310 protein-coding genes, 7 tRNA genes and 1 riboswitch are annotated in these 353,112 nt (G+C 72.1%); of the genes, 205 read left to right on the top strand and 112 right to left on the bottom strand.

Annotated elements, in window-relative coordinates:
* Positions 1 to 146: 146 nt before the first annotated feature.
* From ACFYO9_RS29080 to ACFYO9_RS29035, 10 genes are all read right to left on the bottom strand, one after another.
* Positions 147 to 1,169 (bottom strand): PAC2 family protein, encoded by a 1,023-nt coding sequence (locus ACFYO9_RS29080; RefSeq protein WP_358778840.1) that lies wholly within the window; start codon positions 1,167 to 1,169, stop codon positions 147 to 149.
* Between the two features lie 151 nt (positions 1,170 to 1,320).
* The gene (locus ACFYO9_RS29075) at positions 1,321 to 1,992 is read right to left on the bottom strand and encodes a FadR/GntR family transcriptional regulator (RefSeq protein WP_358778839.1); all 672 of its coding nucleotides are present in this window, start codon (positions 1,990 to 1,992) and stop codon (positions 1,321 to 1,323) included.
* A gap of 90 nt (positions 1,993 to 2,082) precedes the next feature.
* Positions 2,083 to 2,850, bottom strand: coding sequence for a ferredoxin reductase (locus ACFYO9_RS29070; RefSeq protein WP_358778838.1), 768 nt, complete (start codon positions 2,848 to 2,850; stop codon positions 2,083 to 2,085).
* Positions 2,843 to 3,472, bottom strand: a complete 630-nt coding sequence (locus tag ACFYO9_RS29065; protein ID WP_358778837.1) for a sulfite oxidase-like oxidoreductase — start codon at positions 3,470 to 3,472, stop codon at positions 2,843 to 2,845. Before ACFYO9_RS29065 ends, ACFYO9_RS29070 begins: the two co-directional genes overlap by 8 nt.
* Entirely contained in the window at positions 3,469 to 4,818 is a 1,350-nt protein-coding gene (locus ACFYO9_RS29060; protein WP_358778836.1) for an amidohydrolase, read from the bottom strand. The genes ACFYO9_RS29065 and ACFYO9_RS29060 overlap by 4 nt, the downstream gene beginning before the upstream one ends.
* A gap of 62 nt (positions 4,819 to 4,880) precedes the next feature.
* Positions 4,881 to 5,651 carry a purine-nucleoside phosphorylase gene (locus ACFYO9_RS29055; RefSeq protein ID WP_355810622.1) on the bottom strand — a complete coding sequence of 257 codons (771 nt, stop codon included), beginning with the start codon at positions 5,649 to 5,651 and terminating at the stop codon, positions 4,881 to 4,883.
* Between the two features lie 106 nt (positions 5,652 to 5,757).
* A complete protein-coding gene (locus ACFYO9_RS29050; RefSeq protein ID WP_355810263.1) occupies positions 5,758 to 7,368 on the bottom strand; it encodes a glycerol-3-phosphate dehydrogenase/oxidase in 1,611 nt (536 codons plus the stop codon).
* A gap of 5 nt (positions 7,369 to 7,373) precedes the next feature.
* On the bottom strand, positions 7,374 to 8,918 hold the full coding sequence (glpK, locus tag ACFYO9_RS29045; RefSeq protein ID WP_355810265.1) for a glycerol kinase GlpK: 1,545 nt from the start codon (positions 8,916 to 8,918) through the stop codon (positions 7,374 to 7,376).
* A 68-nt stretch (positions 8,919 to 8,986) separates the two neighbouring features.
* Positions 8,987 to 9,778 (bottom strand): MIP/aquaporin family protein, encoded by a 792-nt coding sequence (locus ACFYO9_RS29040; RefSeq protein ID WP_355810268.1) that lies wholly within the window; start codon positions 9,776 to 9,778, stop codon positions 8,987 to 8,989.
* A gap of 278 nt (positions 9,779 to 10,056) precedes the next feature.
* A complete protein-coding gene (locus ACFYO9_RS29035) occupies positions 10,057 to 10,821 on the bottom strand; it encodes an IclR family transcriptional regulator (protein ID WP_355810270.1) in 765 nt (254 codons plus the stop codon).
* 291 nt (positions 10,822 to 11,112) lie between these two features.
* Here ACFYO9_RS29035 and metH point away from each other — a divergent pair, with 291 nt between their 5' ends.
* From metH to ACFYO9_RS29015, 4 genes are all read left to right on the top strand, one after another.
* A complete protein-coding gene (metH, locus tag ACFYO9_RS29030) occupies positions 11,113 to 14,649 on the top strand; it encodes a methionine synthase (protein WP_358778835.1) in 3,537 nt (1,178 codons plus the stop codon).
* Between the two features lie 99 nt (positions 14,650 to 14,748).
* Complete coding sequence (locus tag ACFYO9_RS29025) at positions 14,749 to 15,444, top strand: HAD family phosphatase (protein WP_358778834.1); 696 nt, start codon at positions 14,749 to 14,751, stop codon at positions 15,442 to 15,444.
* A gap of 339 nt (positions 15,445 to 15,783) precedes the next feature.
* On the top strand, positions 15,784 to 17,391 hold the full coding sequence (locus ACFYO9_RS29020) for an ABC transporter substrate-binding protein (RefSeq protein WP_355810278.1): 1,608 nt from the start codon (positions 15,784 to 15,786) through the stop codon (positions 17,389 to 17,391).
* 69 nt (positions 17,392 to 17,460) lie between these two features.
* Positions 17,461 to 19,047 carry an ABC transporter substrate-binding protein gene (locus tag ACFYO9_RS29015; protein WP_358709700.1) on the top strand — a complete coding sequence of 529 codons (1,587 nt, stop codon included), beginning with the start codon at positions 17,461 to 17,463 and terminating at the stop codon, positions 19,045 to 19,047.
* 105 nt (positions 19,048 to 19,152) lie between these two features.
* Here the strand turns inward: ACFYO9_RS29015 and ACFYO9_RS29010 are convergent, their stop codons facing one another.
* Together ACFYO9_RS29010 and ACFYO9_RS29005 are read right to left on the bottom strand one after the other, a co-directional pair.
* Positions 19,153 to 19,824, bottom strand: coding sequence for a response regulator transcription factor (locus ACFYO9_RS29010; protein ID WP_030782872.1), 672 nt, complete (start codon positions 19,822 to 19,824; stop codon positions 19,153 to 19,155).
* Between the two features lie 15 nt (positions 19,825 to 19,839).
* A complete protein-coding gene (locus ACFYO9_RS29005) occupies positions 19,840 to 20,721 on the bottom strand; it encodes a RecB family exonuclease (protein WP_355810285.1) in 882 nt (293 codons plus the stop codon).
* Positions 20,722 to 20,850: 129 nt separating this feature from the next.
* Here ACFYO9_RS29005 and ACFYO9_RS29000 point away from each other — a divergent pair, with 129 nt between their 5' ends.
* From ACFYO9_RS29000 to ACFYO9_RS28990, 3 genes are all read left to right on the top strand, one after another.
* A complete protein-coding gene (locus tag ACFYO9_RS29000) occupies positions 20,851 to 22,695 on the top strand; it encodes a site-2 protease family protein (RefSeq protein WP_358778833.1) in 1,845 nt (614 codons plus the stop codon).
* Positions 22,696 to 22,756: 61 nt separating this feature from the next.
* A complete protein-coding gene (locus ACFYO9_RS28995; protein ID WP_355810290.1) occupies positions 22,757 to 23,659 on the top strand; it encodes a tRNA (adenine-N1)-methyltransferase in 903 nt (300 codons plus the stop codon).
* A gap of 216 nt (positions 23,660 to 23,875) precedes the next feature.
* Complete coding sequence (locus ACFYO9_RS28990; protein WP_358778832.1) at positions 23,876 to 24,466, top strand: hypothetical protein; 591 nt, start codon at positions 23,876 to 23,878, stop codon at positions 24,464 to 24,466.
* 19 nt (positions 24,467 to 24,485) lie between these two features.
* Here the strand turns inward: ACFYO9_RS28990 and ACFYO9_RS28985 are convergent, their stop codons facing one another.
* Positions 24,486 to 24,797 carry a ferredoxin gene (locus tag ACFYO9_RS28985; RefSeq protein WP_355810294.1) on the bottom strand — a complete coding sequence of 104 codons (312 nt, stop codon included), beginning with the start codon at positions 24,795 to 24,797 and terminating at the stop codon, positions 24,486 to 24,488.
* 254 nt (positions 24,798 to 25,051) lie between these two features.
* On the opposite strand from ACFYO9_RS28985, the gene arc reads away from it, so the two are divergent.
* The 6 genes from arc to prcA all read left to right on the top strand — a co-directional run bounded on the left by arc (position 25,052) and on the right by prcA (position 31,136).
* Positions 25,052 to 26,818, top strand: a complete 1,767-nt coding sequence (gene arc / locus ACFYO9_RS28980; RefSeq protein WP_358778831.1) for a proteasome ATPase — start codon at positions 25,052 to 25,054, stop codon at positions 26,816 to 26,818.
* 213 nt (positions 26,819 to 27,031) lie between these two features.
* Positions 27,032 to 28,543 (top strand): depupylase/deamidase Dop, encoded by a 1,512-nt coding sequence (gene dop, locus ACFYO9_RS28975; RefSeq protein WP_355810299.1) that lies wholly within the window; start codon positions 27,032 to 27,034, stop codon positions 28,541 to 28,543.
* Between the two features lie 124 nt (positions 28,544 to 28,667).
* Positions 28,668 to 28,886 carry a ubiquitin-like protein Pup gene (locus ACFYO9_RS28970; protein WP_150219625.1) on the top strand — a complete coding sequence of 73 codons (219 nt, stop codon included), beginning with the start codon at positions 28,668 to 28,670 and terminating at the stop codon, positions 28,884 to 28,886.
* 371 nt (positions 28,887 to 29,257) lie between these two features.
* On the top strand, positions 29,258 to 29,515 hold the full coding sequence (locus tag ACFYO9_RS28965; protein WP_388666677.1) for an endonuclease VII domain-containing protein: 258 nt from the start codon (positions 29,258 to 29,260) through the stop codon (positions 29,513 to 29,515).
* Complete coding sequence (gene prcB, locus ACFYO9_RS28960) at positions 29,467 to 30,312, top strand: proteasome subunit beta (protein WP_358778829.1); 846 nt, start codon at positions 29,467 to 29,469, stop codon at positions 30,310 to 30,312. The genes ACFYO9_RS28965 and prcB overlap by 49 nt, the downstream gene beginning before the upstream one ends.
* 53 nt (positions 30,313 to 30,365) lie before the next feature.
* Positions 30,366 to 31,136: a proteasome subunit alpha gene (gene prcA, locus ACFYO9_RS28955; protein ID WP_355810309.1), complete on the top strand. Its 771-nt coding sequence runs from the start codon at positions 30,366 to 30,368 to the stop codon at positions 31,134 to 31,136.
* A 94-nt stretch (positions 31,137 to 31,230) separates the two neighbouring features.
* Here the strand turns inward: prcA and ACFYO9_RS28950 are convergent, their stop codons facing one another.
* Positions 31,231 to 32,337 (bottom strand): LacI family DNA-binding transcriptional regulator, encoded by a 1,107-nt coding sequence (locus ACFYO9_RS28950; RefSeq protein ID WP_358778828.1) that lies wholly within the window; start codon positions 32,335 to 32,337, stop codon positions 31,231 to 31,233.
* Positions 32,338 to 32,409: 72 nt separating this feature from the next.
* On the opposite strand from ACFYO9_RS28950, the gene ACFYO9_RS28945 reads away from it, so the two are divergent.
* The 17 genes from ACFYO9_RS28945 (at position 32,410) to ACFYO9_RS28865 (ending at position 49,596) form a co-directional block, all read left to right on the top strand.
* Positions 32,410 to 33,669, top strand: a complete 1,260-nt coding sequence (locus ACFYO9_RS28945) for an MFS transporter (RefSeq protein ID WP_355810315.1) — start codon at positions 32,410 to 32,412, stop codon at positions 33,667 to 33,669.
* A 9-nt stretch (positions 33,670 to 33,678) separates the two neighbouring features.
* A complete protein-coding gene (gene pafA, locus ACFYO9_RS28940) occupies positions 33,679 to 35,040 on the top strand; it encodes a Pup--protein ligase (protein WP_355810318.1) in 1,362 nt (453 codons plus the stop codon).
* Between the two features lie 129 nt (positions 35,041 to 35,169).
* Positions 35,170 to 36,168: an FKBP-type peptidyl-prolyl cis-trans isomerase gene (locus tag ACFYO9_RS28935; protein WP_358778827.1), complete on the top strand. Its 999-nt coding sequence runs from the start codon at positions 35,170 to 35,172 to the stop codon at positions 36,166 to 36,168.
* A gap of 60 nt (positions 36,169 to 36,228) precedes the next feature.
* Positions 36,229 to 36,603 carry an FKBP-type peptidyl-prolyl cis-trans isomerase gene (locus ACFYO9_RS28930; protein WP_055567247.1) on the top strand — a complete coding sequence of 125 codons (375 nt, stop codon included), beginning with the start codon at positions 36,229 to 36,231 and terminating at the stop codon, positions 36,601 to 36,603.
* A 137-nt stretch (positions 36,604 to 36,740) separates the two neighbouring features.
* On the top strand, positions 36,741 to 37,742 hold the full coding sequence (locus tag ACFYO9_RS28925; RefSeq protein WP_358778826.1) for a WYL domain-containing protein: 1,002 nt from the start codon (positions 36,741 to 36,743) through the stop codon (positions 37,740 to 37,742).
* A 17-nt stretch (positions 37,743 to 37,759) separates the two neighbouring features.
* The gene (locus ACFYO9_RS28920) at positions 37,760 to 38,737 is read left to right on the top strand and encodes a WYL domain-containing protein (RefSeq protein ID WP_355810330.1); all 978 of its coding nucleotides are present in this window, start codon (positions 37,760 to 37,762) and stop codon (positions 38,735 to 38,737) included.
* A complete protein-coding gene (locus ACFYO9_RS28915; protein WP_355810333.1) occupies positions 38,734 to 39,009 on the top strand; it encodes a hypothetical protein in 276 nt (91 codons plus the stop codon). Before ACFYO9_RS28920 ends, ACFYO9_RS28915 begins: the two co-directional genes overlap by 4 nt.
* A gap of 9 nt (positions 39,010 to 39,018) precedes the next feature.
* A complete protein-coding gene (locus ACFYO9_RS28910; protein WP_355810336.1) occupies positions 39,019 to 39,216 on the top strand; it encodes a hypothetical protein in 198 nt (65 codons plus the stop codon).
* A 211-nt stretch (positions 39,217 to 39,427) separates the two neighbouring features.
* The gene (gene tatA, locus ACFYO9_RS28905; RefSeq protein WP_355810339.1) at positions 39,428 to 39,712 is read left to right on the top strand and encodes a Sec-independent protein translocase subunit TatA; all 285 of its coding nucleotides are present in this window, start codon (positions 39,428 to 39,430) and stop codon (positions 39,710 to 39,712) included.
* A gap of 92 nt (positions 39,713 to 39,804) precedes the next feature.
* Positions 39,805 to 40,698 carry a twin-arginine translocase subunit TatC gene (gene tatC / locus ACFYO9_RS28900; protein WP_358709788.1) on the top strand — a complete coding sequence of 298 codons (894 nt, stop codon included), beginning with the start codon at positions 39,805 to 39,807 and terminating at the stop codon, positions 40,696 to 40,698.
* 41 nt (positions 40,699 to 40,739) lie between these two features.
* Complete coding sequence (locus ACFYO9_RS28895) at positions 40,740 to 41,630, top strand: diacylglycerol kinase (RefSeq protein WP_358778825.1); 891 nt, start codon at positions 40,740 to 40,742, stop codon at positions 41,628 to 41,630.
* 98 nt (positions 41,631 to 41,728) lie between these two features.
* Positions 41,729 to 44,539: a DEAD/DEAH box helicase gene (locus tag ACFYO9_RS28890; protein WP_355810343.1), complete on the top strand. Its 2,811-nt coding sequence runs from the start codon at positions 41,729 to 41,731 to the stop codon at positions 44,537 to 44,539.
* Positions 44,540 to 44,930: 391 nt separating this feature from the next.
* A complete protein-coding gene (locus tag ACFYO9_RS28885; protein ID WP_355810346.1) occupies positions 44,931 to 46,589 on the top strand; it encodes an ATP-binding protein in 1,659 nt (552 codons plus the stop codon).
* A complete protein-coding gene (locus ACFYO9_RS28880; RefSeq protein ID WP_055556816.1) occupies positions 46,586 to 46,993 on the top strand; it encodes a roadblock/LC7 domain-containing protein in 408 nt (135 codons plus the stop codon). The genes ACFYO9_RS28885 and ACFYO9_RS28880 overlap by 4 nt, the downstream gene beginning before the upstream one ends.
* The gene (locus tag ACFYO9_RS28875; RefSeq protein WP_355810349.1) at positions 46,990 to 47,403 is read left to right on the top strand and encodes a DUF742 domain-containing protein; all 414 of its coding nucleotides are present in this window, start codon (positions 46,990 to 46,992) and stop codon (positions 47,401 to 47,403) included. Before ACFYO9_RS28880 ends, ACFYO9_RS28875 begins: the two co-directional genes overlap by 4 nt.
* Positions 47,384 to 47,998, top strand: coding sequence for an ATP/GTP-binding protein (locus ACFYO9_RS28870; RefSeq protein WP_355810352.1), 615 nt, complete (start codon positions 47,384 to 47,386; stop codon positions 47,996 to 47,998). The genes ACFYO9_RS28875 and ACFYO9_RS28870 overlap by 20 nt, the downstream gene beginning before the upstream one ends.
* A 122-nt stretch (positions 47,999 to 48,120) precedes the next feature.
* On the top strand, positions 48,121 to 49,596 hold the full coding sequence (locus ACFYO9_RS28865; RefSeq protein WP_358778824.1) for a cytochrome P450: 1,476 nt from the start codon (positions 48,121 to 48,123) through the stop codon (positions 49,594 to 49,596).
* A 95-nt stretch (positions 49,597 to 49,691) separates the two neighbouring features.
* Here the strand turns inward: ACFYO9_RS28865 and ACFYO9_RS28860 are convergent, their stop codons facing one another.
* Complete coding sequence (locus ACFYO9_RS28860; protein ID WP_358778823.1) at positions 49,692 to 50,669, bottom strand: pseudouridine synthase; 978 nt, start codon at positions 50,667 to 50,669, stop codon at positions 49,692 to 49,694.
* 86 nt (positions 50,670 to 50,755) lie between these two features.
* Between ACFYO9_RS28860 and ACFYO9_RS28855 the strand changes: the two genes are divergently transcribed.
* Complete coding sequence (locus ACFYO9_RS28855; RefSeq protein WP_358778822.1) at positions 50,756 to 51,337, top strand: GNAT family N-acetyltransferase; 582 nt, start codon at positions 50,756 to 50,758, stop codon at positions 51,335 to 51,337.
* Positions 51,338 to 52,464: 1,127 nt separating this feature from the next.
* Here the strand turns inward: ACFYO9_RS28855 and ACFYO9_RS28850 are convergent.
* Both ACFYO9_RS28850 and ACFYO9_RS28845 read right to left on the bottom strand, forming a co-directional pair.
* Positions 52,465 to 53,301 carry a siderophore-interacting protein gene (locus ACFYO9_RS28850; RefSeq protein WP_355810361.1) on the bottom strand — a complete coding sequence of 279 codons (837 nt, stop codon included), beginning with the start codon at positions 53,299 to 53,301 and terminating at the stop codon, positions 52,465 to 52,467.
* A gap of 52 nt (positions 53,302 to 53,353) precedes the next feature.
* Complete coding sequence (locus ACFYO9_RS28845) at positions 53,354 to 54,259, bottom strand: 5'-3' exonuclease (RefSeq protein ID WP_358779329.1); 906 nt, start codon at positions 54,257 to 54,259, stop codon at positions 53,354 to 53,356.
* A 319-nt stretch (positions 54,260 to 54,578) separates the two neighbouring features.
* On the opposite strand from ACFYO9_RS28845, the gene ACFYO9_RS28840 reads away from it, so the two are divergent.
* The 5 genes from ACFYO9_RS28840 to ACFYO9_RS28820 all read left to right on the top strand — a co-directional run bounded on the left by ACFYO9_RS28840 (position 54,579) and on the right by ACFYO9_RS28820 (position 61,079).
* Positions 54,579 to 55,700 carry a glycine betaine/L-proline ABC transporter ATP-binding protein gene (locus ACFYO9_RS28840; RefSeq protein WP_358779328.1) on the top strand — a complete coding sequence of 374 codons (1,122 nt, stop codon included), beginning with the start codon at positions 54,579 to 54,581 and terminating at the stop codon, positions 55,698 to 55,700.
* Positions 55,693 to 58,302, top strand: coding sequence for an ABC transporter permease/substrate binding protein (locus ACFYO9_RS28835; RefSeq protein WP_358709680.1), 2,610 nt, complete (start codon positions 55,693 to 55,695; stop codon positions 58,300 to 58,302). The genes ACFYO9_RS28840 and ACFYO9_RS28835 overlap by 8 nt, the downstream gene beginning before the upstream one ends.
* A gap of 236 nt (positions 58,303 to 58,538) precedes the next feature.
* Positions 58,539 to 59,528, top strand: coding sequence for a hypothetical protein (locus tag ACFYO9_RS28830; protein ID WP_358779327.1), 990 nt, complete (start codon positions 58,539 to 58,541; stop codon positions 59,526 to 59,528).
* Positions 59,529 to 59,689: 161 nt separating this feature from the next.
* Positions 59,690 to 60,265, top strand: a complete 576-nt coding sequence (locus ACFYO9_RS28825; protein WP_355810371.1) for a cupin domain-containing protein — start codon at positions 59,690 to 59,692, stop codon at positions 60,263 to 60,265.
* A gap of 1 nt (position 60,266) precedes the next feature.
* The gene (locus tag ACFYO9_RS28820; protein WP_358779326.1) at positions 60,267 to 61,079 is read left to right on the top strand and encodes a helical backbone metal receptor; all 813 of its coding nucleotides are present in this window, start codon (positions 60,267 to 60,269) and stop codon (positions 61,077 to 61,079) included.
* Here the strand turns inward: ACFYO9_RS28820 and ACFYO9_RS28815 are convergent.
* Positions 61,048 to 62,175 (bottom strand): TDT family transporter, encoded by a 1,128-nt coding sequence (locus tag ACFYO9_RS28815; RefSeq protein WP_358779325.1) that lies wholly within the window; start codon positions 62,173 to 62,175, stop codon positions 61,048 to 61,050. The two genes, ACFYO9_RS28820 and ACFYO9_RS28815, sit on opposite strands and share 32 nt — an antisense overlap.
* A 71-nt stretch (positions 62,176 to 62,246) precedes the next feature.
* Between ACFYO9_RS28815 and ACFYO9_RS28810 the strand changes: the two genes are divergently transcribed.
* Both ACFYO9_RS28810 and ACFYO9_RS28805 read left to right on the top strand, forming a co-directional pair.
* On the top strand, positions 62,247 to 63,239 hold the full coding sequence (locus tag ACFYO9_RS28810) for a LysR family transcriptional regulator (protein ID WP_358779324.1): 993 nt from the start codon (positions 62,247 to 62,249) through the stop codon (positions 63,237 to 63,239).
* Between the two features lie 86 nt (positions 63,240 to 63,325).
* Entirely contained in the window at positions 63,326 to 64,339 is a 1,014-nt protein-coding gene (locus ACFYO9_RS28805) for a phosphotransferase (RefSeq protein WP_358779323.1), read from the top strand.
* On the opposite strand, the gene ACFYO9_RS28800 is transcribed toward ACFYO9_RS28805, so the two are convergent.
* From ACFYO9_RS28800 to ACFYO9_RS28790, 3 genes are all read right to left on the bottom strand, one after another.
* The gene (locus ACFYO9_RS28800) at positions 64,308 to 65,009 is read right to left on the bottom strand and encodes a gamma-glutamyl-gamma-aminobutyrate hydrolase family protein (protein WP_358779322.1); all 702 of its coding nucleotides are present in this window, start codon (positions 65,007 to 65,009) and stop codon (positions 64,308 to 64,310) included. The two genes, ACFYO9_RS28805 and ACFYO9_RS28800, sit on opposite strands and share 32 nt — an antisense overlap.
* Before the next feature lie 77 nt (positions 65,010 to 65,086).
* Positions 65,087 to 66,547, bottom strand: coding sequence for an ethanolamine permease (gene eat / locus ACFYO9_RS28795; protein WP_358779321.1), 1,461 nt, complete (start codon positions 66,545 to 66,547; stop codon positions 65,087 to 65,089).
* 134 nt (positions 66,548 to 66,681) lie between these two features.
* Positions 66,682 to 67,440 carry an FCD domain-containing protein gene (locus ACFYO9_RS28790; protein ID WP_358779320.1) on the bottom strand — a complete coding sequence of 253 codons (759 nt, stop codon included), beginning with the start codon at positions 67,438 to 67,440 and terminating at the stop codon, positions 66,682 to 66,684.
* Positions 67,441 to 67,515: 75 nt separating this feature from the next.
* Here ACFYO9_RS28790 and ACFYO9_RS28785 point away from each other — a divergent pair, with 75 nt between their 5' ends.
* The 6 genes from ACFYO9_RS28785 to ACFYO9_RS28760 all read left to right on the top strand — a co-directional run bounded on the left by ACFYO9_RS28785 (position 67,516) and on the right by ACFYO9_RS28760 (position 74,778).
* Positions 67,516 to 68,886, top strand: a complete 1,371-nt coding sequence (locus ACFYO9_RS28785) for a glutamine synthetase family protein (protein ID WP_358779319.1) — start codon at positions 67,516 to 67,518, stop codon at positions 68,884 to 68,886.
* 8 nt (positions 68,887 to 68,894) lie between these two features.
* Complete coding sequence (locus ACFYO9_RS28780; protein ID WP_358779318.1) at positions 68,895 to 70,286, top strand: aldehyde dehydrogenase family protein; 1,392 nt, start codon at positions 68,895 to 68,897, stop codon at positions 70,284 to 70,286.
* Between the two features lie 5 nt (positions 70,287 to 70,291).
* A complete protein-coding gene (locus tag ACFYO9_RS28775) occupies positions 70,292 to 71,074 on the top strand; it encodes a 3-oxoacyl-ACP reductase (RefSeq protein ID WP_355810394.1) in 783 nt (260 codons plus the stop codon).
* An 87-nt stretch (positions 71,075 to 71,161) separates the two neighbouring features.
* Complete coding sequence (locus tag ACFYO9_RS28770; RefSeq protein WP_358778323.1) at positions 71,162 to 72,466, top strand: haloacid dehalogenase-like hydrolase; 1,305 nt, start codon at positions 71,162 to 71,164, stop codon at positions 72,464 to 72,466.
* Positions 72,467 to 72,488: 22 nt separating this feature from the next.
* Positions 72,489 to 73,796: a haloacid dehalogenase-like hydrolase gene (locus ACFYO9_RS28765; protein WP_358778324.1), complete on the top strand. Its 1,308-nt coding sequence runs from the start codon at positions 72,489 to 72,491 to the stop codon at positions 73,794 to 73,796.
* A 28-nt stretch (positions 73,797 to 73,824) separates the two neighbouring features.
* Entirely contained in the window at positions 73,825 to 74,778 is a 954-nt protein-coding gene (locus tag ACFYO9_RS28760; protein ID WP_358778325.1) for a DUF2510 domain-containing protein, read from the top strand.
* Between the two features lie 15 nt (positions 74,779 to 74,793).
* On the opposite strand, the gene ACFYO9_RS28755 is transcribed toward ACFYO9_RS28760, so the two are convergent.
* Positions 74,794 to 76,044 (bottom strand): amino acid deaminase/aldolase, encoded by a 1,251-nt coding sequence (locus ACFYO9_RS28755; protein WP_358778326.1) that lies wholly within the window; start codon positions 76,042 to 76,044, stop codon positions 74,794 to 74,796.
* 1,210 nt (positions 76,045 to 77,254) lie between these two features.
* On the opposite strand from ACFYO9_RS28755, the gene ACFYO9_RS28750 reads away from it, so the two are divergent.
* From ACFYO9_RS28750 to ACFYO9_RS28740, 3 genes are all read left to right on the top strand, one after another.
* Positions 77,255 to 78,109 (top strand): hypothetical protein, encoded by an 855-nt coding sequence (locus tag ACFYO9_RS28750; protein WP_358709664.1) that lies wholly within the window; start codon positions 77,255 to 77,257, stop codon positions 78,107 to 78,109.
* The gene (gene mycP, locus ACFYO9_RS28745; RefSeq protein ID WP_358778327.1) at positions 78,106 to 79,350 is read left to right on the top strand and encodes a type VII secretion-associated serine protease mycosin; all 1,245 of its coding nucleotides are present in this window, start codon (positions 78,106 to 78,108) and stop codon (positions 79,348 to 79,350) included. Before ACFYO9_RS28750 ends, mycP begins: the two co-directional genes overlap by 4 nt.
* 77 nt (positions 79,351 to 79,427) lie before the next feature.
* Positions 79,428 to 80,210 (top strand): SseB family protein, encoded by a 783-nt coding sequence (locus ACFYO9_RS28740; protein ID WP_358778370.1) that lies wholly within the window; start codon positions 79,428 to 79,430, stop codon positions 80,208 to 80,210.
* 59 nt (positions 80,211 to 80,269) lie between these two features.
* On the opposite strand, the gene ACFYO9_RS28735 is transcribed toward ACFYO9_RS28740, so the two are convergent.
* Complete coding sequence (locus ACFYO9_RS28735) at positions 80,270 to 80,656, bottom strand: DUF1844 domain-containing protein (protein ID WP_355810411.1); 387 nt, start codon at positions 80,654 to 80,656, stop codon at positions 80,270 to 80,272.
* Between the two features lie 392 nt (positions 80,657 to 81,048).
* Between ACFYO9_RS28735 and infC the strand changes: the two genes are divergently transcribed.
* The 10 genes from infC (at position 81,049) to ACFYO9_RS28685 (ending at position 92,215) form a co-directional block, all read left to right on the top strand.
* Positions 81,049 to 81,711 carry a translation initiation factor IF-3 gene (infC, locus tag ACFYO9_RS28730; protein WP_268775508.1) on the top strand — a complete coding sequence of 221 codons (663 nt, stop codon included), beginning with the start codon at positions 81,049 to 81,051 and terminating at the stop codon, positions 81,709 to 81,711.
* A gap of 106 nt (positions 81,712 to 81,817) precedes the next feature.
* Entirely contained in the window at positions 81,818 to 82,012 is a 195-nt protein-coding gene (gene rpmI, locus ACFYO9_RS28725) for a 50S ribosomal protein L35 (protein WP_007829094.1), read from the top strand.
* 94 nt (positions 82,013 to 82,106) lie between these two features.
* A complete protein-coding gene (rplT, locus tag ACFYO9_RS28720; protein ID WP_355810414.1) occupies positions 82,107 to 82,493 on the top strand; it encodes a 50S ribosomal protein L20 in 387 nt (128 codons plus the stop codon).
* Positions 82,494 to 82,652: 159 nt separating this feature from the next.
* The gene (locus ACFYO9_RS28715) at positions 82,653 to 83,480 is read left to right on the top strand and encodes an RNA methyltransferase (protein ID WP_355810417.1); all 828 of its coding nucleotides are present in this window, start codon (positions 82,653 to 82,655) and stop codon (positions 83,478 to 83,480) included.
* Positions 83,481 to 83,575: 95 nt separating this feature from the next.
* Entirely contained in the window at positions 83,576 to 84,718 is a 1,143-nt protein-coding gene (locus tag ACFYO9_RS28710) for an ATP-binding protein (RefSeq protein WP_358778328.1), read from the top strand.
* Positions 84,719 to 84,876: 158 nt separating this feature from the next.
* Positions 84,877 to 86,007 carry a phenylalanine--tRNA ligase subunit alpha gene (gene pheS, locus ACFYO9_RS28705; RefSeq protein WP_355810422.1) on the top strand — a complete coding sequence of 377 codons (1,131 nt, stop codon included), beginning with the start codon at positions 84,877 to 84,879 and terminating at the stop codon, positions 86,005 to 86,007.
* Entirely contained in the window at positions 86,007 to 88,553 is a 2,547-nt protein-coding gene (gene pheT, locus ACFYO9_RS28700) for a phenylalanine--tRNA ligase subunit beta (RefSeq protein WP_358778329.1), read from the top strand. The genes pheS and pheT overlap by 1 nt, the downstream gene beginning before the upstream one ends.
* A 267-nt stretch (positions 88,554 to 88,820) precedes the next feature.
* Positions 88,821 to 89,888: a PP2C family protein-serine/threonine phosphatase gene (locus ACFYO9_RS28695; protein ID WP_358778330.1), complete on the top strand. Its 1,068-nt coding sequence runs from the start codon at positions 88,821 to 88,823 to the stop codon at positions 89,886 to 89,888.
* Between the two features lie 315 nt (positions 89,889 to 90,203).
* Positions 90,204 to 91,553: a transcriptional regulator gene (locus ACFYO9_RS28690; protein ID WP_355810429.1), complete on the top strand. Its 1,350-nt coding sequence runs from the start codon at positions 90,204 to 90,206 to the stop codon at positions 91,551 to 91,553.
* A gap of 119 nt (positions 91,554 to 91,672) precedes the next feature.
* The gene (locus ACFYO9_RS28685) at positions 91,673 to 92,215 is read left to right on the top strand and encodes an NUDIX hydrolase (protein ID WP_355810432.1); all 543 of its coding nucleotides are present in this window, start codon (positions 91,673 to 91,675) and stop codon (positions 92,213 to 92,215) included.
* Here ACFYO9_RS28685 and ACFYO9_RS28680 read toward each other — a convergent pair whose 3' ends face one another.
* Both ACFYO9_RS28680 and ACFYO9_RS28675 read right to left on the bottom strand, forming a co-directional pair.
* Positions 92,216 to 92,473 (bottom strand): hypothetical protein, encoded by a 258-nt coding sequence (locus ACFYO9_RS28680; RefSeq protein ID WP_358778331.1) that lies wholly within the window; start codon positions 92,471 to 92,473, stop codon positions 92,216 to 92,218.
* A 227-nt stretch (positions 92,474 to 92,700) separates the two neighbouring features.
* Positions 92,701 to 93,561, bottom strand: a complete 861-nt coding sequence (locus tag ACFYO9_RS28675) for a 3-hydroxybutyryl-CoA dehydrogenase (protein WP_355810435.1) — start codon at positions 93,559 to 93,561, stop codon at positions 92,701 to 92,703.
* A 182-nt stretch (positions 93,562 to 93,743) separates the two neighbouring features.
* On the opposite strand from ACFYO9_RS28675, the gene ACFYO9_RS28670 reads away from it, so the two are divergent.
* Positions 93,744 to 94,979 carry a family 10 glycosylhydrolase gene (locus tag ACFYO9_RS28670; protein WP_358778332.1) on the top strand — a complete coding sequence of 412 codons (1,236 nt, stop codon included), beginning with the start codon at positions 93,744 to 93,746 and terminating at the stop codon, positions 94,977 to 94,979.
* 27 nt (positions 94,980 to 95,006) lie between these two features.
* Here the strand turns inward: ACFYO9_RS28670 and ACFYO9_RS28665 are convergent, their stop codons facing one another.
* Positions 95,007 to 95,201 (bottom strand): DUF1918 domain-containing protein, encoded by a 195-nt coding sequence (locus tag ACFYO9_RS28665; RefSeq protein ID WP_355810441.1) that lies wholly within the window; start codon positions 95,199 to 95,201, stop codon positions 95,007 to 95,009.
* A 94-nt stretch (positions 95,202 to 95,295) separates the two neighbouring features.
* Positions 95,296 to 96,252, bottom strand: coding sequence for a DMT family transporter (locus ACFYO9_RS28660; RefSeq protein ID WP_358709658.1), 957 nt, complete (start codon positions 96,250 to 96,252; stop codon positions 95,296 to 95,298).
* Here ACFYO9_RS28660 and ACFYO9_RS28655 point away from each other — a divergent pair.
* Entirely contained in the window at positions 96,251 to 97,693 is a 1,443-nt protein-coding gene (locus ACFYO9_RS28655; protein WP_358778333.1) for a PLP-dependent aminotransferase family protein, read from the top strand. The two genes, ACFYO9_RS28660 and ACFYO9_RS28655, sit on opposite strands and share 2 nt — an antisense overlap.
* 10 nt (positions 97,694 to 97,703) lie before the next feature.
* On the opposite strand, the gene ACFYO9_RS28650 is transcribed toward ACFYO9_RS28655, so the two are convergent.
* On the bottom strand, positions 97,704 to 98,147 hold the full coding sequence (locus tag ACFYO9_RS28650) for an SUKH-3 domain-containing protein (RefSeq protein WP_358778334.1): 444 nt from the start codon (positions 98,145 to 98,147) through the stop codon (positions 97,704 to 97,706).
* Positions 98,148 to 98,226: 79 nt separating this feature from the next.
* Between ACFYO9_RS28650 and ACFYO9_RS28645 the strand changes: the two genes are divergently transcribed.
* Positions 98,227 to 98,685 (top strand): GNAT family N-acetyltransferase, encoded by a 459-nt coding sequence (locus tag ACFYO9_RS28645; RefSeq protein ID WP_355810452.1) that lies wholly within the window; start codon positions 98,227 to 98,229, stop codon positions 98,683 to 98,685.
* On the opposite strand, the gene ACFYO9_RS28640 is transcribed toward ACFYO9_RS28645, so the two are convergent.
* Entirely contained in the window at positions 98,658 to 99,119 is a 462-nt protein-coding gene (locus ACFYO9_RS28640; RefSeq protein ID WP_358778335.1) for a DUF6314 family protein, read from the bottom strand. The two genes, ACFYO9_RS28645 and ACFYO9_RS28640, sit on opposite strands and share 28 nt — an antisense overlap.
* 212 nt (positions 99,120 to 99,331) lie before the next feature.
* Positions 99,332 to 100,345 (bottom strand): aldo/keto reductase, encoded by a 1,014-nt coding sequence (locus ACFYO9_RS28635; RefSeq protein WP_358778336.1) that lies wholly within the window; start codon positions 100,343 to 100,345, stop codon positions 99,332 to 99,334.
* A 274-nt stretch (positions 100,346 to 100,619) separates the two neighbouring features.
* Here ACFYO9_RS28635 and ACFYO9_RS28630 point away from each other — a divergent pair, with 274 nt between their 5' ends.
* The gene (locus ACFYO9_RS28630; RefSeq protein ID WP_358778337.1) at positions 100,620 to 101,897 is read left to right on the top strand and encodes a serine hydrolase domain-containing protein; all 1,278 of its coding nucleotides are present in this window, start codon (positions 100,620 to 100,622) and stop codon (positions 101,895 to 101,897) included.
* Between the two features lie 157 nt (positions 101,898 to 102,054).
* Here the strand turns inward: ACFYO9_RS28630 and ACFYO9_RS28625 are convergent, their stop codons facing one another.
* A complete protein-coding gene (locus ACFYO9_RS28625; protein ID WP_358778338.1) occupies positions 102,055 to 103,542 on the bottom strand; it encodes an MFS transporter in 1,488 nt (495 codons plus the stop codon).
* Between the two features lie 98 nt (positions 103,543 to 103,640).
* Positions 103,641 to 104,399, bottom strand: a complete 759-nt coding sequence (locus ACFYO9_RS28620) for a TetR/AcrR family transcriptional regulator (RefSeq protein WP_358778339.1) — start codon at positions 104,397 to 104,399, stop codon at positions 103,641 to 103,643.
* A 129-nt stretch (positions 104,400 to 104,528) separates the two neighbouring features.
* On the opposite strand from ACFYO9_RS28620, the gene ACFYO9_RS28615 reads away from it, so the two are divergent.
* Positions 104,529 to 106,748, top strand: coding sequence for an NADP-dependent isocitrate dehydrogenase (locus ACFYO9_RS28615; protein ID WP_355810468.1), 2,220 nt, complete (start codon positions 104,529 to 104,531; stop codon positions 106,746 to 106,748).
* A gap of 85 nt (positions 106,749 to 106,833) precedes the next feature.
* Here ACFYO9_RS28615 and ACFYO9_RS28610 read toward each other — a convergent pair whose 3' ends face one another.
* The gene (locus ACFYO9_RS28610; RefSeq protein WP_358778340.1) at positions 106,834 to 107,622 is read right to left on the bottom strand and encodes a LysR substrate-binding domain-containing protein; all 789 of its coding nucleotides are present in this window, start codon (positions 107,620 to 107,622) and stop codon (positions 106,834 to 106,836) included.
* A 57-nt stretch (positions 107,623 to 107,679) separates the two neighbouring features.
* On the opposite strand from ACFYO9_RS28610, the gene ACFYO9_RS28605 reads away from it, so the two are divergent.
* Positions 107,680 to 108,096, top strand: a complete 417-nt coding sequence (locus ACFYO9_RS28605; protein ID WP_358778341.1) for a DUF5997 family protein — start codon at positions 107,680 to 107,682, stop codon at positions 108,094 to 108,096.
* 16 nt (positions 108,097 to 108,112) lie between these two features.
* Here ACFYO9_RS28605 and ACFYO9_RS28600 read toward each other — a convergent pair whose 3' ends face one another.
* The 3 genes from ACFYO9_RS28600 to ACFYO9_RS28590 form a co-directional block, all read right to left on the bottom strand.
* The gene (locus tag ACFYO9_RS28600) at positions 108,113 to 109,309 is read right to left on the bottom strand and encodes an epoxide hydrolase family protein (RefSeq protein WP_358709647.1); all 1,197 of its coding nucleotides are present in this window, start codon (positions 109,307 to 109,309) and stop codon (positions 108,113 to 108,115) included.
* Positions 109,310 to 109,440: 131 nt separating this feature from the next.
* Positions 109,441 to 110,379 carry an RNA polymerase sigma-70 factor gene (locus ACFYO9_RS28595; protein WP_355810478.1) on the bottom strand — a complete coding sequence of 313 codons (939 nt, stop codon included), beginning with the start codon at positions 110,377 to 110,379 and terminating at the stop codon, positions 109,441 to 109,443.
* A gap of 52 nt (positions 110,380 to 110,431) precedes the next feature.
* Positions 110,432 to 110,905, bottom strand: coding sequence for a carboxymuconolactone decarboxylase family protein (locus tag ACFYO9_RS28590; RefSeq protein ID WP_355810480.1), 474 nt, complete (start codon positions 110,903 to 110,905; stop codon positions 110,432 to 110,434).
* A 183-nt stretch (positions 110,906 to 111,088) separates the two neighbouring features.
* On the opposite strand from ACFYO9_RS28590, the gene ACFYO9_RS28585 reads away from it, so the two are divergent.
* Together ACFYO9_RS28585 and rox are read left to right on the top strand one after the other, a co-directional pair.
* Complete coding sequence (locus ACFYO9_RS28585) at positions 111,089 to 112,714, top strand: hypothetical protein (protein ID WP_358778371.1); 1,626 nt, start codon at positions 111,089 to 111,091, stop codon at positions 112,712 to 112,714.
* Entirely contained in the window at positions 112,711 to 114,153 is a 1,443-nt protein-coding gene (gene rox, locus ACFYO9_RS28580; protein ID WP_358778342.1) for a rifampin monooxygenase, read from the top strand. The genes ACFYO9_RS28585 and rox overlap by 4 nt, the downstream gene beginning before the upstream one ends.
* Positions 114,154 to 114,212: 59 nt before the next feature.
* Here the strand turns inward: rox and ACFYO9_RS28575 are convergent, their stop codons facing one another.
* The gene (locus ACFYO9_RS28575) at positions 114,213 to 114,611 is read right to left on the bottom strand and encodes a hypothetical protein (protein ID WP_358709644.1); all 399 of its coding nucleotides are present in this window, start codon (positions 114,609 to 114,611) and stop codon (positions 114,213 to 114,215) included.
* Positions 114,612 to 114,770: 159 nt separating this feature from the next.
* Here ACFYO9_RS28575 and argC point away from each other — a divergent pair, with 159 nt between their 5' ends.
* The 5 genes from argC to ACFYO9_RS28550 are packed head-to-tail and all read left to right on the top strand — an operon-like array spanning position 114,771 to position 119,646.
* On the top strand, positions 114,771 to 115,799 hold the full coding sequence (argC, locus tag ACFYO9_RS28570) for an N-acetyl-gamma-glutamyl-phosphate reductase (protein WP_358778343.1): 1,029 nt from the start codon (positions 114,771 to 114,773) through the stop codon (positions 115,797 to 115,799).
* Positions 115,796 to 116,947 (top strand): bifunctional glutamate N-acetyltransferase/amino-acid acetyltransferase ArgJ, encoded by a 1,152-nt coding sequence (argJ, locus tag ACFYO9_RS28565; protein WP_358778344.1) that lies wholly within the window; start codon positions 115,796 to 115,798, stop codon positions 116,945 to 116,947. The genes argC and argJ overlap by 4 nt, the downstream gene beginning before the upstream one ends.
* The gene (argB, locus tag ACFYO9_RS28560; protein ID WP_358709642.1) at positions 116,944 to 117,891 is read left to right on the top strand and encodes an acetylglutamate kinase; all 948 of its coding nucleotides are present in this window, start codon (positions 116,944 to 116,946) and stop codon (positions 117,889 to 117,891) included. The genes argJ and argB overlap by 4 nt, the downstream gene beginning before the upstream one ends.
* Positions 117,888 to 119,093 carry an acetylornithine transaminase gene (locus ACFYO9_RS28555; protein WP_358778345.1) on the top strand — a complete coding sequence of 402 codons (1,206 nt, stop codon included), beginning with the start codon at positions 117,888 to 117,890 and terminating at the stop codon, positions 119,091 to 119,093. Before argB ends, ACFYO9_RS28555 begins: the two co-directional genes overlap by 4 nt.
* A gap of 7 nt (positions 119,094 to 119,100) precedes the next feature.
* The gene (locus ACFYO9_RS28550; RefSeq protein WP_355810501.1) at positions 119,101 to 119,646 is read left to right on the top strand and encodes an arginine repressor; all 546 of its coding nucleotides are present in this window, start codon (positions 119,101 to 119,103) and stop codon (positions 119,644 to 119,646) included.
* A 71-nt stretch (positions 119,647 to 119,717) separates the two neighbouring features.
* On the opposite strand, the gene ACFYO9_RS28545 is transcribed toward ACFYO9_RS28550, so the two are convergent.
* The gene (locus ACFYO9_RS28545) at positions 119,718 to 120,746 is read right to left on the bottom strand and encodes a bile acid:sodium symporter family protein (RefSeq protein ID WP_358778346.1); all 1,029 of its coding nucleotides are present in this window, start codon (positions 120,744 to 120,746) and stop codon (positions 119,718 to 119,720) included.
* A gap of 75 nt (positions 120,747 to 120,821) precedes the next feature.
* Positions 120,822 to 121,427 (bottom strand): pyridoxamine 5'-phosphate oxidase family protein, encoded by a 606-nt coding sequence (locus ACFYO9_RS28540; RefSeq protein ID WP_358778347.1) that lies wholly within the window; start codon positions 121,425 to 121,427, stop codon positions 120,822 to 120,824.
* 141 nt (positions 121,428 to 121,568) lie between these two features.
* On the opposite strand from ACFYO9_RS28540, the gene argH reads away from it, so the two are divergent.
* The 4 genes from argH to ACFYO9_RS28520 all read left to right on the top strand — a co-directional run bounded on the left by argH (position 121,569) and on the right by ACFYO9_RS28520 (position 126,223).
* Positions 121,569 to 122,999 carry an argininosuccinate lyase gene (gene argH, locus ACFYO9_RS28535; RefSeq protein WP_358778348.1) on the top strand — a complete coding sequence of 477 codons (1,431 nt, stop codon included), beginning with the start codon at positions 121,569 to 121,571 and terminating at the stop codon, positions 122,997 to 122,999.
* A 57-nt stretch (positions 123,000 to 123,056) separates the two neighbouring features.
* Positions 123,057 to 124,031, top strand: coding sequence for an aldo/keto reductase (locus tag ACFYO9_RS28530; protein WP_358778349.1), 975 nt, complete (start codon positions 123,057 to 123,059; stop codon positions 124,029 to 124,031).
* 102 nt (positions 124,032 to 124,133) lie between these two features.
* Positions 124,134 to 124,685 carry a TetR/AcrR family transcriptional regulator gene (locus ACFYO9_RS28525; protein WP_355810516.1) on the top strand — a complete coding sequence of 184 codons (552 nt, stop codon included), beginning with the start codon at positions 124,134 to 124,136 and terminating at the stop codon, positions 124,683 to 124,685.
* Positions 124,682 to 126,223 carry an MFS transporter gene (locus tag ACFYO9_RS28520; protein WP_355810519.1) on the top strand — a complete coding sequence of 514 codons (1,542 nt, stop codon included), beginning with the start codon at positions 124,682 to 124,684 and terminating at the stop codon, positions 126,221 to 126,223. The genes ACFYO9_RS28525 and ACFYO9_RS28520 overlap by 4 nt, the downstream gene beginning before the upstream one ends.
* Before the next feature lie 534 nt (positions 126,224 to 126,757).
* On the opposite strand, the gene ACFYO9_RS28515 is transcribed toward ACFYO9_RS28520, so the two are convergent.
* Complete coding sequence (locus ACFYO9_RS28515; RefSeq protein ID WP_362371937.1) at positions 126,758 to 127,495, bottom strand: lysophospholipid acyltransferase family protein; 738 nt, start codon at positions 127,493 to 127,495, stop codon at positions 126,758 to 126,760.
* A 359-nt stretch (positions 127,496 to 127,854) separates the two neighbouring features.
* Here ACFYO9_RS28515 and ACFYO9_RS28510 point away from each other — a divergent pair, with 359 nt between their 5' ends.
* The 3 genes from ACFYO9_RS28510 to ACFYO9_RS28500 all read left to right on the top strand — a co-directional run bounded on the left by ACFYO9_RS28510 (position 127,855) and on the right by ACFYO9_RS28500 (position 130,239).
* Entirely contained in the window at positions 127,855 to 129,045 is a 1,191-nt protein-coding gene (locus ACFYO9_RS28510) for a glycerophosphodiester phosphodiesterase (protein ID WP_358778351.1), read from the top strand.
* 128 nt (positions 129,046 to 129,173) lie between these two features.
* The gene (locus ACFYO9_RS28505) at positions 129,174 to 129,689 is read left to right on the top strand and encodes a sigma-70 family RNA polymerase sigma factor (RefSeq protein WP_358778352.1); all 516 of its coding nucleotides are present in this window, start codon (positions 129,174 to 129,176) and stop codon (positions 129,687 to 129,689) included.
* Between the two features lie 37 nt (positions 129,690 to 129,726).
* On the top strand, positions 129,727 to 130,239 hold the full coding sequence (locus ACFYO9_RS28500; protein WP_358778353.1) for a GNAT family N-acetyltransferase: 513 nt from the start codon (positions 129,727 to 129,729) through the stop codon (positions 130,237 to 130,239).
* 3 nt (positions 130,240 to 130,242) lie between these two features.
* Here the strand turns inward: ACFYO9_RS28500 and ACFYO9_RS28495 are convergent, their stop codons facing one another.
* Positions 130,243 to 130,689 carry a hypothetical protein gene (locus ACFYO9_RS28495; protein ID WP_355810634.1) on the bottom strand — a complete coding sequence of 149 codons (447 nt, stop codon included), beginning with the start codon at positions 130,687 to 130,689 and terminating at the stop codon, positions 130,243 to 130,245.
* A 7-nt stretch (positions 130,690 to 130,696) separates the two neighbouring features.
* Entirely contained in the window at positions 130,697 to 131,056 is a 360-nt protein-coding gene (locus ACFYO9_RS28490; protein ID WP_358778354.1) for a hypothetical protein, read from the bottom strand.
* A gap of 138 nt (positions 131,057 to 131,194) precedes the next feature.
* Between ACFYO9_RS28490 and ACFYO9_RS28485 the strand changes: the two genes are divergently transcribed.
* The 10 genes from ACFYO9_RS28485 (at position 131,195) to ACFYO9_RS28440 (ending at position 144,963) form a co-directional block, all read left to right on the top strand.
* Positions 131,195 to 131,842: an HAD family hydrolase gene (locus ACFYO9_RS28485; RefSeq protein WP_358778355.1), complete on the top strand. Its 648-nt coding sequence runs from the start codon at positions 131,195 to 131,197 to the stop codon at positions 131,840 to 131,842.
* 422 nt (positions 131,843 to 132,264) lie between these two features.
* A complete protein-coding gene (locus ACFYO9_RS28480) occupies positions 132,265 to 133,323 on the top strand; it encodes an ATP-binding cassette domain-containing protein (protein WP_358778356.1) in 1,059 nt (352 codons plus the stop codon).
* Positions 133,320 to 134,066 carry a methionine ABC transporter permease gene (locus ACFYO9_RS28475; protein ID WP_358709618.1) on the top strand — a complete coding sequence of 249 codons (747 nt, stop codon included), beginning with the start codon at positions 133,320 to 133,322 and terminating at the stop codon, positions 134,064 to 134,066. Before ACFYO9_RS28480 ends, ACFYO9_RS28475 begins: the two co-directional genes overlap by 4 nt.
* Before the next feature lie 76 nt (positions 134,067 to 134,142).
* A complete protein-coding gene (locus tag ACFYO9_RS28470; RefSeq protein ID WP_358778357.1) occupies positions 134,143 to 134,982 on the top strand; it encodes a MetQ/NlpA family ABC transporter substrate-binding protein in 840 nt (279 codons plus the stop codon).
* Between the two features lie 2 nt (positions 134,983 to 134,984).
* Positions 134,985 to 135,803, top strand: a complete 819-nt coding sequence (locus ACFYO9_RS28465; protein WP_358778358.1) for a MetQ/NlpA family ABC transporter substrate-binding protein — start codon at positions 134,985 to 134,987, stop codon at positions 135,801 to 135,803.
* A gap of 141 nt (positions 135,804 to 135,944) precedes the next feature.
* Positions 135,945 to 136,628: a GNAT family N-acetyltransferase gene (locus ACFYO9_RS28460; RefSeq protein WP_388666686.1), complete on the top strand. Its 684-nt coding sequence runs from the start codon at positions 135,945 to 135,947 to the stop codon at positions 136,626 to 136,628.
* Positions 136,629 to 136,787: 159 nt separating this feature from the next.
* A complete protein-coding gene (gene cbiE / locus ACFYO9_RS28455; protein ID WP_358778360.1) occupies positions 136,788 to 137,999 on the top strand; it encodes a precorrin-6y C5,15-methyltransferase (decarboxylating) subunit CbiE in 1,212 nt (403 codons plus the stop codon).
* 356 nt (positions 138,000 to 138,355) lie between these two features.
* Positions 138,356 to 142,663 carry a nicotinate-nucleotide--dimethylbenzimidazole phosphoribosyltransferase gene (gene cobT, locus ACFYO9_RS28450; RefSeq protein ID WP_358778361.1) on the top strand — a complete coding sequence of 1,436 codons (4,308 nt, stop codon included), beginning with the start codon at positions 138,356 to 138,358 and terminating at the stop codon, positions 142,661 to 142,663.
* Positions 142,664 to 142,824: 161 nt separating this feature from the next.
* Positions 142,825 to 144,057, top strand: coding sequence for a uroporphyrinogen-III C-methyltransferase (gene cobA, locus ACFYO9_RS28445; RefSeq protein WP_358778362.1), 1,233 nt, complete (start codon positions 142,825 to 142,827; stop codon positions 144,055 to 144,057).
* A gap of 87 nt (positions 144,058 to 144,144) precedes the next feature.
* Positions 144,145 to 144,963, top strand: a complete 819-nt coding sequence (locus ACFYO9_RS28440) for an RNA methyltransferase (protein WP_355810560.1) — start codon at positions 144,145 to 144,147, stop codon at positions 144,961 to 144,963.
* Between the two features lie 13 nt (positions 144,964 to 144,976).
* On the opposite strand, the gene ACFYO9_RS28435 is transcribed toward ACFYO9_RS28440, so the two are convergent.
* Complete coding sequence (locus ACFYO9_RS28435; protein WP_358778363.1) at positions 144,977 to 146,290, bottom strand: protein kinase; 1,314 nt, start codon at positions 146,288 to 146,290, stop codon at positions 144,977 to 144,979.
* A gap of 196 nt (positions 146,291 to 146,486) precedes the next feature.
* Here ACFYO9_RS28435 and ACFYO9_RS28430 point away from each other — a divergent pair, with 196 nt between their 5' ends.
* The 4 genes from ACFYO9_RS28430 to ACFYO9_RS28415 all read left to right on the top strand — a co-directional run bounded on the left by ACFYO9_RS28430 (position 146,487) and on the right by ACFYO9_RS28415 (position 149,208).
* Complete coding sequence (locus ACFYO9_RS28430) at positions 146,487 to 146,753, top strand: hypothetical protein (protein WP_358778364.1); 267 nt, start codon at positions 146,487 to 146,489, stop codon at positions 146,751 to 146,753.
* Positions 146,754 to 146,951: 198 nt separating this feature from the next.
* Positions 146,952 to 147,155, top strand: a complete 204-nt coding sequence (locus tag ACFYO9_RS28425) for a hypothetical protein (RefSeq protein ID WP_355810567.1) — start codon at positions 146,952 to 146,954, stop codon at positions 147,153 to 147,155.
* Positions 147,156 to 147,888: 733 nt separating this feature from the next.
* Positions 147,889 to 148,836 carry a phosphotransferase family protein gene (locus ACFYO9_RS28420; RefSeq protein ID WP_388666674.1) on the top strand — a complete coding sequence of 316 codons (948 nt, stop codon included), beginning with the start codon at positions 147,889 to 147,891 and terminating at the stop codon, positions 148,834 to 148,836.
* A 69-nt stretch (positions 148,837 to 148,905) separates the two neighbouring features.
* Positions 148,906 to 149,208, top strand: coding sequence for a zf-TFIIB domain-containing protein (locus ACFYO9_RS28415; protein ID WP_358778365.1), 303 nt, complete (start codon positions 148,906 to 148,908; stop codon positions 149,206 to 149,208).
* 55 nt (positions 149,209 to 149,263) lie between these two features.
* Here ACFYO9_RS28415 and ACFYO9_RS28410 read toward each other — a convergent pair.
* The 5 genes from ACFYO9_RS28410 to ACFYO9_RS28390 form a co-directional block, all read right to left on the bottom strand.
* Positions 149,264 to 149,338: transfer RNA gene (locus ACFYO9_RS28410), tRNA-Val, on the bottom strand.
* A 29-nt stretch (positions 149,339 to 149,367) separates the two neighbouring features.
* A tRNA-Val gene (locus ACFYO9_RS28405) sits at positions 149,368 to 149,439 on the bottom strand.
* Positions 149,440 to 149,478: 39 nt separating this feature from the next.
* A tRNA-Val gene (locus ACFYO9_RS28400) sits at positions 149,479 to 149,550 on the bottom strand.
* Between the two features lies 1 nt (position 149,551).
* Positions 149,552 to 149,625, bottom strand: a tRNA-Cys gene (locus tag ACFYO9_RS28395).
* Between the two features lie 39 nt (positions 149,626 to 149,664).
* A tRNA-Gly gene (locus ACFYO9_RS28390) sits at positions 149,665 to 149,737 on the bottom strand.
* A 144-nt stretch (positions 149,738 to 149,881) separates the two neighbouring features.
* On the opposite strand from ACFYO9_RS28390, the gene ACFYO9_RS28385 reads away from it, so the two are divergent.
* From ACFYO9_RS28385 to ACFYO9_RS28375, 3 genes are all read left to right on the top strand, one after another.
* Complete coding sequence (locus ACFYO9_RS28385) at positions 149,882 to 150,949, top strand: chorismate-binding protein (protein ID WP_358778366.1); 1,068 nt, start codon at positions 149,882 to 149,884, stop codon at positions 150,947 to 150,949.
* The gene (locus tag ACFYO9_RS28380; RefSeq protein WP_358778367.1) at positions 150,946 to 151,767 is read left to right on the top strand and encodes an aminodeoxychorismate lyase; all 822 of its coding nucleotides are present in this window, start codon (positions 150,946 to 150,948) and stop codon (positions 151,765 to 151,767) included. Before ACFYO9_RS28385 ends, ACFYO9_RS28380 begins: the two co-directional genes overlap by 4 nt.
* Before the next feature lie 66 nt (positions 151,768 to 151,833).
* The gene (locus ACFYO9_RS28375) at positions 151,834 to 152,655 is read left to right on the top strand and encodes a GNAT family N-acetyltransferase (protein ID WP_358778368.1); all 822 of its coding nucleotides are present in this window, start codon (positions 151,834 to 151,836) and stop codon (positions 152,653 to 152,655) included.
* A 15-nt stretch (positions 152,656 to 152,670) separates the two neighbouring features.
* On the opposite strand, the gene ACFYO9_RS28370 is transcribed toward ACFYO9_RS28375, so the two are convergent.
* Positions 152,671 to 153,192 carry a DsbA family protein gene (locus ACFYO9_RS28370; protein WP_358778369.1) on the bottom strand — a complete coding sequence of 174 codons (522 nt, stop codon included), beginning with the start codon at positions 153,190 to 153,192 and terminating at the stop codon, positions 152,671 to 152,673.
* A 225-nt stretch (positions 153,193 to 153,417) separates the two neighbouring features.
* On the opposite strand from ACFYO9_RS28370, the gene ACFYO9_RS28365 reads away from it, so the two are divergent.
* The gene (locus tag ACFYO9_RS28365) at positions 153,418 to 153,864 is read left to right on the top strand and encodes a hypothetical protein (RefSeq protein WP_355810583.1); all 447 of its coding nucleotides are present in this window, start codon (positions 153,418 to 153,420) and stop codon (positions 153,862 to 153,864) included.
* A 274-nt stretch (positions 153,865 to 154,138) separates the two neighbouring features.
* Positions 154,139 to 154,387: a hypothetical protein gene (locus ACFYO9_RS28360; protein WP_355810643.1), complete on the top strand. Its 249-nt coding sequence runs from the start codon at positions 154,139 to 154,141 to the stop codon at positions 154,385 to 154,387.
* A 101-nt stretch (positions 154,388 to 154,488) separates the two neighbouring features.
* Here ACFYO9_RS28360 and ACFYO9_RS28355 read toward each other — a convergent pair whose 3' ends face one another.
* The gene (locus tag ACFYO9_RS28355; RefSeq protein WP_355819094.1) at positions 154,489 to 155,046 is read right to left on the bottom strand and encodes a CGNR zinc finger domain-containing protein; all 558 of its coding nucleotides are present in this window, start codon (positions 155,044 to 155,046) and stop codon (positions 154,489 to 154,491) included.
* A gap of 248 nt (positions 155,047 to 155,294) precedes the next feature.
* Positions 155,295 to 155,708 carry an SsgA family sporulation/cell division regulator gene (locus tag ACFYO9_RS28350; protein ID WP_003959770.1) on the bottom strand — a complete coding sequence of 138 codons (414 nt, stop codon included), beginning with the start codon at positions 155,706 to 155,708 and terminating at the stop codon, positions 155,295 to 155,297.
* A gap of 191 nt (positions 155,709 to 155,899) precedes the next feature.
* Here ACFYO9_RS28350 and ACFYO9_RS28345 point away from each other — a divergent pair, with 191 nt between their 5' ends.
* The gene (locus ACFYO9_RS28345; protein WP_355819091.1) at positions 155,900 to 156,334 is read left to right on the top strand and encodes a TIGR02611 family protein; all 435 of its coding nucleotides are present in this window, start codon (positions 155,900 to 155,902) and stop codon (positions 156,332 to 156,334) included.
* A gap of 66 nt (positions 156,335 to 156,400) precedes the next feature.
* Positions 156,401 to 156,472 (top strand) — tRNA-Val (locus ACFYO9_RS28340).
* Between the two features lie 103 nt (positions 156,473 to 156,575).
* Here the strand turns inward: ACFYO9_RS28340 and ACFYO9_RS28335 are convergent.
* On the bottom strand, positions 156,576 to 159,266 hold the full coding sequence (locus tag ACFYO9_RS28335) for an SCO7613 C-terminal domain-containing membrane protein (RefSeq protein WP_358778763.1): 2,691 nt from the start codon (positions 159,264 to 159,266) through the stop codon (positions 156,576 to 156,578).
* A 108-nt stretch (positions 159,267 to 159,374) separates the two neighbouring features.
* Here ACFYO9_RS28335 and ACFYO9_RS28330 point away from each other — a divergent pair, with 108 nt between their 5' ends.
* Together ACFYO9_RS28330 and ACFYO9_RS28325 are read left to right on the top strand one after the other, a co-directional pair.
* On the top strand, positions 159,375 to 159,821 hold the full coding sequence (locus ACFYO9_RS28330; protein WP_355819085.1) for an SRPBCC family protein: 447 nt from the start codon (positions 159,375 to 159,377) through the stop codon (positions 159,819 to 159,821).
* Positions 159,822 to 159,860: 39 nt separating this feature from the next.
* Positions 159,861 to 159,932: transfer RNA gene (locus tag ACFYO9_RS28325), tRNA-Val, on the top strand.
* Between the two features lie 91 nt (positions 159,933 to 160,023).
* Here the strand turns inward: ACFYO9_RS28325 and ACFYO9_RS28320 are convergent.
* Entirely contained in the window at positions 160,024 to 160,749 is a 726-nt protein-coding gene (locus ACFYO9_RS28320; protein ID WP_355819082.1) for a 3'-5' exonuclease, read from the bottom strand.
* A gap of 168 nt (positions 160,750 to 160,917) precedes the next feature.
* Here ACFYO9_RS28320 and ACFYO9_RS28315 point away from each other — a divergent pair, with 168 nt between their 5' ends.
* The 6 genes from ACFYO9_RS28315 to ACFYO9_RS28290 all read left to right on the top strand — a co-directional run bounded on the left by ACFYO9_RS28315 (position 160,918) and on the right by ACFYO9_RS28290 (position 170,381).
* Positions 160,918 to 161,484: a DUF4365 domain-containing protein gene (locus tag ACFYO9_RS28315; RefSeq protein WP_355819079.1), complete on the top strand. Its 567-nt coding sequence runs from the start codon at positions 160,918 to 160,920 to the stop codon at positions 161,482 to 161,484.
* A complete protein-coding gene (locus ACFYO9_RS28310) occupies positions 161,481 to 162,710 on the top strand; it encodes a hypothetical protein (RefSeq protein ID WP_358778765.1) in 1,230 nt (409 codons plus the stop codon). The genes ACFYO9_RS28315 and ACFYO9_RS28310 overlap by 4 nt, the downstream gene beginning before the upstream one ends.
* A gap of 107 nt (positions 162,711 to 162,817) precedes the next feature.
* Positions 162,818 to 164,797: a threonine--tRNA ligase gene (gene thrS / locus ACFYO9_RS28305; RefSeq protein WP_355819076.1), complete on the top strand. Its 1,980-nt coding sequence runs from the start codon at positions 162,818 to 162,820 to the stop codon at positions 164,795 to 164,797.
* Between the two features lie 60 nt (positions 164,798 to 164,857).
* Complete coding sequence (locus ACFYO9_RS28300; protein ID WP_355819072.1) at positions 164,858 to 165,430, top strand: HIT domain-containing protein; 573 nt, start codon at positions 164,858 to 164,860, stop codon at positions 165,428 to 165,430.
* A gap of 101 nt (positions 165,431 to 165,531) precedes the next feature.
* On the top strand, positions 165,532 to 166,974 hold the full coding sequence (locus ACFYO9_RS28295) for a helix-turn-helix transcriptional regulator (RefSeq protein WP_358778762.1): 1,443 nt from the start codon (positions 165,532 to 165,534) through the stop codon (positions 166,972 to 166,974).
* Between the two features lie 218 nt (positions 166,975 to 167,192).
* Positions 167,193 to 170,381 (top strand): M20/M25/M40 family metallo-hydrolase, encoded by a 3,189-nt coding sequence (locus tag ACFYO9_RS28290; protein WP_358778761.1) that lies wholly within the window; start codon positions 167,193 to 167,195, stop codon positions 170,379 to 170,381.
* Between the two features lie 110 nt (positions 170,382 to 170,491).
* Here the strand turns inward: ACFYO9_RS28290 and ACFYO9_RS28285 are convergent, their stop codons facing one another.
* Positions 170,492 to 172,159 carry a hypothetical protein gene (locus ACFYO9_RS28285; protein ID WP_355819110.1) on the bottom strand — a complete coding sequence of 556 codons (1,668 nt, stop codon included), beginning with the start codon at positions 172,157 to 172,159 and terminating at the stop codon, positions 170,492 to 170,494.
* A gap of 181 nt (positions 172,160 to 172,340) precedes the next feature.
* Positions 172,341 to 174,548 (bottom strand): elongation factor G-like protein EF-G2, encoded by a 2,208-nt coding sequence (locus tag ACFYO9_RS28280; RefSeq protein ID WP_358778760.1) that lies wholly within the window; start codon positions 174,546 to 174,548, stop codon positions 172,341 to 172,343.
* Between the two features lie 259 nt (positions 174,549 to 174,807).
* Between ACFYO9_RS28280 and pgsA the strand changes: the two genes are divergently transcribed.
* From pgsA to ACFYO9_RS28205, 15 genes are all read left to right on the top strand, one after another.
* A complete protein-coding gene (gene pgsA, locus ACFYO9_RS28275; protein WP_358778759.1) occupies positions 174,808 to 175,479 on the top strand; it encodes a phosphatidylinositol phosphate synthase in 672 nt (223 codons plus the stop codon).
* On the top strand, positions 175,476 to 176,396 hold the full coding sequence (locus tag ACFYO9_RS28270) for a phosphatidylinositol mannoside acyltransferase (RefSeq protein WP_358778758.1): 921 nt from the start codon (positions 175,476 to 175,478) through the stop codon (positions 176,394 to 176,396). The genes pgsA and ACFYO9_RS28270 overlap by 4 nt, the downstream gene beginning before the upstream one ends.
* The gene (locus tag ACFYO9_RS28265) at positions 176,393 to 177,556 is read left to right on the top strand and encodes a glycosyltransferase family 4 protein (protein WP_355819054.1); all 1,164 of its coding nucleotides are present in this window, start codon (positions 176,393 to 176,395) and stop codon (positions 177,554 to 177,556) included. Before ACFYO9_RS28270 ends, ACFYO9_RS28265 begins: the two co-directional genes overlap by 4 nt.
* A 372-nt stretch (positions 177,557 to 177,928) precedes the next feature.
* A complete protein-coding gene (locus ACFYO9_RS28260) occupies positions 177,929 to 178,474 on the top strand; it encodes a hypothetical protein (protein ID WP_355819051.1) in 546 nt (181 codons plus the stop codon).
* Positions 178,475 to 178,628: 154 nt separating this feature from the next.
* The gene (gene pdxS / locus ACFYO9_RS28255) at positions 178,629 to 179,543 is read left to right on the top strand and encodes a pyridoxal 5'-phosphate synthase lyase subunit PdxS (protein ID WP_355819049.1); all 915 of its coding nucleotides are present in this window, start codon (positions 178,629 to 178,631) and stop codon (positions 179,541 to 179,543) included.
* Entirely contained in the window at positions 179,543 to 180,175 is a 633-nt protein-coding gene (gene pdxT, locus ACFYO9_RS28250) for a pyridoxal 5'-phosphate synthase glutaminase subunit PdxT (protein ID WP_358778757.1), read from the top strand. Before pdxS ends, pdxT begins: the two co-directional genes overlap by 1 nt.
* Before the next feature lie 80 nt (positions 180,176 to 180,255).
* A complete protein-coding gene (locus ACFYO9_RS28245; protein ID WP_358709597.1) occupies positions 180,256 to 181,008 on the top strand; it encodes a YebC/PmpR family DNA-binding transcriptional regulator in 753 nt (250 codons plus the stop codon).
* Between the two features lie 135 nt (positions 181,009 to 181,143).
* Positions 181,144 to 181,773 (top strand): crossover junction endodeoxyribonuclease RuvC, encoded by a 630-nt coding sequence (ruvC, locus tag ACFYO9_RS28240; RefSeq protein WP_358778756.1) that lies wholly within the window; start codon positions 181,144 to 181,146, stop codon positions 181,771 to 181,773.
* Complete coding sequence (gene ruvA / locus ACFYO9_RS28235) at positions 181,770 to 182,381, top strand: Holliday junction branch migration protein RuvA (protein ID WP_358778755.1); 612 nt, start codon at positions 181,770 to 181,772, stop codon at positions 182,379 to 182,381. Before ruvC ends, ruvA begins: the two co-directional genes overlap by 4 nt.
* Before the next feature lie 216 nt (positions 182,382 to 182,597).
* Positions 182,598 to 183,695 (top strand): Holliday junction branch migration DNA helicase RuvB, encoded by a 1,098-nt coding sequence (gene ruvB / locus ACFYO9_RS28230; protein WP_355819034.1) that lies wholly within the window; start codon positions 182,598 to 182,600, stop codon positions 183,693 to 183,695.
* A gap of 196 nt (positions 183,696 to 183,891) precedes the next feature.
* The gene (gene yajC, locus ACFYO9_RS28225; protein WP_355819031.1) at positions 183,892 to 184,353 is read left to right on the top strand and encodes a preprotein translocase subunit YajC; all 462 of its coding nucleotides are present in this window, start codon (positions 183,892 to 183,894) and stop codon (positions 184,351 to 184,353) included.
* 162 nt (positions 184,354 to 184,515) lie between these two features.
* Positions 184,516 to 186,282, top strand: coding sequence for a protein translocase subunit SecD (gene secD / locus ACFYO9_RS28220; RefSeq protein WP_358778754.1), 1,767 nt, complete (start codon positions 184,516 to 184,518; stop codon positions 186,280 to 186,282).
* Position 186,283: 1 nt separating this feature from the next.
* Entirely contained in the window at positions 186,284 to 187,408 is a 1,125-nt protein-coding gene (gene secF / locus ACFYO9_RS28215; protein WP_355819025.1) for a protein translocase subunit SecF, read from the top strand.
* Positions 187,405 to 187,953, top strand: coding sequence for an adenine phosphoribosyltransferase (locus ACFYO9_RS28210; RefSeq protein ID WP_358778753.1), 549 nt, complete (start codon positions 187,405 to 187,407; stop codon positions 187,951 to 187,953). Before secF ends, ACFYO9_RS28210 begins: the two co-directional genes overlap by 4 nt.
* Before the next feature lie 295 nt (positions 187,954 to 188,248).
* The gene (locus ACFYO9_RS28205; RefSeq protein WP_355819019.1) at positions 188,249 to 190,786 is read left to right on the top strand and encodes a bifunctional (p)ppGpp synthetase/guanosine-3',5'-bis(diphosphate) 3'-pyrophosphohydrolase; all 2,538 of its coding nucleotides are present in this window, start codon (positions 188,249 to 188,251) and stop codon (positions 190,784 to 190,786) included.
* A 90-nt stretch (positions 190,787 to 190,876) separates the two neighbouring features.
* Here ACFYO9_RS28205 and ACFYO9_RS28200 read toward each other — a convergent pair whose 3' ends face one another.
* Both ACFYO9_RS28200 and ACFYO9_RS28195 read right to left on the bottom strand, forming a co-directional pair.
* Complete coding sequence (locus ACFYO9_RS28200) at positions 190,877 to 192,109, bottom strand: DUF349 domain-containing protein (protein ID WP_358778752.1); 1,233 nt, start codon at positions 192,107 to 192,109, stop codon at positions 190,877 to 190,879.
* A 134-nt stretch (positions 192,110 to 192,243) separates the two neighbouring features.
* The gene (locus ACFYO9_RS28195) at positions 192,244 to 193,056 is read right to left on the bottom strand and encodes a peptidylprolyl isomerase (protein ID WP_355819014.1); all 813 of its coding nucleotides are present in this window, start codon (positions 193,054 to 193,056) and stop codon (positions 192,244 to 192,246) included.
* Between the two features lie 164 nt (positions 193,057 to 193,220).
* Here ACFYO9_RS28195 and ACFYO9_RS28190 point away from each other — a divergent pair, with 164 nt between their 5' ends.
* Both ACFYO9_RS28190 and hisS read left to right on the top strand, forming a co-directional pair.
* On the top strand, positions 193,221 to 193,934 hold the full coding sequence (locus tag ACFYO9_RS28190; RefSeq protein ID WP_358778751.1) for an MBL fold metallo-hydrolase: 714 nt from the start codon (positions 193,221 to 193,223) through the stop codon (positions 193,932 to 193,934).
* A 13-nt stretch (positions 193,935 to 193,947) separates the two neighbouring features.
* A complete protein-coding gene (gene hisS / locus ACFYO9_RS28185) occupies positions 193,948 to 195,213 on the top strand; it encodes a histidine--tRNA ligase (RefSeq protein WP_358778750.1) in 1,266 nt (421 codons plus the stop codon).
* Positions 195,214 to 195,309: 96 nt separating this feature from the next.
* Here the strand turns inward: hisS and ACFYO9_RS28180 are convergent, their stop codons facing one another.
* Positions 195,310 to 195,933, bottom strand: coding sequence for a response regulator transcription factor (locus tag ACFYO9_RS28180; protein WP_358778749.1), 624 nt, complete (start codon positions 195,931 to 195,933; stop codon positions 195,310 to 195,312).
* Entirely contained in the window at positions 195,930 to 197,186 is a 1,257-nt protein-coding gene (locus ACFYO9_RS28175) for a sensor histidine kinase (RefSeq protein WP_388666670.1), read from the bottom strand. Before ACFYO9_RS28175 ends, ACFYO9_RS28180 begins: the two co-directional genes overlap by 4 nt.
* 147 nt (positions 197,187 to 197,333) lie before the next feature.
* Between ACFYO9_RS28175 and ACFYO9_RS28170 the strand changes: the two genes are divergently transcribed.
* From ACFYO9_RS28170 to rpsD, 3 genes are all read left to right on the top strand, one after another.
* Positions 197,334 to 197,963, top strand: coding sequence for a vitamin K epoxide reductase family protein (locus tag ACFYO9_RS28170; RefSeq protein WP_358778748.1), 630 nt, complete (start codon positions 197,334 to 197,336; stop codon positions 197,961 to 197,963).
* Between the two features lie 81 nt (positions 197,964 to 198,044).
* The gene (locus tag ACFYO9_RS28165) at positions 198,045 to 199,406 is read left to right on the top strand and encodes a replication-associated recombination protein A (protein ID WP_358778747.1); all 1,362 of its coding nucleotides are present in this window, start codon (positions 198,045 to 198,047) and stop codon (positions 199,404 to 199,406) included.
* A 359-nt stretch (positions 199,407 to 199,765) separates the two neighbouring features.
* On the top strand, positions 199,766 to 200,380 hold the full coding sequence (gene rpsD, locus ACFYO9_RS28160) for a 30S ribosomal protein S4 (RefSeq protein ID WP_355818996.1): 615 nt from the start codon (positions 199,766 to 199,768) through the stop codon (positions 200,378 to 200,380).
* Here rpsD and ACFYO9_RS28155 read toward each other — a convergent pair.
* Positions 200,368 to 202,500, bottom strand: coding sequence for a regulator (locus tag ACFYO9_RS28155; protein WP_358778746.1), 2,133 nt, complete (start codon positions 202,498 to 202,500; stop codon positions 200,368 to 200,370). The two genes, rpsD and ACFYO9_RS28155, sit on opposite strands and share 13 nt — an antisense overlap.
* A 173-nt stretch (positions 202,501 to 202,673) precedes the next feature.
* Here ACFYO9_RS28155 and ACFYO9_RS28150 point away from each other — a divergent pair, with 173 nt between their 5' ends.
* The 14 genes from ACFYO9_RS28150 (at position 202,674) to nusB (ending at position 216,108) form a co-directional block, all read left to right on the top strand.
* Positions 202,674 to 203,132 carry a DUF948 domain-containing protein gene (locus ACFYO9_RS28150; protein ID WP_355818992.1) on the top strand — a complete coding sequence of 153 codons (459 nt, stop codon included), beginning with the start codon at positions 202,674 to 202,676 and terminating at the stop codon, positions 203,130 to 203,132.
* Positions 203,133 to 203,139: 7 nt separating this feature from the next.
* Complete coding sequence (locus tag ACFYO9_RS28145; RefSeq protein ID WP_358709583.1) at positions 203,140 to 203,472, top strand: DUF6167 family protein; 333 nt, start codon at positions 203,140 to 203,142, stop codon at positions 203,470 to 203,472.
* A complete protein-coding gene (gene alaS / locus ACFYO9_RS28140) occupies positions 203,472 to 206,141 on the top strand; it encodes an alanine--tRNA ligase (protein ID WP_355818987.1) in 2,670 nt (889 codons plus the stop codon). The genes ACFYO9_RS28145 and alaS overlap by 1 nt, the downstream gene beginning before the upstream one ends.
* Entirely contained in the window at positions 206,141 to 206,626 is a 486-nt protein-coding gene (ruvX, locus tag ACFYO9_RS28135; protein ID WP_355818985.1) for a Holliday junction resolvase RuvX, read from the top strand. Before alaS ends, ruvX begins: the two co-directional genes overlap by 1 nt.
* Positions 206,627 to 206,750: 124 nt before the next feature.
* The gene (gene mltG, locus ACFYO9_RS28130) at positions 206,751 to 208,496 is read left to right on the top strand and encodes an endolytic transglycosylase MltG (RefSeq protein WP_358778745.1); all 1,746 of its coding nucleotides are present in this window, start codon (positions 206,751 to 206,753) and stop codon (positions 208,494 to 208,496) included.
* Positions 208,493 to 209,323, top strand: a complete 831-nt coding sequence (locus ACFYO9_RS28125) for a shikimate dehydrogenase (protein ID WP_358778744.1) — start codon at positions 208,493 to 208,495, stop codon at positions 209,321 to 209,323. Before mltG ends, ACFYO9_RS28125 begins: the two co-directional genes overlap by 4 nt.
* 180 nt (positions 209,324 to 209,503) lie before the next feature.
* Positions 209,504 to 210,688, top strand: coding sequence for a chorismate synthase (gene aroC / locus ACFYO9_RS28120; RefSeq protein WP_355818977.1), 1,185 nt, complete (start codon positions 209,504 to 209,506; stop codon positions 210,686 to 210,688).
* A 44-nt stretch (positions 210,689 to 210,732) separates the two neighbouring features.
* Positions 210,733 to 211,215 (top strand): shikimate kinase, encoded by a 483-nt coding sequence (locus ACFYO9_RS28115; RefSeq protein WP_358778278.1) that lies wholly within the window; start codon positions 210,733 to 210,735, stop codon positions 211,213 to 211,215.
* Positions 211,212 to 212,309: a 3-dehydroquinate synthase gene (gene aroB, locus ACFYO9_RS28110; RefSeq protein ID WP_355818975.1), complete on the top strand. Its 1,098-nt coding sequence runs from the start codon at positions 211,212 to 211,214 to the stop codon at positions 212,307 to 212,309. Before ACFYO9_RS28115 ends, aroB begins: the two co-directional genes overlap by 4 nt.
* A 162-nt stretch (positions 212,310 to 212,471) precedes the next feature.
* Complete coding sequence (locus tag ACFYO9_RS28105; protein WP_358778274.1) at positions 212,472 to 213,422, top strand: Pro-rich N-terminal domain-containing protein; 951 nt, start codon at positions 212,472 to 212,474, stop codon at positions 213,420 to 213,422.
* A 301-nt stretch (positions 213,423 to 213,723) separates the two neighbouring features.
* Entirely contained in the window at positions 213,724 to 213,843 is a 120-nt protein-coding gene (locus tag ACFYO9_RS28100) for an excalibur calcium-binding domain-containing protein (protein WP_358778273.1), read from the top strand.
* 96 nt (positions 213,844 to 213,939) lie between these two features.
* Positions 213,940 to 215,046 carry an aminopeptidase P family protein gene (locus ACFYO9_RS28095; RefSeq protein WP_358778272.1) on the top strand — a complete coding sequence of 369 codons (1,107 nt, stop codon included), beginning with the start codon at positions 213,940 to 213,942 and terminating at the stop codon, positions 215,044 to 215,046.
* A gap of 58 nt (positions 215,047 to 215,104) precedes the next feature.
* Entirely contained in the window at positions 215,105 to 215,671 is a 567-nt protein-coding gene (efp, locus tag ACFYO9_RS28090; RefSeq protein WP_358778271.1) for an elongation factor P, read from the top strand.
* 2 nt (positions 215,672 to 215,673) lie between these two features.
* Positions 215,674 to 216,108 carry a transcription antitermination factor NusB gene (gene nusB / locus ACFYO9_RS28085; RefSeq protein ID WP_355818964.1) on the top strand — a complete coding sequence of 145 codons (435 nt, stop codon included), beginning with the start codon at positions 215,674 to 215,676 and terminating at the stop codon, positions 216,106 to 216,108.
* 200 nt (positions 216,109 to 216,308) lie between these two features.
* On the opposite strand, the gene bldD is transcribed toward nusB, so the two are convergent.
* Positions 216,309 to 216,809: a transcriptional regulator BldD gene (gene bldD / locus ACFYO9_RS28080; RefSeq protein ID WP_030787240.1), complete on the bottom strand. Its 501-nt coding sequence runs from the start codon at positions 216,807 to 216,809 to the stop codon at positions 216,309 to 216,311.
* A gap of 225 nt (positions 216,810 to 217,034) precedes the next feature.
* Between bldD and pyrR the strand changes: the two genes are divergently transcribed.
* The 13 genes from pyrR (at position 217,035) to metK (ending at position 231,582) form a co-directional block, all read left to right on the top strand.
* Entirely contained in the window at positions 217,035 to 217,607 is a 573-nt protein-coding gene (pyrR, locus tag ACFYO9_RS28075) for a bifunctional pyr operon transcriptional regulator/uracil phosphoribosyltransferase PyrR (RefSeq protein WP_355818962.1), read from the top strand.
* Between the two features lie 87 nt (positions 217,608 to 217,694).
* Complete coding sequence (locus ACFYO9_RS28070; RefSeq protein ID WP_355818959.1) at positions 217,695 to 218,681, top strand: aspartate carbamoyltransferase catalytic subunit; 987 nt, start codon at positions 217,695 to 217,697, stop codon at positions 218,679 to 218,681.
* A 2-nt stretch (positions 218,682 to 218,683) separates the two neighbouring features.
* Positions 218,684 to 219,970: a dihydroorotase gene (locus ACFYO9_RS28065; protein ID WP_358778270.1), complete on the top strand. Its 1,287-nt coding sequence runs from the start codon at positions 218,684 to 218,686 to the stop codon at positions 219,968 to 219,970.
* Positions 219,967 to 220,539, top strand: a complete 573-nt coding sequence (locus tag ACFYO9_RS28060; protein WP_358778269.1) for a hypothetical protein — start codon at positions 219,967 to 219,969, stop codon at positions 220,537 to 220,539. The genes ACFYO9_RS28065 and ACFYO9_RS28060 overlap by 4 nt, the downstream gene beginning before the upstream one ends.
* On the top strand, positions 220,536 to 221,708 hold the full coding sequence (gene carA, locus ACFYO9_RS28055; protein ID WP_355818950.1) for a glutamine-hydrolyzing carbamoyl-phosphate synthase small subunit: 1,173 nt from the start codon (positions 220,536 to 220,538) through the stop codon (positions 221,706 to 221,708). Before ACFYO9_RS28060 ends, carA begins: the two co-directional genes overlap by 4 nt.
* On the top strand, positions 221,701 to 225,009 hold the full coding sequence (carB, locus tag ACFYO9_RS28050) for a carbamoyl-phosphate synthase large subunit (protein WP_358713808.1): 3,309 nt from the start codon (positions 221,701 to 221,703) through the stop codon (positions 225,007 to 225,009). Before carA ends, carB begins: the two co-directional genes overlap by 8 nt.
* 75 nt (positions 225,010 to 225,084) lie before the next feature.
* Complete coding sequence (locus tag ACFYO9_RS28045) at positions 225,085 to 226,191, top strand: quinone-dependent dihydroorotate dehydrogenase (protein WP_355818944.1); 1,107 nt, start codon at positions 225,085 to 225,087, stop codon at positions 226,189 to 226,191.
* Positions 226,192 to 226,196: 5 nt separating this feature from the next.
* On the top strand, positions 226,197 to 227,042 hold the full coding sequence (gene pyrF / locus ACFYO9_RS28040; RefSeq protein WP_358778277.1) for an orotidine-5'-phosphate decarboxylase: 846 nt from the start codon (positions 226,197 to 226,199) through the stop codon (positions 227,040 to 227,042).
* Between the two features lie 300 nt (positions 227,043 to 227,342).
* Positions 227,343 to 227,669 (top strand): integration host factor, encoded by a 327-nt coding sequence (locus ACFYO9_RS28035; protein WP_055564204.1) that lies wholly within the window; start codon positions 227,343 to 227,345, stop codon positions 227,667 to 227,669.
* A gap of 64 nt (positions 227,670 to 227,733) precedes the next feature.
* Positions 227,734 to 228,327, top strand: a complete 594-nt coding sequence (gene gmk / locus ACFYO9_RS28030) for a guanylate kinase (RefSeq protein WP_355818942.1) — start codon at positions 227,734 to 227,736, stop codon at positions 228,325 to 228,327.
* A 59-nt stretch (positions 228,328 to 228,386) separates the two neighbouring features.
* Positions 228,387 to 228,659, top strand: a complete 273-nt coding sequence (gene rpoZ / locus ACFYO9_RS28025; protein WP_005319902.1) for a DNA-directed RNA polymerase subunit omega — start codon at positions 228,387 to 228,389, stop codon at positions 228,657 to 228,659.
* A gap of 57 nt (positions 228,660 to 228,716) precedes the next feature.
* A complete protein-coding gene (gene coaBC / locus ACFYO9_RS28020) occupies positions 228,717 to 229,973 on the top strand; it encodes a bifunctional phosphopantothenoylcysteine decarboxylase/phosphopantothenate--cysteine ligase CoaBC (protein WP_358778268.1) in 1,257 nt (418 codons plus the stop codon).
* 400 nt (positions 229,974 to 230,373) lie between these two features.
* On the top strand, positions 230,374 to 231,582 hold the full coding sequence (metK, locus tag ACFYO9_RS28015; RefSeq protein WP_355818937.1) for a methionine adenosyltransferase: 1,209 nt from the start codon (positions 230,374 to 230,376) through the stop codon (positions 231,580 to 231,582).
* Between the two features lie 79 nt (positions 231,583 to 231,661).
* On the opposite strand, the gene ACFYO9_RS28010 is transcribed toward metK, so the two are convergent.
* The 4 genes from ACFYO9_RS28010 to ACFYO9_RS27995 all read right to left on the bottom strand — a co-directional run bounded on the left by ACFYO9_RS28010 (position 231,662) and on the right by ACFYO9_RS27995 (position 236,876).
* Positions 231,662 to 232,759: a hypothetical protein gene (locus ACFYO9_RS28010; RefSeq protein WP_358778267.1), complete on the bottom strand. Its 1,098-nt coding sequence runs from the start codon at positions 232,757 to 232,759 to the stop codon at positions 231,662 to 231,664.
* Positions 232,760 to 232,789: 30 nt separating this feature from the next.
* On the bottom strand, positions 232,790 to 234,727 hold the full coding sequence (locus ACFYO9_RS28005) for a hypothetical protein (RefSeq protein WP_358778266.1): 1,938 nt from the start codon (positions 234,725 to 234,727) through the stop codon (positions 232,790 to 232,792).
* Positions 234,724 to 235,467, bottom strand: coding sequence for a toll/interleukin-1 receptor domain-containing protein (locus ACFYO9_RS28000; protein WP_358778265.1), 744 nt, complete (start codon positions 235,465 to 235,467; stop codon positions 234,724 to 234,726). Before ACFYO9_RS28000 ends, ACFYO9_RS28005 begins: the two co-directional genes overlap by 4 nt.
* Before the next feature lie 92 nt (positions 235,468 to 235,559).
* The gene (locus tag ACFYO9_RS27995; protein ID WP_358778264.1) at positions 235,560 to 236,876 is read right to left on the bottom strand and encodes a helix-turn-helix transcriptional regulator; all 1,317 of its coding nucleotides are present in this window, start codon (positions 236,874 to 236,876) and stop codon (positions 235,560 to 235,562) included.
* 263 nt (positions 236,877 to 237,139) lie between these two features.
* Here ACFYO9_RS27995 and ACFYO9_RS27990 point away from each other — a divergent pair, with 263 nt between their 5' ends.
* Positions 237,140 to 239,308, top strand: coding sequence for a primosomal protein N' (locus ACFYO9_RS27990; RefSeq protein WP_355818934.1), 2,169 nt, complete (start codon positions 237,140 to 237,142; stop codon positions 239,306 to 239,308).
* Between the two features lie 442 nt (positions 239,309 to 239,750).
* Here the strand turns inward: ACFYO9_RS27990 and ACFYO9_RS27985 are convergent, their stop codons facing one another.
* Positions 239,751 to 240,341 (bottom strand): hypothetical protein, encoded by a 591-nt coding sequence (locus tag ACFYO9_RS27985; protein WP_355818931.1) that lies wholly within the window; start codon positions 240,339 to 240,341, stop codon positions 239,751 to 239,753.
* 290 nt (positions 240,342 to 240,631) lie between these two features.
* Here ACFYO9_RS27985 and fmt point away from each other — a divergent pair, with 290 nt between their 5' ends.
* Together fmt and ACFYO9_RS27975 are read left to right on the top strand one after the other, a co-directional pair.
* Positions 240,632 to 241,576: a methionyl-tRNA formyltransferase gene (gene fmt, locus ACFYO9_RS27980; protein WP_355818928.1), complete on the top strand. Its 945-nt coding sequence runs from the start codon at positions 240,632 to 240,634 to the stop codon at positions 241,574 to 241,576.
* Positions 241,577 to 241,610: 34 nt separating this feature from the next.
* Entirely contained in the window at positions 241,611 to 243,095 is a 1,485-nt protein-coding gene (locus ACFYO9_RS27975) for a transcription antitermination factor NusB (protein ID WP_355818925.1), read from the top strand.
* Between the two features lie 37 nt (positions 243,096 to 243,132).
* Here ACFYO9_RS27975 and ACFYO9_RS27970 read toward each other — a convergent pair whose 3' ends face one another.
* Complete coding sequence (locus ACFYO9_RS27970; RefSeq protein WP_358778263.1) at positions 243,133 to 245,280, bottom strand: MMPL family transporter; 2,148 nt, start codon at positions 245,278 to 245,280, stop codon at positions 243,133 to 243,135.
* Between the two features lie 134 nt (positions 245,281 to 245,414).
* Here ACFYO9_RS27970 and rpe point away from each other — a divergent pair, with 134 nt between their 5' ends.
* The 7 genes from rpe (at position 245,415) to ACFYO9_RS27935 (ending at position 252,016) form a co-directional block, all read left to right on the top strand.
* Entirely contained in the window at positions 245,415 to 246,101 is a 687-nt protein-coding gene (gene rpe, locus ACFYO9_RS27965; RefSeq protein ID WP_355818920.1) for a ribulose-phosphate 3-epimerase, read from the top strand.
* 78 nt (positions 246,102 to 246,179) lie between these two features.
* Positions 246,180 to 247,232, top strand: coding sequence for a sugar-binding domain-containing protein (locus tag ACFYO9_RS27960; protein WP_355818917.1), 1,053 nt, complete (start codon positions 246,180 to 246,182; stop codon positions 247,230 to 247,232).
* A gap of 74 nt (positions 247,233 to 247,306) precedes the next feature.
* Entirely contained in the window at positions 247,307 to 247,699 is a 393-nt protein-coding gene (locus ACFYO9_RS27955; RefSeq protein ID WP_358778262.1) for a ribonuclease domain-containing protein, read from the top strand.
* Positions 247,699 to 248,082: a barstar family protein gene (locus ACFYO9_RS27950; RefSeq protein WP_358778261.1), complete on the top strand. Its 384-nt coding sequence runs from the start codon at positions 247,699 to 247,701 to the stop codon at positions 248,080 to 248,082. Before ACFYO9_RS27955 ends, ACFYO9_RS27950 begins: the two co-directional genes overlap by 1 nt.
* Before the next feature lie 237 nt (positions 248,083 to 248,319).
* Positions 248,320 to 249,762 (top strand): GuaB1 family IMP dehydrogenase-related protein, encoded by a 1,443-nt coding sequence (locus tag ACFYO9_RS27945; protein ID WP_358713828.1) that lies wholly within the window; start codon positions 248,320 to 248,322, stop codon positions 249,760 to 249,762.
* Between the two features lie 318 nt (positions 249,763 to 250,080).
* The gene (locus ACFYO9_RS27940; protein WP_355818906.1) at positions 250,081 to 251,550 is read left to right on the top strand and encodes an amino acid permease; all 1,470 of its coding nucleotides are present in this window, start codon (positions 250,081 to 250,083) and stop codon (positions 251,548 to 251,550) included.
* A 10-nt stretch (positions 251,551 to 251,560) separates the two neighbouring features.
* Positions 251,561 to 252,016 carry an Lrp/AsnC family transcriptional regulator gene (locus tag ACFYO9_RS27935; protein ID WP_355818903.1) on the top strand — a complete coding sequence of 152 codons (456 nt, stop codon included), beginning with the start codon at positions 251,561 to 251,563 and terminating at the stop codon, positions 252,014 to 252,016.
* A gap of 200 nt (positions 252,017 to 252,216) precedes the next feature.
* On the opposite strand, the gene ACFYO9_RS27930 is transcribed toward ACFYO9_RS27935, so the two are convergent.
* Positions 252,217 to 252,780, bottom strand: coding sequence for a Repetin (locus ACFYO9_RS27930; protein WP_388666683.1), 564 nt, complete (start codon positions 252,778 to 252,780; stop codon positions 252,217 to 252,219).
* 377 nt (positions 252,781 to 253,157) lie between these two features.
* Between ACFYO9_RS27930 and ACFYO9_RS27925 the strand changes: the two genes are divergently transcribed.
* Together ACFYO9_RS27925 and ACFYO9_RS27920 are read left to right on the top strand one after the other, a co-directional pair.
* Positions 253,158 to 253,955, top strand: coding sequence for a carbon-nitrogen hydrolase family protein (locus ACFYO9_RS27925; RefSeq protein WP_358778259.1), 798 nt, complete (start codon positions 253,158 to 253,160; stop codon positions 253,953 to 253,955).
* A 56-nt stretch (positions 253,956 to 254,011) separates the two neighbouring features.
* On the top strand, positions 254,012 to 255,721 hold the full coding sequence (locus tag ACFYO9_RS27920; protein ID WP_358778258.1) for an NAD(P)/FAD-dependent oxidoreductase: 1,710 nt from the start codon (positions 254,012 to 254,014) through the stop codon (positions 255,719 to 255,721).
* Positions 255,722 to 255,849: 128 nt separating this feature from the next.
* Here ACFYO9_RS27920 and ACFYO9_RS27915 read toward each other — a convergent pair whose 3' ends face one another.
* From ACFYO9_RS27915 to ACFYO9_RS27895, 5 genes are all read right to left on the bottom strand, one after another.
* Complete coding sequence (locus tag ACFYO9_RS27915) at positions 255,850 to 256,782, bottom strand: LLM class F420-dependent oxidoreductase (protein WP_358778257.1); 933 nt, start codon at positions 256,780 to 256,782, stop codon at positions 255,850 to 255,852.
* 168 nt (positions 256,783 to 256,950) lie between these two features.
* Entirely contained in the window at positions 256,951 to 257,655 is a 705-nt protein-coding gene (locus ACFYO9_RS27910; RefSeq protein WP_358778256.1) for a DUF5995 family protein, read from the bottom strand.
* Positions 257,656 to 257,690: 35 nt separating this feature from the next.
* Complete coding sequence (locus tag ACFYO9_RS27905) at positions 257,691 to 258,893, bottom strand: Cmx/CmrA family chloramphenicol efflux MFS transporter (protein ID WP_358778255.1); 1,203 nt, start codon at positions 258,891 to 258,893, stop codon at positions 257,691 to 257,693.
* A 220-nt stretch (positions 258,894 to 259,113) separates the two neighbouring features.
* Positions 259,114 to 260,508 carry a solute carrier family 23 protein gene (locus tag ACFYO9_RS27900; RefSeq protein WP_358713836.1) on the bottom strand — a complete coding sequence of 465 codons (1,395 nt, stop codon included), beginning with the start codon at positions 260,506 to 260,508 and terminating at the stop codon, positions 259,114 to 259,116.
* A 112-nt stretch (positions 260,509 to 260,620) separates the two neighbouring features.
* Positions 260,621 to 261,832 carry an MFS transporter gene (locus tag ACFYO9_RS27895; RefSeq protein WP_355818881.1) on the bottom strand — a complete coding sequence of 404 codons (1,212 nt, stop codon included), beginning with the start codon at positions 261,830 to 261,832 and terminating at the stop codon, positions 260,621 to 260,623.
* Between the two features lie 93 nt (positions 261,833 to 261,925).
* On the opposite strand from ACFYO9_RS27895, the gene ACFYO9_RS27890 reads away from it, so the two are divergent.
* A complete protein-coding gene (locus tag ACFYO9_RS27890) occupies positions 261,926 to 263,101 on the top strand; it encodes an ROK family transcriptional regulator (RefSeq protein ID WP_358778254.1) in 1,176 nt (391 codons plus the stop codon).
* Positions 263,102 to 263,298: 197 nt separating this feature from the next.
* Here the strand turns inward: ACFYO9_RS27890 and ACFYO9_RS27885 are convergent, their stop codons facing one another.
* From ACFYO9_RS27885 to ACFYO9_RS27875, 3 genes are read right to left on the bottom strand one after another with little or no spacing between them, the layout of a single operon-like run.
* On the bottom strand, positions 263,299 to 264,045 hold the full coding sequence (locus ACFYO9_RS27885) for an NAD(P)H-binding protein (RefSeq protein ID WP_355819373.1): 747 nt from the start codon (positions 264,043 to 264,045) through the stop codon (positions 263,299 to 263,301).
* On the bottom strand, positions 264,045 to 264,968 hold the full coding sequence (locus ACFYO9_RS27880; RefSeq protein WP_358778253.1) for an RNA polymerase sigma-70 factor: 924 nt from the start codon (positions 264,966 to 264,968) through the stop codon (positions 264,045 to 264,047). Before ACFYO9_RS27880 ends, ACFYO9_RS27885 begins: the two co-directional genes overlap by 1 nt.
* A 44-nt stretch (positions 264,969 to 265,012) precedes the next feature.
* On the bottom strand, positions 265,013 to 267,346 hold the full coding sequence (locus ACFYO9_RS27875; protein WP_358778252.1) for a chitinase C-terminal domain-containing protein: 2,334 nt from the start codon (positions 267,344 to 267,346) through the stop codon (positions 265,013 to 265,015).
* Between the two features lie 293 nt (positions 267,347 to 267,639).
* Positions 267,640 to 267,770: riboswitch (FMN riboswitch) on the top strand.
* A 211-nt stretch (positions 267,771 to 267,981) separates the two neighbouring features.
* Between ACFYO9_RS27875 and ribD the strand changes: the two genes are divergently transcribed.
* From ribD to ACFYO9_RS27825, 10 genes are all read left to right on the top strand, one after another.
* The gene (gene ribD / locus ACFYO9_RS27870) at positions 267,982 to 269,052 is read left to right on the top strand and encodes a bifunctional diaminohydroxyphosphoribosylaminopyrimidine deaminase/5-amino-6-(5-phosphoribosylamino)uracil reductase RibD (RefSeq protein ID WP_358778276.1); all 1,071 of its coding nucleotides are present in this window, start codon (positions 267,982 to 267,984) and stop codon (positions 269,050 to 269,052) included.
* A gap of 1 nt (position 269,053) precedes the next feature.
* Positions 269,054 to 269,674 carry a riboflavin synthase gene (locus ACFYO9_RS27865; RefSeq protein ID WP_355819382.1) on the top strand — a complete coding sequence of 207 codons (621 nt, stop codon included), beginning with the start codon at positions 269,054 to 269,056 and terminating at the stop codon, positions 269,672 to 269,674.
* Between the two features lie 56 nt (positions 269,675 to 269,730).
* Positions 269,731 to 270,318, top strand: coding sequence for a nicotinamide mononucleotide transporter family protein (locus tag ACFYO9_RS27860; protein ID WP_358778275.1), 588 nt, complete (start codon positions 269,731 to 269,733; stop codon positions 270,316 to 270,318).
* Complete coding sequence (locus tag ACFYO9_RS27855; RefSeq protein WP_358713329.1) at positions 270,315 to 271,604, top strand: bifunctional 3,4-dihydroxy-2-butanone-4-phosphate synthase/GTP cyclohydrolase II; 1,290 nt, start codon at positions 270,315 to 270,317, stop codon at positions 271,602 to 271,604. Before ACFYO9_RS27860 ends, ACFYO9_RS27855 begins: the two co-directional genes overlap by 4 nt.
* Positions 271,605 to 271,656: 52 nt before the next feature.
* Positions 271,657 to 272,142 carry a 6,7-dimethyl-8-ribityllumazine synthase gene (gene ribH / locus ACFYO9_RS27850; protein ID WP_355819387.1) on the top strand — a complete coding sequence of 162 codons (486 nt, stop codon included), beginning with the start codon at positions 271,657 to 271,659 and terminating at the stop codon, positions 272,140 to 272,142.
* A gap of 35 nt (positions 272,143 to 272,177) precedes the next feature.
* The gene (locus ACFYO9_RS27845; RefSeq protein ID WP_355819390.1) at positions 272,178 to 272,450 is read left to right on the top strand and encodes a phosphoribosyl-ATP diphosphatase; all 273 of its coding nucleotides are present in this window, start codon (positions 272,178 to 272,180) and stop codon (positions 272,448 to 272,450) included.
* Between the two features lie 51 nt (positions 272,451 to 272,501).
* The gene (gene hisG / locus ACFYO9_RS27840; protein ID WP_358778251.1) at positions 272,502 to 273,350 is read left to right on the top strand and encodes an ATP phosphoribosyltransferase; all 849 of its coding nucleotides are present in this window, start codon (positions 272,502 to 272,504) and stop codon (positions 273,348 to 273,350) included.
* 22 nt (positions 273,351 to 273,372) lie between these two features.
* Positions 273,373 to 273,822, top strand: coding sequence for a PH domain-containing protein (locus tag ACFYO9_RS27835; RefSeq protein ID WP_358778250.1), 450 nt, complete (start codon positions 273,373 to 273,375; stop codon positions 273,820 to 273,822).
* Positions 273,823 to 274,029: 207 nt separating this feature from the next.
* Complete coding sequence (locus ACFYO9_RS27830; RefSeq protein WP_358778249.1) at positions 274,030 to 275,376, top strand: hemolysin family protein; 1,347 nt, start codon at positions 274,030 to 274,032, stop codon at positions 275,374 to 275,376.
* A complete protein-coding gene (locus tag ACFYO9_RS27825) occupies positions 275,373 to 276,458 on the top strand; it encodes a hemolysin family protein (RefSeq protein ID WP_358778248.1) in 1,086 nt (361 codons plus the stop codon). Before ACFYO9_RS27830 ends, ACFYO9_RS27825 begins: the two co-directional genes overlap by 4 nt.
* Positions 276,459 to 276,498: 40 nt before the next feature.
* Here ACFYO9_RS27825 and ACFYO9_RS27820 read toward each other — a convergent pair whose 3' ends face one another.
* Both ACFYO9_RS27820 and ACFYO9_RS27815 read right to left on the bottom strand, forming a co-directional pair.
* A complete protein-coding gene (locus tag ACFYO9_RS27820) occupies positions 276,499 to 278,451 on the bottom strand; it encodes an AAA family ATPase (protein WP_355819404.1) in 1,953 nt (650 codons plus the stop codon).
* A 455-nt stretch (positions 278,452 to 278,906) separates the two neighbouring features.
* Entirely contained in the window at positions 278,907 to 279,560 is a 654-nt protein-coding gene (locus ACFYO9_RS27815; protein WP_358778247.1) for an AAA family ATPase, read from the bottom strand.
* Between the two features lie 319 nt (positions 279,561 to 279,879).
* Here ACFYO9_RS27815 and ACFYO9_RS27810 point away from each other — a divergent pair, with 319 nt between their 5' ends.
* A complete protein-coding gene (locus ACFYO9_RS27810; protein WP_358778246.1) occupies positions 279,880 to 281,253 on the top strand; it encodes a peptidase C39 family protein in 1,374 nt (457 codons plus the stop codon).
* Between the two features lie 48 nt (positions 281,254 to 281,301).
* Here the strand turns inward: ACFYO9_RS27810 and ACFYO9_RS27805 are convergent, their stop codons facing one another.
* Entirely contained in the window at positions 281,302 to 281,877 is a 576-nt protein-coding gene (locus ACFYO9_RS27805) for a hypothetical protein (protein ID WP_358778245.1), read from the bottom strand.
* Positions 281,878 to 282,106: 229 nt separating this feature from the next.
* Here ACFYO9_RS27805 and ACFYO9_RS27800 point away from each other — a divergent pair, with 229 nt between their 5' ends.
* Complete coding sequence (locus ACFYO9_RS27800; RefSeq protein ID WP_358778244.1) at positions 282,107 to 282,304, top strand: hypothetical protein; 198 nt, start codon at positions 282,107 to 282,109, stop codon at positions 282,302 to 282,304.
* Entirely contained in the window at positions 282,301 to 282,450 is a 150-nt protein-coding gene (locus tag ACFYO9_RS27795) for a hypothetical protein (protein WP_358778243.1), read from the top strand. The genes ACFYO9_RS27800 and ACFYO9_RS27795 overlap by 4 nt, the downstream gene beginning before the upstream one ends.
* 200 nt (positions 282,451 to 282,650) lie before the next feature.
* Here the strand turns inward: ACFYO9_RS27795 and ACFYO9_RS27790 are convergent, their stop codons facing one another.
* Entirely contained in the window at positions 282,651 to 282,842 is a 192-nt protein-coding gene (locus ACFYO9_RS27790; RefSeq protein WP_355819419.1) for a CsbD family protein, read from the bottom strand.
* A gap of 80 nt (positions 282,843 to 282,922) precedes the next feature.
* Positions 282,923 to 284,410: a M1 family metallopeptidase gene (locus ACFYO9_RS27785; RefSeq protein WP_358778242.1), complete on the bottom strand. Its 1,488-nt coding sequence runs from the start codon at positions 284,408 to 284,410 to the stop codon at positions 282,923 to 282,925.
* Positions 284,411 to 284,629: 219 nt separating this feature from the next.
* On the opposite strand from ACFYO9_RS27785, the gene ACFYO9_RS27780 reads away from it, so the two are divergent.
* Complete coding sequence (locus ACFYO9_RS27780) at positions 284,630 to 284,776, top strand: SCO1431 family membrane protein (RefSeq protein WP_358778241.1); 147 nt, start codon at positions 284,630 to 284,632, stop codon at positions 284,774 to 284,776.
* Here ACFYO9_RS27780 and ACFYO9_RS27775 read toward each other — a convergent pair.
* Genes ACFYO9_RS27775 through ACFYO9_RS27765 form a run of 3 tightly spaced genes read right to left on the bottom strand, consistent with a single transcriptional unit; the run spans position 284,754 to position 287,195 of the window.
* Positions 284,754 to 285,656 carry a hypothetical protein gene (locus tag ACFYO9_RS27775; protein WP_358778240.1) on the bottom strand — a complete coding sequence of 301 codons (903 nt, stop codon included), beginning with the start codon at positions 285,654 to 285,656 and terminating at the stop codon, positions 284,754 to 284,756. The genes ACFYO9_RS27780 and ACFYO9_RS27775 overlap by 23 nt on opposite strands.
* Positions 285,657 to 285,666: 10 nt before the next feature.
* Positions 285,667 to 286,647, bottom strand: a complete 981-nt coding sequence (locus tag ACFYO9_RS27770; RefSeq protein ID WP_355819431.1) for a DUF6114 domain-containing protein — start codon at positions 286,645 to 286,647, stop codon at positions 285,667 to 285,669.
* On the bottom strand, positions 286,638 to 287,195 hold the full coding sequence (locus ACFYO9_RS27765; RefSeq protein WP_355819434.1) for a DUF6230 family protein: 558 nt from the start codon (positions 287,193 to 287,195) through the stop codon (positions 286,638 to 286,640). Before ACFYO9_RS27765 ends, ACFYO9_RS27770 begins: the two co-directional genes overlap by 10 nt.
* A 199-nt stretch (positions 287,196 to 287,394) precedes the next feature.
* Between ACFYO9_RS27765 and ACFYO9_RS27760 the strand changes: the two genes are divergently transcribed.
* The gene (locus tag ACFYO9_RS27760) at positions 287,395 to 288,018 is read left to right on the top strand and encodes a TetR/AcrR family transcriptional regulator (protein WP_355819437.1); all 624 of its coding nucleotides are present in this window, start codon (positions 287,395 to 287,397) and stop codon (positions 288,016 to 288,018) included.
* A 64-nt stretch (positions 288,019 to 288,082) separates the two neighbouring features.
* Here ACFYO9_RS27760 and ACFYO9_RS27755 read toward each other — a convergent pair whose 3' ends face one another.
* Positions 288,083 to 289,327 carry a glycoside hydrolase family 18 protein gene (locus tag ACFYO9_RS27755; protein ID WP_358778239.1) on the bottom strand — a complete coding sequence of 415 codons (1,245 nt, stop codon included), beginning with the start codon at positions 289,325 to 289,327 and terminating at the stop codon, positions 288,083 to 288,085.
* Positions 289,328 to 289,675: 348 nt separating this feature from the next.
* On the opposite strand from ACFYO9_RS27755, the gene ACFYO9_RS27750 reads away from it, so the two are divergent.
* The gene (locus ACFYO9_RS27750) at positions 289,676 to 290,848 is read left to right on the top strand and encodes an acyl-CoA dehydrogenase family protein (protein WP_358713312.1); all 1,173 of its coding nucleotides are present in this window, start codon (positions 289,676 to 289,678) and stop codon (positions 290,846 to 290,848) included.
* Here ACFYO9_RS27750 and ACFYO9_RS27745 read toward each other — a convergent pair.
* Positions 290,811 to 291,029, bottom strand: coding sequence for a hypothetical protein (locus ACFYO9_RS27745; RefSeq protein WP_355819580.1), 219 nt, complete (start codon positions 291,027 to 291,029; stop codon positions 290,811 to 290,813). The genes ACFYO9_RS27750 and ACFYO9_RS27745 overlap by 38 nt on opposite strands.
* Before the next feature lie 495 nt (positions 291,030 to 291,524).
* On the opposite strand from ACFYO9_RS27745, the gene ACFYO9_RS27740 reads away from it, so the two are divergent.
* Positions 291,525 to 292,652 carry a hypothetical protein gene (locus ACFYO9_RS27740; RefSeq protein WP_358778238.1) on the top strand — a complete coding sequence of 376 codons (1,128 nt, stop codon included), beginning with the start codon at positions 291,525 to 291,527 and terminating at the stop codon, positions 292,650 to 292,652.
* Between the two features lie 29 nt (positions 292,653 to 292,681).
* Positions 292,682 to 293,782: a phosphotransferase family protein gene (locus ACFYO9_RS27735; protein WP_358778237.1), complete on the top strand. Its 1,101-nt coding sequence runs from the start codon at positions 292,682 to 292,684 to the stop codon at positions 293,780 to 293,782.
* A gap of 61 nt (positions 293,783 to 293,843) precedes the next feature.
* Here ACFYO9_RS27735 and ACFYO9_RS27730 read toward each other — a convergent pair whose 3' ends face one another.
* Positions 293,844 to 294,272: a hypothetical protein gene (locus ACFYO9_RS27730; RefSeq protein WP_358778236.1), complete on the bottom strand. Its 429-nt coding sequence runs from the start codon at positions 294,270 to 294,272 to the stop codon at positions 293,844 to 293,846.
* A 272-nt stretch (positions 294,273 to 294,544) separates the two neighbouring features.
* On the opposite strand from ACFYO9_RS27730, the gene ACFYO9_RS27725 reads away from it, so the two are divergent.
* The 4 genes from ACFYO9_RS27725 to fxsA all read left to right on the top strand — a co-directional run bounded on the left by ACFYO9_RS27725 (position 294,545) and on the right by fxsA (position 298,703).
* Entirely contained in the window at positions 294,545 to 294,985 is a 441-nt protein-coding gene (locus ACFYO9_RS27725; RefSeq protein WP_030789227.1) for an Lrp/AsnC family transcriptional regulator, read from the top strand.
* Between the two features lie 42 nt (positions 294,986 to 295,027).
* Positions 295,028 to 296,671 (top strand): amidohydrolase, encoded by a 1,644-nt coding sequence (locus ACFYO9_RS27720; protein ID WP_358778235.1) that lies wholly within the window; start codon positions 295,028 to 295,030, stop codon positions 296,669 to 296,671.
* A 527-nt stretch (positions 296,672 to 297,198) separates the two neighbouring features.
* Positions 297,199 to 298,014, top strand: coding sequence for a polyprenol monophosphomannose synthase (locus ACFYO9_RS27715; RefSeq protein ID WP_388666680.1), 816 nt, complete (start codon positions 297,199 to 297,201; stop codon positions 298,012 to 298,014).
* 122 nt (positions 298,015 to 298,136) lie between these two features.
* Positions 298,137 to 298,703: an FxsA family membrane protein gene (fxsA, locus tag ACFYO9_RS27710; protein ID WP_358778234.1), complete on the top strand. Its 567-nt coding sequence runs from the start codon at positions 298,137 to 298,139 to the stop codon at positions 298,701 to 298,703.
* Between the two features lie 155 nt (positions 298,704 to 298,858).
* Here the strand turns inward: fxsA and ACFYO9_RS27705 are convergent, their stop codons facing one another.
* From ACFYO9_RS27705 to ACFYO9_RS27690, 4 genes are all read right to left on the bottom strand, one after another.
* Complete coding sequence (locus ACFYO9_RS27705; protein WP_030360404.1) at positions 298,859 to 299,233, bottom strand: RNA polymerase-binding protein RbpA; 375 nt, start codon at positions 299,231 to 299,233, stop codon at positions 298,859 to 298,861.
* A gap of 256 nt (positions 299,234 to 299,489) precedes the next feature.
* Positions 299,490 to 300,842 (bottom strand): MFS transporter, encoded by a 1,353-nt coding sequence (locus tag ACFYO9_RS27700; protein WP_355819459.1) that lies wholly within the window; start codon positions 300,840 to 300,842, stop codon positions 299,490 to 299,492.
* Between the two features lie 45 nt (positions 300,843 to 300,887).
* Complete coding sequence (locus tag ACFYO9_RS27695; protein ID WP_358713299.1) at positions 300,888 to 301,655, bottom strand: glycerophosphodiester phosphodiesterase; 768 nt, start codon at positions 301,653 to 301,655, stop codon at positions 300,888 to 300,890.
* Positions 301,652 to 302,449, bottom strand: coding sequence for a YitT family protein (locus ACFYO9_RS27690; RefSeq protein WP_388666667.1), 798 nt, complete (start codon positions 302,447 to 302,449; stop codon positions 301,652 to 301,654). Before ACFYO9_RS27690 ends, ACFYO9_RS27695 begins: the two co-directional genes overlap by 4 nt.
* 30 nt (positions 302,450 to 302,479) lie before the next feature.
* Between ACFYO9_RS27690 and ACFYO9_RS27685 the strand changes: the two genes are divergently transcribed.
* On the top strand, positions 302,480 to 303,979 hold the full coding sequence (locus ACFYO9_RS27685; RefSeq protein ID WP_358778793.1) for a PLP-dependent aminotransferase family protein: 1,500 nt from the start codon (positions 302,480 to 302,482) through the stop codon (positions 303,977 to 303,979).
* Positions 303,980 to 304,011: 32 nt separating this feature from the next.
* Here ACFYO9_RS27685 and ACFYO9_RS27680 read toward each other — a convergent pair whose 3' ends face one another.
* A complete protein-coding gene (locus ACFYO9_RS27680) occupies positions 304,012 to 305,691 on the bottom strand; it encodes a hypothetical protein (RefSeq protein ID WP_358778792.1) in 1,680 nt (559 codons plus the stop codon).
* A 37-nt stretch (positions 305,692 to 305,728) separates the two neighbouring features.
* The gene (locus ACFYO9_RS27675) at positions 305,729 to 305,923 is read right to left on the bottom strand and encodes a hypothetical protein (RefSeq protein ID WP_160503705.1); all 195 of its coding nucleotides are present in this window, start codon (positions 305,921 to 305,923) and stop codon (positions 305,729 to 305,731) included.
* A gap of 275 nt (positions 305,924 to 306,198) precedes the next feature.
* Between ACFYO9_RS27675 and ACFYO9_RS27670 the strand changes: the two genes are divergently transcribed.
* Complete coding sequence (locus ACFYO9_RS27670) at positions 306,199 to 306,591, top strand: ankyrin repeat domain-containing protein (protein ID WP_355819472.1); 393 nt, start codon at positions 306,199 to 306,201, stop codon at positions 306,589 to 306,591.
* 301 nt (positions 306,592 to 306,892) lie between these two features.
* A complete protein-coding gene (locus ACFYO9_RS27665) occupies positions 306,893 to 308,308 on the top strand; it encodes a HEAT repeat domain-containing protein (protein ID WP_358778791.1) in 1,416 nt (471 codons plus the stop codon).
* Positions 308,309 to 308,343: 35 nt separating this feature from the next.
* Here ACFYO9_RS27665 and ACFYO9_RS27660 read toward each other — a convergent pair whose 3' ends face one another.
* Genes ACFYO9_RS27660 through ACFYO9_RS27640 form a run of 5 tightly spaced genes read right to left on the bottom strand, consistent with a single transcriptional unit; the run spans position 308,344 to position 312,816 of the window.
* Entirely contained in the window at positions 308,344 to 309,213 is an 870-nt protein-coding gene (locus ACFYO9_RS27660) for a biotin-dependent carboxyltransferase family protein (protein ID WP_358778790.1), read from the bottom strand.
* Positions 309,210 to 309,932 (bottom strand): allophanate hydrolase subunit 1, encoded by a 723-nt coding sequence (locus ACFYO9_RS27655; RefSeq protein WP_358778789.1) that lies wholly within the window; start codon positions 309,930 to 309,932, stop codon positions 309,210 to 309,212. The genes ACFYO9_RS27660 and ACFYO9_RS27655 overlap by 4 nt, the downstream gene beginning before the upstream one ends.
* Positions 309,929 to 310,693 carry a 5-oxoprolinase subunit PxpA gene (locus ACFYO9_RS27650; protein WP_358778788.1) on the bottom strand — a complete coding sequence of 255 codons (765 nt, stop codon included), beginning with the start codon at positions 310,691 to 310,693 and terminating at the stop codon, positions 309,929 to 309,931. The genes ACFYO9_RS27655 and ACFYO9_RS27650 overlap by 4 nt, the downstream gene beginning before the upstream one ends.
* 30 nt (positions 310,694 to 310,723) lie before the next feature.
* On the bottom strand, positions 310,724 to 311,509 hold the full coding sequence (locus ACFYO9_RS27645) for a putative hydro-lyase (protein ID WP_388666664.1): 786 nt from the start codon (positions 311,507 to 311,509) through the stop codon (positions 310,724 to 310,726).
* Positions 311,506 to 312,816 (bottom strand): MFS transporter, encoded by a 1,311-nt coding sequence (locus ACFYO9_RS27640; RefSeq protein ID WP_358778787.1) that lies wholly within the window; start codon positions 312,814 to 312,816, stop codon positions 311,506 to 311,508. The genes ACFYO9_RS27645 and ACFYO9_RS27640 overlap by 4 nt, the downstream gene beginning before the upstream one ends.
* Before the next feature lie 148 nt (positions 312,817 to 312,964).
* On the opposite strand from ACFYO9_RS27640, the gene ACFYO9_RS27635 reads away from it, so the two are divergent.
* From ACFYO9_RS27635 to ACFYO9_RS27620, 4 genes are all read left to right on the top strand, one after another.
* Positions 312,965 to 313,669 carry a GntR family transcriptional regulator gene (locus ACFYO9_RS27635; RefSeq protein ID WP_358778786.1) on the top strand — a complete coding sequence of 235 codons (705 nt, stop codon included), beginning with the start codon at positions 312,965 to 312,967 and terminating at the stop codon, positions 313,667 to 313,669.
* A gap of 58 nt (positions 313,670 to 313,727) precedes the next feature.
* Positions 313,728 to 315,254: a hypothetical protein gene (locus tag ACFYO9_RS27630; protein WP_358778785.1), complete on the top strand. Its 1,527-nt coding sequence runs from the start codon at positions 313,728 to 313,730 to the stop codon at positions 315,252 to 315,254.
* A 97-nt stretch (positions 315,255 to 315,351) separates the two neighbouring features.
* Complete coding sequence (locus tag ACFYO9_RS27625) at positions 315,352 to 316,245, top strand: hypothetical protein (RefSeq protein WP_355819495.1); 894 nt, start codon at positions 315,352 to 315,354, stop codon at positions 316,243 to 316,245.
* Between the two features lie 88 nt (positions 316,246 to 316,333).
* Positions 316,334 to 321,055: a hypothetical protein gene (locus tag ACFYO9_RS27620; protein ID WP_358778784.1), complete on the top strand. Its 4,722-nt coding sequence runs from the start codon at positions 316,334 to 316,336 to the stop codon at positions 321,053 to 321,055.
* On the opposite strand, the gene ACFYO9_RS27615 is transcribed toward ACFYO9_RS27620, so the two are convergent.
* The 5 genes from ACFYO9_RS27615 to ACFYO9_RS27595 all read right to left on the bottom strand — a co-directional run bounded on the left by ACFYO9_RS27615 (position 321,048) and on the right by ACFYO9_RS27595 (position 327,998).
* The gene (locus ACFYO9_RS27615) at positions 321,048 to 322,169 is read right to left on the bottom strand and encodes an aromatic ring-hydroxylating dioxygenase subunit alpha (RefSeq protein ID WP_358778783.1); all 1,122 of its coding nucleotides are present in this window, start codon (positions 322,167 to 322,169) and stop codon (positions 321,048 to 321,050) included. The two genes, ACFYO9_RS27620 and ACFYO9_RS27615, sit on opposite strands and share 8 nt — an antisense overlap.
* Before the next feature lie 34 nt (positions 322,170 to 322,203).
* The gene (solA, locus tag ACFYO9_RS27610; RefSeq protein ID WP_358778782.1) at positions 322,204 to 323,358 is read right to left on the bottom strand and encodes an N-methyl-L-tryptophan oxidase; all 1,155 of its coding nucleotides are present in this window, start codon (positions 323,356 to 323,358) and stop codon (positions 322,204 to 322,206) included.
* 18 nt (positions 323,359 to 323,376) lie between these two features.
* Positions 323,377 to 325,821, bottom strand: coding sequence for an FAD-dependent oxidoreductase (locus ACFYO9_RS27605; protein ID WP_358778781.1), 2,445 nt, complete (start codon positions 325,819 to 325,821; stop codon positions 323,377 to 323,379).
* A complete protein-coding gene (locus ACFYO9_RS27600; RefSeq protein WP_358778780.1) occupies positions 325,818 to 326,903 on the bottom strand; it encodes an S-(hydroxymethyl)mycothiol dehydrogenase in 1,086 nt (361 codons plus the stop codon). The genes ACFYO9_RS27605 and ACFYO9_RS27600 overlap by 4 nt, the downstream gene beginning before the upstream one ends.
* A gap of 264 nt (positions 326,904 to 327,167) precedes the next feature.
* Entirely contained in the window at positions 327,168 to 327,998 is an 831-nt protein-coding gene (locus ACFYO9_RS27595) for an IclR family transcriptional regulator (RefSeq protein ID WP_358713267.1), read from the bottom strand.
* A 189-nt stretch (positions 327,999 to 328,187) separates the two neighbouring features.
* Between ACFYO9_RS27595 and ACFYO9_RS27590 the strand changes: the two genes are divergently transcribed.
* Positions 328,188 to 328,565 carry a bifunctional 3-phenylpropionate/cinnamic acid dioxygenase ferredoxin subunit gene (locus ACFYO9_RS27590; RefSeq protein WP_358778779.1) on the top strand — a complete coding sequence of 126 codons (378 nt, stop codon included), beginning with the start codon at positions 328,188 to 328,190 and terminating at the stop codon, positions 328,563 to 328,565.
* A complete protein-coding gene (locus ACFYO9_RS27585; RefSeq protein WP_358778778.1) occupies positions 328,562 to 329,782 on the top strand; it encodes an FAD-dependent oxidoreductase in 1,221 nt (406 codons plus the stop codon). The genes ACFYO9_RS27590 and ACFYO9_RS27585 overlap by 4 nt, the downstream gene beginning before the upstream one ends.
* Before the next feature lie 20 nt (positions 329,783 to 329,802).
* Here the strand turns inward: ACFYO9_RS27585 and ACFYO9_RS27580 are convergent, their stop codons facing one another.
* Positions 329,803 to 330,261, bottom strand: a complete 459-nt coding sequence (locus ACFYO9_RS27580) for a hypothetical protein (RefSeq protein WP_358778777.1) — start codon at positions 330,259 to 330,261, stop codon at positions 329,803 to 329,805.
* 405 nt (positions 330,262 to 330,666) lie between these two features.
* Between ACFYO9_RS27580 and ACFYO9_RS27575 the strand changes: the two genes are divergently transcribed.
* The 5 genes from ACFYO9_RS27575 to ACFYO9_RS27555 are packed head-to-tail and all read left to right on the top strand — an operon-like array spanning position 330,667 to position 338,902.
* Complete coding sequence (locus tag ACFYO9_RS27575) at positions 330,667 to 333,657, top strand: nitrate- and nitrite sensing domain-containing protein (protein ID WP_358778776.1); 2,991 nt, start codon at positions 330,667 to 330,669, stop codon at positions 333,655 to 333,657.
* On the top strand, positions 333,654 to 334,094 hold the full coding sequence (locus ACFYO9_RS27570) for a roadblock/LC7 domain-containing protein (protein ID WP_355819527.1): 441 nt from the start codon (positions 333,654 to 333,656) through the stop codon (positions 334,092 to 334,094). Before ACFYO9_RS27575 ends, ACFYO9_RS27570 begins: the two co-directional genes overlap by 4 nt.
* A 9-nt stretch (positions 334,095 to 334,103) precedes the next feature.
* The gene (locus ACFYO9_RS27565; RefSeq protein WP_355819530.1) at positions 334,104 to 334,550 is read left to right on the top strand and encodes a DUF742 domain-containing protein; all 447 of its coding nucleotides are present in this window, start codon (positions 334,104 to 334,106) and stop codon (positions 334,548 to 334,550) included.
* A 25-nt stretch (positions 334,551 to 334,575) separates the two neighbouring features.
* Positions 334,576 to 338,316: a hydantoinase B/oxoprolinase family protein gene (locus ACFYO9_RS27560; RefSeq protein ID WP_358778775.1), complete on the top strand. Its 3,741-nt coding sequence runs from the start codon at positions 334,576 to 334,578 to the stop codon at positions 338,314 to 338,316.
* The gene (locus ACFYO9_RS27555) at positions 338,297 to 338,902 is read left to right on the top strand and encodes an ATP/GTP-binding protein (protein WP_358713257.1); all 606 of its coding nucleotides are present in this window, start codon (positions 338,297 to 338,299) and stop codon (positions 338,900 to 338,902) included. The genes ACFYO9_RS27560 and ACFYO9_RS27555 overlap by 20 nt, the downstream gene beginning before the upstream one ends.
* Positions 338,903 to 338,964: 62 nt before the next feature.
* Here the strand turns inward: ACFYO9_RS27555 and glpK (ACFYO9_RS27550) are convergent, their stop codons facing one another.
* The 5 genes from glpK (ACFYO9_RS27550) to ACFYO9_RS27530 form a co-directional block, all read right to left on the bottom strand.
* Entirely contained in the window at positions 338,965 to 340,485 is a 1,521-nt protein-coding gene (glpK, locus tag ACFYO9_RS27550; protein ID WP_358778774.1) for a glycerol kinase GlpK, read from the bottom strand.
* A gap of 22 nt (positions 340,486 to 340,507) precedes the next feature.
* Positions 340,508 to 341,263 (bottom strand): MIP/aquaporin family protein, encoded by a 756-nt coding sequence (locus ACFYO9_RS27545; protein WP_355819542.1) that lies wholly within the window; start codon positions 341,261 to 341,263, stop codon positions 340,508 to 340,510.
* A gap of 348 nt (positions 341,264 to 341,611) precedes the next feature.
* The gene (locus tag ACFYO9_RS27540) at positions 341,612 to 342,802 is read right to left on the bottom strand and encodes a lipid-transfer protein (RefSeq protein WP_358778773.1); all 1,191 of its coding nucleotides are present in this window, start codon (positions 342,800 to 342,802) and stop codon (positions 341,612 to 341,614) included.
* Entirely contained in the window at positions 342,799 to 343,224 is a 426-nt protein-coding gene (locus ACFYO9_RS27535; RefSeq protein WP_358778772.1) for a zinc ribbon domain-containing protein, read from the bottom strand. Before ACFYO9_RS27535 ends, ACFYO9_RS27540 begins: the two co-directional genes overlap by 4 nt.
* Positions 343,225 to 343,440: 216 nt before the next feature.
* On the bottom strand, positions 343,441 to 344,247 hold the full coding sequence (locus ACFYO9_RS27530; RefSeq protein ID WP_358778771.1) for a M15 family metallopeptidase: 807 nt from the start codon (positions 344,245 to 344,247) through the stop codon (positions 343,441 to 343,443).
* A 73-nt stretch (positions 344,248 to 344,320) separates the two neighbouring features.
* On the opposite strand from ACFYO9_RS27530, the gene ACFYO9_RS27525 reads away from it, so the two are divergent.
* Positions 344,321 to 344,851, top strand: coding sequence for an NUDIX domain-containing protein (locus ACFYO9_RS27525; RefSeq protein ID WP_358778770.1), 531 nt, complete (start codon positions 344,321 to 344,323; stop codon positions 344,849 to 344,851).
* A gap of 16 nt (positions 344,852 to 344,867) precedes the next feature.
* Here the strand turns inward: ACFYO9_RS27525 and ACFYO9_RS27520 are convergent, their stop codons facing one another.
* Positions 344,868 to 347,231 carry a glycoside hydrolase family 31 protein gene (locus tag ACFYO9_RS27520; RefSeq protein ID WP_358778769.1) on the bottom strand — a complete coding sequence of 788 codons (2,364 nt, stop codon included), beginning with the start codon at positions 347,229 to 347,231 and terminating at the stop codon, positions 344,868 to 344,870.
* A gap of 213 nt (positions 347,232 to 347,444) precedes the next feature.
* On the opposite strand from ACFYO9_RS27520, the gene ACFYO9_RS27515 reads away from it, so the two are divergent.
* Positions 347,445 to 349,430, top strand: coding sequence for an acetoacetate--CoA ligase (locus ACFYO9_RS27515; protein WP_358778768.1), 1,986 nt, complete (start codon positions 347,445 to 347,447; stop codon positions 349,428 to 349,430).
* A gap of 88 nt (positions 349,431 to 349,518) precedes the next feature.
* Positions 349,519 to 350,409, top strand: coding sequence for a hypothetical protein (locus ACFYO9_RS27510; RefSeq protein WP_358778767.1), 891 nt, complete (start codon positions 349,519 to 349,521; stop codon positions 350,407 to 350,409).
* 60 nt (positions 350,410 to 350,469) lie between these two features.
* On the opposite strand, the gene ptsP is transcribed toward ACFYO9_RS27510, so the two are convergent.
* Together ptsP and ACFYO9_RS27500 are read right to left on the bottom strand one after the other, a co-directional pair.
* On the bottom strand, positions 350,470 to 352,140 hold the full coding sequence (gene ptsP, locus ACFYO9_RS27505) for a phosphoenolpyruvate--protein phosphotransferase (RefSeq protein WP_355819566.1): 1,671 nt from the start codon (positions 352,138 to 352,140) through the stop codon (positions 350,470 to 350,472).
* A gap of 77 nt (positions 352,141 to 352,217) precedes the next feature.
* Positions 352,218 to 352,667 carry a PTS glucose transporter subunit IIA gene (locus tag ACFYO9_RS27500; protein WP_358778766.1) on the bottom strand — a complete coding sequence of 150 codons (450 nt, stop codon included), beginning with the start codon at positions 352,665 to 352,667 and terminating at the stop codon, positions 352,218 to 352,220.
* Positions 352,668 to 353,112 lie beyond the last annotated feature (445 nt).

Raw genomic sequence — 353,112 nt, 5'->3', positions numbered from 1 at the left:
GGTTTTTGGGTTTTGAACACCACCGGTACCAGGCGGGGGCCCACGGGGTACTGGGGGGGCCCCGGGGGCGGGGGCGGGGCCCCGCCCCCCCCCCCGGGGGGGGGGCGCCCCGGTCGGGGCCCGCCCCTCTTGTGCGATGCCTGGCCTCAGTCGTCCGAGGAATCCGCCGGACCGGACGGACCTGACGGACCTGACGGGCCGGAGTCGTCGCCGTCGTTCTCGCCCTCGGCGCCCTGCCCCGGCCGCTGTGTCGGCTTCGGCTTCGGGGGCCGGGTGCGTTCGCTGGGGGCGTCCCGCAGATACGCCGCCCCGTCACCGCCGCCGCCCCCGCCGTCGCGCCGCCGCAGATAGCGCTCGAACTCGCGGGCGATGGCCTCGCCCGACGCCTCCGGGAGCTCCGCGGTGTCCCGCGCCTCCTCAAGGGACTGCACGTACTCCGCGACCTCGCTGTCCTCGGCGGCCAGTTGGTCCACGCCCACCTGCCAGGCGCGCGCGTCCTCGGCCAGCTCGCCCAGCGGGATGCGCAGGTCGATGAGGTCTTCCAGGCGGTTGAGCAGCGCGAGCGTGGCCTTCGGGTTGGGCGGCTGCGACACGTAGTGCGGGACGGCGGCCCAGAGGCTGACGGCGGGGACGCCCGCGTGCGTGCACGCCTCCTGGAGGATGCCGACGATGCCCGTCGGACCCTCGTACTTCGTCTCCTCCAGGTCCATGGTGCGCGCCAGATCCGGGTCGGAGGTCACACCGCTGACCGGGACCGGGCGGGTGTGCGGGGTGTCGCCGAGCAGCGCACCCATGATCACCACCAGCTCGACGCCCAGCTCGTGCGCGAAGCCGAGGATCTCGTTGCAGAACGACCGCCAGCGCATCGACGGCTCGATGCCCCGCACCAGGACCAGGTCGCGCGGCTTGTCGCCGCCGACGCGGACCACCGAGAGCCGGGTCGTCGGCCAGGTGATCTTGCGCACCCCGCCGTCCAGCCAGACCGTCGGGCGGTTGACCTGGAAGTCGTAGTAGTCCTCGGCGTCGAGCGCCGCGAACACCTCGCCCTTCCACTCCTTGTCGAGATGCGCGACCGCGGCGGAAGCGGCGTCGCCGGCGTCGTTCCAGCCCTCGAACGCGGCCACCATGACCGGGTCGACCAGCTCGGGTACCCCCTCGAGCTCGATCACCCAGGCCTCCTTCCGACGTTCCCTTGCGTACGCCCCAACCTTACGGCGTCCACGGGGTCCGTCCGCAGCCCCCTTGCGTGGGGGAGTGCGTGATCACTGCCCACCTCCGGGGCCGGGAAACAGGGCCTTCACACACGGGAGCGAAGCGATCTCACAGCGTCGAACGCAGCCACTGCTCCACGCTCGCGATGTGCACCGTCGCCCACGACCTGGCCGCCTCGGCGTCCCGGTCCCGCAGGGCGGCGAGGATCGCCCGGTGCTCGTGCAGTGTGCGGCTGACGGCGTCCTCCTGGGTCAGGCCGCGCCAGACACGGGCCCGGGTGGTGGGGCCGGAGAGGCCGTCGAGCAGCGAGCACAGGACGGAGTTGCCGGACGACTGGACGATGCCCCGGTGGAACTCCAGGTCGCAGCCGACCAGCTCCTCCACGGACGGCGCCTCGCCCAGCGCGTCCAACTGCTCGCTCAGCGCGTCCAGTTCGGCGTCGGAGATATGGGCGCAGGCCATCGCCGTGGCGGCCGGTTCCAGGATGCGGCGCACCGCGAGGAACTCCAGGACCGTGTCGTCGCGGTGGAAGTCGACGACGAAACTCAGCGCCTCCAGGAGGAGTTGGGGGTCCAGACTGGTGACGTACGTGCCGTCGCCCTGGCGTACGTCGAGGATGCGGATCAGCGCCAGGGCGCGCACCGCCTCGCGCAGCGAGTTGCGCGAGAGGCCGAGGCCTGCGGCGAGTTCGCTCTCCTTGGGCAGCCGGTCGCCGGGGCGCAGGGCGCCCGAGACGATCATGCCCTTGATCTTCTCGATGGCCTCGTCGGTGACAGCCATGGGGACCTCGCCTCGCCAGTCAGAAGTGCCGAAAGTGTCGAAAAGACATCCGATGTGTCAGGCGATTATGGGCCCGCGGCGCGGCTCCGGTCAGCCGAAGCGCTCGATCCTGATCCGGTCCACCGGCTGGCCGCCGTCCACAAGGAGTCGCGAGGCGTGCTCCGCGAACCCGTTGGAACCGCAGATGTACGCCTCCCAGCCGCCCTCGGGCCGCCCGCTCGCGTCCAGCAGACCCGCCAAGTGGCCCGCGTTCAGGCGGCCTTCGGAGCGGGTGAGGACCACGGTGGTCTCGTCGCCGTACTCGTCCGCGTAGATCAGGTCCTGCGGCGTGCGCGCCGAGACGATCAGCCGCAGCGGGACGTGGAGCCCCGCGAGACGGCGGTGGCGGACCATCGACATCAGCGGCACCACGCCCGAGCCGGCCCCGAGCAGCAGCGCGGGACGGTCGCCGGGCCAGGCGAAGAACCCGGCCAGCGGACCGCGCACCTCGACTGTGTCGCCGACGCGCGCCACGGTGTGCAGATGCCCCGACACCTCGCCGTCCCGCACATGGTCGAGGGTCAGCTCGATCTCGCCGCCGCCGTCCGGCGCGGAGGCGATCGAGTAGTGCCGCTGGGCGACGTAACCGTCCTCGGCGGTGAGCCGCAGCATCAGGTGCTGACCCGGCACGTGACCCTCCCACTCGGGCACCTTCAGCCGGAACGTCGAGGCGCGCGGGGTCTCGCGCCGCACCCCGACGATGGCGGCCCGCTGCCACAGGGCCGCCGAGCGGCTGCTCACGTCGATGCGGCCGGGCACGGCGAACGCGGTCGGCGGCACGAACGGCGTCGCGCCGGGGGTGTACGAGGGGTCAGTCACCGCGGTAGCGCTCCTCGGCCCACGGGTCGCCCCGGTGGTGGTAGCCGTTCTGCTCCCAGAAGCCCGGCTCCTCGCGGTCGGTGAGGCGCAGCCCCGCGACCCACTTGGCGCTCTTCCAGAAGTACAGGTGGGGGACGATCAGCCGGGCCGGGCCGCCGTGTTCGGCGGGCAGCGGCGCGTCGCCGTACTCCCACACGATCCACGCCCTGCCGCCGGTCACATCGGTCAGCGGCAGGTTCGAGGTGTAGCCGGTGTGGGAGTACGCGATGACGTGGCTCGCCGCGGCGAGCGGGCGGGCCTCGACCAGGAACGAGTCCAGGCTCACCCCGCCGAACCGCACCCCGAACTTGGACCAGCTCGTCACGCAGTGGATGTCGCCCCGGTACTCGGCGGCGGGCAGCGCGTGCGCCTCGTCCCAGCTCCAGGTGCGCGGGGCCGCGACCAGGCCGTCGATCCGGAACGTCCAGTCGGCGGCGGCCAGTTGCGGCGTCACCTCGGCGGACAGGACGGGCCAGGTGTCGCCCGCGTCGTACTGCCCGGGCGGCAGCCGCGGGTCGCGGTCGGCGGCGCGGGAGCGGCCGGTGAAGCCGCGGGTCGGTTCGAAGTCGGTGCCCGGGGTCATACCGCGCTCGTCTCCTGCCGGGCGGCCGCGGTCAGCTCCCGCAGCACGGCGGGCTCGTCGAGGGTCAGCAGGGCGCGGTCGCGCATCAGGACGCGGCCGTCCACCACGGTGTCCCGGACATCGGCGGCCGACGCCGCGTACGCGAGCGTCGACCACGGGTCGTGGCGGGGCGCCAGGTGCGGCCGCGCCAGATCGAGGACGATCAGATCCGCGCGCTTGCCCGCCTCCAGGGACCCCAGCTGGTCGTCGAGGCCGAGAGCGCGCGCCGACTCGACGGTCGCCATCCGCACCGCCTGCTCGGCGCCGACCGCCGTCGGGTCGCCGCCCGCCTTGTGCACGAGCGCGGCCACCTTCACCGCGCCCAGCAGGTCCAGCGTGTTGGAGCTCACGGCGCCGTCCGTGCCGAGGCCCACCGTGACGCCCGCGTCGAGCAGCTCGGGCACCCGCGCGATGCCGCAGCCCAGCTTCAGGTTGGACACCGGGCAGTGCGCGACGCCCGTGCCCGTGCGGGCCAGCGTCGCGATCTCCGCGTCGGTGAGGTCGACGGCGTGCGCGAGCAGCGTGTCCGGACCGAGCACCCCCAGCGAGTCGAGCAGCTCCACCGGCCGCATGCCGTGCTGCTCGGTGACGACTGCCACCTCGCCCGCGTTCTCCGCGGCGTGCAGGTGGAGCAGCGCGCCGTGCTCACGCGCCAGCGCGGCGATCGCCGTCAGCTGCTCGGGCGCCAGGGTGTACGCGGAGTGCGCGAAGACGACCGGACGGGTGCCCGGCGCCGGCGTGCGGGCGGCCAGGTCGGCCGTGGCCCAGCCGAGCCGCTCCGCGTAGGGGCGCCCGTCCGGCGGGCCCGGCACGTCCATGAAGGTGGGGCCGGTGAGCAGCCGCCACCCCGCCTCGCGGGCCGCGGCCTCGGCCGCCTCGTGGAACCAGTACATGTCCAGCGCGGTCGTGACGCCGCCGCGCACGGACTCGGCGATCGCGCCGCGGATGCCCGCCGTCACCGTCTCGGGGGAGAGCAGCTCGGCCTCGCGCGGGATCACCCGGGCGAGGAAGCCCTGCAGCGTGACGTCGTCGGCGATGCCGCGCAGCAGCGTCATCGCGAGATGGGTGTGCGTGTTGATCAGACCGGGCAGGACGAGGCAGCCGCGCGCGTCGATCTCCTCGGCCGCCTCGTACGCCGTGCGCAGCCGCTCGGCGGGGCCCACCTCGACGACGCGGCCCTCGCGGACGGCGACCGCGCCGTCCGTCACGACGGTGCCCGCGGCGTCGACGGTCAGCACGTCGCCGCCGTGCACCAGCAGGTCGATGGAGCCGCCGCGGTCCTGGGCCGGCAGGTCGGTGGGGTGCATCGCTTCCGTTCTTTCGCGCGGGTCGTTCGGGTGGCGCGGGCCGTTCGTGCGGCGCGGGTCGTTCAGTGGGTGGTGGAGGCCAGCAGGCGCAGTGCGTCCAAGGTTATCCGGGCGCCGCGGTCGACCCCGGCGGCGACCACGTCGCGGTGCGGGTCGTAGGCACCCGTCCCGTGGGCGGCCTCCTCGTCGACCAGCTCGTCGGCGTTGGCGCCGTCCACGACGAGCGCGCCGCCCGCGGTCAGCCCGTGCGTGGCGGCGAAGACGAGCAGCGCCGAGAGCTCCATCTCGATCGCGGCGATCCCGGCCCGCGCGTACGCCTCCCCGGGCAGCGGCAGGAAGCCCGGCTGGAACGCGGCCCGCGTCCACACCACGCCCCGGTGGTGCGGGGCGCCGGCCGCCCGCGCCGCACGCTGCAGCGCGAGGACCGCCTCCGGCGCCGAGAACGCCGGGTACTCGGCGGGGATCAGCTGCTGGGTGACGCCGTCGTCACGCACCGCGGCGTCCGCGATGACGAGGTCGCCGTCGCGGATCCCCGGCCGGATCGCGCCCGCGGTGCCGAGCCGCAGGATGGTCGTGACGCCGGCCTCGGCGAGCTCCTGGAAGAGCAGCAGCGCGCCGGGGGCGCCGACGCCATGCGAGGCGACGACGACCTGCGTGCCCTGCCAGCCGCCCGTGAAGGTGCGGTACTCGCGGTGGTACGACACCTCCTTGGCGTCGGCGAGGAGGTCCGCGACGGCCACCGCCCGGCCCGGGTCGCCGACGACCACCGCGTGTGCGGGCAGGCCGGTGCGGGGGACACGGGTGACGGGCAGCGCGTCGGAGGGCGACGTCATGGGAGAGCTCACGCGGGTGATCGTACGCAGCGCCGGGCACGGGCGAGGGGCGGCCCCCGACGGGAGCCGCCCCTCAGAGCCCGTGTCACATCCCCGGCCGCCGGGGTCAGGCCTTCTTGCCCAGCAGGTCCTCTACCTTGCTCCGCACGTCGTCCGTGGCCAGGCCGCGGATCGTCAGCGTCGTACGGCGGCGCAGCACGTCGTCCGCCGTCTCGGCCCACTCGTTGTCACGGGCGTAGACGACCTGGGCCCAGATCTCCGGGGCGTCCGGGTGGACGCGCTCGGCCAGCTCCGGGTTCTCGTTCGCCAGGCGGGCGATGTCGAAGGAGAGCGAGCCGTAGTGCGTCGCCAGGTGCTTGGCGGTGTCGGCGGCCATCCGCGGGCCGGGCGCGGGGCCGTCGACCAGGAGGCGGTGGGCGACGGCACGCGGGTTGGCGATGCCGGGCAGCGGCAGCTTCTTCGGCAGCTCGGAGATCGGCTCGTAGTCGTCGCCGAGCGGGTGCCCCGGCAGCGCCTCCAGCTTCTTCATCACCGTACGGCCGATGTGACGGAACGTCGTCCACTTGCCGCCGGCCACCGACAGCATGCCGCCGGTGCCCTCGGTGACGACCGTCTCGCGCTTGGCCTTCGAGGTGTCGCCGGGGCCGCCGGGCAGCACCCGCAGACCCGCGAAGGAGTACGTGATCAGGTCCCGCGACAGCTGCTGGTCCCGGATGGAGAAGGCGGCCTCGTCCAGGATCTGGGCGGTGTCCTGCTCCGTGACGCGCACGTCCGCCGGGTCGCCCTCGAACTCCTCGTCCGTGGTGCCGAGCAGCAGCATGTCCTCCCAGGGGAGGGCGAAGGTGATGCGGTACTTGTCGATCGGGGTGGCCAGCGCGGCCTTCCAGGGGGCGGTGCGCTTGAGGACCAGGTGCGCGCCCTTGGAGAGGCGGATGGAGGGCGCCGCGTCGGGGTTCTCCATCTTGCGCAGGTGGTCGACCCAGGGGCCGGTCGCGTTCAGGACCAGACGGGCGTTGACGCCGAACTCGTCGCCGCTCATGCGGTCCTTGAGCTCCGCGCCGGTGACCCGGCCCTTGGTGAAGCGCAGGCCGGTGACCTCGGCGTGGTTGAGGACGGAGGCGCCCGCCTCGACGGCCGCGCGGACCGTCATCAGCGCCATGCGGGCGTCGTTCATCTGGTCGTCGCCGTAGACCGCGACGGCCTTCAGGTTGTCGGTGCGCAGCTCCGGCACGTCCTGCGCGGCCTTGGCCGGCGAGAGCAGGTGGCCGACGCCGTCACCGAAGGCGGAGAGCGCCGAGTAGGCGAAGACGCCCGCGCCCAGCTTCGCCGCGCCGTGCGGGCCGCCCTTGTACACCGGCAGGTAGAAGGTGAGCGGGTTCGCCAGGTGGGGGGCCACCTGACGGGAGACCGCACGGCGCTCGAAGTGGTTCTCCGCCACCAGCTTCACGGCGCCGGTCTGCAGGTAGCGCAGACCGCCGTGCAGCAGCTTGGAGGAGGCGGAGGAGGTGGCGCCGGCGAAGTCGCCGGCGTCCACCAGGGCCACCCGCAGGCCCGACTGCGCGGCATGCCAGGCGGTGGAGATGCCCAGGATTCCGCCGCCGATCACCAGGAGGTCGTACGTCGCCTTGGAAAGCTGCTCCCGGGTCTCGGCGCGGCTCTGGTGCGAACCGGCGGCCGGATGCGTCCCGAGGGCAGGGACGCTCTGCAGGGTGGTCATGTGTCTTACTCCTCGCCACTCTCGTCGAGCCAGCCCATGGACCGTTCCACGGCCTTGAGCCAGCTCTTGTACTCACGGTCGCGGGTGCCCGCGTCCATGTGGGGGGTCCATTCGGCGGCCCGGCGCCAGTTGGCGCGCAGCTCGTCGGTCGAGGACCAGAAGCCGACGGCGAGACCGGCGGCGTAGGCGGCGCCGAGGCAGGTGGTCTCGGCGACCATCGGACGCACCACGGGCGCGTCGAGGAAGTCCGAGATGGTCTGCATCAGCAGGTTGTTGGAGGTCATGCCGCCGTCGACCTTGAGGGCCGCGAGCTCGACGCCGGAGTCCTTCGTCATGGCGTCGGTGATCTCGCGGGTCTGCCAGGCCGTGGCCTCCAGGACGGCGCGCGCGATGTGCGCCTTGGTGACGTACCGGGTGAGACCGGCGATCACACCGCGGGCGTCGGAGCGCCAGTACGGGGCGAACAGGCCGGAGAAGGCCGGCACGAAGTAGGCGCCGCCGTTGTCCTCGACCGAGGACGCGAGCGTCTCGATCTCGGCGGCGGAGTTGATCAGGCCCATCTGGTCGCGCATCCACTGCACCAGCGAACCGGTGACGGCGATGGAGCCCTCCAGGGCGTAGACCGGCTTCTGGTCGCCGATCTGGTAGCCGACCGTGGTCAGCAGGCCCGAGTAGGAGTTGATGGCCTTGTCACCGGTGTTCAGGAGCATGAACGTGCCGGTGCCGTACGTGGACTTCGCCTCGCCCTCCGCGAAGCAGGTCTGGCCGAAGAGGGCCGCCTGCTGGTCGCCGAGCGCCGAGGCGACCGGGATGCCGCCGAGCACGTCGCCGAGCGTGCCGCCGGTGACCTCGCCGTAGACCTCGGCGGAGGAGCGGATCTCGGGGAGCATCGCCGTGGGCACGCCGATGGACTCGCAGATCTTCTCGTCCCACTGCATCTTGTGCAGGTTCATCAGCATGGTGCGCGAGGCGTTGGTGACGTCGGTGACGTGCTTGCCGCCGTTGACGCCGCCGGTCAGGTTCCAGATGACCCAGGAGTCCATGGTGCCGAAGAGGATGTCGCCGGCCTCGGCGCGCTCGCGCAGGCCCTCGACGTGGTCGAGCAGCCAGCGGGCCTTGGGGCCCGCGAAGTAGGAGGCCAGCGGCAGGCCGGTCTCGCGGCGGAAGCGGTCCTGGCCGACGTTGCGGCCGAGCTCCCGGCAGAGCGCGTCGGTGCGGGTGTCCTGCCAGACGATGGCGTTGTGCACCGGCTCACCGGTGTTCTTGTCCCACAGCAGCGTCGTCTCGCGCTGGTTGGTGATGCCGATGGCCTTGATGTCGTCGCGGGTGATGCCCGCCTTGGACACGGCGCCTGCGACGACCTCCTGGACGTTGGTCCAGATCTCGGCGGCGTCGTGCTCGACCCAGCCCGGCTTCGGGAAGATCTGCTCGTGCTCCTTCTGGTCGACGGAGACGATCCGGCCGTCCTTGTCGAAGACGATGCAGCGGCTCGAGGTGGTGCCCTGGTCGATGGCCGCGATGAAGGGGCCTGCGGTGTGTGCGTCGGTCACGGTGTGCTCCAGAAATTCTTGGGCTTGGTCTCAGGCGTCTGTGGCGGTCATCGGTCGCTGTCGCGGGTCTACTTGAACGCGACGTTGTAGAGACCGCCGGCGATGGCTCCGCCGATCAGTGGACCGACGATCGGCACCCAGGCGTACGACCAGTCCGAGCTGCCCTTGTTCGGCAGCGGGAGCACGGAGTGGATGATGCGCGGACCGAGGTCACGGACGGGGTTGATCGCGTAGCCCGTGGGGCCACCGAGGGAGAGGCCGATGCTCACCACGACGAGCGCGGTGATCAGGGCGCCGAGGGTGCCGAGGCCGTTGCCGCCGTCGTTCAGGCCCTGGGTCAGGATGGCGAGGACCAGGACGACCGTGGCGATGATCTCCGTGAGCACGTTCTGGACGTAGTTCCGGATCTCCGGACCCGTCGAGAAGACGCCGAGCACCGGACCGGCCGACGGCGCGGCCTTCTGGTCGACCATGCCCTCCTCGACCGGCTGCGCCGCGAGGATCTCGGGGTCGGTCAGATGGGCCCGGAACTGGCCCATGTAGGTGACCCACACCAGTACGGCGCCGATCATCGCGCCGAGCAGCTGCGAGGCCAGGTACAGCGGTACGTCGCTCCACTTGGTGCCGCCCTCGATGGCGAGACCGAGCGTGACCGCCGGGTTGAGGTGGGCGCCGGAGACGCCCCCCGCGAGATAGGCGCCGGTCAGGACCGCGAAGCCCCAACCGAAGGTGACCGCGAGCCAGCCGGCGTCCTTGGCCTTTGAGCGCTTGAGCGTGACGGCGGCGCACACGCCACCGCCGAGCAGGATGAGCACGGCGGTACCGATGGTCTCGCCGATGAAGATGTCGGAGCTGGACACCCGCGACTCCTTTGTCCTTCGTCCAGGGGAAGGCGAACCCCGGGTCCCTCCGGTGGTCCGCGACCTCAGGTGAGGTCGTTGCCGGCCCTTGGCCTTGTCACACTCTAGCGCGTAATGCCGGTAGGTGTTCGACAATGCCGACCGATGGACGCGAGTCTCACCCCGGGGTTACTGGCACGTCAAGGGTTCTGTTATTGAAAACACGATCGTTATTGATCGTTCCGCCTTATGGGTCCACGCCACCACGGAACGGGCCCGCCCGCAGGCGGGGGAGGGCGTCAGAAGCGCCCGGCGCCCAGGTCCCGCGAGACGGCGCGCGCGCAGTCCCGTACGGCGGCGATCAGCTCGGGCCGCAGCTCCCCGTCCCGGCAGACCCGCTCGACGGCGCCGGTGACGCCGACCGCGCCGACCGGCATGCGGCGCCGGTCGTGGATCGGGGCGGCGATGGAAGCGATGCCCTCCCAGGTCTCCTCCACGTCGGCCGCGTACCCGCGCGCGCGGGTCAGGTCGAGGAGGGACTCGAAGCCCTCGGAGTCGGTCACGGTGCGCGCCGTGAAGGAGTTGCGCTCGGCCTCGACGGCTTCGTTGTGCGCGACCGGGTCGTACGCGGACAGCACCTTGCCCAGCGCCGTGGAGTGCAGCGGCTGCATGGCCCCCACCTCCAGGACCTGGCGGCTGTCGTCCGGGCGGAAGACGTGGTGGACGATGAGCACGCCCTGCTGGTGCAGGACGCCGAGGTGGACGCTCTCGCCGCTGGAGCGGGCCAGGTCGTCGGTCCACACCAGGGCCCGGGCCCGCAGCTCGTGCACGTCCAGATAGCTGTTGCCGAGGCGCAGCAGCTCGGCGCCCAGCTGGTAGCGGCCCGACGCGGAGTCCTGCTCGACGAAGCCCTCCGCCTGCAGGGTGCGCAGGATGCCGTGCGCCGTACCCTTGGCGAGGTCGAGGGAGGAGGCGATCTCCGAGAGGCCGAGCCGTCGCTCGCCGCCCGCGAGCAGCCGCAGCATCGCCGCGGCCCGTTCGAGCGACTGGATGTTGCGTGCCATCGCAGCCCCGACCTCCGTCCCCTCGCTCCATGTCGCCGCACCAATGTCGGCGTTCGGCAATGCTGAACACTATCGGTCGTTGTCGACCTCTCGCTAATGCGTGGACGAGATGTGTTGACGGCGTTCCCCGTGGTTCCCCCGTGCCGGGCACGGGGACGAGCCGCGACGCCGCGCTAGTCCGCCTCGTGGACGCCTCCACCGCGGGACCTTGGTCCCGGCTACCCTGGCCGAGTGCGCCCTCCAACCAGAAGGCGCAAAGCCGACAGCCGTCGCACTCCAGGGAGCTCTTTCATGGCCTCGTCGCCAACCCCGTCGTCGCAGCCCACGCCCGCATCGTCCGAGAGCAGGACCCGGGTCGACGCCCTCCGCGAGGCCCTGGCCACCCGAGTGGTGGTGGCCGACGGCGCGATGGGCACCATGCTCCAGGCGCAGGACCCCACGATGGACGACTTCCAGCAGCTCGAGGGCTGCAACGAAGTCCTGAACGTCACCCGCCCCGACATCGTGCGCTCCGTCCACCAGGAGTATTTCGCCGTCGGCGTGGACTGCGTGGAGACCAACACCTTCGGCGCGAACTTCGCGGCCCTGAACGAGTACGACATCCCCGAGCGCAACTTCGAGCTCTCCGAGGCCGGCGCGCGCATCGCCCGCGAGGTCGCCGACGAGTTCACCCGGGACACCGGGCAGCAGCGCTGGGTGCTGGGTTCGATGGGCCCGGGCACCAAGCTGCCGACCCTCGGCCACGCCCCGTACGCCACCCTGCGCGACGCCTACCAGACGAACGCGGAAGGCATGATCGCCGGCGGCGCCGACGCGCTCCTCGTCGAGACCACCCAGGACCTCCTGCAGACCAAGGCCGCGATCCTCGGCGCCCGCCGCGCCCTGGACGCCACCGGCGCGAACCTCCCGGTGATCTGCTCGGTCACCGTGGAGACGACCGGCACCATGCTCCTTGGCTCCGAGATCGGCGCCGCGCTCACCGCCCTGGAGCCGCTGGGCATCGACATGATCGGCCTGAACTGCGCCACCGGCCCCGCCGAGATGAGCGAGCACCTGCGCTATCTCGCCCGCCACTCGCGCGTCCCGATCTCCTGCATGCCCAACGCCGGCCTGCCCGTCCTCGGCAAGGACGGCGCCCACTACCCGCTGACCGCCGCCGAGCTGGCCGACGCACAGGAGGGCTTCGTCCGCGACTACGGCCTGTCCCTGGTGGGCGGCTGCTGCGGTACGACCCCGGAACATCTGCGCCAGGTCGTCGAGCGGGTACGGGGCGTGGAGACCGCGGCCCGAGAGCCGCACCCCGAGCCGGGTGCCGCCTCCCTGTACCAGACGGTCCCGTTCCGCCAGGACACCGCGTACATGGCGATCGGCGAGCGCACGAACGCCAACGGCTCGAAGAAGTTCCGGGAGGCGATGCTGGAGGGCCGCTGGGACGACTGTGTGGAGATGGCGCGCGATCAGATCCGCGAGGGCGCGCACATGCTGGACCTGTGCGTGGACTACGTGGGCCGCGACGGCGTCGCCGACATGGCCGAGCTCGCCGGCCGCTTCGCCACCGCCTCCACCCTGCCGATCGTCCTCGACTCCACCGAACTGCCCGTCCTGCAGGCCGGGTTGGAGAAGTTGGGCGGCCGCGCGGTCATCAACTCCGTCAACTACGAGGACGGCGACGGGCCCGAGTCGCGCTTCACGAAGGTCACCGCGCTGGCCAAGGAGCACGGCGCCGCGCTGATCGCGCTGACCATCGACGAAGAGGGCCAGGCCCGCACCCCCGAGCACAAGGTCGCCATCGCCGAGCGCCTCATCGAAGACCTCACCGGCACCTGGGGCATCCACGAGTCGGACATCCTCATCGACACCCTGACCTTCACCATCTGCACCGGCCAGGAGGAGTCCCGCAAGGACGGCATCGCCACCATCGAGGCGATCCGGGAGCTGAAGAAGCGCCACCCGGCCGTGCAGACGACGCTGGGCCTGTCGAACATCTCCTTCGGCCTCAACCCGGCCGCCCGCGTCCTGCTCAACTCCGTCTTTCTGGACGAGTGCGTCAAGGCCGGACTCGACTCCGCGATCGTGCACGCCTCGAAGATCCTGCCGATCGCGCGGTTCGACGACGAGCAGGTCACCACCGCACTCGACCTGATCTACGACCGGCGGGCCGAGGGCTACGACCCGCTGCAGAAGCTCATGGAGCTCTTCGAGGGCGTCTCGACGAAGTCGATGAAGGCCGGCAAGGCCGAGGAACTCCTCGCGCTGCCGCTGGACGAGCGCCTGCAGCGCCGCATCATCGACGGCGAGAAGAACGGCCTGGAAGCCGACCTGGACGAGGCCCTCCAGGACACCCCGGCCCTCGACATCGTCAACAACACCCTCCTGGAGGGCATGAAGGTCGTCGGCGAGCTCTTCGGCTCCGGCCAGATGCAGCTGCCCTTCGTGCTCCAGTCCGCCGAGGTGATGAAGACCGCCGTGGCGCACCTGGAGCCGCACATGGAGAAGACCGACGACGAGGGCAAGGGCACCATCGTGCTGGCCACCGTCCGCGGCGACGTCCACGACATCGGCAAGAACCTCGTCGACATCATCCTGTCCAACAACGGCTACAACGTCGTCAACCTCGGCATCAAGCAGCCCGTCGCGGCGATCCTGGACGCCGCCGCGGAGCACAAGGCCGACGTGATCGGCATGTCGGGGCTCCTGGTGAAATCCACGGTGATCATGAAGGAGAACCTGGAGGAACTCAACCAGCGCAAGATGGCCGCCGACTTCCCCGTCATCCTCGGCGGCGCCGCCCTCACCCGCGCCTACGTCGAGCAGGACCTGCACGAGATCTACGAGGGCGAGGTCCGCTACGCCCGCGACGCCTTCGAGGGCCTGCGCCTGATGGACGCCCTCATCGCCGTCAAGCGGGGCGTGCCCGGGGCGACGCTGCCGGAGCTCAAGCAGCGCAGGGTGCCGAGCAAGGCCACCGCGGCCGTCCTCGAGGTCAATGAGGAGGAGCTGCCGGCCCGCTCCGACGTTTCGGTGGACAACCCGATTCCGGAGCCGCCGTTCTGGGGCACGCGGGTGGTCAAGGGCATCCAGCTCAAGGAGTACGCGTCCTGGCTGGACGAGGGCGCGCTGTTCAAGGGCCAGTGGGGCCTGAAGCAGGCGCGGACCGGCGACGGACCCTCGTACGAGGAGCTGGTGGAGAGCGAGGGCAGGCCGCGGCTGCGCGGCTGGCTGGACCGGCTGCAGACCGACAACCTGCTGGAAGCCGCGGTCGTGCACGGTTACTTTCCGTGTGTCTCCAAGGGTGACGACCTGATCATCCTGGGTGAGGACGGGGCCGAGCGCACCCGCTTCACCTTCCCGCGCCAGCGCCGCGGCCGGCGGCTGTGCCTGGCGGACTTCTTCCGCCCCGAGGAGTCCGGCGAGAGGGACGTGGTGGGCCTGCAGGTCGTCACCGTCGGCTCGAAGATCGGCGGGGCCACCGCCGAGCTCTTCGCCGCCGACTCCTACCGCGACTACCTCGAACTGCACGGCCTGTCCGTGCAGTTGGCCGAGGCCCTCGCCGAGTACTGGCACGCCCGGGTGCGCGCCGAGCTCGGCTTCGGGGGAGAGGACCCCGCGGACGTCGAGGACATGTTCGCGCTGAAGTACCGCGGCGCGCGCTTCTCGCTCGGCTACGGCGCCTGCCCCGACCTGGAGGACCGCGCGAAGATCGCGGAGCTGCTCGAGCCGGAGCGGATCGGCGTCCAGCTCTCCGAGGAGTTCCAGCTCCACCCCGAGCAGTCCACCGACGCGATCGTCATCCACCACCCCGAGGCGAAATATTTCAACGCGCGCTGATCCGGCGCAGTCGTACACTGGTCGGTCCAGTGCAGGCCGGTTGCCTTCCGTCACAAGGAGGCAGCCGGCCTTCTCGTCCCTCAAGGAAGGTGTGGTCGCATGACCAGTACGGTTCCCGCGCTCGGCACCCGAACGGCCGAAGGCTCGGCTCTGCAGGGTGTGCTGCTCGACATGGACGGAACCCTCGTGGACACCGAGGGCTTCTGGTGGGACGCCGAGGTCGCGGTGTTCGCCTCCCTCGGGCACGCGCTCGACGAGGCCTGGCGCGACGTCGTCGTCGGCGGCCCCATGACGCGCAGCGCGGGCTTCCTCATCGAGGCCACCGGCGCCGACATCACGGTTCCCGAGCTCACCGTGCTGCTCAACGACGGCTTCGAGGAGCGCATCGCCAGTTCCCTGCCGCTGATGCCGGGCGCCGCCCGGCTGCTCGCCGAACTCGGCGCGCACGGCGTGCCGATGGCCCTGGTCTCCGCCTCGCACCGCCGGATCATCGACCGCGTCCTCGGCTCGATCGGGGCCCACCACTTCGAACTCACCGTCGCCGGCGACGAGGTGGCCCGTACGAAGCCCCACCCCGACCCCTACCTCCTGGCCGCCCGGGGACTTGGAGCCGACCCCGCCCGGTGCGCCGTCATCGAGGACACCGCCACCGGTGTCGCCGCCGCCGAGGCCGCGGGCTGCCGCGTCGTGGCCGTACCGTCGGTCGCCCCCATCCCCGCCGCCGCGGGACGCACCGTCGTCGCCTCCCTCGAAGACGTCAACCTGCCTTTCCTGCAAGGGCTGATGACCCTCTGACAGTTCCCTCGGCGACCCCTTGAAAGGGTGTGACGTTTCCCACCCCCGAGGGGGTCGACAAGGGTGCCCGCTTGTGCCGCGCACTCCGGGTGGGGGTGGAGCGGCGTGCCGTTGTGTCCCGATTGGTGGGAGCGTGCACGAAACCTTCCGGTGTCGGGTTATCGGTGTGTCCACGCCCGGTTTCGCAGCGTGATGGAGAAGGCGCTCAGGCCCCCTCCGGCGCTCATCTGGTGCGGACTAATCTCGTCGCGAGAACATCGCCCCACCCCCCGTGCACCACCAACCCACACCCCGCGTTGCCGGATTCACGGGATTCAAGAGCTCTGGAGAACGTCGAGCATGAACCGCAAGACTTTGGTGCTGCCGGCTGTCATAGGTCTGCTCGCCCCCGCGCTCGCCGCGTGCGGTGGCTCGGACGGGTCGGACGGCGACAAGCCGATCGCCGTCGGCACCACGGACGCGTTCGCCATCTCCAAGGAGGTCCCGGCGCCCTTCGACCCGGCGTACGCCTACGACGCCGGGTCCTGGAACCTGCTGCGCCAGACCGTCCAGACGCTCATGGCGATGCCGCGCGGCGGCGGTGACCCGGAGCCCGAGGCCGCCGAGCGGTGCGGCTTCACCGACACCGGCAACGAGCGCTACGCCTGCACCCTCCGCAAGGGCCTGGAGTTCTCCGACGGCAAGCCGCTGACCGCAGCGGACGTGAAGTTCTCCATCGAGCGCGTCCGCGACATGAAGATCAAGAACGCGAGCGGTTCGGACGCCCTGGTGTCGAACGTCGACGAGATCGAGGTCCAGGGCGACCGCGACATCGTGTTCCACCTCAAGAAGCCGGACGCCACGTTCCCGTTCAAGCTGGCCACCCCCACCGCGGGCATCGTCAGCAAGGACCAGTACAGCAAGAACAAGCTGCGGGACGGCTTCGAGGTGTCCGGCTCCGGCCCGTACACCGCGAAGCAGGAAGTGAAGGACGACCGTCTGGTCAAGACGGTGTTCACCAAGAACCCCACTTACAAGGGCGGGTTCAAGGTGCAGAGCGACAAGGTCGAGCTGCGCAACTTCCCGGACGCCGAGGCCATGGGCAAGGCGCTCGAGGACGGCGACATCGACCTGATGACGCGCACCATGTCGCCCAAGCAGGTCAGGGAGCTCGACGCCGGTTCCAGCAAGAAGATCGACCTGGTCGACATGCAGGGCCTGGAGATCCGCTACCTCGCCTTCAACACCGACGCCCCGACGGCCAAGAACAAGGCCGTCCGCCAGGCCATGGCGCAGCTCGTCGACCGCGGCGCGCTGGCCTCCTCGGTGTACGGCTCGACGGCCGACCCGCTGTACTCCCTGGTGCCGTCCACCATCACCGGTCACGCCAACTCGTTCTTCAACAAGTACGGCAACCCGAGCACGGCCAAGGCCCGCGCCCTGCTCAACCACGCGAACGTCACCACCCCGGTGAAGATGACGCTGCACTACACCACGGACCACTACGGCCCGGGCACCAAGAAGGAGTTCGAGCTGCTGAAGAAGCAGCTGAACGCGTCCGGCCTCTTCGACGTGTCGGTCAAGGGCGTGCCGTGGAACACCTTCCGCGCCGCCGAGCGCGACGGCAAGTACGCGGCGTACGGCATGGGTTGGTTCCCCGACTTCCCCGACGCCGACAACTTCCTCGCGCCCTTCCTCGACAAGGACAACTTCCTCGGCTCGCCGTACGTGAACGACACGGTCAACGACCAGTTGATCCCGACGTCCCGTCGCGAGGCCGACCGGCTTGCCGCCTCCAAGAGCATCCGCAGGATCCAGGACATCGTCGCCGACGACGTGCCGGTGCTCCCGCTCTGGCAGGGCAAGCAGTACATCGCGGCGCGCGACGACATCACGGGCGTCGAGTGGGCGCTCAACTCCTCGTCCAACCTCCAGCTGTGGGAGCTCGGCCGCGGTGTGAGCGGCTGACCTCCGCGCACCGAGGGCACTCCGGCGTCCTCAAGTCCAGCGAACGACCTCAACACCAAAGGCACGTACGTGAAATGTCGTAACCAGTGGCTGGCCCTTCCCCTCACGGGAGGGCTGGCCGCCGCCCTGCTGACCGGCTGCGGCACGGAATCGGGCGGTGCGGGGGACACGGGCGACGCGGTCGTGATGGGGATGTCCGACGACGTCCTCGCCACGGACCCCGCGTCCGGCTACGACCCCGGCTCCTGGCTCCTGTTCAACAACGTCTTCCAGTCGCTCCTGAGCTTCCCCAAGGGCGCCACCGAGCCGGAGCCGGAGGCCGCCAGGCGGTGCGGGTTCACGGACACGGAGGCGAAGGTCTTCAAGTGTGAGCTGCGCGACGGACTGAAGTTCAGCAACGGCAACGCGCTGACCGCCAAGGACGTCAAGTTCTCCTTCGACCGCATGCGGCACATCAAGGACGACGCCGGTCCGGCGATCATGTTCCCGATGCTCGACCGGGTGGAGACGCCGAACACCAAGACGGTGGTCTTCAAGCTGAAGTACTCCGACGCGACCTTCCCCAGCAAGATCGCCTCGGGTGCCGGCTCCATCGTGGACCACCGCGAGTACGACATGAACGGGTTGCGCCAGGACGGCAAGGCGGTCGGCTCGGGACCGTACAAGCTGGACTCGTTCGACAAGGGGCAGGCGGTCTTCTCCGTCAACTCCGATTACCAGGGCACCGCCAAGGTCAAGAACGACGGCGTGGCCATCAAATTCTTCCACGGCGACCAGAAGGGCCTGAAGAAGGCGCTCCTGGGCGGCGAGATCGACCTGGCCTACCGAGGCCTCGCCGCCGCCGACATCGCGGACATCGAGCGGAACACCTCCAAGGAGGGCCAGGACGTCGACATCGTGGAGGGCACCAGCGCCGAGGTGCAGCACCTGGTCTTCAACATGAAGGACCCGGTCGCGGGCAAGCTCGGCGTGCGCAAGGCCATCGCGTACCTCCTGGACCGGGACGCCCTCGTCCAGGAGGTCTACAAGGACACCGCGACGCCCCTGTACTCGATCGTCCCGGCGGGCATCGGCGGCCACAACACGGCGTTCTTCGACACCTACGGCGCCCGTCCGCAGCGCGCGAAGGCCGCGTCCGCGCTGCGCGGCGCCGGCATCGACGGCAAGGCCAAGCTGACGCTCTGGTCGACGCCCTCGCGCTACGGCCCGGCCACGGACCAGGAGCTGAAGGCCATCGCCAAGCAGCTCAACGCCTCCGGCCTGTTCGACGCCGACGTGAAGTCCGTCGAGTTCGAGCAGTACGAGAAGGACATCGCGGCCGGCAAGTACGGGGTCTACGTCAAGGGCTGGGTGCCGGACTACCCGGACGCGGACAACTTCACCCAGCCGTTCTTCGGCAAGGGCAACGTCCTCGGCAACCACTTCGAGAACAGCACCATCACCGGGAAGATCATCCCGGGCACCGCCACCGAGAGCGACCGCACCAAGACCGACAAGCAGTACGGCGAGCTGCAGGACATCGTGGCCGACCAGCTGCCCGTCCTGCCGGTGTGGCAGGCCAAGCAGTACGCCGTCGTCCGCGACAGCGTCTACGGCCTGGAGTCGTGCCTCGACGCGTCGACGGTCTTCCGCTTCTGGGAGATCAGCAAGGGCTGACCGAGCGGCCGACCGGGCACCGAGCCCCGCCGACGTACGAGAAAGGTGGCCGTCCCCGCGGAGGGGGCGGCCACCTTCGTCGATCCGGGCCCGGCGGGCGGGCGGTCACTGCGCGCCGGGGCGCACCAACCCGCTCTCGTACGCGTACACCGCGGCCTGCACCCGGTCGCGCAGCCCGAGCTTGGTGAGCACATGGCCCACGTGCGTCTTCACGGTCGTCTCGCTGACGAAGAGGTCCGCGGCGATCTCGGCGTTCGACAGGCCGCGGGCGACCAGCTTCAGGACCTCGACCTCGCGGTCGGTCAGCGTGTGCAGGGTGTCCGGCACCGGCTCGTCGCCGGACGGCAGGTGCGCGGAGTACTTGTCGAGGAGGCGGCGGGTGATGCTCGGCGCGAGCATCGCCTCGCCGGCCGCGACCACCCGGATCGCCTGCACCAGCTCGTTGGCGGGGGCGTCCTTGAGGAGGAAGCCGCTGGCGCCGGCGCGCAACGCCTCCACCACGTACTCGTCGAGGTCGAAGGTGGTCAGTACCAGCACCTTCGCCGGACCGTCCCGGCCGGGGCCGGTGATCTGACGGGTCGCCTCCACCCCGTCCATCCGCGGCATGCGGATGTCCATCAGGACGACGTCGGGCTGCAGCGCCCGCACCTGGTCGAGAGCCTGCAGGCCGTCGCCGGCCTCGCCGACGACCGCGATGTCCTGCTCGGCCTCCAGAATCATCCGGAAGCCGGTGCGCAACAGCGGCTGGTCATCGACCAGTAGGACGCGGATGGCCACGGTGTCTCTCCTTAGCTAGCCCGGGCCCATTCTGCCCTGCTCACCCTCCGCCGACTCGGGCGCCCTCACAGGAAGCGGATACGGCGGGGGAGTCCCGCCGAATTCCGGGCATACCGCCCGATGGTCGCACCAGCCGCACAGTTTGGTCGGCCGCGGCCGCCAGTTCCCGGTCTCCGTCGCCAGCTCGATCGCCTCCCACAGCGCGAGCAGCTTGCGCTCGACCCGCTCCAGATCGGCGACCACCGGGTCGTACGTGATGACGTCGCCGCTGCCCAGATAGACGAGCTGGAGGCGACGCGGCACGACGCCCTTCAGTCGCCACACCACCAGGGCGTAGAACTTCATCTGGAACAGGGCGCCCTCCGCGTACTGCGGACGCGGGGCCTTGCCCGTCTTGTAGTCGACGATGCGGACCTCGCCCGAAGGGGCCACGTCCACACGGTCGATGATGCCGCGCAGCTTCAGGCCCGACTCCAGCTCGGCCTGGACGAAGAGCTCCCGCTCGGCGGGCTCGAGCCGCGTCGGGTCCTCCAGCGTGAACCAGCGCTCCACCAGCCGCTCCGCGTCGGACAGCCAGCTCGCCATCCGCTCGCCCTCCGGATCATCCGCGAAGAGCTCCGTCAGCTCGGGCTTGGACTCCCGCAGCCGGTCCCACTGCCCCGGGATGAGCGACTTGGCGCGCGGCGCGGTGCGCTCGCTCGCGGGCGCGTCGAAGAGCCGCTCCAGGACCGCGTGCACCAGCGTGCCCCGGGTCGCCGCCTCACTCGGCTTCTCGGGCAGCTTGTCGATCACCCGGAACCGGTAGAGCAGGGGGCACTGCATGAAATCGCCCGCGCGTGAGGGCGACAGGGACGCCGGGCGCACGGCCGCCACGACGCCGTCGGTGCTGGTTTCCATAGGGACAGACCCTACGACCCGCCACCGACAGCAGCCGCATACCATCGACGGCAGACCCTCTCGCCCTGCATGATCGTGCGGGTAACCACGCCATACCGGGGCGAGGGACGCTTCGATCGAGGGGACATCGTGGACGAAAGCGGCGGGAGCGGCAGGCCGCGGTCCGACGGCGCCGAGGGCCTGCGGCCGGACGGTGCGCACGGCTCCCCGGAGCCGGCACGTCCGGTCGACACGGCGGACGAACCGGCGCGCCGGGCCGAGGCGGACCGGGACCCCGAGCGACCGACGGACGCGGCGGGCGCCCCAGAGGCGCCGAGGCACCCGTCCGACGAACCGGCACGGCCACGGGACGACAACACGAACACCTCCACCGGCCCGGACGCGTCCGCGTCACCGGACACCTCGGCCGGCACGAGCACCTCCGCCGGCCCGGGCGCTCCCGAGTCCCCGGACGCCTCGGCCGGCACGGGCACCTCAGCTGGCCTGGACGCCCCAGGGTCCCCGGATGCCTCAGCTGGCCCGGACGCCTCCGTCGGCACGAGCACCTCCGCCGGCACGGGCGCTCCCGAGTCCCCGGGCACCTCCGCCGGCCCGCGCACCTCAACTGACCCGGACGCCCCCGCGGCCCCGGATGCCTCCACCAGCCCGGCCACCTCCCCGGCCCCGGACACCCCCGCGGCCGAGCCGCGGAGTGAACAGGGCCCCGGCGAGCAGACTCCCGGCGAGCAGCGCCCCGGCGAGTCGCGCCCCGTCCTCACCAAGGCGGGACCGCGGGAGCAGTCCGGTGGCAAGGGCAACCCCGCGCCGCCCGGCAACCGCAAGGGGCCCGGCGGCGGACTGCTCATGGGCAGGCCGTTCGGCGTGCCCGTCTACGTCGCGCCCAGCTGGTTCCTCGTCGCCGCCCTCATCACCTGGGTCTTCGGCGACCAGCTCGACCGCGTGCTGCCCGAACTCGGCGGCGCCCGCTACCTCGTCTCCCTCTTCTTCGCGGTGGCCTTCTACGCCTCCGTACTGGTCCACGAACTCGCCCACACCGTCGCGGCCCTCCGCTTCAAGCTGCCGGTGCGCCGCATCCAGCTGCAGTTCTTCGGCGGCGTCTCCGAGATCGAGAAGGAGTCCGAGACCCCCGGACGCGAGTTCGTCCTCGCCTTCGTCGGCCCGCTCCTCTCCCTCGTCCTCGCCGGGGTGTTCTACGCGGGGATGCAGGCCGTCGACCCGGGCACCGTGCCGGGCGTCCTGCTCGCGGGACTGATGATCTCCAACCTCATCGTCGCCGCCTTCAACCTCCTGCCCGGCCTGCCGCTGGACGGCGGCCGGATGCTCCGCGCCGTCGTCTGGAAGATCACCGGCAGGCCCATGAGCGGCACCGTGGCCGCCGCCTGGGTCGGCCGCGCCCTCGCCATCTCCGTCCTCATCGGGCTGCCGCTGCTCAACCAGTCCGGCGCCCTCGGCGGCGACGCCCAGGACATCGGCGGCATGGACACCGTCATGGACGCCCTGCTCGCCGCGATCCTCGCCGCGATCATCTGGACCGGCGCCGGCAACAGCCTCCGCATGGCCCGGCTGCGCGAACACCTGCCCGAGCTGCGCGCCCGCACCCTGACCCGCCGCGCCGTCCCCGTCGAGGGCGACACCCCGCTCTCCGAGGCGCTGCGCAGGGCCAACGACGCGGGCGCCCGAGCCCTCGTCGTCGTCGACGCCGACGGCGACCCGATGGCCGTGGTCCGCGAAGGGGCCATCGTCTCCGTGCCCCAGCACCGCCGCCCCTGGGTCGGCGTCGGCGGCCTCGCCCAGGACATCACCGAGGGCATGCGCGTCTCCGCCGAACTGGCGGGCGAGGAACTCCTCGACACCCTCCGCACCACCCCCGCCACCGAGTACCTCGTCGTCGAGGAGTCCGGCGAGATCTACGGAGTGCTGTCCGCCGCGGACGTGGAGCGCGCCTTCGTCAAGGCCATGGCCCGCCCCTCCTGACCGGGCCGGGACCGCCGACACCGTGGTCGGCGGCCCGCGCGGGGGCCGGTAGGCTGGTCACATGTCCGAACCGACCGGTGCCGCCCGCCGTCGCGGGCCCTTCAAGGTCGGGGACCAGGTCCAGCTCACCGACCCCAAGGGACGCCACTACACGTTCACGCTCGAGGCCGGGAAGAATTTCCACACCCACAAGGGTTCCTTCCCGCACGACGAGCTGATCGGCGCTCCCGAGGGCAGTGTTGTCCGTACCACGGGAAACGTCGCCTACCTGGCGCTGCGACCCCTGCTCCCCGACTACGTCCTGTCCATGCCCCGCGGCGCCGCCGTGGTCTACCCCAAGGACGCGGGGCAGATCCTGGCCTTCGCCGACATCTTCCCCGGCGCGCGCGTCGTGGAGGCGGGCGTCGGCTCCGGCTCGCTCAGCAGCTTCCTGCTGCGCGCCATCGGCGACCAGGGAATGCTGCACTCCTACGAGCGCCGCGAGGACTTCGCCGAGATCGCCCAGCAGAACGTGGAGCGCTACTTCGGCGGCCCGCACCCGGCCTGGCAGCTCACCGTCGGCGACCTCCAGGACAACCTCAGCGACACCGAGGTCGACCGCGTCATCCTGGACATGCTCGCCCCCTGGGAGTGCCTGGAGGGCGTCTCCAAGGCGCTCGTCCCCGGCGGCATCCTGTGCTGCTACGTGGCCACCACCACCCAGCTCGCCAGGACCGTCGAGTCCATCCGCGAGATCGGCGGCTTCAACGAGCCGACGGCCTGGGAGTCGATGATCCGCAACTGGCACATCGAGGGCCTGGCCGTGCGCCCGGACCACCGTATGATCGGCCACACCGGATTCCTGCTCACCGCCCGCCGCCTCGCGGACGGCGTGGAGCCCCCGATGCGCCGCCGCCGCCCCGCCAAGGGCGCGTACGGCGATGACTACTCCGGCCCGAACGCCGACGGCGGAACGCCGCGCTGACCCGCACGACGGGCACCGCCCAATGAGCAGGCGCCGCCGCCGAGTTCCCTGACCGACCAGGGAACTCGGCGGCGGCGCCGTTTCGTTGACGGGACGCCGGCCGCGTACCGCGCGCACCGCGAAAACCATCGGACCCCGGTGTTCCACCGCACTGTGACGTATGGCACGATGCTGGCCATCTCCCCACCGGCACGCCCTCACAGGAGACACTTCCTCGTGCAGCACCCCGCGGTCCCGGAACTGGCACACACCCTCACCCGCCCCATCCACTGGCTGGCCACCGCGGCCGCGCTCGCCGCCGTCGTCGCGGGCTCAGCCGTCCTCCAGCCCGACGCCGCGACCGCCGCCCAGACGGCCCTGAAGACACACACCAGAGCCGCCGCGGGCGGAGCGGCCCCGGCCCCCGCGCCCGATGCCGCCGCCGTCGACTTCCCGCTCGACTGCGGCCCCGTGGAGCCCGTGGTGAAGAAGAAGGCCACCGGCGACCTCGACGGCGACGGCAAGCCGGAGACCGTGGCCGTCGTGCACTGCCGGGCCGGCTCCGGCACCCCGCCCGACGGGATCTACGTGATCACCGGATCGGGCGGCGCGGGCAAACCGCGCGTGGTCGCCACCCTCCTCGACCCGAAGGACCGGCAGAACGTCAGCGCCTTCGCCGTGCGTGACGGCGCGGTCACCGCGACCCTGCTCGGCTACTCCTCGCCCGACGTGCCCCGCTGCTGCCCCGACGAGCAGCACAAGGCCAAGTGGCAGTGGAAGGACGGCGCGTTCGAGCGGCTGACCCCCGCCGGGGCCCGTAGCGTCTGATGCCCCGAGGGGCGCACGGTCATGCCGCGTCGGGACCGTAGACCTCGACCCTGTCCGAAACCCGACGTACGTGAATGCAGTCGCCCGGACACTCCTTGGCGGAGTCCACCACATCGGTGAGGAGCGGCAGCGGCACGGGCGTTGTGGCCCCCGGGGCCTGCAGCAGCTCGTCGTCGCCGCTCTTCACATAGGCCAGGCCGTCGATATCCAGCTCGAAGACCTCGGGCGCGTACTGCGCACAGATGCCGTCTCCGGTACAGAGGTCCTGGTCGATCCAGACCTCCAGATCGTGGCCCTCACTGCCGGTCTCGGCCTCGTGCCGCACGGTCATCTCTCCTGCCGGTCGCTGCGCCGGGAGGCCCGCTCCTGCAGCAAGTCGGGCCAGCCCTGACGGGTGTTGAACGGTTCGACGATACAACCGCCCGCTTTCCGATGTTGTTGGGTGGGTATTCCCCTGGCGTGAGGGAGAGCGCAAGGGTGAAGATCGGACACACCCCCATCGTCTTTGTGATCTAGGGGTTTCAATCGACACCCACCCAGGTAGGGTCTGGAAGCGTCCAGCTCCCCTTGGAGGAGGTGAGGACCGTGGCAGCCCACGACGACGACATCAACCGCGGCATCCGGCCGGGACGAGGGTCCGAGGACCCCGCCGGTCAGGTTGCCTATCTCGAGCAGGAAATCGCCGTCCTGCGACGCAAGCTCGCCGACTCTCCGCGTCATACGAGGATTCTCGAAGAGCGGATCGTCGAGCTGCAGACCAACCTGGCCGGCGTGTCCGCGCAGAACGAGCGGCTCGCCAACACGCTCCGTGAGGCCCGCGACCAGATCGTGGCCCTCAAGGAGGAAGTCGACCGGCTCGCGCAGCCGCCGGCCGGCTTCGGAGTCTTCCTCGTGGCGAACGAGGACGGCACGGCGGACATCTTCACCGGGGGCCGCAAGCTCCGGGTGAACGTCAGCCCGAGCGTGGAGCTCGAAGAGCTCAGGCGCGGCCAGGAAGTAATGCTCAACGAAGCGCTCAACGTGGTCGAGGCCATGGAGTACGAGAGCGTGGGGGACATCGTCACCCTCAAGGAGATCCTCGAGGACGGCGAGCGTGCCCTGGTGGTCGGGCACACCGACGAGGAACGGGTGGTGCGGCTCGCCGAGCCGCTGCTGGACGTCACCATCCGCCCCGGCGACGCCCTGTTGCTCGAACCCCGCTCCGGGTATGTCTACGAGGTCGTTCCCAAGAGCGAGGTCGAGGAGCTCGTCCTCGAAGAAGTCCCCGACATCAGCTACGAGAAGATCGGCGGTCTCGGCGGCCAGATCGAGATGATCCGGGACGCCGTCGAGCTTCCGTACCTCTACCCCGACCTCTTCAAGGAGCACGAACTGCGGCCGCCCAAGGGCGTGCTGCTGTACGGGCCCCCCGGCTGCGGCAAGACGCTGATCGCGAAGGCCGTCGCCAACTCGCTGGCCAAGAAGGTCGCCGAGGTCACCGGGCAGCCCGCGGGGAAGAGCTACTTCCTCAACATCAAGGGCCCCGAACTCCTCAACAAGTACGTGGGCGAGACCGAGCGTCACATCCGCCTGGTCTTCCAGCGTGCGCGGGAGAAGGCGAGCGAGGGCACCCCCGTCATCGTCTTCTTCGACGAGATGGAGTCCCTCTTCCGCACCCGCGGATCCGGTGTCAGCTCGGACGTGGAGAACACCATCGTCCCGCAGCTGCTCGCCGAGATCGACGGCGTGGAAGGCCTGGAGAACGTCATCGTGATCGGCGCCTCCAACCGCGAGGACATGATCGACCCGGCGATCCTGCGGCCCGGCCGGCTCGACGTGAAGATCAAGATCGAGCGTCCGGACGCCGAGGCGGCGAAGGACATCTTCGCCAAGTACCTCACCGAGCGGCTCCCGCTGCACTCGGACGACCTCGCCGAGCACAGCGCCGACCGGCACGCCACGGTGCACGGCATGATCCAGTCCGTCGTCGAGCAGATGTACGCGGAGTCCGAGGAGAACCGCTTCCTCGAGGTGACGTACGCCAACGGCGACAAGGAAGTCCTGTACTTCAAGGACTTCAATTCCGGCGCCATGATCGAGAACATCGTGGGCCGCGCCAAGAAGATGGCCATCAAGGCCTTCCTCGAAGCGAACCAGAAGGGCATTCGGGTCGCTCACCTCCTCCAGGCTTGCATCGACGAGTTCAAGGAGAACGAGGACCTGCCGAACACCACCAACCCGGACGACTGGGCCAGGATCTCCGGAAAGAAGGGCGAGCGGATCGTGTACATCCGCACCCTTGTCACCGGAAAGCAGGGCGCGGACACCGGACGCTCCATCGACACGGTGGCCAACACCGGTCAGTACCTGTAGAACACAGGGCGGCTGCGGGTGTCCTTCACGGGTACCCGCGGCCGTCTGCTTTTCAATGACAGCAATGATCTCCCCACCAGCGCAAAGGCGTTCTAGGCTCTTCGGTACCGCCGAGTCGCGCAGTGCGGGGACGGGCACCGCACACGCACCGGAGAACCAGCGGTACTTGAGCGCCGTTCCCGAACGGGAGCGCCGCCGGGCAAGGAGGGCCGCATGACCGTACGGCGAGTAATGGGCATCGAGACGGAGTACGGCATCTCCGTCCCCGGCCATCCCAACGCCAATGCCATGCTCACCTCGTCCCAGATCGTCAACGCCTATGCCGCGGCGATGCACCGGGCGCGACGCGCCCGCTGGGACTTCGAGGAGGAGAACCCGCTGCGGGACGCGCGGGGTTTCGACCTCGCCCGCGAGGCCGCCGACTCCAGCCAGCTGACCGACGAGGACATCGGCCTGGCCAACGTCATCCTCACCAACGGCGCACGCCTGTACGTCGACCACGCACACCCCGAGTACAGCTCGCCGGAGATCACCAACCCGCTGGACGCCGTCCTGTGGGACAAGGCCGGCGAACGCATCATGGCCGAGGCCGCCGACCGCGCGGCCCAGCTCCCCGGCGCCCAGCCGATCCACCTGTACAAGAACAACACCGACAACAAGGGCGCCTCGTACGGCACGCACGAGAACTACCTGATGAAGCGGGAGACCCCCTTCTCGGACATCGTGCGGCACCTGACGCCGTTCTTCGTCTCCCGCCAGGTCGTCACCGGCGCGGGACGCGTCGGCATCGGCCAGGACGGCCACGAGCACGGCTTCCAGCTCAGCCAGCGCGCGGACTACTTCGAGGTCGAGGTGGGCCTGGAGACGACCCTCAAGCGGCCCATCATCAACACCAGGGACGAGCCGCACTCCGACGCCGAGAAGTACCGCAGGCTGCACGTCATCATCGGCGACGCGAACCTCTCGGAGATCTCGACCTATCTGAAGCTGGGCACCACCTCGCTCGTCCTCGCGATGATCGAGGAGGGCTTCATCGCGGTGGACCTCGCCGTGGACCAGCCGGTGCGCACCCTGCACCAGGTCTCGCACGACCCGACCCTCAAGCACCTCGTCACGCTCCGCAGCGGCCGCTCACTCACCGCCGTACAGCTCCAGATGGAGTACTTCGAACTGGCCCGCAAGTTCGTCGAGGAGCGTTACGGCTCGGACGCGGACGCGCAGACCAAGGACGTGCTGGCCCGCTGGGAGGACGTCCTCGGCCGTCTGGAGAGCGATCCGATGAGCCTGTCCGGAGAGCTCGACTGGGTCGCCAAGCGGGAGCTCATGGAGGGCTACCGCCGCCGTGACAGCCTCGACTGGGACGCCGCGCGGCTCCACCTCGTCGACCTCCAGTACGCGGACGTACGGGCCGAGAAGGGCCTGTACAACCGTCTGGTGGCCCGGGGCAAGATGAAGCGGCTCCTCGACGAGTCGGACGTCGAGCGGGCCATCACCAAGCCCCCCGAGGACACGCGCGCGTACTTCCGCGGCCGCTGCCTGGAGCAGTACGCGGACGACGTGGCCGCCGCGTCCTGGGACTCGGTCATTTTCGACCTCCCCGGCCGTGACTCTCTGCAACGGGTCCCGACGCTGGAGCCCCTGCGCGGCACGCGCAACCACGTCAAGGAACTCCTGGACCGCTGCCGCACGGCAGAGGATCTGGTTCGGGTGCTCTCCGGCGGCTGAAAGGTCAACGCCCGGGGAATCACACAGGTGGGTCCCGCACGTTGCACCAACTGCGGGGCCGATGTCGGACCCGGAGCGTAGGGTCTGATCAAGAACGTCTAACCGAGCGAGCGGGGTGAGGTAGATGGCGACCAAGGACACCGGCGGCGGACAGCAGAAGGCGACGCGTCCCACCGAGGAGACCGAGGAGCAGACGCAGGACGCGCAGGCTTCGGAGGACCTCAAGGAGCGCCAGGAGAAGCTGAGCGACGACGTCGACTCGGTTCTGGACGAGATCGATGATGTGCTCGAGGAGAACGCCGAGGACTTCGTGCGCTCCTTCGTTCAGAAGGGTGGGGAGTGATTCTCCCTTCGAAACGAAGGTTGAGGATGTAGGGAGGGGTCTTGTCGGAGCCGCTTAAGCGGTGCGCGCGATGCCGGGAGTCCAAGCCGCACGAGGCGTTTGCGTCCAATCGGGCCTTGCGTGATGGCCTGCAGTGCTACTGCAGGCCGTGCGCCGCGGAGTATCACCAGGAGCGGCAGAAGGCCAAGGGCAAGAGTGTTCGGCCCAGGGTTGCGGCTCCGGCGGGCCACAAATACTGCCGCCGGTGTGGGGAGATCAAGCCGCACGCCGAGTGGGACCGAAACAAGACGGCCTCCGACGGCCTGTCCACTCGGTGTAAAGCGTGTCGGGCCATCGAGGGCTGTGCCGGCCATCTCAAGCGTCAGTACGGAATGACCGAAGCCGAACGTGACGAACTGATCGGGTCCCAGAAGGGGCTCTGTGTGATCTGTCTCGAGGCGCCTGCCGTACATGTGGATCATTGCCACGAGACAGGTAAGGTCCGAGGCGTACTGTGCTTCAACTGCAATTCGGGCATCGGCAAGTTGGGGGACGACCCCGACAAGACCCGCCGAGCCACCGCTTACCTGGAAGGAAACTCGTGGAAGCCAATCCTCGTAGCACCGGGCGTCTACCAGCTGCCTTCCTGACGCCCGGTTCGTCGTCCTTCATGGACTTCCTGTCCGAGCACCAGCCTGAGATTCTGCCCGGCAACCGTCAACTGCCGCCCACGCAGGGCGTGATCGAGGCGCCGCACGGCACGACCATCGTGGCCGTGACGTTCCCCGGTGGCGTGGTCCTCGCCGGCGACCGCCGGGCGACGATGGGCAACGTGATCGCCCAGCGCGACATCGAGAAGGTCTTCCCGGCCGACGAGTACTCGGCGGTGGGCATCGCGGGCACCGCGGGCCTGGCCGTGGAGATGGTGAAGCTCTTCCAGCTGGAGCTGGAGCACTTCGAGAAGGTGGAGGGCGCCACGCTCTCCCTGGAGGGCAAGGCGAACCGCCTCTCCACGATGATCCGCGGCAACCTCGGCATGGCCATGCAGGGCCTCGCGGTGGTGCCGCTCTTCGCGGGGTACGACGTGGACCGCGAGAAGGGCCGCATCTTCTCGTACGACGTCACGGGCGGCCGCTCCGAGGAGCACGGCTTCGCGGCGACCGGTTCCGGTTCGGTCTTCGCGCGCGGTGCGATGAAGAAGCTCTACCACGACGGTCTGACGGAGGAGCAGGCGACGACCCTCGTCATCCAGGCGCTCTACGACGCCGCCGACGACGACTCGGCGACCGGTGGCCCGGACATGGCCCGCCGGATCTTCCCCATCGTCACCGTCATCTCCGACGAGGGCTTCCGGCGGCTGACGGACGACGAGTCGTCGGCCATCGCGCGCGCGATCCTGGAGAAGCGGCTCGAGCAGCCGGACGGCCCGCGCGCCGCGCTGCTCTGATCGCTCCGCATTCGCCACTGACTGAAGTTTTTTGACAGAAAGGGACGGATCCGGTGTCGACGCCGTTCTATGTTTCACCCCAGCAGGCCATGGCGGACCGGGCGGAGTACGCCCGCAAGGGCATCGCCCGTGGTCGCAGCCTTGTCGTGATGCAGTATGCCGACGGCATCGTGTTCGTCGGCGAGAACCCGTCCCGTGCGCTGCACAAGTTCAGCGAGATCTACGACCGGATCGGCTTCGCGGCCGCCGGCAAGTACAACGAGTACGAGAACCTGCGCATCGGCGGCGTCCGCTACGCCGATCTGCGCGGATACACCTACGACCGGGACGACGTGACGGCCCGTGGCCTCGCCAACGTCTACGCGCAGACGCTCGGCACGATCTTCTCCAGCAACGCCGAGAAGCCGTACGAGGTCGAGCTGGTCGTCGCCGAGGTCGGCACCACGCCGGACGGCGACCAGATCTACCGCCTGCCGCACGACGGTTCGATCGTGGACGAGCACGGCTCGGTCGCGGTCGGCGGCAACGCCGAGCAGATCAGCAGCTATCTGGACCAGCGCCACCAGGACGGGATGACGCTGGCCGAGGCGCTCAAGCTCGCGGTGCAGGCGCTGTCCCGCGACACCAACGGCAGCGAGCGGGAGATCCCCGCCGAGCGGCTCGAGGTGGCGGTCCTGGACCGTACGCGGCCGCAGCAGCGCAAGTTCAAGCGGATCGTGGGGCGCCAGCTGTCCCGCCTCCTCGACGAGGGCGGCGCGACGGACGCGGCCTCGGACGAGGAGACCCCGCCCGCGGCGCCGACGTCCGGCGGCGACGTCGAGTAGTCCGGCGCGGCGGTGCGGTCCGCCACGCCAGTGAAGTGAGCGCCCCGTGTCCCGGCCCGACGGCCGGGACACGGGGCGCCGCCGTGTGCGGGGGTCAGTGGGCGTGGCCCGAGCGGGCGGGGCCGGTGGAGCCGCGGACGACCAGCTGGACGGGGAGCGGCGCGGCGTCCGGGGTGCGCCCGTCCAGGACGGCGACGAGGGACTCCATGCCGCGCTCACCGAAGCGTTCGGCGGGCAGCCGGACGGTGGTCAGCTCAGGCTCCACGGCGGTCGCCAGGGTCAGGTCGTCGAAGCCGGTGACCGAGACGTCCTCGGGGACGCGCAGGCCGAGCCTGCGCGCGGCCTTGCAGGCGCCGGCGGAGAGGAAGTCGTCGTCGCAGACGACCGCGGTGGGCCGGGGCCCCGGGCCGGAGAGGGCGGCCTCCGCGACGACGCGGGCGCCCTCGACGTTCAGCGGGGCGGTGACGCGTCGTACGGCGGTGTCCGTGCCGCGCAGCGTCCGGGCGAGCGCTTCGGCGCGCACGTCGAAGGTCCAGGAGTCCACCTCCGCGGCGAGGTGCAGGAAGTCGCGGTGGCCGAGGGCGAGCAGATGCTCCGTCACCTGGCGCATGCCGTCGGCGAGATCGAGGTTGACGGTGGCGGCGCCCAGGCTGCCCGCCGGGTCGCTGTCGAGCATCACCAGGGGCAGGTCGTCGCCGCGGATGGTGGCCAGCGCGTCGGAGGCCATGGAGGAGGCGAGCACGCCGTCCAGTGAGGCGCGGGCCGAGGCGAAGGGGTCGCGGGCCGGGCCGACGCCGTCGGGGGAGGGGTAGAGGACGACCCCGAAACCGTGCCGGGCGGCGATGCGGGCGACCCCGGTGTAGACGTGGGCGAAGAACTCGTTGGTGAGTTCGGGGACGACGAGGAGCGCCGTCCGTGTCCTGCCCAGGCGGAGGTTGCGGGCGGCCAGGTTGGGGCGGTAGCCGAGCTCCCGCGCGGCGGCGCGGACCCGTTCGGCGGTCGGCTCGGCGACCCGGCCGCGCCACTTGTCGCCGAGCACGAGGGAGACGGTGGCCTGGGAGACGCCGGCGGCGCGCGCGACGTCGCGGCTCGTGGGACGGGGCCCCAAGGATTCCTGCTGTGGCCCGGCCACGGTCACCTCCCGGTTCGGGTCCGGGGTGGCGGCACCGGACAACTCGGTGGACCCGCGGACAGCGCTCATGGTACGTATGACGCTCGACGTTATACGTAAAACCTCGGGCGTGACGGCGCCGCGGGGGAGGGGCAGGCGGGCGTGGCCACCGGATACGCGGAGATCCTCCGAGCGAAGTACGCGATGCGGCTCCTTGCCGGGACGCTGGTGGGCAGGCTCCCCAACGCCACGGCCGCGATCGCCATCGTGCTGTTCATCCGCGCCGAGGGCGGGACGTACAGCCTGGCCGGCGGCCTCGCCGCGGTGTACGGCGTCGCCAACGCCGTCGGGCAGCCGCTCCTCGGACGCCTCGTCGACCTGCACGGCCAGCCGCGCGTCCAGCTGCCCGCGGCCCTGCTGTCCGCCCTCGGCATGGCCGCCTTCGCCTTCACGGGCCCCGACCGGCTGGCCCTCGCCTATGTGGCGGTCGGCGCCGCCGGGCTCTTCACGCCACCCCTGGAGGGCGGTCTGCGGGCCCTGTGGCCCGGCGTCCTGGGCAAGGAGGAGCAGGTGCACACCGCGTACGCGATGGACGCCGTCGCCCAGGAAGTCATGTTCACCGTCGGCCCGTTGCTCGTCACGGGGTGCGTGGCCCTCTGGTCGGAGCAGGCGGCGCTGCTCGTGGTCAACGCCCTCGGTGTGCTGGGCGCCCTCTCCGTAGTGATGTCGCGGCCCTCGCGCGCGTGGCGCTCGGCGCCCCGGGAGGCGCACTGGCTCGGGGCCCTGCGCTCGCCGGGACTCCTCGCGCTCCTCGGCGCGTTCCTCTTCGTCGGCGTGGCGCTCGGCTCCATCACCGTCGCCGGGGTGTCGTACGCGGACGACCACGGCGGCGACGCGGTCTACGGCTGGCTGATGGCGGCCCTCGGTCTCGGCGCCCTGGTCGGCGGCGCGGTCTACGGGGCGCGGCAGTGGAGCGGTGTGCCGGAGCGGCGCCTCACGGTGCTCGTGGCGCTGCTCGCCGTCTGCTACCTGCCGTTGACGCTGACGCCCGGCGCGCTCGCCATGACGGGGCTCACCGCGCTCGCCGGCGTCTTCCTCGCCCCGGCGCTCGCGTGCGCCTTCATCATCGTCGACCGGCACGCCCCGCGCGGCACCGTCACGGAGGCCTTCTCCTGGCTCGTGACCACGTTCACGGTGGGCGCCTCGCTGGGGACGGCGGCGGCCGGTCCCGTCGTCGAGTGGGGCGGCACCGTGGGGGGTTTCGCGGTGCCCGGGGTCGCCGGCGTGTGCGCGTTGCTGGTTTTGCTGGCCACCGTCCGGGTACTGGTTGCGGTCGAGGATTCCGGGGTCGTTGCGGGTTCATCGGAAAATGATCGAAACGGTGCCGTCGAACCCGGTTTCAGTGCCGGGCATCAGGCGTAATGTTCAGTCATGGACCGCCGCATTTTCGGGCTGGAGAACGAGTACGGCGTCACGTGCACGTTCAGGGGACAGCGCCGCCTGTCGCCTGACGAGGTGGCGCGCTACCTCTTCCGCCGTGTCGTGTCATGGGGCCGCAGCAGCAACGTCTTTCTGCGGAACGGCGCCCGCCTCTATCTTGACGTGGGATCACATCCGGAATACGCGACACCCGAATGTGACAACGTGACCGAGCTGGTCACCCACGACAAAGCCGGCGAGCGCATTCTGGAAGGCCTGCTCGTCGACGCAGAACGCCGCCTGCACGAGGAGGGAATCGCGGGCGACGTCTATCTCTTCAAGAACAACACCGACTCGGCGGGAAACTCCTACGGTTGCCATGAGAACTATCTGGTGGCCCGTCATGGAGAGTTCTCCCGACTCGCGGACATTCTCATCCCGTTCCTCGTCACCCGTCAGCTGCTGTGCGGCGCGGGCAAGGTGCTGCAGACTCCGCGCGGCGCCGTGTACTGCGTCAGCCAGCGTGCCGAGCACATCTGGGAGGGCGTGTCCTCCGCGACCACGCGCTCCCGGCCGATCATCAACACCCGCGACGAACCGCACGCCGACGCCGAGCGCTACCGCAGGCTCCACGTCATCGTCGGCGACTCGAACATGTCCGAGACGACCATGCTCCTCAAGGTCGGCGCCACCGACCTCGTGCTGCGCATGATCGAGGCGGGCACCGTGATGCGTGACCTCACCCTGGAGAACCCGATCCGGGCCATCCGCGAGGTCAGCCACGACATCACGGGCCGCCGCAAGGTGCGCCTGGCCAGCGGCCGTGAGGCCTCGGCCCTGGAGGTGCAGCGCGAGTACTACGAGAAGGCCGTGGACTTCGTCGACCGCCGCGGCATCCGCACCGGCACCGTCGAACAGGTCCTCGAACTGTGGGGCCGCACGCTGGACGCGATCGAGACCGAGGACCTCGACCGCATCGGCACCGAGATCGACTGGGTCATGAAGTACAAGCTCATCGAGCGGTACCGCGCCAAGAACAACATGACCATGTCGCACCCCCGGGTCGCGCAGATAGACCTCGCCTACCACGACATCCACCGTCGGCGAGGGCTGTACTACCTCCTGGAGAAGAAGGGGCAAGCCGCCCGTATCTGCAACGACTTGAAGATCTTCGAGGGCAAGTCCGTGCCCCCGCAGACCACCCGGGCGCGGCTGCGCGGCGACTTCATCCGGCGGGCCCAGGAGCAGCGCCGTGACTTCACGGTCGACTGGGTCCACCTCAAGCTCAACGACCAGGCACAGCGCACCGTGTTGTGCAAGGACCCCTTCCGTTCGGTCGACGACCGGGTGGAGAAGCTCATCGCCGGCATGTGACCGAAGAGAAGCCGGTGGCGTTGTGGGAACGCAACGCGGGCGTCGCACGTTCCTCGTGCGGCGCCCTTCTCACGCCGTAGAGTTGCGCGCACGCCAACCCACAAGATCGACCGATACGAGGCCCCCACCGTGCGCCGACGCTCCCTCCTCCTTGCCGTCCCGGCCGGCCTGCTCACGCTGGCAGGCTGTGGTGACGACAAGGCCGACAAGGCCAAGTCCAAGCCCAGCGACAGCCCGACCAACTCCGCGTCGGCCCCGCCGACGGCGAAGATCGTGGACGGTCCGCTGCCCGAGATCACCAAGGGTACGAAGTTCGGCCAGAAGCCCACCGTCGCCAAGGGCAAGGGCAAGCCGTCCTCCGACCTCGCGGTCAAGACCCTCGTCGAGGGCAAGGGCAAGGAGGTCGTCAAGGGGGACTATCTGCAGGCCAATTACCTCGGCCAGATCTGGGCGACGGGCAAGGTCTTCGACAACTCCTACGACCGGGGCAACCCCACGGTCTTCCCGATCGGCGTCGGCCAGGTCATCCCCGGCTGGGACCAGGCCCTGGTCGGCAAGAAGCTCGACAGCCGCGTGGAGCTCGCCATCCCCCCGAAGATGGGGTACGGCGAGCAGGGCAACAAGCAGGCCGGCATCAAGGGCGACGACACCCTCGTCTTCGTCGTCGACCTCGTGGGCACCTTCACCGCGAAGAGCTCGGCGAAGGGCAAGGAGGTGGCGCAGTCCAACAAGGACCTGCCCAAGGTCGGCACCAACACCGACGGCAAGGCCCCCTCCATCGACGTCCCGAAGACGAAGGCGCCCAAGGAGCTCGTCGCGTCGTACATCCTGGAGGGTGACGGCGACGAGGTGAAGGAGACCGACAGCCTCCTGTGCCAGTACGAGGGCGTGCTCTGGGCGGACGGCAAGGAGTTCGACTCCTCGTACAAGCGCAAGCAGCTCGCGTCGTTCCAGCTGGCGCAGGTCGTCAAGGGCTGGGGGCAGGGGCTGACCGGCAAGAAGGTCGGCAGCCGCGTCCTCGTCGTCATCCCGCCGGAGCTGGGGTACGGCGACAAGCCCCCGCAGGGCAGCCCCATCAAGAAGGACTCCACGCTGGTCTTCTCCGTGGACATCCTCGCGAAGATGTGACCCCCGTGGGGATGTAAGACTGTCCGAGCTGACCTTTCGTATCAAAGCAGGAGCATTTTCGTGAGCATTGACAAGCCCGAGGTCGACTTCCCCGTCGGCGAGCCGCCGGCCGACCTTCAGATCAAGGACATCTGGGAGGGTGACGGGGCCGTCGCCAAGGCGGGCGACTTCGTCAAGGTCCACTACGTGGGCGTCGCCTTCAGCACGGGCGAGGAGTTCGACGCGAGCTGGAACCGCGGCAACCCGCTGGAGTTCCAGCTCGGTGCCGGCCAGGTCATCTCCGGCTGGGACCAGGGCGTGCAGGGCATGAAGGTCGGTGGCCGGCGCGAGCTGACCATCCCGGCCCACCTCGCCTACGGCGACCGCGGCGCCGGTGGCGGCCGCATCGCGCCGGGCGAGACGCTGATCTTCGTCTGCGACCTGGTCTCCGTCTGAGGACGTACCTGACCTGATCTGTCCGTCGAGGGCTCATGCTTGTCCGGCATGGGCCCTCGGCTTTTGCCCGTACACCCCGGGGCGGTACGGTCATCGGTCGGAAGCATTGTCTGTTGTAAGGCCGAGAAAGGGCGTCGATGGCCATTGCCAAGGCCGAGCGGCTGATGAATCTGGCGCTGTGTCTGCTCGGGACCCGGCGGCCGCTCAGCAAGCGTGAGCTGCGCGACTCGATCGAGGCTTACGTCGAGGCCTTTGGGCCGGGGAGAGGTGCGGCCGGAGGGCCGGGGGGTCGGGCGGCGGGGTCCGACGACTCCTTCAACCGCATGTTCGAGCGCGACAAGGACGATCTGCGCGAGCTCGGTCTGGTCATCGAGACCGTGGAGAACCTCGACGGCGACGTCGGCTACCTCGCCCGCCGCGACAGCAACCGGCTGCCGCCCATCACCATCGACGCCGAGGAGGCCGCGGCCCTCGGCCTGGCCGCCAAGGTCTGGCAGCAGGCCAGGCTCGCCGGGGCCGCGAGCGGCGCCCTGCAGAAGCTGCGCGCCGCCGGACTGCCCGAGGACGCCGACCCGTACGGCGCCCACAGCGCTCTTGAGCCGCGGATCCCCGCGCACGAGGCGTCCTTCGAGCCGCTGATGCTGGCCTGCCGCGACCGCCGCCCCATCGTCTTCGAGTACCGCAAGGCCACCGCGGCCCGCCCCGAGCAGCGCCATGTCGAGCCATGGGCCCTCGAATGCTGGCGCGGCCACTGGTACCTCGCGGGCTGGGACCGGGACCGGGGCGCCGAGCGCGTCTTCCGGCTCTCCCGGATCACCGGCAAGGTGCGCGCCCGCGCCGGGAAGTACACCGCCGACGTGCCGGACGTCGTCACGGTCCGTGAGACCGTCGCGGGCTGGGCCGGCGAGATCGCCGACCGCACCGCCCTGATCCGGCTGCGCACGGGCGCCGGCTACCCGCTGCGGGCCAAGGCCGTCGCGATGCGCGAACGCGGCGACGGATGGGACGAGTTGGAGATTCCGTACGGCCACGGGCTCGACGCCTGGCTGGTGGAGTTCGGGCCCGACGTGGTGGTCCTGGAGCCCGCGGAGCTGCGGGCCGACGTCATGGACCGGCTGCGCGCCGTGGCCAAGGGCTGAGGGGGAGCGAAAGAGCAATGGCCTCGAACGCCATCGACCAGACGCGGCGGATGCTGTCGCTGGTGACCTATCTGCGGGAGCGCCCCGGCGCCCACGTCGAGGACGTCGCCCGCGCCTTCGGCATCACCCCCGACGAGCTGATCTCCGACCTGGACATCCTGCCGATGTGCGGCACCAGCTTCCGCGGCGGCGACCTCCTGGACATCGACACCGACGGCGACCGCATCTGGTGGCACAACCCCGACGACGTGGCGGCGCCGCTGCGGCTCGCCGCCGACGAGGCGACCGCGCTGCTCGTGGCCGCCCGCGCCGTGTCCACGCTGCCCGGCCTGCGCGAGAGCGACCGGCTCGCGCTGCTGCGCGCCACCGCGAAGCTGGAGACCGCGGCCGGCGAGGCGGCGGGCGCCAGTTCCCGCCTCTCGGTCACCTTCGAGTCCGAGGGCGGCGTCTTCGCCGACGTCGACCGCGCCATCTCCGAGCGCCGGAGACTCTGGATCCGCTACTACTCGCCCGCGCGCGACGAGGTCACCGAGCGGGAGATCGACCCCGTCCGCCTGGTGAGCGTCGGCCACACCTATGTGGAGGCGTGGTGCCGGCGCTCCGAGGCGCGGCGCACCTTCCGGCTCGACCGGGTCGCCGAGATCAAGATCCTGGACGAGCCGTCCGCGCCGCCCGAGGTCGAGCTGCGCGACCTCTCGGAAGGCCTGGTGCAGCCCGCGGCCGAGGACCCCGAGGTCGTCGTCGAGGTCGGCCCCGGCGGCCGCTGGGTCGCCGAGTACTACCCCCACGACAGCGCCGACGAGCTGCCCGACGGCGGTCTGCGGATCACGCTGCGCACCCCCGACCCTGCCTCGCTGCGCCGGCTCGCGCTGCGGCTCGGCGGGGACGGGCGGATCGTCTCCCCGGTCCAGCTGGCCGACAGCGCGCGGCAGGCGGCGGCCGAGGCCCTGGAGGCGTACGAGAGGGACTTCGACCGTCAGGAGCAAGGGCGTTGACCACACCGACCACGGCCGGACTTCCGGGGGTGCCCGCGCAGACGCGGCGTACCCCGGTCCTCTTCACCGCGGCCTGCCCCGACTGCCGCGCCCGCTTCGAGCTCTCCGCGGGGGCGCTGCGGCTCGCGATCGGCGCCGGTCCCCGTACCACCTTCTACTCCTTCACCTGCCCCGAGTGCGGGGCGGCAGTGCGCAAGCCCGCGGGTGAGCGCATCGTCGAACTCCTCACCGGCGGCGGGGTGCGGACGCTGCGTCTGCACTCGACCGTCTAGGCTCGGCGCATGTTCTGGGCGATGCTCGCGATCGCGGCGGGCTTCTTGGGCCTCGCCGTCCTCGGCGTACTGGCGATCAAGGTCTTCGTGGAGGCGCAGCGGCTCGCGCGTCAAGTGACCGAGACCACACGGCAGATCAACAGCGCCGCGGAGGACCTGGAGCGGGCCGCGGCCGGTGTGGCCCGTGCCGGGCGAGGGGCTCTGTAGCGTCCGCGGCCTGTCAACTCCCCGATGGGGGCGGGTACGCTGCGAAATGCGGTCCGGGATCGAGGCGGGGGCCGTACTCGGAGTATGCGCGGGGATTGCCGAGCGTTTACCCCGGGGGGTTACGATCGCTGCACGCGCGGGAGATCGGATGAATGTCCGCTCTGCCGAGCGAACCAGACTCCTGACGCCTCGGTGAAGAAGGTATACAGCTATGGGTAGGCTCGGCCCCACCGAGATCATTCTCATCCTCGTCGTTATCGTCCTGCTGTTCGGAGCCAAGAAGCTGCCCGACATGGCGCGCTCCCTCGGCAAGTCGGCCCGCATCCTCAAGAGCGAGGCCAAGGCCATGAAGTCGGACAGCAAGGACGACGCCGCCGCCCCGGCCGACCCGCCGAGCGACCCGGCCGTCCAGAAGCGCACGATCCAGGCCGCCCCCGGCGACGTGACCAGCTCGCGCCCGGTCACCGAGCCGACCGACCACACGACGCAGCGCTGACCCAAGGCCGGCGCCGGCCGGCCTGCCGCACGAGATGAGGACGTGGGTTGCTCAAGTCTGCCCGCCAGAAGGAGAAGGACCCCGAGGGGCGGATGCCCCTCGCGGAGCACCTTCGCGAGCTCCGCAACCGGCTCGCCAAGGGGCTCCTCGCGATCACGATCGTTTCGATCGTGGCCGCGTTCTACAGCCAGCAGCTCATGGAGTTCCTGGCTGATCCCGTGCCGCGCTGCAAGCCCGGCATGGACGTGACCGGCGGTCACTGCGCGAAGGTGACGTTCAACGACCTCCTGTCGCCCTTCACCACCACGGTGAAGGTGAGCCTCATGGTCGGCATCATCGTCTCCAGCCCGGTCTGGCTGTACCAGCTGTGGGCCTTCGTCGCCCCCGGTCTGCACAAGCACGAGCGCAAGTACACGTACTGGTTCGTCGGGGCCGCGGTGCCGCTCTTCTTCGGGGGCGCCTGGCTGGCCTACACGATCCTCCCGGTCTCCATGCGCGTGCTGCTCGGCATCACGCCCGACGGGGCCGAGAACCTCCTTCCGATGGACACGATCCTCGACTTCACCGTCAGGATGGTCCTTGTCTTCGGCGCCTCGTTCGAGCTGCCCCTGCTCCTGGTCATGCTCAACATGACCGGCATGGTGACCGGCCGCAGGATGGCGACGTGGTGGCGCGGCGTGGTCATGGGTGTCTTCATCTTCGGCGCCGTCGCGACCCCGACCACCGACCCGGTCGGCATGATCGCCCTGGCGGGCCCGATCGTCGTCCTGTACTTCATGGCCGTCGGCTTCTCGCTCCTGAACGACAAGCGCCGCCGTCGCAACGACCCCGACGCCGAGCTCGACGACGACGAGGCCTCCGACCTCGACCTCACGCCCGACCCCGTCGACGGGGTCGAATCGGTGCGGCCGCCCAGGGCGCTGCCCGAGCAGGCGGGCACCGGACGGGGCGATCATCGGGTGAACGGTTTCGACGACGTCACGTGAGCTTGTAGGGTCCTCCCGCACACATCTTCGGGGGGACCCCAGTGACCAGCGAGATCACCCTCTTCGTCAATCCCACCGCGGGCCGCGGCCGGGGCGCCCACGCGGCGCAGCCGGCCGCTTCCGCGTTGCGGGCGCGCGGCTTCTCGGTGCGGACCGTCATCGGCGAGGACGCCCCTGACGCGCTGCGGCGGGCCCGTGCGGCCGTCGAGGGCGGCACGGGGGCCCTGATCGCCGTCGGCGGCGACGGCATGGCGAGCCTCGCGCTGCAGGCCGTGGCCGGGACCCGTACCCCGCTCGGCGTGATCGCGGTGGGCACCGGCAACGACTTCGCGCGCGCCCTCGGCCTGCCGGTGCGGGAGCCGGCCGCCGCGGGGGAGATCGTGGCGGAGGCGCTCAAGGGCGCGCGCACGCGCGACGTCGACCTGGGCAGGGTCGGCGACACCTGGTTCGGGACCGTGTTCGCGTCCGGCTTCGACTCCCGGGTCAACGACCGGGGCAACCGGATGCGCTGGCCCACCGGCCGTTTCAAGTACGACCTGGCGATGGTCGCGGAGCTGGCGGCGTTCCGGCCCATCCCGTACCGCATCACGCTGGACGGCGGCGACGTCCACGAGGTCGAGGCGACGCTGGTGGCGGTGGGCAACGGCACCTCGTACGGCGGCGGGATGCGGATCTGCGCCGGGGCCGACCTGGGCGACGGGCTCTTCGACGTCACCGTGGTGGGGGACTGCAGCCGTACGACACTGCTCAAGGTCTTCCCGCGGGTCTACAAGGGCACGCACCTCGACCATCCCAAGGTCACGGTGTACCGCGCCGCCGAGGTCGAGCTGGCCGCGCCCGGCATCACCGGGTACGCCGACGGGGAGCCGCTGGGCGCGCTGCCGCTGACCGCGCGGTGCGTGCCGGGGGCGGTGCGGGTGCTCGGACCCTGAGCGGGCGCCGCCGCGCGCGCCCGTGAGCTGCCGCGTTCCGCCTCCGTTCGGATAATGATCGTCCGTTGTCAGTGGTGGCCGGTAGTCTCGAAAGCACGATGACAGAGGACCTCTCACCGGCCGAGCGGTATGCGGCGGCGCGCCAGCGCGCTGCCGAGCAGGCCACCGCACTCGCGTCCTTCCGCGAGATGTACGAATTCGGCCTCGACCCCTTCCAGATCGAGGCCTGCCAGGCGCTGGAGGCGGGCAAGGGCGTGCTCGTCGCCGCCCCCACCGGCTCGGGCAAGACGATCGTCGGCGAGTTCGCCGTGCACCTCGCCCTGGAGCAGGGCAAGAAGTGCTTCTACACCACGCCCATCAAGGCGCTCTCCAACCAGAAGTACGCCGACCTCGCCAGGCGGTACGGCGCGGACAAGGTCGGCCTGCTCACCGGCGACAACAGCGTCAACAGCGAGGCTCCGGTGGTCGTCATGACCACCGAGGTGCTGCGGAACATGCTGTATGCGGGCTCCCAGTCGCTGCTGAACCTCGGCTATGTGGTCATGGACGAGGTGCACTACCTCTCCGACCGCTTCCGCGGCGCCGTCTGGGAGGAGGTGATCATCCACCTCCAGGAGTCGGTCACGCTGGTCTCCCTGTCGGCCACGGTGTCGAACGCCGAGGAGTTCGGCGACTGGCTCGACACCGTCCGCGGCGACACCGAGGTGATCGTCTCCGAGCACCGGCCCGTGCCGCTCTTCCAGCACGTGCTCGCCGGACGCCGGATGTACGACCTCTTCGAGGAGGGCGAGGGCCACAAGAAGGCGGTCAACCCCGACCTCACGCGCATGGCCCGGATGGAGGCCAGCCGCTCGTACAACCCGCGGGACCGCCGCAGGGGCAAGATGATCCGGGAGGCCGACCGCGAGCGGGAGCGCCGCCAGCGCTCGCGGATCTGGACGCCGGGCCGCCCCGAGGTCATCGAGCGGCTCGACGCCGAAGGGCTGCTGCCCGCCATCACGTTCATCTTCAGCCGCGCGGGCTGCGAGTCCGCCGTGCAGCAGTGTCTGTACGCGGGACTGCGGCTGAACGACGACCAGGCGCGCATGACGGTCCGCCAGATCGTCGAGGAGCGCACCGCGCTGATCCCGAACGAGGACCTCCACGTCCTCGGCTACTACGAGTGGCTCGAAGGCCTTGAGCGCGGCATCGCGGCGCACCACGCGGGCATGCTGCCCACCTTCAAGGAGGTCGTCGAGGAGCTGTTCGTGCGCGGCCTCGTCAAGGCCGTCTTCGCCACCGAGACCCTCGCCCTCGGCATCAACATGCCCGCGCGCAGCGTGGTGCTGGAGAAGCTCGTCAAGTGGAACGGCGAGCAGCACGCCGACATCACCCCGGGCGAGTACACCCAGCTCACCGGCCGCGCGGGGCGCCGCGGCATCGACATCGAGGGCCACGCGGTGGTGCTCTGGCAGCGCGCCATGAGCCCCGAGCACCTGGCCGGCCTCGCCGGTACGCGCACGTACCCGCTCCGCTCCAGCTTCAAGCCGTCGTACAACATGGCGGTGAACCTGGTCGACCAGTTCGGGCGGCACCGCTCGCGCGAGCTCCTGGAGACCTCCTTCGCGCAGTTCCAGGCCGACAAGTCGGTCGTCGGGATCTCCCGGCAGGTGCAGAAGAACGAGGAGGGCCTGGCCGGTTACCAGGCCTCCATGACCTGCCACCTGGGCGACTTCGAGGAGTACGCGCGGCTGCGCCGCGAGCTCAAGGACCGGGAGAACGAGCTGGCCAAGCAGGGCGCGGCCCAGCGCAGGGTCGCCGCAGCGGTCGCCCTGGAGAAGCTGAAGCCGGGCGACGTCATCCACGTCCCCACCGGGAAGTACGCGGGCCTGGCGCTCGTCCTCGACCCGGGGATCGCCGCCGGGCGGGCCGACGGCCACCGGGGCTTCGACCACGTGGAAGGCCCCCGCCCGCTCGTCCTCACCGCCGAGCGGCAGGTCAAGCGGCTCGCCTCGATGGACTTTCCGGTGCCCGTCGAGGCCGTGGAGCGGATGCGCATCCCGAAGTCGTTCAACGCCCGCTCGCCGCAGTCCCGCCGCGACCTGGCGTCCGCGCTGCGCACCAAGGCCGGGCACATCGTGCCCGACCGGCACCGCAAGGGGCGCGCGGAGGCCGCCGACGACCAGGAGATCGCCCGGCTGCGCGCGGAGCTGCGCGCGCACCCCTGTCACGGCTGTGACGAGCGCGAGGACCACGCGCGCTGGGCCGAGCGGTACCACCGCCTCAAGCGCGACACCTCACAGCTGGAGCGCCGGATCGAGGGGCGGACGAACACCATCGCCCGCACCTTCGACCGGATCGTCGCCCTCCTCACCGAGCTCGACTATCTGCGCGGCGACGAGGTCACCGAGCACGGCAAGCGGCTCGCCCGGCTCTACGGCGAGCTGGACCTGCTGGCCAGTGAATGCCTGCGCGCCCGCGTGTGGGAGGGGCTGAGCCCGGCCGAACTGGCCGCGTGCGTCTCGGCGTTGGTGTACGAGGCGCGCAGCAGCGATGACGCCATCGCGCCGAAGCTGCCGTCCGGGGCGGTGAAGGCGGCCCTGGGCGAGACGGTCCGCATCTGGGGCCGGCTCGACGCCCTGGAGGAAGACTTCAAGATCAACCAGGCGGAGGGGGTCGGGCAGCGCGAACCCGACCTGGGCTTCGCCTGGGCGGCGTACATGTGGGCCTCCGACAAGGGGCTCGACGAGGTGCTGCGCGAGGCGGAGATGCCGGCCGGTGACTTCGTGCGCTGGTGCAAGCAGGTCATCGACGTCCTGGGCCAGATCTCCGCGGCGGCCCCGCGGGAGAACAGCACGGTGGCGAAGAACGCCCGCAAGGCCGTGGACCAGTTGCTGCGCGGCGTGGTGGCGTACAGCTCGGTGGGTTGACACCCCAAGGCGCGGACACCGCCCCCGAGGACCGGAGAGCTTCCGGACCTCGGGGGCGGTGTCGTTGTCCCTGGAGCGGTGTCGATGCCCCAGGGAGCGGTGCCGTTCGAGGCGTTACTCCACGTGTTCGAATGATCGCGACGTGTGCAAAAGAGCAGAGTGTATGCCTCTCGGTGCGGCCTCTGCAGGGGGTTGGCGAATATGACACGGCGGTGATTTCGGCGGACTAAGCTCGCCCGGAGCGCGGCGAGTTGAACGTGTTGCGACAGATTCGCGCGCTTGTTCCCAAATCTTTCGATCGTTCGCTTTATCGTCCCGACAAGACCCTGCATAGGTACCTTCACCCCCCAAAGACGTCATTCCCCCCAAGACGAGTGTTCAGAGGGCATACATGGTGAGTGTTCAATCGCCTCCCGGTGGCCGAGAAGTCCCTTACGCGCGTGTGCTGTTGCTGCCCGCCCTGCTGATGGCCGCGGCCACCGGAGCCGCCGTCGCCTCGGTGACGGAATCGGCCCGCCCCGCCGTCGGCTGGTGCGGCGCCGTCGCGACCCTCATGGTCATCGCGGTCGGCGCCGAAGCCGTGCGGCGCGGCCGGACCATCCGGGGACAGCGCGCACAGTACGGACAGCGGCTGGCCTTCCTGGAGCGGCGCATCGCCTCCCACGACGACGAGACCGTACGCCTGGGCCGGGAGATCCTGCCCGAGGCGCTCTGGCGGCTGCGGCAGGGCGAATCGCCCGCCGACGTGGTCCGCAAGGTCGTGGACGCCGACGAGGCCTACCGTGAACTCCCCGACGCCCAGCGCGACTTGCTGCGCTCCGTCCTGGAGACCCTGGACCACGAGGAAGCGATGCGCGAGTCCGCGCAGCGCGCCTTCGTCAACATCGCCCGGCGCGTCCAGTCGATCGTCCACCAACAGGCCGCGGAACTGCGCGACATGGAGGAGTTCCACGGGCGCAACCCCGAGGTCTTCGACGACCTGCTGCGCATCGACCACGGCACCGCGCTGATCGGCCGCCTCGCCGACTCCATCGCGGTGCTCGGCGGCGCCCGCCCCGGCCGCCAGTGGCCCAAGCCCGTACCGCTGTTCAGCGTGTTGCGCGGTGCGATGTCCCGGATCCTCGACTACCCGCGCGTCGAACTGCACTCGATCGCCAACGTCGCGATCCACGGCACCTCCGTCGAGCCACTCATCCACGCCTGCGCCGAACTCCTCGACAACGCCACCCGCTACTCTCCGCCGCAGACCAAGGTGCACGTCACCGCCGTCGAGGTGCAGACCGGCATCGCCGTCGAGATCGAGGACGGCGGCGTCAGCCTCAGCGAGGAGGCCCGCGCCCGCGCCGAACGGATGCTGGAGCAGGCCCAGGCCGGCATCGACCTCAACGACCTCGGCGAGACGCCCCGCCTCGGCATGGCCGTGGTCGGCCGCCTCTCGCAGATGTACAACCTCCAGGTCTCCCTGCGGCAGTCCGCCTACGGCGGGGTCCGCGCGGTCCTCATCGTGCCCCGCGAGATGATCACCACGGGCCCGGCGCCCGGCCTCGCGCACGGCATCGGCGCCTCCGCCGTACCGCGCGTGGACAACGCCGGACGGACCATCGAGGAGCCCGCCCGCAACATCCGCCGCAAGAAGCCCCGCGTCGTCACCGCGGGCCCGCCGTTGCGCTCCCCGCTCACCGCGACCATGGAGGACGACGTCCCCGAGGTCACCGAATGGACCCCGAACGGGCTGCCGCAGCGCCGCAGCCGCGTCAAGATCTCGCTCAGCGAGCGGTACGCCCAGGAGGCCGAGGCCCAGCGGATCGCCGAGGCCCACGCCGCAGCGACCGCCCCGCCACCGGTCCCCGCACCCAAGCGCGAGGAGCCCGAACCGGGCCTGTGGATCGAGGCGTTCATGAAGGGCGTCAAGGGCGAGGACCCGGGTGACCCCGATCCGGTGCCGCCGCCCGGAACCGCCGCGGACGGGCCCACGACCGAGGGATCCTTCCCTCCGCAGGGAACCCACCGCAACCACCACGGCAGCGCCGACGAGAGGGACTGGCAGTGATCCAGCAACGCGCCAATTTCGACTGGATGCTGAAGGAGCTCGCCGACGGGGTGCCACAGACCCGGCAGATCGTGGTGCTCTCGGCCGACGGCCTCCGCATCGCGCGCTACGGCGGCGACCCGGACGCGGCCGACCGCATCGCCGCGGCCTGCGCGGGACTGCAGAGCCTGGCCGCCGCCGTGGCCACCGAGATCCCGCACAGCGACGGCGGCATGAAGATGGTCATCATCGAGATCAACGGCGGCTACTTCTACCTGATGGCCGCGGGTGCCGGCGCCTACCTCGCCGTACTCGCGGACGAGACCGTCGACGCGGGCCTCATCGGCACCCGCATGCGCGACCTGGTGGTACGCATCGGGGCCCATCTGACGAGCCCGCCCCGGCGTGACGGGCAGGCCGTATGACTCCTGTGCCGGACTCCGCCCGAGGTGCGGAGCAGGGCGACGGCCCGCCGCAGGCCGGCGCGCCTCCCCAACGGGAGCGCCGCAGCCCCGAGAACCCGGAGCGGCTGTACATCCTCACCGGCGAGGGCTCCGAGCGGGCGCCGCTCGACCTCGTCACCCTGGTCGTCGCGCAGGGCGAGGCCTCGCCCACGGCCCAGCCCGAGCACTCCGCGGTGCTGCGGCTGTGCACGACGCCGCTCTCCGTCGCCGAGCTGTCGGCGTACATGGCGCTGCCGTTCAGCGTGGTGACGGTCGTCCTGACGGAGTTGCTCGGATCCGAGCTCATCCAGGCGCGCGCCCCCATCGTCCGCTCCGCGCTCCCCGACCGATCCCTCCTCGAAGCGGTGATGCATGGACTTCAAAAGCTCTGACACGATCACCGGCCCCCGCAGCGAGGACGTCCTGCCGCACACGGCCACGGCCGCCGTGAAGGTCGTGATCGTGGGCGGGTTCGGGGTCGGCAAGACCACGATGGTCGGCTCGGTGAGCGAGATCCGCCCGCTGACGACCGAGGAGACCATGACCCAGGCGGGCATCGGGGTCGACGACAACTACGGCTCCGAGTCCAAGACCGCCACCACCGTGGCGATGGACTTCGGCCGGATCAGCATCTCCGACGAACTCGTCCTCTACCTCTTCGGCACCCCCGGCCAGGAACGCTTCTGGTTCCTGTGGAACGGCCTCTTCGAGGGCGCGCTCGGCGCGGTGGTCCTGATCGACACCCGCCGTCTGGAGGTCAGCTTCGACGTGATCGGCCGCCTGGAGGAGCGCGGTGTGCCGTTCGTCGTCGCCGTCAACGACTTTCCCGACGCGCCCCACCATCCGATCGAGACCCTGCGCCGGGCCCTCGACCTGGAACCCGCGGTGCCGATCATGGCCTGCGACGCGCGCCGCCGGGAGTCCAGCCGGGACGTCCTGATGACCCTGATGCGCTATCTGCACTCCCTGACGGTGACACGCGTCTGAGCGCGCCGCGTCCGCACCGCCATCTCCCGGGCCCGCGCGTCCCGGACCGCCGTGTCCCGGACCCCGTGCCGCCCGGCAACCAAGAAACCCGGAACCCCTCAGCGAATCCCGGAGCGACGACCGTGACGACCTCCTCTTCCTGGCCCGGAACCGACGGCCCCGCCGCCGCGCCGCCCGGCTGCCCCGCCCACGGCCTCGGCCCCGGCGGCCTGCGCCGCCTCTTCGGCCCCGAGGCGGACGCCGACCTCGCCGGGCTGTACGAGAAGCTGCGCGCCGAGCACGGCCCGGTCGCGCCCGTGCTCATCCACAACGACGTGCCGATCTGGGCGGTCCTCGGCCACAGCGAGAACCTCCACATGGTCCGCACCCCCTCGCAGTACACCCGCGACTCGCGCCGCTGGCGCGCCGTGCAGGACGGCACCGCGGGCCCCGACCACCCGCTCGCGCCCGTCTTCACCTGGCAGCCGATGTGCAGCTTCGTCGAGGGCGACGAGCACCAGCGGCTGCGCGGCGCGGTCACCGGCGCCATGTCCGGCATCGACCACCGCGGCATCCGCCGCTTCATCAACCGCTACACGAACCACCTGCTCAACGACTTCTGCCAGGACGGCCGCGCCGACCTGGTCAGCCAGTTCGCCGAGCACCTGCCGATGATGGTGATGTGCCACGTCCTCGGCATGCCGGAGGAGTACAACGAGCGCATGGTGCAGTCCGCCCGCGACATGATCAAGGGCACCGAGACCGCCATCGCCAGCAACGCGTACGTGATGGAAGTCCTGATGGGTCTGGTCGCCCGGCGCCGGGCCAACCCGGAGGAGGACTTCACCAGCAACCTCCTCGCCCACCCCGCGCGACTCTCCGACGACGAGGTGGGCGCCCATCTGCGGCTGGTCCTCATCGCCGCGTACGAGGCCACGGCCAACCTCATCGCCAACGTCCTGCGGATGGTCCTCACCGACCCGCGCTTCCGCGCCCAGCTCAGCGGCGGCCAGATGACGGTCCCCGAGGCGGTCGAGCAGTCCCTGTGGGACGAACCGCCGTTCAGCGCGATGGTCGGCTACTTCGCCAAGCAGGACACCCAGCTCGGCGGCCAGCAGATCCGGGCGGGCGACGGCCTGATCCTCGGCATCGCGCCGGGCAACGTCGACCCGGTGGTGCGGCCCGACCTCGCCGCCAACATGCAGGGCAACCGCTCGCACCTCGCGTTCAGCGGCGGCCCGCACGAGTGTCCCGGCCAGGACATCGGCCGCGCCATCGCGGACACCGGTGTCGACGCGCTTCTGATGCGGCTGCCGGACGTCGAACTGTCCGTGGACGAGCGCGAGTTGCGCTGGACGTCGTCGATCCTGTCGCGGCATCTGGTGGAGCTGCCGGTCAAGTTCGCGCCGCGGCCGCCGCAGGATGTCATGGCGCGTCCGTCGGCTCAGCTGCCGACGCCGCGCAGGGACTGGCAGGTGTCCTCGCCGGCGCCGCGACGGCCGGAACCGGTCGATCCCGTGCCCGTCGCGCAGGCTCCGGCCGCGCCCGCGGTGGCGCCCGAGGCGGTGCGGCCCAAGGGGGCGTGGCAGCGGTTCCTCGTCTGGTGGCGGGGGTACTGAGGGCTGGGCGCGCTGGGCGCTGGGCGCTGGCCGCTGGGCGTTGACGGCTGGGTGCTGACGGCTGGGTGTTGATGGCTGGGTGTTGGTGGCCGGCGCTAGCGCGCCCAGTCGTCGTACGCCGACCAGGCGTCCAGCGTCCGGCCGCTGACGAAGCGGTGGGCTACGCCCGTGACCGGGTCCGTGAACTCCAGGACTTTCGCGAGGAGTTGCAGGGGTCGGCGGAAGTCGTCCGGCGCGGTCGGTTCAGCCACGACCGGGTAGACCGGGTCGCCGAGGATCGCAAGCCCCAACGTGCTCATGTGGACGCGGAGTTGGTGGGTGCGGCCGGTGTGCGGGGTGAGGCGGTAGCGGCCGAGGTGGTGGGGGTATTCGGGGTGGTGCGGGTGCCGGGTGGGCCGGTGTTCGACGAGTTCGATGCGGCTCTCGCTGTTGGGTTCGGCGCCCGCCACCTCGTACGCGGCGATGATCCCGCGCTCCTTCACGATGTGGCTGCGCACGGTCCGGGGGAGCGGTACGTCCGGGTCGTACGGCGCGATGGCCTCGTACTCCTTGTGTACGCGGCGGTCGCTGAACAGCGTCTGGTACGCGCCGCGTTCCTCGGGTCGTACGGTGCACAGGAGCAGGCCCGCCGTCAGCCGGTCGAGGCGGTGGGCGACGCCCAGTGTCGGGATGCCGAGCTCCGTGCGGAGGCGGGCGAGGGCGGTCTGCGTGACGTGGCTGCCGCGTGGCATCGTCGTGAGGAAGTGCGGCTTGTCCACGACGACGATGTGCTCGTCGCGGTGGACGACGTCGAGGGGGAACGGGACGGGGGCCTCCGGGGGGTGGTCCCGGTGGAACCAGACGGAGGTGCCCGGCAGGTAGGGGGTGGCCGGGGTCACGGGTGCGCGGTTCGAGTCGACGAATCGGCCGTCCCGCACCATCGCGTCGACGACGCCGGCCCCGACGGGGAGCCGCTCCACCAGAAAGTCGCGAACGGTCGGCCACGTGCCGTCGGTGGGGAGGGCGACCCGGACGGGATCGATGCCGTCGCGTTGGGGGAGCGGGGCGGCGAGGGGGCGGCGCTTGCGTCTCATCAGGGGGTCAGCGTACGGGGGGGCGTGGAGGTGTGCGTCGGGAAAACCACTGCCGTCGCCGGCGTCGCCGCTGACACGATGCGCCCATGCCTTTCACGATCTCCGACATCGTCGCGGCCGGTGCGCTCGCCCGGCGCGCGCAGCCGACGCTTCCCGTCCCCGGCGGCCTGGTCCTGCGCCCCTGGTCGTCCGCCGACGCGCCCGCCGTGTACGAGGCGTTCCAGGACCCCGTGATACAGCGCTGGCACGCGCGGGTTGCCGACTCCGAGAGTGAGGTGCGGGGCTGGATAGAGGGCTGGCGCGGGGCGTGGGAGGAGGAGCGCGACGCGTACTGGGCGGTCGCCGAGGGTGGGTCGGACGTGGTGGTGGGGCGGGTGGCCCTGCGGGGCATCGTGCTGGCGGACGGTCAGGCGGAGGTGGCGTACTGGACGATGCCGGGGGCTCGGGGGCGGGGGGTGGCGCCGCGTGCGGTGGTCGCGCTCGCGGAGTGGTCGTTCGGTGAGGTGGGCCTGCACCGCCTGGAGTTGACACACGCGACGGCGAACGAGGCGTCGTGCCGGGTCGCTTTGAAGACGGGGTTCGCGGTGGAGGGCACCAAGCGGAGTGCGGTGCTGCATGAGGACGGGTGGCACGACATGCATCTGCATGCGCGGGTGGCGGGGGTGTGAGGGGCTGGGGGTAGGGGGGGGTGGGGTGCGGGTGCGTGGGGGCTGGGGTCTGCGCCTATTGCCCGTTTTTGGGTGCGGGGCCGCGGGGGTATGTGCGTACTCGCCATCCACTGTTCGCCACGCCTCGCGGACAACATTGCTACAGCGTGCTCGGTGCTCCGTGCGCACATACCCCCACGTCCCCTCCCGTCTCGTACGCGGGTGCGGCCCGGCGGGTGGCGCACCACCCTGACGCCCCGGCTCCCACCGCACGATGCGGCGCAGCCCGTCCGCCTTCGCTCCCAAGGCGCGTAGCGGAGCGAACCCGCCTGCCCTGGTTCCCACCGCGTGACGCGGCGCAGACCCACCCGCCGACTCCCACCGCGCGTCGTGGCGCAGCACTAGCCGCCTTTGCTGCCAGGGCGCGTAGCGGAGCGAACCCGCCTGTCCTGGTTCCCACCGCGTGACGCGGTGCACGCTCACCCGCCCCGGCTCCCACCGCGCGATGTGGCGCAGACCTAGCCGCCTTTGCCGCCGAGGCACGTCGCGGGGCACACCCACCCACGGTTGCTCCCAGGGTGCGTCGCGGGGCACGCCCACCCGCTCGCCCCTGCTCCTACGACGCGTCGCGGGGCACACCTGCCCATCCCACCACTGCCCCCAGGGCGTGTCGCGGAGCGCGCCCACCCACTCGCCTCTGCTCCTACGACGCGTCGCGGGGCATACCCGCCCACCCACCCCTGCCCCAGGGCGCGTCGTGGGGCACACCCACCCGCCCTGCTCCCACGACGCGTCGCGGAGCACACCCGCCCACCCGCCTTGCTCCCACGACGCGTCACGGGGTACGCCCGCCCACCCGCCCCTACTCCCGCCCCGCGTCGCGGGGTAAACGGGTGGGTGGGTGGGATGCATCCGCCGCGGAGCGGCGGGACTGTTTGGGCCCGCAGGTAAGAGGTGGGGGGAGAGCCCGCCCCCCCCGCCCCTCCCTCGCCGCGGAGCGGCGGGTGTTTGTGGCTGCAGGTAGAAGTTGGGGGAGCCCCCCCGGCCCCCCCTAGCCGCGGAGCGGCGGGGCTTGGGTGGTGGGGGTGCTGAGGGGGCGGGGAGGTGACCCCCCGTACACCCGGAACGGCAAGGGCAGCGGGCTGCGCCTACGCAGACTTCTCCTGCTCCGCCTCCACCTCCGCGTTCCACTCCCGCTTCGACGCCTGCCAGCCGTCCTCGTTGTGGCCGAGGCGCCAGTAGCCGGAGATGGAGAGCTGTTCGCGGGGGATCTCGCGTTCCACGCGCAGGTAGCGGCGGAGTTCCTTCACGAAGCCCGCCTCGCCGTGGACGAAGGCGTGCACCGTGCCCTCGGGGAAGTCCAGGGCGCGTACCGCCTCCACCAGGAGCTCGCCCACCGGGCGCTCGCCGCGGTGCAGCCAGACGATCTCCGCGTCGGTCGCGATCTTCTGCTCCTCCTGCGCGCCCTCGACCTCCACGAAGATGCGCGCCACCGCGCCCGCGGGCAGCGCCTCCGCGGCCGCCGCGATGGCCGGCAGGGCGCTCTCGTCGCCGGCCAGCAGGTGCCAGTCGGCGTCGGCCGACGGGGCGTACGCGCCGCCGGGGCCGAGGAAGCGCACCGTGGCGCCCGCCTCGACGGTCCGCGCCCAGGGGCCCGCGAGGCCCTCGTCGCCGTGGATCACGAAGTCGAGGGCCAGTTCGCGGGCCTCCGGGTCCCAGGAGCGGACCGTGTACGTCCGCGTCACCGGCCACTGCTCGCGCGGGAACTCCTCGCGGATCCGCTGGATGTCGAACGGCTCGGGATAGGTGACGCCCTCCGCGGCGAAGAGCAGCTTCACGTAGTGGTCGGTGCACTCGCCCGCGGCGAACTCCGCGAGACCCGCGCCGCCGAGGACGACCCGCTGCATGTGCGGGGTCAGCCGCTCCGTGCGCACCACGCGCGCGGTCTGGGCCTTCGGTGCTTTTCGTGCCGGACGTTCTGCCATGGCGACGGCCTCCCCTGATCCACAACTACTTAGGTTTACCTAAGCTAACACCTCAGGGGTGCAGGACGGAGAGCAGTCGCTGCAGCGATCCGCCCAGGCCCCAGCGGGCCGCCAGTTCGTCGAGGGCCGCGGGGTCGCGCGGCTCGCGCGGCACGGCCGTGTCGACGTCGGGCAGCGGCACGTCCCCCGCCACCCGTACGACCTTCGGCGCCACCGCCACATACGCGCGCGACTCGTCGAGCCGCCTGCGCTGCGACGGCGTCAGCTTCGACCTCGGGTCGTCGACCGCGGCCATGATCCCGGCCAGGTCGCCGTAGGCGTCCAGGAGCTTGGTGGCCGTCTTCTCGCCGATGCCGGGCACGCCCGGCAGGCCGTCGCTCGGGTCGCCGCGCAGCAGGGCCAGGTCCACATAGCCGGGACCGTCCACGCCGTACTTCTCGCGCAGCCAGGCCTCGTCCGTCATCTGGAGCGTGCCGACGCCCTTGAGGGGATAGAGGACGCGGATGCCGCGCGCGTCGTCGACCAGCTGGTAGAGGTCGCGGTCGCCGGTGACGATGTCCACCGGGCCGGTGGCGCGGGCCGCGTAGGTGCCGATCACGTCGTCCGCCTCGTACGCCTCGACGCCCACCCGGGCGATGCCGAGCGCGTCGAGGACGGCCTCGATGATCGGCACCTGCGGGGAGAGGGTGTCCGGGATCTCCTCGGCGTCCGGGCCCTTCGGGGTCTCCTCGGCGACGCGGTGCGCCTTGTACGAGGGGATGAGCTCGACGCGCCAGTGCGGGCGCCAGTCCGCGTCCATGCAGGCCACCAGGTCGTCCGGGCGGTGGTCCAGGACGAGGCGGGTGATGAAGTCGAGCAGTCCGCGCACCGCGTTGACCGGGGTGCCGTCCGGCGCCTTCATGGACTCCGGGACGCCGAAGTACGCCCGGAAGTAGAGGGACGCCGTGTCGAGAAGCATGAGCCGTCGTGTTCGCTGAGTCACATCGCGCATCATGCCGCACACCACCGACAGTGCGAACGCGCTGCGCACGAGGCCGTGTCCGTCGAGCTCGTGTCGGGGGTTCGTTGCGCATCGTGATCACCGCGCGCCGAGCACGCAACGAATGTGAGCTGGGCCACTCCTTGGTTTGGTTCGGATAAGTGGGGGCAGGGGCGCACCCGGAGCCAACCCGGTCGAGGATTCAACATTTCGATTTGGTAAACGGGCAGATTCCGTGCCGCTCCACGGCCCGCCGGCGGGGGAGGCGGGCCGTCTTGGTTCGACCCGAGAGGTGTATGTGTCCAGGCTGCAGGCCGAGCACTTGTACAAGGTGTTCGGCAGACGACCCGATGACGCGGTGGAGAAACTCCGCCACGGAGCCGACCGAGAGGAGCTGCGCGCCGACGGCACCACCGCTGCCGTCATCGACGCCTCCTTCGAGGTCGAGCCGGGCCAGATCTTCGTCGTCATGGGTCTCTCCGGATCCGGCAAGTCCACGTTGCTGCGCATGCTCAACGGCTTGTCGGAGCCGACGGCCGGGCACGTGCTCTTCGACGGTCAGGACCTGACCGAGCTGAGCGCCAAGGAGATGCGGGCGGTGCGCTCCAAGAAGATCAGCATGGTCTTCCAGCACTTCGCGCTCTTCCCGCACCGCAGCGTCCTCGAGAACGCCGGTTACGGCCTCGAGGTGCAGGGCGTGCCGCGCGCCGAGCGCGAGAAGCGCGCCACCGAGGCGCTGGAGCTCGCGGGCCTCAAGGGCTGGGAGAAGTCCTGGCCCGACGAGCTGTCCGGCGGCATGCAGCAGCGCGTGGGCCTGGCCCGCGCGCTGGCCACCGACGCCGACCTGCTCCTCATGGACGAGTCCTTCAGCGCGCTCGACCCGCTGATCCGCCGGGACATGCAGGACCAGCTCCTGGTGCTGCAGAAGCGGCTGAAGAAGACCATCGTCTTCATCACCCACGACCTGAACGAGGCCATGCGCCTGGGCGACCAGATCGCCGTCATGCGCGACGGCCGCATCGTCCAGATCGGCACCTCGCAGGACATCCTGGTGACCCCGGCCAACGACTACGTCGCCGCGTTCACGCAGGACGTCGACCGCTCCCGGGTGCTCACCGCGGGCGCGATCATGGCCGAGCCGGAGAAGGGCTTCGTGGCGGCCGACGCCGCCGCGACGGTCACCGAGGACACCCCGATCATCGAGCTGTTCACCCCCTGCTCCACGAGCGACGTGCCGGTCGCGGTGACCGACGACGCCGGCAAGCTCGTCGGTGTCGTACCGCGGGCCAGGCTGCTCGCCGTGCTCGGCGAGCCGATGCAGTCGGAGACGGCCGGGGAGTCGCAGGGCGCGCCGGCCGACTCCATACCCGTGCAGGACGACGGCGGCAAGAACGTGGGCAAGGTGAGCAGCGGTGCCTAGGATTCCCTTCGGCGACTGGGTCAACGACTCGGTCGAATGGCTCAGAACCCACATGGACTGGCTGTTCGACTTCATCAAGACGATCTTCCAGAACATGTGGGACGGCGTCTACGACGTCCTCTCCGCCCCCGAGCCGTTGCTGATGGCGGGCATCCTCGCCGTCATCGCCTTCTGGCTGCGCGGCCTGGTCGGCGGTGTCCTCGCCTTCGCGGGCTTCGCGTTCATCGTGTCCCTGGAGTTGTGGGACAACGCGATGATGACGCTGGCCCTGGTCCTTGTGTCGACCTTCGTCGCGCTGGTGATCGCGGTGCCCTTCGGCATCTGGGCGGCGCGCTCCAAGACGGTCAGCGGCATCGTGCGGCCGGTCCTGGACTTCATGCAGACGCTCCCGGCGATGATCTACCTCATCCCGGCCATCCTCTTCTTCCGGATGGGCGCCCCCGCGGGCATCGTCGCCACGATCGTCTTCGCGCTCGCCCCGGGCGTGCGCATGACGGAACTCGGCATCCGGCAGGTCGACAAGGAACTGGTCGAGGCGGCCGACGCGTTCGGCACCACGCCCCGCAACACCCTCTTCCGCGTCCAGCTCCCGCTCGCGCTGCCGACGATCATGGCCGGTGTCAACCAGGTCATCATGCTCGGCCTCTCCATGGCGGCGCTGACCGGCATGGTCGGCACCCCCGGCCTCGGCGCCGACGTCAACCAGGCCATCGGCCAGCTCGACGTGGGCCTCGGCGCGGAGGCGGGCGTCTCCATCGTCATCCTCGCCATCTACCTGGACCGCGTCACCAGCGGCCTGGGCAGCCAGGTCTCGCCGCTGGGCCGCCGCGCGCTCGCCAAGCTGCAGGCCGCGCAGGGCCTGAAGATCTGGAACTACCGCCCCAAGCCCGTCGTCGCCATGGTCGGCGTCGTCGTCCTCGCGCTCGTCGCGGGCGGCATGGGCATCTTCGGCGGCACCCAGTCGGAGTCGGTGGCCGACAGCAAGAACGTCGGCCAGGGCAAGCAGCTCAAGATGGGCTACATCCCCTGGGACGAGGGCGTCGCCTCCACCTTCCTGTGGAAGGAGATCCTGGAGCAGCGCGGGTTCAAGGTCGAGACCAGCCAGCTGGACGCGGGCCCGCTCTACACCTCGCTCTCGCAGGGCGACATCGACTTCCAGACCGACTCGTGGCTGCCGACGACGCACGCCACGTACTGGAAGAAGTACGGCAAGGACCTGGAGGACATCGGTTCCTGGTACGGCCCGACGTCGCTGGAGCTGAGCGTCCCCTCGTACATGAAGGGCATCGACTCGCTCGACGACCTCAAGGGCAAGGGCGGCAAGTTCAAGGGCAAGATCACCGGCATCGAGGCGAGCGCCGGTGAGATGCAGCTGCTCAAGAGCAAGGTGCTCAAGGCGTACGGGCTCGACAAGGAGTACAAGGTCGTCGACGGCTCGACGCCGGCGATGCTGGCCGAGCTGAAGGCCGCGTACGCCAAGAAGGAGCCGATCGTCGTCCCGCTGTGGTCGCCGCACTGGGCCTACAACGACTTCGACCTGAAGAAGCTCAAGGACCCGAAGGGCGCCTGGGGCAAGGGCGACGGCGTGCACACGCTGGCGCGCAAGGGCTTCTCCGACGAGAACCCGCAGGTCGGCAAGTGGCTCAAGAACTTCAAGATGGACGAGAAGCAGCTCACCAGCCTTGAGGCCGAGATCAACAAGGCGGGCAAGGGCAAGCAGCAGGACGCCGTGCGCGCCTGGCTGAAGAAGAACCCGGGCGTCGTCGACAAGCTCGCCCCGCTGCCGAAGAACTCCGGCGGCGACGAGAAGAAGCGCGAGCTGAACGTCGCGTACTTCTCCTGGGACGAGAACATCGCCGTGACCAATCTCTGGAAGCGCGTCCTGGAGAAGCGCGGCTACAAGATGAAGCTGACGCCCTCCGACGTCGGCCCCGTCTACACCGGTCTGGCCCAGGGCGACCTCGACCTGGACCTGGACGCCTGGCTGCCCACCGCGCAGAAGTCGTACTGGGACAAGAACAAGGCGAACCTCAAGGACATCGGCTCCTGGTACAGCCCGACCTCGCTGGAGGTCTCCGTCCCCTCGTACGTCAAGGACGTCAAGTCGCTGGCGGACCTGAAGGGCAAGGGCGACAAGTTCAAGGGCAAGATCGTCGGCATCGAGCCGGGCACCGGTGTGATGACGGCGCTCAAGGACAAGGTGCTGCCGAAGTACGGCCTGGAGGGCGAGTACGACATCGTCTCCGGCTCCACCCCGGCGATGCTGGCCGAGCTGAAGGCGGCGTACGCCAAGAAGGAGCCGATCGCCGTCCTGCTCTGGTCGCCGCACTGGGCGTACAACGAGTACAAGCTCACCAAGCTGAAGGACCCCAAGGGCGGCTTCGGCAAGGGTGACACCATCCGCACCATCTCCAGCAAGGACTTCCCCGAGCAGTACCCGCAGCTCACCAAGTGGCTCAAGAAGTTCCACATGAGCGAGGCACAGCTCGCGGGTCTGGAGAACGAGATCAACAAGGCGGGCAAGGGCAACGAGCCCAAGGCCGTCGACGCCTGGCTGAAGAAGAACCCGGGCTTCGAGGAGAAGATGACGGCCGTGCAGTAGGCCGGCATCTCCGCCGAGCACCGAGGGGTGGGCGTCGCCTTGTGGCGAAGCCCACCCCTCGGGGTGTTCCGGCGGGCCCGCCGGGTCTCTAACCTCGACGAGGCCCACCCCTGTCGAACACCCGGGCGAGCCCCGACCCTCGCCGCATCCGGGCGAGCCCCGACCCTCGCCGCCTCCGGGCGAGCCCACCCCGCGAGCCCCGCTCCTCGTGAACAGCTGAACGTGAGACCCCACCCGTGACCGCAAGGCAGCCAAGGACCGCGCTCCTCGTCGCCGCCCTCGCGCTCGCCCTCGCCGCCGCCCTGGTCGTCGCGCAGCTCGCACGGGCCGACGCCGCCCCCGCCTCAGCGGCCACCGCGCGCCTGGCCGCCCTCGCCGAGGACGTCACCGCCGCCGACGGCCACCGCTACGACGCCCGGGACCACACCGGCCGCACCATGGACGCCGCGCAGATCGAGCAGGCCCAGGACGGCACGTACCTCGCCGTCTACCACACGCTCCTGTCCGACGGCCGCTTCCACGCCGCCGTCGCCACCTCCGCCGACCTGCGCCACTGGCAGCGCCGCCACGACTTCGGGCCCGGCACCCACCAGGCCACGCTCGCCCACGACGGCCGCGGCGGTTACGTCCTCGCCTACGAGAAGGACCCCCGCAACCACGTCGCGGTCCGCGCCTACCGGAGCCTGCGCGCCCTGCTCGACGGGCACGCCCACCGCTCCTTCGACGCCCCGCTGACCCTCTCCCGCTGCGCCGAGGGCACCCCGAGCATCACCGCGGTACGCGGCGCCACCATCCACCTCACCGGGCACTACCGGGCCGGCTGCGACACCGACCGCCAGCTGCGCGCCACCCTCACCGGCTTCCGCCACTGGCACGCCGAGCCCGACCGGCGCCTGGACCGCGCCGTGCGGAGCCGGGGCAACGGCGGCAACATCGGCGACCGGGCACCCGTGGAGCTCGGCGGGCGGCGCGTGGTGCTCGTCGAGGGCCAGGGGCGGCCCGGCGACTTCGGCAGCTGGGGGACCTACGCGTACGACCCCGTCAGCGGCCGGGCGGACCGTCTCGCCATCCGGACGCACGGCGGCAGCCACGCCTTCGCCAACCCCTCCGCGACCCTGCTCACCGACCCGCGGGGCCAACCGGCCCTGCTCGTCAGCCTGTTCGTGCCGGCGGAGGGTTCCGCCCCCGGTGAGGCGGGGCAACTGCTCTACTGGCGCGAGCTGTAGGGGCGCGAAAAACAGGCGCGCGGCGCACTTCCTTGCAAGGGTGGTGGTGCACGACGGGTGCGCGTCCGTGCAACGGGGCAAAACCGTTTGGCGAACATGCGTAGGGTGCAGGGAACCCCTCAGGGTGAGAGCGGGCCGATGCGCTGAAGGGAGCCGAGGCGATGGACGAGCACAAGGAGACCCTCCGGGTGGGCTCGGCCGTGCGGCGGCGCCGTCGCCAGCTCGAGCTCACCCTCGCCGTCGTCGCCGAGCGCAGCGGCCTCTCGGTGCCCTTCCTCAGCCAGATCGAGAACGAGCGCGCCCGGCCCAGCATGCGCTCCCTGCAGCGGGTCGCGGACGCCCTGTGCACCACCGACGTGGAGCTCCTCGCCGCCGCCGACCCGGCCCGCACCGTCGAGGTGGTGCGGGCCGACGACGACACGGACCTGGACGGCTCCACGCCCGAGGCGCGGGTGCGCGAGCTGGCCCGCGGACACCATCAGCTGCACGCCCTGGAGTTCATCGGCGACCACGACGAGGGACGCGAATTCCAGCACCGCAACGACGAGTTGATGTACATCCTGGAGGGCGCCGTGGAGATGGAGGCGGAGGGCCGGGCCTACCGTCTCGGGCGCGGCGACACCCTGTTCCTCACGGGCGGGGTGCGGCACCGGTGGCGGGCCACGGTGCCCGACACCCGGGTCCTGGTGGTCGCGGTCGGCGACCACATCGAAGCGGTGGACGACAAGGGGCGCTGAGGTGACGCTCGCACGCGGCCCCCGGCGGGTCGTCTCGCTGGTGCCCTCGCTGACCGAGGCGGTGGCCGTCACCGTGCCGGGCGCGCTGGTCGGGGCCACCGAGTGGTGCAGCCACCCGGCGGACCTTGACGTCACCCGGGTCGGCGGCACGAAGAACCCGGACGTGCCCGCCGTCGTCGCCCTCGCACCCGATCTGGTGATCGCCAACGAGGAGGAGAACCGGGCGCCCGACCTGGCGGCGCTGCGTGCGGCGGGGCTGGAGGTCCTGGTGACCGAGGTCCGCACGGTGGAGCAGGCCTTCCGTGAGCTGACCCGGGTGCTGGCGGCGTGCGGGGCGGGGCGGCCGGAGTGGCTGGCGGCGGCGGAGGCGGCGTGGCGGGAGCCGCAGGGTCTGCTGGATGCGCGGGATCTGCGGGATCTACGGGGTCTGGGAGATCTGCGGGCTCTGCGGGATCCGCACCCGGCGCCGGTCCGGCTGCGGGCCGCGGTCCCGATCTGGCGGCGGCCGTGGATGGTCCTCGGCCGGGACACCTTCGCGGGGGACGTCCTCGCGCGCCTCGGCATCGACAACGCGTACGCGGGCCACGCCGAGCGGTATCCGCGCGTGCCCGTCGACGAGCTGCGCTCGGCGGACCTCGACCTGGTGGTGCTGCCCGACGAGCCGTACCGCTTCACGCGCGAGGACGGCCCCGAGGAGTTCGTCCCGCGCACCCCGGTCGCCCTGGTCGGCGGCCGCCACCTCACCTGGTACGGGCCGTCCCTGACGGAGGCACCGGCCGTGCTCAGCGCGGCGCTGCGAGCAGCCTTCCGCTGACGACGCCGCGCAGGGTCTGGGTCAGCGCCACCGCCACGGCGGTCACGAGCAGGGCGAAGAGGCCGGTCGCGAGCCAGTCGAAGACCGCGAGGCCGGTGTGGTTGCCCAGGCCCTCGGCGCCCGTCACACAGGTGCCCACCGGGAAGGTGAACGCCCACCAGGTCATCGCGAAGCCCATGCCGCGGCGCCGGGCGCGCACCACCAGGGCCGCGGCGAGCGTCAGCCACATCAGGGCGAAGCCCATCACGGGGACGCCGAAGAGTACGGCGAAGACGAGGAAGCCCCGGTCCAGCGGGGCGGGGACGACGCCCGGCGCGAAGTCGGCGAATTTGTTGGTGGCGGTCGTGGACTGGCCGAGCGGGCCGAGCACCAGGAACAGGGTGGGGGTGAGGGCGAGCGGCAGCGGGCCCGCGGTCACCAGGCGGGCGAAGATCACCGGCAGCATCACCAGGGCGGCGAGCAGGCTCAGGCCGAACATCGCGAAGCAGGCGTAGAGCATCGTCTGCTGGGCCTGGCCCGCGGGCAGGTGCGGGATGAGCAGGGGGCCGACGGCCGCCGACACCATGGGGGCCACGACGGGCAACAGCCATACGGGGGACGCCTGGTCGGCGGCGATGCGGTGCCGGACCACCATCAGGTACGGGATCGCGACGGCCGCGGCGAGGCCGATGGCGGTACCCAGGGAGTACAGGACGGTGTCGAGCGCGACGGCGGCCTCCGTGCCGATCCAGTCCCTGCCGACGATCAGGGTGCCGCCGCCGACCGCGAGCAGCGCCATCGACAGACAGCCGTAGAACGGGGCCATCGCCGGGTCGAGGAGGTGGGCGCGGGCCTGGTCGCGGTGGTGGATCCAGTGGGCGGCGCGGGCGGTGAGCAGGACGGCGAGCATCACGAGGGAGCAGGCCCACACGACGGCGCAGCCGGTGCGCAGCCCCGGAAAGCCGTACGGCAGCGTCGCGCCCGCGTTGGCGACGATGGCCGTGCCCATGACGGCGGCGTACCAGTTCGGGCCGAGGTGGCGGACCGCGAGGAGGCGGGTGCCGACGGCGGGGAGGGCGGGGTCCGCGGCGGCCGCGGGGTGTGCGGTGGTGACCATGGGTCCACGGTCTTACAGGGGAGGGGGTCGCCACCAGAGAGTGCACTTCTATGGGGGCATAAGCTGACTTTATGAGTTCGCCCCACGTGTCCGCTGAGCCCCCCGAGCCCCCTGCGTCCTCGGTACCTCCCGCGTCTCCTGCGCCCTACGCCTACCCGAGCGCCACGGAGGCGGCGCTCTCGCACCGCGTCCCCGACCTCGGCGCGCTGCAGCTGCTGCTGGCCGTGGCCCGGCTCGGCAGTCTGGGGCGGGCGGCGCGGGAGCTCGGCATCACCCAGCCCGCGGCGAGCAGCCGGGTCCGCGCGATGGAGCGGCAGCTCGGCGTCGCGCTCGTGGACCGTTCGCCCCGCGGCTCGCGCCTCACCGCGGCGGGCGCCCTGGTCACCGACTGGGCGGGCCGGATCGTCGAGGCGGCGGAGGCCTTCGACGCGGGGGCGCAGGCGCTGCGCGACCGGCGGGACTCGCGGCTGCGGGTCGCGGCGAGCATGACGATCGCCGAGTACCTGCTGCCGGGCTGGCTGATCGCCCTGCGGACGCAGCGGCCGGACACGGCCGTGTCACTGCTGGCCGGCAACTCCGCGGCGGTCGCGGCCCGGCTCCTCGCCGGCGAGGCGGACCTCGGCTTCGTCGAGGGGCTCACCGTGCCGGCCGGACTCGACGAGGTGGTCGTCGCGCACGACCGGCTCGTCGTCGTGGCGGCGCCGGGGCACCCCTGGGCGCGGCGCAGGAAGCCGCTGGCCGCCGCGGAGCTGGCGGCGACGCCGCTGATCCTGCGCGAGGAGGGCTCGGGCACCCGGCAGGTCCTCGAAGCGGCACTCGGCGCGCTCGCGCGCCCGCTGATCGAGCTGTCGTCCACGACGGCGGTGAAGGCCTCGGCGGTCAGCGGGGCGGGCCCCTCGGTCCTCAGCGAACTCGCCGTGGGCGAGGAACTGGCGGCCCGGCGCCTGGTGGAGATCCCCCTGGCGGACGTACGGCTGCGCAGGGAGCTAAGGGCGGTCTGGCCGACGGGCCACCGCCCCGCGGGCCCGGGCCGGGACCTGCTGACGCTGACGCGACGGACGTGAGGCGGCCCGGTCCCGGCGGCTCCGACGCCGACCCCCGCACGTAAATGCGTGGCGGGTGACCGGCGCCGTCTCTCACCATGAGGGGCATGATCCCCACCGCGCCCCCGGCCACCGGCGTCCGCACCCCCTGGGAGCAACTCCCCGCGTACGTAAGGGAAGAGCTGGCCGCCGCCCTCGGTGCGCCCGTCGTGGGCGCCACGACGCAGCGCGGCGGCTTCTCGCCGGGTGTCGCCGCGCGGGTCCGGCTCGCCGACGGCCGGCGGGCGTTCGTCAAGGCCGTCAGCGCCGACGCCAACCCCGGCAGCCCGGACCTGCACCGCGCCGAGGCCCGTAACTCCGCGGCCCTGCCGGACTCCGTGCCCGCGCCGAGGCTGCTCGCCTCTTACGACGACGGGACCTGGGTCGCCCTGGCCTTCGAGGACATCGAGGGCCGGCAGCCCCAAGTCCCTTGGAGTTCGCATGAGTTCGAGCTCGTACTGGACGCGGCCGGCGCCCTTGGGTGCGCCCTGACGCCCGCTCCCCTCGGCGCCCCCTCTGTGGTCGAGGCGAAGGCGGACGACTTCCGGGGGTGGGAGCAGCTGATCGTGGCGGAGACCGGGGGAGAGGCGAGCCGCAACAGACCGGTCGGCGGCCTTCGCCTCGACCCCTGGGCCCGGCGCCACCTCCACGCCCTCGCCGAACTCGCCGCCCCATGGGCCCAGTTCGCCACCGGGGACACCCTCGCCCACGGCGACCTGCGCGCCGACAACATGCTGGTCGTCGGCGACGGCGACGGCGAGTGCGACGGCGGCCGCGTCGTCTTCGTCGACTGGCCGCACGCCACGCGCGCCGCGCCCTGGTTCGACCTGCTCCTCATGCTGCCGTGCGTGCGGGCCCAGGGCGGACCCGACCCGGAGGACGTGTTCACCGCCCGGCGGGTGGGCCGGGACGCGGACCCGAAGGGCGTGACCGCGACGCTCGCGGCCCTCGCCGGCTACTTCGTGCACCACTCCCTGCTGCCCGACCCGCCCGGGCTGCCGACCCTGCGGGCCTTTCAGGCGGCGCAGGGTGCGGCTGCCCTGGAGTGGCTCAGGACGCGGCTCGGACCAGTGCTGCCATGACGCGGGTGTCCTCGCCCATCTCCGGGTGCCATTGCACCCCCAACGCCCAGGCGGGGGAGGGGAGTTCCAGGGCCTCGGCCGTGCCGTCCTCCGCGTACGCCGACACCACGAGGTTCCGGCCGACGCGGTCCACCGACTGGTGGTGATAGGTCGGCACGTCCGTGGACGCGTCCGGCACGATCGTCTCGTACAGCGTGCCGGGGACCGGCTTCACCGTGTGGGTGCCGAAGACGCCCACCTGTTCCCGGTGTCCGTCCAGGTGCTGGACCAGCGTCCCGCCGAGCGCCACGTTGAGCAGCTGCATGCCGCGGCAGATGCCGAGCAGGGGCGTGCCAGAGTCCAACGCGGCCTCGATCAAGGCGAGTTCCCAGGCGTCCCGCTCCCGCGCGGGCGGGCCCGTGCGTTCCTCGGGCCGTGCCCCGTACCGCGCCGGCTCCACGTCCGGGCCGCCGGCGACGACCACGCCGTCAAGGCGGGCGACGACGGCCGCCGCACGCCCCGGGTCGTCCGGCGGCACCATCGCCGTGATGCCGCCCGCCGCCTGGACCAGGCGCGGGTACCCGGCGGGCAGCAGGGCCGCGGGCAGCCGCCACACGCCCCAGCTCACCTCGGGCTCCAGATAGGTGCTGACCCCGATCAGCGGCCTGGCGCCCCTTGCGTTCTCGCTCACCGTGCTCCGTTCTTCCTCACCGTGGTGCTCAGCTGCGTCCGTGCTCAGCTGCGTCCATGATCAGTCGCGTTCCGTGATCAGTCGCGTTCCAACTCTGCCTCGGCCGCGGCGAGCGCCGCGAACTCCTCCTCCGGCGCGCGCGCCACCAGGTGCTTGCGGCTGTACATCCCGAAGTACGCGATGGCGACCACGTACACCGCGAGCGCGATGAGCGCCGCCGTCACGTCCACCAGGAACGTCGCGACCAGCGCCGCGCACGCGAGGACCAGCGCGACGGACGAGGTCAGGACGCCGCCGGGCGTGCGGTAGGGGCGTTCGAGGCCCGGCTCGCGGCGGCGCAGCACGATGTGCGAGAGCGACATCAGGGCGTACGAGATGGTCGCGCCGAACACCGCGACGTTCAGCATGCGTGCGCCGTCCCCGGTCGCCGCCGCCAGGCCGAAGCCGATCGCGCCCGGCACGAGCAGGCCCAGGTAGGGCGCCTTGCGGCTGCTGGTGAGGGACAGGAAGCGCGGCAGATAGCCGGCCCGGGAGAGCGCGAAGAGCTGGCGCGAGCCCGCGTAGATGAGGGAGAAGAAGGAGGCCACCAGGCCCGCCAGGCCCGCGTAGTTGATGACGCGGCTCAGCCCCGTCGCGTCGCCGCCCGGCTGCAGGGCCTCGACGAGCGGGTTGCCCGCGTCCTGCAGCGCGTTCGCGCCGCGCGCTCCCGACGAGGCGAAGAAGGTGAGCAGCGCGAGGGCCACCAGGATCGCCATCGACCAGCGGATGGCTCGCGGCAGCGTGCGCGCCGGGTCCTTGGTCTCCTCGGCGGCCAGCGGCACGCCCTCGACCCCGAGGAAGAACCACATGCCGAAGGGGAACGCCGCCCAGATGCCCAACAGGCCCATCGGCAGCCAGGAGTTGGCGCCGAACGCGTCCGCCTCCACGGGGATGTCGTTGAGCTTCGACGCGTCGAAGTCCAGGAACGCGCCGACCGCGAAGACGAGCAGCGCCGCCACCGCGACACCGGTCACCACGAAGCTGAAGCGCAGCGCCTCGCCCACGCCCCAGAGGTGGATGCCGATGAAGACGGCGAAGCAGGCCAGATAGACCGGCCAGCCCGAGGTGAGGCCGAAGAGGCCGAGCGACTCCACGTAGTCGCCGATGAAGATGGAGATGGCGGCCGGGGCGAGGATGTACTCGATGAGGATCGCCGTGCCGGTGAGGAAGCCGCCCCAGGGTCCGAGCGCCCGGCGCGCGAAGCCGTAGCCGCCGCCCGCCGTGGGCAGCACGGACGAGAGCTCGGCCAGCGAGAAGACCATGCACGCGTACATCACGCCCATGAGCCCCATGGCGATCGCGAGCCCGCCGAAGCCGCCCTCCGCGAGGCCGAAGTTCCAGCCCGAGTAGTCGCCGGACACCACATAGGCGACGCCGAGACCGGTGAGCAGCAGCCAGCCCGCGCTGCCCCGGCGGAGCGTGCGGCGCTCCAGATAGTCGTCCGCCGGTTCGGCGGTACTCGGCTCGGTGGCACTCGGCTCGGTGGACTCCACGGTCATGGCACGGCTCCTATGCGGCGGCAGGCGGCACTGCGGGCTTGCTGCGGGGGCGACTCAATGGAACGGATCCATACCTTTGCCGTGCCGGGCAGGATAAATCAAGCCCCGTGCGTTACCCGCCGGTCAACAGCCCCTCACGTCAGGAAGCCCCGCAGCAGCGCCGCCGTCCCCGCGCAGTGCTCGCGCATCATCTCCCGCGCGCCGTCCGCGTCCCCGTCGAGCACCGCCTCCACCAGCGCGGTGTGCTGGCGCTGCGAGTGCTCCAGGTTGCGCACCAGGAGCGGGATGCAGTCGAGGAGGTCGTTGACGGTCGCGCGGACCGCGGCGTACTGGGCGGTGAGCGTCGGCGACCCGCACAGCTCGGCGAGCGTGAGGTGCAGCAGGGTGTCCAGGCGGCGGTACTCCGCGAGCGGCGCGTCGTGCGTGCGGTCGAGCGCCGCGCGCAGCCGGTCCGCCTGCTCGCCGGTCAGGCCGTGCGCCGCGCAGAGCCCCGCCGCGCCGACCTCCAGGACCTCGCGGAAGCGCAGCGCGTCCTCGACGTCGACGTCCTTGATGCGCCGGCGCAGCTCGTCCTCGCCGGCCGCCGCGGGCCGCGCACGGACGAACGTCCCGCCGTACCGCCCGCGCCGCGACTCGACCAGGCCCTGGTCCTGCAGCACCTTCAGCACCTCGCGCAGCGTGACCCGGCTGATGCCGAGGCGGTCCGCCAGCTCCCGCTCCGACGGCAGGCGCTCGCCGCCGGGCACCAGGCCGAGGCGGACCACCTGAAGGATCTGCTCCAGGGCCTCCTCGAAGCCGTTGCCCGCCCGCACCGGACGAAGCACCGGCGTCAGCCGGTCGTCCTCCTGAGCGGACGCGGCGTCACCCGTGGTGCCCTCTTCCGTGTGCGACATGCCCGTACCCCCTTCCCAAGCAAAGGTTCTCCGCAATACCTTATGGCTCCCGGCTGACCCAAGGAGGCTTTTCCCGTGGCAGACCGCACACCCCCGCTCGCCGTCGAGGAGCTCGAAACCCTCGTCGCGAGCGGCGAGATCGACACTGTCGTCCTGGCCTTCCCCGACATGCAAGGGCGGCTCCAGGGCAAGCGGTTCGCCGCCCGCTTCTTCCTCGACGAGGTCCTCGAACACGGCACGGAGGGCTGCAACTACCTCCTCGCCGTCGACCCGGAGATGAACACCGTCGACGGGTACGCGATGTCCTCCTGGGACCGCGGCTACGGCGACTTCGCCATGCACGCCGACCTGACCACCCTGCGCCGGGTCCCCTGGAACGCGGGCACCGCGATGCTCATCGCGGACCTCGCCTGGAGCGACTCCTCACCCGTGGTCGCCGCGCCCCGCCAGATCCTCCGCCGCCAGCTGGAGCGCCTCGCCGAGCTCGGCCTCACCGCGCACGTCGGCACGGAGCTGGAGTTCATCGTCTTCAAGGACACCTACGAACAGGCCTGGGACGCCGGATACAAGGACCTCACCCCGGCGAACCAGTACAACATCGACTACTCCGTCCTCGGCACCGGCCGCATCGAGCCGCTGCTGCGCCGCATCCGCAACGACATGGCGGCCGCAGGGCTCGTCGTCGAGTCGGCCAAGGGCGAGTGCAACCCGGGCCAGCACGAGATCGTGTTCAAGTACGACGAGGCCCTCGTCACCTGCGACCAGCACGCCATCTACAAGACCGGCGCCAAGGAGATCGCGGCCCAGGAGGGCGTCTCGCTCACCTTCATGGCCAAGTTCAACGAGCGCGAGGGCAACTCCTGCCACATCCACCTCTCGCTCCAGGACGCCGACGGGACCAACGTCATGGCGGGCTCCGCCGACGACCCGGGAGGCATGTCGCCCCTCATGCGGCACTTCCTCGCGGGCCAGCTCGCGGCGCTGCGCGACTTCTCCCTCCTGTACGCGCCCCACATCAACTCCTACAAGCGGTTCCGGCCCGGCTCCTTCGCGCCGACCGCCGTCGCCTGGGGGTACGACAACCGCACCTGCGCGCTCCGCGTCGTCGGCCACGGCCGCTCGCTCCGCTTCGAGAACCGGCTGCCGGGCGGCGACGTCAACCCGCACCTCGCCGTCGCAGGCCTCGTGGCCGCGGGCCTGCACGGCATAGAACAGAAGCTCGAACTGCCCGAGGAGTGCACGGGCAACGCCTACAGCGGCGACTACGCCCACGTCCCCACCACCCTGCGCGAGGCCGCCGAGCTCTGGGAGAAGAGCCCCATCGCCCGGACCGCCTTCGGCGACGAGGTGGTCGCGCACTACCGCAACATGGCCCGGGTCGAGCTGGACGCCTTCGACTCCGCGGTGACCGACTGGGAGCTCCGCCGCTCCTTCGAACGCATGTGAGGACCGACGTGTCGTACGAGCAGGTGCACGAGCACCAGGTACTGAACCCGGCGACGGAAGAGGTCGTCGCGACCATCCCCGCCGCCACCGCCCAGGACGTCGACGCGGCCGTCGCCCGCGCCGCGAAGGCGCAGGAGCAGTGGGCGGCCGCCGCCCCCGGCGACCGCGCGAGGCTGCTGCGCCGCTTCGCCGCCCAGGTCGACGAACACCTCGAAGAACTGGCCCGGTTGGAGGTCCGGGAGGCCGGCCACCTCATCGGCAACGCCCGCTGGGAGGCCGGCAACGCCCGCGACCTCCTCGACTTCGCCGCCGGGGGAGTGGAGCGCCTCAACGGGCGGCAGATCCCGGTCCCCGGCGGGCTGAACGTCACCGTCCTCGAACCCCTCGGCGTCGTCGGCGTCATCGCCCCCTGGAACTTCCCGATGCCGATCGCCGCCTGGGGCACCGCCCCCGCCCTCGCGGCCGGCAACGCGGTGATCCTCAAGCCCGCCGAGACGACCCCGCTCACCGCGCTCCGCCTCGCCGAACTCGCCCTGGCCGCAGGGCTCCCCGAGGGCCTCTTCCAGGTCCTGCCCGGCGCCGGGGCCGTCGCGGGCGACGCGCTCGTCGAGCACCCCGGCGTCGCCAAGATCGTGTTCACCGGCTCCACCCGCGTCGGCAAGCAGATCATGGCCAAGTGCGCCCACCGCGTGAAGCGCCTCACCCTCGAACTCGGCGGCAAGAGCCCGAACATCGTCTTCGCCGACGCCGACGTGGAGGCAGCGGCGCTCGCCACCCCCATGTCGTACCTCGACAATTCCGGGCAGGACTGCTGTGCCCGCACCCGCGTCCTCGTGCAGCGCTCGGTCTACGACCGCTTCCTGGAGATCGTGGCGCCCGCGATCGAGTCGGTCGTCGTCGGCGACCCGGCCGAAGAGAAGACCCAGATGGGCCCGCTCATCTCCAAGTCGCAGCTGGAGCGGGTGCGTTCGTACGTCACGCCGGGCGCCGGAATCCACGGAACGGCGCCCGAGGGGCCGGGCTTCTGGTTCCCGCCGACCCTGCTCACCGACGTCGGCCCGGACGCGCCGGCGGCGACGGAGGAGGTCTTCGGGCCGGTCGCCGTCGTCCTGCCCTTCGAGGACGAGGCCGACGCGATCCGGCTCGCCAACGCCACCGAGTACGGCCTGTCCGGCTCCATCTGGACCCGCGACGTGGGCCGGGCGCTGCGCGTCTCGGCGGCCGTCAGGGCCGGCAACCTCTCCGTCAACTCGCACTCCAGCGTGCGCTATTGGACCCCCTTCGGCGGCTACAAGCAGTCCGGGCTCGGCCGCGAGCTCGGCCCGGACGCCCTCGCCGCCTTCACGGAAACCAAGAACGTCTTCATCAGCACGGAACGCACCGACAGCACGGAGGCCTGAGCACCATGACCGACCAGACCATCTGCCGCCGCCTGGTAGGCCGCACCGCCGTCATCACCGGCGCCGGCAGCGGCATCGGCCTCGCCGCCGCGCGCCGCCTCGCCTCCGAGGGCGCGCACGTCGTGTGCGGCGACATCGACGCCGTCGCGGGCAAGGCCGCCGCCGAGGAGGTCGGCGGCACCTTCGTGCAGGTCGACGTGGTCGACGCCGAGCAGGTCGAGGCGCTCTTCAAGACGGCGTACGACATCTACGGCTCCGTCGACGTCGCCTTCAACAACGCGGGCATCTCGCCGCCCGACGACGACTCCATCCTGGACACCGGCCTGGAGGCGTGGAAGCGCGTCCAGGAGGTCAACCTCACCTCCGTGTACCTGTGCTGCAAGGCCGCGATCCCCTACATGCGGCGCCAGGGCAAGGGCTCGATCATCAACACCGCGTCGTTCGTGGCGCGGATGGGCGCGGCGACCTCGCAGATCTCCTACACCGCGTCCAAGGGCGGCGTCCTCGCCATGTCCCGCGAGCTCGGCGTGCAGTTCGCCCGCGAGGGCATCCGCGTCAACGCGCTCTGCCCGGGACCGGTCAACACCCCGCTGCTGCAGGAGCTGTTCGCCAAGGACCCCGAGCGGGCCGCGCGCCGCCTCGTGCACATCCCCGTGGGCCGGTTCGCCGAGGCCGACGAGCTCGCCGCCGCGGTGGCGTTCCTCGCCAGCGACGACTCCTCGTTCGTGAACGCCACCGACTTCCTCGTCGACGGTGGCATCTCCGGGGCGTACGTCACGCCCATGTAGTTCCGGTAGTTCACCCTCCAGCCACCACCCCGTCGGCCGGGCGTCGCACGACGCCCGGCCGACCTGCGTAGACACGGGAGTGTGTACATGAACCTCAAGCGCCGCTGCACCGCTGCAGCCGCCGTGCTCGCCGTCGCCGGTGCGGGCCTCCTCGGCGTCCAGGCCACCGCCGAAGCAACGCAGCACCACCGGCCGGGGGCCGCGAAGTGCCCCACGCTCACCGTCTCCGCGGGCTGGTACGGCGACAACAAGGCCAGAATCCAGCGCATGGTGGACCGTTACGGCCGCTGCGGTGACGGCCGCGGTGCCCGCCCCGTCGCCGTCTTCGACTGGGACAACACCGTCATCAGGAACGACATCGGCGACGCCACCATGTACTGGCTGCTGCGCAACGGCAAGATACGCACCCCCGAGCGCGGCGACTGGCACACCACCAGCCGCCATCTGACCGACCCGGCCGCCAGGGCCCTCAGGGCGGCGTGCCCGGCGACCGGCGCCACCCTGCCCACGCACCGGAACACCGCCTGCGCCGACGAGATCCTCTCCGTCTACGGCGAGGGCGCCACGACCACGGGCACGGCGGCCTTCGCCGGCTTCGACCACCGCCGCATGGAGCCGCAGTACGCCTGGCTCGCCCAGCTCACCCGCGGCTGGTCCACCGGCCGCGTGCAGCAGTTCGCGGCCGCCGCCCGCAAGGAGAACCTCGCCGCCCCCGTCGGCGCGGAGCAGCGCGTCGGCACCGAACGGGTCACCGGCTGGGTCCGCTACTACGACCAGCAGCGCGACCTGATCCGCACCCTGCAGAAGGCCGGCTTCGACGTCCACATCGTCTCCGCGTCGCCCGAGCCCGTCGCCGAGGTCTGGTCACGGGCCGTCGGCGTCGACGCCCGGCACACCCTCGGCATCCGCAACGTCACCGCGCACGGCCGGCAGACCGCGCACCTCAAGGGCTGCGGCACCGTCAGGGACGGCGACGACACGATGATCACGTACATCGACGGCAAGCGCTGCTGGATCAACCAGGAGATCTACGGAGTGCGCGGCGCCGCCGCCGAGAAGGCGCAACCCGCCGCGCGGCGCCCGGTGTTCGCCGCGGGCGACTCCGACACCGACGTCACCTTCCTGCGCGACGCCACCGGCCTGCGGCTCGCCCTGAACCGCAACAAGGACGAACTGATGTGCCGCGCCTACGAGAACGGCGACGGCCGCTGGCTGATCAACCCCATGTTCATCGAGCCCAAGGGGAAGAAGGCCGACCCCTACCCCTGCGCCACCACCGGATACGTCCGGCGCGACGGCACCCGGGCTCCGGTGCGCCGTACGGACGGCTCCGTGATCCCCGATCAGAGGGACACGGTGTACGGGGCGTCGACGCCGTCGTCAGCGTCGTAGGACTGATGTACGGTCCACTCGCATGCGTAACAGAAACATTTTGGCGCTGACACTGGCCGCGGCCGCCACCCTGGCGGCCGTGCCCGCAGCCTTCCCCGCGGCCGCCGCCACGGCCGCGAACTCCCGTACGGCGGCGGCGCATTGCCCGCAGCTGTCGAAGAAGTTGTCCTGGTACGGCGACAACCGCGCCCATCTGCAGCAGATGATCGACGAGCGCGGCCGCTGCTCCCACCCGCGGCTCGGCCACGGCGAGAAGCGCCCGGTCGCCGCCTTCGACTGGGACAACACCGTCGTCAAGAACGACATCACCGACGCGACCATCGCCTGGGCCCTGCACCACGACAAGATCCTGCGGCCCAGGAGCTGGAAGTCCACCAGCAAGTGGATGACCGACGCCGCCGACCGCGCGCTGACCAAGGCGTGCGGCACCAAGGTGCCCGTCGGCAGGCCGCTGCCCACCTCCACCGACACCGCCTGCGCCGACGAGATCTTCGAGGTCCGCGAGGACGGCAGGACGATGAGCGGCGCCGCGGCCTTCGCCGGCACGTGGGACCACCGCCACACCGTCCCGCAGTACGCCTGGGTGCCGCAGCTCTTCGCCGGGCACACCGTCCGCGAACTGGAGTCGTACGCGGCCAAGGCCCGCAAGCAGGTGCTCGCCGCCCCCGTCGGCGCCACCCAGACCGTCGGCACCCACGAGATCCCCGGGTACGCCCGCTACTACCCGCAGCAGCGCGACCTGATCCGCACCCTGAAGAAGGCCGGCTTCGACGTCTACATCGTCTCGGCGGGCTCGGAGCCGGTGACCGAGGTCTGGGCCGGCGGCAAGGACGGCGTGGGCATCGACCGCGAGCACACCGTCGCGATCCGCTCCGTCCTCGACCGCAAGGGCCGCATCACCACCTGGAACCAGGGCTGCGGCGACGTCCCCGTCAACAAGGGCGAGGCCATTCCGTACATCGACGGCAAGCGCTGCTGGATCAACCAGGAGATCTACGGCGTCAAGGGCAAGCAGGCCTGGCACAAGCAGGACCGGGCGCACCGCATCGCGCTCGGCGGCGGCGACGCGGACACCGACGTGACGTTCGTCGGCGACGCGACCGGCGCGCACCTCGTGCTGAACCGCAACAAGAGCGAGGTCATGTGCCGCGCGTACGACGACGCGGACGGCCGCTGGCTGGTGAACCCCATGTTCATCGAGCCGCTGAAGCAGAATCCCGACCTCTACCCCTGCTCGACGAGCGCGTACAACGAGCACGACGGCGACAAGGGCCCCGTCCGGCGCCCGGACGGTTCCGTGGTTCCCGACCAGCGGGACTCGGTGTACTGATCTTCGCGGTACGTCCTAGAGTGCCGGGATGAGCATGACGACCCCTCCCGGCTGGTACCCGGACCCCGCGGCGCCCTCCGTCGAGCGCTGGTGGGACGGGACCGCCTGGACCGAGCACCGGCGGACCCCCGAGTACGCCCAAGTGCCCCAGGCCCAGCAGGGCTTCGGCCCGGCCGGGGCCACCACGGCCGTGGCGGCGCCGGCCGCCTCCGGCGGGGGCCGCGGCAAGGCCGTCGCGCTCACCGCCGCGGGGGTCGTCCTCGTCGGCGCGATCGTCGCGGGCGCCGTCGTCCTCACCCAGGACGACGGCGACCCGGCGGGCGGCGCACCGGCGCCCACCGCGCCGGTCAAGAGCGAGCGGGCGCCCACCGCGACGGCGTCGAAGACGGCGTCGCCCAGCTCCGACCCCGACCCGGACACCCTCGTCGACGACCTCAACGGCATCACGCTCCCCGTCCCCGACGGCTGGGAGAAGAACGACGACGCCCTCGGCGGCGGCGCCACCATCCAGACCCCGGACGTCGTCGACTGCCCGGGCGACTCCGGGCTCTGCCGCGAGGCCACCGTCACGTCGAGCACCGTGACCGGCAGCGACGAGACGGACCCCAAGGCCCTCGCCCTGGGCGACATCAAGGACGCGGCGGACGCCGCCTACGGCCACGACAAGCTGGACAACCGGCCCTACGGCGGCATCACCGGCCACGAGAAGGTCAAGGAGGGCCAGGTGGCCGTCGCGGGCCGCAGCGGGTACTTCGTGCGCTGGCGGGTGCGGACCGCCAAGGGCGTAGGGGGATACGTCCAGTCGCTCGCGTTCAAGTCGAGCGTCGGCTCCCAGTCGCCGGTCATCGTCCGCTTCGCCGTCGGCGCGGGGGACGACGCGCCGCAGGTCACCGTCATGGACGAGATCACCGAGGGGATCAGGTCGGTCGACGACAGCGCGACGGGCGGCGGCGTCGGCGAGGACGTCGGCCCGACGCCCTGACCCGGGAGCCGCGGGTCACAGGAAGGTGTGGCCCTCGCCCCGGTACGTGGGCACGCTCGCCGTCACCGTCTCGCCCTCGACCAGATGCAGCGTGGCGAACCGCTCGCACAGCTCCCCGGCCTTGGCGTGCCGGAACCACACCTTGTCGCCGATCGACAGGTCGTCCGCGGCCGGCCCGTGCAACGGCGTCTGCACCTCGCCCGCGCCCTCCTGCGGGTCGTACCGCAGCCCCTCGGGCAGATACGGCACCGGCGAGCGGTCGGGGCCCGCGACCCCCGACGCCGGATAGCCCCCGCCGAGCACCGTCACGGTGCCCGCGCCGGGCCGGCGCACCACGGGCTGCGCGAACAGCGCGGCCGGACGGCCGCTGAACGACGTGTAGTTGTCGAAGAGCCGTGGCACGAAAAGACCCGACCCCGCGGCGATCTCGGTGACCGCGCGCTCGGCCGCGGTGTGCTGCACGCTGCCGGTCCCGCCGCCGTTCACGAACTCCAGGTCCGGCGCGGCCGCGCGGACGGCCGCGATGGTCGCCCCGCGGCGCGCGGCCAGTTCCCTGCGGGCCGCGGTCTGCATCATCCGGATCGCCCGCGAGCGCGCCGGGTGCCCCTCCACCGCGTCGCCCACGCCCGCGACATGACCCTCGTACGCCATCACGCCCACCAGCCGGAAGCCGGGCCGCCGCACGATCGCCCGGGCCAGCGCGGCGACCTGCACGGGGGAGTGCAGCGGGGAGCGGAGCGCGCCGACGCGCACCCGGCCACCGAGCACCCGGTACGCGGTGTCCAACTCCAGGCAGACCCGCACCTCCTCGGTGCCGCCGTCCCGCGCCTCGTCGATCAGCCGCAGCTGCGCCGGGTCGTCGACCATCACGGTCACCGCGGCCGCGAGCTTCGGGTCGGCGGTGAGCCGCGCGAAACCGGCGCGGTCCGCCGAGGGGTAGGCGAGCAGCACGTCACCGAAGCCGGACTCGGCGAGCCACAGCGACTCGGCGAGCGTGAACGACAGGATCCCGGCGAACCCGTCGCGGGCCAGCACCCGTTCGAGCAGGGCGCGGCAGCGCACGGACTTGCTCGCGACGCGGATCGGCTTGCCCGCGGCGCGGCGTACGAGATCGTCGGCGTTGGCGTCGAAGGCGTCCAGGTCGACGATGGCCACGGGGGCGTCGAGATGCGCGGTGGCCCGGTCGTAACGGGCCCGGTCTGCTGCGGTCCGCGGCGCGTTGCGCGGCGTCGAGGGACGGGGGCCGGGGGACGGGTGGGCTGTCATGGCCGAAGCCTGCCAGACACGATTACCGGAGGGTAGGGGGATGATCCGGGCAGAACGCCCGGGGGCCCGGACTGGGTTCCCGTAGGTCCGGCGTCAGCCCGTAGAGTGACGCGCACGGAGTCTGACGGAGCGGCGCGCACAAGCCTCGCCGGCCTCGCGCTCCGGCCGGCCGAGCGCGAGGAAACGGGGGAGCATGAGCACGGAGGCGGCTCGCAGCCCCATCCCCCCACGTCCTGCCGTGCCTCCCCGCCCTGCGGGCCCGCCGGACCTCGCCGCGGCCCCGGCCGACGAGAGCGCCGAGCCGCCCCCGGCACCCTCCGCCCGCTTCCCCGACGTCCGGCCGCCCGTCGACCGGGACTGGCTCCTCGACGCCCCGCGCCCGGCACCCGCGGAGGACGCGGCAGACCGAACGGCCCGAATCCAGGCCCTACTGGCCCCCTTCGAACAGGCCCGAAACCACCACGCCCCATCCCCGACGCCGCCCCGCCTTCCCGAGGCCCCGCCGGCGCCGGTGGAGCCGACCTCGCCCCGGCTTCCCGAAGCCCCGCCGACGTCGGTGGAGCTGACCTCGCCCCGCCGTGCGGTACCGCCGCCTGGCTCGGCCCGTCTCCCCGACGCCCCGCCGACTTCGGCCGAGCCGACCTCCGCGCCGCCGCGCCCCGCCGTGCCCCCGCAGACCCGCGCGGAAGGCGAGGCGTCGGCCGCTCCGGCACCCCCGCCTGCTTCGGCCCGCCTCCCCGACGCCCCGCCGGTGCCGGTAAAGCTGACCTCGCCCCGCCCTGCGGTACCGCCGCCTGCGTCGGCCCATCTCCCCGAGACCCCGCCGACTTCGGCCGAGCCGACCTCCGCGCCGCCGCGCCCAGCCGCGCCCCCGCAGCCCCGCGCGAAAGACGAGGCGCCACCCGCTCCGGCACCCCCGCCTGCCTCGGCCCGTCTCCCCGACGCCCCGCCTGTGTCGGCCGAGTCGACCCCCTCGATACCCCCGCACGCCCGCACGGAACGCGACGCCGCTACCGCCCCGGCACCCCCGGCGGCCCCGGCCTCCGCGCCCCAGACCCCCGGCGCCCCCTCCGCCTCGGAGGCGCCCCCCGCCCGTGACCGGCTGGACGACGCCGCGCCTGAGGAGACGACCGCCCGGTTGCGGCCCATCCCCGGTGACGGGGGGGCGGATCCGGTCCCCGCGCGCGCACGCGCCCGTGCCGTCGGGGCCGTGGATCTGACACCGGGGCCCGGGGCCGGACGGCCCTTCGTGTCCTTCGCGCGGCCCGCGCTGTACGACGACAGCACCACCCGGCTGCGGCCCATCGGCGCCTGGGCGCGGCCCCGCGCTGCCGCCGCCGTGGCCTGTGTCGTCCTCGGGGTCGGCCTCATCGGCGGTGCGGTGACCGGGAGTTGGCTGACCGGCGCCTCCGCGGCGGGCGGTGCCGACCGCAGCGCGTACACCGTCACCGGCGGACTCTGGCACAGCGTCCCCGTCGACCGGCTCTTCCCGCCCGCCCTGAAGGGCGAGGGCGCGGGCCCGGGCGGCGCCGACCGCTCCTGGACCCGCGTCGCCGTCGCCCCCGACAGCGGCTGCCGGGGCGCCTTCGACCCGCTGCTGCGCAAGGCGCTCGCCCCGGCCGGCTGTCTGCGGCTGCTGCGCGCCACGTACACGGACGCCACCCGCAGCCATGTCACCACCGTGGGCCTGCTGTTCACCAAGGCGGACGCCGACGCGATGCAGACCCTGCGGAACCGTTTCACGGAGGAGGGGCTCGACCGGCGCCCCGACCTCATGCCCCGCCCGTACGCGGCCAAGGGCACGCCGGCCGAGGGGTTCGGGGACGCGCAGCGCGCCGCCTGGACCATGTCCGTGCTGCCGGACGCGCCCGTCGTCGCGTACGCCGTCTCCGGATTCGCCGACGGCCGCGCCGTCACGGACCCCGAGCCCGCCACCGAGGCCATGGGCACCAACACCACGTCGGCGCCCGCCCAGTCGGGCCTCGGCCACGAGGCGAAGGGCATCGCCGACCGGATCGAACGAGGCCTGCGCAAGACCATCGCGGCAGCGGAGAAGCACTCATGAGTATCCGTCGGGTGAGGGCGCGCGGGGTCGGCAGCAACCGGGTCGCGCAGGCCCGCCCCGCGAAGGCCCGCCCCGTGAGGATCCGCCACGCGCTCGTCGCCGCCGTCACCGCCACCCTGGCCCTCGCCCCCGTCACCCCCGCCCACGCCGACGACGGCATCCGCGCCCAGCAGTGGGCCCTCGGCGCCATGCACACCGACGAGGCCTGGCGGACCACCAAGGGCGCAGGCATCACCGTCGCCGTCCTGGACACCGGCATAGACGCACAGCACCCGGACCTCGCGGGCAGCGTCCTCAAGGGCAAGGACATGGTCGGCTTCGGGGCCGGCCGCGGCGACCGGCCCTGGGCCCGGCACGGCACCGCCATGGCCGGGATCATCGCGGGCCACGGCCACGGCGAGAGCCGCTCCGACGGCGTGCTCGGCATCGCGCCCGACGCGAAGATCCTGCCGATCCGCGTGATCCTGGAGGACGGCGACCCCGCCCGCAAGAAGGCCCGCGACACCCGCGGCAACGCCCTCGCCGACGGCATCCGCTGGGCCGCCGACCACGGCGCCGACGTCATCAACCTCTCCCTCGGCGACGACTCCAAGTCCGCCCACCCCGAACCGGCCGAGGACGCCGCCGTGCAGTACGCCCTGAAGAAGGGCGTCGCCGTCGTCGCCTCCGCGGGCAACGGCGGCGAGCGCGGCGACCACGTCTCCTACCCGGCCGCCTACCCCGGCGTGATCGCCGCGACGGCCGTCGACGAGAACGGCGCCCGCGCCTCCTTCTCCACCCGCCGCTGGTACGCCACCGTCGCCGCGCCCGGCGACGACATCGTCATCGCCGACCCCGACCACAAGTACTACGAGGGCTGGGGCACCAGCGCCGCCTCCGCCTTCGTGTCCGGCGCCGTCGCCCTGCTCCGCGCGGCCCACCCCGGGCTCACCCCCGCCCAGCTCAAACAGCTCCTGGAGGACACCGCACGGGACGCCCCCGCCGGCGGCCGGGACGACTCCCGGGGCTTCGGAATGATCGACCCGGCGGCCGCGCTCACCCGGGCGGCCAAGCTCGAGCCCGAAGAGCCGCACACGGCGGCGTACGGCACGAAGTACTTCGGCGCGGGGCCGGACGCGACGGTCGGCGACGACGGCCCGGCGGGCTGGGTGGGCCCGGTCGCCGGCGGCCTGGGCGTCGCGCTGCTCGCCGCGGCGGTCCACCTGTGGCGGACCAGGGCCGGGACGCCCCGGCGCGGCTGACCTAGGGGCCCCGGCGGAGCCCCGGGCGACTGATCGGAGCGGCACGGCCACTCTGTAGGGTCGATGCCGTGGCGAACATGGCGAACAAGAACATTCCCGACCCGGGCTTCTCCGACGACGACGGCACGGCAGACCCGCGACTGGCCGCTGCGCTCGCCGCCTGGTCGAAGGACCGCACGGCGCACGGCCCCGTCCTCGCGGCCCTGGCCGGCGCCCGGCTCCTCGTCCCCGTCGTCGCCTTGCTCGGTGAGGTCGAGGAGGACCATCAAGGGGAGGGCGAAGCTCTTCATAAGGGTGGTGGCGGGCGACGGGGGGGCGGTCTGCGCCGCGAGAAGACCAGCGACATGGCGGTCCCCACCCTCAAGGCCGGGGACCGCAAGGCGCTGCCCGCCTTCACCTCCACCGAGGCGCTCGCCCTGTGGGACCCGGCGGCCCGCCCCGTCGCCGTCCCCCTGCCCCAGGCGCTGCAGGCCGCCGTCCACGAGCAGGCCGACACCATCGTCCTGGACCTCGCGGGCCCCGTCCCCTACGAACTGGGCCGCTCCGCCCTGCTCGCCCTCGCCGAGGGCCGCGCCAGCGCCGACCCGCTCGCCGACCCCGCCGTCACCGACGCGGTGCGCGCGGCCGTCGCCGCCGAGCCCGCCGTGCTCCGCGCCCACCTCGGCCCCGGCCAGGCGGACGGCACCCTCGCCCTGGTCATCGACCCCGCCGCGGAGCCCGCCGAGGCGGCCCGGCGCGTGGCCCGGCACATCGCCGCCGACGAAACACTGAGGGCCCGCCTGGTGCGCGGTCTCGACCTGGCACTCCTGCCGGCCGAGGCGACGCCGCCGGGCGAGCCCCTCTACGTACGTACGGTGTGAAGCCACGTACGGTGTGAAGCCACGTACGCACGCGCGGCACGTACGTACGGTGTGACGGGTCAGCCGTAGACCGGGCCCGTGTACTTCTCGCCCGGACCCTGACCCGGCTCGTCCGCCACCAGCGACGCCTCGCGGAACGCCAGCTGCAGCGACTTCAGGCCGTCCCGCAGCGGCGCCGCGTGGAACGAGCTGATCTCCGTGGCGCTCGCGTCCATCAGGCCGGCCAGCGAGTGGATCAGCTTGCGGGCCTCGTCCAGGTCCTTGTGGCCCTCGCCGCCCTCGGCGAGACCGAGGTTCACGGCCGCGGCGCTCATCAGGTGGACCGCCACCGTGGTGATCACCTCGACCGCGGGGACGTCCGCGATGTCACGGGTCAGGGTGTCGAAGTCGGGGGAGTCGGGCCCGGGGACCGCGGGGGACTCGGGGGTGGGGGTCGCGTCGCTCATGCCCTCCACGATATGCCGAGCCCCGTACGGCCCCGGCCGCGGGAGCCCCGTGCGCGCCGGTTCGCCCCACCCCCGCGGAGCTGCTAACCTTGTGTGACGACCGGCCGGATACCCGCGTGTCAGCGCGAGACCCGGCCCACAAGTGGAGGCTCCGATCTCCCACCTGGCCGCTCCTAGGGGCGGCGGGTCACCGGTCAGGCGGCCGAAGTCCCCGAGGCTTCGGGTCGCCCGATGTGCGCCCCGCGATCACCGCGGAGGTGCTCCGGTAGTACGTGGAGCCCCTTCAGTGTGATCGGTCGGGGCATTTTTTGTGGCCTCGTTCGGTTGGTCTAGTCAACAGACGTAACGCGGCTGTCCGCCAGACGGTCGCGTGGTGCTACCGAGGAGGATCCATCAGCGCCGAGCCCCGCATCAACGACCGGATTCGCGTTCCCGAGGTGCGACTTGTCGGTCCCAGCGGCGAGCAGGTCGGGATTGTTCCGCTTGCCAAGGCCCTGGAGCTTGCACAGGAGTACGACCTTGACCTGGTCGAGGTGGCCGCCACCGCGCGCCCGCCGGTCTGCAAGCTCATGGACTACGGCAAGTTCAAGTACGAGTCGGCCATGAAGGCCCGTGAGGCGCGCAAGAACCAGGCGCACACGGTCATCAAGGAGATGAAGCTCCGGCCGAAGATCGACCCGCACGACTATGACACCAAGAAGGGTCATGTCGTCCGGTTCCTCAAGCAGGGCGACAAGGTCAAGATCACGATCATGTTCCGTGGTCGCGAGCAGTCCCGCCCCGAACTGGGCTTCCGACTGCTGCAGCGTCTCGCTTCGGACGTCGAGGACCTTGGGTTCATCGAGTCGAACCCGAAGCAGGACGGCCGAAACATGATCATGGTTCTCGGTCCGCACAAGAAGAAGACCGAGGCGATGGCCGAGGCCCGTGAGGCCCAGGCGGCTCGCAAGGCGGACGCGAAGGCCAACCCGGGCCGCTCGCAGAACTCCGCCGAGGGAGAGGAGCTCGACGAAGCTCCCGCCGAGGCCCCGGCCGAGGCTCCTGCCGAGGCCTGATCCCCCGGACGCGAGTCCAGGGGATGCCAACCGATACATATGGCTCCCGGATGCCCGGTTTCACGACCGGGCATCGGAGTGCCACTGACGAGGAGAGAACGGCGCTATGCCGAAGAACAAGTCGCACAGCGGTGCCAGCAAGCGCTTCAAGGTCACCGGCTCCGGCAAGGTGCTCCGCGAGCGCGCCGGCAAGCGCCACCTGCTCGAGCACAAGTCGTCCCGTCTGACGCGTCGCCTCACCGGCAACGCCGAGATGGCCCCGGGCGACGCCAAGAAGATCAAGAAGCTTCTCGGCAAGTGAGTCCGGGCGCGGATCGCGCCTGAACTCTGACCGGGACCCAATCGATATCGGGTCGTGTGAGTCCAACCACGGCCCCGCTACAAGGAGTTAACAAGTGGCACGCGTCAAGCGGGCAGTCAACGCCCACAAGAAGCGTCGGGCGATCCTCGAAGCGGCCAGCGGTTACCGCGGCCAGCGGTCGCGCCTGTACCGCAAGGCCAAGGAGCAGGTCACCCACTCCCTGGTCTACAACTACAACGACCGCAAGAAGCGCAAGGGCGACTTCCGTCGGCTGTGGATCCAGCGCATCAACGCCGCTGCCCGCGCCAACGGCATGACGTACAACCGCCTCATCCAGGGTCTGAACGCCGCCAACATCGAGGTGGACCGCAAGATCCTCGCGGAGCTGGCCGTCAACGACGAGAACGCGTTCGCCGCGCTCGTCGAGGTCGCGCAGAAGGCGCTGCCGTCGGACGTCAACGCGCCGAAGGCTGCCGCCTGAGCCGTGTGTCTGTGAACGCCCTCCTCGGACCCGCAGGCCACCCGTGGCCTGCGGGTCCGAGTGCGTAGGTCGGCTGTTCCCCGCGGGCCGTGGGGGCTTGTCGCGCAGTTCCCCGCGCCCCTACGGGGCGCTCAACCCCCGCTCCACGAAGGTGAGTTCATGACCGCCGCCCCCGAGTCGATCTCCCCCAAGTCGCCCCGCGTCAGTGCCGCGCGGCGGCTGGCCAAGCGGAACTTCCGGGGGAAGGAGCGGCTGTTCCTCGCCGAGGGGCCGCAGGCCGTACGCGAGGCCGCCGGGCACGGGCAGACGCTCGTCGAGCTGTTCGCCACCGTCGAAGCGGCCGAGCGGCACGCCGACATCGTGGCGGAGGCCCGCGCCGCCGGGGCCCGGGTGCACCTCGCCGACGAGGACGTCATCGCCGACATCTCCACCACGGTCACCCCGCAGGGCCTGGTCGGCGTCTGCCGCTTCCTCGACGTGCCCTTCGCGGAGATCCTCGCCGCCCGCCCCAAGCTCGTCGCCGTCCTCGCCCATGTGCGCGACCCCGGCAACGCCGGGACCGTGCTGCGCTGCGCGGACGCCGCGGGCGCCGACGCCGTGATCTTCACCGACGCCTCGGTGGACCTCTACAACCCCAAGTCGGTGCGCGCGTCGGTCGGTTCGCACTTCCATCTCCCCGTCGCCGTCGGCGTCCCCGTCGAGCAGGCCGTCCAGGGGCTGAAGGACGCGGGCGTACGGATCCTCGCCGCCGACGGGGCGGGTGCGGACGACCTCGACACCGAACTCGACCGGGGCACCATGGGCACCCCCACCGCCTGGGTCTTCGGCAACGAGGCCTGGGGCCTGCCGGAGGAGACCCGCGCGCTCGCCGACGCCGTGGTGCGCGTTCCGATCCACGGCAGAGCCGAAAGCCTCAACCTCGCGACGGCCGCGGCCGTGTGCCTCTATGCGTCCGCCCGCGCCCAGCGCGCCGGCAGTCCTCGCTGAGGGGGTCCGCTCCGTCACATCGAGCTAGTAGTGTGACGGCCTCGGGGGCGCAGGGAGGCACCCCCACCGACAGTCCGAGAGGTGGGGTACGGGGCATGAGTGTCGGCACGAGCAGAGCACCGGGAGTGCGGGACGTGGTCCGTGCTCGGGCGGACCACGACGGCCCCGGTGACCTCGGCGACCTCGGACTCGACCCGGACGAGCTGCCCGACGGACTCGTCGTCGCCGACGAGACGGGCCGGATCATCTGCTTCAACGCGGCGGCGGTACGGATCACCGCCGTCCCCGCGGCCGACGCCCTCGGCACCCCGCTGGAGCACGCGCTCCCGTTAGAAGACCTCGAAGGCCGCCGCTGGTGGCAGCTGACCGATCCCTACGGAGGCCTCGCCATCCGCATCGGCCAGCCCGAGCGCAACCTGCTGCTCCCCGGTGGCCGCGAGGTCCTCGTCTCCGCCCGCTACGTGCGCACCGCCCGCACTGGGCCCGTACGCCGGGTGATCGTCTCCCTGCGGGACACCGAGGCCCGCCGCCGCACCGAGCGCAGCCACGCCGAGCTGATCGCCACGGTCGCCCACGAGCTCCGCTCGCCGCTCACCTCCGTCAAGGGCTTCACCGCGACGCTGCTCGCCAAGTGGGAGCGGTTCACCGACGACCAGAAGAAACTGATGCTGGAGACCGTCGACGCCGACGCCAACCGCGTCACCCGGCTGATCGCCGAACTCCTCGACATCTCCCGCATCGACTCCGGGCGCCTCGAGCTGCGCCGCCAGCCCGTCGACATAGGCGCCGCCGTCGGCCGCCACATCCAGGCGTACGTCGCCTCAGGGCAGGACGCGGACCGCTTCCTCGTCCGGGTCGCGCAGCCGCTGCCCGACTGCTGGGCGGACCCCGACAAGATCGACCAGGTGCTCAGCAACCTGCTGGAAAACGCGGTGCGCCACGGCGAGGGAACCGTCACCATCGAGGTGGCCGCCTCCTCCTCGCCACGCGAGCGGGGCGGCGCCGAGACGGCCGTGACCGTGAGCGACGAGGGTCCCGGCATTCCGGAGGAGTCGATGGGCCGCGTCTTCACCCGCTTCTGGCGGGGCAGCAAGCGCGGCGGGACGGGACTGGGGTTGTACATCGTGAAGGGCATCGTGGAGGTGCACGGCGGGACGATCACCGTCGGCCGCGCCCACGGCGGCGGCGCCCAGTTCCGATTTACGTTGCCCGTGGGGGCCCCGGCGTATCTGCAGTGACCCTGCAAAGGACGCCCTGAGCAGCCCGCGGGCTCATGCGTTCACCGCACCCCCGTTAGACTCGGTGGTTGGCACTTTGTGTCCCCATACCTGGGACTGCTTGTCTCCGAGTTGTTGACGGGGACCCATCCGCCAGCCAATCGGAAGCACGGGAAGAGATGTCGGCACCGAACAAGTCGTACGACCCTGTTGAGGTCGAGGCACTGAAACCTGAAGAGATCGAGCGCATGCGGGACGAGGCGCTCGCCGCCCTCGCCGCCGCGGACACGCTCGACGCGCTCCAGGAGGCCAAGGTCGCGCACACCGGCGGCACCTCGCCGCTGGCGCTCGCCAACCGCGAGATCGGCGCGCTGCCCCCGCAGGCCAAGGCCGAGGCGGGCAAGCGCGTCGGCATGGCGCGCGGCGCCGTGAGCAAGGCCCTGGCCGCCCGCCAGACCGAGCTCGAGGCCGAGCGCGACGCCCGCGTCCTGGTCGAGGAGGCAGTGGACGTCACGCTGCCCCACGACCGCACGCCCGCCGGCGCCCGCCACCCGCTGACCACCTTCATGGAGCGCGTCGCGGACGTCTTCGTCGCCATGGGGTACGAGGTCGCCGAGGGCCCCGAGGTCGAGGCGGAGTGGTTCAACTTCGACGCCCTCAACTTCACGCCCGACCACCCGGCCCGGCAGATGCAGGACACCTTCTTCGTCCAGGGCCCGGACGGCGGGACCGGCGACGAGTCCGGTGTCGTGCTGCGCACGCACACCTCGCCCGTACAGGCCCGCTCGCTCATCGAGCGCCGTGAGCCGCCGGTCTACGTGGTCTGCCCCGGCCGCGTGTACCGCACGGACGAGCTCGACGCCACGCACACCCCGGTCTTCCACCAGATCGAGCTGCTCGCCGTCGACGAGGGCCTGACCATGGCCGACCTCAAGGGCACCCTGGACCACATGGTCCAGTCGCTCTTCGGCCCGGACATGAAGACCCGCCTGCGGCCGAACTTCTTCCCGTTCACCGAGCCGTCCGCCGAGATGGACATGGTCTGCTACGTCTGCCGCGGCGAGTCCGTCGGCAACCCCGACCGCCCCTGCCGCACCTGCGGCAGCGAGGGCTGGATCGAGCTCGGCGGCTGCGGCATGGTCAACCCCAAGGTGCTCACCGCCTGCGGCGTCGACCCCCAGAAGTACAGCGGATTCGCCTTCGGGTTCGGCATCGAACGGATGCTGATGTTCCGCCACAACGTCGAAGACATGCGAGACATGGTCGAGGGTGACATCCGGTTCACCCGGCCGTTCGGGATGGAGATCTGATGCGGGTCCCGCTTTCCTGGCTGCGGGAGTACGTCGACCTCCCCGCCACCGAGACCGGCCGTGACGTGCAGGCCAAGCTGATCGAGGTCGGCCTTGAGGTCGAGACCGTCGAGCAGCTCGGCGCCGGCCTCAAGGGCCCGCTCGTCGTGGGCAAGGTCCTCACCATCGAGGAGCTGGAGGGCTTCAAGAAGCCCATCCGCTTCTGCACCGTCGACGTGGGCGCCGCCAACGGCACGGGCGAGCCGCAGGAGATCGTCTGCGGCGCCCGGAACTTCGCCGTCGGCGACAAGGTCGTCGTGGTGCTGCCCGGCGCCGTCCTGCCCGGCGACTTCGCCATCGCCGCCCGCAAGACGTACGGCAAGACGTCCCACGGCATGATCTGCTCCGGCGGCGAGCTGGGCATGGGCGACGACGGAAGCGGCGGCATCATCGTCCTGCCGCCCGAGCACGAGGCCGGCACCGACGCCATCGAGCTCCTGGAGCTCGTCGACGAGGTCCTCGACATCGCCGTCACGCCCGACCGGGGCTATGCCCTGTCGATGCGCGGCGTCGCCCGCGAGACCGCCATCGCGTACGGCCTGCCGCTGCGCGACCCGGCCCTGCTCGACGTGCCCGCGCCGAACTCCTTCGGCTACCCGGTCAAGATCGCCGACCCGATCGGCTGCGACCGCTTCACCGCGCGCACCGTCACCGGCCTCCAGCCCGGGGCCCGCTCCCCGATCTGGCTGCAGCGCCGGCTGCAGAAGGTCGGCATGCGTCCGATCTCGCTCGCCGTCGACATCACGAACTACGTGATGATGGAGCTCGGCCAGCCCCTGCACGCGTACGACCGCTCCCGCATCCAGGGCGCGATCGGCGTGCGCCGGGCCGAGCAGGGCGAGAAGCTCACCACCCTCGACGGCGCCAAGCGCGTCCTGGACGCCGAGGACCTGGTCATCACCGACGACCGCGGCCCCATCGGCCTCGCGGGCGTCATGGGCGGCGCCAACACGGAGATCGCCGACTCCGAGACCCCCGCGTTCGACCCGACGGGTACGGCGGCCGCCGAGGCCGGCGGCACCACCGAGGTGGTGATCGAGGCCGCGCACTTCGACGCGATCTCCATCGCCCGCACCGCGCGCCGCCACAAGCTGGCCTCCGAGGCGTCCAAGCGCTTCGAGCGCGGCGTCGACCCGCAGGCCGCGGCCGCCGCCGCGCAGCGCACCGTCGACCTGCTGGTGCTCCTCGCGGGCGGCAGCGCCGAGGCCGGCGTCACCGAGGTCATCGCCCCGACCGCGCCGCGCACGATCACCATGCCGGCCGACCACCCGGACAAGGTCGCCGGCGTCGCCTACGGCCGCGAGACCGTCGTACGCCGCCTCCAGCAGGTCGGCTGCGACGTCTACGGCCAGGACGCCCTGACGGTCACCGTGCCGTCCTGGCGCCCCGACCTCGCCGAGCCGAACGACCTCGCCGAAGAGGTCATCCGCCTGGAGGGGTACGAGAACCTCCCCTCGACGCTGCCCAAGCCCCCCGCGGGCCGCGGCCTCACCGAGCGGCAGCGGCTGCACCGCCGGGTCGGCCGCGCGCTGGCCGGCGCCGGTTTCGTCGAGGCGCTCAGCTACCCCTTCCTCGGCGAGGCCACCTTCGACCAGCTGCAGCTGGCCGAGGACGACCCCGACCGCCGTGTCGTGAAGCTGGCCAACCCGCTCTCCGACGAGGAGCCCGCGCTGCGCACGACGCTGCTGCCCGGACTGCTCGCCGCGCTGCGCCGCAACGACGGCCGCGGCAGCCACGACCTGGCCCTCTTCGAGACCGGCCTGGTCTTCCACCCGCGGGACGAGCTGAAGGTCGCGGTGCGCCTGCCCGTCGACCGGCGTCCCACCGACGAGGAGATCGCGTCCCTGACCGACGCGCTGCCCGTCCAGCCCCGGCACGCCGCCGTCGTCCTCGCGGGCGCCCGCGAGCAGGCCGGCTGGTGGGGCAAGGGCCGCCCGGCGGACTGGGCCGACGCCGTGGAGTCGGCGCGGACCATCGCCGCGGAGGCCGGCGTCGAGCTCATCGTCGACCAGGGCCAGTACGGCCCCTGGCACCCGGGCCGGTGCGCCGAGCTGAAGGTCGTCGTCGACGGCGAGATCGTCACCGTCGGCCACGCGGGCGAGCTGCACCCGCGCGCCGTGAAGGCGTTCGGCGTGCCCGCGCGCACCTGTGCGATGGAGCTCGACCTGGACCTCCTTGAGTCGGCGCGCGACGGGGTCCTCCGGGCACCGCGCATCTCCACCTTCCCGGTCGCCACCCAGGACGTCGCCCTGGTGGTCGACGCCACGGTGCCCGCCGCCGTCGTCGAGTACCACCTGCGCGGCGGCGCGGGCGAACTCCTGGAGTCCATCCGGCTGTTCGACGTCTTCGAGGGGGAGCAGGTCGGCGAGGGCAAGAAGTCGCTGGCCTACGCGCTGCGCTTCCGCGCGGCCGACCGCACGCTCACCGTCGACGAGGCCTCCGCGGCCCGTGACGCGGCCGTCGCGCGCGCGGCCGAGGCGACGGGTGCGGTGCTGCGCGGAGCGTAGCCACCGCCCGTAGCCGACACCAGGCGCATCAGGGGCGTACAGAGGGGCTTGTCCGGACCACCGGGCAAGCCCCTCACTCGTTCGGGTGACAAGGGGCGTCACCCCCGTCCGCTCGGACCACACGGTCGACAGAATCGGTCCGGCCGTAGGAGCCGGCCAGCGCGCTGAACTGGGGGCGACGGCATGATGCGGATCAGAGCGGGGGCGCCCCGCCGGGACGTGCTCCGGATGCGGGAGCGCGACCGGCGTCCCCGAAGGATCACCCGCATGCTTCCGCGGGTGCTGCGCGGAGTGCGGCCGGTACGGTGCCGGCGGGGTCGACGCGCGGTCTCGCTGGGGCTGCCCACCCTGTGGGGCGCCGTCGCCGTCACGTACAAGCTGGCCTGTCCGCTCGCGCAGCAGGACGGCATGGAGGCGCGGATCGTCGGCAGCGCCGTCTTCTTCGCCGTCGGTACCGGCCTCGTCCTGCACGTCCGGCGCGCGCTGGTCCGGGAGCTGCGCCAGGTCAGGGAGGTCGCGGGCGCCGCGCAGAACGTCCTCCTGCGACCGCTGCCGCCCTGCGTCGAAGGGCTCGCGCTCGCCGCCGGGCGGCTCTCCGCCTCGCGGGGCGCCTCCGTCGGCGGCGATCTGTACGAGGTGGCGGCCACCGACCACGGGGTCCGGATCGTGATGGGCGACGTGCGCGGGCACGGCCTGCCCGCCATCGGGACCGTCGCCGCGCTCCTCGGCAGCTTCCGCGACGCGGCCCACGACGAGCCCGAACTGCCCCTGGTGGCACGCCGGTTGGAGCGCGCCCTCGACCGGCATCTGCGGGAGCGCTCGCGCACCGAGCACCTCACGGGCGGGGGCGCGGCGGATGCCCCGCCCGCCGAGGAGTTCGTCACCGTCCTGCTCCTGGAGATCAGCGCCGAGGGCGAGATCGCCGCGCTCAACTGCGGGCACCCCTGGCCGCATCTGCTGAGCGGGCACGCGCGGCCGCTGACCGACGCCGACCCGCTGCCGCCGCTCGGCCTGTTCCCGCTCCCCGCCGAACTGCCCGTACTGCACTGTGGGTTGCTGCTGCCCGGTGAGGCGCTCGTCCTGCACACCGACGGCATGGAGGACGAGCGGAACGCCGAGGGCGCCTTCTTCCCGCTGCAGGCCGTCCTCACCGAGGCCGCCGGCGGCAGAACCGTCTCGCCCCAGGCCCTGGTCCGTGCGGTCTACGCCCGACTGACGCGCCACGCGGGCCGGTTGCCGTCCGACGACGCGGCTCTGCTCGTGGTGCGCAACGACCGGCCGAGGGTGCCCGCACAGCCTGCCGAGTCGGGGCGGCACGCCCGCACCATGAGCTGAGCCTCTCGCGTACGCGGAACCTCGCGTACCCGAGAAACCCCGCGTACGCAGAAAGGGGCGGCGGCATGCGCCGTCCGCCCCGCCATGGAGTTGTCGGGCAGACGGCGGGACGGACGGCGCCCATGAGGGCCGCCGCACTGTAAGAGGGGGAGCCGGCGGCCCGGCCGGCCTCCTTAACTGATGAGGCATCTCAGTCAAGCGATTCCACACACCGTGCGGCAGAGCGCACACCCCCCGGATCCGGGCACTCCGTTCACACCCCGTGTGAAGGGGCCTGGACTACGCTGAACAGCACCGAGCCATCGGAGGGCATCCATGCAGCCCAACACCCTGCTCGACGCGATCCTCGACGAAGCGGGCATCTCCCACGCGGGACTCGCCGCACACGTGAACCAGGCGGGCAAGGCCAGGGGACTCGCGTTGCGGTACGAACACACGGCCGTCTCCCGCTGGTTGAAGGGACAGCGCCCGCGCGGTCAGGTGCCCGACCTGATCTGTGAGGTGCTCGCCGGCCGGCTGCGGCGGCCCGTCACCCTCGACGACATCGGCCTCGGCCTGCCCGGTGTGCCCGCCGCCCGGGTCGGCTCGACGTCCTCCACGCTCTCCGGCTTCGTGGAACGGGCGACGGCCCTGTGGCGCTCGGACGAACAACAGCGCCCGCACCTGCTCGGCGCGCCCGCCGTCACCGGCACGCCCGCCGTGATGCCCGTCTGGGAGTGGGAGAACCCGCCCGAGGACGTCGACGTCTCGCGCGGCGGCCGCCACCCGGTCAGCACGGCCGACATCGAGATGATGCGCGCCGCCCGCGCCCACTACGAGCAGATGTACCGCAAGACCGGCGGCATCGCGACCCGCACCCGTATCGTCGGCTTCCTCAACGCCGAGGCCGCGCCGCTGCTGCGCGGCAGCTACACCGACGAGATGGGCCGCCAACTGCACCGCTCCACCGGCGGGTTGGTGGCCATAGCCGGGATCTGTGCCTACGACTCCGACGCGCACGGCCTGGCCCAGCGCTACTTCCACCAGGCGCTGCGCCTGGCGAAGGCCAGCGGCGACATGGGGCTCGGCGCGTATGTGATCGCGCTGCTCGTCAACCAGTCCCTGTTCATGCGCGAGTACCGCCAGGCCGTGGCGTTCGCGGAGGCCGCGCTGCGGGCCGCGGGGCGTGACCTCACCCCGGCGCTCGCCTCCGACCTCTACGCGATGCAGGCCAAGGCGTACGCACACCTGGGCGACGGCAGGAGCGCGCTGTCCTGCATCCGGCGTGCGGAGGTCGCGGCCGACCGGATCCTGCGCGGCCGCGAGCCGGACGAGACGGGCTATGTCCAGCCCGGCCTGGTCAACGTGCAAGTGGCGGAGGCACTGTTGAGCCTCGGTGACCTGGCCAGCGCCCACGAACACGCCGCCGCTGCCGTGGGCACTCCGGCGCACGACCGGGGCCGGGTGCACCGGCTCGCCATGCTCAGCCAGATCGAACTGCGGCAGGGCAACACCGACGAGGCGGTGGCCACGGCGGTGGAGATGGCGGAACAGGCCCGGGGGATGGAGTCGCAGCGGCTGCGCGACCGGTTGCGCGCGGTCCGCGAACATCTGGTGCGCAGCGACTGCGCGGGCACGGCCGAGGCCGCCGAACTGATCGACGGGGCGCTGCGCGTACCGCTGTGACAACCGCGCGCGGCCCTTCCGCCGGGCACGCGGACGCACCGCTCCGCGCCGCACACACTCTGCTCTGACGTTCCCTCTGCTGCGATATTGCCATCTACTCGGCGGAAGGTGGCAGAACCGTGCAGTGGACGAAACAGAGCGAACAAACTGTGTATGGAAACCGGTGGTTCACGGTCAATCTCGCAGACGTCGAACTACCCGACGGCCAACATCTCGATCACTTCCTGATACGGCTGCGGCCCGTGGCCGTGGCCACCGTCGTCAACGAGGCCAACGAGGTGCTGCTGCTGTGGCGGCACCGCTTCATCACCGACAGCTGGGGCTGGGAGCTCGCGGCCGGTGTCGTCGAGGACGGCGAGGACATCGCGTACGCGGCGGCACGCGAGATGGAGGAGGAGACCGGCTGGCGGCCGGGACCGCTGCGGCACCTGATGAGCGTCGAACCGTCCAACGGACTCACCGACGCCCGGCACCACATCTACTGGTCCGACGAAGGGACATACATCGGCCATCCCGAAGACGACTTCGAGTCGGACCGCCGCGAGTGGGTCCCGCTCAAGCTGGTCCCCGACATGGTGGCCCGCGGAGAGGTCCCGGCCGCCAACATGGCGGCCGCTCTCCTCCTCCTGCACCATCTGCGCCTCGGCCAGGACGCGCGCTAGCTAACGGCCGATGGCCTGCCAGACCGCCACGACGATCGACGCGACCGACGCGAGAGCGACGATCGTGGGCAGCGGCCAGCGTGTGTGCTCCAGTGCGGCAACCCGGGCCTCCATGGTCTCCACGTTCTTGGACGTCTGCTCGTCGTGTTGGGAGAGCAACGCCAGCCGTCCGTCGACGCGGGCGAGGCCCACGTCCAGGCTACGGCGTAACTCCGCGAGTTCTTCCGGGACCACGGCACTCTCGCCGTCGGTGGTCACGAGTCCACTCCTCTCTGTAGTGGCGCGTCCCCCCTTCATCCGCACGGGCAGTCAACTCGCGTGGTGACCAGGGCGGGAGAGTGTGCGATGGGCATATGCGAGCCCCCTGCGCACACGGTGTGTGAACGCCGCGGGCCCGGCACTCGCAGAGTGCCGGGCCCGTCGTGCACGGAGCGTGTCCGTGCGGGGAGTGAATCCGTCAGGCGTACGGGGAGCAGCCGAAACCGTCAGGCGTACGTGTAGAAGCCGGAGCCGGACTTCCGGCCGAGGCGGCCGGCGTCCACCATCCGCTGGAGCAGCGGGGGAGCGGCGTAGAGCGGCTCCTTGTACTCCATGTACATGGAGTCGGCGACCGAGGCGACCGTGTCCAGGCCGATCAGGTCGGAGAGCTTCAGCGGGCCCATCGGGTGCGCGCAGCCCATCTCCATGCCGTTGTCGATGTCCTCGCGGCTCGCGATGCCCGACTCGAACATCCGGATCGCGGAGAGCAGATACGGGATGAGCAGCGCGTTGACCACGAAGCCCGAGCGGTCCTGGGCGCGGATCGCGTGCTTGCCGAGGATCTTCTCGACCACGGCCTGGGCCCGGCTGATGGTGCCCTCGGACGTGGTCAGCGCCGGGATCAGCTCGACGAGCTGCTGCACCGGCGCCGGGTTGAAGAAGTGGATGCCGATGACCTGGTCCGGACGCGAGGTCGCGACGGCCAGCTTCACCAGCGGGATGGAGGAGGTGTTGGAGGCGAGGATCGCGTCCTGCCGGGTCACCACCTGGTCGAGCACCTGGAAGATCTCGGTCTTGACCTGCTCGTTCTCCACCACGGCCTCGATGACCAGGTCACGGTCGGCGAACTCGCCGAGGTCGGTGGTGAAGCTGAGGCGCTCGAGCGTCGCGTCGCGCTCCTCCTCGGAGATCTTGCCGCGCTCGGCCGCCTTGGAGAGCGAGTTGTACAGCCGCGTGCGGCCGATCTCCAGGGCCTCGCCGGTGGTCTCCGCGACCTTCACATCCAGTCCGGAGCGGGCGCAGACCTCTGCGATTCCGGCGCCCATCTGGCCACAGCCCACCACTCCGACGCGTGCGATATCGGTCATGGAGTCGGTCACCTCGTGCCTTTCGCTGATCAACGGGGCCGGCAGGTCCCCCGTATGGATGCGGTGCCTGCCTCGGCCGTGAACGTTACTCCGCAATGAAGGGTCCCCGGGGGGCCGGGTCGGGCATGCTGTCCGCAGCCGGCCGGGCGTGCCGGAGGACAGCGAGCTCAGGGGGCATGCAGATGAGGCGTATGTCACGTCGGAGTTTCTCGGTGGTGGCGGCCGCGGCGGTCGCGGGCCTGGCGACGGCGGGGGACGCGGCCGCGTCCCCCGGCAGGCACCGGAAGAAGGACCGCGAGCTGCGGGCGATGTGGCTGGCGAGCGTCGTCAACCGCGACTGGCCGTCCAAGCCGGGGCTCACGGCGGAGCAGCAGCGCGCCGAGCTGCTCGGCCACCTGGACACGGCCGTGCGGCGCAGACTCAACGCGGTGGTCTTCCAGGTGCGGCCGACGGCGGACGCGCTGTGGCCCTCGCCGTACGAGCCGTGGTCGGAGTACCTCACCGGCGTCCAGGGCCAGGACCCGGGCTGGGACCCGCTGGGCACCGCCGTGCGCGAGGCGCACCGCAGGGGCCTGGAGCTGCACGCGTGGTTCAACCCCTTCCGGGTCGCCAACCACACCGACCCGTCACGGCTCGTGGCCACGCACCCCGCGCGCGTCCACCCGGACTGGGTGCTGCCGTACGGCGGGAAGCTCTACTACAACCCGGGCCTGCCCGCGGTGCGGCGCTTCGTGCAGGACGCGATGCTCGACGCCGTGCGCCGCTATCCGGTCGACGCGGTGCACTGGGACGACTACTTCTACCCGTACCCGGTCGCGGGCCAGGTCTTCGACGACGACGCCGCCTTCGAGCAGTACGGCGGCGGCTTCCCGGACCGGGCGTCCTGGCGGCGCGACAACATCGACCGGCTGGTGCGCGAGATGTCCGTCCGGGTGAAGAAGGCGCGGGCACGCACCCAGTTCGGGGTCAGCCCCTTCGCGGTCTGGCGCAACATCGCGACGGACCCGACCGGTTCGGACACCCGGGCCGGGGTGCAGACCTACGACGACCTGTACGCGGACACGCGCGGCTGGGTGAAGAAGGGCTGGCTCGACTACATCGTCCCGCAGGTCTACTGGAACATCGGGTTCGCCGCCGCGGACTACGCCAAGCTCATCCCGTGGTGGAGCGACGTCGTGCGCGGCACGGGCGTGAAGCTGTACATCGGCGAGGCCCTCTACAAGGCGGGCGACCCGGCCCAGCCCGCGGCCTGGCAGGACCCGGCCGAGCTCTCCCGCCACCTCACGTTCGCCGAGAACCACCGCGAGGTGCGCGGGCACGTCTACTTCTCGGCGAAGGAGGTCGGCGTCGACAAGATCGGCGCGATGGCCCGGGTGGTCGCCGACCACTACCAGGACCCGGCGAAGCCGCCCCGCTGACCCGCTCGCTCCGTGGGAGCCCGCTCGCTACGAGGCCGGGTCCTGATGCCGTACGACGGTGTCGGGACCCGGCGACAGCAGCGTCTCGTGGCCGTCCTCGAAGCGGACGCGGTACGGCGGCCCGCCGTCCGCGCCGAGGACCTCGACGACCTGGGCGACGCGGTCGTGCTGCCCGACGATCCTGCCGTGCAGCACCAGGTCGTCGCCTACCGTTGCACGCATCTGGAGTGCCCCCTCGTCCGCCCTGCGGTCGCGATCCGTGGCGGCAAGTGTACGACGGGTGGCGGGAGTTGAGGCCCTGTCGGGCGGCGAGGGGTCAGTCCCGGGCGCGCTGGGTGACCGCGATGCACACGAGGACGGCGGCCGCCGTGAGCGGGGCGGCGACGGTGAGGTGCTCACCGAGCAGGAACACCGACCAGACCAGGGTCAGCAGCGGCTGGGCGAGCTGGAGCTGGCTGGCCCGCGGGACGCCGATCTCCGCCATGCCGCGGTACCAGACGACGAGCCCGAGGAACTGCGAGCCGAGCGCGGCGTACAGCAGTCCGGCGACGCTGTGCCCGGTGAGGTGGAAGGACTCGTGGGGCAGGGCGAGGAGCGCGCCCACGACGTTGAGCGGCAGGCACAGGACGAGGGCCCAGCCGATCACCTGCCAGCCCGGCATCTCGCGGGCGAGCCGGCCGCCCTCGGTGTACCCGGCCGCGCAGATCAGCAGCGCGCCGAAGAGGTAGAGGTCGGCGGTGGTCAGGGCGCCGCCGCTCTGCTGCACGGTGAAGGCGATCACCGCGGCGGCCCCGGCGAGCGCCGCCGCCCAGAACGTGCGCGAGGGCCGCGCCCCGGTGCGCAGCACCGAGAAGACGGCGGTGGTCAGCGGGAGCAGGCCGACGACCACGGCGGCGTGCGCGGTGGTGGAGGTCTGCAGGGCGAGCGTGGTGAGCAGCGGGAATCCGACGACCACGCCGGCGCCCACCACCGCGAGTCCCGCCCAGTGCCGGCGGTGCGGGATCGCGACGCGCAGGGCGAGCAGGCAGCCGCCGGCGACGAGCGCGGCGAGCGCGCCGCGCAGCGTCACGAAGCTCCAGGGGCCGATGCCTTCGAGGCCCCAGGCGGTGGAGGGGAAGGTGAGCGAGAACGCGGTGACGCCGAGGGCGGCCAGCACGGTGCCGGCGCGGCGGGAGGCGGGCGGTGCCTGCGGAGCCGAGGCTGGGGTCGGCTCCTCGTCGCGGGTGGTGACCGCTATCCGGCTCGGGCGAGTAGCGCTATCCTGTGCTGTCATGCATGACAGTAGCAGTGTGGGTGAACTGGCGAAAAGGCTGAGGGCGGAGCTCGACCGCTACTCTCCAGGTGGAAAGCTGCCGTCGAGCCGGGCGCTGGTGGAGCGGTTCCGGGTGAGCCCGGTGACCGTGTCCCGCGCCCTGGCCCAGCTCGCCGCCGAGGGCCTCGTCGTCACCCGGCCCGGTGCGGGTGTCTTCCGTGCCGAGGCGCCGGCGCCCGCCGCCCCCGTCGGGGACACCTCGTGGCAGGAGGTGACGCTGAGCGCCGACGCCGCCGCGGAGCTGGTGCCGCGTTCGGTCGACGCGTCCGGGGTCCTTGCGACGCTCGCCGCGCCGCCGCCGGGCGTCATCGAGTTCAACGGCGGCTATCTCGACCCCGCGCTGCAGCCCGGACAGGCGATGGCGGCGGCCCTGGCCCGCGCGGGGCGGCGCCCCGGCGCGTGGGGGCGGCCGCCCGTCGACGGCCTGCCCGAGCTGCGCGAGTGGTTCGCGCGGGGGATCGGCGGGGCGGTCACGGCCGCCGAGGTGCTGATCACGGCGGGCGGCCAGAGCGCGCTGACGACGGCGCTGCGGGCCCTCGCGCCGCCCGGGGCGCCGGTCCTCGTGGAGTCCCCGACGTATCCGGGCATGCTGGCGATCGCGCGGGCGGCGGGGCTGCGGCCGGTGCCGGTGCCGGTCGACACCGACGGGGTGCGCCCGCAGCTCCTGGCGGCCGCCTTCGAGGCGACGGGCGCCCGCGTCTTCGTCTGCCAGCCGCTCTTCCAGAACCCGACCGGCGCGGTGCTCTCCGCCGAGCGGCGCCCGGAGGTCCTGCGGATCGCCCGCGCGGCGGGGGCCTTCGTGATCGAGGACGACTTCGTGCGCCGCCTCGTCCACGAGGACGCCGGGCCGTTGCCGCGCCCGCTCTCCTCCGACGACCGGGACGGCGTCGTCGTCCACGTCTGCTCGCTCACCAAGGCCACCTCGCCGAGCTTCCGCGTCAGCGCGCTCGCGGCCCGCGGCCCGGTCCTGGAACGGCTGCGCGCCATCCAGGTCGTCGACCACTTCTTCGTGCCGCGCCCCCTCCAGGAGGCGGCACTCGAACTCGTCGGCTCACCGGCCTGGCCGCGCCATCTGCGGGCGGTCGCGGGCGAGTTGAAGGAGCGCAGGGACGCCATGGCGGCGGCGCTGCGGCTGCGGCTGCCCGAGCTCACCGTGGAGCACGTCCCGGCGGGCGGGTACAACTTGTGGGTGCGGCTGCCGGACGGCGCCGACGAGTCCGCGTTCGCCTCGGCGGCACTGCGGGCGGGCGTGGCCGTGGCACCGGGCCGCCCCTACTTCGCGGCCGAACCCCCCGCCGGCCACGTACGCCTGAGCTTCGCCGCGGTTCCCGGGGTGGGGGAGATCACGGAGGGAGTACGCAGACTGAGGGCGGCCTGCGACGAGGCCCTGGGCGCCCACTGACCGCCCGCGTTCACCGGATCCCCTCGATGAGTTTCTCCAACGCCTCGTCGGCGGTGCCGGCGAGCAGCGTGACGCTGTCCATGCCGATGTACACCTGGCCGTCCGGCGCGACTCCCAGATAGCTGTTGCGCCGGTCGGCCTCACCCACGGGGTACAGGTACGCCCCCGCTTCCTCGCTGAGCACGTCGAAGATCTCGTCGTCCCACTCGGCCGCGAGGGGGTCGAGCCGGAAGCCCATGCGCGCCATCGTCCGCCCCGGGCCCCGCTCCTCGCTCGCCAGCCCACCGAACTCGGCGAGGAAGAGCCGCGCCGCCTCATGCATCCGGAACCCGCCGCGCTCCCGCAGCGCTCGCTCCCACCCGGCCGTCGGCACGTCCCGCCCGGGATGCCAGCCGGCTGCCCGCAACACACGCTCCGTCTCCTCGGACCAACGCCCGCAGGGTTCTTCACTCATCCAGGTCACCCCCTCCCCAGCCGTCCCGGCAGGTGAAAAAGGTTCGACCGTGCCGGTCCGTGCTGCGAGGGTCGTCCCCATGACCCAAAGCACCACGTGCCCCGAAGGGTACGAAGTGTCCGTCGAGGATGCCCGCATCGATGCCGCGCGCGTTCACCGCTGGCTCTCCACCGACACGTACTGGGCCCTCGGGCGCTCCCGCGAGAAGCACGACGCGGCGATGGCCGGGTCACTCAACTTCGGGATGTACGACGGGACTTCGGGGGAGCAGGTCGCGTACGCGCGGGTGGTGACCGACCGGGCCACGTTCGCCTGGCTCTGTGACGTGTACGTGTCCCCGGGCGTACGCGGCAAGGGGCTCGGCGTCGCGCTCGTCGGTGCGGTCTGCGCGCACCTGGAGCGGTTCGGGCTGCGCAGGACGCTGCTCGCCACGGGTGACGCGCACGGCGTCTACGAGAAGGTCGGCTTCACCTCCCTCGCGGCTCCGGAGCACTGGATGGTGCGCGACCATCAGGAGCGGGTGGCCGCCGGCGGGTGAGGGGTCGCGCGGCGGTACTCCGTGATCAGCAGCAGGTCCTTGGCGGGGCCGCCGACCCGCCACCGGGTGCGCCAGTGGCCCGCGTCGACCACCTCGAACTCCCCGCGGTAGAGGTCGGCCACACAGGGGTGGTCCGTCGTCCACTGGCCCGTACGCAGGTCGAGGTCGTGGAAGAAGCGCCCGTCGGCGAACTCCACGCGCGCGGTGCCCGCCGCATCGCCGGGCAGGAAGCGCAGGGTGCGCTCGGCGGGGCGGGCGACACCGCGCCAGGTGAAGGTGCCCGATTCGTGGTGGAGCAGCCCGCCCTCGTCCGGCGCGGGCAGCGGCGAGAAGAGCGTCGTACCGCTGAAGTGGCCCGTGGATCCGTCCGCGAGGTCGCGGACGGTACGCTCCACCCGCCAGGCGCCGCACAGGTGGGCCAACACGTCCGGCACGGGGTGGTGCGACGGGGACGGCGGGTGCGATGGGGACGGCGGGTGCGATGGGGACGGCGGGTGCGATGGGGACGGCGGGTGCGGCGGGCCGGGGCGTACGGCCGCCGAAGGGCTCGGCCGGCCCGCGCCGCCCACCGGCCGACCCCCGTGCGCCGCGGTCGCACGCTCATCGGGAAACGACATACCCGCAGGCTACGCGGCCGCCCGCGCGGCTAGCTGTCCACCACCGCCATGCTGTTCTCGTCGTAACGCGTGCCCGCCACCTGACCGGCGGGCGCGGCCGCGTCGATGGCGGCGAGCTCGTCGGCGGACAGCTCGATCGCGACGGCCGCGACGTTCTCGGTCAGGTACTTCTCGCGGCGCGTGCCCGGGATCGGCACCACGTCGTCGCCGCGGTGCTGCACCCACGCGAGCGCCAGCTGCCCGGCCGTGACGCCCCTCTCGGCGGCGAGCGCGTCCAGGGTCTCCACGATGGACAGGTTCTGCTCCAGGTTGCCGTCGGCGAACCGGGGCTGGGTGCGGCGCACGTCGTCCTTCTGGAGCGCGTCGAGCGAGGTGTAGCGGCCGGTGAGGAAACCGCGTCCGAGCGGCGAGAACGGCACCAGGCCGATGCCCAGCTCACGGCAGACCGGCAGGATCTCCGCCTCCAGGTCCCGGGTCCACAGCGACCACTCGCTCTGCAGCGCCGCGACGGGGTGCACGGCGTGCGCCCGCCGGATCGTGCCCGCGCCGGCCTCGGAGAGCCCGATGTGGCGCACCTTGCCGGCCTCGACCAGCTCGGCCAGCGCGCCGACGGTCTCCTCGATCGGTACGGTCCGGTCCACCCGGTGCTGGTAGTAGAGGTCGATGTGGTCGACGCCCAGGCGGCGCAGCGACGCGTCGCAGGCCTCGCGGACGTAGGCCGCGTCGCCCCTGATGTGGAGGGGGTCGCCGAGCTGGTTGGCGAAGCCGAACTTCGTCGCCACGACGGCCTGTTCGCGCCGGGACCCGGTGAGGGCCCGGCCTATCAGCTCCTCGTTGTGGCCGCTTCCGTAGTAGTCGGAGGTGTCGAACAGGGTGACGCCGAGGTCGAGCGCGCGGTGGATCGTCGCGATCGACTGCGTGTCGTCCGACGTGCCGTAGCCGTGGCTCATTCCCATGCAGCCGAGACCCTGGGCGGAGACGGTCAGCGCGCCGAGGCGGCGGGTGGGAAGGCCGGTGGGAAGGCCGGTGGGAAGGCTGGTCATGGCGGTACCTCCTGAGGGGTGGTGCGCGTGCTGATGCCGGGACGGGGGTGGCGTCCCTGTGATCGAGACCGACGCTAGGAGTTGGAGAGCACTCCAACGCAAGGCGTCGGTCCTCGGGAGAACCGGAGGGTGGGGGCGGGGGGTGGCCCCAGGCAGGTTCGGCCCGGTAGCACGATGGTTCGCCGCCGCGCGCTTTCCTACCGTGTTTCTACCGCGGTGATCACCCGAGGACGGGGGATGCCAACTGCGGTACCACGGACGAGGAGGGTTCCCGATGACCGGGACCAACAGGAACGCCGGGACCGGCACGCACGCCGGGACCAGCGCGCACGCCGGGACCAGCGCGCACGCCGGGACCATCAGCAGGCGTACGGGGCTCGCGGCCACCGCGGCGGCACTGGTCACGGGGGCGGCGACCGCGCCCGTCGCCACGGCCGCCCCGGACCGCTCGGGGTCGTCCCGCCGGGGGCGGGCTCTCCAGCGGGACGTCGAGGCGCTCGTCGCCACCGGCGCGAGCGGGGTCCTCGCCGAGGTGGCGGGCGCGCACGGCCGGACGACGGCACGGGCCGGCGTCGCCGACCTCGCGGCGAAGGGTCCCGTGCCGTGGGGTGCGTACTACCGCATCGGCAGCGACACCAAGACGTTCACCGCGACCGTCGCCCTCCAACTCGTGGGCGAGGGGCGGCTGAAGCTCACCGACACGGTCGAGCGGTGGCTGCCCGGAGCGGTCCGCGGCCACGGCAACGACGGGCGCCGGATCACCGTCGCCAACCTGCTCGGCCAGACCAGCGGCCTCAACGACTACATCACCGGGGACAGCGGGGACTTCACGCCGGAGGGCTACCGCCGCACCCGTTTCCGCTCGCAGACGCCGCAGGAACAGCTGGCGGCGGCCCTCGCGGCGCCGCCGCAGTGGCTGCCCGACGCGCACGACCCGGCGGGGGAGCGGCGCTGGGGCTACTCCAACACCAACTACGTCGTCGCCGGTCTCGTCATCGAGGCGGTCACCGGCCATCCGTGGGCCCAGGAGGTCCACGAGCGGATCATCGAACCCCTGGGCCTGCGCGACACGTTCACGCCCGGCACGTCGTCGTACGTGCCGCGGCCGACGGCCACCGGGTACACGTACTTCCCGGAGGAGACGCGCCCCACCGAGACCACGCTCGGCTTCGGCGGCGGGGCCGACGGCTGCCTGATCTCGACGACGCGGGACCACGGGGTCTTCCTGCGGGCGCTGCTGGGCGGACGGCTGCTGCGTCCGGCCCAGCTGGCGGCGATGCGGCGGACGGTGCCGGTGCGGGACTGGGTTCCGGCGGAGGGCGTCCGCTACGGCCTAGGCATCGCGTGGCGCCCGGTCGCCGGCCGCAAGGACGGCATCTGGTTCCACGGCGGAACCAGCCTCGGCTGTGTGAGCGAGGGCGGGGTGACGCCTGACGGTACGACATCGGTGACGAGCGCGGCGTTCACGCTCCGCCTGGACAGCGAGAAGGCCCACGAGACGCAGGCGCGGGTGGCGCGGAGGCTGGTGGAGAGGGCGCTGGGGGTGGCGTGACGGGTTCGGCTCCTGCGCCGTGAACGGCCGCCGGGTGCGGTTTCCCGTGCGGTCGTCCCCAGCACCGAGGCGGTCGGCGGTCCGAGCGCTTAGGAGACGGGCGGGGCCGCCGCGCGCGGAGCTCCGAGTGCCGCCTTCGGGGGCGCGGTGGGGGCCTCTACCCGTGCGTCGCCTCGCCCGGCGCCGCCTCCGCCGGTGCGGGCAGCCCCTTCTTCGCCGGCCCCGCAGGCGCCCCCTGCACCACCGACCCTCGCCCCCCGAGCCCCGGCAACCGCGTCGCCGCCAGTGCTCCTACCGCCGCCACCGCCGCCAGGGCCATCAGCGCTGTCGGCATGGCCGCCAGGAATAGCTCGGCGGACCAGTGCGGGGCGCCGGCACCTTCGGTCGGTGTGCGGGGCGTCAGCGTTGTCAGCTGTGTCGTCGCCAGTGCGATGCCCAGGGCCGGGCCCACGTTCATCGCCGTCTGTTGGAGGCCGCCCGCCACCCCCGCGTCGGACTCCGGCGCATGGCGTACGACGACGGCTGTCGCCGCCACCATCACCGTGCCGAAGCCGGCTCCCACCAGCGCGAACGCCACACCCGTCGTCAGCGGGCCCGACGTCCGGTCCAGCTGCGAGAGCGCCAGGACACCCGCCGCGAGTACCGCCATCGCCCCGGTGATCGTCCGCCGCGGGCCCGCCCGGCGCAGGAGTACGGCGGAGAGCGGCGCGCCCACGATCATCGTCACCGCGAGCGGCACCCCGCGCAGCGCGCCGTGCAGCGGGTCGAGTTCCAGCACCTCCTGCAAGAAGTACGTCGCGACGAACAGCGCCCCGAACGTCGCCGCCGACGCCGCTACCAGGATGCCGAGCGCGGGACCGACCGCCGGCGAGCGGAGCAGCCGCGCCGGCACCAGCGGGCCCGCCGTGCGCCTCTCGTGCCGCACGAAGGCCGCGCCCGCCGCACACGCCACCACCAGCCCCGCGACCGTGGTCGCCGTCCAGCCACCCTCCGGCACGCCGACCAGCGTGTGCACGAGACAGGCCAGCGCCACCGCGAGCAGCCCGGCGCCGGGCAGGTCGAGCCGGGGCGCCGGCCCCGCCGCACGTCCAGCCGGACCAGCATCACGTCCAGCCGGGCCCGCCGCGCGTCCCGCCGGAACCCCTCCCCGTACCACCAGCGCCAGCACGCCGATCGCCAGCGCCGGCACCACGCTGATGAAGAACACCGAGCGCCACCCCACCTGCGTGGCGAGCGCGCCGCCCAGCACCGGGCCGGCCGCCGCCGCGAGCCCGATGGCGCTGGTCCGCAGCGCGATGGGCGTACCGAGCCGGTCGGGCGGGAACGCGGCGCGCAGTATGCCGAGCGTCGCGGGCTGCAGCAGCGCCCCGAAGACTCCCTGCGCCACGCGCCACGCGATCACCGCCCCGACGCCCGACGCGAGGCCGACACCCGCCGAGGCCGCCGCGAAGCCGAGGGTTCCGACGGCGAAGAGGCGCCGGTGTCCGTACCGGTCGCCGAGCCGTCCCGCGAAGACCAGCAGGCTCGCCACGGCGATCAGATAGCCGGTGCTCGTCCACTGCACCTGGGCGAAGGACGCGTCCAGATCGCGTTGCAGGGCCGGCTGGACGACGGTCAGGACCGTGCCGTCCAGCGCGACGATCATCGCGCCGACGACGCTGCAGGTGAGGGTGAGGTTCCGCTGGGATCTCGAGGTTCCGCCGGCGCGACGGGGTCCAGGCGAGTGGAGGGCAGGTGTCACGCTCATCCGGACACCGGCCCGAGATGCGCGTCGAGCGCCGCGTCGAGCAGCGGCTCCACGTCCTCCGCGCCCGACGCGAGCCGCAGGCTGCCCCAGCCCCACAGCTGAGCGATCCCGTGCAGGTTGGCCCACAGCGCACCCGCGGCGACCCGCGCCCCCGTCCCCGTCCCCGTTCCCGTTCCCGTTCCCGTTCCCGTTCCCGCGACGGAAGCAGCGGCCGCCTCCGTCCCCGCCTCGGCCACGAGGCCCACCAGGACGTCGAAGAGCGGCAGGCTCGTCTCCCGCAGACCGAGCTGATTGCTCTCCAGCAGGTCGTGCCGGAACATCAGCTCGAACATGCCGCGGTGCGTTGCCGCGAACCGGAGGTAGGCCAGGCTCAGCGCCCTCAGCCGCGCCCGCGCGTCCCACCCCGCCTCCACAGACGCCCCCGCAGACGCCCCCGCCTCCGCAGAATCCCCCGTCCCCGCCCCGGGGCCACCGTCCGCCACCGCCCTCTCCGTCTCCGCCGCCAGCTCGGCGAAGCCCCGCCGCGCGATGGCGGACAGCAGCGCCACATGCGTGGGGAAGTACCGCCGCGGCGCCCCGTGCGAGACCCCCGCCCTGCGCGCGATCTCCCGCAGGGTCAGCGCCTGCACGCCGTGCGACGCGAGCAGCTCCACCCCCACGTCCACCAATCGGGCCCGCAGCCCGGCGTCCTCTCCACCCGCACTCCGGGCCCCGTTCCCGTATCCCTTGTCGCTCTCGTCACCGCTCTCGTTCATAGACACTGTCTACTACGCCTCGTAGACAGTGTCTACGGAGATTGGGGTCCTGAGGGCCCTGTCCGTGACGGGGGAGGTAGGAGGTATCTTGATGTCGAGAAATGTTGCAGACGCGGAGCGGAGCACCCGGTGACTGACTCGACCATCATCTACACCCACACTGACGAGGCCCCGGCCCTGGCGACCCATTCGTTCTTGCCGGTGGTCCAGGCCTACGCCTCGACGGCCGGTGTCAGCGTGGAGACCCGCGACATCTCGCTCGCGGGCCGCATCATCGCGAGCTTCCCCGAGCGTCTCGAGGAGGGCCAGCGCATCAACGACGCCCTCGCCGAGCTGGGCGAGCTCGCCAAGACGCCGCAGGCGAACATCATCAAGCTGCCGAACATCTCGGCGTCGATCCCGCAGCTCAAGGCCGCCGTCGCCGAGCTGCAGGCGCAGGGCTACGCGCTTCCCGACTACCCGGACGACCCGAAGACCGACGAGGAGCGCGACATCCGCGCCCGTTACGACAAGGTCAAGGGCAGCGCCGTCAACCCGGTCCTGCGCGAGGGCAACTCCGACCGCCGCGCCCCCGCGTCGGTCAAGAACTACGCCAAGGCCCACCCGCACCGCATGGGCGCCTGGTCGGCCGACTCCAAGACCAACGTCGCCACCATGGGCGAGAACGACTTCCGCTCGACCGAGAAGTCCGCGGTCATCGAGGAGGCCGGGTCGCTGCGCATCGAGCTCGTCGGCGACGACGGCTCCACCACCGTGCTGCGCGAGTCCGTACCGGTCATCGCCGGTGAGGTCGTCGACGCCTCGGTCATGCGCGTCGCCGTCCTGCGCGAGTTCCTCAAGGAGCAGGTCGCCCGCGCCAAGGCCGAGGGCGTCCTCTTCTCCGTGCACCTCAAGGCCACGATGATGAAGGTCTCCGACCCGATCGTCTTCGGCCACGTGGTCCGCGCCTTCTTCCCGAAGACCTTCGCGGCGTACGGCGACGTCCTCGCCGGCGCGGGCCTGACGCCGAACGACGGTCTCGGCGGCATCTTCAAGGGCCTCGACTCGCTCCCCGAGGGCGCGAAGATCAAGGAGTCCTTCGAGGCCGAGCTGGCCGAGGGCCCCGAGCTCGCCATGGTCGACTCCGACAAGGGCATCTCCAACCTGCACGTCCCCAGCGACGTCATCGTCGACGCCTCCATGCCGGCCATGATCCGCACCTCCGGCCACATGTGGGGCCCGGACGGCGACGAGCACGACACCCTCGCGGTCCTGCCGGACAGCAGCTACGCCGGCGTCTACCAGGTCGTCATCGACGACTGCCGCGCCAACGGCGCCTACGACCCGTCGACGATGGGCTCCGTCCCGAACGTCGGCCTCATGGCGCAGAAGGCCGAGGAGTACGGCAGCCACGACAAGACCTTCGAGGTCCAGACCACGGGCAACGTGCGGGTCGTCGACGGCGCGGGCAACGTCGTCCTGGAGCAGACCGTCGCCGCCGGTGACATCTTCCGGATGTGCCAGACCAAGGACGCGCCGATCCAGGACTGGGTCAAGCTGGCCGTCACCCGCGCCCGCGCCACCGGCAACCCCGCCGTGTTCTGGCTGGACGAGAGCCGCGCCCACGACGCCGTGCTGATCGGCAAGGTCGAGCGCTACCTCGCCGACCACGACACCGACGGCCTGGACATCCGGGTCATGTCGCCGGTCGACGCCACCGCGTTCTCCCTGGAGCGCATCCGCCGCGGCGAGGACACCATCTCCGTCACCGGCAACGTCCTGCGCGACTACCTCACCGACCTGTTCCCGATCCTGGAGCTGGGCACCAGCGCCAAGATGCTGTCGGTCGTCCCGCTGATGAACGGCGGCGGCCTCTTCGAGACGGGCGCCGGCGGCTCCGCCCCGAAGCACGTCCAGCAGCTGGTCAAGGAGAACTACCTGCGCTGGGACAGCCTGGGTGAGTTCCTCGCCCTCGCGGTCAGCTTCGAGCACCTCGCCACGAAGACGGGCAACGCGCGCGCCCAGGTGCTCGCCGACACCCTCGACCGCGCCACCGGCACGTTCCTGAACGAGAACAAGTCGCCGAGCCGCAAGCTCGGTGGCATCGACAACCGCGGCAGCCACTTCTACCTCGCCCTGTACTGGGCGCAGGAGCTGGCCGCGCAGACCGAGGACACCCAGCTCGCGCAGGCGTTCGCGGAGCTCGCCAAGACGCTGGGCGAGCAGGAGGAGACCATCGTCGGCGAGCTCGCCGCGGTGCAGGGCTCCCCGGCCGACATCGGCGGCTACTACCAGCCGGACGCCGCCAAGGCCTCGGCGGTCATGCGCCCGTCCGCGACGCTGAACCAGGCGCTCTCGATCCTGGGCTGACCGTCCCGGTGACGCAGTGAAGGTGACGCGCTGAAGGGGCCTCCCGCCGATGTGGCGGGAGGCCCCTTTCGCGTGTTCCAGCGGCTCAGGAGCGGCGTCGGGGCTTGCCCCGCTTGGCGGCCTTGGGACGGGCACCGCCACCGCCGCCGCCCCGCTGCGGTTTGCCGCCCGACTTGCCCGCGGCGGGCTTCTTCCTCGGCTGCGCCGACGCCTTCGCCTGAGCCTTCGAGGCAGCCTTCGCCTGCTCCTTCGCCGGGGTCTGCGCGCGGCCGCGCGAGCTGTTGACCGTCCGGCCGCGGACGATCCCGATGAAGTCCTCCACCAGGTCGGTGGTCTCGGCCTCCGGCCACGCCAGGGCGACGCGCGACTCCGGGGCGCCGGTCACCGGGCGGTAGGTGAGGTCCTTGCGGTGGTGCAGGCGGGCCAGGGACTGCGGTACGACGAGGACGCCGACGCCCGCGGCGACCAGCTCCACGGCGTCCTCGGTGGTGGCGGGACGCTCGTACGCGGGCTTGCCGGGCCGCGGCTCCCACTCCAGGGTCTCGTCGAGCGGATGGAACACGACCTCGTCGGCCAGGTCCTCGGGGGACACCTCGTCGACCGCCGCCACGACGTGGTCCTTGGGGACCATGACGACCGTGGTCTCGGTGTAGAGGGGGATCGCGCTGAGATCCGTGCGGTCGATGGGCAGCCGTACGAAACCGGCGTCGGCGCCGCCCGCGCGCAGTACGTCGGGCGCCTCGGCGGCGGGGACCGGGAGAAGGGTCAGCGGGATGTCGGGCAGCCGCTCGTTCCAGATCCGCACCCACTTGGCGGGCGTCACTCCCGGAACGTAGGCGAGCCGGAACGACGGGGGTACTTCCGAGCCTGTCACCTCGCCAGGCTACCCGCCGTGGTCAGCGGTGGCGCACATGCTCGATACCCTTGACCCATGACGTCGCACCAGACCACCCAGACCATGAAGCCCGCGACCGCGGCGAAGAAGCTGGGTGTGTACCTCCAGGCCACGCCCGCCGAGTTCCAGGAGGGTGTCGTCTCGCGCAGCGAGTTCAACGCGCTGCAGGCCGATCCGCCCGAGTGGCTCCAGGAGCTGCGGCGCAACGGCCCGCACCCCCGCCCCGTCGTCGCCGCCAAGCTCGGCGTCTCCATCGCCGGCCTCGCCCGCGGCGGAGTGACCGAGCCGCTCACCACGGAGCAGATCGAGGCCCTGCGCGAGGAGATGCCCGGCTGGCTCCGCCAGGAGCGCGCCACCCAGGCCGACGTCCGCCAGGAGGCCGTCCGCATCAAGGAGAAGCAGGCGGAGCAGGCCGAGAAGCGCGCGGCCCGCGACGACGACGCCCGCGCCTGAGTCTGAGCCCGTCCCGTCAGCCGCGTGCGCGCAGCGCGCGGAAGAACCTGCGGATGTCGGACACCAGCAGGTCGGGCTGTTCCATCGCCGCGAAGTGACCGCCCCGGTCGTACGTCGTCCACTGCACGATGTTGTTCGTGCGCTCGGCGATGTGGCGCAGCGGGATGAAGTTGTCGCGGGGGAAGTCGGCCAGCGCCGTCGGCGTCGGGGACGGCGCCGGCGGGTTGCCGGTGTACGCGGCCTGCGCCCGCTCGTAGTAGATGCGGGCGGACGAACCCGCCGTACCGGTCAGCCAGTACAGCATCACGTTGGTGAGCATCTGGTCGCGGTCGACGGCGTCCTCCGGGCGGTCCGTGGAGTCGGTCCACTCCTTGAACTTCTCCGCGATCCACGCCAGTTGGCCCACCGGTGAATCGGTCAGGCCGTACGCGAGGGTCTGCGGGCGGGTGGTCTGGATGTCGGCGTACCCCTGCCGGTCCCGGCTCCACGCCCGCATGCGCTCCCACGAGGCGAGCGTGCGCTCACGCTCCGGGGCGTCGAGCGCGGCGAGCTCCCGCTCGTCGGGCTCCTCGGTCTGGGCCGAGTTGGGCAGCAGGTTGAGATGGACGCCGATGACGTGGTCCGGGCGCAGCCGGCCGTGCTCGCGGGAGATGCCCGCGCCCCAGTCGCCGCCCTGCACCCCGTACCGCTCGTAGCCGAGCCGGCGCATGAGCTCGGCGGAGGCCAGGGCGACCCGCCGGAACTCCCAGCCGGTCTCCGCGGTCGGGCCGGAGAGGCCGAAGCCCGGAATGCTGAGCAGCACCACGTGGAACGCGTCGGCGGGGTCCCCGCCGTGCGCCCGCGGATCGGTGAGCGGCCCGACGACGTCGGCGAACTCGACGATCGAGCCCGGCCAGCCGTGGGTCAGCAGGAGCGGCGTCGCATCCGGTTCGGGGGAGCGGACGTGGGCGAAGTGCACGTTCGCGCCGTCGATCGTGGTGGTGAACTGCGGCCACGCGTTGAGTGCGGCCTCCGCGGCCCGCCAGTCGTACACGTGCCGCCAGTGGTGCACGAGCTCCTCGAGATAGTCGCGCGGAATCCCGTACGCCCAGCCGACGCCCGGCAGTTGGTCGGGCCAGCGGGTGCGGTCGAGCCGCGCGCGGAGATCGTCCAGGTCCTCCTCGGGCACGGCGATGCGGTAGGGGCGGATGCGGGTGTCATCGGAGGTCGTCATCGCTGCGCATGCTACGTCCGGGGGATCGGACGCCATCGGTATTTTTGCCGGTGGGAGCAACGCGCGGGCCCGGCCCGTGGGTTCGGGCCGCGCCTCCAGTGGTCATGCCTCCGGCTGCCGAGCCCCGGTGGTTACGCCTCCGGTGCCCGCGCCGCCGCCCGCATCAGCCGGCGGACCTCGCGGTCGACGGCCCACGCGTCCCCCACCGGACCCAGATGCCCGAGCTTGTCGGGGTTGATGATCAGGCGGATCGCCCGGATCCGCCCGTCCGCCACGTCCAGCGCCAGCGTGTGCAGCACCCTGCCCTCCCGGTCCCGGAAGATCGCGCCGGCCCCGCCGTTGAGCTCGTGCGCCTCGTACGTCACTCCGATCCCGGCCATCACCGGGAAACTGGAGGCGAGGAGACGGGCCACCTTCTCGGTGCCGGCGACGGCCCTGGACAGCTGCGGCCCCTTGCCGCCACCGTCGCCGACCAGCGACACATCGGCGGCGAGCAGCTCCCGCAGACCGGCCAGATCACCGGCGCCGAGAGCGTCGAGGAACCGCGACGCCAGCTCCTCGCGCTCCTCGCGGGCCGGCGCGAAACGCGGCTGCCCGGCCTCCATGTGCCGCCGCGCCCGTACGAGCAGCTGACGGCACGCGGCCTCCGAGCGCTCCACCGCCGCGGCGACCTCGTCGAACCCGAACCCGAACACCTCCCGCAGCACGAACACGGCGCGCTCCAGCGGGCTCAGCCGCTCCAGCAGCACGAGCGCGGCGATCGACACCGACTCGGCCAGCTCCACCGCGCGTTCCGGATCCTGGTACGGGTCGTCGAGGAGCGGCTCGGGGAACCACGGTCCCACGTACGCCTCCCTGCGCACCCGCGCCGACCGCAGCACGTCGATCGAGATGCGGGTGACCGCCGCCGACAGATAGGCCTTGGCCGACGTGGGCCGGGTCGCCGTGGCGTCGAAGCGCAGCCACGTCTCCTGCACCGCGTCCTCGGCCTCGCCCACGCTGCCGAGGATCCGGTAGGCGATCGAGAACAGCAGCGGCCGCAGCTCCTCGAACTCCTCCACCTTGCACATGCCGTACCCCCTGCGGCGCGGGGCCTGCACGGCCCCGCACCGGTTCCGTTCGTCAGTGGACCTGGCCGGGCACGTAGTCGCCGGCCGGCTGCCGGGTGATGATATTCAGCCGGTTGACCATGTTCATGAACGCGACATGCACCACCAGGGCGGCGAGCTGCTCCTCGTCGTAGTGGGTCGCGGCGCGGGCCCACACCTCGTCGGCGACCCCGCCGGCCCCGTCCGCGACCCGGGTGCCCTCCTCCGCGAGCTCCAGCGCGGCACGCTCGGCCTCGGTGAAGACGGTGGCCTCCCGCCAGACCGCCACCAGGTTCAGCCGCACCGCGCTCTCACCGGCGGCGGCGGCCTCCTTGGTGTGCATGTCGACGCACGCCGCGCAGCCGTTGATCTGGCTGACGCGCAGCGCCACCAGTTCCTGGGTCGCGTTCGGCACGGAGGTCTCCGTGAGCGCCTTGCTCCCCGAGAGGAAGTACTTCAGCGCTTTGGCGGCGTTCGGCTGGGCCATGTAGTTCAGTCGCGCGTCCATGGTGTGCTCCCTCGTCCTCGTCCTGGTCCTCGTCGCGTTGCGTGGCGCCATCCGCGTACGGGGTGACATGCCCGTACGGGGTGACATCCCCTGAGACGAGACAGCCCCGGCCCCTGTGACATGGGCGGATGTGACCTGCGTCGCTCGGCGGTGGCCCGCCCGGGGGAAAATCCTTCCGTGCCCGTGACCCACCTCCTCAGCGGCCTCGCCGCCAACCCCTCCCTGCCGCCCGATCTGGTCGACCGGCTGATCGCGTTCGCCCGCACGGAGCCGGACGGGGGTGACGTCGCCGCGGAGCTCGCGGGACGGGCGGACCTCGGCCGTGCGCGGGCGGCGGCGCTGGTCTCCGGTGCCGAGGAGAGCGTCGTCCGCGCGTGCGCGGTCCGGCTCGCGGAACGGGGGTGGCCCGCCGCCGCCGACGTCGACCCCGCGGCCCAGCCGTACGTCGCCCTCGCCCTGCTCGGCGAAGGGGCGGGCCGCCCGGAGTGGGCGCGGCTCCTCGCGGCGGACCCGGTGGCCGAGCGCCGGGAGCTGCTGGCCGGCTGCCCCGCCCTGCCGTCCGACGTGGTGGCGCGGCTCGCCGCTGACCCGGACGTCCGCGTCGTCGCGGAGCTCGCCCTGTGGGCCGCCCCGGACGTCGCCGCCGGGCTCGCGCGGCACCCGCACGCCGAGGTCCGCCGCGCGGTGGCCGCCAACGCGTCGACGCCCGCGGCCGTACTGACGGCCCTGCTGACCGGCGAGGGACTGCCGCCCGCACGGCGGTGTCTCGTCTGCGACCAGGAGGAGACGCCGTTCCTGCACGACCGGGAGTGCCCACGCCCTGACTGCGCACTCCCGCCGGGCGCGGCCTGCGACGGCTCCCACGAGTCCACCCTCCACGAGACGCGGCGGGCCGCCCTGGCCAACCCGGCCACCCCCGCGGAGGCCGCCGCCGGCTACGCCGACCACCCCTCCCTGCTGCTGCGCTGGTCCCTCGCTGCCCGGCAGGACCTGCCTCCACCGGTGTACGCGCGGCTCGCCGCGGACGAGGCACCCGGCGTGCGAGCCGACGTCGCGGCGAACCCCGCCGTCGACGAGTCCTTGCTGCGCGTGCTCGCGGGCGATCGCAGCCCCGACGTACGCCGCGAGCTCGCGCACCATCCGCGGCTCCCGCTCGACCTGCTCGCCGACCTGGCCGCCACCACCCGGATCGGCGCGACCCTGCTGCCGCGCGTGGCCGCCGCCTCGCCCGCGGAGGTCGCGGAGCTGGCCGCGTCACCGGTGCCGGCCCTGCGGATGCTGGTGGCCCGGCGCCGCGACCTTCCGCCGGAGATCCGCTCCGCGCTGGCCCGCGATCCCGACGCGAAAGTCGCCAAGTCCGTCGCGGCGCATCCCGGCCTCGACGAGGGGCAGTTGCGCGTCATGCTGGCGCGGCACGGCGCCCAGGTGGCGGCCTCGGTCGCGGCCAACCCGGACGCCACCCCGGCCCTCCTGGAGGAGCTGGCCGGGCAGCGGCCACCGGCGCGCCGGGCCCTGCGCGAGATCGCGGGCCATTGCCGCGCGACGGCCCCGGCGCTGCTCGCCTGCCTGGCGGACCCACGGGCGCGGCCCGTCGCTGCAGGCCACCCCGGGCTCCCGCCCCGGGTGATCGCCGAGCTGCTGCGGGACGACGACCGGCAGGTGAGCGAAGCGGCGGCGGCCAATCCGTCGCTGCCGCACGCCGTGATGGCGAAGCACGCCGCTCTGACGGAGCGCACCGACGAGGAAACCGACGAGGAATCCGACACGGAAACCGATGAGGAAACCGACGAGGAAGGGGCGTCGGCATGATCGACGTGATCGTGGTCGGCGGCGGGCCGACCGGCCTGATGCTGGCCGGTGAACTGCGGCTGCGCGGCGTGCGGGTGGTCGTCCTGGAGAGGCTGACCGCGCCGACCGGGCAGTCCCGCGGCCAGGGACTGCACGTGCGCAGCGTCGAGATCCTGGACCAGCGCGGCCTGCTGGACCGGTTCCTCGCGGTCAGCGAGACGTTCCGCGCGGGCGGATTCTTCGGCGGCATCAGGAAGCCCTGGCCGGAGCGGCTGGACACGGCACACCCGTACGGCCTGGCCACCCCGCAGCCGGTCACCGAGCGGCTGCTCGACGCGTACGCCCGCGAAGCCGGCGCGGAGATCCGGCGCGGCCACGAGGTGGTCGGGCTGAGCCAGGACGCGCGGTCCGTGACCGTCGAGCTGGCGGACGGCACGCGGCTGCGCTCGCGCTACCTCGTCGGCTGCGACGGCGGCCGCAGCACGGTCCGCAAGCAGCTCGGCATCGGCTTCCCCGGGGTCCCCGCGACCGCCGAGACGCTGCTGGGCGAGCTGGCCCTGACCGGGGACCCGGCGACGATCGCCGCGACCGTCGAGCGGGTCCGTGCGACCCAACTGCGGTTCGGGGCAAGCCCGTTGGGCGACGCGATGTACCGCGTCGTCCTCCCCGCCGACGGTGTGGCCGAGGACCGGGTGACGGCGCCGGACATCGAGGAGTTCCGGACGCAGCTGCGGGCGTACGCGGGCACCGACTTCGGCGCGCACGCCCCGCGCTGGCTGTCCCGCTTCGGCGACGCCACCCGGCAGGCCGAGCGCTACCGGGCCGGCCGGGTGCTGCTGGCGGGCGACGCCGCGCACATCCACCCGCCGACCGGCGGCCAGGGGCTCAACCTCGGCCTCCAGGACGCGTTCAACCTCGGCTGGAAGCTGGCCGCCGCGGTCGAAGGGCGGGCGCCCGAAGGCCTCCTGGACAGCTACCACGACGAGCGCCACCCGGTGGGCGCCGCCGTCCTGGACAACACCCGAGCCCAGATGCTGCTCCTCGGCTCCGACCCGGGCGCGAGCGCCCTGCGGGGGCTGCTCTCGAAGCTGATGGACTTCGAGGAGGCGAACCGGTACGTGACCGGAATGATCACGGCGCTCGACGTCCGCTACGACTTCGGCTTCGGCGAGGGTCACGAGCTCCTCGGCACGCGACTGCGCGACATGCGGCTGCGGCGGGGCCGGCTCTACGAGCTGATGCGCGCGGGCCGCGGCCTGCTGCTCGACCGGGCGGGCCGCCTCGCGGCGACCGGCTGGGCGGACCGCGTGGACCACGTGGTCGACACCGCCGAGGAGCTGGCGCCGGACGTCCCCGCGGTGCTGCTGCGGCCGGACGGCCATGTGGCCTGGGTGGGCGCCGACCAACGGGACCTGCGCGCCCAGCTGCGCAGGTGGTTCGGCGAGGCGGGGGAGGGCTGAGGCGAGCTGGATGGGCAGGCGGGGCGAGGGTCCGGCTCCGGCCGACGGGAGCGGCCGGTTCAGGCGGGCTGGTCGGGGTCGCAGCTCGCCCGGCGGCGGCCGATGGCCACCAGCGCGGCGCGCAGGGCGGCCTGGTCGCCGCGGCGCACGACGTGCACGCAGCCGTCGACCTCCTCCAGGAACGCGGCGGCGACCGGCGGGTTCGAGGACAGGTGCCAGATGACGCCACTGGGCGGCTGCAGGGCCCGGACGCCCTGGAACAAGGTGGCGAGGCCCTGCCCTGCGCCGGGCGCGGCGCTGTCGATCAGCACGATGTCGGGCAGCAGCGCGCGGGCCTGGGCCAGGGCCTGGACGGGCCCGCTCGCATGGGAGATCACCCGGAAGTGCGGGCCGTCCTGCACGAGGGGACGCAGCGAAGCGGCCACGTCGTCGTCGGCCACGATGAGCACGGTCATCATGCGACCAGCTTGCCCCGGCCGCGGGGTCTGCGCCTGCGCGCCCTTCCTCGCCCCGGGCCGCCCTTGCGCACCGACGTGACCGCGAACCCGCGACAGCGAACCCGCGTTGCATAAAACTGCAGCAGAACGTATAGTCATGCCATCCAAGAGGAGGGTTCCATGAGGGTACGCGCAGCAGTGGCAGGGGCGAGTGGGTACGCGGGCGGCGAGCTGCTGCGTCTGCTGCTCGCACACCCCGCGATCGAGATCGGCGCCCTCACCGGCCACTCCAACGCGGGCCAGCGCCTCGGCGCGCTGCAGCCGCATCTGTTCCCGCTCGCCGACCGCGTCCTGGAGCCGACCACGGCCGAGGTGCTCGCCGGGCACGACGTCGTCTTCCTCGCGCTGCCCCACGGGCAGTCCGCCGCCGTCGCCGAGCAGCTCGGCCCCGATGTCCTCGTCGTCGACATGGGCGCCGACTTCCGGCTGGCCGACGCCGCGGACTGGGAGACGTTCTACGGCAGCCCGCACGCCGGCACCTGGCCGTACGGCCTGCCCGAACTGCCGGGCGCCCGTACCGCGCTGGCGGGGTCCAAGCGCATCGCGGTGCCCGGGTGCTACCCCACCGCCGTCTCCCTCGCGCTCTTCCCGGCGTACGCGGCGGACCTCGTCGAGGCGGAGGCGGTGATCGTCGCGGCCTCCGGCACCTCCGGCGCGGGCAAGGCCGTCAAGCCCCACCTCCTCGGCTCGGAGGTCATGGGCAACATGTCCCCGTACGGCGTCGGCGGAGGCCACCGGCACACGCCCGAGATGATCCAGAACCTCAGCGCCGCCGCGGGCAGGCGGGTCGGCGTCTCCTTCACGCCGACCCTGGCGCCGATGCCCCGCGGCATCCTCGCCACCTGCAGCGCGAAGGCGAAGCCCGGCGTCACCGCCGAGAGCCTGCGGGACACCTACACCAAGGCGCTCGCCGACGAACCGTTCGTGCGCCTGCTCCCCGAGGGGCAGTGGCCCGCCACCGCCGCCGTGTACGGCTCGAACGCCGTGCAGATCCAGGTCGCCCTCGACGAGGCGGCCGGGCGCGTGATCGTGATCAGCGCCATCGACAACCTGACCAAGGGCACCGCGGGCGGCGCCCTGCAGAGCATGAACATCGCCCTCGGCCTCGACGAGGCCACCGGGCTCACTACGATCGGAGTCGCGCCGTGAGTGTGACGGCAGCCAAGGGATTCACCGCGGCGGGCATCGCCGCCGGAATCAAGGAGAACGGCAACCCGGACCTGGCCCTCGTGGTCAACGCCGGGCCCCGCCGGGCCGCCGCGGGCGTCTTCACCTCCAACCGCGTCAAGGCCGCCCCCGTGCTCTGGTCGGAGCAGGTCCTCAAGGGCGGCCTCGTCTCCGCCGTCGTCCTCAACTCCGGTGGCGCCAACGCCTGTACGGGGCCGCGGGGCTTCCAGGACACGCACGCCACCGCCGAGAAGGTGGCCGAGGCGCTGTCCCTGAACGCCGGAGAGGTCGCCGTCGCCTCGACCGGGCTCATCGGCGTCACGCTCCCCATGGACAAGCTGCTGCCCGGCGTCGACAAGGCGGCCGGTGAACTCTCCGCGCACGGCGGCGAGAAGGCCGCCATCGCCATCAAGACCACCGACAGCGTCCACAAGACGTCTGTCGTCAGCAGGAACGGCTGGACCGTGGGCGGCATGGCCAAGGGCGCGGGCATGCTCGCCCCCGGCCTCGCCACCATGCTCGTGGTCCTGACCACCGACGCCGACCTTGAGGCCGACGTCCTGGACCGCGCCCTGCGCGACGCCACCCGGCTCACCTTCGACCGCGTCGACTCCGACGGCTGCATGTCGACCAACGACACCGTGCTGCTGCTCGCCTCCGGAGCCGCCGAAGTCACCCCGGAGTACGCCGAGTTCGCCGCGGCCGTCCGCGAGGTCTGCGACGACCTGGGCCGCCAGCTCATCGGTGACGCCGAGGGCGCGAGCAAGGACATCAAGGTCGAGGTCGTGAACGCCGCGAGCGAGTCCGACGCCGTCGAGGTGGGCCGCTCCATCGCCCGCAACAACCTCCTCAAGTGCGCCCTGCACGGCGAGGACCCCAACTGGGGCCGGGTGCTCTCCGCGATCGGCACCACCTCCGCCGTCTTCGACCCGAACCAGCTGAACGTCGCCATCAACGGCGTCTGGGTCTGCAAGAACGGCTCCGTCGGCGAGGACCGCGAGCTCGTCGACATGCGCTACCGGGAGATCGTCGTCACCGCCGACCTGGCCGCCGGCGGCGAGAGCGCGACGATCTGGACCAACGACCTCACCGCCGACTACGTCCACGAGAACAGCGCGTACTCCTCATGAGCATCGACGCACCCAAGGACGCGAGCGGCCAGCCCACCGCCCGCAGACACACCGCGCTGCCCAAGGCACAGACCCTCATCGAGGCGCTGCCCTGGCTGACGAGGCACCGCGGCAAGACCGTCGTCATCAAGTTCGGCGGCAACGCCATGGTCGACGAGGAGCTCAAGGCCGCCTTCGCCCAGGACGTCGTCTTCCTGCACCACGCGGGCCTCAAGCCCGTCGTCGTACACGGCGGCGGCCCGCAGATCAGCAAGGCCCTCGACCGGCACGGCATCGTCAGCGAGTTCAAGGCGGGCCTGCGCGTCACCACCGAGGACGCCATGGACGTGGTCCGCATGGTCCTCGCCGGACAGGTGCAGCGCGAGCTCGTCGGCCTGCTCAACCAGCACGGCCCGCTCGCCGTCGGCCTCACCGGCGAGGACGCGCACACCATCACCGCCACCAAGCACCAGCCCCGCATCGAGGGTGAGTTGGTCGACATCGGCAGGGTCGGCGAGATCACCGAGATCGACACCGGCGCCATCGAGGCGCTGCTCGCCGACGGCCGCATCCCGGTCGTCTCCTCGATCGCCCGCTCCCAGGACGACCACCATGTCTACAACGTCAATGCTGATACGGCGGCTGCGGCACTTGCGGCTGCGCTGGACGCCGAGACGCTGATGGTCCTCACCGACGTCGAGGGCCTCTACGAGGACTGGCCCCACTCCGACGAGGTCATCAGCAGGCTCACCGCGCGGGAGCTGGAGAAGCTCCTGCCTGAGCTGGCCAGCGGCATGGTCCCGAAGATGGAGGGCTGTCTGCACGCCGTGCGCAACGGCGTCGAGACCGCCCGCGTCATCGACGGACGGGTCCAGCACTCGATCCTGCTGGAAATTTTCACGGACGAAGGAATTGGCACGATGGTCGTGCCCGACACGCAGCACGTCCCGGAGGGGGAGTCATGAGCAACCAGGAGCTGACCAGGCGCTGGCAGGGCGCCCTCATGGACAACTACGGCACGCCCACACTGCCCCTCGTGCGCGGCGCGGGCACCAGGCTGTGGGACGCCGACGGCAAGGAGTACCTCGACTTCGTCGGCGGCATCGCGGTCAACGCCCTCGGCCACGGCCACCCCGCCGTGGTCGAGGCGGTGAGCCACCAGATCGGCGCCCTCGGCCACGTCTCGAACCTGTTCGTCGCCGAGCCGCCCGTCGCGCTCGCCGAGCGGCTGCTCCAGCTCTTCGGGCGCGAGGGCCGGGTGTACTTCAGCAACTCCGGCGCCGAGGCCAACGAAGGCGCGTACAAGCTCGGACGGCTGACCGGCCGGCGCCACATGGTCGCCACCCGGGGCGGCTTCCACGGCCGCACCATGGGCGCGCTCGCCCTCACCGGCCAGCCCGGCAAGCAGGAGCCGTTCGTGCCGCTGCCCGGCGACGTCACACACGTCCCGTACGGCGACGTCGAGGCGCTGCGCGCGGCGGTCACCACCGAGACCGCCTTCGTGATCATCGAGCCGATCCAGGGCGAGAACGGCGTCGTCGTACCGCCCGCGGGCTACCTCACGGCCGCCCGGGAGATCACCCGGGCCACCGGCACGCTCCTCGTCCTCGACGAGGTGCAGACCGGAATCGGCCGCACCGGCCACTGGTTCGAGTACCTCGCCCATGAGGGCGTGGAACCGGACGTCGTCACGCTCGCGAAGGGCCTGGGCGGCGGCCTGCCGCTCGGCGCGACGGTCGCGTTCGGCGCGGCAGCGGAGCTGTTCAAGCCCGGCCACCACGGCACGACGTTCGGCGGGAGCCCCGTCGCGTGCGCCGCGGGGCTCGCCGTCATCGACACCATCGACGCCGAGGGCCTGCTGCAGAACACCAAGCGGGCGAGCGAGCGGCTGCGCGGCGGAATCGAGTCACTGGGACACCCCCTGGTGGGCCATGTAAGGGGCGCGGGCCTGCTGCTGGGTATCGTGCTCACCGAGCCGCTCGCGCCAAGGGTGCAGCAGGCGGCTCAGGACGCCGGCTTCCTGGTGAACGCGCCCGCCCCCGATGTCGTACGGCTGATGCCGCCGTTGAACGTGCGCGACGACGAGGTGGACGCGCTCCTCCGGGCGCTGCCCGGCGTACTGGACAAGGCCGCTGCGGCCGACGGGGACGGACGATCCGGAGAATGAGACGACGATGAGCCAGGCGCAAGGCAACGAGCACGTCGACCACGCGGGTCCCGCCGTGCCGCAGACCCGTACCGCACGCCACCGCCGGATCGTGGACATCCTCAACCGGCAGCCGGTGCGCTCCCAGAGCCAGCTGGCGAAGCTGCTCGCCGACGACGGTCTGACCGTCACTCAGGCGACGCTCTCCCGGGACCTGGACGAGCTGAACGCGGTCAAGATCCGCAACGCCGAGGGCGACCTCATCTACGCGGTGCCGAGCGAGGGCGGTTTCCGCACCCCGCGTGCGCCGCTCGGGGAGTCGGCCAAGGAGGAGCGGATGCGGCGTCTCTCCGCGGAGCTGCTGATCTCCGCGGAGGCCTCGGCCAACCTCGTCGTCCTGCGCACCCCGCCGGGCGCCGCCCAGTTCCTGGCGTCCGCGATCGACCAGGCCGAACTGCACGACATCCTCGGCACGATCGCGGGCGACGACACGCTGATGCTGATCAGCAGGGAGCCGACGGGCGGCCAGGCTCTGGCGGACCACCTGCTCCGACTGGCGTCGAACGACCACTAGTTACGCCGGGTGCCGCGCCCTACCGTTCACCGCATGCGTGGACGACGTGCCGTCCGGCGGCCACGGGTGACTCAGCCGGACTCCGCCGCCCGCGGCAGGACCGCTTCCGACTCGGTTCCCTCGACCCCCTCGCCGCCCCGCGCCCGATACGACATCCACGCCGCCACCAGCGCCCCCGACACGTTGTGCCACACGGAGAACACCGCCGAAGGCAGCGCCGCGAGGGGGCTGAAGTGGGCCGTCGCCAAAGATGCCGCCAGGCCCGAGTTCTGCATGCCGACCTCGAAGGCCATCGCGCGGGACGCGGGCGGGCCGAGGCGGGCGAGCTTGCCGGCGCCGTAACCGAGCGCCAGGCCGAGGCCGTTGTGCAGGAACACCGCGAGGAACACCAGCGCCGCCGCCGACTTGATGGCCGTGGCGCTGCCCGCGACCACGATCGCCACGATGGCGGCGATGGTCAGCGCCGACAGCCACGGCAGCGCGCCGAGCACCCGGTCCACGTACCGGCCGAGCAGCAGCCGTACGAGCAGACCGGCGACGACCGGCAGCAGCACCGTCTTGAGGATGTCCGTCACCATCGAACCCGCGTCGACGGGCAGGTACTCGCCGGCGAGCAGCAGCGTCAGCGGGGGCGTGACCAGCGGGGCGAGGACGGTCGAGACGGTGGCGACGGAGACGGAGAGCGCCACGTCGCCCCGCGCCAGATACGTGACCACGTTGGACGCCGTGCCGCTCGGCGCGCAGCCCACCAGGATGACGCCGGCCGCCAGTTGCGGGGAGAGGCCGAGCGCGTGGGCGATCAGCCAGCCGAGCCCCGGCATGATCACGTAGTGCGCCACGAGGCCGAGCGCGACGGCCCACGGCCGCTTGACCACGCCCTGGAAGTCGAGCGGGGTCATGGTCAGCCCCATGCAGAACATCACCACGCCAAGGAGGTACGGGACGTTCGTGCCCCAGCCCGCGAAGGCGTCCGGCGCGGCCAGGCCGAGGCCGCCGGCCGCGAGGACGAGGACGGGGAAGACGGTGACGGCGCGGCGGGCGGCCCGGTCGGCCGGGTCCGCCCCGCCGGCCGGAGTGGTGGTCGTCTGTTCGGCTTGCACGGCGCGATGCAACGCCCCGCCCCGGCGTCCGTGCAACCCCGTCTCGGTATGTGGTCGCTACACGGAACGCGGTCACTACGCGGAGGCCGGCGGCGCGGCCGCGCTCGGCGGCAGCGGGAGGGGCAGCGCGGGCAGGCCGTCCATGCTCTGCGCGATGTACTCCTTCTTGGCGAAGTACGCGCTGAGCGACGCGTCGTCCTCGCGCGCGAAGCGCCGGGCGTGCAGGTCCCGGTCCTCGTCGTACGACATGTAGGGCACCGCGTATCCACAGCTGTCGCGGACGCGTTCGGCCGTCACGACGATGACGGCGCGCAGACCGTGCGGCGTCGGATCAATGCCGGGGAAGTGGCCGAGGAGCTCCTCGAAGCGCGGGTCGTCACGGAAGACGGGCTCGCCGCGGCCGTGCACCCGCACGATGTTGGGCGGCCCCTGGAAGGCGCACCACATGAGGGTGATGCGGCCGTTCTCCCGCAGGTGCGCGATGGTCTCGGCGTTGCTGCCCGCGAAGTCGAGGTAGGCGACGCGCAGTTCGTCGAGCACCACGAACGAGCCGCGCATTCCCTTGGGGGAGAGGTTGACCGTGCCGTCGCCGGCCAGCGGGGCGGTCGCGGTGAAGAACATCGGCTGCTCCTCGATGAAGGTGCGGAGCCGGCCGTCTATGCGTGCGTACGTCTTTCCCATGGGCGGTGATTATTGCGCAAGTCCTTCAGCCGTCTAACGAGTTTGCCGATGTCCCGGTCGTGCGGCTCGGCTCGATTGACGAAACATACGGAGCAATGCATACTCATGCATAGTTCGGATGAGGCAGTGAGGAGCACGTCAGTGAGCAGCAACAACGGTGATGGCCTCCGGCTCTGGGGCGGTCGGTTCGCCGACGGGCCCGCGGAGGCCCTGGCGAAGCTGTCGGCATCGGTGCACTTCGACTGGCGCCTCGCGCCGTACGACATCGCCGGCTCCCGCGCCCACGCCCGCGTGCTCCACACGGCGGGCCTGCTCACCGAGGACGAGCTGACCGGCATGCTGGCCGGGCTCGACCGCCTGCAGGCCGACGTGGCCGACGGATCGTTCGTCGGCACGGTCGCCGACGAGGACGTCCACACCGCCCTGGAGCGGGGCCTCCTGGAGCGGGTCGGCCCCGACCTCGGCGGCAAGCTGCGGGCCGGCCGGTCCCGCAACGACCAGGTGGCGACGCTCTTCCGGATGTACCTGCGCGACCACGCCCGGATCATCGGCGGCCTGCTCGCCGAGCTCCAGGGCGCGCTCGTCGGCCTCGCCGAAGCACACCCCGACGTCGCCATGCCGGGCCGCACCCACCTCCAGCACGCCCAGCCGGTGCTCTTCGCCCACCACGTCCTCGCGCACGTCCAGTCGCTCTCCCGGGACGCCGAGCGGCTGCGCCAGTGGGACGCCCGGACGGCCGTGTCGCCGTACGGCTCCGGCGCGCTCGCCGGCTCGTCCCTCGGCCTCGACCCGGAGGCGGTCGCGAAGGACCTCGGCTTCGAGCACGGCTCGTCCGCCAACTCCATCGACGGCACGGCCTCCCGGGACTTCGTCGCGGAGTTCGCCTTCATCACCGCGATGATCGGCGTGAACCTCTCCCGGATCGCCGAGGAGATCATCATCTGGAACACGAAGGAGTTCTCCTTCGTCACCCTGCACGACGCCTTCTCCACCGGCTCGTCGATCATGCCGCAGAAGAAGAACCCGGACATCGCCGAGCTCGCCCGCGGCAAGTCGGGCCGCCTCATCGGCAACCTGACGGGCCTGATGGCGACGCTCAAGGCGCTCCCGCTCGCGTACAACCGCGACCTCCAGGAGGACAAGGAGCCGGTCTTCGACTCCTGCGACCAGCTGGAGATCCTGCTCCCCGCCTTCACCGGCATGATGGCGACGCTCACCGTGCACCGCGAGCGCATGGCGGAGCTGGCCCCGGCCGGCTTCTCGCTCGCCACCGACATCGCCGAGTGGCTGGTCAAGCAGGGCGTGCCGTTCCGCGTCGCGCACGAGGTCGCGGGCGAGTGCGTGAAGGTCGCCGAGGCCGAGGGCAAGGAGCTCGACGGCCTCACCGACGAGCAGTTCGCGAAGATCTCCGAGCACCTCACCCCCGAGGTGCGCACCGTCCTGAACGTCCCCGGCGCCCTCGCCTCCCGCAGCGGCCGCGGCGGCACCGCCCCCTCGGCCGTCGCCGTCCAGCTCGCCGAGGTCAAGGCGGATCTGACGGTCCAGCAGGAGTGGGCGGCCGCGCGCAGGTGAGAAAAGGGCGTCGCGGGTTACGTTGACGGGGAGATCCCCTACGACGAGGAGCCCGCGATGCCCTTCGCACGGCTGGCCGCAGCGACGACCCCGACCGCACACCTGGGGCTCGGCCTCGCCGCCGTCGGCAGGCCCGGCTACATCACGCTGGGCCGGGAGGGCGACCTGCCGCCGTCCCGCAGTGTCGAGGCCCTGCGCGAACGCTCCGTCGAACTCCTCGACGCCGCCTACGCGTCGGGGGTCCGCTACTTCGACGTGGCGCGCTCCTACGGCAGGTCCGAGGAGTTCCTCGCCGACTGGCTGCGCGCACGGCCCGACGTCGACGATGTCGTCGTCGGCAGCAAGTGGGGCTACACCTATACGGCGGACTGGCGCACCGAGGCCGAGGGCCCGCACGAGGTCAAGGACCACAGCGTCGCCGCGTACGACCGCCAGCGCGCCGAGACCGCCGCACTCCTCGGCCACCGGCTCGACCTCTACCAGGTCCACTCCGTGACGCCCGAGAGCCCGGCGCTCACCGACAAGGAACTGCACGGCCGGCTGGCCGCGCTCGCCGCCGATGGCGTCACCGTCGGCCTCTCCGTGAGCGGCCCCGAGCAGGCCGCCGCGATCCGCGCCGCTCTCGAAGTGACCGTCGACGGTGAGCCGCTCTTCCGCACCGTCCAGGCGACGTACAACATCCTGGAGACCTCCGCGGGGCCCGCACTCGCCGAGGCGCACGACGCGGGGCTCACCGTGCTCGTCAAGGAGGGCCTGGCCAACGGCCGCCTCGCCGACCCGTACGCGCCGCCCGCGCTGCGCGAGGTCGCCGAGGAGACCGGGCTCGGCTGCGACGCGGTGGCGCTCGCCGTCCTGCTGGCCGAACCGTGGGCGGGCGTGGTCCTGTCCGGCGCGGCCACCTCGGTCCAGCTCGTCTCCAATCTGCACGCGGCCGCGGTCGACCTGGCCGCGGGGCAGCTGGAGCGGCTGGTGGGTCTGGCGCAGGACCCCGCGGCGTACTGGGAGGGGCGGGCGCGGCTGCCCTGGAACTGAGACCGGGGCGGCGGCGAGCGGGGGCGACCGCGGTCGAACCCGGCGGCGCGGCGAACCGTAAAGAGTGAGACACCTCTGTCTCAGATGGCTTAGGCTTGTCTCATGTCAGTCGATCGCGAGCAGGTTCTGCGCAGCGCCGCGGCCCTGCTCACCCGCAAGTCCACCGCGACCATGGACGAGGTCGCCCGCGCCGCGGGCATCAGCAGGGCGACCCTCCATCGCCACTTCGCGGGCCGTGACGCCCTCGTGCGCGCCCTGGAGGAGCTCGGGGTCCAGGAGTGCGACGCCGCGCTCGACCGGGCCCGGCTCGACGAGGGCGGCGCGAGCGAGGCGCTGCGCCGCCTGGTGCAGGGGATCGAGCCGGCCGCCGGGCTGCTCGCGTTCCTGTACACCGAGAACCAGCTGTTCGAGGGCGACGGACAGAACCAGGGCTGGAACCGCATCGACGACCGGCTCGCGGCGCTCTTCCGGCGCGGCCAGGAGAGCGGCGAGTTCCGCATCGACCTCACCCCCGCCTGGCTCACCGAGGCGTTCTACGGCCTCGTCGGCTCCGGTGCCTGGGCGGTGCAGGACGGCCGGGTGGCCGCCAACGACTTCTCGTACATGATCGCCGAGCTGCTGATCGGCGGCGCACAGCGGAGAGTGGACTCATGACCAGCACCCACCGGCAGTCCGCGGCCCCCGAGGTGGAGCGCAGCCCCGGCCGCTGGCTCGCGCTCGCCGTACTCGCCCTCGCCGTCCTCCTGGTCGCCGTCGACGCGACCGTGCTCGGCCTCGCGACGCCCTACATCAGCGAGGACCTCAAGCCGTCCGGCACCCAGCTGCTGTGGATCGGCGACGTCTACTCGTTCGTCATCGCCGGCCTGCTCGTCTCCATGGGCAGCCTCGGCGACCGCATCGGCCGGAAGAAGCTGCTGCTCTGCGGAGCCGTCGCCTTCGGCGCGGTGTCGGTCCTCAACTCCTACGCCACGAGCCCCGAGCTGATGATCCTGGCCCGCGCGCTGCTCGGTGTCGCGGGCGCGACGCTGATGCCGTCGACGCTGGCGCTGATCCGGAACATCTTCCACGACCCGCGCGAGCGCAGCCTCGCGGTCGGCATCTGGGGCGCCATGGCGTCCGCGGGCGCGGCCGTCGGGCCCGTCGTCGGCGGCTTCCTGCTCGAACACTTCTGGTGGGGCTCGGTCTTCCTCATCAACCTGCCGGTGATGGCCGTGCTGGTCCTCGTCGGCATCAAGTTCCTGCCCGAGTCGAAGAACCCGGCGCCGGGGCCGTGGGACCTGATCAGCGTCGTGCTCTCGCTGATCGGCATGATCGCGGTGGTGTACGCCGTCAAGGAGGCGGCCGCGCACGGGATGCGCTGGGACGTCGCGGCGTCCGCGGTCGTCGGCGTGGCCGCGCTCACCTGGTTCGTACGCCGCCAACTCACGCTCGCCGCGCCGCTCCTGGACATGCGGCTGTTCCGCAACCGCGGCTTCTCCGGGGCGGTCCTCGCCGATCTGCTGACCGTCCTCGGCCTGTCCGGCCTGGTCTTCTTCCTCTCCCAGTTCCTGCAACTCGTGCAGGGCAGGCGGCCGTTCGAGGCCGGCCTCGCCGAACTCCCCGCAGCGGTGGGCGCGGTGGCGGCGGGCCTGGTCGCGGGTGTGGTGGCGCGGCGCTTCTCGGTGCGGGTGGTGGTGGCCGGAGGGCTCGCGGCGGTGGGCCTCTCGCTCGCCGCGCTCACGGCGCTGAGTCAGCACACGGGGTATCCGCTGCTCGGGGCGGCGCTCCTGGTCGTCGGGATCGGCGCGGGCTTCTCGTTCACGGTGACGGCCGACGTCATCCTCTCCAGCGTGCCGAAGGAGCAGGCGGGCGCGGCGTCCGCGGTCTCGGAGACGGCGTACGAATTGGGCGCCGCGCTCGGCATCGCGCTGCTCGGCTCCATCGTCACGGGCGTCTACCGCGACTTCACGGCGCCGCCGGGTACGCCGGCGGACGTGGCGTCGGCCGCGCACGAGTCGCTGGGCGGGGCGGTGGAGTCGACGGCGGACCTGCCGGCGGGGCAGGCGGACGTCCTGCTCTCGGCGGCCCAGACGGCCTTCGTGGACGGACTTCGACTGGCGTCGGGCGTGGGGGCGGTGGTGCTGCTCGCGACGGCGGGGGTGGCGTGGTTCCTCTTGAAGGGGCAGAGGCTGGAGGACGGGGCTCCCCACTGACGACCACCCTTGCGGGGCCCGGCCCTCGGTCCGGCTCGCCGCGGTGGGGGCGCGCGCCCTTGCCGGGGGCGGCTCAGGTGCGGTCGTCGCCTGCGGGCGCGCCGTGGTCGCCCGCGCAGTTCCCCGCGCCCCTGAAAACCAGCACGTCGCCTGCGGGTGCGTTGTGGCTGGTCGCGCAGTTCCCCGCGCCCCCAAAAAACCCGCACGTCGCCTGCGGGTGCGTCGTGGCTGGTCGCGCAGTTCCCCGCGCCCCTGAAAACCAGCATTTCGTGTGCGGGCGCGTCGTGGCTGGTCGCGCAGTTCCCCGCGCCCCTGTGGGGCGCCCCGCACGTCGCCGGGTACGCCCCGTAAGGGGCGCGGGGAACTGCGCGAGTAAGCACAACGCACCCGCGGGCGAAGTGCGGCCTTATCAGGGGCGCGGGGAACTGCGCAAAGCGGCCGCAACCGGCCCGCACACGAACGCCCGCCCCGGTGCCGGAGAAAAGACCCCCGCACCGGTGCGGGCGCACCAGTAACCGCTCAAGCCCCGCAGGGTTACGCCGCTTTGGCCTTCGTCGCGTACATGTCCACATACTCCTGCCCCGACAGCAGCATGACCTCCGTCATCACGGAGTCCGTCACCGCGCGCAGCACATACCGGTCCCGGTCCATCCCGTCGTACCGGGAAAACTCCATCGCCTCGCCGAAGCGGACCGTCACCTTCCCGGGACGGGGAAGGCCCTTGCCGCCCGGCTGGAGCTTGTCCGTGCCGATCATCGCGAAGGGGATGACGGGCGCACCCGTCATCAGCGTCAGCCGCGCGATCCCCGTACGGCCCCGGTACAGCCGCCCGTCGGGCGACCGTGTGCCCTCGGGGTAGATGCCGAACACCTGGCCGTCGTCGAGAATGCGCCGCCCCGTCATCAGCGCCGCCACCCCGCCGCGCCCACCGTCGCGGTCCACCGGGATCATGCCGACGCCGGTGAAGAACCACGCCATGAGGCGGCCCTTGAGGCCCTTGCCGGTGACGTACTCGTCCTTGCCGATGAAGTACACCGGGCGCTTGGTCACCAGCGGCATGATCATCGAGTCGATGAACGTGAGGTGGTTTCCGGCCAGGATGACGGGCCCGGTGCCCGGAATGTTCTCGGCGCCTTCTACCCGTGGGCGGAACATCAGGCGCAAGAACGGTCCGAGCACTGCCTTGATGAGCGCTAGACGGGACAACAGGCCCTCCGGTGTCAACGGGTCGACGACGAGTAAATGCAGGTGAGTACGGTACTCGCGGGCCACCGCCCTTTGCACATCGGGTTCAGGCACTCGATACGCAGTGTTGACCAGATTTTGCGGGGTCTTGCCCAAACCCGTCGTCTTTGTGACGACCGTATCCCCGCGGGAACGGTGTGGCCCGAACCAGTGGTCCTTGTCACGCACACCCGTCGCTGTGCGTGGCGGCGCCGCGCCCCACGGTCCGCGTACGGCCCGCGCACGGCCCGCCCTCTCCATGGTGCGCCCACTCGCCACGCCGCGTCATCCCGCCGTTCCGTCCTAGGTCTCCCACACGTCACTCCCGGCCACCTACGATCAGTCCCGCTTTGTCAGGTGCAAGGCAGCGTCAGGTGCACGGCAGCGGTACATCGGGAGGAGCGCCAATGGCGACGCAGGAGTCGGGACAGCAGCAGCCGGGGACGAGCCCGGGGCGGCGCGCGGTACTGGGGGCGGCGGTCCTCGGCGCGGGCGCGGCCGTGGCAGGAGCGCCCGGGGTGGCGAGAGCCGACGAGCGGCACGGCGGCGGACATGGCGGGCACGGCGGGAGCGGGGGCTACAAGAGCCTGCCTGTCCCCACCGTCGTCGCCCACCGGGGCACCAGCGGATACCGCCCCGAGCACACGCTCGGCTCGTACCAGCTCGCCCTCGACATGGGCGCGCACGTCATCGAGCAGGACGTCGTGCCGACCAAGGACGGCCACCTGGTGTGCCGTCACGAGAACGACATCACCGGAACGACGGACGTCTCGGCCCACCCCGAGTTCGCGTCCCGCAAGACCACCAAGTCGGTGGACGGCGCCAAGCTGACCGGCTGGTTCACCGAGGACTTCACGCTCGCCGAGCTGAAGACGCTGCGCGCCAAGGAGCGCATCCCGGGCAACCGTCAGCACAACACCCTCTACGACGGCCGCTGGGAGATCCCCACCATGGAGGAGGTGCTGCGCTGGGCGGAGAAGGAGGGGCGCCGGCGCGGGCGGCCGGTCTGGCTGCACATCGAGACCAAGCACCCCACGTACTTCCGCAAGCTGGGCCTCGGCCTGGAGGAGCCGCTCACCAAGCTGTTGCGGCGCTACGGGCGGCACAAGAAGAACTCGCCGACCTTCCTGCAGTCCTTCGAGCCCAGCAGCATCCAGCGCCTCGCCAAGCTGGTCTCCGGACCCCGCGTCGTGCTCCTGTCCACCGCGAACTCCCGTCCCTGGGACTTCGTCGAGGCGGGCGACCCGCGCACCGTCGCCGACCTGATCACGCCCAAGGGCCTGCGGTGGATGGCGGGCTTCGCCCAGGGCATCGGTCCGACCCTCGACCTGATCATCCCGAAGAAGGCCGACGGCAGCCTCGGCACCCCGACCACGCTGGTCGAGGACGCGCACGAGGCGGACCTGATCCTGCACCCGTACACGATGCGCAACGAGAACACGTTCCTGCCCACGAACTTCCGCAAGGGCACCGACCCGAACGCCTACGGGGACGCCTTCGGCGCCTTCCAGGCGTACTTCGAGACGGGCATCGACGGGATCTTCTCCGACAACTGCGACACCGCGCTGCTCGCCGCCGCGGACTTCGCACGGGACTGACGGCCGGTTGCCGCCGTCCCCCCGGGGCGCCGGGTGACGCGCGTCAACAACGCGCCGCCCGGCCCCGGATGGAGTGAGAAGCGGCCGCTCCGGAAACCTCGTACCGGAGCGGCCGCGTCCCGCTGGGCATGACCCACGACCTCATCCCCGCCCTGCGCCCCCTGCTCGCCGCCGAGGCGTCCGCCGAGGCCCTCGGCTCCGGCACCGACCCCGGCGACCTGGAACAGGCCGTCTGGCTGCGCCTGTTGGAGCGCCTGGCAGCGGACGGACCGCCCGCCGACCCGGCGCGGTGGCTGCGCGGCGCCGTGCGCTCCGAGGCACGCCGCACCCGCTGCACCGGCCGGCGCGAGGTCGCGTACGCGGGCGAGCCCGCCGACGACACCGAACGCGGCCCCGAGCACCGCGCCCTGACCGCCGACCGGCACCGCACCCTGCACGCCGCGGTACGCAGACTCCCCGCCCGCTGCGCCCGCCTCATGTCCGCGCTGCTGTCCCCGGAGGACCTCACCTACCGCGAAATCGCAGGGGAGTTGGGAATGTCACAGGGGAGTCTGGGACCGGAACGTTCCCGATGCCTGGGATGCCTGCGCAGAATGCTGACGGCGGAGGTTGCGGCTCCTGCTCCGTGGGGAATGGAGCGGTAGACAACCGGTGGAGCAGGTGAGCGGGAGGCATGCACACATGGGCATGAGCGTGACCATCTCGGTGGCGGCGGCGGACGACCAGGACGCCGCGGAGCAGATCCTCAAATTGCAGTACCTCTGCTACCAGAGCGAGGCGCAGATCTACGGCGACTACGCGATCGAACCCCTGACCCAGTCCCTGGAGTCGCTCAGGTCCGAAATGGCGGCGGGCACCGTCCTGGTGGCCCGGCTCGGCACCGAGGTGGTGGCCTCCGTGCGCGGCACGGTCGACGCGGACGGCACGGCACGGATCGGCAAGCTCATCGTCCACCCCCGCCTGCAGCGGCACGGCCTGGGCGGCCGGCTGCTCGACGCGATAGAGAACCGCCTCGGCGCGGACGGCGCCGCGAAGTCCTTCCAGCTCTCCTCGGGCCACCGCAGCGAACAGAACCTCCAGCTGTACCGCAAGCACGGCTACGCGCAGGTGGACACGGAGCGGGTGAACGAACGGCTCACGCGGGTCACCCTCGCCAAGGACGTGACGGCGGAAGCCTTCGTGGCGAGCGCGTAGCCACTAAGCGGCGGCCCGCCGCGCCCTGTTCAGCCAGAAGATCGCCGTCACCGGCAGGATCACCGGGATGAAGAGGTAGCCCATCCCGAAGTCCGACCACACCGTTGCGTCGGGAAAGGCGGACGGCTCCGCCAGCGTCCAGGTGCCCACCACGAGCACGCCCACCAGCTCGGCGGCGCAGCACACCAGCGCCGCCGAGCGGGCCGCGGCGCCGCCGCGCACCAGCGAGTACGTGATGAAGCCGTAGACGACGCCCGCCAGCGCGGACAGCGTGTAGGCGAGCGGCGCCTTGTCGAAGTCCGTGGAGATCTGCACCGCCGAGCGGGACACCGCGGCGACGACCATCACGCCGTACAGCCACACCAGCAGGATGCCGGGGCCGGTGATCAGTTTCTGGCGCGCGGGGGCCTCGGCCCGCTCCGCCCCGCCGTTGTTCTCCGGCTCGGTCACCGCCACCTCAGCCTCCCCAGATGTCGTAGAGCCGTACTTCGAGCACGGCGAGCACCACGCCGCCCGCGGCGACCGTCACGGAGCCCCAGCGGCTCCGCTCGGCCAGCGACATGAACCCCGTGGCGGGGACACAGGCGAAGGCGCCGACCAGATACGAGACGAAGATCGTCGTGCCCTGGTCCGCCTCCTCGCCGCGCGCGAGCTGGACGATGCCGACGACCAGCTGCACCGCGGCCAGGAGGGTCACCACGGCCATGCCGATGAAGTGCCAGTCCTTGGTCGGCTGGTCGCGGTACGCGGCGAAACCGCACCAGGCGGCGAGGGCGAGCGCGGCCACGGAGACCGCGATCGTCAGGGCATCAACCATGCCCGTGACTTTATTACGGGCCCTTCGGCCCCCGGCGCGCGGCCCTTGCGACCCCGGTCCTGCGGGACCCACGGCCCCGCCGCCGGGCTGCTCGCCCCGATGCGCGTCCCCGGGGCGCGCCCCGTACCCTCGGTCACCATGAAGATCCAGGCTGACGCGCTCCTGTTCGACAACGACGGCACCCTCATCTCCTCGATGGAGTCGGTGTACCGCTGCTGGACGCGGTGGGCGCAGGAGTACGGGATCACCGCCGAGGCCTTCGCCGCGGTGGAGCTGCACGGCCGCCCCGCCGCCGAGATCGCCGCCGACCTGCTGCCCCCGGAGCGGGTCGCCGAGGCGGTCGCCCGCATCGAGGAGCTCGAGGTCTCCGACGTGGCCGGCGGTGTCGTGCTGCTGCCCGGCACCCGCGAGCTCCTCGACTCCCTGCCGACCGGCCGCTGGGCCGTGGTGACCTCCGCGACCCGCGCCCTGGCCGACGCCCGCCTCGCCGAGGTCGGCATCCGCCCCGGCCTCGTCATCGCCGCCGACGACATCACGCGCGGCAAGCCCGACCCGGCGCCCTTCCTGCTCGCGGCCGAGAAGCTCGGTGTCGACCCCGCGCGCTGCGTCGTCTTCGAGGACGCGCCCGCGGGCCTCCAGGCCGGCCGCGCCGGCGGCATGACCACCGTGGCGTTGACCACAACGCACCAGGCGTCCGAGCTATCCGCCGACGCCGTCGTCACCGACCTCTCCGCCGTGTCCGCGCAGGCCACGGCCGGTGGCGTGGAGATCACGCTCACCGACTGAGTTCCGGAACCCGGGCGTCCACCGCCGTCCCACCGCTGTCCGGTATACGGACAGCGGTGGTGGACGGCGGTCTCACGCGTGTTTTACTTGGGCCCATGACCACGACGAGCAACCGCATCCCTGCGACCGAGGCGATCACGACGCCCGGTGCTCGTTGTATGTGTCGAATGTGCGCCTTCTGAGGGCCCCCGCACCACCTCTGAGCCTCGCGCCCCGAAGCGAAGCCGCTGTGCCGCGCTCCTGAACCGACGTACTCGATGGACTCCACGGAATCGACAAGTCGACGCAGGAGGCGAGCCGGCCCCGCGCACACGTCCTCCGGTTTCCCGCCCCACCACCGCGAGAACCGTGCCGCGTTCCGAACGAATGCCCCGTGCCCGGCGACACCCGCGCCGCGCACTCGACAGTGACGGAAACCCCCTGTGATCACCACTTCCGGCCTCACCAAGGTCTACCGCTCGCGCGGTCGTGAAGTAACCGCCCTCGACGGAGTCGACCTGCACGTCCGCGAGGGCGAGGTGTACGGCGTCATCGGCCAGTCCGGCGCCGGCAAGTCCTCCCTGATCCGCTGCGTCAACCTCCTGGAGCGCCCCACCTCCGGCACCGTGGCCGTGGCCGGCCAGGACCTCACCGCCCTCGCAGGACGCGGCCCGCGCGCCGGCAAGGAACTGCGCCGGGCCCGCAGCCGCATCGGCATGGTCTTCCAGCACTTCAACCTGCTGTCCTCGCGCACCGTGCAGGACAACGTCGAGCTGCCGCTGGAGATCCTCGGCCTGAGCGGGCAGCAGCGCTCCCGCAAGGCCCTGGAACTCCTCGACCTCGTCGGCCTCGCCGACAAGGCCCGGTCCTACCCGGCCCAGCTCTCCGGCGGCCAGAAGCAGCGCGTCGGCATCGCCCGCGCCCTGGCCGGCGACCCCAAGGTGCTGCTCTCCGACGAGGCCACCAGCGCCCTCGACCCCGAGACCACCCGCTCCATCCTGCAGCTGCTGCGCGACCTCAACCAGCAGCTGGGCCTGACCGTCCTGCTCATCACGCACGAGATGGACGTCGTCAAGAGCGTCTGCGACTCCGCCGCCCTCATGGAGCGCGGCCAGATCGTGGAGTCCGGCACCGTCACCGAGCTGCTCGCGACGCCGGGCTCCGAGCTCGCCGCCGCGCTCTTCCCGGTCAGCGGCGAGGCCACCGGCGAGGACCGCACCGTCGTCGACGTGACGTTCCACGGCGAGGCCGCGACCCGGCCGGTCATCTCCCAGCTGTCGCGCACGTACAACATCGACATCTCGATCCTCGGCGCCGCGATGGACACCGTCGCGGGCAAGCAGGTCGGCCGCATGCGCATCGAACTGCCCGGTCGCTTCGAGGAGAACGTCGTCCCGATCGGCTTCCTGCGCGAGCAGGGCCTGCAGGTGGACATCGCGGGCGAGGAGCCCGTCGCCGTGCCGCACAGCGAGACGCTGCTGGTCAAGGAAGGTGCCAAGTGACCTGGTCGGAGATGCAGCCCCTGCTGGAGCAGGCCTGTTGGGACACCCTCTACATGGTGGGCTGGTCGACGCTGATAGCCGTCGTCGCCGGACTCCCGCTCGGCATCCTGCTCGTCCTCACCGAGCGCGGCGCGCTGTTGCAGAACGCCGTACTGAACAAGGTGATCGGGCAGATCGTGAACATCGCGCGGTCGATGCCCTTCATCATCCTGATGGTCGCCCTGATGGGCTTCACGCGCTGGATCACCGGCACCACGATCGGCCGCGAGGCCGCCCTCGTGCCGCTGGCCGTCGGCGCCATCCCCTTCTTCGCGCGCTTGGTGGAGACCTCGATCCGTGAGGTCGACGGCGGGCTCGTCGAGGCCGTGCAGTCGATGGGCGGCTCCACCTGGACCGTCGTACGCAAGGTCCTCGTGCCCGAGTCGCTGCCCTCGCTGATCTCGGGCGCCACCACCACGATCGTCGCCCTCATCGGCTACTCCGCGATGGCCGGCACGGTCGGCGGCGGCGGCCTCGGCGACCTCGCGCTGCGCTACGGCTACCAGCGCTTCGAGACCGAGCTGATGTGGATCACCGTGGCGATCCTCGCCGTGGTCATCTCGATCATCCAGTTCGCCGGCGACTACGCGGCCCGCAGGCTGCACAAGCGCGGCGGCGGGTCAGGACCGCTGCTGCTCTTCCGGCCGCTGCGCGGCGTCCTGCCCACCACCGCCGCCGCGGAGTCGGCCACCAAGACCGGCTGAGCCGGGGCCGGCACAGACCTCCCCGCCCCGCGCGGGGCCGCACCACCGGCACCACCCATGGAGAAAGGCACTTTTCGTGCGTAACACCGCCAAGATCACCACCGCTGTCCTCGCCGCCGGAGCCCTCACCCTCGGGCTCTCCGCCTGTGGCTCCGACAAGGGCTCCGCGGGCGACAAGGACGGCCCGCTCATCGTCGCCGCGACCCCGACGCCGCAGGGCGAGATCCTCGACTACGTCAAGAAGAACCTCGCCAAGAAGGCGGGCCTCGACCTCCAGGTGAAGGAATTCACCGACTACATCACGCCGAACACCTCCGTCCAGCAGGGCGAGGTCTTCGCCAACTACTTCCAGCACAAGCCGTACCTGGACGACTTCAACAAGAAGCGGGGCACCGACATCGTGCCCGTCCCCGGGGCCACGGTGCACCTGGAGCCGCTCGGCGTGTACTCGAAGAAGGTCAAGAAGCTGTCGCAGCTGGAGGACGGCGCCACCGTCGCCATCCCGAACGACACCACCAACGAGGCCCGCGCGCTCAAGCTTCTCGCGGACAACGGAGTCATCGAGCTCAAGAAGGGCGTGGGCTACGAGGCCACCCCCAAGGACGTCGCCAAGAACCCCAAGGACCTCACGTTCAAGGAGCTGGAGGCCCCCACGGTGCCCCGCACCCTGGCCGACGTCGACGCCGCGGTGATCAACGGCAACTACGCGCTGGCGGCCAAGCCCTCGCTCAGCCCCGCCAAGGACGCCATCGTCGCCGAGCCCGCCAAGGGCAACCCCTACGGCAACTTCCTCGCCGTCAAGAAGGGCGACGAGAACGACCCGCGCGTGAAGAAGCTCGCCAAGCTCCTCACCTCGCCCGAGGTCAAGAAGTTCATCGACGAGAAGTACGACGGCGCCGTCGTCGCCGCGTTCTGATCATGCGTACGTCCGTGATCGCCGCCGCGGCGGGGACCGTGGCCCTCACCCTCGGCCTCACCGCGTGCGGCGCGGACTCGGGGAAGTCCGGCGACGGCCTCGTCGTCGGCGCCACCCCGACGCCGGCCGGCGAAGTCCTCACGTACATCAAGGAGCACCTGGCGGAGAAGGCCGGACTCGACCTCAGCATCACCGAGTTCACCGACTACAACACGCCGAACACCGCGCTCCAGGAGGGCTCGCTGGACGCCAACCTGTACCAGCACACGCCGTACCTCGAGAACTTCAACAAGTCCAAGAAGACGGACCTGGTGCCGGTCACCGAGGTGTACCTGCCGCCGATGGGCGTGTACGCGAAGAAGACCGGGAGCGTCACCGCACTCGGCCGCGGCGCCACCGTCGGCGTTCCGAACGACACGACCAACGAGGGGCGGGCGCTCCAACTGCTCGCCTCCCGGGGCGTCATCGGGCTCAAGAAGGGCGTCGGCGACACGGCGACGCCCGAGGACATCACGTCCAACCCGAAGAAGCTCACCGTCAAGCCGCTCGACCCCGCGCAGTTGCCGCGCTCGCTCGACGACCTCGACGCGGCCGTCATCAACAACAACTACGCGCTCGACGCCGGGCTCAGCCCCAAGAAGGACGCCATCCTCCTGGAGTCCCCGAAGGGCAATCCCTACAACAACGTCCTCGCCGTCAAGAAGGGCGACGAGGACGACCCGCGCGTGAAGAAGCTCGCCGAGCTCCTCACCTCGCCCGAGGTCAGGAAGTTCATCGAGGACAAGTACCAGGGGTCCGTACTGCCCGCCGAGGCGGGCTGAACGGCCTCTCGCGCGCGGGACACCAACGGGGTCCTCTCCCTTGTCGGGGGAGGACCCCGTGGTGCGTCCGGGCCCGTGCATGCTGCATGCTGGGCACTTCAGAAGACCGAAAGGTGAAGGTCCTTCAGGTCTATGAAGGTTATGGAGCGGCGCATGACTACAGCCTCCTCGGGCACAGCGGGCACGTCGGGATTCCCCGACATCTCCATCAGCACGGAGCGGCTGGTGCTGCGCCCTCTCGAAGAGGCGGACGTCCCCGCGTACGCGGAGATGATGAACGACGAGCAGATCACGGCCTGGACCTCCGTGCCGCAGCCCTACACCGAGGCCGACGCGCGCGAGTGGATCACCCGCCTCGCCCCCGCCGAGCACTCCGAGGGCCGCGGAATCGTTCTGGCGATCGCCGAGTTCCTCACCCAGCGCCTTGTCGGCATCATCCAACTCCGGGACACCGACTGGCGGGTGCGCTCCACCGAGCTGAACTACGTCGTCGCCCCCTGGGCCCGCGGCGAGGGCTACGCCTCCGAGGCGGCGCTCGCCACCGCCCAATGGCTCTTCCACGACCAGAAGTTCGAGCGCATCGAGCTGCGCACCGCCGCCGACAACACCGCCGCCCAGCAGGTGGCCCAGAAGATCGGCTCCATCAGCGAGGGCGTCCTGCGCGGCGCCTGGATAGCGCGGACGAGAAACGGCGGCGACCCGTTCGGCGGCTGGCTGGACGTGCGCACCGACCTCATCGTGTGGAGCCTCCTCCCGGAGGACCTCGAAGGCGTGTCCGAGAGCCTCACCGACAGCGGCTTCTCGGCGTACTCCGACTGGAACTGACCCGCCCCGCCAGGACCCGCCCGCCGGGACACACACCACCCGTCACCCGGCCCCTCCCGAGTCCCAGCAGGTACGCTCGCCACTGGCCGCGTGCTCGGTCCCCCCGCGCAGCCCCGCCCCGCACTGACGACCCGCGAGAACCACAGGAGACACACGACGATGGCCGACCGGGTCACGGTGATCGGCTGGGACGGTACGCCGCTGACCGCCGCCGCGCGCTCCGCGCTCGGCGCGGCGACGCTCGTGGCGGGCGCCGCCCACCACCTGGCGCTCGACGAGGTGCCCGCCCGCGCCGAACGGATCCGCCTCGGCAGCGTCGCCCTCGCCGCCCGCCGCATCGCCGCCCACCGCGGCACCGCCGTCGTCCTCGCCGACGGCGACCCCGGCTTCTTCGGTGTCGTCCGCACCCTGCGCGCCCCGGAATTCGGCCTGGAGGTCGAAGTGGTGCCCGCCGTCTCCTCGGTGGCCCAGGCCTTCGCCCGCGCCGGCATGCCCTGGGACGACGCCGAGGTCGTCGTCGCCCACCGCCGCACCCTGCGCCGCGCCGTGAACGTCTGCCGCGCCCACACCAAGGTCGCCGTCCTCACCTCGCCCGGCGCGGGCCCCGCCGAACTCGGACTGCTGCTCGACGGCGTCCACCGCACCTTCGTGATCTGTGAGGAGCTCGGCACCGAGCGCGAGCAGGTCTCCGTCGTCACCTCGGACAACGCGGCCGACCACGCCTGGCGCGACCCGAACGTCGTCATCGTCATCGGCGGCACCGCGGCCGCCGACACCGGCTGGATCATGGGGCGCGAGCCGGGCGCGGGCCCGCGCGGCTGGGCGCTGCCCGCGGCGGAGTACGGCGGCGACATCTGGCTCGGCGAGGGCGAGACCGACCGGCTGCGCTCCGCCCAACTCGCCCGCCTGGGGCCGCGCGTGGGCGACCTCGTCTGGGACATCGGCTGCGGCAGCGGGGCCTTCACCGCGGAGGCGGCCCGGTTCGGCGCCGCCGTGATCGCCGTCGACCGCGACCCGGACGCCCTCGGCCGCACCACGGCCGCCGTCCGCCGCTTCGGCGTGCAGGCGCAGACCGTGCACGGCGATGCCCCGCACGTCCTCGAAGACCTGCCCGAACCCGATGTCGTACGGGTGGGGGGCGGGGGAGCCGCGGTGGTGTCCGCCGTCGCCGACCGCCGTCCGGAACGCATCGTGACGCACGCCGCGACACGCGACGCCGCCGAACTCATCGGCAGGGATCTGAGCGAGCACGGATACGTGGTCGAATGCGCCCTCCTGCAGTCCGTGGAGCTCGACACCCGCGCCTGGCGGGAGGAGAAGCGGACCGTGGTGTTCCTGCTCTCGGGGCGGCTGCCCGACCGCTCCCCGTGACCCCCCGGGCACGGAGCGCGGGGTAGGCTGACCGATCGTCGTACTGCACCCGGCCGCCAAGGAGTTCGTTGGCCGATGTCCGGAAATCCCGCCCGTTATGAGGGCGGGTGTGGTAGGGCGTGACCGGAGGACGCGCAACGTGGCGCAGTCCACAGCGGGCCGTGCCCGATCAAGCTGCCGCGGTGGCGGACGGACAGGGAGAATGCCTGGTGTCCGGTGCGCGGTTCGTGCCGCGCGGCGCGCACGCTCGTTGAGGATGACGGGCGGTCGGTGCGCCGCTCCGGGCGATGGGGCCTCCCCGGCCGAAGGCCGAGGGGCGGTCGAAGAAGCACTAACCGATGGGCGAGGGGTTACGCATGACCGACACCGGCCAGGTCCCGGGTGAGGGACTGCCGGAGGGCGCAGGCAACGGTGTACCTTCCGGGCCCGCGCAGGGCATGGGGGCGCAGCAGCCGGGCGTACCCGTACCGGGCGCGTATCCCTTCGCCGACTCCGTCGACTCCGCCGCCCTCACCGCCCCCGCAGAGTCCGCTGTCCCCGCCGAAAGCCCCGCCGATGACGACGACCTGCTGCTGATGCCCAGTGCCCAAGGGGCCTGGAGCGAGGCGCAGGCCGCGTCCGCCGCGGCGCAGGGGCAGCTGCCGGGGCACGGGCAGGTTCCCGGCCACGGGCAGCAGCCCGGCCAGGGTGCGGGGCCCGCGCAGGCGGTTCAGCCGGCCCAGGCGGTTCAGCTGCCCCATGCCGCCGAGTCCGCCCACGCCGCCGAACCCGTCCACGCCGCCGAACCCGTCCACCAGCCCGGTCCGCACGAGACCTCCGGCCGCGACAGCGGCTCGGTCGACCTGAACGGCGTCCGCATGCCCGACGGCACGTCCGCGTCGTCCCACCCGGGACCCGCCCGCCGCCCGCTCCACCACGGCCCGTCCGGCCCCGCGGTGCCCGACGGCACGGGGAGCCCGGTGCGCTCCCTCGCCGACCGCGGGCCCGCGGGGGCGCCCTCGGTCCAGCACGCCGCGCCCGCACGCCACGCGGGACCGCCGACCGGTCCCGAGTACCTCGACATCCCGCGTGACGGGGCGGGCCAGCCCCTGCCCGGCCCGCAGCTCGGCGAGATGCCGCCGCAGGGGGCCGCGCCGTGGGGGGCGCCGCAGGCCGACGAGGCGGCGCCCGTCGCACCAGCAGAAACGGTCGTCCCAGAGGCAGCAGAGGTAGCAGGGGCAGCAGGAGCAGCAGAGGCCCCGGTGCTCGCGGAGGCCTCAGTGCTCCCGGAGGCCTCAGTGCCCGCAGAAGCCTCGGAGGCCCCTGGCGCCTCGGACGCCTCGGATGCCGCTGTACTCACGGAGGCCGCAGCCGCCACAGAAACCCCGGACACCCCGGACACCCCGGACGCCCCGGATGCCTCGACCGTCACACCGGCACCGCAAGCCCCGGACGCCGCCGTCCCTGCCGAGCTGCCTGCGGAGGCGGTCGCCGGTGCGCCCGCCGAGGAGCGGGCAGAGTTGGCGCCGGAACACGCGCCGGGTCACGTCCAGGAGGCGGACGCGCCGGTCGCGTACGCCCCCGAGGCCGCCGCCTTCCCGGACGCGGCGGACTTCGGGCAGGTCCCGATGGGGGAGCAGCAGTTCCCGGCCGACGAGCAGCAGTTCGCGCCGGGTGACCAGCAGTTCCCGGTGGACGGCGCGCAGTTCGCGCCGGGGGCGCAGCAGGTTCAGGTCCCGGCCGGCGAGCAGCCCGCGTTCGCGTACGCCGGGCCCGCCGGCGCCGGTCAGCCCGCGTTCGCCGTCGCCTCCGCCCAGCCGTGGGACGGGGCGCAGGTCCCGTACGCCGACGGGATGCCCCACCCGGGGTACGCCCCCGACGCCGCGCCGGGCGCGCACGCCGCCCCGCACGCCCCGGAGGGGTACCCCGCAGAGGCCCGGCACGCCGCCCCGGGACCGCAGCAGCCCGAGCCGCAGTTCCCCCAGAACCCTCAGGACCCTCAGGCTCCGCACGTCCCGCAGGACACCGTCGCGCCCCTGAACGGCCACGCCGCCCCGGCCCACGGTGAGCCCGCCCCGGCCCACGGTGAGCCCGGCCTGCCCCAAGACCCCGCGCCCGTCGGCCAGTTCGTGCCGGTCGACGGCTCGGTCCCGACCACCCCGCACCTGGCCCCGACGCCGCCGCACCCCGTGGTCGTCCCCCAGGAGGACCCGGCCGCCCCGGAGGCCCCCGAGGCCGACGCTCCGGTGACGGACTCGGCGGACGCCGCCCCCGTACCCGTATCCGTACCGCCCACGGACCCGGCCGACGCCCCGCCGCAGGACATCCCGGAACCCGAGGCCCTGACGCCCGAGGCCCTCACCCCCGAGGACCCGGCGACCGCGGATCACACGTTCGACCCGGCGCAGCAGCCCGCCGTCACCGTGCCCGCCCCGCGCGACGGTGGCGAGCCCGCGGTGGCGCCCGTGGCCGAGCCGACTCCCGCGCCGGACGCCGAAGGCGTGGCGGCGATGGACGCGCCGGACCTGCCGACGGTCGAGGCAACGGCGGAGGCGGCGCCCGAAGCCGCTGAGGCCCCCCAGGGCCCGGATGGCTCCGCAGTGCCCCGTATTGTCTCCTCTGCGGCGGTTGTGACCGGATTCCCGGCCGCCCCGCAGACGGCCGACCCGGCCGACGAGTTGGACGAGGCCGACGACGTCATCTCGTTCGAACCGATCGAAGCGAACGAAGTGACCGAAGTGGCCGAAGCACCCGAGATGGCCGAAGCGCCTGAAGCCCCCCTGCCCGCGCCCGCGACGCCCGAGGCTCCCGAAGCCCTCGCGCCCGCCGCGGCGCCGGACGCCCCCGAGGCGGACGGCGCACCGCACGCCCCCGAGACCCCGCAGTTCCTGACCGCGGCCGACGCGCCGGGCGAGACGGACGCGGAGGCCGCCGAGCCCGCCGTGTCCGCGGGCACCGCCGCCCCGGGCTACGCCGACGCCGAGCGCGAGGCCGTGCTGCGCGTCATGCGCGAGCGCCGCGACATCCGCAACGGCTTCCGCGCCGACCCCATCCCGCACGAGGTGCTGCTCCGCGTCCTGGAGGCCGCGCACACCGCCCCGTCGGTCGGCCACTCCCAGCCCTGGGACTTCGTCGTCATCAAGTCCGCGGAGACCCGCAGGACCATGCACGAACTGGCCGCCCGCCAGCGCGACGCGTACGCCAAGTCCCTGCCCAAGGGCCGCGCGAAGCAGTTCAAGGAACTGAAGATCGAGGCCATCCTCGACACCCCGGTGAACATCGTCGTCACCGCCGACCCCACCCGCGGCGGCCGCCACACCCTCGGCCGGCACACCCAGCCGCAGATGGCCCCGTACTCCTCGGCGCTCGCCGTCGAGAACCTCTGGCTCGCCGCGCGCGCCGAGGGCCTCGGCGTCGGCTGGGTCAGCTTCTTCGACGAGCGCGAGATGGTCCGCACCCTGGGCCTGCCCGAGCACCTCGAAGTCGTCGCCTACCTCTGTGTGGGATACGTCGACGAGTTCCCGGACGAGCCCGAGCTGATGCAGGCCGGCTGGTCCAAGCGCCGCCCGCTCTCCTGGGTCGTCCACGAGGAGACGTACGGCCGCCGCGCCCTGCCCGGCGAGGACCCGCACGACCTGCTCGCCGAGACCGTGGCCAACATCCGCCCGCTGGACGCCAAGGCGCTCGGCGAGGCGTGGGAGCGCCAGAAGCGGATGACCAAGCCGCCGGGCGCGCTCGGCATGCTGGAGATCATCTCCGCGCAGCTCTCCGGCCTGTCCCGGATGTGCCCGCCGCCGATCCCGGAGCCCGCGGCCGTCGCGATCTTCGCGGGCGACCACGGCGTGCACGCCCAGGGCGTCACCGCCTGGCCCCAGGAGGTGACCGCGCAGATGGTCGCCAACTTCCTCGGCGGCGGCGCGGTCTGCAACGCCTTCGCCAACCAGGTGGGCGCCGAGGTCTGCGTCATCGACGTGGGCGTGGCGAGCGAACTCCCGGCCACGCCGGGCCTGCTGCCGCGCAAGGTCCGCGCGGGCACCGCCGACATGACGACCGGACCCGCGCTCACCCGCGAGGAGGTCAAGGCGGCCGTCGAGGTCGGCATCGAGACCGCCCGCGACCTGGTGGCGGCCGGCAACAAGGCACTGCTCACCGGCGAGATGGGCATCGCCAACACCACCGCGTCGGCGGCCCTCATCTCCGTCTACACGGAGGTGGACCCCGCCGAGGTCACCGGCCGCGGCACGGGCATCAACGACGAGATGCACACCCGCAAGGTCGAGGTCGTCCGGCGCGCCCTGGACCTCCACCGGCCCGACCCGGCGGACCCGATCGGCGTCCTCGCGGCGATCGGCGGTCTGGAGCACGCGGCCATGGTCGGCCTCCTCCTCGGCGGCGCGTCGCTGCGGACGCCGGTGATCCTGGACGGCGTCAGCGCCGGTGCGGCCGCCCTGGTCGCCCGCGCCATCGCCCCCGAGGTCCTCGCGGCCTGCATCGCGGGCCACCGCAGCGCGGAGCCGGGCCACGTGGCCGCTCTCAACAAGCTGGGCCTGCGCCCCCTGGTCGACCTGGACCTGCGCCTCGGCGAGGGCACCGGCGCGCTGCTCGCGCTGCCGGTCGTCCAGAGCGCGGCGCGCGCGATGCACGAGGTCGCCACGTTCGACTCGGCGGGCGTCACCGAGAAGTAGCCGCCGCCGGGGCGACGTCCCCGATTCCGGCGACGGGGCGGGGCTGGGGGAGACCTCCGGCCCCGCCCCCGCCATACTGAACCCGCACGTCAAGCAGCCGCTCCAGCGCAGCAGCGGTAGCGCACCACGAAGACTCCGCCCGCACGAGGAGCCCCAGAGCCATGGCCGAAAACCCCGCCTACCCCGTAGGCCTCCGCCTCGCAGGGCGCCGCGTCGTCGTCCTCGGCGGCGGCCAGGTGGCCCAGCGCCGCCTCCCGGCACTGATCAAGGCGGGCGCCGACGTCCTGCTCGTATCGCCGTCGGCGACGCCGTCCGTCGAGGCCATGGCGGACGCGGGCGAGATCACCTGGACGCGGCGCAGGTACGAGGACGGCGACCTGGACGGCGCCTGGTACGCCCTGATCGCCACCAGCGACGCGGAGGCGAACACCCGGGCGTCGGCGGAGGCCGAGGCGCACCGCGTCTGGTGCGTGCGCTCCGACGACGCCGAGGCCGCCACCGCCTGGACCCCGGCCACCGGCCGCTCCGAGGGCGTCACCGTCGCGGTCCTCTCCAGCGACATCCATGACCGCGACCCGCGCCGCACCGCCGCCATCCGCGACGCGGTCGTCGAGGGCCTGCGCGACGGCAGCCTCGTCGCCCCGCACCTGCGCGCACGGACCCCCGGCGTCGCCCTGGTCGGCGGCGGCCCCGGCGACCCCGACCTGATCACCGTCCGGGGCCGGCGCCTGCTCGCCGCCGCCGACGTCGTCATCGCCGACCGCCTCGGCCCCCGCGACCTCCTCGACGAACTCCCGGCGCACGTCGAGGTCATCGACGCCGCGAAGATCCCCTACGGCCGCTACATGGCGCAGGAGGCGATCAACAACGCCCTGATCGAGCACGCCAAGCAGGGCAAGGCCGTCGTCCGGCTCAAGGGCGGCGACCCCTACGTCTACGGCCGGGGCATGGAAGAGCTCCAGGCGCTCGCCGAGGCGGGCATCGCCTGCACGGTCGTGCCCGGCATCTCCAGCTCGATCTCCGTCCCCTCGGCCGCCGGCATCCCGGTCACCCACCGCGGCGTCGCCCATGAGTTCACGGTGGTCAGCGGCCATGTGGCGCCGGACGACGAGCGCTCCCTGGTCGACTGGGAGTCGCTGGCCAAGCTGCGCGGCACCCTGGTGGTCCTGATGGGCGTCGACAAGATCGGCAAGATCGCCGAGGCGCTGGTCGCCCACGGCAAGTCCGCCGACACCCCGCTCGCCCTGATCCAGGAGGGCACGACGGCCGCCCAGCGCCGCGTCGACGCCACGCTCGGCACGGTCGCCGAAGCGGTACGCGTCCACGAGGTGAGGCCCCCGGCCGTCATCGTCATCGGCGACGTCGTGAAGGTCGGCCCCGAGCCCCGCGCGTAACGCGCCCGCACACCCACACGTAACCAGCGGTAACGGAACCCGTCCACAGCCGTTGGCACCACACCCAGGACAAGGCAGTATCACCCTGTGGCTGATCTCATCACCGTCGACGACCCCGACGACCCGCGCCTGCGCGACTACACAGGCCTGACCGACGTCGAGCTGCGCCGCCGGCGCGAACCGGCCGAGGGCCTGTTCATCGCGGAGGGCGAGAAGGTCATCAGACGGGCCAAGGACGCCGGGTACGAGATGCGCTCGATGCTGCTCTCGGCCAAGTGGGTCGACGTCATGCGCGACGTCATCGACGAACTCCCGGCCCCGGTGTACGCGGTCAGCCCCGACCTCGCCGAGCGCGTCACCGGCTACCACGTGCACCGCGGCGCGCTCGCCTCCATGCAGCGCAAGCCGCTGCCCACCGCCGACGAACTCCTCGCGACCACCCGCCGCGTCGTCGTCATGGAGGCGGTGAACGACCACACCAACATCGGCGCCATCTTCCGCTCAGCGGCCGCCCTCGGCATGGACGCGGTCCTGCTCTCGCCGGACTGCGCGGACCCGCTGTACCGCCGCTCCGTGAAGGTCTCGATGGGCGCGGTCTTCTCCGTCCCGTACGCCCGCCTGGAATCCTGGCCGAAGGGCCTGGAGGGCGTGCGCGGGGCGGGCTTCAACCTCCTCGCCCTCACCCCCGACGAGAAGGCCAAGTCCCTCGACGAGGCGGCGCCGCACCGGATGGACCGCGTCGCGCTGATGCTCGGCGCGGAGGGCGAAGGCCTCTCCACCCAGGCGCTGGTCGCCGCCGACGAGTGGGTCCGCATCCCGATGGCCCACGGAGTGGATTCGCTGAACGTGGGCGCGGCCGCGGCGGTCGCGTTCTACGCCGTGGCCACGGGGCGCCCGCAGCTCTGACGCGCCGCCGCCCTCAGGCGCCGGGGGCTGCCGAGGGGTCGGTCCGCGTGTGCTGCTTCACGTCGCGTACGTGATCGTCCCCGAGGCCCCGTGCGGGCCCCTGGCAGCCCTGCGCGGCGGCGATGCCGAGCGCCACGAGCAGCGTGACGACGACGAAGACGAAGAGCCGCTGCCGCAGCAGCCGCGGATTGGCCGGTCCCCGCCGGCCCGTGCCGGTGGTGCGCGGGCCCGGGCGTCCCGCGCCGCTGCGCGGGGCCGGCCTGCCGCCCGAACGCGTGGTGTTGCGGGGGCCGGAAGGCCGCGAGCCGGAGCGTGCGTTGCGCGGCCGGGACGAGCCGGTCCTGGACGAGCCCGTGCGCTGCGGGCCCGAGCGCGGCGGGGGAGTGGCGCCGGGGGCGGGCCTGCGCTGGGTGCGCTCGTCCAGATAGCTCTCGGCGAGCCGGCCGGTCGGCTGTTCGTGGCTCTGCCGGGGCGCGGGCGGCCGGACGGTGCCGAGCCCCTGGGCCTCGCGGGCCGCGATCTCCTTGAGCCTGAGCGACAGTTGGAGCGTGCTGGGCCGCTCCTCCGGGTCCTTGGCGAGACAGGCCCTGATCAGCGGCGCGAGCGCGTCGGGCACGCCGTGCAGCTGCGCCTCCTCGTGGACCACCCGGTAGAGCATGACCTCGGAACTGCCGTGTCCGAAGGGCGAGTCCGCCATGCCCGCGTACGCGAGGGTGGCGCCGAGCGCGAAGACGTCGGTGGCGGGCGTGACGGTGGCGCCGCGCACCTGTTCGGGCGCGAGGAAGCCGGGCGACCCGACGGCCGTCCCGACGTGCGTCAGCGTCGAGGCGCCGGTGGCCCAGGCGATACCGAAGTCGATGATCCGCGGACCCTTGGGGGACAGCAGGATGTTCGACGGCTTGAGGTCGCGGTGGACGACACCGGCCTCGTGCACGGCCACCAGGCCCTCCGCGAGCGCGGAGCCGACCACCGCCACGTCGGCCGCGGAGAGCGGGCCCTCGGCGGCGACCTTGTCGTGCAGCGAGGGGCCGGGCACGTACTGCGTGGCGAACCACGGCCGGTCCGCGTCGAGGTCGGCCGCGACCAGCCGCGCCGTACAGCCGCCGCGGATGCGGCGCGCGGCCGACACCTCACGGGCGAACCGCGAACGGAACTCCTGATCCTCCGCCAGATCCGGCCGGATCACCTTCAGCGCGACGCGTTGGCCGCGCCGGTCCGAGCCCAGATAGACCACACCCATGCCGCCGGCGCCCAGGCGCCTGTGCAACCTGAACGAGCCGACGACACGCGGGTCCTCGCGCCGGAGCCGCATCATCGTCATGTCCATCCCCGCTACCCGGTCCGTTTGACGAGCCACAGCTTACGTTTCCACGGCCGGGCACGTGCAGAGGCCGCGCCCTCGCGGGGCGATCGATTGTCAGTGCCCGGTGGGAAACTTGAAGAGTGGTCAGAAGGCGGGGGACCTGGGGGCGTCGCCGCGGCCCGGATCTCCAACCATCCATCGCTGAAGGGGGATTGATCCCGTGAAGGGTGACCGCGTGGAGATAGTCGTGGACGCAGGTGACACGACCCGGACGTACGAAGTGGTGGCCAGCAGGGCGGGTCGACGGGTGGAGACGGCGGTGCGCAGGGGAGTGGTCGAAGTGAGCGAAGTCACCCGAAGCGGATCAGTGGTGCGTACGGCGCGGTTCATGTCCACCCGCGTCCTCGCCCTGGTGGAACAGCCCGTTCCGAGGGAGGACACCTCCGAGATCGTGGCCCGTCCCCTCCGGGAAGACCCCGAGTCCTAGGACCCCTTCTCCACCCACGGGAGTACGTGCGCGCCGGGGGCTCATCCTCCGGGAGGCCCGGCAATCGGTACGAGGGCATGACGCCCCGCGCCTCCCCCGCACCTAGATTTGAGGTCAAGCGGCGGGTGGCGCACTCGTCCCCCGAGGCCGGACGCTCGCCGCTGCCAACACCACATCGAAGCGGTCAGGAGAGGAATCATGGCGGACACGGCACCGCGGACCATGATCCGCACGCAAGGGCGCAGGTTCTCCGCGTTCGGCGTCCGCCCGTCCGGCACGCGCCATCCCTTGGTGGCGACGGCCATGGTCCTCCCTCTGGCAGCTCTGCTCGTGGTCGTCTTCGGCGGCTGGGAGTCAGTGGTCACACAAGCGTCGTCCGTGGGCGTGATGCTGGGGCGCTGAGCGGCGCCCCAGGCCCGGAAGAGCGGTCCGGGCGGGGACATCCGGCCATGAAACCCCGTGGGGACGGGGGTGCGGCGGACGGCAGAATGCCCGCGCAGCTGGGGAGCTGCGCGGGCATTGCCATGTCTGGCGGGGGCGCCCGACGGATCCCCCACCGCACCCTTGCCGGGACACCGCCGACGTCCCCCCTCTCGCGGACCCGCGGAGTTGGGGGCCCGCGGGTGCATCGCAGAGCCCCGGAACGCGGCGGACCCGTCTTGCGGGGTACGGCGGGCCCGTGAGCCGTGGTCTGGCTGGGCGCCCGACGGATCACCCTCGACACCCTTGCCGGGACGCCCCCCCGAGGTCCCCCCCTCGCGGGCTGGCGGAGCCGGGGACCTGCGGGTTCACCGCAGCGCCCCGGAACGCGGCGGACCTGCCTTACCGGGCACGGCGGCCCGTCGGCCGTGGAGTGCGGCGCCCGACGGGCCCGCTCGGCACCTGGTCCGCGGTGGCTCGTCGGAGCGCTGAGGCGTTGCGGGGAGCCGCCCTCAGGGGGAGCTCAGGGTGGGCCGCCCCGCGGGTTCGCCCTTGCGCCGGGGCCGCGAGTACCTCGGCGCGGAGGGTGCGTCGCCGTGCCGGGGGCAGCCCTCGTGGTCAGTGAAGGGCTCCTGTGGCGGCCCGCAGGAGACCTGGCCCGGGCCCCGCCCGGCTGCGTACGCTTCGGCGTGTTGCTTTCGACCTACGGAGTTCCGTGACCGCCGCCGTTCTCGCCGCTCTTGCCGCATCCGCCCGTGCCGTCGTCCATCGGCTGCCCGGAGAGGTCTGTGTCTGCGGGAGCGGGGACGCCGTGCTCGCGGATCGGGCGGACGCCGGCGTCGTCCGGCACGGGGACGTCGTCGCCAAGGCGCATGCCATGGAAACCGATCCCGCACAGCTCGCCGTGCGGCTCGACGTGGCCGCCCGGATGCCCGGGGTGCTCCTCGCGCCCTCCGCGCCCCGCGCCACACGCCTGCACGGGCGACTCGTCACCTTCTGGCCGTACGGCACCCCCGTCGACCGCGATGACCCCGACTCCGCCCCCTGGGAAGCCGCCGGCGCTCTCCTGGCCCGGCTCCACGCCGCCCCGCTGCCGCGCCCGCTCCCGCCCATGCGCGGACCCGCCAAGGCGGCCCGTGCCGTGGCGCGGCTGCGCGCCGTCGGGCCGCATCCCGCCGCGCCCCCGGTGCTGCGCGCCTGGGCGGCCCTGCCGGCCTGGGCCCGCGACGAAGCCCCCGCCCCCGGCCCCCACGCCCTCTGCCACGGCGACCTCCACCTGGGACAGCTCGTGCGCGGCCCCGACGGGCACTGGCTGCTCATCGACGTGGACGACCTCGGTGCGGGCGACCCCGCGTGGGACCTTGCCCGCCCGGCCGCCTGGTTCGCGTGCGGCCTGCTCTCCCCGGAGGAGTGGGCCCGCTTCCTGGACGCCTACCGACGGGCCGGCGGACCCGCCGTTCCCGGGGACGGCGGCGACCCCTGGCCGGCCCTGGACGTCCCCGCCCGCGCCCTCACCGTGCAGAGCGCAGCACTGGCGATCGCCAAGGCCGTCGCCGCGGACCGGCCCTTGGACGAGGTCGAGCAAGCCGTGGTCGACGCCTGCGACCGCATGGGCGCAATCGCCGCCCGACCGCCCGAGTTGGCCCCGGAGGCGACGAAGTAGGGTGCAACGCACCGAAGCCGGGCAGTGTTCCGGCGAAGCAGTCACCACCGGCGAGGAGTTGAGCCGTCCATGCAGTGCCCCAAGTGTCACGCACCGATGCACACGTACAACCGCAACGGCGTCCAGATCGAGCAGTGCAGCAACTGCCGAGGGATATTCCTGGACTACGGCGAGCTGGAGTCCCTGACCCGCCTGGAGTCGCAGTGGGGCGGCCAGCAGGCTCCGCCGCCGCCCGCGCCACCGGCCCCGCAGGCCTACCCCGCGGCTCCCGCGCCGGCCTGGGGCGCCCCGCACGGCGGTCACGGAGGGCACGGCGGTCACTACGGCCACAACCGTCACAAGAGCTTCGGGCACATGCTCTTCTCGTCCTGAGGGACGCGGGGAACGACGAAGCCCCGGCCGTGGAGACGGCCGGGGCTTCGTGTGGTGGTGCGCGATACTGGGATTGAACCAGTGACCTCTTCCGTGTCAGGGAAGCGCTCTCCCGCTGAGCTAATCGCGCGGGTGGACCTGCGTGTGCTGCGTACTGCGTGCGCGATACTGGGATTGAACCAGTGACCTCTTCCGTGTCAGGGAAGCGCTCTCCCGCTGAGCTAATCGCGCGGGACGACCCTCATGAAGACGACCTTCGTGAAGATCCAGTGGACGATACTGGGATTGAACCAGTGACCTCTTCCGTGTCAGGGAAGCGCTCTCCCGCTGAGCTAATCGTCCTTGGAGGTGGAGACGGGATTTGAACCCGTGTAGACGGCTTTGCAGGCCGTTGCCTCGCCTCTCGGCCACTCCACCAGGAGTGCGGGGGTTCGGGAAGATCCCCCTCTTCCTGCGAGCGGACGACCAGGTTCGAACTGGCGACCTCAACCTTGGCAAGGTTGCGCTCTACCAACTGAGCTACGTCCGCTTGTCTTTCCCGTTTCGCTTGCGCGTCCCGGCGACGTGTTGAACTCTAGCGGATTCCTGGGCCAGTACAAAAACGCGTTTGCGCAGCGTGCTGCCCTGTCGCCGGTCAGGGCGGTGCGAAGAGACCGGTCATAGACTCAAAGCTGTGCACAACCCCCCTCTGACGACCTCTGCCGCGCTCCCTCCCCTGGCGCGCTTCGGCGGCCGCGTGGCGACCGGTCTACGCGATGTGACCAGCGACCCCGCGGCCCTGGACTCCACCGGCTTCTGGGCGGTGTCCGCGGACTTCGAGGGGGGTCTGGTCTGCGCCCGCTTCGACGACGTGCGCGAGGAGGCGGTGCCCGCCCCCGTCCCGGGCGCCTGGCACGGCCCGGCCACCGACGCCTGGACGTCCTCCCTCGACCGCGCGGCGTACATGGAGGGTGTACGGAGGGTGCGCGCGTCCATAGCCGCCGGCGAGGTCTACCAGGCCAACCTCTGCCGGGTGCTGTCCGCGCCCGTCCCCGCCGACGCCGACGTGGACGCCCTGACCTCGCTCCTCGCGCGCGGGAACCCCGCCCCGTACGCCGGCACGATCCGGCTGCCCGGACACGGCGTGGAGGTCGCCACCGCCTCGCCCGAGCTCTTCCTGCGCCGCGCGGGCCGGGCCGTGGAGTCCGGGCCCATCAAGGGCACCGGGCGCACCGAGGCGGACCTCCTGGAGAAGGACTACGCCGAGAACGTCATGATCGTGGACCTCGTCCGCAACGACCTCGGCCGCGTCTGCGCCACCGGCTCGGTGACCGTCCCCGACCTCTGCGTGGTCGAGAAGCACCCGGGGCTCGTCCACCTCGTCTCCACCGTCAGCGGCGAGCTGCGCCCCGGCGCGGGGTGGCCCGAACTGTTCGCCGCGGCCTTCCCGCCCGGCTCCGTCACCGGCGCCCCGAAGTCCAGCGCGCTGCGGATCATCGACGAACTGGAACCCGCGCCCCGCGGCCCGTACTGCGGCGGCATCGGCTGGGTGGACGCCGACCGGGGCACCGCGGAGCTCGCCGTCGGCATCCGCACCTTCTGGATCGACCGGGCCGCGGGCCTGCTGCGCTTCGGCACCGGTGCGGGCATCACCTGGGGCTCCGACCCGGAGGGGGAGTGGCGGGAGACCGAGCTGAAGGCGGCGCGGCTGCTGGCGGTAGCGTCGGGGGCGTACGCAGCGAGTGGAGGAACCCCGACGTGAAGATCTGGCTCAACGGTGGCCTGCAGGACCTCGACGCCGCCCGCGTCTCCGTGCTCGACCACGGACTGACGGTGGGCGACGGCGTCTTCGAGACGGTGAAGTCGGTCGAGGGCCGGCCGTTCGCCCTGACCCGCCACCTGGCCCGGCTCGCGCGCTCGGCGCGCGGACTCGGGCTGCCCGAGCCGGACCTGGACGAGGTGCGCCACGCCTGCGCCGCCGTCCTGGCGGCCGGACCGCTGCCGCTCGGCCGGCTGCGGATCACCTACACCGGCGGGATATCGCCGCTCGGCTCGGATCGCGGCGACGCGGGCACCACGCTGGTGGTGGCGGCCGGCGAGGCCGCGCGGCGCCCCGACAGCACCGCGGTGATCACGGTGCCGTGGACCCGCAACGAACGCGGCGCGCTGGCCGGCCTGAAGACCACCTCGTACGCGGAGAACGTCGTGGCGCTGGCCCGCGCCCGCGAACAGGGCGCCTCGGAGGCGCTGTTCGCCAACACCGTCGGACAGCTCTGCGAGGGCACGGGCTCCAACGTCTTCGTCGTCGTCGACGGCGAACTGCACACCCCGCCGGTCGCCTCCGGCTGCCTGGCGGGCATCACGCGCGAGCTGACGGTCGAGTGGACCGGCGCGCGCGAGAGCGACCTGCCGCTGGACGTCCTGGACCGCGCCGACGAGGTCTTCCTGACGTCGACGCTGCGTGACGTCCAGGCCGTGCACCGGGTCGGCGACCGCCAACTCCCGGACGCGCCGGGCCCGGTGACCGCCAAGGCGATGCGGGTCTTCGACGAGCGGGCGGCGGACGACCTGGATCCGTGAGCCGGATCGGGACCGGAGGGGAAACCCCGGTGACGGTGCGGGGCCGGTGCGGGTAGAACGTCAGGGATGACCACGACTCTGCGGCCGACCGGGCCGCTTCAGCAGGGCGCCGACGGCGCCAAGGCCCGTACGTACGACATCTGCGTGAACAGCCGCCCGGTGGGGTCCATAGACCTCGCCACCCACGACGTCTTCGGGCCCGCCGTCTGCCGCATCGGCGACCTGCGGATCGCGGAGCCGGACCGGGGCCGCGGCCGGGCCACCGTCGCGGCGCTCGCCGCCGAGGAGGTGGCCCGCGGCTGGGGCTGCACGCGGGTCGAGGTGACCGTGCCCGCGGAGGCGACGGCGGCGCTGCGGCTGGCCACGGCGCTCGGATACGTCGAGCGCAGCCGCCGGATGGCGAAACCCCTCGCGGGCGCGCCCACCCTGCCGGAGGGCACCGAGTGGCGGGCGATGAGCGAGGACGAGTACGCGGTGTGGCTGGCGCGGCACGAGGAGGAGTACGTGCGCGACTGGGTCGAGCGCGGCGTGCCCGAGGCGGAGGCGCGCGCCAAGGCCAAGGCCGACAACGCGCGCTTCCTCCCCGACGGGCTCGCCACCCCGGACTGCCGGCTGAGCGTCCTCACCCATCGCGGGACACGAGTCGGCACCCTGTGGGTCGCCCAGGAGAGCGGCGGCGCCTTCGTCTACAACGTCGAGGTTGACGCGGAGCACCGCAGGCACGGCCACGGCCGGTCCTTGATGCTCGTCGCCGAGGAGCAGGCCCGCGCGGCGGGCCTGGGCAGCATCGGCCTCAACGTCTTCGCGGGCAACACCCCGGCGCTGCGCCTGTACGAGTCGCTCGGCTACGCACCGACCGCGTACTACCTCTACAAGCCGCTGTCCTAGGGCCTTTCGACGGCCCTAGTCCGCCGCGAGGAGCCGGTCGGCGATCTCCTCGATGCGGGCGCGCAGCCCGTCCTGGCTCTTGCCGCCGTCGAGGCGCTCGCCGTCGATGACGTACGTGGGCGTGCCGGTGACACCGATCGCCTTGCCCTCGGCCTCGTCGGCGTCGACGATCAGGATGTGCCGCCCGTCGATCAGGGCGGTGTCGAACTCCTCGGCGTCCAGGCCGAGTTCGCGGGCGGTCTCCACCAGGTGGCGCTCGCCCTCGCGGTCCAGCTTCTCCACCCCGGCGAGCACCGCCTCGACGTACGGCCACCCCTTGCCCTGCTCGAAGGCCTCCTCGGCGGCCTGTGCGGCGGCGAAGGAGTGCTTGTGCTTCTCGAGGGGGAAGTGCCGCAGGCGCAGCTCGACGCGGTCGCCGTACCGGGCGCGCAGGGCGCGCACGTCGTCGAGGGCGGTACGGCAGTCGGGGCACTGCAGCTCGCACCAGACGTCGAGGACGACGGGGCGGGCGGGGCGGTCGGAGGGGGAGTCGCTCATGGGGACAGTCTTTCAGCCGGGCGCGCTCTCGCGCCCCTCGGACCCGCTTCCCGGGCGGTACGGGGCGTCGCCGACCGGCACCTGGGGAGGAGGGCGGACCCTTAGATGACCCGGAAATGTCCCTGAGGTCCGCCCGCGACATGGCTCCGCGGCGCCGACCCGGTGCAGGATGGAAGGGACGACAGTGTCATTTCCCGACGTACGCCTGCATGCCTGGAGGACCGGATGATTGCCGAGACCGTCTGTTCCGCCGTATCCGCGGCCGGGCTGGGCATCGCCGCGGTCTCGGCCTACCGCAAGCGGTTCCTTGCCGCGGCCCGGCTCGCCGGGTACTCCCTGGTGCCGATCGGCCTGGTGCTGACGGGCGTCGTCGGCTGGGCGGCCGACACGGCGTTCAGTCTCAAGGCCTGGGTCGGCTTCGGCATGCTCGGCGTGGCCTGGCTGGTGTTCCTGGGCACGCGGGCCCTGGAGCGCCGGCAGGGCGGCACCCGCAAGGAGCGCAGGGCCGCGAAGGCCGCGCAGCGCGAGGCGGTGGCCCCCGCGGCGTCGGCCCCCTCGCTCGGCGGCAGCTCGCGCCAGGCCCCCGGCCGCCCGGCGGCCAAGCCGCAGTCGACCGCGCCCGCGGAGGACTTCAGCGACATCGAGGCGATCCTGAAGAAGCACGGCATCTGAAGAGGAGCCGCGTCCGCGGAGGAGTCGCTTTCGCAGAGGAGCCGCGTCCGAAAAGGGCGGTCGTCAACCGCCGTCTGCGCTCCCGGGCGTGAAGGGCTCCCTCGTTCGAGTGCGGGTGCGGGCGTCCCGGCCGGATGCGAGAACGCGCTGGTGAGCGCGGGGCGGACGGGCCGCGCGCCGGTCTTTCGCCGGTTCACGGGATCCGGCGAACTCCCGCTCCGACCGTGCGTGTTGGTCGGCGCGGGTCGCGGCGCTGCGTCATCATCACCGCGAGATGCTGGACACCACCACAGAGGGCGATGCTGCCCCGCCGGACGACGGCAGGCAAGCGGCACCGGCCCATGAGCGACGACCTGCCGACGCAGAGCGGCACGGCCCCCACGGCGAAGCGGAGCGGCCCACCGGCGGCGAGGAGCGGCAGGGCTGTCTCTTCGCCCTCTCCCAGCCACCCCTGATGATCTTTCTGGCGGTGATCGGCACCCTGATCCTGCTGGCCTCGCTGCACGACCTGCTGCTGCTCTAGGGCCTGTCCGGCGGATCAGGTCGCATCCGGGTGGCTCGCGCGTCTTCGTGCTGGTCGGCGTGGCAGGCCCCGCGCCCGCGACAAGATCCGCCGGACAGGCCCTAGTTCGCGGCCTCCCGGCGGCGGGCGCGGTAGGCGGCGACATGCAGGCGGTTGCCGCAGGTACGGCTGTCGCAGTAGCGGCGCGAGCGGTTCCGGGAGAGGTCCACGAAGGCGTGCCGGCAGTCCGGGGCCTCGCAGCGCCGCAGCCGTTCCTGCTCGCCGGCGACCACGAAGAAAGCCAGGGCCATCCCGCAGTCGGCGGCCAGGTGGTCGGCGACGGACGCCCCGGGCGCGAAGTAGTGGATGTGCCAGTCGTAGCCGTCGTGGTCGGTGAGCCGGGGCGTGGTGCCGGCCGTCGCGACCAGCTCGTTGAGGATCGCCGATGCGGTCCGTGGTTCGGGGTGGGCGAAGACCTCGCCGAAGCGGGCCCGGATGTGGTGGACGCCGGCGAGGTCGTCCTCCGTGAGCACCCCGACGTCGCTCACGTCATGTGTCCGTACGAATTCCCCGAGTGCCGCCACGTTCGCGAGCCCGTCAGTGCCGTTCGTTTCCGGTGCGGTGTTCACCAGATCGACCACGGAGTCTAGGGAACACCGGGTGTCGTGGGTGATCAGCACGATTCGCTCCCTGGCCTGGAGGTGGTGGCGGCCTCCCCGCCCCGGTGAGGCCAGGGGAGCTGTGCCCGCCGATGCTGGCCGATGCTAGCGGCTCACCTACAGGACGCACCGGCGCCGTCGCCGCGGAAAGCCCGCGGCGACGGCGCCGGTGTCTGCATCTGTTCGCCTTGTGTCGTTGTGTCGTGACTGCCTGCCGCCGTCGCCCCGAGTCGGACGGCGTGTGCGGTTCTCGACGCGCCTGGTGGCGCTTAACTCTCGGCCAGGATGTGTGAGAGCTCCGTGTCGAGGTCGAAGTGGCGGTGTTCCGTGCCGGGTGGCACGGCTGCGTCCGTTCTCTTCAGGAACGATTCCAGGGCCCGCGCCGGGGCCTCGAGCAGAGCCTCGCCCTCCGGCGAGCTCAGGGCGATGCAGACAACGCCCTGACCGTGGCTCCGGGACGGCCAGACTCGGACGTCGCCGGTACCGGTGGGCCGGTGCAGGCCCTCGGCGAGGAGGTCGCGGGCGAACACCCACTCGACGGTTTCCTCGGCTCCGGTGTGGAAGGTGGCGTGCACGGCATAGGGATCGGCCGTGTCATACCGCAGTCCTGCGGGTACAGGCAGTGAGGACTCGCTCGACACAACGAGGCGCAGGTGCAGCTCGCAGCTGACCGTGGTGTTCATAAGCGCCAGGGCCTTTCGCTCAGTGTGCGCTCGGGGATTCGCACGTCGGCGAAATCGACATGCCACCTACGGTGCCGTTGTAAACCCCTCTGAGGGATTTGCGTGTCTTTAGACGCCCCGTATGGCGGATTGTGCCCTTCGTTGATGCACCCATTCCGGTGACGGGTTTCCGTCCGGTAGGGTTTGGCCGCATGAATACGGGGAGTAACGAACCGGCGGAGGCCACGGACCCGGCCGCCGGAGCCAAGCCCGAACAGCCGCTCGGCTCCCGGGCGCCGGAGTACATCCAGGCCCGCCGGGCGCTGCACCTCAGCTGGCAGGTGGGCGTCTTCGTCGTGGGTCTCGCCGTGGTCGTGGCGGGCATCATCATGCTGCCCCTGCCGGGCCCGGGCTGGCTGGTGATCTTCGGCGGCATGGCGATCTGGGCGACCGAGTTCGTCTGGGCCCAGCTGGTGCTCCGCTGGACGAAACGCAAGGTCACCGAGGCCGCACAGCGTGCGCTCGACCCCAAGGTGCGCCGCAGGAACATCATCCTGACGACCATCGGGCTCGTGATCATCGCGGTGCTGGTCGGTGTCTACGTGTGGAAGTTCGGCATCGTCATGCCGTGGAAGATCAAGGAGTGACCCACGGGTGACTCCCAGGCGGTCCGGAGCACCCGCTGACATGCGGTAATGTTCTCCGTGCGCCCGGGGCGATTAGCTCAGTGGGAGAGCGCTTCGTTCACACCGAAGAGGTCACTGGTTCGAACCCAGTATCGCCCACCCCGGATTACGGCCCGGAGGCTTATCAGCCTCCGGGCCGTTCTCGTATTCCCGCGCCCCTACGGGGAATTGACGGGGCGACACATTTCGGCCGTTCCTGGAATCAGCGCATTCGGTTGAGCGCATTCCGGAACCGGCGTGCGTCGCGCAGTCGTTGTTCATAAGTGGCGCCGACGGCGAGGAGCAGCAGGCCCGCGAGTGCGGGCGGCAGCCAGCGCGGCAGGGCGTCCACGACCTGCACGACGTACGGGGCCAGCTCGTGCAGCGCGTCCAGGGCGAGCACCGCGCCGCCCAGCACCAGCGGGCCGCGCAGCCGGTGGTGTGCGCCCAGCAGCGTCAGGGCGAGGGCCGCCGTGCCGAGCAGCAGCGGACGAGGCCAGTGCGGGTCGCTCCAGGCGGCGGCGAGGCTCGGCAGCAGCGTCACCGCGAGGCCGGGGCCGTACGCCGCCCAGGAGAGGGCCGACGGGTCGCGGCGTCGCCGCAGCGCCCCGACGACCAGCGCGGGCACCGTCACCGGCAGCGTGTACGCCTCCGGGGCCGAGGCTCCCCAGGCGGCGAGGCGGACCCAGCTCGCCAGGACGAACAGCGCCGCGGCCGCGTACCCGACGGCCCGGCGGTCGGGGCGCATCGCGGTGCCGGCCAGGATGAGGCCGCCGAGGCCCAGGGCGAGCGCGAGCGTGGGGGCGTCCCCTGCGGTGAGGGCGAGCGCGAGGGCCCCGGAGGCGGCGGCCGCGATCTCGACGGGCAGCGTCGGCGGACGGCCGCCGAGGCGGGCCGCGGCGAGCGCCGCCAGGGCCGGCACCGCGAGGACGAGCAGCCCGGTGTGTTCGGGGCGCAGCCCGGCGGCGGCGCCCGCGGCGCAGGCCAGCGCGGCGGCGAACGCGACGGCCGCACAGGACGCCGCCGCGGCCGCACCCGGAGCGGGCGCCGTGTCGCGGGCCAGGGGTACGTAGGCCGCCAGGCAGAGCGCCGTGAGGACGCCGAGCGTGGTGAGCGTGGCCGCGGGGGTGGCGAGCGAGAGGAAGGCGGCGCTCACCGAGGTGGCCAGCGCCAGGATCACGGTGGTCAGACCGGCGGTGGCCGACGCCGTGCGTGCCGCGACGAGGAGGAGGGCGGCGGCGAGCAGCACCTGCGCCGACAGTCCGGCGGCGTACGGCAGTCGCAGCGCGGCGGGCAGCGCGACGGCCGCGGCCCAGCCGAGGACCGGCGCACCGAGGCGGGCCGCGCGCCGCAACGGTTCCCCAAGCTCGGCACCGGTGCTGGCACCGATGCCGGCACGGGCACGGGCACTGGCACGGGCACTGGCACCGGCACGGGCACCGGCACCGGCACGGGCACCGGCCCCAACACCGGAACGGGCACGGGTACCAGCACCGGCACGGGCACCGGCACCAACACCGGCACCAACACCAACACTGGCACTGGCACTGGCACTCTCACCGTCACCAACACCGGCACCGGCACCGGCCCCAACACCGGCACGGGCACCGGTACCGGTCCCGGGACCGGCACCGGCACCAGCACCAGCCCCAGCCCCGGCACCGGTCCCGGCACCGATCCCGCCCACCACGGCCGCCACGGTCGCGAGTACCAGGGGAGCCAGGAGCGGGTGAGGTAGGGGCAGTTCGTGCAGTAGTGCGGTTCGGGCGCCCGAAGGCGTTCCCGACCAGGCCCGGGCGGCCCAGGCGAGCGGCCCGCACAGGGCGAGCGCGGCGGCCGGCAGCGCCCACAGTGCCGCGAGGCCCTGCGCCACACCCGACGCGACACCAAGCCCGCGGCGCGGCGCCCGGGGCAGTGGAGCGCGCAGGGCCGCCAACAGTGCGACGCCGCACGCCAGATGGGCCGGCACCGTCCAGGCCGTGGGCAGCGCGGTGCGCAGCACCCCGCCGGCCGCGGCCACCGCGAGCAGACCACCCGCGCACGCCGCACCGGTCGCGACCTGAGCACCCCGCACCCGGTACGCCACCACCGACGCGATCGCGGCGGCGAACAGCAGCAGCACACCCGCGCGCGCCGCCCCGGCCGGATCGGTGGCCTGCGCGGAGAGCCAGCCGGCGCTCGCCGCGCCCCACAACCCCAGCAGTCCGGCCCCGGCCGCGGCGGTGACCCGCACCGAGCGGACACCCGTCCACAGCGCGAGCGCCGTGTCGCAGGCGGCCGTCACGAGCAGCGCGGCCGTCACCGCGTGCTGATCGGCGTGCGCGACGCCCGCCGCCAGGACCAGCGGGAGCTGGGCCGTCGCCACGGCCGCGGGCAGCGGCAGGCGCAGCGCGCCGAGGAGCGTGCCGTACCCCGCCCACAGCGCGGCGAGGACCGCGGACGTCACCGCGGCGAAGGCGAGGGCGTCGACGTCGGGGAGCGCCAGATGGCGCAGCGCGTACGAGTCGAGGACGGTGAGCGCGAGCCCGAGGCCCGCCACCGCCTCCGCCGTCGAACGCAGCGAACGGCGCAGCAGTATGGCCGGTACGCCGAGCGCCGCCAGCGTCACCGCGCCGAGGACCGCGCTGCGGCCGCCGATGCCCAAGTGGCCCCAGCTCACGACGGTGAAGGCGATCGCGGCGACCGTCAGGAGCACCCCGCCGAGCATCAGCAGGACGTTCTGCGCGCTCACCGGCGCGGTCTCGGCGGCGGCCGGTTCTGCCGGACGAGGGGGCGGTTCGGCCGGACCCGCGGCGCGCAGCACACCGAGCAGCCACACCCGGCGCTGCAGCAACTGCGCTCTGCGCGCATCCAGTTGGCGCAACTCTCCGTCTAGAACGCGGAGCTCCTCGGCGGGCGGCGGAAGGTAGGTCATGGCTGGTGAGTGTGGTCCGCGGCGCACCGCACGGCATCGGTACGGGTACTCAGGGCGTACTCAGCTCCGCCTCCCCGCCGGCCCGGGTGTTTCCGGCAGACTGCCCCCATGGACTGGTGTCACTACCGCTTCCGCAGCGTCTGGGATCTGCCCGGCGCCCCCGCCGACGTCTACGCCGTCCTGGAGCGCGCGGAGGAGTACCCGCTGTGGTGGCCGCAGGTGCGCGAGGTGACCACCGTCGACGGGGTGAGCGGCGTCGCGCGCTTCCGGTCCTTCCTGCCGTACGACCTGCACGTCACCGCGCGGGAGCGGCACCGCGACCCGGCCGCCGGGGTCCTGGAGATCGCCATGACCGGCGACCTGGAGGGGTGGGCGCGCTGGACCGTCCGCGCGGCGCCCGGCGGAACCAGGGCCTCCTACGACCAGGAGGTCGTGGTCCGCAGACGCCTGATGCGACGCCTCGCGGTGCCGGGGCGGCCGCTGTTCCTGCTGAACCACGCGCTGATGATGCGCGCCGGACGGCGGGGCCTCGCGGCCCGGCTGACCGCGGTTTGAAGGAAGGGCGCCCGGACCTGTATTGTTCGGTGCGTTCCCGGGCGATTAGCTCAGTGGGAGAGCGCTTCGTTCACACCGAAGAGGTCACTGGTTCGAACCCAGTATCGCCCACCCGGAGAATGCCGGTCCGTCAGCAGACGGACCGGTTTTTTCTTGCCTGCTTCTTCCGGTTGTGCCGACGCCTCCGCCTCCTCGTGTCCGCTCAGGCCGCCGCCGAGAGTTCGGGCCGCAGCGGCCACGCCGGGTCCACCGCCTCCGGTGTGCCGCTCTTGGCGAACCACGCCTGAAGCCCCCGGGCCTGCGCCGCGTGCCAGACGGCCTGCAGCGTGTGCAGCTCGGCCGGCGAGAGGCGCTCCAGACGCCCCGCGAAGCGCCGCCCCACCGCGCGGACGACATCCATGGCGGCCTGCGCGTCCGCCGCCGCGTCGTGCGCGTCCGCCAGCTCCACCTCGTACTGCTCGCAGAGGTCGGTGAGGGTGCGGCGGCCCTTGCGGTAGCGGTCCAACTGCTTGTCCAGGACCCGCGGGTCGATCACGCAGAGCGGCGAGCCCTCCATGTACCGGCTCAGCGACGAGGCGCGGTGCCTGCGCAACTCCCGGTCCAGGATGGTCAGATCGAACGGCGCGTTCATCACCACGATCGGCCGGCCCGCCGCGCTCTGCTCGGCCAGATCGCGGGCTATCTCCTCCATCACCGGCGACGGCCAGCGGCCGGTGCGCTGCAGATGATCCTCCGTCAGTCCGTGGATCGCGGTGGCGGATGCGGGCACCGGAACGCCCGGATTCACCAGCCAGCGGGTGATGCGCGGCCGGGTGCCCGCGCCCTGCTGGACGACGACGGCGGCCGACACGATGCGGTCGGTCTCGACGTCGACGCCCGTGGTCTCCGTGTCGAATGCGGCCAAGGGGCCCTCGTACCAGCACGTCATAGTGACGCAACTCCTCGTTCAGTCCCGGCAGATGACGTTCGGTCCCCTGCCCACGCTGGTGATACCCGGGCCGTTTGCGCTGTACGCGGCCCGGAGACAACAGAGGTACGGGACCTCGGAATTGGCGTCCCGAGCGGGGAACCACCGGTTTCGGAAGGCTTGTCGGACATGGCGCTCGCGCAGCCCGAACAGGGTGGGCTGCTGCCCGGTCGGATCGCACCGTCGCGCGGCACACTGGCCACCACCGCCTGTATGGAGACACTTCAGGTGGGCTACCTGCATGCCGTCGCGGCGGCCGCGGGCTGCTCGCTCTCCCAGCCCTTTCCGGACAACGGCATCGACTGGCACGTCAGCCACAGCGCCCCGGGGCACACGGTCGACGACGAGGTCACCATCAAGGTCCAGCTGAAGTGCACGTACCAGATACCGCCCGAGCCGGCGGGGCCCGCCTTCTCCTTCACGCTCGACAACGCGCACCTGGTGAAGCTCGCCCGTACGCCGGTCTCGGTCCACAAGATCCTCGTCGTGATGCTCGTGCCCCGCTCCCGCGACGACTGGCTGCGCGCCGGCCACGACCGGCTCGACCTGCGGCACTGCTGCTACTGGACCAACCTCGCCGGACACCCGGTGACCGGCCGGACCAGGACCACCGTGCGCGTCCCGACCTCGCGGATCTTCGACGACCGCGCGCTCTGCGAGATCATGACGCGCGTCGGGACGGGAGGGAGACCCTGATGCACCGCCCCTTCGACCACGACGAGCCCGTGCCTCCCGTCCGCCCGCACCCCGCCCCGGCCCCCGGCCCGTGGTCACGGCCGCCCGAGCCCGCCCAGGTCGACCCCGCCGTGCTCGGCGCGCTGCTCGCCCGGCACGGCTGGCAGCGCCGCGGCGGCGCCCCGGGGCGCTACGCGCGCTGGACCCCGCCGGGCCCCGGCGGCGCGGGCACCAGCCTGCTCGTGCCCGAGAGCCGCGCCTTCCCCGACTGCGAGGACCTGATCGGCGAGGCGCTCGTGGCGCTCTCCCGCAGCGCGGCGCCCGCCGCCCGCGACGTCCTGGTGGGACTCGCCGTGCCCAGCGACGAGATCCACTGGTGGCGCGACGTCCCCGCGGGGCCCGCGGGCGCCGCGACCTGGCCCGCCGAGGAGCAACTGCGCTCCGCCGCACGGCAGATGCTGCTCGCCGGTGCGCTCGCCGCCCGCGGCCGGGCCGGCTACCACGGCGCCCGGCACCGCCGACCCGCCGCCGCGTCCCTGGAGCACGTCCTGGTGGGGCCCGCCGCCGGCGGGCGCAGCCTCACCGCCTTCGCGCCCGTCACGACGGCACGGCCGCTCGCGGTCCGGCTGCACCAGGCCCTGTACGCCGCCCGGGAGGCCGTCGACTACCAGCGCGCCACCGGCGGCATGGACGCCTTCGACGGCGCCGTCGAGGCGGGCGTCAGCCATGAGCTGACCGAGGCCCTCGTCGCGCTGGTGCGCGGTACGGAGGGGGCGCGCGTCGCGGTGGAGTGGGCGCCCGGCGCCGGGGTGCCCGAAGGATGCGCGGCACGCGCCGAGCCCGTCGAGTTCTCGCCCGGCGATCTGCCGGTGCTGCGCGAGGCGGGCGCCCGGTACCTGCGCGACGAGCCGCCGGTGCCGGTGCGGATCACCGGGGCCGTGGTGCGGATGCGGCGGGCGGCGCCGAGCGGGGCGGGCGCCGTACGGGTGCGGGTGATCGCGGGCGCCGACGTCCCGCAGGTCCGGATGGTCCTGGACGAGGAGTCGTACCGCATCGCGGGCCACGCGCACCTGGTCGGCCTGCCGATCCGGGTGCACGGCAGGCTGGAGAGCCGGGGCGGCTTCCGCAGGCTCACCGGGGCGAGCGGGGTGGTGCCGGTCCAGGTGGACGACGCCGAGCGCGACCGGCTCATGAAGTCGCTCCAGGAGAACCTGGACTTCTTCGAGGGGGCGTGCGGCGCCGACTGAGGGGGTACGGAGAGATCCGTTTCGCGGCCGGGGCCCGCGGCTCGGTACGATCCCTAGTGCGTGCGCGACGGAAAGCGCCGCGCCCCCCTTTCAGGTAGGAGAGACCGGTGTCAGACGTCCGTGTGATCATCCATCGCGATTCCGAGCGGGAAGAGCGCGTGGTGACGACGGGCACTACGGCCGCCGAGCTCTTCCCCGGTGAGCGCACCGTCGTGGCCGCCCGCGTGGCCGGTGAGCTGCGGGACCTGGCGTACGCCGTGGCCGAGGGCGACGAGATCGAGCCCGTCGAGGTCTCCTCCGAGGACGGCCTGAACATCCTGCGCCACTCGACCGCGCACGTCATGGCGCAGGCCGTGCAGGAGCTCTTCCCCGACGCCAAGCTGGGCATCGGCCCGCCCATCCGGGACGGCTTCTACTACGACTTCGACGTCAAGGAGCCGTTCACCCCCGAGGACCTCAAGCGCATCGAGAAGAAGATGCAGGAGATCCAGAAGCGGGGGCAGAAGTTCTCGCGCCGCGTCACCACCGACGACGACGCCCGCGTCGAGCTCGCCGACGAGCCGTACAAGCTGGAGCTCATCGGTCTCAAGGGCAACGCCGCGCAGGCCGCCGACGGCGCCGACGCCGAGGTGGGCGCCGGCGAGCTGACGATCTACGACAACCTCGACGCGAAGACCGGCGAGCTGTGCTGGAAGGACCTCTGCCGAGGCCCGCACCTGCCCTCCACCCGCGCCATCCCCGCCTTCAAGCTGATGCGCTCCGCCGCCGCCTACTGGCGCGGCAGCGAGAAGAACCCGCAGCTCCAGCGGATCTACGGCACCGCCTGGCCGACGAAGGACGAGCTGAAGGCGCACCTGGAGTTCCTCGCCGAGGCCGAGAAGCGCGACCACCGCAAGCTCGGCTCCGAGCTGGACCTCTTCTCCTTCCCGGAGGAGCTCGGCCCGGGCCTCGCCGTCTTCCACCCCAAGGGTGGCGTGATCCGCAAGGTCATGGAGGACTACTCGCGGCGCCGCCACGAGGTCTCCGGCTACGAGTTCGTGAACACCCCGCACATCTCGAAGGAGAAGCTCTTCGAGATCTCGGGCCACCTGCCGCACTACGCGGAGGGCATGTTCCCGCCCATCGAGTTCGACGAGCAGAACTACCGCCTCAAGGCGATGAACTGCCCGATGCACAACCTGATCTTCAAGTCGCGCGGCCGCTCCTACCGCGAACTCCCGCTGCGCCTCTTCGAGTTCGGCACCGTGTACCGGTACGAGAAGTCCGGCGTCGTGCACGGCCTGACCCGCTCGCGCGGCTTCACCCAGGACGACTCGCACATCTACTGCACCAAGGAGCAGATGCCGCAGGAGCTCGACACGCTCCTGACCTTCGTGCTCGACCTGCTGCGCGACTACGGCCTGACCGAGTTCGAGCTGGAGCTGTCCACCCGCGACGACTCCGACAAGTTCATCGGTGAGGACGCCGACTGGGCGGAGGCCACCGAGGCGCTGCGGCTCGCCGCCGAGAAGCAGAACCTGCCGCTGGTGCCCGACCCGGGCGGCGCCGCGTACTACGGCCCGAAGATCTCCGTGCAGGCCAAGGACGCGATCGGCCGCTCCTGGCAGATGTCGACCATCCAGGTCGACTTCAACCAGCCCAAGCGGTTCAACCTGGAGTACACCGCGGGGGACGGCTCGCGTCAGCAGCCCGTCATGATCCACCGTGCGCTGTTCGGCTCCATCGAGCGGTTCTTCGGCGTGCTCCTCGAGCACTACGCGGGCGCCTTCCCGGCGTGGCTCGCGCCGGTGCAGGCCGTCGGCATCCCGATCGGTGACGGGCACGTCGACTACCTCCAGGAGTTCGCCGAGAAGGCGCGCGCCCAGGGGCTGCGGGTCGACGTGGACGCGTCGTCCGACCGGATGCAGAAGAAGATCCGCAACCAGCAGAAGGCCAAGGTGCCCTTCATGGTCATCGCGGGCGACGAGGACATGAACAACGGTTCCGTCTCCTTCCGCTACCGCGACGGCTCGCAGGAGAACGGCATCCCCGTCGACGAGGCCATCGCCAAGATCGTGAAGGCGGTCGAGGACCGCGTCCAGGTCTGACGGCACGGTGACACCGCGATGAGCTCGGGCCCCGGGGACCTCTCCCCGGGGCCAAGTCATATGCTTCACCTCATGACGAGTGAGCCGGAGCAGCAGATCGGAGTCGGCACGCAGGACGCGTTCCAGCGCCTGTGGACGCCCCACCGGATGGCGTACATCCAGGGCGAGAACAAGCCCACGGGCCCAGGGGCCGACGACGGCTGTCCGTTCTGCTCCATCCCGGCCAAGTCCGACGAGGACGGCCTGGTGATCGCGCGCGGCGAGCAGGTGTACGCGGTGCTCAACCTCTACCCGTACAACGGCGGCCACCTCATGGTGGTGCCCTACCGGCACGTCGCCGACTACACCGACCTGTCCGCCGCCGAGACCGCCGAGCTGGGCGAGCTGACCAAGCAGGCCATGACGGCGCTGCGCACCGCGTCCGGCGCGCACGGCTTCAACATCGGCATGAACCAGGGAGCCGTGGCGGGCGCGGGCATCGCCGCGCACCTGCACCAGCACATCGTGCCGCGCTGGGGCGGCGACACGAACTTCATGCCGGTCGTCGGCCACACCAAGGTGCTGCCGCAGCTGCTCGGCGACACCCGGAAGATGCTCGCGGACGCCTGGCCGACCGCCGCCGACCAGCAGTGACGGCGTTGTATTGCACCAACCCCCCTGGGCGATAGGAGGGTTGGAGGCGGAGACCTCTCCTGCCACGCTCCTTCCAGGGAGCGCCCGGTCCGGGAGGGGTCATGTCCGTCGGCACGGCAGAGGCGGTCGCGCCGGGGTGGGCGGAGTTCGGGCGGTGCTTGCGCTTCCACCGGCGCCGGGCCGGGCTCACCCAGCTGCAGCTGGGTGGGCGGGTGGGCTACCACCACAGCTTCATCAGCAGGCTGGAGGGCGGGCTGCGGGAGCCGCCGTTCGACCTCGTGGACCGGCTCGACGCGGTCCTGGGGACGGGCGGCGGACTCGCCGCGACCCTCGCTGCCCGGACCCCGTCGCAGGCCGTCCCCGGCCCGCGCCTCACGCCCACGCTGTTCGCCCCGATCCCCGGGGCGGACGCCCCCGGCAACGAGGCCCCCGGCGACGAGGCGTCGCCGGCCGCGCAGCCCTGGCCCGCGCGGCTGCCCGCCGAGGGGCTCGCCTGCCCGCTGCACGGCAGGGTGGGCTGTACGACGCCCGACCGGAGCTCGGTGGCGGAGCTGCTGACCGGACTGAACGGGCTGACCGGGTCGTACGAGCGCGTCGGCGGGGCGGACGGTCCGGGCGGCGCCGAGGCGGAGCTGCTGCACGGTCTGACCGCCGCGCTGGCCTGTCTGATCCGCGAGGCGTTCGCCCACGTCACCGACGCCGGTGCGCACACCGTGGAACGGCTGCTGCGGGGCGTGGTCCGCTGGGCCGACGCGGTCAACGCCACGGGCCGGCTGCCGTACGGCCAGCTGCGGCTCGCCGCGCAGTACGCCCAGGTCGCCGGGCGGCTGCGGATGGAGCGCGGACAGAGCGGTGTCGCCATGGCCTGGCTCGGGCACGGCCTGCGGTGGGCGGACGCCGCGCAGGACGCCGAGGCCCGCGCGACCCTCCTCAGCGACATGTCCACCCTGGTCCGGCTCGACGGGGACGCCGCGTCGATGCTCGGGTACGCGCAGGCCATCGGGGCGGTGGACGCCAAGCGGCGCTGGATGACGACGCTGGCCGACCTGTATCAGGCCCGTGCGTACGCGCTGAGCCACGACGCCGACGCCTGCCGGCGGCACATCGCCATGGCCCGGCGCAGATTCGCCCGCCTCGACGACCGGGACCGCCTCGAAGCGCCCTGGCTCTCCGGCGCGGAGGGCGTGCTGCGGCTGGAGTCGGCGATCGGCGGGGCGCTGCGGGACCTCGCGGCGGCGACGGGGGAGCGGGCGGTGGCCCGGCGCGCGATCGAGGCCACGGCCCGCTCGTACGCGCTGCTTCCGCCCGTCATGCGCTCCACGCGGCTGCTCCTCACCCTGCGCCTCGCGGACAGCTGGGCGTGTGCGGGGGATCCGGTCGCGGCGGTCACCCTGGCGCACCCCGTGGTCGAAGAGGCGGTGCGCGCACGGGAGTTGATGATCGCGGTCGAGCTGCGCGGTCTGCACGACCGGCTGGCCGGGCGCTGGGGCGATCTGCCGGAGGTGCGGGAGTACCGGGAGCGGGTGCACGGCGCCTCGGAGTGAGGCGTGGCGGTGCCGGCGCGCTTGCCAGTTCTTGACAGGGCGGGCCGACGGTCCGGAATCCGTTGACCGGGGGCCGGGCCGGTGTGAGGGTTCCGCCAGCCATGAGGGTGTCATGTCACCGCCAGTCCGGGACCTGAGTCGCGGGCACGACCGTACGGCCTGACGCGCACGTGCTCCCCCTGGCCCGACGGAGCCAACACCTCTCACAAGGAGCCGTGATGCTCAGACGAACCGCAGCGGCCGGGATAACCCTGGCCCTGGCACTCGCGGGGGTGACGGTACCGGTCACCCTCGCCTCGGCGGCCGGGACCGCGCCCGCCGCGGGCAAGCCGGACCCCCTCGCCAGAGCCGTCGCCGCCGCCGACAAGGCGGTGCGCAGCGGTCTCGACTCGCTCGCCAAGGGGCCCGAGGAGCAGTACGACCGGAACCGGGTCACCCCCTGGGCCAAGGGCCTCTACTCGGTCGCGTACGAACGCACCTACCGCGGATTACCGGTGGTCGGCGGCGACGCGGTGGTCCTCGCCGACGGCGCGGGCAAGGTGCGGTCCGTGCAGTCCGCGACCGACGCCACGATCTCGGTCACCACCAAGGCGCAGGTGAGCGCCGCGCAGGCGGTCCGCACGAGCCGTACGAAGCTGGCCTCGGTCAAGAAGGTCGACTCCAAGCGCCTGGTGGTCCGCGTCAAGAAGGACGCGCCCACGCTCGCCTGGGAGACCCGGCTGACCGGCCGCACCCGGGCGGGCGAGCCCAGCAAGCTGCACGTGTTCGTCGACGCGCGCACCGGCAAGGTCATCGACACCTACGACGACGTGCGCTCGGGCAGCGGCCACAGCAAGTGGAACGGCCCCAACCCTTTGACCATCGACACCTCCAGGTCCGGCAACAACTACGTGCTGCGCGACACCACACGGCCCGGCCTGCAGTGCTCCAGCTACCAGGGCGGAGTCTTCACCAAGGCGACCGACGACTGGGGCACCGGCGACCCCAGCAGCCGCGAGACCGGCTGCGTCGACGTGATGTTCGCCGCGCAGAAGCAGTCGAACATGCTCAAGGAGTGGCTCGGCCGCAACGGTCACAACGGCAACGGCGGCAGCTGGCCCGTGAGCGTCGGCCTCAACGACCTCAACGCCTACTGGGACGGCTCCTCCGTCACCATCGGCCACAACAGCGCCAACCAGTGGATCGCCGGAGTGGACGTCGTCGCCCACGAGTTCGGCCACGGCCTGGACTCCTTCACCCCCGGCGGCGCGAACCACGAGAGCGGCCTGGGCGAGGCGACCGGCGACATCATGGGCGCCCTGACCGAGGCGTACATCAACGAGCCCGCCCCGTACGACACCCCCGACTACACCGTCGGCGAGATGATCAACCTCCAGGGGCGCGGCCCGATCCGGAACATGTACGACCCGAGCCGGGTCAACAACGACCCCAACTGTTACTCCGCCTCGATCCCGAACACCGAGGAGCACAAGGCGGCAGGGCCCATGAACCACTGGTTCTATCTGCTCGCCGAGGGGTCGAACCCCGGCGGCGGCAAGCCCTCCAGCCCCACCTGCAACAACCAGCAGGTGACCGGCGTGGGCGCCAAGAACGCCGGCAAGGTCTTCTACGGCGCCATGCTGCTCAAGACCAGCGGCATGACGTACAAGCGCTACCGCACCGCCACGCTGACCTCGGCGAAGAGCCTGGACGCGAGCTGCGACCTGTTCAACGCCACCAAGGCCGCCTGGGACGCCATCAGCGTCCCCGCGCAGAGCGGTGACCCGAGCTGCTCCGGGCAGCAGAACGACTTCTCCCTCGGCCTCAGCCCGGCCTCGGGCCAGGTCGACGCGGGCTCCTCGGCCACCGCCACGGTCACCACCACGACCGTCACCGGCAGCGCCCAGCAGGTCGCGCTGACCGCCGCGGGCGCGCCGACCGGCGTGAACGTCTCGTTCGACCCCGGCACCGTCACCTCCGGCGCCAGCTCCACGATGAAGGTCAGCACCACGGCGTCCACCACGCCCGGCACCTATCCGATCACCGTCACGGGCACCGCGGGCACCAAAACGCACACCGTCCAGTACACGCTGACCGTCGGTGGCGGCGGCAACCCGACGCCTCCGCCGGACATCGACGTGGAGAAGGTGCGGGCGCACCTCACGCAGTTCAACACCATCGCCTCGCAGAACGGCGGCAACCGCCGCGCCGCCGGCGCCGGTTACCGGGCGTCCCTCGCATACGTCAAGGGCAAGCTGGAGGCCGCCGGGTACCAGGTCACCGAGCAGAGCTGCGCCTCCGGCTGCTCCGCGGGCGCGGGCAACAACCTGATCGCCGAGTGGCCGCAGGGTGACGCGAACAACGTCCGCATGTTCGGCGCGCACCTCGACGGCGTCGCCGCCGGGCCCGGCATCAACGACAACGGCTCCGGATCCGCCACGATCCTGGAGGCCGCGCTGACCCTGGCGCAGAACAACCCGGCCATGAAGAACCGCGTCCGCTTCGCCTGGTGGACCGACGAGGAGCAGGGCCTGAACGGCTCGGACTACTACGCCGGTTCGCTCTCGGCCACCGAACGCGCCAAGATCAAGGCGTACTACAACTTCGACATGGTGGGCTCCAGCAACGCCGGGTACTTCATCAACAACCTGACCTCCGCGGCCTCGGTGCCCCTGCGGGACTACTGGAACTCCCTCAACCTCGCACCCCAGGAGAACGTCGAGGGACAGGGCCGCTCCGACGACGCCTCCTTCCAGCGCGTCGGCATTCCCACCTCCGGCTACGCCACCGGCGCCTCGGCCGTGAAGTCGGCGGCGGAGGCCGCGAAGTGGGGCGGCACCGCGGGCCGTTCGTACGACGCGTGCTACCACTCCGCCTGCGACACCACCGCCAACGTCAGCGCCACCTCGCTCGACCGCAGCGCGGACGGCGTCGCGTACGCGCTGTGGAAGACGGCCGTCGGCGACAAGCCCGCACCGACGGACGACTTCTCGCTCTCCGCCGACCCGGCCTCGGGCACGGTCGAGCCCGGCTCCGCCGCGAAGGTCACCCTGGCCACCGCCACGACCAGTGGTACGGCGCAGAAGGTGGGGCTCACGGCCTCCGGCGCCCCGGCCGGCGTGAGCGTCTCCATCAGCCCGGATTCGGTGCTCTCGGGCGAGTCCGCGACGGCCACCGTCGAGGTCGGATCCGGCACCGCGCCGGGCACCTACACGCTGACCTTCACCGGCAACGGGCAGGTCAGCCACACCACCACGTACACGCTCACCGTGCCGGGCGGCGGCGAGACCACCTGGCAGCTCGGTGCCACCTACGCGGCGGGGGACGTGGTCAGCTACGAGGGCGTCCGCTACCGCTGCATCCAGGGCCACACCGCGTACCCGGGCTGGGAGCCGCCGAACGTGCCCGCCCTGTGGCAGGCCATCTGATCGCGGGCCCGCACCGGTAGCCGTGGCAGGGGCTGCCGGTGCGGTACCCGGGGCGGTGGGCCGCACCTGGTCCACCGCCCTTCGCCGCGCACAGCGGCGCCGGGCCCGCGTCAGGCGTCGTACACGTCCGCCTTCCGCGGCATCGGGTCCTGGATCGCCCCGCTGAGGAAGCCGGAACGGGCGCCGAACTTCTCGGTGTTCACGCCGTTCTCGTCGAGCACCTTGATCGCGGCCGAGTGCACCACGCGCAGCACCGGGGTGGCGGCGCGCAGCGCGTCGTCGGCCATGAAGCGGTGCCGCCACGGCTTGTCCGCCCAGGCGTGCCGCAGCCCGAAGGGCTCGGGCAGGACCAGCCGGCCGCCGAGGTAGTCGAGCAGCGGCGGATACCAGGTGAGGGGGGCGCGGACCGCGAGCCGCACCACCTCGTCCGCGTCGATGAGCGGCAGATTGCGGTCGGTGGTCTCCCAGAACTTGATCGGCTTGGCGACCGTCTTCGTCTTGGGGGAGGGCTTGGTGGTGAACAGCGAGTGCACCGGGCCGAGGGCGTGGCCGGTGACCTCGATGCGCAGCGTCTCGTGCAGCACGGTCACCGTGATCAGCATGGTGATGACCAACTGGCCGTCCCAGAGCGTGAACTGCACGCCCAGATAGTGGCGGTTGCCGCTGCCGAACTGCTGTTCGTTGCAGATGCGCTGTATCTCGTGGCCGCGGATCTGGAAGGCCTCCACGTCCGTGCCGGTGGGGCGGGCCACCGCCTTGGCGTTCTCCCCGATGGGGGAGACGATCCAGTGCTTTATGTCCGGGGTGGGGAAGCCGCCGGTGTGCAGCGGGCCACGCTCCAGCATGCGCAGCTGGTCGTGCACCGCGCGTATGACATCCCAGCTGCGGAAGGGGTGGATCTCCTTGTCCGGGTCGGCAGGCACCAGCTCCTCGGCCAGCTGCCAGCTGCCCCAGCGCGTGCCCATGCCCAATATGCCCTTGGGCCCCGCGTAGAACACGGAGTTGCTCTGCTGCTCCGCGGAGAGCCTGGCCAGGCCCTGGCGGAGCCGCTCGGCGGCCGTCTCGCCGGGGCTGCCGGGCACCGCCTCGGGGATCTTGGCGCCGATGCCGCCGCCCGCCAGCAGGCTCGACCAGCGCTCCCGCAGGTCCCGGGCGGTGCGCTCGGCGATCTGCTTGGACCAGAACCAGCCCACCACCGGCAGCACGATCGCCGCGCGCAGATACCAGGCCCAGAAGCCGCCGAACGGCAGCTTCAGCAGCGCGAGCGCGGCCAGCACGCCCACCGCGACCAGCACCGCCGTGGCGAGCGCGCCCGCGCGCTTGTCGTCGCTCTTGGCGACCTGCCGCCTGATGGTGAAGACGACCAGCCACAGCAGCAGCCCCGGCAGGAAGAGCACCCCGCACAGCACCATCACGGCGGTCAGCCAGCTGTCGCGCTCCTTGCGGATACGGCTCGCCGCAAGGCAGTGCTCGACGACGACCTGCGGTTCCGTCCCGAACGACTGGATCAGCGGACCGCGGCCGCCGCCCAGCATCCGCACCTGCACGGTGCGCGCGAAGGCCTCGCCGAGATTCGGCTTGAACAGCGACCAGAGGCCGGGCTTCACCTCGGACTTGTGCCACTCGGTGTTGGCCGCGAGGATGCCGTCCACGTCGCCGTCGCGGTACGCGGCCGAGGCCAGGGCCTGGGTCGCCGCCGTCTGCCCAGCGGTGCCCGAGAGCGGAACCTGGGCCCCGGGCCTGAAGTCGAATACATCGTCCGCCACTGCCGCCCCCATCGCCGCGACGCCTTCGCTGCTGCGGCTCTTCCCGACTTCCCTGTCCGGCACACCTGTTGCCGACCGGCACATCCGTTGATCAGGTCATCAGCGTATCCGGGCGCACCGACATCCGTCAGGGGGCGGCCGAATGCCGCCCCCCGTCGCGCAGGGGGCGGGCGGATCCGCGCCGAGGTGTCAACTACGGGGTGCGCTGCGCCTGTTCACGGATCTTCTCGGAGAGCTGAGCGGGCATCGGCTCGTGCCGTGCGTACGTACGGCTGAAGCGCGCGGTGCCCTGCGACAGGGAGCGCAGATCCACCGCGTACCGGCCGATCTCGATCTCGGGGACCTCGGCCCGCACCAGGGTCCGCCCACCGGGCGCCTGCTCGGTGCCGACCACCCGGCCGCGGCGGCCCGACAGATCGCTCAGCACCGCGCCGACATGGTCGTCGCCGACGAGCACCCGCACCTCGGCGACCGGTTCGAGCAGATGGATCCGCGCTCCGGACGCGGCCTCGCGCAGCGCCAGCGCGCCCGCCGTCTGGAACGCGGCGTCGGAGGAGTCCACCGAGTGTGCCTTGCCGTCGAGCAGCGTGATCCGCACGTCGATCAGCGCGTACCCGGCGGCGACGCCCTTGGCGGCCTGGGCGCGCACGCCCTTCTCGACGGACGGGATGAACTGCCGCGGGACGGCGCCGCCGACGACCTTGTCGACGAACTCGATGCCGCTGCCGCCGGGCAGCGGCTCGACCTCGATCTCGCAGATCGCGTACTGGCCGTGCCCGCCGGACTGCTTCACATGACGGCCCCGGCCACCGGACCGGCCCGCGAACGTCTCGCGCAGGGACACCTTGTGCGCCACCACGTCGACCTGTACGCCGTACCGGCTGCGCAGCCGCTCCAGGGCGACGTCCGCGTGCGCCTCGCCGAGGCACCACAGGACCACCTGGTGGGTGTCCTGGTTCTGTTCGAGCCGCATCGTCGGGTCCTCGGCGACGAGCCGCGACAGGCCCTGCGACAGCTTGTCCTCGTCGGCCTTGCTGTGGGCCTGGATGGCCAGCGGAAGCAGCGGGTCGGGCATGTCCCAGGGCTCCATCAGGAGCGGGTCGTCCTTGCCGGAGAGGGTGTCGCCGGTCTCCGCGCGGGTCAGCTTGGCCACGCACGCCAGGTCGCCCGCGACACAGTGGGTGAGCACGCGCTGCTGCTTGCCGAAGGGGGAGGAGAGCGCGCCGACCCGCTCGTCGACGTCGTGGTCCTCGTGGCCCCGGTCGGCCAGGCCGTGCCCGGATACGTGGACGGTCTCGTCGGGGCGCAGGGTGCCGGAGAAGACCCGGATGAGCGAGATCCGGCCGACGTACGGGTCGGACGCGGTCTTCACGACCTCGGCCGCCAGGGGGCCTTGCGGGTCGCAGCTCAGCGCGGGCCTGGGCTTGCCGTCCGGGGTGGTCACGGCAGGCGCCGGATGTTCGAGCGGGGTCGGGAAGCCCCCGGTGATCAGCTCAAGGAGCTCGACGGTGCCGATGCCCTGGCGGGCACCCTCGGCGGCGGGGGCCGCGGCGAGCACCGGATGGAAGATGCCGCGGGCCACGGCCCGCTCCAAGTCCTCCACGAGGGTCGTGAAGTCGATGTCCTCGCCGCCGAGATAACGGTCCATGAGGGACTCGTCCTCGCTCTCGGCGATGATCCCCTCGATCAGTTTGTTGCGCGCCTCTTCGATCAGCGGCAGCTGGTCCTCGCCCGGCTCGGACTCCTTGCGCTCCCCGGAGGCGTAGTCGAAGACCCGCTGCGACAGCAGCCCGATCAGGCCGGTCACCGGGGCGTGGCCGTCCGGCCCCTGCTCGCCGTGGAGCGGCAGATACAGCGGCAGCACGGCGTCGGGGTCGTCCGCGCCGAACGCCTGCGCGCAGGTGCGGGTCATCGCGGTGAAGTCGGCGCGGGCCGACTCCAGGTGAGTGATCACGATGGCCCGCGGCATGCCGACCGCCGCGCACTCCTCCCACACCATGCGGGTCGCGCCGGTGATGCCCTCGGCGCCCTCCGCCGCCGAGACGACGAAGAGGGCCGCGTCCGCCGCGCGCAGACCGGCCCTCAGCTCCCCGACGAAGTCGGCGTATCCAGGTGTGTCCAACAGGTTGATCTTGTGCTCGCCCCAGGTGACGGGGGTCAGGGACAGCTGCACCGAACGCTGCTGGCGGTGCTCGATCTCGTCGTGGTCGGAGAGGGCCGTGCCGTCCTCGACGCGGCCCGCCCGGTTCACCGCCCCCGCGGTGAGCGCGAGGGCCTCCACCAGAGTCGTCTTGCCCGAACCGCTGTGGCCGACCAGCACCACATTCCGTAGGGACGCGGGGTGGTCGGCCGATGCCGCCCTGCCGGCGGCTCCGGGGTGTGCGTTCGCCTTGTCGCCCATGCCTTGCCTCCCGGTCACGTGCACGGTGAGGAGGCTCAGCCCCCTCGGGGATGCTGGCTGCTCGCGGACGCGCGGGGGCCGAGTGCGGGGCGGCACCGGGCGGCGCCCGTCATGCAGTCGAGCTTTCCACTCGGGTCACTGTGCGTCCATACGTCGTACGCGATCGTGAGGGGGCGAGCCGGGCGGTCAGGGGCGTGACTACGATGGGTCGGCCGGTGGCCAACGGGGCCGCACGGCGCACCGAACCCTCGGGAAGGCCATGCTGAACAAGTACGCGCGTGCATTCTTCACGCGTGTCCTCACGCCGTTCGCCGCGTTTCTCATCCGCCGCGGGGTCAGCCCCGACGCGGTCACCTTCATCGGCACGGCCGGTGTGGTGGCGGGAGCGCTGGTCTTCTTCCCCCGGGGAGAGTTCTTCTGGGGCACGATCGTCATCACGCTGTTCGTGTTCTCGGACCTGGTGGACGGCAACATGGCCCGCCAACTGGGCCGTTCCAGCCGCTGGGGCGCCTTCCTGGACTCCACGCTCGACCGGGTGGCCGACAGCGCGATCTTCGGGGGCCTCGCCCTCTGGTACGCCGGATCCGGCGACGACAACATCCTCTGCGCCGTCTCCATCTTCTGTCTGGCGAGCGGTCAGGTCGTCTCGTACACGAAGGCGCGCGGCGAGGCCATCGGCCTGCCCGTCGCCGTCAACGGCCTGGTGGAGCGCGCCGAGCGACTGGTGATCTCGCTGGTCGCCGCGGGCCTCGCGGGCCTGCACAAGTTCGGTGTGCCCGGCATCCAGATCCTGCTGCCCATCGCCCTGTGGTTCGTCGCGGCCGGCAGCATGGTGACCCTCGTCCAGCGCGTCGTGACCGTGCGCCGGGAGTCCGCCGAGGCGGACGCCGCCGCGGCCACCGGGGCGCAGGAGAGTGAGACCGCGCAGTGAAGGACCGACTCACCGACGCGCTGTACGGCCTCGGCTGGAGCACCGTCAAGAAGCTGCCGGAGCCGGTCGCCGAGCGCCTGGGCCGCACCATCGCCGACACCGCGTGGAAGCGCCGCGGCAAGGGCGTGCTGCGCCTGGAGTCCAACCTCGCGCGCGTGGTGCCCGACGCGAGCCCGCAGCGCCTCGCGGAACTCTCCAAGGCGGGCATGCGCTCCTACCTGCGGTACTGGATGGAGTCCTTCCGGCTGCCCTCCTGGAGCAGGGAGCGCGTCAGGGACGGCTTCGACGCCAAGGACGTCCACCACCTCACCGACGGCCTCGCCGCCGGCAAGGGCGTGATCCTCGCGCTGCCGCACCTCGGCAACTGGGACCTCGCGGGCGCCTGGGTCACCACGAAGCTGGAGACCCCCTTCACCACCGTCGCCGAGCGCCTCAAGCCCGAGACGCTGTACGACCGCTTCGTCGCCTACCGCGAGAGCCTCGGCATGGAGGTGCTCCCGCACGAGGGCGGCGCCGCCTTCGGCACGCTGGCGCGGCGGCTGCGCGCGGGCGGCCTGGTCTGTCTGGTCTCGGACCGGGACCTGTCGTCCTCCGGCGTCGAGGTCAAGTTCTTCGGGGACACCGCGCGGATGCCCGCCGGCCCCGCCCTGCTCGCCCAGCAGACCGGCGCGCTGCTGCTCCCCGTCACTCTGTGGTACGACGATTCCCCCGTCATGAAGGGCCGCGTCCACCCGCCCGTCGAGGTCCCCGAGACAGGCAACCGGGTCGAAAAGACGTCCGTCATGACACAGGCGCTGGCCGACGCCTTCGCCACCGGTATCGCCGACCACCCGGAGGACTGGCACATGCTGCAGCGTCTGTGGCTCGACGACCTGGAACCCCGCGCCGGGACGGACCGGGCGGGGGAGTCCCGTTGAGGATCGGCATCGTCTGCCCGTACTCCTGGGACGTGCCGGGCGGCGTCCAGTTCCACATCCGCGATCTGGCGGAGCACCTCATCCGCCTCGGGCACGAGGTCTCCGTCCTCGCCCCGGCCGACGACGAGACCCCGCTGCCGTCGTACGTGGTGTCGGCGGGACGCGCCGTTCCCGTCCCCTACAACGGCTCCGTGGCCCGCCTCAACTTCGGCTTCCTGTCGGCCGCGCGGGTGCGGCGCTGGCTGCACGACGGCACCTTCGACGTCATCCACATCCACGAGCCCGCCTCGCCCTCCCTCGGCCTGCTCACCTGCTGGGCGGCGCAGGGCCCGATCGTCGCGACGTTCCACACGTCCAACCCGCGCTCGCGGGCGATGATCGCCGCGTACCCGATCCTGCAGCCCGCCCTGGAGAAGATCAGCGCGCGCATCGCGGTCAGCGAGTACGCCCGCCGTACCCTCGTCGAACACCTGGGCGGCGACGCGGTCGTCATCCCCAACGGCGTCGACGTCGACTTCTTCGCCGACGCCGAGCCGAGGCCCGAGTGGCAGGGGGAGACGATCGGCTTCATCGGCCGCATCGACGAGCCCCGCAAGGGCCTGCCGGTCCTCATGAGGGCCCTCCCGCAGATCTTCGCCGAGCGCCCCGACGCCCGCCTGCTCGTGGCGGGCCGCGGCGACGAGGAGGAGGCGGTCGCCTCACTCCCCGCCGAACTCCGCTCCCGGGTCGAGTTCCTCGGCATGGTCAGCGACGAGGACAAGGCGCGGCTGCTGCGCAGCGTCGACCTGTACGTGGCCCCGAACACCGGCGGCGAGAGCTTCGGCATCATCCTGGTCGAGGCGATGTCCGCGGGCGCACCGGTGCTCGCCAGCGACCTGGACGCCTTCGCCCAGGTCCTCGACCAGGGCGCGGCGGGCGACCTCTTCACCAACGAGGACGCGGAGTCCCTGGCCAAGTCCGCGATCCGCCTCCTGTCCGACCCCGAACGCCGAGAGGGCCTACGCAAAAGAGGCAGCGCCCACGTGCGCCGCTTCGACTGGACGACGGTGGGCGCGGACATCCTCGCGGTCTACGAAACGGTGACGGACGGCGCGGCTTCGGTGGCGGAGGACGACAGGGTGGGCCTGCGGGCGAGGTTCGGGCTGGCGCAGCGGGGCTGAGGGGGCTTCGACGGTCGCCTTGGTTTTACAGCCCGTCCGGCGCTTGAGGACGAGCGCGAAGCGCGACCCGCGGTACGGGAACGGGTGGGCGCACCATGTCAGCCCGTCCGGCGCTTGAGGACGAGCGCGGAGCGCGACTGCGGTGCTGAGGTGCGGGGCACGTTTTTCAGCCCGTCCGGCGTTTGAGGACGAGCGCGGAGCGCGATGGGCGGTACGGGAACGGGTGGGCGCACCATGTCAGCCCGTCCGGCGCTTGAGGACACGCGCGGAGCGCGTACAGGGGGCCCGGGGGCGACGCCCCCGCAGGCGGCACGGTGGACCACCGCGCCCCGAGACCGTCCAAGGCGCCCTCGCCCGTTAACCTTGCCGCCCGTGACCTCGACACTGATCTGGATCGCCGCCGCCCTCTTCGCGATCGGCCTCTACCTGAGCTGGACCGCCGGCCGGCTCGACCGCCTGCACGCCCGCATCGACGCGGCCCGCGCCGCCCTCGACGCGCAACTGCTGCGCCGCGCCTCGGTCGCCCAGGAGCTGGCCACCTCCGGAGTCCTCGACCCCGCGGCGTCCATCGTGCTCTACGAGGCGGCGCACGCGGCCCGGCAGTCCGAGGAGGAGCACCGCGAGGTCGCCGAGAGCGAGCTCAGCCAGGCGCTGCGGGCCATCTTCGGCGAGGTCCAGCAGGTCGAAGCCGTACGTGAGGCGCCGGGCGGCGACGAGGCGGCCACCGAGCTCGCCGCGGCCGTACGCAGGGTCCCGATGGCTCGCCGCTTCCACAACGACGCCGTACGCGCCGCCCGCGCCCTGCGCCGCCACCGCACGGTGCGCTGGTTCCGGCTGGCCGGCCACGCACCGTTCCCGCTGGCCTTCGAGATGGACGACGAACCCCCGGTGGCCCTGGCCGACCGCGCCGGCGGCTGACCCGGCGGCCCCCACCCGTACCCCCTCCACGCCCCTGACCTGCCACATCACGAAAAAATGAGCCACCGGTGCCCCATTGGCCCTTGCTGTGGCCTGGTGGCCGGGCGTTTCCTCGTAGACGTAGCAGCCGTCTCCGTCGAGTGAGGTCAACCCCGTGTCCAGCACCCCCGCCAGCAGCAACCAGACGCCCGAGACCGGCACCGCACGCGTGAAGCGCGGCATGGCCGAGCAGCTCAAGGGCGGCGTGATCATGGACGTCGTCAACGCCGAGCAGGCGAAGATAGCCGAGGACGCCGGCGCGGTGGCCGTCATGGCGCTGGAGCGGGTGCCCGCCGACATCCGCAAGGACGGCGGCGTGGCCCGGATGTCCGACCCGAACATGATCGAAGAGATCATCGAGGCCGTCTCGATCCCGGTCATGGCCAAGTCCCGCATCGGCCACTTCGTCGAGGCCCAGGTCCTGCAGTCCCTCGGCGTCGACTACATCGACGAGTCCGAGGTCCTCACCCCGGCCGACGAGGTCAACCACAGCGACAAGTTCGCCTTCACGACCCCGTTCGTGTGCGGCGCCACCAACCTGGGCGAGGCCCTGCGCCGCATCGCCGAGGGCGCGGCCATGATCCGCTCCAAGGGCGAGGCCGGCACCGGCAACGTCGTCGAGGCCGTCCGCCACCTGCGCCAGATCAAGAACGAGATCGCCCGCCTGCGCGGCTACGACAACAACGAGCTGTACGCCGCCGCCAAGGAGCTGCGCGCCCCCTACGAGCTGGTCAAGGAGACCGCCGAGCTCGGCAAGCTCCCGGTGGTCCTCTTCTCCGCCGGTGGCGTCGCCACCCCCGCCGACGCCGCCCTGATGCGCCAGCTCGGCGCCGAGGGCGTCTTCGTCGGCTCCGGCATCTTCAAGTCCGGCGACCCGGCCGCCCGCGCCGCCGCCATCGTGAAGGCCACCACCTTCTTCGACGACCCGAAGGTCATCGCGGACGCCTCCCGCAACCTCGGCGAGGCCATGGTCGGCATCAACTGCGACACCCTGCCCGAGGCCGAGCGCTACGCGAACCGGGGCTGGTGATGACCGCTCCCGGAACCACTCCCGTCGTGGGCGTCCTCGCCCTCCAGGGAGACGTACGGGAGCACCTGATCGCCCTGGCCTCGGCGGACGCCGTGGCCAGGCCGGTCCGGCGCCCCGAGGAGCTCGCCGAGGTCGACGGCCTGGTCATCCCCGGCGGCGAGTCCACCACCATCTCCAAACTGGCCACCCTCTTCGGTCTGATGGAGCCCCTTCGCGCGCGCGTGCGTGACGGCATGCCGGTCTACGGCAGCTGCGCCGGCATGATCATGCTCGCCGACAGGATCCTCGACCCGCGCTCGGGCCAGGAGACGGTGGGCGGCATCGACATGATCGTGCGGCGCAACGCCTTCGGGCGACAGAACGAGTCCTTCGAGGCGGCCGTCGATGTCGTGGGCGTCGAGGGTGCCCCGGTGGAGGGCGTCTTCATCCGCGCGCCCTGGGTCGAGTCGGTCGGCGCCCGGGTCGAGGTGCTCGCCGAGCACGAGGGCCACATCGTCGCCGTCCGCCAGGGCAACGCGCTCGCCACCTCGTTCCACCCCGAACTGACGGGTGACCATCGCGTCCACGCCCTGTTCGTGGAGATGGCGCGGACGGAGACGGCGAGGGGCAACCCGCGAGCGGGATCCTTGTAGGATCTCCGGGGACCGTCCCAGGGCCTTAAGGTCTGGGAGAGTTCCTACCGGTTGTTGGGTAACGCGAAGGAGACAGGCAGATGTCCGGCCACTCTAAATGGGCTACGACGAAGCACAAGAAGGCCGTGATCGACGCCAAGCGCGGCAAGCTCTTCGCGAAGATGATCAAGAACATCGAGGTCGCGGCCCGCACCGGCGGCGCCGACATCTCGGGTAACCCGACCCTCTTCGACGCCATCCAGAAGGCGAAGAAGAGCTCGGTCCCGAACAAGAACATCGACTCCGCGGTCAAGCGCGGCGCCGGTCTCGAGGCCGGTGGCGCCGACTACGAGACGATCATGTACGAGGGTTACGGCCCGAACGGCGTCGCGGTGCTCATCGAGTGCCTCACCGACAACCGCAACCGTGCCGCGTCCGACGTCCGCGTCGCCATGACCCGCAACGGCGGCTCGATGGCCGACCCGGGCTCCGTCTCGTACCTGTTCCACCGCAAGGGCGTCGTGATCGTGCCCAAGGGCGAGCTGGGCGAGGACGACGTGCTCGGCGCCGTCCTGGACGCGGGCGCCGAAGAGGTCAACGACCTCGGCGACACCTTCGAGGTGCTCAGCGAGGCCACCGACCTGGTCGCGGTCCGCACCGCCCTCCAGGACGCCGGCATCGACTACGACTCGGCCGACGCCAACTTCGTCCCGACCATGCAGGTCGAGCTGGACGAGGACGGCGCCCGCAAGATCTTCAAGCTGATCGACGCCCTGGAGGACAGCGACGACGTGCAGAACGTCTTCGCCAACTTCGACGTCTCCGACGAGGTCATGGCGAAGGTCGACGCGTAACGCTGCCGCGAGCTGAGCGGTTTCGGCGGGCCGGATGGGACACACGTCCACCGGCCCGCCGCTGTTGTCAGTGGCGGCGGATAGCCTGGCACGAGGTCAAATGATCGTCGCCGCGAAGAGGGGGGTGGGGCGCGCATGCGCGTACTGGGAGTGGACCCCGGACTGACCCGGTGCGGCGTCGGCGTCGTCGACGGAGTCGCGGGCCGGCCGCTGACGATGCGTGGCGTCGGTGTCGTGCGGACCCCGGCCGACGCGGATCTGGGGCACCGGCTGGTCGCCATCGAGCGCGGCATCGAGCAGTGGCTCGACGAGCACCGGCCCGAAGTCGTCGCCGTGGAGCGCGTGTTCAGCCAGCACAACGTCCGTACGGTGATGGGCACCGCCCAGGCCAGCGCCGTCGCCATGCTCTGCGCCTCGCGCCGCGGCATTCCCGTCGCCCTGCACACCCCCAGCGAGGTCAAGGCCGCCGTCACCGGCAGCGGCCGCGCGGACAAGGCCCAGGTGGGCGCGATGGTCACCCGCCTCCTGCGGCTCGACGCGCCGCCCAAGCCCGCCGACGCCGCGGACGCCCTGGCCCTGGCCATCTGCCACATCTGGCGCGCCCCCGCGCAGAGCCGCCTGCAGCAGGCGGTCGCCCAGAACCGCCTCCAGCAGGCCGTGGCCCGGCACGCCGCACAGACCGCGGGAACCACGCCCGCACCGAGCGCCCCCACCCGGAAGCCCAGGGCCACGACCCCGACAGCACAGAAAGGCCGTACCCCATGATCGCCTTCGTCAGCGGCCCGGTAGCCGCCCTCGCCCCCGATGCGGCGGTGCTCGAAGTGGGCGGCATCGGCATGGCCGTCCAGTGCACGCCGAACACGCTCTCCACCCTCCGCGTCGGCCGGCCCGCCAAGCTCGCCACCTCCCTGGTCGTCCGCGAGGACTCCCTGACGCTGTACGGCTTCGCGGACGACGACGAGCGCCAGACCTTCGAGCTGCTGCAGACCGCGAGCGGCGTCGGCCCGCGCCTGGCCCAGGCCATGCTCGCCGTGCACAGCCCGGACGCCCTGCGCCGCGCGGTCTCCACCGGTGACGAGAAGGCGCTCACCGCCGTCCCCGGCATCGGCAAGAAGGGCGCCCAGAAGCTCCTCCTGGAGTACAAGGACCGCCTCGGCGAGCCCCTCGGCACCGGCGGTCCCGCCATCGGCACCCCCGTCACCTCCGGCTGGCGCGAACAGCTGCACGCCGCCCTGATCGGCCTCGGGTACGCCACGCGCGAGGCCGACGAAGCCGTCGCCGCCGTCGCCCCGCAGGCCGAGGCCGCCGAGGGCGCCCCGCAGGTCGGCCAGCTCCTCAAGGCCGCGCTCCAGACCCTGAACCGCACCCGCTAGGGTCTTTCGTCTGGACCAGGCCGGATCAGGGAGCGGGGTCTGGTGCCGTGCATCGCAAGGCGGAGGAGGGCGACATGGCGGAGCCATGGCAACCGACGACAACGCGGCGAGGCGCGGTGCCGGGGCCCGCGAGCCCGGCCTGATCCAGACGAAAGGCCCTAGCCCCCGGGCACGCACACCCGCCGGCCCCTAGAACCGCATCGCGAGGCACACCGCATGAACTGGGACGACACGACCGATGACGCCGGCGCCACGGCCGACCGGCTCGTCGGGCCCGCCGCGGAGCGGCTGGTGGAATCCGTCGCCGACGGCGAGGACCAGGCGGTCGAGGCCGCCCTGCGCCCCAAGGACCTGGGCGAGTTCATCGGGCAGGAGAAGGTCCGCGAACAGCTCGACCTCGTCCTGCGCGCGGCCCGCGCACGCGGCGCCACCGCCGATCACGTGCTGCTCTCCGGCGCGCCCGGCCTCGGCAAGACGACCCTCTCGATGATCATCGCCGCCGAGATGGGCGCCCCGATCCGCATCACCAGCGGCCCCGCCATCCAGCACGCGGGCGACCTCGCCGCGATCCTCTCCTCCCTCCAGGAGGGCGAGGTCCTCTTCCTCGACGAGATCCACCGGATGTCGCGGCCCGCCGAGGAGATGCTCTACATGGCGATGGAGGACTTCCGCGTCGACGTCATCGTCGGCAAGGGCCCCGGCGCCACCGCCATCCCCCTGGAGCTGCCGCCCTTCACCCTGGTCGGCGCCACCACGCGCGCGGGCCTGCTGCCCCCGCCGCTGCGCGACCGCTTCGGCTTCACCGCCCACATGGAGTTCTACGAGCCGGCCGAGCTGGAGCGGGTCGTCCACCGCTCCGCCCAGCTGCTCGACGTGGAGATCGATGCCGACGGCGCCGCCGAGATCGCGGGCCGCTCGCGCGGCACGCCCCGTATCGCCAACCGTCTGCTGCGCCGCGTGCGGGACTACGCCCAGGTCAAGGCCGACGGATCGATCGACAGGGACATCGCGGGCGCGGCCCTCGCGGTCTACGAGGTCGACGGGCGCGGCCTCGACCGCCTCGACCGCGCCGTCCTTGAGGCCCTGCTCAAACTGTTCGGCGGTGGGCCCGTCGGCCTGTCGACGCTCGCGGTCGCGGTGGGGGAGGAGCGCGAGACGGTCGAGGAGGTGGCGGAGCCCTTCCTCGTACGGGAAGGACTGCTCGCCCGCACCCCGCGCGGCCGCGTCGGCACCCCCGCGGCGTGGGCGCACCTCGGCCTCGTCCCGCCGCGTCAGACGGGCGGAAAGGGACAACAGGACCTGTTCGGGACGTGATATGGACGGTAGGGCACCGCGGGCGAGGGGCAACGGCGCGGAGAGTCGCCCCCTCAGGAACTGCGGTGCCATGCTGAGCGTTGTTCGTTAGGTGCGGACTCGCTTAGACTCCGCCGATGCCGCCCTTGCGGGTGGCGTACCCACCCCCATCCCCATGGCCGCTTACCTGCGCGGTCTGCGAAGGAAACTCCGTCCCGTGAATATCGTGACCCTCCTCCCCTTCATCGTGCTCATCGGGGCCATGTTCCTGATGACCCGGTCTGCCAAGAAGAAGCAGCAGGCCGCCGCGCAGATGCGTAACGAAATGCATCCCGGCACCGGCATCCGCACGATCGGGGGCATGTACGCCACCGTCAAGGAGGTTCACGACGAAGCCGTCCTCCTTGAGGTGGCCCCCGGTGTCCACGCCGTTTACGCGAAGAACTCGATCGGTGCCGTCCTCGACGACGACGAATACAACCGCATCGTGCACGGCACCGAGGACGACCTGAAAGAGGACACCCCCGTCGTCCCGGACGACGCCTCTTCCCTGACCGAGACCGACGAGCCCGCCGGCGCTTCCGACGACTCGCCCATCGACCTCGGCAAGAAGGACGCGGCCGCCGGGGCCGACGACGCGGAGCCGAAGAAGACCGACGGCGAGTCCGACGCGAAGTAGTCACGACCGGGGCCCGTGGGGCGCGCCGCTCGCGCTCCTCGGGCCCCGGACCACGTGCATTTCGCGCCGAATCTCGACACCACTTCATGGCCGCCCGCCCGGACCTCCGACGCTTACGGGGGAAGACCGGACGCCGGGCGGTTGGACAGGGAGAACGAGAAGGTGGCAGCACCGAAGAAGGGCCGAAGGCAGAGCGCCCCGGGCAAGCCGGGACGCTCTCTGGTCTTCATCCTGATCGCCCTCGTGGCGATGACCGGGGGAATGTTCCTCTCCGGGCACACCACGCCGCGCCTGGGCATCGACCTCGCCGGCGGCACGAGCATCACGCTCGAGGCCAAGAACGAGCCGGGCCAGAAGGACGCGATCAACCCGACCAACATGAACACCGCGGTTGACATCATCAACAACCGCGTCAATGGTCTGGGCGTCTCCGAGGCCGAGGTTCAGACCCAGGGCGACAAGAACATCATCGTCAACATCCCCAAGGGTTCGAACGAGAAGCAGGCGCGCGAGCAGGTCGGCACGACCGCTCAGCTCTACTTCCGTCCGGTGATCACGCAGGCCCCCGGCCAGCCCCAGCCCGACCCCTCCGCCAGCCCCTCGTCCGGTACGGACAAGGAGAAGGGCAAGGACAAGGGCAAGGACGAGGCCACCGACAAGGCCACGGACAAGGCGAACTCCCCGTCCGGCGACCCGTCGCCGCAGGGCCGCGCCGTCAGCGAGGCCCTGAAGGCCGACCCGACGCCGTCGGGCAAGGCCAAGGACGGCCAGGACGGCAAGAAGAACGACAAGGCGCCGACGCCGGACCCGGCCACCGCCAAGCTGCAGGAGAAGTTCACCAAGCTCGACTGCACGGACAAGAAGGCCCGCGCCGAGGCCGGCCGCGGCGTGAAGCCCTCCGACCCGACGGTCGCCTGCGGCAAGAGCCCCGACGGCAAGACGTGGGACAAGTTCATCCTTGCCCCCGCCGAGCTCAACGGCAAGGACGTCGACGACGCCAAGGCCGCCATCAACCAGCAGTCCGGCGCCTGGGTCGTCAACATGGAGTTCACGAAGGGTGGCTCCAAGAAGTTCTCCGAGGTCACCAGCAAGATCAAGACGCAGCAGCAGCCGCAGAACCAGTTCGCGATCGTCCTCGACGGCGAAGTGGCCTCGGCGCCCAGCGTCAGCACGACCCTGAACAGCAACGCCGAGATCTCCGGCAGCTTCGACCAGGAGTCGGCGAAGGACCTCGCCAACATCCTGTCGTACGGCGCCCTGCCCCTCACCTTCCACGAGCAGAGCGTCACGACCGTCAGCCCCGCACTCGGCGGCGAGCAGCTCCAGGCCGGCCTCATCGCGGGCGCCATCGGCCTCGCGCTCGTCATCATCTACCTCGTGGCCTACTACCGCGGCCTGTCGCTCATCGCCATCGCGAGCCTCCTGATCTCCGCGGCGCTGACGTACACGATCATGACGCTGCTCGGCCCGACCATTAAGTTCGCGCTGAACCTGCCCGCGGTGTGTGGTGCGATCGTCGCGATCGGCATCACGGCGGACTCGTTCATCGTGTTCTTCGAGCGCATCCGTGACGAGATCCGCGAGGGCCGCACGCTGCGTCCCGCCGTCGAGCGGGCCTGGCCGCGCGCCCGGCGCACCATCCTGGTCTCCGACTTCGTGTCGTTCCTCGCCGCCGCCGTGCTCTTCGTCGTCACGGTCGGCAAGGTGCAGGGCTTCGCGTTCACGCTCGGCCTGACCACGCTGCTCGACGTCGTCGTGGTCTTCTTCTTCACCAAGCCGCTGATGACGCTCATGGCACGCAAGAAGTTCTTCGCGAGCGGCCACAAGTGGTCCGGCCTCGACCCGAAGCGGCTCGGCGCCAAGCCCCCGCTGCGCCGGTCCCGCCGCACCGCTCCCCCCGCCGGCCCTGTCGACCCGAAGGAGGCGTGAGATGTCGAAGCTCGGCAATCTCGGCGCCAGGCTCTACCGCGGTGAGGTCGGCTACGACTTCGTCGGCAAGCGCAAGATCTGGTACGGCATCTCGATACTGATCACCATCACGGCCATCGTCGGCCTGGCGGTGCGCGGCCTGAACATGGGCATCGAGTTCGAGGGCGGCGCCGTCTTCAACACCCCTAAGACCAGCGTCACGGTGGCGCAGGCCGAGGAGTCCGCGGAGAAGGCGTCCGGTCACGACGCGATCGTCCAGAAGCTGGGCGGCGACAAGCTCCGCATCCAGATCGCGGGCGTGGACATCAAGAAGTCCGACCAGATCAAGCGGGCGCTGGCCGAGGACCTGGACGTCAAGGCCGGCGACATCGACGCCGACCTGGTGGGCCCCAGCTGGGGCGAGCAGATCGCCAACAAGGCCTGGCAGGGCCTGGCGATCTTCATGGTCCTCGTGGTGATCTACCTGGCCATCGCCTTCGAGTGGCGCATGGCCCTGGCGGCGCTCATCGCGCTCATCCACGACATCACCATCACTGTGGGTGTGTACGCGCTGGTCGGCTTCGAGGTCACCCCCGGCACGGTGATCGGGCTGCTGACCATCCTCGGTTACTCGCTCTACGACACCGTCGTGGTCTTCGACAGCTTGAAGGAGCAGTCGAAGGACATCACCAAGCAGACCCGGTGGACCTACAGCGAACTCGCCAACCGCAGCATCAACGGCACCCTGGTGCGCTCCATCAACACCACGGTCGTCGCGCTGCTCCCGGTGGCGGGCCTGCTCTTCATCGGCGGCGGCGTCCTCGGCGCCGGCATGCTCAACGACATCTCGCTGTCGCTGTTCGTCGGCCTCGCGGCCGGTGCGTACTCCTCGATCTTCATCGCCACGCCGCTCGTCGCCGACCTCAAGGAGCGCGAGCCGCAGATGAAGGCCCTCAAGAAGCGGGTGCTCGCCAAGCGCGCGGCGGCCGCGGCCAAGGGCGAGTCGGCGGAGGCGCCGGTGTCCGCCGATGACGAGTACGCGCGGGACGAGGAGACCGGTGACGCCGCTCCGGCGGTCGTCGGGCCCCGTACGCAGTCCCCGTCCCGCAACCGCGGCAAGGGCCGTCCCTCGGGGAAGCGCCGATGACCGAGCTCGCAGGCGTCACGGAGCTGCTCGTCAGCCGCATCCGTGACGTGCCGGACTACCCCAAGCCGGGCGTGATGTTCAAGGACATCACCCCGCTCCTTGCGGACCCGGCCGCGTTCTCGGCGCTCACGGACACACTGGCCGACCTGAGTGTGCGGCACGGCGCCACGAAGATCGTCGGTCTGGAGGCCAGGGGCTTCATCCTCGGCGCCCCGGTCGCGGTCCGCGCCGGGCTCGGCTTCGTCCCCGTACGCAAGGCGGGCAAGCTCCCCGGAGCGACGCTCAAGCAGGCCTACGACCTGGAGTACGGCAGCGCCGAGATCGAGGTGCACGCCGAGGACCTGGCCGCGGGCGACCGAGTCATGGTCATCGACGACGTCCTCGCCACCGGTGGCACCGCGGCGGCCTCGGTGGAGCTGATCCGCCGCTCGGGCGCAGAAGTGGCCGGGGTCGCGGTCCTCATGGAGCTCGGTTTCCTCGCCGGCCGGCAGCGGCTCGAGCCGGCCCTCGCCGGGGCGCCGCTGGAGGCGCTGATCACCGTCTGAGACGGCTCGCGACACGACGCGACGGGCGCCCCGGCACATGCCGGGGCGCCCGCCGTCGTTTAGGCCGGTTCCGCTCTGGATCCGGCCCTCGCGAGTACGGGGCGCGGGGTGGGGGCCGCGGCGGGCGGGCCGACGGGCGTCGGCGGCGGTGGCCGGGGGAATCCACCGATCGTCCCGCACGTTTCTCCAGTACAGAGGCGTCCCACCGGCCGAAGGCGACCCTGCGGCCCAGGATCGATACCATGGGTTCTTCGGGGCCTGACCGGGGGACCCGGATCGCGCACAGGGAGCGCTCTTGCCAGACGAGTCCCAGCCACTCACCGCCGCCAAGGCCGCGCAGAAGGCCCAGCAGGCCTCGGCGGGCACCGCCGCGTCCGCGAACAAGGCAGACGGCGCGCAGGCCGGCACGTCCGCGCAGCGCGCCAAGGGAGAGGTCTCCCGGGGCGACAAACCGGCCGAGCAGCCCCGCCCGAAGCCGCCCGCCGACCACCACCCGACGGCCCCCGCCGTCCGGCCCGCCACCGGCCAGCCCGCGCGCTCGGGCTCCTCCAACCGTGTGCGGGCCCGCCTCGCCCGACTCGGCGTCCAGCGCTCCAACCCGTACAACCCGGTCCTGGAGCCCCTGCTGCGCATAGTGCGGAGCAACGACCCCAAGATCGAGACGGCGACGCTGCGCCAGATCGAGCGGGCCTACCAGGTCGCCGAGCGCTGGCACCGCGGCCAGAAGCGCAAGAGCGGCGACCCGTACATCACGCACCCGCTCGCCGTGACGACCATCCTCGCCGAGCTCGGCATGGACCCGGCCACCCTGATGGCCGGGCTCCTGCACGACACCGTCGAGGACACCGAGTACGGCCTGGACACCCTCAAGCGCGACTTCGGCGACCAGGTCGCCCTGCTCGTCGACGGCGTCACCAAGCTGGACAAGGTCAAGTTCGGCGAGGCCGCGCAGGCCGAGACCGTGCGCAAGATGGTCGTCGCGATGGCCAAGGACCCGCGCGTCCTGGTCATCAAGCTCGCCGACCGCCTGCACAACATGCGCACGATGCGCTACCTCAAGCGCGAGAAGCAGGAGAAGAAGGCCCGCGAGACCCTGGAGATCTACGCTCCGCTGGCGCACCGCCTGGGCATGAACACCATCAAGTGGGAGTTGGAGGACCTCGCCTTCGCGATCCTCTACCCCAAGATGTACGACGAGATCGTGCGCCTGGTCGCCGAGCGCGCCCCCAAGCGCGACGAGTACCTGGCCATAGTGACCGACGAGGTCCAGGCCGACCTGCGCGCCGCCCGCATCAAGGCCACCGTCACCGGACGCCCCAAGCACTACTACAGCGTCTACCAGAAGATGATCGTCCGCGGCCGCGACTTCGCGGAGATCTACGACCTGGTGGGCATCCGCGTCCTGGTCGACACGGTCCGCGACTGCTACGCCGCCCTCGGCACCGTGCACGCGCGATGGAACCCGGTCCCCGGCCGGTTCAAGGACTACATCGCGATGCCGAAGTTCAACATGTACCAGTCGCTGCACACGACGGTCATCGGCCCCAACGGCAAGCCCGTCGAGCTGCAGATCCGCACCTTCGACATGCACCGCCGCGCCGAGTACGGCATCGCCGCGCACTGGAAGTACAAGCAGGAGGCCGTCGCCGGCGCCTCCAAGGTGCGCACCGACGTGCCGAGGAAGACCGGCAAGGACGACCACCTCAACGACATGGCGTGGCTGCGCCAGCTGCTCGACTGGCAGAAGGAGACCGAGGACCCCAGCGAGTTCCTCGAATCGCTGCGCTTCGACCTGTCGCGCAACGAGGTCTTCGTCTTCACGCCGAAGGGCGACGTCATAGCGCTGCCCGCGGGCGCGACCCCGGTCGACTTCTCGTACGCGGTGCACACCGAGGTCGGCCACCGCACCATAGGCGCACGGGTCAACGGCCGCCTCGTACCGCTCGAATCCACCCTGGACAACGGCGACCTGGTGGAGGTCTTCACCTCCAAGGCGGCCGGCGCGGGCCCCTCCCGCGACTGGCTCGGCTTCGTCAAGTCGCCCCGGGCGCGCAACAAGATCCGCGCGTGGTTCTCCAAGGAGCGCCGCGACGAGGCGATCGAGCAGGGCAAGGACGCCATCGCGCGCGCCATGCGCAAGCAGAACCTGCCGATCCAGCGCATCCTCACCGGCGACTCCCTGGTCACCCTCGCGCACGAGATGCGCTACCCCGACATCTCCTCGCTCTACGCGGCGATCGGCGAGGGTCACGTCACCGCGCAGTCCGTCGTGCAGAAGCTCGTGCAGGCCCTCGGCGGCGAGGAGGCCGCCAACGAGGACATCGCCGAGAGCGCGCCGCCCTCGCGCGGGCGCAGCAAGCGCCGCTCCAACGCCGACCCGGGCGTCGTCGTCAAGGGCGTCGAGGACGTGTGGGTCAAGCTGGCCCGCTGCTGCACGCCCGTCCCGGGCGACCCCATCATCGGCTTCGTCACCCGCGGCAGCGGCGTATCGGTGCACCGCAGCGACTGCGTCAACGTGGACTCGCTCTCGCGTGAGCCCGAGCGGATCCTGGAGGTCGAGTGGGCTCCCACCCAGTCCTCGGTCTTCCTGGTCGCCATCCAGGTCGAGGCCCTGGACCGCTCGCGGCTGCTCTCCGACGTCACGCGGATCCTCTCGGACCAGCACGTGAACATCCTGTCGGCGGCCGTGCAGACCTCCCGCGACCGCGTCGCCACCTCCCGCTTCACCTTCGAGATGGGCGACCCCAAGCATCTGGGGCACGTCCTCAAGGCGGTCAGGGGAGTGGAGGGCGTCTACGACGTCTACCGGGTCACCTCGACGCGCAGGCCCTGAGGCCGACGCGCAGGCCCTGAGGCCCGTCACACATGGGTCCGCCCCCGACGCTCTGCGCCGGGGGCGGACCCATGTGCCGTGCGTGCCGTGTCAGCCGCCGAACTCGTGCAGCCCCTTGACGGCCTGGTCGAGAAGCGCCTGGCGGCCGTCGAGTTCCTTCTGGAGCTTGTCGGCCTTGGCGTCGTTGCCCGCGGTGCGAGCCTTGTCGATCTGCTCCGTCAGCTTGTCCACCGCCGCCTGCAACTGCCCCGTCAGGCCCGCGGCCCGAGCCCGAGCCTCCGGGTTCGTCCGGCGCCACTCGGCCTCCTCGGACTCCTGCAGCGCCCGCTCCACGGCGTGCATCCGGCCCTCGACCTTCGGGCGGGCGTCACGCGGGACGTGGCCGATGGCCTCCCAGCGCTCGTTGAGGGCACGGAACGCGGCACGGGCCGCCTTCAGATCCGTCACCGGAACGAGCTTCTCGGCCTCGTCGGCCAGCTCCTCCTTGAGCTTGAGGTTCTCGCCCTGCTCCGCGTCGCGCTCGGCGAAGACCGAGCTGCGCGCCGCGAAGAACACGTCCTGGGCGCCGCGGAAGCGGTTCCACAGGTCGTCCTCGTGCTCACGCTGGGCGCGGCCCGCGGCCTTCCAGTCGGCCATCAGCTCGCGGTAGCGCGCCGCCGTCGGGCCCCAGTCCGTCGAGTTCGACAGCGCCTCGGCCTCGCCGACCAGCTTCTCCTTGGCCTTGCGGGCGTCCTCGCGCTGCGCGTCGAGGGACGCGAAGTGCGCCTTGCGCCGCTTGGAGAACGCCGAGCGGGCGTGCGAGAAGCGGTGCCACAGCTCGTCGTCCGACTTGCGGTCGAGCCGCGGCAGACCCTTCCAGGTGTCCACCAGGGCCCGCAGCCGCTCGCCGGCCGCCCGCCACTGCTCGCTCTGGGCCAGCTCCTCGGCCTCGGTGACCAGGGCCTCCTTGGCGTGCCGCGCCTCGTCGGACTGCTTGGCCTTTTGGACCTTGCGCTCCTCGCGGCGCGACTCGACGCTCTCCACGAGCTTGTCGAGCCGCTTGCCCAGGGCGTCCAGATCGCCGACCGCGTGCGCCTCGTCCACCTGCTCGCGCAGATGGCCGATGGCGGTCATGGCGTCCTTGGCGGACAGGTCGGTCGTCTTCACCCGGCGCTCGAGAAGTCCGATTTCGACGACCAGACCGTCGTACTTGCGCTCGAAGTAGGCGAGGGCCTCGTCCGGAGATCCTGCCTGCCACGAACCGACCACTCGCTCGCCGCCGTCGGCCGTACGCACGTACACGGTCCCCGTCTCGTCGACGCGGCCCCACGGGTCGCTGCTCACAGCGCCTCCTCCACATGATGCCTGCGCAGGGCCTTCGGGCCCCCGGCATCGTCCACAGTTTCGTCACCGCCAACATAGGCGACCGGCGGGGCGGCTGTCCGCATCCCGCGCGTTTGAAGTTTGCCCACCGGGCCTCAGGATTTGGTGACGGTGGCCTTGTCCACGACGACCGTCGCGTTGGGTGCGCCGTCGCCCCGACCACTGCTCTCGCCGGCCGCCGCGATCTTCTTCAGGACCTTCATCCCGGAATCGGAAATGGTCCCGAACGGTGTGTAGTCGGGCGGCAGCTGACTGTCCTGGTAGACCAGGAAGAACTGGCTGCCGCCGGTGTTCCGGCCCTTCTTCTTCCCGGCGTCGTACTGGTTCGCCATGGCGAGAGTGCCCGCCGGATACACGTTGTCCTTCAGGCGCTTGTCCTTGAGGTTCTCGTCCGGGATCGAGTAGCCGGGGCCGCCCTCGCCGGTGCCCTTGGGGTCACCGCACTGCAGGACGTAGATGCCGCCGGTGGTCAGGCGGTGGCACTTGGTGTGGTCGAGATAGCCCTTGTTCACCAGGAAGTTGAACGAGTTGACGGTGTGCGGCGCCTTCGCCGCGTCCAGGTCGAGGCCGATGTCGCCGCACGTCGTCGCGAGGTTCATCCGGTACTTCGCCGACTTGTCGATGTCGAGCGCCGGCTCCTTCTTGAAGCTCAGCGGCTTCACGGCGCCGGGCGCCGCCTTCTTGCAGGGATCCTTCGGCTGCGCGGCCGCGTCGTCCTTCGCCGACCCGTCGCCGTCGAAGGCGCCCGCCGCGTACGACACCGCGCCACCGGCCACGACCACCGCGAGCGCCCCCGCGATCACCGCGTTGCGCATCCGGGCCCGGCGCCGCGCGGCCTCCCGCCGCTCCTGCTGGCGCGCGAACTTCTCCCGGGCGAGCTGCCGCCGCCGCTGCTCGTTGCTGACCACCGGGTCTCTCCCCTTGTCCTGGGACCCATTCCGGGACCACCTGAATGTGCCCCGTACCGTATATGGGTTACCTGTGGAATCGGCAGCGCCGGTAGGCTCTGATCTGCCGCGTTCTCCCGCCGGGGGCCGCGGTTCCCCCGCCGGACGACGAACGAAGGACGATCGTGCTCATTGCCGGGTTCCCCGCCGGGGCCTGGGGCACCAACTGCTATGTGGTCGCCCCCGCCGCAGGCGAGGAGTGCGTGATCATCGACCCGGGCCACCAGGCCGCCCAGGGAGTCGAGGACGCGCTCAAGAAGCATCGGCTCAAGCCCGTCGCGGTCATCCTCACCCACGGGCACATCGACCATGTCGCCTCGGTCGTCCCGGTGTGCGGAGCGCACGACGTCCCCGCGTGGATCCACCCCTCGGACCGGTACATGATGAGCGACCCCGAGAAGGCGCTCGGCCGCTCCATCGGGATGCCGCTGATGGGCGAGCTGACCGTGGGGGAGCCCGACGATCTGCGGGAGCTGTCCGACGGCGCCGGCCTGAAGCTGGCGGGCCTCGACTTCTCCGTCGCGCACGCGCCGGGCCATACGAAGGGGTCGGTGACCTTCCGGATGCCCGAGACGTCCGAGGTCCCCTCGGTCTTCTTCTCGGGCGATCTGCTCTTCGCCGGCTCCATCGGACGCACCGACCTGCCCGGCGGCAGCCACCCCGAGATCCTCGAGTCGCTGGGCCGCGTGTGCCTGCCGCTCGACGACTCGACCGTGGTGCTGTCCGGCCACGGCCCCCAGACATCCATCGGCCAGGAGCGCGCCACCAACCCGTATCTGCGGCAGGTGGCCGCCGGCCTGGGCGCGGACGAGACGTCCGCCCCGCGACGAGGAATGTGACGAGAGAAATTCCGTGAGCACCTTCAAGGCCCCCAAGGGCACCTACGACCTGCTGCCGCCCGACTCCGCGAAGTTCCTCGCGGTGCGCGAGGCCATCGCGGCGCCGCTGCGTGACTCCGGCTACGGCTATGTCGAGACACCCGGGTTCGAGAACGTCGAGCTCTTCGCCCGCGGTGTCGGTGAGTCCACCGACATCGTCACCAAGGAGATGTACGCCTTCACGACCAAGGGCGGCGACGAACTCGCGCTGCGCCCCGAAGGCACCGCCTCCGTGCTGCGCGCCGCCCTGGAGGGCAACCTCCACAAGGCCGGCAACCTCCCCGTCAAGCTCTGGTACTCGGGCTCGTACTACCGCTACGAGCGCCCCCAGAAGGGCCGCTACCGCCACTTCTCCCAGGTGGGCGCCGAGGCCATCGGCGCCGAGGACCCGGCGCTCGACGCCGAGCTGATCATCCTGGCCGACCAGGCGTACTGCGCCCTCGGCCTGCGGAACTTCCGCATCCTGCTCAACTCGCTGGGCGACAAGGAGTGCCGTCCCGTCTACCGGGCCGCGCTGCAGGAGTTCCTGCGCGGGCTCGACCTGGACGAGGAGACACGTCGACGTATCGACATCAACCCGCTCCGCGTCCTCGACGACAAGCGTTCCGACGTCCAGAAGCAACTGGTGGGCGCGCCCTCGCTGCGCGACCACCTCTGCGACGCCTGCAAGGCGTACCACGAGGAGGTCCGCGAGCTGATCACGGCGGCGGGCGTCGTCTTCGAGGACGACGAGAAGCTGGTCCGCGGCCTGGACTACTACACGCGCACCACCTTCGAGTTCGTCCACGACGGCCTCGGCTCGCAGTCCGCGGTGGGCGGCGGCGGCCGCTACGACGGTCTGTCCGAGATGATCGGCGGCCCCTCGCTGCCCTCGGTCGGCTGGGCGCTCGGCGTGGACCGCACGGTGCTCGCCCTGGAGGCGGAGGGCGTCGAGCTCGAACTCCCCGCGTCCACCAGCGTATTCGCGGTGCCGCTCGGCGAGGAGGCGCGCCGCGTCCTGTTCGCCAAGGTGACGGAGTTGCGCAAGGCCGGCGTCGCGGCGGACTTCAGCTTCGGCGGCAAGGGCCTCAAGGGCGCGATGAAGAACGCGAACCGCAGCGGCGCGCGCTTCACGGTCGTCGCGGGCGAGCGTGACCTCGCCGAGGGCGTCGTCCAGCTCAAGGACATGGAGTCCGGGGAGCAGGACGCGGTCGCGGTGGACGACCTCGTGCCGACGCTGAAGGCGAAGCTGCGCAAGTAGAAGAGCCCGTCCGCCGCTTGAGGAGCGGGGCCGCCCGGGCCGGAGGCCCCGCGACCTCGGTCCGGGGGCTCTGTGACCTCGCTCCGGGGGCGGGCCTCAGTCCAAGAGGCCGAGGCGCAGAGCAGTCGTCACCGCGGCGGTGCGGTCGTCGACGTCCAACTTGCCGAAGATCCGCAGCAGATGCGTCTTCACCGTGGACTCGGCGACGTACAGCCGGCGCCCGATCTCCGCGTTCGTACAGCCCTCGGCGACGAGCCGCAGCACGGCCGTTTCCCGCGCGGAGAGCCGCGGCCGCTCGGGCCGGGCGCGCAACTGGTCCACCAGGCGCGCCGCGACCGACGGCGCGAGCACGGTCTCGCCCCGCGCGGCGGCCCGCACCGCGGCGGCCAGTTCGCCGCGGGCCAGGTCCTTGAGCAGATAACCCGCGGCGCCCGCCTCCACGGCGCGCAGGATGTCGCGGTCGGTCTCGTACGTCGTGAGCACGATGACCCGGCACGCGAGCCCCGCGGCGGCCATCCGCTCGATGGAGTCGACGCCGCCCCCGCCGGGCATCCGCAGGTCCATCAGGACGATGTCGGGGCGCAGTTCGGCCACCAGCGCCTCCGCGCGCGGCCCGCTTGACGCCTCCCCGACGACCGCGAGCCCGGGCTCGGCGCCGAGCATGGCGCGCAGCCCCTCGCGTACGACGGGATGGTCGTCGGCGAGCACGACACGGATCACAGGGCGCTCCTCTCCGGGACGGGGGCGGGGGCTGGAACGGGCAGCACCACGGCGACCGTCGTACCCTCGCGGGGGCCGCTGGTCACCTCGGCGGTGCCGCCGACCTCGGCGACGCGGGCCCGCAGCCCCCGCAGCCCGTAGCCCGGCCGGGACCGCCCGAGATCGAAGCCGTTGCCCTCGTCCCGCACCTCCAGCGTGAGCGAGCCCTCCCCGTACGCCAGCGTGACGTGCGCCGCGGCACCGGATCCGGCGTGCTTGCGCACGTTGGCCAGAGCCTCCTGGCAGGAGCGCAGGGCGACCACTTCGAGGGCGGCCGGCAGCGGCCGCGCCTCGCCCGTGACGGCCACATCGGCGCCGTGCCGGGCGGCGAGCCGGCGCAGCGCCTCGGGCAGCGGGCCGCCGTCCAGATCGGCGGGCGCGCCACCGGCGACCAGGGCTCGTGCCTCGGCGAGGTTCTGCCGTGCGGTGGCCTCCATCAGGGCGAGGTGCCGGCGGACGGCGGGGACGTCCCGGTCCAGTTCCGCGTCGACGGCCTGGACGAGCATGAGGACGCTGGCGAAGCCCTGCGCGAGGGTGTCGTGGATCTCCCGGGACATGCGTTCGCGCTCGGCGAGGGCGCCACGCTCGGCGGAGAGCCGGGCGACTTCCGCACGGCTGGTCCGCAACGTGGCGATGAGACCGGCGCGTTCGGCGCTCTGCTCGATGACGCGCAGCGTCCAGACGCCGACGGCCACCGAGAAGACCAGGGTGACCGCGGCGAAGAGGACGTTGTAGAAGACGTCCTGCGACGTCGGCCGCCACAGCACCGACCAGATCGTCACCGGCACGAGGTTGACGACGACGATCGCGACCAGCGCGGGGCGCGTGCGCAGCGCCATGAAGCACTGGGGGATGAGCGCGAAGGCCATCAGCCGGGTCTCACCGACCAGGGTGCCGGGCGGCAGGAACAGCAGGATCGTGCCCGCGACGTAGAGGTGCGCCCGCCGGGCGTCGCCGCCCTCGCTCATCAGGACCGGCCGTCCGACGCCGATGTACCAGGGCACGAGCAGCAGAAGCAGCGCGGCGGTGACTCCGCGGACGGGCCGGTCCGCGTCCGCGGTGCCGAGGACGAAGGCGAGTGTGGCCAGCCAGACCACGGCGAAGTAGGTGTCCCCGAGCCGGAAAGTCCGGTTCCAGACATCGGAGTTCACGCCACCGGAGTCCACACCCTCCGGCATGGCCTCTGCCATGCCGCCCGTCATGTCGTCCGTCATGCGTCAACCTTCCCGCCCAACCGAACACATCGGCACCCCCGTACGTGCCTCCTTATGTCCATCGAACGGTGGACACACAGGCGCGTGCGGCACAATGTGCGTGCCCGCGGCCACCACAAGCGACGGAACGACGTGATGAGCAAAACGATGTCAGCGAAGGACGACGCCCTGGACGACCGGGACCGGTCGGGCGCTTTCCGCGCCGTCGGCGGCAGCCGCGCGCTCGCCCTGCTCCTGGTGATCACCGGCGCCGCCGGCCTGCTCGCCTCCTGGGTGATCACCCTCGACAAGTTCGAGCTCCTCAAGGACCCGAACTTCCAGCCGGGCTGCAGCATCAACCCCGTCGTCGCCTGCGGCAGCATCATGAAGAGCGAGCAGGCGGAGGTCTTCGGCTTCCCGAATCCGATGCTCGGCCTGGTCGCCTACGGGATCGTGGTCTGCGTCGGCATGAGCCTCCTCGCCGGGGCCCGCTTCCCCCGCTGGTACTGGCTCACGTTCAACGCGGGCATGCTCTTCGGCGTCGGCTTCTGCACCTGGCTGATGATCCAGTCGCTCTACCACATCAACGCGCTCTGCCTCTGGTGCACGCTCGCCTGGGTCATGACGCTCGTGATGTTCTGGTACGTCACCTCGTCCAACATCCGCGCCGGCTTCCTGCCCGCCCCCGCCTGGGCCAGGAGCTTCCTCGCGGACTTCACCTGGGCCCTTCCCGTGATGCACACCGGCGTCATCGCGATGCTGATCCTCACGCGCTGGGGCGCCGACCTCTGGGCCTGAGAGCCTGGGCCCGGGCAGGCTCCGAGCGGGCGGACCCGGCTCCCTGCGGGATTGTCGGTGCGGTGACATAGGGTTCTTGACGTGGAGCCCGACCTGTTCACCGCCGCAGCCGAAGACCGCCAGGAGAAGGACCCGTCCAGCAGTCCCCTGGCCGTCCGGATGCGCCCCCGCACCCTCGACGAAGTCGTCGGCCAGCAGCATCTGCTCAAGCCGGGCTCACCCCTGCGCCGCCTGGTCGGCGAGGGCGGGGGAGGTCCCGCGGGACCCTCCTCGGTGTTTCTGTGGGGCCCGCCCGGCATCGGCAAGACCACCCTGGCGTACGTCGTCTCCAAGGCGACCAACAAACGCTTCGTCGAGCTCTCCGCGATCACCGCGGGCGTCAAGGAGGTGCGCGCCGTCATCGACGGGGCGCGCCGGGCGATGGGCGGCCACGGCAAGGAGACCGTCCTCTTCCTCGACGAGATCCACCGCTTCAGCAAGGCCCAGCAGGACTCCCTGCTGCCCGCCGTGGAGAACCGCTGGGTGACGCTGATCGCGGCGACCACCGAGAACCCGTACTTCTCGATCATCTCCCCGCTGCTCTCGCGCTCCCTGCTGCTCACCCTCGAACCGCTCACCGACGACGACCTGCGCGGCCTGCTCCGCCGGGCGCTCACCGACGAGCGGGGGCTCGGCGGCGCCGTCGAGCTGCCCGAGGAGGCCGAGGACCACCTGCTGCGGATCGCGGGCGGCGACGCCCGGCGCGCCCTCACCGCCCTGGAGGCGGGTGCGGGCTCGGCCCTCGCCCAGGGCGAGAAGACGATCACCCTCCAGACCCTGGAGGAGTCCGTCGACCGGGCCGCCGTGAAGTACGACAGGGACGGCGACCAGCACTACGACGTGGCGAGCGCCCTCATCAAGTCCATCCGCGGCTCGGACGTCGACGCGGCCCTGCACTACCTGGCCCGCATGATCGAGGCGGGCGAGGACCCCCGCTTCATCGCCCGGCGCCTGATGATCTCCGCGAGCGAGGACATCGGCCTCGCCGACCCCACCGCCCTGCCCACCGCCGTCGCCGCCGCCCAGGCCGTCGCCATGATCGGCTTCCCGGAGGCCGCGCTCACCCTCAGCCACGCCACGATCGCCCTCGCCCTGGCCCCGAAGTCGAACGCCGCGACGATCGCCATCCAGCAGGCCCAGGCCGACGTCCGCGGCGGACTCGCCGGCCCCGTCCCGCCCCACCTGCGCGACGGCCACTACAAGGGCGCGGCCAAGCTCGGCCACGCCCAGGGGTACGTGTATCCGCACGACGTCCCCGGCGGCATCGCCGTCCAGCAGTACGCGCCGGACACCATCGAGGGCAAGCGCTACTACCAGCCCACGCGGTACGGCGCCGAGGCGCGGTACGCCGACGTGGTCGACCGGGTCCGCGCCCGCCTCAAGGGCGAGCAGCCCGAGGCGTAGGCCGCCGCCGGGGCCGGGTGGGAGGCACCCCCGGTCACCCGGTACACTTGCCCGAAGCGCTGCGTCCCGTGCCGGTCCCGTACCGGCGCCACCAGATCGGGACATCCAGCCGGAACCCCACCGCCGCGAGGCACCGGGGATCCAGGAGCGTCGCGCACCGTCGAAGGTGTCGCGGGCAGCCCACCACCATCTCGTACTCCGGGAATCGGTCGGTGGGCCACTCGCGTGCTGCACATAGTGCCCAGACCAGGGAGCGGCTGCCTTGCGAGCCCATGGCTCACGAGGTTTCCCAGGCTGCGGATGCGACCTCCCCTAACCACTGGTGAAGCCGAATTCACAAGAAACAGAGAGGTTGGTTCATGCCGAACCAGTCCCGCCCCAAGGTCAAGAAGTCGCGTGCCCTCGGCATCGCGCTGACCCCGAAGGCCGTCAAGTACTTCGAGGCCCGCCCCTACCCGCCGGGCGAGCACGGCCGTGGGCGCAAGCAGAACTCGGACTACAAGGTCCGTCTGCTCGAGAAGCAGCGTCTGCGCGCGCAGTACGACCTGTCCGAGCGCCAGCTCGTCCGTGCCTACGAGCGCGCGTCCAAGACGCAGCTCAAGACCGGTGAGGCCCTGGTCATCGAGCTGGAGCGTCGTCTCGACGCCCTGGTTCTGCGTTCGGGCATCGCCCGCACGATCTACCAGGCCCGCCAGATGGTCGTGCACGGCCACATCGAGGTCAACGGCGGCAAGGTCGACAAGCCGTCGTACCGCGTCCGTCCCGACGACGTCGTGATGGTCCGCGAGCGCAGCCGCGAGAAGCCGCTGTTCCAGGTCGCCCGCGAGGGTGGCTTCGCCGCCGACGGCGAGACCCCGCGCTACCTCCAGGTGAACCTGAAGGCTCTGGCCTTCCGCCTGGACCGCGACCCGAACCGCAAGGAGATCCCCGTGATCTGCGACGAGCAGCTCGTCGTCGAGTACTACGCCCGCTGACCCGGACGTAGCTCACCCTGCTTCAGCCCGTCGCCTCCCCGCCCCTCAGGGCGGGGCAGGCGGCGGGTTCGGTCGTTTCCGGGGCCGGTGCGCAGCGCCCGCGCCACCGCCGCGTCCAGCTCCAGGCCCGCGCCCGCCCGTACACACTCCTCGTACCGCTCGTCGCCGAGCGCCGCGCGGGCCCGCTCCTCGCACAGCGCGTGCGGGCCGCCGAAGTGGGCCGAGCCGAACAGCGGCAGGCCCACCGAGGGCCACACCCGGGCCGCCGCCCCCTGCAGCACCGCGGCCTCCGCGGGATCGCCCTCCGTCACGGTGAACAGCGCGAGCAGTTCGAGGGAGAGGACCGTGCCCAGCAGATCGTGGAAACGGTGGTCGAGATCGAGCGCGTCGGCGAGCAGCTCGCGCGCCGTCCGCGCCTCGCCGCGGGTCCAGGCCGCGTAACCGAGGACGTAGAGGGCGTACGCGAGGGCCCAACGCTCCCCGTGGTCCTCGCAGACCAGGCGCACGTGCTCGCACAGCTCCACCGCGTCGCCGAGTTCGCCGCGGAAGGCCAGCGTCATGGCGAGCTCGGCCTGGCCCATCAGGACGTTGCTGTTCAGCTCGCCGATCGTGCGGTAACGGTCGAGCGCCGAGCGCAGCAGCGTCTCCGCGCGCGGCAGGTCGTCCGTCACCAGGGCCAGACAGCCGATGCGGTGCTCCGCGTACGCCGCGGCGACCGCGCTGCCCGCATGCTCCGCGCCGTCCCGGCACTCGTGCAGCGCGGCGAGCGCCGCGACCGCGTCGCCCTGCAGCACCGCCACGTAACCGAGCACCCACAGCGCCTTGAGCCGCGAGTCGTCGTGGCCGCCGTCGAGTTCGAGGGCCCGGTCGAGCCAGTGCCTGCCCTCCGCGAGCCGCCCGCACCCCACCCAGTAGAACCAGAGCGTGCCCGCGAGGTACTGGCCGAGGTGGGCCTCGTCCGGCTCGGTCAGGCAGAACTCCAACGCGGCCCGCAGATTGGGCAGTTCCGCGTCGATGAGGGCGGCGACCTGGGGCTGGCGCGGCGAGAACCAGTCCAGCTCGCACCAGGTGGCGAGCCCCATGTACCAGTCGCGGTGCCTGCGCCGCATCCGCTCGCTCTCGCCCGCCGCCTCCAGCCAGTCGGCGCCGTACGCCCTGACCGTGTCGAGCATCCGGTAGCGCACCCCCGCGGGCCACTCCTCGCGGGTCAGCACGGACTGCGCGAGGAGTTCGTCGAGTACGTCGAGTACCTCCTCGGCGCGCAGGCCGTCCCCGGCGCAGATGTACTCGGCCGCCTCCAGGTCGAACTGGCCCGCGAACACCGTGAGCCGCGACCACAGCAGCCGCTCCCGCGGCGCGCACAGCTCGTGGCTCCAGCCGATGGCGGTGCGCAGCGTCTGATGGCGCGGCGGCGCGTCGCGCCGGACGCCGGTGAGCACCCGGAACCGGTCGTCGAGCCGGGTGAGCAGCTGCGCGGGGGAGAGCGCCCGCAGCCGGCCCGCGGCCAGCTCCACGGCGAGCGGGATCCCCTCGAGGCGGCGGCACAGCTCCATGACGTCCGCGCGGTTGCCGTCGTCGACGACGAAGCCCGGCAGGCCGGCCGCCGCCCGCTCGGTGAAGAGCGCCGCCGCGTCCGGCCCCGGCAGCGGCGCGAGCGGCAGCAGCCGCTCACCCTCGGTCTCCAGCGGCCTGCGCCCCACGGCGAGCACCCGCAGCCCGGGGGAGTGCGTCAGGAGCTCGCGCACCAGACAGGCGCAGGCGTCCACGAGGTGCTCGAAACCGTCGACGACGAGGAGGAGTTCCCGCTCTGCGAGATGCCCGAGCAGCACCTGACGCGGCGGCCGACGCGTGTGGTCGGTGAGCTCCAGGGCCTCGGCGACCGCGTGCTCCAGGAGGTCCGGGTCGCGCAGTGTCGTGAGGTCCACCAGCCAGGCGCCGTCGCGCAGCCGGGTGCGGGCGGCGGCCCGCAGGGCGAGGCGCGACTTGCCGACCCCGCCGACCCCGGTCACGGTGACGAGCCGCCCGGCCTCCAACGCCGTGGCCAGCTCGGCGAGTTCGGTGTCGCGCCCGACGAAGGCGTTCAGTTCCAGGGGAAGATTCCCGGGCGGAAGTGGTCGCATGGGGTACGGAGCGTACTCATTCGTATGCGGTCCGTACAATCACTTCGCGCAACTCCTGTGACGGTGACGGGGAATGCGGTACGGAGCGGTGCCCCCGGCGCGATAGGGTCGGAGGACGACTTTTCGACGTTCGGGTACGTAGTTCAGGGACGAGATGCAGGGAGCGGTGCCAAGTGTCCGGTGGAGAGGTTGCCGGGGTCCTGGTGGCCGTCTTCTGGGCGATCCTGGTCTCCTTCCTCGCGGTGGCACTGGCGAGGCTGGCCCAGACGCTCAGGGCGACCACCAAGCTCGTCGCGGACGTGACCGAGCAGGCGGTCCCCCTCCTGGCCGACGCCTCCACCGCGGTGCGCTCCGCGCAGACCCAGATCGACCGCGTCGACGCCATCGCCTCCGACGTCCAGGAGGTCACGTCGAACGCGTCGGCGCTGTCCACCACGGTCGCCTCGACCTTCGGCGGCCCCCTCGTGAAGGTGGCCGCGTTCGGCTACGGCGTGCGCCGGGCCATCAGCCGCAAGGCGGCGCCCGAGGCGAAGGAAATGCCCAGCAAGCAGCCCCGTCGTACGGTGATCGTGGGTCGCACCGTCCCGTCCGCGCGGCGGACCAAGCGGGCCAACCGGAGTAAGAGGGACTGACGCAGCGATGTTCCGCCGTACGTTCTGGTTCACCGCGGGCGCAGCCGCCGGCGTATGGGCCACCACCAAGGTCAACCGGAAGCTCAAGCAGCTGACCCCCGAGAGTCTCGCCGCGCAGGCCGCGAACAAGGCGATCGAGACGGGTCACCGCCTGAAGGACTTCGCACTCGACATCCGCGACGGCATGGCCGAGCGCGAGGCGGAACTGGGCGAGGCGCTGGGTCTGGAGAACGATCCCGACGCCGAACTGGCCCCGCCGCGCCGCTTCGCGGTCATCGAGAGCCACAGCAGCCACAAGAACGACATGAAGACGCAGTACAACCGGAATGAGGACCACTGATGGAGTCGGCTGAAATCCGCCGCCGCTGGCTGAGCTTCTTCGAGGAGCGCGGGCACGCCGTCGTCCCTTCGGCGTCGCTCATCGCGGACGACCCGACTCTGTTGCTCGTCCCCGCCGGCATGGTGCCCTTCAAGCCCTACTTCCTGGGTGAGGTCAAGCCGCCCGCGCCGCGCGTCACCAGCGTGCAGAAGTGCGTGCGCACGCCCGACATCGAAGAGGTCGGCAAGACCACGCGGCACGGCACGTTCTTCCAGATGTGCGGCAACTTCTCCTTCGGCGACTACTTCAAGGAGGGCGCCATCACGCTCTCCTGGGAGCTGCTCACCGGCCCGGTCGACAAGGGCGGCTTCGGCCTCGACCCCGAGCGCCTGTGGATCACGGTCTACCTCGACGACGACGAGGCCGAGCAGATCTGGCGCGAGAAGGTCGGCGTCCCGGCCGAGCGCATCCAGCGCCTGGGCAAGAAGGACAACTTCTGGTCCATGGGCGTGCCCGGACCCTGCGGTCCCTGCTCCGAGATCAACTATGACCGTGGCCCGGAGTTCGGCGAAGAGGGCGGCCCCGCCGTCAACGACGAGCGGTACGTGGAGATCTGGAACCTGGTCTTCATGCAGTACGAGCGGGGTGCCGGCGACGGCAAGGAGGACTTCCCGATCCTCGGCGAGCTCCCGTCGAAGAACATCGACACGGGCCTCGGCCTGGAGCGCCTCGCCATGATCCTGCAGGGCGTACAGAACATGTACGAGACGGACACCCTGCGCGTCGTCATGGACAAGGCCACCGAGCTCACCGGCGTGCGCTACGGCGCCGAGCACGGCTCGGACGTCTCGCTGCGCGTGGTCGCCGACCACATCCGTACGTCCACGATGCTCATCGGCGACGGCGTCACCCCCGGCAACGAGGGCCGCGGCTATGTGCTGCGCCGCATCATGCGCCGCGCCATCCGCAACATGCGCCTGATGGGCGCCACCGGACCGGTCGTCAAGGACCTCGTCGACGTCGTGATCGACACGATGGGCCTGCAGTACCCGGAGCTCGTCACCGACCGCAAGCGCATCGAGACCGTCGCCGTCGCCGAGGAGAACGCCTTCCTCAAGGCCCTCAAGGGCGGCACCAACATCCTCGACACCGCGGTCACCGAGACCAAGGCCGCCGGCGGCCAGGTCCTCTCCGGCGACAAGGCGTTCCTGCTGCACGACACGTGGGGCTTCCCCATCGACCTCACCCTGGAGATGGCGGCCGAGCAGGGCCTCTCCGTGGACGAGGACGGCTTCCGCCGCCTGATGAAGGAGCAGCGGGACCGCGCCAAGGCCGACGCCAGGGCCAAGAAGACCGGCCACGCCGACCTGCACGCCTACCGTGAGATCGCCGACGCCTCCGGCGCCACCGACTTCACCGGCTACTCCCTCACGGAGAACGAGGCGCAGATCGTCGGCCTGCTGGTCAACGGCGTCTCCTCGCCGGCCGCCACCGAGGGCGACGAGGTCGAGATCGTCCTCGACCGCACCCCCTTCTACGCGGAGGGCGGCGGCCAGATCGGTGACACCGGCCGCATCCGCCTGGACAGCGGCGCGATCGTCGAGATCCGCGACGTGCAGAAGCCGGTGCCCGGCGTGCACGTGCACAAGGGTGTCGTCCAGGTCGGCGAGATCACCGTCGGCGCCCCGGTCTGGGCGTCGATCGACGCCCACCGTCGACGCGCCATCGCCCGCGCCCACTCCGCCACGCACCTGACCCACCAGGCGCTGCGCGACGCGCTCGGCCCGACGGCCGCCCAGGCCGGTTCCGAGAACCAGCCCGGCCGCTTCCGCTTCGACTTCGGTTCGCCGTCCGCCGTGCCCACGGCCGTGATGACGGACGTCGAGCAGAAGATCAACGAGGTCCTCGCGCACGAGCTCGATGTGCAGGCCGAGGTCATGTCGATCGACGAGGCGAAGAAGCAGGGCGCCATCGCCGAGTTCGGCGAGAAGTACGGCGAGCGGGTCCGTGTCGTCACCATCGGCGACTTCTCCAAGGAGCTGTGCGGCGGCACGCACGTGCACAACACCGCCCAGCTGGGCCTGGTGAAGCTGCTCGGCGAGTCCTCCATCGGCTCCGGCGTGCGCCGCATCGAGGCGCTGGTCGGTGTGGACGCGTACAACTACCTCGCCAAGGAACACACGGTGGTCGCCCAGCTCCAGGAGCTGGTCAAGGGGCGTTCCGAGGAGCTCCCCGAGAAGATCTCCGGCATGCTCGCCAAGCTGAAGGACGCCGAGAAGGAGATCGAGAAGTTCCGCGCGGAGAAGGTGCTCCAGGCCGCCGCCGGTCTCGTCGACTCCGCCAAGGACGTCCGCGGCGTCGCCCTCGTCACCGGCCAGGTGCCGGACGGCACGGGCGCCGACGACCTGCGCAGGCTGGTCCTCGACGTGCGCGGCCGCATCCCCGGCGACCGCCCGGCCGTCGTCGCGCTCTTCGCCACGGCGGGCGGCCGCCCGCTGACCGTCATCGCCACCAACGAAGCCGCCCGTGAGCGCGGCCTCAAGGCGGGCGAACTGGTCCGTACCGCCGCCAAGACCCTCGGCGGCGGTGGCGGCGGCAAGCCGGACGTCGCCCAGGGCGGCGGTCAGAACGCGGCCGCCGTGCCCGAGGCCATCGCCGCGGTCGAGCGCCTCGTCACCGAGACGGCCTGATGACCGAGGCCGCACCGGGCATGCGCCGGGGCCGGCGGCTGGCCGTCGACGTCGGTGACGCCCGGATCGGGGTCGCCTCGTGCGACCCCGACGGGATCCTCGCCACGCCGGTGGAGACCGTGCCGGGCCGGGACGTCCCCGCCGCCCGGCGCCGGTTGAAGCAGCTCGTCGAGGAGTACGAACCGATCGAGATCGTCGTCGGACTCCCTCGCTCCCTCAACGGGGGCGAGGGCCCGGCGGCCGCCAAGATCCGCGCCTTCACCCAGGAGCTCGCCCGCATGGTCGCCCCCATTTCGGTGAGGCTGGTGGACGAGAGGATGACCACAGTGACGGCCAGTCAGGGACTGCGCGCCTCCGGTGTGAAGTCCAAAAAGGGCAGGTCTGTGATCGATCAGGCGGCCGCGGTCATCATTCTCCAGCAGGCCCTGGAGTCCGAACGGGCGTCAGGTAAAGCTCCCGGCGAGGGCGTCGAAGTGGTCATCTGATCGCGATACGGTAACGTTCCGCGCGATGCGGCGGTGTTCGAACAGCTGCCGCACAGCATCAAGAGGCGGAACGGTTGCCCGGCCATCCAGACGGCTGCCCCGCCTCGCGGCATGTAGGGGATCGATGACTGAGTATGGCCGGGGCCCAGGCTCCGAACCGTGGCATCCGGAGGACCCGTTGTACGGGGACAGCGGATGGGGAGGACAGGCGCCCGCGAGCGGCACGTCCACCTACGGCGGCCAGGGGCAGTACCACCCGCAGCAGCCGCACCAGCATCAGCCGCCGCACCAGTCGAGTTACGGCGGTGACTGGAGCACCGGCCAACAGCAGACCTACGACCAGCAGTCGTACGGCGGGCAGCAGCAGTTCCACGGAGACCCCGGCCAGGGCTACTCCGGTGAGTCTTACTCCGGCGACCCGGGCCAGGGGTATCAGGGCGATCCCGCTCAGGGGTACGGCGGCGGCACCGACCAGGGCTACAACGGTGGCTGGGACACCGGTGGCCAGGGTCAGGTCCCCTACGGCGGCGATCCGATGGACCCGTATGCCGGCCAGCAGAGCGGCTACGGCGCGGAGAACCACGACTACTACTCGACGCCCGACGCCTATGCGCCGCCGGAGCCGCCGACCCGTCGCCGTCCCGCGCACCCCGAGTCCGAGGCCGAGAGGCCGGACTGGGACCCGGGCCCCGACCAGGGCGAACACGCGTTCTTCGCGGGTGGCGAGGACGACGATGACGGGCCCGGCCGGCGCGGTGGCCGCGGTGACCGGCGCGGCGGCCGTGGCGGAAAGAAGTCCAAGAAGCACCGCAGCGGCTGCGCCTGTCTGGTCGTCACGATGGTCTTCGGCGGCGGCCTGGCGGGCGTCGGCTATTTCGGCTACCAGTTTTACCAGGATCGTTTCGGCACGGCCCCGGACTACGCGGGCGAGGGTTCCGGATCGGCCACCGTCGACATCCCGAAGGACTCCGGCGGTTACGCGATCGGGCAGAAGCTCAAGGAAGCCGGCGTCGTCAAGAGCGTGGACGCGTTCGTCTCCGCGCAGGGCAAGCATCCGCAGGGCCAGAGCATTCAGGCGGGTGTCTATGTGCTCAAGAAGCACATGTCCGCGGCGAGCGCCGTCGAATTGATGCTCAGCCCGAAGAGCCGCAACAACCTCGTGATTCCCGAGGGAATGCGGAACGCCTCGGTCTACAAAATGATCGACAAGCGTCTTCACCTGGACAAGGGCACCACGGAGAACGTCGCCAAGACGCAATGGAAGAGCCTCGGACTTCCCTCCTGGGCGAATACGAACAAGGACATCAAGGATCCGCTGGAAGGATTCCTCTATCCCGCCAGCTATCCGGTCGCCAAGGGTCAGAAGCCCGCGGACGTCCTCAAGAAGATGGTCGCCCAGGCCAGCGAGAAGTACGACGAAATGGGCCTCAAGTCGAAGGCGGCGGAACTCCACCTGAAGGACCCGTTGCAGGTCCTCACGGTGGCCAGCCTCGTCCAGGCCGAAGGCAAGTACAAGCACGACTTCGAGAAGGTCGCCACCGTCGTCTACAACCGTCTGAAGCCCAACAACACCGAGACGTACGGCCTGTTGGACTTCGACTCGACGGTCAACTACCTGCGCGGCGAGTCCAAGCTGGGCACCGGCACGGTCGACGAACTCCGCAAGCTCAACGACCCGTACAACACGTACAAGATCAAGGGTCTGCCGCCCGGGCCGATCAGCAACCCGGGTGAGGTGGCGCTGAGTTCGGCGCTGCAACCCGCCAAGGGCAACTGGTACTACTTCGTCTCCATCGACGACAAGACGCTGTTCGCCGAGACCAACGAAGAACAGAACCGGAACCGCGAGAAATACCTGAAGGGGCAATGAGCGCGCAGAAGCGACGAGCCGCGGTCCTCGGCTCACCGATCGCCCATTCCCTCTCCCCGGTGCTGCATCGCGCGGCATACGAGGAGCTGGGCCTGAGCGACTGGTCGTACGACCGATTCGAGATCGACGAGGCGGCGCTGCCCGGATTCATCGGGGAGCTCGGTCCGGAATGGGCGGGGCTTTCGCTGACGATGCCGTTGAAGCGGGCGATCATTCCGCTGCTCGACGAGATCAGCGGGACCGCCGCGTCCGTCGAGGCCGTCAACACCGTGGTCTTCCGGGAGGACGGCAGGAAGGTCGGTGACAACACCGACGTCCCCGGCATGGTCGCAGCCCTCCGCGAACGCGGCATCGAGCAGGTCGCCTCCGCCGCGATCCTCGGCGCGGGCGCCACCGCGTCGTCGGCGCTCGCCGCCCTGGCGCGGATCTGCACCGGCGAGGTCGTCGCGTACGTACGCAGTGACGCCCGCGCCGCGGAGATGCGGCAGTGGGGCGAGCGGCTCGACGTGGCGGTCAGGACCGAGGCCTGGGAGGACGCGCGCGAGGCGCTGGACGCCCCCCTGGTGATCGCCACGACCCCGGCGGGCGCCACCGACGCGCTGTCCGCCCTGGTCCCCGAGCGCCCCGCCACTCTCTTCGACGTGCTGTACGACCCGTGGCCCACCGAGCTCGCGGCCCGCTGGTCGGAGTACGGCGGCGCCGTCGTCAGCGGCCTCGACCTGCTCGTGCACCAGGCGGTGCTGCAGGTCGAACAGATGACGGGACACGCCCCGGCGCCGCTCGGCGTGATGCGCAAGGCCGGGGAGCACGCGCTCGCCGCACGCTGAGCGCCGGGTCGCGCGCCGGTCGCGGCACGGTCGAGGCCGTGGTCACAGCCGTCCGCCAGATGGACCGGACGCCGGATCGCGCCCCGGGTCGTGGGAGGATCAGGGGTGGCGGGCCAGGGCCGCGCACCCGGCCGCGCCGTCGAAGACCGCAGTTCGAGGCGCGAGCATGAGGAGCATCCGTTGAGCAGGTTGCGTTGGCTGACCGCGGGGGAGTCGCACGGACCCGCGCTTGTCGCGACGTTGGAGGGTCTTCCCGCCGGCGTGCCGGTCACGACGGAGATGGTGGCCGATCATCTGGCGCGGCGGCGGTTGGGTTATGGCCGTGGTGCGCGGATGAAGTTCGAGCGTGATGAGGTCACGTTTCTGGGTGGGGTGCGGCACGGTTTGAGCATGGGCTCGCCGATCGCGGTCATGGTGGGGAACACGGAGTGGCCCAAGTGGGAGCAGGTGATGTCGGCCGATCCGGTGGATCCGGAGATCCTCGCCGACCTGGCCCGCAACGCCCCGCTGACCCGTCCGCGTCCCGGTCACGCCGACCTGGCGGGCATGCAGAAGTACGGCTTCGACGAGGCCCGTCCGATTCTGGAGCGTGCCTCGGCGCGTGAGACGGCGGCGCGCGTGGCGCTGGGCGCCGTCGCCCGTTCGTACCTGAAGGAGACGGCCGGGATCGAGATCGTCTCCCACGTCACGGAGCTGGCCGCGGCCAAGGCGCCCTACGGGGTGTACCCGACGCCGGCTGATGTCGAGAAGCTCGATGCGGATCCGGTGCGCTGCCTGGACGCGGATGCGTCGAAGGCGATGGTCGCGGAGATCGACCAGGCCCACAAGGACGGCGACACCCTGGGCGGTGTGGTCGAGGTCCTCGCCTATGGGGTGCCGGTGGGCCTCGGCTCGCACGTGCACTGGGACCGGCGTCTGGATGCGCGGCTTGCCGCCGCGCTCATGGGCATCCAGGCCATCAAGGGCGTCGAGGTCGGCGACGGTTTCGACCTCGCGCGGGTGCCCGGGTCGAAGGCGCACGACGAGATCGTCACCACGGACGACGGCATCAAGCGCACCTCCGGCCGCTCCGGTGGTACCGAGGGCGGCCTGACCACGGGTGAGCTGCTGCGCGTACGCGCCGCGATGAAGCCCATCGCGACCGTGCCGCGCGCCCTGGCGACCATCGACGTGGCCACCGGCGAGGCCGCCAAGGCGCACCACCAGCGCTCCGACGTGTGCGCCGTGCCGGCCGCCGGGATCGTCGCCGAGGCGATGGTCGCGCTGGTCCTCGCGGACGCGGTCGCGGAGAAGTTCGGTGGTGACAGCGTGCCCGAGACGCGTCGCAACGTGCGTTCCTACCTCGACAACCTGCAGATCCGGTGACCGGCACCGACACCGGCGGCCCCCGCGTCGTCCTGGTGGGCCCGATGGGCGTGGGCAAGACGACGGTCGGTGAGCTGCTCGCCGACCGCCTCGGGACCACGCTCCGGGACACCGACGCCGACGTCGTGGCCGCGCAGGGCCGGGAGATCTCCGACATCTTCTTCGACGAGGGCGAGCCGTACTTCCGCGCGCTGGAGAAGGCCGCCGTCGCGACGGCCCTCGCCGAGCACGACGGGGTCCTCGCCCTCGGCGGTGGCGCCGTGCTCGACGAGTCGACGCGCGCGCTGCTCGTCGGACACCCCGTCGTCTGCCTCTCGATGGACGTCGAGGAAGCCGTCAAGCGGACCGGCCTCAACCAGGCCCGCCCGCTCCTCGCCGTCAATCCCCGCAAGACGTGGCGCGAGCTGATGGACGCCCGCCGGCATCTGTACGCCGAAGTCGCCCGCGCGGTCGTCGACACCGACGGCCGCACCCCCGATGAGGTCGCGCGAGCGGTCCTCGACGCACTGGAGTTGAAGGAAGCATGACGACGGAGCAGACCCCCACCCGTATCCACGTCGGCGGCACCGCCGGCTCGGATCCGTACGAGGTCCTGGTCGGTCGGCAGCTCCTCGGCGAGCTGCCCGGCCTCATCGGCGACCAGGTCAAGCGCGTCGCCGTGATCCACCCCGAGGCGCTCGCCGAGACCGGTGAGGCGCTCTGCCGGGACCTCGCCGACCAGGGGTACGAGGCGGTCGCCATCCAGGTGCCGAACGCCGAGGAGGCCAAGACGGCGGAGGTCGCCGCGTACTGCTGGAAGGCGCTCGGCCAGTCCGGCTTCACGCGCAGCGACGTCATCGTCGGCGTCGGCGGCGGTGCCTCCACCGACCTCGCCGGGTTCGTGGCCGCGACCTGGCTGCGGGGCGTGCGGTGGATCGCCGTGCCGACCACGGTGCTCGGCATGGTGGACGCGGCGGTCGGCGGCAAGACCGGCATCAACACCGCCGAGGGCAAGAACCTCGTCGGGTCCTTCCACCCGCCGGCCGGCGTCCTGTGCGACCTCGCGGCGCTCGAATCGCTTCCGGTGAACGACTACGTCTCCGGGCTCGCGGAGATCATCAAGGCCGGCTTCATCGCCGACCCGGCGATCCTCGAACTCATCGAGGCGGACCCGCAGGCGGCCCGTACGCCCGCGGGCCCGCACACCGCCGAGCTCATCGAGCGCTCCATCAGGGTCAAGGCCGAGGTCGTCTCCGGCGACCTCAAGGAGGCGGGCCTGCGCGAGATCCTCAACTACGGGCACACCCTCGCGCACGCCATCGAGAAGAACGAGCGCTACAAGTGGCGGCACGGCGCCGCGGTCTCCGTGGGCATGCTCTTCGCGGCCGAACTCGGCCGTCTGGCGGGCCGTCTCGACGACGCCACCGCGGACCGGCACCGCACCGTCCTCGAGTCGGTCGGCCTGCCCCTGACGTACCGCTACGACCAGTGGCCCAAGCTCCTGGAGACCATGAAGGTCGACAAGAAGTCCCGCGGCGACCTGCTGCGCTTCATCGTCCTCGACGGCCTCGGCAAGCCGACCGTCCTGGAGGGGCCCGACCCGGCCGTGCTGCTCGCCGCGTACGGCGAAGTGGGCCAGTAGTCCGCATAGGGCACGTTTTACGTGGTCGAGGATTCCGGCCACGGGCACGTCTCGGCCTCCCCGGCCGTTCACACAACGGCGGCCGGGGACGGTACCGTTCGGTAACGGGCGGCTCGGCTGCCGTCCGACCAGCGTCAGTCGCACGAGACGGAGTGGCACCGGATGCAGCACGCAGTGGGATCTCCGCTGCCGCCGCCCCACCAGCCGGGGCACGGACCGGCCACCGGCTGGTCGCCGGCCGCACACCACCCGAGCGCTCCGCACCCCGGAGCGTCGGCCCATCCGGCGGTGCCTCCCGGGTTCACGGGCGCCCCCGGACCACACGCCCCAGGACTGTCCGCGCCGCACGCCCCAGGGCAGGCGCCGCATGCCGCACACGCGCAGGGGCAGCCCCCGATGCCGCCCGCCGCCGTGGTGCCCCAGCCTCCGCAGCACGGGCCCGGCCCCGCCCCCGCGCCCCCGCCGCCGGACAGCACGGGCCACGTCCAGCTGCCGCCGGGCGGCCCCGTCGCGATGCCGAGCCCTCCGCAGGGCACGGCCCCGGCCGACACGGGCGCCACCACACTCGCCGTGCTGCTCATCGGCCCGGCCGGGGCGGGCAAGACGAGCGTCGCCAAGTACTGGGCCGAGCACCGGTGTGTGCCGACGGCCCACATCAGCCTCGACGACGTACGGGAATGGGTGCGCTCGGGGTTCGCCGACCCCCAGTCGGGGTGGAACGACCACTCCGAGGCGCAGTACCGCCTGGCCCGCCGCACCTGCGGCTTCGCCGCGCGCAACTTCTTGGCCAACGGCATCTCCTGCATCCTCGACGACGCGGTCTTCCCCGACCGCCCGGTCGTCGGCCTCGGTGGCTGGAAGCGGCATGTGGGCCCCGGTCTGCTGCCCGTGGTCCTGCTCCCCGGCCTGGAGGTCGTCCTGGAGCGCAACGCCGAGCGCAGCGGCAACCGCCGCCTGACCGACGAGGAAGTGGCCCGCATCCACGGCCGCATGGCGGGTTGGTACGGCTCGGGCCTGCCCATCATCGACAACTCCCAACTGGACGTCCCCGCCACGGCCCGCGTCCTCGACGAGGTCCTGGCCCGCGCCATCGCGAGCCCACCACAGTGGTAGTCCGGACCATCGGTCACGGCTGAGGCACGACCCCCGTTTGGGGTGGGCGGAGCCGGGGGAGACCCGGGCGGCGAGACGAAGGCGGCGGCCACTCCGACCGTCACGAGCACGGCGACCGTCACCGCGACCGCGACGCCGAAGGCCGCGCCCGCGCCCACCCGCACGGTCCGTTCGACCAGGGCGGTCAAGTCGACCGTCACGGTCACCCCGCCCCCGGCGGGCGGCGGGGGCGGCAACACACGCGCGGACGACGGCGGCTCGGGCGGGTTCGGGGTCCGGCGGGCGTGGAGGCGGCGGCTCTGTGTCCTACGCGAACTGCTCCGAGGCCCGCGCCGCAGGCGCCGCCCCGATCCATCGCGGCGAGCCCGGCTACGGCAGGCACCTCGACCGGGACGGTGGCGGGACCGGCTGTGACGGCTGAGCGCCGCGTGCGGTCCGGTGCGGGTTCGGTGGTGGCGACCGCCCGGTCGGACGCGCCCGCCGGGCCGGACGGCCGTCGCGCTCGTAGGCTCGGGCCATGTCAGAGGTGTACGCGGTCCGCAGGGAGCGGGTCAGGGAGCGTTGTGCCGCCGGTGGCGGCGCCGCGGCGTTGGTCTCCCGGCCCGCCAACGTCCGCTATCTCACCGGTGCCGCGCCCGCCGGCGCCGTACTCCTCGTCGGCAAGGACGAGGACGTACTGCTGTGCGGACGCCCGCCCGGTGACCAGGAGCGCGAGGGGCGGCCCGACGACGCGCTGCGGGTGCAGCCGCTGCCCACGCCGGGCGCCGACCCGGCCGTCGCCGGTGCGGGCGTGGCGGCCGCTCAGGGGGCCGAGACGCTGGCCGTCGAGGAGCACCACCTGACCGTAGCCCGGCACCGCGCGCTCGCCTCGGTCGCGCCGCGGATGCGGCTGACGGACCTCGGGACGGCGGTCGAGCAGCTGCGTCTGGTCAAGGACACGGACGAGCTCTCCTGTCTGCGGATCGCCGCCGAGATCGCCGACCAGGCCCTGAGCGAGCTGCTCGAATCCATTCTCGTGGGGCGTACGGAACGGCATCTCGCGCTGGAGCTGGAGCGACGGCTCATCGACCACGGCGCGGACGGCCCCGCGTTCCCGACCTCGGTCGGCACCGGCCCGAACTCCGGCAAGGGCGGCCACCGGCCCTCGGACCGCCGGGTGGAGGAGGGGGACTTCCTCTCCGTCTGTCTGGGGGCGAGCTACCGCGGATACCGCTGTGAGATCGGCCGTACGTTCGTCATCGGCACCTCGCCCGCCGACTGGCAGATCGAGCTGTACGACCTCGTCTTCGCCGCCCAACGGGCGGGCAGGGAGGCGCTCGTGCCCGGTGCGGCCTGCCGTGACGTGGACCGCGCGGCACGTCAGGTGCTGGACTCCGCGGGCTATGCGGAAGGGCTCCCTCCGGCCACCGGACATGGGGTCGGGCTCGAAATCGACGAGGACCCGCAGTTGGCGCCCGCGGCCATGGGTAAACTGGACGCCTGCGTGCCGGTCACCGTCGAGCCGGGGGTTCACCTCCCGGGCAGAGGTGGTGTCCGGATCGATGACACGCTCGTCGTGCGCCCAGAGGCGGACGGCGGACCCGAGCTACTCACCATCACGACCAAGGAGCTGCTCGCGCTCTAGCTTTCGGCTGTGCGCGTGCCCCGGGGTCGTCCACGTCAGTCCAGGAGATTCCGCAACCGTGGCTTCCACGAACGACCTCAAGAACGGCCTGGTGCTCAAGCTCGAAGGCGGCCAGCTCTGGTCCGTCGTCGAGTTCCAGCACGTCAAGCCCGGCAAGGGCCCGGCCTTCGTGCGCACCAAGCTCAAGAACGTGCTCTCCGGCAAGGTCGTCGACAAGACGTTCAACGCCGGCGTCAAGGTCGAAACGGCCACGATCGACAAGCGCGAAATGCAGTTCTCCTACATGGACGGCGACTACTTCGTCTTCATGGACATGGAGACGTACGACCAGCTGCACGTCGACCGCAAGGCCGTCGGCGACGCCGCCAACTTCCTGATCGAGGGCTTCACCGCCTCCGTCGCCCAGCACGAGGGCGAGGTGCTCTACGTGGAGCTGCCGGCCGCCGTCGAGCTCACCATCCAGGAGACCGAGCCGGGCGTCCAGGGCGACCGCTCCACCGGCGGCACCAAGCCCGCCATCCTGGAGACCGGCCACCAGATCCAGGTCCCGCTCTTCATCACCACGGGCGAGAAGATCAAGGTCGACACCCGTGACAGCGGCTACCTCGGCCGGGTGAACAGCTAACCGTGGCTGCTCGTAACACGGCCCGCAAGCGCGCCTTCCAGATCCTCTTCGAGGCAGACCAGCGCGGTACCGACGTCCTGACGGTCCTCGCGGACTGGGTGCGCCACTCGCGGTCCGACACCCGGCAGCCGCCGGTGAGCGAGTACACGATGGAGCTCGTCGAGGGATACGCGGAGCATGAGCGCCGCATCGACGAACTCATCGCCCAGTACGCCGTCGGGTGGACCCTGGACCGCATGCCGGTCGTCGACCGCAACATCCTGCGTCTCGGTGCCTACGAGCTCGTCTGGGTCGACGGGACGCCGGACGCCGTGGTGCTCGACGAGGCGGTCCAGCTCGCCAAGGAGTTCTCCACGGACGAGTCGCCGGCCTTCGTCAACGGCCTGCTCGGACGCTTCAAGGACCTGAAGCCGTCCCTGCGCCGGGACGAGGCGTAAGGCGTCCTCGTACGTCATCGGAGGGCCCGCAGCAATCCGCTGCGGGCCCTCCGATTTTCTCCGGGGCCACCGCCCGGTCGCCGGTGGAATGGGCGGCCGGGCGAAATGCTCCGGGAATGCGAAAAGCCGCCGGGGCGGCCGCGCCTTTCGGCTGCGGCCACCCCGGCGGCACGTTTCTTCTGATGTCTTCCGCGGCGGGATCAGACCTCTTCGTGGGCGACGGCGCGGCGCGCGTCCGCGTCCAGGACGCCCCAGCTGATCAGCTGCTCGGTCAGGACCGAGGGGGACTGGTCGTAGATCACGGCGAGGGTGCGCAGGTCGTCCTGGCGGATCGAGAGCACCTTGCCGTTGTAGTCACCGCGCTGGGACTGGATCGTCGCCGCATAGCGCTGCAGGGGGCCCGCCTTCTCCTGCGGAACGTGCGCCAGACGCTCCAGGTCGAGGACGAGCTTCGGCGGCGGCTCGGCGGCGCCACCAGGAGCGGTACCCGGAAGGAGCTCCTGCACCGGGACGCCGTAGAAGTCCGCCAGCTCGGCGAGGCGCTGCACGGTCACGGCACGGTCGCCGCGCTCGTACGACCCCACGACGACCGCCTTCCAGCGTCCCTGGGACTTCTCCTCGACACCGTGGAGGGAAAGGCCCTGCTGGGTACGGATCGCGCGGAGCTTGGCCCCGAGCTGCTTGGCGTATTCGCTGGACATATAGCTCCCCGGACGCTGCGACAATCATGCGGCTCCGCCGCGTGGCTGGTAACTCACTGTGAGGTTACGCAGCGTTACTTGCCTGCGTCAAGCCGAATGGTCTCTACCGCTCCTTCGGTGGAGCCCGATGACGTGCCGGGTCCCGCGTACTGGTACTGTGGATGGCGCAATTTCGACGTCCTTTAACGTCCGTCCTGTGAGGCGGAGAAGGAGGTCCGTTTTCATATGGACACGCACGCCCCGAAAGACTCCGCCGACGCGCGCCCCGTACTCGAAGGGCCGGACATCGCGCGGGTGCTGACCCGCATCGCCCACGAGATCGTCGAGCGCGCCAAAGGCGCGGACGACGTGGTTCTGCTCGGCATTCCCACCCGCGGCGTCTTCCTCGGCCGCCGGCTCGCCGAGAAGCTCCAGGAGATCACCGGGCGCACGATCCCGGTCGGCTCCCTCGACATCACCATGTACCGCGACGACCTGCGCATGCACCCGCCGCGCGCCCTCGCCCGCACCGAGATCCCCGGCGACGGCATCGACGGCCGCCTGGTCGTCCTCGTCGACGACGTGCTCTTCTCCGGCCGCACCATCCGCGCCGCCCTCGACGCGCTGAACGACATCGGGCGCCCGCGCGCGGTGCAGCTCGCCGTCCTCGTCGACCGCGGCCACCGCGAACTGCCCATCCGTGCCGACTACGTGGGCAAGAACCTCCCCACGTCGCTGCGGGAGACGGTCAAGGTGCAGCTCGCCGAGGAGGACGGCCGCGACGCCGTGCTGCTCGGCGCCAAGCCCGCCTCCGCCTAACCGGACCCGTTTCCCCCGCACGGGCCCCGGGGCACACCCCTGCGCGCCCGCGCGCCCGCAGACCTCCACACACCGGAGTACACGCAGATGATGCGACACCTCATCTCGGCCGCCGACCTCTCCCGCGACGACGCCGTCCTCATCCTCGACACGGCCGAGGAGATGGCGCGCGTCGCCGACCGGCCGATCAAGAAACTGCCCGCCCTGCGCGGCCGCACCGTGGTCAACCTCTTCTTCGAGGACTCCACGCGGACCCGGATCTCCTTCGAGGCCGCCGAGAAGCGCCTCTCCGCCGACGTCATCAACTTCGCCGCCAAGGGTTCCTCGGTCTCCAAGGGCGAGTCCCTCAAGGACACCGCGCAGACCCTGGAGGCGATGGGCGTCGACGCCGTCGTCATCCGGCACGGCGCCTCCGGCGCGCCCTACCGCCTGGCGACCTCCGGCTGGATCGACGCCGCCGTCATCAACGCCGGCGACGGCACCCACCAGCACCCCACCCAGGCCCTGCTCGACGCCTTCACCATGCGGCGCCGCCTGACCGGCCCCGACGCCGGGCTCGGCCAGGACCTCGCGGGCCGGCACATCACCCTGGTCGGCGACATCCTGCACAGCCGCGTCGCCCGCTCCAACGTCGACCTGCTGCACACCCTCGGCGCCGAGGTCACCCTCGTCGCCCCGCCCACGCTGGTGCCGGTCGGCGTCGAGCAGTGGCCCTGCGACGTGTCGTACGACCTGGACAGCGTGCTGCCCAAGTCCGACGCCGTGATGATGCTCCGCGTCCAGCGCGAGCGGATGAACGCCGCGTTCTTCCCCACCGAGCGGGAGTACTCGCGCCGCTACGGCCTGGACGGTGAGCGGATGGCGAAGATGCCCGAGCACGCCATCGTCATGCACCCGGGCCCGATGGTCCGCGGCATGGAGATCACCGCCGAGGTCGCCGACTCCGACCGCTGCACGGTCGTCGAGCAGGTCGCCAATGGCGTCTCCATCCGCATGGCCGTCCTCTACCTGCTCCTCGGCGGCAACGAACCCGCCGTGACCCACACCCGCCCCGTCGATTCGGAGACCAAGTAACCATGAGCAAGATCCTGATCCGCGGTGCGAAGGTGCTCGGTGGCGAGGCGCGGGACGTTCTGATCGACGGCGAGACCATCGAGGCGGTCGGCGCGGACCTCTCCGCCCAGGGCGCCGACGTCGTCGAGGCCAGCGGCAAGGTCCTCCTGCCGGGCCTCGTCGACCTCCACACCCACCTGCGCGAGCCGGGCCGCGAGGACTCCGAGACCGTCCTGACCGGCACCCGCGCCGCCGCCTCCGGCGGCTTCACCGCCGTCTTCGCCATGGCCAACACCTTCCCGGTCGCCGACACCGCCGGCGTCGTCGAGCAGGTCTACCGGCTCGGCAAGGAGTCCGGCTACTGCGACGTGCAGCCCATCGGCGCCGTCACCGTCGGCCTGGAGGGCAAGAAGCTCGCCGAGCTCGGCGCCATGCACGAGTCCGCCGCCGGGGTGACCGTCTTCTCCGACGACGGCAAGTGCGTCGACGACGCCGTGATCATGCGCCGCGCCCTGGAGTACGTGAAGGCCTTCGGCGGCGTCGTCGCCCAGCACGCGCAGGAGCCCCGCCTCACCGAGGGCGCCCAGATGAACGAGGGCGTCGTCTCCGCGGAGCTGGGTCTCGGCGGCTGGCCGGCCGTCGCCGAGGAGTCGATCATCGCGCGGGACGTGCTGCTCGCCGAGCACGTCGGCTCGCGGGTGCACATCTGCCACCTCTCGACCGCCGGCTCCGTGGAGATCGTGCGCTGGGCCAAGTCGCGCGGCATCGACGTCACCGCCGAGGTCACCCCGCACCACCTCCTCCTCACGGATGAGCTGGTCCGCTCGTACAACCCCGTCTACAAGGTCAACCCGCCGCTGCGCACCGAGCGCGACGTCATGGCGCTGCGCGAGGCCCTCGCCGACGGCACCATCGACATCGTCGCCACCGACCACGCCCCGCACCCGCACGAGGACAAGGACTGCGAGTGGGCCGCGGCCGCCATGGGCATGGTCGGTCTGGAGACCGCGCTCTCCGTCGTCCAGCAGACGATGGTGGAGACCGGCCTGCTGACCTGGGAGGCCGTCGCCGACCGCATGTCCTTCAAGCCCGCGAGCATCGGCGGGGCCACCGGCCACGGTCGCCCCGTCTCGGCAGGTGAGCCCGCGAACCTCGTCCTGGTCGACGCCGATTACCGTGGGGCAGTGGACCCCGCGGGCTTCGCCTCGCGCAGCCGCAACACTCCCTACGAGGGCCGTGAGCTGCCGGGCCGCGTCACGCACACGTGGCTCCGGGGTCGGGCCACGCTCGTCGACGGGAAGCTCACGTGACATCACTCCTGGAACTGGCCGCCGAGAAGGAATCGGCGGAAGTGACCGACTGGGCCGCACGGATCGGCTGGGTCGTCGGTCTGCTGCTCTTCATCGCGCTCGTCTACTGGCTGATGCGCGAGGGCTGGAAGTGGCGCGGCACGCTCCAAGGCGACCTGCCCGAGCTGCCCGGCGCGCCGAGCGAGCAGGGTCCGGCCAGACTGGAACTCAGCGGCCGCTACCACGGCTCCACCACGGCGGGACAGTGGCTCGACCGCACCGTGGCGCACGGCCTGGGCACCCGCAGCCGCGTCGAGCTGACGCTCACCGACGCGGGCCTGGACGTCGTACGCCCCGGCGCGCACGACTTCTTCATCCCGGCCGCACAGCTGCGCGAGGCCCGCCTCGACAAGGGCATCGCCGGAAAGGTCCTCACCGAGGGCGGTCTGCTGATCGTCACGTGGGAACACGGCGGCAAGCTCCTCGACTCCGGCTTCCGCTCGGACCACGCGGCCGAGCAAGCGGAGTGGGTCGAGACGCTCAACAACATGATCGACACGAACAGCACTACGGAAGGCACCGCACGATGACGACCTCCAATCAGGGGAGCCCCTCGAAGAGGACACAGGTGCTTTCCGCCGTACTCGTCCTGGAGGACGGCCGCGTCTTCCGCGGGCGCGCCTACGGGGCCGTGGGGGAGACCTTCGGCGAAGCGGTGTTCTCCACCGGCATGACCGGCTACCAGGAGACCCTCACCGACCCCTCGTACGACCGCCAGATCGTGGTCGCCACCGCCCCGCAGATCGGCAACACGGGCTGGAACGACGAGGACGACGAGTCGGCCCGCATCTGGGTCAGCGGTTACGTGGTCCGCGACCCCGCCCGCATCCCCTCCAACTGGCGCTCCGCACGCTCGCTCGACGACGAGCTGGCGCGCCAGGGTGTCGTCGGCATCTCCGGCATCGACACCCGCGCCCTCACCCGCCACCTGCGCGAGCGCGGCTCCATGCGCTCCGGGATCTTCTCCGGCGAGACGCTCCCGTCCGACGCCGAGCTCGTCGAGCGCGTCACGGCGCAGCCCTCGATGAAGGGCCTCAGCCTGTACGAGGAGGTCGCCACCAAGGAGGCCTACGTCGTCCCGGCGGTCGGCGAGAAGAAGTTCACCGTCGCCGCCATCGACCTCGGCATCAAGGGCATGACCCCGCACCGGATGGCCGAGCGCGGCATCGAGGTGCACGTGCTGCCCGCCACCGCCACCGAGGAGGAGGTGTACGCCGTCGCCCCTGACGGCGTCTTCTTCTCCAACGGCCCCGGCGACCCGGCCACCGCCGAGGGACCGGTCGCCCTGATGACCGCCGTACTGAAGCGGAAGACGCCGCTCTTCGGCATCTGCTTCGGCAACCAGATCCTCGGCCGCGCCCTCGGCTTCGGCACGTACAAGCTGAAGTACGGCCACCGCGGCATCAACCAGCCGGTGCAGGACCGCACCACCGGCAAGGTCGAGGTCACCGCGCACAACCACGGGTTCGCCGTGGACGCGCCGCTGGACAAGGTCAGCGACACCCCCTTCGGCCGCGCCGAGGTCTCCCACGTCTGCCTGAACGACCAGGTCGTCGAGGGCCTCCAGCTGCTCGACCAGCCGGCCTTCTCCGTCCAGTACCACCCCGAGGCGGCTGCGGGCCCGCACGACGCCGCGTACCTGTTCGACCGCTTCACGTCTTTGATGAACACCGCTTCGATGGAGGGCCAGCGTGCCTAAGCGCACCGATATCCAGTCCGTCCTGGTCATCGGCTCCGGCCCGATCGTCATCGGCCAGGCCGCCGAGTTCGACTACTCCGGCACCCAGGCGTGCCGCGTCCTCAAGTCCGAGGGCCTGCGCGTCATCCTCGTCAACTCCAACCCGGCGACGATCATGACCGACCCGGAGATCGCCGACGCCACGTACGTCGAGCCGATCACCCCCGAGTTCGTCGAGAAGATCATCGCCAAGGAGCGCCCCGACGCGCTCCTGCCCACCCTGGGCGGCCAGACGGCCCTCAACACGGCCATCTCCATGCACGAGCAGGGTGTCCTCGAGAAGTACGGCGTGGAGCTCATCGGCGCCAACGTCGAGGCCATCAACAAGGGCGAGGACCGCGAGCTCTTCAAGGGCGTCGTCGAAGAGGTCAACAAGAAGATCGGGCACGGAGAGTCCGCCCGCTCCTACATCTGCCACTCCATGGACGACGTCCTCAAGGGCGTCGACGAGCTCGGCGGCTACCCCGTCGTCGTGCGCCCCTCCTTCACCATGGGCGGCGCGGGCTCCGGCTTCGCGCACAACGAGGAGGAGCTGCGCCGCATCGCCGGCCAGGGCCTCACCCTCTCGCCGACCACCGAGGTGCTCCTCGAGGAGTCCATCCTCGGCTGGAAGGAGTACGAGCTGGAGCTGATGCGCGACAAGAACGACAACGTCGTGGTCGTCTGCTCCATCGAGAACTTCGACCCGATGGGCGTGCACACCGGCGACTCGATCACCGTCGCCCCGTCGATGACGCTCACCGACCGCGAGTACCAGACCCTGCGCGACGTCGGCATCGCGATCATCCGCGAGGTCGGCGTCGACACCGGCGGCTGCAACATCCAGTTCGCGGTGAACCCCGAGGACGGCCGGGTCATCGTCATCGAGATGAACCCGCGCGTGTCCCGGTCCTCCGCGCTCGCCTCCAAGGCCACCGGCTTCCCGATCGCGAAGATCGCAGCCAAGCTGGCCGTCGGCTACACGCTGGACGAGATCCCGAACGACATCACCGAGAAGACGCCGGCCTCCTTCGAGCCGACCCTCGACTACGTCGTGGTCAAGGCCCCGCGGTTCGCCTTCGAGAAGTTCCCCTCGGCGGACTCGACCCTGACGACCACCATGAAGTCGGTCGGCGAGGCCATGGCCATCGGCCGCAACTTCACCGAGGCGCTGCAGAAGGCGCTGCGCTCGCTGGAGAAGAAGGGCTCGCAGTTCACCTTCGTCGGCGAGCCCGGCGACAAGACCGAGCTGCTCGCGGAGGCAATCCGTCCGACCGACGGCCGCATCAACTCCGTCATGCAGGCGATCCGGGCCGGCGCCACCCCCGAGGAGGTCTTCGACGCCACGAAGATCGACCCGTGGTTCGTCGACCAGCTCTTCCTGATCAAGGAGATCGCCGACGAACTGACCGCCGCCGAGCGCCTCGACGCCGACCTGCTCGCCGAGGCCAAGCGGCACGGCTTCTCCGACGCCCAGATCGCCGAGATGCGCGGCCTGCGCGAGGACGTCGTGCGCGAGGTCCGCCAGGCCCTCGGCGTCCGCCCGGTCTACAAGACGGTCGACACCTGCGCCGCCGAGTTCGCCGCGAAGACCCCGTACTTCTACTCCTCGTACGACGAGGAGAGCGAGGTCGCCCAGCGCGAGAAGCCCGCGGTGATCATCCTGGGCTCCGGCCCGAACCGCATCGGCCAGGGCATCGAGTTCGACTACTCCTGCGTCCACGCCTCCTTCGCGCTGAGCGAGGCGGGCTACGAGACCGTGATGGTCAACTGCAACCCCGAGACCGTCTCCACGGACTACGACACCTCCGACCGGCTCTACTTCGAGCCGCTCACCCTGGAGGACGTCCTGGAGATCGTGCACGCCGAGGCGCAGGCCGGGCCGATCGCGGGCGTCATCGTCCAGCTCGGCGGCCAGACCCCGCTGGGCCTCGCGCAGGCGCTCAAGGACAATGGCGTGCCGGTTGTCGGCACCTCCCCGGAGGCCATCCACGCCGCCGAGGACCGCGGCGCCTTCGGCCGTGTGCTCGCCGAGGCCGGCCTCCCGGCGCCGAAGCACGGCACCGCGACGACGTTCGCCGAGGCGAAGGCCATCGCCGACGAGATCGGCTACCCGGTCCTGGTCCGCCCCTCGTACGTGCTCGGCGGACGCGGCATGGAGATCGTGTACGACGAGACCCGGCTCTCCGCGTACATCGAGGAGTCGACCGAGATCAGCCCCTCGCGGCCGGTCCTCGTCGACCGCTTCCTCGACGACGCCATCGAGATCGACGTCGACGCGCTCTACGACGGCGAGGAGCTCTACCTCGGCGGCGTGATGGAGCACATCGAGGAGGCCGGCATCCACTCCGGCGACTCGGCGTGCGCCCTGCCGCCGATCACCCTCGGCGGCCACGACATCAAGCGTCTGCGCGCCTCCACGGAGGGCATCGCCAAGGGCGTCGGCGTGCGCGGCCTCATCAACATCCAGTTCGCGATGGCGGGTGACATCCTCTACGTCCTGGAGGCCAACCCGCGCGCCTCGCGCACCGTCCCCTTCACCTCGAAGGCGACCGCGGTGCCGCTGGCCAAGGCCGCCGCGCGCATCTCGCTCGGCGCGACCGTCGCCGAGCTGCGCGCCGAGGGCCTGCTCCCGGCCGTCGGCGACGGCGGCACGCTCCCGATGGACGCGCCGATCTCCGTCAAGGAGGCCGTCATGCCGTGGTCGCGCTTCCGCGACATCCACGGCCGCGGCGTCGACACCGTCCTCGGCCCGGAGATGCGCTCCACCGGCGAAGTCATGGGCATCGACTCGGTGTTCGGCACCGCGTACGCCAAGTCGCAGGCGGGCGCCTACGGTCCGCTGCCGACCAAGGGCCGCGCCTTCATCTCCGTCGCCAACCGCGACAAGCGCTCGATGATCTTCCCGGCGCGTGAACTGGTCGCGCACGGCTTCGAGTTGCTCGCCACGTCCGGCACGGCCGAGGTGCTCAAGCGCAACGGCCTGCACGCCACGGTGGTGCGCAAGCAGTCCGAGGGCGAGGGCCCGAACGGCGAGAAGACCATCGTCCAGCTCATCCACGACGGCGGCGTCGACCTCATCGTCAACACCCCGTACGGCACCGGCGGCCGCCTCGACGGCTACGAGATCCGCACGGCCGCCGTGTCGCGCTCCGTGCCGTGCCTGACGACGGTCCAGGCGCTCGCCGCGGCCGTCCAGGGCATCGACGCGCTGGGCCGCGGGGACGTGGGCGTCCGATCGCTCCAGGAACACGCGGAACACCTGACCGCGACCCGCGACTAGCAGCCCACAAGGGGGACACCGAAAACGGTGTCCCCCTTCTGGTGAGCACACCTGAGGATCTCCGAGGACCCCACCATGTACAAACTCTTCTTCAACCTCGTCTTCCGGCGGATGGACCCGGAACAGGCCCACCACCTGGCCTTCCGCTGGATCCGTCTCGCGGCCCGCGTCCCCGTGCTGCGCACCTTCGTCGCCGCCGTCCTGGCGCCGCGCCACAAGGAGCTGCGCACCGAGGCGCTCGGGCTGCGGATGCACGGCCCCTTCGGGCTCGCGGCCGGCTTCGACAAGAACGCCGTCGCGATCGACGGCATGTCGATGCTCGGCTTCGACCACATCGAGATCGGCACCGTCACGGGAGAGCCGCAGCCCGGCAACCCCAAGAAGCGGCTCTTCCGCCTCGTACCGGACCGCGCGCTGATCAACCGCATGGGCTTCAACAACGAGGGCTCCGCGGCCGTGGCCGCCCGCCTGGGGGCCCGCAAGGCCGTCTTCAGGACGGTCGTCGGCGTGAACATCGGCAAGACCAAGGTCGTCCCCGAGGAGGAGGCCGCCGCCGACTACGTGAAGTCGACCGAGCGGCTCGCCCGGCACGCCGACTACCTCGTGGTCAACGTCTCCTCGCCGAACACCCCGGGACTGCGCAACCTGCAGGCCACCGAGTCGCTGCGGCCGCTCCTGACCGCCGTGCGCGAGGCCGCCGACCGCAGCGTCGAGGGCCGCCGGGTCCCGCTGCTCGTCAAGATCGCCCCGGACCTGGCCGACGAGGACGTCGACGCGGTCGCCGACCTCGCCGTCGAGCTAGGCCTGGACGGCATCATCGCCACCAACACCACCATCGCGCGCGAGGGCCTCGGCCTGGCCTCCGACCCGGCCCTGGTCAAGGAGGCCGGCGGCCTGTCCGGCGCCCCCCTCAAGGAGCGCTCCCTGGAGGTCCTGCGCCGCCTCTACGCGCGCGTGGGCGACCGGATCACGCTCGTGGGCGTCGGCGGCATCGAGAACGCCGAGGACGCCTGGCAGCGCATCCTCGCGGGCGCCACCCTGGTCCAGGGCTACAGCGCCTTCATCTACGAGGGCCCCTTCTGGGGCCGCGCGATCCACAAGGGCCTCGCCGCGCGCCTGCGCACGAGCCCGTACGCCACCCTCGCCGACGCGGTCGGCGCCGACGTGAGGAATTCCGCGTGAGCAGCATGAGCCCCTTCGAGCCCTTCGGTACGCGCCTGCGCCAGGCCATGGACGAGCGCGGCCCGCTCTGCGTCGGCATCGACCCGCACGCCTCGCTGCTCTCCGCGTGGGGCCTGAACGACGACGTGGCGGGCCTGGAGCGGTTCACACGGACCGTCGTCGAGGCGCTCGCCGGGACCGTCGCGGTGTTCAAGCCGCAGAGCGCCTTCTTCGAGCGCTTCGGCTCGCGCGGCATCGCCGTCCTGGAGAAGGCGGTCGAGGAGGTCCGCGCGGCGGGCGCCCTGGTCGTCATGGACGCCAAGCGCGGCGACATCGGCTCGACCATGGCCGCGTACGCCGAGACCTTCCTGCGCAAGGACTCGCCCCTGTTCAGCGACGCGCTCACCGTCTCGCCCTACCTCGGATACGGCTCCCTGAAGCCGGCCGTCGACCTCGCCCGCGAGAACGGCGCCGGGCTCTTCGTGCTCGCCCTCACCTCCAACCCCGAGGGCGCCGAGGTGCAGCACGCGGTCCGCGCGGACGGCCGCACGGTCGCGGCCACCGTCCTCGGCCACCTCGCCGCGGAGAACGCCGGGCAGACGCCGCTGGGCTCCTTCGGCGCGGTCGTCGGCGCGACGCTGGGCGACCTGTCCTCGTACGACCTCGGGATCAACGGCCCGCTGCTCGCCCCCGGCATCGGGGCCCAGGGCGCGACGCCCGCGGACCTCCCCGGCGTCTTCGGCGCCGCCGTGCGCAACGTGGTGCCGAACGTCAGCCGCGGCGTGCTCCGCCACGGACCCGACGTCACGGGCCTGCGCGACTCCGCGGAGCGCTTCGCGGACGAGATCAGGGCGGCGGTCGAAGCGGCCTGAGCGGGGCGAAGGACCCCGCGCGCGCACTCCGTCGACGGCCCGCCGACAGTTCACCGGCCCAAATCCGGGGAGAAATGCCCGATATGTACGGCTCGACAGAGGCTGACCAGGACTTTTCGTCTGTTCTCGCTGACTCCGGCGGCCATGCCCGCTAGTCTCCGTCGAGTGGGGAACCCCCCACACCCTGTAGTTAGTGGGGGGACGACGGGCAAGCGCGTTGCACGTTGCTCCCCAGGTGTGGGGCGACTAGGTTCCTCACCGGTCCGTATCCGACAGTTCGACATCCGAGGTGACGTAGGCGTGGCTCTTCCGCCCCTTACCCCTGAACAGCGCGCAGCCGCGCTCGAAAAGGCCGCCGCGGCTCGCCGGGAGCGGGCCGAGGTCAAGAATCGACTCAAGCACTCCGGCGCCTCGCTTCACGAGGTCATCAAGCAGGGTCAGGAGAACGATGTCATCGGCAAGATGAAGGTCTCCGCCCTCCTGGAGTCGCTGCCTGGCGTGGGCAAGGTCCGCGCCAAGCAGATCATGGAGCGTCTTGGCATCTCCGAGAGCCGCCGTGTGCGCGGTCTCGGCTCCAACCAGATCGCGTCGCTCGAGCGAGAGTTCGGTGGCGGTGCCGCCGGCTGACGTTCTCGGGCATTCCTGAGGGCTGATGTTCTCGGGCACTCCTGAGAACCTGGATAATCGCTGCATGGCTGCAACACCCCGGGGGACGTCCCCCGTACCCCCGGACGTACGTCCGCGGCTGACCGTGCTCTCCGGCCCCTCCGGGGTCGGCAAGAGCACGGTCGTCGCTCATATGCGCAAGGAACACCCAGAGGTCTGGCTCTCGGTCTCGGCCACCACCCGCAAGCCGCGGCCCGGTGAGAAGCACGGAGTCCAGTACTTCTTCGTCTCCGACGACGAGATGGACAAGCTCATCGCCAACGGCGAGCTGCTGGAGTGGGCCGAGTTCGCGGGCAACCGCTACGGCACCCCGCGCCGCGCCGTGCTCGACCGCCTGGAGGCCGGCGAGCCCGTCCTCCTGGAGATCGATCTGCAGGGCGCGCGCCTGGTGCGCGAGTCGATGCCCGAGGCACAGCTGGTCTTCCTCGCCCCGCCGAGCTGGGAGGAGCTGGTCCGCCGGCTCACCGGCCGGGGGACCGAGGCGCCCGACGTGATCGAGCGCAGGCTCGCCGCCGCCAAGGTGGAGCTGGCCGCCGAGGCCGAGTTCGACACCACCCTGGTCAACACCTCCGTCGAGGACGTGGCGCGTGAGCTGCTAGCCTTGATGAAAGTTCTTTAGCTCCACACCCGTGTCCTGACTCCGGTCTCGACATCACTTGACCCATCGGAAGGCGAAGAGTGTCCTCTTCCATCACCGCGCCCGAGGGCATCATCAACCCGCCGATTGATGAGCTGCTCGAAGCCACCGACTCGAAGTACAGCCTCGTGATCTACGCCGCCAAGCGCGCGCGCCAGATCAACGCGTACTACTCGCAGCTCGGTGAGGGCCTCCTGGAGTACGTCGGCCCCCTGGTGGACACCCACGTCCACGAGAAGCCGCTCTCGATCGCGCTCCGCGAGATCAACGCTGGCCTGCTGACCTCCGAGGCCATCGAGGGCCCGGCCCAGTAAGCGGTTCGTACGTTCATCACAGGCCCGGCAGCACGGCTGCCGGGCCTGTGGTGTGTCATGGAGTCGTACGCATCCGAGCGCGGATCCGAGTGCGGGGAGACGAAGGCAGTGGCCGAGAAGCCGAAGGTAGTCCTGGGGGTCAGCGGCGGCATCGCCGCCTACAAGGCGTGCGAGCTGCTGCGCCGGCTGACCGAGTCGGGCCATGACGTACGCGTCGTGCCGACCGCGTCGGCGCTGCACTTCGTCGGCGCGGCGACCTGGTCCGCGCTCTCCGGCCACCCCGTCTCGACCGAGGTCTGGTCCGACGTCCACGAGGTCCCGCACGTCCGCATCGGGCAGCACGCCGACCTCGTGATCGTCGCTCCCGCCACCGCCGACATGCTCGCCAAGGCGGCCCACGGCCTCGCGGACGACCTGCTCACCAACACGCTCCTGACGGCCCGATGTCCGGTCCTCTTCGCCCCGGCCATGCACACCGAGATGTGGGAGCACCCCGCCACCCAGGAGAACGTGGCCACCCTGCGCCGCCGCGGCGCCCTGGTCATCGAGCCCGCCGTCGGCCGCCTCACCGGCGTGGACACCGGCAAGGGCCGCTTCCCCGACCCCACCGAGATCTTCGAGGTCGTACGACGCGTCCTCGCGCGCCCGGACCAGACCCGCGACCTCACCGGACGGCACGTGGTGGTCAGCGCCGGCGGCACCCGCGAGCCCCTCGACCCGGTCCGCTTCCTGGGCAACCGCTCCTCGGGCAAGCAGGGCTACGCGCTCGCCCGCAGCGCCGCCGCCCGCGGCGCCCGCGTCACGCTCGTCGCGGCCAACGCCGCGCTGCCCGACCCGGCAGGCGTCGACGTCGTACCGGTCGGCACCGCCCTCCAGCTGCGCGACGCCGTCCTGAAGGCCGCGGCCGACGCCGACGCGGTCGTCATGGCGGCCGCCGTGGCCGACTTCCGCCCCGAGACGTACGCCGCGGGAAAGATCAAGAAGAAGGACGGCCAGGAGCCGGCGCCCATCGCGCTGGTCCGCAACCCCGACGTCCTCGCCGAGATCGCGGGGGACCGGCCGCGCCCGGGCCAGGTGGTCGTCGGCTTCGCCGCCGAGACGGACGACGTACTGGCCAACGGCCGCGCCAAGCTCGCCCGCAAGGGCTGCGACCTGCTGGTCGTCAACGAGGTCGGAGAGCGCAAGACGTTCGGCTCCGAGGAGAACGAGGCGGTCGTGCTCGGGGCGGACGGCAGCGAGACGGCGGTCCCGTACGGCCCCAAGGAGGCGCTCGCGGACACGGTGTGGGACCTGGTGGCGGAGCGCCTCTCCTGACGAGCCTGGTCCGCCCCTTTCGCTCCGCACGGCCCCCCGTCTCACCATCCGGACGGGTGGCCGCGCATTTTGACCGATCCCCGGACACCGGTTTCGCCTGTTGGCGGAACTTGGCCACATTTCCGCGCGTCTCTTGACTGTGTCTCCGTGCGCGGTGCTCAATGTCATTTTCGCCCCGTAGGGCGTCTCAAACCCGGGAAAATCGGGTGCGACGCCCCGCGGCGGAGACCGATCGTCGTACCGCGCAAAGCAGTGCCGCAGGTCACAGGGCTCCCAAGTGGCGAGACATGTGGTCCGGCGGCCGAGTGTGACCGATAAACTGGTCTCGGACGACGCCGGGCGCAGCTCCCGGCCGTCCGCCCATGATCAGCCAGCAGCCGCTGCAACCACAGGGAGCGATGTGTCCCGGCGCCTCTTCACCTCGGAGTCTGTGACCGAGGGTCACCCCGACAAGATCGCTGACCAGATCAGCGACACGATTCTCGACGCGCTTCTGCGGGAGGACCCGTCCTCCCGGGTCGCCGTGGAAACGCTGATCACCACCGGCCTCGTCCACGTGGCCGGCGAGGTCACGACGAAGGCGTACGCGCCGATCGCGCAGCTCGTGCGCGACAAGATCCTCGAGATCGGCTATGACTCCTCGAAGAAGGGCTTCGACGGCGCCTCCTGCGGCGTCTCGGTGTCCATCGGCTCGCAGTCCCCCGACATCGCGCAGGGCGTCGACACGGCGTACGAGAAGCGGGTCGAGGGCGACGAGGACGAGCTGGACAAGCAGGGCGCGGGCGACCAGGGCCTGATGTTCGGTTACGCCTGCGACGAGACCCCGGAGCTCATGCCGCTCCCGATCCACCTCGCGCACCGCCTCTCGCGCCGCCTCTCCGAGGTGCGCAAGAACGGCACCATCCCCTACCTGCGCCCCGACGGCAAGACCCAGGTCACCATCGAGTACGACGGCGACAAGGCCGTCCGCCTCGACACGGTCGTCGTCTCCTCCCAGCACGCCTCGGACATCGACCTGGACTCGCTCCTGGCGCCCGACATCCGCGAGTTCGTCGTGGAGCCCGAGCTGAAGGCGCTCGTCGAGGACGGCATCAAGCTGGACACCGACGGCTACCGCCTCCTGGTCAACCCGACGGGACGCTTCGAGATCGGCGGCCCGATGGGCGACGCCGGCCTGACCGGCCGCAAGATCATCATCGACACGTACGGCGGCATGGCCCGCCACGGCGGCGGCGCCTTCTCGGGCAAGGACCCGTCCAAGGTCGACCGCTCCGCCGCGTACGCGATGCGCTGGGTCGCCAAGAACGTCGTCGCGGCCGGCCTCGCGGCCCGCTGCGAGGTCCAGGTCGCGTACGCGATCGGCAAGGCCGAGCCGGTGGGCCTCTTCGTGGAGACCTTCGGCACGGCCACGGTCGACACGGACAAGATCGAGACGGCCATCGCCGAGGTCTTCGACCTCCGCCCGGCCGCGATCATCCGCGACCTCGACCTGCTCCGCCCGATCTACTCGCAGACCGCGGCGTACGGCCACTTCGGCCGCGCGATCCCCGACTTCACGTGGGAGCGCACGGACCGGGTGGACGCGCTGCGGAGGGCGGCGGGGCTGTAGTTCCGGCCCCCTGGTTTCGCCCGAGGCCCGGCTCTCTCCTGAAGAGAGCCGGGCCTCGGCCGTATCCGTTGCGTCGGGCTCACTCGTCGTACGGGGGTTCCTCGGCGTAGGGGTCGTCGAACGGTGGCTCGGACGGGCCGGGATCCTCCGGCGTGGGCAAGTGCTCTCCGAGCAGGCGCAGCAACGCGTCAGCGACATCCGGCAGTCCGGCGCCCTTGGCGGCGTCGGCCATGCGCTCCACGTACAGCCCTCCTCGGGGGTCGTCTGCGGGGAGCCCGGAGCCCTGCAACAGCCACCGCGCGTAGTCATCGGGCGTAGCGGGCCCGCTCCCGAAACGGTCCCCTTCGGTGTCCGGTGCGGCTTGTTCGCCCGCCTCCTGCGCGAGACCGGGGACGAAGCGGTGGAAGTCGTCCGGGACGGGCTGGTCGTTCGCGGCGGAGGACAGCTCGGCCAGGAGACCGATGTCCGAGACCGTCTTGTCGATCTGATCGTTGTTCTTGCTCAGCCACCAGACCACCGCGCTGCCCGGCGTCTTCAGGACGTCTTCGCCCAGGTAGGCCCGTTTGCTCTGTTCGTACTTGCGCTCGTGTTCCCAGACCTCCTCGTTCTTGCGCACCGTGGCGAGCTTCTCGAGCCGTTCCCGGTCGGCATCGGACAGGACCAGCCTGACGTTCTCCGCCATGGCGAGGACACGGCCACTCGGGTCGGCGACCATGGTGGCCAGTTCGCCGTTCAGCCGGTGCTGGACCAGGGAGCTCCGGTTCGGCGGGGACTGATGGGTGATGCTGCGGGCGCGGTCCACCACCGCGTCGATGGCGAGTCCGCCCGCGTTGACGAGGGGCGCGTTCGCGGGTGCGTCCTGAGGCACCCACCGAACGGTGGCCGAGAACTGGAAGTCGTAGTCGTCGCTGAGCGAGGGCAGTGAGACGTCCTTGACGACGCGTTCCCACCGCTCGACCTGGGGGATCGGGAGCTCGGGCTCCAGCAGCCGCTCAGGAGGTATGAGAGGGCGTTGCCGGCGTGCGTGGGAGAGCGCGACAGCTGTGACGGCAGCCAAGGCACCGGCCGCGACCGGCCAGACCCACAGGGGCCACCCGGTCACGAGGCCGACGATGACGAGGACGAGCGCGAGAAGCACGGTGACGAAGCCGGTCATGGCCTTGTGGCCGGATTGCATGGAGGTCTCCCATGGGCGGAGCGGAATGGGTTAACGACGGGGGCGCGTCGGCCGGATGCCCTGCGCTTCGTTGATCTTTCTGAACATCAGGGGAGCGACATGGTGTCGGCGCGACAGCTCGTGGAGGCGGGCCAGGGGAAGCGGCTCCTTGCCGCAGGCATCGACCAGCACCGTGAGGAGATGCTCGCGGTGCGTCCGCTGAGCTCGCCCGGCCGCTGTCAGCCAGTCGGCCGCCCGTTGTTGCCATCGGGGCGGCGGCACGCGCCGGAACAGGGAATCCCAGCCGCTGGTGAGCTGGACCCGGATGCCCTTCTCGTCGATGAGCGCATGGATCCCGCGGTCCTGGCGGCAGAGCAGGTCAGCGGCGGTCAAGGACAGGAACAGCCGTACGTCCGCGTCCCATCGCTGCCCGGCTAGACCGAAGGCGAGCCGCTGCAGCATCAGACGGTGCAGTCGGCGGTCGGACAGGACCAGAGCCGTCAGCTGCTGCTCCGCCGCACGACCACCACTGCGCCTGGCCAGATGGTGGAGGCGCACCACTGCCTGCTGCGGATAGGCCGCGGCGAGTTCGGCGGAGCAGACGTCCACGAGGACCGCGGCGCGTTGCTCCGGCAGCCGGGGCACACGCGACCAGTCGAGCAGCCTCCTGCGGATCTCCCTGCCGGCGTCCCTGTCGAGGGCTCCATGGGTGAGCGCCTGCGTGACGGCGGATCGGAACACCCCCTGCCGGTCCCACCAGCCGGACACCACGGCGAGCAGGCCCTCGCCTCCGCCGCTGGCGAGCGTCTGCTTCGCGAAGTGCCCGATGAGAGCGGTTCGGTCCGCGTCCGTGAGTGACGGCAGCGCGATGGCCCTGCTGACCCAGGTGGCCAACCGGGTGCGCAGGCCCGGCATGTTGTTCCAGAAGTGCGTCCGGACGGCGGAGTCGTACTCCACCGCCTCGAACGTGACCCGTCCCTGGGCGTCAGGTGTCGCCCGGATCTCGTTGAAACGCGCGGAGAGATCCTCTCGCTCCAGGAGAGGCCTTTCGTCGACGGGGTGTTTCACGGAATCGAGCAGTGCTTCACATGCCTCGTAGACCGCGTCTGAGCGTGCGCCGTGCTCACCGTGCAGCATGGCGGTGGTGAGCAGCAGCGCCCTTGAACCGCCGTCGGCCAAGGCAATGACCTGCTGTGCCACCTCCTCGGGCTGCCGGTTGATGGCCTCCAGCGCACGCGAACACCAGTCGTCGAACGTGTCGGCCGGGCGGGATCTGCGGGCTCGGCAGATCAGGTCTGCCAGGCGGGCGATGTGGCGGAGCGGCGGCTCTCGTTCGAGCAGGCGCATAAGATCGGGCGACGGTTGTTCCGGGGTCCCCGGTGCGAAGTCCTCCTGCAGGAGTGCGCGTCGAAGCACGTGGAGGCCGTGGGGGCGGCCGATGTCGACGCGGTGTGCCTCCAGCACGGGATGCAGGGGCCCGGGGAGCGGGCGTGACGGGATGACCACGGCGAGCCGCGAACCGCGCTTGCGTACCTCCGCGTGGTAGCCGGGCAGCTTGTCGTGGAGGACACGCCAGCTCTCCCGGTCGGCCTCCGAGAGGTCCAGCAGCAATCCCTCGCGCTCGCCCACCTGTTCCAGGTCGAGCAGGAGAGCGCCGCTGTCATCCTCGGGCAGCACCTCGCGGAGGTTTCCCCGAAGTTCCGGGTGGGCGTACAGCAGCATGCGGGCCGTCGCGTTCCTGCCGCTCCCGGGGCGCCCGTCGACCAGGACGGTGTGCGTCTCCATGAGGATCCGTTCGGCGTGACCCCAGCCGTCGGGTTCGACGTATCGCCGTCTGAGCCACAGCAGATGGTCGTCCGGCAACGGGCGGGACGCCTGAGGCCGCGGGGCGGAGACCGGGGCGAAGTACTGGTGGATCGTCTGGGACCCACTGCCGGTGTGGAAGGGCCCGGCCTGGGAGTGGATGTCGTACGAGACGGGGTCACTCACCGCTCGTCGTCCTCGGTGTGCCGACGCTTGTCGTAGTGGTGGTTGATGCCTCCATTGTTGGAGCCCGCGATGAACGTGCCGCCGTCCCCTTCGAACCGGGGCTGGGTGTGGTGGATGTGCTGGCTGCCCGTTCCGGTGTGGAACGGGCCGCTGTTGTTCTTGTAGATGGCTCCGGCGATGTCTCCGCTGAAGTCCCGGCCCTGGACGAGGGTGCCGTGGTTGCTGCCGCCCACGGAATTGTGGGTGCCGGACTGCTCGGACGGCGCCTGTGCGGGAACGGTGAGATCGGTCAACCCGGGTACCAGCTCAGCCAGTTGGTCGCCGATGCGGCGCAGGTCTGGCACGGAGGTGTAGGGGGTGAAGGTCAGCGCCTGCCGGTCGGCCAGCCACGTCAGTTCAGCGGGAAGCTCTGCCTTGCACAGACGCTCCGTCGAGCGCCCACTGAGGACAGGTACGACGGGAATGCCGTACTCCCGTGCCTCGATGATCTCCCTCCGGACCCAGTCGTCTTCGTGGTGCAGCTGGGGCGCTGTGGACCAGTGGGGGCCGATGACGGCCAACAGCACCCTGCAGCGCCGTACGGCTCGCATGAGTTCCTGTGTGTAGTCCGCGCCCGCCCGGATCGATGTGCCGTCGCGGAAGACCTCGTCGGTGCCGAATCGGTGGCGCAGTGCTCCGTCCAGATGGGCGGCGAGTTGGTCCCCGTCACCGGTTCGGTAGTTGATGAAGATCTTGGACACGGCGGTGTTCACCTTCCTGTTGAGCGACTGAGACGTGGTGACCGCGGAGGACGCGAGAGCTCGCGGTGTGACGTGGGGACGGCCGTCGGCCGCTACCGAACGGGGCCGTGCAGCGCGGCGGTGAGTTCGGGCGACAGCTCTGCGACGGCGGGCACCGAGCGGAAGCGTGCGAGGGTGCGTGTGAGCCGGCGCAGGTCGAGTCGGACCGTGGCGGATTCCGTGCTCCGTACGGCAGGGAGCAGGGACCGCACGACGGCGCACGAATGCTCGATCTCGCCTGCCCTGGCGTGGGCGAGCGCGCGCCGCACCCCGTAACGGGCCTGAGTCCGCAGAGCTGTGGGCGGCAGCCCTGCGCAGGCACGGTCCAGGAACGCAGCGGCCTGCTGCGGCCTGCCGAGGTCGACCAGACACCAGCCGGTGATCATGGTGATGGGATCGGCGAGGTGGGTGGCGCCCAGAACCGGGGCGGAAGGGTCGGGTCGTTCGGCGTCGTCGAGAAGGGCGCGGGCCTGGTCGAGTCGGCGCAGAGAGGCGTCGTGGTCGCCCGCGAGGGCGTGCCCCTGCGCCAGCTGTTGCGTGGCGAGGCCACGGATCCGGGGCGGCAGGCGACGGGACCGTCCGCCCTCTGCCAGGGCGATGGTGTCGGCAGCGTCACCCTGGTAGTAGCTGATCAAGGCTCGACGCACGAGGGCGTACGACGCGAGATCGTGGTCCCCGGCCGACTCGGCCAGGTCGACGGCGTGCTCGGTCCACCGGAGCGCCGCCGCGTCGTCACCTGTTTCCTGCGCCATCCAGCCGGCGAACTCGGCGTACCGCGAGGCGAGGGTCAGCAGGGCAGTTCTGGCGGCGGGCGCGCAGCGTGCGGCGAGCTCCCGGGTGGCTCGGCTCTGTTCGATGAGCGCCGGCAGCAGGGTCGTCGGAGGGGTGAGCTGCCCCAGGCCTCGGTACTGGTCGAAGAGCCCTCGCGATGCCGCGAGCAGTCCGGAGCCGCTGTCACCTGCGGATGCCCCGGCCGCCGCGGGGACGGGGCGTGCCGAGACGGCGACGCCTAGCACGGACGCGGCGCCGACCGCCATGACGCGGCGGCGGGACGGCGGGACGTGATGGTCGTCGGTCGGCGCCCCGGAGGGCGCGGTCCTGCCTCGCATGGCTTCTCCTGCCTCATTGCCCGGTGTGAGCGCAGCAGGAGGCAGGTCGGCAGGTGGAACGAGCGCTGCCAGGGCGCCGTCGGCGTCGAGCGCCGCGTCGCACAGGCGGGCGAACTCGGGGGTCGGTTTCTTGTTGCCCGTTTCGACCTTGCTGATCTGCCCCTTGCTGTAGTGCACCGACGAGGCGAACTCCGTGAGGGTGAGCCCCGCGGCCATGCGTGAACGCCGCAGTTCCGCACCGAACACTGGTTGCTCCAGCATGTGCCCCCCTCATGCCGATCCCGCCGGTGCCGTTCGGCGTCCGTCGTCGCCAGACAGCGTCGGCCGGACCCGATGACACGAGCAAGGCGGTCGGCGTGGTTTCCCGTTTCCACTTCTTGGCCTGTCGCATTCCGGGGGAGGCAACCGCACACGGCCGGAACTTGTCGAGACGGCCGTATGAGCCACGAGGGTGGCCGGTAGTCGACGGTCCAAGGGTCTGCGGGCCCGTCCCGGTGTCAGTCCGGTCTGGTAGGAATGCAGCTGTGAGCAGGGAGAACGAAGAGGGTGGGACGGGGGGTGCCGAGGGGGCGGAGCAGCTTGCGCTCATTCGGGAGTCGGTGCGGGGGGCCAAGGTGCCGCGGGCCAAGCCGCGGACCTGGCGGGGGGCCGCGCTGGCCAAGGAGCTGCCCGTGGCGCGGGTGCTCGTCGACAAGGGCGTGCTGCATCTCGACCGGTACTTCGACTACGCCGTGCCCGAGGAGCTCGACGCGGTGGCCCAGCCGGGGGTCCGGGTCCGGGTGCGGTTCGGCGCCGGGGCGCGGAACGTGCGGGAGGGGCGGCGCGAAGGGGGCGGGCTGATCGACGGGTTCGTCGTCGAGCGGCGGGCCGAGAGCGACTACAGCGGGCCGCTGGCCGCGCTCGCCCAGGTCGTCTCGCCCGAGCCGGTGCTCGACTCCGGCCTCCTCGACCTCGCCCGGGCCGTCGCCGACCGGTACGCGGGCAGCCTCGCCGACGTCCTGCAGCTGGCGATCCCGCCCCGGCACGCCCGCGCCGAAGCGCGGAAGTCGCCCGCTCCGCCGGCCCCGCCGCGTCCGCCCGAGCCGGGCAGCTGGCAGCGGTACGGGCACGGGCCGGAGTTCCTCGAAGCGCTGGCCTCAGGTGGTGCGCCGCGCGCCGTGTGGACCGCGCTGCCGGGGCCGCAGTGGGCCGAGGAGATCGCCCGCGCCGTCCAGGCCACGCTCGCCTCGGGGCGCGGCGCCCTCGTCGTCGTACCGACCGGGCGGCCCGCCGCGCGCGTGGACGCCGCGCTCACCGAACTGCTCGGCGAGGGGCAGCACGCGCTGCTGACCGCCGACGCCGGACAGGAGCGGCGCTATCAGGAGTGGCTCTCGGTCCGGCGCGGCACCGTGCGGGCCGTCGTCGGGACCCGCGCCGCCATGTTCGCGCCCGTACGGGACCTCGGCCTCGTCGTCGTCTGGGACGACGGGGACTCCAATCACAGTGACGACAACGCGCCCTTCCCGCATGTGCGGGAGGTGCTGGAGCTGCGCGCCTCGCGGGACAAGTGCGGGTTCCTGCTGGGCGGTTGGAGCTGCACGGTGGAGGCGGCGCAGCTAGTCGAGAGCGGCTGGGCCGCGCCGCTCGTCGCCGACCGCGAGCAGGTGCGGGGCGCCGCGCCGCTGGTGCGGACCGTGGGCGACGGCGACCTCGCCCGGGACGAGGCGGCGCGCGCGGCCCGGCTGCCGACGCTGGCCTGGCGGGTGGCGCGGGAAGGGCTCAAGCACGGGCCCGTCCTGGTGCAGGTGCCGCGGCGCGGCTATGTGCCGCGGCTCGCCTGCGAGCGGTGCCGGGAGCCCGCGCGGTGCCGTCGTTGCGCCGGGCCGCTGGAGGCGCAGGACGGCGGATCCGCCTTGCGGTGCGGCTGGTGCGGGGTCGAGGAGGCCCAGTGGCACTGCGAGTCCTGCGGGGCGTTCCGGCTGCGCGCCCAGGTGGTGGGCGCCCGCAGGACGGCCGAGGAGCTGGGGCGGGCGTTCCCGGCGGTGCCGGTGCGTACGTCGGGGCGTGAGCAGGTCCTCGACACGGTGCCGGGGACGCCGGCGCTGGTGGTGAGCACGCCGGGGGCGGAGCCCGTCGCCGACGGCGGTTACGCGGCCGCCCTGCTGCTCGACGGGTGGGCCATGCTGGGGCGGCCCGACCTGCGCGCGGGGGAGGACGCGCTGCGCCGGTGGATCGCGGCCTCCTCGCTGGTCAGGCCGCAAGGTGCGGGCGGCACGGTCGTGGTCGTCGCCGAGCCGACGCTGCGGCCCGTGCAGGCGCTGGTGCGGTGGGACCCGGTGGGCCACGCGGTGCGGGAGCTCGCCGAGCGGGCCGAGCTCGGGTTCCCGCCGGTGTCGCGGATGGCGGCGGTGTCCGGAACACCCGAGGCGCTCACGGAGTTCCTGTCGGGCGCCGAACTGCCGGGGGACGCGGTGGTGTTGGGCCCGGTTCCGGTACGAGAGGCAGGCCCCGTGCCCGCCCGGCGGGGCGGAGGTGCGGGGGCCGGGGAGCGGGCCGAGCGGGTGCTGATCCGGGTGCCGCCGGGGAGTGGTTTCGCGCTCGCGGCGGCGTTGAAGGCGGCGCAGGCCGCGCGGATGGCGCGGGGCGCGAAGGGGGCGAAGGAGTCCGGCGGCGAGGCGGTACGGATCCGGGTCGACCCGCCGGACATCGGCTGAGGCGGGCTGGCTGGGAGACGTTCGGCTGAGGCGGGCCTGGTTGGGCTGGCGCTGCTCTGGCCGGGCGGGGTTGGGCTGACGCGGGCCTGGCCGGGCGGCGGGACTGAACTGACGCGGGCTCGCCCGGGCGGGGTTGGGCTGACGCGGACCTGGCCGGGTGGGGTTGGACTGGCGCCGGTCTGGCTGGGCGGGGTTCGGTTGACGCGGGTCCGGCTGGGCGGGGTTGGGCTGCCGGTCTGACCCGGCAGGGTTCGGTCGACGCGGGCCTCGCCGGCCGGAGTTCGGCTGACGCGGCCTCGCCGCGGAGTTCGGTGGGGACATGTCACCGTCGCAGCTCAGCTCAGCTCAGCTCAGCCCCGCCCGCCACGCGCCGCACGCCGCCGGAACACGGAGCTGCCCCCTCGTCCCTGGCGGGGGACGAGAGGGCAGCGATCGGGGGGCGTCAGCCGTTGCGGGGCCCGGGGAAGGCGCTGGGCCTGGGGTCCTCGCGGAGCACGGGGCTGCCCGCGGTGGGCTGGGTCGGCATCGCGCGGGCGGCGGGGACGGACGGCAGGGGGACACCGACCGGAAGCGGCCGCGTGGCGGTGGCGGTGGCCGTGGCGCCCGCCGCGGCGGGGGACGGCACGACCGTACCCGGCGTCGGCGTCTCCGTGGCGCGCTCCGCCTCGGCCGCCGCCTGCGTGGTGGCCCGGCGCGCGCCGTAACGGCGGTGGACCGCCTGCTTGGTGACGCCGAGCGCCGAGCCCACCGCGTCCCACGAGAAGCCGAGCGAGCGGTCGAAGTCCACCGCGGCGGTGACCAGCGTCTCGACGCTGTCCCGCAGTTCCTGGGCGAGGCGGACGGTCGGGGCGGGTGCCCGTCCGTACACGACGAAGCCCGCGGACGGGCTGGAGCGGCGCGGGCGGTAGACGTTGCCGAGCTGGGCGGTGAGCGTACGCAGTGCGTCCACCTGCCGGCGGACCCGCTCGATGTCCCGCACCAGGAGGTGCAGGCTGGCCCGTGCCTGGGCGTCGTGGGTTGCGTGGTCGGCCATGAACAAGCCTCTCGAACCGGCGTTGAAAAGGATCGGGCCGCATCCGCGGCCCATGGTGGTCAACTCTTTCTTGACCAACGCGCTAGTTCGTGTGGGGTCACGGTGCAGGGGCGTATGCGCATATGCACAGGGCGCGCGCCATTTCGTACGCCCCCGGCGCCGTCAACCTCAGTCCCCGGAAAGGACCGTCCCGGGCGGCCCCGCGGGGCGGCCCATAGACTGGTGCGTCGCCGTCCCCGCCGGTCCTTGGCCGTCGCTCCTCCCTGACCAGAGATCCGAGGTACCCCCCAGTGAAGCTCGTCTTCGCAGGCACTCCCGAGGTCGCCGTCCCCGCCCTCGACGCCCTCATCGCCTCCGACCGGCACGAGGTGGCCGCCGTCGTGACCCGGCCGGACGCGCCCGCGGGCCGGGGCCGCAGGCTCGTCGCCAGTCCGGTCGCCGAGCGGGCCGCGGAGGCCGGCATCGAGGTGCTGAAGCCCGCGAAGCCGCGCGACGAGGAGTTCCTGGCCCGGCTGCGCGAGATCGGGCCCGACTGCTGCCCCGTCGTGGCCTACGGCGCGCTGCTGCCCAAGGTCGCCCTGGACGTCCCGGCCCGCGGCTGGGTCAACCTGCACTTCTCGCTCCTTCCGGCCTGGCGCGGCGCGGCCCCGGTGCAGCACGCGGTGATGGCGGGCGACGAGATCACCGGCGCCTCCACCTTCCTGATCGAGCAGGGGCTCGACTCCGGACCGGTGTACGGGACGGTGACGGAGGCGGTCCGTCCCACCGACACCAGCGGCGACCTGCTCACCCGGCTCGCCTTCGCGGGCGCCGGGCTGCTCGTCGCGACCATGGACGGCATCGAGGACGGCAGCCTGCAGGCCGTGCCCCAGCCGGCCGACGGCGTCACCCTCGCCCCGAAGATCAACGTCGAGGACGCCGAGGTGGACTGGGCCGCCCCGGCGCTGCGCGTGGACCGCGTGGTGCGCGGCTGCACGCCCGCCCCCGGCGCCTGGACCGTCTTCCGCGGCGAACGCCTGAAGATCATCCAGGCCGCGCTCGTCCAGGACCGCACCGACCTCGCGCCCGGTGAGCTGTCCGCCGCCAAGAACAATGTGTACGTCGGTTCCGGATCGCACGCCGTCGAGCTGCTCTGGGTCCAGCCGCAGGGCAAGAAGCCGATGCGCGGCGCGGACTGGGCGCGCGGGGTGCGCATCGCCCCCGGCGAGCGGGTGGGCGCCGGCGTCGTAGGCTAGGTGGGTTCGACCCACACCAGCAGCGGAGCACCTTGTGAACGACCAGCCGAACCGGCGTCCCGACAAGCCGGGAGGCAAGCCGGGCAATTCGGGGGGCAAGCCGGGCAAGCCGGCGAAGTCCAAAAAGCCTTACCGCCGACCGCAGAAGGACCCCGTCCGCTTCCTCGCATTCGAGGCCCTGCGGGCGGTGGACGAGCGCGACGCGTACGCCAACCTCGTCCTGCCCCCGCTGCTGCGCAAGGCCCGTGAGAAGGACGCGAACTTCGACGCGCGGGACGCGGCGCTCGCCACCGAGCTGGTCTACGGCACGCTGCGCCGCCAGGGAACCTACGACGCCGTCGTCGCGGCCTGCATCGACCGGCCGCTGCGCGAGGTCGACGCGCCGGTCCTCGACGTGCTCAACCTGGGCGTGCACCAGCTGCTCGGCACCCGCATCCCCACGCACGCCGCCGTCTCCGCCTCGGTGGAGCTGGCGCGCGTGGTGCTCGGCGACGGACGGGCCAAGTTCGTCAACGCCGTGCTGCGCAAGGTCTCCCAGGACGACCTCGACACCTGGGTGGAGCGGATCGCGCCCCCGTACGACGAGGACCCCGAGGACCACCTCGCCGTCGTCCACTCGCACCCCCGCTGGGTCGTCTCGGCGCTGTGGGACTCGCTCGGCGGCGGCCGCGCGGGCATCGAGGACCTCCTTGAGGCCGACAACGAACGGCCCGAGGTGACGCTGGTGGCACGCCCCGGCCGCGCCACCGCCGACGAACTCCTCGCCGCCGTCGGCGAGGACTCCGCGCTGCCGGGCCGCTGGTCGCCGTACGCGGTGCGGCTCAGCGAGGGCGGGGAGCCGGGCTCCCTGGAGGCCGTGCGCGAGGGCCGCGCGGGCGTGCAGGACGAGGGCAGCCAGCTGGTCGCGCTCGCGCTCGCCGACGCCCCGCTGGAGGGCCCCGACGAGAAGTGGCTCGACGGCTGCGCGGGCCCCGGCGGCAAGGCGGCACTGCTCGCCGGGCTCGCCGCCCAGCGTGGCGCCGCGCTGCTCGCCGCCGAGAAGCAGCCGCACCGGGCGGGACTGGTCGCGCAGGCGCTCGCCGGGAACCCGGGACCGTACGAGGTGATCACGGCCGACGGCACCCGCCCGCCGTGGCGCCCCGGCACCTTCGACCGTGTCCTGATGGACGTGCCCTGCACGGGACTCGGCGCACTGCGCCGCCGCCCCGAGGCCCGCTGGCGCCGCCGCCCGCAGGACCTGGAGGGCTTCGGACCGCTGCAACGCGCGCTGCTGCGCACGGCGTTGGAGTCGGTGCGGGTCGGCGGCGTGGTCGGCTATGCGACCTGCTCGCCGCACCTGGCCGAGACACGGGCCGTCGTGGACGACGTGCTCAAGCAGACCGGCGGAGCCGAACTCATCGACGCACGCCCGCTGTTGGCCGACGTCCCGGCGCTGGGCGACGGCCCTGACGTACAGCTGTGGCCGCATCTGCACGGGACGGACGCGATGTATCTGGCGCTGATCCGACGGACGGCCTGAGGGCCGTCCGACGGCCGACGGCCGGCGGCCGGTCCCGTCACGGACGGTCCGGGGTCGGCCCGTGCTCCTCGGGCCTGCGCGCCAGCGGGTGCGGCCACCACACCCTCGGGCCCACGTCCAGGAACAGTGACGTGACCAGGATCGACCGTACGACGAACGTGTCGAGCAGGACGCCGAGGGCCACCGCGAAGCCGATCTCGGCGAACGCCACCATCGGGAGCGTGCCGAGCGCCGCGAACGTGCCCGCGAGGACCAGGCCCGCCGAGGTGATCACCGCGCCGGTCGCCGCGAGGCCCGTCAGGACGCCCGCGCGCGTGCCCTGGCGGGCCGCCTCCTCGCGGATGCGGGTCGACAGGAAGATGTTGTAGTCGATGCCGAGCGCCACCAGGAAGACGAAGACGAAGAGCGGGAAGTCGGTCGGCTCGCCCGCGTAGTCGAAGAGGTGGCGGAAGGCCAGCGCGCTGAGACCGAGCGCCGTCGCGAAGGACAGCACGACCGTCGCGATCAGCAGGAGCGGGGCGAGGACCGCGCGCAGCAGGACGCCGAGGATCAGCAGGACCACGAGCAGCACGAGCGGGATGACCAGCTTGTTGTCGTGGGCCGTGGCGTGGTCCATGTCGAGCAGGGCCGCGGTGCCGCCGCCCACCTTTGCGTTCGCGTCGGGCACGGCGTGCACCGCCGCGCGGACCCGTTCCACCGTCCGCTTGGCGGCCGCGCTGTCCGGCGGGTCCGTGGGCGTCGCCTCCAGCAGCACCCGCCCCTCGTGCTCGGCCCTGGTCCCCGGGGGTACGCCGACGCTGCCGGGCTGCACGCCCCGGGTGTCCGCGACGACCTCGCCGACGCGGTCGCCGCGCGCCCGGTCCGCCACGATCACCAGGGGGTCGCCGGAGCCCGCGGGGAAGTGCCGCGCGAGCACCTCCTGGCCGGTGATCGAGTCCGGCTTGTCGGTGAACGAGTCGGCGTTGCCGAGCCCCTCGGCGCGCAGCTGCAGCAGGCCCAGCGAGAGCAGGGCGAGCACCGCCGCCGTGCTGGCCCAGATCAGCCGCGGGCGGCGGGCGATGCGCCGGCCCGTACGGGCCCACAGGCCGCGCTCGGTCGGCTCGGGGGAGCCCGCGTGGGGGACCAGCGGCCAGAAGAACCACCGGCCGAAGATCACCAGGAGGGCCGGGAAGAGCGTCAGCATCGCGACGAGGCCGACGGCGACGCCGATGGCGGCGACCGGGCCGAGGCCCCGCGTCGAGTTCATCTCGGCGGCCAGCAGCACCAGCATGCTCAGGACGACGGTCGCGCCGGAGGCGAGGACCGCGGGTCCGGCCCGGTGCAGGGCGCGGGCCATCGCCTCGTGGCGGTCCTCGTGGCGGCGCAGCTCTTCGCGATAGCGAGCGACGAGGAGCAGGGCGTAGTCGGTCCCCGCGCCGAAGACGAGGACGGTGAGGATGCCCGCGCTCTGGCCGTTGACGGTCAGGTCCGCGTGCGTGGCGAGCAGATAGACGAGGGCCTGGGCGGTGAAGAGCGCGGTGATCACCGCGAGCAGCGGGGCGAGCAGCAGCGTCGGACTGCGGTAGGTGAACAGCAGGATCACCACGACGATGCCCGCCGCCGACAGGAGCAGCGTGGAGTCGATCCCCTCGAACGCCTCGGCGGAGTCGGCGGCGGTGCCGCCAGGACCGGTGACGTGCACGGCCAGGCCCCCGCCGCCCTCGCCCACCCGCTCCCGGATCGCGTCGACGGCGGGGCCGATGCGCTCCCAGCCCTCGGCGTCCATGGTGATCGGGACGGACACCTGTGCCGCCTCGGCGCCCGCCTTCGCGTCGTAGAGCGGGCCGCGGGTCTCGGCGCCGCGGATCCCGTGCGCGCGCAGCGCCTTCGCCTCGCGCACGTCCTCGGCGATCCGGGCGCGGTCCGCTCCGGTGAGGCCGCCCTCGCGGGCGTACACCACGATGGCGGGGATCACCTCGGGTCTGAACTCGGCCGAGATGTCCAGGACTTGGGTCGACTCCGCGGAGCCGGGCAGCCAGGACTCCGCGTCGTTCTCCTGGGCGTCGGCGAGCTTCTGCGCCAGCGGCGCCGCGACGATCAGCACCACCAGCCAGAACAGCACCACCAGCCACTTGGTGCGCCGCCCGCACACCAGCCACGCCGCCCCGCGCCGCTTCCGCCGTCGTACGTCCGCCACATCCGCCATGGCTTCCCCCCGCTCGCCGTGCGCGGTGCCGCCCGGCGGTCCAGCATGGCACCCCGGGCGCGGCCGCGGGAGCCGCTGTGCCCAGGCGGTGGACTGCGGTCAGCAACATGCCTCGGACATGGCAGGCTTGGGGCATGGCCGTGCAGATCAATCCCAGCATCCTGTCCGCGGACTTCGCCCGTCTTGCCGAAGAGGCACAGGCCGTCGAGGGCGCCGACTGGCTCCACGTCGACGTGATGGACAACCACTTCGTCCCGAACCTCACGCTCGGGGTGCCGATCGTAGAGTCCCTCGCCCGTGCGACGGACACGCCGCTGGACTGCCACCTGATGATCGAGGACCCCGATCGCTGGGCCCCCCAGTACGTCGAGGCGGGCGCCGGATCCGTCACCTTCCACGCGGAGGCCGCCGCCGCGCCCGTCCGGCTCGCCCGAGAGATCCGCGCCAAGGGCGCCCGCGCCTCCATGGCGCTGAAGCCGGCGACGCCCGTCGAGCCGTACGAGGACCTGCTCCCCGAGCTCGACATGCTGCTGATCATGACGGTCGAGCCGGGCTTCGGCGGCCAGGCCTTCCTGGACATCATGCTGCCCAAGATCCGCCGCACCCGTGACCTGATCGGCAAGCACGGCCTGGAAATGTGGCTGCAGGTCGACGGCGGTGTCTCGGCCGAGACGATCGAGCGGTGCGCCGAGGCGGGCGCCGACGTGTTCGTCGCCGGCTCCGCCGTCTACGGCGCCAAGGATCCGGCGGACGCGGTACGTTCATTGCGCACCCAAGCCGAGGCAAAGACGGCGTCAAGCGCCTGGGCGTGCGGCCACTGAGCCAAGGGAACGTGAACGCAGTCCTTCAGGACTGAGCAACAAGGCCGGATCTGCAAGGATGAACGGCGAACCCAGTTTGTGAACAGCAGTGAGGAGAGCGCCGTGTCGGCCATGTCGGCGGGTCGGTCAGCCATGCGGATGGGACCCGCGGAGCTGGTGCAGGCGGCGGCCATGGCCCGCCGCTTCTACCTCGAGGGCAAGTCCAAGATCCAGATCGCCGAGGAGTTCGGCGTCAGCCGCTTCAAGGTGGCCCGGGTCCTGGAGACCGCCCTGGAGCGGGATCTCGTGCGCATCGAGATCCGGGTGCCCGCAGAGCTGGACGCGGAGCGCTCGGACGCGCTGCGCGCCCGCTACGGGCTGCGGCACGCCGTCGTGGTGGAGTCACCGGCGCCCGCCGACGAGATCGACGAGTCCCCCGACCCGGAGAACCTCGGCGAGGTCGCGGCGGACCTGCTCGGCGAGCTGGTCAACGAGGGCGATGTGCTCGGCCTCGCCTGGGGGCGCTCCACCATCCACATGGCGGCCGCGCTCGACCAGCTGCCGCCGTGCACCGTCGTGCAGCTCACCGGCGTGTACGACGCGGGGACCGCGGAGCGCGGCTCGGTCGAGGCGGTCCGCCGCGCCGCCCAGGTCTCCGGCGGCGAGGCCCACCCCATCTACGCGCCGATGCTGCTGCCCGACCCCGCCACGGCGGCGGCGCTGCGCAACCAGACCGGGATCGCCCGCGCCTTCGAGTACTTCGACAAGGTCACGGTCGCCTGCGTCTCCATCGGCTCCTGGGAGCCGGGCATCTCCACGGTCCACGACATGCTCAGCGACGAGGAGCGGGCGCATTACGCTTCGCTGGGAGTGGCGGCGGAGATGTCGGCCCACTTGTTCGACGCCGAGGGGCGTCGGGTGGGGCGGGATCTCGGGGAGCGGTGCATCACCGTCGAGACGGACCGGCTCCGGCGGATTCCGGAGGTCGTCGCCATCGCGGGCGGGCAGCGGAAGGCCGCGGCGATCGACGCGGTGCTGCGGTCCGGGCTCGTCACCAGCCTGGTGACGGACACGGCGGCTGCCGATCAGCTTCTCGTGGCAGGGCCCACGCCTCGTCCCGCGTTGAACAGGGCCGACCCGGACGGCAGCTGAGCCCCTGCGGGTTGTGGGGGCCGGTCGCGCAGTTCCCCGCGCCCCTCAAGGGGCGCCGTGGCAGGGTCTGAGACATGGTGAACCGGGTTGTTCCCCGCGTCCTGGGGGCTCTGCTCGTCTGTCTTGCGGTTTTCGTCGCCGGGTGTTCGTCCGGCGACGGTGACCGGGACGCCCCCGGCTGGGCGCACGGCATGGCCACCGTCCGGGCCGACCGCCTGCCCGCCGAGGCACGGCGCACGCTGGAGCGCATCGATGACGGGGGCCCCTTCCCGTACGAGAAGGACGGCACCGTCTTCGGCAACTTCGAGCGGGAACTGCCGCGGCGCGAACGCGGTTACTACCACGAGTACACCGTCCGCACGCCGGGCGGGCGCGACCGCGGGGCCCGGCGGATCGTCACCGGGGGCGGCGGCGAGATCTACTACACCGATGACCACTACGCGTCCTTCAAGGCGGTGCTGAGGTAATGCCCGGTGGAACCGACAGCGTGCCCGGCCCGCTCGCGCCCGTGCTCGACGCCGCACGCGGGGCCGGCTGGACCACCGCGACGCTCTCCCTGGACGGCGTGACGGACAAGGCCGCCTTCATGGAACGCTGCGCCCGCGGCCTCGGGCTCCCCGACTGGTTCGGGCACAACTGGGACGCCCTCGCCGACTGCCTCACCGACCTGTCGTGGGCACCCCGCGCGCGGGGGCGGCTGCTCGTCGTCTCCGGGTGGCAGGAGTACGCGCGGGCGGCACCCGAGGAGTGGGGGATCGCGCAGGAGGTGTTCTCGGCGGCGGTCGAGCACTGGCGCGGGGCGGAGACGGGGCTGGAGATCGTGCTCGCGCTCGGGTCGGCCACGCCGTAGCCGCTCGGCCCCGGCGCCACGTAACCGCCCGACCGCGTCGCCACGGAGCGTCGCGCTCTCTGAACCGAGTGTTCCGCTTCAGCCCCCGGCTTGGACGATTCCACCACCGCCCCCGTCGCCTGCCTGGGTGATCGTCCCAGGCGGCACAACCCCGGCGGCATGGGAGAATGAAGTACGTGCTTTTCCCTCGGCCTAACTGTCCGGGGGCCACCTCTGATCGACTGGGATGAGCAGCACGTGCGCTTCCTCAATGACATCCAGCCTGCGTACGACCTGACGTACGACGACGTCTTCATGGTCCCGAGGCGCTCCGCCGTCGGCTCCCGCCAGGGCGTGGACCTCTCGTCGCCCGACGGCACCGGCACCACGATCCCGCTGGTCGTCGCCAACATGACCGCGATCGCCGGCCGGCGCATGGCCGAGACCGTCGCCCGCCGCGGCGGGATGGTCGTCATCCCCCAGGACATCCCGATCGAGGTCGTCACCGAGGTCGTCTCCTGGGTCAAGACGCGCCACCACGTCCTGGACACCCCGATCGTCCTGGCCCCCACCCAGACCGTCGCCGACGCCCTCGCGCTGCTGCCCAAGCGCGCGCACAACGCCGGCGTCGTCGTCGACGGCGACCAGAAGCCCGTGGGCGTCGTCACCGACACCGACCTGAGCGGCGTGGACCGCTTCACGCAGCTCTCCGAGGTCATGTCCCGCGACCTGCTGCTCCTGGACGCCGACATCGACCCGCGCGACGCGTTCAACAAGCTGGACCACGCCAACCGGCGGTACGCCCCGGCCGTGGACAAGGACGGCCGCCTCGCCGGCATCCTCACCCGCACCGGCGCCCTGCGCGCCACCCTCTACAGCCCCGCCGTCGACGCCAAGGGCGGCCTGCGCATCGCCGCCGCCGTCGGCATCAACGGCGACGTGGCGGGCAAGGCCAAGCAGCTTCTCGACGCGGGCGTCGACACGCTCGTCGTGGACACCGCGCACGGCCACCAGGAGTCGATGATCGCCGCGGTCAAGGCCGTGCGCGGTCTCGACCCGCAGGTCCCGATCGTCGCGGGCAACATCGTCGCCGCCGAGGGCGTGCGCGACCTCATCGAGGCCGGCGCGGACATCATCAAGGTCGGCGTGGGCCCCGGCGCCATGTGCACCACGCGCATGATGACCGGCGTCGGCCGCCCGCAGTTCTCCGCGGTGCTCGAATGCGCCGCCGAGGCCAAGAAGTTCGGCAAGCACGTCTGGGCCGACGGCGGTGTGCGCCACCCGCGCGACGTCGCCATGGCGCTGGCCGCCGGCGCGTCGAACGTCATGATCGGTTCCTGGTTCGCGGGCACGTACGAGTCCCCGGGCGACCTCCAGCAGGACGCCAGCGGCCGCCTCTACAAGGAGTCGTTCGGCATGGCGTCGGCCCGCGCGGTGCGCAACCGCACCAGCGAGGAGTCGGCGTACGACCGCGCCCGCAAGGCGCTCTTCGAGGAGGGCATCTCCACCTCCCGGATGTTCCTCGACCCGACCCGCCCCGGCGTCGAGGACCTGATCGACTCGATCATCGCGGGCGTCCGCTCGTCCTGCACGTACGCGGGGGCGGGCTCCCTGGAGGAGTTCACGGAGAAGGCGACCGTCGGCGTCCAGAGCGCCGCGGGGTACGCCGAGGGCAAGCCGCTGCACGCCAGCTGGCAGTAATCCCCGCCGGTGGTACGGCTTTTGGCCGCCGCCGCACAGCTTCCCCACGGGGGCTGCGCGGCGGCGGCCAACGTCGTTTGGGGCCGTCGTGCGCAACGGACGAAACGGACGGCGCAACGAAGTGACGTATATGACCGAAGTGCGCAATGATCATCTGGCGTTGCGCAAGGTTGCTGCATTACGGTCGGGAAGGCGCGGACTCTAGAGTCTGCGCTGTACGTGGTGTGGCGGGGACTGCCTGCTCGGTGGTTCCCGTCTCCTAGCGCGGGTGCCATGAGTCCTCGCCGCCCTGACCGGCAGCGATGAAGGAGCCAGCGCGTGCTCGACCAAGGCGCACCCCCGCAGAACCGCCCGAGCCCGCCGGGCGCCCCCGGCCTCGGCAGCCGCCTCATGCGGCGCAAGCCGGTCGAAAGCCTGGTCGCGGAGGGTGGCCACGGCGAGGGTGGCTCACTGCGACGCACCCTCGGCATGTGGCAGCTGACCATGATCAGCATCGGTGCCACGCTCGGCACCGGCATTTTCGTCGTCCTCGGCGAAAGCGTCCCCAAGGCCGGTCCCGCCGTCACGATCTCCTTCGTGATCGCCGGACTCACCGCCCTCTTCTCGGCCCTCTCCTACGCCGAGCTGGCGGGCACCATCCCGGTCGCCGGCTCCTCCTACTCGTACGCGTACGCAACGATGGGCGAACTCATCGCCTGGGTGTGCGGCTGGTGCCTGGTCCTGGAGTACGGCGTGTCGGTCGCCGCGGTCGCGGTCGGCTGGGGCGAGTACCTCAACGAACTGCTCGACGGAACCATCGGCGTCACCATCCCCGACGCGCTCTCCGCGGCGCCCGGTGAGGCGAGCGGCGCCATCATCAACCTGCCGGGCCTCATCGTCGTGCTGCTCGCCATGGTCTTCCTGCTCGGCGGCGCCAAGGAGTCGGCGCGCGCCAACACGATCATGGTCATCGTGAAGATCGTCGCCCTGGTGCTCTTCTGCACCATCGGCTTCATGGGTTTCAAGTCCGGCAACTACTCCGACTTCATGCCGCTCGGCATGGCCGGCGTCAGCGCCGCGGGAGCGAGCCTCTTCTTCTCCTACATCGGCTTCGACGCCGCCTCCACCGCCGGTGAGGAGGCGAAGAACCCGCAGCGCGACCTGCCCCGCGCGATCATGCTCTCGCTGATCATCGTCACGGCGCTCTACGTCCTGGTCGCGGCCGTCGCCGTCGGCGCCTGGAACTGGAAGGACTTCGAGGGCTCCGAGGCCACGCTCGCCGCGATCATGAACGACGTCACCGGGCAGAGCGTGTGGGGCACGATCCTCGCCGCCGGCGCGGTCATCTCCATCGCCTCCGTCGTCCTCACCGTGCTCTACGGCCAGACCCGCGTGCTGTTCGCCATGTCCCGCGACGGCCTGGTCCCCAAGGCGTTCGGCAAGGTCAGCAAGAGCACCGGGACGCCCCGCGTGAACACGGTCATCGTCTCGCTGTTCTGCGGCGCGCTGGCCTCCGTCATCCCGCTCGGCAAGCTCGTCGACGCCACCAGCATCGGCACGCTCTTCGCCTTCGGCCTGGTCAACATCGCGGTGATCGTGCTGCGCCGGACCCGTCCGGACATGCCGCGCACCTTCCGGGTGCCGCTCGGCTTCCTCTTCCCGGTGCTCGGCTTCGGGTTCTGCGCGTACAACATGTTCAGCCTCGACTCCGTCACCTGGGTCGTGTTCGGTGTCTGGATGGCCGTCGGCCTCGTGTTCTACTTCCTGTACGGCATGAGCCGCTCCCGATTGGCCACAGCAGAGAAGTGATCCACCCCCCGTGCGACTGAACGATCTCGACGAACGCATCGTGCACGCCCTCGCCGAGGACGCCCGCCGTTCCTACGCCGACATCGGCCAGCTGGTCGGACTCTCCGCGCCCGCCGTGAAGCGGCGCGTGGACCGGCTGCGGGCCACCGGGGCCATCACCGGGTTCACCGTACGGGTGGACCCGGCGGCCCTGGGGTGGGAGACCGAGGGGTTCATCGAGATCTACTGCCGCAGGAACACCTCGCCGGAGGCGATCCAGCGGGGCCTCGAGCGGTATCCCGAGGTGTCGTCCGCGTCCACCGTCACGGGGGACGCGGACGCGATCGTCCAGGTCTTCGCCGCGGACATGCGGCATTTCGAGCGGGTGCTCGAGCGGATCGCCGGGGAGCCGTTCGTGGAGCGGACGAAGTCCGTGCTGGTGCTTTCGCCGCTCATGCGGAGGTTTTCTTCGGGGTCCCCGACGTAGGCCTTCGGCTTGGTGCGGGTTTTTTTGCGCCGTTCCCCGCGCCCCTTTGGTGGTGGGTTTCGCCCTCCTTTCTTCGTGCGGGGCCGGTTGTGGCTGGTTGCGCAGTTCCCCGCGCCCCTTGAGGGTGGGTTTCGCCCTCCTTTTTCGTGCGGGTGGGCTTGTGGCTGGTCGCGCAGTTCCTCGCGCCCCTGGGATGGGGGTCAGGGTTGGGTGGGGTAGGGGACCTTCCAGGGGAGTACGTGGTAGTCGCCTGTGCCTGCGCGGACCTTTTCGAAGGGGGCCGCGCTTGCGCACTTGGCCAGGGTGTCGGGCTGGTCGGGGGTGCCGCCGTGGGCCGCCCAGCTGTAGCCGACGCGGTCCTGGCCGCCCGTGTCGTGGACCGTGAAGCCGATCCGCTTGCCCTTGATGTCCGGCATGTCGATGTCGCTGCCGCTGTCGGTGACGACTCCGGTGACCGTGGCCACCTTGCCGCCCGTCACCAGACAGTCGACGCGGCCCTCGGCCCAGGCCCCCTTGCCGCCCGGCTTGTCCAGGTGGACGAAGCGGAAGGTGCCGGTCGCCTTCGTCGGGTCCTTCTTGTCCTTCATCGCCAGGTGCGCGTCGAAGGTGAAGGTCACGTCCTCCGCGGTCTTGCGGTAGAGCTTCGCGCTCCCGGTGAGGGCGGCGGCCTCGGCCTTCGCGGTCTCGCGGGGGAGCGGGGGAGCCCCCGCGTCGGCCGATGCCACCGCCGCCCCCGCGGCTCCGGCGCAGATCAGCAGGGCCATGCCGAGGGCGATGACGCGGCGGTCGGTGATGCGGATACGTGCGGTGCGGCTCACGGGGAGCCTCCGTCCGGGATGCCGTTCACCCGGTCCTTCCGGGCGGAATCACCGTCTCGCGACGGGGCACCCCGGCGCGTCGGACCGGGGGAGGTTCCGCCTCCGCCGTGCGGCGGGGAACCCCCCGGCCTCCGTCAGCCCGGCGGCGGACGCCGCAGCGGCGCCGACACCGCGCCCGCCGCGCAACGAATCGCCGCCCCGGGCGCCGCACGCGCAACAGATCGCCCAGGAGCCCGCAACGGTCGCACCTTGTCGGGGCAAGGCCGCCGACCGTACCGTCATAGCGACCCCGCTTCCCCCTCCGTACGCCTTGAGGATCCGCCATGCCTGCGCTGCGCACCGCCCTGCTCCAGAGCTCCGGGCGCCTCGGGTCCGTCGACGAGAACCTCGCGTCGCTGGACGGGGCCGCCGCACGGGCCGCCGCGGCGGGCGCGGGCCTGCTCGTGGCGCCCGAGCTGTACCTCACCGGGTACGCGATCGGCGACGACATCGCCCGGCTCGCCGAGCCCATCGACGGGGCCTCCGCCAAGGCCGTCGCCGAGATCGCCGCGCGCCACGGGGTCGGCGTCGCCTACGGCTACCCGGAGCGCGAGGGCGCTCGCGTCTTCAACTCCGTCCAGCTGATCGGCCCGGACGGGGCCACCCTCGCCAACTACCGCAAGACCCACCTCTTCGGCGGCTTCGAGCGCGACGCCTTCACCCCCGGTGAACAGACCGTCGTCCAGGCCGAGTTGGGGGGCATCCGGGTCGGCCTCATGATCTGCTACGACGTGGAGTTCCCGGAGAACGTCCGCGCGCACGCCCTCGCCGGCACCGACCTGCTGGTGGTCCCCACCGCGCAGATGCACCCCTTCCAGTTCGTCGCCGAGTCCGTCGTGCCGGTCCGCGCCTTCGAGAGCCAGATGTACGTCGCGTACGTCAACCGGGTCGGCCCCGAGGGCGAGTTCGAGTTCGTCGGGCTCTCCACGCTCGCCGGGCCCGACGGCGTGGCCCGCGCCCGCGCCGGCCGCGGCGAGGAGCTCGTGTTCGGCGACGTCGACCCCGTGTTCCTGGCCGCCTCCCGCGAGAACAACCCCTACCTCCGCGACCGCCGCCCCGGCCTGTACGCGTCCCTCGGCTGACCCCGCCCCAGCCTCCCCGCCCTGTCCTTCAGTTCCGTGCAAGGAGTCCGTACCCCATGACGTCCACGGTGCCCACCGCCGTCCAGCACACCGACGCGCAGCCGCCGATCACCATGTTCGGTCCGGACTTCCCGTACGCGTACGACGACTTCCTCGCGCACCCCGCGGGCCTCGGTCAGATACCCGCGACCGAGCACGGCACCGAGGTCGCCGTCATCGGCGGCGGTCTCTCCGGCATCGTCGCCGCGTACGAACTGATGAAGATGGGCCTCAAGCCCGTCGTCTACGAGGCCGACCAGATCGGCGGTCGGCTGCGGACGGTCGGCTTCGAGGGCTGCTCCACCCCTGGTGAAGAAGGAGCCCTCACCGCCGAGATGGGCGCGATGCGCTTCCCGCCGTCCTCCACGGCGCTGCAGCACTACATCGACCTGGTGGGCCTGAAGACCCAGCCGTTCCCCAACCCGCTCGCCGAGTCGACCCCCTCCACGGTCGTCGACCTCAAGGGCGAGTCGCACTACGCCGAGACCATCGCCGACCTGCCGCAGGTCTACCGCGACGTGGCGAAGGCGTGGGGCGACTGCCTGGAGGAGGGCGCGGACTTCTCCGACATGAACCGCGCCCTGCGCGAGCGCGACGTGCCCAAGATCCGCGAGATCTGGTCCCAGCTCGTCGAGAAGCTCGACAACCAGACCTTCTACGGCTTCCTCTGCGACTCCGCGGCGTTCAAGTCCTTCCGGCACCGCGAGATCTTCGGCCAGGTCGGCTTCGGCACCGGCGGCTGGGACACCGACTTCCCGAACTCCATCCTGGAGATCCTGCGCGTCGTCTACACCGAGGCCGACGACCACCACCGCGGCATCGTCGGCGGCAGCCAGCAGCTGCCCCTGCGCATGTGGGACCGCGAGCCGGAGAAGATCGTGCACTGGGCGCCCGGTACGTCCCTGAGCTCGCTGCACGAGGGCGGCGTGCCGAAGCCCGCCGTGACCCGCCTCGACCGCACCGCGGGCAACCGCGTCACCGTCACGGACTCCTCGGGCGACATCCGCACCTACCAGGCGGCGATCTTCACCGCCCAGTCCTGGATGCTGCTCTCGAAGATCGCCTGCGACGACACGCTCTTCCCCATCGACCACTGGACGGCGATGGAGCGGACCCACTACATGGAGTCCTCCAAGCTCTTCGTCCCGGTCGATCGGCCCTTCTGGCTGGACAAGGATGAGGAGACCGGGCGTGACGTCATGTCGATGACGCTCACCGACCGGATGACGCGCGGCACCTACCTGCTCGACGACGGACCGGACAAGCCCGCCGTCATCTGCCTCTCCTACACCTGGTGCGACGACAGCCTGAAGTGGCTGCCGCTGTCGGCGAACGAGCGCATGGAGGTCATGCTCAAGTCGCTCGGCGAGATCTACCCGAAGGTCGACATCAGGAAGCACATCATCGGCAACCCGGTGACCGTCTCCTGGGAGAACGAGCCCTACTTCATGGGCGCGTTCAAGGCCAACCTGCCGGGCCACTACCGCTACCAGCGGCGCCTGTTCACCCACTTCATGCAGGACCGCCTGCCCGCGGACAAGCGGGGGATCTTCCTCGCCGGGGACGACATCTCCTGGACGGCGGGGTGGGCCGAGGGCGCGGTGCAGACCGCGCTGAACGCGGTGTGGGGCGTCATGCACCACTTCGGGGGTGCGACCGATGCGAGCAACCCCGGGCCCGGGGATGTGTACGACGAGATCGCTCCCGTCGAGTTGCCCGAGGACTGACGGCGCCGTTTCGGGTGCGGCGTGGGGGACTGCCGGGCCGTCGTGGCCGGTCGCGCCCACGCGGCGGAGCCGCAAATGTCACAGCCCCGCGCCCCTGAGGCCTGCCCCTGCGGGGGCGGCCCCAGGTCCTATACCCCCGCCGCCCTCGCCGCCTCGTACACCTCCGCCGCCACGTCCGTCAGCTCCGCCGCGTCCCTCGTGCTGCCCGCCAGTTCGACGAGGATCTCGTCCACCGCACCCGTGGAGGCGTGTGCTTCGAGGTCCTCGACGATCTGGGCGACGTTGCCCCGGAAGGGGGCGCGCTTGTCGCCCTCGTACGCGGTCGGCGTGTACCGGGCGTTGGCCCGCAGGACGCTCTGGACCGGCCTCGTGCGGCCCCGCTCGGCGGCCAGTTCCTTGATGTTCTGCGCCTGCTCGGCCAGCTGTTCCGCGCCCGCGCCCACCGGCATCCAGCCGTCGGCGCGGTCCACCAGCCTGCGCAGGGCGCGCGGGCTGTTCGCGGGGAGCAGGATCGGGATGGGCCGGGCCGGTTTGGGGCCGACCTCGCAGGGCGCGATGGTGGTCAGCTCCCCTTCGTACGCCACCGGGTCCGGGCCCCACACCGCGTGGCACACGTCGATCAGCTCGTCCAGGACCTTGCCGCGCCGCTCGAACGGGGCGACGGAGGCCGCCGCGTACTCGTCGTGGGACCAGCCCGTGCCGAGCCCCGCGACCAGCCGGCCGCCGCTCGCCGCGTCCAACGAGGCCAGCGAGCGGGCGAGTTGGAACGGCACGTGCAGCGGCGCGACGAGCACGCTGGTGCCGATGCGGGCGCGCTCGGTGGCCGCGGCGGCGAGCGTCAGGGTGATCAGCGGATCGGCGACCGAGCGGTAGCTATCGGGCCAGGGCAGGCCCGGGATCCCGTACAGCCCCTGGGTGGCAGGCTCGGGGTAGAGGATCCGCTCGAAGACCCACAGGCTCTCGTAGCCGATGTCCTCGGCGGCCCGGGCCACCGCGGGGACGTCACGGCCGATGTCGTACTGCCTGCCCTGCGGGAGACTCAGTCCGAGTCGGATCGCCATGCCGGTGCTCCTTCGCGTCGGGGACGGTGCGTTCCACGTACAACGATCGTGCGGTTCAACGTACAACGACCGCCCGGGAGTTACCCGGAAACCGGCACGGGGCTGGCCGAAACGGCACCTTCCGGAGCGGCCGAGGGGATCTGCCGAGGAGACCTGCCGCGGGCCCCGTCAGTCCGGCAGCGGCGTCAGCAGGATCCGCCCCACCAGACCCACCGCCCCGTCGAGCCGCTCCCCGAACTCCGCGGCGACACCCGGCAGATCGCGCAGCGCCCACAGCGCCCGCGCGGAGGCCCACGCACCGTCCCTGGCCCGCTCCAGGCTCCACGAGCCGGCCAGATGCGTGAGCGGGTCGCCGACCTGGAGGAGGTCGGGGCCGGGCATCAGCTCCTCCCGGATGTGCTCCTCCAGGGCCACGAGTACGTCACCCACGCGGTCGAACTCGTCCTCCAGATCGGCCGGTTCGCAGCCGAGCGACCGGCAGGCGTCCACGAGCGCCAGCGCCAGATCGTGCCCGATGTGCGCGTTGATGCCCGCGAGCGCGAACTGCAGGGGGCGCACACCGGGATGGCGGCGGTACTGGAACAGCGGACGCCAGCAGGCGGGCGGGCGGCGCCCCTCGGCCGCCGCGTCGACGGCGGCGAAATAGCGCTCGGCGAAGCAGACGTCCAGGGCCACCGCCGAGCGTGCGTCGGCGAACACGCCGTGCCCCAGGTGCCGGGCGACCTCCTCGGTCACCGCGAGGTAGACGCGGTTGAAGACGGCCACCCCGTCCCGCGGCGGCCAGTCGTCGCCGAGCGCCCGCATCCGTGCCACCACGCCGTCGACCCCGTACGAGGGGGTCCCCAACTCCGCGAACCGCTCCCACTGCGCCATGGGGGCAGGGTCCCAGCCCCGGGCCCGGCGGGACGTCAGCGCACCGGGGGCTTCCCCGAAACGAGGGAACGTCCGGCGATGTCGCGGGCGGGGGAGCGGCGGCGCAGGCCCGTCGCGACCGCCCCGGTGACCAGGGCGAGGGTCACGAGGAGCGCGCTGAGCCAGAGCGGCGAGCGGTAGCCGAGCCCCGCCGAGATCGCCAGGCCGCCGAGCCACGGACCCACCGCGCCGCCCACGTTGAAGGCGGCCGTGGCAAAGGCGCCGGACAGGTGGGGCGCCTCGGCCGCCGCGTACAGCGCCTGCGAGATGAGCGTGGAGCCGACACCGAAGGACAGCGCGCCCTGGACCGGGACCAGGACGAGCGCCGCCACCGGGTGCGCGGCGGTCAGCGCGAACAGGGCCCAGCCGGTGAGCAGCGCGAGCGCCCCGGCGACCAGCAGCGGCACGGGCCGCACGTCGGCGACGCGGCCGCTCACGGTGACGCCCACGAAGGAGCCGAGGCCGAACAGGGCGAGCACCGCGGGCACCCACGCCGTGCCGAGCCCGGTGACGTCGGTGACCAGGGGCGCCAGATAGGTGAACGAGCAGAACGTGGCGCCGTTCACCAGCGCGCCGAGCAGCAGCGTCACCGAGAGGCGCGGGGAGCGCAGGGCCCGCAGCTCACCGAGGACGCCGGGCCCCGCGGGGTCCGGGCGGCCGGCGGGCACCGCGCGGGCGACGGCGAACACGGCGGGCAGCGAGATCAGGGCGACGGCCCAGAACGCCGAGCGCCAGCCCCACACCTCGCCGAGCAGCGCCCCCGCGGGCACGCCCGCGACACAGGCGACGGTCACGCCGCCGAGGAGCGTGGACGTGGCGCGGCCCTTGGCGTCCGGCGCCACCAGGTCGGTGGCCGTGACCAGGGCGACGGCGAGGAATCCCGCGTTGGCGAGGGCGCCGGCGATCCGGGTGGCGAGCAGCACCGCGAAACTCGTGGTGAGCGCGCCGACGACGTGCGCGAGCAGGAAGACGGTGAGGAAGGCGAGCAGCGCGCTCCGGCGGGCGAAGCGGCGGCTCACGGCGGCCATCAGGGGCGCGCCGACGACCATTCCGATGGCGAACGCCGAGGTCAGATGGCCGGCGGTGGGGATGGACACGCCGAGATCGCGCGCGATGTCCGGGACGAGGCCGGACAGCATGAACTCGGAGGTGCCTTGCGCGAACACGGCAAGGGCGAGCAGATGGAGGACAAAGGGCACAGCGGAACTCCGCAACCATGGTGTGGATCAAGGGATCGGGACACGGTGCGGTGGTCCGGTGGTGACGGTGCCGGGGTCGCGGACGGCCGCCGAGCGGCGGCGAGAACGTCAGCGCGAGCGCACGAGAAGCCACCGGACGACCGGTGGCGGGAGTCTGTCGGACTCGGGGCTGGACATGATGCGCACCTTAGGCAGCGGGCGCGCACCACGTCCAGCGAATTCAGCGCTCCTTGGGCGCGGCGCCCTCGTCGTCGTACGCCGAGGTGCCCGAATCCAGCAGTGGTTCCTGGGACTTGAGGTGCGCCGGGGCGAAGGCGCGCAGCACGTGGTAGCCGGTGATGACGACGATCGTGCCGAGCGCGATGCCGCTCAGCTCGAAGTTGTCGCTGATCTTCAGGGAGACGCCGCCGACGCCGATGATGATGCCCGCGGCGGCCGGAACCAGGTTGAGCGGATTGCGCAGGTCGACCTTGGCGTTGATCCAGATCTGGGCGCCGAGCAGGCCGATCATGCCGTACAGGATGACGGTGATGCCGCCGAGGACGCCGCCCGGGATCGCGGCGACGACCGCGCCGAACTTGGGGCAGAGCCCGAAGAGCAGGGCGAAGCAGGCCGCGGCCCAGTAGGCGGCCGTGGAGTAGACGCGGGTCGCGGCCATCACGCCGATGTTCTCGGAGTACGTGGTGTTGGGCGGGCCGCCGACCGCGGTGGAGAGCATGGAGGCGGCGCCGTCGGCGGAGATCGCCGTGCCGAGCTTGTCGTCGAGGTTGTCGCCGGTCATCTCGCCGACGGCCTTCACATGGCCCGCGTTCTCCGCGACCAGCGCGATGACGACGGGCAGCGCCACGAGGATCGCCGACCACTCGAAGCTCGGCGCGTGGAAGGACGGCAGGCCGACCCAGTCGGCCTTGCCGACGGCGGACAGGTCAAGCCGCCAGTGGTCGACGACCTTGCCCGAGGCGTCCGCCGAGTGGATCTTCCCGAAGACCTGGTCGAAGAGCCACGAAATGCCGTAGCCGAAGATCAGCCCGAGGAAGATCGCGACGCGCGACCAGAAGCCGCGCAGACACACCACGGCCAGACCGGTGAAGAGCATCACCAGGAGCGCCGTCCACTGGTCCTGCGGCCAGTACGTCGACGCCGTCACCGGCGCGAGGTTGAAGCCGATCAGCATGACGACCGCGCCGGTCACGATCGGCGGCATCGCGGCGTGGATGATCCGCGCCCCGAACTTCCGCACCGCGAGACCGACCAGGAAGAGCGCGGCCCCGACGACGAGGACCGCGCCGGTCACCGTCGCGCTGGAGCCGCCCTGCGCACGGATGACCGCGGCGACGCCCACGAAGGAGAGCGAGCAGCCCAGGTAGCTGGGCACCCGGCCGCGGGTGGCGAGCAGGAAGATGACGGTCGCGACGCCCGACATCATGATGGCCAGATTCGGGTCGAGGCCCATCAGCACGGGGGCCACGAACGATGCGCCGAACATCGCGACCACGTGCTGCGCGCCGAGTCCGAAGGTGCGGGGCCAGGAGAGCCGCTCGTCGGGGCGGACGACGGCGCCCGGGGCGGGGGTGCGGCCGTCGCCGTGCAGTTTCCAGCGCACGCCGAGATCCATGGTGAGAGTCGCTTTCTGTGCGCCGAGCCGGGCCCCGCCGCATGGCTGGATGGCCCGAAATGATCGACGCCATGTTAATGCGACGTGAGTACGGCTTCGCTCCCGCGCGGCGTCAGCTCCGCGGGCCGGGCGCCGCCGCGTCCGCGGGACTGGCCTGCGCCGCCGTGCGGCCGTCCGTGCGCAGCACGCCCGCGAAGACGGTCAGGCCGCAGGCGAGCAGCGTCACCAGACCGAACGAGACCACCAGGCTCGTCGCGTCCGCCAGCGTGCCGATCGCGGACGGGGCGATCAGACCCGAGGTGTACGTGATGGTGGCGACACCCGCGATGGCCTGGCTCGGGTTGGGCCCGCTGCGCCCGGCCGCGGCGAAGGCGAGCGGCACCACGACCGCGATGCCGAGGCCGAGGAGCGCGAAGCCGCCCATCGCCATCACCGGGTGGGTCGCGAACACCACGAGGAGGCCGCCGAGGACCGCGAGTCCTCCGCCGCACCGCACCGTGCGCACCGCGCCGAACCGGTTCACCACGGCGTCGCCGGCGAGCCGCGCCACGGCCATGGTGAGCGTGAACCCGGTGGTGCACGCGGCGGCGGCACCGGCCGATGTGTCGAGCACGTCCCGCAGATAGACCGCCGACCAGTCCAGGCTCGCGCCCTCCGCGAAGACCGCGCAGAAGCCGACCGCGCCGATCAGCAGCGCCGCCTTGGGCGGCAGCGAGAACCGCGGCGGCGCCTCCTCCTCGGGCTCCGCCTGCAGATCGAGGACCTGCTGGCAGGCGACGAGTCCCAGCGCGGTGAGCACCGCGGCGGCGAGTACGTGGTGCAGGCGGGCGTCGGAGCCCAGGTGCGCGGCGACGGTCCCGCCCGCGGAGCCGATCAGGGCGCCGACGCTCCACATGCCGTGCAGACCCGACATGATCGATTTCCGCATCAGCGTCTCGGTCTCGACGCCGATCGCGTTCATCGTCACGTCCGACATGCCCGAGGCCGCGCCGTACACGAAGAGGGCCAGGCAGAGCGTGAGCAGGTTGGGCGCGAGCGAGGGCAGGATCAGGACCGTGGTCCACAGCGCGAGCAGCACGCGCAGCGCGTTGCGGGCGCCGAAGCGGTGGCTGATCCGGCTCGCCAGCGGCATCGCGAGGGAGGCGCCGATCGCAGGGAAGGCGAGGGCGAGGCCGAGCGTGCCCGCGCCGACCGAGGCGTGCTCCTGGATCCAGGGCACCCGGGTCGCGAAGGAGCCGGTGACCGCGCCGTGCACACAGAACACGGATGCGACGGCGATCCGGGCCCGCCCCAACCGGTGCTTGTCGTAGACCACTTCACTCATGTGCCCGCCCTCCCGAGTGCTGCCCGCTTCGGCGACGTAAACTATCAGGAACCCTGCCTGATAAATAGAAGGTTTCTGTGGGAGGATCCGGCCATGCCTGTCTCGCCTGCCTCACCGAGTACCGCCCGGGCCATCAACGACCGGCTCGCGCTGGGCCTCCTGCAGAGCGAGGGCCCCCTGACGGCGAACGAGTTGAAGCAGCTCACCGGCCTGTCCCGGCCCTCGGTCGCCGACCTCGTCGAGCGGCTCCAGGGCTCCGGGCTCATCACGGTCGTCGGGGAGGCCGGCGCCCAGCGGCGCGGCCCGAACGCCCGGCTCTACGGCATAGTCGCCGACCGCGCCCACCTCGCCGCCCTCGACGTGCGCACCGACAGCGTCTCCGTCGTCGTGACCGACCTGCTCGGCGCGGTGCTCGCCGAGGCCTCCGCCCCCATCGGCGGCGACACCGGCACCGGGCCCGCCGTCGAGCGCGCCGTCGCCCTCGTCGAGCGCGCGGCCCGCGAGGGCGGCGTCCAGCGGCTGCACACCGTCGGCATCGGCGCCCCCGGCCTCATCGACCCCGCCACCGGCGACCTGCACGACACATCCGCGCTGCCCGCCTGGCACCGCCGCCTCTCCGGCGCCCTCCAGGAACGGCTCGGCGTACGCGTCCTGGTGGAGAACGAGACCAACCTCGCGGCCCGCGCCGAGCGGCGCGACGGTGCCGCGCACGACCGGGACACCTTCGTGCTGCTCTGGCTCGGCGACGGCGTGGGCGCGGCCGTCGTCCTCGACGGCGTGCTGCGCCGCGGCGCCTCCGGGGGCGCCGGCGAGATCGGCTTCCTGCCGGTGCCCGGCACCGCCTCCCTGCCGTCCGCCACCGGCTGCGAGGGCGGCTTCCACTCGCTGGCCTGCGCCGCCGCGCTGCGCGAACTCGGTGCGGAACACGGCCTGTTGCAGCCCGACATGACCGCCGCCGAGCTGCTGCGGCACGCGGTGGAGAGCGACGAGAGCGGCTTCCTGGACGCCGTCGCGGACCGGGTCGCGGTCGGTGCGGCCGCGGTGTCCTCGATCCTCGACCCCGGCTGTGTCGTCCTGGGCGGCGAGGTGGGCCGGGCGGGCGGCGCCGCGCTCGCCGACCGGGTCGCGGACCGCGTCACCGCCATGTCGCCCCTGCACACCGAGGTGCGCGCCGGGATCCTCGGCGGCGCGGCGGTGCTGCGGGGCGCGCTGCTCGCCGCGCGGGACGCGGCGCAGGACGACGTCTTCGGGCCGCGCCCGGGGCGCTGAGAGCCCGTCCTTGCGGCCGGGCGCCCACCGCCCGCCCAGGGCCTTTCATTTGGATCAGGCCGGGCTCGCGGGGTTTGGCACGCGCGCTCGCGGCGTTGTCGTCGGTCGCCATGGCTCCGCCATGCCTCCCTCCTCCGCCTTGCGATCGCAAGCACCGGACCCCGCTCCCTGATCCGGCCTGATCCAAACGAAAGACCCTAGCGCCGTGCCCCCGACCGCACCGCCAGGTACTCCTCGAAGGTGCCCTTGCCCACGGCCCGGTCCGGTGCCAGATGGCCGCCCGCCCGCGCCGCGCGGTAGGTGGCGCCCGCCAGCCGCACCGGCAGCAGCCGGCGCCGCTTGCCGCTCGCCCGCAGATAGGCGCGGGCCAGGTCGGGGAAGGTGCGGACCTCGGGCCCGCCCATGTCGTCGACCCGCCCGGCCGGCTCCGCAGCAGCCAACTCCGCAAGCCGGGCCGCCACTTCGGCGACCTCGATGGGCTGATCGCTGACCCCGGCGGGCAGCACCATGACGGGCAGCTTCGCCGAGGCCTCCATGATCCGCAGGACCAGATCGTGGAACTGCGTGGTCCGCAGCACCGTCCAGCCGAGCCCGGACTCCTCGATCAGCCGCTCCACGGCCAGCTTCGACCGGTAGTAGCCGAGCGGCACCCGGTCGATGCCGACGATCGAGATGTAGACCAGATGCGCCACCCCGGCCCGGCGCGCCGCCGCGATCAGGTTCCGTGCGGCCTGTTCGTCACCGCCGCGCACGGTGGTCGCGCAGTGCACGACCACGTCCACGCCCGCCAGCGCCGCGTCCAGGCCCGCGCCGTCGCGCAGGTCGACCGCGTAGGGCCGGGTGTGCCGGCTGAGCACCCGCACCTCGTGCCCGTCCGCCCGCAGCCGTCCGGTCACGAGACGGCCGAGGGTGCCGGTGCCGCCGGTCACCAGGATCGTGCGCATCACAAAGCTCCTTCGCCGTGCGGGGCGCCGTCGGCGCGGGCCAACTGACGCTCCACGAACACCAGCTTGTCCGGGTTCACGACCGAACGTACCCCGGTCACCCGCCCGTCGCCGCCCTCGAACGCGGCGATGGCCGTAATCCGCCCCGCCGCGCGCAGCACCAGCGCGGGCGCGCCGTTGACCTCGGCGTACGAGATGTCCGACGCGGCCTTGACCTTGCCCATGACGCCGAGAAGGAACCGCAGTACGTTCTCCCGCCCGAGGATCGGCGTGCGGGTCGCGGCCGCCTTGCCGCCGCCGTCGCCCCACCACGTCACGTCCGTGGCCAGTATCCGCTCAAGGCGCGCCACATCCCCCTCGCGGGCCGCGGCGATGAACGACTCGACGAACCGCCGGCGCAGCTCGTGCCCCGGCTCGAAGCGGGGCCGCGCCTCGGTGACCGCGCGGGCCGCCCTGCGGTTCAGCTGGCGGCAGTTGGCCTCGGTCGTGCCGAGGACGCCCGCGATGTCCCGGTGGCTGTACGCGAACGCTTCCCGCAGCACGTACACCGCACGCTCCTTGGGGGTGAGGCGCTCCAGGAGGACGAGCAGGGCCATCGACACGGCGTCCCGCTGCTCGGCCGACTCCAGCGGCCCGAGCGTGCCGCCTGAGGTGATCACCGGTTCCGGCAGCCAGGTCCCCACGTACTGCTCGCGCCGGGCGCGGGCCGAGGTCAGCCGGGTCAGACAGAGGTTGGTGACGGTCTTGGCCAGCCAGGCGGAGGGCAGCGCGATGTCCTCGCGCCGCGCCGCGTTCCAGCGCAGATACGCGTCCTGCACGGCGTCCTCCGCCTCCTGCGCGGAGCCCAGTATCCGGTAGGCCAGGCCGAACATCCGGGGGCGGTGGGTCTCGAACTCCTCGGCCAGTGCCGTCGCGGTGCTCACGCCCTCAGGGTGCCAAATCCCGTGGACGTGAGCACGCGTGACGTTCAGCAGGCGCCGAGATCCTGCCAGACCCCCCAGGCGCCGCCGGTGCCCGGCTCGTCGCCCTTCGTCCACCACTTGGACTTCCAGGTGTGCGCCTTGTGGGAGACGGTGGCGGCGCCGCCGTACTCCGACGCCGCGCTCCAGGCGGGGGCGGTGCAGGTGCCGGGGCCGGGCGGGTCGGTCGGGTCCGGCGGGTCGGTCGGGCCGGTGCCGGTGCCCGGCTCGACGAGGGTGGTGCCGCGCGCCAGGTCGCCGGCGAGCGCGTACGTGGTGCCGCCGATGGAGACCGTCCAGTTCCACGGCGTGGACACCGGCAGGTAGTAGTTGAAGGCGAGGTCCGCGGAGGCGCCGGGGGCGAGGGACTGCCAGGCGGGCAGCTTCAGCGAGACCCGGTGGAAGTCGCCCTTGAGCCCGCCGACGTTGCTGCCGGTGTGGTCGCTGCTGATCACCTTCGTACCGAAGCCGGACTGGTCGGAGGCGTTGCCGGGGGCGGCCGTCGCGTAGTCGAACTGGAACTCGGTGCCGCCCGGCAGCGCCGTCTTCGTGTTGTTGGTGATCTTCAGCTTGGGCGTGATCGGGTAGTTGGAGTCGCCGAGCTTGAAGTCACCGAACTCCACGCCGATGTCGACCGCCTTGGTGGGCAGCTCCTTGTTGGCGACCCTGGCGCCGTACGGCTTGGCGGACTTGAACTTGTCGTACATCAGCGAGGTGAGCGTGGAGCCCATCTCGTACTGGTTCTTGCCGGCGTTCCACCGGTAGTCGCCGGCCATCTCCCAGATCATCGTGCCGCCGACGCCCCGGTCGACCACGTAGTCGGCCTTCTTCGCCACCGACTCCTCGTCCTCCGTGGAGAGGAAGACCTTCTTGTCGGCGTTCCACAGCCACGGCGCGACCAGCGAGGAGCTGTACTTGCGGGCGTACGTGCCGGTCAGCTTGGTGTCGGCGGGGAAGCCGTACTTCGTGACGTAGTCGCCGACGATGCCCTTCTCCAGGTTCTTGGCGTGCCACATCGGGTTGGACCCGGCGGGCGCCTCCTTGCCGTTGTCGTCGTTGTCGTGCCAGAGGTTGTCGATGCCGACGGCGCCGTCACCGCACTTGGTCAGTCCCGAGCCGGCCGGACAGCTGGTGGCGGGCGCCCTGCCCCAGAGCCCGTCGGTGCCGCCCTGCACGTTCTTGAAGCCCCGTGTGTAGTACGGCAGGCCGATGTTGATGCGCCCGGCCGGCATCGAGCCGCGGAAGTAGTGGTAGGCCCAGTCGGTGTTGAGGTAGCCGATGCCGCCGTACTGGGAGCTGCCGTACACGTTCGCCGCGGCGAGCTCGGCGTCCTTGCCGTCGTCGAAGAGCGAGGCGTTGGGGCCGACGTACTCGTTCCAGGCGCCGTGCAGGTCGTACGACATGATGTTGACGTAGTCCAGGTACTTCTGGACCTGGAAGGTCTCCATGCCGCGCAGCAGATAGCCGGAGGAGGGGGCCGCCACCGTCAGCATGTAGTGCTTGCCGTCGGCCGCGCCCGCGCGGTCGAGCTTCTGGCGCAGGGACTTCATGAGTGCCGCGTAGCCCTTGACCAGGCCCGCCCGGCGGGCGTTGGAGAGGGAGTAGTCGAGCGGGTTGCCCGCGTCCTTCATGGAGGTCGGGTATTCGTAGTCGATGTCGACGCCGTTGAAGCCGTACTTCTTGATGAAGGCGACCGCGGAGTCGGCGAAGGTGTCGATGCCCGCCTGGTTCACCGAGCCGTCGGCGTGGGTGGCCATCGAGTAGAAGCCGCCGGAGTTCACGCGCTTGCCGTCGTCGCCGAAGTAGCCACCGGTCTCGGCCCAACCGCCCACGGAGATCAGCGTCTTGACGTTCGGGTGCTGCTTCTTGAACTTGTTGAGCAGGTTGAAGTGGCCCTTGTAGGGCAGCGCCGGATCCATCTCGGCGCCCGCGACGCCGGGCCAGGTCATTCCGGTGGCGGCGTTCTTCTCGCCGTCGGCGCCGACCGAGACCTTGTTGTCCTTGTCGACGTGGGCGAAGGCGTAGTTGACGTGGGTGACCTTGTCCCACGGGATGTCCGGGGCGAGGTAGGCGGGCTCGCCGTTCTTGCCGGTGCGCCAGCCGGTGAAGTAACCGATGACGCGCCGCTGGTGGTCGGCGCCCATCTTCTCGCGGCCGTCGCTGTCGTAGACGGAGCAGTAGGGGACATCGACGCCGGGCGTCTGATAGAGCCCGTCGGGGCGGCAGGACGCGTCGTCGGCGGCGTGCGAGACGCCGCCGCCGGAGACCAGGCCGAGCAGCAGCCCGGCGACAGCGGTGCCGACGGCGAACAGCGTGGGTCTCGCGCGGGTGAGGGACGGCAAGGGGAGCCTCCTGAGCGGTGCGGAACACGGGACGGGGCGGAACAACACGACCGGTGGCACGGGTGAATCGTTCTGGGGCCCCGGCGTGCGCACACCGTCGGCTCCGGCTCCTCTGAGGTGACGCAGAGATTAAGAGGACTAGACCAGTGCGTCAATAGGTCCGGACCAATGTGGTGGGAGATGGTTGAACGCGTGACGTGCGATGGTTGAACGGGCGCACTTGTGAGCCAGGCCATAGCCGGTCGCCCGTATGGCCCACGATCAGGCGTGGCACACTGGCCTCGTACCAGAAGCAGCGCACTCCGGGGTCGGTGTAATTCCGAACCGGCGGTTACAGTCCGCGACCCGGCCGCAACCAGCGGCCGGTTGACCAGGTGAAATTCCTGGACCGACGGTGAAAGTCCGGATGGGAGGCAGTGCGCGGCGGGCGGGCATCTTTGCGCGCTGCCGTAATGACTCGTTCCTGGCGTTCCCGGGGACGGTTTCCGGGATTCCCGGGAACAGGTGTCGATCCGGCGCAGGCGTCGCAGCCGATGTCGTCGTCCGTTCGTTCTGTCGTCATCGACAGGCCCCGGAGTCCGTGCCCGAAGAGGCAGGAGGACCCGGTGGCCACCGCCGCAGCCGAAGCAGCCGCGATGCAGCGTGCCGTCACGCTCGCCGCGCACGGACTCGGCTCCACCAGCCCCAACCCCGTCGTCGGCTGCGTCGTCCTGGACGCCGCGGGCGACCCCGCGGGCGAGGGCTGGCACCAGCGCGCGGGCGGCCCGCACGCCGAGGTGAACGCCCTGCGCGCCGCCGGTGAGCGGGCCCGCGGGGGCACCGCCATCGTCACCCTCGAACCCTGCAACCACACCGGCCGCACCGGCCCCTGCGCGCAGGCCCTCATCGACGCCGGGATCGCCCGCGTCGTCTACGCGGTCGCCGACCCGACCCCCACCGCCACCGGCGGCGCGCGGACCCTGCGCGCGGCCGGGATCGCCGTGGAACAGGGACTCCTGGCGGAGGCCGCCGCCGAGGGCAACGCCGCCTGGCTGACCTCCGTACGGCTCGGCCGCCCCCACGTCACCTGGAAGTACGCCGCCACGCTCGACGGCCGCACCGCCGCCGCCGACGGCACCAGCCGCTGGATCACCTCCGCCGAGGCCCGCGCCGACGTGCACCGGCTGCGCGCCGAGTGCGACGCCGTCGTCGTCGGCTCCGGCACCCAGCGCGCCGACGACCCGCACCTCGCGGTGCGCGTCGCCGCGGACACCGAAACCGCCGTCGTACAGCCGCTGCGCGTCGTCGTCGACACCAGCGGCACCGCCGTCGCGCCCGGCGCCCGCGTCCTGGACGGCGCCGCGCCCACACTGATCGCCGTCGCCGACGACGTGACGCCCGCGTACGAAGGCGTGGAGACGGTCCGACTGCCGCGCGCCGAGGGCGGGTTGGACGTGCGGGCCCTCCTCGCCGCGCTCCACGCGCGCGGCGTGCGCTCCGTCCTCCTCGAAGGCGGTGCGACGCTCGCCGGGGCTTTCGTCGCCGCCGGCGCCGTCGACCGCGTCGTCGGCTACCTCGCCCCCGCCCTGCTCGGCGCGGGCCCCGCCGCCCTGACCGGCGGCGGAATCACGACCATCACCGATGCGTTGCGCCTCGACGTGCGCGAGATCGTCCGCATCGGCCCCGACCTGCGCATCACCGCGACCCTCGTAGCGAAGGAGCACTGACGTGTTCACCGGAATCGTCGAAGAGCTGGGCGAGATCACCGCCGTCGAGAACCTCCCCGACGCCTCCCGCTTCCGGCTGCGCGGCCCCGTGGTGACGAAGGGCGCGCGGCACGGCGACTCCATCGCCGTCAACGGCGTCTGTCTGACGGTCGTGGAGCACGAGGGCGAGGAGTTCACCGCCGACGTGATGGCGGAGACCCTGAACCGCTCCAGCCTCGGCGCGCTCGCCGTCGGCTCGCGCGTCAACCTGGAGCGCCCCACCGCCGTCGGCGCCCGCCTCGGCGGCCACATCGTGCAGGGACACGTGGATGGGACCGGCGAGATCGTCGAGCGCAAGCCCTCCGAGAACTGGGAGATCGTCAAGATCTCGCTCCCCGCCGGTCTTTCCCGCTACGTCGTCGAGAAGGGCTCCATCACCGTGGACGGCGTCAGCCTCACCGTCGTCGACGCGGGCCCCGACTTCTTCACCATCAGCCTGATCCCCACGACCCTCGCGCTGACCACGCTCGGCATCAAGCAGCCCGGCGACCCGGTCAACCTCGAGGTCGACGTCATCGCCAAGTACGTCGAGCGCCTGCTCGGCGACCGCGCGCAGGTCCCGGCCCGGGAGGTCACCCAGTGAACTGGCTCAACGCCGAGGCCTTCACCGCCTTCGACCAGCACATCCTCTGGTCCGACATGATCGGCAACACCGTCGGCCTCATCGCCCTCGCGCTCGGCTGGCGGCGCTCCATATGGACCTGGCCCGCCCAGTTCCTCTCCGGCGTCATCCTCGTCGCCGCGTACGCCTCCGCGCAGCTGTCCGGCGGCGTCGGCAAGCAGCTGCTCGTCATCGGCGTCGCGGTGTGGGGCTGGCGGCAGTGGACCCGCGGCAGGCAGCAGGCGCAGGACGGCTCCATCGCCATCCGGTTCGCCACCTGGAAGGAGCGCGGACTGCTGCTCGGCGCCACCGCCGTGGGCACCCTCGCGGTCGGCGCGCTGTTCAGCGCCGTCCCCTCGCTCTCCTGGAACCCCTGGCCGGACGCCTACATCTTCGTCGGCACGCTCGCCGCGATGGTCGCCCAGGCCCGCGGGCTCGTCGAGTTCTGGTTCGCCTGGCTGCTCGTCGACGTGGTCGGCGTACCGCTCGCCTTCGACAGCGGTCTGGCCTTCTCCGGACTCGTGTACGTCGTCTATCTCGCCCTCGTCCTCTGGGGTCTGCGCGACTGGTGGCTGCGCTCCCGCGCGGCGGCACCGCGGCCCGTCATGGAAGGAGCCCCGGCATGAGCGCGGCACCGATCTGGTACAGCACCGAAGACCCCGAAGACCTCACCCTCGACCCGGTCGAGAAGGCCGTCGCCGACATCGCCGCGGGCCGCCCCGTCGTGGTCGTCGACGACGAGGACCGCGAGAACGAGGGCGACCTCGTCATCGCCGCCGAGAAGGCCACCCCCGAGATCGTCGCCTTCATGATGAGCGAGTGCCGTGGCCTGATCTGCGCGCCGATGGAGCCCCTCGAACTCGACCGGCTCCGGCTCCCGCAGATGGTCGAGCACAACACCGAGTCGATGAGCACGGCCTTCACCGTCTCCGTCGACGCGTCCGCCGCGCACGGCGTGAGCACCGGCATCTCCGCCGCCGACCGCGCCACCACCCTGCGGCTGCTGGCCTCGGGCGAGGCCGTCGCGGACGACTTCGTGCGCCCCGGCCACGTCTTCCCGCTGCGCGCCAAGCCCGGCGGCGTCCTGGTGCGCGACGGCCACACCGAGGCCGCCGTCGACCTCGCCCGGCTCGCCGGGCTGCGCCCCGCCGGGGCCATCGTGGAGATCGCGGGCGAGGACGGGAAGATGCTCCGCCTGCCCGAGCTGGTCCCCTTCGCCCGCAAGCACGGCCTGACGATCATCTCCATCGAGGACCTGATCGCCTACCGCCGCTCCGCCGAGCCCACCGTCCGCCGCGAGGCCGAGGTCCGCCTGCCGACCGCCTTCGGCGACTTCACCGCGTACGGCTACCGCTCCACCGTCGACGGCGTCGAGCACGTCGCCCTCGTCCACGGCGACATCGGCGACGGCGAGGACGTCCTGGCCCGGCTGCACTCCGAGTGCCTGACCGGCGACGTCTTCCACTCGCTGCGCTGCGACTGCGGCCCGCAGCTGGAGGCGTCCATGCGGCGCATCACCGCCGAGGGCCGCGGCGTCGTGGTCTACCTGCGCGGCCACGAGGGACGCGGCATCGGCCTGCTCTCCAAGCTGCGCGCGTACGAGCTCCAGGAGCGCGGCAGCGACACCCTCGACGCCAACCTGGAGCTCGGCCTGCCCGCCGACTCCCGGGACTACGGCGCGGGCGCGCAGATCCTGCGCGACCTCGGGGTACGCGGCGTACGGCTGATGACCAACAACCCCGACAAGACCGACGCGGTCCTGCGGCACGGCCTGAAGGTCACCGGGCGCGAGCCCATGCCCGTCGAGGCCGGCGAACACAATCTTCGGTACCTGCGCACCAAGCGGGACCGGATGGGGCACGACCTGCCCTGGCTGGACACCCCCGAGGTGTCCGCCTGCGGCAATCAGTGACCCGTAACCAGCACAGCACCGAACACGGTCAGAGGATCTGAAGGAGAAGCACGTGAGCGGCAAGGGTGCACCCGAACTGAGCGTCAAGAACTGCGGCGACCTCCGGGTCGCGGTGATCGCCGCGCAGTGGCACGAGAAGGTCATGGACGGGCTCGTCGACGGGGCCCTGCGCGCCCTGACCGAACTGGGCATCAGCGAGCCGACCGTCCTGCGCGTGCCGGGCAGCTTCGAGCTGCCCGTCGTCGCCAAGGTCCTCGCGGGCCGCGGCTACGACGCGATCGTCGCGCTCGGCGTCGTCATCCGCGGCGGCACCCCGCACTTCGAGTACGTGTGCCAGGGCGTCACCCAGGGCCTCACCCAGGTCTCCGTGGACACCGGCGTACCCATCGGCTTCGGCGTGCTGACCTGCGACACCGAGGACCAGGCCCTGGACCGCGCGGGCATAGAGGGATCGCGCGAGGACAAGGGCCACGAGGCGGTCACCGCGGCCGTGGCCACCGCCACCACGCTGCGCACCGTCTCCGAACCCTGGCGCTGAGGGGGACCGTCCGGCCGCGTAGAGTGGCGACCATCATGTCCAAGAAGACTTTCGAGGAGCTCTTCTCCGAGCTCCGGCACAAGGCCGTCAACGGCGACCCCGCGACCTCCCGTACCGCCGAGCTGGTCGACAAGGGCGTCCATGCCATCGGCAAGAAGGTCGTCGAGGAGGCCGCCGAGGTCTGGATGGCCGCCGAGTACGAGGGCAAGGAAGCCGCCGCCGAGGAGATCTCGCAGCTCCTGTACCACGTGCAGGTGATGATGGTCGCCCGCGGCATCTCCCTCGACGACGTCTACGCCCACCTCTGAGCCGTACGCTCACCCCATCCCCGTAACCCACCAGTTAAGGAAGCTGACCTCATGCTGCGCATCGCCGTCCCCAACAAGGGTTCACTGTCCGGACCTGCGTCGGCGATGCTCCATGAGGCCGGATACCAGCAGCGCAAGGAGTCCAAGGAGCTCGTCCTCGTCGACCCCGAGAACGAGGTCGAGTTCTTCTACCTGCGGCCCAAGGACATCGCGATCTACGTCGCGACCGGCCGCCTCGACATCGGCATCACCGGCCAGGACCTGCTGATCGACTCCGGCGCCGACGCCGAGACGATCCTGCCGCTCGGCTTCGCCCGCTCCACCTTCCGCTTCGCCGCGAAGCCGGGCACCGCGAACTCCATCAAGGACCTGTCCGGCAAGACCGTCGCGACGTCCTACGAGGGCATCGTCGCCAAGCACCTCGCCGAGCAGGGCGTCGACGCCGCCGTCGTCCACCTGGACGGCGCCGTGGAGACCGCCATCGAGCTGGGCGTCGCCCAGGTCATCGCGGACGTCGTGGAGACCGGCACCTCGCTGCGCAACGCGGGCCTGGAGGTCTTCGGCGAGCCGATCATGAAGTCCGAGGCGGTCGTCATCCGGGCCACCGGCGCGGACGGCGACGAGCCGAAGGTGCAGCAGTTCCTGCGCCGCCTGCAGGGCGTCCTGGTCGCCCGGTCGTACGTGATGATGGACTACGACTGCCGCGCCGAGCACCTGGAGCGGGCCGTCGCGCTCACCCCCGGCCTGGAGTCGCCGACCATCTCCCCGCTGCACAACGAGGGCTGGGTCGCCGTGCGCTCCATGGTCCCCGCCAAGGAGGCCCAGCGCGTCATGGACGACCTGTACGCCCTCGGCGCCCGGGCCATCCTGACCACGGCCATCCACGCCTGCCGTCTCTGACCCGGCCGGAGCATCCGCCCTCATGTCTGACGTCCCCGCCCCGCCCGCGCTGCCCGTCACCTTCCGGCCGACGCGGACCCGGGCCGTCCTGCTCACCGCGGGCGTGGCGATCTTCGTGGTGATCACGGCGATCGCGTTCCTGCTGCCCGTGCTCAGCCCGGGGGAGCGGATCAGCTTCGTCTTCACCGGGGCCCTGCTCTTCGCCGTCCTTGCGCTGCTCAGCAGGCCCAAGGTGGTCGCCGACGAGTCCGGCGTGACCGTCGTCAACATCGCGACGAGCCGCCGCCTGGAGTGGGCCGAGATCGTCCAGGTCAACCTCCGCCCCGGCGACCCCTGGGTCTTCTTGAACCTCAGCGACGGCACCAGCCTCCCTGCTCTCGGCATCCAGCCCGGCATCGCCAAGCAGCAGGCGATCGCCGACGCCCGCGCCCTGCGCGCCCTCGCGGAGGCCCGTACGGCTCGCGAGAACTAGGGCCTGGACGTTCCGCGCCCGTTCTTGATTAATCTGGTGACGGGGCAGCGCACGGTGCGCCGCCCCGCCCCTGACGGGCCCGCCCGGCTCCCAGGGGCCCCTGCTATCCGAGGAGTGACTCCCTCCGGCGATGGACGGATCGTCCTGTAGTACCTGCGCCGCCCCCTCCCGACACCACGGGACCGGCACGACCGGGGAGGCGGCGGCATGACAGTGCCCCTGCTGCTTCTCGGGGCGGCATTCCTGCTGATTCTCGCCAACGGCTTCTTCGTGGCGGCCGAGTTCGGCCTCGTCACCGTTGAGCGGCCGGACGCGGAGAAGGCCGCGGCCGACGGCGACCGACGGGCCCGTACGGTCGTCAGCGCCCTCAAAGAGCTGTCCTTCCAGCTCTCCGGCACCCAGCTCGGCATCACCATCACCTCGCTCGTCGTCGGCATGCTCGCCGAACCGGCCCTCGCGCGTCTGCTCGCGGGCCCGTTCAGGGCGGCCGGCGTCCCCGAGGGCGGTGTCGGCGGTGTCTCCGTGGTCGTCGGCATGCTGCTCGCCTCCGCCGTGCAGATGGTGGTCGGCGAGCTCGTGCCCAAGAACTGGGCGGTGTCCAGGCCGTTGCAGGTCGCGCGGTTCGTCGCGGGCCCGCAGCACGCCTTCGCGCGGCTCTTCCGGCCGGTGATCGCGCTCCTGAACACCGTGGCCAACCGGCTGGTGCGCGCCCTCGGCGTCGAGCCCGCCGAGGAGCTCGCCTCCGCCCGCACCCCGGGCGAACTGGTCTCCCTGGCACGGCACTCGGCCCAAGCCGGTGCCCTGGAGCAGGACACCGCCGACCTGTTCGTGCGCACCCTCTCGCTCGGCGAGCTGACCGCGCAGCACGTCATGACGCCGCGCGTGAAGGTGAGCGCCCTGGCGTCCTCGGCGACCGCCGAGGACGTGGTGAACCTGACCCGCGCCACCGGGCTGTCCCGCTTCCCCGTCTATGCCGAGTCCATCGATGAGGTCGACGGCATGGTGCACCTCAAGGACGCCCTCGCGGTCGCCACCCACGAGCGGCTGAGGATGCCCGTGCGGCGCATCGCGCGCTCCCCGCTGCTCGTCCCCGAGACACTCCCCGTGCAGCCGCTCCTGGAGCGGCTGCGCAGCGAGCAGCCGATCGCTGTCGTCGTCGACGAGTACGGCGGCACGGCGGGCGTCGTCACCCTGGAGGACATCGTCGAGGAACTCGTCGGCGAGGTCCGCGACGAGCACGACCGGCTCGATCTGCCCGAGCTCTGCGCGGCGCCCGCCGAGGACGGCGCGTCCGCGTGGGACGCCGACGGCAGCTGCCGGGTCGACACGCTGCGGCGGATCGGACTCGACGCGCCCGAGGGCCCGTACGAGACCGTCGCCGGCCTCGTCGCCGATCTGCTCGGCCGCATTCCGGCCCCCGGCGACCGGGCCGAACTCCCGGGCTGGCGGCTCTCGGTGCGCCAGGTCGGGCACTACCGCGCGGAACGGGTGCGGTTCGTCCGCCTCCAGGAGGCCGGCGCGGCCGCCGCGGCCGGTGCGGAGGCGCTGCGATGAGCCTGCTGCAACTCCTCTTCGCCGTCCTGCTCGTGCTCGCCAACGGCTTCTTCGTGGGCGCCGAGTTCGCGCTCGTGTCGGTGCGCCGCAGCCAGATCGAGCCGCTCGGCACCAAGCGCTCCCGCCAGGTCCTGTACGGCCTGGAACACCTGCCGCAGATGATGGCCGCCGCCCAGTTCGGCATCACCGTCTGCTCGTTGACGCTCGGCGCCGTCGCCGAGCCGACCGTCGCCCACCTCCTGGAGCCCGTCTTCGAGGCGGCGCGGCTGCCCGATGGCATGATCCATCCGCTCGGCTATGTGATCGCGCTGGCCTCCGTGGTCTCGCTCCACCTCGTGATCGGCGAGATGGTCCCGAAGAACCTGGCGATGGCGGCCCCCGAGAAGACCGCCCTCTGGTTCAGCCCGGGGCTCGTCGCCTTCGCGCGGCTGTGCCGTCCGGTGACCGTGGCGCTCGGGGCGTGTGCCCGGCTCGTCCTGCGGCTGTTCCGGGTGGAGCCCAAGGACGAGGTCGAGGCGGTGTTCACCAGCGTGCAGCTGGGCCGCCTCGTCGAGGACTCGGGTCAGGCCGGCCTGCTCGACCCGGTCGAGCAGGAGCGCCTGGAGGACGCCCTGGAGCTGGGCTCGCGCCCGGTCACCGACGTCCTGCTCGACCGGGCCTCCCTGGTGACCGTGGGCCCCTCGGTCACCCCGGCCCGGGTCGTCGAGCTCACCGGCCGCACCGGCTACTCCCGTTTCCCGGTCAGCGCGGAGAACGGCGCCTTCATGGGCTACCTCCACGTGAAGGACGTCCTGGACCTGGAGGACACCGACCGCGCCGTGCCGCAGCAGGTGTGGCGGCCGATGACCACGCTGCGGGCCGAGCTCCCGCTGGACGACGCCCTGACCGTGATGCGGCGCGCCGCGACCCATCTGGCGCAGGTCGCCGACGCGTCGGGCAAGGTGCTCGGCCTGGTCGCCCTGGAGGACGTCCTGGAGCTCCTGGTCGGCGAGGTGCGCGACCCGGCGCACCGGGTCACGGTGCAGCGGACGCCGCCGGAGGAGAGCAGGGACGTCGCGCTCGCGGCCGGTCCGGCACGCTGATCCGCGCGGACCGCGCCGGTCCGCGGGGCCCCCGGGGGTGTCAGACCCCCGGGGCGTCCTGCGGGCCCCGGCCGGAGAGCACTTCGCCGTACGCCTGCATCAGGTCGGGCAGCCGCAGGGTCGACAGGTCGTCGCGGCCGGGCTCGCCCGGGTAGCCGGAGAGCCGCAGGTCCCGGTAGGCGCAGCTCTTCTCGTACAGCGTGCGCAGGAAGCGGCCGTTGCCGAGCTCGTCGATCCAGGCCTGGTCGACGACGTGCCCGCTGATGGAGCGCAGCTCTTCGAGCGCCTCCTCGTCCCACACGTCGCCGTTGTCGGCGGCAAGGACCTCGCCGATGGCGGTGAGTTCGAGCGGGCGGTACGAGGGGAAGTCGACGCGGGTCGTGAAGCGCGAGGAGAGCCCGGGGTTGGCGGCGAGCAGCCGGTCCATGCCCTCGGGGTAGCCGGCGAGGATCACGACGAGGTGGTCGCGGTTGTCCTCGGCTCGCTTGAGGAGGACCTGCAGGGCCTCGTCGCCGTACGCGTCGCCCTTGCCGTAGCCGGAGTTGGAGAGCGAGTAGGCCTCGTCGACGAAGAGGACGCCGCCGATGGCCGAGTCGATGAGTTCGTTGGCCTTCACGGCGGTCTGGCCGAGGTACTCGCCGACCAAGTCGGCGCGTTGGGCCTCCACCAGGTGGTCGCCGCCGAGCAGGCCGAGCGCGTAGAAGACCCGGCCCAGGATGCGGGCGACGGTGGTCTTGCCGGTGCCCGAGGGGCCGGAGAAGACGAAGTGCCGTTTCGGCGGCTGCACGGGCAGGCCTTGTGCGGCCCGCAGGCGCGCCATGTTCAGCTGTGCGGAGAGCGCCTTGACCTGGCGTTTCACCGGTTCCATGCCGACCATGCCCTCCAGCTCGGAGAGCGCGGCCTCCAAGAGCGCGGGGTCGGCGGGGCCCGGCGGCAGCTGCGCGGGGCCCGGCCTGATCGGGATGATCGCCTTCTCGCGTACGGCGTCCGTCTCGGAGGAGCCGGAGAGGCCGGAGGGGCCGGATCCGGAGGGGCCGGTGGAACCGGGGACGCCGGGGGAGCCGGGGCCGCCCGGGCCGGTGGGAGTCGACGGCAGGTCGGGGCCGGTGACCTTCACGTCACGCCCCTCGGTGCCGAACAGCGTGTCGATGCCGTCGGGGCCGTCTAGCAGGTCCTGGCCGGCTCCGGTCAGGCTGATCGCGGCGGCGAGGTCGGCCGCCTCGTCGTACCCGTCGCCCTCGGCTATCGCCGCGAGCCGTGCCGAGGTGTCCATGAAGGAGGCGTCGACCCGGTGCACCGCGCGGTACAGCGGCAGGGCGGCGGCCGAGCGTCCGGTGCCCTCGTGCGCGCGGGCCAGCCAGTAGCGCAGCTCCTTGCGCTGGGGCTGTTCGCTGCGGCAGCGCATCAGGGCGGCGGACAGCAGCGGCTCGGCCTGGCCGTACGTCTCCAGGCGCACCCGTGCCATGCCGCCGAAGAGCCCCGCCTCGATGCCCAGCATCGGGTCGTCGATCAGCGGATCGGTGTGCCGCACCAACTGCTCCCAGTCCTTGACCAGATAGGAGCGGCAGGCGTGCAGGAAGCGCACCTGCGGGTCGGCGTCGACCGGCGGCAGGCCCGCCAACGCCCGGTCGAGCTCGGGTACATGGCGGCCGTCGAGCCAGTGCGAGGCATGCGCGAGCAGCAGGTCGCGGGTGCTCTCCAGGACGGGCTGCACCCACCAGCCCAGCCAGTACCAGGAGTTGAGGGCGCGCGCGTGCCGGGTGCGCTGTTCGCCGAAGCGGTCCCGGTGCTGGAACATCCGCAGCAGCGCGGTCGTCGTGTCGATGCGCAGCGCGTGCAGGCCGAGCCAGCCGTCGGCCATCCCGGGATCCATCCGGACCGCCGTGCGGAACTCCTCCTCCGCCTGCGGATAGGCGCCCATCGTGTAGGCGTCGACGCCCCGCAGCCAGGCGAGGTCGGCCGGGGCGGGTGAGCCCACCGCGTCGAAGTCCATCAGGTCCCCCACAAACCGTGCCCCCGTTTGCGTACCGCCGGACTTGGTGCCCGCCGGCGTCTGCGCTGAACCGCTGTGCTGGTGACGGGAGTTGACTCGATGCGCAGAGCATCCGTCCGAAAAGGCGCACCGATGTGCATCGTACCTGCGGAGGAGCGGTCGGCCGTAGGGTGCGGCACCCGCGGATCGGCCGGAAAGGGCCGACGGCGGGGCGGAGGGGAGCGGACCGATGGTGACCGAACGTGAGCGAATGGCGGCCGGCAGCGGTCGGAAATCGGACGCCGAGGGCAGAACGAAGCCCCCGATCACGGGGGAACAACCGGGGGCTTCGTGTCTGCGGGCGGTCCCGAAAGACCGCACATTCAGAACGTAAGTCCTGTAAGGGCCCTCGGTCAAGCAGAGTTGGGGCACTCACCCAAACTCGCGAGATCAACTGGGAGCGCTCTTACGGGGGTTCAGCGGACCGCCGACGGTCCATCACTCTGCGTGACGTCCTGGGGGCCCGCAGGCGCCCCACCGGGCCCGGTCAGCACCTCGTATCCCTCCGGGCGCTGCCGCACCAAAAGGTGCGCGAAGGGGCGTGAGGGGTCCTCGGCGAAGTGCCGGCGTTCCGCGGGCTCCCACCCGTCCCAGAAGTCACGCTGGGCCGCCCCGTCCCGGCGGCGCCCCCGCTGCCACGCCTCCTCCTGCGGCACGTCCATCCACAGCACCGCGGCGAGGTGCGGGCGCAGCGCCCTGCGGCCCGCCCCGACGCCCTCGACGATCACCACGGGCGCGGCCGGCAGGGGCGTGTCGGCGGGGCCGAAGCGGCGCTCGTGCCAGTCGTACGTCGCGTAGAGCGCCGTCTCGCCCCGGGAGAGCGGCTCGACGACCTGCCGCCGCAGCCGCTCCGTCCAGGCGAACAGCTCGGTGTGGCTCGCGATGTCGTCGAGCCGCAGGACGGGCGCGCCGCCGAGCACCCCGGCGAGGCGCCGGGCGAACGTGGACTTGCCCGAGCCGGCGTGCCCGTCCACGGCGATCAGCCGGACGGGGCCGCAGGAGGGCGGCAGCCCGCGCAGCGCGTCGGCGAGGCGGGGGAGCGGCGGGGGGTGCGGGTGCTGTCCGGTCATCACGGGCAAGGGTACGGCCGCGCACGCCGGGCGCAGGCAGGGCGGCGGAATGATGTGTTCCGCGCGCCGCCGCAGGTCATGCCATTGGTTGAGGCCAATATTGATGGGCGCGGCAGTGCCCGGAGCGCTGGCAGAAGTCGGCCGGGAACCGCCATAGTTGGCCCACTTCCGTGCACCTGACCCGACCTTCCGGATCCCGCCGGAAACCACGTCGACTGGGGGTCCCCTCATGGACCGAGCTGGCAGAGCAGGCAAGACAGACCGAGCAGCCGAATCGCATCGAGCAGCTGAACCGCACCGAGCCGACCGAGCGGACGACATGTCCCGCAGAACCGTCCTTGCCACGGCCGCCGCCGTGGCCGCCCTCGCGGCGACCGCCGCTCCCGCCCTGGCCGCCGGAGCCGCCGGGGTCCCCGGGGCCGCACCCGACCGGGGCCGCGCCCCGCGCGCGGACCGTCTCGTGGACAACCGTTTCTGGGTCACGGGCAAGGACTGGCACACCGGCACCGCCGAGGGCACCGCCCCCGTCACCGCGGGGCGCCCCGGCCTGCGGATCGCGCGGCCGGCCGGCCGCACCGACTACACCGACCCGCACACCGGCAGGACCGCCACCTGGGAGTACGCGCGCTGGACGTCGCCCGTCCACCGCTCCACCGTCCCCGCGACGGAGGTCATCGCGTCCTGGAACGCCGCCACCCCGGCGGGCACCTGGCTCCAGGTCGAGCTGCGCGGCACGTACGCGGACGGGACGAAGACGCCCTGGTACGTGATGGGGCGCTGGACCGCGGGCGACGACAAGGAGACCGACATCCGGCGGACCTCCGTCGACGACCAGACCGACGGCAAGTCCACGGTCTGGACGGACACGCTCTCCCTGGACGACGCGGAGACGGGGCCGCGCGTCGTCTCGTACCAGCTGCGGCTGACCCTGTACCGCAGGCCGGGCGGCAAGGCGACGCCCACGGTGTGGCGGCTCGGCGCGATGGCCTCGGCGGTGCCGGACCGCTTCACGGTCCCCGCGTCGAAGCCGGGCCTCGCCAAGGAGCTCGCGGTGCCGCGCTACTCGCAGGAGATCCACGCGGGGCAGTACCCGGAGTACGACAACGGCGGCGAGGCCTGGTGCAGCCCCACCTCCTCGCAGATGATCATCGAGTACTGGGGGCGCGAGCCGACCGCCGAGCAACTGGCCTGGGTCGACCCCTCCTACGCCGATCCACAGGTGTGCCACGCGGCCCGCTTCACGTTCGACTACCAGTACAACGGCTGCGGCAACTGGCCCTTCAACGCGGCGTACGCGGCGACGTACCGGGATCTCCAGGGGGTGGTGACCCGGCTCGCCTCGCTCACCGAGCTGGAGTCGCTGGTCGCCGCGGGCATCCCGGCCATAACGTCCCAGTCGTTCCTCAAGGAGGAGCTGACCGGTGCGGGCTACGGCACGGCGGGCCATCTGATGACGGTCATCGGCTTCACGGCGGACGGCGACGTGATCGCCAACGACCCGGCGTCGCCGAGCGACGCGGCTGTGCGCCGCGTCTACAAGCGCCGTGAGTGGGAGAACATCTGGCTCCGCACGAAGCGCTACAACGCCTCGGGCAAGGTGGTGTCGGGCACGGGCGGCGTCTGCTACCTGTACTTCCCGACGAAGCTGACCGCGCGGCAGCGTGCCGCGCTGGCCGGGGTCGGGATCGGCTGAGCCGTCTGCCCTCCGCCCTCCGCCGTCACGCACGTCACCTGCTCGGAGTCACCGGCGGGCGGTCTCCGTGCTCAGGGGCGGCGGCTGGTGGGGCCGGGTCGGGCCCGGCCGGTACCGCATCATCACGAACTGTGCGGCGATCTCCGGGAGGGGGCTCGCGGCGGTCGCGACCACCCAGCCGGGACCGTCCACGGCGTGGTTGATCTGGCGCACGGCGCCGTCGGGGTGCAGCGCGTGCGAACGCGCCGTCGCCAGGTAGATGGGCCCGGCGACGGGGTCGTGGCGGACGTCGTGGGCCAAGTCGACGAGGGCGGGGTCGGCCGGGTGGGCGGTGACGGCCCGCCTGACCGCGGGGCAGGCGCCGCGCGCCCAGTCCTCGGCCCAGTTCAGGAGCGTCTCCTCGCGGGCGCGGGCGTCGAGCAGCATCCACCGCATGATGTTGGCCGGCGGCCGCCGGTCGGGGAAGAGGGACCGGAACTCGGCGTTGCACGCCATGACGTCCCAGTGCTGGTCGACGATGTAGGCCATCGCGCCGGTGACCCCTTCGACGACGGTCCGCCAGGCCGCCTGCACCGGCGCCCAGCCGTCCCAGCCGTCGGTCTCCGGCCGCACTTGTCCGTGCACTCGCCCGCGCCCTTCGTCCGTGCCCCCACGCGGCGCCGTCGGCGGATCGGCGTCACTGCGACAGCGTAATGAGGAGCGCCGGGTCGTGCGGCGAGGTTCCGGCGGGACTCGACCGAGCCGGAAGCGGATCCCGACCTTCCGGGGGACAACACGCGCATGATGCGCACCGCGCCCGGAGGTACCGCGTTCTACGGTCACGTCACACCTGAACTACGAATGCGGGATTCCTATGGATGTGCAGCAACCCCCGGCCCTGTCGGACCTGAGCGATCTGCAGCGCCGCGGCCGTGCGTGCGTCGCGTGCGGGGTGGCGCTCGACAACGCCACCGCGGTCGACCTCGGCAGCCGCCCGGACGCGGCCGTCGACCATCGCGCCGACGTGTTCCCCCGGGCCTGCCCGTCATGCGCGGCCGGAGGCGTGACGTGACGCGTGCGGCTGCCGCCGAGAGGCAGGGGAAGCTTCTCGACCACCTCGACCAGTGCGGCGCCTGCCGGCGCCTTCAGTACTGCCCCAAGGGGAGGCTGCTGCGCCAGCAGGTACGGGAGGCCCGTGATGCTCTGCGCCCGCTGTGACCGGCCGATTCTGCCGGGACAGCCGTACAGCACCCACACCGTCCACGGCGCGTCGGCGGCCGGAGCCCTGGTCCGGCTGCACGTGGTCTGCCCGGGCGTCGCGGCGCGGCGATGAGGTGCGGCCGAGGCCGTCCCCGGGGCGGGGGACGCGGACATACGGGTGCCCGCCCTCCCCGGAAGGAGGACGGGCACACGCCGGGTCAGCGGTCGTCGTTGTCCCGCAGCGAGTCGCGCATGCCCTCGGCCTTGTCCCGCATGTCGTCCGCGGCACCCTTGGCCTTGCCCTTGGCCTGATCGGTCTTGCCCTCGGCGGCCATCCGGTCGTTGCCGGACGCCTTGCCCATCATTTCCTTGGCCTTGCCCTTTGCCTTGTCCATGGCGTTGTCGCCCATGACGGCTCCTCTGGTCGGGGTTGCCCCCACGCTAAGAGGTGCGGCGAAAGAGCGCATTTCGGGCGCAAGTGCCGCCCGGCTCACGTCGCCGGGTCCACCACCCAGTCCGGGTGCCCCGGCATGGGCGGGGTCTTCGTGCCGTACAGCCACGGGTGCAGGAAGCCCTCCAGGTCCTCGCCCGCGACCTTCGAGGCCAGCTCGACGAAGTCCTGTGTGCTCGCCGTACGCCCCTTGAAGCCGGACACCCAGGCGCGCTCGATCCGCTGGAACGCCGCGTCGCCGACCTGCTCGCGCAGCGCGTACAGGACCAGGGCCGAGCCGTCGTACCGCATGCGCTTGAAGAGGTTCGGCTCGGTGGGCTCTGCCGGGGCGCCGTAGTCCTTGCGCCACTGGTCGTGGGCTTGGTAGGCGGTCTTCATGGCCGCCTCGAAGCTGTCCCCGCCGTGCTGCTCGGAGTACTCCCGCTCGTAGAAGCGGGCGTGCCCCTCGCTCAGCCACAGGTCGGACCAGCCCTTGAGGGCCACGCTGTCGCCGAACCACTGGTGGGTCAGCTCGTGCACCATGTTCCGCTCGGCGTCCACCCGGGTGCCGAGCAGGTCCGCCTTCGGGATGAGCGAGAGGGTCTGCGTCTCCAGGGCCACCGCGAGATCGGTGTCGCCGACCAGGAGGCCGTAACGGTTGAAGGGGTACGGACCGAGCTTCTCCTGCAACCACGTGAGGTGGTCCGACGTGAGCTTCCGGTACGCGGCCGTCGGCTCGACCAGGTCGTCCGGGACGACGTCGCGCAGCGGGAGGCCGCCCGGCCCCTTGGTGTCGACCGGCCGGAACTTGCCGATCGCCAGCTGCACGAGCTGGGTGGAGAGCGGCTGTTCGGAGTCGTACGTCCAGCGCACCCGGCCGTCGGGGCGCTCGGAGCGCGAGGTGAGCCGGCCGTTGGCGACGGCCGTCCGGTCGCCCGGCGTCGTGATGCGGAAGGTGATGGGCGCGCGCCGGCTCGGGTGGTCGTCGGCCGGGAAGATCAACCGGGCGCCGTTCGGCTGCGGATAGACCACCGTGCCGTCCGGCGTGGGGATCCAGCCGTAGTCCTCGATCGCGTCGTCGCGGTGCCGGGTCTGCGTCGGGTCGGCGGTGTACGTGACCTTGACCGTGAAGGAACTGCCGTTCGCTATCGGGGACTTGGGTGTGACCGTCAGCTCGTCACCGGCGCGCGAGGCGCCCGCGTCCGAGCCGTTCACGGTGACGGTGTGCAGCGTGTTGCCGCCGAAGTCCAGATTGAAGCGGGACAGCGCCTGGGTGGAGTGCGCCTTGATGGTCGTCGTCGCCTCGAACGGGGTCTTCGGCGCCTGCCAGTCGAAGTCCAGGTAGTAGCGGTCCACCCGGTACCCGCCGTTCCCGTCCAGCGGGAACATCGGGTCGCCGAGGCCGGGCGCGCCGGGTGAGGGCTTCTCGGCGGGCGCGGGGGCGGCCTGTGAGACGGGTGCGGTGAGGGCGGCCGCCGCGGTGATCGCGGCCGCGAGGGCGAGCCGGCCTCTGCGGTGCGGGCGGGGCGTCGTCCTGTTCGTGCTCATCGGGAACCTCTCGGTCGTACGGTGCGCGGGCGAACGGACGGGAGTGGCACCCGCCGTCCGTGGTTAGACGCGCGGCACCACGTCCGAGTTGTGGCGTGACCAACGTCTCTCCCGCGACGAGGCGATGCGGTGGCAAGGTGGAAGAGGTCCCGCGGGGGGAGTCACCGCCGAGGACCGCGTGGGGGAACGCCCTGCCAGCCGAACGTCAGTGAGACAGACATGACCGCGACCTCCGCCACCGCAGTCCGCGCGACCGCCCGCACCGGCGGCCCCAAGGACGACGCGCCGAAGATCCTCGAGAACCTCGCCGGCTGGGCCCTCGTCGTCGTCCTCGCGATGCTCGTCACCCAGACCGGTCTGCTGTGACGTCGCTCTCCTGCGCGTCGAGCCCGGCCCGCCAGTGCCGGCCGGGCACGCCCACCAGGCCGTAGAGCCACCGCACCGGCGAACGCCCGTGCAGCAGGACCACGCCGGCCATCGCCGCGAACAGCGGGAGGCCGAGCAACCCGCCGACGAGGCGCACCAGCACGCTCGCGAAGAGCGCGCCCACGAACGGCAGCCCGTACACCCCGGCGGCCGCGATGGCGATGCCGAGGAGCCTCGGCACCTTGCGGTCCTCGTCGGCGCCCGGCAGCGACCAGCCCTCCATCAGCCAGCCGATCTCGGTGACGAGCATGGTGCCGATCACCGCGGCCCCGAAGAGCAGCAGCGCGAGGAACGTCCCGGACGTCACGAAGTCCAGTACGTGGTTGACGACGCTGTCCTTCGGCCAGTCGGCGAAGTCGCGCGCGCCGGGGGACAGGAAGCGCTCGTACCCGCTGCCGTCCCAGCCGTGGATCAACGTCCCGAACAGCAGGAAGTACCCGCCGACACACTGCAGGTACGCCCAGTAGCCGGCGCCCACGAGCACCAGTGCCTGCGCCACGAGGAACCCGAGGATCGCGGCCACCGGGATCCCGCCCGCGTAGAACAGCACGAACCCCGCCCACACGTCCGCATGGCCGCCGGCCACGTGCATGGTCGCCCAGGACGGGTTCTGCCACAGCAGGAAGAGCCCCGTCGGCACCATCAGGACGGCGGCGAAGAGCGCGGTGAGGGCGAGGTAGGGGTTGGCGGCGCGGCTGCGGGTGCGCGGGCCCTCGCCCGCGTTGATCCGCTCCCACACCTGTAGTTGCCGCCCGGCCGACACGGCGAACGTCGCGCCGATCGCGTACGCCCAGAAGAGCGCGGCCTGGATCTGGATCACGCGGGCCCCCTCACGGCGCGGCCTTCAGCGAGAGCCCGCCCGCCACGATCGAGTCGGAGGTGACCAGGGCCTGTTCGGCGCTCACGTCGGTCATGAAGACGAAGGGCGGCACGACGGGCGGCACCGGCAGCTTGTCGGGCGTGAAGGTGAGGCAGAGGATGCCCTCCAGGCACCCCTTGAACTTGGTCAGATAGAGCGTGACGTCGCCGCTCAGGTCCAACGTGTCGGCTCCCAGGGCGAGTTCCTCGCTGCCGTCCCGCGTCGTGAGCGCGTAGTCGGTGAGCGAGGCGGCCCGCATCCGCAGCACCATGACCTTCAACGGCCCGTCCGCGGTCGGGATCTCCCGGACGCCCGCCAGCAGGAAGCCCTGCGGTGCGAAGAGCGTCGTGGTGACGGTCGGCGGCACCCGCGCCGCCACGATCGCCTCCGAAGGGGCCGCCCGCGCCGGACTCCCGTGCGCCACGAGCCCGGCGACCATCGCCACCGGCAGCAGCACGCCGAGCGTCCGCGTGCCCTGCCCGTCCCGGATTTTGGGGCGCGCCGGATCCTCCTCGGCATCCTGGGGCACCGGCGTCCAGCCGAACCCCATGGCGCTGCCCGCGATCCCGAGCAGCATGCCGACCAGGAACCCGCCGAGATTCGTGGCCGCGAACGAGATCACCGACAGGATCAGGGCGTTGACGCTCACGTAGTGGTGCGTGTGCGGCAGCAGCCACAGGAAGAGCCCCGCCACCACCAGCGCGATCCCGATGCCGAGCGCCGCGATCCCGCCGAGTCCCAGGCTGACGAGCACGGTGAGCGGCGAGAGCGGGATCAGGAGCATCTCGGCGCCGCCCAGCATCAGCAGCAGCCCACCCCAGAACGGCCGGGTCCGCCGCCATCTGCGGACGACCCGGCGCTGCTCGGGCCAGGGCAGCCGCCGGTCGAGCGGGCCGCCGCCGTCCCTGCCGAAGGGACGGACGCCGCGGCCGCCGCCACCGGTCAGAAGCACTTCTTGCCGCCGAGGCTGACGTCGACCCGCATGCCCTTGAGCCGGAAGTTGCCGCCGGTCGCCGACCACGCGTGCGACCGCACACCGGCCACCTCGATGTCCCCGGCCTGCAGCCCGAACTTGCCCTTGTCGCCCTTCACCCCGGGCACCTCGTCGAGCGTCGAGGCGTCCCGGCCGATCTCGGCGGTGCCGAAGCGGGCGTCACCGACCAGGTCCTCGCCGTCGATGATCAGGTTGCTCGCGGTGACCTTGCCCGCGTCGCCGCCCGCGGTCAGTTTGAACACCACGGTGCCGACGGGGGTCTTCACCTCGGCGGCCTGGCAAATGTCGGAGAGGGTCGCGTCACCGATCCCGAGGAGCGCCACCGGGTGCCCCTTGCCGTCGATGTCGCGGTCCGTCTGGACGTACGAGGACAGGCCCTCGCTGGTCAGTTTGCCGGACGAGACCTGGAAGCTGGTGCCGGAGACGGCGAAGGACGCGGCGAGCGCGCCCTCGGCCATCACGGAGGCCATCACACCGACGGCCAGGACGGCCGGCAGAGCCACCACGGCCGTCTTCCTCCAGGAGGTCCTGCCCTCGCGTAACGCGGTGCGTGCTGCGCCCACTGTCTTCCTCCCGTACGTCGTTCCGCGTCGTCAAAGCGTGCGTAAGGGGAGTGCGTGAAGTGCCGTCGTGAGCCCGGCCGGCAGGAGGCACTGGTCTGCCATACTGCGGACATCCCGAGGCAGTTGGAGACTAGGGCCGAAATTGAATAATAGTCAACAGCGCGGTACGGACCGCTCCGCGGCGCGCCGCGCCGAACTCATCACCATCGGCCGGAAGCTGTTCGCCGACACGTCCTACGACGCCCTGTCGATGGACGACATCGCGAAGCAGGCGGGCGTCGCCAAAGGGCTGATCTACTACTACTTCAAGTCCAAGCGCGGCTACTACCTCGCGATCATCGAGGACTCCGTCGCCGATCTGGTGGCCCGCGCGGGACGGCACGACGACCTGCCGCCCGTGCAGCGGGTGCAGCACACGATCGACGGCTATCTGCGCTACGCCGAGCACCATCAGGCGGCCTACCGCACGATCATCAGCGGCGGCGTCGGCTTCGACGCCGAGGTGCACGCCATACGGGACGGGGTGCGCGAGGCGCTGATCACGGCGATCGCCGAAGGCGCGTACGGCCAGGGGGACATACCGCGACTGGCGCGCACCGCGCTGCTCGGCTGGCTGTGCAGCGTGGAGGGCATCACGCTCGACTGGATCGGCCACCGCGAGTTGACGCGCGAGACGGTCTGCGGGCTGCTGGTGCGCACCCTCGGGGACACGCTGCGGGTCATCGAGGACTTCGAGCCGTCCTACCCGGCGCCCGTGCGCCCCTGAGCGGACGCACGGGAGATGGGGCGGGAACCGGCCGGTTCCCGCCCCATCTCCCGTGCGCGTCAGGTCAGTTGATGGCCTTGATCAACTCACCGTTCGACGTGTCCCCGCTCAGCTCCCAGAAGAAGGTGCCGCCGAGGCCCTGCTGGTTCTTGTAGTTCATCTTCCCCGCGATGGTCGCCGGGGTGTCGTAGCTCCACCAGTTGTTGCCGCAGTGCGCGTACGCGGTCCCGCCGACCGTGCCGTTGGCCGGGCACTTGGTCTTGAGCACCTTGTAGTCGTCGATGCCCTGCTCGTACTTGCCGGCGGCGGGGCCGGTCGCGGTGCCGCCGGGCTCCTTCTGCGTGACGCCCGTCCAGCCGCGGCCGTAGAAGCCGATGCCGAGCAGCAGCTTCTGGGCCGGGACGCCGAGCCCCTTCAGCTTCTTGATGGTGGCGTCGGAGTTCCAGGACGCCTTCGGGATGCCGTTGTACGCGGTCAGCGGCGAGTGCGGGGCGGTCGGGCCCTTCGCGTCCCAGGCGCCGAAGTAGTCGTACGTCATCGGGTTGTACCAGTCGACGTACTGGGCCGCGCCCGCGTAGTCCGCGGCGTCGATCTTGCCGCCCGCCTCGGCGTCCGCCGGTATCGCGGCGGTCACCAGGTTCTTGGAGCCGAACTTCGAACGGACCGCGGACATCAGGTTCTTGTACGCGGCGCGCCCGCTGGTGTCACAGGTCAGACCGCACGCGTTCGGGTACTCCCAGTCGATGTCGATGCCGTCGAAGACATCGGCCCACTTGGAGTTCTCGACCAGGTCGTAGCAGGACTGGGCGAAGGCGGCCGGGTTCTTCGCCGCCTCGGTGAAGCCGCCCGACCAGGTCCAACCGCCGAAGGACCAGAGGACCTTGAGGTTCGGGTGCTTCTTCTTCAGCTTGCGCAGCTGGTTGAAGTTGCCGCGCAGGGGCTGGTCCCAGGTGTCCGCGACGCCGTCCACGGACTGGTCCGCGGAGTAGGCCTTGTCGGTCGCCGCGTAGGCGTCGCCCATCGTGCACTTGCCGCCCTGGACGTTGCCGAAGGCGTAGTTGATGTGCGTGAGCTTGGCGGCCGAGCCGGAGGTCTCGACGTTCTTGACGTGGTAATTGCGGTCGTAGACGCCCCATTCGGTGAAGTAGCCGACGACCTTGGAGCCGGCGGCGGCCTTCGTCGCGGGGGCCTTGTCCTGCTCGGCGGCGGCGCTGCCCGCGCCGGCCAGCAGGCCCGCGCCGAGGACGGCGCAACAGGTGGTGGCCAGGAGCGCCCGGAAGGGGGTGCGGGAGGTGTGCGGTCTGAGCATCGTGTCTCCTCGTGGGGGGAAACAGGGAGGGGGGAGTGCTGCTGTGGACCTGCGCGTGACACTTGGCATGAACGCGTTAAGACGTTCGGGGGAACAGTAGGAGGACTAGACCAGTGCGGTCAATGGTTCGTACCAATCGGGCCGCCATCATCGATCTTCGGCTATCTTTCGAGTAAGCGGTCGTTAACTAGTGACGGGCTGCCGCCGATCGGGCATACTCAACGCGCCACAGCCGCTGGTCAGCTGCTTCCGTGACCCGGGAGGAGACCCTGGCTGAGCATCGTTTCCCGGCGGCGCCGCCCCACCCAGCGCGGGCGTCCGCCGCAGCCCCACAGGGAGGAGAGCGTCATGCCCGACCACATCTCGCAGTCGGTGGAGCGGCAGCTGCCCACGGATGAGGCCAGGGATCTGCTCTCGCTGGTCCGGGACATCGCCCAGCGCGAGATCGCCCCGAAGGCGGCCGAGGAGGAGGACGCGGGACGCTTCCCGCGCGAGGTCTTCACTCTGCTCTCCGAGTCGGGCCTGCTCGGACTGCCCTACGACGCGGAGTTCGGCGGCGGCGACCAGCCGTACGAGGTCTATCTGCAGGTCCTCGAAGAGCTCGCCGCGGCCCGCCTGACCGTCGGTCTCGGCGTCAGCGTGCACTCCCTGTCCTGCCACGCGCTCGCGAACTACGGCACCAAGCAGCAGCAGAGCGACCAGCTGTCCGCCATGCTCGGCGGCGGTCTCCTCGGCGCGTACTGCCTCTCCGAGCCCTCGTCCGGGTCGGACGCGGCGTCGCTGCGAACCAAGGCCGTCAGGGACGGCGACGACTGGGTCATCTCCGGCACCAAGGCGTGGATCACGCACGGCGGCATCGCCGACTTCTACACGGTGATGGCCAGGACCGGCGGCGAGGGCGCCCGCGGGGTCACGGCCTTCCTGGTGCCGGGGGACGCGGCGGGCCTGAGCGCCGCGGCACCGGAGAAGAAGATGGGCATGAAGGGCTCGCCCACCGCCCAGGTCCACTTCGACGACGTGCGCGTGCCGGACTCCCGGCGCGTCGGGGACGAGGGGCAGGGCTTCGCCATCGCGCTCTCCGCGCTCGACTCGGGGCGGCTCGGCATCGCGGCCTGTGCGATCGGCGTGGCCCAGGCGGCGCTCGACGAGGCGGCCGGGTACGCCGCGCAGCGCCGGCAGTTCGGCAAGCCCATCGCGGACTTCCAGGGGCTGCGCTTCATGCTCGCGGACATGGCGACGCAGATCGAGGCGGGGCGGGCGCTCTATCTGGCCGCGGCGCGGCTGCGGGACGCGGGACGGCCGTTCGCCAAGCAGGCGGCCATGGCCAAGCTGCTGTGCACGGACGCCGCGATGAAGGTGACGACGGACGCCGTGCAGGTCCTCGGCGGGTACGGCTACACCGCGGACTTCCCCGCGGAGCGCCTCATGCGCGAGGCCAAGGTGCTGCAGATCGTCGAGGGCACCAATCAGATCCAGCGCATGGTCATCGCCCGTCACCTCGTGGGTCCCGAGTCGCGCTGAACTGACCGCGGTGCACCGGCGGCGCCACGAGCCGCACCCACTCCGGGTCGTGGCGCCCGGGCAGCGTCCGGCCGCGGTCGGCCCAGTGGCGCAGCAGCGCGCCGTAGATCGGCGGATCCGGGAAGTGCGGCTGCTGGTAGGGCTGGTAGGGCTGATACGGCTGGTGGGGCGGTTGGCTCACGTGCTGGAAGGACGGCTGCTGGTGCGGCGGGGGCTGGTACGAGGGGGCGGCCGGGCGCGGCGACTGGTGGGACGCCGCGTGCTGCGGCTGGTGTGACGCCTGGTGGGGAGCCTGGTGCTGCGGCTGGTACTGCGGGGGTTCCTGAGGCCGCTGGGGAACCGATTCTGCGGGGGCGGGCAACGCCACCAGGGTCCGTCGTCGACGGCCTGTGGGCAGGTGCGCCGGGCCCGTGTCGGTACCCATGTCCGTGGGGGTCATGCAAACCCAACGGCCCGGGCCGCCCGGAAGTCACCGGCCCGGAGAATCGAGCATCCGTGCATCCGTGCATCCGTATGTCCGTGTGTCCCTGCGTTCGGCGGCGCCCCTCGCACGGCTCGCCCCGACGCGTGTCTGGCTTGGGCCCGGGAACTGACGTACCGTCAACTCCGCGCCGGAGGACGAGGACCACATCGCCTCCCGTCGCCCTGAACTGCCGTGTGACCAGGGAGGTTTGACGTGGCAGATGACCGTCCGGTCCCGCTCGACGAATACCCCGTACACCAGGTCCCGCTCTCCATGAAGCACGTCGCGACCGGTGACCGCAACGCGTACGACCGGTGCATCTTCCACCTCTTCGACCACCGGGGCCGCGCCCTGCTCATCCTCGGCCTCGGCGTGTACCCCAACACCGGCATCATCGACGCCTACGCCACCCTGCGCACCGGGGACACGCTCCACGCCGTACGCGCCAGTGACGCCCTCGGCGAGGACCGGATGAACCTCCGCGTCGGCCCGCTGCGCATCACCGTCGACGAGCCGCTGCACCGCATCCGCCTGCAGTGCGCGGCCGACCCCGACGACCCCGCGTCCCTCTCGTACGACCTCACCTGGACCGCCGACTTCCCCGCCCTGTGGGAGCCGCACCACATCCAGCGGCGCGGCGACCGGCTCACCCTCGAAGGGCGCCGCTTCGTGCAGGCCGGGCGGCCCTCCGGGGTGATCAGGGCGGGCGGCGAGGAAACGGTCGTGGCGCCGGAGGAGTGGACCGCGACGCGCGACCGCAGCTGGGGCGTGCGGCCCATCCCGGGTGAGGAACGCGGGCTCTTGGAGGAGGAGTTCGCCACCGAGGGCTTCCACTGGATCTGGTGCCCGGTGCGCTTCGACGACCGTTTCCTCATGGTCATCGCGCAGGAGGACGCGGACGGCTACCGCACCCTGAACGACGCCACCCTCGTCCGCCACGGCATGCGCGACCGCCAACTCGGCTGGCCGCGGGCCGACATCGCCTACCGCTCCGGCACCCGCCACCCCGAGCGCGCCGTCATCCACCTCACCGACCCCGACGGCAAGGGCCCCCTGGAGCTCGGCGTGGAGGTGCTCGCCTCGCTGCCGCTGGCCGTGGGCGCCGGATACCCGCCGGCCGACGACTGGCAGCACGGCACCTGGCGCGGACGCGACTGGACCGACCGGCGCACCTACGACCTGTCGGACCCCGCGACCCACCCTCTCGCCGCCTACGGAGTCATCGACCACGCCGCCCGCTTCACCCTCGACGGGCAGACGGGGTACGGCATCTTCGAGCACGGCAGCTTCGGCCGCCACGACCCGAGCGGCTTCACCGGATTCGACTCCATGGCGCCCTGAGGGCCCGGCCGGAGGAAGGAGCACGGACGATGGCAACGGCACCCCGCCCCCGCACCACCACGCGCGAACCGGAGGAGCTCGCCCGCCGCCTCACCGCCTGGCTCGGCACCCGGCTGCCCGGCGCCAAGGCGGTCGACGTGAGCGTGCCCGAGTCCAACGGCATGTCCAGCGAGACCCTGCTCTGTACCGTGGAGCACCCACAAACGCCGGTCAGGGACTGCGTGTTGCGCGTCGCGGCCGACCCGGCGGCGTACACGATCTTCCCCGTCTACGACATGCCGCGCCAGTACCGCACGATGCGGGTCGTCGCCGAGCACACCGATCTGCCGGTGCCGCGCGTGCTGTGGCTTGAGGAGGATCCGGGCCCGCTCGGCGCCCCGTTCTTCGTCATGGAACGGGTCGAGGGCCGCGTCCCGCCGGACGTCATGCCCTATACGTATGAGGGCAATTGGCTGCACGCGGCGACCGACGCCGAACGCGCCCGTCTGGAGGCGGCGTCGGTCGGGATCGTCGCCCGCCTGCACGACCAAGTGCCGTCCGCCGCAGCCGAGTTCCTGGCCTTGCCCGGCGAGGGTGATCCGTTGCGGCGGCACGTGAAAGCTCAACGCGCCTACTACGACTGGGCGGTGAGCGGAGTGCGTCGCTCACCCCTCATCGAGAGCGCCTTCGACCGCTTGGAGGAGCTGTGGCCCCGCGCCGTGGGCGATCCCGTCCTCAACTGGGGTGATGCCCGCATCGGGAACATCATCTACGACGGCTTCGAGCCCGCCGCCGTCCTCGACTGGGAGATGGCGTCCCTCGCCCCGCGCGAGGTCGACCTCGGCTGGCTGGTCTATCTGCACCGCTTCTTCCAGGACCTGACCGTGAGTTTCGGCCAGCCCGGACTGCCGGACTTCCTGCGCAGGGACCGCATCGAGGAGGCGTACGCCCGGCTCACCGGGCACACACCGCGCGACATGGAGTTCTACACGCTATACGCGGCGCTGCGGCACGCGATCGTCATGCTCCGCGTCGCCTACCGCCAGGTCCACTTCGGCGAGGCCGAGGTGCCCGGGACCGAGGCGGCCGCGGACGCACTGATCCTGCACCACGGCAGTCTGACCGCCATGGTGCAGGGCAGTTACTGGTAATCCTGATCCTGATCCGGAGGCCGGCGCGGCGGCTGTCGCCGTGTCGGCCGCCTCCGGTGCGTCAGGCCGCTCGCCGGTCCTGTCCCGTCGCCCGCATGGGGCGCGAGCCCGGGCCGTTCACGTGCGAGAACGGCTGCGTCCGCCAGTCGAGTCCCTGAGGGAGCGTCAACAGCAGGGCGGTGTCCTGCTCCTGAGCCTCCATCGACTCGTCGGCGGGCGTGGCGTCGGTGGCCGCCCGGCCGGTGCCGGCACAGACCGTCAGCCCGAACGGATTCCACGGAGTGGGGCACAGCGCGTGCTCCGGCAGGACGTCCTCGTCCGCGAGGAGCGCGATGGGCTGCCCGCAGTCGGGGCAGTTCACCCGGTACATCTCAAAGGTGTCGTAGGAGTCGAGAAAGGCGTCAGCCGGTTCGACGCCCTCCGGCTCGGGCTCGGCGGCGGGCTGCTGCCTGGCGCGGGCAGACCGGCCGGAGCGCTTCACATTCTGCATGGGATTCTCCCCCTCGGGTGGGCCGACAAGGCGCTGCGGCCTCGACCACAGCAAGCACTTCCCGTCCCGTCGTAGAGGTAATCGTTGCATCCCTTCGGACACGGCTGCGGGACTGTGGTATTCGTCACATGCCGAGTGGAGTTGCCTGGTCGTGGGGAGGCGAGCGGGCCGGTCGCGCGGAGGTCCGCCGGGGCGCGCGAAAACCACCGGTGCGCGGGTCCGTTCGCGCGCTCAGGTATCCGAGGGGATCAAGAGCCCTGTAGGTTCGCCGCATGGAGGAGCTGGACCGACAGATCGTGCAGCTGCTCGTCAAAGACGGGCGGATGAGCTACACCGACCTGGGCAAGGCCACGGGCCTGTCCACGTCGGCCGTGCACCAGCGGGTGCGCCGCCTGGAGCAGCGGGGCGTCATCCGCGGCTATGCCGCGGTCGTCGACCCCGAGGCGGTCGGCCTTCCGCTCACCGCGTTCATCTCGGTGAAGCCGTTCGACCCCAGCGCCCCCGACGACATCGCCGAACGGCTCGCGGGCGTCCCGGAGATCGAGGCGTGCCACAGCGTCGCCGGCGACGAGAACTACATCCTCAAGGTGCGCGTCGCCACCCCGCTGGAGCTGGAGCACCTGCTGAGCCGGCTGCGCGCCCTCGCCGGCGTCTCCACCCGCACCACCGTCGTCCTCTCCACTCCGTACGAGGCGCGCCCGCCCCAGGTGTGACCCCCGCGTCGGCCGCCCGCCGACAGGGGCGAGACTGGTCCCATGAGCCAGAGCACCGCCCCCGGGAACCCTCCGCAGGATCCGCCGAGCCACCGCACCGTGCTGCTGCGCGGCGGCGACGTCCACAGCCCCGCCGACCCGTTCGCGACCGCGATGGTCGTCGAACGCGGCCACGTCGCCTGGGTCGGCTCCGAGGGCGCGGCCGACGCCTTCACCGACGGCGTCGACGAGATCGTCGACCTGGAAGGGGCGCTGGTCACCCCGGCGTTCACCGACGCCCACGTGCACACCACGGCCACCGGCCTCGCGCTGACGGGCCTCGACCTGACCGGGGCCCGCTCCCTCGCCGAGGCTCTCGTTCTCGTCCGCGAACACGCACATGCGCGCCCGCACGACACCGTCCTGCTGGGGCACGGCTGGGACGCCTCCCGCTGGCCCGACGGCAGGCCGCCCACGCGCGCCGAGCTCGACGAGGCGACCGGCGGCCGCCCGCTGTACCTCTCCCGCATCGACGTCCACTCGGCGGTCGTCACCACCGCGCTCCTCGACCTCGTCCCCGGCGTCACCGAACGCGCCGGCTACCGCCCCGACGCCCCGCTGACGGCCGACGCCCACCACGGGGTGCGCGCCGCCGCCCTCGCCGCGCTCACCCCCCTGCAGCGCACCGAGGCCCAGCGCGCCGCGCTCGGGCACGCCGCCTCGCTCGGCATCGGCTCGGTCCACGAGTGCGCGGGCCCGGAGATCTCCGACGAGGACGACTTCACCGGGCTGCTGCGGCTCGCCGCCGAGGAGCCGGGGCCGCGCGTCGTCGGCTACTGGGCCGAACAGAGCGTCGAGCGGGCCAGGGAGCTGGGCGCGGCCGGCGCCGCAGGAGACCTCTTCGTCGACGGCGCCCTCGGCTCGCACACCGCCTGCCTGCACGAGCCGTACGCGGACGCCGCGCACACCGGCACCGCCCACCTGGACGCCGCCGCCGTCGCCGCGCACGTCGTGGCGTGCACGGAGGCGGGCCTCCAGGCGGGCTTCCACGCCATCGGGGACGCCGCGGTGGCCTCCGTGGCCGACGGGATGCGCCAAGCCGCCGAGAAGGTCGGCCTGGCCCGCGTCCGCGCCGCGCGCCACCGCGTCGAGCACGCCGAGATGCTCACCCCCGAAACCATCGCCGCCTTCGCCGAGTTCGGCCTCACCGCCTCCGTGCAGCCCGCCTTCGACACGCTGTGGGGCGGCGAGGACGGCATGTACGTCCAGCGCCTGGGCGCCGAACGCGCCCGCACCCTCAACCCGTTCGCGGCCCTGCTGCGCACCGGCGTGCCCCTCGCCTTCGGCTCCGACAGCCCCGTCACCCCGCTCGACCCCTGGGGCACCGTCCGCGCCGCCGCCTTCCACCGGACCCCGGAGCACCGCGTCTCCGTGCGCGCCGCGTTCACCGCCCACACCCGCGGCGGCTGGCGGGCCGTCGGCCGCGACGACGCCGGCCTCCTGGTGCCGGGCGCACCCGCGGACTACGCCGTGTGGCGCACCTCCGATCTGGTGGTCCAGGCCCCGGACGACCGCGTGGCCCGCTGGTCGACCGACCCGCGCTCCGGCACGCCGGGCCTGCCCGACCTGTCGCCGGGCGCCGAACTCCCCGTCTGTCTGCGGACGGTGGTGGGCGGCCGGTCGGTGTTCGTGCGGCCACAAGAGTGATGTACCGGCGGTGCGCGGCGCGGATCGCGGCCGGTCACGGGCTCGCACGACCTGGGAATCCTCGGCACTGACCTGGCGGTCCGTGAAGGAGCCGCAGCTCAGCGGGGTATTGACAGAGAGCCGTCGTGGGCCGGTAGGTTCGGCCGGGTCCACCACAGGACGTCCGAGAGGCGAACCTCCACGCGATCGTCGAACGCCGCTGGGTCACGGGTGGTGTGCCGCACCGGCGCACCACCACTGGGAGCCAGGTCCAGCGCCCGCGACGCGGAGGCGAGGGAACGTATCAGCCGATCGGCAGGTGTGACCCGGGTGGGGCCCGGACGCTCAGTAGACAACGGCTTTCGGTCGACCCGCAGCCAGCGGGTCCCAGGTCGGCCCGAAGGGTGCCGGGCCCCGATCCGCAGTACGTCCCGTACGCCCGACGTCCCCGCCGCCCGGCGGGTCGACGGGCGGTACCTGGCCGGTACATCCGCCCCTGACCTCCGTGCCGCCGCTGCACCGCAGGCCGGGGCCACTATGGTGGTCCTCTGCGTACGAACGAAGGGGCAGTAGTGAACGACGGCGGTCGGGTCTCCGAAGCAGGGGACCAGGGGAGGCAGTTCGGCTCGCTCGGCACGGCCTTGGTGATCATTCCGACCTACGACGAGGCGGAGAACATCCAGTCCATCGTCGGCCGGGTGCGGGCCTCCGTACCGGACGCGCACATCCTGGTCGCCGACGACAACAGCCCCGACGGCACCGGCAAGATCGCCGACGAGCTCGTGGCCGGCGACGACCACGTCCACGTGCTGCACCGCAAGGGCAAGGAAGGGCTCGGCGCCGCCTACCTCGCGGGCTTCCGCTGGGGCCTCGAGCACGGTTACGGCGTGCTCGTCGAGATGGACGCCGACGGCTCCCACCAGCCGGAGGAGCTGCCCCGGCTGCTCACCGCGCTGAAGGGCGCCGACCTCGTGCTCGGTTCGCGCTGGGTGCCGGGCGGACGGGTCGTCAACTGGCCCAAGCACCGCGAGTTCATCTCCCGCGGCGGCAGCACGTACTCCCGGCTGCTGCTCGACGTGCCGATCCGCGACGTGACGGGCGGTTACCGCGCCTTCCGCCGCGAGACCCTCGAAGGCCTCGGCCTCGGCGAGGTGGAGTCGCAGGGCTACTGCTTCCAGGTCGACCTGGCGCGCCGCGCGGTCAAGGCGGGCTACCACGTCGTCGAGGTGCCCATCACCTTCGTCGAGCGCGAGCTCGGGGACAGCAAGATGAGCCAGAACATCGTCGTCGAGGCGTTGTGGCGGGTCACCGCCTGGGGCGTGGGGGAGCGCGTCGGCAAGGTCATCGGGCGCAAGCAGCCCTGAGCCGGGCCGAGGGTGTTGCGCCCCTTTGTGCCGGCGGGCGGCGGTCCCGGGCGGCGCCGTCCGCCGGTCGTCTTGATCGTCCCCTTATGCCGGACTGAGGCGCGTCCAGGCACACTGGGACCATGACGAACGGCGCAACGCCCCTCCGCCCCGCCCGGCCCCGGCGCTCCGGCCCCCTCAGGTATCTGCCGCTGGGCATCGCCGCGTGGCTGGTCCTGGAAATCTGGCTGCTCACCGTCGTGGCGGGCGCCACGAGCGGGCTCGTGGTCTTCCTGCTCCTGGTGGGCGGCCTGGTGCTCGGATCCGCGGTGATCAAGCGGGCGGGCCGCCGCGCCTTCCGCAAGCTCCAGGAGGCGGTGCAACAGCAGCAGAGCGGCATGACGCCGGAGCGGGAGAGCGGGGGCGGCGGCGCCCTGACGATGCTGGGCGGGCTCCTGATCATCCTGCCGGGGCTGATCTCGGACGCCCTGGGCCTGCTCCTGCTCGTCCCGCCGGTCCAGAAGGCCCTGGGGCGGTACGCGGAGCGCACCTTCGAGCGCAAGGTGCGCGAGGCGACGCCGGGCGGCCTCGGGGACGCCTACCAGCAGGCGCGCATGCACCGCCCCGACGGCAAGGTCGTCCCGGGCGAGGTCATCAGGGACGACGCGCCGCACACCCCGCGCCCGGACGACCCGCAGCTGCCCCGCTGAGTCCGCGGGGACCTGCGCGGGGCGCGCGCCTGCGTGCGCGACGGAAACCGCACAGAGGTGCGGACGGACACGCAAAGGGCCGGGGCCACTGCTCAGCAGTGGCCCCGGCCCTCTGTGCTGCGTTGCGCGGTGCGGGTGAGCGCGAAAGGTCGCCGTCAGGCGGACTTCCGGCTGTCCCGCGGGTGCACCGCGATGTTCATGGCGCCCGACCGGAGGACCGCGAGACGCTCCTCCAGGACCTCTTCGAGTTCCTCTCGGGTACGGCGCTCCATGAGCATGTCCCAGTGCGTACGCGCCGGCTTGCCCTTCTTCTCCTCAGGTCCGTCGCCGTCTACCAGGAGTGCCTGGGCCCCGCAGACCTTGCACTCCCACTCCGGCGGGATCTCCGCCTCGACCGAGAACGGCATCTCGAAACGATGTCCGTTCTGGCATGCGTACTCCACGGCCTGGCGCGGAGCCAGGTCGATGCCGCGGTCGGTCTCGTAGCTTGTCACCACGAGACGCGTGCCGCGAAGAGCTCGCTCACTCATGAATCGTGCCTCCCGGGCTTGTCGCCCACAGGACAGGTGTCGCTGTCGTCGTCATCCGGTCAACGTCCGGTCGGCGGTAAAGATTCCCGTTCAGGGTCATGCGTCGCCGTCGTATGCCGCCCCTTGTTGTACCCACCAGCGCCCGGTTTGTCACATCTAGTAGCAGATGTCACCCAGCGTTTCTGATTCTTCAGCTCGCAGTAACGGTCCGCCTGGCAGGCCAAACGCGTACACTACCGGCCTTTGGCCTCAGTTGCTAAATCCGGTCGGGTACGGGATTGCCCGCGTCGCGCACCGCGCGTCGTACAGGTACCCGCAAAAGCAGGATGAAACCCACCAAAAAGAACACGACGAGCGAGACGATCGCGTCCCGGTAGCTCCCGGTGAGCTGATAGGTCAGGCCGAAGATCAACGGTCCGAGCCAGGCCATGCCCCGGTCGCTGATCTCGTACGCGGAGAAGTACTCGGCTTCCTTGCCGCTCGGCACCATGTGCGAGAAGAGCGAACGGGAGAGCGCCTGTGTGCCGCCGAGCACCAGGCCGATGCCCGCGGCCAGGACGAAGAACCAGGCCGGTGCGCCCGCGGGCAGGAAGTAGCCGGCCCCGATCGTGACCGTCCAGGCCACCAGCGAGCCGAGTACCACCCGCCGCGCCCCGTACGTCCGGGCGAGCCGCCCCATGGCGAGCGCGCCGGCGACGGCGAGCAGCTGGACGAGCAGCACCGCGACGATCAGCGTGGACTGGCCGAGCCCCAGTTCCTCGGAGCCGTAGACGGACGCCTGCGAGATCACCGTCTGGACCCCGTCGTTGTAGACGAGGTACGCCAGCAGGAACGCCAGCGTGTGCGGATGGCGGCGCATGTCCCGCAGCGTCTCCCGCAGCTGGCGTCCGCCCCCGCGCGGCGCCGCGTCCGCAGGGTGCGGCGTCCCGCGGTCCCGCAGCCGCTTCAGGGGTACGAGGGTGAAGGCGCCCCACCACACGCCCGCCGACGCCAGGCAGATCCGGACCGCGGTCGCCTCCGAGACGCCGAAGCTGTCGTGGGCGAGGAAGAGGACGAGGTTCAGGACCAGGACGAGGGCGCCGGCCGCGTAGCCGAAGGCCCAGCCGCGCGAGGAGACCGCGTCACGCTCGTGCGGGGGAGCGATCTGCGGCAGATAGGAGTTGTAGAGCACCATCGACACGGCGAGCGAGGCGTTGGCGACGATCAGCAGCAGGCCGCCGAGGAGATAGCGGTCGCCGGACAGGAAGAACATGCCCGCCGTCGCGGCCGCCCCCAGGTACGCGGAGACCGCGAGGAGCGGTTTCTTGCGGCCCGAGCGGTCGGCGGCCGCCGCCGCGAGCGGCATCACGAAGACCGACAGGAGCACGGACACGGACACCGTGTACGCGAAGAAGGAACCGGCGCGGACCGGGACGCCCAGCGGGTGCACATAGCCGTCCGGGTCCGCCGCCGTCTTGGCGATCTCCGTGAGGTAGGGCCCCAGGAACACGGTCAGGACGCTCGTCGAGTAGACCGAGCACGCCCAGTCGTAGAAGTACCAGCCGCGCTGCTCGTGCCGTCGCGTGGCGGCCGTGTCGTCGGCCGCCGCCTTCAGGGTGTCGGTGCCCACCCGTGACCTCGCTGTTCCCCGTGGTGCGAACGCCGTCCCAGGCGGTCAGACCCAGGTCCCCCGGTCCTTCAGCACCCCGCGCAGCGTCTCGATGTGATCGGAAACTATGCCATCCACGCCGAGGTCGAGGAGAGCGCTCATCCGCTCGGCGTCGTTGACGGTCCAGACGTGGACCTGCAGCCCGCGCGCGTGGGCGGCGCGCACGAAGCGGCGGTCGACCACGCGGAGCCTGCCGTGCGTCTCGGGCACCTGGGCGCAGACCGCGGAGCGGCGCAGGGCGGCGGGACCGCCGTAGGAGCGCAGCCGCAGCGCCGCCACACCCCGCGTGCCCAGCGAGGTGGCCAGGCGCGGGCCCGCAAGGCGCTGGGCCCTGGCCACCCGCGCCTCGCTGAACGAGCCGACGCAGACGCGGTCCCAGGAGTCGGTGCGGCGGATCAGGTCGAGCAGCGGCCGGAGCGCGGGCTCCGCCTTGACGTCCACGTTCCAGCGCACCTCGGGGAACGCCTCCAGGAGCTCGTCGAAGAGCGGCACCGGCTCGCTGCCCGCCACACGCGCGCGGCGCACCTCGCTCCACGGCAGGTCGACGATGCGTCCCGCCGCGTCCGTCACACGGTCCAGTGTCGCGTCGTGGAAGGCGACGAGGCGGCCGTCGGCCGTGGCGTGCACATCGGTCTCGATGTAGCGGTAGCCGAGGCCGACGGCGCGCCGGAAGGCCGCGGCGGTGTTCTCCAGACCGTCCGCCGCGCCGCCGCGGTGGGCGAGGGCGAGGGGGCCGGGGTGGTCGAGGTAGGGGTGGCGCACGGGGAGGGTCACCGCTGAAGTATCGCCTGCTCCGAGGGTGTGCCGGCGGCCACGACGGTGCCGGTTCCCGGGCCGGTGGCGGTGCCGGCGGCGGGTGCGGCCGTGGCTTCGGGCGCGGGGAGGGCGAAGAGCCGCAGGAAGAGCTGGGCCAGCGGGCCGATGGCCAGTGCGTAGACGACGGTGCCGATGCCCACCGTGCCGCCGAGCGCGAATCCGGTGGCGACCACCACGACTTCGACGAGGGTCCGCATCAGCCGGATGGAGCGGCCGGTGCGTTGGTGCAGGCCCGTCATGAGGCCGTCGCGGGGGCCGGCGCCGAAGGCGGCCGCGATGTAGAGGCCGGTGGCCGCGCCGTTCAGGAGGATGCCGGCCACCATGAGCGGAACCCGTGCGAGCAGGCCGTGCGCGTCGGGGAGCAGCGCGAGCACGGCGTCCATCACGAGGCCGATGACGAAGACGTTCGAGACCGTGCCGAGCCCCGGACGCTGCCTGAGCGGGATCCACAGCAGCAGGACCGCCGCGCCCACGATGATGGAGACGACGCCGATCGACAGGCCGCTGATCTCCGCGAGCCCCTGATGCAGCACGTTCCACGGCTCCAGGCCGAAACCCGACACCACCAGGAGCGCGGAGCTCACGCCGTACAGAGTGAGGCCCGCGTACAGCTGCACCAGCCCGCGGGGCAGGTGTCGATGCGGGAGCCGCCGTGGCGCCTCAAGTGTGGTCCTGGACAAGTGGTGCCCCCTGCTGTGGTGGTAGTGGCCTGGTGCGTGACACTCTGTGGCGTGCACGGCATGGCCAACCATGGCCAATTCAGGGAAGGTGGACCGGTAATCGTGGCCCAGTGGACTTCGGCGATGGGTTCGACGCAGCTCGCCCGTCTTCTCGCCTCACAGCAGGACCGCCCCGCGGGCACCGGCACCCGCCGCCCGCCCGCCTACCGCGCCCTCGCCGACGGTATCCGGCTGCTCGTGCTGGAGGGCCGGGTGCCGGTCGCCGCCCGCCTGCCCGCCGAGCGCGAGCTCGCCGTCGCCCTAGCCGTCAGCCGCACCACCGTCGCCGCCGCCTACGAGGCGCTGCGCACCGAAGGGTTCCTGGAGTCCCGCAGGGGCGCGGGCAGCTGGACCGCCGTACCGGCCGGTAACCCGCTTCCCGCGCGCGGGCTCGAACCGCTGCCGCCCGAGGCCCTCGGCTCCATGATCGACCTGGGCTGCGCGGCGCTGCCTGCCCCCGAGCCCTGGCTCACCCGCTCCGTCCAGGGCGCCCTCGAAGCCCTGCCGCCGTACGCCCACACGCACGGCGACTACCCGGCGGGCCTGCCCGCCCTGCGCGAGATGCTCGCCGAGCGCTACACCGCGCGCGGCATCCCCACCATGCCCGAACAGATCATGGTGACCACCGGCGCGATGGGCGCCATCGACGCGATCTGCCACCTCTTCGCGGGCCGGGGCGAACGCATCGCCGTGGAGTCCCCCTCGTACGCCAACATCCTCCAGCTGATGCGCGAGGCGGGGGCCCGCCTTGTTCCCGTCGCGATGGCCGAGGGCCTGCGGGGCTGGGACATGGACCGCTGGCGCCAGGTGCTGCGCGACGCCGCGCCCCGGCTCGCGTACGTCGTCGCGGACTTCCACAACCCGACGGGCGCCCTAGCCGACGAGGACCAGCGCAGGCAGCTTGTCGAGGCGGCCCGTTCGGCGGGCACGGTCCTCGTCGTCGACGAGACGATGAGCGAGCTCGGACTCGACGCGGACCTCGCCATGCCCCGGCCCGTGTGCGGCTTCGACCCCGCGGGCTCCACCGTCGTCACCGTCGGCTCGGCCAGCAAGGCCTTCTGGGCGGGCATGCGCATCGGCTGGGTACGGGCGGCGCCCGACGTGATCCGCAGTCTGGTCGCCGCACGCGCGTACGCCGACCTCGGCACCCCGGTGCTCGAACAGCTGGCCGTGAACTGGCTCCTGAACACCGGTGGCTGGCAGGCCGCCGTGGACGTGCGCAGGGAGCAGGCCAGGGAGAACCGGGACGCGCTGGTCGCGGCCGTCCGCCGGGAGCTGCCCGACTGGGAGTTCGAGGTGCCGCGCGGCGGGCTCACCCTGTGGGTGCGGACCGGGGGCCTTTCGGGGTCCCGGCTCGCCGAGGTGGGGGAGCGCGTGGGGGTACGGGTGCCGTCCGGGCCGCGCTTCGGCGTCGACGGGGCCTTCGAGGGGTACGTGCGGCTGCCGTTCACCGTCGGGGGAGCGGTGGCCGAGGAGGCGGCGGTGCGGCTCGCCGCTGCGGCCCGCCTCGTGGAGACGGGGGCCGGCGCGGGCGCGCAGGCCGCACACCCGTTCGTCGCCTGACGAAGCGCGGCGCCGCCCGCGCCGCGCCGTCCTCAGCTCTCGGCGGGGACCCGCTGTGCTCCCGCGGTCTCGGGGGCGGGTTCCAGGGGGACCGACTCGGCCTCGGTGGCCGCGGGGATGGTGTCGGCCACGGTGGTGTCCACCCGGCCGGGGTCGACGGCGGTGTCCGCCGTGGTCTCCGAGGTGTCCGGCGGAGTGATCCGGTCCGGCAGCAGGTCGAGGACCGCGCGGCGGTGCGCCTCACTGGTCGCCTCGTCGTACGGGTCGGGGGTCGCCGGCACCTGGAGGCGGTGCACCGGACCGGTGCCGAGGCGGGCATAGCCCCGGCCGGGCGGCACGTCCTGGGTGACCGTCGTGTGCGGCGGCACCCCGAGGACCTCCTCCAGCTGGTCGATCGTGGCGGGCCCGAGCAGCACGCGCGCGCGGGTGTGCTGGTGCACGGCGTCGCTCAGCGAGTCCAGCGTGTCCAGCTGATCGGCCACGACGACCGTCACATTGGCCGCCCTGCCGTGCCGCAGCGGAACCTGCAGCAGTGTCTGCGGGTCACGGCGCCCGTCGGCCGCGGCGAGGTGGCCCAGGGCGCTGGGGCGGTCGAGGAAGATCCACAGGGGGCGCTTGGTGTCCTCGGGCGGCGGGTGGCCCGCCTGCCGGGCCCGGTTCGCCGAGATCAGCCGGCGCTCGGTCTCGTGCGCCGCCCACTCCAGGCTGGCCAGGGCGCCGGTGAGCCCGCACTCGACGGCGAGGACCCCGCCGCGGCCGGTCAGACAGGCGTAGTCGCCGGTGCCGCTGCCCTCGACGATGAGGATGTCGCCGTACTGCAGGGCCTGCAGCGCGATGGAGCGCAGCAGCGTCGTCGTGCCGCTGCCCGGCTGGCCCGCGATGAGCAGATGGGGCTCGGTGGAGCGGATTCCGGTGCGCCACACGACGGGGGGTACGTCGCGCGACTCCGTGCCGTCGGCGCCGTCGGTCACCGGCAGGGTGCGCTGGACGCCGGTCTCGTCGGTGAAGCCCAGGACGGTCTCGCCGGGCGCGGTGACGAAGCGCTGGGCGGCGATGTCGGTGGGGAGGGGGGCGAGCACCGAGACGGTGAGCTCGTTGCCCTCCTCGTCCCACGCGAAGTGGTATTCGCGGCCGCGGCCCGACTTGGCGTGCAACAACTGCTCGATCCGCGCGCGGGCGTCGGGTTCGCCGTCCGTGAAGTACGCGGGATAGTGCACGACGAGCCGGGAGATGCGCCCGGTGTCGTCGAACTCGTGGTCGGTGAGCGCCTTGTCCCACTCCCCGCCGTGCGCGAAGAGCGGGGCGGGGTCCTCGGGGACCGAGAAGTACGGGACGAGCGCTTCGTAGAGGGACTGCAGCCGCTGCGTCTGCGACTCGTCAGGACCGGTCGGCTCCGGGGCGGAGCGCTCACGGCCCGTCCACGCGGCGGCCGCCATCAGGCAGATGGCGGCGAGCAGCGGCCCGTAGGGGACGAGGGCCACGACCAGGACCACGGAGGCCGCCATGAACAGCAGCGGTCCTCGCTTGTCCTTGGGGGTGTCGGCCCACCTGCGCCGTCCGGCGGCAGCCAGCCGGCGCAGTCCGCGGGTGATCGTGATCAGCGGGTGGAGTACGTCGGTGGCGTTGTCGGCTGCCGACCGTGCCAGCTCCCGGCTCCGGGCGAGGGATGCGGTACCGGTGCTCAGAATGCGGGGGAGTGGGCGCCTGGCCACGTCAGTCTCCTGAAGGTGCGTACGAACGGCGGGGACGTCAGAACTTGATCCCGCCCAGGAGGCTCGCCAGGCTCGCGCTGCCCGCCTTGATGCTCGGGGCGATGGCGGTGCCCGCCATGAAGAAGCCGAAGAGGGCGCAGACCACGGCGTGGGACGCCTTCAGTCCGTCCTTGCGGAAGAAGAGGAAGACGATGATTCCGAGCAGCACGACGCCCGAGATGGAAAGAATCATGACGGTTCTCCTGGTTGGTGGGGACAGTCACCATGAGTTCTTCCAGGTTCACAGCATGTATCCATACGATTAAAGGTGCAAATGGGTTAATTATTGGGGATTTCCCCCGAATGGCGGAGCCCTGTTGGGCCGCGCGGGAGCCGGATCGTGCGGTCCGCCGGTCCCGCCGTGATCCTTGCCTCGGGTGGCCCGCGTCATGTGCCCGCGAGGGCAGTACCCTGTCGATTCACTCGTACGGCTGCACCGGCAGCGCACCCAGAAAGGCGGACGCCCCCATGAGCGAAGCCCCCGACCCGGAGGTCGTGGAGCTGGCGACCAAGATCTTCGATCTGGCACGTCAGGGCGATGCCCCGACGCTCGCTGCGTACGTCGACGCGGGTGTCCCGGCGAACCTCACGAACGACAGCGGCGACTCGCTGGTGATGCTGGCGGCCTATCACGGGCACGCCGACGCCGTCCGCGTCCTGGTGGAGCGCGGCGCCGACACCAACCGCGCCAACGACCGCGGGCAGACGCCGCTCGCCGGTGCCGTCTTCAAGGGCGAGGACGAGGTGGTCCGGGCGCTCCTGGAGGGCGGCGCGGATCCGGCGGCGGGGATGCCGTCGGCCGTCGACACCGCACGGATGTTCGGGAAGCTGGACCTGCTTCAGCTGTTCGGTGCCGCCTAGGCGGGGTACCTGACCAGCAGCAACGGGGGCGCTGGAAATGTGGTCGCGGCGGAGCTGACCGCCGGGTCATCATGACGACGTGATTCACGGACGCGACGGCGGGGCAGGTTTCGCCGCACCGCGCGGACCGTGAGCGGCCCGCCCCCGGACCTCCCGTCCGGGATCCCCTGGGCCATGGACGAGAGGCAGAGGAAGATGGTCTTCGACAAGCAAATGACGGCGGGCGGCCCGACGTGTTGGCGCACGGCCAGGTAATGCGTGATTCCCGGTTGCGTCGACGCTTGATGTGAGGCTGTTTCCCATGTTCGATCCGGTCATAGCGCCCAGCGGTACGCTGCTCGGCCTGCTGCAGAGGGGCCGCGGCGACGGCACGCTGCACGCGCTCACCGCCCCACGCTCCGAGGCGCTCGCCGCCCTCGACCACTGCGTGCTCCACGATCCCCGCCACGACTGGCAGGTGGAGAACCGCTCGCTGTACTACGCCCGGCTCTACCTCGACCTGCACGGCGGGCTCGGCGAGATCGAGCGCCACCTCTTCGACGCCGAGGACGTCCTCACCACGGACGAGTCCCGCACCGGCCTCGCCCTCGCCGTCCTCGGACACCTCGCCTCGTACGGCAGGCAGGACGCCCTGGAGCTGCTGCGCAGGTACGCGGCGTTCGGCTCCAACTGGGCGTGGGCCCTGGACGAGCTGGCGCTGCGCGACGACGACGCGGGCCTGCGCGCCCTTGCCGCCCCCGTGCTCGCCCGGTTCACTCCCGACGCCGAGGGCGAGGCCGAGCTGGCCGCCGCCGTCCGCGACGCCTACGAACCGCGGCCCTGGCGCCTGTGGGAAGAGGACCCCCGCGCCGATGTCGGCGGCCGCGTGCGCGCCGCGCGGGAACAGGGCTCCTTCGACCGCTGGCAACGCCAGATGCGACCCTCAGGGCCGCGCCCCGGCTGGAGCGTGCAGGCCGTCTTCGACTGGGCGCAGGAAGGCCTGGAGCGGGGCGCCGTGCTGTACGTGCCCGCCGCCCGCTGCCTGACCGCGGTCGCGGGCCCCGAGGACCGCCCCGAGATCATCGAGGCCGCCCGCACCGGCTCGGACGGAGCGCGCGGCACCGCCCTGCGCTACCTCGCCGACACCCACGACCCCGCCGTGCTCGACCTCATCGAGTACGCCGCGCAGGACCCCTCCGAGGTCGTGGTGGACGCCGCGACCGGCGCCTTCGAACGGATGCGCAGCGTCGCCGCCGTGGAGCGCGCCCGGCGCTGGGCCCTCAGGCCCGACGCGCTCGGCGCCGCCGCGGGCCGGATGCTCGCCTGCCGGGGCGGCGCGCAGGACAGCAAGCTCGTCCTCGCCGCGCTCCGCGAGGCCGTCCGGGGCGAGGGCCCCGACGCGCCGACGCTGTGGACCCTCGTGGACGGCGCGGGACGCCTCGGCATCGCCTGTGCCGCCCCCGTGCTGCGCCACGTCTACCGCGAGACCGCCTCCTCCCATCTCCGCGGCCGCGCCGCCCGCGCGCTGGCCGCCACCGACCCCTCCTTCGCCGCCGGCTTCGCCGTCGAGTGCCTGTGGGACTGCGAGGAGTCCACCCGCGAGGTCGCCGCACGGCACGCCGAGACCGGTGACGCCCGGGTGGTCAACCGGCTCAGGCGGCTCGCCGCCGACCCCGCCGAAGAGGACGACGTACAGAGCGCGGTGCGCAGCAGGATCGGCCCGGACGCGGCCGTGTAGGACGACCGTGCGGCGTGGTCCGGCCGGCCGCGGGGTCAGCGTCGGCCGGCCCCGACGAAGCGCACCGGAGTCCCCGGCCGCGCCTGGGCCGCCGCGGCCAGGTCGGCCTCCCGGACGACCGCGACCACCGGGTAGCCCCCGGTGGTGGGGTGGTCGGCGAGGAAGACGACGGGCCTGCCGTCCGGCGGCACCTGCACGGCGCCCAGCACCATTCCCTCGCTCGGCAGTTCGCCCCGCAACGCGCGCTCCAGGGCGGGGCCTTCGGTTCGCAGGCCGATGCGGTTGCTCGCCGCGGACACCCGGTACGCGCGCGTGGTGAGCGTTTTCAGCGCCGCCGCCGTGAACCAGTCGGACCGCGGCCCGAAGGTCACCCGCAGCGTGAGCTCGTGCGGCGGCGCGGGGAGCGGGACGGCGTCCACGCGCGCGTGCGGGCCGCCCGGAGTTCCCAGGGGCAGCACAGCGCCGTCCGCCAGCGGGGGCGGGCCGAGTCCGGACAGCAGGTCCGTGGAGCGGCTGCCGAGCACCGGTTCGACGGCGATGCCGCCGTCGAACGCGACGTAGCACCGCACTCCGGAGGCCGCGGCGCCCACGTCGAGGAGCGCTCCGGCGGGCACGCGCACCGGTGCTCCCCAGGGGGCGGGGCGGCCGTCCACGGTGACGGGGCAGGGCGCGCCGAGGACCGCGACGGTCACCGGGCGGCGCGGGCGCACGGCGACGCCGTCGAGGGTGGTCTCCAGGGCGGCGGCGTCCGGCGGGTTGCCGACCAGCCGGTTGGCCAGGCGCAGCGTGGGCGGGTCGAGGGCCCCCGAGCGCGGCACCCCGAGATGGGCGTGGCCGGGGCGTCCGAGGTCCTGCACGGTGGTCAGCGCCCCGGACCGCACGACGGCGAAGGCACGGTCGGTCATCGCGCCTCCGGTGCGGAGGCCGGCGGGGCCTGCCGGTCGGACGGGGTCTCCGGGCTGCCGGACCGGGTCTTCGGCCCGCCGGACGGGGTCTTCGGTTCGTCCGTCGGCGGCGGGGCCGGGACGAAGCGGACGCGGACGCCGGGGGAGAGCAGCGCGGCGGGTTCGCGCGCGGGGTCCCACAGCACGGCGTCCGTCGAGCCGATCAGCTGCCAGCCGCCGGGGGAGGCCCGCGGGTAGACGCCCGTGTACGGTCCGGCCAGGGCGACGCTGCCCCGCGGGACGGCGGTGCGGGGCGTGTCCCGGCGCGGCACCCCGTAGCGCTCGGGAAGCCCGGTCAGATAGCCGAAGCCGGGCGCGAACCCGCAGAAGGCCACCCGGAATTCGGCCGCCGCGTGGATCCGTGCCACCTCGGCCACGGGCACGCCCCAGTGCGCGGCCACGTCCGCCAGGTCCGGCCCGTCGTACCGCACGGGGATCTCCAGGACGGCGCCCGCGCGCGGGGGCAGCGGCGGGATCTCCCAGCCGGACAGCTCCGCCCCGACGCGTGCGGGCTCGTCGAGGCCGTCGAGGAGCACCGTGCGGGCGGCGGGGACGATCTCCCGTACCCGCAGCGAGCCGGCCGCGCGGCGGCGGAGCAGTTCGGCGTGCAGGGCCTGCGCCTCGGTCCCGTCGGCGAGTTCGACGAGCAGGGCGCGGTCACCGACCGGCAGGGTCCTCATGCGAAGGCCTCCACCCGCACGCCCGCCGACTCCAGTGCGCCACGCACCCGGCGGGCCAGGTCCACGGCCCCCGGGGTGTCCCCGTGCAGACACAGCGAGCGCGCGCGGACGGCGATCTCGCGGCCGCCGTGCGAGGTGACGCGGCCGGACCGGGCCATGCCGACCGACCGCGCGACGACGCGGTCCGCCTCCGCGACGACCGCTCCCGGGGCGGTCCGGGGAACCAAAGTGCCCTCGTCGGTGTAGGCGCGGTCCGCGAACGCCTCGGTGACGACCGGCAGTCCGGCCTTCTCCGCCCTCTCCAGGAGGCGCGATCCGGGAAGCCCGAGGAGGGGCAGCGAGGCGTCGGCGAGGAGCACGCCGTCGACGACCGCGCGGGCCTGATCCTCGTCGTGGACGACGCGGTTGTAGAGCGCGCCGTGCGGCTTCACGTACGACACGCGCGTACCGGCCGCCCGCGCGAACACCTCCAAGGCGCCGATCTGGTACGCCACTTCGGCGGCCAGCTCCGCGGCCGGCACGTCCATGGCGCGCCGCCCGAACCCCGCCAGGTCGCGGTAGGAGACCTGCGCCCCGATCCGCACCCCGCGCCCGGCGGCGAGGTCGCACACCCGGCGCATGGTGACCGGGTCACCGGCGTGGAACCCGCACGCCACATTGGCGCTGGTGACGACGGACAACAGTGCGTCGTCGTCGGTCAGGTGCCAGTGGCCGAAGCCCTCGCCGAGGTCGGCGTTGAGGTCGATCGAGGTGGTGCTCATGTACGGAGGTCTCCTGGGTCATGGGCGGACTCACGCCACGCGGTACTGGTCGTCCCGGGCGTCGGTGACGAACATCCGGCCCGGCGCGTGCGTGATCGCGAACGGCGGCCGCGACGCCATGACCGCGGCCTGCGGGGTCACCCCGCACGCCCAGAACACCGGGATGTCGTCCGGCTCGGCGGCCACCGGGTCGCCGAAGTCGGGGTGGGACAGGTCCTCGACGCCGAGGCCCCCGGGGTGGCCGCAGTGCACCGGGCTGCCGTGCACCGCGGGCATCAGGGCGCTCTCCCTGATGGCGTCGGCGAGATGGCGGGGCGGTACGGGGCGCATCGAGACGACCAGGGGGCCGTGCAGCCGGCCCGCGGGACGGCAGGGGCGCGTGGTCACGTACATCGGGACGTTGCGGCCCTGCTCGATGTGGCGCAGCGGGACCCCGGCGGCGGCGAGCGCCCACTCGAAGGTGAAGCTGCAGCCGAGCAGGAACGTCACCAGGTCCTCGCGCCAGCGGCCGACGACGTCCGTGGGTTCGTCGGCGAGCTCGCCGTGCTCCCACACGCGGTACAGCGGCAGATCCGTGCGCAGGTCGGCGTCCGGGGCGAGCGGGGTGGTCCACGCGCCCGCGTCCGTGACGTCGAGCACCGGGCAGGGCTTGGGGTTGCGCTGGCAGAACAGCAGCATCTCGTACGCCCAGTCGGCGGGGACGGAGATGAGGTTGGCCTGTGTGAAGCCCGCCGCCCGGCCTGCGGTGGGGCTTCTCTCGCCCGAACGGAACGCCGCGCGGGCCTCCTTGGCGCCGTGGCTCACCGGCGCGTTCACAGGAGTTCCCTCCCCCGTGTCTCGGGCAGGCCGAGGAGCGCCACGACGGCGAGGCCGTAACCGACCGCTCCGAAGACGAGCGCGCCGCCGACGCCCCAGCTGTCGGCGAGGAAGCCGACCATGGTGGGGAAGACCGCGCCGACCGCGCGGCCGGTGTTGTACGTGAAGCCCTGCCCCGTACCGCGCACGGCGGCCGGGTAGAGCTCGCTGAGGAACGAACCGAAGCCGCTGAAGATCGCCGACATGCAGAAGCCCAGCGGGAAACCGAGCACAAGGAGAAGGCCGTCGGCGTCGTCCGGGATGTTCGTGTACGCGAGGACGCTGGCCGCGGAGAGGACCGCGAAGAGCGTGATGTTCCGTTTGCGGCCGAGCTTGTCGGTGAGGTAGCCGCCGGCCAGATAGCCGATGAAGGCGCCCGAGATGAGGAAGGTCAGATAGCCGCCGGTGCCGACGACGGTCAGGCCCCGGTCCTCCTTGAGGTAGGTCGGCACCCAGGTGGCCAGCGTGTAGTACCCGCCCTGCACACCCGTGGACAGGAGCACCGCGAAGAGCGTGACGCGCAGCAGCCCCGGCTTGAAGATGGCCGTGAACGACCCCTTGTGGGAGCTCTTGCGGCGCTCCTCGGCGGCCTCCGGGGCGTCGTGCACGTTGCGCCGCACGTAGATCACCAGGAGGGCGGGCAGCGCGCCCGTCCAGAACATCACGCGCCAGGCCACGTCGTCGTCGAGGAACTGGAAGACCAGCGTGTAGACGACGACCGCGAGGCCCCAGCCCACCGCCCAGGAGCTCTGGATCGCGCCCAGGGTGCGGCCCCGGTTCTTGGCCGTGGCGTACTCGGCGACGAGGATCGCCCCGACCGCCCACTCGCCGCCGAAACCGAGCCCCTGGAGGGCGCGGAAGAGCAGCAGCGTCTCGTAGTTGGGCGCGAAGCCGCAGGCGACGGTGAAGATCGCGTACGTGACGACGGTGATCATCAGCGCCTTGACGCGGCCGATCCGGTCGGCGACCACACCCGCGATGGCCCCGCCCACGGCGGAGACGACCAGCGTGACGGTGGTGAAGAGCCCGGTCTGGCCGCTGTCCAGGCCGAAGTACGCGGAGAGCGCCACCATGCTCAGCGGCAGCGTGAAGTAGTCGTAGGAGTCGAGGGCATAGCCCCCGAAGGCGCCCGCGAAGGCACGCCGGCCGCGGGGGCCGAGGGCGCGCAGCCAGCCGAATGCGCCGCTGTCGTCGGGTATTTCGGGTTTGTCCCCGGACGCGGGGTGGGGTCCTGCCGGAGCGGTCCGGGGTGGCGGGGTCGTGCTCATGGGCACCTCGCAGAGGGGGGACGGGGGTGCTGGAGCCTGCGGTTCGGGGAACCGCCGGGGAGAGCCGTGCCCGACAAGGTAGAGGATCGTTGAACGATCCCTCAATACCCGTGTTGTTTCGTTCTCCGCTCTGCGATTGAATCCGGGCATGGCTGAGGCGATGGCTGACGTGAGCGGACTGGCCGACGACCGTGCGCTCCTGGGGCGCACCAGCACCGCCGAGCGGGTCTCGGACATCCTGCGGACCCGGATCGCCGAGGGCTTCTTCCCGCCGGGGACCCGGCTCTCCGAGGACAGCATCGGCGGCGCCCTCGGCGTCTCCCGCAACACCCTGCGCGAGGCCTTCCGGCTGCTCACCCACGAACGGCTCCTGGAGCACCAGCTCAACCGCGGCGTCTTCGTACGAGTGCTCACGGTCGAGGACGTACGGGACATCTACCGCACCCGGCGCCTCGTGGAGTGCGCGGTCGTCCGCGGTCTCGGCGAGCCGCCGTACGCCCTCGACGCCGTGGCCGACGCCGTCGCGGAGGGCGTGCGCGCGGCCGGCGACCAGCGATGGCGGGGCGTCTCCACCGCCAACATCCACTTCCACCGGGAGCTCGTCGCCCTCGCCGGGAGCGCCCGCACCGACGAGCTCATGCGCAGCGTCCTCGCCGAACTGCGCCTGGCCTTCCACGTGGTGGACGACCCGCGCCGGCTCCACGAGCCCTACCTCGAACGCAACAAGCAGATCCTCGCGGCCCTGCGCTCGGGGGACGCCGGGAAGGCCGAACGGCTGCTCGCCGACTACCTCGAGGACTCCTTCGACGGCCTCGTCGAGGTGTACGGGCGGCGCGTCGGCGCGGGCGGCTGAGCCGGTCGCTTCTGCGCCGTTTCGACCGTTGTCAGACCGAGGACCTAGTCTGTGCACCGTGACTTCGCCTGCCGTTACGGACACTGCTCCGCCCCAGCTCAGCGCGGGACCGCGGCCCGCTCCGGGCCCGGCCGCCGACGAGGGCCTGGCGCGCCGCCTGCGCGCCCTGGCCTGCACGGCTCCGCTGCACGACCTGGACGTGCGCAAGGCCAACCTCGCCGGCGAGTACTCGGTGTACGCGATGGCGGAAGTGGCCCTGTCCGCCATCGACCTCGTCACGCTCACCATGGACTTCGACACCGGCGCCGACCACGACCAGATCGTCACCCGGCTGCTCCCGCGCGTCGCAGCCCAGGCCCCGCACCGCCCGGCCGCCGAACACGAGCGGGTGGCCCGCTGGGTCCTGGAGAACCTGATCAACGTCGGCAGCGTCGACCGCGGCTTCCGCGCGGTGTACGGCACGTTCGCGACGGACGGCACCTATGTCCGCAGGGACTACGACTTCAAGCTCCTCGAAGAGGTCCCCGGCTACGGCGGCAGTGTCTACCTGCGTACGACCGACGAAGCGGTCAACGTCCTGGTCGGCGCCCTCGACACCGACGTCACCAGCGCCCAGATCGCCGCCGAGGTGAAGCTGGAGGTCCTGATCAGCCGCGGCAGGCTCGCCGACGCCCAGCTCGCCGCCGAGCAGGCGCGCTACCGCACCGTGCAGTACTCGGAGACCCTCCGCAAGGCCCTCGACGCCACCCGGCGCAACGTCCGCGCGGTGGACTGGCTCCGGGCCGTCCCCGACATGATCGCGGAGGCGCTCGACCACGTCGCCGACCGCTACCGCCACGAGAACGCCATCCTGACCAACATCCGCAAGGCGCGCGACGAGTCCGAGGACCCCGAGCAGAAACGCCGCGCCGCCGAGCTGGTCGACATCGTCAAGGACTGCATCCGGCGCCACACGCAGCTGCAGTCCCGGCTCCTCGAAGCGGGCCCGCTGTTCCGCGCCGAACAGGACCGGCAGGCCTTCGCCGCCCCCACCGCGCGCACCGGCCTCGACCTCTACGGACAGCTGGTCGCCCCCCTGCTGCCGCTCCCCGCCGAGCAGGCGACCCGCGTGACGGATGCCTTCTTCGCGCGCGGGACCGGCCTGCGCACCCCCACCTCCGTACGGGTGGTCGACCTCGTCGACATACTGCTCACGCCGCCCCAGGAGCGCGAGCACCTCGGCGCGGAGATGCCCGAGCCCGACCTCATCGCCACCCCGGACGACAGCCGCTTCAGCGAGGAACAGCTCGCGAGCGCCATGCAACTGCTCGACCTGCCCGCCGACGCGCCGCGCCGGCTCTCCGGGCTCCTCGCCGACGCCCGCCGCCGCGACCCCGAACTGCCCTACCTCGTCGCCCTGTTGGCCGTGCACGCCGCCAGCCCGCCGGTCGGCACCGCCTACCGCCAGGGCGAGGAGAAGCTGCTCTTCGCCGTGGACGACGGCACCCAGCTCGACGACGACGAGTTCGGCGGCGCCGACCTCATCGTCGGTACCGCACTCCTGGACGCCGCCGGCATGGCGGCCGACCGGACGGAGGCGGCCTGACCATGACCGATTCCCTCGCCGGCCGCCCCGGCCCCCACACGCCGCCGCACCCGTTCCACCCCCACCCGCAGCACCACCCCCACAAGGAGCACACGCCGTGACCGACCACCCCGCAGAGCACGCCGCGTGGGGCGAGCCGGACACCACGGCGGCGCCCGCCGCCCCCGCACCCGTCACCCCGGCCGACGCCGCCGACGCCGCTCGGCTCGTCTCCTTCGGCCTGCAGCCCAAGCTCCAGCCCGCCCGCGACCAGGAGTACGCCGAGCTGCTCCGCCGCTACCGCGAGGACCCGCCCTTCGCGCGGCTCGCCGACGCCGTCGCCACCGGTCTCGGGCTCGTCGTCCTGGAGGTGTCCCCGCGCGCGGGGATGGCGGTGACCGCCGAGGAAGGCTCCGTCTTCGCCGTCCGCATGGGCGACTACGCCCGCCGCGCCGCGACCGACTCCACCGACCGCTTCCTGCACGGCCTCGCCCACCTCGCCGTCGCCGCCATGGCGTTCCCGCGCCCCGAGGACCTCGCCGACGACGGTTACATCGGGCGCGTCACCGTCAATGGAGTGGACGCCTTCGTGCGCCAGGCCTGCCACCGCCTGGAGGAGCGCGCCGAGGAGCTCGGCGAGAACACCGACCCCGCCACCGACGCCCCCGGCCTGGAGGCGGCCTGGCGGATCTGGGCGCGCCGCAGCTCCACCGGCGCCACCAAGGACGCCCGCCGGCTCGCCGGATCCACCACCGGCATCGTCGCCAAGGCCGTCGCCTTCCTCACCGACTCCGGCTTCCTGCAGCGCACCGGGGACGACTCCGGAGGCACGTACCGCACGACGGCCCGCTACCAGCTCCAGGTCCGCGACATGGCGGGCAGCGCGGCCATGGCGGAGCTCTTGGAGCTCGGTGTCGTCCCGGTCACCGACGGCTCGGCCACCCTGCTGCCGCCCGAAGACCCCGACGACCTGGAGCTGGCCGCCGACGCGGGGCTGCCCTTCCACTCCTGACCCCGCCCCGCACCGGCCTTCGGGCCGCCCGTCCCGCCTCCCTGAACTTCCTGCCGTTCCGCACGACTTACGACGAGAGTCCGCCGCCATGTACGAGCTGTCCCGGGTCCGCCTCTACTCCATCGGTCCCGCCGGCGCGCGCTACGCCGACACCGTGCTCGACCTGCGCGGCGTCGGCGCCGAGGTGCCCGACCCCGCGCCCGCCCAGGCGGAGTTCTTCGAGGACGAGCCGGTCGGCCCGCCGCGCCGCCCCGCCCCCGCGGGCGTGCTCTTCCTGGAGAACGGCGGCGGCAAGTCCGTCCTGCTCAAGCTGATCTTCTCGGTGATGCTGCCGGGCCACCGCAACACCCTCGGCGGCGCCAGCTCCGGTGTGCTGCGCAAGTTCCTGCTCGCCGACGACTGCGGGCACGTCGCCCTGGAGTGGCAGCACACCCTGACCGGCGAGTGCGTCGTCGTCGGCAAGGTCAGCGAGTGGCGCGGACGTCAGGTCTCCAACGACCCGCGGAAGTTCGCCGAGGCCTGGTACTCCTTCCGGCCCGGGCCCGGCATGAGCCTGGATTCGCTGCCCGTCGCCGAGTCCACCGCCGTGCGGCCCTCGGCGGAGGGAGCGTCCGGCGCACAGGGGCGCCGCCGCACCATGAAGGGGTTCCGCGACGCCATGACCGAGGCGGTCAAGGCCTACCCGCACCTCGAGGTGCACTGGGAAGAGATCCACGACCGCTGGAACGAACACCTCGGCGACCTCGGCCTCGACCCCGAACTCTTCCGCTACCAGCGCGAGATGAACGCCGACGAGGGCGAGGCCGCGGGACTCTTCGCCGTCAAGAAGGACTCCGACTTCACCGACCTGCTGCTGCGCGCCGTCACCGACACCCGCGACACGGACGGCCTCGCCGACCTCGTCCACGGCTTCGGCAACAAGCTGGGCCGCCGCGCCGAGCTGATGGCCGAGCGGGACTTCACCGCGGGCTCCGTCGACCTGCTCGGCCGCATCGTCGAGGCGGCCGACGCCCGGGCACGCGCGCGTGACGTGCACGCGGGCGCCGAGCGCCGCACCCGGACCCTGGCCCGCAGGCTCTCCGCCCGCGCCGTCGAGGAGCGCGGCCGCGCCGCCGAACTCGCCGAGCGGGTCACCGCCGCCGCGCACACCGTCACCGAGGCCGAGCAGGCGCGCGGCAGAAGCGCCCTGATCTCCGCCGAACTGGCCTACCGGCACGCCTCGCTGGCGCTCACCGTCGCGGAGAAGTCCGCCGCCGCGCTGCGCCGCGAGCTCGCCGACGCGCGCACCCTGCACTCCGCCTGGCAGGCCGCCGAAGCCGTCCTGCGGCACCGCGCGGCCGCCGACCGCTCCGCGCGGGTGGCCGTCGCGATCCGGGAGGCCGAGCGGGACGCGGCGCCCGCCCTGGCCGCCCGCGCGAAGGCCGCGTCCGACCTCGTCCGCGCCCTGCACACCGCGGCCGAAGGCGCCGAGAACCACGCCAACGAAGAGGAGGAGCGCTCCGCCGTCCTCCAGGAGACCGGCGAGACCGCGCACCGCGACGCGACCGCCGCCGCCACCGAGGCACAGCGCGCCCGCAGCGAGGCGGGCCACCTCAAGCAGCGCCTCTCCGAGGTCGAGCAGGAGACCGCGGAAGCCGTCCGCGCGGGCTGGCTCGACGACACCGCACCCGACGCCGACCCGGCCCGCGCCGCGCTCGCCGCGAGCGACGCCGAAAAGACCACCGTCGCCGCCTGGGACACCGCCCGCGAGGCCGCACGCCGCGCCGCCGAACACGCCAAGGAGACGGCCGCCGCCGAGGCCCGCGCCGAACTGACCGCGGCCCGCGCGTCGGACGCCGCGACCGCCGCCGAGGCCGCCCACGACGCCGAGCGCCGCGCCGCCGCGTCCCTCGCCCGGGACCACCGGCTCGCCGAACTCCTGAGCCTGCCCGCCGAGGACGGCGGAGTGCCGCACCCCCGCCGCGGCGCCGACCCCGCCGGCCACGCCGACCCCGCCGAGACCGGTGCGGACGACACCGGCGGTACGGACGGCGCCCTCTCCGTGGCGGAGCTCGACCGGTCCGCCGACGACCTGCGCGCCCTCCTCGACGAGGGCGTCGCCTCCGCCGAACGACAGCTCTTCGACCTGCGCACCGCGGCCGCCGACGACTCCCGCATCCTCGGCGCCCTCGGCGACGGCGGACTGCTGCCGCCCGGCCCCGACGTCCTCGCCACCGTCGAGTTCCTCGGCGAGCACGGCATCCCCGCGCTGCCCGGCTGGCGCTACCTCGCGCAGGCCGTCGACCCCGCCGACCACGCGCGCGTGCTCGCCGCCCGCCCCGAGCTGGTCGACGGCGTCGTCATCACCGACCCGGACACCCACGCACGCGCCCGCGAGGCCCTCGCCGACGCCGCGCTGCTGCCCCGCTCCGCCGTCGCCGTCGGGACCGCCGCCGCCCTCCTCGCCCCCATGCCGGGCGAGCAGACGGCCGACAGCGGCGTCTTCCTCGTACCGCCGAACCCGGCCATGCACGACGAGCACGCCGCCGACGAGGAGCGGCAGGCGCTGCGCGCCCGGGCCGCGCGGCGCGACGAGGAGATCCGGGCGCTCGCCGTACGGCTCGGCAAGGACCGCGAGCTCGCCGCGCGCCTGGCCTCCTGGCGGGCCGGCTGCCCGAGCGGCCGCCTCGCCGAGCTCGCCACCGCCGCCCACGACGCGCGCGCCTTCGCCGAGGAGGCCGAGGCCGAGCTCGCCGAGGCCCGTACCGCGCGCGCCGAGGCCGACGAGGCGGCGGCCGAGGCGGCACGCGTGCGTGACGAACGCCAGGAGGCCGCCCAGCGCGCCCGGCGTGCCGCCGACGCCCTCGCGGGCCTCGCGTTCCGGCTCCGGGAGCGGGCCGGCTGGCAGGCCAAGCTGCGCGAACTGGCCGACGACGCCGTCGAGTCCGAGGCCCGTGCCCAGACCTGCCTGGACCGCGCCCGCGCCGCCGACGAGGACCGCCGCGCCGCCCAGCGCACCGCCGACGACGCCCGCCGCACCGCCCGCGCGCTGCGCGCCGAGCGCGCCGAGATCGCCGGCGCCCCCGAGGACGTGCCGGAGGACAGCGACGCCCCGAAGACGTCCCTGCCCGCCCTGCGCGAGGCCTACCGCGCGGCCTCCCAGCTCTACGAGAAGGTGGGCGTCGGCGCCGACCTCCGCGCCGAGCAGGCCCGCGCGGAGAGCGACGAGAGCGCCGCCCTCGCCGAGCTCGACCGGCTCAGCAACAAGGTCCGCACCCGCGCGGCCCTCCTCCTCGAAGGCACCGACGGCTCCGACGGGCCCTCCCGGCAGGCCGCCGCCGCGCGCGCGGAGGCCCAGGTCCAGCTCATCGAGGCCCGCGCGGCCACCGCCAGCGAGCAGCTGGGCCGGCTGCGCGGCGAGGCCGAGCGGCACGCCCCCGAGGACGGCGGCGCCCACACCGAGCTCCCCGAGGAGCTCGTCCCCGCCGACGCCGAGCAGGCCCAGGCGCTGCTGCGCACCGCCACCGGCGAACTGGCCGCGCACACCGAGGCGTTGAGCCGCGCCAAGGAGGCGCACGCCGCCCTGCTGCACGCCCACCGCGTCACCGAGGACGCGGCCGGCGGCTTCGACGAGACCGCAGCCCTCCTGCGCGACCTGCTGCGGGAGCACCAGGAGGAGGACCCCGAAGAGGCCTCCGAGAGCTACCCGGGATCCATCGAGGAGGCCCGCCAGGCCGCCGCGGAGACCCGCCGTTTGCTGCGCGGCTGCGCCGCCGACCTCTCGACCGCCGAGTCCGCCGTCCGCGAGGCGAGCGACATCCTCGTGCGTCACGCGAACTCGACCCGGTACGAGCAGGTGCGCACCCCCGCCCGGCAGCAGATCCGCGAGCTGCCCGCCTCCGCGCTGCCCGAGCACGCCAAGAAGTGGGCCGACGCCTTCGCGCCCCGACTGCGCGTCCTGACCGACGAGTTGGAGCAGCTGGAGCGCAACCGCGACTCCATCGTCGACCGCCTGCGCGGCCTCGTGGAGTCCGCGCTCGCGACCCTGCGGTCCGCCCAGCGCCTCTCCCGGCTGCCCGAGGGGCTCGGCGAGTGGTCGGGCCAGGAGTTCCTGCGGGTCCGCTTCGACGAGCCCGACCAGGCCACGCTCGTCGAGCGGCTCGGCGAGGTCATCGACGAGGCGACCCGCGCCGCCGTCAAGAAGAACTCCGACATGCGGCGCGACGGCATGTCCCTGCTGCTGCGCGGCGTGCAGGCCGCCCTGGAGCCGCGCGGCGTCGCCGTGGAGATCCTCAAGCCGGACGCCGTGCTGCGCGCCGAGCGCGTCCCCGTCGGACAGATGGGCGACGTCTTCTCCGGCGGCCAGCTGCTCACCGCGGCCATCGCCCTGTACTGCACGATGGCCGCGCTGCGCAGCAACGACCGGGGCCGCGACAAGCACCGGCACGCCGGCACGCTCTTCCTGGACAACCCCATCGGCCGCGCCAACGCGACGTACCTCCTGGAGCTCCAGCGGGCCGTCTCGGACGCGCTCGGCGTGCAGCTGCTCTACACGACCGGTCTCTTCGACACCACGGCGCTCGCCGAGTTCCCGCTGGTCATCCGGTTGCGGAACGACGCGGACCTGCGGGCGGGCCTGAAGTACATCAGCGTCGAGGAGCACCTGCGCCCGGGCCTGCCGCAGCGAGACCCCGACGACCCGGCCGGCGAGACGGTGCACGGCGAGATCACCGCGACGCGGATGTACAAGCGGCCGACGGCTGCCGCACCCGTGGTCCCCGCACAGGCGACCAGCACCCCGACCCAGGACCCGAAGGCGTCCACTACGTAGCGAGCTGTTTCGTCAGCCACTCGTGGAAGAGCCCGATGTGGTGTTCGGTCGGCACCAGCACCCCGCCCGCGCGGTAGGCGCGTGACCCCATCGCGGGCTGGGTGCGCTCGCAGGCCGCGAAGTCCTGCGTGTTGACCCGGTGGAAGAGCTCCACGGAGTGCGTCAGGTCGGCGCCGGACGCGACGACCTCGGGTGCGTACAGCCAGTCGCACTCGACGACCGTGCGGTCCTCGGCCAGCGGGAACATCCGGTGCAGGATCACGTGGTCGGGGACGAGGTTGACGAACACCGTCGGCTTCACGGTGATCGCGTAGTAACGGCGGTCCTGGTCGCCGGAGACGCCGGGCAGCCGCTCGAAGCCCGCGCCGCCGTCGACGGTGAACCCGCCGACCTCCTCGCCGAACGCGGCGCCGTGCCCCACGTAGTACTGCGCGGCGAACCCGTCCGCGAACTCCGGCAGGACATCGGTCAGTTCGGGGTGGATGGTCGCGCAGTGGTAGCACTCCATGAAGTTCTCGACGATCAGCTTCCAGTTGGCCCGCACGTCGTAGGTGACGCGCTTGCCGAGCGCGAGCCGCTCGGTGCCGTACCGCTCGATGGACGCCGCGTCGCCGAGCCGTTCGACCGCCGCGCCGATGACGGTCTCCTCGAAGGAGGGCGGCTCGTCGGCCAGACACACCCAGGCGTAGCCGAGCCACTCCCGCAGGGCCACCGTCACCAGGCCGTAGGCGGCGCGGTCCACGTCGGGCATCTTCACCAGGTTGGGCGCGGCGATCAGCCTGCCGTCGAGGTCGTACGTCCAGGCGTGGTACGGGCATTGCAGGGCGCGGCGCACCTGACCTGACTCCTCGGTGCACAGCCGGGCCCCGCGGTGCCGGCACACGTTGAGGAAGGCGCGCAGCTCGCCGGTGCGGGAGCGGGTGACGAGCACGCTCTCCCGGCCCACCCACACCGTGCGAAAGGCGCCGGGCTTGTCGAGATCGGCGGAGCGCACCGCGCAGAACCAGAGCGCCTCGAAGACGCGTTCCTGCTCCTGCCGGAAGATCTCCGGGTCGGTGTAGTAGCGGCCGGGGAGGGTCGCGATGAGACTCGGCGGCAAGGGGGTCGTCGTCACGGTTCTCGTACTCCTCGTGCGGGTCTCGTGTCCCTCAGGCGGGCGTGGCGGCGAGGCGGCTGGGGTCGAAGAGCTCGATGGGGTGCCCGGTGGTGCCGTCCAGGGCGAGGTCGGCGAGGATCTCGCCGACCACGGGCACGAACTTGAAGCCGTGCCCGGAGAAGCCGGCCGCGACGGTGACGGATCCGGGGTGCGCGGGATGGCGGGCGATGACGAAGTGTTCGTCGGGGGTGTTGGAGTACATGCAGGTGGCGGCCTTGAGGAAGCGGCCGGGAAGGTCCGGGATCAGCCGCCCCACCTGCTTGGCCATCGCCGCGACCTCGTGGTCGTGGACGGTCCGCTCGATGGTCTCCGGGGTGCAGGGGGTGCCCTTGCGGAAGAAGGCGACCTTCGCGCCGAGGCCGGGCCCGTCGAGGGCGGGGAAGCCGTACACCTGGACGCCGTCCGCGTCCTCCCAGATGTAGATCGGATGGTGCTCCGCCCAGAAGCGGTGCTCGTCGCCGGCGGGGCGGAACCAGTACATGACCTGCCGTTCGACGGTGAACGGCACGCCCAGGTCGGTCAGCAGGGCGGGCGCCCACGCGCCGGGGCAGATCACCAGCTGGCCGGCCGTGTAGGTGTTCTCCGCGGTGTGCACGCGCACGCCGTCCCGGTACGGCTCCCACCGCGTCATCGGCTCCTCGAAGTGCAGGTCGGCGCCCTGCCGCGTGGCCAGTTGGAGGTGGGCGGCCACGGTGTTCTCGGGGCGTACGAAGCCCGCCCGCGCCTCGTACAGGGCCACCTCGTCGTCGCGCGGGGTGAGGGTGGGAAAGCGGCGGCGGATCTCCGCGGCGTCGAGCATCTCGTGCGGCAGGTCCCACCGCTCGGCGGAGAGCCGGGAACCGGAGACCGTGCGGCTGTCGGGGCGGCCGAGCATCACGCCGCCGCACAGGGTCGCGACGTCGCGGCCGGTGTCGCGTTCGAGGCGGTCGTAGAGCTCGTAGGCGCGCAGCAGCAGCGGTACGTACGCGGGGTCCTCGAAGTAGGACTGCCGGGTGATGCGCGAACCGCCGTGGCTGGAGCCGCGGTTGTGCACCGGGCCGAACTTCTCCAGGCCGAGGACGCGCACGCCGCGCGCGGAGAGGTGGTGGGCGGCGGCGCTGCCCATGCCGCCGAGGCCGATCACGATCACGTCGTAGGTGGGGGACACCGGTGCCTCCTGGCGGGGCTAGCGGCGGATGCGGGACATCTCGGGGTCGAACAGGGGCTCTTCGGCGACCGTCGCGGGAACCTTCTCGCCGAAGTACTCGATGTGCACGCCGGCTCCCGTCTCCAGGGGCGGCAGCCAGGCGTACGCGACGCAGCGGCCCAGGGTGTACCCGTACGAGGCGCTGGTGACGTACCCGGCCGGGGCGCCGTCGACGTACACGGGCTCGCTGCCGAGGACGACGGCGGCGGGGTCGTCGAGGAGCAGCGCCGTCAGCTTCCGGGTGGGTTGCCCGAGGCCTTCGAGCGCCGCACGCCCCACGAAGTCACCCTTGTTCATCCGGACGGCGAAGCCGACGCCCGCCTCGTAGGGGTTGTGTTCGGTGGTCATGTCGTGGCCCCAGGCGCGGTAGCCCTTCTCCAGGCGCAGGCTGTTGAAGGCGGACCGCCCCGCGGCGACCACGCCGAGCGCGCGCCCCGCCTCCCACAGCGTGTCCCAGAGACGCAGCCCCAGGTCGGCGCTGGTGTAGAGCTCCCAGCCCAGCTCACCGACGTACGACAGACGCATGGCGGTGACCGGGACGTGCCCGACGCAGGTCTCCTTCGCCTTGAAGTAGCCGAACGCCTCGTGCGAGAAGTCGTCGGTCGTGAGGGGCTGGACGAGGGCGCGGGCCAGTGGACCCCAGACGCCGACGCAGCAGGTCCCCGAGGTGATGTCCCTGACGTGGACGTCACGGGGCGCGTGCCGGAGCAGCCGGTCGAGGTCGGCGGGGGAGTTGGCGCCCACCTGGAAGCGGTCCGGGGCGAGCCGTGCCACGGTCAGATCGGAACAGATGCCGCCGGCCTCGTCGAGGAGCAGCGTGTAGGTGACCGAACCCGGCCTCTTGGCCAGGTTGTTGGAGGTCATGTGCTGCAGGAAGGCGAGGGAGCCGGGGCCGGCGACCTCCAGGCGGCGCAGCGGCGTCATGTCGTACAGGGCGACCCGTTCGCGGGTGGCGCGCGCCTCGGCGGCCGCGATGGGGGACCAGTGCCGGGCGGACCAGGCGTCGCGCCCGGGCACCTCGGCGTCCTCGGCCAGCGGGGCGTTGGCCTCGTACCAGTGCGGTCGCTCCCAGCCGCCGCCTTCGAGGAAGACGGCGCCCAACTCCTGCTGGCGGGCGTAGAAGGGGCTGACCCGTAGGGGGCGCGGCCGGTCCATCGGCTGGAGCGGGTGGATGACGTCGTACACCTCGACGAACTGCTGCGCACCGCGCTCGGCCACGTACGCGGGGGAGCGCTGCGCGTCCTCGAACCGCGTCAGTTCGCATGCGTGCAGGTCGAGGGAGGGCCGCCCGTCGACCATCCACTCGGCGACCGCCCTGGCGACGCCCGCGGAGTGGGTGACCCAGACGGCCTCGGCCAGCCAGAAGCCGCGCAGCGCACGGGATTCGCCCAGGACCGGCATGCCGTCGGGCGTGAAGGAGAAGACGCCGTTGAAGCCCTCGTGGATCTCCGCCTCCCGGAGCGCGGGAAGCAGCCGGCGGCACTCCTCCCAACTCGGCGCGAAGTCCTCCTCGGTGAAGGGGTACGAGGACGGCATGTCCGCGGCGTCGTCATAGGCCGGGACGGCGAACGGGTCCACGGGCAGCGGCCGGTGGGCGTATGACCCGATGCCGATGCGGTCGGTGTGCTCGCGGAAGTAGAGGTCGCGGTCCTGGAAGCGCAGGATCGGACGCGTCGCCTCCGCACGAGGGTCGTCGACTCCCGCGAGCTCGGGCAGGGGCGTCGTCCTCACGTACTGGTGGGCGAGGGGCAGCAGGGGGACGTCGATCCCGGCCATCCGTCCGATCACCGGCCCCCAGAACCCGGCCGCCGAGACGACGTGGTCGGCGGGGAAGGTGCCGCGGTCGGTCACGACGGCGGTGACGTGATCGCCGTCCTTTTCGATGCCCGTGACGGTGTGGCGGTCGAGAAAACGTCCGCCACGCGCGCGTGCCCGTTCCATCTGGGCCCGGCAGGCGGGCACGGCACGGGCCAGCCCGTCGTCGGGCGTGTACAGACCGCCGTGCACCCGGGAGGCGTCGACGAGGGGCCACAGCTCCTTGCACCGTGCCGGGCCGACGAGCTCGGCGTGGACGCCCCAGGACGCGGCGAGACCGGCCTTGCGGTGCAGGTCGGCCCAGCGCTCGGGGGTGGTGGCGAGCTCCAGACCGCCGACGGGGTGGAAGCAGGGAAGGCCGTCCACTTCGAGGGCGTTGAACTTCTCCACGGTGTACGCGGCGAACGCCGTCAGCGTCCTGGAGGGGCTGGTGCGGAAGACCAGGCCCGGCGCGTGCGAGGTGGAGCCGCCGGGGGCGGGCAGCGGGCCCTGGTCGAGGACGGTCACGTCGGTCCAGCCGCGGACGGTCAGCTCGTCGGCGAGCGAGCAGCCGACGATGCCGGCACCGATGACGACGACGCGGGGCCCCGCGGGCCGGCCGCCGCTCACAGGACGACCACCGATCGCAGCACCTCGCCCCGGTGCATCCGCGCGAACGCCTCCTCCACCTGGTCGAGCGTGATCGTCTCGGAGACGAAACCGCCCAGGTCGAGGCGGCGGCTGAGGTACTGGTCGACCAGGATCGGGAAGTCCCGGGTGGGCAGGCAGTCGCCGTACCAGGAGGACTTGAGGGCGCCGCCGCGCGAGAACAGCTCGATGAGCGGCAGCTCGACCGCCATCTCCGGATCGGGCACCCCGACCTGCACGAGCACCCCCGCGTGGTCACGCATGAAGAAGGCCTGCCGGTACGTCGACGGGGTGCCGACCGCGTCGATCGCGACGTCGACGCCGTGGCCGCCGGTCAGTTCGCGCACCGCCGCGACGGGGTCCGTGCCACGGGAGCTGACGGTGTGCGTGGCGCCGAAGCGGGTCGCGCCGTCCAGCTTCGCCTCGTCGATGTCGACGGCGATGACCCGGCGGGCCCCGGCCAGCGACGCCCCGGCGACGGCCGCGTTCCCGACGCCGCCGCAGCCGATCACGGCGACGGTGTCCCCGCGGCCGACGCCGCCGGTGTTCACCGCGGCCCCGTACCCCGCCATCACCCCGCAGCCGATCAGGGCCACGGCCTCGGGGCGGGCCGCGGGGTCGACCTTCACGGCCTGTCCGGCGGCGACCAGCGTCTTCTCGGCGAAGGCGCCGATGCCGAGCGCGGGGCTCAGCGGGGTGCCGTCAAGGAGCGTCATGGGCTGCGCGGCGTTGCGCGAGTCGAAGCAGTACCAGGGGCGGCCGCGCAGACACGAGCGGCAGGCCCCGCAGGGCGCACGCCAGGCGATCACCACACAGTCGCCGGGGGCGAGTTCGTCGACGCCGGCGCCGACCGCCTCGATGGTGCCGGCCGCCTCATGGCCGAGCAGGAACGGGAACGCGTCGTTGATCGCGCCTTCCCGGTAGTGCAGATCCGTGTGGCAGACCCCGCAGGCCTGGACGGAGACGAGCACCTCTCCCGGGCCGGGATCGGGCACGACGATCGGCTGCACCTCGATGGGAGCGCCCTTCTTCGGGGCGACGACGGCACGGACCTCGTGGGGCACGGCCAGACTCCTCTGCTGTTGCGCACGGCGTGGCGGAGTTGTTGCGTACTGCACGTTCGGTTGCGCGATGAGAGACATACTGGGAATGCCATCAAGAGGCCGTCAAGGGGGCGGAGCCAAGCCTTCTCGATTGCGTGGGGGCACCAGGGGGCGCACGCGGCACACGAAGGGGCGAGGCCGGAACCTCCGACCTCGCCCCACGCGCGCGTACGCTGCGACGCCGCTGCGGTCCCGCCCTTCGCCGGGCCGGGCTCCAGCGGATTCTCAGAAGCCGTACCCCATCCGCCGGGAGAGCTCGACGGACGCCGCGACGGTCCGCTTGGCGATCTCGGTGAGCCGGTCCTCGGTCAGCCGGTAGACCGGGCCCGACGCGCTGAGCGCGCCGATCACCTTGCCGTCGTGCGCGCGCACCGGCGCCGCGACGGCGGCGAGGCCCACCTCCAACTCCTCGACGGCGACCGCGAAGCCCTGCTCGACCACGGCCTCCAGCTCGCCGCGCAGCGCCGCCGTGCCCGTCACCGTCCGGTCGGTCAGACGCGGCAGGGTGCGCGCCATCAGGCCCTCGCGCAGCGTCGTCGGCAGGTGTGCGAGCAGCACCTTCCCGCTGGACGTGGCGTGCAGCGGGGTGCGCCGGCCCAGCCAGTTCTGCGCGGTCACCGACGCGGGGCCGCGGGCCTGCATGATGTTGACCGCTGCGTCGTCGTCCAGGACCGCGATGTTGACCGTCTCGCCCAGCTCGTCCGCCAGCTCACGGCAGACCGGGCCGCCCTCCTGCGAGATGTCCATGCGCACTGCCGCCGCCCCCGCGAGGCGGAGTACACCCGCACCCAGGAAGTACTTCCCGCGGTCCTTCGCCTGGCCGACCAGGCCGCGGTTCTCCAGCACCCCGAGCAGCCGGAAGGCCGTCGACTTGTGGACGCCCAACTCGTCGGCGATCTCGGTGACTCCGGCCTCCCCGTGCCGCGCGAGGATCTCCAGAACGCTCACCGCGCGGTCCACGGACTGGACGGATCCGGCCGCCCCCTTCGGCTGCCGCTCGCGGGTCTTCCCGCTCGGCGCCCTCTCCTGATCAGCCTGTTTCCGCTCGCCCGTCATAACTGAACTCTCACCACCTGGCGGCCCGTTGAAGCCGCGTGTTCGGGAAGCCCTTGACGCGATGGGCACCCCACCCGGATTCTGTTGCGCATAGCGCTCCCTCGTGCGCCATGCGAAACATCATGTTACCGAAGGGTCTTGGTCCCCCACGGGCCCAGGACCGGGCCGAATGACACCAGAGGGGGGCCCATGATCCCCGTATGCCGCCTTGAAGACCTCCCCGCGGGCGAATCCGTCCGCCTCGACACCACGCCGCCCGTCGCGGTGTTCAACGCCGACGGTGAGCTCTTCGCCATCGACGACACGTGCAGCCACCAGGACGCTTCCCTGTCGGAGGGCTGGCTGGAGGGCTGTCAGGTCGAATGCCCGCTGCACGCCGCGTCATTCGATCTTCGGACCGGCAGGCCCACCTGTCTGCCCGCACGCCGCCCCGTCCGCACCCACCAGGTGTACGTCGAGGACGGCGTCATCCAGGTACGCCTCGCCACCGACGGGCTGGTCGGCCAGGGCGCCCTGCACGGCCGCACCGCCGACGCGGGAGCCGCCGAGAAGGGATCCGCGGCATGAGGACCGTCATCGTGGTGGGCGCCTCGCTCGCCGGACTGTACGCCGCGCGGGAACTGCGCGCCCAGGGGTTCGACGGCCGCCTCGTCCTCGTCGGCGCCGAACCGCACCGGCCCTACGACCGGCCACCCCTGTCCAAGGGCTTCCTGACCGGCGACACGGACGAGGGGCAGCTCGCCCTCAGCGACGCGGAGGAGACGGCGGAACTCGACGCCACCTGGCTCCTCGGCGCGCGGGCGCGGGCCCTCGACGCGCGCGGCCGCACCGTCGTCCTCGACGACGGCCGCACCCTGGCGGGCGACGGCGTCGTCATCGCCACCGGGGCCTCCGCCCGGCGCCTGGCCGGGGAGCCGCTCGCCGGGGTCCACACGCTGCGCACCCTGGACGACGCCCGCGCCCTGCGGGCGGAACTGACGCAGGGGCCGCGGCGGGTGGTGGTGATCGGCGGCGGCTTCATCGGGGCCGAGACGGCGTCCTCGTGCGCGGCGCTCGGCCACGAGGTCACCGTCGTCGAGGCCGCGCCGCTGCCTCTTGCGGCGCAGCTCGGGCAGGAGATGGCACAGGTGTGCGCCCGCCTGCACGCCCGCGGCGGAGTGCGGCTCCTGACGGGAGTGGGCGTGGCGGGGCTGCGCGGCGGGCCGGCCAACGGCACGGTCACCGCCGTGGAGCTGTCCGACGGGCGGCGACTCCCCGCCGACGTGGTCGTCGTCGGCATCGGCGCGGCCCCCACCACCGACTGGCTCGCGGGCTCGCCGCTGGCCGTGGATGCCGGCGTCCTGTGCGACGACGGCTGCGTCACCTCGCTGCCCCAGGTCGTCGCGGTGGGCGACGTGGCCCGGGTGGGCGGGGTCCGCGCCGAGCACTGGACGAGCGCGACGGAGCAGCCCCGCGTCGCCGTACGGAACCTGCTCGCCGGGCACACGGTCCAGTCGGTGCGCCCCCTCCCGTACTTCTGGTCCGATCAGTACGGCTCCCGTGTGCAGTTCGCGGGGCGGCGCCGCCCGGACGACACCGTACGGGTGGTCGAGGGGACGACGGACGTCACGGACGGGAGCGGGTTCCTCGCCGTGTACGAGCGGGCGGGCCGGACCACGGCGGTCCTCGCGGTCGACCGTGCCCGGCCGTTCATGAAGGCGCGCAGGGGCCTGGCGGCGGAGCGACCGTCAGGGCCGGCGGGGGAGCGTGGGACAGACCTGGTCACCGAGCCCGTCCGGGCCTGACACCCGGGGCGCTCAGGTGCTCAGGGGTGCGACAACTGTCCTGCCCCGCTGTGTCCTTGTATTCGGTCCTTGCCGCCCATGCGCTCCTGGCCGCCCGCCGCGCCCCGCGCCTGACGGCTGGCCCGCCGCCGCTCGCGCCGCAGCTGCCGTGCCGTACTGCTCGGCGCCGACACCACGCCGTACCGCTGGTTCCACACCTGGCGGGTCACCCACACGTCGAGCACGCCCCAGGTCGCCGCGACCGTGCTGGCCACGCTGCTCAGAACCATGGGGAAGGACAGCCAGGAGCCGGCGAGCGCGGCGAGGAAGGCGACCATCGCCTGGACCAGGGTCAGCGCCACTATGATCACGGCCCGCACGGCGGCCGTCCGCACCGGATCCGGCAACCGCCTCCTGCGGGCGGGCTCCTCGACCCACAACGGCGGCCGCTGCGCCTGGTGTTCCCCGGACGCCTCGTGGCGCCCTGCCGTACCCATCATGTCGTCACTCCCCCCACTGCTTCGCGGCCGTTCACCACTGGCTGCCCGTTTTGCCGCCCGTCATGTCGGCTGTCCAGTGACGTGTGCCCGGCTCCGCGACTCTCTGCCCGAAAGACGAACGAGAGATCCGAAAGATTCCCGCTCCGGTTCCGTGCAGCGAAGAATTCCGGCCAACTGGCGTGCCGGGAACGGTGGATGGGTCCGGGGCGGGGGTGCCGCATGCTGGGACGCAATCTCCCGTAATGGAGGGACAACTAGGGATGTCCCTTTCGCGTCACGGCTGAAAAGCGTTCGGATGCGCCTTCGAGTTGCTCGTGAGTCAGTAGTAGGCTCGCGCCGTTTGTTGACGCACATGTGTGCCCCTGGCCCGTGCAACGGTCGCAGGGGGCCGATCTGGGGGAGGCCATGCGCTTTCGCGGGAAGTCCATCCGCCGGAAGATCGTGGCGCTGCTGCTCGTGCCGCTGCTCTCCCTCACCGCCATCTGGGCGTTCGCCACCGTCGTCACCGGCCGCGAGGCACTGAGCCTGATCGACACGGTGAACGTCGTCGACAAGCTCGCCTACCCCGTCGAGGACACGGCGCGCGTCATTCAGCAGGAGCGTCGCCAGACCCTCGTCTATCTCGCCGATCCCCGGGCCTCGGACGCCCTCGCCGCGCTGCGCCGCAGCCGCACCGCGACCGACGACATGATCGCCAAGATCCGTACGAACGCCGAGGACCCGGACGTCCGCGACGGCGTCAGCGACGACTCCCGCAAGCGGCTCGACGAGCTCGTCGAGGCCTTCGACGGCATCGGGCCGCTGCGCCAGGGCGTCGAGGAGGGCACCCTCACCCGGGCCGGCGCCCTGAAGATGTACACCAAGCTGATCGACCCCTACTTCGACCTGCTGAGCACGCTCAACGGCTTCTCGGGGCTCGACGACACCGAGTACGACCAGCAGGGCCGCGCCCTCGTCGGTGCCACCCGCGCGCGTGAGCTGCTTTCCCGCGAGGACGCGGTGATCGGTTCGGCGCTCGTCGCGGGCCAGCTCACCAAGGCCGAGGTCCGACAGGTCACCGAGCTCCGGGCGCAGCGCACCCTGCTCTTCGAGGTGAACTTCCCGCAGCTTTCCGAAGAGGACCGCGGCCGCTACCAGCGCTACTGGAGCGGCACCGAGGCCACCCGTCTGAACAAGGCCGAGAACGATGTCATCGAGGCCGGCACCGACGCCCCGCGCGTGGTGACGTCGCGCCACTGGGACGAGGCGGCGAGCCGGGTCCTCAAACAGCTCTCCGAAAGCAACATCGAGGCGACCGACAGCTTCCAGGACCGCGTCGAACCGGCGGCCGTCCGCGTCATCGTGCGCGTCATCGCGGCCGGCGTGCTCGGCCTGCTCGCGCTCCTCGTCTCCCTCTTCCTGTCCGTACGCATCGGACGCAGCCTCGTCCGCGACCTGCGCCGCCTGCGCCTGGAGGCCCATGAGGCGTCCGGCGTCCGGCTGCCGGGCGTACTGCGCAGGCTGGCGGCCGGCGAACACGTCGACGTGGAGACCGAGGCGCCCCGCCTGACCTACGGCAAGGACGAGATCGGCCAGGTCGGCCAGGCACTCAACACCCTGCAGCGCGCCGCCGTCGAGGCCACCGTCAAACAGGCCGACCTGCGCCGCGGCGTCTCCGAGGTGTTCGTCAACCTCGCCCGGCGCAGCCAGGTGCTGCTGCACAAGCAGCTCACCCTCCTCGACACCATGGAGCGCAGGACCGAGGACACCGACGAACTCGCCGACCTCTTCCGCCTCGACCACCTGACCACGCGCATGCGCCGGCACGCCGAGGGCCTGGTGATCCTCTCCGGCGCCGCCCCCTCACGCCAGTGGCGCAAGCCCGTCCAGCTCATGGACGTCGTCCGCGCGGCCGTCGCCGAGGTCGAGGACTACGAGCGCATCGAGGTGCGCCGCCTGCCCCGCATCGCCGTCACCGGCCCCGCGGTCGCCGACATCACCCACCTGCTCGCCGAACTCCTGGAGAACGCCACGGTGTTCTCGCCCCCGCACACCGGGGTGCAGGTCCTCGGTGAACACGTCGCCAACGGCTTCACCCTGGAGATCCACGACCGCGGCCTCGGCATGACGCCCGACGCGCTCCTGGACGCCAACCTGAGGCTCGCCGAGACCCCCGAGTTCGAGCTCTCCGACACCGACCGGCTCGGCCTGTTCGTGGTCAGCCGGCTCGCGCAGCGCCAGCGCGTCCGGGTCTCGCTGCAGCCCTCTCCGTACGGGGGCACCACCGCCGTCGTCTTCATCCCGGAGTCGCTGCTCACCGACGACGTGCCCGACACCGGCGGCTACCGGCTCGACCGGCCGCAGAGCCGCGAGGTCACGGCCGGGCAGGACAAGGCGGCCGACCGCGCGGCGGCGCTCTCCCAGGTGCCCGTGCAGCTCCCCGGCCTGCCGGCCTCCGTCCTCGACGGGCCCGTCGAACTGGAGGCGCCCGTCGGCCTCGGGGACCTCGACGGCTTCCCCGGCGCGCTCGACGACGAGGACAGCGAACGCGGCGGCCTCTTCCGGCCGCGCCGCAGGGTGGCCGGAGCCCCCGGCGAACAGCACCAGCAGGCCCGCGACGACCGCGAGGCGGGCCGCGCCGAGCCGACCCGCAGGGACGCCGTCCCCGCCCACCTCGACGACGACCCGGCCGACGACGCGCACGGCGGCCCCGTACCGCTGCCGCGCCGCAGGACCCCCAAGCTGGTCCGCTCCAACGGCCGCCCGGTGACTCACCCCAAGCCCCAGGACAGCCGCTTCCCGGAAGGCAGGGCCCAGGACAGCCGGTTCTCCGAAGGCCGCTCCCAGGACAGCCGTTTCCCGGACGACAGGCCGCTCGCCCCCGCCGCCGAGGACGAACTCCCCGAGCGCCCGCAGCAGCCCGTATGGCCGGATCTGGCCCCGCCGCACCGCGACGTCACCGCCCTCGACGACGGACCCGGCTCCGGGCTCCCGCGCCGCGGCCCCAGGACCGCCACCCAGGACCGGGCCGACCAGGACCGCGGCCCGCAGAGCCGCGCCGCCCAGGGCCGTGCGTCCCGCGCCGAGAACGGACTGCGCCCCGCCGCGGCGCCCGACCCCGCCCCGACGCGGCCCGCCGCCCCGGGCCGCCGGGACCGCGACACCCCCACGACCGCCCCGGGCGGACTGCCCCGCCGAGTCCGGCAGGCCAGTCTCGCCCCGCAGTTGAAGGCCGGACCCGACCGCCGCCCCGACCGTGCCGAGACCCGGCCGGAGGAGCGCGACGCGGAAGAGGTCCGCAGCCGCATGGCCTCGCTCCAGCGGGGCTGGCAGCGCGGCCGCGACGAAAACGCCGCGGGCGACGACGCCACGCACGGCACAGCACCAGGAACGACACCCGAGGGGGACGGTCGATGACCGCACCGAACGCCGACGCACGCACCACGACGACCGGGGGACACGGAGAGCTCAACTGGCTCCTCGACGACCTGGTGGAGCGCGTCGCCAGCATCCGCAAGGCGCTCGTGCTCTCCGGGGACGGCCTGCCGACCGGCGTGTCGAAGAACCTCACCCGGGAGGACAGCGAGCACCTCGCCGCCGTCGCCTCCGGCTTCCACAGCCTCGCCAAGGGCGTCGGCCGGCACTTCGAGGCGGGCAGGGTCCGCCAGACCGTGGTCGAGCTCGACGACGCGTTCCTCTTCGTCACCGCGGCGGGCGACGGCAGCTGTCTCGCCGTCCTCGCGGACGCGGACTCCGACGTCGGCCTCGTGGCGTACGAGATGACGCTGCTGGTCAAGCGGGTGGGTGTGCATCTGGGGACGGCTCCGCGCACGGATCTGTCCGCCGGGGGGTAGTGGGAGGTCATGAATGACGACGGTCGAGGGACGCAGAGAACGACAGAGGCCGAGCGGACGTTAGCGGGAGCGCAGGAGTCGCCCCGCTGGTTCGACGACGATGCCGGGCCCGTGGTGCGCCCGTACGCGATGACGCGCGGCCGCACCACGAGCACCGGACAGCACCGGCTCGACCTGATCGCGGTCGTCGTCACCGAGACGTGGGCCTCCGGCGTCCCCGAGGCCGACAAGACGCTCTCCCCGGAGCACGTGGACATCGTCGAGCTCTGCCGCGACACGCCCCAGTCGGTCGCCGAACTGGCGGCCGAGCTCGACCTGCCCATCGGCGTGGTCCGCGTTCTCATCGGCGACCTCGTCGAGGACGAACTGGTGCACGTGACCCGCCCCGTGCCCCCCGCCGAGCTGCCGGACGAGAGTATTCTGCGCGACGTGATCGACGGCCTCCGGGCGCTCTGAACAGCGCGGAAGCGGGAGTGAGAACGTGACTGGCTGGCAGTTCTGGGTCGACAGGGGCGGCACCTTCACCGACATCGTCGCGCGCCACCCGGACGGCAGCCTCCGGACCCACAAGCTCCTCTCGGAGAACCCCGCCCGCTACCGCGACGCGGCGGTCGCCGGCATCCGCGAACTGCTCGCCACGGCAGGCGGCGAGGGCGACGCGGAGAGCGGGCGCGACGAGGGCCACGCGGAGACCGGGCGCGGCGGGGGAGAGGCGGGCGGCGCTGACGCCGGCACCGCGACCGTCGACGCCGTCCGCATGGGCACCACCGTCGCCACCAACGCCCTCCTGGAGCGCACGGGCGAGCCCACCGCCCTGATCATCACCCGCGGCTTCCGCGACGCCCTGCGCATCGCCTACCAGAACCGCCCGCACATCTTCGCCCGCGAGATCGTCCTGCCCGAACTCCTCTACGAGAGGGTCATCGAGGTCGACGAGCGCGTCACCGCCGAGGGGGACGTCCTGCGCGCCCCCGACCTGGACGGCCTCGCGGACCCCTTGCGCACCGCCTACGCGGACGGAATCCGCTCCGTGGCGGTGGTCTGCATGCACAGCCACCTCCACCCGGCCCACGAACAGGCCATCGGTGACCTCGCCGCCCGTACCGGCTTCCCGCAGGTCTCGCTCTCCAGTGAGGTCAGCCCGCTCATGAAGCTCGTCCCGCGCGGCGACACCGCGGTGGTCGACGCCTATCTGTCACCCGTCCTGCGCCGCTACGTCCAGCACGTCGCCGACGAACTCCACGGCGTGCGGCTGATGTTCATGCAGTCGAACGGCGGCCTCGCCGAGGCGAGCCAGTTCCGCGGCAAGGACGCGATCCTCTCCGGACCCGCGGGCGGCATCGTCGGCATGGCCCGCATGTCACGGCTGGCCGGCTTCGACCGTGTCATCGGCTTCGACATGGGCGGCACCTCCACCGACGTCTCGCACTACGCGGGCGAGTACGAGCGGGTGTTCACCACGCAGATCGCCGGGGTCCGGCTGCGCGCCCCGATGCTCGACATCCACACCGTCGCCGCGGGCGGCGGGTCCGTGCTCCACTTCGACGGCAGCCGCTACCGGGTGGGCCCCGACTCGGCGGGCGCCGACCCGGGACCCGCGAGCTACCGGGGCGGCGGCCCGCTCACCGTGACCGACGCCAACGTCGCCCTCGGCCGCGTCCAGCCCGACCACTTCCCCCGGGTGTTCGGCCCCGACGGGGACCAGCCGCTCGACGGCGACCTCGTCCGGGAGCGCTTCGCGGCCTTGGCCGACGAGATCCGCGCGGCGACGGGCGACGACCGCACGCCCGAACAGGTCGCCGAGGGCTACCTCCGGATCGCGGTCGCCAACATCGCGGGCGCCGTCAAACGCATCTCGGTCCAGAAGGGCCACGACGTCACGCGGTACGCCCTCACCACGTTCGGCGGCGCGGGCGGCCAGCACGCCTGCATGGTCGCCGACTCGCTCGGCATCCGCACCGTCCTCGTACCGCCGATGGCCGGGGTGCTCTCCGCCCTCGGCATCGGACTCGCCGACACCACGGCGATGCGCGAACAGTCCGTGGAGACGCCGCTGGAGGCGTCGACGATGGAGCGCGTCCGCAGGACCGCCGACGACCTGGAGAGCGCCGCCCGCGACGAACTCCTCGCCGAGGACGTGCCGGCCGACCGCATCCGCGTCACCCGCCGCGCCCAACTTCGCTACGACGGCACGGACACCGCCCTGACCGTCGAGCTCACCGACCCGGCCACCATGAGCGGCGACTTCGAGGACCGGCACCGCGCCACCTACTCCTTCACCCTGGACCGCCCCCTCGTCGTCGAAGCCCTCTCCGTGGAGGCCACCGGCCTCACCGAACCGCCCGACCTCTCGGCCCTCGCGGGCGCCGGCACCCCGCACGTCCCGCACGTCCCGCACGCCCCGCTCCAGATCTGCCTGCACACCGGCGGCGCCTGGCACGACGTACCGCTGTACCGGCGCGCGCACCTGCCGCCCGGCGAGACCGTCACCGGACCGGCGGTCATCGTCGAGGACGGCTCCACGACGGTCGTGGACGACGGCTGGCGGGCGGCGACCACCGACGACGGGCACCTGGTCATGGAACGCGTCGCGGAGCCGGAGAGTTCCACCGCGAGCACCGCCGCCGACCCCGTCCTCCTCGAAGTCTTCAACAACCTCTTCATGTCCATCGCCGAACAGATGGGCGCCCGCCTGGAGTCCACCTCGCAGTCGGTGAACATCAAGGAGCGGCTCGACTTCTCCTGCGCGCTCTTCGACCCCGAGGGCAACCTCGTCGCCAACGCCCCGCACATCCCCGTCCACCTGGGATCGATGGGCACCAGCGTCAAGGAGGTGATCGAACGCCGCGGCGCCGCCATGCGCCCCGGGGACAGCTACGCCGTCAACGACCCGTACCACGGCGGCACACACCTCCCCGACGTCACCGTCATCACACCGGTCTTCGACCGGCCGGGGGAGCACGGCACCGCGCGGGAGCGGATCCTCTTCCACGTCGCCTCGCGCGGCCACCACGCCGAGATCGGCGGCATCGCGCCCGGCTCCATGCCCGCGGGCAGCCGCACCATCGACGAGGAGGGCATCCTGTTCGACAACTGGCTCCTCGTCGAAGAGGGCCGCTTCCGCGAGGCCGAGACCCGCGCCCTGCTCACCGACTCCCCCTACCCCTCGCGCAACCCGGACACCAACCTCGCCGACCTGCGCGCCCAGATCGCCGCCAACCAGAAGGGCGTCGACGAAGTCACCCGCATGATCGACGACTTCGGGCTCGACGTCGTCCAGGCCTACATGCGGCACGTCCAGGACAACGCGGAGGAAGCCGTACGACGCGTCATCGACGTCCTGGAGGAGGGCGAGTACGCCTACCGGACCGACGCGGGCGCCACGATCCGGGTGCGCGTCACCGTTGACCGCGCGGAACGCTCGGCGACCATCGACTTCACCGGGACCTCCGCGCAGCTCGACACGAACTTCAACGCGCCCTTCGCGGTGGTCAACGCCGCCGTCCTGTACGTCTTCCGCACCCTCGTGGACGACGACATCCCGCTCAACGACGGCTGCCTGCGCCCGCTGCGGATCGTCGTGCCGCCCGGCTCCCTGCTCTCGCCCGAGCCGCCCGCGGCCGTCGTCGCCGGCAATGTGGAGACTTCCCAGGCCATCACCGGCGCCCTCTACGCCGCCCTCGGCGTCCAGGCCGAGGGCTCCGGCACGATGAACAACGTCACCTTCGGCAACGACCACCACCAGTACTACGAGACCGTGGCCTCCGGCTCGGGAGCGGGCGACGGCTTCGCCGGGGCGCCCGTCGTGCAGACCCACATGACCAACTCGCGGCTCACCGACCCCGAGGTCCTGGAGTGGCGGCTGCCCGTCCTCCTGGAGGAGTTCGCGGTGCGGCGGGGCAGCGGCGGCGCGGGGCGGTGGCGGGGCGGCGACGGAGCCGTGCGCCGCATCCGCTTCCGCGAGCCGATGACGGTCTCCACCCTGTCGCAGCACCGCGCGGTCGCGCCGTACGGCATGGCGGGCGGCGCGGGTGGCGCACTCGGGGCCAACCGCGTGGAGCGCGCGGACGGTTCCGTCGTGGAGCTCGCCGGCAGCGACTCGGCCGACCTCGGCCCCGACGACGTACTAGTGATCGAAACACCCGGCGGCGGCGGATACGGACCGGCGCCGCGCGACACCACCGATCCAGGAGAAGTGAGCGATGATCTTCAGGCGTTCTGAGCGCGGCAAGGCCCCCGTGGAGCCGGTCACGCTGAAGATCCTCGTGGCGGGCGGCTTCGGCGTCGGCAAGACGACGCTGGTCGGCGCGGTCAGCGAGATCAAACCGCTGCGTACGGAGGAGACCCTCAGCGAGGCGGGCCGGCCCGTCGACGACACGAGCGGCGTCGCCGGCAAGCACACCACCACGGTGGCCATGGACTTCGGCCGCATCACCCTGCGCGAGGACCTCGTCCTGTACCTCTTCGGCACGCCGGGGCAGGACCGCTTCTGGTTCCTCTGGGACGAGCTGGCCACCGGGGCGCTGGGCGCCGTCGTCCTCGCCGACACCCGCCGCCTGGAGGACTGCTTCGCCGCCGTCGACTACTTCGAGCGGCGCTCCATACCCTTCGTCGTCGGCGTCAACTGCTTCGAGGGTTCCTCCCGTTACCCCGCGGACACCGTGCGCCAGGCCCTCGACCTCGACTCCGACGTGCCGGTGGTGCTGTGCGACGCGCGCGACCGCGAGTCCGTCAAGGAAGTCCTCATCGACGTCGTGGAACACGCGATGGCGGCGGCCGCGGCGGCCAGGGAGCCCGCCACCAGGTAGCCGCCCCGCGCGAGCGGCCCGTACCCCCGCCGACCGGGGTACGAGCCGCGGCTCCGCTCGGCTCAGCCCTCGCCGCCCTCCAGCCAGCCGAAGCTACGCTCCACCGCCTTGTGCCAGTTCTGGAACTCCCGGTCCCGCGAATCGGCGGCCATCTGCGGCGTCCACTCCACGTCCCGCTGCCAGTGCGCCTTGAGCTCGTCGAGGTCGTTCCAGACACCCGTGGCGAGCCCGGCCGCGTACGCCGCGCCCAGACAGGTCGTCTCGGAGACCTTGGGTCGGATCACCGGCACGCCCAGGACGTCCGCCTGATGCTGCATCAGCAGATTGTTCTTGGTCATGCCGCCGTCCACCTTGAGGTGGGTGAGCCGCACCCCGGAGTCCTGGTACATGGCGTCCACGACCTCGCGGGTCTGCCAGCTGGTCGCCTCCAGCACCGCACGCGCGAGATGCGCCTTCGTCACGTACCGGGTGAGCCCGGTGACGACACCGCGCGCGTCGGAGCGCCAGTACGGCGCGTAGAGGCCGGAGAAGGCCGGCACGATGTACGCCCCGCCGTTGTCCTCCACGCTCGCCGCCAGGGGCTCGATCTCGTCGGCCGAGCGGATGATGCCGAGCTGGTCCCGGAACCACTGCACCAGGGCGCCGGTGATCGCGATGGACCCCTCCAGGCAGTAGACCGCGGCCTCGGAGCCGATCTTGTAGCCCATGGTCGTGAGCAGCCCGTTCTTGGACGGGACGGGACGGTTGCCGGTGTTGAGCAGCAGGAAACTGCCCGTCCCGTACGTGTTCTTGGCCGAGCCGGTGTCGTAGCAGGCCTGTCCGAAGACGGCCGCCTGTTGGTCGCCGAGGGCGGAGGCGACGGGCACCCCGGAGAGCTGGCCCACGGCCGTGCCGTACACCTCGGCCGAGGACCTGATCTCCGGCAGGATGGCCTCGGGGATGTTCATCGCCGACAGGATCGACGGGTCCCACTGGAGCGTCTCCAGGTTCATCAGCATGGTGCGGCCCGCGTTGGTGACGTCGGTGACGTGCTTGCCGCCATCGGTGCCGCCCGTGAGGTTCCAGATGAGCCAGGAGTCGATGGTGCCGAAGGCGATCTCACCGCGCTCGGCACGGGCCCTGAGCCCCGGCACGTTGTCGAGCAGCCAGGCCGCCTTGGGCCCGGAGAAGTAGCTGGCGAGGGGCAGCCCGGTCTGCTCGCGGAAGCGGTCCTGGCCGTCGGCGCCGCCCAGTTCGTTGCAGAGCCCCGACGTGCGGGTGTCCTGCCAGACGATCGCGTTGTGCACGGGCTTGCCGGTGGCGCGGTCCCACAGGACCGTGGTCTCGCGCTGGTTGGTGATGCCGAGTGCGCTGACCTGGTCGGCGCGCAGTCCTGCCTTGGCTATCGCCCCCGCGACCACCGCCTGCACCTTCGACCAGATCTCGGTGGCGTCGTGTTCCACCCAGCCCGGCTTGGGGAAGATCTGGCGGTGTTCGCGCTGGTCGACGGCGACGATCGCGCCGTCCTGGTCGAAGATGATGCAGCGGCTCGACGTGGTGCCCTGGTCGATGGCGGCGACGAATTTCCCGGAGCTGTCCGGCATGGCTACCCCTTGACGAGAGGATTCAGAAGGCTGCGTTGTAGATGACGCCCGCGAGAGCCCCGCCGATCAGCGGGCCGGCCACCGGCACCCAGGCGTAACTCCAGTCGGATCCGCCCTTGTTGGGGATCGGCAGGAAGGTGTGCACGATGCGCGGGCCGAGGTCACGCGCCGGGTTGATGGCGTACCCCGTGGGTCCGCCCAGCGAGAGGCCGATGCCGACGACCAGGAAGGACACGATGAGCGTCTGCGTGCCGGACTCGCCGAGCCCCTTGGTCAGGCCGAAGGCGAGGATCGGCAGCACCAGCGCCATGGTCGCGATGACCTCGGTGATGATGTTGGCGACCGGGTTCCGGATCTCCGGAATGGTGGAGAAGATGCCGAGCGTCGGCGTCGGCTGGTGCACGCCCTCCGCGTCGCCCTTCGCGCCGCGCGCGACGTTGGCGTTGAACTGCGCCAGGTAGACGAGGTACGCGAGGACGGCGCCCAGCATCGCGCCGACCATCTGCCCGAGCAGATAGACCCAGACCTGGTCCCAGTCGCCGGTGTCGATGGCGATGCCGAGCGTGACGGCGGGGTTGAGGTGCCCGCCGGAGAGCGGCCCCGCGGTGTAGGCCCCGGCGAGCACGCCGAAGCCCCATCCGAAGGCGATGACGACCCATCCGGAGGCCTTTGCCTTCGAGTGGCTGAGCGTGACGGCGGCGCACACGCCGGCGCCGAAAAGAATCAGGATCGCGGTGCCGATGACCTCACCGACGAAGACGTCCCCGTTCGAGTACATGGCGGCTCCTAGGCCCTCGCCCGGGGCGGTGCGCCCCGGTCCTCCGTGCAGGGTGCGGTTCCCACGACCGCTGCCTGGATACGCCCGGCTGCTGCAACCGGAGGCAGGGGTCTCCCGCGCCCCGCCCGGCGTCCATGACGAGCGTGCCGTCGCCGTCGGATCGCCCGGGGGGATGACCTGTTGACCAGGCCCTTCACCGGAACCCGTCGCGCTCAGATGGTCTGGGCGCCGGGGCCGGGGTATGGCGACGCCGACTGACACCCGGAAGTGTTCACCGGTGGTGATGGAGCGTCAAGGTCGCGGACGGCAACGGTTCACCCGCGCGACACCGGCCCCCGCCGAGCGGTGTCAGCGCACCGCGACGACCGACGAGCCGTGCCCGAACAGACCCTGGTTCGCGGTGATGCCCACCCGCGCCCCATCGATCTGCCGCGCTCCCGCCGTCCCCCTCAACTGCCAGGTGACCTCGCAGACTTGGGCGATGGCCTGGGCCGGCACGGCCTCCCCGAAGGAGGCGAGGCCTCCGCTGGTGTTCACCGGCACCCGCCCGCCCGGCGACGTCGCCCCGTCGCGAAGGAGCTTGGCCCCCTCGCCCTCGCCGCACAGCCCGAGATCCTCGTACCACTGGAGCTCCAGCGCGGTCGACAGGTCGTACACCTCGGCCAGGGATATGTCCTCCGGGCCGATGCCCGCCTCCTCGTACGCCGCGCGCGCGATGGACGCCCGGAAGGTGCCGTCGGCGGGCTCGACGGCCGCCGCCGAGTCGGTGGCGATGTCCGGCAGGTCGAGCACGGTGGTGGGGTAGGTGGGCGTGACGGTGGACACCGCGCGGATGCGCACCGGGTCCGGCGCCCCGTGCCGCCGCGCGAACTCCATGCTGCAGAGCACCAGGGCCGCCGCCCCGTCCGAGGTCGCGCAGATGTCGAGCAGCCGCAACGGGTCGGCGACGACGGCCGACGCGGCGACCTCGTCGGCGGTGACGGGCTTGCGGTAGCGGGCGTGGGCGTTGAGCGCGCCCGCCGCCGCGTTCTTCACCTTGACCTGGGCGAAGTCCTCCAGGGTGTCGCCGTGCACGGCCATGCGGCGGCGGGCGTAGAGCCCGAAGTAGGCGGGGTTGGTCGCGCCGAGGACCCGGAAGCGCAGCCAGTCGGGATCGTCGGCCCGGTCCCCGCCGGCCGGCCGGAAGAACCCCTTGGGCGCGGCGTCGGCACCCACCACCAGGACCACGTCGGCCAGGCCCGCGAGGATCTGGGTGCGCGCCGTGTTGACGGCCTGGGCGCCGGACGCGCAGGCCGCGTACACGCTCGCCACGCGCGCGCCCTGCCAGCCGAGGGCCTTGGCGAAGGTGGCCCCCGCCACGAACCCGGGGTAGCCGCCCCGGACCGTGTCCGCCCCGACGATCGAGCCCACGTCCCGCCAGTCGATCCCCGCGTCCGCGAGCGCCGCGCGCGCGGCCACCACTCCGTACTCGACGAAACCGCGTCCCCACTTGCCCCACGGGTGCATGCCCGCCCCGAGCACCGCCACCTCGCCGTTCATGCGCCCACCCCCACGGGTCGCCAGTGCCATGTCGTCCACGTCGTGTCGTCGTCCTCGTTCAGCACGCCCGGGACGGCCTCCACCTCCATGCCGACCTCCAGATCGGCGACACGGACCCCAGGAGCCCCCTGTCCGAGCACCACCATGCGCTCCGCCGCCAGCTCCACAGCGATCAACGTGTAGGGCTGCCACGGAAGTTCCGGGTTGGAGACGTACGGCGCGGGCGGCCGGTAGCGCCCGTCGGTGTACGACCAGACGCGTCCGCGCCGGGACAGCCCCACCTCGGCCAGCTCCCCGCCCGGGCAGCAGGGGTTGCGGCAGAACGCGTCCTCGCGGGGGAAGAAGACGGCGGCGCACGCCGAACAGCGCGTGCCCAGAAGGCGGAAGTCGTCACCCTCCCCGGCGAACCAGTGGGGCACCACGGGTGTGTGCGTACGGGGCAAGGCTCCTCCAGGCACTCGATCTGACGGAACGTCAGAAGTGTGCCACGGGCAACCGGATTACGTCAGGGGGGTGCGCGTGCCGGGAACGGTGAACCGGAGAGCCCTCTTTCGCGTCCGAGTATCGGAGAGGTCGTCCGGGGCCGACGGGGGTGGTTCCGGGCGGCCTCTCCCTGTGCCCCCTTGACGCCGTTGCGCTCACTTCCCTCGCAGCGACCCGGGCGAGACGGGGAAGTCGAAGTAGGTGTCGGGGAACAGCTCGGGCTTGTGGGTGAAGTGCCACCACTCCTCGGGGAGGTTGGTGAAACCCTGCCGGGCGAGTGCCGAGCGCAGCAGGTCGCGGTTGGCCCGCTGCTTCCCCTTGATCCGGGGATCGTCCGTGTGCGCCAGGGGGTCGAAGCAGTCGAAGCCCGTCCCCATGTCCACGGAGTTGTCGGGGAAGCGCTCGTTCCGCGGTCCGAAACAGGGCCTGAGCCGCTCGCCGGGGATGTACGGACGGGTCGGCAGGGCGGGCAGCCGCACCACGGTCAGATCCACCGTCGAGCCCCGACTGTGCCCGGACTTCTCCGCGATGTAGCCGTCCGCGAAGAGCCGCGACTTGTCGACATGGGGATAGAACTCGGCCTTCATGCGTTCGTCGCCCAGGTCCTTGGCCCAGCGCACGAAGTGGTCGACGGCCCGCTGAGGCCGGTAACAGTCGTACACCTTCAGCGAGTAGCCCTTGCGCAGGAGCGCCCGCTGCGCCTTGTGCAGCGCCTTCGCGGTGGGCGCGGTGAGGATGCACATCGGCCTGCGGTAGCCGTCGACGGGCTCGCCCACGAAGTTGTGCGGCGTGATGTAGCGCATCTCCTGGATGATCGTCGGGTCCACGTCGCGCAGCGCGACGAACTCCGGCGGAGCCTTCGGCTCCGGCTTCGCGTGCGCGGGGGAGGGGGCGGCGGCCACGGCCAGCAGGGCGGCGGCACCGAGGGCGATGGTCCGCAGCGCGGGGACAAGTCGGGTCATGCCTCCTGCGTCTATCAGGCAGACGGGGGCCCGCGAAAGACCGGTGCGTCGACGATCGGATACAGTCCGCCGCGTGTCCGCATCCCCACACCAGACCAACTCCCGTCCGCACTCCCACTGTTCGAGCTGTGGAGCCTCCTTCGGAGACCGGCCCGCGGACGGGCCCCGCACCTGCGCCGCCTGCGGCGCCGTCACATACCGCAATCCGCTGCCCGTGGCGGTGGCCCTCCAGCCCGTCTACGACACCCAGGGCACCGGCCTGGTCGTCGTGACCCGCACCATCACCCCCGCGCGCGGGGGCATCGCCCTGCCCGGCGGATTCATCGACGACCGGGAGGACTGGCGCCACGCGGTCGTACGCGAACTCAAGGAGGAGACCGGCATCGGCGCGGACAGCCGCGACGTGCGCCTGGCCGACGCCATGAGCGCCCCCGACGGATACCTGCTGCTCTTCGGCCTGCTCCCCGAACGCCCCGCCGCCGACCTGCCGCCCTCCGCGCCGACGGACGAGACCGAGTGCTGGAGCGTGCTGCGCCGCCCGGACGAGCTCGCCTTCCCGCTGCACACACTGGCGGCCGGGGCGTGGTTCCAGGGCCGCTACTGAGCCCCCTGCCGCCCGCTCAACGCCCTAGCCCGCGCACCCGCACCGGACGCTCCGGTGCGGGCCCTGCGCCGCCGTCCTCCCGCTCCACGACCACACGCCCGCCGCTCCACCGCGTCGTATACCGCTCCCACTCGCCCTCCTCCCACCCGTCACCCGCATCGGCCACCACCAGCCCCCCACCGGAAGCCCCCACGGACGGCGCCCACGCCTCCAGCTCCACACCGCCGTCAGCGCCCCGCACCGGCACCACCGAGCCCGCACGCGCCAGCACCGGGACGCGCGACAACGGAGCGTCCAACAGCACCTTCCCGGGCCCCTCGTACGCCGCGCCCGTCACCGTGTCGTACCAGCGGCCCCGCGGCAGCTGAACCGTCCGCCGCACCGCCCCGCTCTCGAACACCGGCGCCACCAACAGGCCGTCCCCGAGCAGGAACGCGTCCTCGCAGTCCCGCAACACCCTGTCCTCCGGAGCCCCCCACCACAGGGGCCGCACATAGGGAGCGCCCGTACGCCGCGCGAGATGCGCGAGGGTCACGAAGTACGGCAGCAACCGCCTGCGCTCGGCGAGCACCCCGCGCGCGTGCCCCAGCACCTCGTCGCCGAACTCCCACGGCTCGCGCCGCCCCGCCGTGATCGCCGCATGCGTACGGAACAACGGGAGATACGCCCCGAGCTGGAACCACCGCAGATACAGCTCCGGCGACGGACTGCCGTCGAACCCGCCCACATCCGGACCCGAATACGGCACCCCGCACAACCCGAGCCCCAGCACCAGGGAGAGCGACGCACGCAACCCCGCCCAACTCGTCGAGACGTCGCCGGACCACGTCCCTCCGTAGCGCTGCATTCCCGCCCAGCCGGAACGCGAGAACAAGAAGGGCCGCTCCTCGGGATGCAGCCGGCGCAGCGCCTCGTACCCGGCCCGCGCCATCGCCAGGCCGTACACGTTGTGGGCCTCCCTGTGATCGCCACCCCGCCCCTCCAGGCAATGCCGCGCCGAACGCGGCAGCGTCGTCTCGCCGAACGCCGCGAACGACACCGGCTCGTTCATGTCGTGCCAGAAACCCGAGAACCCCTGATCGAGGCGCTCCTCATAGAGCCCGCCCCACCACTCCCGCGCGCGCGGGTCGGTGAAATCCGGGTACACCGCCTCTCCGGGCCAGACGACACCGCGCACCTGCCGCCCCGCGGCATCCCGTACGAAGGCGTCGGCCGCCACCCCGCCGTCGTACACCGCGACCCCCGGCTCGGCCTTCACCGCAGGGTCGACGATCGAGACGAGCCGGGTGCCCGCCCTGCGCAACTCCCCGGCGAACTGCGGCAGCTTGGGGAAGCGCTCCTTGTCGACGGTGAACACCTTGTGCGCCTCGTAGTGGTCGATGTCCAGGTGCACGGCGTCCAACGGCAGGCCGCGCTCCTGATAGCCCGCGACGACCCGGCGCACCTCCTGCTCGCTGCCGAAGCCCCACCGCGCGTGATGGTGCCCGAGCGCCCAGGACGGCGGCAGCGCCGGGGGACCCGTGAGCGACGCCCAGGAGTGCAGCACGCGCGCGGGAGGCCCGACCATCGCCCAGTACCGCAACGGCCCGCCCCCCATCCGCACCTCGCACGAACCGGCCCGGTCGTGCCCCGACCCGTCACCCACCACCCCCTCGCACACCACGACCTCGCCCTCCCACGCGTTGTCGTGGAACACCAGATGCGTGCCCGCGTCGGCCACCACCATCTGCACCGGCATGGTGATGTACAGCGGATCGTCGTCAGGACCGAACGAGCCGCCCGGGTCGGTGTTCCACAGCCGGTACGTCCCGTTCCGCAGCCGGAGCCCGCCGGCGCGCCCCCCGAGGCCGAAGAACCGCGCGTCCGCCGCCACCTCCGAGCGCTGCACCCACCGCGCCGCCCCGCCCGCGACCGGCTCCCACCAGCGCGGCGGCAGATCGCGCCGCAGCAGCACCCCGCCCGGCGTGTACAGCGCGACGGCCCCGAGCCGCGAGACGACGACGGTGACCCGCTCCGACACGACCCGCCAGCCGCCCTCCTTGTCCGGCTCCAGGACGGCCCGCGGATCCGGCTCGGGACTCCGGCCCGACAACGCGTACGACGGCTCGGGCTCCGCGCCGTCCCAGCCCAGGAAGACCGCGCCCCCGGCGGTCACCCGCACCCGCAGCTCCGCGCGGGCGAACCGCACCACGCCACCACCGGACGCCGGCTCGATCGCCGTCACGGCACCCGGCACCCGCGCCCGCTCCGCGCCACCCCTGGGCAGCGCCCGCGCGTCCGACCGCCACCTGCGCCACGAGGAGCGCACCGTGCGCAACCCCTGCGCCGTGCCGACCATGCCGACCGCCTTCACCGAACGCACCAGGTCACGACCGTTCATGCTGCTCACCCTGCCACCGAAGAAGCCGCGCGTGTGCCGCGTTCAGCTGCCGTTCACCTGGGGCGACGCCACACAGCGGCGAGGCCCACTGTGTGGGGCCCACCCTGGTGCGGAAGTCGATCACGTGGCATCGTCCCCTTCAGCCGTGTTCACGCGCACACCCAGCACGTGCGCACTCCACGCATACGACGCGTACAGTCCGGGAGCCGCCCCATGACGTCCTCAGCGAACCCTGCGCCGCTCTGGCAGCCGAGCCCGGAGAGGATCGCCGCCGCGCAGGTCACCCGGTTCCAGGCCTGGGCGGCCGAGCACCACGGAGCCCCGGCCGACGGGGGATACGCGGCGCTGCACCACTGGTCCGTGACCGAGCTCGAGACGTTCTGGAAGGCCGTCACCGACTGGTTCGACGTCCGCTTCTCCACGCCGTACGCGCGCGTGCTCGGCGACCGCGCCATGCCCGGCGCCACCTGGTTCCCCGGCGCCACCCTCAACTACGCCGAGCACGCCCTGCGCGCCGCCGACGACCCCACGCGCGCGGACGAGCCCGCCATCCTCCACGTCGACGAGAGCCAGGACCCGCAAGCGGTCACCTGGGCCGAGCTGCGCCGCCAGGTCGGCTCGCTCACCGCCGAACTGCGCACCCTCGGCGTCCGCCCCGGAGACCGCGTCAGCGGCTACCTGCCGAACATCCCGCAGGCCGTCGTCGCCCTGCTCGCCACCGCGGCCGTCGGCGGCGTCTGGACCTCCTGCGCCCCCGACTTCGGTGCCCGCAGCGTCCTGGACCGCTTCCAGCAGGTCGAACCGGTCGTCCTGTTCACCGTCGACGGCTACCGCTACGGCGGCAAGGAGCACGACCGCCGCGACACCGTCGCCGAACTCCGCTCCGAACTGCCGAGCCTGCGCGCCGTCGTCCACATCCCGCTGCTCGGCACGGACGCCCCCGAAGGCGCCCTGGAATGGTCGGCCCTCACCTTCGCCGACGTGGCCCCCACCTTCGAAGCGGTGCCCTTCGACCACCCCCTGTGGGTGCTCTACTCCTCCGGCACCACCGGCCTGCCCAAGGCGATCGTCCAGTCCCAGGGCGGCATCCTCGTCGAACACCTCAAGCAGCTCGGCCTGCACTGCGACCTCGGACCCGACGACCGCTTCTTCTGGTACACCTCGACCGGCTGGATGATGTGGAACTTCCTCGTCTCCGGCCTCCTGACGGGCACCACGATCGTCCTGTACGACGGCAGCCCCGGCTACCCCGACACCGGCGCCCAGTGGCGCATCGCCGAGCGCACCGGAGCCACCCTCTTCGGCACCTCCGCCGCGTACGTCATGGCCTGCCGCAAGGCGGACGTCCACCCGGCCCGCGACTTCGACCTCTCCCGCGTCACCTGCGTCGCCACCACCGGCTCCCCGCTGCCCCCCGACGGCTTCCGCTGGCTGCACGACGCGTTCGCCGACATCCCCGGCGGCCTGTGGACCGCGTCCGTCAGCGGCGGCACCGACGTCTGCTCCTGCTTCGCCGGTGCGGTCCCCACCCTCCCCGTCCACATCGGCGAGCTCCAGGCCCCCTGCCTCGGCACCGACCTGCAGTCCTGGGACCCCCAGGGCAAACCGCTCATCGATGAAGTCGGCGAGCTCGTCGTCACCAACCCCATGCCCTCCATGCCGATCCACTTCTGGAACGACCCGGACGGCACCCGCTACCACGACAGCTACTTCGACACCTACCCCGGCGTCTGGCGACACGGCGACTGGATCACCCTCACCTCACGAGGCTCGGTGATCATCCACGGCCGCTCCGACTCCACCCTCAACCGCCAGGGCGTCCGCATGGGTTCGGCCGACATCTACGAGGCCGTCGAACGGCTCCCCGAGATCCGCGAATCCCTCGTCATCGGCGTCGAACAGCCCGACGGCGGCTACTGGATGCCGCTCTTCGTCCACCTCGCCGAAGGCGCCACACTCGACGACGCCCTGCGCGACCGCATCAAGCGGACCATCCGCGCCGAGCTCTCCCCACGCCACGTCCCCGACGAGGTCATCGAGGTCCCCGGCATCCCGCACACCCTCACCGGCAAGCGCATCGAGGTCCCCGTCAAGCGCCTCCTGCAAGGGGCGTCCATGGACAAGGCGGTCAACCGCGGCTCCGTCGACCGCGTCGAACTCCTCGACTTCTACGCCGACCTGGCCCGCGAGCGCGCCTGACGCACACACCTTTCCCCAGCTCAACCCCGGTTGTCAGTGGCTCTGGTTACTGTGAGTGAGCATTGATCGACCGAATGCAGGGGGAAGCATGACGCACGCACGACACGACACGATGCGCCGCGCACTGCGCCGCGAAGTCGCCGGAACCATCGGCCTGCTGGCCGACGAGGAGGACTTCGCGGCCATGCGCCGCTACCGCACCTTCACCTTCGACGACCACCAGACCTACCTCCAGCAGGTCGAAGGCCTCCTCAAGACCTTCGCCTCCCAGGGCAGGCACACCACGGTCGCCCTCTTCGACCCCGAGGACTACGCCCACTATTGCGCGGAGAGCGGCCTGGACCCGGACGCCCCGGCCAGCCGCACCCGCTTCACCGCCGAACTGGCAGCAGGCGGCCCCACCGTGCCGTACGAGGGCCAGCCCCTCGCCGACCTCGTCCCCGACCTGGTCGACGAGGCGGTCCGCCAGGCCACCTGGGAGTACGCCACGGTGACCCTCGCCCGCACCGGCACCTGCGCGACCTGCGGCGAGGACATCGGACGCGCCGCCTTCACCCGCGCCTCCCGACTGATCACCCGAGCCCTCGACATCCCAGGGCCTGGCACCCGGCACCTGGTGTGCAGCGTGCCCTCCGATCCCGAGACCCTCCTCGCCGCACTCCACGTGGAGATCGACGCCGAAGGCCGCGCACTGCTCGACGACACCGAAGCCATGGAGTTCGCCACCGTCCTCGCGGTCGGCATCGCCACCCACCGGGCGGCCGGCATGGTGCTGCGCTCCAGCGCCGACGGGACCCGCGACCGCGTCCAGGGCTGGCGCATGGACGGCGGCAGGCTCCAACCCCTCACCGCGGCCGAAGTCTTCGACGCGTATTGCACCGACGCCCTCTCCGGAGAACTCGTCGCGCCGGAATCCAACGTCGACTACTGCGCGGCGCCCGACCTGGACGACGCCCCCGACACCGGACACCACCACTGAACGCACCAGGGGCGCCCCACCGATGCGGTGGGGCGCCCCTGGGACAGGACAGGCGGACGACTACTCGCCCGACAGCACCGCCTGCGCGGCCTTGCGGGCCTCCTCGGCGCTGTCCGCGGCACGCGCCGCCGACGCGGCACGCTCGCACTGCGCCAGCGTGTACTTGCCGAGCGTCGCACGCACGTAAGGAATGGACGCCGCACCCATCGAGAGAGAGGTGACACCCAGACCGGTGAGCACACAGGCGAGCAGCGGATCCGAAGCGGCCTCACCGCACACGCCACAGCTCTTGCCCTCGGCGCGCGCCGCCTCGGCGGACAGCGACACCAGGTCGAGCAGCGCCGGCTGCCACGGGTCCTGCAGCCGGGACACGGCACCGACCTGCCGGTCGGCGGCGAAGGCGTACTGCGCGAGGTCATTGGTGCCCAGCGACAGGAACTCGACCTCCTGGAGGATCGAGCGCGCCCGCAGCGCGGCCGACGGAATCTCGACCATCGCGCCGAACTTCGCCTGCAGCCCCGCCTCACGGCACGCGTCCGCGAACGCCTTGGCGTCGATGCGGTCCGCCACCATCGGGGCCATGACCTCGAGGTAGACGGGCAGCCCCTCGGCGGCCTTGGCCAGCGCGGTCAGCTGCGTGCGCAGCACCTCGGGGTGGTCGAGCAGCGACCGCAGACCCCGCACACCGAGGGCCGGGTTCGGCTCGTCACCGGGCGTCAGGAAGTCCAGCGGCTTGTCCGCGCCGGCGTCCAGCACACGGACGACGACACGTCCCTCGGGGAAGGCCTCGAGCACCTTGCGGTACGACTCGACCTGCTTCTCCTCGGACGGCGCCTTCGTGCTGTCGTCGAGGAAGAGGAACTCGGTACGGAACAGACCGACACCCTCGGCACCGGCCTCGACGGCGGCCGGCACATCGGCGGGACCGCCGACGTTGGCCAGCAGCGGCACCTTGTGCCCGTCGGACGTCGCACCCGGACCGGTCGCCGCGGCCAGCGCCGCCTTGCGCTCGGCGGCGGCGGCCTCGAGCTGCTCCCGCTTCTCTACGCTCGGGTCCACGAAGATCTCACCGGTGCTGCCGTCGACGGCCACGACCGTGCCCTCGACGAGCTCACCGGCGCCCGGCAGCGCGACGACGGCCGGCACCCCGAGTGCCCGAGCGAGAATCGCGCTGTGACTGGTGGGCCCACCCTCTTCGGTGACGAAGCCGAGCACCAGCGCCGGGTCGAGCAGCGCGGTGTCGGCGGGCGCCAGGTCACGCGCGATCAGTACGTACGGCTGGTCGCTGTCCGGGACACCCGGCATCGGCACACCCAGCAGGCGCGCGACGATGCGGTTCCGCACGTCGTCGAGGTCGGCGACCCGGCCTGCCATGTACTCACCGGCACCGGCGAGCAGTTCGCGGTAGTGGGAGAACGCGTCGTAGACGGCGCGCTCGGCGGTGCTGCCGACGGTGATGCGCCGGTCGACGTCCGACATCAGCTCCGGGTCCTGGGCGATCATCGCCTGCGCCTCGAGGACCGCCTGGGCCTCGCCACCGGCCAGATTGCCGCGCGCATTCAGGTCGGCCGCCACAGCTTCCACGGCCTGGCGAGCGCGCCCCTGTTCACGCCCGGCCTCCTCCGCGGGAATCTGCTTGGCCGGCGGCTCGAGAACCGCCGTGCCCATGTGCCGAACCTCGCCGATCGCCACACCGTGGCTCACACCGACGCCTCGCAGCGTTGTCTCCATTTCACCCGTCTCCGGTAGTGCGACGGGCCGAGCCGTCGCGGTGGTTGTCGTGCCTGCCGTCAGCGACGGCGATGACGTCACTTCCAGCTGAAGAGCGCGTCGCCGGACTTCACTTCGCCGTCCTCGACGAGATCGGAGAGCGATTCGGCTGTGGCCTCGAGCGCCACGATCGGGCACACCGGGGACTTGCCGGCGGCCTCGACGGCCGACGGGTCCCAGCGCACCACGGCTTGGCCGCGCTGCACGGTGTCGCCCTTGTTCACGAGGAGCTCGAAGCCCTCGCCGTTGAGCTGCACGGTGTCGATGCCGAGGTGCGTCAGCACACCGTGACCCTGGTCGTCGACCACCACGAACGCGTGCGGGTGAAGAGAGACGACGATGCCGTCCACGGGAGAGACGGCCTCGGAAGGCTCGCGCACGGGATCAATGGCAGTGCCAGGCCCGACCATCGCGCCCGAGAACACGGGATCAGGTACTGCAGAGAGCCCGATGGCGCGTCCTGCAAGCGGGGACGAAACACTGGTCATGGCATGCCTCCCAGGGGGTGGAGATTCGTAGTCGTCGCCACTACCTGTCCTGGACGACGCACTGTTCAGAAGCGTAAGTCATAAGAAGTCCCGGTTCCGCACGATGGGTCCCGGTTGCGGGACGTAGAGGCAGTGCACAACGATTTGCGCCCACCGGGGACCCGATGTAGAGTCGGACTCCTGCCTGAGGCCGTGGGGCGCGGTAAGCGCCCGGCTTCGGCGGCAACCTTCACGTCAGATCCTATCCCTGGGTTCGCCTCCGCATGTCTGCGGTGGGAGTGGTCAGGGAGTCGAATAAGACCTGATAAAGTCGGAGCCGCCGGAAAGGGAAACGCGAAAGCCGAAAGGCCGGAGCGGGAACCGGAAAGGCACCGAGGAAGTCGGACACGAAAGAGTCTGATAGAGTCGGAAACGCAAGAACGAAGAACAAAAAGAAACACCGAAG

It is taken from the genome of Streptomyces sp. NPDC005863, from assembly GCF_042871345.1.
Classification (GTDB): Bacteria; Actinomycetota; Actinomycetes; order Streptomycetales; family Streptomycetaceae; genus Streptomyces.
The sequence above is the reverse complement of the archived record's forward strand: the minus strand, read 5'-3'. Positions and strand labels throughout refer to the sequence as shown.

Bases quoted from the DNA above. Each gene is read 5' to 3' on its own strand.
- ACFYO9_RS29075 (WP_358778839.1), bottom strand. From the start codon at position 1,992: ATGGCTGTCACCGACGAGGCCATCGAGAAGATCAAGGGCATGATCGTC.
- ACFYO9_RS29065 (WP_358778837.1), bottom strand. From the start codon at position 3,472: ATGACCCCGGGCACCGACTTCGAACCGACCCGCGGCTTCACCGGCCGC.
- ACFYO9_RS29060 (WP_358778836.1), bottom strand. From the start codon at position 4,818: ATGCACCCCACCGACCTGCCGGCCCAGGACCGCGGCGGCTCCATCGAC.
- ACFYO9_RS29055 (WP_355810622.1), bottom strand. From the start codon at position 5,651: ATGACGTCGCCCTCCGACGCGCTGCCCGTCACCCGTGTCCCCCGCACC.
- ACFYO9_RS29050 (WP_355810263.1), bottom strand. From the start codon at position 7,368: ATGACCACCCTGCAGAGCGTCCCTGCCCTCGGGACGCATCCGGCCGCC.
- ACFYO9_RS29035 (WP_355810270.1), bottom strand. From the start codon at position 10,821: ATGGCACGCAACATCCAGTCGCTCGAACGGGCCGCGGCGATGCTGCGG.
- metH (WP_358778835.1), top strand. From the start codon at position 11,113: ATGGCCTCGTCGCCAACCCCGTCGTCGCAGCCCACGCCCGCATCGTCC.
- ACFYO9_RS29025 (WP_358778834.1), top strand. From the start codon at position 14,749: ATGACCAGTACGGTTCCCGCGCTCGGCACCCGAACGGCCGAAGGCTCG.
- ACFYO9_RS29020 (WP_355810278.1), top strand. From the start codon at position 15,784: ATGAACCGCAAGACTTTGGTGCTGCCGGCTGTCATAGGTCTGCTCGCC.
- ACFYO9_RS29005 (WP_355810285.1), bottom strand. From the start codon at position 20,721: ATGGAAACCAGCACCGACGGCGTCGTGGCGGCCGTGCGCCCGGCGTCC.
- ACFYO9_RS28995 (WP_355810290.1), top strand. From the start codon at position 22,757: ATGTCCGAACCGACCGGTGCCGCCCGCCGTCGCGGGCCCTTCAAGGTC.
- ACFYO9_RS28985 (WP_355810294.1), bottom strand. From the start codon at position 24,797: ATGACCGTGCGGCACGAGGCCGAGACCGGCAGTGAGGGCCACGATCTG.
- dop (WP_355810299.1), top strand. From the start codon at position 27,032: ATGACCGTACGGCGAGTAATGGGCATCGAGACGGAGTACGGCATCTCC.
- ACFYO9_RS28970 (WP_150219625.1), top strand. From the start codon at position 28,668: ATGGCGACCAAGGACACCGGCGGCGGACAGCAGAAGGCGACGCGTCCC.
- ACFYO9_RS28965 (WP_388666677.1), top strand. From the start codon at position 29,258: ATGACCGAAGCCGAACGTGACGAACTGATCGGGTCCCAGAAGGGGCTC.
- ACFYO9_RS28950 (WP_358778828.1), bottom strand. From the start codon at position 32,337: ATGAGCGCTGTCCGCGGGTCCACCGAGTTGTCCGGTGCCGCCACCCCG.
- pafA (WP_355810318.1), top strand. From the start codon at position 33,679: ATGGACCGCCGCATTTTCGGGCTGGAGAACGAGTACGGCGTCACGTGC.
- ACFYO9_RS28925 (WP_358778826.1), top strand. From the start codon at position 36,741: ATGGCCATTGCCAAGGCCGAGCGGCTGATGAATCTGGCGCTGTGTCTG.
- ACFYO9_RS28920 (WP_355810330.1), top strand. From the start codon at position 37,760: ATGGCCTCGAACGCCATCGACCAGACGCGGCGGATGCTGTCGCTGGTG.
- ACFYO9_RS28910 (WP_355810336.1), top strand. From the start codon at position 39,019: ATGTTCTGGGCGATGCTCGCGATCGCGGCGGGCTTCTTGGGCCTCGCC.
- tatA (WP_355810339.1), top strand. From the start codon at position 39,428: ATGGGTAGGCTCGGCCCCACCGAGATCATTCTCATCCTCGTCGTTATC.
- tatC (WP_358709788.1), top strand. From the start codon at position 39,805: ATGCCCCTCGCGGAGCACCTTCGCGAGCTCCGCAACCGGCTCGCCAAG.
- ACFYO9_RS28890 (WP_355810343.1), top strand. From the start codon at position 41,729: ATGACAGAGGACCTCTCACCGGCCGAGCGGTATGCGGCGGCGCGCCAG.
- ACFYO9_RS28885 (WP_355810346.1), top strand. From the start codon at position 44,931: ATGGTGAGTGTTCAATCGCCTCCCGGTGGCCGAGAAGTCCCTTACGCG.
- ACFYO9_RS28875 (WP_355810349.1), top strand. From the start codon at position 46,990: ATGACTCCTGTGCCGGACTCCGCCCGAGGTGCGGAGCAGGGCGACGGC.
- ACFYO9_RS28870 (WP_355810352.1), top strand. From the start codon at position 47,384: ATGGACTTCAAAAGCTCTGACACGATCACCGGCCCCCGCAGCGAGGAC.
- ACFYO9_RS28860 (WP_358778823.1), bottom strand. From the start codon at position 50,669: ATGAGACGCAAGCGCCGCCCCCTCGCCGCCCCGCTCCCCCAACGCGAC.
- ACFYO9_RS28855 (WP_358778822.1), top strand. From the start codon at position 50,756: ATGCCTTTCACGATCTCCGACATCGTCGCGGCCGGTGCGCTCGCCCGG.
- ACFYO9_RS28850 (WP_355810361.1), bottom strand. From the start codon at position 53,301: ATGGCAGAACGTCCGGCACGAAAAGCACCGAAGGCCCAGACCGCGCGC.
- ACFYO9_RS28845 (WP_358779329.1), bottom strand. From the start codon at position 54,259: ATGCTTCTCGACACGGCGTCCCTCTACTTCCGGGCGTACTTCGGCGTC.
- ACFYO9_RS28825 (WP_355810371.1), top strand. From the start codon at position 59,690: ATGGACGAGCACAAGGAGACCCTCCGGGTGGGCTCGGCCGTGCGGCGG.
- ACFYO9_RS28815 (WP_358779325.1), bottom strand. From the start codon at position 62,175: ATGGTCACCACCGCACACCCCGCGGCCGCCGCGGACCCCGCCCTCCCC.
- ACFYO9_RS28810 (WP_358779324.1), top strand. From the start codon at position 62,247: ATGAGTTCGCCCCACGTGTCCGCTGAGCCCCCCGAGCCCCCTGCGTCC.
- ACFYO9_RS28805 (WP_358779323.1), top strand. From the start codon at position 63,326: ATGATCCCCACCGCGCCCCCGGCCACCGGCGTCCGCACCCCCTGGGAG.
- eat (WP_358779321.1), bottom strand. From the start codon at position 66,547: ATGACCGTGGAGTCCACCGAGCCGAGTGCCACCGAGCCGAGTACCGCC.
- ACFYO9_RS28790 (WP_358779320.1), bottom strand. From the start codon at position 67,440: ATGTCGCACACGGAAGAGGGCACCACGGGTGACGCCGCGTCCGCTCAG.
- ACFYO9_RS28775 (WP_355810394.1), top strand. From the start codon at position 70,292: ATGACCGACCAGACCATCTGCCGCCGCCTGGTAGGCCGCACCGCCGTC.
- ACFYO9_RS28770 (WP_358778323.1), top strand. From the start codon at position 71,162: ATGAACCTCAAGCGCCGCTGCACCGCTGCAGCCGCCGTGCTCGCCGTC.
- ACFYO9_RS28765 (WP_358778324.1), top strand. From the start codon at position 72,489: ATGCGTAACAGAAACATTTTGGCGCTGACACTGGCCGCGGCCGCCACC.
- ACFYO9_RS28760 (WP_358778325.1), top strand. From the start codon at position 73,825: ATGAGCATGACGACCCCTCCCGGCTGGTACCCGGACCCCGCGGCGCCC.
- ACFYO9_RS28755 (WP_358778326.1), bottom strand. From the start codon at position 76,044: ATGACAGCCCACCCGTCCCCCGGCCCCCGTCCCTCGACGCCGCGCAAC.
- mycP (WP_358778327.1), top strand. From the start codon at position 78,106: ATGAGTATCCGTCGGGTGAGGGCGCGCGGGGTCGGCAGCAACCGGGTC.
- ACFYO9_RS28740 (WP_358778370.1), top strand. From the start codon at position 79,428: ATGGCGAACAAGAACATTCCCGACCCGGGCTTCTCCGACGACGACGGC.
- ACFYO9_RS28735 (WP_355810411.1), bottom strand. From the start codon at position 80,656: ATGAGCGACGCGACCCCCACCCCCGAGTCCCCCGCGGTCCCCGGGCCC.
- rpmI (WP_007829094.1), top strand. From the start codon at position 81,818: ATGCCGAAGAACAAGTCGCACAGCGGTGCCAGCAAGCGCTTCAAGGTC.
- ACFYO9_RS28715 (WP_355810417.1), top strand. From the start codon at position 82,653: ATGACCGCCGCCCCCGAGTCGATCTCCCCCAAGTCGCCCCGCGTCAGT.
- ACFYO9_RS28710 (WP_358778328.1), top strand. From the start codon at position 83,576: ATGAGTGTCGGCACGAGCAGAGCACCGGGAGTGCGGGACGTGGTCCGT.
- pheS (WP_355810422.1), top strand. From the start codon at position 84,877: ATGTCGGCACCGAACAAGTCGTACGACCCTGTTGAGGTCGAGGCACTG.
- pheT (WP_358778329.1), top strand. From the start codon at position 86,007: ATGCGGGTCCCGCTTTCCTGGCTGCGGGAGTACGTCGACCTCCCCGCC.
- ACFYO9_RS28695 (WP_358778330.1), top strand. From the start codon at position 88,821: ATGCTTCCGCGGGTGCTGCGCGGAGTGCGGCCGGTACGGTGCCGGCGG.
- ACFYO9_RS28690 (WP_355810429.1), top strand. From the start codon at position 90,204: ATGCAGCCCAACACCCTGCTCGACGCGATCCTCGACGAAGCGGGCATC.
- ACFYO9_RS28675 (WP_355810435.1), bottom strand. From the start codon at position 93,561: ATGACCGATATCGCACGCGTCGGAGTGGTGGGCTGTGGCCAGATGGGC.
- ACFYO9_RS28670 (WP_358778332.1), top strand. From the start codon at position 93,744: ATGAGGCGTATGTCACGTCGGAGTTTCTCGGTGGTGGCGGCCGCGGCG.
- ACFYO9_RS28665 (WP_355810441.1), bottom strand. From the start codon at position 95,201: ATGCGTGCAACGGTAGGCGACGACCTGGTGCTGCACGGCAGGATCGTC.
- ACFYO9_RS28655 (WP_358778333.1), top strand. From the start codon at position 96,251: ATGCATGACAGTAGCAGTGTGGGTGAACTGGCGAAAAGGCTGAGGGCG.
- ACFYO9_RS28660 (WP_358709658.1), bottom strand. From the start codon at position 96,252: ATGACAGCACAGGATAGCGCTACTCGCCCGAGCCGGATAGCGGTCACC.
- ACFYO9_RS28650 (WP_358778334.1), bottom strand. From the start codon at position 98,147: ATGAGTGAAGAACCCTGCGGGCGTTGGTCCGAGGAGACGGAGCGTGTG.
- ACFYO9_RS28645 (WP_355810452.1), top strand. From the start codon at position 98,227: ATGACCCAAAGCACCACGTGCCCCGAAGGGTACGAAGTGTCCGTCGAG.
- ACFYO9_RS28635 (WP_358778336.1), bottom strand. From the start codon at position 100,345: ATGACCAGCCTTCCCACCGGCCTTCCCACCGGCCTTCCCACCCGCCGC.
- ACFYO9_RS28630 (WP_358778337.1), top strand. From the start codon at position 100,620: ATGACCGGGACCAACAGGAACGCCGGGACCGGCACGCACGCCGGGACC.
- ACFYO9_RS28625 (WP_358778338.1), bottom strand. From the start codon at position 103,542: ATGATCGTCGCGCTGGACGGCACGGTCCTGACCGTCGTCCAGCCGGCC.
- ACFYO9_RS28620 (WP_358778339.1), bottom strand. From the start codon at position 104,399: ATGAACGAGAGCGGTGACGAGAGCGACAAGGGATACGGGAACGGGGCC.
- ACFYO9_RS28605 (WP_358778341.1), top strand. From the start codon at position 107,680: ATGACGTCGCACCAGACCACCCAGACCATGAAGCCCGCGACCGCGGCG.
- ACFYO9_RS28600 (WP_358709647.1), bottom strand. From the start codon at position 109,309: ATGACGACCTCCGATGACACCCGCATCCGCCCCTACCGCATCGCCGTG.
- ACFYO9_RS28595 (WP_355810478.1), bottom strand. From the start codon at position 110,379: ATGTGCAAGGTGGAGGAGTTCGAGGAGCTGCGGCCGCTGCTGTTCTCG.
- ACFYO9_RS28590 (WP_355810480.1), bottom strand. From the start codon at position 110,905: ATGGACGCGCGACTGAACTACATGGCCCAGCCGAACGCCGCCAAAGCG.
- rox (WP_358778342.1), top strand. From the start codon at position 112,711: ATGATCGACGTGATCGTGGTCGGCGGCGGGCCGACCGGCCTGATGCTG.
- ACFYO9_RS28575 (WP_358709644.1), bottom strand. From the start codon at position 114,611: ATGATGACCGTGCTCATCGTGGCCGACGACGACGTGGCCGCTTCGCTG.
- argC (WP_358778343.1), top strand. From the start codon at position 114,771: ATGAGGGTACGCGCAGCAGTGGCAGGGGCGAGTGGGTACGCGGGCGGC.
- argB (WP_358709642.1), top strand. From the start codon at position 116,944: ATGAGCATCGACGCACCCAAGGACGCGAGCGGCCAGCCCACCGCCCGC.
- ACFYO9_RS28555 (WP_358778345.1), top strand. From the start codon at position 117,888: ATGAGCAACCAGGAGCTGACCAGGCGCTGGCAGGGCGCCCTCATGGAC.
- ACFYO9_RS28550 (WP_355810501.1), top strand. From the start codon at position 119,101: ATGAGCCAGGCGCAAGGCAACGAGCACGTCGACCACGCGGGTCCCGCC.
- ACFYO9_RS28540 (WP_358778347.1), bottom strand. From the start codon at position 121,427: ATGGGAAAGACGTACGCACGCATAGACGGCCGGCTCCGCACCTTCATC.
- ACFYO9_RS28530 (WP_358778349.1), top strand. From the start codon at position 123,057: ATGCCCTTCGCACGGCTGGCCGCAGCGACGACCCCGACCGCACACCTG.
- ACFYO9_RS28525 (WP_355810516.1), top strand. From the start codon at position 124,134: ATGTCAGTCGATCGCGAGCAGGTTCTGCGCAGCGCCGCGGCCCTGCTC.
- ACFYO9_RS28520 (WP_355810519.1), top strand. From the start codon at position 124,682: ATGACCAGCACCCACCGGCAGTCCGCGGCCCCCGAGGTGGAGCGCAGC.
- ACFYO9_RS28510 (WP_358778351.1), top strand. From the start codon at position 127,855: ATGGCGACGCAGGAGTCGGGACAGCAGCAGCCGGGGACGAGCCCGGGG.
- ACFYO9_RS28505 (WP_358778352.1), top strand. From the start codon at position 129,174: ATGACCCACGACCTCATCCCCGCCCTGCGCCCCCTGCTCGCCGCCGAG.
- ACFYO9_RS28500 (WP_358778353.1), top strand. From the start codon at position 129,727: ATGGGCATGAGCGTGACCATCTCGGTGGCGGCGGCGGACGACCAGGAC.
- ACFYO9_RS28490 (WP_358778354.1), bottom strand. From the start codon at position 131,056: ATGGTTGATGCCCTGACGATCGCGGTCTCCGTGGCCGCGCTCGCCCTC.
- ACFYO9_RS28485 (WP_358778355.1), top strand. From the start codon at position 131,195: ATGAAGATCCAGGCTGACGCGCTCCTGTTCGACAACGACGGCACCCTC.
- ACFYO9_RS28465 (WP_358778358.1), top strand. From the start codon at position 134,985: ATGCGTACGTCCGTGATCGCCGCCGCGGCGGGGACCGTGGCCCTCACC.
- ACFYO9_RS28460 (WP_388666686.1), top strand. From the start codon at position 135,945: ATGGAGCGGCGCATGACTACAGCCTCCTCGGGCACAGCGGGCACGTCG.
- cbiE (WP_358778360.1), top strand. From the start codon at position 136,788: ATGGCCGACCGGGTCACGGTGATCGGCTGGGACGGTACGCCGCTGACC.
- cobT (WP_358778361.1), top strand. From the start codon at position 138,356: ATGACCGACACCGGCCAGGTCCCGGGTGAGGGACTGCCGGAGGGCGCA.
- cobA (WP_358778362.1), top strand. From the start codon at position 142,825: ATGGCCGAAAACCCCGCCTACCCCGTAGGCCTCCGCCTCGCAGGGCGC.
- ACFYO9_RS28435 (WP_358778363.1), bottom strand. From the start codon at position 146,290: ATGGACATGACGATGATGCGGCTCCGGCGCGAGGACCCGCGTGTCGTC.
- ACFYO9_RS28425 (WP_355810567.1), top strand. From the start codon at position 146,952: ATGGCGGACACGGCACCGCGGACCATGATCCGCACGCAAGGGCGCAGG.
- ACFYO9_RS28415 (WP_358778365.1), top strand. From the start codon at position 148,906: ATGCAGTGCCCCAAGTGTCACGCACCGATGCACACGTACAACCGCAAC.
- ACFYO9_RS28375 (WP_358778368.1), top strand. From the start codon at position 151,834: ATGACCACGACTCTGCGGCCGACCGGGCCGCTTCAGCAGGGCGCCGAC.
- ACFYO9_RS28370 (WP_358778369.1), bottom strand. From the start codon at position 153,192: ATGAGCGACTCCCCCTCCGACCGCCCCGCCCGCCCCGTCGTCCTCGAC.
- ACFYO9_RS28365 (WP_355810583.1), top strand. From the start codon at position 153,418: ATGATTGCCGAGACCGTCTGTTCCGCCGTATCCGCGGCCGGGCTGGGC.
- ACFYO9_RS28360 (WP_355810643.1), top strand. From the start codon at position 154,139: ATGCTGGACACCACCACAGAGGGCGATGCTGCCCCGCCGGACGACGGC.
- ACFYO9_RS28350 (WP_003959770.1), bottom strand. From the start codon at position 155,708: ATGAACACCACGGTCAGCTGCGAGCTGCACCTGCGCCTCGTTGTGTCG.
- ACFYO9_RS28345 (WP_355819091.1), top strand. From the start codon at position 155,900: ATGAATACGGGGAGTAACGAACCGGCGGAGGCCACGGACCCGGCCGCC.
- ACFYO9_RS28335 (WP_358778763.1), bottom strand. From the start codon at position 159,266: ATGACCTACCTTCCGCCGCCCGCCGAGGAGCTCCGCGTTCTAGACGGA.
- ACFYO9_RS28330 (WP_355819085.1), top strand. From the start codon at position 159,375: ATGGACTGGTGTCACTACCGCTTCCGCAGCGTCTGGGATCTGCCCGGC.
- ACFYO9_RS28320 (WP_355819082.1), bottom strand. From the start codon at position 160,749: ATGACGTGCTGGTACGAGGGCCCCTTGGCCGCATTCGACACGGAGACC.
- ACFYO9_RS28315 (WP_355819079.1), top strand. From the start codon at position 160,918: ATGGCGCTCGCGCAGCCCGAACAGGGTGGGCTGCTGCCCGGTCGGATC.
- ACFYO9_RS28300 (WP_355819072.1), top strand. From the start codon at position 164,858: ATGCTTCACCTCATGACGAGTGAGCCGGAGCAGCAGATCGGAGTCGGC.
- ACFYO9_RS28295 (WP_358778762.1), top strand. From the start codon at position 165,532: ATGTCCGTCGGCACGGCAGAGGCGGTCGCGCCGGGGTGGGCGGAGTTC.
- ACFYO9_RS28290 (WP_358778761.1), top strand. From the start codon at position 167,193: ATGCTCAGACGAACCGCAGCGGCCGGGATAACCCTGGCCCTGGCACTC.
- ACFYO9_RS28285 (WP_355819110.1), bottom strand. From the start codon at position 172,159: ATGGGGGCGGCAGTGGCGGACGATGTATTCGACTTCAGGCCCGGGGCC.
- ACFYO9_RS28280 (WP_358778760.1), bottom strand. From the start codon at position 174,548: ATGGGCGACAAGGCGAACGCACACCCCGGAGCCGCCGGCAGGGCGGCA.
- pgsA (WP_358778759.1), top strand. From the start codon at position 174,808: ATGCTGAACAAGTACGCGCGTGCATTCTTCACGCGTGTCCTCACGCCG.
- pdxT (WP_358778757.1), top strand. From the start codon at position 179,543: ATGACCGCTCCCGGAACCACTCCCGTCGTGGGCGTCCTCGCCCTCCAG.
- ACFYO9_RS28245 (WP_358709597.1), top strand. From the start codon at position 180,256: ATGTCCGGCCACTCTAAATGGGCTACGACGAAGCACAAGAAGGCCGTG.
- ruvC (WP_358778756.1), top strand. From the start codon at position 181,144: ATGCGCGTACTGGGAGTGGACCCCGGACTGACCCGGTGCGGCGTCGGC.
- ruvA (WP_358778755.1), top strand. From the start codon at position 181,770: ATGATCGCCTTCGTCAGCGGCCCGGTAGCCGCCCTCGCCCCCGATGCG.
- ruvB (WP_355819034.1), top strand. From the start codon at position 182,598: ATGAACTGGGACGACACGACCGATGACGCCGGCGCCACGGCCGACCGG.
- secF (WP_355819025.1), top strand. From the start codon at position 186,284: ATGTCGAAGCTCGGCAATCTCGGCGCCAGGCTCTACCGCGGTGAGGTC.
- ACFYO9_RS28210 (WP_358778753.1), top strand. From the start codon at position 187,405: ATGACCGAGCTCGCAGGCGTCACGGAGCTGCTCGTCAGCCGCATCCGT.
- ACFYO9_RS28175 (WP_388666670.1), bottom strand. From the start codon at position 197,186: ATGACGGACGACATGACGGGCGGCATGGCAGAGGCCATGCCGGAGGGT.
- ACFYO9_RS28170 (WP_358778748.1), top strand. From the start codon at position 197,334: ATGTCAGCGAAGGACGACGCCCTGGACGACCGGGACCGGTCGGGCGCT.
- rpsD (WP_355818996.1), top strand. From the start codon at position 199,766: ATGCCGAACCAGTCCCGCCCCAAGGTCAAGAAGTCGCGTGCCCTCGGC.
- ACFYO9_RS28155 (WP_358778746.1), bottom strand. From the start codon at position 202,500: ATGCGACCACTTCCGCCCGGGAATCTTCCCCTGGAACTGAACGCCTTC.
- ACFYO9_RS28145 (WP_358709583.1), top strand. From the start codon at position 203,140: ATGTTCCGCCGTACGTTCTGGTTCACCGCGGGCGCAGCCGCCGGCGTA.
- alaS (WP_355818987.1), top strand. From the start codon at position 203,472: ATGGAGTCGGCTGAAATCCGCCGCCGCTGGCTGAGCTTCTTCGAGGAG.
- ruvX (WP_355818985.1), top strand. From the start codon at position 206,141: ATGACCGAGGCCGCACCGGGCATGCGCCGGGGCCGGCGGCTGGCCGTC.
- mltG (WP_358778745.1), top strand. From the start codon at position 206,751: ATGACTGAGTATGGCCGGGGCCCAGGCTCCGAACCGTGGCATCCGGAG.
- ACFYO9_RS28125 (WP_358778744.1), top strand. From the start codon at position 208,493: ATGAGCGCGCAGAAGCGACGAGCCGCGGTCCTCGGCTCACCGATCGCC.
- ACFYO9_RS28115 (WP_358778278.1), top strand. From the start codon at position 210,733: ATGGGCGTGGGCAAGACGACGGTCGGTGAGCTGCTCGCCGACCGCCTC.
- aroB (WP_355818975.1), top strand. From the start codon at position 211,212: ATGACGACGGAGCAGACCCCCACCCGTATCCACGTCGGCGGCACCGCC.
- ACFYO9_RS28105 (WP_358778274.1), top strand. From the start codon at position 212,472: ATGCAGCACGCAGTGGGATCTCCGCTGCCGCCGCCCCACCAGCCGGGG.
- ACFYO9_RS28095 (WP_358778272.1), top strand. From the start codon at position 213,940: ATGTCAGAGGTGTACGCGGTCCGCAGGGAGCGGGTCAGGGAGCGTTGT.
- bldD (WP_030787240.1), bottom strand. From the start codon at position 216,809: ATGTCCAGCGAATACGCCAAGCAGCTCGGGGCCAAGCTCCGCGCGATC.
- pyrR (WP_355818962.1), top strand. From the start codon at position 217,035: ATGGACACGCACGCCCCGAAAGACTCCGCCGACGCGCGCCCCGTACTC.
- ACFYO9_RS28070 (WP_355818959.1), top strand. From the start codon at position 217,695: ATGATGCGACACCTCATCTCGGCCGCCGACCTCTCCCGCGACGACGCC.
- ACFYO9_RS28065 (WP_358778270.1), top strand. From the start codon at position 218,684: ATGAGCAAGATCCTGATCCGCGGTGCGAAGGTGCTCGGTGGCGAGGCG.
- carA (WP_355818950.1), top strand. From the start codon at position 220,536: ATGACGACCTCCAATCAGGGGAGCCCCTCGAAGAGGACACAGGTGCTT.
- ACFYO9_RS28045 (WP_355818944.1), top strand. From the start codon at position 225,085: ATGTACAAACTCTTCTTCAACCTCGTCTTCCGGCGGATGGACCCGGAA.
- pyrF (WP_358778277.1), top strand. From the start codon at position 226,197: ATGAGCCCCTTCGAGCCCTTCGGTACGCGCCTGCGCCAGGCCATGGAC.
- gmk (WP_355818942.1), top strand. From the start codon at position 227,734: ATGGCTGCAACACCCCGGGGGACGTCCCCCGTACCCCCGGACGTACGT.
- coaBC (WP_358778268.1), top strand. From the start codon at position 228,717: ATGGAGTCGTACGCATCCGAGCGCGGATCCGAGTGCGGGGAGACGAAG.
- ACFYO9_RS28010 (WP_358778267.1), bottom strand. From the start codon at position 232,759: ATGCAATCCGGCCACAAGGCCATGACCGGCTTCGTCACCGTGCTTCTC.
- ACFYO9_RS27995 (WP_358778264.1), bottom strand. From the start codon at position 236,876: ATGCTGGAGCAACCAGTGTTCGGTGCGGAACTGCGGCGTTCACGCATG.
- ACFYO9_RS27985 (WP_355818931.1), bottom strand. From the start codon at position 240,341: ATGGCCGACCACGCAACCCACGACGCCCAGGCACGGGCCAGCCTGCAC.
- ACFYO9_RS27970 (WP_358778263.1), bottom strand. From the start codon at position 245,280: ATGGCGGATGTGGCGGACGTACGACGGCGGAAGCGGCGCGGGGCGGCG.
- rpe (WP_355818920.1), top strand. From the start codon at position 245,415: ATGGCCGTGCAGATCAATCCCAGCATCCTGTCCGCGGACTTCGCCCGT.
- ACFYO9_RS27955 (WP_358778262.1), top strand. From the start codon at position 247,307: ATGGTGAACCGGGTTGTTCCCCGCGTCCTGGGGGCTCTGCTCGTCTGT.
- ACFYO9_RS27950 (WP_358778261.1), top strand. From the start codon at position 247,699: ATGCCCGGTGGAACCGACAGCGTGCCCGGCCCGCTCGCGCCCGTGCTC.
- ACFYO9_RS27930 (WP_388666683.1), bottom strand. From the start codon at position 252,780: ATGGCCCTGCTGATCTGCGCCGGAGCCGCGGGGGCGGCGGTGGCATCG.
- ACFYO9_RS27925 (WP_358778259.1), top strand. From the start codon at position 253,158: ATGCCTGCGCTGCGCACCGCCCTGCTCCAGAGCTCCGGGCGCCTCGGG.
- ACFYO9_RS27920 (WP_358778258.1), top strand. From the start codon at position 254,012: ATGACGTCCACGGTGCCCACCGCCGTCCAGCACACCGACGCGCAGCCG.
- ACFYO9_RS27915 (WP_358778257.1), bottom strand. From the start codon at position 256,782: ATGGCGATCCGACTCGGACTGAGTCTCCCGCAGGGCAGGCAGTACGAC.
- ACFYO9_RS27910 (WP_358778256.1), bottom strand. From the start codon at position 257,655: ATGGCGCAGTGGGAGCGGTTCGCGGAGTTGGGGACCCCCTCGTACGGG.
- ACFYO9_RS27900 (WP_358713836.1), bottom strand. From the start codon at position 260,508: ATGGATCTCGGCGTGCGCTGGAAACTGCACGGCGACGGCCGCACCCCC.
- ACFYO9_RS27895 (WP_355818881.1), bottom strand. From the start codon at position 261,832: ATGAGTGAAGTGGTCTACGACAAGCACCGGTTGGGGCGGGCCCGGATC.
- ACFYO9_RS27890 (WP_358778254.1), top strand. From the start codon at position 261,926: ATGCCTGTCTCGCCTGCCTCACCGAGTACCGCCCGGGCCATCAACGAC.
- ACFYO9_RS27885 (WP_355819373.1), bottom strand. From the start codon at position 264,045: ATGCGCACGATCCTGGTGACCGGCGGCACCGGCACCCTCGGCCGTCTC.
- ribD (WP_358778276.1), top strand. From the start codon at position 267,982: ATGCAGCGTGCCGTCACGCTCGCCGCGCACGGACTCGGCTCCACCAGC.
- ACFYO9_RS27860 (WP_358778275.1), top strand. From the start codon at position 269,731: ATGATCGGCAACACCGTCGGCCTCATCGCCCTCGCGCTCGGCTGGCGG.
- ACFYO9_RS27855 (WP_358713329.1), top strand. From the start codon at position 270,315: ATGAGCGCGGCACCGATCTGGTACAGCACCGAAGACCCCGAAGACCTC.
- ACFYO9_RS27845 (WP_355819390.1), top strand. From the start codon at position 272,178: ATGTCCAAGAAGACTTTCGAGGAGCTCTTCTCCGAGCTCCGGCACAAG.
- hisG (WP_358778251.1), top strand. From the start codon at position 272,502: ATGCTGCGCATCGCCGTCCCCAACAAGGGTTCACTGTCCGGACCTGCG.
- ACFYO9_RS27835 (WP_358778250.1), top strand. From the start codon at position 273,373: ATGTCTGACGTCCCCGCCCCGCCCGCGCTGCCCGTCACCTTCCGGCCG.
- ACFYO9_RS27830 (WP_358778249.1), top strand. From the start codon at position 274,030: ATGACAGTGCCCCTGCTGCTTCTCGGGGCGGCATTCCTGCTGATTCTC.
- ACFYO9_RS27825 (WP_358778248.1), top strand. From the start codon at position 275,373: ATGAGCCTGCTGCAACTCCTCTTCGCCGTCCTGCTCGTGCTCGCCAAC.
- ACFYO9_RS27820 (WP_355819404.1), bottom strand. From the start codon at position 278,451: ATGGACTTCGACGCGGTGGGCTCACCCGCCCCGGCCGACCTCGCCTGG.
- ACFYO9_RS27815 (WP_358778247.1), bottom strand. From the start codon at position 279,560: ATGACCGGACAGCACCCGCACCCCCCGCCGCTCCCCCGCCTCGCCGAC.
- ACFYO9_RS27810 (WP_358778246.1), top strand. From the start codon at position 279,880: ATGTCCCGCAGAACCGTCCTTGCCACGGCCGCCGCCGTGGCCGCCCTC.
- ACFYO9_RS27800 (WP_358778244.1), top strand. From the start codon at position 282,107: ATGGATGTGCAGCAACCCCCGGCCCTGTCGGACCTGAGCGATCTGCAG.
- ACFYO9_RS27790 (WP_355819419.1), bottom strand. From the start codon at position 282,842: ATGGGCGACAACGCCATGGACAAGGCAAAGGGCAAGGCCAAGGAAATG.
- ACFYO9_RS27785 (WP_358778242.1), bottom strand. From the start codon at position 284,410: ATGAGCACGAACAGGACGACGCCCCGCCCGCACCGCAGAGGCCGGCTC.
- ACFYO9_RS27780 (WP_358778241.1), top strand. From the start codon at position 284,630: ATGACCGCGACCTCCGCCACCGCAGTCCGCGCGACCGCCCGCACCGGC.
- ACFYO9_RS27755 (WP_358778239.1), bottom strand. From the start codon at position 289,327: ATGCTCAGACCGCACACCTCCCGCACCCCCTTCCGGGCGCTCCTGGCC.
- ACFYO9_RS27750 (WP_358713312.1), top strand. From the start codon at position 289,676: ATGCCCGACCACATCTCGCAGTCGGTGGAGCGGCAGCTGCCCACGGAT.
- ACFYO9_RS27735 (WP_358778237.1), top strand. From the start codon at position 292,682: ATGGCAACGGCACCCCGCCCCCGCACCACCACGCGCGAACCGGAGGAG.
- ACFYO9_RS27730 (WP_358778236.1), bottom strand. From the start codon at position 294,272: ATGCAGAATGTGAAGCGCTCCGGCCGGTCTGCCCGCGCCAGGCAGCAG.
- ACFYO9_RS27725 (WP_030789227.1), top strand. From the start codon at position 294,545: ATGGAGGAGCTGGACCGACAGATCGTGCAGCTGCTCGTCAAAGACGGG.
- ACFYO9_RS27720 (WP_358778235.1), top strand. From the start codon at position 295,028: ATGAGCCAGAGCACCGCCCCCGGGAACCCTCCGCAGGATCCGCCGAGC.
- fxsA (WP_358778234.1), top strand. From the start codon at position 298,137: ATGACGAACGGCGCAACGCCCCTCCGCCCCGCCCGGCCCCGGCGCTCC.
- ACFYO9_RS27705 (WP_030360404.1), bottom strand. From the start codon at position 299,233: ATGAGTGAGCGAGCTCTTCGCGGCACGCGTCTCGTGGTGACAAGCTAC.
- ACFYO9_RS27690 (WP_388666667.1), bottom strand. From the start codon at position 302,449: ATGGTTGGCCATGCCGTGCACGCCACAGAGTGTCACGCACCAGGCCAC.
- ACFYO9_RS27675 (WP_160503705.1), bottom strand. From the start codon at position 305,923: ATGATTCTTTCCATCTCGGGCGTCGTGCTGCTCGGAATCATCGTCTTC.
- ACFYO9_RS27670 (WP_355819472.1), top strand. From the start codon at position 306,199: ATGAGCGAAGCCCCCGACCCGGAGGTCGTGGAGCTGGCGACCAAGATC.
- ACFYO9_RS27665 (WP_358778791.1), top strand. From the start codon at position 306,893: ATGTTCGATCCGGTCATAGCGCCCAGCGGTACGCTGCTCGGCCTGCTG.
- ACFYO9_RS27660 (WP_358778790.1), bottom strand. From the start codon at position 309,213: ATGACCGACCGTGCCTTCGCCGTCGTGCGGTCCGGGGCGCTGACCACC.
- ACFYO9_RS27655 (WP_358778789.1), bottom strand. From the start codon at position 309,932: ATGAGGACCCTGCCGGTCGGTGACCGCGCCCTGCTCGTCGAACTCGCC.
- ACFYO9_RS27650 (WP_358778788.1), bottom strand. From the start codon at position 310,693: ATGAGCACCACCTCGATCGACCTCAACGCCGACCTCGGCGAGGGCTTC.
- ACFYO9_RS27640 (WP_358778787.1), bottom strand. From the start codon at position 312,816: ATGAGCACGACCCCGCCACCCCGGACCGCTCCGGCAGGACCCCACCCC.
- ACFYO9_RS27635 (WP_358778786.1), top strand. From the start codon at position 312,965: ATGGCTGAGGCGATGGCTGACGTGAGCGGACTGGCCGACGACCGTGCG.
- ACFYO9_RS27620 (WP_358778784.1), top strand. From the start codon at position 316,334: ATGTACGAGCTGTCCCGGGTCCGCCTCTACTCCATCGGTCCCGCCGGC.
- ACFYO9_RS27595 (WP_358713267.1), bottom strand. From the start codon at position 327,998: ATGACGGGCGAGCGGAAACAGGCTGATCAGGAGAGGGCGCCGAGCGGG.
- ACFYO9_RS27590 (WP_358778779.1), top strand. From the start codon at position 328,188: ATGATCCCCGTATGCCGCCTTGAAGACCTCCCCGCGGGCGAATCCGTC.
- ACFYO9_RS27585 (WP_358778778.1), top strand. From the start codon at position 328,562: ATGAGGACCGTCATCGTGGTGGGCGCCTCGCTCGCCGGACTGTACGCC.
- ACFYO9_RS27580 (WP_358778777.1), bottom strand. From the start codon at position 330,261: ATGATGGGTACGGCAGGGCGCCACGAGGCGTCCGGGGAACACCAGGCG.
- ACFYO9_RS27575 (WP_358778776.1), top strand. From the start codon at position 330,667: ATGCGCTTTCGCGGGAAGTCCATCCGCCGGAAGATCGTGGCGCTGCTG.
- ACFYO9_RS27570 (WP_355819527.1), top strand. From the start codon at position 333,654: ATGACCGCACCGAACGCCGACGCACGCACCACGACGACCGGGGGACAC.
- ACFYO9_RS27565 (WP_355819530.1), top strand. From the start codon at position 334,104: ATGAATGACGACGGTCGAGGGACGCAGAGAACGACAGAGGCCGAGCGG.
- ACFYO9_RS27555 (WP_358713257.1), top strand. From the start codon at position 338,297: ATGATCTTCAGGCGTTCTGAGCGCGGCAAGGCCCCCGTGGAGCCGGTC.
- glpK (WP_358778774.1), bottom strand. From the start codon at position 340,485: ATGCCGGACAGCTCCGGGAAATTCGTCGCCGCCATCGACCAGGGCACC.
- ACFYO9_RS27545 (WP_355819542.1), bottom strand. From the start codon at position 341,263: ATGTACTCGAACGGGGACGTCTTCGTCGGTGAGGTCATCGGCACCGCG.
- ACFYO9_RS27540 (WP_358778773.1), bottom strand. From the start codon at position 342,802: ATGAACGGCGAGGTGGCGGTGCTCGGGGCGGGCATGCACCCGTGGGGC.
- ACFYO9_RS27530 (WP_358778771.1), bottom strand. From the start codon at position 344,247: ATGACCCGACTTGTCCCCGCGCTGCGGACCATCGCCCTCGGTGCCGCC.
- ACFYO9_RS27520 (WP_358778769.1), bottom strand. From the start codon at position 347,231: ATGAACGGTCGTGACCTGGTGCGTTCGGTGAAGGCGGTCGGCATGGTC.
- ACFYO9_RS27515 (WP_358778768.1), top strand. From the start codon at position 347,445: ATGACGTCCTCAGCGAACCCTGCGCCGCTCTGGCAGCCGAGCCCGGAG.
- ACFYO9_RS27510 (WP_358778767.1), top strand. From the start codon at position 349,519: ATGACGCACGCACGACACGACACGATGCGCCGCGCACTGCGCCGCGAA.
- ptsP (WP_355819566.1), bottom strand. From the start codon at position 352,140: ATGGAGACAACGCTGCGAGGCGTCGGTGTGAGCCACGGTGTGGCGATC.
- ACFYO9_RS27500 (WP_358778766.1), bottom strand. From the start codon at position 352,667: ATGACCAGTGTTTCGTCCCCGCTTGCAGGACGCGCCATCGGGCTCTCT.